Annotated in this window: 360 protein-coding genes, 13 tRNA genes, 1 other RNA gene, 68 pseudogenes and 2 riboswitches (2 of these 444 running past the window's edge); of the genes and pseudogenes, 173 read left to right on the forward strand and 269 right to left on the reverse strand. The window is 61.8% G+C overall.

Annotated elements, in window-relative coordinates; translation table 11 throughout:
- Positions 1–1,724 (reverse strand): annotated as a pseudogene (gene pepN / locus LDP01_RS03780) (aminopeptidase N) (it extends 881 nt beyond the left edge of the window).
- Positions 1,725–1,728: 4 nt separating this feature from the next.
- Positions 1,729–2,794: pseudogene (locus tag LDP01_RS03785) on the reverse strand (putative sulfate exporter family transporter).
- 110 nt (positions 2,795–2,904) lie between these two features.
- Between LDP01_RS03785 and LDP01_RS03790 the strand changes: the two are divergent.
- The 3 genes and pseudogenes from LDP01_RS03790 (at position 2,905) to LDP01_RS03800 (ending at position 6,307) form a co-directional block, all read left to right on the forward strand.
- Positions 2,905–4,461: a circularly permuted type 2 ATP-grasp protein gene (locus LDP01_RS03790; protein ID WP_223946004.1), complete on the forward strand. Its 1,557-nt coding sequence runs from the start codon at positions 2,905–2,907 to the stop codon at positions 4,459–4,461.
- A gap of 70 nt (positions 4,462–4,531) precedes the next feature.
- On the forward strand, positions 4,532–5,458 hold the full coding sequence (locus tag LDP01_RS03795; RefSeq protein ID WP_216925742.1) for an alpha-E domain-containing protein: 927 nt from the start codon (positions 4,532–4,534) through the stop codon (positions 5,456–5,458).
- A pseudogene (locus LDP01_RS03800) lies at positions 5,455–6,307 on the forward strand (transglutaminase-like domain-containing protein). Before LDP01_RS03795 ends, LDP01_RS03800 begins: the two are co-directional and overlap by 4 nt.
- A 75-nt stretch (positions 6,308–6,382) precedes the next feature.
- On the opposite strand, the gene LDP01_RS03805 reads toward LDP01_RS03800, so the two are convergent.
- Together LDP01_RS03805 and glgC are read right to left on the reverse strand one after the other, a co-directional pair.
- Positions 6,383–7,834 (reverse strand): SDR family NAD(P)-dependent oxidoreductase, encoded by a 1,452-nt coding sequence (locus LDP01_RS03805; protein WP_224090299.1) that lies wholly within the window; start codon positions 7,832–7,834, stop codon positions 6,383–6,385.
- 75 nt (positions 7,835–7,909) lie between these two features.
- Positions 7,910–9,322, reverse strand: coding sequence for a glucose-1-phosphate adenylyltransferase (gene glgC, locus LDP01_RS03810; RefSeq protein ID WP_224090301.1), 1,413 nt, complete (start codon positions 9,320–9,322; stop codon positions 7,910–7,912).
- Positions 9,323–9,415: 93 nt separating this feature from the next.
- Here glgC and glgA point away from each other — a divergent pair, with 93 nt between their 5' ends.
- Positions 9,416–10,612, forward strand: coding sequence for a glycogen synthase (gene glgA / locus LDP01_RS03815; protein ID WP_224090303.1), 1,197 nt, complete (start codon positions 9,416–9,418; stop codon positions 10,610–10,612).
- A gap of 121 nt (positions 10,613–10,733) precedes the next feature.
- Here glgA and LDP01_RS03820 read toward each other — a convergent pair whose 3' ends face one another.
- Positions 10,734–12,857, reverse strand: a complete 2,124-nt coding sequence (locus LDP01_RS03820; protein ID WP_224090305.1) for an acyl-CoA dehydrogenase family protein — start codon at positions 12,855–12,857, stop codon at positions 10,734–10,736.
- A 46-nt stretch (positions 12,858–12,903) separates the two neighbouring features.
- Positions 12,904–13,704 (reverse strand): TetR/AcrR family transcriptional regulator, encoded by an 801-nt coding sequence (locus LDP01_RS03825; RefSeq protein ID WP_224090312.1) that lies wholly within the window; start codon positions 13,702–13,704, stop codon positions 12,904–12,906.
- Here LDP01_RS03825 and LDP01_RS03830 point away from each other — a divergent pair.
- From LDP01_RS03830 to LDP01_RS03855, 6 genes are all read left to right on the forward strand, one after another.
- Positions 13,703–15,109, forward strand: a complete 1,407-nt coding sequence (locus LDP01_RS03830) for an acetyl-CoA C-acetyltransferase (protein WP_224090313.1) — start codon at positions 13,703–13,705, stop codon at positions 15,107–15,109. The two genes, LDP01_RS03825 and LDP01_RS03830, sit on opposite strands and share 2 nt — an antisense overlap.
- A gap of 9 nt (positions 15,110–15,118) precedes the next feature.
- The gene (locus LDP01_RS03835; RefSeq protein ID WP_224090314.1) at positions 15,119–16,459 is read left to right on the forward strand and encodes a 3-oxoacyl-ACP reductase; all 1,341 of its coding nucleotides are present in this window, start codon (positions 15,119–15,121) and stop codon (positions 16,457–16,459) included.
- Positions 16,456–17,382, forward strand: coding sequence for a MaoC/PaaZ C-terminal domain-containing protein (locus tag LDP01_RS03840; protein ID WP_224090316.1), 927 nt, complete (start codon positions 16,456–16,458; stop codon positions 17,380–17,382). The genes LDP01_RS03835 and LDP01_RS03840 overlap by 4 nt, the downstream gene beginning before the upstream one ends.
- A gap of 71 nt (positions 17,383–17,453) precedes the next feature.
- Positions 17,454–18,395: a glycosyltransferase family 2 protein gene (locus LDP01_RS03845; RefSeq protein ID WP_224090317.1), complete on the forward strand. Its 942-nt coding sequence runs from the start codon at positions 17,454–17,456 to the stop codon at positions 18,393–18,395.
- Positions 18,396–18,429: 34 nt separating this feature from the next.
- On the forward strand, positions 18,430–18,882 hold the full coding sequence (locus tag LDP01_RS03850; RefSeq protein ID WP_224090319.1) for an SRPBCC family protein: 453 nt from the start codon (positions 18,430–18,432) through the stop codon (positions 18,880–18,882).
- Between the two features lie 56 nt (positions 18,883–18,938).
- Positions 18,939–19,223: a hypothetical protein gene (locus LDP01_RS03855; protein WP_224090321.1), complete on the forward strand. Its 285-nt coding sequence runs from the start codon at positions 18,939–18,941 to the stop codon at positions 19,221–19,223.
- Positions 19,224–19,301: 78 nt separating this feature from the next.
- Here the strand turns inward: LDP01_RS03855 and LDP01_RS03860 are convergent.
- Positions 19,302–19,384: transfer RNA gene (locus tag LDP01_RS03860), tRNA-Leu, on the reverse strand.
- A 268-nt stretch (positions 19,385–19,652) separates the two neighbouring features.
- Between LDP01_RS03860 and LDP01_RS03865 the strand changes: the two genes are divergently transcribed.
- Together LDP01_RS03865 and LDP01_RS03870 are read left to right on the forward strand one after the other, a co-directional pair.
- Complete coding sequence (locus LDP01_RS03865; RefSeq protein WP_224090323.1) at positions 19,653–20,957, forward strand: M20/M25/M40 family metallo-hydrolase; 1,305 nt, start codon at positions 19,653–19,655, stop codon at positions 20,955–20,957.
- A 28-nt stretch (positions 20,958–20,985) separates the two neighbouring features.
- A pseudogene (locus LDP01_RS03870) lies at positions 20,986–22,147 on the forward strand (acyl-CoA dehydrogenase family protein).
- Between the two features lie 17 nt (positions 22,148–22,164).
- Here the strand turns inward: LDP01_RS03870 and LDP01_RS03875 are convergent.
- Positions 22,165–22,398 carry a DUF5703 family protein gene (locus LDP01_RS03875; RefSeq protein WP_216925728.1) on the reverse strand — a complete coding sequence of 78 codons (234 nt, stop codon included), beginning with the start codon at positions 22,396–22,398 and terminating at the stop codon, positions 22,165–22,167.
- A gap of 39 nt (positions 22,399–22,437) precedes the next feature.
- Here LDP01_RS03875 and LDP01_RS03880 point away from each other — a divergent pair, with 39 nt between their 5' ends.
- The 15 genes from LDP01_RS03880 to LDP01_RS03950 all read left to right on the forward strand — a co-directional run bounded on the left by LDP01_RS03880 (position 22,438) and on the right by LDP01_RS03950 (position 37,451).
- On the forward strand, positions 22,438–22,695 hold the full coding sequence (locus tag LDP01_RS03880; protein ID WP_223932823.1) for a hypothetical protein: 258 nt from the start codon (positions 22,438–22,440) through the stop codon (positions 22,693–22,695).
- A gap of 274 nt (positions 22,696–22,969) precedes the next feature.
- On the forward strand, positions 22,970–24,649 hold the full coding sequence (locus LDP01_RS03885; protein ID WP_224090328.1) for a sugar transferase: 1,680 nt from the start codon (positions 22,970–22,972) through the stop codon (positions 24,647–24,649).
- 103 nt (positions 24,650–24,752) lie between these two features.
- Positions 24,753–25,862: a Gfo/Idh/MocA family protein gene (locus LDP01_RS03890; protein ID WP_224090338.1), complete on the forward strand. Its 1,110-nt coding sequence runs from the start codon at positions 24,753–24,755 to the stop codon at positions 25,860–25,862.
- Positions 25,859–26,878, forward strand: coding sequence for an NAD-dependent epimerase/dehydratase family protein (locus LDP01_RS03895; protein ID WP_224090340.1), 1,020 nt, complete (start codon positions 25,859–25,861; stop codon positions 26,876–26,878). Before LDP01_RS03890 ends, LDP01_RS03895 begins: the two co-directional genes overlap by 4 nt.
- A complete protein-coding gene (locus tag LDP01_RS03900; protein WP_224090342.1) occupies positions 26,875–28,041 on the forward strand; it encodes a DegT/DnrJ/EryC1/StrS family aminotransferase in 1,167 nt (388 codons plus the stop codon). Before LDP01_RS03895 ends, LDP01_RS03900 begins: the two co-directional genes overlap by 4 nt.
- On the forward strand, positions 28,038–28,700 hold the full coding sequence (locus LDP01_RS03905; protein WP_224090344.1) for an acetyltransferase: 663 nt from the start codon (positions 28,038–28,040) through the stop codon (positions 28,698–28,700). The genes LDP01_RS03900 and LDP01_RS03905 overlap by 4 nt, the downstream gene beginning before the upstream one ends.
- Positions 28,697–30,160 carry an oligosaccharide flippase family protein gene (locus LDP01_RS03910; RefSeq protein WP_224090353.1) on the forward strand — a complete coding sequence of 488 codons (1,464 nt, stop codon included), beginning with the start codon at positions 28,697–28,699 and terminating at the stop codon, positions 30,158–30,160. The genes LDP01_RS03905 and LDP01_RS03910 overlap by 4 nt, the downstream gene beginning before the upstream one ends.
- Positions 30,157–30,735 carry a glycosyltransferase gene (locus tag LDP01_RS03915; RefSeq protein ID WP_224090355.1) on the forward strand — a complete coding sequence of 193 codons (579 nt, stop codon included), beginning with the start codon at positions 30,157–30,159 and terminating at the stop codon, positions 30,733–30,735. Before LDP01_RS03910 ends, LDP01_RS03915 begins: the two co-directional genes overlap by 4 nt.
- 7 nt (positions 30,736–30,742) lie before the next feature.
- The gene (locus LDP01_RS03920) at positions 30,743–31,042 is read left to right on the forward strand and encodes a glycosyltransferase (protein ID WP_263433752.1); all 300 of its coding nucleotides are present in this window, start codon (positions 30,743–30,745) and stop codon (positions 31,040–31,042) included.
- Positions 31,043–31,106: 64 nt separating this feature from the next.
- On the forward strand, positions 31,107–31,424 hold the full coding sequence (locus tag LDP01_RS03925; protein WP_224090359.1) for a glycosyltransferase: 318 nt from the start codon (positions 31,107–31,109) through the stop codon (positions 31,422–31,424).
- Positions 31,424–33,487 carry a glycosyltransferase gene (locus tag LDP01_RS03930; protein WP_224090360.1) on the forward strand — a complete coding sequence of 688 codons (2,064 nt, stop codon included), beginning with the start codon at positions 31,424–31,426 and terminating at the stop codon, positions 33,485–33,487. The genes LDP01_RS03925 and LDP01_RS03930 overlap by 1 nt, the downstream gene beginning before the upstream one ends.
- 137 nt (positions 33,488–33,624) lie before the next feature.
- Positions 33,625–34,215: a hypothetical protein gene (locus LDP01_RS03935; RefSeq protein WP_224090361.1), complete on the forward strand. Its 591-nt coding sequence runs from the start codon at positions 33,625–33,627 to the stop codon at positions 34,213–34,215.
- A 2-nt stretch (positions 34,216–34,217) separates the two neighbouring features.
- Positions 34,218–34,883, forward strand: coding sequence for a YveK family protein (locus LDP01_RS03940; RefSeq protein WP_224090362.1), 666 nt, complete (start codon positions 34,218–34,220; stop codon positions 34,881–34,883).
- Between the two features lie 2 nt (positions 34,884–34,885).
- Positions 34,886–36,310 (forward strand): O-antigen ligase family protein, encoded by a 1,425-nt coding sequence (locus LDP01_RS03945; RefSeq protein ID WP_224090364.1) that lies wholly within the window; start codon positions 34,886–34,888, stop codon positions 36,308–36,310.
- A complete protein-coding gene (locus LDP01_RS03950; RefSeq protein ID WP_224090366.1) occupies positions 36,291–37,451 on the forward strand; it encodes a glycosyltransferase family 4 protein in 1,161 nt (386 codons plus the stop codon). Before LDP01_RS03945 ends, LDP01_RS03950 begins: the two co-directional genes overlap by 20 nt.
- Before the next feature lie 70 nt (positions 37,452–37,521).
- On the opposite strand, the gene LDP01_RS03955 is transcribed toward LDP01_RS03950, so the two are convergent.
- Both LDP01_RS03955 and LDP01_RS03960 read right to left on the reverse strand, forming a co-directional pair.
- Positions 37,522–37,923, reverse strand: a complete 402-nt coding sequence (locus tag LDP01_RS03955) for a hypothetical protein (RefSeq protein WP_224090368.1) — start codon at positions 37,921–37,923, stop codon at positions 37,522–37,524.
- Positions 37,904–40,276 carry a WecB/TagA/CpsF family glycosyltransferase gene (locus LDP01_RS03960; RefSeq protein ID WP_224090370.1) on the reverse strand — a complete coding sequence of 791 codons (2,373 nt, stop codon included), beginning with the start codon at positions 40,274–40,276 and terminating at the stop codon, positions 37,904–37,906. The genes LDP01_RS03955 and LDP01_RS03960 overlap by 20 nt, the downstream gene beginning before the upstream one ends.
- 302 nt (positions 40,277–40,578) lie before the next feature.
- Here LDP01_RS03960 and LDP01_RS03965 point away from each other — a divergent pair, with 302 nt between their 5' ends.
- Complete coding sequence (locus LDP01_RS03965) at positions 40,579–41,439, forward strand: glycosyltransferase (protein WP_224090373.1); 861 nt, start codon at positions 40,579–40,581, stop codon at positions 41,437–41,439.
- On the opposite strand, the gene LDP01_RS03970 is transcribed toward LDP01_RS03965, so the two are convergent.
- Together LDP01_RS03970 and rfbB are read right to left on the reverse strand one after the other, a co-directional pair.
- Complete coding sequence (locus LDP01_RS03970; protein WP_224090375.1) at positions 41,431–42,840, reverse strand: sugar nucleotide-binding protein; 1,410 nt, start codon at positions 42,838–42,840, stop codon at positions 41,431–41,433. The genes LDP01_RS03965 and LDP01_RS03970 overlap by 9 nt on opposite strands.
- A gap of 2 nt (positions 42,841–42,842) precedes the next feature.
- Positions 42,843–43,842 (reverse strand): annotated as a pseudogene (gene rfbB, locus LDP01_RS03975) (dTDP-glucose 4,6-dehydratase).
- 54 nt (positions 43,843–43,896) lie between these two features.
- On the opposite strand from rfbB, the gene rfbA reads away from it, so the two are divergent.
- A complete protein-coding gene (gene rfbA / locus LDP01_RS03980) occupies positions 43,897–44,763 on the forward strand; it encodes a glucose-1-phosphate thymidylyltransferase RfbA (RefSeq protein ID WP_224090377.1) in 867 nt (288 codons plus the stop codon).
- Between the two features lie 9 nt (positions 44,764–44,772).
- Here rfbA and LDP01_RS03985 read toward each other — a convergent pair whose 3' ends face one another.
- Complete coding sequence (locus LDP01_RS03985; protein WP_224090378.1) at positions 44,773–45,705, reverse strand: aldo/keto reductase; 933 nt, start codon at positions 45,703–45,705, stop codon at positions 44,773–44,775.
- A 51-nt stretch (positions 45,706–45,756) separates the two neighbouring features.
- Here LDP01_RS03985 and LDP01_RS03990 point away from each other — a divergent pair, with 51 nt between their 5' ends.
- Both LDP01_RS03990 and mshC read left to right on the forward strand, forming a co-directional pair.
- The gene (locus tag LDP01_RS03990; RefSeq protein ID WP_224090379.1) at positions 45,757–46,590 is read left to right on the forward strand and encodes an undecaprenyl-diphosphate phosphatase; all 834 of its coding nucleotides are present in this window, start codon (positions 45,757–45,759) and stop codon (positions 46,588–46,590) included.
- A 15-nt stretch (positions 46,591–46,605) separates the two neighbouring features.
- The gene (gene mshC, locus LDP01_RS03995) at positions 46,606–47,883 is read left to right on the forward strand and encodes a cysteine--1-D-myo-inosityl 2-amino-2-deoxy-alpha-D-glucopyranoside ligase (RefSeq protein WP_224090380.1); all 1,278 of its coding nucleotides are present in this window, start codon (positions 46,606–46,608) and stop codon (positions 47,881–47,883) included.
- 30 nt (positions 47,884–47,913) lie between these two features.
- Here the strand turns inward: mshC and LDP01_RS04000 are convergent, their stop codons facing one another.
- Positions 47,914–48,819 carry a PAC2 family protein gene (locus LDP01_RS04000; protein WP_223932802.1) on the reverse strand — a complete coding sequence of 302 codons (906 nt, stop codon included), beginning with the start codon at positions 48,817–48,819 and terminating at the stop codon, positions 47,914–47,916.
- 122 nt (positions 48,820–48,941) lie between these two features.
- Here LDP01_RS04000 and LDP01_RS04005 point away from each other — a divergent pair, with 122 nt between their 5' ends.
- The 18 genes and pseudogenes from LDP01_RS04005 (at position 48,942) to LDP01_RS04090 (ending at position 69,944) form a co-directional block, all read left to right on the forward strand.
- Positions 48,942–49,661 (forward strand): HAD family hydrolase, encoded by a 720-nt coding sequence (locus LDP01_RS04005; protein ID WP_224090381.1) that lies wholly within the window; start codon positions 48,942–48,944, stop codon positions 49,659–49,661.
- A complete protein-coding gene (locus tag LDP01_RS04010; protein WP_224090382.1) occupies positions 49,662–50,825 on the forward strand; it encodes a site-2 protease family protein in 1,164 nt (387 codons plus the stop codon).
- Positions 50,826–50,944: 119 nt separating this feature from the next.
- Positions 50,945–52,033: a tRNA (adenine-N1)-methyltransferase gene (locus tag LDP01_RS04015; protein ID WP_224090383.1), complete on the forward strand. Its 1,089-nt coding sequence runs from the start codon at positions 50,945–50,947 to the stop codon at positions 52,031–52,033.
- A gap of 96 nt (positions 52,034–52,129) precedes the next feature.
- A pseudogene (arc, locus tag LDP01_RS04020) lies at positions 52,130–53,942 on the forward strand (proteasome ATPase).
- A gap of 50 nt (positions 53,943–53,992) precedes the next feature.
- Positions 53,993–55,612 carry a depupylase/deamidase Dop gene (dop, locus tag LDP01_RS04025; RefSeq protein WP_224091020.1) on the forward strand — a complete coding sequence of 540 codons (1,620 nt, stop codon included), beginning with the start codon at positions 53,993–53,995 and terminating at the stop codon, positions 55,610–55,612.
- Between the two features lie 117 nt (positions 55,613–55,729).
- Positions 55,730–55,934: pseudogene (locus tag LDP01_RS04030) on the forward strand (ubiquitin-like protein Pup).
- Positions 55,935–56,014: 80 nt separating this feature from the next.
- Positions 56,015–56,824: a proteasome subunit beta gene (prcB, locus tag LDP01_RS04035; protein ID WP_224090384.1), complete on the forward strand. Its 810-nt coding sequence runs from the start codon at positions 56,015–56,017 to the stop codon at positions 56,822–56,824.
- 1 nt (position 56,825) lies between these two features.
- Complete coding sequence (gene prcA / locus LDP01_RS04040) at positions 56,826–57,533, forward strand: proteasome subunit alpha (RefSeq protein ID WP_224090386.1); 708 nt, start codon at positions 56,826–56,828, stop codon at positions 57,531–57,533.
- Between the two features lies 1 nt (position 57,534).
- A pseudogene (gene pafA, locus LDP01_RS04045) lies at positions 57,535–58,900 on the forward strand (Pup--protein ligase).
- Positions 58,901–59,029: 129 nt separating this feature from the next.
- Positions 59,030–59,960 (forward strand): annotated as a pseudogene (locus tag LDP01_RS04050) (FKBP-type peptidyl-prolyl cis-trans isomerase).
- Positions 59,961–60,030: 70 nt separating this feature from the next.
- Positions 60,031–60,426 carry an FKBP-type peptidyl-prolyl cis-trans isomerase gene (locus LDP01_RS04055; protein ID WP_216925697.1) on the forward strand — a complete coding sequence of 132 codons (396 nt, stop codon included), beginning with the start codon at positions 60,031–60,033 and terminating at the stop codon, positions 60,424–60,426.
- Positions 60,427–60,523: 97 nt separating this feature from the next.
- Positions 60,524–62,563 carry a helix-turn-helix transcriptional regulator gene (locus tag LDP01_RS04060; RefSeq protein ID WP_224090389.1) on the forward strand — a complete coding sequence of 680 codons (2,040 nt, stop codon included), beginning with the start codon at positions 60,524–60,526 and terminating at the stop codon, positions 62,561–62,563.
- A 9-nt stretch (positions 62,564–62,572) separates the two neighbouring features.
- Positions 62,573–62,923, forward strand: coding sequence for a hypothetical protein (locus LDP01_RS04065; protein WP_224090391.1), 351 nt, complete (start codon positions 62,573–62,575; stop codon positions 62,921–62,923).
- A 36-nt stretch (positions 62,924–62,959) separates the two neighbouring features.
- Complete coding sequence (gene tatA, locus LDP01_RS04070) at positions 62,960–63,229, forward strand: Sec-independent protein translocase subunit TatA (RefSeq protein WP_224090393.1); 270 nt, start codon at positions 62,960–62,962, stop codon at positions 63,227–63,229.
- Between the two features lie 6 nt (positions 63,230–63,235).
- Positions 63,236–64,072: a twin-arginine translocase subunit TatC gene (gene tatC, locus LDP01_RS04075; RefSeq protein WP_224090396.1), complete on the forward strand. Its 837-nt coding sequence runs from the start codon at positions 63,236–63,238 to the stop codon at positions 64,070–64,072.
- A 24-nt stretch (positions 64,073–64,096) separates the two neighbouring features.
- Positions 64,097–67,066, forward strand: a complete 2,970-nt coding sequence (locus tag LDP01_RS04080) for a DEAD/DEAH box helicase (protein ID WP_224090398.1) — start codon at positions 64,097–64,099, stop codon at positions 67,064–67,066.
- 55 nt (positions 67,067–67,121) lie between these two features.
- Positions 67,122–68,783, forward strand: a complete 1,662-nt coding sequence (locus LDP01_RS04085) for an amidohydrolase (RefSeq protein ID WP_224090399.1) — start codon at positions 67,122–67,124, stop codon at positions 68,781–68,783.
- A gap of 417 nt (positions 68,784–69,200) precedes the next feature.
- Positions 69,201–69,944, forward strand: coding sequence for a polyprenol monophosphomannose synthase (locus LDP01_RS04090; protein WP_224090400.1), 744 nt, complete (start codon positions 69,201–69,203; stop codon positions 69,942–69,944).
- A 76-nt stretch (positions 69,945–70,020) separates the two neighbouring features.
- Here the strand turns inward: LDP01_RS04090 and LDP01_RS04095 are convergent, their stop codons facing one another.
- From LDP01_RS04095 to LDP01_RS04110, 5 genes are all read right to left on the reverse strand, one after another.
- The gene (locus LDP01_RS04095) at positions 70,021–70,368 is read right to left on the reverse strand and encodes an RNA polymerase-binding protein RbpA (protein ID WP_021470504.1); all 348 of its coding nucleotides are present in this window, start codon (positions 70,366–70,368) and stop codon (positions 70,021–70,023) included.
- A gap of 255 nt (positions 70,369–70,623) precedes the next feature.
- Positions 70,624–71,619 carry an SPFH domain-containing protein gene (locus tag LDP01_RS04100; RefSeq protein ID WP_224090401.1) on the reverse strand — a complete coding sequence of 332 codons (996 nt, stop codon included), beginning with the start codon at positions 71,617–71,619 and terminating at the stop codon, positions 70,624–70,626.
- A 93-nt stretch (positions 71,620–71,712) separates the two neighbouring features.
- Positions 71,713–72,174, reverse strand: a complete 462-nt coding sequence (locus LDP01_RS04105; protein ID WP_216925837.1) for an NfeD family protein — start codon at positions 72,172–72,174, stop codon at positions 71,713–71,715.
- A gap of 83 nt (positions 72,175–72,257) precedes the next feature.
- Positions 72,258–72,542 carry a hypothetical protein gene (locus LDP01_RS23630; protein WP_346658901.1) on the reverse strand — a complete coding sequence of 95 codons (285 nt, stop codon included), beginning with the start codon at positions 72,540–72,542 and terminating at the stop codon, positions 72,258–72,260.
- The gene (locus LDP01_RS04110) at positions 72,535–73,113 is read right to left on the reverse strand and encodes a methyltransferase domain-containing protein (protein WP_346658902.1); all 579 of its coding nucleotides are present in this window, start codon (positions 73,111–73,113) and stop codon (positions 72,535–72,537) included. The genes LDP01_RS23630 and LDP01_RS04110 overlap by 8 nt, the downstream gene beginning before the upstream one ends.
- A gap of 69 nt (positions 73,114–73,182) precedes the next feature.
- Between LDP01_RS04110 and LDP01_RS04115 the strand changes: the two genes are divergently transcribed.
- Positions 73,183–75,198 carry a S9 family peptidase gene (locus LDP01_RS04115; protein WP_224090402.1) on the forward strand — a complete coding sequence of 672 codons (2,016 nt, stop codon included), beginning with the start codon at positions 73,183–73,185 and terminating at the stop codon, positions 75,196–75,198.
- A 17-nt stretch (positions 75,199–75,215) separates the two neighbouring features.
- Here LDP01_RS04115 and LDP01_RS04120 read toward each other — a convergent pair whose 3' ends face one another.
- Complete coding sequence (locus LDP01_RS04120) at positions 75,216–75,893, reverse strand: peptide deformylase (protein ID WP_224090404.1); 678 nt, start codon at positions 75,891–75,893, stop codon at positions 75,216–75,218.
- 100 nt (positions 75,894–75,993) lie between these two features.
- Here LDP01_RS04120 and LDP01_RS04125 point away from each other — a divergent pair, with 100 nt between their 5' ends.
- Positions 75,994–76,413 carry a nuclear transport factor 2 family protein gene (locus LDP01_RS04125; protein ID WP_224090411.1) on the forward strand — a complete coding sequence of 140 codons (420 nt, stop codon included), beginning with the start codon at positions 75,994–75,996 and terminating at the stop codon, positions 76,411–76,413.
- Here the strand turns inward: LDP01_RS04125 and LDP01_RS04130 are convergent.
- Genes LDP01_RS04130 through LDP01_RS04140 form a run of 3 tightly spaced genes read right to left on the reverse strand, consistent with a single transcriptional unit; the run spans position 76,358 to position 79,388 of the window.
- Positions 76,358–77,587, reverse strand: coding sequence for an FAD-dependent oxidoreductase (locus LDP01_RS04130; protein ID WP_224090413.1), 1,230 nt, complete (start codon positions 77,585–77,587; stop codon positions 76,358–76,360). The genes LDP01_RS04125 and LDP01_RS04130 overlap by 56 nt on opposite strands.
- Positions 77,554–78,255, reverse strand: coding sequence for a class I SAM-dependent methyltransferase (locus tag LDP01_RS04135; protein WP_224090414.1), 702 nt, complete (start codon positions 78,253–78,255; stop codon positions 77,554–77,556). The genes LDP01_RS04130 and LDP01_RS04135 overlap by 34 nt, the downstream gene beginning before the upstream one ends.
- Positions 78,252–79,388, reverse strand: a complete 1,137-nt coding sequence (locus LDP01_RS04140; protein WP_224090415.1) for a type III polyketide synthase — start codon at positions 79,386–79,388, stop codon at positions 78,252–78,254. Before LDP01_RS04140 ends, LDP01_RS04135 begins: the two co-directional genes overlap by 4 nt.
- Before the next feature lie 224 nt (positions 79,389–79,612).
- Here LDP01_RS04140 and LDP01_RS04145 point away from each other — a divergent pair, with 224 nt between their 5' ends.
- The 3 genes from LDP01_RS04145 (at position 79,613) to LDP01_RS04155 (ending at position 84,147) form a co-directional block, all read left to right on the forward strand.
- On the forward strand, positions 79,613–82,006 hold the full coding sequence (locus tag LDP01_RS04145) for an ATP-binding cassette domain-containing protein (protein WP_224090418.1): 2,394 nt from the start codon (positions 79,613–79,615) through the stop codon (positions 82,004–82,006).
- Between the two features lie 173 nt (positions 82,007–82,179).
- On the forward strand, positions 82,180–83,517 hold the full coding sequence (locus LDP01_RS04150) for an HAD family hydrolase (RefSeq protein WP_224090420.1): 1,338 nt from the start codon (positions 82,180–82,182) through the stop codon (positions 83,515–83,517).
- Positions 83,518–83,655: 138 nt separating this feature from the next.
- A complete protein-coding gene (locus tag LDP01_RS04155) occupies positions 83,656–84,147 on the forward strand; it encodes a T6SS immunity protein Tdi1 domain-containing protein (RefSeq protein ID WP_224090422.1) in 492 nt (163 codons plus the stop codon).
- Here the strand turns inward: LDP01_RS04155 and LDP01_RS04160 are convergent.
- From LDP01_RS04160 to LDP01_RS04170, 3 genes are all read right to left on the reverse strand, one after another.
- Positions 84,144–84,461 carry a hypothetical protein gene (locus tag LDP01_RS04160; RefSeq protein ID WP_224090424.1) on the reverse strand — a complete coding sequence of 106 codons (318 nt, stop codon included), beginning with the start codon at positions 84,459–84,461 and terminating at the stop codon, positions 84,144–84,146. The genes LDP01_RS04155 and LDP01_RS04160 overlap by 4 nt on opposite strands.
- Positions 84,413–84,769 carry a site-specific integrase gene (locus tag LDP01_RS04165; RefSeq protein ID WP_224090426.1) on the reverse strand — a complete coding sequence of 119 codons (357 nt, stop codon included), beginning with the start codon at positions 84,767–84,769 and terminating at the stop codon, positions 84,413–84,415. Before LDP01_RS04165 ends, LDP01_RS04160 begins: the two co-directional genes overlap by 49 nt.
- A 168-nt stretch (positions 84,770–84,937) precedes the next feature.
- On the reverse strand, positions 84,938–85,783 hold the full coding sequence (locus LDP01_RS04170) for an RNA polymerase sigma factor (RefSeq protein ID WP_224090432.1): 846 nt from the start codon (positions 85,781–85,783) through the stop codon (positions 84,938–84,940).
- A gap of 100 nt (positions 85,784–85,883) precedes the next feature.
- Between LDP01_RS04170 and LDP01_RS23925 the strand changes: the two are divergent.
- Both LDP01_RS23925 and LDP01_RS04180 read left to right on the forward strand, forming a co-directional pair.
- Positions 85,884–86,507 (forward strand): annotated as a pseudogene (locus LDP01_RS23925) (Lrp/AsnC family transcriptional regulator); the annotation flags it as partial.
- Between the two features lie 13 nt (positions 86,508–86,520).
- Entirely contained in the window at positions 86,521–86,868 is a 348-nt protein-coding gene (locus tag LDP01_RS04180) for a hypothetical protein (RefSeq protein ID WP_224091209.1), read from the forward strand.
- 75 nt (positions 86,869–86,943) lie between these two features.
- Here LDP01_RS04180 and LDP01_RS04185 read toward each other — a convergent pair whose 3' ends face one another.
- Positions 86,944–87,372: a VOC family protein gene (locus LDP01_RS04185; protein ID WP_224090433.1), complete on the reverse strand. Its 429-nt coding sequence runs from the start codon at positions 87,370–87,372 to the stop codon at positions 86,944–86,946.
- 87 nt (positions 87,373–87,459) lie between these two features.
- The gene (locus LDP01_RS04190) at positions 87,460–87,918 is read right to left on the reverse strand and encodes a VOC family protein (protein ID WP_224090437.1); all 459 of its coding nucleotides are present in this window, start codon (positions 87,916–87,918) and stop codon (positions 87,460–87,462) included.
- Positions 87,919–88,106: 188 nt separating this feature from the next.
- Between LDP01_RS04190 and LDP01_RS04195 the strand changes: the two genes are divergently transcribed.
- Positions 88,107–89,363: an integrase catalytic domain-containing protein gene (locus LDP01_RS04195; RefSeq protein WP_224090438.1), complete on the forward strand. Its 1,257-nt coding sequence runs from the start codon at positions 88,107–88,109 to the stop codon at positions 89,361–89,363.
- An 83-nt stretch (positions 89,364–89,446) separates the two neighbouring features.
- On the opposite strand, the gene LDP01_RS04200 is transcribed toward LDP01_RS04195, so the two are convergent.
- Positions 89,447–89,824 carry a VOC family protein gene (locus LDP01_RS04200; protein ID WP_224091022.1) on the reverse strand — a complete coding sequence of 126 codons (378 nt, stop codon included), beginning with the start codon at positions 89,822–89,824 and terminating at the stop codon, positions 89,447–89,449.
- 131 nt (positions 89,825–89,955) lie between these two features.
- On the opposite strand from LDP01_RS04200, the pseudogene LDP01_RS04205 reads away from it, so the two are divergent.
- Together LDP01_RS04205 and LDP01_RS04210 are read left to right on the forward strand one after the other, a co-directional pair.
- A pseudogene (locus LDP01_RS04205) lies at positions 89,956–90,346 on the forward strand (DUF3054 family protein).
- 72 nt (positions 90,347–90,418) lie between these two features.
- Positions 90,419–90,697 carry an Lrp/AsnC family transcriptional regulator gene (locus LDP01_RS04210; RefSeq protein ID WP_223932953.1) on the forward strand — a complete coding sequence of 93 codons (279 nt, stop codon included), beginning with the start codon at positions 90,419–90,421 and terminating at the stop codon, positions 90,695–90,697.
- Positions 90,698–90,714: 17 nt separating this feature from the next.
- On the opposite strand, the gene trpD is transcribed toward LDP01_RS04210, so the two are convergent.
- Entirely contained in the window at positions 90,715–91,782 is a 1,068-nt protein-coding gene (gene trpD, locus LDP01_RS04215; RefSeq protein WP_224090443.1) for an anthranilate phosphoribosyltransferase, read from the reverse strand.
- A 148-nt stretch (positions 91,783–91,930) separates the two neighbouring features.
- Between trpD and ctaE the strand changes: the two genes are divergently transcribed.
- The 4 genes and pseudogenes from ctaE to qcrB all read left to right on the forward strand — a co-directional run bounded on the left by ctaE (position 91,931) and on the right by qcrB (position 96,268).
- The gene (gene ctaE / locus LDP01_RS04220) at positions 91,931–92,569 is read left to right on the forward strand and encodes an aa3-type cytochrome oxidase subunit III (RefSeq protein ID WP_309929666.1); all 639 of its coding nucleotides are present in this window, start codon (positions 91,931–91,933) and stop codon (positions 92,567–92,569) included.
- Positions 92,570–92,656: 87 nt separating this feature from the next.
- Entirely contained in the window at positions 92,657–93,445 is a 789-nt protein-coding gene (gene qcrC, locus LDP01_RS04225; RefSeq protein ID WP_224090444.1) for a cytochrome bc1 complex diheme cytochrome c subunit, read from the forward strand.
- A 100-nt stretch (positions 93,446–93,545) separates the two neighbouring features.
- Positions 93,546–94,616 (forward strand): cytochrome bc1 complex Rieske iron-sulfur subunit, encoded by a 1,071-nt coding sequence (qcrA, locus tag LDP01_RS04230; RefSeq protein ID WP_224090445.1) that lies wholly within the window; start codon positions 93,546–93,548, stop codon positions 94,614–94,616.
- Positions 94,594–96,268 (forward strand): annotated as a pseudogene (qcrB, locus tag LDP01_RS04235) (cytochrome bc1 complex cytochrome b subunit). Before qcrA ends, qcrB begins: the two are co-directional and overlap by 23 nt.
- 100 nt (positions 96,269–96,368) lie before the next feature.
- Here qcrB and LDP01_RS04240 read toward each other — a convergent pair.
- Positions 96,369–97,157, reverse strand: a complete 789-nt coding sequence (locus LDP01_RS04240) for a GntR family transcriptional regulator (RefSeq protein ID WP_224090447.1) — start codon at positions 97,155–97,157, stop codon at positions 96,369–96,371.
- Between the two features lie 164 nt (positions 97,158–97,321).
- On the opposite strand from LDP01_RS04240, the gene LDP01_RS04245 reads away from it, so the two are divergent.
- Entirely contained in the window at positions 97,322–97,615 is a 294-nt protein-coding gene (locus tag LDP01_RS04245; protein WP_224090448.1) for an HPr family phosphocarrier protein, read from the forward strand.
- A 65-nt stretch (positions 97,616–97,680) separates the two neighbouring features.
- Here the strand turns inward: LDP01_RS04245 and ctaF are convergent, their stop codons facing one another.
- The 5 genes and pseudogenes from ctaF to LDP01_RS04270 all read right to left on the reverse strand — a co-directional run bounded on the left by ctaF (position 97,681) and on the right by LDP01_RS04270 (position 102,928).
- Entirely contained in the window at positions 97,681–98,082 is a 402-nt protein-coding gene (ctaF, locus tag LDP01_RS04250) for a cytochrome c oxidase subunit 4 (protein ID WP_224090450.1), read from the reverse strand.
- Positions 98,079–99,801, reverse strand: a pseudogene (ctaD, locus tag LDP01_RS04255) (aa3-type cytochrome oxidase subunit I). Before ctaD ends, ctaF begins: the two are co-directional and overlap by 4 nt.
- A gap of 10 nt (positions 99,802–99,811) precedes the next feature.
- Positions 99,812–100,684: an aa3-type cytochrome oxidase subunit II gene (ctaC, locus tag LDP01_RS04260; protein ID WP_224090452.1), complete on the reverse strand. Its 873-nt coding sequence runs from the start codon at positions 100,682–100,684 to the stop codon at positions 99,812–99,814.
- A gap of 182 nt (positions 100,685–100,866) precedes the next feature.
- Positions 100,867–101,256 (reverse strand): HesB/IscA family protein, encoded by a 390-nt coding sequence (locus LDP01_RS04265; protein WP_216925609.1) that lies wholly within the window; start codon positions 101,254–101,256, stop codon positions 100,867–100,869.
- 198 nt (positions 101,257–101,454) lie between these two features.
- Positions 101,455–102,928 (reverse strand): annotated as a pseudogene (locus tag LDP01_RS04270) (M20/M25/M40 family metallo-hydrolase).
- A gap of 117 nt (positions 102,929–103,045) precedes the next feature.
- Between LDP01_RS04270 and LDP01_RS04275 the strand changes: the two are divergent.
- A complete protein-coding gene (locus LDP01_RS04275) occupies positions 103,046–103,639 on the forward strand; it encodes a DUF3043 domain-containing protein (protein WP_224090454.1) in 594 nt (197 codons plus the stop codon).
- Between the two features lie 112 nt (positions 103,640–103,751).
- Here the strand turns inward: LDP01_RS04275 and LDP01_RS04280 are convergent, their stop codons facing one another.
- Positions 103,752–104,831, reverse strand: coding sequence for a quinone-dependent dihydroorotate dehydrogenase (locus tag LDP01_RS04280; protein ID WP_224090455.1), 1,080 nt, complete (start codon positions 104,829–104,831; stop codon positions 103,752–103,754).
- 68 nt (positions 104,832–104,899) lie between these two features.
- On the opposite strand from LDP01_RS04280, the gene LDP01_RS04285 reads away from it, so the two are divergent.
- The 3 genes and pseudogenes from LDP01_RS04285 (at position 104,900) to LDP01_RS04295 (ending at position 108,667) form a co-directional block, all read left to right on the forward strand.
- The gene (locus LDP01_RS04285) at positions 104,900–106,579 is read left to right on the forward strand and encodes an FAD-binding dehydrogenase (RefSeq protein WP_224090457.1); all 1,680 of its coding nucleotides are present in this window, start codon (positions 104,900–104,902) and stop codon (positions 106,577–106,579) included.
- 9 nt (positions 106,580–106,588) lie between these two features.
- Positions 106,589–107,596, forward strand: a complete 1,008-nt coding sequence (locus tag LDP01_RS04290; RefSeq protein ID WP_224090458.1) for an alpha/beta hydrolase — start codon at positions 106,589–106,591, stop codon at positions 107,594–107,596.
- Positions 107,593–108,667 (forward strand): annotated as a pseudogene (locus LDP01_RS04295) (alpha/beta hydrolase). Before LDP01_RS04290 ends, LDP01_RS04295 begins: the two are co-directional and overlap by 4 nt.
- Before the next feature lie 34 nt (positions 108,668–108,701).
- Here the strand turns inward: LDP01_RS04295 and LDP01_RS04300 are convergent.
- From LDP01_RS04300 to leuA, 3 genes are all read right to left on the reverse strand, one after another.
- Positions 108,702–109,526: an isoprenyl transferase gene (locus LDP01_RS04300; protein ID WP_224090459.1), complete on the reverse strand. Its 825-nt coding sequence runs from the start codon at positions 109,524–109,526 to the stop codon at positions 108,702–108,704.
- Positions 109,527–109,528: 2 nt separating this feature from the next.
- On the reverse strand, positions 109,529–110,284 hold the full coding sequence (gene recO, locus LDP01_RS04305; protein WP_224090460.1) for a DNA repair protein RecO: 756 nt from the start codon (positions 110,282–110,284) through the stop codon (positions 109,529–109,531).
- 86 nt (positions 110,285–110,370) lie between these two features.
- Positions 110,371–112,110 (reverse strand): 2-isopropylmalate synthase, encoded by a 1,740-nt coding sequence (gene leuA, locus LDP01_RS04310; RefSeq protein ID WP_223932971.1) that lies wholly within the window; start codon positions 112,108–112,110, stop codon positions 110,371–110,373.
- A 251-nt stretch (positions 112,111–112,361) separates the two neighbouring features.
- Here leuA and LDP01_RS04315 point away from each other — a divergent pair, with 251 nt between their 5' ends.
- Entirely contained in the window at positions 112,362–114,314 is a 1,953-nt protein-coding gene (locus LDP01_RS04315) for a M13 family metallopeptidase (RefSeq protein ID WP_224090462.1), read from the forward strand.
- 127 nt (positions 114,315–114,441) lie between these two features.
- Here LDP01_RS04315 and LDP01_RS04320 read toward each other — a convergent pair whose 3' ends face one another.
- The 5 genes from LDP01_RS04320 to LDP01_RS04340 form a co-directional block, all read right to left on the reverse strand.
- Positions 114,442–116,013: an LCP family protein gene (locus tag LDP01_RS04320; RefSeq protein ID WP_224090467.1), complete on the reverse strand. Its 1,572-nt coding sequence runs from the start codon at positions 116,011–116,013 to the stop codon at positions 114,442–114,444.
- Positions 116,014–116,117: 104 nt separating this feature from the next.
- Positions 116,118–117,113 carry a GTPase Era gene (gene era, locus LDP01_RS04325; protein WP_497944979.1) on the reverse strand — a complete coding sequence of 332 codons (996 nt, stop codon included), beginning with the start codon at positions 117,111–117,113 and terminating at the stop codon, positions 116,118–116,120.
- Entirely contained in the window at positions 117,064–118,395 is a 1,332-nt protein-coding gene (locus tag LDP01_RS04330) for a hemolysin family protein (RefSeq protein WP_224090471.1), read from the reverse strand. The genes era and LDP01_RS04330 overlap by 50 nt, the downstream gene beginning before the upstream one ends.
- Positions 118,392–118,865, reverse strand: a complete 474-nt coding sequence (ybeY, locus tag LDP01_RS04335; RefSeq protein WP_224090475.1) for an rRNA maturation RNase YbeY — start codon at positions 118,863–118,865, stop codon at positions 118,392–118,394. Before ybeY ends, LDP01_RS04330 begins: the two co-directional genes overlap by 4 nt.
- Positions 118,862–119,947 carry a PhoH family protein gene (locus LDP01_RS04340; RefSeq protein ID WP_224090480.1) on the reverse strand — a complete coding sequence of 362 codons (1,086 nt, stop codon included), beginning with the start codon at positions 119,945–119,947 and terminating at the stop codon, positions 118,862–118,864. The genes ybeY and LDP01_RS04340 overlap by 4 nt, the downstream gene beginning before the upstream one ends.
- 358 nt (positions 119,948–120,305) lie before the next feature.
- Here LDP01_RS04340 and LDP01_RS23635 point away from each other — a divergent pair, with 358 nt between their 5' ends.
- Both LDP01_RS23635 and LDP01_RS23640 read left to right on the forward strand, forming a co-directional pair.
- Positions 120,306–120,824: a GerMN domain-containing protein gene (locus tag LDP01_RS23635; RefSeq protein ID WP_346658903.1), complete on the forward strand. Its 519-nt coding sequence runs from the start codon at positions 120,306–120,308 to the stop codon at positions 120,822–120,824.
- Between the two features lie 23 nt (positions 120,825–120,847).
- Complete coding sequence (locus LDP01_RS23640) at positions 120,848–121,246, forward strand: hypothetical protein (protein WP_346658904.1); 399 nt, start codon at positions 120,848–120,850, stop codon at positions 121,244–121,246.
- 42 nt (positions 121,247–121,288) lie between these two features.
- Here the strand turns inward: LDP01_RS23640 and LDP01_RS04350 are convergent, their stop codons facing one another.
- Genes LDP01_RS04350 through hrcA form a run of 3 tightly spaced genes read right to left on the reverse strand, consistent with a single transcriptional unit; the run spans position 121,289 to position 124,251 of the window.
- On the reverse strand, positions 121,289–122,062 hold the full coding sequence (locus LDP01_RS04350) for a 16S rRNA (uracil(1498)-N(3))-methyltransferase (protein WP_224090484.1): 774 nt from the start codon (positions 122,060–122,062) through the stop codon (positions 121,289–121,291).
- A 2-nt stretch (positions 122,063–122,064) separates the two neighbouring features.
- Entirely contained in the window at positions 122,065–123,192 is a 1,128-nt protein-coding gene (gene dnaJ / locus LDP01_RS04355) for a molecular chaperone DnaJ (protein WP_224090489.1), read from the reverse strand.
- 51 nt (positions 123,193–123,243) lie between these two features.
- Positions 123,244–124,251: a heat-inducible transcriptional repressor HrcA gene (hrcA, locus tag LDP01_RS04360; protein WP_224090492.1), complete on the reverse strand. Its 1,008-nt coding sequence runs from the start codon at positions 124,249–124,251 to the stop codon at positions 123,244–123,246.
- 178 nt (positions 124,252–124,429) lie between these two features.
- Between hrcA and LDP01_RS04365 the strand changes: the two genes are divergently transcribed.
- Positions 124,430–125,293, forward strand: a complete 864-nt coding sequence (locus tag LDP01_RS04365) for a DUF3097 domain-containing protein (RefSeq protein WP_224090493.1) — start codon at positions 124,430–124,432, stop codon at positions 125,291–125,293.
- Positions 125,294–125,429: 136 nt separating this feature from the next.
- The gene (locus LDP01_RS04370) at positions 125,430–125,843 is read left to right on the forward strand and encodes a DUF4870 domain-containing protein (RefSeq protein ID WP_224090496.1); all 414 of its coding nucleotides are present in this window, start codon (positions 125,430–125,432) and stop codon (positions 125,841–125,843) included.
- Between the two features lie 30 nt (positions 125,844–125,873).
- On the opposite strand, the pseudogene hemW reads toward LDP01_RS04370, so the two are convergent.
- Together hemW and lepA are read right to left on the reverse strand one after the other, a co-directional pair.
- A pseudogene (gene hemW, locus LDP01_RS04375) lies at positions 125,874–127,104 on the reverse strand (radical SAM family heme chaperone HemW).
- Positions 127,105–128,959: pseudogene (gene lepA, locus LDP01_RS04380) on the reverse strand (translation elongation factor 4).
- 183 nt (positions 128,960–129,142) lie between these two features.
- Here lepA and LDP01_RS04385 point away from each other — a divergent pair.
- Both LDP01_RS04385 and rpsT read left to right on the forward strand, forming a co-directional pair.
- Positions 129,143–129,673 carry a type II toxin-antitoxin system PemK/MazF family toxin gene (locus LDP01_RS04385; protein WP_346658905.1) on the forward strand — a complete coding sequence of 177 codons (531 nt, stop codon included), beginning with the start codon at positions 129,143–129,145 and terminating at the stop codon, positions 129,671–129,673.
- Positions 129,674–129,864: 191 nt separating this feature from the next.
- Positions 129,865–130,125, forward strand: a complete 261-nt coding sequence (gene rpsT / locus LDP01_RS04390) for a 30S ribosomal protein S20 (protein WP_223932984.1) — start codon at positions 129,865–129,867, stop codon at positions 130,123–130,125.
- A 93-nt stretch (positions 130,126–130,218) separates the two neighbouring features.
- On the opposite strand, the pseudogene holA reads toward rpsT, so the two are convergent.
- The 8 genes and pseudogenes from holA to LDP01_RS04430 all read right to left on the reverse strand — a co-directional run bounded on the left by holA (position 130,219) and on the right by LDP01_RS04430 (position 142,107).
- Positions 130,219–131,113: pseudogene (gene holA, locus LDP01_RS04395) on the reverse strand (DNA polymerase III subunit delta).
- Entirely contained in the window at positions 131,073–132,941 is a 1,869-nt protein-coding gene (locus LDP01_RS04400; protein WP_224090504.1) for a ComEC/Rec2 family competence protein, read from the reverse strand. Before LDP01_RS04400 ends, holA begins: the two are co-directional and overlap by 41 nt.
- Entirely contained in the window at positions 132,934–133,470 is a 537-nt protein-coding gene (locus LDP01_RS04405; RefSeq protein ID WP_224090511.1) for a helix-hairpin-helix domain-containing protein, read from the reverse strand. The genes LDP01_RS04400 and LDP01_RS04405 overlap by 8 nt, the downstream gene beginning before the upstream one ends.
- A 389-nt stretch (positions 133,471–133,859) precedes the next feature.
- On the reverse strand, positions 133,860–134,840 hold the full coding sequence (locus LDP01_RS04410) for a DegV family protein (protein ID WP_224090513.1): 981 nt from the start codon (positions 134,838–134,840) through the stop codon (positions 133,860–133,862).
- 68 nt (positions 134,841–134,908) lie between these two features.
- Positions 134,909–137,437, reverse strand: a complete 2,529-nt coding sequence (gene leuS / locus LDP01_RS04415) for a leucine--tRNA ligase (protein ID WP_224090516.1) — start codon at positions 137,435–137,437, stop codon at positions 134,909–134,911.
- Between the two features lie 363 nt (positions 137,438–137,800).
- Positions 137,801–139,316: pseudogene (gene glpK / locus LDP01_RS04420) on the reverse strand (glycerol kinase GlpK).
- 70 nt (positions 139,317–139,386) lie between these two features.
- Entirely contained in the window at positions 139,387–140,139 is a 753-nt protein-coding gene (locus tag LDP01_RS04425; protein WP_224090521.1) for an MIP/aquaporin family protein, read from the reverse strand.
- Positions 140,140–140,325: 186 nt separating this feature from the next.
- Positions 140,326–142,107, reverse strand: a complete 1,782-nt coding sequence (locus LDP01_RS04430; RefSeq protein WP_224090524.1) for a glycerol-3-phosphate dehydrogenase/oxidase — start codon at positions 142,105–142,107, stop codon at positions 140,326–140,328.
- Between the two features lie 121 nt (positions 142,108–142,228).
- Here LDP01_RS04430 and LDP01_RS04435 point away from each other — a divergent pair, with 121 nt between their 5' ends.
- Genes LDP01_RS04435 through LDP01_RS04450 form a run of 4 tightly spaced genes read left to right on the forward strand, consistent with a single transcriptional unit; the run spans position 142,229 to position 146,135 of the window.
- A complete protein-coding gene (locus LDP01_RS04435) occupies positions 142,229–143,191 on the forward strand; it encodes a sugar-binding transcriptional regulator (protein ID WP_224090525.1) in 963 nt (320 codons plus the stop codon).
- A 34-nt stretch (positions 143,192–143,225) separates the two neighbouring features.
- Positions 143,226–144,107 (forward strand): aldo/keto reductase, encoded by an 882-nt coding sequence (locus tag LDP01_RS04440; RefSeq protein WP_224090527.1) that lies wholly within the window; start codon positions 143,226–143,228, stop codon positions 144,105–144,107.
- Between the two features lie 10 nt (positions 144,108–144,117).
- On the forward strand, positions 144,118–145,062 hold the full coding sequence (locus tag LDP01_RS04445; protein ID WP_224090529.1) for an alpha/beta fold hydrolase: 945 nt from the start codon (positions 144,118–144,120) through the stop codon (positions 145,060–145,062).
- A complete protein-coding gene (locus LDP01_RS04450; protein WP_224090530.1) occupies positions 145,059–146,135 on the forward strand; it encodes a glycosyltransferase family 4 protein in 1,077 nt (358 codons plus the stop codon). Before LDP01_RS04445 ends, LDP01_RS04450 begins: the two co-directional genes overlap by 4 nt.
- A 28-nt stretch (positions 146,136–146,163) precedes the next feature.
- On the opposite strand, the pseudogene LDP01_RS04455 reads toward LDP01_RS04450, so the two are convergent.
- The 13 genes and pseudogenes from LDP01_RS04455 to pyrR form a co-directional block, all read right to left on the reverse strand.
- Positions 146,164–148,222: pseudogene (locus tag LDP01_RS04455) on the reverse strand (primosomal protein N' family DNA-binding protein).
- Between the two features lie 167 nt (positions 148,223–148,389).
- Positions 148,390–149,619, reverse strand: a complete 1,230-nt coding sequence (gene metK, locus LDP01_RS04460; protein WP_224090531.1) for a methionine adenosyltransferase — start codon at positions 149,617–149,619, stop codon at positions 148,390–148,392.
- Between the two features lie 89 nt (positions 149,620–149,708).
- Positions 149,709–150,969, reverse strand: a pseudogene (coaBC, locus tag LDP01_RS04465) (bifunctional phosphopantothenoylcysteine decarboxylase/phosphopantothenate--cysteine ligase CoaBC).
- A gap of 27 nt (positions 150,970–150,996) precedes the next feature.
- Positions 150,997–151,257, reverse strand: coding sequence for a DNA-directed RNA polymerase subunit omega (rpoZ, locus tag LDP01_RS04470; RefSeq protein ID WP_017197559.1), 261 nt, complete (start codon positions 151,255–151,257; stop codon positions 150,997–150,999).
- Between the two features lie 39 nt (positions 151,258–151,296).
- Positions 151,297–151,869: a guanylate kinase gene (gene gmk, locus LDP01_RS04475; protein WP_224090532.1), complete on the reverse strand. Its 573-nt coding sequence runs from the start codon at positions 151,867–151,869 to the stop codon at positions 151,297–151,299.
- Positions 151,870–151,890: 21 nt separating this feature from the next.
- Positions 151,891–152,217 carry an integration host factor, actinobacterial type gene (gene mihF / locus LDP01_RS04480; protein WP_224090534.1) on the reverse strand — a complete coding sequence of 109 codons (327 nt, stop codon included), beginning with the start codon at positions 152,215–152,217 and terminating at the stop codon, positions 151,891–151,893.
- Between the two features lie 99 nt (positions 152,218–152,316).
- Positions 152,317–153,202: pseudogene (pyrF, locus tag LDP01_RS04485) on the reverse strand (orotidine-5'-phosphate decarboxylase).
- Positions 153,195–156,503, reverse strand: a complete 3,309-nt coding sequence (gene carB, locus LDP01_RS04490) for a carbamoyl-phosphate synthase large subunit (RefSeq protein WP_224090537.1) — start codon at positions 156,501–156,503, stop codon at positions 153,195–153,197. The pseudogene pyrF and the gene carB overlap by 8 nt, the downstream one beginning before the upstream one ends.
- Positions 156,503–157,752: pseudogene (carA, locus tag LDP01_RS04495) on the reverse strand (glutamine-hydrolyzing carbamoyl-phosphate synthase small subunit). The gene carB and the pseudogene carA overlap by 1 nt, the downstream one beginning before the upstream one ends.
- Positions 157,733–158,254, reverse strand: coding sequence for a PH-like domain-containing protein (locus LDP01_RS04500; RefSeq protein ID WP_224090539.1), 522 nt, complete (start codon positions 158,252–158,254; stop codon positions 157,733–157,735). The pseudogene carA and the gene LDP01_RS04500 overlap by 20 nt, the downstream one beginning before the upstream one ends.
- Positions 158,254–159,609 (reverse strand): dihydroorotase, encoded by a 1,356-nt coding sequence (locus LDP01_RS04505; protein WP_224090540.1) that lies wholly within the window; start codon positions 159,607–159,609, stop codon positions 158,254–158,256. Before LDP01_RS04505 ends, LDP01_RS04500 begins: the two co-directional genes overlap by 1 nt.
- The gene (locus LDP01_RS04510; RefSeq protein ID WP_224090542.1) at positions 159,609–160,637 is read right to left on the reverse strand and encodes an aspartate carbamoyltransferase catalytic subunit; all 1,029 of its coding nucleotides are present in this window, start codon (positions 160,635–160,637) and stop codon (positions 159,609–159,611) included. The genes LDP01_RS04505 and LDP01_RS04510 overlap by 1 nt, the downstream gene beginning before the upstream one ends.
- The gene (gene pyrR, locus LDP01_RS04515; RefSeq protein WP_224090544.1) at positions 160,634–161,218 is read right to left on the reverse strand and encodes a bifunctional pyr operon transcriptional regulator/uracil phosphoribosyltransferase PyrR; all 585 of its coding nucleotides are present in this window, start codon (positions 161,216–161,218) and stop codon (positions 160,634–160,636) included. The genes LDP01_RS04510 and pyrR overlap by 4 nt, the downstream gene beginning before the upstream one ends.
- A gap of 155 nt (positions 161,219–161,373) precedes the next feature.
- Here pyrR and LDP01_RS04520 point away from each other — a divergent pair.
- Positions 161,374–162,628, forward strand: a pseudogene (locus tag LDP01_RS04520) (PrsW family intramembrane metalloprotease).
- A 110-nt stretch (positions 162,629–162,738) separates the two neighbouring features.
- Here LDP01_RS04520 and nusB read toward each other — a convergent pair.
- From nusB to LDP01_RS04590, 14 genes and pseudogenes are all read right to left on the reverse strand, one after another.
- Positions 162,739–163,149: a transcription antitermination factor NusB gene (gene nusB / locus LDP01_RS04525; RefSeq protein ID WP_216925562.1), complete on the reverse strand. Its 411-nt coding sequence runs from the start codon at positions 163,147–163,149 to the stop codon at positions 162,739–162,741.
- Positions 163,149–163,712 (reverse strand): elongation factor P, encoded by a 564-nt coding sequence (gene efp, locus LDP01_RS04530; protein WP_011774957.1) that lies wholly within the window; start codon positions 163,710–163,712, stop codon positions 163,149–163,151. Before efp ends, nusB begins: the two co-directional genes overlap by 1 nt.
- Positions 163,713–163,879: 167 nt before the next feature.
- Complete coding sequence (locus tag LDP01_RS04535; RefSeq protein ID WP_224090545.1) at positions 163,880–164,401, reverse strand: tetratricopeptide repeat protein; 522 nt, start codon at positions 164,399–164,401, stop codon at positions 163,880–163,882.
- Positions 164,398–165,489, reverse strand: a complete 1,092-nt coding sequence (gene aroB / locus LDP01_RS04540; RefSeq protein ID WP_224090546.1) for a 3-dehydroquinate synthase — start codon at positions 165,487–165,489, stop codon at positions 164,398–164,400. The genes LDP01_RS04535 and aroB overlap by 4 nt, the downstream gene beginning before the upstream one ends.
- Positions 165,486–166,052: a shikimate kinase gene (locus tag LDP01_RS04545; protein WP_224090547.1), complete on the reverse strand. Its 567-nt coding sequence runs from the start codon at positions 166,050–166,052 to the stop codon at positions 165,486–165,488. Before LDP01_RS04545 ends, aroB begins: the two co-directional genes overlap by 4 nt.
- Positions 166,052–167,251, reverse strand: a complete 1,200-nt coding sequence (aroC, locus tag LDP01_RS04550; protein WP_224090548.1) for a chorismate synthase — start codon at positions 167,249–167,251, stop codon at positions 166,052–166,054. The genes LDP01_RS04545 and aroC overlap by 1 nt, the downstream gene beginning before the upstream one ends.
- 26 nt (positions 167,252–167,277) lie before the next feature.
- Complete coding sequence (locus tag LDP01_RS04555) at positions 167,278–168,132, reverse strand: shikimate dehydrogenase family protein (RefSeq protein ID WP_224090549.1); 855 nt, start codon at positions 168,130–168,132, stop codon at positions 167,278–167,280.
- Positions 168,129–169,832, reverse strand: a complete 1,704-nt coding sequence (gene mltG / locus LDP01_RS04560) for an endolytic transglycosylase MltG (protein ID WP_224090556.1) — start codon at positions 169,830–169,832, stop codon at positions 168,129–168,131. The genes LDP01_RS04555 and mltG overlap by 4 nt, the downstream gene beginning before the upstream one ends.
- Complete coding sequence (ruvX, locus tag LDP01_RS04565) at positions 169,829–170,419, reverse strand: Holliday junction resolvase RuvX (protein WP_224090564.1); 591 nt, start codon at positions 170,417–170,419, stop codon at positions 169,829–169,831. The genes mltG and ruvX overlap by 4 nt, the downstream gene beginning before the upstream one ends.
- 2 nt (positions 170,420–170,421) lie before the next feature.
- Positions 170,422–173,100 (reverse strand): alanine--tRNA ligase, encoded by a 2,679-nt coding sequence (alaS, locus tag LDP01_RS04570; protein ID WP_224090566.1) that lies wholly within the window; start codon positions 173,098–173,100, stop codon positions 170,422–170,424.
- A gap of 115 nt (positions 173,101–173,215) precedes the next feature.
- On the reverse strand, positions 173,216–173,458 hold the full coding sequence (locus tag LDP01_RS04575) for a DUF6167 family protein (protein ID WP_224090568.1): 243 nt from the start codon (positions 173,456–173,458) through the stop codon (positions 173,216–173,218).
- 22 nt (positions 173,459–173,480) lie between these two features.
- Positions 173,481–173,855, reverse strand: a complete 375-nt coding sequence (locus tag LDP01_RS04580; protein WP_216925653.1) for a DUF948 domain-containing protein — start codon at positions 173,853–173,855, stop codon at positions 173,481–173,483.
- A 157-nt stretch (positions 173,856–174,012) separates the two neighbouring features.
- Positions 174,013–174,634: pseudogene (rpsD, locus tag LDP01_RS04585) on the reverse strand (30S ribosomal protein S4).
- Positions 174,635–174,801: 167 nt separating this feature from the next.
- Positions 174,802–176,317: pseudogene (locus tag LDP01_RS04590) on the reverse strand (replication-associated recombination protein A).
- Positions 176,318–176,358: 41 nt separating this feature from the next.
- Between LDP01_RS04590 and LDP01_RS04595 the strand changes: the two are divergent.
- Positions 176,359–177,039 carry an acVLRF1 family peptidyl-tRNA hydrolase gene (locus tag LDP01_RS04595; protein ID WP_224090570.1) on the forward strand — a complete coding sequence of 227 codons (681 nt, stop codon included), beginning with the start codon at positions 176,359–176,361 and terminating at the stop codon, positions 177,037–177,039.
- Positions 177,040–177,046: 7 nt separating this feature from the next.
- Here LDP01_RS04595 and LDP01_RS04600 read toward each other — a convergent pair whose 3' ends face one another.
- From LDP01_RS04600 to hisS, 3 genes are all read right to left on the reverse strand, one after another.
- Positions 177,047–177,847, reverse strand: a complete 801-nt coding sequence (locus LDP01_RS04600) for a GNAT family N-acetyltransferase (RefSeq protein WP_224090572.1) — start codon at positions 177,845–177,847, stop codon at positions 177,047–177,049.
- Between the two features lie 68 nt (positions 177,848–177,915).
- Positions 177,916–179,709 carry an aspartate--tRNA ligase gene (gene aspS, locus LDP01_RS04605; RefSeq protein ID WP_224090574.1) on the reverse strand — a complete coding sequence of 598 codons (1,794 nt, stop codon included), beginning with the start codon at positions 179,707–179,709 and terminating at the stop codon, positions 177,916–177,918.
- A 96-nt stretch (positions 179,710–179,805) separates the two neighbouring features.
- Positions 179,806–181,167 carry a histidine--tRNA ligase gene (hisS, locus tag LDP01_RS04610; protein WP_224090576.1) on the reverse strand — a complete coding sequence of 454 codons (1,362 nt, stop codon included), beginning with the start codon at positions 181,165–181,167 and terminating at the stop codon, positions 179,806–179,808.
- Between the two features lie 207 nt (positions 181,168–181,374).
- On the opposite strand from hisS, the gene LDP01_RS04615 reads away from it, so the two are divergent.
- The 3 genes from LDP01_RS04615 (at position 181,375) to LDP01_RS04625 (ending at position 184,589) form a co-directional block, all read left to right on the forward strand.
- A complete protein-coding gene (locus LDP01_RS04615; RefSeq protein WP_224090585.1) occupies positions 181,375–182,169 on the forward strand; it encodes a peptidylprolyl isomerase in 795 nt (264 codons plus the stop codon).
- Positions 182,170–182,235: 66 nt separating this feature from the next.
- Positions 182,236–183,873 carry a DUF349 domain-containing protein gene (locus tag LDP01_RS04620; protein ID WP_224090586.1) on the forward strand — a complete coding sequence of 546 codons (1,638 nt, stop codon included), beginning with the start codon at positions 182,236–182,238 and terminating at the stop codon, positions 183,871–183,873.
- Positions 183,874–183,986: 113 nt separating this feature from the next.
- The gene (locus LDP01_RS04625) at positions 183,987–184,589 is read left to right on the forward strand and encodes a hypothetical protein (RefSeq protein ID WP_224090587.1); all 603 of its coding nucleotides are present in this window, start codon (positions 183,987–183,989) and stop codon (positions 184,587–184,589) included.
- On the opposite strand, the pseudogene LDP01_RS04630 reads toward LDP01_RS04625, so the two are convergent.
- The 9 genes and pseudogenes from LDP01_RS04630 to pdxT all read right to left on the reverse strand — a co-directional run bounded on the left by LDP01_RS04630 (position 184,586) and on the right by pdxT (position 194,432).
- A pseudogene (locus LDP01_RS04630) lies at positions 184,586–186,981 on the reverse strand (RelA/SpoT family protein). The gene LDP01_RS04625 and the pseudogene LDP01_RS04630 overlap by 4 nt on opposite strands.
- A gap of 162 nt (positions 186,982–187,143) precedes the next feature.
- Entirely contained in the window at positions 187,144–188,133 is a 990-nt protein-coding gene (secF, locus tag LDP01_RS04635) for a protein translocase subunit SecF (RefSeq protein WP_224090588.1), read from the reverse strand.
- A pseudogene (gene secD, locus LDP01_RS04640) lies at positions 188,133–189,885 on the reverse strand (protein translocase subunit SecD). The gene secF and the pseudogene secD overlap by 1 nt, the downstream one beginning before the upstream one ends.
- 114 nt (positions 189,886–189,999) lie before the next feature.
- Positions 190,000–190,380, reverse strand: coding sequence for a preprotein translocase subunit YajC (gene yajC / locus LDP01_RS04645; protein ID WP_216925542.1), 381 nt, complete (start codon positions 190,378–190,380; stop codon positions 190,000–190,002).
- Between the two features lie 186 nt (positions 190,381–190,566).
- Positions 190,567–191,644 (reverse strand): annotated as a pseudogene (ruvB, locus tag LDP01_RS04650) (Holliday junction branch migration DNA helicase RuvB).
- A complete protein-coding gene (ruvA, locus tag LDP01_RS04655; protein WP_224090589.1) occupies positions 191,637–192,281 on the reverse strand; it encodes a Holliday junction branch migration protein RuvA in 645 nt (214 codons plus the stop codon). Before ruvA ends, ruvB begins: the two are co-directional and overlap by 8 nt.
- Positions 192,282–192,350: 69 nt before the next feature.
- Positions 192,351–192,927 (reverse strand): annotated as a pseudogene (gene ruvC / locus LDP01_RS04660) (crossover junction endodeoxyribonuclease RuvC).
- Between the two features lie 44 nt (positions 192,928–192,971).
- Positions 192,972–193,727 (reverse strand): YebC/PmpR family DNA-binding transcriptional regulator, encoded by a 756-nt coding sequence (locus LDP01_RS04665; protein ID WP_224090590.1) that lies wholly within the window; start codon positions 193,725–193,727, stop codon positions 192,972–192,974.
- Between the two features lie 3 nt (positions 193,728–193,730).
- The gene (pdxT, locus tag LDP01_RS04670) at positions 193,731–194,432 is read right to left on the reverse strand and encodes a pyridoxal 5'-phosphate synthase glutaminase subunit PdxT (protein ID WP_216925537.1); all 702 of its coding nucleotides are present in this window, start codon (positions 194,430–194,432) and stop codon (positions 193,731–193,733) included.
- Positions 194,433–194,546: 114 nt separating this feature from the next.
- Here pdxT and LDP01_RS04675 point away from each other — a divergent pair, with 114 nt between their 5' ends.
- Positions 194,547–195,878, forward strand: coding sequence for a Mur ligase family protein (locus LDP01_RS04675; protein WP_224090591.1), 1,332 nt, complete (start codon positions 194,547–194,549; stop codon positions 195,876–195,878).
- Positions 195,875–196,617: pseudogene (locus LDP01_RS04680) on the forward strand (type 1 glutamine amidotransferase). The gene LDP01_RS04675 and the pseudogene LDP01_RS04680 overlap by 4 nt, the downstream one beginning before the upstream one ends.
- Positions 196,618–196,620: 3 nt before the next feature.
- Here LDP01_RS04680 and LDP01_RS04685 read toward each other — a convergent pair.
- Positions 196,621–197,619, reverse strand: a complete 999-nt coding sequence (locus LDP01_RS04685) for a CapA family protein (protein ID WP_263433754.1) — start codon at positions 197,617–197,619, stop codon at positions 196,621–196,623.
- Between LDP01_RS04685 and LDP01_RS04690 the strand changes: the two genes are divergently transcribed.
- Both LDP01_RS04690 and LDP01_RS04695 read left to right on the forward strand, forming a co-directional pair.
- Entirely contained in the window at positions 197,618–197,845 is a 228-nt protein-coding gene (locus tag LDP01_RS04690) for a hypothetical protein (RefSeq protein WP_224091210.1), read from the forward strand. The two genes, LDP01_RS04685 and LDP01_RS04690, sit on opposite strands and share 2 nt — an antisense overlap.
- A 127-nt stretch (positions 197,846–197,972) precedes the next feature.
- A pseudogene (locus tag LDP01_RS04695) lies at positions 197,973–199,986 on the forward strand (M3 family metallopeptidase).
- Between the two features lie 64 nt (positions 199,987–200,050).
- Here LDP01_RS04695 and pdxS read toward each other — a convergent pair.
- The 8 genes and pseudogenes from pdxS to LDP01_RS04735 all read right to left on the reverse strand — a co-directional run bounded on the left by pdxS (position 200,051) and on the right by LDP01_RS04735 (position 209,642).
- A complete protein-coding gene (pdxS, locus tag LDP01_RS04700; protein WP_020608520.1) occupies positions 200,051–200,977 on the reverse strand; it encodes a pyridoxal 5'-phosphate synthase lyase subunit PdxS in 927 nt (308 codons plus the stop codon).
- 230 nt (positions 200,978–201,207) lie between these two features.
- Complete coding sequence (pgsA, locus tag LDP01_RS04705) at positions 201,208–201,819, reverse strand: phosphatidylinositol phosphate synthase (RefSeq protein WP_224090592.1); 612 nt, start codon at positions 201,817–201,819, stop codon at positions 201,208–201,210.
- Entirely contained in the window at positions 201,809–202,402 is a 594-nt protein-coding gene (locus LDP01_RS04710) for an HIT family protein (protein ID WP_224090593.1), read from the reverse strand. The genes pgsA and LDP01_RS04710 overlap by 11 nt, the downstream gene beginning before the upstream one ends.
- A 17-nt stretch (positions 202,403–202,419) precedes the next feature.
- The gene (gene thrS / locus LDP01_RS04715; RefSeq protein ID WP_224090594.1) at positions 202,420–204,429 is read right to left on the reverse strand and encodes a threonine--tRNA ligase; all 2,010 of its coding nucleotides are present in this window, start codon (positions 204,427–204,429) and stop codon (positions 202,420–202,422) included.
- Positions 204,430–204,549: 120 nt separating this feature from the next.
- The gene (locus LDP01_RS04720) at positions 204,550–208,083 is read right to left on the reverse strand and encodes a DNA polymerase III subunit alpha (protein ID WP_224090595.1); all 3,534 of its coding nucleotides are present in this window, start codon (positions 208,081–208,083) and stop codon (positions 204,550–204,552) included.
- Between the two features lie 3 nt (positions 208,084–208,086).
- Positions 208,087–208,432: pseudogene (locus tag LDP01_RS04725) on the reverse strand (DUF6504 family protein).
- Positions 208,433–208,711: 279 nt separating this feature from the next.
- Entirely contained in the window at positions 208,712–208,927 is a 216-nt protein-coding gene (locus LDP01_RS04730) for a hypothetical protein (protein WP_224090597.1), read from the reverse strand.
- Positions 208,928–209,018: 91 nt separating this feature from the next.
- Positions 209,019–209,642 carry a TetR/AcrR family transcriptional regulator gene (locus LDP01_RS04735; RefSeq protein ID WP_224090599.1) on the reverse strand — a complete coding sequence of 208 codons (624 nt, stop codon included), beginning with the start codon at positions 209,640–209,642 and terminating at the stop codon, positions 209,019–209,021.
- 191 nt (positions 209,643–209,833) lie between these two features.
- On the opposite strand from LDP01_RS04735, the pseudogene LDP01_RS23355 reads away from it, so the two are divergent.
- The 5 genes and pseudogenes from LDP01_RS23355 to LDP01_RS04755 all read left to right on the forward strand — a co-directional run.
- A pseudogene (locus tag LDP01_RS23355) lies at positions 209,834–210,157 on the forward strand (CocE/NonD family hydrolase); the annotation flags it as partial.
- Between the two features lie 40 nt (positions 210,158–210,197).
- Entirely contained in the window at positions 210,198–211,514 is a 1,317-nt protein-coding gene (locus LDP01_RS04740) for a CocE/NonD family hydrolase (RefSeq protein ID WP_263433755.1), read from the forward strand.
- A 111-nt stretch (positions 211,515–211,625) separates the two neighbouring features.
- Entirely contained in the window at positions 211,626–212,435 is an 810-nt protein-coding gene (locus LDP01_RS04745) for a cyclase family protein (protein ID WP_224090601.1), read from the forward strand.
- Positions 212,432–213,400 carry a fumarylacetoacetate hydrolase family protein gene (locus LDP01_RS04750; protein WP_224090603.1) on the forward strand — a complete coding sequence of 323 codons (969 nt, stop codon included), beginning with the start codon at positions 212,432–212,434 and terminating at the stop codon, positions 213,398–213,400. Before LDP01_RS04745 ends, LDP01_RS04750 begins: the two co-directional genes overlap by 4 nt.
- A 114-nt stretch (positions 213,401–213,514) precedes the next feature.
- Complete coding sequence (locus LDP01_RS04755) at positions 213,515–213,919, forward strand: carboxymuconolactone decarboxylase family protein (RefSeq protein ID WP_224090605.1); 405 nt, start codon at positions 213,515–213,517, stop codon at positions 213,917–213,919.
- A gap of 73 nt (positions 213,920–213,992) precedes the next feature.
- On the opposite strand, the gene LDP01_RS04760 is transcribed toward LDP01_RS04755, so the two are convergent.
- The 10 genes and pseudogenes from LDP01_RS04760 to LDP01_RS04795 all read right to left on the reverse strand — a co-directional run bounded on the left by LDP01_RS04760 (position 213,993) and on the right by LDP01_RS04795 (position 221,932).
- Positions 213,993–214,349 (reverse strand): hypothetical protein, encoded by a 357-nt coding sequence (locus LDP01_RS04760; RefSeq protein WP_224090607.1) that lies wholly within the window; start codon positions 214,347–214,349, stop codon positions 213,993–213,995.
- 286 nt (positions 214,350–214,635) lie between these two features.
- Positions 214,636–215,310, reverse strand: coding sequence for a TetR/AcrR family transcriptional regulator (locus tag LDP01_RS04765; protein WP_224090609.1), 675 nt, complete (start codon positions 215,308–215,310; stop codon positions 214,636–214,638).
- Positions 215,303–216,502 carry an acetyl-CoA C-acetyltransferase gene (locus LDP01_RS04770; protein ID WP_224090611.1) on the reverse strand — a complete coding sequence of 400 codons (1,200 nt, stop codon included), beginning with the start codon at positions 216,500–216,502 and terminating at the stop codon, positions 215,303–215,305. Before LDP01_RS04770 ends, LDP01_RS04765 begins: the two co-directional genes overlap by 8 nt.
- Positions 216,499–217,509: an AMP-binding protein gene (locus LDP01_RS23645; protein WP_346658906.1), complete on the reverse strand. Its 1,011-nt coding sequence runs from the start codon at positions 217,507–217,509 to the stop codon at positions 216,499–216,501. Before LDP01_RS23645 ends, LDP01_RS04770 begins: the two co-directional genes overlap by 4 nt.
- 64 nt (positions 217,510–217,573) lie before the next feature.
- Positions 217,574–218,119 (reverse strand): annotated as a pseudogene (locus tag LDP01_RS23650) (AMP-binding protein); the annotation flags it as partial.
- A 9-nt stretch (positions 218,120–218,128) separates the two neighbouring features.
- Positions 218,129–219,310, reverse strand: coding sequence for an acyl-CoA dehydrogenase family protein (locus LDP01_RS04780; protein ID WP_224090616.1), 1,182 nt, complete (start codon positions 219,308–219,310; stop codon positions 218,129–218,131).
- Positions 219,311–219,400: 90 nt separating this feature from the next.
- On the reverse strand, positions 219,401–220,114 hold the full coding sequence (locus tag LDP01_RS04785) for a 3-hydroxyacyl-CoA dehydrogenase family protein (protein WP_263433756.1): 714 nt from the start codon (positions 220,112–220,114) through the stop codon (positions 219,401–219,403).
- A gap of 85 nt (positions 220,115–220,199) precedes the next feature.
- Positions 220,200–220,610: pseudogene (locus LDP01_RS23930) on the reverse strand (3-hydroxyacyl-CoA dehydrogenase NAD-binding domain-containing protein); the annotation flags it as partial.
- 259 nt (positions 220,611–220,869) lie between these two features.
- The gene (locus tag LDP01_RS23655) at positions 220,870–221,142 is read right to left on the reverse strand and encodes a hypothetical protein (RefSeq protein WP_346658907.1); all 273 of its coding nucleotides are present in this window, start codon (positions 221,140–221,142) and stop codon (positions 220,870–220,872) included.
- A complete protein-coding gene (locus LDP01_RS04795; RefSeq protein ID WP_346658908.1) occupies positions 221,111–221,932 on the reverse strand; it encodes a flavin-dependent monooxygenase in 822 nt (273 codons plus the stop codon). Before LDP01_RS04795 ends, LDP01_RS23655 begins: the two co-directional genes overlap by 32 nt.
- Positions 221,933–221,990: 58 nt before the next feature.
- Here LDP01_RS04795 and LDP01_RS04800 point away from each other — a divergent pair, with 58 nt between their 5' ends.
- Both LDP01_RS04800 and LDP01_RS04805 read left to right on the forward strand, forming a co-directional pair.
- Complete coding sequence (locus tag LDP01_RS04800) at positions 221,991–222,530, forward strand: TetR/AcrR family transcriptional regulator (RefSeq protein WP_224090620.1); 540 nt, start codon at positions 221,991–221,993, stop codon at positions 222,528–222,530.
- Between the two features lie 45 nt (positions 222,531–222,575).
- Positions 222,576–222,965 (forward strand): hypothetical protein, encoded by a 390-nt coding sequence (locus tag LDP01_RS04805; RefSeq protein ID WP_216925525.1) that lies wholly within the window; start codon positions 222,576–222,578, stop codon positions 222,963–222,965.
- A 37-nt stretch (positions 222,966–223,002) separates the two neighbouring features.
- Here the strand turns inward: LDP01_RS04805 and LDP01_RS04810 are convergent.
- A pseudogene (locus LDP01_RS04810) lies at positions 223,003–223,750 on the reverse strand (SOS response-associated peptidase).
- Positions 223,751–223,916: 166 nt separating this feature from the next.
- Between LDP01_RS04810 and LDP01_RS04815 the strand changes: the two are divergent.
- Complete coding sequence (locus LDP01_RS04815; protein WP_017197512.1) at positions 223,917–224,174, forward strand: mycoredoxin; 258 nt, start codon at positions 223,917–223,919, stop codon at positions 224,172–224,174.
- 5 nt (positions 224,175–224,179) lie between these two features.
- Here LDP01_RS04815 and LDP01_RS04820 read toward each other — a convergent pair.
- The 4 genes and pseudogenes from LDP01_RS04820 to LDP01_RS04835 all read right to left on the reverse strand — a co-directional run bounded on the left by LDP01_RS04820 (position 224,180) and on the right by LDP01_RS04835 (position 228,704).
- Positions 224,180–226,508 (reverse strand): annotated as a pseudogene (locus LDP01_RS04820) (FdhF/YdeP family oxidoreductase).
- Between the two features lie 86 nt (positions 226,509–226,594).
- Positions 226,595–227,366: pseudogene (locus tag LDP01_RS04825) on the reverse strand (lipoate--protein ligase family protein).
- Complete coding sequence (locus tag LDP01_RS04830; RefSeq protein ID WP_224090622.1) at positions 227,366–228,169, reverse strand: thioesterase family protein; 804 nt, start codon at positions 228,167–228,169, stop codon at positions 227,366–227,368. Before LDP01_RS04830 ends, LDP01_RS04825 begins: the two are co-directional and overlap by 1 nt.
- A 31-nt stretch (positions 228,170–228,200) precedes the next feature.
- Positions 228,201–228,704: a DedA family protein gene (locus tag LDP01_RS04835; RefSeq protein WP_346658909.1), complete on the reverse strand. Its 504-nt coding sequence runs from the start codon at positions 228,702–228,704 to the stop codon at positions 228,201–228,203.
- Positions 228,705–228,809: 105 nt separating this feature from the next.
- Here LDP01_RS04835 and LDP01_RS04840 point away from each other — a divergent pair, with 105 nt between their 5' ends.
- On the forward strand, positions 228,810–229,772 hold the full coding sequence (locus LDP01_RS04840) for a hypothetical protein (RefSeq protein ID WP_224090626.1): 963 nt from the start codon (positions 228,810–228,812) through the stop codon (positions 229,770–229,772).
- Here LDP01_RS04840 and LDP01_RS04845 read toward each other — a convergent pair whose 3' ends face one another.
- Both LDP01_RS04845 and LDP01_RS04850 read right to left on the reverse strand, forming a co-directional pair.
- Positions 229,773–231,281 carry an FAD-dependent oxidoreductase gene (locus LDP01_RS04845; protein WP_224090628.1) on the reverse strand — a complete coding sequence of 503 codons (1,509 nt, stop codon included), beginning with the start codon at positions 231,279–231,281 and terminating at the stop codon, positions 229,773–229,775.
- 79 nt (positions 231,282–231,360) lie between these two features.
- Positions 231,361–231,849, reverse strand: coding sequence for a DNA alkylation repair protein (locus LDP01_RS04850; protein ID WP_224090630.1), 489 nt, complete (start codon positions 231,847–231,849; stop codon positions 231,361–231,363).
- Positions 231,850–231,910: 61 nt separating this feature from the next.
- On the opposite strand from LDP01_RS04850, the gene LDP01_RS04855 reads away from it, so the two are divergent.
- On the forward strand, positions 231,911–233,005 hold the full coding sequence (locus tag LDP01_RS04855; RefSeq protein WP_224090632.1) for a PDDEXK nuclease domain-containing protein: 1,095 nt from the start codon (positions 231,911–231,913) through the stop codon (positions 233,003–233,005).
- 2 nt (positions 233,006–233,007) lie between these two features.
- Here LDP01_RS04855 and LDP01_RS04860 read toward each other — a convergent pair whose 3' ends face one another.
- Positions 233,008–234,099 carry a dienelactone hydrolase family protein gene (locus tag LDP01_RS04860; RefSeq protein ID WP_224090634.1) on the reverse strand — a complete coding sequence of 364 codons (1,092 nt, stop codon included), beginning with the start codon at positions 234,097–234,099 and terminating at the stop codon, positions 233,008–233,010.
- A gap of 9 nt (positions 234,100–234,108) precedes the next feature.
- Here LDP01_RS04860 and LDP01_RS04865 point away from each other — a divergent pair, with 9 nt between their 5' ends.
- Positions 234,109–235,386, forward strand: a complete 1,278-nt coding sequence (locus LDP01_RS04865; RefSeq protein ID WP_224090636.1) for an HNH endonuclease — start codon at positions 234,109–234,111, stop codon at positions 235,384–235,386.
- 101 nt (positions 235,387–235,487) lie between these two features.
- Here the strand turns inward: LDP01_RS04865 and nrdF are convergent.
- From nrdF to nrdH, 4 genes and pseudogenes are all read right to left on the reverse strand, one after another.
- Positions 235,488–236,463: pseudogene (nrdF, locus tag LDP01_RS04870) on the reverse strand (class 1b ribonucleoside-diphosphate reductase subunit beta).
- 97 nt (positions 236,464–236,560) lie between these two features.
- Positions 236,561–238,682, reverse strand: a pseudogene (nrdE, locus tag LDP01_RS04875) (class 1b ribonucleoside-diphosphate reductase subunit alpha).
- A gap of 32 nt (positions 238,683–238,714) precedes the next feature.
- On the reverse strand, positions 238,715–239,185 hold the full coding sequence (gene nrdI / locus LDP01_RS04880) for a class Ib ribonucleoside-diphosphate reductase assembly flavoprotein NrdI (RefSeq protein ID WP_224090639.1): 471 nt from the start codon (positions 239,183–239,185) through the stop codon (positions 238,715–238,717).
- 62 nt (positions 239,186–239,247) lie between these two features.
- The gene (nrdH, locus tag LDP01_RS04885; RefSeq protein ID WP_011775022.1) at positions 239,248–239,490 is read right to left on the reverse strand and encodes a glutaredoxin-like protein NrdH; all 243 of its coding nucleotides are present in this window, start codon (positions 239,488–239,490) and stop codon (positions 239,248–239,250) included.
- 492 nt (positions 239,491–239,982) lie between these two features.
- Between nrdH and LDP01_RS04890 the strand changes: the two genes are divergently transcribed.
- Together LDP01_RS04890 and LDP01_RS04895 are read left to right on the forward strand one after the other, a co-directional pair.
- Positions 239,983–240,948, forward strand: coding sequence for a LysR family transcriptional regulator (locus tag LDP01_RS04890; RefSeq protein WP_224090640.1), 966 nt, complete (start codon positions 239,983–239,985; stop codon positions 240,946–240,948).
- Between the two features lie 50 nt (positions 240,949–240,998).
- On the forward strand, positions 240,999–241,505 hold the full coding sequence (locus LDP01_RS04895) for a DUF2004 domain-containing protein (protein ID WP_223933081.1): 507 nt from the start codon (positions 240,999–241,001) through the stop codon (positions 241,503–241,505).
- A gap of 153 nt (positions 241,506–241,658) precedes the next feature.
- Here LDP01_RS04895 and LDP01_RS04900 read toward each other — a convergent pair.
- From LDP01_RS04900 to LDP01_RS04930, 7 genes and pseudogenes are all read right to left on the reverse strand, one after another.
- A pseudogene (locus LDP01_RS04900) lies at positions 241,659–242,628 on the reverse strand (methylenetetrahydrofolate reductase).
- Positions 242,629–242,984: 356 nt separating this feature from the next.
- Complete coding sequence (locus LDP01_RS04905) at positions 242,985–243,692, reverse strand: hypothetical protein (RefSeq protein WP_224090641.1); 708 nt, start codon at positions 243,690–243,692, stop codon at positions 242,985–242,987.
- Complete coding sequence (locus LDP01_RS04910) at positions 243,689–244,705, reverse strand: vWA domain-containing protein (RefSeq protein ID WP_224090642.1); 1,017 nt, start codon at positions 244,703–244,705, stop codon at positions 243,689–243,691. Before LDP01_RS04910 ends, LDP01_RS04905 begins: the two co-directional genes overlap by 4 nt.
- 72 nt (positions 244,706–244,777) lie before the next feature.
- The gene (locus LDP01_RS04915; RefSeq protein ID WP_346658910.1) at positions 244,778–245,746 is read right to left on the reverse strand and encodes a vWA domain-containing protein; all 969 of its coding nucleotides are present in this window, start codon (positions 245,744–245,746) and stop codon (positions 244,778–244,780) included.
- Positions 245,737–246,207 carry a hypothetical protein gene (locus LDP01_RS04920; RefSeq protein WP_224090643.1) on the reverse strand — a complete coding sequence of 157 codons (471 nt, stop codon included), beginning with the start codon at positions 246,205–246,207 and terminating at the stop codon, positions 245,737–245,739. Before LDP01_RS04920 ends, LDP01_RS04915 begins: the two co-directional genes overlap by 10 nt.
- Positions 246,197–247,123 (reverse strand): DUF58 domain-containing protein, encoded by a 927-nt coding sequence (locus LDP01_RS04925; RefSeq protein ID WP_224090644.1) that lies wholly within the window; start codon positions 247,121–247,123, stop codon positions 246,197–246,199. Before LDP01_RS04925 ends, LDP01_RS04920 begins: the two co-directional genes overlap by 11 nt.
- A gap of 10 nt (positions 247,124–247,133) precedes the next feature.
- The gene (locus LDP01_RS04930; protein WP_224090645.1) at positions 247,134–248,159 is read right to left on the reverse strand and encodes an AAA family ATPase; all 1,026 of its coding nucleotides are present in this window, start codon (positions 248,157–248,159) and stop codon (positions 247,134–247,136) included.
- A 106-nt stretch (positions 248,160–248,265) separates the two neighbouring features.
- Between LDP01_RS04930 and LDP01_RS04935 the strand changes: the two genes are divergently transcribed.
- Positions 248,266–248,469: a hypothetical protein gene (locus LDP01_RS04935; RefSeq protein WP_224090646.1), complete on the forward strand. Its 204-nt coding sequence runs from the start codon at positions 248,266–248,268 to the stop codon at positions 248,467–248,469.
- On the opposite strand, the gene LDP01_RS04940 is transcribed toward LDP01_RS04935, so the two are convergent.
- The 5 genes from LDP01_RS04940 to LDP01_RS04960 all read right to left on the reverse strand — a co-directional run bounded on the left by LDP01_RS04940 (position 248,466) and on the right by LDP01_RS04960 (position 254,100).
- A complete protein-coding gene (locus tag LDP01_RS04940; protein WP_224091034.1) occupies positions 248,466–249,281 on the reverse strand; it encodes a carbohydrate ABC transporter permease in 816 nt (271 codons plus the stop codon). The genes LDP01_RS04935 and LDP01_RS04940 overlap by 4 nt on opposite strands.
- Positions 249,281–250,150 (reverse strand): carbohydrate ABC transporter permease, encoded by an 870-nt coding sequence (locus LDP01_RS04945; RefSeq protein WP_224090647.1) that lies wholly within the window; start codon positions 250,148–250,150, stop codon positions 249,281–249,283. The genes LDP01_RS04940 and LDP01_RS04945 overlap by 1 nt, the downstream gene beginning before the upstream one ends.
- A gap of 24 nt (positions 250,151–250,174) precedes the next feature.
- Positions 250,175–251,530, reverse strand: a complete 1,356-nt coding sequence (locus LDP01_RS04950) for an extracellular solute-binding protein (RefSeq protein ID WP_527249055.1) — start codon at positions 251,528–251,530, stop codon at positions 250,175–250,177.
- A 32-nt stretch (positions 251,531–251,562) separates the two neighbouring features.
- On the reverse strand, positions 251,563–252,762 hold the full coding sequence (locus LDP01_RS04955) for an ROK family transcriptional regulator (protein ID WP_224090650.1): 1,200 nt from the start codon (positions 252,760–252,762) through the stop codon (positions 251,563–251,565).
- A 207-nt stretch (positions 252,763–252,969) separates the two neighbouring features.
- A complete protein-coding gene (locus LDP01_RS04960) occupies positions 252,970–254,100 on the reverse strand; it encodes a methyltransferase (protein ID WP_527249063.1) in 1,131 nt (376 codons plus the stop codon).
- Between the two features lie 212 nt (positions 254,101–254,312).
- Between LDP01_RS04960 and LDP01_RS04965 the strand changes: the two genes are divergently transcribed.
- Entirely contained in the window at positions 254,313–254,690 is a 378-nt protein-coding gene (locus LDP01_RS04965) for a cupin domain-containing protein (protein ID WP_224090654.1), read from the forward strand.
- An 86-nt stretch (positions 254,691–254,776) separates the two neighbouring features.
- Here the strand turns inward: LDP01_RS04965 and LDP01_RS04970 are convergent.
- Positions 254,777–254,849: transfer RNA gene (locus LDP01_RS04970), tRNA-Ala, on the reverse strand.
- A gap of 380 nt (positions 254,850–255,229) precedes the next feature.
- Between LDP01_RS04970 and LDP01_RS04975 the strand changes: the two genes are divergently transcribed.
- Positions 255,230–255,820 carry a ScbR family autoregulator-binding transcription factor gene (locus LDP01_RS04975; RefSeq protein ID WP_224090656.1) on the forward strand — a complete coding sequence of 197 codons (591 nt, stop codon included), beginning with the start codon at positions 255,230–255,232 and terminating at the stop codon, positions 255,818–255,820.
- 62 nt (positions 255,821–255,882) lie between these two features.
- On the opposite strand, the gene LDP01_RS04980 is transcribed toward LDP01_RS04975, so the two are convergent.
- The 12 genes and pseudogenes from LDP01_RS04980 to LDP01_RS05035 all read right to left on the reverse strand — a co-directional run bounded on the left by LDP01_RS04980 (position 255,883) and on the right by LDP01_RS05035 (position 269,126).
- A tRNA-Ala gene (locus tag LDP01_RS04980) sits at positions 255,883–255,955 on the reverse strand.
- Positions 255,956–256,071: 116 nt separating this feature from the next.
- Positions 256,072–256,476 carry a ribosome silencing factor gene (gene rsfS / locus LDP01_RS04985; protein ID WP_216925495.1) on the reverse strand — a complete coding sequence of 135 codons (405 nt, stop codon included), beginning with the start codon at positions 256,474–256,476 and terminating at the stop codon, positions 256,072–256,074.
- A gap of 58 nt (positions 256,477–256,534) precedes the next feature.
- Complete coding sequence (locus tag LDP01_RS04990; RefSeq protein WP_224090658.1) at positions 256,535–257,698, reverse strand: hypothetical protein; 1,164 nt, start codon at positions 257,696–257,698, stop codon at positions 256,535–256,537.
- Positions 257,699–257,705: 7 nt separating this feature from the next.
- Positions 257,706–258,392 (reverse strand): nicotinate-nucleotide adenylyltransferase, encoded by a 687-nt coding sequence (gene nadD, locus LDP01_RS04995; protein ID WP_224091037.1) that lies wholly within the window; start codon positions 258,390–258,392, stop codon positions 257,706–257,708.
- A gap of 4 nt (positions 258,393–258,396) precedes the next feature.
- Positions 258,397–258,636, reverse strand: a complete 240-nt coding sequence (locus LDP01_RS05000) for a hypothetical protein (RefSeq protein WP_224090660.1) — start codon at positions 258,634–258,636, stop codon at positions 258,397–258,399.
- 82 nt (positions 258,637–258,718) lie between these two features.
- On the reverse strand, positions 258,719–260,083 hold the full coding sequence (locus LDP01_RS05005; protein WP_224090662.1) for a glutamate-5-semialdehyde dehydrogenase: 1,365 nt from the start codon (positions 260,081–260,083) through the stop codon (positions 258,719–258,721).
- A 26-nt stretch (positions 260,084–260,109) separates the two neighbouring features.
- Positions 260,110–261,219: a glutamate 5-kinase gene (gene proB, locus LDP01_RS05010; protein ID WP_224090664.1), complete on the reverse strand. Its 1,110-nt coding sequence runs from the start codon at positions 261,217–261,219 to the stop codon at positions 260,110–260,112.
- Positions 261,220–261,248: 29 nt separating this feature from the next.
- On the reverse strand, positions 261,249–262,835 hold the full coding sequence (gene obgE, locus LDP01_RS05015) for a GTPase ObgE (RefSeq protein ID WP_224090675.1): 1,587 nt from the start codon (positions 262,833–262,835) through the stop codon (positions 261,249–261,251).
- Between the two features lie 133 nt (positions 262,836–262,968).
- Positions 262,969–263,233: pseudogene (gene rpmA / locus LDP01_RS05020) on the reverse strand (50S ribosomal protein L27).
- Positions 263,234–263,292: 59 nt separating this feature from the next.
- A complete protein-coding gene (rplU, locus tag LDP01_RS05025; protein WP_207616561.1) occupies positions 263,293–263,601 on the reverse strand; it encodes a 50S ribosomal protein L21 in 309 nt (102 codons plus the stop codon).
- Positions 263,602–263,977: 376 nt separating this feature from the next.
- Positions 263,978–265,534: a bifunctional hydroxymethylpyrimidine kinase/phosphomethylpyrimidine kinase gene (locus LDP01_RS05030; RefSeq protein ID WP_224090677.1), complete on the reverse strand. Its 1,557-nt coding sequence runs from the start codon at positions 265,532–265,534 to the stop codon at positions 263,978–263,980.
- A riboswitch (TPP riboswitch) is annotated at positions 265,526–265,624 on the reverse strand. Its footprint overlaps the gene before it by 9 nt.
- A gap of 145 nt (positions 265,625–265,769) precedes the next feature.
- Positions 265,770–269,126, reverse strand: a pseudogene (locus tag LDP01_RS05035) (Rne/Rng family ribonuclease).
- Positions 269,127–269,533: 407 nt separating this feature from the next.
- On the opposite strand from LDP01_RS05035, the gene LDP01_RS05040 reads away from it, so the two are divergent.
- Positions 269,534–270,157: a vitamin K epoxide reductase family protein gene (locus LDP01_RS05040; RefSeq protein ID WP_497947057.1), complete on the forward strand. Its 624-nt coding sequence runs from the start codon at positions 269,534–269,536 to the stop codon at positions 270,155–270,157.
- A 76-nt stretch (positions 270,158–270,233) separates the two neighbouring features.
- Here the strand turns inward: LDP01_RS05040 and ndk are convergent, their stop codons facing one another.
- Genes ndk through ileS form a run of 4 tightly spaced genes read right to left on the reverse strand, consistent with a single transcriptional unit; the run spans position 270,234 to position 275,803 of the window.
- Positions 270,234–270,653 carry a nucleoside-diphosphate kinase gene (ndk, locus tag LDP01_RS05045; RefSeq protein ID WP_216925485.1) on the reverse strand — a complete coding sequence of 140 codons (420 nt, stop codon included), beginning with the start codon at positions 270,651–270,653 and terminating at the stop codon, positions 270,234–270,236.
- 51 nt (positions 270,654–270,704) lie between these two features.
- Positions 270,705–271,148, reverse strand: coding sequence for a DUF4233 domain-containing protein (locus tag LDP01_RS05050; RefSeq protein ID WP_224090684.1), 444 nt, complete (start codon positions 271,146–271,148; stop codon positions 270,705–270,707).
- A 2-nt stretch (positions 271,149–271,150) separates the two neighbouring features.
- Positions 271,151–272,512, reverse strand: coding sequence for a bifunctional folylpolyglutamate synthase/dihydrofolate synthase (locus LDP01_RS05055; protein WP_224090686.1), 1,362 nt, complete (start codon positions 272,510–272,512; stop codon positions 271,151–271,153).
- A gap of 3 nt (positions 272,513–272,515) precedes the next feature.
- Complete coding sequence (gene ileS, locus LDP01_RS05060; protein ID WP_224090697.1) at positions 272,516–275,803, reverse strand: isoleucine--tRNA ligase; 3,288 nt, start codon at positions 275,801–275,803, stop codon at positions 272,516–272,518.
- Positions 275,804–276,159: 356 nt separating this feature from the next.
- Between ileS and LDP01_RS05065 the strand changes: the two genes are divergently transcribed.
- On the forward strand, positions 276,160–277,218 hold the full coding sequence (locus LDP01_RS05065) for an endonuclease/exonuclease/phosphatase family protein (protein ID WP_224090699.1): 1,059 nt from the start codon (positions 276,160–276,162) through the stop codon (positions 277,216–277,218).
- Between the two features lie 23 nt (positions 277,219–277,241).
- Here LDP01_RS05065 and LDP01_RS05070 read toward each other — a convergent pair.
- Both LDP01_RS05070 and LDP01_RS05075 read right to left on the reverse strand, forming a co-directional pair.
- Positions 277,242–278,022 (reverse strand): annotated as a pseudogene (locus tag LDP01_RS05070) (SDR family oxidoreductase).
- Between the two features lie 22 nt (positions 278,023–278,044).
- Positions 278,045–278,416 (reverse strand): DUF488 domain-containing protein, encoded by a 372-nt coding sequence (locus tag LDP01_RS05075; protein ID WP_224090701.1) that lies wholly within the window; start codon positions 278,414–278,416, stop codon positions 278,045–278,047.
- 50 nt (positions 278,417–278,466) lie between these two features.
- On the opposite strand from LDP01_RS05075, the pseudogene valS reads away from it, so the two are divergent.
- Positions 278,467–281,089: pseudogene (valS, locus tag LDP01_RS05080) on the forward strand (valine--tRNA ligase).
- A gap of 366 nt (positions 281,090–281,455) precedes the next feature.
- Positions 281,456–282,332: pseudogene (locus LDP01_RS05085) on the forward strand (Fpg/Nei family DNA glycosylase).
- Between the two features lie 54 nt (positions 282,333–282,386).
- On the opposite strand, the gene LDP01_RS05090 reads toward LDP01_RS05085, so the two are convergent.
- The 6 genes from LDP01_RS05090 to LDP01_RS05115 form a co-directional block, all read right to left on the reverse strand.
- Positions 282,387–283,031: a mycothiol-dependent nitroreductase Rv2466c family protein gene (locus LDP01_RS05090; RefSeq protein WP_527249064.1), complete on the reverse strand. Its 645-nt coding sequence runs from the start codon at positions 283,029–283,031 to the stop codon at positions 282,387–282,389.
- Between the two features lie 113 nt (positions 283,032–283,144).
- Positions 283,145–284,434, reverse strand: a complete 1,290-nt coding sequence (gene clpX / locus LDP01_RS05095; protein WP_223933150.1) for an ATP-dependent Clp protease ATP-binding subunit ClpX — start codon at positions 284,432–284,434, stop codon at positions 283,145–283,147.
- Between the two features lie 182 nt (positions 284,435–284,616).
- Positions 284,617–285,276 (reverse strand): ATP-dependent Clp protease proteolytic subunit, encoded by a 660-nt coding sequence (locus LDP01_RS05100; RefSeq protein ID WP_216925476.1) that lies wholly within the window; start codon positions 285,274–285,276, stop codon positions 284,617–284,619.
- Between the two features lie 38 nt (positions 285,277–285,314).
- Positions 285,315–285,938 (reverse strand): ATP-dependent Clp protease proteolytic subunit, encoded by a 624-nt coding sequence (locus LDP01_RS05105; RefSeq protein WP_275964122.1) that lies wholly within the window; start codon positions 285,936–285,938, stop codon positions 285,315–285,317.
- Between the two features lie 254 nt (positions 285,939–286,192).
- Positions 286,193–287,575, reverse strand: a complete 1,383-nt coding sequence (gene tig, locus LDP01_RS05110) for a trigger factor (RefSeq protein ID WP_224090703.1) — start codon at positions 287,573–287,575, stop codon at positions 286,193–286,195.
- Between the two features lie 70 nt (positions 287,576–287,645).
- Positions 287,646–287,720, reverse strand: a tRNA-Pro gene (locus tag LDP01_RS05115).
- Between the two features lie 150 nt (positions 287,721–287,870).
- On the opposite strand from LDP01_RS05115, the gene LDP01_RS05120 reads away from it, so the two are divergent.
- Positions 287,871–287,944, forward strand: a tRNA-Gly gene (locus LDP01_RS05120).
- A 78-nt stretch (positions 287,945–288,022) separates the two neighbouring features.
- Here LDP01_RS05120 and LDP01_RS05125 read toward each other — a convergent pair.
- The 3 genes from LDP01_RS05125 to LDP01_RS05135 form a co-directional block, all read right to left on the reverse strand.
- Positions 288,023–288,928: an Fpg/Nei family DNA glycosylase gene (locus tag LDP01_RS05125; protein ID WP_224090705.1), complete on the reverse strand. Its 906-nt coding sequence runs from the start codon at positions 288,926–288,928 to the stop codon at positions 288,023–288,025.
- Positions 288,928–289,410, reverse strand: a complete 483-nt coding sequence (locus tag LDP01_RS05130) for a ribose-5-phosphate isomerase (RefSeq protein WP_223933158.1) — start codon at positions 289,408–289,410, stop codon at positions 288,928–288,930. The genes LDP01_RS05125 and LDP01_RS05130 overlap by 1 nt, the downstream gene beginning before the upstream one ends.
- A 72-nt stretch (positions 289,411–289,482) precedes the next feature.
- Complete coding sequence (locus LDP01_RS05135) at positions 289,483–290,493, reverse strand: hypothetical protein (protein WP_224090706.1); 1,011 nt, start codon at positions 290,491–290,493, stop codon at positions 289,483–289,485.
- A gap of 132 nt (positions 290,494–290,625) precedes the next feature.
- Between LDP01_RS05135 and pepN (LDP01_RS05140) the strand changes: the two genes are divergently transcribed.
- Both pepN (LDP01_RS05140) and LDP01_RS05145 read left to right on the forward strand, forming a co-directional pair.
- Positions 290,626–293,199 (forward strand): aminopeptidase N, encoded by a 2,574-nt coding sequence (gene pepN / locus LDP01_RS05140; RefSeq protein ID WP_224090709.1) that lies wholly within the window; start codon positions 290,626–290,628, stop codon positions 293,197–293,199.
- 55 nt (positions 293,200–293,254) lie between these two features.
- Positions 293,255–293,734 carry an OsmC family protein gene (locus LDP01_RS05145; RefSeq protein WP_224090711.1) on the forward strand — a complete coding sequence of 160 codons (480 nt, stop codon included), beginning with the start codon at positions 293,255–293,257 and terminating at the stop codon, positions 293,732–293,734.
- Between the two features lie 14 nt (positions 293,735–293,748).
- Here the strand turns inward: LDP01_RS05145 and LDP01_RS05150 are convergent, their stop codons facing one another.
- A complete protein-coding gene (locus tag LDP01_RS05150) occupies positions 293,749–294,780 on the reverse strand; it encodes an NAD-dependent epimerase/dehydratase family protein (RefSeq protein WP_224090713.1) in 1,032 nt (343 codons plus the stop codon).
- An 87-nt stretch (positions 294,781–294,867) separates the two neighbouring features.
- Between LDP01_RS05150 and LDP01_RS05155 the strand changes: the two genes are divergently transcribed.
- Positions 294,868–295,530, forward strand: coding sequence for a mechanosensitive ion channel family protein (locus LDP01_RS05155; protein ID WP_224090714.1), 663 nt, complete (start codon positions 294,868–294,870; stop codon positions 295,528–295,530).
- Positions 295,531–295,564: 34 nt separating this feature from the next.
- The gene (locus tag LDP01_RS05160; RefSeq protein WP_224091042.1) at positions 295,565–295,978 is read left to right on the forward strand and encodes a globin; all 414 of its coding nucleotides are present in this window, start codon (positions 295,565–295,567) and stop codon (positions 295,976–295,978) included.
- A 12-nt stretch (positions 295,979–295,990) separates the two neighbouring features.
- Here the strand turns inward: LDP01_RS05160 and LDP01_RS05165 are convergent, their stop codons facing one another.
- The gene (locus LDP01_RS05165; RefSeq protein WP_224090715.1) at positions 295,991–296,662 is read right to left on the reverse strand and encodes a DUF8185 domain-containing protein; all 672 of its coding nucleotides are present in this window, start codon (positions 296,660–296,662) and stop codon (positions 295,991–295,993) included.
- A gap of 63 nt (positions 296,663–296,725) precedes the next feature.
- Here LDP01_RS05165 and LDP01_RS05170 point away from each other — a divergent pair, with 63 nt between their 5' ends.
- The gene (locus tag LDP01_RS05170; RefSeq protein ID WP_224090716.1) at positions 296,726–297,631 is read left to right on the forward strand and encodes an acyl-CoA thioesterase; all 906 of its coding nucleotides are present in this window, start codon (positions 296,726–296,728) and stop codon (positions 297,629–297,631) included.
- A 54-nt stretch (positions 297,632–297,685) separates the two neighbouring features.
- Here the strand turns inward: LDP01_RS05170 and ettA are convergent.
- Positions 297,686–299,369, reverse strand: a pseudogene (ettA, locus tag LDP01_RS05175) (energy-dependent translational throttle protein EttA).
- A gap of 79 nt (positions 299,370–299,448) precedes the next feature.
- Complete coding sequence (locus LDP01_RS05180; RefSeq protein ID WP_224090717.1) at positions 299,449–300,045, reverse strand: DUF6993 domain-containing protein; 597 nt, start codon at positions 300,043–300,045, stop codon at positions 299,449–299,451.
- Positions 300,046–300,134: 89 nt separating this feature from the next.
- Between LDP01_RS05180 and LDP01_RS05185 the strand changes: the two genes are divergently transcribed.
- Positions 300,135–300,497, forward strand: a complete 363-nt coding sequence (locus LDP01_RS05185; protein ID WP_263433768.1) for an SRPBCC family protein — start codon at positions 300,135–300,137, stop codon at positions 300,495–300,497.
- 44 nt (positions 300,498–300,541) lie between these two features.
- Here the strand turns inward: LDP01_RS05185 and LDP01_RS05190 are convergent.
- Positions 300,542–300,614 (reverse strand) — tRNA-Arg (locus tag LDP01_RS05190).
- 220 nt (positions 300,615–300,834) lie between these two features.
- Between LDP01_RS05190 and LDP01_RS05195 the strand changes: the two genes are divergently transcribed.
- The gene (locus LDP01_RS05195) at positions 300,835–301,392 is read left to right on the forward strand and encodes a single-stranded DNA-binding protein (protein ID WP_224090718.1); all 558 of its coding nucleotides are present in this window, start codon (positions 300,835–300,837) and stop codon (positions 301,390–301,392) included.
- Positions 301,393–301,516: 124 nt separating this feature from the next.
- Positions 301,517–302,059, forward strand: coding sequence for a GNAT family N-acetyltransferase (locus LDP01_RS05200; protein WP_224090719.1), 543 nt, complete (start codon positions 301,517–301,519; stop codon positions 302,057–302,059).
- Between the two features lie 19 nt (positions 302,060–302,078).
- Here LDP01_RS05200 and map read toward each other — a convergent pair whose 3' ends face one another.
- Complete coding sequence (gene map / locus LDP01_RS05205) at positions 302,079–302,846, reverse strand: type I methionyl aminopeptidase (RefSeq protein ID WP_224090720.1); 768 nt, start codon at positions 302,844–302,846, stop codon at positions 302,079–302,081.
- A 170-nt stretch (positions 302,847–303,016) separates the two neighbouring features.
- On the opposite strand from map, the gene LDP01_RS05210 reads away from it, so the two are divergent.
- Positions 303,017–303,703: a DNA alkylation repair protein gene (locus tag LDP01_RS05210; protein ID WP_224090723.1), complete on the forward strand. Its 687-nt coding sequence runs from the start codon at positions 303,017–303,019 to the stop codon at positions 303,701–303,703.
- Positions 303,704–303,716: 13 nt separating this feature from the next.
- Here the strand turns inward: LDP01_RS05210 and mptB are convergent, their stop codons facing one another.
- Positions 303,717–305,273 (reverse strand): polyprenol phosphomannose-dependent alpha 1,6 mannosyltransferase MptB, encoded by a 1,557-nt coding sequence (gene mptB / locus LDP01_RS05215; protein WP_224090725.1) that lies wholly within the window; start codon positions 305,271–305,273, stop codon positions 303,717–303,719.
- A 149-nt stretch (positions 305,274–305,422) separates the two neighbouring features.
- On the opposite strand from mptB, the gene orn reads away from it, so the two are divergent.
- From orn to LDP01_RS05240, 5 genes are all read left to right on the forward strand, one after another.
- Complete coding sequence (gene orn, locus LDP01_RS05220) at positions 305,423–306,058, forward strand: oligoribonuclease (protein ID WP_224090726.1); 636 nt, start codon at positions 305,423–305,425, stop codon at positions 306,056–306,058.
- Between the two features lie 132 nt (positions 306,059–306,190).
- A tRNA-His gene (locus tag LDP01_RS05225) sits at positions 306,191–306,263 on the forward strand.
- A 137-nt stretch (positions 306,264–306,400) separates the two neighbouring features.
- Positions 306,401–306,973 (forward strand): peptide deformylase, encoded by a 573-nt coding sequence (gene def, locus LDP01_RS05230; RefSeq protein WP_224090727.1) that lies wholly within the window; start codon positions 306,401–306,403, stop codon positions 306,971–306,973.
- 4 nt (positions 306,974–306,977) lie between these two features.
- Positions 306,978–307,418 (forward strand): acyltransferase domain-containing protein, encoded by a 441-nt coding sequence (locus LDP01_RS05235; protein WP_224090728.1) that lies wholly within the window; start codon positions 306,978–306,980, stop codon positions 307,416–307,418.
- A 19-nt stretch (positions 307,419–307,437) separates the two neighbouring features.
- Complete coding sequence (locus LDP01_RS05240; RefSeq protein ID WP_263433758.1) at positions 307,438–307,833, forward strand: hypothetical protein; 396 nt, start codon at positions 307,438–307,440, stop codon at positions 307,831–307,833.
- On the opposite strand, the gene LDP01_RS05245 is transcribed toward LDP01_RS05240, so the two are convergent.
- The 4 genes from LDP01_RS05245 to rnpB all read right to left on the reverse strand — a co-directional run bounded on the left by LDP01_RS05245 (position 307,818) and on the right by rnpB (position 311,187).
- Positions 307,818–308,618, reverse strand: a complete 801-nt coding sequence (locus LDP01_RS05245) for an HNH endonuclease family protein (protein WP_224090730.1) — start codon at positions 308,616–308,618, stop codon at positions 307,818–307,820. The two genes, LDP01_RS05240 and LDP01_RS05245, sit on opposite strands and share 16 nt — an antisense overlap.
- Positions 308,619–308,740: 122 nt before the next feature.
- Positions 308,741–308,950: a hypothetical protein gene (locus LDP01_RS05250; RefSeq protein WP_224090731.1), complete on the reverse strand. Its 210-nt coding sequence runs from the start codon at positions 308,948–308,950 to the stop codon at positions 308,741–308,743.
- A gap of 71 nt (positions 308,951–309,021) precedes the next feature.
- A complete protein-coding gene (locus tag LDP01_RS05255) occupies positions 309,022–310,509 on the reverse strand; it encodes a glyceraldehyde-3-phosphate dehydrogenase (protein ID WP_224090732.1) in 1,488 nt (495 codons plus the stop codon).
- Positions 310,510–310,795: 286 nt separating this feature from the next.
- An RNA gene (rnpB, locus tag LDP01_RS05260) (RNase P RNA component class A) lies at positions 310,796–311,187 on the reverse strand.
- A 57-nt stretch (positions 311,188–311,244) separates the two neighbouring features.
- On the opposite strand from rnpB, the gene LDP01_RS05265 reads away from it, so the two are divergent.
- Positions 311,245–312,009: a YaaA family protein gene (locus LDP01_RS05265; RefSeq protein WP_224090735.1), complete on the forward strand. Its 765-nt coding sequence runs from the start codon at positions 311,245–311,247 to the stop codon at positions 312,007–312,009.
- Positions 312,010–312,029: 20 nt separating this feature from the next.
- Here LDP01_RS05265 and LDP01_RS05270 read toward each other — a convergent pair whose 3' ends face one another.
- Positions 312,030–312,767, reverse strand: coding sequence for a zinc ribbon domain-containing protein (locus LDP01_RS05270; protein ID WP_224090736.1), 738 nt, complete (start codon positions 312,765–312,767; stop codon positions 312,030–312,032).
- 89 nt (positions 312,768–312,856) lie between these two features.
- Positions 312,857–313,768: a Nif3-like dinuclear metal center hexameric protein gene (locus LDP01_RS05275; protein WP_224090738.1), complete on the reverse strand. Its 912-nt coding sequence runs from the start codon at positions 313,766–313,768 to the stop codon at positions 312,857–312,859.
- Between the two features lie 148 nt (positions 313,769–313,916).
- On the opposite strand from LDP01_RS05275, the gene msrA reads away from it, so the two are divergent.
- The 3 genes from msrA (at position 313,917) to epsC (ending at position 316,069) form a co-directional block, all read left to right on the forward strand.
- On the forward strand, positions 313,917–314,441 hold the full coding sequence (gene msrA, locus LDP01_RS05280) for a peptide-methionine (S)-S-oxide reductase MsrA (RefSeq protein WP_224090740.1): 525 nt from the start codon (positions 313,917–313,919) through the stop codon (positions 314,439–314,441).
- A gap of 66 nt (positions 314,442–314,507) precedes the next feature.
- The gene (gene cysK / locus LDP01_RS05285) at positions 314,508–315,443 is read left to right on the forward strand and encodes a cysteine synthase A (RefSeq protein ID WP_224090742.1); all 936 of its coding nucleotides are present in this window, start codon (positions 314,508–314,510) and stop codon (positions 315,441–315,443) included.
- Between the two features lie 41 nt (positions 315,444–315,484).
- Positions 315,485–316,069 (forward strand): serine O-acetyltransferase EpsC, encoded by a 585-nt coding sequence (gene epsC / locus LDP01_RS05290; RefSeq protein ID WP_223933212.1) that lies wholly within the window; start codon positions 315,485–315,487, stop codon positions 316,067–316,069.
- Positions 316,070–316,075: 6 nt separating this feature from the next.
- Here epsC and LDP01_RS05295 read toward each other — a convergent pair whose 3' ends face one another.
- Together LDP01_RS05295 and gnd are read right to left on the reverse strand one after the other, a co-directional pair.
- Positions 316,076–316,909 carry an oxidoreductase gene (locus LDP01_RS05295; protein WP_224090744.1) on the reverse strand — a complete coding sequence of 278 codons (834 nt, stop codon included), beginning with the start codon at positions 316,907–316,909 and terminating at the stop codon, positions 316,076–316,078.
- A 114-nt stretch (positions 316,910–317,023) separates the two neighbouring features.
- A complete protein-coding gene (gene gnd / locus LDP01_RS05300; RefSeq protein ID WP_224090745.1) occupies positions 317,024–318,460 on the reverse strand; it encodes an NADP-dependent phosphogluconate dehydrogenase in 1,437 nt (478 codons plus the stop codon).
- A gap of 229 nt (positions 318,461–318,689) precedes the next feature.
- Between gnd and LDP01_RS05305 the strand changes: the two genes are divergently transcribed.
- The gene (locus LDP01_RS05305; protein WP_224090746.1) at positions 318,690–319,418 is read left to right on the forward strand and encodes a FadR/GntR family transcriptional regulator; all 729 of its coding nucleotides are present in this window, start codon (positions 318,690–318,692) and stop codon (positions 319,416–319,418) included.
- Here the strand turns inward: LDP01_RS05305 and LDP01_RS05310 are convergent.
- The 3 genes from LDP01_RS05310 to LDP01_RS05320 are packed head-to-tail and all read right to left on the reverse strand — an operon-like array spanning position 319,415 to position 322,187.
- On the reverse strand, positions 319,415–320,464 hold the full coding sequence (locus LDP01_RS05310) for an L-idonate 5-dehydrogenase (RefSeq protein WP_224090747.1): 1,050 nt from the start codon (positions 320,462–320,464) through the stop codon (positions 319,415–319,417). The two genes, LDP01_RS05305 and LDP01_RS05310, sit on opposite strands and share 4 nt — an antisense overlap.
- Positions 320,464–321,234: an SDR family oxidoreductase gene (locus LDP01_RS05315; RefSeq protein ID WP_224090748.1), complete on the reverse strand. Its 771-nt coding sequence runs from the start codon at positions 321,232–321,234 to the stop codon at positions 320,464–320,466. The genes LDP01_RS05310 and LDP01_RS05315 overlap by 1 nt, the downstream gene beginning before the upstream one ends.
- Positions 321,235–321,287: 53 nt before the next feature.
- Positions 321,288–322,187, reverse strand: coding sequence for an NAD(P)-dependent oxidoreductase (locus LDP01_RS05320; protein ID WP_224090749.1), 900 nt, complete (start codon positions 322,185–322,187; stop codon positions 321,288–321,290).
- Positions 322,188–322,257: 70 nt separating this feature from the next.
- On the opposite strand from LDP01_RS05320, the pseudogene LDP01_RS05325 reads away from it, so the two are divergent.
- Positions 322,258–323,326, forward strand: a pseudogene (locus LDP01_RS05325) (D-2-hydroxyacid dehydrogenase).
- A gap of 84 nt (positions 323,327–323,410) precedes the next feature.
- On the opposite strand, the gene LDP01_RS05330 reads toward LDP01_RS05325, so the two are convergent.
- The 7 genes and pseudogenes from LDP01_RS05330 to LDP01_RS05360 form a co-directional block, all read right to left on the reverse strand.
- Positions 323,411–324,769 carry an MFS transporter gene (locus LDP01_RS05330; protein ID WP_224090751.1) on the reverse strand — a complete coding sequence of 453 codons (1,359 nt, stop codon included), beginning with the start codon at positions 324,767–324,769 and terminating at the stop codon, positions 323,411–323,413.
- A 159-nt stretch (positions 324,770–324,928) separates the two neighbouring features.
- Positions 324,929–325,724: pseudogene (locus tag LDP01_RS05335) on the reverse strand (IclR family transcriptional regulator).
- 249 nt (positions 325,725–325,973) lie between these two features.
- Positions 325,974–326,264 carry a hypothetical protein gene (locus LDP01_RS05340; protein WP_224090754.1) on the reverse strand — a complete coding sequence of 97 codons (291 nt, stop codon included), beginning with the start codon at positions 326,262–326,264 and terminating at the stop codon, positions 325,974–325,976.
- 104 nt (positions 326,265–326,368) lie between these two features.
- Positions 326,369–326,444 (reverse strand) — tRNA-Val (locus LDP01_RS05345).
- Between the two features lie 55 nt (positions 326,445–326,499).
- Positions 326,500–327,431, reverse strand: a pseudogene (locus LDP01_RS05350) (NAD-dependent protein deacetylase).
- 23 nt (positions 327,432–327,454) lie between these two features.
- Positions 327,455–327,958, reverse strand: coding sequence for a peroxiredoxin (locus LDP01_RS05355; protein ID WP_224090755.1), 504 nt, complete (start codon positions 327,956–327,958; stop codon positions 327,455–327,457).
- On the reverse strand, positions 327,955–328,374 hold the full coding sequence (locus LDP01_RS05360) for a DUF3052 domain-containing protein (RefSeq protein ID WP_216925434.1): 420 nt from the start codon (positions 328,372–328,374) through the stop codon (positions 327,955–327,957). The genes LDP01_RS05355 and LDP01_RS05360 overlap by 4 nt, the downstream gene beginning before the upstream one ends.
- Positions 328,375–328,755: 381 nt before the next feature.
- On the opposite strand from LDP01_RS05360, the pseudogene aceE reads away from it, so the two are divergent.
- From aceE to LDP01_RS05390, 6 genes and pseudogenes are all read left to right on the forward strand, one after another.
- Positions 328,756–331,573: pseudogene (gene aceE / locus LDP01_RS05365) on the forward strand (pyruvate dehydrogenase (acetyl-transferring), homodimeric type).
- Between the two features lie 205 nt (positions 331,574–331,778).
- On the forward strand, positions 331,779–333,023 hold the full coding sequence (locus tag LDP01_RS05370) for a PucR family transcriptional regulator (protein ID WP_224090756.1): 1,245 nt from the start codon (positions 331,779–331,781) through the stop codon (positions 333,021–333,023).
- An 88-nt stretch (positions 333,024–333,111) separates the two neighbouring features.
- A complete protein-coding gene (locus LDP01_RS05375) occupies positions 333,112–334,041 on the forward strand; it encodes an ACP S-malonyltransferase (RefSeq protein ID WP_224090757.1) in 930 nt (309 codons plus the stop codon).
- Positions 334,038–335,099, forward strand: coding sequence for a beta-ketoacyl-ACP synthase III (locus tag LDP01_RS05380; protein ID WP_224090758.1), 1,062 nt, complete (start codon positions 334,038–334,040; stop codon positions 335,097–335,099). The genes LDP01_RS05375 and LDP01_RS05380 overlap by 4 nt, the downstream gene beginning before the upstream one ends.
- 114 nt (positions 335,100–335,213) lie before the next feature.
- A complete protein-coding gene (locus LDP01_RS05385; RefSeq protein ID WP_011692310.1) occupies positions 335,214–335,459 on the forward strand; it encodes an acyl carrier protein in 246 nt (81 codons plus the stop codon).
- A 133-nt stretch (positions 335,460–335,592) separates the two neighbouring features.
- On the forward strand, positions 335,593–336,828 hold the full coding sequence (locus LDP01_RS05390) for a beta-ketoacyl-[acyl-carrier-protein] synthase family protein (RefSeq protein ID WP_224090759.1): 1,236 nt from the start codon (positions 335,593–335,595) through the stop codon (positions 336,826–336,828).
- A 106-nt stretch (positions 336,829–336,934) separates the two neighbouring features.
- Here the strand turns inward: LDP01_RS05390 and LDP01_RS05395 are convergent.
- The 17 genes and pseudogenes from LDP01_RS05395 to LDP01_RS05475 all read right to left on the reverse strand — a co-directional run bounded on the left by LDP01_RS05395 (position 336,935) and on the right by LDP01_RS05475 (position 350,198).
- A pseudogene (locus LDP01_RS05395) lies at positions 336,935–337,440 on the reverse strand (DUF3145 family protein).
- 233 nt (positions 337,441–337,673) lie between these two features.
- Complete coding sequence (locus LDP01_RS05400) at positions 337,674–338,600, reverse strand: tyrosine recombinase XerC (RefSeq protein ID WP_224090760.1); 927 nt, start codon at positions 338,598–338,600, stop codon at positions 337,674–337,676.
- A 65-nt stretch (positions 338,601–338,665) separates the two neighbouring features.
- Positions 338,666–339,807, reverse strand: a pseudogene (gene dprA / locus LDP01_RS05405) (DNA-processing protein DprA).
- Positions 339,808–339,911: 104 nt separating this feature from the next.
- Positions 339,912–341,453, reverse strand: a complete 1,542-nt coding sequence (locus LDP01_RS05410; RefSeq protein WP_224090761.1) for a YifB family Mg chelatase-like AAA ATPase — start codon at positions 341,451–341,453, stop codon at positions 339,912–339,914.
- A complete protein-coding gene (locus tag LDP01_RS05415) occupies positions 341,453–341,818 on the reverse strand; it encodes a YraN family protein (RefSeq protein WP_224090765.1) in 366 nt (121 codons plus the stop codon). Before LDP01_RS05415 ends, LDP01_RS05410 begins: the two co-directional genes overlap by 1 nt.
- Positions 341,819–341,931: 113 nt before the next feature.
- Positions 341,932–342,276: a DUF2469 domain-containing protein gene (locus LDP01_RS05420; protein ID WP_216923842.1), complete on the reverse strand. Its 345-nt coding sequence runs from the start codon at positions 342,274–342,276 to the stop codon at positions 341,932–341,934.
- Between the two features lie 68 nt (positions 342,277–342,344).
- Positions 342,345–343,055, reverse strand: coding sequence for a ribonuclease HII (rnhB, locus tag LDP01_RS05425; RefSeq protein ID WP_224090766.1), 711 nt, complete (start codon positions 343,053–343,055; stop codon positions 342,345–342,347).
- A 5-nt stretch (positions 343,056–343,060) separates the two neighbouring features.
- On the reverse strand, positions 343,061–343,894 hold the full coding sequence (gene lepB, locus LDP01_RS05430) for a signal peptidase I (protein ID WP_224090767.1): 834 nt from the start codon (positions 343,892–343,894) through the stop codon (positions 343,061–343,063).
- Positions 343,895–344,569, reverse strand: coding sequence for a signal peptidase I (lepB, locus tag LDP01_RS05435; RefSeq protein WP_224090770.1), 675 nt, complete (start codon positions 344,567–344,569; stop codon positions 343,895–343,897).
- An 80-nt stretch (positions 344,570–344,649) separates the two neighbouring features.
- Entirely contained in the window at positions 344,650–345,003 is a 354-nt protein-coding gene (gene rplS / locus LDP01_RS05440; RefSeq protein WP_014922079.1) for a 50S ribosomal protein L19, read from the reverse strand.
- Between the two features lie 265 nt (positions 345,004–345,268).
- Positions 345,269–346,066: a tRNA (guanosine(37)-N1)-methyltransferase TrmD gene (gene trmD, locus LDP01_RS05445; RefSeq protein ID WP_224090779.1), complete on the reverse strand. Its 798-nt coding sequence runs from the start codon at positions 346,064–346,066 to the stop codon at positions 345,269–345,271.
- Positions 346,067–346,618, reverse strand: coding sequence for a ribosome maturation factor RimM (rimM, locus tag LDP01_RS05450; RefSeq protein ID WP_224090781.1), 552 nt, complete (start codon positions 346,616–346,618; stop codon positions 346,067–346,069).
- Positions 346,619–346,749: 131 nt separating this feature from the next.
- Entirely contained in the window at positions 346,750–346,992 is a 243-nt protein-coding gene (locus LDP01_RS05455; RefSeq protein ID WP_144659985.1) for an RNA-binding protein, read from the reverse strand.
- Between the two features lies 1 nt (position 346,993).
- Positions 346,994–347,413 carry a 30S ribosomal protein S16 gene (gene rpsP, locus LDP01_RS05460; RefSeq protein WP_017199647.1) on the reverse strand — a complete coding sequence of 140 codons (420 nt, stop codon included), beginning with the start codon at positions 347,411–347,413 and terminating at the stop codon, positions 346,994–346,996.
- A gap of 188 nt (positions 347,414–347,601) precedes the next feature.
- Positions 347,602–348,054, reverse strand: a complete 453-nt coding sequence (locus LDP01_RS05465) for a hypothetical protein (protein ID WP_224090783.1) — start codon at positions 348,052–348,054, stop codon at positions 347,602–347,604.
- A gap of 111 nt (positions 348,055–348,165) precedes the next feature.
- Complete coding sequence (locus LDP01_RS05470) at positions 348,166–349,038, reverse strand: VOC family protein (RefSeq protein ID WP_224090784.1); 873 nt, start codon at positions 349,036–349,038, stop codon at positions 348,166–348,168.
- A gap of 77 nt (positions 349,039–349,115) precedes the next feature.
- A complete protein-coding gene (locus LDP01_RS05475) occupies positions 349,116–350,198 on the reverse strand; it encodes an amidohydrolase family protein (RefSeq protein ID WP_224090785.1) in 1,083 nt (360 codons plus the stop codon).
- A gap of 97 nt (positions 350,199–350,295) precedes the next feature.
- Positions 350,296–350,403, forward strand: a riboswitch (TPP riboswitch).
- Here LDP01_RS05475 and thiC point away from each other — a divergent pair.
- Positions 350,399–352,246 carry a phosphomethylpyrimidine synthase ThiC gene (thiC, locus tag LDP01_RS05480; RefSeq protein ID WP_276573606.1) on the forward strand — a complete coding sequence of 616 codons (1,848 nt, stop codon included), beginning with the start codon at positions 350,399–350,401 and terminating at the stop codon, positions 352,244–352,246. (Overlaps the previous riboswitch by 5 nt.)
- Here the strand turns inward: thiC and LDP01_RS05485 are convergent.
- Together LDP01_RS05485 and ffh are read right to left on the reverse strand one after the other, a co-directional pair.
- Positions 352,229–352,951, reverse strand: coding sequence for an alpha/beta fold hydrolase (locus tag LDP01_RS05485; protein WP_224090790.1), 723 nt, complete (start codon positions 352,949–352,951; stop codon positions 352,229–352,231). The two genes, thiC and LDP01_RS05485, sit on opposite strands and share 18 nt — an antisense overlap.
- 109 nt (positions 352,952–353,060) lie before the next feature.
- Positions 353,061–354,639, reverse strand: a pseudogene (gene ffh / locus LDP01_RS05490) (signal recognition particle protein).
- Between the two features lie 171 nt (positions 354,640–354,810).
- On the opposite strand from ffh, the gene LDP01_RS05495 reads away from it, so the two are divergent.
- The gene (locus LDP01_RS05495; protein WP_224090791.1) at positions 354,811–356,211 is read left to right on the forward strand and encodes a glucose-6-phosphate dehydrogenase; all 1,401 of its coding nucleotides are present in this window, start codon (positions 354,811–354,813) and stop codon (positions 356,209–356,211) included.
- Positions 356,212–356,361: 150 nt separating this feature from the next.
- Here LDP01_RS05495 and LDP01_RS05500 read toward each other — a convergent pair whose 3' ends face one another.
- Together LDP01_RS05500 and LDP01_RS05505 are read right to left on the reverse strand one after the other, a co-directional pair.
- Positions 356,362–356,700 carry a P-II family nitrogen regulator gene (locus LDP01_RS05500; protein WP_223933265.1) on the reverse strand — a complete coding sequence of 113 codons (339 nt, stop codon included), beginning with the start codon at positions 356,698–356,700 and terminating at the stop codon, positions 356,362–356,364.
- Positions 356,697–358,016 (reverse strand): ammonium transporter, encoded by a 1,320-nt coding sequence (locus tag LDP01_RS05505; RefSeq protein WP_224090792.1) that lies wholly within the window; start codon positions 358,014–358,016, stop codon positions 356,697–356,699. Before LDP01_RS05505 ends, LDP01_RS05500 begins: the two co-directional genes overlap by 4 nt.
- 227 nt (positions 358,017–358,243) lie before the next feature.
- Between LDP01_RS05505 and LDP01_RS05510 the strand changes: the two genes are divergently transcribed.
- Positions 358,244–359,464 (forward strand): MFS transporter, encoded by a 1,221-nt coding sequence (locus LDP01_RS05510; RefSeq protein WP_224090793.1) that lies wholly within the window; start codon positions 358,244–358,246, stop codon positions 359,462–359,464.
- Between the two features lie 76 nt (positions 359,465–359,540).
- Here LDP01_RS05510 and ftsY read toward each other — a convergent pair whose 3' ends face one another.
- A complete protein-coding gene (gene ftsY, locus LDP01_RS05515; protein ID WP_224090795.1) occupies positions 359,541–360,749 on the reverse strand; it encodes a signal recognition particle-docking protein FtsY in 1,209 nt (402 codons plus the stop codon).
- A 20-nt stretch (positions 360,750–360,769) separates the two neighbouring features.
- Positions 360,770–364,354, reverse strand: a complete 3,585-nt coding sequence (gene smc / locus LDP01_RS05520) for a chromosome segregation protein SMC (RefSeq protein ID WP_224090797.1) — start codon at positions 364,352–364,354, stop codon at positions 360,770–360,772.
- A 367-nt stretch (positions 364,355–364,721) separates the two neighbouring features.
- Between smc and LDP01_RS05525 the strand changes: the two genes are divergently transcribed.
- Entirely contained in the window at positions 364,722–369,608 is a 4,887-nt protein-coding gene (locus LDP01_RS05525) for a DUF4082 domain-containing protein (RefSeq protein ID WP_224090799.1), read from the forward strand.
- Positions 369,609–369,764: 156 nt separating this feature from the next.
- On the opposite strand, the gene LDP01_RS05530 is transcribed toward LDP01_RS05525, so the two are convergent.
- From LDP01_RS05530 to coaD, 10 genes are all read right to left on the reverse strand, one after another.
- The gene (locus tag LDP01_RS05530) at positions 369,765–370,463 is read right to left on the reverse strand and encodes a TolB family protein (protein ID WP_224090801.1); all 699 of its coding nucleotides are present in this window, start codon (positions 370,461–370,463) and stop codon (positions 369,765–369,767) included.
- A complete protein-coding gene (locus LDP01_RS05535; protein ID WP_224090803.1) occupies positions 370,429–370,803 on the reverse strand; it encodes a hypothetical protein in 375 nt (124 codons plus the stop codon). Before LDP01_RS05535 ends, LDP01_RS05530 begins: the two co-directional genes overlap by 35 nt.
- Entirely contained in the window at positions 370,800–372,119 is a 1,320-nt protein-coding gene (locus LDP01_RS05540) for an MFS transporter (RefSeq protein ID WP_224090805.1), read from the reverse strand. Before LDP01_RS05540 ends, LDP01_RS05535 begins: the two co-directional genes overlap by 4 nt.
- Positions 372,120–372,127: 8 nt before the next feature.
- A complete protein-coding gene (locus LDP01_RS05545) occupies positions 372,128–372,820 on the reverse strand; it encodes a hypothetical protein (protein WP_224090807.1) in 693 nt (230 codons plus the stop codon).
- A complete protein-coding gene (locus tag LDP01_RS05550; protein ID WP_224090809.1) occupies positions 372,817–373,251 on the reverse strand; it encodes a hypothetical protein in 435 nt (144 codons plus the stop codon). The genes LDP01_RS05545 and LDP01_RS05550 overlap by 4 nt, the downstream gene beginning before the upstream one ends.
- Before the next feature lie 46 nt (positions 373,252–373,297).
- Positions 373,298–374,254, reverse strand: coding sequence for a bifunctional DNA-formamidopyrimidine glycosylase/DNA-(apurinic or apyrimidinic site) lyase (gene mutM, locus LDP01_RS05555; protein ID WP_224090811.1), 957 nt, complete (start codon positions 374,252–374,254; stop codon positions 373,298–373,300).
- Between the two features lie 19 nt (positions 374,255–374,273).
- On the reverse strand, positions 374,274–374,984 hold the full coding sequence (gene rnc / locus LDP01_RS05560) for a ribonuclease III (protein ID WP_216923862.1): 711 nt from the start codon (positions 374,982–374,984) through the stop codon (positions 374,274–374,276).
- A gap of 23 nt (positions 374,985–375,007) precedes the next feature.
- Positions 375,008–375,211, reverse strand: coding sequence for a 50S ribosomal protein L32 (rpmF, locus tag LDP01_RS05565; protein ID WP_011775139.1), 204 nt, complete (start codon positions 375,209–375,211; stop codon positions 375,008–375,010).
- A 33-nt stretch (positions 375,212–375,244) separates the two neighbouring features.
- The gene (locus tag LDP01_RS05570) at positions 375,245–375,772 is read right to left on the reverse strand and encodes a YceD family protein (protein WP_224090813.1); all 528 of its coding nucleotides are present in this window, start codon (positions 375,770–375,772) and stop codon (positions 375,245–375,247) included.
- 183 nt (positions 375,773–375,955) lie between these two features.
- Positions 375,956–376,438, reverse strand: coding sequence for a pantetheine-phosphate adenylyltransferase (coaD, locus tag LDP01_RS05575; RefSeq protein WP_223933289.1), 483 nt, complete (start codon positions 376,436–376,438; stop codon positions 375,956–375,958).
- A 156-nt stretch (positions 376,439–376,594) separates the two neighbouring features.
- On the opposite strand from coaD, the gene LDP01_RS05580 reads away from it, so the two are divergent.
- On the forward strand, positions 376,595–377,725 hold the full coding sequence (locus LDP01_RS05580; protein WP_224090815.1) for an aminotransferase class I/II-fold pyridoxal phosphate-dependent enzyme: 1,131 nt from the start codon (positions 376,595–376,597) through the stop codon (positions 377,723–377,725).
- Complete coding sequence (locus LDP01_RS05585; RefSeq protein ID WP_224091050.1) at positions 377,722–378,516, forward strand: spermidine synthase; 795 nt, start codon at positions 377,722–377,724, stop codon at positions 378,514–378,516. Before LDP01_RS05580 ends, LDP01_RS05585 begins: the two co-directional genes overlap by 4 nt.
- On the opposite strand, the gene rsmD is transcribed toward LDP01_RS05585, so the two are convergent.
- From rsmD to thiL, 4 genes and pseudogenes are all read right to left on the reverse strand, one after another.
- The gene (rsmD, locus tag LDP01_RS05590) at positions 378,513–379,079 is read right to left on the reverse strand and encodes a 16S rRNA (guanine(966)-N(2))-methyltransferase RsmD (protein WP_224090817.1); all 567 of its coding nucleotides are present in this window, start codon (positions 379,077–379,079) and stop codon (positions 378,513–378,515) included. The two genes, LDP01_RS05585 and rsmD, sit on opposite strands and share 4 nt — an antisense overlap.
- 57 nt (positions 379,080–379,136) lie before the next feature.
- Positions 379,137–381,404 (reverse strand): ATP-dependent DNA helicase RecG, encoded by a 2,268-nt coding sequence (locus LDP01_RS05595; protein WP_224090819.1) that lies wholly within the window; start codon positions 381,402–381,404, stop codon positions 379,137–379,139.
- Positions 381,394–382,474 (reverse strand): annotated as a pseudogene (locus tag LDP01_RS05600) (DAK2 domain-containing protein). The gene LDP01_RS05595 and the pseudogene LDP01_RS05600 overlap by 11 nt, the downstream one beginning before the upstream one ends.
- Positions 382,475–382,496: 22 nt before the next feature.
- Complete coding sequence (thiL, locus tag LDP01_RS05605; protein WP_224090821.1) at positions 382,497–383,540, reverse strand: thiamine-phosphate kinase; 1,044 nt, start codon at positions 383,538–383,540, stop codon at positions 382,497–382,499.
- Positions 383,541–383,674: 134 nt separating this feature from the next.
- Between thiL and LDP01_RS05610 the strand changes: the two genes are divergently transcribed.
- A complete protein-coding gene (locus tag LDP01_RS05610; RefSeq protein ID WP_216923870.1) occupies positions 383,675–384,184 on the forward strand; it encodes a DUF3515 domain-containing protein in 510 nt (169 codons plus the stop codon).
- A 71-nt stretch (positions 384,185–384,255) separates the two neighbouring features.
- On the opposite strand, the gene LDP01_RS05615 is transcribed toward LDP01_RS05610, so the two are convergent.
- From LDP01_RS05615 to leuC, 6 genes and pseudogenes are all read right to left on the reverse strand, one after another.
- A complete protein-coding gene (locus tag LDP01_RS05615) occupies positions 384,256–385,395 on the reverse strand; it encodes a D-alanine--D-alanine ligase family protein (RefSeq protein ID WP_224091052.1) in 1,140 nt (379 codons plus the stop codon).
- Positions 385,395–386,447 (reverse strand): NAD(P)H-dependent glycerol-3-phosphate dehydrogenase, encoded by a 1,053-nt coding sequence (locus LDP01_RS05620; RefSeq protein WP_224090822.1) that lies wholly within the window; start codon positions 386,445–386,447, stop codon positions 385,395–385,397. The genes LDP01_RS05615 and LDP01_RS05620 overlap by 1 nt, the downstream gene beginning before the upstream one ends.
- Positions 386,444–387,277: a lysophospholipid acyltransferase family protein gene (locus tag LDP01_RS05625; RefSeq protein WP_224090823.1), complete on the reverse strand. Its 834-nt coding sequence runs from the start codon at positions 387,275–387,277 to the stop codon at positions 386,444–386,446. The genes LDP01_RS05620 and LDP01_RS05625 overlap by 4 nt, the downstream gene beginning before the upstream one ends.
- An 11-nt stretch (positions 387,278–387,288) precedes the next feature.
- Positions 387,289–388,614, reverse strand: coding sequence for a UDP-N-acetylglucosamine 1-carboxyvinyltransferase (gene murA, locus LDP01_RS05630; protein ID WP_224090824.1), 1,326 nt, complete (start codon positions 388,612–388,614; stop codon positions 387,289–387,291).
- Positions 388,615–388,819: 205 nt separating this feature from the next.
- Positions 388,820–389,421, reverse strand: a pseudogene (gene leuD / locus LDP01_RS05635) (3-isopropylmalate dehydratase small subunit).
- Between the two features lie 9 nt (positions 389,422–389,430).
- On the reverse strand, positions 389,431–390,882 hold the full coding sequence (gene leuC, locus LDP01_RS05640; protein ID WP_224090825.1) for a 3-isopropylmalate dehydratase large subunit: 1,452 nt from the start codon (positions 390,880–390,882) through the stop codon (positions 389,431–389,433).
- A gap of 151 nt (positions 390,883–391,033) precedes the next feature.
- Here leuC and LDP01_RS05645 point away from each other — a divergent pair, with 151 nt between their 5' ends.
- Entirely contained in the window at positions 391,034–391,753 is a 720-nt protein-coding gene (locus LDP01_RS05645; RefSeq protein WP_014922101.1) for an IclR family transcriptional regulator, read from the forward strand.
- Between the two features lie 27 nt (positions 391,754–391,780).
- Positions 391,781–392,317: a DUF1697 domain-containing protein gene (locus LDP01_RS05650; RefSeq protein WP_224090826.1), complete on the forward strand. Its 537-nt coding sequence runs from the start codon at positions 391,781–391,783 to the stop codon at positions 392,315–392,317.
- 8 nt (positions 392,318–392,325) lie between these two features.
- On the opposite strand, the pseudogene LDP01_RS05655 reads toward LDP01_RS05650, so the two are convergent.
- The 8 genes and pseudogenes from LDP01_RS05655 to LDP01_RS05690 form a co-directional block, all read right to left on the reverse strand.
- Positions 392,326–393,946, reverse strand: a pseudogene (locus LDP01_RS05655) (GTPase).
- Positions 393,943–395,781, reverse strand: a complete 1,839-nt coding sequence (locus LDP01_RS05660) for a dynamin family protein (RefSeq protein ID WP_527249056.1) — start codon at positions 395,779–395,781, stop codon at positions 393,943–393,945. Before LDP01_RS05660 ends, LDP01_RS05655 begins: the two are co-directional and overlap by 4 nt.
- 107 nt (positions 395,782–395,888) lie before the next feature.
- Positions 395,889–395,961, reverse strand: a tRNA-Glu gene (locus tag LDP01_RS05665).
- Positions 395,962–396,088: 127 nt separating this feature from the next.
- Positions 396,089–396,160 (reverse strand) — tRNA-Gln (locus tag LDP01_RS05670).
- A gap of 137 nt (positions 396,161–396,297) precedes the next feature.
- Positions 396,298–397,026 carry an HAD family hydrolase gene (locus LDP01_RS05675; protein WP_224090828.1) on the reverse strand — a complete coding sequence of 243 codons (729 nt, stop codon included), beginning with the start codon at positions 397,024–397,026 and terminating at the stop codon, positions 396,298–396,300.
- A gap of 12 nt (positions 397,027–397,038) precedes the next feature.
- On the reverse strand, positions 397,039–398,559 hold the full coding sequence (gltX, locus tag LDP01_RS05680; RefSeq protein WP_224090829.1) for a glutamate--tRNA ligase: 1,521 nt from the start codon (positions 398,557–398,559) through the stop codon (positions 397,039–397,041).
- A gap of 121 nt (positions 398,560–398,680) precedes the next feature.
- Positions 398,681–399,457: a fumarylacetoacetate hydrolase family protein gene (locus LDP01_RS05685; RefSeq protein WP_224090832.1), complete on the reverse strand. Its 777-nt coding sequence runs from the start codon at positions 399,455–399,457 to the stop codon at positions 398,681–398,683.
- A 39-nt stretch (positions 399,458–399,496) separates the two neighbouring features.
- Positions 399,497–400,316 (reverse strand): annotated as a pseudogene (locus LDP01_RS05690) (MBL fold metallo-hydrolase).
- A gap of 180 nt (positions 400,317–400,496) precedes the next feature.
- Between LDP01_RS05690 and LDP01_RS05700 the strand changes: the two are divergent.
- A protein-coding gene (locus LDP01_RS05700; protein WP_527249057.1) for an IS3 family transposase occupies positions 400,497–401,710 on the forward strand; the annotation gives its coding sequence in 2 pieces (ribosomal slippage) (positions 400,497–400,758 and positions 400,758–401,710; 1,215 coding nt in all).
- Positions 401,711–402,005: 295 nt separating this feature from the next.
- Here LDP01_RS05700 and LDP01_RS05705 read toward each other — a convergent pair.
- Together LDP01_RS05705 and LDP01_RS05710 are read right to left on the reverse strand one after the other, a co-directional pair.
- Entirely contained in the window at positions 402,006–403,118 is a 1,113-nt protein-coding gene (locus LDP01_RS05705) for a branched-chain amino acid aminotransferase (RefSeq protein ID WP_224090838.1), read from the reverse strand.
- Positions 403,119–403,235: 117 nt separating this feature from the next.
- Positions 403,236–404,288 carry a 3-isopropylmalate dehydrogenase gene (locus tag LDP01_RS05710; RefSeq protein ID WP_224090841.1) on the reverse strand — a complete coding sequence of 351 codons (1,053 nt, stop codon included), beginning with the start codon at positions 404,286–404,288 and terminating at the stop codon, positions 403,236–403,238.
- Positions 404,289–404,411: 123 nt separating this feature from the next.
- Here LDP01_RS05710 and LDP01_RS05715 point away from each other — a divergent pair.
- The 4 genes and pseudogenes from LDP01_RS05715 (at position 404,412) to LDP01_RS05730 (ending at position 409,691) form a co-directional block, all read left to right on the forward strand.
- Positions 404,412–405,597, forward strand: a pseudogene (locus tag LDP01_RS05715) (sensor histidine kinase).
- 3 nt (positions 405,598–405,600) lie between these two features.
- A complete protein-coding gene (locus tag LDP01_RS05720) occupies positions 405,601–406,314 on the forward strand; it encodes a response regulator (protein ID WP_224090843.1) in 714 nt (237 codons plus the stop codon).
- A gap of 111 nt (positions 406,315–406,425) precedes the next feature.
- The gene (locus tag LDP01_RS05725) at positions 406,426–407,220 is read left to right on the forward strand and encodes an ABC transporter ATP-binding protein (protein ID WP_224090844.1); all 795 of its coding nucleotides are present in this window, start codon (positions 406,426–406,428) and stop codon (positions 407,218–407,220) included.
- Positions 407,221–407,438: 218 nt separating this feature from the next.
- A complete protein-coding gene (locus LDP01_RS05730) occupies positions 407,439–409,691 on the forward strand; it encodes an ABC transporter permease (RefSeq protein WP_224090845.1) in 2,253 nt (750 codons plus the stop codon).
- A gap of 110 nt (positions 409,692–409,801) precedes the next feature.
- On the opposite strand, the pseudogene metG reads toward LDP01_RS05730, so the two are convergent.
- The 8 genes and pseudogenes from metG to ilvD all read right to left on the reverse strand — a co-directional run bounded on the left by metG (position 409,802) and on the right by ilvD (position 422,661).
- Positions 409,802–411,362 (reverse strand): annotated as a pseudogene (gene metG, locus LDP01_RS05735) (methionine--tRNA ligase).
- 103 nt (positions 411,363–411,465) lie between these two features.
- Positions 411,466–412,221 carry an ABC transporter ATP-binding protein gene (locus tag LDP01_RS05740; RefSeq protein WP_224090846.1) on the reverse strand — a complete coding sequence of 252 codons (756 nt, stop codon included), beginning with the start codon at positions 412,219–412,221 and terminating at the stop codon, positions 411,466–411,468.
- Positions 412,218–415,028, reverse strand: a complete 2,811-nt coding sequence (locus tag LDP01_RS05745; protein ID WP_224090847.1) for an FtsX-like permease family protein — start codon at positions 415,026–415,028, stop codon at positions 412,218–412,220. Before LDP01_RS05745 ends, LDP01_RS05740 begins: the two co-directional genes overlap by 4 nt.
- A gap of 210 nt (positions 415,029–415,238) precedes the next feature.
- Positions 415,239–416,834: a phosphoglycerate dehydrogenase gene (gene serA, locus LDP01_RS05750; protein ID WP_216923891.1), complete on the reverse strand. Its 1,596-nt coding sequence runs from the start codon at positions 416,832–416,834 to the stop codon at positions 415,239–415,241.
- Between the two features lie 269 nt (positions 416,835–417,103).
- A complete protein-coding gene (gene ilvC / locus LDP01_RS05755) occupies positions 417,104–418,129 on the reverse strand; it encodes a ketol-acid reductoisomerase (RefSeq protein ID WP_263422257.1) in 1,026 nt (341 codons plus the stop codon).
- A gap of 100 nt (positions 418,130–418,229) precedes the next feature.
- Positions 418,230–418,742: an acetolactate synthase small subunit gene (gene ilvN, locus LDP01_RS05760; RefSeq protein ID WP_216923893.1), complete on the reverse strand. Its 513-nt coding sequence runs from the start codon at positions 418,740–418,742 to the stop codon at positions 418,230–418,232.
- Positions 418,743–418,744: 2 nt separating this feature from the next.
- Positions 418,745–420,649 (reverse strand): acetolactate synthase large subunit, encoded by a 1,905-nt coding sequence (locus tag LDP01_RS05765; RefSeq protein WP_224090848.1) that lies wholly within the window; start codon positions 420,647–420,649, stop codon positions 418,745–418,747.
- Between the two features lie 290 nt (positions 420,650–420,939).
- The gene (gene ilvD / locus LDP01_RS05770) at positions 420,940–422,661 is read right to left on the reverse strand and encodes a dihydroxy-acid dehydratase (RefSeq protein WP_224090849.1); all 1,722 of its coding nucleotides are present in this window, start codon (positions 422,659–422,661) and stop codon (positions 420,940–420,942) included.
- A gap of 229 nt (positions 422,662–422,890) precedes the next feature.
- On the opposite strand from ilvD, the gene LDP01_RS05775 reads away from it, so the two are divergent.
- The 4 genes and pseudogenes from LDP01_RS05775 to LDP01_RS05790 all read left to right on the forward strand — a co-directional run bounded on the left by LDP01_RS05775 (position 422,891) and on the right by LDP01_RS05790 (position 425,716).
- The gene (locus LDP01_RS05775; protein ID WP_224090850.1) at positions 422,891–423,949 is read left to right on the forward strand and encodes a sunset domain-containing protein; all 1,059 of its coding nucleotides are present in this window, start codon (positions 422,891–422,893) and stop codon (positions 423,947–423,949) included.
- 101 nt (positions 423,950–424,050) lie between these two features.
- Positions 424,051–425,255: pseudogene (locus LDP01_RS05780) on the forward strand (PQQ-dependent sugar dehydrogenase).
- Positions 425,256–425,373: 118 nt separating this feature from the next.
- Positions 425,374–425,449 (forward strand) — tRNA-Lys (locus LDP01_RS05785).
- 194 nt (positions 425,450–425,643) lie between these two features.
- Positions 425,644–425,716 (forward strand) — tRNA-Lys (locus LDP01_RS05790).
- A gap of 147 nt (positions 425,717–425,863) precedes the next feature.
- Here the strand turns inward: LDP01_RS05790 and LDP01_RS05795 are convergent.
- Positions 425,864–426,323, reverse strand: a pseudogene (locus tag LDP01_RS05795) (MarR family winged helix-turn-helix transcriptional regulator).
- A gap of 85 nt (positions 426,324–426,408) precedes the next feature.
- Here LDP01_RS05795 and bcp point away from each other — a divergent pair.
- From bcp to LDP01_RS05830, 7 genes and pseudogenes are all read left to right on the forward strand, one after another.
- Entirely contained in the window at positions 426,409–426,882 is a 474-nt protein-coding gene (bcp, locus tag LDP01_RS05800) for a thioredoxin-dependent thiol peroxidase (RefSeq protein WP_224090853.1), read from the forward strand.
- 63 nt (positions 426,883–426,945) lie between these two features.
- Positions 426,946–427,027: transfer RNA gene (locus LDP01_RS05805), tRNA-Leu, on the forward strand.
- A 243-nt stretch (positions 427,028–427,270) separates the two neighbouring features.
- Positions 427,271–428,938: an ABC transporter substrate-binding protein gene (locus LDP01_RS05810; protein WP_224090855.1), complete on the forward strand. Its 1,668-nt coding sequence runs from the start codon at positions 427,271–427,273 to the stop codon at positions 428,936–428,938.
- A 79-nt stretch (positions 428,939–429,017) separates the two neighbouring features.
- Positions 429,018–430,523, forward strand: a complete 1,506-nt coding sequence (locus tag LDP01_RS05815; protein ID WP_224090858.1) for a malate:quinone oxidoreductase — start codon at positions 429,018–429,020, stop codon at positions 430,521–430,523.
- Positions 430,524–430,589: 66 nt separating this feature from the next.
- On the forward strand, positions 430,590–433,805 hold the full coding sequence (locus LDP01_RS05820) for an efflux RND transporter permease subunit (RefSeq protein ID WP_224090859.1): 3,216 nt from the start codon (positions 430,590–430,592) through the stop codon (positions 433,803–433,805).
- Between the two features lie 136 nt (positions 433,806–433,941).
- Positions 433,942–435,048: pseudogene (locus tag LDP01_RS05825) on the forward strand (LLM class flavin-dependent oxidoreductase); the annotation flags it as partial.
- A 99-nt stretch (positions 435,049–435,147) separates the two neighbouring features.
- Positions 435,148–435,543 carry a MarR family winged helix-turn-helix transcriptional regulator gene (locus LDP01_RS05830; RefSeq protein ID WP_224091060.1) on the forward strand — a complete coding sequence of 132 codons (396 nt, stop codon included), beginning with the start codon at positions 435,148–435,150 and terminating at the stop codon, positions 435,541–435,543.
- Positions 435,544–435,593: 50 nt separating this feature from the next.
- On the opposite strand, the gene LDP01_RS05835 is transcribed toward LDP01_RS05830, so the two are convergent.
- From LDP01_RS05835 to LDP01_RS23660, 3 genes are all read right to left on the reverse strand, one after another.
- Positions 435,594–436,400: a transglutaminase-like domain-containing protein gene (locus LDP01_RS05835; RefSeq protein ID WP_224090861.1), complete on the reverse strand. Its 807-nt coding sequence runs from the start codon at positions 436,398–436,400 to the stop codon at positions 435,594–435,596.
- Positions 436,401–436,470: 70 nt separating this feature from the next.
- Positions 436,471–437,046 (reverse strand): hypothetical protein, encoded by a 576-nt coding sequence (locus LDP01_RS05840; RefSeq protein WP_346658912.1) that lies wholly within the window; start codon positions 437,044–437,046, stop codon positions 436,471–436,473.
- Positions 437,047–437,068: 22 nt separating this feature from the next.
- Positions 437,069–437,338 (reverse strand): hypothetical protein, encoded by a 270-nt coding sequence (locus tag LDP01_RS23660; protein ID WP_346658913.1) that lies wholly within the window; start codon positions 437,336–437,338, stop codon positions 437,069–437,071.
- A 62-nt stretch (positions 437,339–437,400) separates the two neighbouring features.
- Between LDP01_RS23660 and LDP01_RS05845 the strand changes: the two genes are divergently transcribed.
- The 4 genes from LDP01_RS05845 to LDP01_RS05860 all read left to right on the forward strand — a co-directional run bounded on the left by LDP01_RS05845 (position 437,401) and on the right by LDP01_RS05860 (position 440,273).
- The gene (locus tag LDP01_RS05845) at positions 437,401–438,075 is read left to right on the forward strand and encodes a DUF1684 domain-containing protein (RefSeq protein ID WP_224090863.1); all 675 of its coding nucleotides are present in this window, start codon (positions 437,401–437,403) and stop codon (positions 438,073–438,075) included.
- 123 nt (positions 438,076–438,198) lie between these two features.
- On the forward strand, positions 438,199–438,831 hold the full coding sequence (locus tag LDP01_RS05850) for a DM13 domain-containing protein (protein WP_224090865.1): 633 nt from the start codon (positions 438,199–438,201) through the stop codon (positions 438,829–438,831).
- Positions 438,832–438,920: 89 nt separating this feature from the next.
- Positions 438,921–439,769, forward strand: coding sequence for a fumarylacetoacetate hydrolase family protein (locus LDP01_RS05855; protein WP_224090866.1), 849 nt, complete (start codon positions 438,921–438,923; stop codon positions 439,767–439,769).
- Between the two features lie 18 nt (positions 439,770–439,787).
- On the forward strand, positions 439,788–440,273 hold the full coding sequence (locus LDP01_RS05860) for a GtrA family protein (protein WP_224090868.1): 486 nt from the start codon (positions 439,788–439,790) through the stop codon (positions 440,271–440,273).
- Here the strand turns inward: LDP01_RS05860 and LDP01_RS05865 are convergent, their stop codons facing one another.
- The 6 genes and pseudogenes from LDP01_RS05865 to LDP01_RS05890 all read right to left on the reverse strand — a co-directional run bounded on the left by LDP01_RS05865 (position 440,274) and on the right by LDP01_RS05890 (position 446,839).
- On the reverse strand, positions 440,274–441,440 hold the full coding sequence (locus LDP01_RS05865; RefSeq protein ID WP_224090870.1) for a cysteine desulfurase family protein: 1,167 nt from the start codon (positions 441,438–441,440) through the stop codon (positions 440,274–440,276).
- A gap of 5 nt (positions 441,441–441,445) precedes the next feature.
- Positions 441,446–442,336 carry a carboxylating nicotinate-nucleotide diphosphorylase gene (gene nadC, locus LDP01_RS05870; RefSeq protein WP_224091063.1) on the reverse strand — a complete coding sequence of 297 codons (891 nt, stop codon included), beginning with the start codon at positions 442,334–442,336 and terminating at the stop codon, positions 441,446–441,448.
- Between the two features lie 10 nt (positions 442,337–442,346).
- On the reverse strand, positions 442,347–444,182 hold the full coding sequence (locus LDP01_RS05875) for an L-aspartate oxidase (RefSeq protein ID WP_224090872.1): 1,836 nt from the start codon (positions 444,180–444,182) through the stop codon (positions 442,347–442,349).
- Positions 444,183–444,228: 46 nt separating this feature from the next.
- Positions 444,229–445,537, reverse strand: a pseudogene (gene nadA / locus LDP01_RS05880) (quinolinate synthase NadA).
- Positions 445,534–446,253 (reverse strand): NUDIX hydrolase, encoded by a 720-nt coding sequence (locus LDP01_RS05885; protein WP_223933379.1) that lies wholly within the window; start codon positions 446,251–446,253, stop codon positions 445,534–445,536. Before LDP01_RS05885 ends, nadA begins: the two are co-directional and overlap by 4 nt.
- 112 nt (positions 446,254–446,365) lie before the next feature.
- Positions 446,366–446,839: an Lrp/AsnC family transcriptional regulator gene (locus LDP01_RS05890; RefSeq protein WP_216923913.1), complete on the reverse strand. Its 474-nt coding sequence runs from the start codon at positions 446,837–446,839 to the stop codon at positions 446,366–446,368.
- 176 nt (positions 446,840–447,015) lie between these two features.
- Between LDP01_RS05890 and LDP01_RS05895 the strand changes: the two are divergent.
- The 5 genes and pseudogenes from LDP01_RS05895 to LDP01_RS05915 all read left to right on the forward strand — a co-directional run bounded on the left by LDP01_RS05895 (position 447,016) and on the right by LDP01_RS05915 (position 451,801).
- Positions 447,016–448,402 (forward strand): annotated as a pseudogene (locus LDP01_RS05895) (amino acid permease).
- 138 nt (positions 448,403–448,540) lie between these two features.
- Positions 448,541–449,593, forward strand: a complete 1,053-nt coding sequence (locus LDP01_RS05900) for a thiamine pyrophosphate-dependent enzyme (RefSeq protein ID WP_224090874.1) — start codon at positions 448,541–448,543, stop codon at positions 449,591–449,593.
- Positions 449,586–450,647 carry an alpha-ketoacid dehydrogenase subunit beta gene (locus tag LDP01_RS05905; RefSeq protein WP_224090876.1) on the forward strand — a complete coding sequence of 354 codons (1,062 nt, stop codon included), beginning with the start codon at positions 449,586–449,588 and terminating at the stop codon, positions 450,645–450,647. The genes LDP01_RS05900 and LDP01_RS05905 overlap by 8 nt, the downstream gene beginning before the upstream one ends.
- Positions 450,640–450,969 carry a biotin/lipoyl-containing protein gene (locus LDP01_RS05910; protein ID WP_224090878.1) on the forward strand — a complete coding sequence of 110 codons (330 nt, stop codon included), beginning with the start codon at positions 450,640–450,642 and terminating at the stop codon, positions 450,967–450,969. The genes LDP01_RS05905 and LDP01_RS05910 overlap by 8 nt, the downstream gene beginning before the upstream one ends.
- Before the next feature lies 1 nt (position 450,970).
- On the forward strand, positions 450,971–451,801 hold the full coding sequence (locus LDP01_RS05915; RefSeq protein ID WP_224090880.1) for an alpha/beta fold hydrolase: 831 nt from the start codon (positions 450,971–450,973) through the stop codon (positions 451,799–451,801).
- A 52-nt stretch (positions 451,802–451,853) separates the two neighbouring features.
- Here LDP01_RS05915 and LDP01_RS05920 read toward each other — a convergent pair whose 3' ends face one another.
- Positions 451,854–452,267 carry a winged helix DNA-binding protein gene (locus LDP01_RS05920; RefSeq protein WP_224090886.1) on the reverse strand — a complete coding sequence of 138 codons (414 nt, stop codon included), beginning with the start codon at positions 452,265–452,267 and terminating at the stop codon, positions 451,854–451,856.
- Between the two features lie 69 nt (positions 452,268–452,336).
- Between LDP01_RS05920 and LDP01_RS05925 the strand changes: the two genes are divergently transcribed.
- Positions 452,337–453,020, forward strand: coding sequence for a phosphoribosyltransferase (locus LDP01_RS05925; protein WP_224090887.1), 684 nt, complete (start codon positions 452,337–452,339; stop codon positions 453,018–453,020).
- 104 nt (positions 453,021–453,124) lie between these two features.
- On the opposite strand, the gene LDP01_RS05930 is transcribed toward LDP01_RS05925, so the two are convergent.
- Positions 453,125–454,459: an MFS transporter gene (locus tag LDP01_RS05930; protein ID WP_224090888.1), complete on the reverse strand. Its 1,335-nt coding sequence runs from the start codon at positions 454,457–454,459 to the stop codon at positions 453,125–453,127.
- Between the two features lie 247 nt (positions 454,460–454,706).
- Between LDP01_RS05930 and LDP01_RS05935 the strand changes: the two are divergent.
- Both LDP01_RS05935 and LDP01_RS05940 read left to right on the forward strand, forming a co-directional pair.
- Positions 454,707–455,454, forward strand: a pseudogene (locus tag LDP01_RS05935) (IclR family transcriptional regulator).
- Positions 455,455–455,591: 137 nt separating this feature from the next.
- Positions 455,592–456,386, forward strand: a complete 795-nt coding sequence (locus LDP01_RS05940; protein ID WP_224090889.1) for a MoaF C-terminal domain-containing protein — start codon at positions 455,592–455,594, stop codon at positions 456,384–456,386.
- 136 nt (positions 456,387–456,522) lie between these two features.
- Here the strand turns inward: LDP01_RS05940 and LDP01_RS05945 are convergent.
- Positions 456,523–457,999: pseudogene (locus LDP01_RS05945) on the reverse strand (amino acid permease).
- A 237-nt stretch (positions 458,000–458,236) separates the two neighbouring features.
- On the opposite strand from LDP01_RS05945, the gene LDP01_RS05950 reads away from it, so the two are divergent.
- Positions 458,237–459,205: an AraC-like ligand-binding domain-containing protein gene (locus LDP01_RS05950; protein WP_224090890.1), complete on the forward strand. Its 969-nt coding sequence runs from the start codon at positions 458,237–458,239 to the stop codon at positions 459,203–459,205.
- Positions 459,206–459,227: 22 nt separating this feature from the next.
- Here LDP01_RS05950 and LDP01_RS05955 read toward each other — a convergent pair whose 3' ends face one another.
- Together LDP01_RS05955 and LDP01_RS05960 are read right to left on the reverse strand one after the other, a co-directional pair.
- Entirely contained in the window at positions 459,228–460,838 is a 1,611-nt protein-coding gene (locus LDP01_RS05955; protein WP_224090892.1) for a sulfatase-like hydrolase/transferase, read from the reverse strand.
- Positions 460,835–461,373, reverse strand: the 3' portion of a protein-coding gene (locus LDP01_RS05960; protein ID WP_224090894.1) for an ABC transporter ATP-binding protein. The gene runs 316 nt beyond the window's last position; 539 of the gene's 855 nt are visible here — the last part of the coding sequence; the start codon falls outside the window, past its right edge — the gene reads right to left on this strand; its stop codon occupies positions 460,835–460,837. Before LDP01_RS05960 ends, LDP01_RS05955 begins: the two co-directional genes overlap by 4 nt.

The raw sequence follows: 461,373 nt of genomic DNA on the forward strand, positions 1-461,373 counted from the left end.
CCATGGGGTCCTGGATGGTGCCCAGGGAACTCCGGACTGTGTGCTCCGAAAGGGCGTCCAGACGCACCTTCGCGTAGCTGAGGTCCTCATCGTTGACCAGCAACAGGGCGGGGCCGGGGCTTTCCTGCAAGTTCGGCCACCAGCGTGCTCGGGCCAGAGACGTCCAGCTCGATGCTCTCGCTCCGGACGAGGTTGCCGGAGGAATCGGGGTTGTACAGGCCCAGCCGGAGTCGGTGGGGCCGCAACTCCTGCTTGCCCGTCAGAGGGTCGGTCGCATCCTGTTGGAGCGTCACGGCGCCCATGATCCCGTTGTCATCCACAATGTCTGCCGTGATGGTGGAAATGCCTGATGTCTGCAGCCACTGGCGCGCCCAGCCGGCAAGGTCCCTTCCCGACGCGACGGTGAGCGCGTGCAGAAGGTCCTGTAGCGAGGTGTTGCCGAACCCGTGGTCCCGGAAATACTGGCGGGACCCGGCGATAAAGTCGTCAAAGCCTACGTAGGACACCAGCTGCTTCAGAACAGAGGCCCCTTTGGCATAGGTGATTCCATCAAAGTTCTGCTTGGCCGCTTCGAGGTCCGGAATGTCGGCAACGATGGGGTGCGTGGTAGGCAGCTGGTCCTGTACATAGGCCCAGGCTTTGCGTTTGCTGGCGAAGTTCACCCATGCCGTATCCCAGTCAGTGGCCCGGTCCACGCCGAGGGTCCCCATGTAGTCGGCAAAGGACTCCTTCAGCCAGAGGTCGTCCCACCAGGTCATGGTGACGAGGTCACCGAACCACATGTGGGCCATCTCGTGCATCAGTGTGTTGGCGCGCGCCTGGTACTGGGCGTCTGTTGCCCGGGAAGCGTAGACGTACTTCTCGGTGAACGTCACCAGCCCCGGGTTTTCCATGGCGCCGAGGTTGTACTCGGGCACGAACGCCTGATCGTATTTGCCCCAGGGATAGGGGTAGTCGAAAAGTTCGTTGAAGAACGCCAGCCCGTTCTTGGTCAGCCGGAAGAGTTCATCGGCATCGAACGACTCCGCCAAAGACGCCCGGCAGTAGAGGGCCAGTGGGACGTCAAGGCGGCTGCCGTCGTCGAGCGTTGCTCCCCAATGGTCAGTGGCCTTGAAGTAGGGCCCGGCAAGGATTGTGGTGATGTAGGTGGACATCCGCTTGGTGGTGGCAAAATCCCAGTTCCAGGCTGCGGCATCATCCGCCAGGGGCGTTCGGGCGGTCTCTACGCCATTGGAGGCAACTTCCCAGCCTGCCGGAGCTATCACGTGGAAAATGAATTCGGCTTTGAGGTCGGGCTGCTCAAAGTTGGCGAAGACGCGGCGGCTGTCGGCCGGTTCGTACTGGGTGTAGAGATAGCACTGGCCATCGGCGGGGTCGACGAAACGGTGCATGCCCTCTCCGGAGCGGCTGTAGAGCGCGGTTCCTGTAACGGTGACCGTGTTTTCGGCGGCCAGGTCCTCCAGGATGATCCTGTCCCGGTCCACCACCCGGTCAACGTCCAGGGCCTTGCCGTTCAGCATCACGGACTTCACTCCGCCGCTGATGAAATCCAGGAAAGTAGCTGAGCCGGGATTGGCAGAAAACCTGATGGTGCTGGTGCTCGGGTAGCCGGCGGTTGCGGGATCTGCCGCGTCGCGGACATCGAGGGTGACGTCGTAGCTATGGGTGGTGATCAGGGCTGAACGTGTTGCGGCTTCGTCGCGCGAGAGATTGTGATTCGACACACAGCTATCTAATCATGATCCATACGGCGCCCAGGCCCAGCGTTGCGATCAGCAGCCACGATCCCAGCGCCACAGCAACGGCACGCCCCCCGGTATTAACGAGGGTGCGCACACGCACCGCGGAGCCGAGCCCAAACAGGGCGGTCGCGAGCAGGATGTCCTGCACACCGGCGGCGGCTTCCAGAACTGCCGGGGGCGCCCAACCCAAGGTGCGAACACCCACCATCGCGATGAAGCCGAGGACAAACAAAGGGACAATCGGCGGAAACCGGCCATCGCCGTCGTGCTTTCCTGATTGGCCTGATTCAGTGTTCGCCCGCCGCCGTACGTGCATCACCCGCTGGTGCAGCCCTGCTGCCGCGGCGATCGGCGCCAAGAGGACCACGCGCGTCAATTTGACGACGACGGCGACAGCCAGCGCCGCTGTCCCCGCAGTCTGGGCCGTGGCAACCACTTGGCCGACATCATGCACGGACGCACCGGTCCACGCTCCGAATTGTTCCGGGTTCAAACCCAAGGGGTGCATGAGGAGGGGGAGCACCCCAATCGCCAGGGTGCCGCACAAGGTCACCAGCGCCACCGGAAGTACGGTGTCCTGGTGCTTGACCCGCCTTACCGCTGCCATGGCACCGATTGCCGACGCACCGCATATGGAGAACCCGGTGGCGATCAGGAGTGCCGCCTCGTCAGGAAGGCGGAGCATCTTGGCGAGTCCATAGGTCCCCGCGAAACTCAGCAACACCACGGCCGCAATCAGAAGCAGTGACAACCACCCCAACCCGAGGACATCGCCCATGCTGACCTTGAGTCCAAGCAGGACGATCCCTGCACGCATCAGGTGCTTCCCGGCGAAGTCCAGGCCCGGCCGGGCGCGCCCCGCCGCCCAGACAGCAGTGCCCGGTATATTTGCAGAGAGCAGGCCCCAGTGCGACAGCGAGCGTCATGACGGGAATAACCGCCAATGCCGGAAACACCGCGTGGACGGTGAAGGCAACCCCCGTTGCGGCAATACTCAGGACCAGCCCCGGCCCCAGCCGGGACAGGTGGGGCGCGAGACTGTTCAAGGGCATGCCTCAACCCTGCCGGATGGGGCACCGAAAGGCGAACCGGGAGCCTCCGGAAACCGCGACACAATCAGTGCGAAATGCGCTTGACTCAAAAAGGTGATTGTCTAATTCCCATGTCTGACCTATTTCAGGATTATTCCGAGGCCGCTGCGCGCAGCGGCGCCTACGACGAGATGTTCGCCCCCGGCCACGTCGCCAGAAAATCCTACGGTCAGGTTGCCGGTGCACTGCGCGAGCTTTCCCTGGCCGATGTCACCGCCCGCGCCGACTCCATGGCACGCACGTTCCTGGACCGCGGTGTGACGTTCGACTACGCGGGGGAGGAGCGGCCGTTCCCGCTGGACATCGTCCCGCGCGTTATCCCCGCTGACGAGTGGGATGTCCTTGAGCGCGGCGTGGCACAGCGGGTCAAGGCCCTTGAAGCGTTCCTCAACGATGTATACGGCCGGATGGCCGTGGTGGCTGACGGCGTCATTCCCCGGCAACTTGTCACCACAAGCGCCCATTTCCACCGTGCCGTTCACGGCTTCGAACCGTCCGGCGGCGTCCGAGTCCACGTCTCCGGCATCGACGTCGTTCGTGATGCGGAAGGCACCTTCCGTGTCCTCGAGGACAATGTCCGCGTGCCCTCCGGCGTGAGCTATGTACTGGAGAACCGCCGCGCCATGGCCAAGGGCCTGCCCGAGGCATTCGGCCAGCAGCACATTCGGCCGGTGGAAGAGTACCCCCGCAGGCTCCTCTCAGCGCTGCGCAAGACCGCACCGGCCGGCGTCGACGATCCCACGGTTGTGGTCCTGACACCGGGCGTCTTCAACAGCGCATATTTTGAGCACACCCTCCTTGCCGGACTCATGGGCGTGGAACTGGTGGAAGGCCGGGACCTGATCTGCCGCGGTAACCGTGTGTATATGCGGACCACAGCCGGCGAACAGCGCGTGGATGTCATCTACAAGCGCATCGACGACGACTTCCTGGATCCCCTGCAGTTCCGTTCCGATTCCATGCTCGGTTGCCCTGGCCTGGTCAACGCCGCCCGTGCTGGAGGCGTAACCATCGCCAACGCGGTGGGCAACGGCGTAGCCGATGACAAGCTCGTGTACAGTTACGTGCCTGACCTGATCCGGTACTACCTTCACGAAGAGCCGATCATTGCCAACGTCGACACTTTCCGGCTCGAGGAAAAGGAAGCCAGGGAACATGTTCTGGACCGCTTGGAGGAACTGGTGGTCAAGCCCGTCGATGGTTCAGGCGGCAAGGGCCTGGTCATCGGCCCGGATGCTTCCAAGGACGAGCTTGACGCTTTGCGGAAGCGCGTGATTGCAGATCCTCGTGGCTGGATCGCACAGCCCGTCCTTCAACTCTCCACGGTGCCCACGCTCTCCGGAGACAAATTCGGCCCGCGGCACGTGGACCTCCGCCCCTTTGCAGTCAACGACGGCGACGACGTCTGGGTCCTTCCCGGCGGCCTGACCCGGGTGGCACTCAAGGAAGGTTCCCTGATTGTGAATTCCAGCCAGGGCGGCGGTTCCAAGGACACCTGGGTGTTGGCCAATTCGCCACAAATGCCTGCCGAGATCATTCCGCGCCAGTCCGTGACGGTCCGCGAGCAGGTTTCCGTGTGGCCCGTGGAAAGCAATTGGCGGGACCGCCAGACGGAGCAGCAGCAGTGAACCGGCTCGGGACCACCGTTGAATTGACCCCTGAACTTCGACAAGCACCACGCGAAGGAGGCGCAGTTTCATGCTGAGCCGTATTGCCGAGTCACTTTTCTGGATCGGACGCTATGTAGAGCGCGCCGACGGCACTGCCAGGATCCTGGACGTACACCTGGAGCGCTTGAACCACCTGCCCCTTGAAGAGCAACGCAGTGTGGCCCGCGAACTCCTCGCCGTCATGGGTGCGAAACCTCAAAGCGAAGACTTCGGCCTGCCCGAGCTGCTGCATGCACTTGCCTATGACAAGCAGAGCGCGTCCTCCATTGCCGGCTCGCTTGGCGCCGCCCGCGAGAACGCCCGCAGGGCCCGGGAGACCGTCTCGCAGTCACTCTGGGAAAGCCTCAACACCACCTATTACGGCCTGAGCCAGCATCGCAAGGACGTCGTGGGAACCTACCGTTTCTGCAATTGGGTCCTTGAGAGGACCGCCATGGTGCGCGGACTGGCGGATACCACCGTCAGCCATGACGAGAGCTGGCTGTTCATGGTTCTCGGGCGTTCGCTTGAACGTGCGGACATGACAGCACGCATGTTGTCCACGCGGGATGTGCAGTCCGCGGGAATGTCCTGGGTGAACATGCTGCGGTGTGCTGGCGCGTACGAGTCCTTCATCCGGACCCGGAGGGCCGCATTTGGCGACCAGCACGCGGCCGAGTTCCTGCTTCTGGACCGGTTGTTCCCGCGCTCGATCGTCTACGCCCTGCGGGACGCGGACGAGTGTCTGGCAAAGCTGGATCCTTCAGCACAGCGGGTCGGCTTCATCAACGATGCCCGTCGGATTGTTGGGCAGGCCAGGACGTTCCTTGAGTTCCACAGGACGGATGACCTGATGTCCGAATTGCCGGAGCACATGGAACGTGTGCAGAAGGCTGTAACCCAGGCTTCGGACGCGATTTCCCGTAAGTACTTCAATCAGGCTGATGAGCACGCCTGGGTGGGAGAAGTTTCATGACCCGGCTTAGCATCGTCCACAAGACGGCCTACAAATACAACCGACGCGTGACGTTGTCCTACAACGAGGCGCGGATGACTCCATTGACCGACGGCCAGCAGGTGGTCCTGGAATCCTCGCTGAAGGTTTCACCCAATCAGGGCCTCGGTCAGCACCTACCGCGACTACTGGGGCACGCGCGTCACTGCCTTCGATATGCAGATGCCTCACGAGAGCCTTGAGGTCCTTGCCACGGCCACAGTGGAAGTGCACCGGACCGAACGTGTGGCATCCGAGGACGACATCGTGGGCTGGGACGTCATCGCCTCGGAAAAGATCCAGGACGAATTCAGCGATTGGCTGCCCCAGTCCCGGTTGAGCGGCCCGGGTGAGGAAGTCCTCGGCATCATTCCAGGCGTGGTGGACGGCAAGAATCCCCATGAGGCGGCGTTGGCCATCTTTTCGTGGATGGCCGGCGAGATGACGTACATGAAGGGCACCACAGGTGTAACGACGAATGCCGAACAGGCGTGGACGCAACGCCAGGGTGTGTGCCAGGACCTTGCGCATTTGGCCATTGGCGCCTTGCGTAGCCGCGGCATACCAGCGCGCTACGTTTCGGGCTACATCCATCCGCGGTCATCCGCTGACATCGGCGAAACGGTTGCCGGGCAGTCCCACGCGTGGCTGGAGTGGTGGGACGGCGAATGGCGCAGCTGGGATCCCACCAACCATAAGCCTGCCGGTGACTACCACGTGACCGTGGCGAGGGGCCGGGACTACGGGGATGTTCCACCGCTGAAAGGCATTCTTTCCGGTGGCGGAGGTTCGGGACTATCCGTTTCCGTGGAGATCACCCGCCTCGCGTAAGTAGTCAGTGTACAGATATGGCCCCCAGGAAGGACTTGGGGGCCATATCTGTAAGCACACTCGACGACTTTGGATTTACCAGGGGGAGGGCTTGTAGTCCTTGAGGAATACCCCGTACTGGTCCTCGCCGTTCTCGCCCATCACGATGGGGTCGTACACGCGGGCAGCACCGTCCACCAGGTCCAAGGGCGCGTGGAATCCTTCTTCCATGAGCCGCACCTTGGTGTAATGCGGGCGTTCATCCGTGATCCAGCCGGTGTCCACGGCGGTCATGAGGATGCCATCGGAATCCAACATCTCCTGGGCGCTGGTGCGCGTCATCATGTTCAGGGCGGCTTTGGCCATGTTGGTGTGAGGATGTCCCGGACCCTTGTAGGCACGGGAGAACTGCCCTTCCATGGCCGAAACGTTCACGATGTACTTTCGGCGTGCCGTTGAGCGTTTCATGGCATCGCGCAGGCGGCTGACCAGCAGAAACGGAGCTGTGACGTTGCATAACTGCACTTCGAGCATTTCGAGCGGATCCACTTCGTCCACTACTTGCGTCCAGCTGTTGATAGTGGCGAGGTCGGGGACCAGCCCGCCGGCATCGATAGCCGTTCCGGATTCGATCCTGGCCAAAGACGCCGAACCAGTAGAAAGCGCCAGGGAAGTGATGGCGTCTCCGGCAAGGACAGGATGTTCGGTGACGCTGCTGGCCAGGGCCAGTGGATGCTTGTCATGGGCGTGGCCGAACGTGACGAGTTCGGGGCCTCCGTTGGCAGCGTCCAATGCGGCCGGCAAGGGCTCGTCCTCGGCGTCAACCAAGGGTTTGTAGGCGTTGCCGGAGCGTCGCACGGTTTGCGCGGCATTGTTGATGATGATGTCCAGCGGGCCGGCCTTGTTCAGGGAGTCCGTCAGGGCCATCACCTGGGCGGGATCACGGAGGTCGATGCCAACGATCCTCAGGCGGTGCAGCCAATCCGCGCTGTCTTCCATCGCGGCAAACCGACGTGCCGCGTCTTTGGGGAAGCGTGTTGTGATGGTGGTGTGGGCGCCATCCCTGAGCAGCCGGAGCGCAATGTACATACCGATCTTGGCGCGGCCACCGGTCAACAGGGCATTGCGGCCGGTCAGGTCCGTGCGGGCATCGCGTTTGCTGTGGCTGAAGGCAGCGCACTCGGGGCATAGCTGGTGGTAGAACGCATCCACCTGGGTGTAGTGCTGCTTGCAGATGTAGCAGGGACGTGAGCGGATCAGATGGCCCGCGACCTCGCCGGTGGCTGAAGGAGCAAGCTTGTTGCCGCGGGTTTCATCATCGATGCGGTCCGGCGCAGCTGTTGCGGTGAGGGCAATGACTGCACGGTCGGCTTCCGCGATCAGGTCCCGCTTGGTGACGCGGCGGTGCCGCTTGACTGCTTTGAACATCTTGCCCGTTGCACGACGGACCGCGACGTAGTCCGGGTGCTCCTCGTCATAGACGTGGATTGTGGTCAGAACCTTGAGGCAGGCCTGGATCTCTTCAGGCGTCAGATCGGTGGAGCTCATTGACCTGATTTTACAGCCTTGGGAGCCTGGGGCCTGCCTCGGGTTCTACCAGCACAGCCGGTGATGGACGGAAGCCTAGCGGCCGGCGCCCTGTGATGCTGTGTCTACTACGCGGGCCTGGATGCCGGCAGCTACCTTTTCCGCAGAATCCCGGATATCGGGGTCATCCTGCGTGGCAGCCTTAACGGCTTCCGGCAGGCTCCGCCGGTACTCCGCGGACAACGCGAGCTCCTCTTCGCCGGGTTCAGGAACAAGCTGTCCCTTGGCAAGGACGGTGATCCCGGATTCGGTGACCTTGTAGCCACGCGCCTTGTCCAACGCCGGGTCCAGTCCGATCGCGGCGCCGGCAGGGACCTTGACGTTCTTGTCCAGGATGGCCCTCTTGATCACTGCACCTTCGCCGACGCGGACCTTATCCATCAGTACTGAGTCCTGGACACGGCTGCCAGCCTCCACGAAGACGTCGTTGGAGAGCACGGAACCTTCAACGATGCCGCCTGAGATGACCACACCACTGGCCACGATGGAGTCCAGGGCGGTACCCACCGTGCTGTTGCCGCCGCGGACAAACTTGGCGGGAGGCGAGATGCTCTGGCGGGTGTAGATGGGCCATTCGGAGTTGTAGAGGTTGAAGATGGGAACGGGGGAGATGAGGTCAACGTGGGCGTCGTAGAAGGAGTCGATGGTGCCAACGTCCCGCCAGTACGTACGGTCACGTTCGGTGGCACCAGGGATGTCATTCAGTGTGAAGTCATAGACCCCGGCCTCACCCTTGTCCACGAAGTAGGGAATGATGTCCCCGCCCATGTCGTGCTTTGTATCCAGTCGCTCGGCGTCAACGTGAAGCGCTTCAACCAGGGCGTCGGCGTTGAAGACGTAGTTGCCCATGGAGGCGAGGAACTGGGTGGGATCGGCCGCAAGCCCGGGCGTGCTGGCCGGCTTCTCCACGAATGCCGCGATCTTCTGGGGATCGTTCTGGTCAACTTCAATCACACCGAATTGGTTGGCCATGTTCAGCGGCTGCCGCACGGCTGCTACGGTAGCCTTCGCGCCGCTGGCAATGTGCTGTTCCACCATTTGTGAGAAGTCCATGCGGTAGACGTGGTCTGCGCCGACCACAACCACAATGTCCGGAGCGTCATCGTGAATAAGGTTCAGGGACTGGTAGATGGCGTTGGCGCTGCCAAGGAACCAGCTCTTGCCGACGCGCTGTTGCGCGGGTACGGAAGCTACGTAGCGGCCCAACTGTGTGGACATGCGCCAGGTCTCGGAGATATGTCGGTCAAGGCTGTGCGATTTGTACTGCGTCAGAACCACGATTTTCAAATATCCCGAATTGACCAGATTCGATAGTGCAAAGTCAATAAGCCTGTAGCCTCCCGCAAACGGAACCGCTGGCTTCGCCCTGTCCGCCGTCAAAGGCATGAGGCGATTGCCTTCGCCGCCGGCCAACACGATTGCCAATACTTTCTTCAACGCCATGGTCATAGCTCCCCGTACGTCTTCGTAGCCCCCAAAAGTCCGATTTTCCGGACCCTTTCACACTAGAACACATAAGCCGGAACGACTACGTTGGGTAACGTGCGAATAGACATTGTGACTAAAGAATTCCCTCCGGAAATTTATGGCGGTGCCGGTGTCCACGTTGCCGAGCTCAGCCGTGTGCTGGCGAAGCACGTGGATCTTCATGTCCGGGCGTTTGGCGCCCCACGTGAGGCCGACTACCACGGGGCCACCGTGGACTCCTACGCCACACCCCACGACCTCGGCGACGCCAATGCTGCCCTCCAGACGTTGGGCGTGGATCTTCGGATCGTTCCGGATATTGCGGGAGCGGATCTCGTCCACTCGCACACCTGGTACGCGAACATGGCAGGACACCTCGCTTCGCTCTTGCATGGCATTCCCCATGTACTGAGCGCACACAGCCTGGAACCGTTGCGTCCGTGGAAGGCCGAACAGCTCGGCGGTGGCTACGCGTTGTCCTCATGGGTGGAGAAGACAGCCTACGAAGCTGCCGCGGCGATCATCGCCGTATCCGATGGAATGCGGCAGGACATCCTGCGCAGCTACCCTGACGTTGATCCCGACAAAGTCCGGGTGGTACATAACGGGATCGACGTTTCCCTGTGGGAACGGGACGAAGAAAACGACGCCATCCGCGCGTTGGGCATGGATCCCGCCAAGCCAAGTGTGGTGTTCGTTGGCCGGAACACGCGCCAAAAGGGGGTCCCCTACCTGTTGCGCGCCGCTTCCAGCCTTCCCGCCGATGTTCAACTGGTCCTCTGCCTTGGTGCAGCTGACACTCCCGAATTGGCAGCTGAGACAGCGCGCCTCATTGAGGAGCTCCAAAGCAAGCGTGAGGGCGTGATCCTCATTGAGCGGATGCTGCCACGCCGGGAACTCATCCAGGTCCTCAGCCATGCAACAGCATTCGCCTGCCCCTCCATTTACGAACCGCTGGGCATCGTGAACCTTGAAGCCATGGCTTGCGGCGCCGCAGTGGTGGCAAGTGCTACGGGCGGCATTCCAGAGGTTGTCCAGCACGGCGAGACCGGCCTCCTGGTTCCCTTGGAGCAGGTCACTGACGGCACGGGAACACCGCTTGATCCTGAAAAATTCGTGGCCGATTTCGCTGCAGCCCTGAACGATGTAGTTGCGGATCCAGCGCGCGCCCGCAAGATGGGCATTGCTGGCCGGCGACGTGCCGAGGAACATTTCTCGTGGGAGTCCATCACTGAAACCACGCTTGAGGTGTACCGGTCCGTGCTCGGCTGAGCAGCTGACCGTCCTGGAAAGCAGGCAAAACGACGACGGCGCCGCCCCCTTGAGTGGGGACGGCGCCGTCGCGCTTTGGCGAAACTTCCAAAAAAGTTCACCGTTCGGAAATCACATCCTGCTACCGGGACTTTGACCCTTTCAGGGCCAGTAACGACTTCTCGTCGGCCGGCGCGGAGCCGCTGGCGCGCTGCTTACGGAAGTGGGTGCTGGCCTCATCCTGGCGGCGTGCTTCGGCGCCGGTCGCGATTGACGCGCGCAAGTGCTCGGGTCCGTACCCAAAGGCGTCCACGAGGTCCAGCGCATGGGGGCGGATCTTGACCAGCAGCCGGTTGATGTACGTCCCTACGGTCCGGCCGCGTTGCATCGACAGCCGGCCGTTCATGAGATACCACGACAAGTGCTTCTCGATGAGCGAAAGCCCGAACAGATCCCGCAGCCAGGTGAGGACCCGCTTGGTTCCCTCATCGGAAACCTCCGCCAACGCCTCCGTGAAGGCTTCCCACTGGAGGAGCTCGGCATGGGCTTGAGCGGCTTCGATGAGTTCATGCTGGTGCTGGTTGAACAGGGCTGCCGCCTGGTGCTGCGGCAGCTTGTTGGCACCCTTCAGCGCAGCACCTACTTCGGCCACCATGGACTGCACTCGGTCGGTCAGCAGGGTCCGCTGGCCTTCCTCGTCGCGCAAAGCCAGTGCTGCTTTCTGCACCGAGCCCGTGTCAGCTACGAACTGGGCAACTTGGCGCAGGCCCGTCCTGTGCAAGGCGACACCTGCGGCCTGGTCCACTACATAGCGCGCAAGCACGCCGAAGTCGGCACTGCGGAATTCCTTGGCGTAGTCAGCCAGAAGCCGCTTGGCCACCAACTGCAGCAGGACTGTGTTGTCGCCTTCAAAAGTCACGTAAACGTCAAGGTCCGCGCGCAGCGAGGCAAAGCGGTTCTCGATCAGGAAGCCCGCGCCACCACAGGCTTCGCGGCATTCCTGCAGGGTATCCAGAGCATGCCAGGTGCTGAGGGGCTTCAGCGCGGCCGCCAAGGTTTCCAGATCCTGGCGGTCGGCGTCGGTGTCGTGGGCACCGGAGAAGACGTCGTCGAACTTTTGCAGGAGTTGCTCGTGGGCAAAACCGGCGGCGTAGGTCGTAGCAAGCCGGGTGAAAAGGCGCCGCTGGTGACGCTGATAGTCCAGCAGGACTTCCTCGTCGGTGGGGGAGGAAGCGTTGAACTGACGGCGCTCGGTGGCGTACTGGATGGCTGTTTTGAGTGCCACCTTGCTGGCCGCCACGGCTGCCCCGTCCAAAGAGACCCGGCCCTGGACCAGGGTTCCGAGCATCGTGAAGAAGCGGCGGCCCGGGCTCTCGATGGTTGATGAATAGGTGCCATCCACAGCTACGTCGCCGTAGCGGTTCAGGAGGTTGGTGCGGGGGACACGGACATCCGTGAAGTGGAGCCTGCCGTTGTCGATGCCGTTCAGGCCGCCCTTGATGCCGTCATCCTCCCCGCCGATGCCTGGCAGAAATTCTTTGGTGGTGGGGTCGCGAAGCTCTACATAGAAGGCGTGGACGCCGTGGTTAACGTTCTTGGTTACCAGCTGCGCAAACACGACGGCGGCCAGGCCATCGTTTGCTGCGTTGCCGATGTAGTCCTTCCAGGCTGCCCGGAAGGGGGTGTTGATGACGAATTCCTGGTTCGCTTCGTCATAGGTGGCCGTCGTGGCGATGCTTGCGACGTCGGAGCCATGGCCCGTCTCTGTCATCGCGAAACAGCCCGGAATGGCCAGGCTCATGATGCCGGGGAGCCATTTGTCGTGGTGCTCCCGGGTCCCAAGGTGCATGACAGCAGAGCCAAAGAGGCCCCATTGAACACCTGCTTTGATCTGGAGGGAGGGATCGGCCGTGACGAGTTCTTCGAACCCGGCAATGTTGCCGCCGTGGTCATCGGAGCCGCCCAGGCGGGTAGGAAACGCCCGGTGCACGGCATTGTTATCCACCAGGAACTTCAACTGTTCAAACACGCGGGACCGGTGTTCGGTGTGATGGAGGCCTTCAATTTTCCGGACATCAGGATGACCCGCGATTTGGCGGGCCTGGCGCCGGATGTGGGCCCACTTGCCCAAGAGCTGTTCACCCAGTGCCGCGACATCCACCACCGGGTCCCCACCCTGCTGGCTGGAGCCGCTGGTGTGCTTGGCCGCATCCTCGCGGCCGGATGGTTGACGGGCTGATGGCGCCCGGTCCACTACTTCAGTCATGTTGATTCCTTCTTTGGTTCCTGCAACTGATGGATCATTGCCCATGTCAGTTGGCTGCTTTGAGTTCAGGAGCGATTCCCAGGCATAGCCAGTCCGTGATGTGCCCGGCCATGGTGGCCTGGTTCGGTTTACTGCCGGAGGCAGGGCTTCCCAGCCACATTTCACCGGCATTCCGAACGAGCCCAATGGCTGCAGTTGGCCAGTACTCGATCAAGGCCTCTTTCTCTGCACCGAGGTACTGCCGCATGGGCGTGGCGATCATGTCGGTGATCTGTTCGAAGAAGTTTCCCAGCGCGCCCGACGCGGCAATGGCATCCTGCGAGGAAGCTTCCCCGGGCGTCAACCGGGTGATGAACGCATAAACGTTGGGGCTGGATTCCGCCATTTGCAGGTAGGCCGAAACCATGGCGTAGAGGCCTTCGCGTGGTGTCTGCGCCGATTGGGCCGCTTCTTTCATGCGGCGTTGCATTTGCCCCAGAACCACTTCACCCATGGCCTGTTGAAGGCCTGCCTTATCGCCGAAATAGCGGTAGTACACCGACTTTGACGTGCCCGCGGCACCGGCGATGTCTTCCATGGACGCCTCGCTGCCCAAGGCATGCACAGCCCTGCGTGCTGCCTTGATGAGCTCGCGCCGACGCTCCTCGCGATGGCTCTGCCATCTGGCGGCACGCCCATCTACCGCAGGGTCCGGGTTGGCGTTGCCGGACTCCGTGGCGGCATCAACAGCACCAGCTTGGGAAGGGGCAGGTGCGTTCGGAAAATCTGTACGGCGACGGTTCACGATACCCAGCGTATCAGGTACGCTGGGTATCAGTAACTGGTATTCATCGAAGGAGTCAAGCATGGCTGCAGCAGACGCACCCGCGGGCACGAACACAGGCACTGCCGGGACTGGTACCGCGGGAACAGGTACAGACGGCTTCGCAAGCGCAGAGCGGGGCAAGGGCATACAAGGCACGCGTTCTGCCGTGATCGTTGGGGGAAACCGCATCCCGTTTGCCCGCACGGGCGGCGCTTATGTGAAGTCCTCCAACCAGGACATGCTTACTGCTGCGCTGGATGGACTGATCGCGCGCTTCGGGTTGCAGGATGAACGGATCGGTGAAGTAGCGGCCGGAGCGGTGCTGAAGCATTCCCGGGACTTCAACCTCACCCGTGAGGCTGTATTGGGTTCGGCGTTATCTCCGGAGACACCCGCGTACGACCTTCAGCAGGCATGTGCCACGGGACTGGAAACCGTGCTTGGGCTTGCCAACAAGATCAAGCTGGGCCAGATCGAATCCGCGATCGCCGGTGGCGTTGACTCCGCTTCCGATGCCCCGATCGCCGTCAGCGAGGGGCTGCGGGAAATCCTGCTGGACCTCAACCGCGCAAAGACCTCCGTCCAGAAGTTGAAGGTCCTGGCGCGCATCCGCCCAAAGGACCTGGCCCCGGATGCTCCCAACACCGGCGAACCACGCACCGGGCTGTCCATGGGCGAACATCAAGCCCTCACTACGGCACAGTGGAAGATCAGTCGGGAGGCACAGGACGAACTGGCCTTTAACAGCCACCGCAACCTCGCCGACGCGTACGAGCGCGGCTTCTTCGAGGACCTCATTACTCCGTACCGCGGCCTCAACCGGGACTCGAATCTTCGCGCAGACACCACGTTGGAGAAGCTCTCCACACTGAAGCCTGTCTTTGGCAGGAACCTGGGATCCGAGGCCACCATGACCGCCGGCAATTCGACGCCGCTGACCGATGGTGCCGCAACGGTCTTGCTTGCCACCGAGGAGTGGGCGGACAGCCGGGGTCTGCCCAAGCTCGCCACCGTCCTGGACGGTGAGGCAGCCGCCGTCGACTTTGTCCACGGCAAGGACGGACTTCTGATGGCGCCGGTCTTTGCCGTACCGCGCCTCCTCGCCCGCCATGGGCTGTCCCTTGAGGACTTCGACTTCTTCGAAATCCATGAGGCCTTCGCCGGGACCGTCCTCAGCACCCTGGCCGCCTGGGAAGATGAGGACTTCGGACGAACGCGGTTGGGGCTGGACGGCGCGCTGGGGAAGGTGGACCGCACCAAGCTGAACGTCAACGGTTCTTCACTTGCTGCCGGGCACCCATTTGCAGCAACCGGTGGCAGGATCGTGGCCTCGCTGGCAAAGATGCTCCATGAAAAGGGAGCTGTGGATGGAAGGCCGGCACGTGGCCTGATTTCCGTGTGTGCCGCCGGCGGGCAGGGCGTTGTTGCCATTCTGGAAGCAGCCTAGGGGAGCGTGATGACAGACAAATACGCCAAAATCGTCAGCAAGGGACTGGGAAAGGACGTCGCCAAAAGGCTCGGCCTGCCGCAGCCGGTTGAACTCCGCCGATACCAGCCGGGCGCACCGCTTATCACTGGACCGGTGCTGGTCAACGGCGACAGCCTGGGCGCAGATGACCTTGCCACCACGCTTCTTGGTTGGGGTCTGGACATTCGCCGTCATGCATTGCCAAAGGAAAAGCTCGGGGCCATCATCGTTGTCCTCGACGCCGTGCAGCACCCGGAGGACCTGGGCAAGCCAATGCTGACACTTGGCGCTTCCTTGCGGGACCTCTCGCCCAACGGACGCGTCATTACGCTCTCAAGAACGGCCCGGTCGGCACCAGCTCCTGCTGCGGCGGCGGCCCGGCAGGGCATCGATGGCCTGCTGCGTTCACTGGCCAAGGAATTGCGCGCCGGTGCCACCGCCAATGGCATTCTCCTCGATGAGGATCTAGCCACCACAAGCCCGTCAGCCCTGGGAGCCCTCCGGTTCTTCCTTTCAGGCCGCTCCGCCTATGTGGATGGCCAGTTCCTGACGATCAGCTCCTCCTCCGGCAGCCTGCCCTTTGACGCCGGGAAGCCCCTCGCCGGAAAAGTAGCCGTCGTCACTGGTGCCGCGCGGGGCATTGGTGCCGCGATCGCGCGGACGCTCCACCGTGACGGGGCAAAGGTGGTGCTGGTGGATGTCCCTGCCGCGGGGGATCATCTGGCAGCAATAGCCAACGAGGTCCGTGGGACCGCCCTCCAACTCGACATCACCCGGGACGACGCCGGTCACCGGATGATCGACCACGCAGTGGAACGCCATGGCAGGCTCGACATCGTAGTCCACAACGCCGGCATCACGCGCGACCGGCTCCTGGCGAACATGGATGAGGGCCGCTGGCAGTCTGTCATCGCCGTCAACATCGCCGCGCAACTGAGGATCAATGAGGCCCTCCTGGTATCGGAGCACTTCAAGGAAAAGCCGCGCATCGTTGCGGTGGCATCCACCAGCGGCATTGCCGGCAACAGGGGCCAAACCAACTATGCCGCGTCCAAGGGTGGCGTGATTGGAATGGTGCGATCAACAGCGCCGCTCATGGAGTCCTTCGGGGGGACGATCAACGCTGTAGCGCCAGGGTTTATTGAGACAGAGATGACCGCCCGGATGCCATTCGTCATACGGGAAGCAGCGCGAAGGGCCAATTCCCTCAGGCAGGGTGGCCAGCCACAGGACGTGGCGGAGGCCATCGCTTTCCTTGCGAGCGATGCCGCGGGAGGAATCTCGGGCGAAGTCCTTCGCGTATGTGGACAGCAACTGGTGGGAGCATGAGCAAACCGCAGCCGGTCATCCTTGGGGAGCTGCCGTCGCTGCCCAAGCTTTACATGAATGCAGCGGCAACTGCCGCCCGCCGCCGCGTCCTGGGGTCATCGGCGGGGCAGGCGACATTGCCGGCAGTTAGCCACGAGGTCATGGGCGTCCAGGCGGATGTCGCCAACCTGACCGCCTACCAGCACCTTTTGGGGGAAACCGCCAGTGACATCCTGCCAGCAGGATTCGTGCACGCACTGGCCTTTCCGGTGGCCATGAGTGTGATGAACCGGGATGATTTTCCGTTGCCGTTGCTCGGGATGATCCACCTCAGGAACCATGTAGAGCAGCAGGTTCCCATTCAGTTCACAGAAGCCCTGGACATCAGGTCCTGGTCAGAGAACCTTTCGGGTCATCGGGCGGGTACGCAAGTGGATGTCATCGCCGAAGTCCGCTCCAGCTCCTCAGGCGAACTGCTGTGGCGGGGAGTATCCACATACCTTGCGAAAGGAGTCTTCCTGCCTGGTATCGACAAGCCCGGAAACTCAAGCGGCTCCGGGGACAATGGCAATTTTTCCCCTCCGGACCCCACGGCCCTGTGGCAACTGGACCTGGACATCGGACGCAGTTATGCCGCCGTGTCGGGCGATTTCAATCCCATCCATCTGAGCGTCCTATCGGCCAAAGCATTGGGCCTGAGGGGATCCATTGCCCACGGCATGTACCTTGCCTCCCGGGCGTTGGCAGATGTCGGAGCGGTCAAGTCTGATGCCTTCGCCTGGGACGTGACGTTTGAAGCGCCGGTATTCCTGCCGGCCCGGGTGGCGCTGGACATCTCCACCATCCAGGCGGAATCCGGGGCTTGGCAGCATTCGGACTACGTGGCGTGGAACCCGCGCAGCGGCCGGCGTCACTTCAGGGGCAGCGTGGCTCCCTTGTCTTAGGCCCTCCTTAAATCCTTGGGGGCGGGATATTCTCTTCAGACGGACAGCCCGCAGGAGGAGAGTCTTGCCACATGAACCAGATAAGTTTGTGCGTCTCGACCTACAACCGAGTTGATGACCTGAAGAGGCTGCTCTCGAGCGCCCTCGCCCAGGAACCCGCAATTCCCATCATCGTCTATGACGATGCATCCTCGGACGGCACTTCAGAGGTGGTTCGAGAGCAGTTTCCCGCCGTCGACCTTATTACGGGTCAGGAGAATGTCGGTTTGATAGCTGCCCGGAACATCTGTATCCGGGCAGCATCAACTCCACTCGTCCTCATCCTCGATGATGACGCGTACTTCACATCTGCCTCCACGGCCCGGCAAACGGTGGCCGATTTCTCGTCGCCTGCGATTGCCGCAGTTGCAGTCCCCTTTGCCGAGAACGGCGCCCTCATGCAGGGCGACCAATCCAGCGGTACCGTTCAGCTTGCCCGTAGCTTTATCGGCGCGGCGCATGCTCTGCGCCGCGATGCTGTGCTTGCCTGCGGTGGTTTGCGTGAGTCCTATAGGTTCTATTGCGAAGAATCGGATTTATCGATTCGACTGTTGGCTTCGGGCCTCGTAGTCAGGCACGGAACTTCGGATCCGGTGCAGCACTGCCCGAATGCTGACCGCCAACCTCTGCGTAGGCGCCAACTGCGCTGGCGTAGCGAACTTCGCTTCAAGTGGTGCCACACGCCAGCTCTGTTTCTGGTGCCGGTGCTCGTAGGTCATGTGGGTCTTCTGCTGGTGAGGTCGGCGCAATTTGGTGGTCTTCGGGAATCCCTTCGACTGTGCTACTCATCCTGCAGGGACGTCTTCATGTCGCGGTTCGAACGCAACGGTGTGGATGTCCGGATCTACCTTCTGTGGAGAAGACTTGCCAAGCTTCCCCGTTTGACGCTGGACGCGGCCGACCCCGTTCTTGCAGTTCGACGTAGTCCGCAGGAGCGGCACGTTCAGGGGCGCGGCATATCGCTCAAGCGATGAGCCAGGCAATTTCCATTGGCGCGGAGTGATGATCATGAGGGAACGCCACCTGACCGTACGGCGACAAGCAGCTGCAACCAGTGACTCCATCTGGGCTGTTTTAGCGGATTTCGGCAACCTCGCTGACGTCTGGAACGGCCTAAGGGCATCACAAACCATCGGTAACAGGACCCAAGGGCTGGGTGCCCGCCGTCGGGTACATTTGTCGCCCGTCGGCTCGATGATCGAAACCGTCACCGAATGGGAGCAAGGCCGCGCCCTGGCCACGAGGAACGAGCCATCGGCGCTGGTGCCCTTCAAAGAAGCCGACTCCAGGCTCGTCCTCCAGCCAGATGGCGAAGGGACCGCGCTCACCTTTGACTACCGCTATGTGCCCAGAGGTGGGCCCGTCGGCCGCCTGACGGGTCCTTTGATTGACCGAATGCTGAGGGCGACCTTCGAAAGTATGCTGGCAGCGGTCGAGAAAGCTGCCAGCCAAAGCAATTGAGAGGGGCCCTGGGCAAACGGTCGGCCGCATTCGAACATATGTTCTATTCTTGGTTTATGAGACCCAAGCAAGACTCCAAAGCTTTCGCCCGCATGATGTTGCAGACCGAGGCGGAGGCCAACCACCCGAAGCCTGACGATGGCAAGATCATGGAGCTTGAGCCGGCCGCCCAACCGCTTGTCCGTGTTGGTGAGGTGTATGGACGGGCCATCAAGTACACACGGACCTACGGCCTTGTGGAATGGATGGATGATCGGCGGGACTATCATGTGGAATGGTTTCCGGCCGGACAGATCAAACGGGTGGCCTTGGAGTCATGGAGGGGCTGGCCGTTGGCTTAGTAAACGCCACCCATGACTGGAATGGACCCAGCATGGTTGAGGGAACAAAAAAACCCCGGTTTCCCGGGGCCTTCTTTGTGCGCGGAGGGGGACTTGAACCCCCACCCCCTTTCGAGGACTAGCACCTCAAGCTAGCGCGTCTGCCATTCCGCCACCCGCGCAGGTGGTGTTCAGAGAAGCCAATCTGCACCTTCCGGTGCTTCACTTTCCTCCGAAGCAGCGAGAAAAACTCTAACACGGTTTGAAGCAACTAAAAAATCGGTGCTGGTCAGGACGGCCTAGAGGCTTTCAACGCGTGGCGGCGCCCGGAATTGCTCAACTGAAGGCGCTTGCGGTGAGTAGGCTGGTGAAACACGGGACGGTAGAGCTGCGGGGTCCGCAGTGCGCGTCGCCGGCACCTGCAGCCCAGCCAACGCAAGGAGAATTTCCATGTCTGTCATCCGCCCCGAAGACGAAGTTGTCCGGATCTGCCAGGAGCTCATCCGGATCGACTCCTCCAACTTCGGCGACGACACAGGACCGGGCGAACGTGCTGCTGCGGAGTACACGGCTGGCCTGATCACGGAAGTAGGTCTTGAGGCCGAGATTTTCGAGTCTGCACCGGGACGTGCCAACGTCGTCACGCGCATGGCGGGGGAGGACCCTTCAGCTGACGCGTTGGTGGTCCACGGACACTTGGACGTTGTACCGGCCCTGAAGGATCAGTGGAGCGTTGACCCCTTCAGCGGTGAGCTGAAGGACGGACTGATCTGGGGTCGCGGTGCCGTGGACATGAAGGACATGGATGCCATGATCCTTTCGGTAATGCGGGACTTCGCCAGGACTGGCCGCAGGCCCAAGCGGGACATCATTTTCGCCTTCTTCGCGGACGAGGAAGCCGGCGGCACCTATGGCGCCCGGTATGCCGTGGAGCACCGCCGCGAATTGTTCGATGGCGCCACCGAGGCCATCTCCGAAGTGGGTGGATTCTCCGCGACTATCGGTGGCCAGCGCACGTACCTGCTTCAAACTGCCGAAAAGGGCTTGTCCTGGTTGCGGCTGGTTGCCCATGGACGGGCCGGCCACGGCTCGCAAATCAATACGGACAACGCGATCACCCGGCTCGCGGCGGCCGTCACCAGAATCGGCGAATACAAGTGGCCTGTGGAACTGACTCCCACCACCAGGCAGTTCCTGGACGGCGTCACCGAACTCACTGGCGTGGAGTTTGACGCCGACAACCCGGACATCCTGCTCAAGGAGCTTGGCACCGTCGCCCGTTTCGTGGGAGCAACGCTGCAAAATACCTCCAACCCCACCCTGCTCCGCTCGGGCTACAAGCACAACGTCATCCCGGAATCGGCCGAGGCCTTCGTGGATTGCCGAACGCTGCCGGGCCAGCAGGAACTGGTGTTCGAAACCATCAAGGAGCTTGCCGGGGATGGCATCGAGATCAGCTACGTCAACAAGGATGTCTCCCTGGAGGTGCCGTTTGCCGGCAACCTCGTTGACTCCATGATCGACGCCTTGCACTCCGAGGACCCGGGCGCCAAGGTGCTTCCCTACACCCTCTCGGGAGGGACAGACAACAAGTCCTTGAGCAAGATCGGCATCACCGGCTACGGCTTCGCTCCACTGATGCTGCCCGACGAGCTTGATTTCACGGGCATGTTCCACGGGGTGGACGAGCGGGTTCCGGCAGAGTCCCTGCAGTTCGGCGCGCGGGTCCTCAACAAGCTGCTGAGCAACTACTAAACGCAATCTTCAGGAAAGACGGTGGGCTATGAATCCAGAGGAAATCCTTCCGGATGCGCTGTTGGAGCGGCTCCGCGGGCGGGCGGCTGGATATGACCACGACAATCTCTTCTTCCATGAAGACCTCGAAGAGCTGGCTGCCGCCGGTTACCTGAAACTGTTCGTGCCAGTCGCCGACGGCGGTCTGGGACTTGGTCTGGAAGCGGTAGCTGCGTTGCAGCAGCGCCTCGCCACGGCAGCCCCGGCCACAGCACTGGCAGTCAACATGCATCTGGTCTGGACCGGCGTCGCGCATGTCATGGCTGCTAGGGGGGACGACTCGCTGGACTTCGTGCTGAAGGAAGCCGGCAAGGGGGAAGTGTTCGCTTTCGGAATTTCGGAAGCGGGCAACGATTCAATGCTGTTCGATTCCACGACCCTTGCGGAGCCGTTGCCTGACGGTGGTTATCGATTCACCGGACGGAAGATCTTCACGAGCCTCTCCCGTGGTTGGACCCGTCTGGGAACGTTCGGCAAGGACGCAAACGCCAGAAACGGAGAGGGCGAGTTGGTTTTCGGATTCATCCATCGTGATGAACCCGGGCACGAAACCCTCAACGATTGGGACACCCTGGGCATGCGGGCCAGTGCCTCGAACACCACCCTGTTGAAGGGAGCGGCGGTTCCATCGGAGCGGATCTTCCGTAAACTGCCTGTCGGGGCCTAACCAGGACTTACTGATATTCGCGATTTTTGCCTGCTTTGAGACCTTGTTGGCAGCGGTCTACACCGGGTTGGCGGAGCGTGCGTTTATGCTGGGCATTGAAAGCGTCAAGCGAAGGGTCTCGGCGAAACACGGAGGACGCAGTTTCGCCCAGGACCCGGACATCCGTTGGAAAGTTGCCGACGCGGCCCTGGCCATGGACGGCATTTATCCCCAGTTGTCGACCGTTGCCCGCGACATCGACAACCTGGTGGACCATGGAGCCCAGTGGTTCCCCAAGCTTGTTGGACTAAAGTCGCGTGCCACAGAAAATGCCCGTTACGTGGTGGATCTGGCGATCAGGGTCACGGGAGGATCCAGCTACTTCCGCGGCTCGGAACTGGAACGCCTCTACCGGGACGTACTCGCTGGAATTTTCCACCCGTCCAATGACGAATCGGCGCACAACACAGTGGCGAGCGCCTGGCTTGGGCCCCTGGACGGCTGAGGAAACGGGACAGCTGACTAGACCGTGCGCTGCACGGAATAGACTTTTCGGCGCAACCAGAAGCGTCTGCCGCCGCCGAGGTATAGCCGGCTGCGTTCCAGCTCCCACTTCCCGTACTCGGAGTGCTCTGCGAGCCGACGCCGGGCTTCGGGCAGTGAATCGTCAGGTCCTACCGTCAGTACGAGGTACTCGTACTGACGTGCATAGTCACGTTGGCGCTCTTCGGAGCTGCCTCGAAATTGTTCCTTCATCCCTCTCCATTTTCGTCCTTTTCGGGCTAACGTGAAGTCATGAGCATCGATCCGCGTGTCGCGCTTCAGTCATTGACTGCTGCCCTGGAAGAGCACTTGGCCGCCGCTTCAGCCCGCCGGGGGGAGGGTGACCCCAACGTCGAGGCGGCGTTCTTCGCCGTCGCAGATGCCTTCGAGGTTTACGAAGACGCCCTGTACGAGGCATATTCCGAGGTTACTCCGCTCCAGGTGTTTGATGACGAGGAAGAGGACGATGATGAGGTCCTGGACGAAGACCTCGAAAGCCTGGAGGACTAGGAGCCTTCTATAACGGCAACAACCGGCCACCTGCGGTGGCCGGTTTTTTGTGTCGTTTCGCGCCCTGTTTGTCCTGCTTGCAGCCCGGAATGTAGCGGTTTTCGCTGGTTTCGTGACGCTTGGAGCACGTAGTCCTGCATCAGCCAGGTAGGTACTCGCACGTAGGAGCCATGGGTAAAGCTGCGCAAACTTGAGTACAGACTACTGGTGCGCCTCCTGACCGCCGCCGCTTCACTGGGTTGTAGGCAATGGCAGGTCTGCGAAGAAGGCTGACATGGTAAAGGTTCCAGTCTTGCGTTCGGGCAAGGTGGGGGCACCACAGGGTGCGCATCCCTTTTCCTTGGGCGCGGCGTTCACAGCCAAACCTGCCGTCGCCGATGTCAATCCGCCGGTGTCTCCCTGGATTGACAAGTCCGTTGCTGCACAACGGACTGAAAAGGCGGGACTGGCGGCATTGAGGGCAGATGTCACCCTGGATCTCAAGCCGCCAGTCACCCACCGCCACTCCCGCAGCACCTCCGCCCTGGCCCGCCGGTATGGCTGGACACGGTTGCTCACCAACAGTCTTCGATTGGCAGACAGCGCCCTGGTAGCGGCAGCAGTCACGTCAGGTTTCCTTCTGAACACTGACGGCCTTGCCGTTGCGGCGGGCGGCGCGGGACACGAGCGCCAGCTTATGCTCGGCTTCATACTTGGCATTGCCTGGCTGGGAGCACTGGAGGTCTACCGGACACGGGATCCGAAAGTACTCGGCGTGGGGCCCGAAGAATACAAGCGGGTCCTGTCCGCAAGCCTGCGCGTTTTCGGCTTTCTGGGGCTCGTGGCAGTCGTATTCCGGCTGGAGTCCGCAAGCTCCTTCGTCCTGGTGTCCCTGCCCGTGGGCTTGGTGTCCCTGACAGGCAGCCGGTGGATGTTCCGCCGCTGGCTAACGTTCGAAAAGTCGCGCGGCCGCTGCCTCTCCCGTGCCATTGTGGTGGGGGAGCCACAGGACGTCAGATACGTCATCAAGCAAATCAACCGGAAGTCCGGTGCCGCGTACAACATCCTGGGGGCGTGCCTTCCAGGGGCCCGGCGTGGCGCCGTCCTGGTGGTGGATAACGTGCGGGTCCCCGTCTTGTCGTCGATTTACGGCATTGCCCATACTGTGCGTCAGACGGGCGCCAACGCGGTGATCGTTGCCGGTCCGGTCCCTGGCGGCAACCAGTTCATCCAGGAGTTGGGCTGGCGCCTGGAAGAAGATGCCGCCGAACTCGTCCTGGCAGCAACGCTGACCAACGTGGCTGGCCCACGTATCCACTGGCGCCCCGTTGAGGGCCTGCCCCTGATGCACGTGGATATTCCGCACTACTCCGGTGGCAAACACACGCTCAAGCGCCTCATGGACATTGTGGTTTCGGCTACTGCTTTGCTTTGCCTGGCGCCCCTGCTGGCTGTTTTGGCGCTGATAGTCAGGCTGGACAGCCCGGGTCCAGTGCTTTTCCGGCAGGAACGGATCGGTAGGCGAGGCACCACCTTCCAGATGCTGAAGTTCCGTTCCATGGTGGTCGATGCCGAAGCGCGGCTGGAAGAACTCAGCGGAAAGGACCAGGGAGCAGGCGTCCTCTTCAAGATGCGTGATGATCCCCGGGTCACCAAGTGCGGCCGTTGGATGCGCAAGTACTCCTTGGACGAGCTACCCCAGTTCTGGAATGTGCTGGCCGGGAACATGAGCTTGGTGGGCCCCCGTCCGCCGCTCCTTCGCGAAGTCAGTGGCTACGAACGGCATACCCATCGCCGGCTGCTAATCAAACCCGGAATTACCGGCTTGTGGCAGATCAATGGACGATCGGACCTTCCCTGGGATGAAGCCGTCCGGCTGGACCTGTATTACGTCGAAAACTGGTCGATAGCAGGCGACCTGATGATCATGTGGCGCACCTTCAGGGCCATGATCCAGCCCTCCGGCGCCTATTGAACGACCTGCTGGAACTTACTGACCGACACGAGACACGCCGAGCAACACAACAAGCATTACCTGAGAAAGAACCGAGCTATCCAACACAGAATCCGAGTGGAAAATGAGCATAGGAACTATTCCATCAGGCCACCTTAACGGCCACGGGATGACCCCGAAATTGCGGATCGCCGTGGTCGGAGCGGGATATTGGGGCCCGAACCTCGCCAGGAACCTTAAAGCCAGCCCGGACTGGGAACTTGTGGCAATTTGCGATCTTGACGTGGAGCGCGGACTTCGGCTGGCCGAAACAGTAGGCGGCGTCGCCGTCGTCGAGTCCTTGGACGAACTCCTGGACACCTACAACCTGGACGCCGTCGCCGTGGCGACCCCGGCGCACACGCATCACGGAGTAGTGATGACTGCATTGCGGGCCGGCATGCACGTGCTCGTCGAGAAGCCACTCGCGGATAGCCGTGCCAAGGGCCTGGAAATGGTGGAGGAAGCCAAAGCCCGCGGCCTCGTCCTCATGGCAGACCATACCTATTGCTTCACTCCCGCGGTTTTGAAGATCCAGGAACTCGTATCAAGTGGGGCATTGGGCGACATCCTGTACGTCGACTCCGTGCGCATCAACCTCGGACTTGTCCAACCGGACGTCAATGTGTTCTGGGATCTTGCACCCCACGATCTCTCGATCCTGGACTTCGTCCTGCCGGGAGGCCTGCACCCCACCGAGATCTCTGCCCACGGCGCGGATCCGCTGGGTACGGGCCGCGACTGTGTAGGCCACCTGACCTTCGGCCTGCCAAACGACGCCATGGTGCATATCCACGTGAACTGGCTCAGTCCCACCAAAATCCGCCAGATGATCATTGGCGGCTCAAAGAGGACGTTGGTCTGGGACGACCTGAACCCGCAACAGCGGCTCAGCGTCTACGATCGCGGCGTCAGCCTGGAACAACAGCCGCGGTCCGCGGCGGACAAAAAGAACTCTGCCATCTCGTATCGACTGGGCGACACGTGGTCACCGGCGTTGCAGGAACGCGAACCATTGGGCCAGGTCGTCGCCGAGCTGGCCGGCTCCATCAGGAACCACACCATACCGCGCACCAGCGGCGAATCCGGGCTCAGGGTCCTCTCTGTATTGGAAGCCGTCACCCAAAGCCTTGGAACAGACGGCCAGTCAACCATCGTTGCCGGCAACGAGGTCGCCCTCCAGGTCGCACAGTGAACAAGCTGCTCGGCGCCAACGTCCTGGTCACCGGAGGCGCCGGAACCATCGGATCCACCTTGGTAGACCAACTGCTCGACGCCGGTGCGGCGCACGTGGACGTCCTGGACAACCTCGTCAGGGGGCGCCGGGCAAACCTCAACGATGCCTTGGCCACCGGACTCGTGCAGTTGGTGGAAGGTGACCTGAGGGACCGGGACCTGGTCCACGACCTCACCAGGGGCAAAGACCTGGTTTTCCATCAGGCTGCGATCCGTATCACCCAATGCGCCGAGGAGCCACGTTTGGCGCTTGAAGTCCTGGTGGATGGAACCTTCAACGTGTTCGAAGCCGCCGTTGGGCACAAGGTGGACAAGGTCATCGCGGCCTCGAGTGCCTCCGTCTACGGAATGGCAGAGGAATTCCCCACCACCGAGAGACACCACCACCACAACAACGACACCTTTTATGGGGCCGCGAAATCCTTCAACGAAGGAATGGCGAGGAGCTTCCGAGCCATGTCCGGCCTGGATTACGTCCTCCTGAGGTACTTCAATGTGTACGGACCCCGCATGGACGTGCACGGACTCTATACAGAGGTACTTGTCCGTTGGATGGAGCGGATAGTCGACGGCCTTCCGCCCCTGATCTTCGGCAACGGCCACCAGACAATGGACTTCATCCACACCGCCGACGTCGCAAGGGCCAACATCCTCGCAGCCGCCAGCCACGTCCGGGAGGGCGTCTACAACGTAGCCAGCGGCACGGAAACCAGCTTGGCAGAACTCGCACAAACACTGCTGCGGGTCATGCAGTCCCCACTGCACCTTGACCACGGACCCGAACGGGCAGTCAACGGAGTTGCCCGCCGGCTCGCAGACGTCACCGCCGCCAAGCGGGACCTCGGTTTTGAAGCCGCCATAGAACTTGAAGACGGACTCCGCTCACTCGTCACCTGGTGGCGTCCCCTCCGCGAAGAAATCGCAGCCTCCCGGCAGCTTGCCCATCCCGAAGCACCCTCAGTGGGTGCACGATGACAACCTCCGAAACCTCCCTGGCACGAATCGACGTCATGAAACCGTGGCTAGGGGAAGAAGAAGCCCAAGCAGTCGCCGAGGTCATCGCTTCCGGCTGGGTGGCCCAAGGCCCCAAAGTCAAGCAGTTCGAGGAAGCCTTCGCCCTGGAGCAACAAGCCGCTTTCGCAGTCGCGGTCTCCAGCTGCACCTCAGCCCTGCACCTGGCACTCGCCGTCGCCGGTATCGGCCCGGGAGACGACGTCGTAGTTCCCTCCTTCTCCTTCATCGCCACCGCAAACGCCCCCAGCTATGTAGGCGCCCGGGCGGTCTTCGCCGACGTCGACGTCCTAACGGGTTGTGTCACCGCCGAAACGATCGCCGCCGCCCTGACGCCGGCCACACGGGCCGTCATAGTAGTGGACCAAGGCGGAGTACCCGTGGATCTCGATCCCATCCGGGCCCTGTGCGACCCCCTCGGGATCACCGTGGTGGAAGACGCAGCCTGCGGCATCGGTTCACGCTACCGCGGCCGGCCGGTAGGAGCCGGCGCCGAACTGGTCGCATGGTCCTTCCACCCCCGCAAAATCCTCACCACCGGCGAAGGCGGGATGCTCTCCACGCCAAGGCGGGACTTCGCAGACCGGTCCCGCCGCCTCCGCGAACACGCAATGAGCGTCTCAGCGGCGGACCGTCATGCCAGCGTCCTGGCCCCCGCCGAGGAGTACCTCGAAGTCGGCTTCAACTACCGCATGACCGACCTCCAGGCCGCCGTCGGGATCGTCCAACTCGGCCGCCTGCACCAGGCAGTACAACGCAGGCGCGAACTGACCGCCAACTACGCACAGGCCTTCGCAGGTATCGAAGGCCTCCGCCTAGTAGACGACCCAGGCTACGGAACCGGAAACTTCCAGTCCTGCTGGCTGGAAGTAGGCACGGCGTTCCCCCTGGGAAGAGACGCCCTGATGAGCCGCCTGGCAGAGGACGGAATATCGGCACGACGCGGCATCATGGCCGCACACCGGCAACCTGCCTACGCCCGGGAAGCCAAGGCCGCGGTTTCACTGGCTGCCACTGAATGGCTGACGGACCACACGCTCATCCTGCCTCTCTACCACCAGCTCGCCCTGGCTGACCAGGTCCGGGTCATCGACTCAGTACTTCGCGCGGCAGGACAGGGACAATGACCGAGCTCCTCCTCATCGCCGCCAGCGGACTCGCCCGCGAAGTCCTGGCCATGGTCCGCAACACCGGACAATACGACGTCATCGGAATCCTGGACGACGACGAAGACAAACTCGGACGCGTGGTGGACGGCGCCCACGTGCTGGGCCCCATCCGCGATGCCCTGACCTTCCCACACGCCATGCTGCTTGTCTGTATTGGATCCGGCCGGGGACGCGAAAGCGTCGTCATGCGCTTACGCACCCTGGGCCTCGCAGAGGACCGCTATGCGACAGCGATCGACTCATCAGTACATCCACCAGAAGGATGCAGAATCGGCCTGGGCAGCATCCTCCTGGCCAACGTCACCATGACAGCCTCCGTCACAGTCGGAAGCCACGTAGTAGCCATGCCCGGCGTCACGCTCACACACGACGACGTCGTCAGCGACTTCGCCACCCTGGCCGCAGGCGTATCCCTCGGCGGGAACGTCCACATCGGCCGCGCAGCTTACATCGGCATGAACGCCAGCGTCCGCGAGCGCCGCACCGTCGGCGCCGGCGCAACCATCGGCATGGGAGCGGCAGTACTAACCGATGTTCCCGACGAAGAAACATGGGCCGGCGTGCCCGCACGCGTCATCCGCCGCGGCTATTCACCCGAACTGGAGGACGCCCTGTGACCCTCCGCAGCCGTGCTGCAAACCCGCGAACGCCCACTCCAACACGGGCGTTCGTCATCAGCGTCCTGAACGCAGTCGTGACACGCCTGGGAACAATCGCAATCGGCATAGCACTCGCGCGGTTACTGGGGCCCGAACAATTCGGAACATACGCAGTGGCCTTTGTGGCGCTGATGGCTGTACTGAGCTTCAACGAACTTGGGGTCAGCCTGGCGATCGTTCGATGGCCAGGGGATCCCAAGGAAATCGCCGCGACCGTGACTACGATCTCAACGGCATGCAGCATTGTTCTCTTCGCAGGCTCCTATGTGATGGCGCCATACTTCACAGCAGCCATGGGAAACGAAGCCGCCACCGACGTCGTCAGGGCGCTCGCCTTCTGCATCGTCCTCAATGGGCTCGTGGCTACGCCTGCGGCCGTTCTGCAGCGGAACTTCCGCCAGGGCCAACGCATGATCATTGACCAGGTCAACGTTTGGCTTGGGGCAGGCGTCTCCCTGGTTCTCGTCATCATGGGCATGGGTGCCATGAGTCTTGCCGTAGGACGTGTGCTGGCCAGCCTTGTTTCCGCTGTCCTTTTCCTGATCTACTCTCCGTTGCCCTATCGCTTTGGGTTCTCCAGGAAGCTGGCGAAACAGCTGCTGGGGTTCGGTTTGCCCTTGGCGGGTGCGAGCATGGTGGTCTTTGGTGTGGGTTACGTTGACCAACTGGTTGCTGGAAAGATGCTCGGTCCGGTGGTGTTGGGGTTTTATGTGATGGCCACGAATATGGCAGGTTGGCCAGCCAGCTTGTTGTCGCAGCCTCTGCGCAGCGTGGCACCTGCGACATTTGCCAGGCTGCAGGATGCTCCCGCGGAGATGCGTGCCGCCATGCTGTCAATTGTTGCCGTGGTTGCATCAGCCATGCTGCCGGTTTCGGCCGTCCTGACTGCCTGCGCTGTTCCGGTCGTGACGCTGTTGTATGGGGAGGCGTGGGCGCCGGCTGCCGTGGCCCTGGCCTGGCTGGCACCGGTTGCCGTCTTCAGGGTTTTCCACGAACTCGTTTATGACTACCTGGTGGTGATAAAGCAGTCGGTTCCCATTCTGAGGGTCCAGCTCTTGTCCCTCCTGGCCTTGATTCCGGCTCTTGTTTTGGGCGCACAACTGGGCGGCCTCCAAGGCTTGGCGGCAGTTCCGCTATTCATTGCAGTGGCGGTAACTTCGCCGCTCTATTTAGGCGCACTCTCCCGGGCAGGCGTTCCCTTAAGGAGCCTTGCGGTCAGCGTCAGCGCGTCCACCGGTATCTCGGTAGCTGCCGGAGTGGCCTGTTTCGTGCTGTCCTCTTCGATTCCTTCGCCCTTCGTGGCAGTGGGTGCGAGCCTGCTGGTTGGTCTGCTGGCCATTACGGTCTCGGTGTTCCTCCGACTGGGAGACATTCAGCAGTTGCGTCGAATGGGTTGGGAAAAAGAGGTTGTCCGGTGAAGATTCTTATCTATCCGCATGACCTTCGAATTGGTGGCAGCCAGGTCAACGCCATTGAGCTGGGAGCCGCTGTCCGGGACCTGGGCCATAGCGTGGTTATTTTTGGGCAGCCCGGAACCCTTACCCGCAAGGTGCGGGAGCTTGATCTGGAGTTCATTCAGGCACCGGCTCCCCGGAAGCGGCCGTCCCCATCAGTGTGCGCGGCGTTGGGCAAGCTCGCCCGGGGACGCATGCTTGACGTACTCCATGGTTATGAATGGCCACCGGCCCTTGAGTGCTTGATTGCTTCAAGATTGGTACCCGGCTGCAGCAGCATGGCGACTGTCATGTCGATGGCAGTCGCTCCGTTTATCCCCAGGACGATGCCCCTTCTTGTAGGAACTGAACAGATTCTTAAGGCCGAGTCGGATTTTGGTCGCGAGCGCGTGGGGCTTCTGGAGCCCCCCGTAGATGTCGTCGCGAACAGTCTGACGGCCGTTGCAGGGCAGGACAAGTTCCGGGAACGGTTTGGACTGATCGACCAGGGCCCACGTAGTTGTTTGCGTTTCACGGCTTGCCCGGGAGTTGAAGCTTGAGGGCATCTTGTCCGCTATGGACGCCGTCGCTGAATTGGCACGGCTGAGAGACGTCCGACTGGTGATCGTTGGCGACGGTCCGGGCATGAGCGACGCGATGGCCAAGGCTTCCGTTATCAATGATGGGCTGGGACGACGCGTGGTCCTGCTAACGGGGGAACTTGAGGACCCCAGGCCAGCGTACGCGGCTGCCGATGTTGTCCTGGGAATGGGCGGCTCGGCCTTGCGGGGTCTTTCCTTTGGGAAGCCGCTGGTGGTTCAAGGGGAGCGGGGCTTCTGGGAATTGTTGACCCCCCGAAACCCTTGACCGTTTCCTCTGGCAGGGATGGTACGGCGTAGGCCGCGGTACGGAGGCGGGGCGCGAAAACTTGATGTCCGTCCTTGGATTCCTGCTGGACAACGAGCAGGAACGAGCCCGGCTGGGCTCCTTTGGACGCGAAATTGTTCAGGAGAGGTTTTCGCTCACCAACGCAGCCCGGGTACAGGTGCAGTTCTACCGGCGTTCAATGGAACAAAGCACAGGAACTTTCTCTTCCTTGAGGGCCGAGGCGGCAGCTGGTGCCCAATATGCCGCCTACGTGGGGCGTCGGCGCTTTCAGCGCTATTTCGGACACAACGCAACTGATGACTTCAATGCCAAACCGGTAGCCTCGATGCCTTCGTTGGCCGTGCGCGGACGGGACATCTGATGGAAACGATCGTCTACATGTCCGGGACCCGCTGGGACAGCCTTTCGGGTACGGACAAGATGCTGGCCACCTCGTTGGCCAGGACACACCACATCCTGTGGGTTGATCACCCGGTTCCGCTGACCAGCTACCAGGATGTCCGACGCCACCTCATCCGGAGCCTTCGTGGTGTTGGCGAAGATGTGGGCACGAATATCAGCCGCCTCCGGATTCCGGCGTTGCCCGGCGTGAGCAAACCAATGGTGCGTCGCTCTACGGATGTTCTTGTTCGCCGATGTGTGAATGCAGCCCTGGATCGGGCTGCCGGGTGTGTTGCCGGCATCGTCAATTCATCACCGATCATGTTGTTTCCGTCCCGCCGGCCGGAAGGGACACGGCTCCTGCACGTGACCGATGACTGGTTGGCGGGGACGAACCTCATGGGCTTCACTTCGTCCCATTTGATCCGCGTGCTGGAAGAGAACATACGATGTGCCGACGCTCTTAGCGCCGTCTCTGAGGAACTGGCAGCCAAGATCTCCAGATTTTCCGGCCGGCCGGTCGAAGTCTTGCCCAATGGCTGCACTCCCGCGAGCACTCCACCAGGTGCGAGCCGCAGTCCCGTCGTGGCCCTGGTTGGTCAGCTCAACAACCGGTTGGATCTGGACGCCCTGGAAGCCGTGGCTGCAACGGAAGTCGCGCTGCTCATCATTGGGCCCCGGGCGGAGGGCGATCCAGTTGTCCGCTCCAGGTTGGATGCCCTGTTGTCCAGGCCAAACGTGGATTGGAGGGGACTGGTGGGCCAGGACGACGTTGCCCGGTTGCTGCAAACCGCGTCAGTCGGTATCACTCCTTATGCAGACACAGAGTTCAACCGATCAAGCTTTCCTTTGAAGACCCTTGAATACCTTGCTGCAGGGCTTCGGGTAGTAGCCACGGACCTGCCGTCCACCCGATGGATCGACTCGCCCGCCATTGCGGCAGCCAGGACACCGACCGAATTCTCGCAACTCGTTCTCAAGGCCCTGCGTGAGCCGATGACACAGGAACTCCGCAAAGATATGGACGCAACCGCCAGATCACATAGCTGGGACTCACGGGCCGCTAAAATCCGGGGACTCCTGGCCACGGGAAAGCAGGTCCGGAATGGCCATGCGGGGCAGCCACTACAACTGTCAGGTCCTGCCACGCAAGGGCTGCAGCATGACGGGCAGCCAACGGTAGACCACGCGCTCCTGACCAGGTTCAACCTTCCGTCGAAGGGCTTCGAGAGCCTTGTCAGGGCCAAAGACGGGTGGCTTCACAACCGCGTTGAACTCTTCGAGAGATATTGTCTTCCCTCGGTTCGTGCCCAAACACGCAAAGGTTTTCATTGGATTGTCTACTTCGATCCCGAGTCTCCTGAGTGGTTGTTGGAGAGGATTCAGGACCTGAGTGCCGACGGTCTGTTCACGCCGATTTTCCGGGCGGAAGTTTCTGCCGACGAGCTCCTCTCGGACATCCAGGAAGTCACGGGGCGGCGGACCCAAAATCTGCTGACCACCAACGTGGATAACGACGACGGTCTGGCAGCTGACTTTGTGGCCCAGGTACAGGACGTCCAGTGCTCGCAGCTGCCTTCGGCTATTTATCTCTCCGCCGGCCTGGTCAAAGGCGGTGCCTCGGTCTACTTGAGGCACGATGACCGGAACGCGTTTTGCTCGGTGCGGTCCACGTGGAGTGCTCCGGTGACATGCTGGTCGGCCTGGCATAACCAGCTGGGCGAAATCATGGCCACCGAGGAGGTCGGTGGGCCGCCGGCTTGGCTGCAGGTTGTGCACGGGGCAAATGTCAGTAACAGAATCCGCGGACGACTTGTGGCGGCTGATCCATTCGCAGACAGGTTCCCCGGGTTGCTCGACGACGTGGCGGCCGTCCAAACGCTGGCGTTGGTGCGCGACGCCTTGGTTGAGGGGCCAGTGCGCCTGCTCCGCGATGGCTTTCGCAGCGCCATCAAAACGGCAACGATCAGGCTCCTCGGCAGAAGTGGAATCGACAGGGTGAAAGTTTTTCTGGGACAGAACAGGCGGGAGATCGGATCATGAAAATTCGAACGATTCTAAGGAGCCTCGGACGAAGGTGGTACTTCCTCGTCCTCGGCCTGATCATGACGCTTGTGTTGTGCTTTCAGGTCCAACAGAACACTCCCGAGAAATTCAAAGCGCAAGCAAGCCTCGTGTTGATGCCATCCGCACACAGTGTTGGCGCAGACGGTAATCCGTACCTGAACCTGGGCGGGATGGGTGAGGCGCTGGACATCCTCACGCGCCGGCTCTCGGCTGAGGACATCCGCCACAAGATCGCGGAGGACTTTTCAAACGCAACATATACGGCTGAAACGGATCGAGGCACCAGCGGAGCCATCCTCCTCGTCACAGCCACGGCACCGAACCCGGAAGAATCCTTGGGCACCATGCGGGCCGTCATGGACCAAGCCCCGCTGTTGCTGGAAAACATGCAGGGCGCTTTGAACGTTCCGGAGGAGTCGCGGATCTCAACCATGACCCTTCTGGTCGACACCCGGGCCACACCGGAATCAAAGGCAAGGACCCAGATCCTCCTCGTGGCAGCAGCCGGGGGAGTAGGGCTGACCTTGGTGCTTACCGTCCTGTTGGACAGCCTGCTGAAATCACGCAAGGCCCGTCGCCACAGGGAAAAGGATTCCCGGATCCCGGAGGAGACCAAGCATAGTGTGCCGGCTACAGCGCCAGCACTCGAACCAGCGCACGACGACGTCCCGGTCACCTTGCCAGTCTCACACAGGCCCTCGTAGCCATGACGCCCAAGACACTGCTCCAGGTCCTGCGAAGGAGGTGGTACGCCGCCGTCGCTGTTCTACTGATTGGCTTCGCAGGGCTGGGGGCGATCCGGTCCCTGGATCCTGTCTATTGGACGCAGGCAGAGGTCTCGTTCGTTGCACCCACGGGCGAACCTGCCTACTGGGTTCCAGGAGGCGATGTGGCGGCGCTCGTGCCTTTTGCCGCTTTGGTGGAGAAACGCGTCAACGACGACTCCGGTTCAGTGAATTTGGTCCTGTCCCGGGGGACCCTCTACGGAGCAGGTGTGAAGCAAGGATATTCCGTAACGTTGCCCAATACCGGAGGCCAGTGGACCAAGAGCTTTTCCAGGCCGGTGCTGGCGGTTCAGGTGGTGGACTCGAGCGCGGAGCGGGTGAACGAAGTACTGTCCGTGGTCATTAAGAGGATCCAGGAGGAATCCACGTCGCTGCAGAAGGAAACCGACGTTCACGGCGCAGTGATAACCACGGTGACCACGCCGTCAAGTCCGGAGATCATCTTCGGCGGAGGTACGCCCACGGACCGCCTCAAGGGTGCCAGCGCCTGGCTCGCCCTCGCTTGCGCGGCCGCCATGGCCGCGGCCGCCACTGTTGAACGCCAGATTGCCCGGCGCCATGGGGTACGTCGAGGGGCAGGTCAGTAGATATGCGGAACACACCAGATAGTTGGGACCCGCGTGAAGTAAGCGTGGCCCGGATGGGGACGCAGCGCGAGCGCTCGGATGTCGCCACATTCGTCACCATATATCTGGTGGTCACGTGCGCCGTTCCTTCCAACCTGACGATATCGGCCTTGGGAACCGTAGGACGGTTGACTACCTTGTGGGCCCTTTTGGCACTCGTATGGTGGGTGCTCTACCAGGTGCACAGGACCAGGCCGGAGGCTGTGGGGCGCCGCCCCGTCCGTCTCGCCCTGGCCCTCTTTTTAGCTATTGCGGTAGCCAGTTACGCGGTGGCGATGCTCCACGGCCTGCCCGAAAAGGAATCCAGTCCTGCAGATGGTGGACTCATTCGTTTGCTTGCCTGGGCCGGGATTCTCCTCCTGATCCACGATGGCCTCAAGGATCGACGTGGACTGGTTACCATCATGCGAAGTGTCGTCATGATGGGAACATTCACCGCAGTCCTTGGACTTCTCCAGTTTGCTACCGGAGCGTCCCTCATCGACTGGATCACCATCCCGGGTATGTCATCGAGTCCGGACTTCTCCAACATTGACGTCAGGGGCGGATTTGTCCGGGCCGCCGCCATGGCGTCCCACCCGCTTGAGTACGGAGTTGTACTTTCGACCTCATTTCCCATCGCTTTGACCTTGGCACTGACACAGACCACCAGGAACTGGCTGCTGCGGTGGCTACCGGTCATCGCTATCGCCGTTGCTTCCGTGTTGTCCGTCTCCCGTTCCGCATTGATCGCGGTCGCCATCGCCTTCGTTATCCTCATCCCTGCATGGTCCAAGTCCATGCGGCGTCGGGCCTATCTGGCATCAATATGCCTCGTGGGGGCCATCTATGTCGTCACTCCTGGACTGCTTGGCACGCTTCGAGGACTGTTCACGGTCGGGGGCGACGACACAAGCATTACGTCCAGGACCAATGGGTACTCCACGGCCTTGGGCATGTTGGAAAACAATCCCCTTATTGGGCGGGCGTTCGGAACGTTCCTGCCCGAGTACATCATCGTCGACAACCAGTATTTGGGACTGCTTGTGGAACTGGGAGTTCTTGGACTGGCCATGTTCCTGGCCCTCATCGTCAGTGGGCTAACGTGCGCTTGGCGCGCGCGGCACCTGGCAGTGGACAACGACATGCGTCAACTGAGCCAGGCAGTCCTTGCGTCACTGGCAGCCGTAGCTGTCACTTTTGCTTTCTTCGACGGGCTCTCTTTTCCCATGGCTGCCGCGATGTTGTTCCTCATGCTTGGACTCGCAGGAGCCTTGTGGCGCATCGTGCAGGACGAACGGGGTGGCCTGCTTGCGGGAAGGCTGCATGCGCTGCCCGCCGGAAAGACTGCTGTATTTGGATTACTGCGCCTGCATCGAGACGGAGTTGATGATGGTTCGAACAGATGAGGTCTTCCACGGAGATGCGCCGAGAATCCTCCTCGTTAAGACCAGGGGACGCTCGACCGTGGAGCGGGCTGAACGGCAGCGTCTGGAGTCCTCCGGCGCAGAGCCGCGCAGTCTCCTGTTTGAAAAAACCCTGAACTGCGACGTCCTCGATGAAAACACCATTCAACACACAGCGGGCCTCCGGGCACACATCTACAAGCGCCTACCGGCCTTTGCCGCCCAAGCCTTCGAAGCCGCACGGCTCAGCAGCTCCTACGATGTCATTATTACGTGGTCTGAACGACATTCAGTTGCCATTGCGGCACTGTTCGCCATCCTCCGGATCAGGACTCCGCATTTAGCCATGATGTTCTGGCTTTCAAAACCCGCAGTTCGATGGCCTCTCAGGCTTTTCCGGACCGGTATAGACAGAATCGTGACATGGAGCTCCATCCAGCAGACCGTGGCGGTTGAAAAGATCGGGTTTAAGCCCGATGACGTAGTCCTCGTTCGCCATCCCGTGGACTTGGAATTCTTCAAACCAGTCGATTCCGAGCGTGGGATCATCTTCTCGGCGGGCTCCACCCAACGGGACTTTCCAACCTTCGCAGACGCAGTCCGGGGATTGGACGTGCCCGTTCATATAGCCGCATCCCTGGTGGTTGCCCTTGACGGATACAAAATCATCACCCGGGACGTTCGTGATGAACCGGGCTGGCCGGAGAACTGCCAGGTCCGGCCACTCACGTCCGTTGAACTGCGGGACGCGTATGCCGCCGCCAAGGTGGTGGTTGTTCCGCTGTTACCCACCGACATTGACGCAGGCGTGAACGTCATCCTGGAGGGCATGGCCATGGGAAGACCTGTCATTGTCTCTGAAACCCAAGGCCAGGTGGACGTTATCCGTGACGGCGACACCGGAGTATTCGTGCCAGCAAAAGATTCCCAGGCCCTCAGGAGCCGCATAGAGTCTTTCCTGGCCGACCCGGACGCTGCGGAGGAAATGGGGCGTCGTGGTCGCGCCTACGTGGAGCAAAATCACCGTTTGGAAGACTTCATAGATCATGTCAGAAGCAATGTGCTCGAGTTGTCGGCACGGCCAAGCAGAAGAAGCTTTTGGTCCCGGAGGAGCGGCGTACCGCTAGGGTCCGCCCAGCACTAGCTGGCTATAGCTTTGTCAACGCCCCGGATGCAAGACAATCCCACCCGCCTGGACCCCGCCCACAGGGGTTCTACTGCCTGCTGCTCTCATCGCGTTCCCAGGAGGCGCCAGCTCTCCCCGTAAAGAATGCTCCACACCGGCCAATAACAGCGAAAGCTGCATATACGAGTGCATCGAAGGCACTGACCGGCCCGCGTACTGAAACGGCCAGCTCCTGCAAAGTCCGCGCCGTCGAGGAGGCTGCGCCGGATGACATCGACAGAGGGCCCCGTGAGGGTGTTTGTTGGTGGTTACCGCGGTAGGTACGCCGAAGAATCGCAAGCAATGCCCTCGATGAGCGGGGCGTCCTCACGACAACCGGGTCTGTCGCCAGAACCGCCTTTTCGCCGGGCTGGAACAAGCAGTCCACGTAGTAGTCGTCGCCGGTCAGAGCTGGAAATTCTCCGAGCCGTTCATGTCCTTTCGCGTTCATTGCGTAGACTCCGGCCCCCCCACAGTCCCTGCGCGTTTCCAGGAATCCGGTTCCGGGCCCTGTAATAAGCCCTGACCAATGCGGAGGCTCCGCTCGTGTCGTAGCGGAAGGCCGGCCGGGCAGCCAGAAGGGGGCCGGCCTCAAGGGCCTTGAAAACGGCGTGCAGGGCCTCGGAGTTGAGCTCCACATCGGCATCCAGGTACAGGCGCGGCCACAGTTCCGTAGCACCGTCCGCGGCGTTCAGTGCTGCTGTCTTGGACGCTTCGTTAACGTGCAGGACTTTAATGCCCCGATATTGCGAGGCAATGGATTCCGTCTCATCGGTGCAGCCATTGCACGCCACGATGACGTCTACAGTTCCGGCATTTATGACTTCCTTCAAAGAATCCAGTGTCCGGCCAATCACTTTTCCCTCATTGTGCGCCGGGATGATGACGGCGCCGGTTGGAAGGCCCTTCGAAAAATCAGGGAATCGGGTGGCATGAGGCAACGTCTGCCATAGCCGTTTCCTCAAAAGGGCCCGCGCTGCTTCCCGGTGGCCAGGTTTGTTTATTCGTGCCATCTCAGCGGCGCAAACAGCGGCCCGGAAGAGCGCAGCCCTGCTCCGCCCGAGATGTTTGGCTGCATAGCGAACACGATTCACGGACAGAAGCGCCGTCAGCTGGGGCGACGTACCCGAACCGCCGCCTTCATGAAACATCCTTGCTGTCGGCTCGAACCAGATTGATTTCCCTGCTTCACGGATTCGGTGGCAATAATCTGTCTCTTCCGAGTACAGGAAGAATTGCTCGTCCCATTCACCAACGGCCTGGGCTGCGTCATCGCTTATCAGCAGAGCCGCGCCTGTGGCCCATTCGATGCGGTGAGCGTATTGGTAGCCCTCCACGTCGAAGTCCATTTCCGAGAGCCAGGCCGGCCGACGGCGCAGATGGCTGCCCAGTGCGGCATCGCCCAGGGCCCGCATCACGCTCGGCTCCCGGCGCAACGAGGGGTAAACACTGCCATCGCTTTCCAGCAGGACCGGCACAACCGCCCCAGCGTGGGACTGCCTCATTCTTTTGCGCAATGCTGCTACTGCGCCCGGCTCCACCCGTAGATCCGGATTCAAGATGAGGTAGGCGTCGGCGGGGCCCGCCACGCGCATCGCCGCGTTGATGCCACCGGCGTAGCCGAGATTTCCGCCCGTCCGCAAAGAGATGACATCCGAATGCTTCGCCAGCTCTGTCATGGTGCGGTCATCAGGAGAATTGTCGGCCACCACTACTTTCATGGTTTGCTCGCCCGTCATGGCCCTCAGGCTCGAAACCAGGGGCCCGACGTCGTCGGCGTTGTTATAGGTAACAACTATTGCGGCCACCTCCGCCCTCGCTTCAGCCGGGAGGAAGGGCTGCGGGGCCTGGTTGCTGATCGGGGCAGGGGAGGTTATCGGATCCTCCGGCTTACGGCCCACGGGCAGTGCGGTGGGAGGGACGTCCACAGCGCTGACCTGACGCAATTTCAGGTAGGCCTCGGGTCCATCTATCAGGTACCGGCGGGCAAGCCTGCGCGGCTCCAGCATGAGTCGCCAAGCCCACTCAAACCCGTGGGAACTGATCCAGGATGGGGCGCGCCGGATTCGACCAGCCAGGAAATCGACGACAGCACCGAACGCCAGCAGAATCTTGGCTCCCGTGAGGCGGCCATACTTGCTGACCCACAATTCCTGGCGAGGCTTGCCCATGCCCACCACCAGGATGTCCGGAGCCGTGTCCGCTATCTGCGCGGCGAGTTCCAACGAAGCCTGCTCATCGCTGATCACGGACCTGTCCGGGGCCCACCAGCCTGCGATCGCCAAATCCGGACGCTCCGCTGCGAACCTGCTGCGGATAAGCCCCTGGGCCTGCTCCGTGCCACCGAGGAATCCCACGCTCAGGCCGCGGCGTTCGGCTTCGTCCAGCAAGGGCTCCACAAGATCGCTTCCTGCCAGCCGGGGCCACGGCTGATCCGTGAGACGACGGGCTTCGGCAACCAGCGGGGCTCCATCCAACAGCGTCAACCACTCCACGGAGGCGTGCTCAGCCATGGCGCCCATCCACCTGCTTCCGGCCCCAAAGTGCAGGATATGGTCCAGGTTCGCAGAACAAACGCCAAGAGGTGACGCGCCAACAGACGTTGCCCGGTCCATAATTTCCCGCAGGGCGCCATCAAACTCCAAGAGCTTGACGGGAACTCCGCCCAGGCTCACCCACAGGCCCTGCCCGGCTGGGGAAACGGTTGGTGGTCGGGTACCGTGCCCTCTGGCTTCCCCCGGCCGGAGTCGCATGGAACTGTGGCGGGTGGCGACCCGGGAGGGCGCAGTCTCTTGGTGCAGCATTCTCGGCTCCAGGCTCGATGATCCAACTCACGGCACAAAAACGTGCCGGCGATCCAAGTCGCTGCACTTCCCGGATCGCCGATGCCGGACGGCGGGTGCCGCCCGAACTTACTTCCTTGAGTTGTCTCCCGGCCCTACTGTTTCGAGGCTGCCGTAGGGCTACTTTAGGACGATTTGCCTGCGTGCGCCAGAGCGCGCATCTTGCGTTGTGCGGCATCAGGGTATTGCCTGCCGGCCTCTGTCGGGAGAGGATGCGTTGTGTCGACACCAAGGGACCAACCCTGACCACGTAGAGGACGGACATGGGCAGCGAGATCACAGACTGTTTGGGGGGCCAGGCAACGCATTTTGTTCTCACACGCTTCAATGTCCGCAGCTTTTATCACAAGGCAGAGCCCACGGACGCATGGCTTCGCGAGCGCCTTCAACTGTTTGAAATGTACTGCATCCCGTGCTTCCGAAATCAAACGGAAACCCGGTTTACCTGGCTGGTTTTCCTTGACTCCCTGTCGCCATTATGGTTGCGGCTGGAGATTGACAAATTGTCCCAAGGCGTCTTTCGGGCTGTTTACGTTGAGGGTGCCTTCTCGCAGGAATTCCTGAGCCGGACAATTGGCCAACTTAGTGCCACGCCCTACGTCATTACCACACGGGTAGACAACGACGACGCAGTAGCAAACGACTTTATTGAGACAATTCAAAGTTGTTTCAGGGAACAGGACAAAACGTTCGTAAATCTGGTGAATGGTGCGCAGTATGCCGGGCGGAAAGTTTACGTCCGCCCGTACACGATGAATCCATTTTCGAGCTTGATAGAGCGGGTTGCGAACCACGCTCCGGCCACGGTGTTCGTTGAACACCATTACCGGATCGATGCCTATGCCCCCGTCCTGAATGCGCGGACTGCACACCCGATGTGGTTGCAGGTGATCCACGGCGGCAACGTCCTCAACGAGGTTGTGGGCCTGCGGACGAGTGCCCGACGCATTGCCCCGCACTTTTCTGTTTCCCTCGATGTGGATGATCGCTTCGTCAGCCGCAGCGTGGACAGGATCCTGGGCGCTTGGAGAATTCTCCTGCGGCTGCTCCGAAAGCCATCGCGGCTTAGGGACCTGGCCAAGACCCTCGTAGCGCGGAAAGCGGGAGGCTTCGTCTCAAAGTAGCGTTCCGGACCGCAGATATGCTTCCAACCGGGAATGCGACATGGACGGACTGAAGCCCGTTCCCTTTATTTTCGAAAGGTCCAGGACGCTGCTGCCTGGACGCGGCGCCATCCCGGGTTTTGCGTATTCGGACGTGCTGATGGTGCTAATTTTCCCAGGATCCACACCACAGAGGCGATAGACCTCCTGCGCAATTTCCGCCCAGGACTGCGGCTCGCCGTCGCTGGTGAGGTTGTACGTTCCGTAAGGTGCCTGTTGCGTGATCAGGTGCCTGATGCCTGCGGCAATATCAGAAGCAAACGTCAGCCGCCCCCATTGGTCACCCACCACTGCGGGTGCTACGCCTTTTGCGGCCAGCCCAGCCATGGTGCGGACGAAGTTGCGGCCCTCGCCCACTACCCAACTGCTCCGCACAATGTAGTGCCGCGGCACCGCAGCAACGGCAGCGTCTCCGGCCGCTTTACTTTGCCCGTAGACACCCAGGGGAGTGGGCGCCTCGTCCTCCCGATGCACAGCGGCGGTACCGTCGAACACATAGTCGCTGGATACATGGACAAGCGTCAGTGAATGTTCGACGGCGGTCCTGGCCAGGCGGGACACTGCGGCTGCGTTGATGCTCCAGGCAGCAGTGCGGCCTTCCGCTGTCTCCGCGGCGTCGACTCCCGTAAAGGCGGCGGCGTTGATGATGGTGGAGTACTTACGCCAATCGGTGGCGAGATAGGAGTTCTCTGCCGAGATGTCGAACTGGGCCCGCCCCGCAAAGTCCACCGTTGGGTCGCCGTCGAACTCTTCTCTGAGCGCCTTCCCCAATTGGCCGTCCGCACCGAGTACCAACGTCCGCCTGGATTGCATGGGAGCTACGTCGCCCAATCGTGGATGGGTCCGGTCCTGGTCAGACACCACGGCCTCCTCCAGCGGGATGGGCCATGGTAAACCGACGTCTTCGTCGGCAAGGTTGAGGAACGTGTAGTCGGCCTGCGCTGCGGCACTCCAATGATCGTTGACCAGGTAGGTGTAGGCGGTATTGTCTTCGAGGGTCTGGAAGGCGTTGCCCACGCCCCGGGGAACAAAGATGGCTTCCATGGGGGACATCTCTGCGTGGAATACCGTGCCGAAAGTCGGGCCCTGACGCAGGTCCACCCACGCACCAAAGATCCGCCCTGAGGCGAGCGAGATGAACTTGTCCCACGGTTCGGCGTGGATACCCCGGGTAGTCCCGCGTTTGGCATTGAAGGAGATGTTGTTCTGCACCGGCCCAAAGTCGGGGAGGCCCAAAGCCATCATCTTGCTACGGTGCCAGTTCTCCTTGAACCATCCCCGGTGGTCCCCGTGGACCGGCAGCCCGAAAAGCACCAGCCCGGGGATCGGTGTACTACGGGATGTCAATTCAGCGGGTCCCATGGTTAATGGCCTTGGCCTGCGTATTTGGTCTCGGTCGCAGCTTTTTGCGGCCGCCACCAGGCTTCGTTGTCCTGGTACCAGCGGACGGTGTCAGCCAGGGCCGGCGTCGAAGTCTGCAAACCGGGGGACCCAGCCAAGTTCCTTTCGAAGCTTGCTGGAATCGATCGCATATCGAAGATCGTGGCCGGGCCTGTCAGTCACCAGATCGTAGGCTTCTGAAGGCTGTCCCATTTGCCGAAGCAGCTTCTCCACGACGTCCCGGTTGGACTGCTCACCATCAGCGCCGATCAGGTACGTTTCACCAATCCGCCCACGCTCCAGGATTGCGGCCACGGCTGCGGAGTGGTCCTCCACATGGATCCAGTCCCGTACATTGTGGCCGTTGCCGTAGAGGCGGGGACGGTTGCCATCCAGGATGTTGGTGATCTGTCGCGGAATGAATTTCTCCACGTGCTGAAAGGGCCCATAGTTGTTGGAGCAGTTGCTGATGGTCGCCTTGAGGCCGAAGGAACGGACCCATGCCCTGACCAGCAGGTCTGAACCGGCTTTGGTTGCCGAGTAGGGGCTCGTGGGCCGATAGACCGAGGACTCGGTGAAACGCTCCGGATCTTCCAGGGCCAAATCCCCATACACCTCATCTGTGGATATGTGGTGGAAGCGGGTACTGTGCTTCCGCGCCGCTTCGATGAGCGTGAATGTACCTACGAGGTTCGTGTCCACGAACGGCCGGGGGTCCTGCAGTGAATTGTCGTTGTGTGATTCGGCAGCAAAATGGACCACGGCGTCAACGGCTGCCGTCATGCGGTCTACCAGCGGGGCATCGCAGATATCGCCCTGGACGAATTCGAAGCGTTCAGGAGGCAGCCCCGCGAGGGACTCGATGTTCCCCGCATAGGTGAGTTTGTCCAGGGCCGTGACATGGAGGCGTGAGTGCTCCATGATGTAGTGGATAAAGTTGCATCCAATGAATCCGGCCCCGCCGGTGACAAGGATTCTCTGCATGGCCATAGCGTAGCCGCCAATTGCGGCTATGTGCAGCGGGAAGGGACAGCTAATATGCGCGGCATCGTTCTTGCAGGCGGCACGGGCTCCCGGCTACACCCAATAACGCTTGGAATCAGCAAGCAATTAGTCCCCGTATTCGACAAACCCATGATTTATTATCCGCTGTGCACGCTGATGCTTGCCGGCATTCGGGACATTCTGGTGATTACTACGCCCACGGATGCGCCACAGTTCGAGAACTTACTGGGCGACGGTTCCCAATTCGGCATAAACCTCACATATGAACAACAACCCACCCCTGATGGATTGGCCCAGGCATTCATCCTGGGGGAGCGGCACATTGGCAGCGGCAAAGTAGCGCTCATCCTGGGAGACAACATCTTCAACGGTCCCGGGATGGGTAACCAATTCCGCAAGTACGCGGACGTTGAAGGAGGCGCGATTTTCGGTTACTGGGTCAAGGATCCGAGTGCTTACGGCGTGGTGGAATTCGACGACGACGGGCTGGCCGTTTCCATCGAAGAAAAGCCAACGTCCCCAAAGAGCAACTACGCGGTCCCGGGCCTGTACTTCTACGACAACGACGTCGTCGCCATGGCAAAGGACCTCAAACCCTCGCCTCGAGGGGAACTGGAGATCACGGATATCAACCGGCAATACATGGAGCTCGGCAGGCTCCACGTGCAAAAATTTCCGCGCGGGACTGCCTGGCTGGATACGGGAACCTTCAGCGACCTCAACGACGCGTCAAACTATGTCCGCACCACCGAGAACCGGCAAGGCCTGAAGATTGGAGCGCCGGAGGAAGTGGCCTGGCGGATGGGATACCTGAACGACGACGAACTCCGCCAGCAGGCTTCCAAGCTCGCCAAGAGCGGCTACGGCAGTTACCTGCTGGATATCCTCGACCGCCAATAAGCCGCAACACTACGTCGCAGAAACGTCTTCCAAAGCGCGCGAGATCTCGGCCGGGAGAACCGTCAACTGGGCATCCAGCAATTCCTTGAGCTGGACGGCGTTCCGGGCTCCCACGATCGCCGTGGCAACGCCGGGACGCGAAAGCAACCAACTCAGGGATACGTCCAGGGGTGATCGTCCCAAACCCCGCGCGGCCATGGCGACGGCCTCCACCACCCGTGATGCCTTCGGTTCAAGGTATGTCTCAACGTACGCAGCAAGCCTGCTCTGCGCAGCCCGGGAATCAGCAGGAATCTGGCCCCGGTACTTTCCGCTCAAGACACCACGGCCCAAGGGAGCCCAGGCCATCAGGCCGAGCCCGGCATCCTCCACGGCAGGAATGAGCTCTTCCTCCGGCTTTCGCTGCACCAGGGAATATTCGGATTGGTTGGCTACCAGCGTGAAACCAGCGACTGCCGCCGCTTTGGCTGTCTGCCACCCGTTGTAGTTGGAAATTCCCACGTAGCGGGCACGTCCCGTCCTCTGCGCGAGCTCCAACGCTGACAGAGTCTCGTCCAAGGGAACATTTGGGTCCCACTCATGAACGAACCAGATATCGAGGTAATCGGTTCCAAGCCTTGCCAGGCTGGCGTCCAACGCCGACAACAGGGCACCCCGCGATGCATTGATGCTGCGCCTGGATTCCGACGACGAGACGCCGGCTTTGGTGGATATCACGACTTCGGAACGAGCCACGACATCGCCCAACATGGAGCCCAACATCGCCTCAGCCTGGCCTTGTGCATACGATGCAGCGGTGTCGATGACGGTGCCGCCTGCGTCCACGAAGGCGTGGAGCAACTCGGCAGCGTCCTGCTCATCCGTCTCCTGCGCCCAGGACATTGTTCCGAGGGACAAAGAGGAGACACGGAACCCGCTGTTCCCGACATAACGCTGCTGCATGCTGATAGCTTACGGGGAGTTCCCAGTCTTCATGACGTAGGGTCTATTCACGTGAACTGGATAGAAGCAGCCTTGCTGGGCCTGGTGCAGGGCCTCACCGAATTCCTCCCGATCTCCTCAAGCGCACACCTGCGGATCGTGGGCTCATTCCTTCCGAATGCGGCCGATCCCGGAGCCGCCTTCACGGCCATCACCCAACTGGGTACGGAGACGGCAGTCATCGTCTATTTCTGGCGCGACATCGTGCGGATCATTGGGGCCTGGTTCAGGTCCCTGAGCGGAAAAGTCCCACGGAATGATCCGGACGCCCGAATGGGATGGCTGGTGATCCTGGGCAGCCTTCCCATCATCGTGCTCGGGTTGTTGTTCCAGGACCAGATCGAGTCTGTCCTGCGGAGCATGTGGATAGTCGCCACCATGCTCATTGTCTTTGGCATGATCCTGGCGGTTGCCGACGCCGTCGGCCGCCAGGAACGGGATCTCACGGAGCTCAGCTACAAGCACGGCATCCTGTACGGTTTTGCCCAGGCAATGGCCCTTATTCCCGGCGTATCGCGGTCCGGCGGAACCATCACTGCCGGTTTGCTGATGGGGTACACGCGTGAAGCTGCGGCCCGCTACTCGTTCCTCCTCGCCATTCCAGCGGTTTTCGGCAGCGGCCTGTACCAGCTCTACAAAACAGTTTCCAAGGAGGGCCTGGCCGGTCCCTACGGCCTCCCGGAAACGGCGCTGGCCACAGTCATCGCTTTCGTAGTGGGCTACGTGATCATTGGTTGGTTCCTTAAGTTCGTCTCCACACGCAGTTACAGGCTCTTTGTCTGGTACCGCATTCTTCTGGGCCTGGCCTTGTATGTCCTGCTCGGTTTCAATGTGATCAGCGCCTAGCACTAAGGTTGAGTCGTGAAATCGTGGACTTCCCGCCCTGTTCCTGAGCTGCCCGGCAGTATGCCCCAACTACGCCTCTTCGACACCGCCCTCGGCCGCGTCGTGGAGATTGAGCCGCAGCCGGAACAATCGATGTACGTCTGCGGTATTACGCCCTACGACGCCACCCATATGGGACACGCCGCAAGCTACGTGGCCTTCGACCTCCTCAACCGGGCCTGGCGCGATGCCGGGATCCCGGTGGCCTACGTTCAGAACGTTACGGACATCGATGACCCGCTGCTTGAGCGCGCCACCGCCACCGGCGTGGACTGGCGTCAACTGGCGCAGAGCCAGATTGAACTGTTCCACACGGATATGGACGCCCTCAACGTCCTTGCTCCAAACCACTACATCGGCGCGGTCGAAGCCATTCCGGATATTGTGCCCGCCATCGAGCGGCTTATTGCCGACGGCGTCGCCTACCGCGTACAAGGCACAGACGGCGAACCCGACGGCGATGTCTACTACGACGTCGAAATGGCCGGCAAACGATCCGACGCCACGGATGCATGGACCCTGGGCGATGTTTCAGGCCTCGGCGAAGCGGAAATGCTTTCCCTCTTTGCAGAGCGTGGGGGCGATCCGGACAGGGCAGGCAAACGCCAGGCGCTCGATCCCTTGCTCTGGCGCGTAGCACGTGAAGGCGAACCCAGCTGGCCGGGGGCCACCCTGGGCGACGGCCGTCCCGGATGGCACATCGAGTGTACGGTTATCGCGCAGAAATACCTGCCCGCACCATTCACAGTGCAGGGTGGCGGCTCGGATCTCATCTTCCCCCACCACGAAATGGGAGCCGGACACGCGTACTCGCTGGCAGGCGTTCCGCTCGCCAAGCATTATGCCCACGCCGGCATGGTGGGCCTTGACGGGGAAAAGATGAGCAAGTCCAAGGGCAACCTGGTGCTTGTCTCCAAGCTCCGCGCCGCTGGAGAAGAACCAGCCGCAATCCGCCTTGCAATCCTCGCCCACCACTACCGCTCGGACTGGTCGTGGACTGAGGCGGACTTTGCGGCAGCAAAGGATCGGCTGGCCCGATGGCGCAATGCCCGTGACGTTGCCCCCGCCGGTTCGGCCGCAACACTCGTTGAGGCCATGCGCCTGGAATTGGCCAATGACCTCAACGCTCCCGGGGCCATTGCCGCCGTCGATCGCTGGGCTGACGAAGCATTGCGGCAGAACGCACCAATGTCCGGGATTGACGCCGCCCTTATGGGCGATGCCGTAGACGCCCTGCTCGGGGTGGAGCTTTAAGGCTGGTCCTGCTTTAGGGCCGGTCCTGCGTTAGGGCCGGTCCTTTCCGCGTCGCTTGAGGTAGCGCTCGAATTCGCGTGCAATAGATTCGCCCGATGCTTCCGGGAGGTCCGCGGTGTCCTTGGCTTCCTCCAGCTGCCGCACGTAGGCGGCAATCTCAGGATCTTCAGTGGCGAGCTCATCGACGCCCCGTTCCCAAGCCTCTGACTCTTCTGCCAGTGCCTGGCTGTCCAAGGGAACCTGGAGCAGGTCTTCGATCTTGTGAAGGATGGCCAGCTGGGCTTTGGGCGATGGTGGTTGTGCGACGTAGTGGGGGACGGCTGCCCACAGGGAAACGGTTGGCAGCCCGGCCAGCATGGCGAACTCGGCCAGGACGCCAACAATTCCCACGGGTCCCTCGTATTGGGAGGCTTCCAGATTCAGCCGTTCCCGCAGCGAACTGTCTTCCGTGGTGGTGCTTACCGGAATTGGCCGGCTGTGGGGAACATCGGCCAGCAGCGCACCGACAAGGATGACCGAGTCCACCTTCAGTGCTTCCGCATGGACCAGGAGTTCTGTGGTGTATGCCCGCCAACGGTACGAAGGTTCGGTGCCAAGAACAAAAACCACGTCCACATTGCTGTCCGGAACTGACGCTTTGTAGATCCGCGTTGAGGGCCACTTGACCTTCCGCGCACCCGAGGACGTGCGGCGCACGGTGGGCCGGGTGAACTGGAAGTCGTAGTACTCCTCGGCGTCTACCGTGGCAACCTTCTTGCCGTCCCAGACTTTGTTCAAGTAGTGCAGCGCATCGCTGGCGGCCTCACCGGCGTCGTTCCAGCCTTCAAACGCGGCGATCATTACGGTGACGCGTTGGCCTTCCGCGGGTTCCTTAAGGAAACGCTCGGGCTCCGCGGTGATGTCCTGTCCTTCGGGGGTCCCGTCCACACTGTTCATCCACTCACCCTACGTCCAAGACCCTTGTGGATGCATGGCATTTCACGCCGGAGCGTGTCCTGTATTCGCCCACAGCGCAAGCCCGGCCGGAAGCGCCCCGCGTTCCACGTAGACTTGAAACCATGCCTTCGTCATCCGTTCAGCCCCTCATCAAAGCCGTGCTCTGGGATATGGATGGCACCCTTGTGGACACTGAGCCTTACTGGATCGCCGCCGAGCGCGCACTCGTGGAGGCGCACGGTGGGACATGGTCGCACCAGCAGGCCATGCAGTTGGTGGGTCAGTCCCTGCTGCACTCTGCCGCGGTGCTGCAAGCCGCAGGAGTCCGCCTTGAAGCCCGGGAAATCGTGGATACCCTCAGCGCACAGGTGATCATGCACGTCCGCAATGAAGTTCCGTGGCGCCCGGGAGCACGCGAACTGCTGGACGAATTGCACCAGGCAGGCGTCCGTTGCGCCCTGGTCACCATGTCCGAGGGCCCACTGGCCGGCGTTATCGTCGAAAGCCTTGCCAAGCCCTACTTCGAATTCCTGGTAACGGGAGACACCGTCACCAACGGCAAACCCCATCCGGAGGCCTACCTCACGGCTGTGGAACGGCTCCGCCTCGATGACCCGTCGCTGACCATCGATCACTGTGTTGCGTTGGAAGATTCCATTCCGGGCGCTACGGCTGCCCTGGCATCGGGCGTACTGACAGTGGGCATTCCCCACCAGGTTCCTTTGCCCGAGTATCCGGGCATGGTCATGTGGGAGACCCTGGTGGGCCGGACCGCAGCGGACGTCAGCCAGCTGATTGCCGACCGCGTCGCACAGCGAAACCTGTTTGAAGGGGCAAACTAGGTGAGCAGCTCCTCCACGCCCCATCATGCTGCCATCAAAAAGGACGGCATTCCATTGGGGAAAATCGCGGGAATCCGTGTGTATCTCGCTTACTCGTGGTTCGTTATCGCCGGCTTCACGATCATCGTCTATGGGCCCGCCCTGCTGGTGCGCATGCCCAACCTGGGCATTTGGGCCTACTTTGTTGCCCTCGGTTATGCCTTGCTGCTCGCGCTCTCCGTCCTGGTCCACGAGCTTGCCCATGCGCTCAGTGCCAAAGCGTTCAACTGGCCAACGGAAAAGATTGTCCTGAACCTGTGGGGCGGGCACACCCAGTTCGAGAGCTTCACCGCGTCCCCTGGACGCTCTGTCATCGTCGCCCTTGCCGGACCGGTGTCGAACTTTATCCTGGCCGGCGGCATGTGGGCTGTCCTAAGTTCAGGCGTCCTCGGTGGCGTCGCGGAAATCCTGGCAAACATCCTGATGTGGGCCAACCTGCTTATTGGCATCTTCAACGTTCTTCCCGGTTTGCCATTGGATGGCGGCCGGTTGGTGGAGTCGGCGGTATGGAAGGCCACGGGCAGCCAGGACAAGGGGACCATAGCCGCAGGATGGTCAGGCCGCGTCATCGTCGCCGCACTTGTCATCTGGTTCATCGGGGTGCCGCTCCTCAGCGGAGCACCCCTGGACATCAGCCTCATGCTTATCACCGTCCTCGTCTGTGGCTTCCTGTGGATGGGCGCATCGAGCTCAATCAACCACGCAAAGCTCCGCAGCCGCCTTTACCTCGTGAGCGCGGCGGGGCTCGCGGAGCCGGCAGTGGGCCTGCCGAACGCGGCCAGTGTGGCAGACGTCCTGGCGGTATCCCCGGCCGGGAGTCCCGCCGTCGTGATTTGCGGACCCGACGGAAAACCGCAGGGAGTGGTGGATCCGGGGGCAGCTGCCGCGGTCCCTCCCGAGGCGGTAGCGACGACGCCGGTCACCGCCGTAGCGCACGCCCTCGCGGCCGGCGCCTACGTCCCGGAATGGTCCAAGGGCCAGGAGCTGATCCAGTATCTGGCGCGGCTGGAAGGCGGCGAATACGCTGTGGTGGACCACAACGGAACCGTGACCGGGTTGCTCCGCCAGCAGGCAGTAGTGACAGCGATTACAGGTAAAGAAGCCCGGGGCAGCGGGCGCGCCTAACGCCCTTGCCGGTAGAGTTACGATCCGGTCCATAAAACAAACAAAACAAACCATCCTTTTCGGCGCCCATACGGCAGCAACACATGGCGGCGCAACCGCCCAGGAGCGAGGAACACCACATGAGCAGCGAAACCGCCGCGGCTGAGACAAGCGCAGGCACTGTCACGGGCGCGGACACAGGCACCGATAAGCCAGCCACTGACTCTGCCACGCAACCAACCGGGGCAGCCCGCCGCCGTGGGCCGTTCCGCGTGGGCGAGCGGGTGCAGCTCACCGATGAGCGTGGCCGGATGAACACCATCACGCTTGAGGTGGGGGGAGCTTTTCATACCCACCGCGGTTTCCTGAACCACGATGAAATCATCGGCAAGGTTGATGGTTCGGTAGTCAGTAACAATATCGGGCAGCAGTACCAAACGCTGCGTCCCTTGCTTTCGGACTTCGTCCTGTCCATGCCTCGTGGCGCTGCGGTCGTCTATCCGAAGGACGCGGGCCAGATTGTCACGATGGCCGATATCTTCCCGGGTGCCCGGGTTGTTGAAGCCGGCGTGGGCTCCGGCGCGCTTTCGATTTCCCTGCTCCGTGCAGTCGGTGACGGCGGCTATCTCCATTCCTTTGAGCGCCGCGAAGAATTCGCCGATATCGCCCGGGGGAACGTCGAGACGATTTTCGGTGGCCCGCACCCCGCTTGGCAGATCTCCCTTGGTGACTTCCAGGAAGAAGTGGTCCGTGCCGAGGCGCCCGGCTCCGTAGATCGCGTAGTGCTGGACATGCTTGCTCCCTGGGAGTGCCTTGACGCCGTGGCAACGGTCCTGGCCCCAGGTGGCGTCTGGATCAATTACGTCGCAACGGTGACACAGCTTTCCCGCACCGCCGAGGCCATCAGGGCCGACGGACGTTTCACTGAACCTGATGCCTGGGAATCCATGGTGCGCGGCTGGCACCTTGAAGGACTCGCAGTACGCCCGGACCACCGCATGGTGGCCCATACGGGATTCCTCCTGGTCACGAGGCGGCTCGCCGACGGCGTCACTGGAATCTCCGTCAAGCGGCGCCCGTCCAAGACCGAATTCAGCGAGGAAGACCTGAACGCATGGACTCCGGGAGCGGTAGGGGAGCGTGCCGTTTCGGACAAGAAACTCCGTCGTGCCGCACGTGACGCCATCGCCGGAACCAATGTCCAGGACGACCCCCCGGTCACAAACTGAAAAGGTCACAATAGGGTCCGCATTCCGGATGTCACCAAGCACCCTGAGCTTTTCGGGACTAAGGTCTTGTTAAGCGCAGGAAGGGGCTGATGAATCGTGGATACGTCGAACAACAACGACATTGGACGGCCGACGCCGGAGGAAGCTAACGCCGCTGCTGAAGAGGCAGCAAACCGGAGGCTTGCCGCCATCCAGCCGCCCGACCCATCCAGTGAATTGACCGTGGCCGAACGCCAGATCAACATCCTTCGGGACAAGCTTCGCCACATCGACCGCCAGCTTGCCGCCGCCACCCAGAACAACAGCAAGCTCGTCAGCATGCTAGAAACGGCGAAGGGCGAGATCCTTCGTTTGAAGGGTGCTTTGGAGCAGGAAGGGCAGCCGCCTTACAGCTTCGGAACGGTGGTACAGATCAACCCCCGCAGGCAGCCGGGGCCCGGGATCTTCCGGGCAGGCGGCAACGGAGGAATCCGTGGACATTTTCAATGCCGGCCGCAAGATGCGTGTTGGCATCAGCCCGCTGGTAAATGTCAACCAACTCGCAGTTGGCCAGGAAGTCCTTTTGAATGAGGCCCTGCTGGTGGTTGCCGGGCTCGGCTACGAACGGGCGGGTGAACTCGTTACGCTCAAGGAGATGCTGGGCAAGGACCGTGCGTTGGTAGTTGGCCGCGCCGACGAGGAACGCGTAGTCCGCCTTTCAGGAGCGTTGCAAAGCGTGCACCTGAAGGTAGGAGATGCGCTGTCGCTGGATTCGCGCACCGGCTATGCGCTGGAAAAAGTCCCGCGCGCTGAGGTGGAGAACCTTGTCCTGGAAGAAGTTCCGGACATCACCTATCAGGATATCGGCGGCCTTGGTCCCCAGATCGAACAGATCCGCGATGCTGTTGAACTCCCGTTCCTGCATCCGGACCTGTACCGGGAACACGGGCTCAAGGCGCCCAAGGGAATCCTTCTCTACGGTCCGCCGGGTTGCGGCAAGACCCTCATCGCCAAGGCCGTGGCCAATTCCCTGGCTGCCCGTGCCGCTGAGCGCGCAGGCAACACGGACCTCAAGAGCTACTTCCTCAACATCAAGGGTCCTGAGCTCCTGGATAAGTACGTTGGCGAGACCGAACGGCACATCCGGCTGATCTTCTCCCGTGCCCGCGAAAAAGCGTCCGATGGCAGCCCCGTGGTGGTTTTCTTCGATGAAATGGATTCGCTGTTCCGTACGCGTGGAACCGGCGTGTCTTCCGACGTCGAAACCACCATCGTCCCGCAGCTGCTTAGCGAGATTGATGGCGTGGAGCGTTTGGACAATGTGATCGTCATTGGTGCCTCAAACCGCGAGGACATGATCGATCCCGCGATCCTCCGGCCGGGCCGCCTTGACGTAAAGGTCAAGATCCAGCGACCCGATGCCGAAGCTGCTGCAGACATCTTTGGCAAGTACATCACCACTGACCTTCCCTTCCATGCACAGGATCTGGCGGAGTATGGCGGAGACGTCCAAGCTACTGTCGACGCCATGATCCAGCGCACCGTGGAGGCAATGTATTCCACCGAGAAGTCGAACGAATACCTTGAAGTCACGTACGCCAACGGTGATACGGAAATGCTCTACTTCAAGGATTTCAACTCAGGCGCCGTGGTTCAGAACGTCGTGGACAGAGCCAAGAAGTACGCGATCAAGGATCTGCTGACCAACCATCAGAAGGGTCTGAGGATCGATCACCTGCTGCGTGCAGTGGTGGACGAATTCCGGGAACACGAGGACATGCCGAACACCACGAACCCTGACGACTGGGCAAGAATCTCAGGGAAGAAGGGCGAACGGATCACGTACATCCGTACGATCGTGCAAGGCAAGGCAGGCCAGGAACCTGGCAAGTCGATCGAGACTACAGCCAACACGGGTCAGTACCTGTGACGGCCAAAACCGAGGGTGTACCCGCGGAAAGGTTGCCTGTAGGCGGCGCCATGCGCGTCATGGGTTCCGAAACCGAGTACGGAATCCATGCGCCATCGGCGCCGGGGGCGAACGCCACCATGATGTCCGCCCGGATCATCCAGGCCTATGCGACGGTCACCCGCCAACGTGCCGCCGGGGGAGCGGAAACGCGGTGGGACTATACGGACGAAGAACCCTTGCACGATGCCCGCGGCTGGACGGTTAACCGGGCAAGTGCCGATCCCAGCCAGCTGACTGACCAGCCGCCAGTGCTCGACGCCGAGGCAGTCGCGTTGGCGTATGGCCGCCAGGAATTGGAACTGGATGGCCAGGACGAATCCGGTTCGCTCCTCATGAACATGGTCCTCGGGAACGGCGCCCGCCTTTACGTGGACCATGCACACCCGGAGTACTCAAGCCCTGAAGTCACCAACCCGCGGGATGCGGTGGCCTGGGACGCTGCCGGCGATCTCGTAGCACTTGCCACGGTGAGGAAAGTAGCGGCAGACACCAGCCTTCCGCCGATCAATCTCTACAAGAACAACACGGACAACAAATCGGTGTCCTACGGCTCGCACGAGAACTACCTCATGCCCCGTTCAGTTCCTTTTGGCGACATCATCCGGGGACTCACACCATTCTTCGTGTCCCGGCAGGTGATTTGTGGGGCCGGGCGTGTGGGGATCGGACAGGACAGTTCCACGGCCGGCTACCAGATCAGCCAACGGGCAGACTTCTTCGAGGCTGAGGTGGGCCTGGAGACCACTATCCGACGCCCCATCATCAACACCCGGGACGAGCCTCACGCGACCGCGGATAAGTACCGGCGGCTTCACGTCATTATCGGCGATGCGAACCTCAGCCAGGTTTCCAACTATCTGAAGTTCGGCACCACGGCCATGGTTCTCAGCCTCATTGAAGCCGGCCAGGCGCCCCGCATCGAAGTCCATGAACCCGTTCAGGCACTGCAGGCCATCAGTCATGACACAACTTTGGCCACTACCGTAAGACTGCTGGATGGACGGCGGGTGACCGCCCTGGATATCCAGTGGATGTACTACGAAGCTGCCGCAAAGCTGGCGCAGGAGACCGGAGTTGCCGATTCCGTCACTGGCGACGGGCACACGCACGGCGTACTTGAACGCTGGGAATCGACGCTGTCACTGCTGGGCAGCGATCCCGCTGCTGCGGCGTCATCCGTGGAATGGATAGCCAAGAAGTCCCTCCTTGAGGGGTATCGGAACCGCGACGGCCTTGGTTGGGACGATGCCCGGCTCGGGTTGGTCGATCTCCAATGGTCCGATATCCGGCCGGAGAAGGGCCTTTACTACCGGATGCTGTCCAGGGACAGGATGATCCGGATCGTCGACGACGCCGACATCGCCAGGGCGGTGGGTGAACCGCCGTCGGACACACGGGCGTATTTCCGCGGACGGTGCGTTTCAAGCTTCGGCAAGGACGTCGTTGGCGCCAGTTGGGACTCGGTCATCTTCGATGTTCCGGGACTTGGGAAACTGCAGCGTGTTCCCACCCGCGAACCACTTCGGGGGACCCGAGCGCTCACAGGAGCCCTCTTTGACCGGCATCAGGAGGCGGGCTCGTTCCTGGCCGAATTGCTGGGCCAAAAACCGCCGCCGCCCAAGGACTGAGGCATTCAGCCACGGGCAAAAATGGTGCCTTGGCAAAGCCGGGCGCAGCAGCCCACGGCGTGGCAATATGGCAGTAGGAAGTCCCCACAACCGGGGGCTGACAGTAGGGAGATGGAAATGGCAGCTCAGGAGCAGCAGCAACCGCAGTCACGGGATACTGAGACTGAAGTAGACGTCCCGGAGGCACCACCGGCAGCACCCGAAGCCCAGGCCTCGGATGCCACCCAGGGTGTGGACGACCTCCTTGACGAAATCGATGGCGTCCTGGAATCCAACGCTGAAGAGTTCGTCAGGGGCCTTCGTCCAAAAGGGCGGCCAGTAAGCGGACCCGGACAAACCATGTACTGCCCGGCTGGCGCGAGGCCACCGGGCATCGGAATGCAGAGTCGAAGGAGTGCAGCAATGCAGGACCCATCAACCGGCCCCCTGGCCACCCAGGCAACGTCTTCATTCACGGAGCACCTTCAACGCTCGCGTCCCGAACTCCTTCCGTTCAACCAAACGTTGCCGGCCGGTACCGTTCCGTCCTCGCCGCACGCGACCACCATCGTCGCCTTGACGTATGCCGGCGGCGTGCTGATGGCGGGGGACCGGCGGGCAACCATGGGAAACGTGATCGCCAGCCGGCACATTGAGAAGGTCTTTCCCGCGGACCAGTATTCGGTCCTGGGTATTGCCGGTACGGCGGGCCTGGCAATCGATATCACGCGGCTCTTCCAGGTGGAACTGGAACACTACGAGAAAATTGAGGGCACGCTTCTTAGCCTCGTGGGCAAGGCGAACCGTTTGGGTGCGATGATCCGCGGCAACTTGCCCATGGCAATGCAGGGAATGGCGGTGATTCCCTTGTTTGCCGGTTTCGACCACGTATCGGGCACCGGACGGCTTTTCTCCTACGACGTCACCGGTGGGCGCTATGAAGAACAGGAACACCACTCCGTGGGTTCCGGTTCAGTTTTTGCACGTGGAGCCCTGAAGAAACTTTGGAAGCCGAACCTTTCGGAAGAACAGGCTGTGGCCGTCGCGGTTGAGGCGCTCTACGACGCCGCGGACGACGACTCCGCAACGGGAGGCCCGGACCCCGTCCGCCAGCTGTGGCCAGTGGTTTACACGGTCAACCGTGCCGGTAATCGCCGGGTACCTGAACGGGACCTGGCGGCGATAGCCGGTGCCATCGTCGAATCCCGTGCCATCGCCGGACGGGAGGCCTGACATGACGCAGCAGTTCTATGTCTCACCCGAACAGCTGATGAAGGACCGTGCGGATTTCGCACGGAAGGGCATTGCCCGCGGACGCTCCGTAGTGGTGATCAGTTGTGCTGATGGCATCGCACTGATCGCTGAGAACCCGTCACCGTCGCTGCACAAAATCGGCGAGATCTACGACAAAATCGCTTTCGCAGCAGTGGGCAAGTACAACGAGTTCGAAAGCCTCAGGCAGGCCGGGGTGCGGTACTCGGATGTCCGTGGCTACTCGTACGACCGCGAAGACGTGACCGCCCGGGGATTGGCAAGCGTCTACGCGCAGAGCCTCGGCGCTGTGTTCACCGCCGAACAAAAGCCGTTCGAAGTGGAACTGGCCGTGGCTGAAGTCGGCCTGGCGCAGGAGCAGGACCACCTGTACCGGCTCACCTTTGATGGCTCGATTGCCGACGAGAACGGCTTCGTGGTGATGGGTGGACTTGCCGACCAGATTTCCGACGTCGTAAGCGGGGCTTGGGAGCCCGAGCTTGGTTTTGCCGGAGCCATGAGATTGGCTTTGCGCGCTTTGGCGACGGACAAGGAAGCCGACGCCCTCCCGGCGACCGCCGTCGAAGCTGCCGTTCTGGACCGCGCTTCGGAGAGTCACCGGGGTTCCCGCCGGGCTTTCCGGCGTCTGCTCCCCGAGGACATGACACAGCTGCTCACAGAGGAGGCTTGAGATGGACAAACGCATATTCGGCATCGAGACGGAGTTTGGGATTTCCTATTCCAGCCCCGACTCACGTCCTTTGGCCCCCGAAGAAGTGGCCCGCTATTTGTTCCGCAAGGTGGTGAGCTGGGGCAGGTCTTCCAACGTCTTCCTGACCAACGGTTCACGCCTGTACCTGGACGTTGGTTCGCACCCGGAATACGCCACCGCGGAATGCGACGACCTCGCGCAACTCATCGCGCACGACCGCGCCGGAGAGCTCATCCTGGACGACCTCGTTGATGAGGCCCAGGGCCCGGCTCGCCGCGGAGGGTTTCAATGGCACGGTGTACCTCTTCAAGAACAACACCGACTCCGCCGGAAACTCCTACGGAAGCCACGAAAATTACCTCATACCGCGTCGGGGAGAGTTCTCAAGATTGGCCGAGATCCTCATCCCGTTCCTGGTGACCCGTCAACTCATCGCGGGAGCAGGCAAAGTCCTGAAGACACCCCATGGTGCAACTTTCGCCTTCTCACAGCGGGCAGACCACATCTGGGAAGGTGTGTCTTCTGCCACCACCAGGTCACGCCCCATTATCAACACCCGTGACGAGCCGCATGCCGATGCCGAGTTCTATCGTCGGCTCCATGTGATCGTGGGTGATTCCAACATGTCCGAAACCTCCGCACTCCTCAAAGTGGGGACGGTGGACCTGATCCTGCGCATGATCGAGGCAGGGGTGATCATGCGGGACATGCGAATGGAGAACCCCATCCGGAGCATCCGGGAAATTTCGCATGACCTCACGGGCAGCGCTTTAGTCCGCCTGGCAAACGGCAGGCAGCTCTCGGCGCTCGATATCCAGCGCGAGTACCTTGCAAAGGTCACAGAGTTCGTGGCCGCGAACGGCGCACATAATGCCCACGTGCCGCTTATTCTCGACTTGTGGGAGCGGACCCTGGACGCCATCGAAAGTGGCGATACCAGCACTATCGACACCGAAGTGGACTGGGCCATCAAGAAGAAGCTGATGGACGGTTACATGCGCCGGCACGACCTCAGCCTGGATTCGCCGCGCATTGCTCAACTGGATCTCACCTACCACGACATTTCACGCCAGCGCGGCCTCTTCTTCCTGCTGCAATCACGGGATGCCGCGCGGCGTTTGGTTCCCGAAACCGAAGTGAAGGACGCTGTTGACACTCCTCCACAGACAACCAGGGCCAAGCTGCGGGGAGACTTCGTCCGGAGGGCGCAGGAGCTCGGACGCGACTACACGGTGGACTGGGTGCACTTGAAGCTCAACGACCGCGCACACCAGACAATCCTCTGCAAGGACCCCTTCCGCAGCGTGGACGACCGCGTTGATGCGCTCCTGGACTCCATGGGCTAACAGCCTTTCTGAGCGTACTCCCAGCTTCACCGGCTATTCTGGACCGTGGCCTCTTTCCAAGAGGCCATTGCCTTGGATCTGCCATGCGCCTTTCCGAGTGTCCTTTGCCCCGACGAAAGTGTCTTTTTTGTGCGCCGACTCCTAGCAATTCTTCTTCCTGCCCTGCTGCTCATCACTGCGTGTGGGGGCGGGGGCACGCCAGCCGCCGAGCCCACCAGCCAGTCATCGGGCGATGTCTCCAAACTCGATTCCGTCAAGGTGACCGACAACGGAGATGACAAGGCCCCTGGCCTGGACTTCACCAAGCCGCTCACCGTCGCTGAACCTACCATCAAGGTAGTCAGCGAAGGCAACGGCGACCGTATCAAGGCCGGCCAGGTTGCCGAGCTCGCATACATCGCTGTGGATGGCAATGACGGCAAGACCGTTGAAGACGTCTACAAGAACGGCCCCCAGCCCATTGAGCTGAATGACGAGCTCAAGAAGGGCAACGAGCTGATCTACAACGCCATTGTTGGCGCCAAGATCGGTTCCCACATCGCGTTCGCCGCGCCGGGTTCGGCAGCCCAGGGCGCTGCCGCCGGCTCTACGCAGTTGGTGGTTTTCAAGCTGCTTTCCGCCAAGGAAGCCGCTCCGGTCCTGTCGAAGCCGGAAGGCGAGACCGTCACTCCTCCGGCTGGACTCCCCACCGTGAAGGAAGACGACAAGGGCATCCCGCAGATCTCCGTTGAAGGCGCAGCCGCTCCGAAGGAACTCATCGCACAGGACCTCATCAAGGGCTCCGGCGCTGCTGTTAAGGCTACTGACACCCTCACGGTGAATTACGTTGGCGTCAATCTTGTGGGCGGCCAGAAGTTCGACTCGAGCTTTGACCGGGGACAGACAGCAAGCTTCGCGCTTTCCGGTGTCATCAAGGGCTGGACCCAAGGCCCTGGAAGGCAAGACCGTCGGCTCCCGCGTCCTTCTGGTCATCCCGCAGGACCTTGCTTATGGCGCTGCTGGACAGGGTGAAGCCAAGGGCGATCTCGTCTTCGTCGTTGACATCCTCGGCGTCAAGTAGGCAGCCACCTGATCCGGGACTGGCTAAGCTGGTTCCTGACACCATTCGTCCCTCACACCAAGGAGCAACCATGTCATTTGGTCAGCGTGACTTCGACCGCACCAAGCCCGAAATCGACTTCCCGGAAGGCGACGTTCCCACCGAGCTCGTCATCACGGACCTCATTGAGGGTTCCGGCGCCGAGGCCAAAGCCGGCGACACCGTTTCCACCCACTACGTTGGCGTCGCCTGGTCCACGGGCGAAGAGTTCGACGCTTCCTGGGGCCGTGGCGCTCCGCTGGACTTCCGTGTTGGTGTGGGCCAGGTCATCCAGGGCTGGGACCAGGGCCTGCTGGGTATGAAGGTTGGCGGCCGTCGCCGCCTTGAGATCCCTTCAGAACTGGCGTACGGATCCCGTGGCGCCGGCGGAGCAATCAAGCCCAACGAGGCCTTGATCTTCGTCGTTGACCTCGTAGCTGTCCGCTAGGGCGCAAGCTTCCTGCCAAGGCGCGTTACCACCCGGCTTTGCCGGGCCGGTGACGCGCCTTGCTGCTTTCGCCCAGGACTTTAGTAACGTAGCAACCGTGTCCGCATCCCGCACTGAACGACTCCTGAACCTCCTGCTTGCCTTGCTCAATACCAGGGTGGGCCTTCCGCGCTCCGTCCTGCGGGAGAAGGTCTATCACGACACCGCCGAAAACGACGTCGCGTTCGGACGGATGTTCGAGCGCGACAAAGTGGATCTGAAACAGTTCGGCTTTGAGATCGAGACCCTAACGGACCCCCGCAATTTCGGGTCCGAGGACCCCGCATCAACCCGCTACCGCATCGGCAAGGACTCCAACAGACTTCCTGATGTCAGCCTGACTCCGGCTGAATCCACTGTCCTCCTCCTTGCCGCCCAGTTGTGGGAACGTGCTGCCCTCGGCAACGCCGCAGTCAATGCCGTGCGCAAGCTGCAGGCGGCAGGTGGATTCACCGACGTCGACCTGCCTGCCGGCGTCCAGCCGCGGATCAAGCCAGCCGGACAAGCATTCGACGACGTCGTTGGAGCCATGCACGGCCGGCATGCGGTCCGCTTCGGCTACCTCGCCGGAAGTACCGGCCGTGAGGAAGCACGCGAGGTGGAGCCGTGGGGCCTGGGGAGCCGGTTCGGGCAGTGGTACCTCGTGGGTTTCGACCGGGGGAGGGCCGCCAAGAGGATTTTCAGGTTGTCACGCATGACCACCGCCGTCTCCGTCATACCGGGCAGTTCCTTCGAGCCGCCAGCCGGTTTCAACGCCCGGGCGGAGCTGGATTCCCTCAACGAACTTCCCTTGCAGCAGGCTGTCCTGGACGTAGACGAGGGACGCCTCCTCGCCCTGCGCAAACGTGCTGTTTCCACCGCGTCCGGGGAGGAACGGGCTGGGAAGGGAACAGGCGGCCGGGACAGGCTGGTCGTGGACTTCCGGGACCCCGGGCAGTTCGCCGAGGAACTGGCCTCGTATGGTCCCCACGTCAAAGTGCTTGAACCGGCCGAGCTGCGTGCCGCCGTCGTACGCCGGCTCAAAAGCGCTGCGGACTTCAATGCGTCTCCGGCCATCCCCGTGGAATTTCCCGAGGCTGCCCGCGCGCAGCGATCGAGGAAACGCACGTCCGAAGACCAGCTCACGCGCATGCTGCAGTTGGTGCCGTTCCTCGTCCACCATCAGGGCCTGCACGTGCAGGAGGTAGCGGACCGCTTTGGAATCAGCCGCAAAGCCCTCATTGACGACCTCAAGATACTGATCTGTTCCGGGCTGCCCGGGGGCTACCCGGACGACCTCCTGGACATCCAGTGGGAAAACGACCATGTGTACATCACCGAGCACCTGGACCTGAACCGTCCTGTGCGCTTCAGCGAGGACGAAGCCGCCGCGCTGCTGACTGGATTGTCGATGCTCGGCGATCTACCTGCACTGGCAGGTTTGGCCGAGGACGAACCGGGCAGCGCCCTGGAGTCTGTGACCATCAAATTGACGGGCGCTGCAGGACAGGCCGGACGCCTGGCCGGGGCAGTTGCGGGCCAGTCGGTGGCACCCGAGCAATCGGGGGCGTTCGCAACCATTACCCACGCCATCAGGGACGGCCAGCAACTGCGCCTTAGCTACCTTTCCCCGCAGCGGGACGAAGTAACCGAGCGCGACGTGGATCCCCTGCGGCTGTACTCCCTGGACAACACCTGGTACTTCGAGGCCTACTGCCATAGCAAGTCGGGACTGCGGAATTTCCGGCTGGACCGCGTGCAATCCCTGGAACCCAATGGCCGTCCCGTCTCCGGAACAGCAACTGCTGATGCAGACTTTCCGGCAAGGCTCTTCACGCCCAGTGACGACGACGTCCTGGTGGTGCTTGAGTTGACCCGGCAGGGCGCTGGCCTGGCTGATGACTACTACGCCGAACGCACGGCTGAATTGCCCGACGGCGGGCTGCTTGCCGAGGTGCGCTTTGGAAATGTGGAGTGGTTACCGATGTTTGTGTCCCAACATGGAGGGACAGTGCGGGTGCTGGACCCTGCGCAGTTGCGCCAGGAAGTCCAGGGTTGGCTCACGGCGGCGCTTGACCAATACGGTGCCGTTTCCTCGTCGGACATCGTGGCTGGCTAGACTACTCAGATGCCTTGGTGGTTTTGGATCCTGCTGTGGATCGCGCTCATAGCCCTGTCGTTGCTCCTCCATGTGACCCTGGGTTATCGGCTGTTCAGGAAATTCATGGCCACTGTTCATGAATTAGGGGACGCCGGCAAACGTTTCAGCCATCTTTCTCCTGCCGCAGAAACCTCCGATGTTGAGGCTCCGGAACGCCACCCGGAGCCGGGATCTGCAATTTTTGCCTCGCCGGAGCAGATGCGTCATGATTACCTGACGGCCAAAGCCTTCCGCCAGGAAGTTCGTCGCCAGAAGCGCGTTCAGCGCAAAGCAGAGCGGGGTCAGCCCCAATCCCTGCACGACATTGAATTCAGATAGACGTAGGATGTATCCAAAAGGAAAGGACCTCCCCACATGAGGCTCGAAGGCTGGCATCTCATCATCATCATCGTTTTGGCTCTGGTGCTTTTCGCCGCACCGAAGCTGCCGTCCATGGCGCGCAGCATTGGACAGTCGATGCGTATCTTCAAGTCTGAAGTCCGGGAAATGAAAAAGGACGGTTCCTCCGAGAAGAAGGAAACGCAGGAACCCTCTGACGCCGTTGAAGGCAGGGTTGTAGACCACCCGGACGTAAAGGCCAAGAACAACGGCGAGACCGACGTTCCGCCCTCCAACCGCGTCTAAGAAGAAGTGGTAGAGACGAAGGGGCGCAAGGCCAACCCCGAAGCCCGGATGGCGCTCCTTGACCATCTTAAGGAGCTCAAGAACCGGCTCTTCAAGGCTGCCATCGGCGTTATTCTTGGGACGGTGCTGGGCTTCATCGTCTACCAACCCCTCTTGGAAGCCCTGATCAAGCCGATCAAAGACCTCAATGAAAAAGAAGGCCGCGCTGCCAGCCTGAACTTTGATGGCGTAGCCAGCTCATTCGACCTCATGGTCCAGGTCTCCGTATTCCTTGGCGTGATCCTTTCCAGTCCTGTCTGGATCTACCAGCTGTGGGCATTCATAGTCCCGGGCCTGCACAAGAAAGAGCGCCGGTTGGCTCTGTCGTTTGTAGCAGCTGCCGTTCCGCTGTTTATCGGCGGCGTCCTGCTGGCATGGCTTGTGTTGCCCAACGCCGTGCGTGTCCTCACGGACTTCACACCCACCGGCGCTTCAAACTTCATTAGTGCCGAAATCTACCTTGCGTTTGTCCTCAGGCTTCTTCTGGCTTTTGGAATCGCCTTCCTGGTGCCGGTGGTGCTGGTTGGGCTGAACCTGGCCGGAATCATCAAGGGCAAGCAACTGGTCAAAAGCTGGCGGATCACCATCTTCCTGGTCTGCCTGTTTGCGGCCATGGCTGCCCCGGGTGCCGACGCCATGAGCATGTTCTACTTGGCGGCGCCCATGCTTCTTCTGTTCTTTGCTGCCATCGGTGTGTGTCTCTGGAATGACCGCCGGCGGGAACGTCGTGCCATCAAGCGTGCTGCTGAGACCGAAGCCACGGCAGATATTGCCACCCCGGCCTCGGATCTGGAGAATCTCTAGACCTCAGGCCATTAGGCTTGGTGCATGTCCTCCATTTCCGGGTCCCAATCACCATCAGACCGCTACCAGGCGGCCGCTCACCGGGCAGCTGAGGCCAAGACATATCTTGGTGCCTTTGCCCGTTCCCTGGACTTCGAATTGGACGACTTCCAACGTGAGGCGTGCCGCTCATTGCAGGAGGGCAGAGGCGTCCTCGTCGCGGCGCCTACCGGTGCCGGCAAGACGATCGTTGGCGAATTTGCCATCTACCTGGCTCTGGAACGTGGCCTCAAAGCGTTCTACACAACACCCATCAAGGCGCTGAGCAACCAGAAATTCTCCGAGCTCGCCGCCAAGTATGGCTCTGCCAACGTTGGCCTGCTGACGGGCGATACAACCATCAACGGTGAGGCGCCCGTTGTGGTGATGACCACCGAAGTCCTCCGCAATATGCTCTATGCCGACTCGGAGACACTCGGCGACCTCGGCTTCGTCGTGATGGACGAGGTCCATTACCTCGCAGACCGCTTCCGCGGAGCCGTCTGGGAGGAAGTAATTATTCACTTGCCCAGTGAAGTGCAGGTTGCTTCGCTGAGCGCCACTGTGTCCAATGCTGAAGAGTTTGGTGCGTGGCTGGATACCGTTCGGGGCGATACTGACGTCATCGTGTCCGAGCACCGTCCCGTGCCACTGTGGCAGCACGTCATGGTGGGCAGGGAGATCGTTGACCTCTTTGCCGGCGATACCACTTTCGACGAAATCGCCCCACAGATACCGGACACCGAGGTACCGGATCTCAGCGATGTTGAGGATGCCGTTGACGAGGCCGTCCTTCCGGCAGAAAGCCGAAAGATCGCAGCCAAGAGTCTTGTGACCTCCACGGCCAGGCAGGCAGTTACCGGCCCTGAATTCGAAGTGAACCCGGATCTGCTGGCAATGGCCCGATCCGAGAGCCGTATGAACTTCAACGGCCGCTTCGGCCATGGTGGCCGGAGCCGCCGTCGGCAGGACCGCTACCGGGATGAGCGGCAGAGCCCGGAGCAGCGCAGCCCGGTTCGGAAAGCAAGCCGTCCGCAGGTCATTGAGAGCCTTAACCGCCAGGGCCTGTTGCCTGCCATCACGTTCATCTTCTCCCGGGCAGGTTGTGATGCTGCGGTGGCCCAGTGCGCGGCGTCCGGCCTGTGGCTCACCACTGAGCGCGAACAGCAGATCATCGCCCAGCGCGTGGACGAAGCAAGCCACGAAATTCCTGCAGACGACCTTGATGTCCTGGGTTTCTGGGGCTGGCGCGACGGCCTCATCCGGGGCTTTGCGGCTCATCACGCGGGCATGCTGCCCACCTTCAAGGAGGTAGTGGAGAAGCTGTTTGCGGATGGCCTGGTCAAGGCGGTGTTCGCTACTGAAACCTTGGCACTCGGAGTCAACATGCCTGCGCGCTGCGTGGTGCTGGAAAAGCTCGAAAAATTCAACGGGGAAGCCCACGTCAACATCACGGCGGGGGAGTACACGCAGCTGACCGGTCGGGCCGGACGCCGCGGCATCGACGTCGAGGGCCACGCCGTGGTCCTGTGGCAGCCCGGAACAGACCCGGCGGCAGTGGCTGGCTTGGCGTCACGCCGCACGTATCCGCTGAACTCCAGCTTCACGCCCACCTACAACATGAGCATCAACCTGATTGCCCAATTCGGCCGGGTGCGGGCGCGCGAGATCCTTGAGTCGTCCTTCGCGCAGTTCCAAGCGGACCGTTCCGTGGTGGGCCTCGCCAGGCAAGTCCGTGGACGCGAAGAATCATTGGCCGGCTACGCCAAGTCCATGGAATGCCACCTCGGCGACTTCACGGAGTATGCCCGGCTCCGCCGCGAACTCAGCGACGCTGAGCAGTTCGCGGCGCGCGACCACCAGCGCGCCCGGAAGTCCAGAGTGGCTGATTCCTTGACCCGGCTCATACCCGGGGACGTCATTACCGTCTCCAGTGGCAGGTTGGCCGGACACGCCGTCGTGCTTGATGTCGATCCCAATGCCCGCGAACCGCGGCCGTCTGTCCTCACTTCGGACAACCAGCTGCGTCGTATCGGCGTCCATGACCTCGACGGCCCCATTTCCCCGGTGACCCGCATTCGGATTCCCAAGTCGTTCAACGCCAAGGTGCCCAAGTCGCGCCGTGATCTTGCAGCCTCCATGCGGAACGCGATCAGCGATGAAGCACCGCGCGCCAGGCGGAACAGCAGGCACGAGGACTTCGGTCTGGGCTCGCGTGCCCAGGACCAGGAACAGAAGATCACTGAACTACGCAGGGCGCTCAGGGCGCATCCCTGCCATGGCTGCAGTGAGCGCGAGGACCACGCCCGTTGGGGGGAGCGTTGGTGGAAACTTCGCAAGGAGACCGACGGCCTGGTCCGCCAGATCCAAAGCAGGACCAACACGATTGCCAAGACGTTCGATCGCGTATGCGACGTCCTCTCCGCCTATGGCTACCTCGAAACCGACGACACCGGGAAGGTCACCATCAGCACGGATGGGCAGCGGCTGCGCCGCATCTACGGTGAGAAGGACCTGCTTATTTCACAGTCCATCAGGCGTGGTGCCATCAACGATCTCGATGCTGCCGAGCTGGCCTCCTTGGCCAGCACTCTGGTGTACCAGGCAAAGCGCGAAGACCGGGGCCTTCGCCCGAGGATGCCCTCGGTTGCACTGGAAACGGCGGTCGACATCGTCGTTCGGGAATGGTCGCAACTTGAGGACATTGAGGAACAGAACAGGCTTCCGCTGACCGGCGAACCGGAGCTGGGCCTCATGTGGCCCATGTATAAGTGGGCCAAAGGCCGCCATCTTCAGGACGTGCTCAGCGGCACTGACCTTGCTGCGGGCGACTTCGTCCGTTGGGCAAAGCAAGTGGTTGACCTTCTGGACCAACTCGCCAAAATTCCACAACTGGATCCCCGCTTGGCGCGGATCTGCCGTGAATCCATCGACCTGGTCCGCCGGGGTGTCGTGGCTTACTCAACCGTCGCCTGACCCGGAACCGTTTTCGAGACCCAGACCTTCTTCAAACGCTCGAGGAGCACACCGCATGAACCAGCCAGGCCCGTCCGCCGGCGACCGTCCCGACGAAAACGTCCGTAAGGTCACCCTTTACCGGAACGGTTCGATCTATACCGCTGCCGATCCGTTCGCTACCGCCATGGTGGTGGATGGTGACACGGTCGCGTGGGTGGGATCCGAACAGGCAGCGACGTCCATCGAGGATTCCACAATGGACGTCATTGATCTTCGGGGCGCCCTCGTGGCACCGGGCTTTGTTGACTCCCATGCGCACCTGACGGAGACGGGCCTCGCTTTGGCGGGATTGTCCTTGACGGGTGTGCGGTCTGCCCGGGAACTGCTCGACGCCGTTGCTGCCGCCAGCGGTTCAGGAACTGTCATTGGCCACGGTTGGGATGAAACAACCTGGCAGGATGCCACCCTTCCAACGCTGGAAGAGCTGGAGCAGGCCTCCGGCGGCAGGCAGGTTTACCTTTCCCGCATTGACGTTCACTCCGCCCTGGTTTCATCCTCTCTGGCGGCGTCGGCAGGCCTTGCCGGCATGGACGGCTTCTCCGGGGATAGTGGTCGCGTAGTCAGGACAGCCCACACCGCCGCCCGTCTCGCGGCGCGGAGCTTCAGTGACGCCGAAAGGAGTGGGTATCAGGAGCGGGCCCTGCATTATGCGGCTTCCAACGGCTACGTTGCCTTGGCTGAAATGTCGGCACCGCACATTTGCGGCCCGGAAGATCTTCGGATGGCCATGTCCTGGAACAGGCAGACCGGAAAACCCCAGGTGCTGCCATATTGGGGCGAGCTGGCGTCATCGGAGGATCACGCCCGCACGATCCTGGACGGCCTGGGCCCCGGGGTCCTGGGCCTGGCGGGTGACCTGAACATCGACGGTTCCATCGGGTCACGGACAGCTGCCTTGAGACAGGATTATTCCGATGCGCCGGGCCAACGCGGCACTTTGTATCTTTCAGTGGATGAGGCCGCCAAGCACCTTGCTGCGTGCTCACTCCTGGGCGTCCAGGCCGGTTTCCACATCATTGGCGATGCCGGCCTTGATGTTGCGCTTGACGCATTGGACGCCGCAGCCGCCGAGGTGGGGGAGCAGCGGATTCGCGCAGCAGGCCACCGCTTTGAACATGTTGAGCTTGCCGATCAGGCTGCAGTCGAGAAGCTGGCCAAATACTCGGTGACAGTCAGCATGCAACCGGCATTCGATGCTATGTGGGGAGGGTCCGGAGGTCTCTACGAGCAACGGCTTGGCGGACGCAGCAAGGCCATGAACACCTTGGCTGCGTTCTACGCCAGCGGAGTTCCAATCACCTTTGGCAGCGATAGCCCCGTGACACCACTCAGCCCTTGGTCAAGCATCCGGGCCTGCCTGGAACACAGCAACCTGGACCAGCGCATTTCAGCCCGCGCGGCTTTCCTTGGCCACACCAGGGCCGGCTGGCGGGCAACCAAACACAGGAACCCTCTGATGGGCCAACTCGTCCCAGGTGCGCCAGCCAGCTTCGCGGTATGGGAAATCGAGGAACTCATGGTGCAGGTGGCGGATAGCCGTGTGCAGTCCTGGAGCACCGATCCGCGTGCCCGCACGCCCTTGCTCCCGGCCCTGGATACCGGCAGTGATCCTGTCTGCCTGCAGACGGTGAGGGAAGGCCAGGAGCTCTTCGCTCACGAATCCCTCCGGGTCTGAGGGCACTATTTCCTTGCCTTCGAATGCTCCGCCTGAACTGGGACGATGCACGAACGCGCAGGTCAACCGCGGGTTGACAGCTTTTGTAAAGTCCGTAACATTGAGGCTCAACGGATCGTTAAGGCTTGGGGGATCCCGGGAGTAATGGTCTGGTCGCGGCCAGGACGTAGCCTGGTGGCGGTACGCGAGTGGGCAGGCCCATAGGGCCCCAGAAAACAGTTCGTCCGGCAATTTACCTGTCCGGACAACACTGGTCCTGGGTCTATGGACCTGCCCGCAGCGCTTAAGTTTGTGTGGCCGGGGCCACAGCTGCCCTTAGCAGTGCACAGGATCGTCCTATAATGGAGAGTTGCGCCAGAACGCCAGCCTTGAGGCTGGTCCGGCACACTGACCGCTCCATCAAGGAAAGGCCTCTTCTTGCGTGTCCTGACGATCATCCCTACCTACAACGAGCTGGAATCGCTCCCCAAGACATTGGGTCGGCTGCGGACCGCAGTGCCTGAGTCGGACGTCCTGGTGGTTGATGACAACAGCCCGGACGGCACGGGACAACTTGCTGACGGCATAGCCGCCGAGGACAAGCAAGTGCACGTACTGCACCGCAAAGGCAAGGAAGGCCTTGGCGCGGCCTACATAGCCGGCTTCAAGTGGGGCCTTGCCGCCGGGTATGACGTCCTCGTGGAGATGGACGCCGATGGTTCCCACAAGCCCGAGCAACTGCCCCTCCTCCTTGATGCGGTGAAAGAAGGCGCCGACCTCGCCATGGGCTCGCGCTGGGTACCGGGAGGCAGTGTTGTGAACTGGCCGCTCTACCGCCAGGCAATCTCGCGCATCGGCAGCACTTATGCCCGCATCATGCTTGGCTTGAAAATCAAGGACGTCACCGGCGGCTACCGTGCTTTCCGCCGCAGCACACTTGAAGCCCTCAAATTGGACGAAGTGGATTCAGTGGGATACGGCTTCCAGGTTGACCTTGCGTGGCGTGTTGCCAAGCTCGGCCTCCGCATTGAGGAGCGTCCCATCACCTTCGTTGAGCGGGAACTTGGCGCATCGAAGATGAGCGGCAACATCGTGGTGGAAGCCATGATCAACGTCACCAAATGGGGCCTGGCAGCACGCTGGGCCAAGCTCACCGGCAAACAGCCGGCCCTCGCAAAGTAGAAGTAGCTATCAGAAAGAAAAGGCCGGACCGGTTCCGCAAGGAACCGATCCGGCCCTTTCCATTTGAGTCCGAAGACTAAGCTGAGCGGCGCTCTCCGCGGCGCTCACGCAGGATGTTCAAACGATCCTCAAGGATCTGCTCCAGCTCCGGAAGGCTGCGGCGTTCCAGGAGCATGTCCCAGTGGGTACGGACGGCCTTCTCGTTGGCGTCCACGGGACGCTCGCCGTCTACGAGCAAGGCTTCCTTGCCAGTCTTGGAAACCCAAACAGGGGGGATCTCGGCTTCAGCAGAGAAGGTGACGAAGACCTGCTCGCCATCCTCGCAGCGGTATTCAACCCGCTGGCGCGGTGCCGGTTCAACGCCGGACTCGGTTTCCATGCTTTGGGCGCCAAGACGCATACCCCGCAGGCTGCGATCGCTCATGATTACTCCCTCTGTCTGTTCGCGGAGCCTGAACTCCGCGCTAGCCGTAAGCCGTTTTCGCGGTCCCTACGGACTACTTCTGCACACCTTGCATCACTAATTGCAACGCCTGGCCAAGCTTTAATGTTCCATCCACACTGAACCAGCCGGACAAATATCCCATTATACGCGGATCGATGGTCAGTACCCAAAAGCAATGCACAACGCGATGAGCGGCCAGCCGTTTGGCTGACCGCTCACCTGCCTCAAACAGAGTTACTCTGTGGGCCTTGACCGTGATGCCGTAGTGGATTCCACGGGAGATACCGGCTCCGAAGCAGCAACTTTGTTGCTGCCGCCAAAGAAGCCGGCAGCAACGGAGTCACCATTGGCGCCCCCGAGCGCACTGCCAATGCCCTTCAGGGCCTCGCCAACTTCACTGGGGATGATCCAGAGCTTGTTGGAACTGCCCTCAGCAAGCTTGGGTAGCGTCTGCAGGTACTGGTAAGCCAAGAGCTTCTGGTCCGGGTTGCCCTTGTGGATGGCGTCAAAGACTTTCTGGATGGCCTGGGCTTCACCGTCTGCCCGGAGGATAGCGGCCTTGGCATCACCTTCAGCTGCAAGGATGGCAGCTTGGCGCTGGCCTTCTGCTGTAAGGATTTGTGACTGCTTGGTTCCCTCAGCCGTCAGGATGGCTGCTCGACGGTCGCGCTCTGCACGCATCTGCTTTTCCATCGAGTCCTGGATGGAGTGGGGCGGATCAATAGCCTTCAGTTCCACACGCGAGACGCGGATGCCCCAGCGGCCTGTTGCTTCATCCAACACTCCACGCAGCTGGCCATTGATCTGGTCACGGGAGGTCAGTGCCTCTTCGAGGTTGAGGCCACCTACAACGTTACGAAGCGTGGTAGTGGTCAGCTGCTCAACCGCCTGGATGTAGTTGGCGATTTCGTACGTGGCTGCCCGTGGGTCCGTCACCTGGAAGTAGACCACAGTGTCGATCGAAACCACGAGGTTGTCCTCGGTGATGACTGGTTGCGGCGGGAAGGACACCACCTGCTCACGGAGGTCGAGCAACGGCAGGAGCCGATCGACGAATGGAATCAGGATGGTAAGGCCCGGGTTGAGCGTGCGCTGGTACTTGCCGAGGCGTTCAACGACGCCGGCACGCGCCTGCGGGATGATCCTTACCGAGCGGACCAACACGATGATGACAAAAATGACGAGAACAATCAGCACAACTGCTGCCGCTGTTCCTCCTAAACCGTCCATGCGTCTCCTTGATTCCCCAATTGCGTGGCTTGCTTTGGCCTTTTGCGGGCAGGCTGCCAACCTGTCCGCAGAATTCTGGTTTTCCGGTTCGAATCAGCGCGGGCTGTTTTCGGCAGGCGAGGCAACTACCGCCGTCGCGCCGTCAATCCTGGTGACCTGAACGGTAGCGCCGGCGTCCAGGACTCCGGCGGTGCTGCGCGCGCTCCAGACGTCGCCGCCGATCTTGACCAGACCGCTGGTGCCCGTGACCGCTTCAATGACCAGGGCGGGCTGACCGATGAGCCGGTCGATATTCGTCCGCTGTTCTGCTGGTCCTTTATGCAGGTGTTTCAGGGCAACCGGCCGGACAAAGGCGATCATCAAGAGGGAGACCACGCTGAAGATGACGATCTGGAGCCAGAAATCGGCCCCGGCGAAGTCGGCAATGAGCCCTGCCAGTGCGCCGCCGCCGAGCATGATGAAGAAGAGGTCGAGGGTTAGCATCTCCACCACCGCGAACGCGAGGAAGACCGTGAGCCAGAGGGCCCACCAATTCTCGCCGAGCCATTCAAACATCATTTCCCCCTTGGTCCCGGACCCCGCCGTAGACGGGGTCACAGTCGCTGTTCCTCCATCCTAGCCCGACGCTGAGTTCCTCGTCAGGAAGCCGAAGCACCCACGGTGAAGAGGCTGATACGGAACTTCGCCGTGGTTGCTACGGGTCCATCCGCAGCGGCCAGCTGTGCGAGTTCTTCGGGCTTGATGTGGTGACCGGCCGGCCCCATGTAGGCGATGTCGGCCAACTCGGAGCCCTTGAGGGTGAGGGGCATGTCCAGGTTGTACGCTGAATTCGCGCGGAAATAGCCGCCCAAGGATTCAGCCAGGCGCTCGGCCTTGCCTTCCTCAATACTGAGCATTCCAGTTCGGGCAGCGATTTCAGCCAAATGTCCTGGCTGCGGCGTCACCACAATCAGCTGTCCACCCGGGCCGCAGCACCCGGGCGAACTCTGCCGGGTTCCTCGGGGCGAACACCACAAGGACCACATCCACGGCGTCGTCGGCGACGGGCAACCGGCGCCAAATGTCCCAGACGAGGTTGGCAGCATCCCCGTTGAGTCGTGCGGCCCGCCGTAGTGCGAATTTGGAAATGTCCAGCCCGATTGCAGAAGCCGGGGTGGTTTCCAGAACGCGGTGGAGGTAGTGCCCGGTGCCGGTTCCGGCGTCGAGAACCACGGCCCCGGGCCGCTGCAGCGATGCGGCTGCCAGACCCGCGACGCGGTCAGCCAAAGCAGCGTAATGTCCGCTGTCCAGGAATCGCTGCCGGGCGCCCACCATTTGCGCCGAATCAGCTTCGAAGACTGTGCCCTTACCCGTGAGCAGGTTGAAGTAACCCTGTTTTGCGGCATCGAAGACATGCCCGGAATCGCAAACAAGCCTCCGCTGTGGATCCCCGGCCAGCTGGAACCGCCCTTCGCAAACGGGACAGCGGAGGGCGGCAACGGCATCGGACAACATGGATTCAATCCTACGTTGGGCCGGAGTGTCTGGTGCCTGCGCCAGGGCTGCGGGGCTAGGCTCACCAAGGTGAAACCCGAGCAACTGCCTTTGTTGAACTCCGTCTCCGCCCCGGCCATCCATCCGGACGGCACCAAAGCCGTGGTATCCGTCGTCAGGCCTGATTTCGACGCCGATGCCTACGTCGGTCAATTGTGCAATGTACCGCTGGACACCAGCAAGCGCCCGCGACGTATCACCCGTGGGTTCAGGGACACTTCACCGGCTTTCTCCCCTGACGGCCTGGTTTTGGCCTTCCTGCGGAGCGACTTTGAGGGAAAAGCACAATTGTTCGTTGTGGAGTCGGCAGGGGGCGAACCACAGCAGGTCACGGATCAGCACGGCGGGGTGAACGGGTTTGCGTGGTCTCCCGATTCCCATCGCGTGGTGTTCACCAGCCGTGTTGCGGAACCGGGCCGATATGGAACGGTCGACGGCGTTGCTTCCGGAAGCGAAGACGCCCGGCTTATCGCCGTGAACCAGTACCAGATGAACGGTCTGGGGTACGTCCTGGACCAACGCCAGCAACTGTTCGTGGTTGACGTGCCGGAATTGGGTGGCGAGCCTGTTGTCATTCCCCGTGGCAGAGCCGCCCGCGAACAGCCTGGCGCCAAGGTAACCGGAGTCCCCACTGCAATGCAGATGACGTTCGGCGAATCGGACCACGAGGCGCCGTGCTTCTCGGCTGACGGCAGCTTCATATATTTCGTAGCGGCTCTCCATGACGGGCATGATGACGACCTCGTAACGTCCGTGTACCGGATTAAGGCAACAGGCGGCGAGCCAGAGCCCATCAAACCCAACAATCCAAAACTGCAGACCGTCACGGCCGTGCGGGCGTCCGCCGATGGCCGATCGCTCTTCTTCACCGCGCAGGACCTGGGCGATACAGGTCGGGATTTTGTGGCGCGCAACGGCGTTCTCTACTCAATGCCTGTCAGCGGGGGAGATGCGGTTGCCCTCACCGACGTCGAGCATTTGGACGTCTCAGGTCCGCTGGAACCGAGCGGACCTGACAGCGTCCTTGTACTGAACACGGCGCTGGGCAGCGTGGAGCTCCTCGATATCACCGCGGCAGGCAGCGTTACTCCTCTGGTCCATGGAGCCCGGGTAGTCAATGGAGCCACCGTAGCCGCCAACGGCGAAATAGCCGTGAGCTTCCAGGACGCCTCCACCGCTGGCGACGTCGCCTCCCTGGAGCGAGGTGAACTGCGCCTGCTGACGGACTTCTCGGCGGAACTGCGGAATAGTTCCCGCGTCAGTGAGCCCATGGAATTCCAGGCGGATGCGAAGGACGGGTACCCGGTGCACGGTTGGTTGCTGCTGCCTGACGGACCAGGGCCACACCCTGTCCTGCTCACTATCCACGGGGGTCCGTTCTCCCAATACACGGGAGCCTTCTTCGACGAAGCGCAAGTCTATGCGGCTGCGGGATACGCAGTAGCCATGTGCAACCCGCGGGGATCGTCGGGCTATGGACAGACCCATGGGCGCGCCATCAAGGAGCGCATGGGGACCCTGGACATGCAGGACGTGCTCGCCTTCCTGGACGCTGCGTTGTCCACGCATACAACTTTGGATACAGATCGTATGGGCATCATGGGCGGATCATATGGCGGCTATCTCACGGCCTGGACCATTGCACACGACCACCGTTTCAAAGGGGCAGTTGTCGAGCGCGGGTTCCTGGATCCGGTCAGCTTCGCGGGAACGTCCGACATCGGCTGGTTTTTTGGTGGCGAGTACGCCGGAGCGACGCCCGGGCAGCTGGTGGCACAGAGCCCTTTGGCCGTAGCAGACTCGGTGGAGACACCGACATTGGTAATCCACAGCGAAAACGATCTTCGGTGTCCTCTGGAACAGGGGCAGCGTTACTTCGCCGTGCTGAAGGAGAGAGGGATTGAGACCTCGTTGCTGGTCTTTCCGGGGGAGGACCATGAATTGTCCCGCTCCGGTACGCCGCATCACCGCAAGCAACGGTTCGAGCACATCCTTGCATGGTGGGCCGCGCACCTCCCTACGGCATCAAACCGCCTGCCGGACTGAGGCAGGCCACGCACCGGCTAGCTGTGCAGGAAACCCAGGGTCCGCCGCGCATCTCCAATGTCCGGATTGGACCACCGCAGGGAGTGTTCCGCGTTGCTGGAAAGCGAGCGCAGCTCCGCCTTGTCCAGATAGAGAATTCCCTGTAAGTGGTCCGTTTCGTGTTGCACTATGCGTGCCTGCCACCCTGAGAACCATTCTTCCACTGGGCGCCCCTCTGGAGTCAGATAGCTCAATTCCACATTGCGGTATCTGGTGACCACCGCTTGGTAGCCGCTAACGGACAGGCACCCCTCATAGAATGACGCTGTCTCGTTTCCCAGAGGCCGATATTGCGGGTTAAGGACAGCCATGAACTCCAGTGGCTCCCTGTGACGGACCGTTGCCGATTCGGGATCCACCTCGTACTTGTCTTCAAGTACCGCCAACTGCAGCGGAATGCCCAACTGCGGAGCCGCCAGCCCAACCCCCGGCGCGGCAAGCATGACCTCACGCATCCGCTCGATGAACGCCGCCAATTCAGTGCCATCAAGCTGCCCGTCATATGGCGCCGCCTGTTGCCGGAGGACAGGGTGCCCGGCTTGAACGATCGGCGGAAGCTCCTCTGTTTCAAGTAACCGCAGGACTGCGTCCCTGATCTGGAGGGGATTAAAGTCAGTAGCCGGGCTGGGCGCCTCGGAGTGAGGTTGCTGCGTCATGACTTGAGCCTAACGCCAAGGCTGCCCTTCGTGCCTGTGTCCTGCACTCGGGGTGCGCCCTTGCCGGGCCTGGGTCTCCACGTTCAGTTAGGCTCGTCGGATGAGTATCAGCACCCCTCTGGACCATGTACTCGGGTTTATCAGGACGGTTGAATCCGGCGGCGGCGCCGCCGAGATCAGCCCGTACCTTGCCCACGACTTCACCCTTACGGAATGGCCGCACGCACTATCCAGGACCGGGTCCACCCGGACCCTTAAGGAGACTCTCACAGGCGCGGACCACAGTAAGAACATCGTGGCGAACCAGCGCTTTGAGGTGGTCCGTACCACCTGCGAAGGCAACCGGGTGGTCCTGGAGATGAACTGGTCAGCCACATTGCTCCTGGACCTCCCGCACTGGGATGCGGGTGAGACCATACGTGCGCGGAGCACCGCTGTCTTTGAGCTGCGGGACGGTTTGATCGTCAGCCAAGACACCTACGACTGTTACTACACCCTTCCTGAACAGGCAACGTCATGAATGAACACGCGCCACCTAGCGCATGGTGAATCGCCGTTCGACCAGGGCGGAGACACCCGGCAGTTCCAAGGCATGGGCAAAAAAACGCGTTTCGGGATGCCATGATTGCCGGATGCAGGGGCCTGCCAAGGGCCATGTTCAACCCGGCCTGCTGCGAAGCCCGGGATGCCGCCCGGCGTCGTTCCTTCTCGAACAACTGAAGCTGCCGACCGACGTTATGTCCCCTGAGGGAGGCATCAACGAGAGGTGCCAAGGCAGCGGCGTCAAGCCATCCAAGGTTCATTCCCTGGCCTCCGATAGGGCTGATCTCGTGGGCGGCATCGCCCAACAAAACCGTCCTGCCATGGACCATTCTCTTCACGAGCCGTGATTGGACCTCGAAAGCGCTGAGCATGGTGTTGCTGCCGGGGTCCACGCCAACTCCCGTCCGGGCTTCCACCAACGCAGCCAGGCCTGCCGCCGTCGGGCTTCTTGCGGGGGCTCCAAGCCGTACCACCCACCGGCGAACATCCCCGGGCAAGGGGAACGACTCGACGATCCCCTCGGGCTCCAGGTAAAGAACTGCCTCATCTCCGTGCCCTGTGGTGTCGATGAAGTCTCCCATCAGGTAGCAGTCCGGATAGGTGCGTACGGAAAGGCCCGGGAGAAGGCGCTGGCGAATCATCGAGTGGGCTCCGTCGGCTGCCACCAGCAGGCGGCTTGTGTAGGCGAGGCCACCGGACGGCGAGTCGGCCAGGACGCTGACCGTACCGCCGTCGTCGGCGAATTCCGTGACAGCGGCGCCGCGGATGATCGCGTCCGGATCCAAAGCCATGACCGCCTGTTCAAGCACCTGTTCCGTTTTGGGTTGTGGGACGGCAAGAATGAACGGAAAGTCCGGGTCCCCGTTGAAGGGCAACCCGGCCACCCTGGCGCCTTTGCTGTACGCAACGCCCCGCTCGATGCGGACGCCGGATGCCACCAAAGTCGCCGCGAGACCGGCATGGTCCAGTTCCTTTAGAGCCGGAGGGTGAATCCCAATTGCCCGTGAACGGTGGCTCCGGTTCGATCGGCGTTCCAGTATGCGTACACGGTGCCCATGTTGGAGCAGCAGAACGCCCATGAACAACCCAACAGGCCCGGCCCCCGACGATGACGACGTCAAGCATGTTGGTAGACGAGCAGGTTGTGCCATGGGCCGTTCCGTTCCACGCTCCAACCCACCGGAGCCGCCCGTTGGAGCTCTGCGGCGGTAAAGCTTCGCTTGATGGAAACCAAGCCGTCTCCGCAAATATAGGAGCCGATACCCAACGGCCAGAAGCCGGCGGCGAAAAGGAGGTAAGCGGCGTTGCTGCGTTTGAGGTCGTTGTGGAGCACCAGACGCTTGGCCAGAGCCTCGGAGTCCCGCACGACGGCGGTGAATTGATCGGCGTCGAGGTGGTGGAGGATGTGGTTGGACAGCACAATATCGAACGCGCTGCCTTCCGCGACAAGTTCGGCACTATGGGCCTGCCGGAAACGGACACCCTCAACGGCTGGGGAGCGGCTGGCAAAGTCGTAGGCGCGCTGGTCCGGATCGATCGCCGTGACCAGCAAAGAGAACCCATCCCTCGCGGCCCATCCGGCCAGGCTTCGGGCAACGTCCCCACCACCGCATCCGATGTCCAGCACCGATGCCGTACCGGTAGAGGCCAGAATCGGCCGAAAGCGGTCACGGTAAATGCGGTGCCATCCCGAAAGGAGGCCGTTGACCACCGGGAAGCGGGCATAACTACGGTTGAGGCGCTGGAGGTCGCAGTCAGACCGGTCCATGTCCTCGATGGCATCCACGTCCCTGTCTTTCAGGGACCCCCACGGGCTCACAGAGTGGGAGAGACCAACGTAAAGAGGCCAGTCTCCACCGTGAGTCCGGGGCCAAAAGCCATGGAACAGATTGGTTCCTCGCGCTGGCTTGGCGTTTGTCCGAGCATGTATTTCAGGACAAAGAGCACCGTGGCGCTGCTCATGTTGCCGTATTCCCTCAGTGTTTCCCTTGCCGGGACCAGTTGCTCCTCGGTTAGTTCGAGCTTGGATTCGACCTTGTCCAAAATGCTTCGCCCACCAGGATGGATGGCCCAGTGCGTTATTTCGCGGTAGGGGAGTCCCGCCAGTTGTGGCTCTTTGGCGAGCAACGGCTCCAACGCGCCAGTGATGTGTTCCTCGATGATGTGGGGCACGTAGGAACCCAGCACCATTTCGAATCCTTCGTCGCCGATGTTCCAGGCCATGGCTTCTTCGCCCACGGGCGTGAGGACCGTTTCAAAGTGGTCCAGCCGGATCACGGGTTCGGGCCCTTGGGGTTCCTTGGCCGTTACGATGGCCGCCGCCGCGCCGTCGCCGAATATCGCTGAACCCATGATGGTGTCCGGGTCGTTGGAGGTCCGCACGTGCAGTGAACAAAGCTCCACACAGATAACCAGAACGACGGCGGCTGGATCAGCCAGGCAGAACTGCTTGGCTGCCTTCAGGGCTGGAAAAGCGGCATAACAGCCCATGAAGCCCAGGTGGTATCGCTGCACGGCGGGGTTGAGTCCAAGTGCCCGGACTACCTTGTAGTCGGGACCGGGGTTGAAGAATCCCGTGCAGGAAACGGTGATGACGTGGGTGATGTCATCGAGGTCAACGTCAGGGACCCGCGCCACCGCAGCCTTGCCGGCCTCGATGAAGAGTTTGGTGGCTTCCGTAGCAAAGATCTCGTTCCGGACTTTGGTGCTGGGGCTGAGCACTTGATTGCTCGAGGGGTCAAAGAACCGTGGATTTTCCGGATGTGCGTCGAGACTCAGCTCTTCCACCGCCGTATACCGGGTATCTATTGCTGCTGAGTCGAAGCACGTGGAGACCAACCGCGACCCGAGCCGCGTCAGTCCTGGTTGAGCTGCAAAGACGTCCCGTGCCTGCGACTGCACGAGGATGGTTGGCGGAACTGCGGTTTCAAGGGACCTCATGTATACCGGCATGCTTCATTCTTAGCGAGTCGGCGGCTGATGACAATGGTTGGAGCGGCTCAGGCTTCGCGTCCTCCCCGAGGCCCGTGACGCTGGCCGCTAGTGTGGACACTGACCGTTGCCGCATTCGCGACGACGAACGAGAATTTTACGTACTGACCTCAGGCTGGTCAGACCTGGCCAGGCGACGCCGACGGGGGACTGTTGGGTGGCGCCGCCTAACAGATGGAGCGATTATGAGCATTGCCACGAGCACCGACACCCAGTCTCCTGCGTCGCATGTAGCAGACACCCACGACCTCATACGGGTGCAGGGTGCGCGCGAGAACAACCTTAAGGACATCAGTGTCGAGATCCCCAAACGTCGCCTGACGGTGTTCACGGGTGTCTCCGGCTCGGGCAAGAGTTCGTTGGTCTTTGGGACTATCGCCGCTGAGTCCCAGCGCATGATCAATGAGACCTACAGTGCTTTTGTCCAGGGCTTCATGCCTTCATTGTCGCGGCCGGACGTGGACATGTTGGAAGGCCTGACGACGGCCATCATCGTGGACCAGGAGAGGATGGGATCGAACCCGCGCTCAACGGTGGGCACTGCGACAGATGCCAATGCCATGCTCCGTATTCTCTTCAGCCGGCTTGGGCAACCCCACATCGGATCGCCGAACGCTTACTCCTTCAACGTGCCTACCGTCAAGGCCAGCGGGGCCATCACAGTGGACCGCGGTGAGGGCAAAACGAAGACGGAGAAGGCCAGCTTCAATCGCCTGGGCGGTATGTGCTCACGCTGCGAGGGAATGGGCTCGGTCAACGATTTCGATCTCACTGCACTGTATGACGACAGCAAGTCCTTGAACGAAGGCGCCCTCAGCATTCCCGGATACACGATGGATGGTTGGTATGGCCGGATCTTCAGCGGATCGGGCTTCTTCAACATGGACAAGCCAATCGCGAAGTTCACCAAGAAGGAGCTCCACGACCTCCTGTACCGGGAACCGACCAAAATCAAGGTTGAAGGCATCAATCTCACCTATGAAGGCGTCATCCCCAAAATCCAGAAATCGATGCTCTCCAAGGACGTCGACGCACTTCAACCCCACATCCGCGCCTTCGTGGAGCGGGCCATCACTTTTACAACCTGTCCGGAGTGTGAGGGCACCAGGTTGAGCCCGGAGGCACGTTCTTCCAAGATCAAAGACAAGAGCATTGCCGATGTCTGCAAGATGCAGATCAGCGACCTTGCCGTTTGGATCCGGGAAATTGATGAGCCCTCAGTGGCTCCGCTTCTCAAAGGACTGCAGCACCTCCTGGACTCCTTCGCCGAGATAGGTCTCGGATACCTGTCCCTCGATCGGCCTGCCGGAACCTTGTCCGGGGGAGAGGCGCAGCGAACCAAGATGATCCGGCATCTGGGCTCATCGCTGACTGACGTCACCTACGTCTTCGACGAGCCAACCATCGGCCTGCATCCACATGACATCGAGCGCATGAACCAGTTGCTTCTGCAGTTGCGGGATAAGGGCAATACTGTGCTGGTAGTCGAGCACAAGCCTGAAACGATTGCGATCGCTGACCACGTGGTGGATCTTGGACCTGGCGCAGGCACCGGCGGCGGAACAGTCTGCTTCGAAGGCGATCTGGATGGGCTGCGGGGGAGTGACACCATCACTGGACGCCACCTGGACGATCGCGCATCCATCAAAGTGCAGGTACGGACAGCTTCCGGCACTCTTGAGGTACGTGGAGCTTCCACCAACAATCTTCAAAACGTGGACGTGGATATTCCACTGGGCGTGCTCTGTGTACTCACGGGTGTGGCCGGATCAGGCAAGAGCTCGCTCATTCACGGCTCGGTGGCCAAACGTGACGGGGTCCTCGTGATCGACCAAGGTGCCATCCGGGGTTCCCGCCGGAGCAATCCTGCAACTTACACAGGGCTACTTGAGCCGATACGCAAGGCGTTCGCCAAGGCCAACAATGTGAAACCGGCTCTCTTCAGTTCCAACTCGGAGGGCGCGTGCCCCACCTGCAATGGCGCTGGCGTGATTTACACGGATCTTGGCGTCATGGCGACGGTGGAATCAACGTGTGAGGAATGCGAAGGCAAACGCTTCCAGGCCTCCGTATTGGAGTACAGGCTTGGCGGGCGCAATATTGCAGAAGTGCTTGCAATGTCTGTCGACGAGGCTGAGACGTTCTTCAGCGCAGGTGAAGCCCGCACACCTGCCGCCCACAAGATCCTGGACCGCCTCGCCGACGTCGGACTCGGTTACCTGACGCTCGGACAGCCGCTCACCACACTTTCCGGCGGGGAACGCCAGCGGCTCAAGCTGGCTACGCAAATGTCCGAAAAGGGCGATATTTACGTCCTGGACGAGCCGACTACCGGCCTGCACCTGGCCGACGTCCAAAACCTACTGGGAATGCTGGACCGCTTGGTTCAGTCGGGAAAGTCAGTCATTGTGATCGAACATCACCAGGCCGTCATGGCACATGCCGACTGGATTATCGACCTCGGACCAGGTGCCGGACACGACGGCGGCAAGATCGTTTTCTCCGGTACGCCCGCTGATCTTGTGGCTGACCGCCCGACGCTGACCGGCAAGCACCTAGCGGCTTACGTCGGCGCTTGATACTTGACTGGCCTGAAAAAATGCCAATACGACTTGTTTTAGAGTGGCCAGCCCAAGCTTCCTAGTAGAAGTTTCCGCCCCATCTCTTGACTATCCCTTGTGACATGACACACACTTACTCAGGACTTTGGACTATTTACATACCATTAAGGATCTTGAGAATCGGGGGAAGCATGTCCACATTTTCGTCAGCGTCAGTCAAGGATGACAAGAGCTACAGGAAGGAAACCCTCAGGAAGAACTATTTCCGGTTTGCGACCACCGCGGCCGTAGTGGCTGCCCTTATGTCAGCCACGTCGTGCGCAACACCTCCTGCCACCAACGCTCGGCCGGCAGCCGAATGCCGCCAACTCGACGCCCAACTGCCATGGCCAGGCGAGGTCCGCGAACAATTGCAAAAGACCATCGACGCCCACAGCAGCTGCACCGGAACAGCCCGCGGAGATAAAGCTCCAGTCGCAATCTTCGACTGGGACAACACCGTGGTGAAGAACGACATCGGCTACGGCACGAACTTTTGGATGCTGCGGAACGACAAAGTGCTGCAACCAGCCAATAAGGATTGGAAGAGCACAAACCGCTACCTGACCGATGCGGCAGCGAAGGCACTGGCTGTGGCATGCGGTACAGACACTCCCGCAGGCCAACCCCTGAAGACCAGCAGCAACACGGAGTGTGCCGATGAAATCCTCGCCATCCTTGAGGACAAGACGCGTTCCGGCGAACCGGCCTTTGAGGGCTTCAATGCCCGCCACCTCATAGGCGCCTACGCCTGGGGTACGGCCCTCTCTGCCGGATATACGGAGGAGCAACTTGGCGGGTTCGCACTCGCGATGAAGCAGGAGAACCTGTTAGCACCAGAAGGCAGCATGCAGACCGTTGGAAGCCAGCAGGTGGACGGCTATATCCGGATATACCCTCAAATGAAGGACCTCATCGGTGTCCTTCAGGCACACGGCATCGAAACCTGGGCGGTTTCCGCATCGCCGGAGCCGGTGGTCAAGGCGTGGGCCGGCGAGGTTGGCATCGACGCCGGACACGTCGTAGGTGTCCGCAGCGTATACGAGGACGGCATCCAAACCTCCCACCTGAAAGGCTGCGGCGGCATACCCGACGGCGAAGATTCCGTCATGACCTACATCGAGGGAAAACGATGCTGGGCCAATCAGGTGATCTTCGGCGTCGAGGGTCCCTCAGCCTTTGAGCAACTGCCTGCCGAACGCCGCCAGATCCTGGCCGCCGGCGACTCCGGCACGGACGTAACCTTCGTTGCCGACGCCACCGAAGCCAGACTGGTGGTGAACCGGAACAACGCGGAAATCATGTGCCGCGCGTATGACAACGAGGACGGCAAGTGGCTAATCACGCCAATGTTCATCGACCCCAAACCACAGCGCAGCGAGCCGTATCCATGCAGCACCAAGGGGTACACCAACCCGGACAGCAGCAAGGGTCCCGTGCTGCGCGAGGACGGCAGCCTTATCCCGGATCAGACAGACCGTGTCCACTGAGTCAGACTGGGTCAGGCACCCCTTCTACTCCCGTGACTTAACTGGCATGCGCGGGTATTCATGAGCCGGGAGTGGCCCCTCGTTCTGAACCCTTCGTCTCCTCTCCGGATGGGCTAAGTCGTGCGGATGGTGGACGCGGTGAACAAGCGCCGCTTCAAGTACTGTCAGAGCATGGAACCAATCCGACGCTTTCCCGCTGATGCCTACGTTGCCGCACTCGAGCCTTGGGCATTTCTGGACCTAGCTGGGAAACAGCCGTTGTTCACATCACCCTTTGGGGATGTTTTCTTTCAAAGCGCCGATGGGTTCTGGTTTCTTGACGTAGTTGGCGGAGAGTTGAATCATGGCTGGTCCACAGAGCAGGAATTCTCGGAGTCCTTGAATACTCGGGCTGGCCAGGATCAGTACCTCATGATCGGACTGGCGAAAGCTGCTGACGAAGCGGGGTTGAAGCCAGGTGCCTCCGAGGTTTACGGGTTCGAAATCCCGCCGGTTCTCGGCGGTGCGACCGAACTGAGCAACGTTGGAGTGAGCGACTTTGTCGTTGCCCTCAACCTCACGGGTCAAATTCACAGCCAGGTTCGAGACCTTCCACCGGGAACACCGATTAGCGGCATTTCACTGACTTAACGGCGGATCTCCGCTCGGGCGGCAATGTATTGCGCGTAGGCGGCGGCTGAGTCTGTGGCGTGGCGTTCGATGGTTGTGGGGGAGTAGCCGAGGGTTTCGGCGATGATGGCCACTGGTGCGAGTTTGGTGAGTTCGTGAGTGTTTCCAGGCGTGCGGCGCGGGTGCTGAAGAGTTTTGCTGAGGCGGGTTGCGAGGTGCCCTGGGTTGATGTGGCGTCCGGGTAATGCTCCGCGGAATACCCACTTGGTGTTGGGGTGCGCGGCAGTCAGTTCGTGGCCCGGGTTTGCGACGAGCTCCCGCCATGCATGTTCCACTGGAAGCAGATCTGGCTCGGAATATCACCGAAGGTCCGTTCACAGAACTCGCCCCAGCCATAGCCAGAATGCGTCAGGAATGAACAGAACATCGCCACGGCGTTGCTGTACGAGCGCAACGTTTTCAGGCTGATCGGCTTGTCGCCCGAGCGCAGATCTCCTAGGAATTCTTTGATGTCGGCGGGGCGCCATTGCCACGGAAATTCACCCGTAAAGCGCTGAAAACGCTCCAGCAGCTGGCAGCGCTTCTTGATGGTCTCTGTCGTGAGGCCGCGTGCCAGCATCTGCGCCCGCCAGCCGTCGAGCATGGCCGTGAAAACCCGCTCATCAGCCCTGAAAGGCCCAATGTCCGGATCCAGCCAAATGCCTCCTCACCTGCGGAACATCGGATTCGTTAACGGACGGGAGTTCTCGCAGCTACTTCCACTCCCGTTGTTTTAACGCCGATAATCTACATTATGTAAAGTAAACGTCGATTACAGCACTTGTGCCCGTTTCATTCCTGCCTGAACTTCCACCAACTCGGCCAACACCCCTGCGCAACGCAGGCAATCGTCCAGGTGCCGGCGAACTTTGTCCTGGGCGGCCTGGCGCACGGCATTTCGGACGTATTTACCGAAGTAGCGTGAAAAGTCCGTGCAGGGGTCCGCAGCTGATTCCTGCACGTGTTTTTGGAGGTACGCCTGCCGGAGACCCTCCCGTGCACGGATGAGCAATGACGACACAGCGTTTGGAGTCAGGTCCATGGCTTGTGCCGCTGCAGCCGGCTTCGTGTCTTCAACGTCCACGTGCCAAAGTACGGTCTGCCAGCGGGATGGAAGGGAACGGAAAGCCAGCATAAGGATCGTATTCTCGAAGTCTTTGAGAACAGGATCATCATCAGCAACCACGACCTGACCCGCAACGCCTCTCACCGTCGTCGCTGCCCGTCCGACCTGCAGATTTCGGCGGTGCGACATTCGCCGAACGGTGGTCAACAGATAAGCCCTGAATGAGTCCACGGGTCCCCTGCCCGCCAGCAGGGATTCCAGGATCGATGCAAACGCCTCGGAGACCACGTCGTCGGCATCCATTGGATTATCCGATTCAGCCCGGGCAACATGGGTGGCAATCCCTTGGTAACGGCGGAAAAGTTCCTCGTAGGATCCAGAGTCGCCCCCACGCACGGCAGCGAGCAGGATTGTGTCACTCTCCCCCGCCGCCAACGGGTGTTGGCCCGCTCCCCTCCCCCGGTGACTTTGTGCAGGATTGGGAAGCACTTGTACTCGCTGAGCCGTCGACGAAGATTGGACGCGGCCGAACGGCCGGACGGGAGCAAGCATGGCTGCCTTCCGAAGTGCTTGAGCAATGACGCCTAGAATCTAGGCAGCAAGTGATTGGTCACACTCAAAACGCAGACAATTTGTTGGAAGTAGACGTTCCATGCAGGATTTCGACTTTGATGAACGGGACCTCAAACTCCTGCACGCCCTTCAAATCCGTCCCCGGGCACCATGGACGACCTTGGCACCCGGGGTGGGTGCCGATGCAGTCACCTTGGCCCGACGCTGGAATTTTCTTTCTGCGGAAGGGCTGGCATGGGTAGCGACCTACCGTGGCATCGGTTCCAATGTCGCTTTTGCCCTGGTGGAAATCGAGTGCGCACCTGCCGACATGTCAGGCGTGACCGAAGAGCTTGACGCCGATCCGGACGTGCTCTCGATGGATCACACCGCAGGTGGCAGGGACATGGTCATCACGGTCGTGAGCCGCGATGAAGCTTCCCTCGCACGATTCGTTTTGGACCGCTTGCCAGCCATCAAAGGAATCCGCAGTACAAGAACGCATCCGGTCATCAATCTCCTGGCGGATGCGCGGAGTTGGCGGTTGCGCTCCCTGCAGGACCACGAGGTAAAACTCATAGAGCGCGAAGCACCTCAACCACGTGCGGCCGCGAAGGGCGCATCGGCAGATCTGGAAGAGCGGCTTTTTTGGATCCTTCGCGCTGATGGTCGAGCCTCGATAACTGAAATATCCCAAAAGTTGGGAATCAGCCCCCCGCGCGCGAAGAGCGCTTTGGATGCGGCCCCTGGCCCAGGACCGGCTGGTGGTTCGTCTGGAAATCGCCCGTTCATTGTCCCCTTGGCCGGTCAACGTTTGGTATTTCCTCCGCGTACCAGCCACGCAGACGGAGGCAGTGGCGGGCCGGTTGGTGGGTCTCGGAGAAGTGCGTCTGGTAGCCACCACAGGCGGGCTGTATTCGATTGTGATGTCCGTCTGGCTGCGCCGTCTCGATGACATGACCATTCTCGAGCGGCAACTGGGTGAAAAGTTGCCCATGGTGGAAATCATGGACCGCTCGGTCGTACTGCGAACACCAAAGCATGTCGGCATCAGGCTGGATCCTTCCGGCCGCCGCATCATATAAGGCCTTAATGGGAATGCCTCGTCCAACGCGTGTCGGACGAGGCATTCGCTTGTATTTTGTTCCAGGCTTGGTCTGCTACTGCCCCTGTTGCTCTCCAGCAATATTGACCAACCAGGCGATGCCGAACTTGTCCACACACATCCCGAAGGTGTCGCCCCACGGTGCGCTTTCGAGCGGCATGGTAACGGTACCGCCGTCGGCGAGTTTGTCCCAGTAACCACGAAGTTCGGCTTCATCCTCGGACTGGCCGCTTAGCGACACCGAGATGTTGTTGCCCGGGTTGTAGTCCATGCTGTTCGGCGTGTCGGCAGCCATCAGCGTCAGGCCGTTGGGCGTTACCAGCATTGAGTGCATGACCTTCTCCGCTTCGGCGGGGTCTTCGCTTGCCTGATATTCGCCAAAAGTGCTGAGCGTCAGTTCGCCGCCGAAGACGGACTCGTAGAAGTTGATTGCGTCCCTGGCATTATCGCGGAACGAGATATATGGGTTGAGGCGGGTTGTCATTAGTCAGTTCTCCTCATGGTTGTAATAGGTGCGCACGTCACCGTGCGGTAATGCTAGCAGCGCCAAAGGCGCCTGTCCCCCGAACTTTCAGTCGCCGTCGTACGCCTTTTGCAGAACGTTGATGTCAAGCTTCCGCATCTTCAACATGGCTTCCATTGCCCGCTGGGAACCAGCCGGATCCGGACCATTCAACAGGCCCGGCATCCCAACAGGGACGATCTGCCACGACAAGCCAAACTTGTCCTTCAACCATCCGCATTGGCTTTCTTCTCCTCCTCCTTCCAAGAGCGCATTCCAGTAGCGGTCCACCTCGTCCTGCGAATCGCAGTTCACCACGAGGGAAACTGCCTCGTTGAAGGTGAAAGCTGGTCCCCCGTTCAGTGCCATGAACTGACGCCCTTCAATCTCAAAGTCGACCGTAAGAACGTCTCCGCCTGGACCCGGCATCGATGTCAGGATGGATGAATCATCAAATGTCGACGTGTAGAACTCCGCCGCCTCTGCCGCCCGGCCGTCAAACCACAAACAGGTGGAAATCTTCTGCATTCTGCAAGTCCTCCAGGATCGTGAGGAACCCTTGGTCCCCCGACTGAGGCTAGTCGCGTGGGTTCCACCACACAACGCCCCGCGTTGACTCATAAAAAACCTCCGCGAAGGGGCATACGTTGCCTCATAAATAAGCCTCCGGCTGGTGCGGGGTTGCCGGGCGGGTGCGTGCGGGTTACGCAGGGTGGATGGGTTTGACGATGGCGGAGCGCAAGGCCGTGACGAAGCAGCTGGCAAGGTCCTATCGGGCCGGTGACCGGATCCGGAAGGGCAGGATTCTGGACGAGGTCGTTGAACTGACAGGCTGGCACCGGGACTACGCCCGGGCGGTGCTGCGGCACGCCCTCGATCCGCCGAGGCCGCGACCCGTTCGCCCCGGACGGGCGCCCGTGTACGGGGCGGATCTGCAGCAGGCGCTGGTGCTCTGCTGGGCGGTGCTGCGGGCTCCGGCGGGAAGGCTGCTGGCCGCGGAATTGCCCGAGCTTGTTCCGCTGCTGCGGGCAGAGGAGGCGCTGCAGGTCACTGATGCTCAGGCGGCCCTGTTGGCACGGATGAGCGCGGCGACGATCGACAGGCGCCTGGCCGGGGAGCGGGCCAAGCTGCTGCCGCGCGGGCGCTCCCATACGAAGCCGGGATCGTTGCTGAAGTCGCAGATTCCGATCCGCACCTGGGCTCAGTGGGATGACGCTGTGCCCGGGTTCGTGGAGATTGATCTGGTCAGCCACGAGGGAGCCAACAGCTCGGGGCAGTTCTGCTTCACGCTGACTGTCACGGACATCGCCACCGGCTGGACGGTCAACCGGTCCGTGCCGAACAGGGCGCAGAAGCACGTGTTCGCGGCCCTGCAGCATGCCATATCCGTGTTCCCATTCCCGGTGATCGGCATCGACTCGGACAACGGGGGCGAATTCATCAACAACCAGCTCTTCGACTTCTGCCAGGACCAGCGGATCACCTTCACCCGTTCGCGTCCGTACAACAAGAACGACGGGGCCCACGTGGAGCAGAAGAACTGGTCCAGGGTCCGCGAGCTGGTCGGCTACCTGCGCTACGACACGCCTGCGGAGCTGGAACTGCTCAATCAGATCTGGGAACTGGACCGGATCTTCACCAACTATCTGCTGCCCCAGCAAAAACTCGTATCCAAGGTCCGAGTGGGAGCCAAGGTCAGCAAGAGACATGACGCCCCGGCCACTGCGCACCGGCGCACGGCCGCTGCTCCCAATGTCTCACCAATGGCCCTGATCCGCATGAATACCGAATACCAAAAAGTCAGACCCGCCGCCCTGTCCCGCCAAATCCTGTCCCTCACCCGCAGGCTTGAAACACTCTCCACCGCAAAGCAGCCGGCACCGCTCAAACCACCCGTCAACGAGGACTGGAACCGCCGACCCAACCGGAGGTTTTCCAATGACGCAACGTATGCCCCTTCCCGGAGGTATTGACGTGAGGCAACAGGCGCCCGACGGCGGTTGTCGCCGGATGCGTGATGCGCACCAGCCAGCGCGGCCGGCAGATCAAGCACGAGTTAGTCTCCTGCCGTCCTGATCCGGCTGACCAGGCCTACAGTATTGGCCTCGCTGTCCTCGATGAAGGCCATCCACTCCTCTGAATCGGCCGGTCCGAGGAGGTCATCCTCATGGGTGAAGATGATGTGCGGCTCCGAAATGATCTTCACACCCCTGTTCCTCATTGCCGCCACCGTGCCATGCAGGTCTCCGACCTCGAAATAGAGCAGGGATGATGGCGCTCCCTTCTCCAGCAGAAGCCGCACGCCACCCACGTCAAAGAAGAGGAGCCCGGCAGGGTCGTACAAGGCCTTGGGATCGGCGCCCAGCAGTGCAGCGTAGAAGGCCGCCGCCCGCTTCAGGTCCTCGGCGTGCTGGGCGACTTGAACGAATCGCATGATCTCCTCCAGTAAGTGGGGTGCGTCCTTGTTCCTGTCAGTCATCGTGGACGCAGCAGAAACCAAGCGCAAGAGAGAACCTGCGGCCCGTCAACTTCGCGCCAGCACTTCCACCCGGATAATGTCAGAACATGCCGTCATCGCCCAGATCCTGGTTCCCTGCTGCCGCCGCCGACCTCGTATTGATTCTTGTCTTCGCCGCAATAGGGCCGGGATGCCCATGCCCGGGGCGACATCATCACGGGCGCCTTTGTCACAGCCTGGCCCTTCCTCGCCGGTGCCGGCGTTGCCTGGCTGGTCGCAAGGGTGTGGCGTGCGCCCTATGCCCTCTGGCCTTCCGGCGTTTCTGTCTGGATCGGTGCCGCAGTGATCGGCATGCTGCTCAGGGCGGTAACCGGCCAAACGGTGGTGTTGCCCTTTGTCATCGTGGCACTTATCAGCCTGGGTGTTTTCCTGCTCGGCTACCGCGCCATTCTCGCGCTAATTCTGCGTGCGTCACGAAAGCGCCGCTCCAAGGCCTGAAAAGGTTCCCCGCTTCTCCCATGTACTAGGCTGAAGTGCGTCCGCAATGAAGCTTTTCCGGAAAGGCCCCACGTGATCACCGCTTTCGTCCTGATCAAGACCGACGCTTCGCGAATTCCGGAAACTGCCGAGCAGATTTCGGCCATCCAGGGCATCAGTGAGGTCTATTCCGTCACTGGAGAATGGGACCTCATCGCTGTAGCCAGAGTGTCCAAGCATGAAGACCTCGCGGACGTCATTGCCGACCGCCTGTCGAAGGTGGATTCAGTGGTCCACACCACTACGCACATAGCGTTCCGGGCGTACTCGCAGCACGATCTCGACGCCGCCTTTGCCTTGGGATTCGAATAGGGCCAAGGACCCCTGGACTAGCCCTTGGAGCCCTGGCTAAGGGCGATCCACTTTGCCAGAACCCCGGCAGCCTGACCCGAATCCACGGATTCCGCTGCCCGTGCGAAGGCTCTCCGCATCCGGTCCAAAAGGTCGCCTTCGGCGTTTAGATCAACGGACACCAAGCCAGCGGCGGCATTCAAGAGGACAGCATCACGCACAGGACCTGTCTTGCCGTCAAGGACCTCACGCACAACCACTGCATTTGCAGCGGCGTCCCCGCCCCGCAAATCGGCCACGGTGGACGGTTCGATACCGAGCTCGGCGGGTGAGAAGACCTGTTCAGTGACAGTTCCGTTCCTGATTTCCCAAACAGTTGATGGTCCCGTGGGCGTCAATTCATCCAGCCCATCGTCACCGCGGAACACGAGGCCACGGCTGCCGCGACGGGCAAGGACACCCGCTACCAGAGGAGCCATCCGGGCGTTGGCGACGCCGACTGCCGAAGCCTGGACATGAGCAGGATTGGTCATGGGGCCGAGAAAATTGAAGGCCGTGGGTACTGCCAGCTCCCGCCGGGGTACCGCAGTATGACGGAACGAGGGATGGAAAACCTGCGCAAAGCAGAATGTGATTCCCGCCTCCTCCGCATTCCGGGCAACCTGCCCAATGGAAAGGTCCAGGCGGACACCCAGGGCTTCCAATACATCAGCAGAGCCGGACGTAGACGACGCCGCCCGGTTTCCGTGCTTGACGACTTTCGCGCCCGCACCGGCCGCAACAAGGGCTGCCATGGTTGAGATGTTGACGGTATTGAGCCTGTCCCCGCCCGTGCCCACGATGTCCAGCTTTTCACCGGAGATCTGTATCGGGTTGGCATTCTGGAGCATCGCCTCCACAAGACCGGCCAGTTCTTCCACTGTTTCGCCCTTGGCGCGAAGGGCAACCAGGAAACCCGCGATCTGGGCAGGAGTTGCTTCGCCGGCCATGATCGTGTTCATGGCCCACTCAGTGTTGCCCACTGAAAGGTCGTCGCCGTTGATCAGTGCTGAGATGAGCCCTGGCCAGGTATTGCTGGCTGCAGGTGCCGATGCCGGAGAAGTCACCCCCTGATGCTATCGACCGGGCTACGCCGATGACCAATGTGAACCTGACCGGGAACTTTTCCGCGCGATTTCGCGTCTTTGTAGAAAAAGTCTCCCGAATCGGTGGTTTGCATTGGGAACTCTGGACTTTTACAGACATAATGTCCTTGTGACATCTGCGACCCATGCCCCCAGTACCCCGGCGCACCCGACGCTGAACCGCCCCAATCTGGTTTCTGTTGGAACCGTTGTTTGGCTGTCCAGTGAGTTGATGTTCTTCGCCGGTCTCTTTGCCATGTACTTCACCCTGCGTTCCACATCGGGACTGATGTGGGCCGAGGAGTCGGCCAAGCTCAACTTCCCGTTTGCGCTCGTCAACACGATCGTCCTCGTGGCCAGTTCCTTTACTTGCCAGATGGGCGTCTTCGCCGCTGAGCGGCTTGAACCGCGCCGCACCGGCGGACGCCTGCAGTTCACCCGCTGGGGCATGAGCGAATGGTTCGTTCTCACCTTCATCATGGGTGCCTTCTTCGTGGCCGGACAGACAACGGAGTACGCCATGCTCGTCTCCGAGCACGTTTCCCTGTCATCCAATGCCTACGGTTCCGCCTTCTACATGACCACAGGCTTCCACGGCCTGCACGTCATCGGCGGTTTGATCGCGTTCCTGTTCATTATTGGCCGCGCGTTTGCCGCCAAGAAGTTTGGGCACTTTGAAGCGACATCAGCGATCGTCACCTCGTACTACTGGCACTTCGTTGACGTCGTCTGGATTGGCCTCTTCCTGGTCATCTACGTCCTGAAGTAGCCCGGCTTTGACTCTTTTTCTACAAGAGGCAGAATTTCAAGAAGCGGCTCGCGGAGCCGACGCAGGATCGAATAAAGGAACCACCACGTGAAGGCACTCTCGCAGAAGCGACGTCACCCACTGGCAGCCATTGCGCTGCTGCTGATGGGCCTCCTCCTCACTGGTGGGCTGTACGCCGTTGCCACATCTGTCAACCAGGCCAAGGCCGACACCACCAGCTACAGCGCCAGTGACGTAGAACAAGGCGGCAAATTGTTTGCTGCCAACTGCGCCACCTGCCACGGCATGGGTGCAAGCGGAACCAAGGACGGCCCCTCGCTGGTCGGCGTGGGTGCCGCAGCAGTTGACTTCCAGGTTGGCACCGGCCGTATGCCCATGCAGATGAACGGCCCCCAGGCGCAGAAGAAGCCCGTCCAGTTCAACGAGGAGCAGACCAGCCAACTGGCCGCTTACGTTGCATCGCTCGGCGCAGGCCCTGCGATTCCGGAAGAGCACCTCCTTGACGAAAAGGGAGATGCAGCCAATGGTGGCGAGCTCTTCCGAGTCAACTGCGCCATGTGCCATAACGCTGCAGCAGCCGGTGGCGCCCTGACGCGCGGCAAGTTCGCTCCGGCGCTGGCCGATGTCACTGGAAAGCACATCTACGAAGCCATGGCCACAGGCCCGCAGAACATGCCTGTGTTCAACGACTCGAACGTCTCCCCCGAAGGTAAGCGCGACATCATCACCTTCCTCAAGACCATCGAAGCCAACGGCTCGCCGGGCGGTGCCGATCTCGGCTCCCTTGGCCCCGTATCAGAGGGTCTCTTCGTCTGGATTGCCGGCTTGGGCGTCATCATCGCCTTCACCATCTGGCTGACGTCACGCACGTCATAGTCCGGACGAGACAACAAACTTCTGCTGCATGGTCAGCAGTTTCGAACTGAAAATTAACTCGGCTCAGGGCCGAGACAACGAGAGAAGGATGAGGCGAATTATGGGCAACCATAGTGACGGCAGTCCGAACCACTCGGGCACCGTAGCTACGGCTGGTCAGAATGAGGTGGAGAAGTTCCAGGATCCTGGACTTCCTCCGCATCGTTTGCGCCTGGCTGACACGGACCCGGTAGCCGCAAAGCGAGCCGAACGTCAGGTAGCCATTTTGTTTGGCACCTCCGTCATTGGCACGCTGATCTTCCTGGTGGCGTACTTCGCCATCGATCTGGGCGACGATTCGACGATTGCAAACATCCGTACCCAGAACCTGCTCCTGGGCCTGGGTACGGCGTTCGCAATGCTCGGCATCGGCACTGGTATCGTGCACTGGGCCAAGGCCCTGATGCCCGATCACGAAGTGTCGGAGGAGCGCCACGCTATCCGTCATGAGGAAGATCGCCAGGCTGCAGTGCGTATCGTCGACGACATCGTCGAGGAAACCGGCATTAAGCGCCGCCCGCTGATCCGCAACACCCTTCTTGGTGCCGTTGCCCTTGCTCCGCTCCCTGCCCTCGCCATTTTCGGCGACTTGGGACCGCGTCCGGATGACAAGCTCGCACACACCATGTGGGCTCCTGAAGGTGGCAAGCTCAAGCGACTTACCCGCGACCCCGATGGCACTCCCATCAAGGCTTCGGATGTCACCATCGGTTCGGCCTTCCACGTCATTCCCGAGGGCCTCAACGAACTTCACGAGGGCAAGCTGAACGAAAAGGCCAAGGCCGTCGTTCTGCTGATGCGTTTGGATCCGAACTCGCTGAACCCTTCCGAGGGCCGCGAGGACTGGAGCTACAACGGCATTGTTGCTTACTCCAAGATCTGCACGCACGTTGGTTGCCCCGTTGCTCTTTACGAGCAGCAGACCCACCACCTGCTGTGCCCGTGCCACCAGTCCACATTCGACCTCACGCAGGAATGCAAGGTCATCTTTGGACCGGCCAGCCGTCCGCTCCCCCAGCTGCCCATCGCAGTTGACGCAGAAGGCTACCTCGTCGCTACCAGCGACTTCAAAGAACCTGTAGGACCGAGTTACTGGGAGCGTGACGAGCATGAGCGCCTCATCAACAGCTGAAGCCCCCTTCGTAGCGAAGACCAAAGTTGGCCGTTTCACTGATTTCGTGGACGAGCGTGTAGGTGGCTCCGGCATCCTGCGCGAGTTCGGCCGCAAGGTCTTCCCGGACCACTGGTCGTTCATGTTCGGTGAGGTGGCGCTGTACTCCTTCGTCATCCTGCTGATGTCGGGTACGTTCCTGACCTTCTTCTTCGACCCCTCGATGGCTGAAACCCATTACCAGGGTTCCTACACGCCGTTGTACAACGTCGAAATGTCGGTGGCCTACAGCTCATCGCTGAACATCTCCTTCGATGTCCGCGGTGGCCTCTTCATGCGTCAGGTGCACCACTGGGCGGCACTGCTGTTCGTGGCTTCCCTTGGTGTCCACATGCTGCGTGTGTTCTTTACTGGCGCGTTCCGCAAGCCCCGTGAAATGAACTGGGTAGTGGGCGGCGTCCTGCTGATTCTGGCCATGGCTGCCGGCTTCACTGGCTACTCCCTCCCCGATGACCTCCTTTCCGGCAACGGCCTGCGCATCATCGATGGCGTGATCAAGTCCATTCCGGTCATTGGTACCTACATCTCGTTCTTCCTCTTCGGTGGAGAATTCCCGGGCACAGCGATCATTGGTCGTCTGTATGTGCTTCACATCCTTCTGGTCCCGGCATTGATTCTGCTGATGATCGTGATTCACCTGTTCATGGTTGTCGTTCACAAGCACACTCAGTACCCCGGCCCCGGGACGCAACGACGGCAACGTCGTCGGCTACCCCCTCGGCCCGGTTTACGCAGCAAAGGCCGGCGGGTTCTTCTTCATCGTCTTCGGTGTGCTGGCCCTAATGGCAGCTGCCTTTACGATCAACCCGATCTGGAACTACGGTCCCTACGACCCCTCACCGGTTTCCGCAGGTACCCAGCCTGACTGGTACATCGGATTCGTTGATGGTGCACTTCGCCTCATGCCTGGTGTCGTCAACAACTTCCACTTTGAGTACATCGTCTTCGGACACACGCTGACCCTGAACGTCCTGCTTCCGGCACTCGTGCCTGCCGGCATCATCTTCACCGTGCTGTTCATGTACCCGTGGATCGAACGCTGGGTCACCAAGGACAACCGCGAGCACCACGTCCTTGACCGTCCCCGCAACGCACCTACCCGTACCGCGATCGGTGTTGCCGGTTTCACCTGGTACTGCGTCATGTGGGCTGCGGCAGGTTCGGACCTCATCGCAACGCATTTCCACGTATCCCTGAACGATGTCACGTACTGGCTGCGCACACTGTTCTTTATCGGCCCGGTTCTTGCTTTCATCGTGACCAAGCGAATCGCACTGGCACTGCAGCGCAAGGACCGCGAGATCGCCCTCCACGGGCGTGAGACCGGCCGCATCGTACGGCTACCCCACGGTGAGTTCATCGAAGTACACGCTCCCCTGGACGAGTACAAGCGCTACAAGCTCGTTGGATTCGAATCTCCGGTTCCGTTGCCGGCGACGCCGAACGAGCACGGTGTCGTAACCCGCAAGGAAAAGCGCCGTGCAGCGCTTTCCAAGTGGTTCTTCGAAGACCGTGTTGCTCCGGCAACTCCGGCGGAACTCGAAGCAGCCCACGCGCATGGCCACCACGAGGCCATCGAAGCTGGCGAGGACCAGAAGAGCCTCAGCCACTAGTTACGGCTTGAAAACAGGGAAGGGCACGATCCATAAGGATCGTGCCCTTCCCTGTTGTTTTTGCAGTGTGTGATGGACCCGATACGGACCGCTCCCGGCTCTATTGGGTTCGGTAACCGGAGGAGTAGTTGCGTGTGGGCCGGACCCCTGGCCGCTGCAGCGGAATCCAAAGCTTGTAGCGGTCGGCCCGGTAGTAGGAAACGGAGTAGTCCACCATTGCCCGGGCCACGAAGGCATGGCGCTGGATCTTTAACAGGGGTGAGCCCACGTCCACGTTCAACAACCTCGCCGTTGAAGGGGATGCCGCCGTGGCCTCAATCATGTCCTCGCCCCATTCCATGACGAGGCCGTAGCGTTCGCTGAGCACGTTGTAGAGCGAAGTGGGGGGCGCCTCATCCAACAGCCCCGGGACGCGGTGTGCCGGAATGAAGTTCTCGTCGACGCTCATGGGTTCGTTGTCGGCCAACAGCAACCGCCGGAAACGGACCAACGGCGTGCCTTCCTCAAGCTGAAGCTCCCGCGCCAGAAAAGCACTGGCGGCAATCTGTTCAAAGCTCAACACCTTTGCAGCCGGAACCATCCCTCGTCGTTGCATCTCCTCGCTGTATGAGGTCAGCTTCACCTGGAGATCGAGTTTGGGCTTCTTAACGAACGTACCGAGTCCCACCACCCGCTCAATGACTTCCTCACCCACCAAGGCATCAATGGCTTGCCGTACGGTCATCCTCGCAAGACCGAATCGTAGGGAAAGGTCCCGCTCAGACGGCAGCGACGAGCCTGGCGGACATGACTGGGCTATGAAACTCCTGAGTATCTCCCGGAGCTGGATGTAAATGGGGGTGCTGCTGGTCCGGTCAATTTCACCGGCGATACTCGTGGCTTCAGGCATGACGAGCTCCCAACATCAAATAGGTCATGCCTTAAGGGTAGATCAGCCAGGGCACAGGTCTAGACCAGCCGCACTGAGCGATATGGAGAGCTGGCCCGCGGGCGGCTACGCTTGTATGGATCAAATTTCACGGACGGCTATTCCGTCTTAGCAAAGGAGCTGGCTTGCCGCAGCAGAAATCCTTCGTCGCAGCAGAAATTGGCTTGCATGCTCGAGCAGCAGCGGTATTTGTCCGGGCAGTAACCGAGACAGGCCTGCCCGTAACAATACGGAAGCAGGATGGCCTTCCGGTCGACGCCCGCTCGCTCCTTGAAGTCATGACAGAAGACTTTGGCCATGGTTGCGAGGTACTCCTTGAGGTGGCCGTGGAGGCCCTCCAGGACGATCAAACTGTTTCCGAAGCCGACAATGCCCTCGTAGGCCTTTCTGCCGTTCTGGAGGGCACTCAGGCCCGTTGACGCCCCAAACACGAGAACGGGCCCCACCAAAAGGTGGGGCCCGTCGTCGTTATGTTGTTGTGCCGTTAGTGTGCGTGGTCGCCACGGCTGTATTCGAACACCCAGCCGACCAGTGCCACAACGGCAAGGCCACCAGCGATGAAGGTGATCCAGAAGCCCACGGCAAGGCCCAGGAAGCCGCTTGCGCACGCAATGCCAAGAACCAGCGGCCACCAGCTCCACGGGCTGAAGTGCCCCTGCTCGCCCGCGCCCTCGTGGATTTCAGCATCCGGGCGGTCTTCCGGACGCATGCCGATCCGCTTGCCGGTGAAGCCCAAGTAGGCGCCGATCATGCCTACGAGACCGCCAACGAGGAGAATGCCCAGAACGCCGACCCACTCATGCCATTCCGTGAGGAGGCCGTAGGCGATGGCGACGGGGACGAAGAAGAATGCTCCTGCTCCAAAGAGCCACGATTCGATTTTCACTTGCGAACGTCCTTCTGGTCAGCGTTGCCCAGCAGCACTGCTGCGGGGTCCGGGGGACTGGGCGGTGTGGACCTGGGCCAACTCAGGGTGGTGCAAGTCCAGTGCCGGGCGCTCCGAACGGATACGGGGCAGCGACGTGAAGTTGTGGCGCGGCGGCGGGCAGGAAGTCGCCCATTCAAGCGAGGCTCCAAAGCCCCAGGGGTCGTCAACTTCAACCTTCTTGTTGCTGCGCCACGTGATGTAGACATTCCAGAAGAACGGCAGCAGCGAAGCACCCAGTACGAAGGACGAAATAGTGGAGAACTGGTTCATCCAGGTGAAGTTGTCCTGCGGCATATAGTCGGCGTAACGGCGGGGCATGCCTTCAACACCCAACCAGTGCTGGATAAGGAAGGTGCCGTGGAAGCCAAGGAAGAGAAGCCAGAAGTGAATCTTACCCAGGCGCTCGTTCAGCATCTTGCCGGTCCACTTCGGCCACCAGAAGTAGAAGCCGGCGAACATGGCGAACACAACCGTACCGAAGACCACGTAGTGGAAGTGGGCCACCACGAAGTAGGAGTCCGAGACGTGGAAGTCCAGTGGCGGCGACGCAAGGATGATACCCGTGAGGCCACCGAAGAGGAAGGTCACCAGGAAGCCGATACTCCAGAGCATCGGAGTCTCGAAGGTGATGGAGCCCTGCCAGAGGGTACCGATCCAGTTGAAGAACTTCACGCCGGTAGGCACGGCGATCAGCATGGTCATGAAGGCGAAGAACGGAAGGAGCACGGAACCGGTCACGTACATGTGGTGTGCCCAGACAGTGACGGACAGTGCGGCAATTGCGATGGTTGCGTATACAAGACCCTTGTAACCAAAGATCGGCTTCCGGCTGAACACCGGGAAGATCTCGGAGACAATGCCGAAGAACGGCAGGGCGATGATGTACACCTCGGGGTGGCCGAAGAACCAGAAGAGGTGCTGCCAGAGGACGGCGCCGCCGTTTTCGGGGTCGAAGATGTGAGCACCAAATTTGCGGTCGGCACCGAGGGCGAACAGGGCAGCGGCCAGCGGCGGGAACGCCATAAGGACGAGGATGGACGTCACGAGGGCATTCCAGGTGAAGATCGGCATGCGCCACATGGTCATGCCGGGGGCGCGCATGCAGATGATCGTGGTGATGAAGTTCACTGCACCAAGGATGGTGCCGAAGCCGGACAGTGCAAGGCCAAAGACCCATAGGTCACCGCCGACGCCGGGCGTAAAGGTGGTGTTCGACAGTGGCGCATACGCGAACCAGCCGAACGATGCAGCACCCTGCGGCGTGATGAATCCGGACACTGCAATGGTGGAGCCGAAGAGGAAGAACCAGAAGGCCAACGCGTTCAATCGCGGGAAGGCGACGTCGGGAGCGCCAATCTGCAGGGGCATGATGACATTCGTGAAGCCCGCAAACAGCGGCGTCGCGAACATCAGCAGCATCACGGTGCCGTGCATCGTGAACATCTGGTTGTACTGTTCCTTGGTCTGCAGGATCTGCATGCCAGGTTCGAACAGTTCAGCACGGATCAGCAGCGCCATGACGCCACCGAGGCAGAAGAACACGAAGGACGCAATGAGGTACATGTACCCGATGGTCTTGTGGTCCGTGGAGGTGATCCAGTTGACGACTATGCGTCCCTTGGATTTAGGAACTACGGGAGCCTCGAGGGTCCCGGCGGATTGAGTGTAAGTAGCCACGTCGCTCCCCTTACTTGGTTTCGGTCAGGTCCGGGTTGCGGTCGTATTCCGCACCGAGCAGGCCCGTGTTGCCGTCCTGGCGAAGCTTGTCCATGTGGGCCTGGAATTCAGACTCGGAGACAACCTTGACCCGGAAGAGCATTTCGGAGTGGTATTCACCGCAGAGTTCGGCGCACTTGCCATCGAAGGTGCCCTCTTTGGTGGGGGTGAACCTGATGTAGTTGGTCTTGCCGGGGATCATGTCCCGCTTCTGCAGGAAGGCCGGAACCCAGAAAGAGTGGATGACATCGCGGGAGTTCAGCTCCAGGTCAACCGACTTGCCAACGGGCAAGTACAGCGTGGGGAGCAGTTCCTTGTTGACTTCGTTGCCTGTCAGGTGGGCCTGAACGCCGGCCTCGTGGAGGTCTTCGTTGATGACCTCGCCCTTTTTGTAGTTGAAGTCCCAAGCCCACTGTTTGCCGCGGACGTCAACGACGACGTCTGCCGGCTGTGAGCGGTCATCGATCGCGCGCTGGTCCTGGTCGGTGAAGTAGAAGAACACCAGCACCATGAACAGCGGAATAGTCAAATAGAAGACCTCAAGCGGCAGGTTGTAGCTGAGCTGCTTCGGGAATCCCGTGGTGCCCTTACGGCGGCGGTAAGCGATGATGCACCAGACCAGAAGGCCCCACGTGATGATACCGACTGCCAAGGCGGCGATCCATGAGTTGACCCAGAGGTCCATGATCCGGTCAGTGTGGTTGGTCGTGCCGCGCTCAGTTGGCAGCCAACCCTTCTCTACCTCTGGTGAACATCCGGTCAAAACCAACGCGCCGGCTAGTGCCAAGCCAGTGATCGAGGTGATCTTTATGCGTCGGCTGCCGGTTCGGTTCTGCGAACTCACAGACGGCCCTTCCTCTTGTTGCTGTCTCCCGGCAGGCCAAAGGCCACCGGGCACACTAAAAGTTTTACTACCCGATGTAGAGCTTACCGCTATGAAGCGGTTTTCGCGCACATGTCGGCGCCGTGGCTCCGAATGCGTTGGAACGCATACAGAGGGGCGCCGACATGCGGCGATAGCTCACGTCAGTGGAACGAGTCGCCGCAAGCGCAAGACCCGCCGGCGTTCGGGTTATCAATGGTGAAGCCCTGCTTCGAGATGGTGTCCTCGAAGTCAATGCTTGCCCCACTCAGGTAGGGCACGCTCATCTTGTCCACTACCACCTCGACGCCGTCGTAGTCGCGGACGGCATCGCCGTCGAGAAGGCGCTCGTCGAAGTAGAGCTGGTAGATCAAGCCCGAGCAGCCGCCCGGCTGGACTGCAACCCGCAGACGCAGATCGGTGCGCCCTTCCTGTTCGAGGAGGCTACGGACCTTGCCTGCTGCGACATCGGTCAGATTGACCTCGTGCGTGGGAAGCTCCTCGTCGGGGACGAGCTGTGCTCCGGTGCTGTTTTCGTTGGTTGCAGTGCTCATTGGCCTACCTTCTTATGACGCTCCTGGCGGCGGCGCCGGAACGCAGCCTGCCCTTACCCAATTACGTACGGGTTATAGCTCCATGCTACGTCGCGCAGACGCTGAGCTATAACTTCTGACGTAACCACGGACCGCATTCACTTGTTCCCGACCTGCCCCGCCGCCCATAAACGACACCCTGTAACGCCATTGCGCTGCTCAGCCATCAAGGCCTTCGGCGTTAAGCCGCGCGAGCATCAGCGACTCGGCCAGCACAGCATTACGGAAATCGCCGATGTGCAGCGATTCGTTGGCACTGTGGGCGCGGGAATCCGGATCTTCTACGCCTGTCACCAGAATCTGGACGTCGGGATACATCTCGGTCAGGTCGGCAATGAACGGGATGGAACCGCCGATTCCCATTTCCACTGGTTGGACTCCCCAGGCTTCCCCCAAGGCCCAGAGTGCCACCCTGGCAGCTGCCGACGAGGTATCGGTCGAAAAGGCATTGCCCCTCTCCCCTGGCGTGAATGTTACTTCGGCGCCAAATGGTGCGTGGGACTCAACATGGCTCTTCAAAGCCTCCATAGCGGCGTCGGGATCCTGTCCGGGAGCCAGGCGCATGCTGAATTTGGCGCGGGCTGAGGGAATGAGCGTATTGGAGGCAACGGCAACGGCAGGAACATCCATGCCGATGATGGACAACGCCGGCTTGGTCCACAAACGCGAGCCGATCGTCCCGCTCCCGGCGAGTTTGACGCCGTCGAGCACTGAGGCGTCGGCGCGGTATTCGGCCTCCGTCAGGTCAACCGCAACGTTGTCATTTCCAACGAGCCCGGCCACCGCGACATTACCTTCGTGATCGTGGAGGGTCGCGATGAGGCGGGACAGCAGGGTCGGAGCGTCCAGCACCGGGCCACCGTACATTCCCGAATGCACCGCATGCTCCAGCACACGGACTTCGAACGTGCCATCCACGAGCCCACGCAGGCTGGTGGTCAAGGCAGGAATGCCGACCTTCCAATTGCTGGAGTCTGCCACGACGATTACATCGGATCGGAGAAGCTCGCGATGTTCCTCAAGGAATGTCCTGAAGGTGGGCGAGCCCGCTTCTTCCTCGCCTTCAAAGAAGAGCGTCACGCCGAGGCCAAAGTCATCCCCCAGGACCTTTGTCGCAGCCGCGTAAGCAGCCAGATGTGCCATGATGCCGGCTTTATCGTCAGCCGCGCCGCGACCATAGAGCCGGCCCTTCCCGCTCCTCCGCGATGAAAGGCTCGGAAGCCCAAAGCGCCCGATCGCCTGGCGGCTGGACGTCATGGTGCGCGTACAAGAGAATCGTGGGCTTGCCATCGCCGGCCGGACGGCGGGCGACGACGGCGGGACCCCCGGGCGTCCCGTCCGGTTTGTCGCAGCGCAGAATTCGTACGTCATCCATTCCCGTTGCCCTTACCAAGGAGGCGACAGCTTCGGCGCTGCGATCCAGTTCGGCGGGTTCGAAGCTTGGCCACGCGATTCCCGGGATACCGACAAGATCCTTCAGGGAGCCAAGAGTCGCGCTGAATGACTCATCGACTGCTTTGGCCAAAGCGGCCACAACTTCGGAGTGGAGGGCCTCGTTCGACGACGGGCGCTCAGTGCTGTGGCCGGAGTTCCGTCGCTGATTCTGCGGGATCTCCGCATGTTCTGATGTCATGCCCAAACTTTACAGCTGACTTCGGGAGGCAAAGGAAGGCGCGGTGGGCTCCCAGGCTGGAGGGAGACCCCGGACGTTCGTAATCTTCGCCACCTTCCTGCGGGGTATTCTGTATGGGTGTTCGGACGCAAAAAGGAAGAGCCCAGCGCTCAAGCAGTAGTAGACCAGGCCCAAGCCGCCGCCCAGGAGCCGGGTGCCGGAAAGGGCGCCCCTACCCCCAAGCGGAAGGACCAAGAGGCAGCCCGCAAGCGCCCACTGGTGCCCAACGACCGCAAAGCTTCCAAGGAGGCCGAACGCGTCGCGATTCAGGACCAGCGCCAGAAGATGCGGCAGGCGCTGGATACAGGTGACGAAAAGTACCTGCCCCTGAGGGACAAGGGTCCCCAGAAGCGCTTCGTTCGGGATTATGTGGACGCCCGGTTCAGCCTCGGCGAATACCTGATGTTCGGCGCCCTGCTTTTCGTGGTGATCTCGCTTATCGTCCCGGCCAACAGTGCACAGATTACTTATGTCCTGGTTGGATTCTGGATCATGTTCCTTGCCGTCTTCGTGGATGCTTTCATCCTTTCACGCAAGCTCCGCAAGCGCCTGGGCGAGAAGTTCGGCGAAGTCGAGCGCGGTGCAATCTGGTACGGATGCATGCGTGCCCTGCAGTTCCGCAAACTCCGCCTTCCCAAGCCACAGGTCAAGCGAGGCCAGTACCCCGCGTAGCGGCACGCAAAGAGGCCCCGACCCCACTACTTATACGAAGAACCCCGGACCATTGGTCCGGGGTTCTTCGTATGGGCCTTCGTTTCGATTCGTTCCCAGGTGGACGTTTTGACTAGCGGGAGTCCCGCTTCCGGATCTTCACGAGGCCCTTGTTGATGCGTGATGCCCAGAACGGGCCCTCGTAGAGGAACGCGGTGTAGCCCTGCACCAGGGTTGCCCCAGCATTCAAACGGTCCTGGACATCCTGGGCGGACTCCACGCCGCCCACGGCAATCAGTACCAGCTGGTCACCGACGGCGTCCTTGAGTCGTCGCAGGACCTCCAGTGACCGCTGCTTCAGCGGGGCACCTGAAAGCCCGCCGGCTCCCAGCGATCCAACCTTCGCAGCGTCAGTGACGAGGCCGTCCCGGGCGATGGTGGTGTTGGTTGCAATGATGCCGTCCAGCTTGAGGTCAAGCGCAAGCCGGGCGACGTCGTCGATGTCCTCGTTGCTCAGGTCAGGCGCTATCTTGACGAGCAGGGGAACATGGCGGCCAGCAGCTTCATCTGCGGCATCCCCCACGGCCCGGAGCAGCGGCCGAAGAGTTTCCACGTTCTGGAGCAGCCGTAGTCCCGGCGTGTTTGGCGAACTGACATTGACCACGAGGTAGTCGGCCGCAGGAGCGAGGCTCCGGGCGCTGACGAGGTAGTCTTCTGTGGCCTCATCCAGCTCAACAACTTTCGTCTTGCCGATGTTGACACCAATCACGGGCCGTACATCGGCGTGAAGGCGCTGCAGTGCAGCTTTCGCCGACTTGAGTCGCGGAGCCACCGCTGCTGCACCGTCGTTATTGAAGCCCATCCGGTTGATGACGGCGCGGTCGTCAATCAATCGGAACAAACGCGGCTTTTCGTTGCCAGGCTGCGCCTGCCCGGTGATGGTTCCCACCTCAACATGGCCAAATCCCAGATCGGCCAGCGCTTCGATTCCGTGGCCTTCCTTGTCAAAGCCGGCTGCCAAACCGAAGGGAGAGGGGAACGTCAACCCAAGCGCCTCGGTTCGAAGGGATGCATCCGGAGCTGTGATCCTGGCAAGAACCCTGCCTGCGCCGGTGCGGTGGGCCGCCCGGATCGCTTGAAAGCCGATCTTGTGGGCTTTCTCGGCATCCATCCAGGAGAAGGCGAGCTTGAAGAAGGTGGGGTAAACACGCATGGTCCTAGTTTTCCGGTTTACTGACAACACACCAAACCCGTGACCTTGCCTGCGGCTAGCATGTACGCATGCCGCTACAAGATCGTGATGCAGATCATGGGAATCCAATCCTCGCCGACGTCATCGTCGTAGGTGCCGGCTTGTCCGGACTGGTAGCGGCAGCAACCGCCTACGCGGCAGGCAAGCGCGTGGCGATCCTGGACCAGGAGCCGTCGGCATCCCTGGGTGGACAGGCACATTGGTCCTTCGGGGGCCTGTTCATGGTCGACACGCCGGAGCAGCGCCGGCTCGGTGTCAGGGATAGCGCTGAATTGGCGCTCGCGGACTGGGTGGCCTCCGCAGGCTTTGACCGGCCACACGATGCGATGGCGCGGCAGTGGGCCGAAGCCTATGTCCACTTTGCCTCCGGTGAGAAGCGCGCCTGGTTGAAAAGCCTCGAAGTCGGAATCTTCCCTTTGGTGCAATGGGCAGAACGCGGAGGTTATGGCCCCCAAGGACACGGAAACACCGTTCCCCGGTTCCACGTCACGTGGGGAACGGGCCCCGCCCTCGTGGAACCGTTTTTGGCCAAGGTGCAGGAAGGTGTCCAGACGGGGAGGGTATCGCTGCACTTCCGGCACAGGGCTACTGGGCTGTCGACGACGGCCGGCAGGGTGGCAGGTGTCACGGGCCAGATTCTGGAACCCTCGACGGCGGTGCGCGGCCAAGCGTCCTCGCGAACCGCCGTCGGGGGTTTCGAGGCCAGGGCGGGCGCTGTCGTAGTGACTACAGGCGGCATCGGCGGCAATCACGAGACCGTGCGCCGGCAATGGCCGGACAACGCTGCACCGGCTGACATGCTCAGTGGTGTTCCCGCTTCAGTGGATGGTAATTTCCTTCCAGTTGTGGAATCCCTCGGTGCATCGTTGGTGAACGGAGACCGCATGTGGCATTACCCCGAGGGCATCCATAACTACGATCCCGTGTGGCCCAAGCACGGCATCCGCATCCTTCCCGGTCCGTCATCACTGTGGTTGGATGCCGATGGGCAACAGCTGCCGGCGCCTCTGTTTCCAGGCTTCGATTCCCTTGGCGCACTGCGCCACATCGTCGCCACCGGTCACAGTTATTCGTGGTTCGTCCTGAACCGCACCATTGCGCTCAAGGAACTCGCGCTTTCGGGATCCGAGCAGAACCCGGACCTGACCGGGAGGGACGTTTCACTGCTCGTTTCCCGACTGAAGCCAGGCAGCGATACCCCCATACAACGTTTCCTGGACAAAGGCATCGACTTCATTCAGGCATCCTCGCCCCATGATCTGGCCGGGAAAATGAACGCACTCACGGGCAATCAACTGATCAGCGCTGACCACCTGGATGCGCTGGTGCGCGCCCGCGACCTTCAAGTGGCAAGCGGACTGGGCAAGGACCCCCAATTGGCTGCTATCCGCGCGGCCCGCCGTTTTGCCACTGACAAACTGATGCGGGTGGCTCCCCCACACCGCCTGGCCGATCCTGCCCACGGACCGCTCATTGCCATCAGGCTGTCCATCCTCACAAGGAAAAGCCTGGGAGGGCTGAAGACTGACCTCAGGTCCCGGGTCCTGGACCAGGAAGACCGGGTGATCCCGGGCCTTTATGCAGCCGGTGAAGCGGCGGGCTTCGGCGGAGGCGGCATCCATGGGTACAGGGCCCTGGAGGGAACCTTCCTGGGTGGATGTCTTTTCACAGGCAGGGCCGCGGGACGCGACGCAGCGGCGAGTGTCTAAGCTGAAGGCATGGATTGGTCGACCGACATACTGGGAGTGGACTTCCAGTCATGCGCCTTGGACGTGGAAGGGCCTGACGGCGTGGTGCGCCGTGCAACCCTGGTCCGTCACCGGCCGGAGTCGACCACCCAGGAGGGCCAGGCCACGCACGGCGCGTTGCTGTTCCTGCATGGCTGGAGCGACTACTTCTTCAATGTGGAACTTGCCAGGTTTTGGGCAGGGCACGGGTACGAATTCTATGCATTGGACATGCATAACCATGGAAGGAGCCTGACTTCAGGTTCGCCGGGCGGGTACGTGGCCAATCTTGGGGACTACGACGCCGAAATCAGCCGTGCCCTTGAGGTCATCCACAGCGACAGCACAGGACCTCTCAGAAATGGTGTTGCCCTGATGGGCCATTCCACCGGGGGCCTCATCGCAGCACTGTGGACGAGCAAGCACCCAGGCCGGGTGCAGCACCTGATCCTGAACAGCCCTTGGCTTGAAATGCATGGCAGCTCACTTGTCAGGCGCGCCGCCCAAGCAATGGTGGGACCCATTGCCAGGGTCCGGCCCGAGATGGTCCTAAGGCTGCCGGAGCGTGGATTCTACTTCCGCAGCATCAGCAATACCGCCGAAGGCGAATGGCCGCTGGATGAAAAGTACCGGCCACCCCTGGCCTTTCCCGTCAGGGCCGGTTGGCTGAGCGCCGTCCTGGCCGGCCACTCACAGGTTGCACGCGGCCTGGACCTGGACATCCCGGTGCTGGTTCTGACATCGACAGCCAGCGCCAACGGAATGGTGTGGCAGGAGTCCATGCGGCGTTCGGATGCTGTATTGGACGTCGGCATCATCGCACTGCGTGCCATGGCCTTGGGTCGCAGTGTGACTCTGGAAAGAGTGGATGGCGGGCTGCATGATGTCTTCCTGTCCGCACCCAACGTCCGGGCAGATGCCTACGCGAGGCTTTCACGATGGATTCGCGGGTACATGGAGAGTGACTTGCCGCAGGTACGGCAGGAGGGGGACGCATGACCACCACCGAAGAATCGGTACATCTTTGGCAACCGGACATCCTGGGCACCGGATACGAACGTCTGGAACTCCCCCTGTCTCCTGACGAGGAGGGGCCCGGTCAAAGCAACACTCGTCAGGCATGCCCCGCCCGTCACAGCCGCAACCCCTCACGGCATCCTTGATTTCTTCTCCACCTTCACGCAACGCAGGCGTCGTGCGGCGTCCATGGATCCCACGGGGGCACCGCGGGTGGTCCTCTACCTGCACGGCTGGGCTGACTACTTCCTCCAGACCGAACTCGCCGAGTACCTGACGGCGTCCGGCTTTCATTTCTACGCGCTGGACCTTCGGAAATTTGGGCGCAGCCTGCTGCCTGGTCAGACTCCCGGATACACAACCGATCTGGCTGTCTACGACGAAGACATCGAAGCAGCCTTGCTGGAGATCGAACGGGACGTTGTGGCCAGGACCAACAGTCCAGCGTCACCAACCATCCATATGCTTGCGCACTCCCTGGGAGGTCTGATTGCTTCTCTGTGGGCGGACCGCCATCCAGGCAGGATCGGGACACTTGTCCTGAACTCGCCATGGCTGGAGCTCCAAGGCAGCAGCCTGATTCGCAGCATCGCCATGCATGTGGTGGAGCCCTTCGCGCGGACCGACCCCAAGCGCCCGTTCAGGTTCCCTGAAATGCCTGCGTACTGGGAGAGCGTCAGCAACCAGGCCCACGGCGAGTGGCCGCTGGATCCCGTCTGGCGTCCGCGCGGCTCATTCCCCATCCGCGCTGGCTGGACGAAGGCAGTGCTTGCCGGCCACAAAGCGGTAGAGCGCAAACTCAATATCGATGCCCCGGTGCTGGTCCTTTTATCGGGCCGGACCCGGATACAGGCCGAATGGACGTCGGACCTCATGAGGGCCGACGCCGTGATCGACGTCGAGGAGACATCCCGGCGCGCGCTGGGCCTGGGCAGGCGGACAGCTGTGTTCCGCTACCCAGGGGCGCTGCACGACATCTTCTTGTCGCGGAGGACCATCCGCCAACAGGCGTACCGTGATGTGTCGGTCTGGCTTTCGTCCTACCCGTATTAAAGTAGCGGGCCCGCTACTTTCCGGCTGGGGCCGCTCACTTTCCGGCTGGGGCTGCGTCAACTGCCCCGCCGTAGCGGCGGTCCCGCTTGGCGTAAATCTCGACGGCGTCCCAGAGCGTGCGCCTGTCTACGTCCGGCCACAACGTGTCCATAAAGACGAATTCGGCGTATGCGGACTGCCACAGCAGGAAGTTTGACAATCTCTGCTCCCCGGAACTGCGCAGGAAGAGATCTACGTCGGGGAGGTCGGGCTCGTCCAGGTACTTCTGGATGGTCTTTTCCGTCACCGATCCTGGCTTAAGGCGCCCGGCGGCAACGTCCTCAGCTATGGCTGAGACGGCGTCGGCGATTTCCGCCCGGCCACCGTAATTAACACACATGGTCAACGTGCAGGTGTCATTGGCCTTGGTAAATTCCTCGGCCTCTTCAAGCTCACGGATCACCGAGCCCCAGAGCCTGGGGCGTCGACCGGCCCAGCGGATCCGGACTCCCCATTCATCGAGCTGATTGCGTTGGCGACGTAGCACATCCTTGTTAAATCCCATGAGGAAGCGGACTTCCTCCGGGGATCGCCGCCAATTCTCCGTGGAAAACGCGTACACGCTGACGTACTTGATGCCCAGCTCAATGGCGCCGGCCATAACGTCCAGCAGTGCCGGCTCGCCGGCCTTGTGCCCCTCGATTCGCGGCAGTCCCCGCTGGTTGGCCCAACGTCCATTGCCATCCATGACAATCGCTACATGCTGCGGAATAAGTTCACTTGGAATGTTGGGCGGAACGGCACCTGAAGGATGTCCGTAAGGGGCCACTACGGGCGAAGTCCGCGCCGGGGTTGTCTTGCTTTTCTTTCCAAGTGCCACAGTCAGCTTCGCTCCACGTGTTTGAGTGATTTCAAGGCGCGTTCCAAATGCCATTGCAGGTAACTGGCCACCAGTCCGGCTGCTTCGCGTCGATGCCTCGGGTCCGAGGCGTCAGCTACGCCCCAATCCCCGGTCAGGAGGGCTCCGAGCAACACCACGGTTTCCGGCGCCGGAGCCGGTGAGCCAGGCGGGCGGCAATCGCCACACACCATACCCCCGAGTGGCGCAGCAAAGGCCGTGTGCAGTCCGGGCTTGCCGCACCGGGCGCAATCAGTAAAGCTCGGCGCCCATCCGCCCGTGGCCAATGCGCGCAAGAGATAGGAGTCCAGAATAAGTTCGGGGGCATGGTCCGAGCGGCTGAGCGCCGCCAAGGCACCTACCAAGAGGTTGTACTGGGCCGTGCCGGATTCGGCGTCCGCGTCCGTAAGCTTCTCGGCCGTCTCTGTCATGGCAGCAGCTACAGTGAAGCGGCCATAGTCCGCCGCAATGCTGCTTCCATAGGCGCCTTTGGCAACAGCCTGGGTGACGATATCCAGGGTTCGGCCAGAGATGAGCTGCAAGTCGGCCACCATGAACGGCTCCAGCCGGGCGCCGAAACGGCTGGTGGTCCGCCGCACACCTTTTGCGACCGCACGTACCTGCCCGTGATGCTTGGTCAGCAGGGTGATAATCCGATCTGCCTCGCCCAACTTATGGGTGCGGAGCACAACGGCATCGTCCCGGTAGGACCGCGCTGCAAATGAGGAGGGATTGGCCACAACTAATCTTCGCACTAAGCCAGTGGTCTGGAAGGACCACAAGACCGTGTGGTGACGGTATTTCCCGTCACCACACGGTCTTGGCGTTAGGCCTGGGCGTCCCGAACTGCCCGGTTTACAGCCGAGATCAGCGCCTTCAGCGAGGACGTCGTGGTGCTGGGATCAATTCCCACGCCCCAGAGGACGCGTTCGCCCACTGCGCATTCAACATAAGCAGCCGCACTTGCGCTGCCGCCCTCTGACAATGCGTGTTCGCTGTAGTCGAGCACACGGACATCGACGCCGTCGTGGTGCAGGATGTCCAGGAGCGCGGCGATCGGACCATTCCCGTGGCCGGTCCTGCGCACCTCTACGCCATCAATCCGCAGGTTTGCGTTCATGGTCATAGCGCCGGACTCATCCGTTTCAGTGCTTACGCTGCCCAGGGAGTAACGGCCCCACTGGGCTTGTTCCTCATCGGAGGGCAGGTATTCGTCCTGGAAGATCTGCCAGAGCTGCGCCCCGCTGACCTCGCCACCAACAGCATCTGTGCGGCGCTGGATGACGCCGGAGAATTCAATCTGGGCGCGCCGCGGGAGATCGAGATTGTGCTCGTTCTTCAGCAGGTAGGCGACGCCGCCCTTGCCGGACTGAGAGTTGACCCTGATGACAGCTTCATAGCTTCGGCCCAGGTCCTTGGGGTCGATAGGCAGGTACGGAACCTGCCAGGTGAAGTCGTCCACGGGCACCCCTGCCGCAGCCGCATCCTTCTCGAGTGCTTCGAAGCCCTTCTTGATGGCGTCCTGGTGCGAACCGGAAAAGGCTGTGAAGACGAGGTCGCCACCGTACGGCGAACGTTCGGGAACGGGCAACTGGTTGCAGTACTCGACCGTGCGGCGGATCTCGTCGATGTCGGAGAAATTGATCATGGGGTCCACGCCCTGGACAAACATGTTCAGGCCCAGGGTGACGAGGTCAACGTTTCCTGTGCGCTCCCCATTGCCGAACAGGCAGCCCTCAATGCGGTCTGCTCCAGCAAGGTAGCCGAGTTCCGCGGCAGCAACGCCGGTACCGCGATCGTTGTGCGGGTGCAGTGAAATGATGATGCCGTCACGGGGATGCAGATTGCGGTGCATCCACTCAATGGAGTCGGCATAGACGTTGGGGGTTGCCATCTCCACCGTGGCCGGCAGGTTGATAATGACCTGCTTGTCCGCTGACGCTTCAAACACATCTGCGATTGCATTGCAGACCCGGGCTGCATACTCCAGCTCGGTTCCCGTGAACGACTCCGGAGAGTACTCGTAGGTGATGTGGGTATCGGTCAGCGTCTCTTCATACTTTTTGCACAGCCGGGCACCCTGCAGGGCGATATCGAGGATGCCGTCCTCATCCTGGTTGAAGACAACCCGGCGCTGCAGCACAGAAGTGGAGTTGTACAGGTGCACGATCGCCTGCTTGGCACCCACCAAGGACTCATAGGTCCGTTCAATCAGGTGTTCACGCGCCTGGGTGAGGACCTGGATAGTGACATCGTCCGGTATATGGCCGCCTTCGATCAGCTGCCGAACGAAATCAAAGTCGGTCTGGGAAGCGGAGGGGAACCCAACCTCGATCTCCTTGAATCCCATGTTGACCAGCAGCTGGAACATCTTCAGCTTGCGCGCCGGGCTCATGGGATCGATCAGTGCCTGGTTACCATCGCGCAGGTCCACTGCACACCAGCGCGGGGCCTTGGTGATGACTTTGTCCGGCCAGGTACGATCCGGAACTTCGACAGTGATCTGGTCCTGGAACGGCAGGTAACGGTGAATCGGCATACCGGAGGGCTTTTGTGCATTACGCATGTCGTGTGGCCTTTTCTCTAAGATCTAAATGAAAGCTTAGCCGGGCACAACGAAACTCCGCGGCGAGGGTGGCCCAGCTTTTCAGATAGCTTTCAGGCCTCGCCGCGGCAGCTAAGAAGAAGCATTCCCGCACGCACAAGTTCACAGTAACACGATGCGTATGATGACATTGCAACACCTCATGCAACGTCCACTATGCAGACGCAGCGACGGTGGCAACGCCGGCTGCAGCGTCCATTCAAGGAGCCACAGTGCCACAGTCGGGGATCACTCTTTCCAACATCGATCACAGCGTCCGGCCGCAGGACGACCTCTACCAGCACGTCAACGGTGCGTGGCTGAACAGCACGACGATCCCTGACGACCGCCCGCTGGAAGGCACCTTCACGGCTTTGCGTGACGAGGCAGAACTGGCCGTCAAGGCGATCATCGAGGAAGCCGCCAACAAGGGAGCATCGGCCTCCGGCATCGAACAGAAGGTCGGCGGACTTTACGCGAGCTTCATGGATGAGGCCGCGGCAGAGGCGAAGGGACTCGAGCCCTTGCGGGAGCGACTGGAGGAAGTCCGGTCAGTGGGTTCCGCAGAGGAATTTGCGGCGTTGCTGGGCCGGCTGTTCCGGTGCGACGTTTCCGGCTTGTTTTCCATCTACCCGGCACCTGACGCCGGAAACCCGGAGCGGATTCTTCTGTACATCGGACAAGGCGGCCTCGGCCTCCCGGACGAGTCCTACTACCGCGATGAAAAGTTTGCCCCGATTGTGGCAGCCTACGGTGAATACGTCGCCAAGTTGCTCGGCCTCGCCGGCGTTGCTGACGCAGAGGGCGCTGCTGGTCGCATCGTTGCCTTGGAAAAGGCCCTCGCATCCCACCACTGGGACAACGTCACGCTTCGGGATCCCCAAAAGACATACAACCTGAAAACGGCCGAAGAAGCAGCGAAGCTGTTCCCGCTATTGAATACCTGGTTTGAGGCCGGCCGCGTCGATGCCGGCAAACGCGGCGAAATAGTAGTCAGCACGCCGGACTTCTTTGCCGGCGCGGCCGCGCTTCTCGAATCGGAACCCCTTGCCGTCTGGAAGGAATGGCTGACCCTAAGGGTGCTCAACTCAGCGGCGCCCTACCTCTCCTCGGAGTTCGTGGACACGAACTTCGACTTCTACGGGACCACCCTCAGTGGCACCCCACAGAACAAGGAGCGCTGGAAGCGCGGCGTAGCCGTCGTCGAAGCAGCACTTGGTGAGGCGGTGGGCCAAATCTACGTGGAGCGGCATTTCCCCGGCGGACACAAGGCCAGGATGCAAACCCTCGTCGCCAATCTGATCGAGGCCTACCGGGACAGCATTTCTTCCCTTGAGTGGATGGGTGAGGACACAAAGGCCGAAGCCCTGAAGAAACTGGACGCGTTCCGCCCCAAGATTGGTTTCCCCGAAAAATGGATCGATTACTCCGCCGTTGAGATCGACGCCAACGACCTCTTGGGCAACGTTGAGCGGGCCCACGACGCCGACGTCGATCGACACCTGGACGAGATCGGCAAGCCGGTGGATCTGGACAAGTGGCTCATGACCCCTCAGACCGTGAACGCCTACTATCACCCGATGCTGAACGAAATCGTGTTCCCCGCCGCCATCCTGCAGCCGCCGTTCTTCACGGCAGAAGCAGACGACGCCGTGAACTACGGCGGGATTGGCGCGGTGATCGGACATGAGATCGGCCATGGATTCGATGACCAGGGATCCCAATTCGACGGAAGCGGAGCCCTCCGCAATTGGTGGACCGAAGAGGACAGGACGGCCTTCGAAGCCCGCACGGCAAAGTTGGTTGCCCAATTCGATGCGCTATCCCCCTATGCAGCACCTGAGCACAAGGTCAACGGCAAACTGACGCTGGGTGAGAACATCGGTGACCTGGGCGGCCTCACCATTGCTTACAAGGCCTACCTGATCAGCCTCGATGGTGCCGAGCCTGAGGTCCTGGATGGTTTCACAGGTCAGCAGAGGTTCTTCATGTCCTGGGCTGCCGGCTGGCGCCAGGTGATCCGTAGCGAGGAAGCGATCCGCAGGCTTGCTACCGATCCACACTCCCCCAACGAGTTCCGCACCAATGCCATTGCCCGGAACCTCGATGCCTTCCACGAAACTTTCCAGGTCAATGACCAAGACCGGATGTGGATGGCACCTGAGGACAGAGTCAGCATCTGGTAAAGCCACTACGACGAATGGCCGGCCCCCTGGATGACCCGGGGTCCGGCCATTAGTCTTTGGCCCTGTTCTATGCTGCGGAGTTACCCTGCCGCCCAGTGCCCTGCGCCGGATTGCCCTGCTGTGACGGCTATTGCGTGATGTAGAGCGGGTTCACCTGTTGGCAGACTGCTTCTTTGGCCGTCTGGTTGACAACATCGGGCGGGACCGAGGCCGCTCCATAGGCGGTCCCCGTTGCAAAGTCGGTGCCCACGTAGAGCTGCACGCCCGAGACTCCCCGGGCTTGCTGAACCTGTGCCGCAGGGATGCCGAACAGCGTGGCAACGTCCGTAGCAACGTCAGCGAAGTCCGGACCGTAGTAGACCACAGTCTTCTCCACTGGGTTTGCCAAATATGACACCGACTGTGTAAATCCATTGCCGGTCAACGTTGCCAGGATTTCCTGTGCTCTGGTCCCAACTCCGCTGCCGTTGGCGACTGCCACGGGCTGGATGGCTTTGTTGTACGCCGGGACTGTCGGGGCAGCAGTGGTTGGAGCCGCCGAAGGAGTTCCTTCCGCAGGCGCTGTTGGAGCCGGACTGGACGTCGCCCCGGGATTCGTCAGGTCCAGATCTGCGCGAAGGGCCGCGAAAAGCTGTGATGCCTGGGGCTCCACGAGCTCCAACCGGTTGGGGTCCAACGTGGCAGGCTGCGTGGGTACCGCGACAAATGCGACCTTGGAGACATCTATGTCCTTCAGCCTCCCACCGATCGTCAACAGCGACGGCACAGATGCCAACCCGTCATCAACGGTGAGGTTTTGCGTGACGACGTCAGCGATCTGCAGGAGCCTTTGCGGGTTGCCCAGCGTGCCGTCCGCCTTGAGCTTACGTGTCAGCGATGAAAGAAATGCCTGCTGGCCCTTGATTCGGCCCAGGTCGCCACCATCTCCAAAGGCATGCCGGGTTCGCAGGAACGCCAGCGCCTGCTCGCCTTCGACCTGGGAATTGCCCTTCGCCAAACGAAGACCTGAGTCCGGATCAAAGACGGGATCACTGACACAAACATCCACTCCGCCGACGGCTTTGGAGAGTTCCTTCACCGCGTTGAAGTCGGCCATCATGAAGTGGTCAATTTCCAGGCCGGTGAGCTTATTGATGGTGTCCACCGCGCAGCCGATCCCGGCTTCTGCCATGGCTTCGTTGATCATCACACCGCTCCGCGCGGGGAACGTCTGGTTGTTGGTGTGGTCCGTGCACTGGGGCACGTCAACCAGGAGGTCACGTGGGAAACTCATGACGCTGACCCGTTTATTGTCCGCGGAAATGTCCAGCAGCATCATGACATCCGAGTGGCCGTAGCCTGTGGAATCGTCTGCGTTGCCGTACTGGGAGTTTTTCCCATCGCGGGTATCCGAGCCGAGGATAAGAATCTGCAGGCGGTCCGATTTGTCATTGACCACGGCATCACTGCTATCGCGTGATTCGGCCGCCGATAGCGGGGCCTTGGTGATGTTGGTCTGTAGTCGGATAAACCAGAAGGCTGCAAAAGCAACGCCGGCAACGAGTGCCACCGACACGAGGCCGGTCACAATCTTCAGCCACAAAGGCAGCCCCTTGGGCGCGTTCATGTGGCGCGGAGTTCCCTCGGGGTCCTCCCCATGGCGCGCCGCATCGGGAGCAGCGGTGCCGGGGCCCAGCGGGCGGGCGTCACGACGTCGCACTATTCGGTTACCTTTCCTCAAACACGTGGATCCCCGCAATCATAGTGGCCGATTCTGGGAAGTTCCTTATCGAGCCCCAGCCACGCCGTTGCCGTGACGCCGGATCAGAAGCCGAGTTTTACCAATTGTTTGGGATCCCGCTGCCAGTCTTTGGCAACCTTGACATGCAAATCGAGGTAGATCCTGGTTCCCAGGAGCGTCTCGATTCCCTTGCGCGCGTTGGTTCCGACTTCCCGCAGCCTGCTGCCACCCTTACCGATGATGATGGCTTTTTGGGAGGGCCGCTCCACGTAAAGGTTCACCCGGACGTCCAGCAAGGGGTTGTCCTCCGTGCGTCCTTCACGGGGCACGATTTCCTCAACGACAACGGCAAGGGAGTGGGGAAGTTCATCCCGGACACCTTCGAGGGCGGCTTCCCGGATAAGTTCAGCGATCATGACGGCCTCGGGCTCGTCGGTCAGTTCACCATCCGGGTAAAGAGGGGGCGATGACGGCATGTGCCCGATAAGGACGTCGGCAACAGTGGATACCTGAAAACCGTCGGCGGCAGAAACGGGAACGATATCCGCCCAGCCCTGGTCTCCGAGGACTTCACGGCCCAAGGCAGCAACTGCGAGCAGCTGCTCCGTCAGGGCCTGACGGTCCACGAGGTCAGTCTTTGTCACAATGGCAACGATCGGCTTGCGGCCCACGGCAGCCAGCTGGGCGGCGATGTACTTATCGCCAGGACCGATTTTCTCATTTGCCGGCAAGCAGAACCCGATCGCGTCCACCTCGGACAACGTGTCAGCCACGAGGTCGTTGAGCCGCTTTCCCAGAAGCGTGCGGGGCCGGTGGAGGCCCGGGGTATCAACCAGGATCAGTTGTGCATCCTCGCGGTGGACGATGCCACGAATCGTGTGGCGCGTGGTCTGCGGTTTGGCCGATGTAATGGCCACCTTCTGCCCAACCAAGGCATTTGTCAGCGTGGACTTTCCCGCGTTGGGGCGGCCAACAAGGACCGAGAATCCGGCGTGGAAGCCACCGAAATCGTCATCGGCGTCGAATTTCTTATTTTGCTTGCTCACGTGGAACTCCCTGTTGCGTTGTGTCTGCCTCATCGAGAAGGTCTTCAAAGTCAGTGTCTTCCTTTGGCATGGCTGCCGCAATGATGTGGCTGACCCGGTTTCGGCGACCCTCAAGCCTATCTGCCTTTAGCGACACACCGTTCACTTCAACGGAGCTCCCGACGATCGGAACCTGGCCGAGGGCCTTGGCAAGGAGGCCGCCAACGGTGTCCACTTCGTCGTCGTCGAGGTCGATATCGAACAGCTCCCCGAGGTCATCAATGCTCATGCGGGCACTGACACGGTAGGTGCCATCGCCGAGATCCACCGCTTCTTCCGCCGCAGAATCGTACTCGTCAACGATCTCTCCTACGATTTCCTCGATGAGATCCTCCAAAGTCACCAGCCCCGCGGTGCCGCCGTACTCATCGATAACGATGGCAACGTGCGTGGATTCCTTCTGCAGTTCCTTCAAGAGGTCGCTCACGGGCTTGGATTCCGGGACGTACCGAACATCCCGGGCGAGGGAATCGACGTCGTGCGGTTGCAGTCCGGGTTCGCCGCGATGCATCGCCGCAGCAACGTCCTTGAGGTAGAGAATGCCGCGGATCTGGTCCGTGTTCTCGCCAATGACCGGTATCCGGGAGTAGCCGGAGCGGAGGAAAAGGGCCATGGCCGCTTCAAGGTCCGAACCGGTCCCAATGCTGACGATGTCCGTGCGCGGAACCATGACCGAGCGGACCAAGGTGTCGCCGAAGTCAAAGACCGAATGAATGAGCTCCGCCTCGTTGTCTTCGATCATGTCCGATTCTGCCGCGCGGTCCACGAACTCGCGGAATTCTTCCTCGCTGACAAACGCGTCATCACCGCCGGGGGCGCCGGGCGCGACCGCGCTCCCCAACGCGACAAGCCAGCCGGGAATCGGTCCGAGGATCCAGCAGAGGAACCTGATCAACGGTGCGGTAAACCGGACGATGGGGCCGGAATGCGCGCGTCCCAACTGCCGGGGCGAGACGCCCACCAGAACGAACCCGATGACGGCCATGATGCCAGTCGCCGCCAGGCCGGCAAGCCACACGTTGTCCAGCAAACTGTGCATAACGACAGCGACGGCGACCGCTGCTGCCATCTCGAACCACACCCGCCAGAACCGCAGGGCACGCATATGGGCGACGGGGTTCTTCAGGATGCTTGCCAAGGCCTTGCCCTTGCTGCGGACTACCGATTGTTCAGCTTCGTGCCGGGGCAGGAAATTGAACGCAGCCTCAGCTGCCGTCAGCAAGGCGACGAAACTGAGGAAAACCAGCGCCATGCCGACAAGGATGAGCGAGGTCACTGCATGGTCTCCATGGGGGCATCCTTGCCCAGGAACTCAGACAGCAACTCACGCTGCAGACCGAACATTTCTTCCTTTTCCTCCGGTTCGGCATGGTCGAAACCAAGGAGGTGGAGGATGCCATGCGTGGCGAGCAACAGCATTTCGTCCTGGGTGGTGTGTCCGGCGTTCCGCGCCTGCACCTCGGCCACCTGGGGACATATGGCAATGTCTCCAAGCATTCCCTGCGGCGTGGGCTTGTCGGGCGTGCCCGGCGTCAACTCATCCATGGGCACCGAGAGCACATCGGTGGCTCCTGGTTCGTCCATAAGCTCGATGTGCAGCTTCTCCATGGCGGGTTCATCCACCAGGAGGATGGACAGCTCAGCCTGCGGATGGATGTAGAGGCGCTCGAAGATGAACCGGGACAATGTCACCAGTTGGGCTTCGTCCACCTCCACGCCGGATTCGTTGTTGATTTCAATGCTCATTTTCGTTCTCCACGTTTGTGATGTGTGCCGGCAGCCCCATCCGTACGGTGCGCGTCATCCCACCTGCTGTAGGCGGAGACGATGTCTGCAACCAAACGGTGCCGGACGACGTCCGCGGCCTCCAGGATGGAGAAATTGACGTCATCGATCCCGGTGAGGATTTCGCGTACGATCCGTAGTCCGGACGTGGAGCCAAAAGGCAGGTCGATCTGCGTTACGTCGCCTGTAACAACCATCTTGGAACCGAATCCGAGACGGGTCAGGAACATTTTCATTTGTTCAGGCGTGGTGTTCTGGGCCTCGTCCAGGATGATGAAGGCGTCGTTGAGCGTCCGTCCACGCATGTAGGCCAACGGTGCGACTTCGATGGTGCCGGCAGCCATCAGCCGGGGAATGGATTCGGGATCCATCATGTCGTGCAGGGCGTCGTAAAGCGGCCGCAGGTAGGGGTCGATCTTGTCGCTCAGCGTTCCCGGCAGGAAACCCAGCCGCTCCCCCGCCTCTACAGCGGGCCGCGTCAGGATGATCCGGCTTACTTCCTTGAGTTGCAGGGCCTGCACGGCCTTGGCCATGGCGAGGTAGGTCTTGCCAGTACCTGCCGGGCCAATACCGAAGATCACTGTGTTCGCATCGATGGCATCCACATAGTTCTTCTGGTTCAGGGTCTTGGGCCGGATGGTTTTGCCACGGCTCGAGAGAATGTTGTGGGTAAGGACATCCACGGGATTCTGGACTGACTGTGTCCTCAGGAGGGAAACGAGCTGCTGGAGGACATCAGGGGTAACGACGGTTCCCCTGGCAACCAGTCCGCGGACCTCCTCAAGGAGGCGCATGATGCGCGGAATGACCGTGGATGGACCGGACATGGACAATTCATTGCCGCGAACGTGGAAATTGACGTCCGGGAACTGCTCCTCGATGTAGCGCAAGGCTTCGTCATGGCTGCCCAATGAGTGAACCATCTGATCGGAGTTGTCGAACGTGACGATTTCCGTGCGCGTGCCCGGTAAGGTGTGCGGGAACTCGGTGGTGGCTGGGTTCCCGTTTCCGGTCCGCAACCGCCCATTCAGGGATTCACTCATAGTGGTGGCCGTGCGGCCTCTTCTCCTCCGGTCGGAATACAGTTGGTCCATCGTTTCGACAACGGGACTGGCTGAACCGCCAGGCCATATGCCGGAATGCCTTCAATCCTACGCCAGCCCGGAACGACAAGGGCGTACCCGCGGGCTTCGTCCACCTTGCACGGGCCGCGGGGGGGGACGACTTTTTGTCTCAACTCGGCATCAAGCGGGTATCAATCCTGTTTCAGTTGCCGCCAGTGCCCGCAAACCCGGCCAGCCGCCGTCGACGATATGCCAAGCTGGCAGAGCGGGTAGTCAGACTACGCCCGTTCGAGGCGTCGGCGACAACCACCGGCCGCAAAGGCAAGGAATCCCCATCGTGCAGTCAGTAAGCCATCAGCCCGGCGGGCGAAAGCGGAAAAAGTCCGCCGTCGCCGCGCCTGCGATGCTTGCTGTCCTTTTGCTGACCGGCTGTATCGCCAACGGTGGACCCACCCAAGCTACCTCCAGCGCGCCGCCCGTCAGCGTCCAGGAAGCTCCGGCCAGCAATGCTCCCCTGGAGACCACCCAGGCGTCCACCAAGATCCCGGTCTACTGGATTGGACGGAGTAAGGAAGACGTCTACCTGTACCGCGAATTCAGGGACATTTCCGGCGACGGAAACCCCGTCACCACAGCTCTGCGGATCATGATGGCCGAAAAGCCGTTGGACCACGACTTCTTCACACCCTGGCAGGACCCAGGCAGCCTGGCAACCTCCATTTCGGGCAAGAACGTGATCACGGTTGATATCTCGCGGGACGCCTTCAATTCCAACCTTGATGCAGGTATGGCGCAACGGGCTGTACAGCAGCTGGTCTACACGGCCACCGCAGCGGCGTCGTCGTCGGGGCCCTGATCAATTCAGGGCAGCAAATCCAGGTGGTCATTCTGGTCGAGGGCCACACGGATTTCATGGCGTTCGGCCAGGTGCGGCTCGGTCAACCGATGGCCAGGGACGCTTCCTTGGTTGCGCCACTGTGGATTATCGATCCGCAGGAGGACACCTCGCTGCCCGCCGGCGCCGTTAAGTTCAATGGCCGCAGCACCGACAGCTCCAAGCCGGTCAGCTGGCAGATTCTCCGGGACAACGGCAGCGGTGAGAAAACCAGCCTGTTGACCGGCCAGACAAAAGCCACCGGCGAGCCGGGACAATTCGGTGTGTTCTCCTTCAGCGCAACCCTGAAACCAGGGAAATACGAATTACGCGTGACCCAGGTTCAGGACTCCGGGCAAGCAGACACATCCACCACGGATACGCGTCTTTTCAGCGTCGGCTAGAGCCAGCGTCCCCAGGGTAGTTCCCCTGCCAGCCCACACCACCTACCAGCGGCCCAGGACGTCGGAGGCGAGTACGACGGCGGCGGGTCCCGCCGTCGATGACCTCAGGACGTGGTGGCCCAAGAGAGCCGTGACCGCCCCGGCGTCGCTGAGGCGCGTCACCTCGCGCGGCGAGATGCCACCTTCCGGCCCCACGATCAAGAGGACTTCACGCGGCGACCCCAGCCCGCCGCCTTCAGCCACGAGCGGCGCTTCAAGGACGGTCCGCAAAGGGTTCTTGGCGTCCTCGTGAAGGATCACAGCCAGGTCTGCGGCAGCAACAGCCTTTGCCAGCGCCGCGGAATCCAGGATGGGACGTACCTCGGGTATCCATGCCCTGCGGGCCTGCTTGGCCGCGGCAGTGACCACAGACTGCCACTTGGCGTGGGCCTTTGCAGCGCGATCCCCCTTCCAGCGGACAATGGATCGCTCGGCCTGCCAAGGGATCACGGCATCAATGCCCAGTTCGGTGGCCGTTTCAATAGCCAACTCGTCACGGTCACCCTTGGCCAATGCCTGGACAAGCACCAAACGCACATCCGGCTGGTCCTCGAAAATCACACTGGATGCCATGACGGACAAACTTCCAGGGCCGGTCTCTGCCACCGTGCCTGTCAGGCGGGCTCCTGCGCCATCGGCAATGTCCACGGCCTCACCGACGGTGAGGCGCTTCACCGTCACGGCATGCCGGGCTTCCGCACCGTCGATGACGAACAACGCGCCCGGCTCAACACCGTCCAGGCTCCCGGCAGGCGTGAAGAAAACGGGGTTGCTCACCGCTACAGGTTACCGAGCTTGTCCCGCAGCTTGGCGAACATGCCGCCGCTGGCCACGAGTTTGCCTTCGCTGAACTGCTCGCCCCGCAACTTGGCAAGCTGCTGCAGAAGCTCTTCCTGTGCCGGATCCAGCTTGACCGGCGTCTCAACGTGCAGGTGCACCTTGAGATCGCCGCGACCGTAGCCCCTGAGGTGGGTAACACCCAAACCGCGAAGCGTGATGACCTCGCCGGACTGGGTGCCGGCCTTGACGTCGATCTCCTGGGGCCCGTCAAAGGTTTCCAGGCTCAGTTCCGTACCCAAAGCAGCGGCCGTCATCGGAACGCTCAGTGTTGCGTGCAGATCGTCGCCTTCACGGATATAGGTGGAGTCACTGTTGACGCGGATCTCTACGTAGAGGTCGCCGGCAGGTCCGCCTGCCGGTCCTGCTTCGCCCTGGCCGGAGAGCTGGATCCGCGTACCCGTGGCAACACCGGCAGGTACCTTGATGGTGAGGGACCGGCGGCTACGGATGCGGCCCTGGCCGTTGCACTCATTGCAGGGATCCTTGATGACGGTACCGAAGCCTTCGCAGGAACCACAGGGGGCCGTGGTCATGACCTGGCCCAGGATGGATCGAACGGCCCTCTGGACCTGGCCACTGCCGCCACAAATGTCACAACGCTCCGGGTGGGTGCCCGGCCGGCAGCAGCTGCCATCACACGTGGGGCAAACCACTGCCGTATCAACTTCGAGCTTCTTGTTGACACCGAACACGGCGTCTTTGAGGTCGATGCGGACGCTGATGAGTGCATCCTGGCCCCGACGCACACGGGAGGCTGGTCCCGCTTGTCCGCCGGCACCGCCGAAGAAGGTGTCGAAGATGTCCTGGAAGGCAAAGCCTTGGCCTGAGTAGCCGCCGCCAAAGCCGTTGTCAGTGCCATTCTCGTTTCCGGTGGCATCGTAGACGCGGCGCTTCTGGGGGTCGGACAGCACTTCGTAAGCATGCGTCACGGCTTTGAACTGCTCCGCGACATCCTCCCCGGGGTTGACGTCCGGGTGAAGCTTTCGCGCCAACTTGCGGTACGCCTTTTTGATCTCTTCCCCGGTGGCTTCCGGTGAGACTCCCAAAACGTCATAGTGGCTGCTCAAAGTCGGTATCTCTTCCTTGTTGTAAAACGGTTCTTACCTCGGGGGCCGGCGTCAGCCGCCGAGAATGCGGGAAAGGTAGCGGGCCACGGCGCGCACGGCAGCCATGGTGGTGGGATAGTCCATCCGGGTTGGTCCAAGGATTCCGACCTTGGCTCCGGAGCCGTACCCCGTTGCCACGACCGAGGCCTCGGCCAGGCCATCGTAAGGATTCTCGCGACCGATGCTGACTGTCACGCCGCGGGGATCATCCCCCATATCGGACAACAACCGGAGCATGACAACTTGTTCCTCAAGAGCTTCCAGCACTGGCCCGATACTCAACGGGAAATCCACATTGGAGCGGGCAAGGTTGGCTGTTCCGGCCATGACGATGCGCTCTTCACGGCTGGTGTCGCTCAAAGCCTGGAGACCATGGGCAAGATGCTGCGCGAGTGCGCGAAGGTCCGGCGGGCACAGCGCCACGACGGATGGCAGCACCTGCGACAGCAGCGCCAGCTGGGTTCCCGCGATGCTGCCAAGGAACCGGGAGCGCAGGGCCATCAAGGCCTCGTTGCTGACATCGGAGCCAGCCTCGATGACCTTCTGGCCAACGCTTCCTGTATCTGCGATGAGTACCACCAGCACCTGCTTGGGCGCCAGGAGGACAAATTCAACGTGACGGACAAGTGCGCGGTTGGAGTGCGGGTACTGTACGACGGCGACCTGGTTGGTCAGTTGCGACAGCAGCCTGACGGTGCGCTCAAGGATGTCATCGAGGTCGTCCGGCCCTTCCAGCAGCGAGTGGATGGCTCGACGCTCCGCGGCGGACAACGGCTTGACCTGCGAGATCCTGTCCACGAACAGCCGATAGCCCTTGTCCGTTGGGATCCGGCCGGCACTGGTGTGCGGCGCCGCGATCAGGCCCTCTTCTTCAAGTACGGCCATGTCGTTTCGGATGGTGGCGCTTGAAACGCCGAGATGGTGCCGCTCCACAAGTGCCTTGGATCCAACCGGCTCACGGGAATGCACATAATCCTCAACAATTGCGCGCAGTACTTCAAGCTTGCGTGGCTCACTCATTGCAACACCTCCTGACGACTGTCCCGGCCTGTGTAGGACCGATAGCTTTTCGGACCAATACTTAGCACTCAACATGCCCAAGTGCTAACAAGTCTAGTATGAGCCAGCACGTTGCTAGCATTGAAACCGCCCGCGGGAGTTATTCCCAGCACAACCAGCACAAAGGGGTATGAAGTCCTTGGCTTTCGATACGTGGGGCCCGCAGGATCTGTCCGCTCCTGCCAAACGCCAGCTCCCCGAGGTAGCCGTCCAGCGCGGGATGGTCCTTGAAGACGTCCAGTCCGGCTGGGTGGGCGAAGTCACCCGCGTGGAGAAATCGGGGGGAATGCACATCGTCTCCCTTGAGGACCGGCGTGGTAAAACCAAGTCCTTCCAGCTCGGATTCGGTTTCCTGCTTGAAGGACAGGCCATCCGCCTCATGCCGCCGGCGACAAAGGCTCCTGGTTCGACTCCTGGTTCATCTCTGCAGCCGGGTCGAACGGCATCCGGGTCCGTCAGGGTCCTGGGCCAGCGTGCCCAGGTGGCCAAGGCGAGCCGTATTTGGGTGGAAGGCAAGCACGACGCCGAACTGGTGGAGAAAGTCTGGGGCGATGATCTCCGCATTGAGGGCATCGTCGTAGAGCCGCTGCACGGCGTGGACGATCTCAAGTCAGCGATCGCAGAGTTCTCCCCTGGGCCCGGCCGCAGGCTTGGGATCCTGGTAGACCATCTGGTAGCGGGCTCAAAGGAATCACGCATCGCCGCAGAAGCCATGACGGTGCCCGGAGCCGCCGGAAACGTGCTGATCGTGGGCCATCCGTACGTAGACGTCTGGCAAGCGATCCGGCCAAAAGTGTTGGGTATTGAGCGGTGGCCGGACGTTCCACGAGGCACTGACTGGAAGACCGGAATATTGACCGCTTTCGGTTGGCCGCACGAAACCGCCGAAGACATTGGACTCGGCTGGCAGCGCCTGCTTGGTGCGGTCCGCACCTACGCCGATCTGGAAGCCTCGCTGCTGGGAAGGGTGGAGGAAGTCATCGATTTCCTCACCACTGCCTGACGGTCTTGTCCTGAATTTACGTTTCCTGAACGCACTTTTCCCGGGGACGTAACGGGGCGTTGGTCCCGGGATGACCCGGAACCCAGTATTCTGGGACAGCAACACTGCAGCATCTTTACAGCAAAGGGAAGACACCGTGGCAGAGAACGCTCCTGAAGAACCGGGCAGCGCCGCAGGCCAGCCCCAGTACCATGGCGCGCCCGCAAACGCACTCCCACTGACGGCAAGCGAAGACCGCCAGTGGGCCACCCTTGCGCACTTCGGGGGAATTCTGGGATGCCTGCCCTCCCTGCTGATCTATCTGATCTTCCGTGATCGCGGGCCGTTTACGGCGCAGGAATCCAAGGAAGCCCTGAACTTCACGCTCCCTCCGACCCTCGCAGCAGTCCTGGCGAATATCCTTGTTCTGCTTCCAGTGGTGGGCAATATCTTTGCAGTCATCGCCACGGGCATCTGGGTAGCACTTACGTGCTTCTCAGTCTCGGCTGGTATTCGTGTCAACCACGGGCAGCCCCACCGCTACAAGCTCAACCTGCGCTGGATTAAGTAGTCCCGGGCCTCCGCAGGATTCTTCCGACGGTTAGTCCGGCAGAATCCTGCGCACCACGGCGTCCGCCAGTAGCCGGCCTTTGAGCGTAAGAACCAGGCGACCCTTGAAGGCCGCAACCGGGTCCACCAGCTCTTCAGCGATAAGTCCCGCCATCGCATGGCGGCCAACTTTGTCCAACGCATCCACCGCTAGCCCTGTACCGAGCCGCGCCTCAAGCATGATGCGCTCGACTTCCCGGGTGTCGGCGTCGAGGGTTTCCCTGCCGGCTGCCGGCGAGTCTCCTGCAGCCAGCCTGTTGGCATAAGCCGTGGGGTGCTTAACGTTCCACCAGCGGACACCGCCCACGTGGGAGTGGGCGCCGGGACCAATACCCCACCAGTCATCGCCCCGCCAATAGGCAAGGTTGTGGCGGCAGGCTTGTTCATGCGTTTTCGACCAATTGCTGACCTCATACCACGTCAGGGCCGGCTTCGGAGATCAATTTGTCAGCGAGCTCATATTTGGCGGCGTGGTCGTCGTCGTCGATTCCGGGGACTTCGCCGCGGCGGATTTGGGCCGCCAGCTTTGTGCCGTCTTCGACGATCAGGGCATACGCGCTGATGTGATCGGGTTCGTAGGAGAGGGCAGTCTCAAGGGACAGTTGCCAATCCGCCATCGACTCTCCCGGCGTGCCGTAGATGAGGTCAAGGCTAACGGCCAGGCCAGCCTCGCGCGCCCACTGGACCACCAGCGGAACACGGCTGGGCGTATGGGTGCGATCCAGCACTTTGAGCACGTGCGGCACCGCGGACTGCATGCCGAAGGAGACGCGCGTAAAGCCGGCATCAGCGAGCACCTTGAGTGATTCCGGCGTCACGGAGTCGGGGTTGGCTTCGGTGGTCACCTCTGCGCCCGGCTCAAGTCCCCAATGCCCGACGGCGGCGCGCAGGATATGTGCCAAGTCCTCGGCAGGGAGCAACGTGGGTGTTCCCCCGCCGAAGAATACGGTGCTCAGGGGCCGCTCCGGCAAGCCGGAAGCATTCAGGGCCGTTGCCGCGAAGTCCAGCTCGGTGACGGCCGTTTGGGCATAAGCATCCTGCGACGCCCCACCGCCGAGCTCCGTGGCCGTATAGGTATTGAAGTCGCAATAGCCGCACCGCACCGCGCAGAACGGGATATGCACATACAGCCCGAACTTGCGGTGCTCGACGCCGGTCAGCACCTGCGGAGGCAACAAGCCATCCGCAGGTGCCGGGTCGCCCAAAGGAAGGACGCTGGGCATCTACTTCTTGGCCTTGTCCTTGGACTCGTCGGTGGTCAGCGCGGCAATGAAAGCCTCCTGGGGCACTTCAACCCGGCCCACCATCTTCATGCGCTTCTTGCCTTCCTTCTGCTTCTCAAGCAGCTTGCGCTTACGGGTGATGTCACCGCCGTAGCACTTGGCAAGAACGTCCTTGCGGATGGCCCGAATGCTTTCCCGGGCAATGATGCGCGATCCGATGGCAGCCTGGATGGGCACCTCGAACTGCTGACGCGGGATGAGTTCGCGCAGCTTGCCGGTCATCATCACACCGTAGGCGTAGGCCTTGTCACGGTGGGTGATGGCACTGAAAGCATCCACTTGCTCGCCCTGGAGAAGGATGTCCACCTTCACAAGGTCCGCGACCTGTTCGCCGTCGGCCTTCCAGTCCAGTGATGCGTAACCGCGTGTCTTGGACTTCAGGAGGTCGAAGAAGTCGAAGACGATTTCGGCCAGCGGGATCCAGTAGCGCAGCTCCACGCGGTCTTCGGACAAGTAGTCCATGCCACGCATCTGGCCACGGCGGCTCTGGCAGAGCTCCATGATGGATCCCACGAACTCGTTGGGCGCCAGGATCGTAGCGGACACCATGGGCTCGCGGACTTCTGCGATCTTGCCTGTGGGATATTCGCTGGGGTTGGTCACGTGGACCACCTTCTTGTCCTCCAGCGTGACCTCGTACTCAACGTTGGGAGCTGTGGAGATGAGGTCCAGGTTGTACTCGCGCTCAAGGCGCTCACGGGTGATTTCGAGGTGCAGCAAACCCAGGAAGCCAACGCGGAAGCCAAAGCCCAGGGCGGCGGACGTCTCGGGCTCGTAGACCAGGGCGGCGTCGTTAAGCATCAGTTTCTCGAGGGCATCGCGGAGAACAGGGTAGTCAGTTCCATCGAGCGGGTACAGACCCGAGAACACCATCGGCTTGGCGTCGGCGTAGCCGCTGAGCGACTCCGATGCCGGCTTGGCGAGGTTGGTTACGGTATCGCCCACCTTGGACTGGCGAACATCCTTCACACCGGTGATGAGGTAACCCACTTCACCGACTCCGAGGCCCCTTGGACGGTGTAGGCTCCGGGGAACTCACACCGATCTCCAGGAGCTCGTGCGTGGCCCGTGTTGACATCATCTGGATGCGTTCCCGCGGATGCAGCATGCCATCCACAACGCGGACGTAGGTGACCACGCCACGATAGGTGTCATAGACGGAGTCGAAGATCATGGCACGTGCCGGTGCGTCGGGATTGCCGACGGGGGCAGGGAGGTCGCGGACGATCTTGTCCAGCAACGCTTCCACGCCTACACCGGTCTTACCCGAAACCTTCAGGACATCTTCCGGGTCTCCGCCAATAAGGTTGGCCAGTTCTGCCGCATACTTTTCAGGCTGGGCAGCCGGAAGGTCGATCTTGTTCAGCACGGGGATGATGGTGAGGTTGTTCTCCATCGCCAGGTAGAGGTTGGCAAGCGTCTGGGCTTCGATGCCCTGCGCTGCATCAACCAGCAGCACGGCGCCTTCACAGGCTGCCAGGGAGCGCGATACCTCATAGGTGAAGTCGACGTGGCCAGGAGTATCGATCATGTTGAGGGCATAGCTGGTGCCATCGAGTTCCCATGGCATACGTACTGCCTGGGACTTGATGGTGATGCCGCGCTCACGTTCGATGTCCATACGGTCCAGATACTGGGCCTTCATGTCGCGCTGTTGAACGACGCCGGTGTACTGCAGCATGCGGTCGGCCAGGGTGGACTTACCGTGGTCGATGTGGGCAATGATGCAGAAGTTCCGGATGATGGCCGGATCTGTTGCGGCGGGCACCGGTGCGGTGCGGGCCATGGGAGACACGCAGGATCCTTACTGTCGACACTCACGCGGCATATCCACCGGCTGGGCAAAGGCCAGCCGGGACACGCCGCGCATCTGATCCTCTAGTCTCCCACGAACCTGCGGTTCCCCGTACATTCCTGCCGGTCTCGATGAAGCGCCGCGTACGTTCGCTCGCCGGACCATCGCGGTAGCGTTGTCCGCATGGCTTTGGACTTGCGCCCACTGGGCAAACTCATCCTTCGATCCCTCAAGACACTTGGCGGCGGCAGCACCAATAGCAGGAACAACGCTCCCGCTGGTTTCCCGAGGCAGAAGAGCCGGCAATCCGCCGTCGGGCCTCAACCGGCTGCCTACCCGGGCGACTACCCCGGCGACTTCGTGGGAGCAGCAAAACTGCACTACTCCCCCAAACCGGATGGGCGGCCCGATCCCGGAGAAATTGTGTGGACCTGGGTCCCGTTCGAAGAGGATTTCTCGCAGGGTAAGGATCGCCCGGTGCTGTTGGTTGGCAGGGATGGCGAGTGGCTGCTGGGCCTCATGCTGACGTCCAAGGACCACGACAACGGCAGGCGCGCCGGGGATTACGTTGATGTTGGAGTGGGCCAGTGGGACCGTCAAGGGCGCCCGAGTGAAGTCAAACTTGACCGTGTGATCCGGGTGAACCCGGAGGCGATCCGTCGTGAAGGTGCAGTCCTCGGCAAGCCGGCGTTCCTTGAGGTTTCCCGTCCCTGAGGGAACTTCATGGCTGGAGCTGATCAATCGGTCCACACTGGGCCCCGCTTTCTGCTATCCTTTATAGCTGTGTGTCCGTGCAGGTCGACGGCCACTCATGGTTGGCTGCCATAGGCATCCCCACGCCGCTCAGTCGATGGCCAACCTGAAAACCCTCTAGACCATTTCCGCATTAAAAAGAGAGTTCATACGTGGCTAATATCAAGTCCCAGAAGAAGCGCATCCTCACCAACGAGAAGGCTCGTCTGCGTAACAACGCCGTCAAGTCCGAGCTGAAGACGGCCATCCGCGCCGTTGCCACCGCCGTTGAGTCTGCTGACAAGGATGCTGCTGCAACTGCACTTGTTGCTGCCAGCCGCAAGCTGGACAAGGCTGTCAGCAAGGGCGTTATTCACAAGAACAACGCTGCAAACCGCAAGTCGGCGATCTCCAAGAAGGTCAACGCACTCTAAGGTTTTCCAGTTCGACTGAGCTGATCAAAAGGCCGGCACCCTCGGGTGCCGGCCTTTTGGGTTTAACCGAAAGCCGGCGCGAATGCGCCAGCTTCAGCGACGGCTGGCCGACGTGGCGATCACCGTGACCGCGTGCTCCACGGCGTAGACCGGATCACGCGACTCACCCTTCACCTGGGCATCCGCCTCGGCGATGACCTGGATGGAGCGGATCAGGCCTTCCGGGGTCCAACGGCGGACATCGCGCTGGGCCTGCTCCACAAGCCACGGCTGCATTCCCAGGTTCCTGGCGATGGTGGCCGGAGACCCGTTCGCTCCAGCCACCTTGGCCAGCGTCCGCAGTTTCGCCGCAAGCGCAGCCACCAAGGGGACTGGATCAACCCCGGTGGACAGGGCATGCCGCAAGGTGGACAAAGCCACCGGTCCGTTGCCGGCCATGGCAGCATCGGCCACCTTGAACGCCGTAGCTTCCACCCGGCCGCCGTAGTAGCGCTCCACGGTTTCGGCCGTGACAGCTGTGGTGGCGTCGGCAATCAGCTGGTTGCAGGCGGCCGCAAGCTCGGACAGATTGGCTCCCACCGCATTGACGAGGGGCCTGGACGGCTTCGCCCTCAATCCGGCGACCACCGGCTTTGAACTCCGAGACAACAAACGCAGTTTTGTCCGCTTCCTTCTTAAGAGGCTGGCAATCGATCACAGGCCATCCAGCGGATTTCACGGCGTCCAGCAATTTTTTCCCGCGAACACCGCCGGCATGGCGGAGCACCAAAACCACATCCTGCTCGGGATGGGACAAGTAGGACAAAGAGTCAGCCAGGAACGCATCATTCATGGCTTCCAAGCCCTCTACTTCGATCAGCTTTCCCTCGCCGAACAGAGATGGGGTTACGGTCATCGCCAGGGAACCGGCCTCGTAGGAACCAGCATTCAGCCTGCTGAGTTCAACATCAGGTGTTGCCGTCCGGACGAGGGATCTGATGCGGTCCATGGCCCTGATACCGAGGTATTCCTCCGGGCCCGTGATCAGCACCACCGCGGCGGGCGTCGCGTCCCGCCAACTGACGGTGTTGGCAGCGACGCTCTTGGCCCGGGTGTTTTGGGCAGCAGCCACAGTTGGTTCCTTCCGGAGGATTTTTTGCAGACTTCAAGTCTGCCATGCCTTGGCGGCCGCGCGTGGCTCGTCCCACCCTGGGCGGATGCGCAGCAACCCGAACAGGCAGCCACCTTGCGTTGTTGTCCAGCCTTTCCAACACAACCATCAGGCGGTGGTGAAGGACCATGATCCTCCGGAGCACACCGCTTGGATGCAGGGCTGTCCAGACAACGAGTATGGTGACCACCGAGGAAAAGGTCATGGCAACAATGCCCGCCGGACCTTCCGCCCACGGGAGTGCCGCGCCGGGTAGTCCGGCAAAGAACCGTGCTATGCCCGCCACACCGCTGGCGCTGGCACCCGCCAGGGCGATGGGGATTGCCGCAGCCCAGGGATGGATCGCGGAGAGCGGCACGGCCAGGGTCCCCAAAATCGTCACGGGAGCCACGAGCGGACCAGCCATCACGTTTGCAAGGAGTGCATACGGCGAGAACTGGGGTTGGAGTGCAACGATGACTGGCCCACAGAGCACCTGGGCGGACAGGGGCACGGAAACCCCTACTGCCAACCACTTGGGAATGGTGTCAGGAAACCACGACGCTATCCGGCCCGCGAGCAGCACGATGCCAAGCGTAGCCAGGACGGAGAGGAGGAAGCCAAAGTTGCTGGCTAGGGTGGGATCCAGCAGGAGAAGAACAACCGTAGCCAAGCATAGGAAAGTCAGCGGCCTTCCCCGCAGCCCGCCCGTCAATGCAGCCATCCCGACCAGTCCCATGAGCGCCGCGCGCAGGACGCTGGGCTCCGGCCCTACCAGCACTACGAACGCAGCAAGCCCACACCCTGCGAAAGCGGCAGCGAACGGACGAGCCAGTCCCAGGCTTCTGGCAACCAGGATGAAGCCGCCCAAAATTAAGCTGCAATTCGCCCCACTTACAGCTGTTAGGTGGACCATCCCGGTTGTCTTCATGTCCGCTTCAAGGCTCTCCGAAAGCTCGCTGGTGTCGCCAGTCACCATTCCTGGCAGCAGACCGGCAGCATCGGGAGGCAACCAACTTGCAGAATCGCGTAAGTGCCCGCGCAGCTGGGCGGCCACGTCTTGCAGGTCGAAGGCAGAGCCCATCACAACTGGTCCGGTGGTGGCTGTCAGCATCGCCGTTTCTGATTGTCCGGGCCGGATCTCCTTCAGCGTGCCCGTTGTTCGCACGTGCTGTCCCGGGCGTACGTCCCGCCACGCATCGTCGCCAATGACCACAAGGGAGGCAGAACCTCGAATGACATTCCCTCCGGAGGTAAGGTCGACCAGGCTGGCCGGAACCGACCATCGGGTGTCGCCGGAGTGGCCGGGTTGGGGCGCCTCTGAAGGGCTGCCAGTGACCCGGACCTGGATGACCACGCCAGCGTGGGCGTCGACGGCTGCGGCGAGGGGGCCTTGGTCCCGCTTGCCGGCAGCCAAGGCACAATGACCAGCAGCCACAGCACCCAGCACACAGGCCAAGGCGAGAGTGGCCGGAACTGTCCTGGCGCGTGATGTCCCCGTTGCCCGCAGGCGCGAAGAGAGCAGCAAGGCGCTGGCAACACCGGCAAGGACTACGCCTATAGTCGCCGACCACGCAGCGGCGAGAACACCGCAGGCAAGTGCCGCGGCCCAGGTGACAAGAACGGCAGGGACCAGACGGAGATCCAGACGCCTCAGCAAGGGATTTCCGTGTGAATCCTCAGCCACCCTGCACCGTCACCAAATCCTGGAGCGACTCCATGAGCTTGGGTCCGATGCCATCAATGGCATCCAACTCTTCCACTGAGGCAAACGCTCCGTGCTCCTTGCGCCAATCTACGATGCGCTGGGCCATCACGGGACCAACCCTGGGCAGTGTCCCGAGCTCTTCCACGGAGGCAGTGTTGATGTTGACCTTGGCGCCTCCGGATCCCGGGCTGACCTGGGTCTCTGCCGGCCCACCTGCGCCGTTTCCGCTCCCTGTTTCCTGGGAAGTCTCCTGCTGGGACGCCTCCCCCACAGCCGGAACATGGATCTTTGCCCCGTCTGTGACTAGTTCCGCGAGATTAAGGCCGTTTAGGTCAGCAGTGGCGGTTGCCCCGCCTGCAGCATCGATCGCCTGAAAGACCCGGCTTCCTTCTGCAAGCGAAACGACACCGGGATTCTGTACCGCACCGGCAACATGGACCAGCAGCATCTTCGTGTTTTGAGACGGCGGCGTCGGTCCACTGGAATTCAGCCCGTCAGGTTCAGTCACGCTTCCCTCGACCGGTACCGACTGACTCAGGGGCTCTGTAGTGGGTTGTCCGGTGGCCGCCTGGAGAAGGAACCACGCCGCGCAGGCGGCACCAACGACCGACACCGCAATCGCAACCCTCCAGGACGTTCGCCACCGAAACCGCGCCGCCATTGTCTCTTGGCCTTGGAGGGGGTCCGAAGCCGAAGCCTCCGGCGCGGGCTCTTCGAGCGGAGGCATGGCAAGCAAGGGAGCCGGATCATCCGGAGGGTTCAGTCCCGCGGCGAGCCGCCGTCTGGCTGCCAGTGCTGCGGCGTCTGGGGACCCATCCCGATTCCAGCGTGGCATGATTCGAGCCTACGAGGGGCGCGAAAGGAGTGCACTGGGCCTCTTGGGCTATGTGGAAAAGCTCACGTGGGTGTGCTGCTCTCCCCCACGATAACCGCCAGTACACCCAAACCCGCGTGCGCCGCGAGGACTGCGGGGAGGGCACTGATCTGGGCGGGAGGACAGTCCGGGCATTTGTCCCGAAGGCGTGCGGCCAACGCTTCGGCCTCCAGCTGGTTACCAAAGTGATGAACCGCCAGCCGTTGCTGACCAGCAGGTCTGGAAGCGACATCGGCCGCCACGATCTCCTCAAGCCGGGCTACAGCGCGCACAGCGGAGCGGACCTTTTCCAACGGAACGATCCTGCCGCCGTCGACCGCAAGTATTGGCTTGATGGCCAGCACCGTCCCCAGCAGCGATGCCGCGGCTCCAATGCGTCCCCCACGCCTGAGCTGCTCCAGGCTCGGAACGTAGAAGTAGACCTTGGTACGTTCCATGCGCTTTTCCGCAAAAGCGCGGACTTCAGCTGCGGGCAGGCCAGCGGCCGCAGCAACCACGGCGCTCTGCACTCCCATGCCTTGCGCCATTCCGACGGTGCGTGAGTCCAGTACCTCCACCGGGATACCAACCCGTGCCGCAGCAAGACGCGCGGCATCGGCGGTTCCGGACAATTCGGCGGAAATATGGATGGACACCACGGCTTCGAACCCGCGGTTCTGCGCGGCACGATAGGCCTGTTCAAACTGGCCGGGCGAGGGCCGGGATGTCTTCACGGATGCGCCCGACGCCAAGGCAACGGCCAACGTTTCGGTGATGTCGTCTTCGCCCTCACCGTAGATTTCGCTTCCCACCATGACGGGCATGGGAACGACGGCCAGGCGCCCGTCCGCGGCAAAGGCCGCCACCCAGTCCGCTGGCAGGGCGGCTGCCGAATCAGTTACCACGGCGGTCTTTACTACGGCGGGAAGCGCCTCATCGGCAATGGGAACCGGGAGCGCGGGCTGCCGGAGGCGGGACAGCCGTTCCTTGAGCCACATCCAGGCAGGTGGTTCTCGCTCGGGCACGCAACCTCCAACAATGGTGACCGGCCGCCGGCACAAATGCCGGCGGCCGCAAAGTCCGTGATGCCTGGTTAGGCGGGGACGATGTTCACCAGTTTAGGCGCCCGCACGATTACGGTGCGGATGCCACGGCCGTCCATGGCGCGCTGGACATTTTCGGATGCGAGTGCCAGTTCGCGCAGTTCGTCCTCGCTGATGTCCGGCGATACTTCGAGCCTGTCGCGGACCTTGCCCTGGACCTGCACAACGGCGGTGACGGTGTCCTGGACGAGCAGGGCGTCGTCGTGCTTTGGCCAGCCGGCATTGGCCACGGAGGCAGGGTGTCCCAGTGTGTTCCAGAGATCTTCTGCCGTGTACGGGGCAAAAAGGCTCAGGATCACAGCGACGGCCTCAACGGCCTCGCGCACGGCGGGGTCTGCTCCACCCGCTCCGGAGTCGATGGTCTTACGCGTCGCGTTGACCAACTCCATGAGCCGTGCCACTACGACGTTGAACTTGTTGTTGTCCAACAGTTCAGCGGCATCAGCGATGGTCTTGTGGGTCACCGTGCGCAAGGCGCGGTCACCGGCACTGGCATCGGCTCCGGGTTCGCTGGTGACGTCCTGGCCCAGGCGCCAGGCACGGGCCAGGAACTTGGCCGAACCGGACGGCGAGACGTCCGCCCAGTCAACATCGTCCTCAGGTGGCGAGGCGAAGACCATGGTCAGGCGAACGGCGTCAACGCCGAACTTGTCCAACTGCTCGCCAAGGTCCACACCATTGCCAAGGGACTTGCTCATGGCCTTGCCGCCATTGAGCACCTGGCCCTGGTTGAGCAGCGCGCTGAAGGGCTCGCTGGCGTCGATCAGGCCAATGTCCTTGATGACCTTGGTAAAGAACCGGGCGTAGAGCAGATGCAGGATGGCGTGCTCCACGCCGCCCACGTACTGCCCCACGGGCATCCAGTCATTGATCTTCGACGGATCAAACGGGCCCTCGGTGTAGTGGGGCGAGACGAACCGCAGGAAGTACCAGGAAGAGTCCACGAACGTATCCATGGTGTCCGTGTCGCGCTGTGCTGCCCTGCCGCAGTTGGGGCACTCGACGTTGACCCATTCGACGGCGGCGGCCAGCGGTGAGGTGCCCTTGGGCGCCAGCGCCTCTCCGCGCAGGTCTTCGGGCAGCTTCACGGGCAATTGGTCGTCGGGAACGGGCACTTCGCCGCATTCGGCGCAGTGAATGATCGGGATGGGCGTGCCCCAGAAGCGCTGGCGGCTGAGCAGCCAGTCGCGGAGCCGGAAGTTGACGAACTTCTCGCCGGTTCCCAACTTCTCCAGAATCCCGATGGCGGCCGGGATGGCCTCCGACTTGGACAGGCCATCCAAGTCGCCGGAGTTCTTGAGCTGTCCTTCGCCCGCGGTGGCCACACCGGTCTCGGCGGGGTCTTCCTCGCCTGTATCAAGTACGGCGCGCACGGGCAGGCCAAACGCCTTGGCGAAATCGAGGTCGCGTTGGTCGTGCGCCGGAACAGCCATGATGGCTCCAGTGCCGTAGTCGGCCAGAACGTAGTCGGCGGCCCAAACAGGAAGCTTCTCACCGTTGAGCGGATTGATCGCGTAGCGTCCGGTAAACACGCCGGTCTTCTCGCGCTCCGTGGACTGGCGCTCGATCTCGGAGAGGGCCTTGACCTTTTCCCGGTAGGCCATGAGTTCGTCATGCTGTTCAGGTGTAACGAGGTCCAGGGCCAAATGCGCATCCGCAGCAACCACGAAGAATGTTGCGCCGTAAAGGGTGTCCGGGCGGGTGGTGAAGACGGTGACTTCGCGCTCTGCACGGTCCTGGGTGCCCTCGATGACAAAGCGGACGTGGGCGCCCTCGGAGCGGCCGATCCAGTTCCGCTGCATGGCCAGCACGCGCTCGGGCCAATGGCCCTGGAGCTGGTCCATGTCCTCGAGCAGGCGGTCGGCGTACTCGGTGATCTTGAAGTACCACTGGTTCAGGGACTTCTTGGTGACGGCCGTGCCACAGCGCTCACAGGCACCGTTGACTACTTGCTCGTTCGCGAGGACGGTGAGGTCCTTGGGGCACCAGTTGACGGGCGAGTCCTTGCGGTACGCCAAGCCACGCTCATAGAAGCGCTTGAACAGCCACTGGGTCCACCGGTAGTACTCGGGGTCGGACGTATGCAGGCGCCGGGACCAGTCGGCCGAAATGGCGTAGCGTTTGAACGAGGCAGCCTGGGTGTCGATGTTGGCGTAGGTCCACTCGCTGGGGTGGGCGTTGCGCTTAATTGCCGCGTTCTCAGCGGGGAGGCCGAACGAGTCCCAACCGATGGGGTGCAGGACGTCGTAGCCCTTCTGGCGCAGGTAGCGCGCTACGACGTCGCCCATGGCAAAGGCCTCGGCGTGCCCCATGTGGAGGTCGCCTGAGGGGTAGGGGAACATGTCCAGCACGTAGCGGCGTTCCCGCGAACCATCGTCAAGTGGAGTGAACACTTTGAGGTCTTCCCAGACCTGCGGCCACTTGGCTTCCATCGCGGCGAAGCTGTAGACGCCTTCTTCAGGCGCTCCAGCTGCGGCTGTCTGTGCTGTTCCGGTCTCTGTCTCCGGCTGAACGCTCACTGCTGCCCTCTTCTGTTCTTCGATGGCGGTTTTGCCTCCTGCTGCGCTCCAGGTAAAGCCCCGGACACACAAAAGCCCCTCGACAATGGAGGGGCGGCCGCTCGGCTGTTGATTGCCGGGCGGCTAGCTAAGCAGAAGGATCGCACGCATAGATCTACAATAGCGCACGATCATACTTCCACTCGCCGACAAAGCATGGTTGGCGGCGCAGCGGCCCGCATCAAAAAAGGGGCCGATGACTCCCCGCCATGGTGTGGTGGGCACCCGCGGTGGGCCCCCAGCTGCGAGGGTCCCACCGCGAGCTTGCGAGCGGCGGGAGCAGCTGGGGACGGGCGGGCGGGAGTCATCGGCCCCTTTTTTGAACTACTTAACGTCCTCGTCGACCCAATCCATGGATTTGGTCACGGCCTTCTTCCAGAGCCGCAGCTGACGCTCCTGCTCTTCGGCAGGCAGCTGCGGTTCCCAGCGCTTGTCCTCGCCCCAGTTGGCGCTGAGTTCGCCCAGGTCCTTCCAGAATCCGACGGCCAGGGCCTGCAGCGTACGCGGCGCCCAGGGCGGTGGTTTCAACCACCTTCGGGCGGACTACCGGTACGCCGAGGATGTCGGCCTGGAACTGCATGAGTGCCTCGTTGGCGACCATGCCGCCGTCGACCTTCAGTTCGGTGAGGGGCACACCCGAGTCCGCGTTGACGGCGTCGAGTACCTCGCGGGTCTGGAACGCAGTCGCTTCAAGCGCAGCACGCGCAATGTGGCCCTTGTTGGCGAAGCGGGTGAGGCCTACGATCGCGCCTCGCGCGTCAGCCCTCCAATACGGAGCGAACAATCCGGAGAACGCGGGGACGATGTACACGCCACCGTTGTCTTCGACTGCGGCGGCGAGTTCTTCCACCTGGGGTGCGGAGCTGATCATGCCGAGGTTGTCACGCAGCCACTGAATCAGGGAACCGGTGACGGCGATGGAACCTTCCAGGGCGTAGTGGGGCTTGTCGTCGCCGAGCTTGTATCCCAGGGTGGTGAGCAGACCGTTCTTGGAGTGGACGATTTCCTCGCCGGTGTTGAAGATCAGGAAGCAACCCGTGCCGTAGGTGTTTTTCGCTTCACCGGCTTGGAACGCGGCTTGACCAAATGTCGCGGCTTGCTGGTCGCCCAGGATGCCGGCCACGGGAACTTCGCGCAGCAACTGGGAGGTGTGGACGTGTCCGTAGACCTCGGAGGAGGATTTGATGGCGGGCATCATGGAGGCCGGGACGCCGAAGACGTCAAGAATTTCCTGGTCCCATTGCAGCGTTTCAAGGTCCATGAACATAGTGCGGGACGCGTTGGTTACGTCAGTGACGTGCACGCCGCCGTCGACTCCACCTGTCAGGTTCCAGAGAACCCAGGCGTCGGTGTTCCCAAACAAGAGGTCGCCGGCTTCTGCGCGTTCGCGGGCGCCGTCGACGTTGTCCAGGATCCACTTGATCTTGGTTCCGGAGAAGTAGGTAGCCAGGGGCAGTCCAACCTTCTGTTTGAACCGTTCAGGTCCACCGTCCCTGGCAAGCTCGTCCACAATGGGCTGGGTCCGTGTGTCCTGCCAGACGATGGCGTTGTAAACCGCCTCGCCCGTGTTCTTGTCCCAGACCACGGCGGTTTCACGCTGGTTGGTGATTCCGACGGCGGCAATATCGTGCCGCGTCAAGTTCGCCTTCGACAACGCTGAACCTATGACCTCCCGGGTGTTGTTCCAGATCTCGGCGGGGTTGTGCTCGACCCAACCTGCCTGCGGGAAGATCTGCTCATGTTCCATCTGTCCCGTTGACACAATGTTGCCGGAGTGGTCAAAGACGATGGCGCGGGAGCTGGTGGTGCCTTGGTCGATGGCGATGACGTATTGATTCATGGTGACGTCCTTGTCTCAGTGGTTATTGGCGATTATTGATCGGGTAGGGCGTATTGCCGCGTAAGGGTGTCTAGCCGGCGACGGACGGCATGATCCCTGGAACGATGTTGGCCATGAGGCCTGCCAGCGTACCGCCGACAAGGGGCCCAACGACAGGGATCCAGGAGTAGGCCCAGTCGCTGGAACCCTTGCCCTTGATGGGGAGGATGGCGTGCGCGATGCGGGGTCCAAGGTCACGTGCCGGGTTGATGGCGTAACCGGTGGGGCCACCGATGGACACACCGATACCGACCACGAGCAGCGCTACCGCCAACGGGCCCAGGCCCGAGGGGGTGCCGCCGAAAGTCAGGATGACGAAAACCAGGACGAACGTGCCAATGATTTCGGTGATGAGGTTCCACGGGGTTGAACGGATGGCAGGCCCGGTGGAGAACGTTCCCAGCTTGTTTGCTGCCAGCGGCTCCTCATCGAAGTGCTGCTTGTAAGCGAGCCAGCAAACAACGGCGCCCAGGAATGCCCCCAGCAGTTCGCCGCCGAAGTACGTCAAGGTGGAAGCGAAGTCCACGCTGACATCGGGCGCGTATTCCTTGCTTCCCTTGACGAGCAGGCCCAAGGTGACAGCCGGGTTCAGGTGCGCACCGGACTTGGCGGCCACGAAAACGCCCGCGAAGACCGCAATACCCCAGCCCCAGGTCACCATCAAGAATCCACCGTTGTTGCCCTTGGTGCCTTTGAGCGCAACGTTGGCCACGACGCCACAACCCAGCAGGGTCAGCATCATGGTTCCGAATACTTCGGAAAGGAAAACTATTCCAAGAGACATCTTTGACTCCTCATTTTTCTGTTGTCAGCCTCCTCGCGGGTTGAAGAGGCTGTTGGGACAGTTCCGTTTTCCGCAACCATCCCGGTGTGGTGAGCCCCCAAGGGGCTCACCTACCCCGTTTGCCGTCCCTGTCGTCTGGCTTCCTGGCCACACAGTGGGACGATCAAGCATTTTGTGTGGGCAGCCTCAAGCCACGAGACTGTGCACGTCAACCTTGTGGAACCGCCGCAGCACTTCCTGGGCGTGCCGCACTTCTGCCTCACGGTCAGCGGCATCCCACCCAAGCGGTTCAGCCAATGCTGCAGCAATTTCGTTCAGCAACTCGCCGGTCACCAGGCCGCGGAACGCGAGGGACGTACGTCGGATGAGGACATCCACCAGATGCCCGACCTGCTCGTTTTCGGCCATGAATGCCAACTCGCGAACACTGAGTTCCCGGGTTGAACGAAGCGGCGCGTCGTGTCCTGCGTTCAGGTAATCGATGACGGTCTCTGCCCGTGTTCCATACCGCGTCAGGAGTCCAGCCACGCGGTCCGCGTCCAGTCCGGGCCCCATGTGCTTCTTGATCCACTCCTGCTCACCTTGTTCCGTGGCAGGGAAGCCAGCGCCGCCGCCGATGGCGAGTTTCGCCGTCGAAATTTTCCGTTCCCGACCAAGTTCGCGAAGAACGTCGTTGGTCATGTGTTCGGCCAGTGCCCGGAAAGTAGTCCACTTGCCACCTACCAGGCTCAGTACGACGGCGGCCTTGCCGCCTGGCGTAGCCATGGCACCTTCGCCGGTGCGGACGCTGCGTTCGATCCTGTAGTCCCTTGAGACAAATCCCGGTTGGGTTGCGTCGTGGCGCGGCAGTGGACGGACTCCGGCGAAGCTGTAGACGATCTGGTCGCGGTCCACCTTGATTGTGGGGAACACGTGGCCGATCAGGTCGAAGAAGTAGTCGATTTCGGATTCGGTACAGACGGCGTCTTCTGACATGTCGGCGTCGACGTCCGTGGTGCCCACCAGCACCCGGTCCCCCATCGGGTAAATAAGGACGATGCGGCCGTCCGTGTGTTCGAAGAAGATCTCCCGGCCATTGCAGGCGGCCAGCAGCCCAGGGTGGTCCAGCACAATGTGCGAGCCCTTGGTGCCGCCCATGAACTGGCTGGCGGCTCCCATGGCCTGGTTGGTGAGGTCCACCCACGCACCGGTGGTGTTGACGATGACGTCTGCCTGGAAATCGAACTCCTTGCCGCTCAATTCGTCGCGTAGCCGGACTCCGTCAGTACCCATGGAAACCAGCGAGACGTAGTTGCTGGCCCGGGCCGTCCCGCCAGGCAGGCCACCACCGCGCCCGGCCTTCTCGCCATCCTGAAGCACGTCCAGGGTGAGCCGCTCAGGGTTGTGGACGGACGCGTCAAAGTAGGTTGCCGTGGACTTGATTCCCGGGTGCAGCTTGGGCAGCTCCGCCAAAGCCTTGTCCTTGCCGCGGAACTGGTGCCGGGGGACGCTGCCACCGTCACGGGAGAAGAAGTCGTACATGCTCAGGCCGAGCTTGATGAGGAAGGCGCCGCGTTCGTTCGGTTTGCCCTGTTTGTGGGTGAGGAAGCGAATGGGCGCGGACAGGATGCCGGAGAAGGTGCTGAAGATGGGAATGGTGGTCTGCAGCGGCTTGACGTAATGCGGGGCGATCCGAAGAAGGCGGTTGCGCTCCACCACTGATTCCTTGACAAGGCGGAACTCACCGTTCTCCAAGTAGCGGATGCCGCCATGGATCATGTGCGACGATGCACCGCTTGCGCCCTGGCAGTAGTCACCACGCTCCACAAGCGCAACATCAATGCCCTGCAAGGCCAGGTCACGGAAGGTCCCTACGCCGTTGATACCCCCGCCGATAATCAGCACCTTCGCCGACGGCCGCTCCCGCAAGGCGGTTACAGACTCACGCCGATGCGCATCAGAGGAGGTAGAAATCCTGTTGTGTCCCAAAACTGCTCCCTTGGGCTTGGTTTGTGCGCGGCGTTACGTTCGCTGCACCTTTCACCACTAATCTGGCGAAGGTGGAAAATGGAGTCAAGCTATATGCACAAACGTGCAGTAAGGAAATGAGATGGGACGCTCACGTCACTCGGATGCCCTCCGGGCCGCACAGATGTACTACCTGCAGGACCTGACCATGGACGCCATTGCGCGTGAGTTGCGGACCTCGCGCTCCACTGTTTCAAGGCTCTTGTCTTCCGCCCGGGAAACAGGCTTGGTCCAGGTCCAGATCCGCAGCCCGTTTGATACCGCCCCCGAGCTTGAGAGCCAGATTCGCGAGAAATTCAAGGTGGACGTCCACGTAGTGCCCGTGCTTGACACCTTGAACGAGGCTGAGACGCTGGACCGCGTGGCCATGCAGGCAGCTCGGACCATAGGACCCCTGGTGGATTCCAATGCCATCATCGGCATTGCCTGGGGTGCAACGCTCAGCGCTGTAAGCCGGCACCTGACCCGGAAAGTCACGCACGACACCATCGTTGTCCAACTCAACGGCGCCGGGAACATGCAAACAACCGGCATCACCTACGCGAGCGACATCATGCGGCGCTTCGGCAGCGCCTACGGAGCGCGGGTCGAACAATTTCCCGTGCCGGCGTTTTTCGATCACGCGGCCACCAAGACGGCCATGTGGAATGAACGCAGCGTTCAACGCATCCTGGATCTGCAGGCGCGCATGAGCATCGCCATTTTCGGTGTTGGATCCGTTGATTCGGACTATCCAAGCCATGTGTATGCCGGCGGCTACCTCGACGAACAAGACCTCAGCATGTTGGCCGCCGACGACGTGGTGGGCGACGTAGCCACGGTCTTCTTCCGCAGTGATGGATCATCTGACGGCATTACCCTGAACGAGCGGTCGACTGGTCCAAGCCATGAACAGCTACGGCAGGTACGACGCCGGATTTGCGTCGTGTCCGGTGCCTCCAAAATCAACGGCCTGCAGGGCGCCCTGGCAGCCGGACTTGCCACTGACCTCATCCTCGACGAAGCCTCGGCGCGACGCCTGGTGAGTTTCAATGGCCAGTCCTGAGGCTTTCGGCCGGGGAATGGGTAGAGTCGTTGATATGAGATTCCCGGCCCGGCTGACATTGAACAACGGCGTGATGATGGACCGCCTGGGATTCGGACTCTATAAGGTGCCGCCCAAAGGAGCTGAAGCTTTGGTGAGCACTGCCCTCGGCGAAGGCTATCGGCGGTTCGATACCGCCGCCATGTATCGCAACGAAGTAGGCGTAGGCCGCGCGATCGGTGGTGCAATCGGCGATGCCAATGAGGCAAATCTCGGCACGGGTGGTTCCGGCGAATCCGTGCATGCCCTGACCCGGGAAGACGTCTTTGTCACCACCAAGGTCTGGAATGACGACCACGGTTACGACTCCACGCTCCGGGCTTTCGATTCATCCATGGCCAACCTCGGACTGGACTACGTGGATCTTTACCTCATCCACTGGCCGTGTGCCGGACGAGGCCTGTTCGTGGAGACCTACAAAGCCATGGAAACCCTGTACAGGGAAGGCAAAGTCCGGGCCATTGGGGTTTCGAACTTCCAGCCCGGGCACTTGGAAGAACTCATGCAGAAAGCCGAAGTGGTCCCGGCCGTTAATCAAATAGAGCTGCACCCCTGGCTTCAGCAGCCCAGGCTGCGGACACTGCATGAACAACTCGGGATCCGAACCGAAGCATGGAGTCCCCTCGGCCGTGGGCAGGTCCTTGCCGATCCTGCGATTACGGATTTGGCTCACAAGTACGGCAGGACACCGGCCCAAATAATCCTCCGGTGGCATCTCCAGCTTGGGAACCTCGTCATTCCGAAAGCAAGTTCCGCGGGGCGGATCAAGGAGAACTTTGCCGTTTTCGACTTCGAACTCGAGGCAGCAGACATGGACGGCATGGCGGCGCTTGAACGCCACCACCGCACGGGCTCGCACCCGGACAACGTGAATTAGGAACGGCCGAATGGAAAAAGTGGACACCGCGCAAACCCCGGAAGGCGCAGATGCCCCGTTTGAATTCATCAGCAAATCCCTGCAGGGACGCACTATCGCCTCTGATGTGGACGTCGATGGCAGCAATGTGGCGTATTGGACGTACGAACCCGTCAAACCCACACAGGATGCCCGCACGATTTTGGTCATTCACGGTTTTCGGGGTGACCACCACGGATTGCTCCGTGTAGCGGACCTGCTTCCGGACATGCGGATCATCATGCCTGACCTCCCTGCGTTTGGCAGTTCGGATCCTTTCCTTTACGACGAACACACGGTTGAGCGTTACGGCCATTTCATCTCCGGTTTCATGGCCGCGCTGGGCCTGGGCCCCAAGACCGTGCTGCTGGGCCATTCCTTCGGCTCCATCGTCGCGAGCCATTTTGCGGCCCGGAATCCCGGCGCCATTTATCCATTGATCCTTATCAACCCCATCGCTGCACCCGCTTTGGAGGGTCCCAAGGGGATCATGACCAAGCTCGCGGTGTTTTACTATCAGGTGTCTGCCAGGCTTCCAAGGCGCCTTGGCCTTGCCCTCCTGCGCAACCGCGCCATTGTCCGCGTCATGAGTATCACCATGGCCAAGACCAAAGACAAAAACCTGCGTCGCTTCATACATGGCCAGCACGATGCCTACTTCAGCGCATTCGCGGACCGGAGGAGCCTGCTCGAATCCTTCAAGGCATCCGTGTCGGGAACAGTGGCCGACGTCGCCGGGGAGTTGCGCCTCCCCGTGCTGCTGATCGCGGGCGAAAAGGACGAGATCGCCACTCTGCCCAACCAGCACAAACTGATGGAACGCCTTCCGGAGGCCACGCTGGAAGTGATTCCCGACGTCGGGCATTTGATCCACTACGAGACTCCGGCCCCGGCTGCTGCAGCCATCCGCACATTCCTGGAGGAACACCCCGCGTGAAAATTGTCATCGACGCCCGCTTCACCAGGACGGACCACCACGATGGCATCAGCCGGTACGGTTCAAGCCTCATTGCAGCAACATCCAAAATTGCGGATGTCACCATGCTCATCAATGACGAACGCCAGCTGGCTTTGCTTCCCGACGTGCCCTACGTGATTGTCAACAGCCCGCTGTCCCCACTCGAGCTGTTCGTGGCCCGTAAAGTCAACCCTCTGAAGGCCGACGTCGTGGTGTGCCCGATGCAAACCATGGGAACCTTGGGGCGGAAGTATGGCCTGATCCTTACGCTTCACGATCTCATCTATTACGAACACCCCGCTCCCCCGGGGTTCCTTCCGGCTCCGGTGCGCCTGCTCTGGAGGCTGTACCACAAGGCGTTCTGGCCGCAGCGCCTTCTGCTGAACCGGGCTGACGTGGTGGCAACCATCAGCAGGACCACAGAGGCTTTAATGGCCAAGTACACCTTGACCCGCCGCCCCGTACGGATCGTTGGCAACGCCCCGCAGCCCGGCCAGACTCCCCGCGATCCTTCGGCCGGAGCGGATAAGACCCTGCTGTACATGGGTTCGTTCATGCCTTACAAGAACGTGGAAACCATGATTCGGGGAATGGCAGGCCTGCAGGATTACACACTGCACTTGCTCAGCCGGATTACGCCCCAGCGTCGGGCCGAACTCGAGGCCATGGTGCCCCACGGGGCAAAGGTCCTGTTCCACAACGGTGTAACAGACGCCGAGTATGAAGAGCTTTTGACCAGGGCGACTGCACTCATCAGCTTGTCGCGGGCCGAGGGATATGGCTTGCCCCTGGTGGAGGCGATGTCCCTGGGTACGCCCGTTATCGCCAGCGACATTCCAATTTTCCGGGAAGTGGGCGCCGATGCGGTCAGCTATGTTGACCCCGGTTCACCCTCGGAGTTCGCTGCGGCTGTCACGGCGCTGGGTGATGACGCATTGTGGCAGGAACGTTCCCGCAGGTCCGTGGAACGTGCTGGAGACTTCAACTGGGACGAATCCGCCCGGCAGTTGCTGGCTGCGGCAGAAGAGGTCGTGGCGCTTCGTAAGCGCTAGCGTGCCCGCCGAAACCAGCAGCTGAAGGCTACAAAACGTCCACGCCGTCGAGCCGCAGTTGGACTGGCCCGGCTGTGCGTTTCGCCGCGTTCGCTGCCTTGACGGCACGCATGGCACGGGTAACGTCTGCGGCGTCTGCGTAGGGAATGAAGTACAGGGTGCGAACATCTGCCTGAAGTGGCGCCGGACCGGCGCTGCGGACCTTCGAACCCGACTTCAGCTTGACGCTTGCCTCGAAGGTATCGGAAAAATTCGCGACGTCGGCCCTTGGCCCGGTCACTGAAGCTACCCGCACTGCAGGGGGAAGCTGGAGTTCTTTGCGGAGTGCCAGTTCACGCGACGCGTAGCCCGGTGCGTCCCAGCGCAGCAGGGCTCCGGTAGCGGTTGTGTCATCTGCCGTGATGACTACCAGCCCGCCCTGGTTGGAGGGTCTCACCAGCGACGCCGCGTTGAACCACCGCCGAACAGTGTCCTCGCCGGCCCGCAGGTTTTCCCGGCGGAGCAATGAATTACCATCCAGAAGCAGCGCGGCCGCGTACCCCTGGGGAGCCACGGGTTCCGCGCCGACCGTGGCAATGACCAATGCCGGAGCATCAGGAACCGTGGCCTTGATGTTTTCCCCGGATGAGGTGATAACCGTCTGGCCAGGAAAAGCCCGGCCCAGTTCCTCCGCCGTTCGCACGGCTCCCGCCGCAACCCGGCGCAGCTGTGTGCCGTTGCAATGGTTGCAGTGCCACTGCGGTGCCGGCGTGGAACACCAGCGGCAAAGCGGCATGGCGGAACTGCTGGAGATAGCCAGCGGTCCTTGGCAGTTGTTGCAGCGGGCGAGCTCCCGGCACGTTTCGCAAGCCAAAGAGGGCGCATAGCCGGCACGGGCAACCTGCACCAGCACAGGGCCGTGCTCGAGGCCCCTCCTTGGCTGCACGCCATGCCGCTCCGGGCAAACGTGCAATCCGGGCCAGAGGATCCCGTTCCTGTTCAAAGCTGTCCGCTGTGTTCAGGACACGGGGAACAGTGGAACGAATGACCGTTCGCGGCGCCTCGATCGGCACAGCCCATTTCATTTCAACCAGGCGCTGGAGTTCGGTGCTGCGGCTATGGGATGCCATCAGGCAGGCTGCGTTCTCCTGCTCGGCCCGCAGGAGCAGTACTTCCCGCGAGTGCGCGTAGGGAGCCCGCTGGTCGATATGGAGGTCATCGCCGTCGTCCCAACAGACCACAAGTCCCAACTCCCGAACCGGCGCATAGGCGGCGGATCTCGTACCAATGGCTACACGCGCTTCACCACTAAGGATTCGCAGGAAGCTCCGGTAGCGGGGAGTTTGGCCATCGTCGGCCGTCAACCGCGCGACGTCACCCGGTGGCAGGACTTTGGCCAGGGCTACCTCCAGCCGTTCAAGATCCCTGTAATCGGGAACGACCACCACTGCACCACGGCCCGATGCCCGGACTGCCCCAACAGCCGCGGCAACCAGCGAAGGCCAACCCCCCGGGCCGAATCCCTGCAGCGCCGTGAGGACAGCCTTGGGCGCTCCGCCACCGGCCAGGTGGTGGAGGTACGGGGCTCCGTTGGAGTAGGAAGCCCAGGCGGTGGCATCCGGCGCATTTGACGGAAGGTCCGGTTCCGGTGCTGCGTCCCCCGCGAGTAGCTCCTTCTCAACTTTGGCAACGCGAGGGGGAACAGCAGTGCGCAGGACATCGCTCAAGGTTCCGGCGTAGCGCGCGGCTACCGTTCCAGCCAACTCCGCGATGTGGGGCGTCAGGACGGACAGCGTGGAGACTACTTTGTGAAGTGGGGTCAGCGGGTGGCCGGCATCCGAAGCATCGATGCGTTCCAGCACGAAGCCGTTAAGCTCCTGGCCGTTGAACTTCACTTTCACCCGCACGCCGGGAACAGCAGAATCAGCGAGCTCAGCGGGCACGCTGTAATCGAACGGCCGGTCCAGGTGTGGCAGGGAAGATTCCAGCACCACACGGGCAACGGGATTCACCGCCGCCAACGGAGGTCCGCTGACGGGAGACTTGTCAGGGAACCCTTGAAGCAAAGAAGGTTGAAGCAGGGTGGGCTGGGCATCATTTCCCGCCATGCTCTCTACCTCCAACTCTTTGTCACGATGGGTTTCTAGCGCAGACTAAACGACGGATGCCCGCAGTAGGGGAAACCCACTGCGGGCATCTCTCTGGCTCCAGCCAATCATGGACCACCGACAAAGCAGTAAACCCAGGGGCCGGCACCGGCCGAACATCGAGGAGATCAGGCGTTGAAGAATTCCTTCAGGTCCGCCACGCGGTCCAGGCGCTCCCAAGTGAAGTCGGGCTCGTCGCGCCCGAAGTGTCCGTGAGCCGCCGTCTTGGTGTAAATGGGACGCTTGAGGTCCAAGGCGTCGATGATGGCGCGGGGACGGAGATCGAAAAGTTCGTTGATGGCCTCGCTGATGCGGGCGGGGTCAACAGTTTCCGTGCCGAAGGTTTCTACGTACGTGCCGACCGGACGGGCTTGGCCAATGGCGTAGGCAATCTGGATCTCCGCGCGCTTGGCCAGACCTGCGGCTACCACGTTCTTGGCAACCCAGCGCATGGCGTAGGCGGCCGAACGGTCTACCTTGGACGGGTCCTTGCCGGAGAAGGCACCTCCACCGTGCCGGGAGAATCCGCCATAGGTATCGACAATGATCTTCCGACCGGTCAGTCCGGCATCGCCAACCGGGCCACCGATGACGAAGGCACCTGCAGGGTTCAGGATGTTGGCTACATGGGAGATGTCAAGGTTGGATGCCGCCAGAACGGGATCGATGACATGGCTCGCGAGGTCGGCGCGCAGTTGCTCCAGGCTCGCGTCTTCGGCGTGTTGACTGGAAATAACCACCGTTTCAACCGAAACTGGGCGATCGCCGTCATACCCAACCGTGACCTGCGTCTTGCCATCCGGACGGAGGTATGCGAGTTCGCCGCTCTTGCGGACCTCGGTAAGGCGCTCGGACAAACGGTGGGCAAGCCAGATGGGCGTCGGCATGTAGGACGCAGTTTCATCGCTCGCATAGCCGAACATGATGCCCTGATCGCCCGCACCTTGGAGATCGTAGTCGTCCTCCTGGCGGCCTTCACGCGCCTCGAGCGAGTTGAAGACGCCACCGGCGATGTCGTTGGACTGCTGTCCGATCGACACTGAAACGCCACAGCGGGCCCCGTCGAAACCGTTGGCCGAAGAGTCGTAGCCGATGCCGAGAATGGTCTCACGGACAATCTGCGGAATCTCGACGTAAGCGTCAGTGGTTACTTCACCGGCCACATGGACCAGGCCGGTGGTGGCCATGGTCTCGACAGCCACCCGGGATTCAGGATCAGCAGCCAGCAGCCCATCCAGGATCGCGTCACTGATTTGGTCGCAGATCTTGTCCGGATGCCCTTCAGTGACCGACTCGGACGTGAAGAGCCGGAGCTTGGACGGGGTGCCATGATGTTCATGGTGCAGCGGTAAAGTCACTCGACCACCTTACTGTGTTGCGGGGCGGCGGCATCTGCCGTGTGTCCCTATGCTAAGAATTTCGGGGCGGAAGCTACCGCCCGTGGACATTACCGGGCCGGAAAAACCCTGGCCAATTCGGCGCCCACCCGATCCACAACGGCCGCGGCGACATCAAACTTGGATCCGGACGCGGACTGCGGTTCGGCGCCGTGCCCGGAGAGGATCACCACCGAGTTATCGTCCTGGCCGAAGACACGGCCTACCCCGACGTGGTTGACCACCAGGAGGTCGCAGCCCTTGCGCTTGAGTTTGGCGGTGGCGTGCTCCAGGACATCACCTTGGGCATCGCCCGTTTCGGCCGCAAAGCCCACGATCAGCTGGCGGCCACCCTCAGCGTTGCGCCGTTCGACCAGCTCATGCAGGATGTCCGGGTTCCGAACCAGGCGCACCAACGGCGCGTCCTCGCCGTCGACTTTCTTGATCTTGGTGTCCGAAACCTCGGCCGGCCGGAAATCCGCTACAGCGGCAGCCATGATGACGACGTCGGAATCCACGGCCGCTTTCAGCGCTGCATCACGCAGTTCCAGGGCTGATTCAACGCGGACGAGCTCGACGCCGGCGGGCGGCTCGACGTCCATATGCGCGGCAAGGAAACGAACGGTGGCACCGGCAGCCAATGCAGCCGCGGCCAGGGCAGCACCCTGCTTTCCCGAGGACCGGTTACCCAGGAAACGCACCGGGTCCAGCGCTTCCCTGGTACCACCGGCCGAAATCGTCACTGTTCGGCCAGCCAGGGAAGCGTGTGCCGCGGGTACGGCCTTGGGCGCATCCACCTCCGTGCCGGCCTCGGCCAACGCCATGGCGGCCGTGAAAATTGCTTCGGGTTCGGGCAGGCGGCCGGGGCCCGAATCTGCGCCGGTCAGGCGGCCGCTGGCAGGTTCCAGGACTGTTACCCCTCGACTCCGCAAGGTTTCCACATTGGCCTGGGTTGCAGCATGCTGCCACATTTCCGTGTGCATTGCAGGAGCGAACAGCACCGGCCCCGTGAGCCATGAGGAGCGTATTGGTCAGGAGGTCACCGGCCTGGCCTGTGGCTGCCTTGGCCAGGAGGTCCGCAGTGGCCGGTGCAACGACGATCAAGTCAGCCTCGTGGCCCAGACGGACATGGTTGACCTTCTCGACGTCGTCAAAGACGCTGTTGCTCACCGGGTTTCCGGAGAGTGCCTCCCACGTGGCAACACCGACGAAACGGGTGGCTGCTTCGGTTGGGATCACCGTCACCTGGTGTCCGGCTTCAGTAAAAAGCCGGAGGAGCGATGCAACCTTGTAGGCTGCGATCCCTCCCCCGACTCCGAGGACTATGCGCACGTGACCTCCGTCAACAGGCAGTCTGTTTTATTCTGCGGGCTCGATCGGCGTGGAAACCAGGAGGCCTTCGTTGATCTCGCGGAGGGCGATCGACAATGACTTCTCGTTCAGCTTGGTGTCTACCAAGGGACCGACGTACTCGAAGAGGCCCTCGTGCAGTTGGGCGTAGTAGGCGTTGATCTGACGGGCACGCTTGGCGCCGAAGATCACAAGGCCGTACTTGGAATCGGCAGCCTCAAGCAGCGAATCGATCGGCGGGTTGATGATGCCTTCAAGGTTCGTGGACACGAAATCTCCAAATTCTAGCGGGCCTACAAGTGCAAGCGCTTAGCGCTCGTGCGGGGTTAGCCCCATGAGTGAAACAAGCTCGTCCGCTGCCCGGCGAACGTCGTCATTAATGACGGTGTGGTCAAACTCCGGTTCAGCAGCAAGTTCCAGTTTAGCGGTTTCCAGCCTGCGCTGCTGTTCCTCGGCAGATTCAGTGCCGCGGCCCACAAGCCGCCGCACCATTTCTTCCCAACTGGGCGGTGCCAGGAAGACGAACTTGGCATCCGGTACAGCAGCCTTTACCTGCCGTGCACCTTGGAGGTCAATCTCGAGCAGCACCGATTTCCCCTCCGCAATGGCAGCATTCACGGTGCTCCGGAGCGTGCCGTACCGGTTCTGGCCGTGCACCACGGCCCACTCCAGGAGTTCGCCATCAGCCACGAGGGAGTCAAACTCTTCGGCGGACTTGAAGAAGTAGTGAACCCCGTCCTTCTCCCCTGGACGCGCGGCGCGGGTGGTGGCGGAGACGGAAAGCCAAACCTCTGGATAGTTGTCCCTGATGTAGGTGGATACGGTTCCCTTGCCAACAGCAGTTGGGCCTGCGAGGACAGTCAGTCCAGGTTTCTTGCTCACGGATTCCTTCGGGGAGATGCGTCAAACGCTTTGCTGGGTATCCATAAAATCTACCAGCGCCCGGGCCTGGTGAATGCCCAACCCCCTGATGCGCCGGGATGCGGCGATGCCTATGTCCGCCATGATCCCGGCCGCACGTACAGGTCCTATGCCTGGGAGGGCCTCCAGGAGTTCCACCACCCGCATCCGCGCAATGGCTTCAACCGTAGTGCCTGAAGAGATCAGCTCAGCAATGCTCACTTCACCACGTTTGAGCCGCTCTTTGGCTGCGGCCCGCACAGCGCGCGCCTTTGCAGCCTTATCCAAAGCATCGGAACGCTCCTGCGGTGTCAGCTCTTTCAGACCCACGGCCAAACCCCTGTCAGATCGGATTTGTGATTCACGTCACGCGAAACTGATCCTGAACCTACCGGCAGGCGGCGGGTTGCGCAATGAGGCGCCAGCGAATCATTCCGCCCGCAGGCCGTCCAGCGTTTCCTGGGTAGCCGCCCGCAACGCAGCGCTCGTTGGACCGGCGGCAAGTATGCCCCGGCTCGACGTAGCCAGCACTGTGGGATAGGCGGCGCCGAAGGTCGAGCGGAGATCCGCGGGTGTAGCACCCTGCGCCCCCAACCCGGGCGCGAGGATAGCTCCGCGGACCGGGCCCGAGGTCGATGTCCAGATCCTCGAGTGCCGTACCTATGGTGGCGCCTACAACAAGTCCCACTGAGCCCAGGACACCCGCGTACCGCTGGTTCTCGGCTGCGGCCGCAGTGACGATACCGCGGGCGACGGAATTGCTTCCGCCCACGTGCTGGACAGACTTTCCCTCCGGATTGGATGTCAAGGCGAGCACAAAGACTCCCCTGCCGTTTTGCGCAGCAAGGTCCAACGCCGGGCGCAAGGATTCGAAGCCCAGGTAGGGACTCAGGGTCACTGAGTCCGCAGCCAGGGCCGAGCCGTCACGCAGCCAGGCATCTGCGTAGGCAGCCATGGTGGACCCGATATCACCGCGCTTGGCATCGGCGATGCTCAGCACATCCGCATCAGCAGCTGCGGCCAACGTCCGCTCCAGGACAGCCATGCCCGCAGAACCGTGGCGCTCATAAAGCGCCACTTGCGGCTTCACCGCGGCAGCGAGGGAAGCCACAGCCTCCACAACGCTGAGCGAAAAGCGCTCCAGCCCGGCGACGTCGTCGTTCAGTCCCCAGTCAGCCAACAGCTGGGGATGGGGATCGATTCCAACGCACAGCGGGCCACGGGTGGCCATTGCGGCAGCCAGCCGGGAGCCGAATGACTCCCGGACCGGCTGCTGTGCACTCCGGGCCTCGTGCGCACCAACAACGTCAGGCATTGACGGCGGCCTGGGATTCGCTGAGGTTGACTGCGTGCTCCTGAAGGCTGGTGACCGACCATTCATAGGTGCGCAGTGCCTCGATTGCCTGTACGGCCGCGTTAAACTCAGCCACGGTAGTGATGCACGGAATGCCGATGGATGTAGCCGCTGCCCTGAGCTCGTAGCCGTCACTGCGGGCTTCCCCGCCGGACGGGGTGTTGAAGACCATGTCGATCTCGCCGGCAATGACGAGGTCTGCGATGGTACCTTCACCCTCGGCGCTGCTGCCCTCGGCCACCTTGCGGACCGGAGTCGCCTGGATGCCGTTGCGGCGCAGGACGTCAGCCGTACCACCCGTGGAGACGATCTCGAAGCCGAGGTCCGAGAGGCGCTTGACGCCCATGATCACCGAGCGCTTGTCGCGGTTGGCCACGGAAACGAAGATCTTGCCTTCGGTGGGCAGCGCGTTGTTTGCGGCGGCCTGGCTCTTGGCGAAGGCGGTATCGAAGTGCTTGTCGATGCCCATCACTTCACCCGTGGACCGCATTTCCGGGCCGAGCAGGGAGTCGACAACCTTGCCCTCGGGCGTACGGAAGCGGCTGAACGGCAGGACAGCTTCCTTGACAGCGACCGGTGCGTCCAGGGGCAACGTGGAACCGTCACCGGTTTCCGGCAGCATCTTGTAGGCACTGCGCAGCTGGTTGATGGTGACGCCAGTACCGATGAGGGCAGCAGCCTTGGCCATCTGCACCCCGGTTGCCTTGGAAACGAAGGGCACAGTCCGAGAAGCACGCGGGTTGGCTTCAAGGACGTACAGGACGTCCGAGGCCAGGGCGAACTGGATGTTGATGAGGCCACGGACGCCCACACCCTCGGCAATGGCCCGCGTTGCGGTGCGAACGCGCTCGATCACGTTGTTGCCGAGCGTGATCGGAGGAAGGACACAAGCGGAGTCTCCGGAGTGGATACCCGCCTCTTCGATGTGCTCCATGATGCCGCCCAGGTACATGTCGGTGCCATCGAAGAGGGCGTCGACATCGATTTCGACCGCGTCTTCCAGGAAGCGGTCAATCAGTACGGGGTGATCCGGCGTGATTTCCGTGGCATTGGCGATGTACCGGGAAAGGTTGGCTTCGTCGTAGACGATTTCCATGCCGCGACCGCCCAGGACATAGGACGGACGGACGAGCACGGGATAGCCGATCTCGTCGGCGATCTTCTTGGCATCCTCGAAGGAAACGGCGGTTCCGTTCTTCGGGGAGGTCAGGCCGGCCTCGTCCAGGACGCGGGCGAACGCACCACGGTGCTCTGCGAGGTCAATTGCCTCAGGCGAGGTGCCCAGGATGGGCACGCCGGCGTCGGCAAGCTGCTGTGCGAGCTTCAGGGGTGTCTGGCCACCGAGCTGGACGAAGACACCCATGACGCCACCGGTGCGCTCCTCAGCGGCGATGACCTCGAGGACGTCCTCAAGGGTCAGCGGCTCGAAGTAAAGGCGCGTGGAGACGTCGTAGTCCGTGGAGACAGTCTCGGGGTTGCAGTTGACCATTACGGTCTCGTAGCCGGCCTTGCGCAGCGCCATGGAGGCGTGGACGCAGGAGTAGTCGAACTCAATGCCCTGGCCAATGCGGTTGGGCCCAGAGCCAAGGATGATGACGGAGGGCTTGGCGTGCAGGCCCACTTCATCTTCTTCGTCGTAGGACGAGTAGTGGTACGGGGTGTAAGCGGCAAACTCAGCGGCACAGGTGTCCACCGTCTTGTAGACCGGACGAATACCCAAGGCCTGGCGGACGCCGCGGACCACTGCCTCATTGTTGTGCGTCAACGCACCGATCTGCTCATCGGAGAAGCCGTGGCGCTTGGCGTTGCGCAGCATTTCCTCTGTGAGGACGCCGGCCTTGCGGATCTCCTGCGCGGTCTCGTTCAGGAGCTGCAGCTGGTCCAGGAACCAAGGATCGATCTTGGTGGCTTCGAAGAGGTCCTCCACCGTGGCGCCACCCAGCAGGGCGCGCTGCACCTGGTGCAGGCGGTCCGTCGTAGGACGCTTGGCCTTCTCGATGAGCTCGGCAACCTCGTACTCCGGCACGGAGCTGAAGTCCAGCTGCGATCCCTTCTGTTCCAGTGAGCGAAGGGCCTTCTGCAGGGCTTCGGTGAAGTTGCGGCCCATGGCCATGGCTTCGCCAACAGACTTCATGGTGGTGGTCAGCGTGTTGTCGGCTGCCGGGAACTTCTCGAAAGCGAAACGCGGAACCTTGACCACTACATAGTCGAGGGTCGGTTCGAACGACGCCGGCGTCTTCTGCGTGATGTCGTTCGGGATCTCATCCAGGGTGTAACCAAGGGAGAGCTTGGTGGCGATCTTGGCAATGGCGAAGCCGGTTGCCTTGGAAGCCAGCGCGGAGGAACGGGATACGCGCGGATTCATCTCGATAACCACTACGCGGCCAGTGGCGGGGTCGATGGCGAACTGGATGTTGCAGCCACCGGTGTCAACGCCCACTTCGCGGATGACGGCGATGGAGACGTCCCGAAGCTTTTGGTACTCGCGGTCCGTGAGGGTCAGTGCCGGCGCAACCGTGATGGAGTCACCGGTGTGGACGCCCACGGGATCGAAGTTTTCGATGGAGCAAACAACAACGACGTTGTCGTTCTTGTCGCGCATCATCTCAAGCTCGTATTCCTTCCAACCGAGAATGCTCTCTTCGAGCAGGACCTCGGTGGTAGGGCTGTACTGGAGGCCCTGGCCGACGATGCGGCGGAGGTCGTCCTCGTTGTAAGCCAGGCCTGAGCCCAAGCCACCCATGGTGAAGGACGGCCGGACCACCACGGGATAGCCGAGGTCCTCAGCAGCAGCGAAGGCCTCTTCCATGGTGTGGATGATGTGGCTGCGTGCGGACTCCGCGCCACAACGCTCAACAACGCCCTTGAACTTCTCGCGGTCTTCCCCGAGCTCAATGGCTGCAATGTTTGCGCCAATGAGTTCCACGTTGTACTTCTCCAGCACACCGTTCTTGTCCAACGCGATGGCAGTGTTCAGGGCCGTCTGGCCACCCAGGGTGGGCAGGATGGCGTCCGGACGCTCCTTGGCGATGATCTTCTCAACAACCTCGGGCGTGATGGGCTCGACGTAAGTGGCGTCGGCGAACTCGGGGTCCGTCATGATCGTGGCGGGGTTGGAGTTTACGAGGATGACCCGGAGGCCTTCCTCCTTGAGGACGCGGAGAGCCTGGGTCCCGGAGTAGTCGAACTCGGCTGCCTGGCCGATGACGATGGGGCCGGAACCGATGACAAGGACGCTCTTGAGATCTGTACGCTTTGGCATTACTTCTTGTCCTCAGTCTTGGATTCGGTGGAGTTGGCGTCTGTGGCCTTGGACTTGGTATCGGCCATGAGGTCGATAAAGCGGTCGAACAGGTAGGCAGCATCGTGCGGGCCAGCCGCGGCTTCAGGGTGGTACTGGACCGAGAACGCCGGGATGTCCAGGCAGGCAAGGCCTTCAACGACGTCGTCATTCAAGGAGACGTGGCTGACTTCGACGCGGCCGAAGCGCTCTTCCGGTGCCACAGTGGCACCGTTCAGCGGCGCGTCGACGGCGAAGCCGTGGTTCTGCGAGGTGATTTCAACCTTTCCGGTACGGCGGTCCATCACCGGCTGGTTGATGCCCCGGTGGCCGTACCGGAGCTTGTAGGTGCCGAAGCCCAGGGCGCGTCCCAGGATCTGGTTCCCGAAGCAGATGCCGAAGTACGGGAGTTTCTCGTCCAGCACCGAGCGCAGCAAGGAAACCTGGTGGTCCGCCGTAGCGGGGTCGCCAGGTCCGTTGGACATGAAGAAGCCGTCCGGGTTGACCGCGTTGACGTCTTCCAGGGTGGACGTCGCCGGAAGGACATGCACACGCACGCCGCGTTCGGCGAAGCGGACCGGGGTCATGGCCTTGATGCCGAGGTCGACGGCGGCAATGGAGAACCGGGGCTCGCCTTCCCAGCCGTGGTCCTTGGGTTCCACGACGTAAGCCTCGTCAATGGAGACCTCTTCAGCCAGCGCTGCGCCTTCCATGGGGGCGCTTGCCAGCACGGCGTTCAGGAGCTCCTTGTCCGATGCCTGTGCGGCCTCACCCGAGAAGATGCCTGCGCGCATGGTCTTGTGCTCGCGGAGGTGGCGGGTGATGGCACGCGTATCGACGCCCTGGATGCCCACGATGCCTTGCTCGAGGAGTTCATCATCGAGGCTGCGTTCCGAGCGCCAGTTGGAGGGGCGGCGGGCGGCATCGCGCACAATGTAGCCGGCCACCCAGATGCGGCGGGACTCAGCGTCTTCGCTGTTGACGCCCGTGTTGCCGATGTGGGGTGCAGTCTGCACCACGAGCTGGCGGGCGTAGGAGGGATCGGTGATGGTCTCCTGGTAGCCGGTCATTCCGGTGGCGAAGACGGGCCCTCACCGAGGGCCGTTCCCTGGGCGCCGTAGCTACGGCCGCGGAACATGCGGCCGTCTTCGAGCACCAGTACTGCTGCTGAGGGGGTGGGTGTGGTGGCTGCTTTACTGTCCGTCACTTTATTACTTTCCACTATCGGCATCTGCCTGAGGGGCTGCGGAGATCAATTCTTGGATGGCTTCGAGGAGGAGCTCTTTGTCGGCTGCATGCCTGGTCCGGAACCCGGTATCCAGTTCCTTGCCGCCCAGCTTCCAACTGATAACCAGGAGTCCGTCTTTTTCGACGAACTTCCCGGCCATGCCGGCGGCTTGGCGGCTGTCAGCCACTGCGGAGCGTGGGATGAATACCGGGGCGGCGCCTGGGCGGTCGAACAGGATGCCTTCAGCATGGACGCTCAGTTCCGCGTTGGTGCGGATGCCAAGGCCCTGCACTGCGATCCGGTCCAGCCAGTCACCTGCGGTGGTAGTGGCAACGTACTGGCCCTCCGCTACCGCCGTGGCCGGTGTCAGCTGCTGCGGCACCTCGGGGAGGCGTTCGACGTCGGCTTGCCGCCTGAGCCGGTTCCGCCACCCCAGCCAGATCAACACCAGGACGAGGATGATCAGCGGCACCGTGATGAGCACGGTGAGTGTCTGGTTGTTCATCAGCTACCGCTGACTGCCCCGGCGGCATCCGGGGTTGGGTAGTTTCCGGCGTACCTGTACGGAGTGTTGAGCTTGCCGTTGAGAACCGTGGGGTGGCCCTTGAAGAAGGTTGCGACCACGGATCCGGGCAGCTCTTTGCCCTTGAACGGTGAATTGCGGCCCATGGTGGCCATTTTATGGGGGTCAACCGTCCAGCGCGCAGCCGGGTCCACCAGGATGACGTTGGCGGGCTCGCCTTCCTCCAACGGCCGGCCCTGGTCCGCTACGCGGCCAATAACTGCCGGGGTGAAGGAGGTGACCCGGGCGAAGTCTGCCCACGTCATGAGTCCGGTTTCGATCATGGTTTCCTGAACCACGGACAGTGCCGTTTCCAGGCCGGTCATGCCCATGGCCGCCTGCGCCCACTCGCATTCCTTGTGCTCGCTGGGGTGCGGTGCGTGGTCCGTGCCCACAACGTCGATCGTGCCGTCGGCGAGGCCTTCGCGGAGCGCCTGGACGTCGGCATCCGTACGCAGCGGCGGGTTGACCTTATACACGGGATCGTAGCTGCGGACCAGTTCGTCAGTGAGGAGCAGGTGGTGGGGCGTGACCTCGGCTGTGACGTTGATCCCCCGGGCTTTGGCCCAGCGGACGATTTCAACGGATCCGGCGGTGGAGACATGGCAGACGTGGAGGCGGGAACCCACATGCTGCGCGAGCAGGACGTCGCGGGCGATGATGCTTTCCTCTGCCACCGCAGGCCAACCGGCAAGACCCAGCACCGCCGAGACGGCGCCTTCGTTCATCTGTGCCCCGGCGGTCAGGCGGGGTTCCTGCGCGTGCTGGGCCACCACGCCGTCGAACGCTTTGACGTACTCCAGGGCGCGGCGCATCAGCACGGGATCGTGCACGCAGATGCCGTCGTCGGAGAACATCCGCACCTGGGCGCGGGAATCCGCCATGGCACCCAGTTCCGCAAGTTGTTCACCGGCCAGGCCCACCGTAACAGCGCCAACGGGTCGTACGTCCACCCAGCCCGACGCGCGGCCGAGGCTGTGGACCTGTTCGACGACGCCTGCCGTGTCAGCAACGGGGTTGCTGTTGGCCATGGCGTGGACGGCCGTGAAGCCACCCAGGGCTGCGGCACGAGTGCCGGTCTCGACCGTTTCAGCATCTTCGCGGCCGGGTTCGCGCAGGTGCGTGTGGACGTCCACCATGCCAGGCAGGGCAATGAGGCCCTTGCCGTCGATCACTGTGGCGTCGTCGTCGTGGAGATCCTTGCCCCTGGCTGCGATGACGCCATCGCAGATCAGCAGGTCTTCAGCTTCGCCGCCGAGAATGGCGGCCCCGCGGATCAGGTACGTGTTCTCGGCCATCAGTTGCTCTCCTTGGTGGACTGGCTTACAGCGTGGGTGGTCGCTGCCGTTGCGGCAGTTGCTTCACGGGAATCCCCGGAGAGCAGCAGGTAAAGGGCGGCCATGCGCACTGAAACACCGTTCCGCACCTGTGCAAGCACTGTTGAGCGGGGCGAATCGGCGGCGGCCGAGGAAATTTCCAGGCCACGGTTCATGGGGCCGGGGTGCATGATGATTGTGTCTTTCATGCCAAGGTCATCCAGTGCCCGAAGCCGGGCATCGTCGAAGCCCCAGCGCCGTGAGTACTCACGGGTAGAGGGGAAGAACGAGGCATGCATGCGCTCACCCTGGACGCGCAGCATCATCATCGCGTCGACGCCCGCTTCGAGCGTTTCGTCCAGGTTGTAGCTGACCTTGCAGGGCCAGTGCTCGACGCCGATCGGCAGCAGTGTGGGTGGCGCAACCAACGTGACCTCGGCACCCAGGGTGCGCAACAACCAGACGTTCGACCGGGCCACGCGGGAATGCAGGACATCTCCGACGATCGCGACACGCATGCCTCGAAGGTCCGCCCCGGTGGATTTCGTCCCGTTGAGCCGGGACCAGTGCCGGCGCATGGTGAACGCGTCCAACAGCGCCTGCGTGGGGTGTTCGTGGGTGCCATCGCCTGCGTTGATCACTGCGGCGTCGATCCAGTCCGTTGCAGCAAGCCGGTGCGGAGCGCCGGAAGCCCAATGACGGATGACCACCGCATCCGCGCCCATGGCGGCCAGGGTCTGGGCTGTGTCTTTGAGGGACTCGCCCTTGGACACGGAGGAACCCTTGGCCGCGAAGTTGATGACATCGGCTGAAAGCCGCTTTGCTGCGGCTTCGAAGGAGATCCGGGTACGGGTGGAGTCCTCGAAGAAGAGGTTCACTACCGTGCGGCCACGGAGGGCAGGGAGCTTCTTGACCTCGCGGTCGCCCACGGCCGACATTTCTTCGGCGGTGTCCAGAACGCGGATGGCGTCCACGGCGCTGAGGTTCTCAGTGGAGAGGAGGTGCTTCACTTGCCCGCCTCGATTACTACTTCATTGACTGGAACGCCGTCCACCGAGTCGATTTCCTCGAGGTGGACGCGGACCTTTTCCGCGGAAGAAGTGGGCAGGTTCTTGCCTACATGGTCCGCGCGGATGGGAAGCTCACGATGGCCCCTGTCTACCAGGACTGCCAGGCGGACAATCCTGGGACGGCCAAGGTCCACCAGGGCATCAAGTGCTGCCCTGATGGTGCGGCCGGAATACAGGACGTCGTCAATGAGGACAACAACTTTGTTGTCGATACCGGACAGTGGCAGGCGTGTGTGGTGGGGCGGCCTGGTGGGCTGGTGTGAAAGATCGTCACGGAACATGGTGACGTCCAGTTGCCCGACGATCGTTTCCGCGTTGACGGCGGGGTCAGCCGCAGCGATTTTGTTGGCGAGCCGCACGGCCAAGGGATAACCGCGGCTGGGAATGCCCAACAGAACCAGATCCTGGGAACCCTTGTTGGCTTCGAGGATCTCATGGGCGATACGAGTCAGCGCGCGATCAATGTCCGCTTGGTTGAGAACAACCCGCGACGGTACCTGCGCTGAAGTGACTTCAGTCATTCGCTCGTCTCCCCTTTCCCCGCCTCACGGGACGGAATTAAAAAAGGAATATTTGCCTTTCAAAACTACCACAGCGAAAACCAGCCGCCTCACCGGGCCGCAGACGAGGCGTGAGTTAAAGCTCACATCCGGCCCGTTGCAATAGGCTCTAAGCCATGAGCAGCGACCATCCTGGGCACCCCGGCGGGCATCAACCCTACCCGCGGCCCTATCTGGAACCGGGAGCCAATCCCACATGGATCGGACACGTACAGCCCGGAAACTACCAACCAGCGCCCGGGAACCCCGGCAGCCTTCCCCAACCGGCCTGGCCGGCTCCACCGGCACCCCAGGGACGCAGGTCGCCGGGTACACTCCCCCTGCTCCTGGCGGGCGCCATATTGGTCTTCGGCAGCCTTCTCCTGGTAGTTCCCTTCCTTCTGGGCAATACAGGAATCGCAGGCTTCGTGATCGGGTTCATCGCCTCGCTGATCCCGTTGTCGGTGGTACTGCTGACCGTGCGGCTCATTGACCGTTGGGAGCCCGAACCAAACAGGCTGCTCTGGTTCGCTTTCACATGGGGAGCCGCAGTCTCAATCGCCGGAACATTGTTGATCCAGCCCCTCTTCGCCTTGGCAGCTCCCACCACCAGCGAAGAAGCATTCACTTATTTCATGGCCACGGTCCAGGCTCCCATCGTGGAGGAATTCACCAAATCGCTTGGCCTGTTGCTTCTGATCCTTGGAGCCCGGAAGTATTTCGATGGTCCCGTGGATGGTGTGGTCTTTGCTTTTACCATCGCGGGCCGGCTTTGCCTTCACCGAGAACATCCTCTACTTCGGCCGTGAGATCGCCTCCTCATCGGAGCCCGGCACCGACCTAGTCCGGATCTTCATCCTTCGCGGGGTCATGTCACCCTTCGCCCACGCCATTTTCACGGGGACAACCGGCCTGATTATGGGATTCGCCGCCCGTCGATGGCATTCCGGCTATGCAGTGCTCGCCTTCGCCATCGGACTCCTGCCGGCCATGTTCCTGCATAACCGGTGGAACAGCATGGGCCAGGACTTCCTGCTGGACTACTTCGTGGTGCAGGTGCCGATCTTCCTGATCGCGGCTGTGGGCATCATTTTCCTGCGTATTGCCGAAGGCAAACTCACGCGCCAGCGGCTTCTCGAATATGCCAGGGCCGGATGGTTCACCCCGGCCGAAGTTGAAATGCTGGCGACCTCCCAAGGAAGGCGGCAGGCGGTTCGCTGGGCAGCCTCGCGTGGTCGTGCCGCGCAGATGCGGGCGTTCATCAAGGGCGCCACGGCCTTGGCGTTCACGCGCCAACGCATCCTCAGCGGCCGTGACGTGCCCGTTCATCAGCGGGACGAACTTGACCATCTTCGCGGGATTCCGGCGCTCCGGGCGGCAGTGCTGACCTGACCCGCTCTAAGAATTGACCCGCCCTAAGAATTGACCCGCTCAAAGAAGAGGACCCGCCCCACAGTTTCCTGTGGACACGGGTCCTCTTTCTGAATAAGCTGCAGCGACGCCTAGGCCAGCAGTGACGGCTTGAGCTTCTGGAGCCGGCCAAGCAAGCCGTTGATGAAGGCCGGTGATTCGTCCGTGGACATTGTCTTGGCGAGGGCCACAGCTTCGCTGACTGCCACACCGTCCGGGACTTCGTCGTTGTAGAGGAGTTCCCAGGCACCAATGCGGAGGATGATGCGGTCTACCGAAGGCATCCGCTCAAGCGTCCAGCCCTGGGCATAGGTCTGCAGGAACTCGTCGATAGTCGGCTGCATGGAGACGACACCCTCAACGATTTCCATCGTGTAGGGGTTAATGACGAGATCCGTTTTCTCCCGACGCGCCTTGAGCGCGTCAAAAGCCGAAACGGAACGCTGCTCCGCCTCGAAAAGTACTTCAAGTGCCCTGCTACGGGCTTTACCGCGTGCGCTCACTAGTCGTTGACCCGGCCCAGGTAGCTGCCATCGCGGGTGTCAACCTTGACTTTGGTGCCCTGCTCCACGAACAGCGGAACCTGGATTTCGTAGCCGGTTTCCACGGTTGCCGGCTTGGTGCCCGCCGAGGAGCGGTCGCCCTGGAGGCCGGGCTCGGTGTAGGTGATTTCGAGAACGACGCTCGGCGGCAGCTCGATGTACAGCGGCGTGCCTTCGTGGATGGCAATGTTCACCATCTGGTTCTCGAGCATGAAGTTTGTGGCGTCGCCGACCGTAGCACCGGAAACGGTGATTTGGTCGTAGTCCTGGGTGTCCATGAAGACGAAGTCTTCGCCATCCTGGTACAGGTACTGGTAGTCACGGCGGTCAACCGTAGCGGTCTCGATCTTCAGGCCGGCGTTGAAGGTCTTGTCAACCACCTTGCCGGACATGACGTTGCGCATCTTGGTGCGAACGAAAGCGCCACCCTTGCCCGGCTTGACGTGCTGGAACTCAATGATGTTCCAGAGCTGGCCCTCGAGCTTCAGTACGGTTCCGTTCTTGATGTCGTTTGTGGTTGCCACTCGTATCCTCTGGTTTCTCTCACTGGTTCTAGCTACGGTTTCTAGCTTCCAGCCGGGTATGCCAGCCAGCATGCCAAAAGGCGTGCCAGCGCGTATTTATCAAAAATCCAAGAACCATTCTACCGGCAAATGGGAAGTGGCTTGGCTTCGGGTGGTTCCAGCCTGGATCAGGACGCGAGTTCCAGCACATCCCTGGCCCGTTGGAGTGCCACCGCGGACGAGTAAATCAACGCGGCATCGGCGGCTTTGGCAACCCTCAGGTCCAGTGCCTTGGCGAACTCTTCGGACGCGGCCAGCGCATTTCCGCTTACAAAATATGCCCTGCCCAAATACTGGTGGACGATCGCTTCCTTGGATGTGCCCTGGACTTCCTGCAGCAGTTGGCGGAACAGTTGGATGGCACGGTCCAGGCGGTTGGTGGCCCGGTGGACTTCAGCTTCAAAAATCCGCAACCGGAAGGATTCCGGGTCCTTGTAGCGGGCTTCGGCGAGCAATTCCGCCGCTTCCTTTGGCTGGTTTTCCAGCAGCAGCGCCATGATGCGGTCGGCAGGATCTTCCGAAGCGGCCAGCGCAGATTCCAGTGCGTCTTCGTTGACGATTACGGGGAGCAAGGTATCGGGGTTTGTGCGGACGCCCGGGAATCCTGCGGTTGGCCAATCGCTGACCCCTTCCCTGAGGGTGGTCATCATGAAGCAATCTCCTGGTAGGCAGCAAACAACAGGGACGTATCGGGGACGTCCAGAATGCCGGGCTTGGCTACGCCATCCAGTACAACAAAGCGCAGGAGGTCGCCACGGGACTTCTTATCCCGGCGCATGCCATCCAGCAGGCCTTGCCAACGGTCCTTGCGGTAGGTGATGGGCAAACCAAGGCTCTCAAGGATGGTGCGGTGCCGGTCGGCGTCGGCGTCGGAGAGTCGTCCAACGCTTCGGGCCAGTTCAGCAGCGAACATCATGCCTACCGAAACGGCCGCACCATGGCGCCAGGAGTACCGTTCCACGAGTTCAATGGCATGGCCCAGGGTGTGTCCGTAGTTCAGGATTTCGCGCAGCCCGGATTCCTTCAGGTCCTGGGAGACGACGTTGGCTTTGACCGAAATGGCGCGTTCGATGAGTTCACGGACAACGTCCGACTCCGGATCCATCACGGCGTCCGTGTTCTTTTCCACGAGGTCAAGGATCGCGGGATCGGCGATAAAGCCGCACTTGATGACCTCTGCCATTCCGGAAATCAACTCATTCCTGGGCAAAGTCTTGAGCGTATCCAGATCCGCCAGTACAGCCGCCGGAGGATGGAACGATCCCACCAGGTTCTTGCCTTCGGCAGTGTTGATACCTGTTTTGCCGCCAACTGAGGCATCCACCATGCCCAACAAGCTGGTGGGCATGTGGATGACTTTGACTCCGCGAAGCCAGGTAGCAGCAACGAATCCGGCGAGGTCGGTCACGGCCCCGCCACCGACGGCAACAATAGCGTCCGAGCGCGTGAAGTCGTTCTGCCCCAGCACCTGCCAGCAGAAAGCGGCAACCTGTATGTGCTTGCCTTCTTCGGCATCCGGGATCTCGGCCGTCAGCGCGGTGAAGCCGGCAGCTTCGAGCTCATCGCGGACGGTGTCCCCGGTCAGGCGAAGGGCACGTGGGTGAATGACAAGCACGCGTCGAACCCGCTCGCCAAGTTTGGCGGGAAGGGATTGCAGGAGTCCACGGCCCACGATGACGTCGTAGTTCTCCGTGGTTGATTGGCCGGTCACCTTGATGACAGTTGCTTCGTTGCTCACTTTTCAACTTCCTCTTTCAAGGCTGCATGCTGGCGCAGCCGTTCCTCCAACCGGAGGCCGATTTCAGCCACGGATCCCGAACGGACGTCCAGGACAATGTCTGCGAGACGCTCATACACTGGACGCCGGGTGGCAAACAGAGCTTCCCAACGGGACATTGCGTCGCCCTGCAGCAAAGGCCTTCCGGTGTTTCGCGCGATCCGGTCAGCAACAGTCGAGGCGTCGCATTCCAGATAAACCACGGTGCATTCCCCCAGCAATTGCTGGGTTCCCGAGTCCAGGACCGCTCCACCACCCAGCGAAATCACTGCTGGTTGTTCCTTGGCGGCCTCGATGGCCTTCGCCACTGCCCGGGCTTCGATTTCCCGGAACGCGTGTTCTCCCCGCCCAGCGAAAATGTCAGCGATGCTGCCGTGCGCCGCGACCACCACGGCGTCGGTGTCCACGAAGGGAACGCCGAGTTGCTGCGCCAGTTGCTGGCCAATGGCAGACTTGCCAACTGCCATGGGACCCACCAGGACAACGGGACGGCCAGCGCAGCCGTCCTGGGTAGTGCGGCCCACTACCGGCCGACCGAGTCCAGGGTTGCCGGAATGTTGTCCAGGTAGCTCTGCAGGTTACGCGTGGTCTCGGCAACAGAGTCACCTCCGAATTTCTCGGCGATGGCTTCTGCGAGGACGAGGGCAACCATGGCCTCGGCCACAACGCCCGCTGCCGGAACTGCACAAACGTCCGAACGCTGGTGGTGCGCCTTGGCGGGTTCCCCGGTGCTGACATCAATGGTGCGCAACGCGCGGGGAACAGTGGCAATAGGCTTCATGGCGGCGCGCACGCGCAGAACTTCGCCGATGCTCATTCCACCCTCAATGCCGCCGGCACGGTTGGTCTGACGAATAATTCTGCCGTTCTCATCCTTGAGGATTTCGTCGTGCGCTGCAGAACCACGGCGGGCAGCGGTGAGGAACCCGTCACCGACCTCAACGCCCTTGATGGCCTGGATACCCATCAGCGCAGCGGCCAGGCGGGAATCAAGGCGGCGGTCCCAATGGACGTAACTGCCCAATCCGGGGGGAAGCCCGTAGGCGAGGACCTCAACCACGCCTCCAAGGGTTTCGCCTTCCTTGTGGGCGGCATCCACCTCGGCGACCATTGCATCGGATGTTTCGCGGTCGAAGCAGCGCAGCGGATCTGCATCAAGGGCGATGACGTCCTTGGGCAGGGGCAACGCCTTGCCCTCGGGTACTGTGACGCTGGCGATGGAAACGGTGTGGCTTACCAATTCCACGCCCAGTTGCTTAAGGAACTGGGCTGCAACGGTACCAAGAGCAACACGGGTGGCGGTTTCACGCGCACTTGCGCGCTCAAGGACCGGACGGGCTTCATCAAAGCCGTACTTCTGCATCCCGGTGAAATCGGCGTGCCCCGGACGCGGGCGCGTCAGAGGTGCGTTGCGGGCTTGGTCGGCAAGGACTTCAGGGTCCACCGGATCAGCAGACATAATCTGCTCCCACTTTGGCCATTCGGTGTTGCCCACCTGAATGGCGACCGGACCACCCTGGGTGATGCCGTGGCGCACGCCACCGAGGATCGTGACTTCATCCTGCTCAAACTTCATGCGGGCGCCACGTCCATAGCCCAGGCGACGACGCGCCAAAGCATCACGGATTTGCCCGCTGGTGAGTTCAACACCGGCGGGCACGCCTTCAACAATTCCGATCAGAGCCGGACCATGGGATTCACCGGCAGTCAACCAACGCAACATATAACCAATCCTGCCATGTAAGGCCTCTAGAACACTCGCCGGGGAAGCCCAACTGAGTCGCACATCACATCTATGACGGAGGCGTCAACGTCACAGCCACTGAACTGCCGGATCTGCTCCGCCGCTTGGTACATCAGCATTTCAAGCCCGGGAACCACCGCTCCCCCATGGCCGTGCCAAACCTCGGCGAGGCGGCTGGGCCACGGGTCATAAGCGACGTCCAGCAAAACCCCTGCCCCTGTTCCTGGCAGGGCGGCGAGCTCCTCCGCAAGCGCATCGGCCGCGCGCGGTGGAAAGGTGGAGATGACCAGCCCGGACCCAGCCACGGCAGTGGCCGCCTCACTGAGGGGGCGGAGCCGCAGGGAAATTCCGACGGCGGCCGCAGCGGCCTGGGCGTCGACGGCGCGCGTGGCATCCCGGACGAAAACGTCCACGTGCCCGGCCCCGAGCTCGTGTACGGCAGCAATGGCAGCCGCGGAGGTTCCTCCGCCGCCGAGGACAGCAGCATGCGGTGCCGAAGAGATTCCCGCGTAACGCACTGCTTCCACGATGCCCACGACATCGGTGTTGTAACCGATGCGGCGAGCCGAACCGCCGTCGTACTCAAAGGCCACAGTGTTGATGACGCCCAACTGGGCGCCAGCGCCACGGACCTCGTCAACTTCCCTGACCATGGCCGACTTCAAGGGCATGGTTACCGAAAGCCCGCACCATGATTGGTCCCCGCGGAGGGAATCCATGAAGGCCGGAAGCCCATCGACCGTCAGGTCGATTGCCGAGTATTCGATGTCCACGCCGAGCTTGGCATAGGCGGCAGTGTGCATCGCCGGGGACTTCGAATGTGAGATCGGGTGCCCGAGGACAGCGGCGCGACGACTCACACGCACCGTCCGGCGTTGGCCTGGCACCATGCGTTGTATTGCTCAACGTACCTGCTGTGTTCGGCCAGCGTCTTGGAGAACTTGGTCTCCTTGGTGTCCAGGTTGATGGTGACCCAGTACAGGTAATCGTTCTGCGTCGGCTTTGCTGCGGCGTCGATCGCCGTCTTGCCCGGAGAACCGATCGGACCGGCGGGCAGCCCTGGGTTGGCGTACGTGTTGTAGGTGTTGGACTTATCGGCCTTCTCTTCGTCCGTGAGGTGGAAGGACTTCTTGCCCAGGCCATAAGTCACCGTGGCATCGGACTGGATAAGGCCGTTGGTCTCGGTGTTGTTCGGTTTGAGCCTGTTGTAGATCGCACCAGCGACGTTCCCATAGTCGGCCTGGCCGCCCTCCGCCTGGACGATGCTGGCGATGGTTACGGTGTCGTACTGCTTGGCCGGATCCGTAATTCCTTGGGCCTTGAGCTCATCAAGGGTGCTGGAGACCAACTTCTGGATGATGTCCTTACCCGATGTTCCCAGCGGGAAGCGATACTCTCCGGGAGCGAGGAAGCCCTCCAGGTTCTTGGCCTTCGCAGGCACCCCGAACTGTCCGGGCGCCTGGTTGAAGCTGTTGAGCTGTGCCATGGGGATGCCGGAGCCCTTGGAGATAGCCTCCAGCGACTCGTTGATCCTCAGACCTGCACTCAGGGCGAAGTAGATCACTTTGGAAGCGTCTTTGTTGACGAGGACGGCAACGGCGTCGGAGTTTTTCATCTCGGTACGGAAGGTGAATTCCCCCGGCGAGAGCTCGCCGCCCTCGGTCACGAACTCCTTGACGAAGGAATCGGCGTCCGCCACGACGTGGTTTTCCACCAGCGCGGTTGCCACAGCCTTGGGGCCGGCCCCTTCCGGGACCGTAATGCTGACGGAGCCCGTCCCGGGACCGGGGTAATCGGTGACTTTGTCCATGCCAAGGAGGGGCTTGAGGAATTGTGCCCCGATCGCGATGGCGGCAACAAAGACTCCCAGCGTGATCAGCAAGGCAAGGACCCGACGGCGACGCCGCGCCTTCTTGGCCGCGGCCTTGGACGCCGCCGTGACTTCTACCGGAGCGATGAGGTGGTGGTGCTCGTCATGAAGCTCGTCGTGAAGCTCCATGTGCCCTTCGTGGGCTTCGTAATCGTACTGGGGCGCATGGTCTTCAAACGCATGATCATCCACGTGGACCGAGCCTTCGTGGACGCCGTAGGTGTGGGCCTCATTGGCATGACCGGCATAGACATGTGCAACAGCCGGGACCGGAAGGGCATCGTCATGGTGCTCCTCTTCCGAAAGCACGGGCTCCACATGTTCGGCAGGAGCAACCGTCGGCAACTCCTCCGGAATTGGCGGGACCTCCGGAGAAGCAGCCGCCCGCACAGGTTCCGGGGCCGGGGTTTCAGACGCAGCCGGTTGGGGCGCGGCAGGTTCAGGCGCAACCGGTTCAGGCGCAGGGGCGTCAGGCGCAGCAGTTGGCTTGGGAACCGCGGGGATCGGGCGGGGCAGTTCAGGCTCGACATCAGCCGTAGGCGCTGCTTCCCCCGGCGTCGCTTCGGGAACGGGTACGACGTTCTGGTTCTGGGTGGCGAGGAATCGTTCCCGCGCCCGCAGTTCCTTGCGGGTCAGCGGCATGCCGCCGCCGGCGGTTCCGCTGGAGGGGTCGTTGTTGACCGGGCTCACAGTTGCAGTCCCCTCGTAGAAGAATCTGGTTCAGGGCCGGAGGAAGCCTGCAGCGTTGGGGCACTGCTGGATGTATCGGACGGCCCCGGTGCATTTACGCGGCGGCCAACGTCCGTTCCTCTGGCTTTTTGCATGTCGATCGCGTGCTGAAGTATTCCAGCAGCGGCAACCTGATCAACCACTTTACGGTGGTTCTTGCTGCTCATGCCAGCTTCGTGCAGGTTGCGGTGCGCCGTAACAGTGGAAAGACGCTCATCCACGAGGTTCACGGGAACGTCCAAACCGGTTCGGGCGAGCTCGCCCGCAAGCAGTTCGGCGTACTCCGTTGCCATCTGCGCGGAGCTTCGTTCCTCGCCCTTCATGGTCTTTGGAAGGCCCACGAAAATCTGCACGGCCCGCATTTCCATAGCCTGTTTAACCACCACGCGAACGTCGGAGTTCTTTTTGGCGTCGCGGCCCACTGTCTTGAAAGGCGTGGCCAGGATTTCGTCGGGGTCGCAAATGGCCAGCCCAACCCTGACGGTGCCGACGTCTACCCCCAGCTTGATGCCTTGGGGGTAGACGCCGCTGTTCGTACTGGAATTCACCGTTAGCGCTTGGCTATCGCATCCACCACCGCTGTGAGGGCCTCAGAGACCTTCCCAGCGTCGGTGCCGCCGCCTTGGGCGACATCGTCCTTGCCGCCGCCGCCACCACCGAGGATTCCCGCGGCAAGGCGCACCAAAGCTCCGGCCTTCACGCCGGCTTCACGGGCAGCTTCATTCGTGGCGATCAAAATGACGGGCCGGTCGTTGCTGACACCGGCTACGGCCACAGTGGCGGCTTCGGAGCCCAAACGGCTGCGGAGGTCCAGGGCAAGGTTCCGGAGATCGTCTGCGCCACCCACCTGGCCGGCGTCGTGGGCTACAACCCGCACACCCGCGGCGTCCTTGGCGGTACCCACCAGGTTGGCGGCCGCTGCAGCCAGCTGCTCCTTGCGAAGGCGGTCGAGTTCCTTCTCTGTTGCCTTCAACTTGTTCAAGGTGCTGGAGATGCGGTCCGCGAGCTGGCCGGAGGGAACCTTCAACAGTTCCGTGAGTTCCGTAACGAGTGCCCGCTCGGCCGCCAGGTGGCGGAAAGCGTCCAAGCCCACGAAGGCCTCCACACGACGGTTTCCGGAACCAACCGACTGCTCACCCAACAGGGAAAGGCTGCCAATAAGGGAAGTATTGGACACGTGCGTGCCACCACAAAGCTCGCGGGACCACGCGCCGTCGATCTCCACGACGCGTACTTCGCTGCCGTAGTTCTCGCCGAAGAGGGCCATGGCGCCCAGGGCCTTGGCCTCGGCCAAGCCCATGACCTTGGTGTCTACCCGGTAGTTGTTCCGGATGGCGATGTTGGAAACCTCTTCAATTTCCGAACGCGTGGCGGGGCTCAGGCCCTCACCCCAGGCGAAGTCGAAGCGGAGGTAGCCGGCTTTGTTGTAGGAACCGCGCTGGGTAGCTTCCGGGCCCAGGATCTGGTGCAACGCGGCATGCACAATGTGCGTACCAGTGTGCGCTTGCTCGGCCGCGTGGCGCCGTTCACGATCGACGGCGGCGCGCACCAGGGCATCGGTGGCGATCTCACCTTCCCGGACGATTGCCTTATGGACGCTCAGACCCTTTACCGGGCGCTGGACGTCCAGGACCTCGACGACGAATCCGTCGCCGGTGATCAGGCCGGTATCGGCCGACTGTCCACCGGCTTCTGCATAGAACGGCGTCTCATTGAGGACCACTTCGATTTCGTCGCCCGTGGAAGCGTGGGCCACGCGCCGACCGCCGCTGACGATGCCGCGGACCTTGGACTCGCCCTCAAGCTCGTCGTAACCGGTAAACGTAGTCTCGCCCTGGCCAAGCATCTCCTGGTAGGCGGTGAGATCGGCGTGGCCGCCCTTCTTGCCCTTGGCATCTGCCTGTGCGCGCTGACGCTGTTCAAGCATGAGCGAGCGGAAGCCGGCTTCGTCAACCTTAAGGCCGGCTTCTTCAGCCATTTCCAAGGTGAGGTCAATGGGGAAACCGTAGGTGTCATGCAGCGCAAAAGCATCGGCGCCGGACAAGGGAACCCCTGCAGCCTTCGATTCGGCCACCGCATCCTCCAGGCGGGCTGTACCCGAGGCAATGGTGCGCAGGAACGCCTTTTCCTCGGCGTAAGCGATACGGCTGATGCGCGCGAAATCCGTCTCCACTACCGGGTAGACACCCTTCATGGCGTCACGGGAAGCAGGAAGAAGGTCCGGCAGGCAGGCCTTCTCGACACCGAGCAGGCGCATCGCACGGACGGCCCGGCGGATCAGCCGGCGCAGGACATAGCCACGGCCTTCGTTCGAAGGTGCTACTCCGTCAGCAATGAGCATCAGGGCCGAGCGGATGTGGTCGGCAACAACGCGCATCCGGACGTCGTCAGTGTGGTGGGGGTCATCTGCTGACTCGGCAGAGGTGTATTCACGGCCGGACAGCTCTGCAGCCTTGTCAATGACAGGACGGACCTGGTCTGTCTCATACATGTTCTCGACGCCCTGGAGGATCATCGCGAGGCGTTCCATGCCCAGGCCGGTGTCAATGTTCTTGTTCGGCAGTTCGCCCACGATGTCGAAGTCCACCTTGGAACGCACGTTCTCGATCTGGTACTGCATGAACACGAGGTTCCAGATTTCGATGTAGCGCGTTTCGTCGGCGATGGGGCCGCCTTCAATACCGTACTCGGGACCGCGGTCGTAGTAGATCTCCGAGCAGGGGCCTGCGGGACCGGGCTGGCCCGTGTGCCAGTAATTATCCGACTTGCCCATGCGCTGGATGCGTTCTGCCGGAATGCCCGTGTTCTTGAGCCACAGTTCCTTGGCTTCGTCGTCTTCCTCGTAGACCGTCACCCAGAGGCGTTCGGCAGGAAGCCCATAGCCGCCGTCGTCAACGCTCTTGGTGAGCAGCTCGAAAGCGAACTTGATGGCATCTTCCTTGAAGTAGTCCCCGAAGGAGAAGTTGCCGCACATCTGGAAGAACGTGCCGTGCCGTGCCGTCTTGCCGACTTCCTCGATGTCGCCGGTGCGGATACACTTCTGGACGCTCGTGGCGCGTGTGTAGGGAGGCTCTTCGCGGGCCGTCAAGTAAGGAATGAACGGCACCATGCCTGCCACAGTAAAGAGAAGTGACGGGTCGCTGGAAACGAGCGACGCGGAGGGAACGGCGGTGTGGCCCTTGCTGACAAAAAAGTCCACCCAGCGTTTGGTGATCTCCTGCGACTTCATTAGCTGATTACTTACCCTTCTCAATTCACTGCACACGTTGTGCGCGGCACCGGCTGTTGCCGTTCCGCAGCTTTCCATTCTGCCTTGTTGTGGGCTCTGGAGCGAACCGTGTTCGCTAGCGCCGGGCGGGGCTGGTGTTGATATCCGCACTCTGAATGCCCAGCGCGGACCTCAAGTCCTCTTCGCGTTCATGCATGCCTGAGCGCACCGCATCCGCGAAATCGAACAAGCCGTCGGCAAGGCGCCCAACTGCACGGTTCAAGCCATCCGGGCCGATAGTGGCCTTGGCCTCGGTGACCTTGCGGAAGGCAATAATGCCAATCGCCACCCCAATGCCCATCCAAACGATTCTTTTCATGTGTTCCTGGTCTCCAATTGGTTCAGCGGCTGCGACGGCCGGAGGAAGGAGCGCGACGGCCCGCGAAGGCCGAACGGACACCATAGCTGAAGGCTGCAACCTTGATCAGCGGCGAACCAACTGTCGCAGCCACCAGCGAGGACAGGGCGGAAATGTTCGCCGATGCGTCGGACACGTTCGATGCGATGCCGTCGACTTTTTTCAGTTGCTGGTTGGTAGTGGAAACCGTTGCGGTTACTTCGTCCATGAGGGGCGTCGCCCCGTCGCTGATGGATCGGATGGTGGTGCGCACTTCGTCAAAGACGCCACCGAGCTTCAGGATAGGCACGGCCAACAGCAGGACCAGCAGTGCGAACACTCCTGCCGCAATCAGGCCGGCGATGTCGCCACCAGACATAGAATTCATCTCCTAGATTGTTGCGCTGCCCGGCACGGCCGGTATCCGGCTTCGACCAAGGCCTCCCCAGTACCCTATCGAAAAAACGTCAGTACCCTACCTACAAAGAAAGCCCGCGGCGTGTGCCACGGGCTTTCTTTGTAATCGCTGCTTGAATTTAGCGGGCGTAGAATTCGACGACGAGCTGCTCTTCGCAGATCACGGGGACCTCGGAGCGCTTCGGGCGGCGAACCAGGCGGGCCCTGCAGGGCGTCCAGCTTGACGTCCAGGTATGCCGGCACGTTGTTCAGGGCGTGGGCACCAGCAGCTGCGACCTGGAACGGAGCCATGACCTCGGAGCGGCTGTGAACGTGGATGAGCTGGCCTTCGCCAACGCGGAAGGACGGGCGGTCCACGCGGATGCCGTCAACCATGATGTGGCGGTGCACAACGAGCTGGCGGGCCTGTGCGATGGTGCGGGCGAAGCCTGCACGCAGTACGAGGGCGTCCAAACGCATTTCGAGCAGCTCAACCAGGTTTTCACCGGTGAGGCCCTTGGTGCGGCGTGCTTCTTCGAAGGCACGGGTCATCTGGGCTTCACGGATGCCGTACTGGGCGCGGAGACGCTGCTTTTCGCGCAGACGTACGGCGTAGTCGGAGTCCTGCTTCTTGCGGGCACGGCCGTGCTCACCGGGGCCGTACGGGCGGCGCTCCATGTACTTGGCGGCCTTGGGGGTCAGAGCAATGCCGAGTGCACGCGAAAGGCGTGCGGTACGGCGAGCACGAGTGTTGTTAGCCACTTGTGTCCTTCCAAATTACTGCGGTGTGTCAGTGTTACTGGCCTCCATCAGGGAGAGCATCGGCCAACCGCTGCCTTTTGCTACTGGCCCGCGGCACAACTCCATTGAAGGAATCTTCAAAGGGATTGTGCGTCGGGTCATGCCAGACAAGGAACTATCCTACCACGCTACTGTCCCCGGATGATCTTCCGGAGCCGTTCCAGCCTGGCAGCTATATCGCGTTCGGCGCCGTTGTTGGTTGGCTCGTAGTAGTCCTTTCCCACGAGGTCATCCGGCGGGTACTGCTGGGTCGCCACCCCGTGCGGTTCATCATGCGCGTACTTGTAGCTCTTGCCATGTCCCAATTGCTTGGCACCTGGATAGTGCGCGTCGCGCAGATGCATGGGGATGCCGCCGCCGAAACCGGCACGGACGTCGGCAACTGCCTTGTTCAAGCCCATGTACGCCGCATTGGACTTGGGAGCGGTGGCAAGGTGGACAACAGCTTCGGCCAGGACAATCCGGCCTTCCGGCATCCCTATCAACTGGACCGCCTGTGCCGCTGCCACAGCTGTTTGCAAAGCGGTGGGATCGGCCATGCCGATGTCTTCCGCCGCGGAGATGATGATGCGCCGCGCCACGAACCTCGGGTCCTCTCCCGCCTCCAGCATCCGCGCCAGATAGTGAAGGGAGGCATCAACGTCCGAGCCCCTGATGGACTTGATGAACGCACTGGCGACGTCGTAGTGCTGGTCGCCGGCCCTGTCATAACGAACAGCAGCGGCGTCCAGGGCACGCTCGGTGTGCTTGAGTTCCACCAGCACCGGCGCGTCGGGGGCGCCGTCGCCGGCAAGCCCCGGTTCGCCGTCGTCGGTGACGTTGGTCCCGTCCGTGACGCTGGTCCCGTCGGTTTCGCCTTCCCCTTCGACGACGGTTGAAACGGCATTGCTGTCTCCGAACGCGACGCCGGCCGCAGCTTCCAGGGCAGTCAGGGCCCTTCGGGCGTCACCTCCGGAGAGCCGCACCAAGTGATCCAAAGCCTCGGGACTGAGTTCCACACGCCCGGCAAGGGCCGCGGGCATCGGCAACAGCCCGCTGCAACAGCCCGGCAATGTCGTCATCCGTCAGTGGCTTCAGCGTCAGCAGAAGCGAGCGGGACAGCAGCGGTGATACCACCGAGAACGACGGGTTCTCCGTGGTGGCCGCCACCAGGACCACCCACCGGTTTTCAACGCCAGGCAACAGTGCGTCCTGCTGCGCCTTGTTGAACCGGTGGATTTCATCGAGGAACAGGACAGTGGTCTTCTTGTAAAGGTCCCGGGCGGTCAAAGCCTCATCCATTACCCGGCGAACATCCTTCACACCGGCAGTAATGGCAGACAATTCCACGAACTTCCGCCCCGGTCCGCGGGCGATGACATGTGCCAACGTCGTTTTCCCGGTTCCGGGAGGCCCCCAGAGAATGACTGAACTGGGCCCTGCCGGGCCGGCAGCTTCTGCGCCCGCGGCGAGCTGGCGAAGCGGGGAACCGTGTCCCAACAGGTGCTGTTGACCCACCACGTCATCCAAGGTCCGGGGGCGCATCCGAACTGCCAGCGGGCTCCGCTGGGACGCCATCCACGCGGCGTCGGAGGCTCCCCCTGCGGCAGGCAGATCCTCCGACTCGTCGTCGTTGTTTACACCGGCACCAAAGAGATCTTCCACATGGATAGGCTACTCATAGTTCCAACAAAGGAGACATCGACGTGGACCGCCGCGCATCCGCCCCGCAACAACGGCCGCCGAGGGCCTCCGGCCGCACGGCCCTCGTGCCGGCATCACGGCTGGTGGGTTGGGTGGATCGCTTTGCCGGAAGCCATGGCCCACTCACTGAAGAGACTGACGACGGCGGCCTCCTCCTCCGCGCCGCTGACGGGGCTTCTGCCCTCCTGAAGGCACCCTGGCCGGTCGATGGACGTCCAGGCCGTGGCGCCACTGACATCGAACGGCTTGCCGCTCTTGCAGGCCAGGAACGTGGTCTGGGTATCCTGCTGGTGCGTCGGGGCGGTTTCGCTGTGGCCGTGGCGAGCGGCAGCAAGGTCGTGGAATCCAAAAGCGGTAACCGCTATGTTCAGTCCAGAACGGCTGCAGGTGGCCAATCCCAACAACGTTATGCCCGGCGCCGCTCCAACCAGGCGGACGCATTGGTGGACTCCGCAGCGGAACAGGCCGCGCGCATTTTCGGCGGCCACCGTGTTGAGTACATTGTTCCCGGCGGGGACAGAGCCTTGGTGGACCTGGTCCTGGCGCAACCCTCCCTGCGGGCCCTGGCCAGCCGAAGCCAACTTGCCTTCCTGGATGTACAGGAACCCAAAACTGCTGCGCTTGCAAAAGCTGCTTCGGATGCTTGTTCCATCCGGATCCTGGTGACTGATCCAGCACCGTAACTGCGGCTCAGCAGCCTCCCGGCGCCCGCCTCAAAGGAGCCTGCCGATACAGATAGCTTCCTTGTTCCACGAACCCGGCCCGCGAATACAACGCCTGGGCACCGCGGTTGGATGCAGTGACCAACAGCCAAAAACCTTGGAGATTGCGGGCCGCCCCCTGCTCCAGCAGCGCTGACAGGACCATCGTCGCGTATCCCCGCCTGCGGTGGGTGACCGAGGTCGCCATGGTGTAGAGGCCTCCCCAGCCGTCCACCAGGGCGAGGCGTCCGACGGCGGCCGGCACGCCGTCGTCGTCCCTCACCAGCGCGTACAGAGACTTGCATCCGGTAAGAATGGTGCGGGCAACCTCGAGTTCCACCTCGCCACCGCGACCATCCACGGACCACCACAAGCGAAGCCATTCATCGGTGGGCGTGTCCGAGACCTCTACGCCCCTGGGCCCGGCACTTAAGGTCTCCAAGGCGTCCATGCCCCGGACCATAATCAGGGTTTCGGACTGTCTGGTGAAGCGTTGCCCGTCCAGGACGGCGTTAAGGCCTGCACTACGGGAGTCATCGAATATCTGGAAAATGAGCGGGAGACGCCGCTGCCTGTACCAGGCTGATGCGGAACTGACTGACCGCGCTATGTCTTCAGTTCCGCCCAGGCCTGCAGTTCCGGCCGCACCAGGCAGGTTCCTCGGCCACACGGAGTTCGCCCTCTGCGTGACCCCGGAGGACGCGCGGAGCACCCACTCCCCCGTGTCATTGCGCTCCACGGCCGGCCACGCCCTATCCATGAGGGTTTCCAAGAATGCTTGTTCCAACATCCCGGCGCCTTTCATCTGCAGGAACACCAAGGGCCCCCCACATGAGTGGGGAGCCCTTGGCTACCGTCTTATTCGGACTTGGTCTCCGGCTTCGCCGCAGGCTTGGTTTCCGGCTTGAAGTCGACGCCGGCTTCCTTCCGCTGCTGTGCCGTAATCGGGGCAGGAGCGGCAGTCAGCGGGTCAAAACCGTTGCCGGTCTTCGGGAAGGCGATGACGTCGCGGATGGACTCGACACCGGCGAGCAGAGCCACTACGCGGTCCCAACCCAGTGCGATGCCGCCGTGCGGTGGCGCGCCGTACTTGAAGCCCTCCAACAGGAAGCCGAACTTGGTCTGGGCGTCCTCCTTGTCCAGGCCCATGAGCTGGAAGACGCGTTCCTGGACTTCGCGCTCATGGATACGGATGGAGCCACCACCGATTTCGTTGCCGTTGCACACGATGTCGTAGGCGTAGGACAGAGCCGACTCAGGATCCTTGTCAAAGGTGTCAAGGAACTCCGGCTTGGGAGAGGTGAAGGCATGGTGCACGGCTGTCCACTGCCCGGCACCCACAGCGACGTCACCGGAGGCAACTGCAGCGGCAGCGGGCTCGAACATCGGCGCGTCCACGATCCAGACGAAGGCCCAGTCGTTGGGATCGATCAGGCCAGTGCGGTGGCCAATTTCAACACGTGCAGCGCCAAGGAGGGCCCGTGATGCGGACTTCTCGCCGGCGGCGAAGAAGATGCAGTCACCCGGCTTGGCACCAACGGCGTCGGCCAGGCCGGCCCGCTCTTCGTCGGTGAGGTTCTTGGCCACGGGGCCGGCGAGTTCGCCGTCTTCCTTGTAAAGAACGTAGGCCAGTCCCTTCGCGCCACGCTGCTTTGCCCATTCCTGCCAGGCATCCAGGGCACGGCGCGCCTGCGAAGCGCCCCCTGGCATGACGACGGCGCCAACATAAGGTGCCTTGAAGACGCCGAAGTTGGTGTCCTTGAAGAACTCCGTCAACTCGGTCAGCTCCAGGCCGAAGCGCAGGTCCGGCTTGTCGGAACCGTACTTTGCCATGGCGTCCAGGTACGTCATGCGCCGGATGGGCGTGGGGACCTCGACGTCGATCAGCTGCCACAGGGCCTTCACAATTGCTTCACCGAGCTCGATGACATCGTCCTGGTCAACGAAGCTGGCCTCGATGTCCAACTGGGTGAATTCGGGCTGGCGGTCCGCGCGGAAGTCCTCATCACGGTAGCAGCGGGCGATCTGGTAGTACTTTTCGAATCCACCCACTTGGAGCAGCTGCTTGAAAAGCTGCGGCGACTGCGGCAGCGCGTACCAGGAACCCGGGGCAAGCCGGGCGGGGACGACGAAGTCGCGGGCACCTTCCGGCGTCGAGCGCGTCAACGTGGGTGTTTCAATCTCGACGTAGCCGCGCTGGTGCAGCAACTCGCGGGCAATGCGGTTTGCCTCTGAGCGGAGGCGGAGGTTCCGTGCGGGGCCAGGGCGGCGAAGGTCAAGGTAGCGGTGCTTAAGGCGTGCTTCTTCGCCCACTTCGACGTGCTCGTCGATCTGGAACGGCAGGGGGTCCGAGGTATTCAGGATGATGACCTTGTCCGCAATGACCTCGATCTCGCCGGTAGCCAGCGCAGGGTTTTCATTGCCTTCAGGACGCTTGTTGACGGTACCCGTCACCTGCAGGACGTATTCGTTCCGCAGGCCGTGGAAGACCTCTTCTTCACGGACAACCACCTGGGCGACACCGGAAGCGTCACGAAGGTCAACGAATGCAACGCCACCGTGATCACGGCGGCGGCCCACCCAGCCGGCCAGGGTAACGGTTTGTCCAATGTGCTCGGAGCGAAGTGATCCGAGGTCATGTGTGCGCAGCACAGCATTCCTTTCAGCATGAATTTTCAAGGGATCATTGCAAAGACGATCCCGTCCGAGTTTACCCGCCCCGGCCGCGGCTGAATCACCTGGCCTGGGTCAGGCGGTGATGACACGGACGTGCAGATCTTCCTCCGACGGCGACCAGCTGGCCGGGTCCGCGTCCACCTGCACGCCGGACCGGATGTCCTTGACCTGGTGCTTGCCGTCATCGTCAGTGAACCAAACAAACGGAATTCCGCGACGATCCGCGAACTTGATCTGCTTGCCGAACTTTTCAGCTTTCGCGGCAACTTCAGTAGCAATACCGCGGCCGCGAAGCTGTGCCGCGACGTCCTGTGCCGCGGACCAACTGTCGTCGTTGTTCAAAGCGACCAGGACAGCAGTGGGCACCGCACGGGTAGCCGTTGCAAGCTCCTGGCTCAGGATCCGCGAGACCAGGCGGGTGACGCCGATGGACAGGCCGACGCCCGGGAACTTCCGGTTTCCCTTGCTGGCCAGGGCGTCGTACCGGCCGCCCGAGCAAATGGAGCCAAGTTGTTCGTGTCCTACCAGGACGGTTTCGACGACGGTTCCCGTGTAATAGTCAAGTCCCCGGGCGATACTGAGGTCTGCGACCACCTTGCCGGGTGCGCGCTGGACGGCGGCCTCAATGACCTGCTGGAGTTCGCTCAAGCCTTCCTCGAGAAGGTCATCAGTCACCCCAAGGGCACGTACCTGCTCCACGAACGAGGTGTCCTCGGTGCGGATGGTGGCAAGCTTGAGCGCCAGTGCCGCCTGCTCATCCGAGGCGCCAAGCTCGCTCTTGAGCAGCTCAGCGACTTTGCCTTCGCCAATCTTTTCGAGTTTGTCGATGCTCCGCAGGACTCCGGCCGTATCAGTCAGGCCAATACCGCGGTAGAAGCCCTCAGCCAGCTTGCGGTTGTTGATCCGGAGGCGGAAGTCCGGAATCGGGAGGGCGCTCAGGGCCCCGGCGATGACCAGCGCAATTTCGACGTCGTAGCGGAACGGCAACTCGCCATCGCCCACCACATCAATATCTGCCTGGGTGAATTCGCGGGCACGGCCTTCCTGCGGACGCTCACCACGCCAGACCTTCTGGATCTGGTAGCGGCGGAAGGGGAAGGCCAGATAACCCGCGTTCTCCACGACGTAGCGTGCGAAGGGAACAGTGAGGTCAAAGTGCAGGGCAAGCGCATTCGGATCAGCTTTGTCTGCCTTGTCCGTAGTGGTTGACCGGGAATCTTCTTCGTCGTCCTGCAGGCGACTCAGGCCATAGACCTCTTTGTCGATCTCGCCTTTCCGCAGCAACTGGCCGACCGTTTCAACGGCACGCGTTTCAATGGAGGAGAAACCGTGCAGTTCGAACGTTTTCCGGAGTGTGTCCAGCACGTGGAGCTCCACCAACCGCTCCTGGGGAAGCCACTCGGGGAATCCGGACAGGGAGGCGGTACGTGCCATGGTGGATAAATCTCCTCGATGAAAGCTGACTCAGGAATGAGCACCGCAGCTTTAAAGGCCTTTTCGGCGATTATGGGGCGGGCGTCCAGCCGGTCATGCATAAACTATGTGCGGCAGCCAGTTTATGCTTTCCGCGCGTGCACATCTAATGCAGCATGCCCGGTCCCTGCAGGCGGCCGGCGAACGTGGACACAATCAGGAGGACTCTTGGCAACAAGGTCGCGGGATGACCGCGAAGCGAGACGCCGTATCCGGCAGATGGAAGCCAAGCGTGCCCTGCGGCAGGAACAGGGCAAGCGGCGCAAACGCGACAACACTGTTGCCATCGGCGCGGGCGCTGCGGCTGTGATCCTCGCGGTGGTGCTGCAACTGACTGTTTTCAGTTCCAACCCCACTGAGGCAGAGTTCGCCGCCGCAGAGGCCGGACTGAACTCTCCGTCGGCCTCTCCTTCGGCCTCCAACAGCGCAGACATACCCAGCCCGGACACCGCAGCCGGTAAGACCTTCACCGGTGAGCTCGCACTGAACAGCGGCGTTGTGGGAGTGGAACTGAACGGAACTGCTGCACCCCAGGCGGCGGCCGTCATCAAGTCCCTCACCGATGCCGGCTACTACAACGGAGCCTTCTGCCACCGCCTGACAACGTCCGACACGTTCGGCCTCCTGCAATGCGGAGCCAAGTCCGAAGACGGCTCAGATGATCCCAATTACCGCTGGGGTCCCCTGGAGAACACACCAACGGACAACACATACCCGGCTGGAACAATCGCCGTCGCCCGTTCGGGAAACAACGCCCACGGCAACGGTCATCAGTTCTTCATTGTGTATAAGGACACGACAATTCCTGCGGACACGGCCGGTGGTTACACAGTGGTCGGCAAAGTCACCAGTGGTTTGGACGTGGTCACGAAAATCGCTGCGGCCGGCCTGAAACCGGGCGAAAACGCGACCGACGGCGCCCCTGTGGCACCTGTCACGATAGACTCGTTTTCTCTGAAGTAACCAGCCTTTGGCCCCGGTCCGGGGTGCAGTACCTTAGCAGTCCCTCCAAGCGAAAGACTTTTAGCGGTGACAGACAGTCAGAAATCCGACGAAACAGCAGTAGTGGCCAACCAAGACGCAGTCGAGGCAAACAGCCTGAACGGCACTGAAGCAGCACCTGCGACTGAACAAACTCCCGCAGTTGTGGCCGACGAAACACCGGCAGCAACCGAGGCCCCTGCCGCTGAAGAAACGCCTGCGACAGAAGAAACGCCTGCACCCGCAGCGGAGGAAGCACCAGCGGCTGAGGCGGCACCCGCAGCGGAGGAAGCACCAGCGGCTGAGGCGGCACCCGCAGCGGAGGAAGCCAAGCCTGCCGATTCGCGTCCCGCTCCTTCCCCGGCTGCCTTCGCGGCCCGCCCGAAGGCGCCTGCCGCCGTCGTTCCTGCTGCGCCTGCAGTGTCTGCCGCCTCGCTTGCAGAGGCAGCCAAGTGGGGACGCGCCGAAGGTGACGGCCACGTATTCCTCACTTTGGATGGCGAAGAGATTGCCGTTGGCCAGTATCCCGGTGTCAGCCCTGACGAAGCCCTGGGCTACTTCGCCCGGAAGTACGACGACGTCATTGCCCAGATAGTCCTGCTGGAACACCGCGTGGAATCCAAAGCCCCGGCAACGGACATGCAGAAGACGGTGACCCACCTCCGCGAGCAGCTCGCAGAGCGCAACATGGTGGGCGATATCCGTTCGGCCGAAGCACGCCTGGACACGCTGTCCGAACAGATCGCCGAGCTGGAAAAGTCCGAGAAAGCGGCCCATGAAGCCGTCCGCGCCAACGAGCTTGCTGCGCGCGAAGCCATCGTGGCAGAGGCGGAGTCCATCGCTGGCCAGGATCCTGCGCAAATCCAATGGAAGACGTCCAGTGCGCGGATGAACGAACTCTTCGAGACGTGGAAGGCTGCGCAGAAGAGCGGTGTCCGTCTTGGCCGCAGCAATGAAGACGCACTATGGAAGCGCTTCCGCTCGGCACGCACTGTATTCGATCGCCATCGCCGCGCGTACTTCTCGCAGCTGGACAGCAACAATTCTGCGGCCAAGGTAGCCAAGGAAGCGTTGATCGCAGAGGCCGAGGCGCTTTCCTCTTCCACTGACTGGGGTTACGCCGCCGGTGAATACCGCAGGCTCATGGATCAGTGGAAGGCCACCCCGCGCGCCAGCCGCAAGGATGACGACGCCCTCTGGGGCCGTTTCCGCGCCGCGCAGGATGTGTTCTTCAGCAATCGGCAGGCTGCGAACGACCAGATCGACCAGGAGTACACCGCCAACCTTGCAGTGAAGGAGCAGCTGGTAGCTGAGGCCCAGGCGCTGCTGCCGATCAACGATCTCAACGCAACCAAGAAGGCCCTGCAGTCCATTCGTGACCGCTGGGAAGATGCCGGCAAGGTCCCGAGGGCGGACATGGGCCGCATCGAGGCCGGCCTTCGCAAGGTGGAGGACGCAGTCCGCGAGGCTGAGGAGGAGAAGTGGCGCCGGAGCAATCCGGAGACCAAGGCCCGCACCAACAGCGCTTTGTCGCAGCTTGAGTCCGCGATTGCCGGGCTCAAGGAGGATCTGGAGAAAGCTGAAAAAGCCGGAGACCAGCGCCGCATCAAGGCTGCGCGGGAAGCTCTTGAAGCACGTCAGGCGTGGCTGGACCAGATCCAGCGCTCAGCGAGCGACCTCGCCTGACGCAGCCTTGGGTTCATGTTGAGCCCCTGTTTATCTGCAGGCCCTGTACCGGTTATCCACATGACCGGTGCAGGGCCTGTACTGTTGCGGCCAAGACACGGAATGATCAATGAATGGTCCCACCCGTCACAGCCCCGCAACTGCAGGAACCCGTGCTTGCCGAGCTCTACGCACCCAGCCGCATCTTCACCTGGCCTGAATTGCAGGGCATGGCGCTGGATGGCGTCCTGCTTCCCTTGTACGGCAGGAGCTACGCGTCGCCCGGCGTTGCAGTCACGCCCCGCCTCCGCGCCCGTGCAGCTGCCCTGACCGTCCCGGACCGGATGCGCACCAAGGTGGTGGCGGGCAGGCTTACCGCGGCCTGGATCTACGGGTGTGCGAGCCCTCCGGAGCGCCTATCACTCCTGGTGGATGCCAAGCATCGTATCTCCAGCGTGCGCAGCGCCCGGGGGTGCAACCTCCATGAGGTGCGGCTTGGCCAACTGGACGTTGTAAGCGTTGGTGGCATGCTGGTGAGCAGCCCCTTGAGAACAGCAGCGGACATTGCCCTGCACGTTGAGCCGGACCAGGCCGTGCCGGCACTGCGGCGACTCCTGGACGACCCCGATCTGGGCATCAGGCTCCGTTTGCTCACCCTTGCCGTGGAGGCAGCGCCACGGGTTCCCCACAAGAAGCGTGCGCTCGCTACGCTCGCGCGGCTCGTGTCCCCGAACTAGCTCCTGCGCCTGTTACCCGTGGTGCGGTACACATCGAAGACCCCGTCAATACGCCGCACCGCGCTGAGAACATGGTGCAAATACTTTGGGTCACCCATTTCGAAAGCAAATTTGGAGATCGCCACCCGGTCGCTTGAGGTGTGCACCGAAGCCGCAAGGATGTTCACATGGTTTTCAGACAGGACACGCGTGACATCGGACAGGAGTGACTTCCTGTCCAAGGCTTCCACCTGAATCTCCACCAGGAAGACGCTGGACTGTGTTGGTGCCCACTCGACCTCGACGATCCTGTCCGGCTGGTCACGCAACCCGGAGACGTTGGTGCAATCAGTCCTATGGACCGACACGCCGGAACCGCGGGTGACAAATCCAAGAATGGGGTCAGGGGGCACAGGAGTGCAGCATCGGGCCAGTTTGACCCACACGTCTCCCACGCCGCGAACAATGACACCGGAATCGGAAAACTTGGACTTGGCTACCTGCGTAGGAATGCTGACCTCGTCAAGGTCCTCATCCGGGGTCTCGTGTCCACCAAGATGCTCTACGAGCTTCTCCATGACGGACTGGGCAGACGTGTGCCCGTCACCCACTCCTGCGTACAGACCGGAGATGTCTACGTAGTGGAAGTCCTCGGCGACGGCAGACAGCGCATCATGCGTCATGAGTCGCTGCAGTGGGAGGTTCTGCTTTCGCATTGCCCGCGTCAGCATATCCTTGCCGCGGTCAATCGCTTCCTCACGGCGTTCCTTGGTGAACCACTGGCGGATCTTGTTCCGGGGCCCGTGCCGACTTGACGAAGTGTTGCCAGTCCTGGCTCGGACCCGCCCCCTCGGCCTTGGAGGTGAAGATCTCCACCCAGTCGCCATGGTTCAGTTCACTGTTGAGCGGCACAAGCTTGCCGTTAACGCGGGCTCCGATGGTCCGGTGCCCCACTTCCGTGTGAACCGCGTACGCAAAGTCAACAGGGGTCGATCCAGCAGGCAAGGCCATGACTTCGCCCTTGGGCGTGAAGACGAAGACTTCCCGTGCGTTGATCTCGTACCTGAGTGAATCAAGAAATTCGCCCGGGTCCGAAGTTTCCTGCTGCCAGTCCACCAAGGACCGCAGCCAGCCCATATCGCCGTCGCGTGGGCTGCCCGGGCCCACCGCAGTACGGTTGGGTTGGTCCTTGTACTTCCAGTGGGCTGCGACGCCGTACTCCGCCCGGCGGTGCATCTCATGGGTGCGGATCTGGATTTCCACGGGCTTTCCACCCGGGCCGATGACCGTGGTGTGAAGGGACTGGTACATGTTGAACTTCGGCATGGCGATGTAGTCCTTGAACCGCCCTGGGAGAGGGTTCCATCGCGAGTGCAGGGTACCAAGTGCCGCGTAACAATCCCGCACCGAATCAACCAGGACGCGAACGCCCATGAGGTCGTTGATGTCGTCAAAGTCCTTATCGCGGACGATCATCTTCTGGTAGATCGAGTAGTAGTGCTTGGGCCGGCCGGTAATGGTCGCCTTGATCCGCGCAGTCCGAAGATCATCGGCAATCTGGTTGCGAATGACGCTCAGGCTCTTCTCACGTTCGGGTGTGCGGTCCCCCACCATGCGGACGATTTCTTCGTACACCTTGGGGTAGAGCGCCGCGAAGGACAGATCCTCCAGCTCCCACTTGATGGTGTTCATACCCAGGCGGTGTGCAAGGGGAGCGAAGATCTCCAGCGTTTCGCGGGCTTTACGGGACGAGGATTCTGCCGAAACGAACCGCCACGTACGGGCATTATGGAGGCGATCGGCAAGTTTGATCATCAGGACACGGATGTCCTTGGCCATGGCCACGACCATCTTGCGGACCGTCTCCGACTGGGCCGCTTCGCCGAAGCTGACCTTGTCCAGTTTGGTCACGCCGTCCACAAGCATGGCAACTTCCGGGCCGAAGTCGCGGGTGAGGTCATTCAGTGTGTAGGGGGTGTCCTCCACGGTGTCGTGGAGCAACGCAGCGGCCAGGGTGGTCCCTGTCATCCCGAGCTCAGCAAGGATGGTGGCTACTGCCACCGGGTGGGTGATGTACGGATCACCACTCTTGCGCTTCTGCCCCTGGTGGCTGCGCTCTGCTACCGCGAATGCGCGCTGAATGAGGTCGAAGTCTTCTTTGGGGTTGTTGGCCCGCACCGTTCGCAGGAGCGGTTCCAGAATCGGCGAGTACGGCGCCATCCCCCGGCCCGGTCAACCGCGCAAGCCTGGATCGCGTGCGCTCCCGCCGACCCGGAAAGGTTGGACGCACGCCGGGAGTATCGACTGGAACCGTACCAGCAGTCCGTCCAGCCACGCTTGTTGCCGGAACCGTCACACCGTGGTGACTGTCCTCCCCGCCCGTCGGTGGTGCCGACGTCGCACGTTCTTCCACAGAAGTACCCCTCACGACCTATTTAATTCTTCCAGTCTATTCCCGCAGGCGAATGCTTCCGCAACCGGACAGCACATGACGCGCGCCCCGGCAAGTCAACGAGAAAGGACCCCGCTGGAAAGCGGGGTCCTTTTCCAGCGCGTAATGCCTGATGGAAAGAGCCTAAACAGTGGCCTCGGCCCTGCGGTGGGCCACCTTCTTGGCCTGCTTCACGAGGTCCGGCTCGCCTTGGCGCAGCCAGGCGTAGAGCGGTGCCGCGATGAAGATGGTCGCTGCCGTTCCTATGAGGATTCCGACGAACAGCGCCAGGGAAAGGTCCCGCAGCGTTCCTGCGCCCAACAATCCGGCCCCGATGAAGAGGATCGCCGCAACCGGAAGGACGGCAACCATCATGGTGTTGATGGAGCGGACCAGAGTTTGGTTGACCGCGAGGTTAACCTCTTCACCGAAGGTCCGGCGCGTGGAAGTGGAAATGTCTGCTGTGTTCTCGCGGATCTTGTCGAAGACCACCACGGTGTCATACAGCGAATAGCTCAGGACTGTCAGGAATCCGATGATGGCCGATGGCGTCACCTCAAAATCACTCAGGGCGTAGACGCCCGCTGTGGTGAACATCGTGACCAGCATGCCCACCAAGGCAGAGAGTGACATCTTCCAGGTCCGGAAATACAGAGCCATGAGGACAGCTGCGAGGCCAACGAACACGACCAGCCCGATGAGTGCCTGACGTGTGACATCCTGGCCCCACGTGGGGCCAACGAAGTTTGATGTGACTTCGTTGTCCGTTACACCGTAAGCGGTGGTCAGGCCCTCTTTGATGCGGTTGGTCTCGTCATCGGTCAGCTGATCCGTCTGGATCCGCATGGTGTTGCCCGCCACGTTCGCGACACGGGGAACGGCACCGGATACGACGTCATGGACAGCCTTTTCGCCCAGGCCTGCATCGGTGGTCTTCACGTTGGAGACCGTGAACTCCGAGCCGCCGCGGAACTCGATGCCGAGGTTAAAGCCACCCTTCAAAACCGGGATCAGGATGGAGAGGGCCACAGCGACCGCAGCAATGATGAACCAGATCTTCTTGGAATCAACAAAGTTGTAGGAGCGCTTGCCCGTGTAAAGCTCGTTGCCGAAGGTTGCGAAGCTCGTGGTCATTACTTCTCCTCCTTGGTGCCGTTGGAAGGACCGGTCAGTTGGCCCTTCTCGGCGAGGCGCCGTTCGGCGATGGTCATGCGGCGTTCTGCTTCGGCCGCGGCACCTGTATTGCGTGCACGGACAACGGCCGGCTTCTCGGCAGGTGTGCGGAGGCGTCCGGCTCCCCGATACAACGGGACAGCCCCCAGACGGTCAGGTGAGAGTCCGGAGAACCTGTGGCCTTCGCCAAAGAACTTCGTGCGGGCAAGGACCTGCAGCATCGGATGCGTGAACAGGAACACCACGATGAGGTCAGCGACAGCCGTGAGGCCAAGAGTGAAGGCGAAGCCACGGACATTGCCGACAGCCACGAAATAAAGGACCAACGCTGCCAGCAGGTTCACTGCCTTGGAAGCCAGCACAGTCCGCTTGGCGCGCTTCCAGCCATTCTCGACGGCGGACACGAGCCCGCGGCCTTCACGAAGTTCATCGCGGATTCGTTCGAAGTACACGATGAACGAGTCCGCCGTCTGTCCGATGGCAACGATCAGACCGGCAACACCTGCCAGGGAAAGGCGGTAGTTTTCAGTCCAACCCAAAATGGCGATGGCGAGGTAGGTCAAGCCACCGGCGACAACCAGGGAAGCGATCGTGACAAAGCCAAGGGCGCGGTACTGGAACAGCGAGTACACAACCACCAGCAACAGGCCGATGAGGCCGGCCAGCAGGCCGAGCCGGAGCTGATCCCCACCGAGCGTGGCAGAGATCTGTTCCTGGGACTGGATCTCGAAGGAGATCGGCAAAGCGCCGTAGCGGAGTTGGTCGGACAGCGCCTTTGCAGAGGGCCTGGGTGAAGTTACCCGTGATCTGCGGTTTTCCGTCAGTGATGACAGCAAGGGACCTCGGTGCTGAGATGACCTTGTCATCAAGGACAATGGCGAATTGTGCCTTGGGGTCGTTGCCGCCCTGGGCAAGGGACGCGGTGTAGAACTGGTTTAGCCGCTCCGTAACTTCCTTGAACTTGGCAGTTGCCTCGGCGTTGAACGTGATGTTCACGCCCCAGGAGTTTGTCACCGAGCCTTGTGCGCCCTGAACCTGTGAGAAGGACGAGGAGCTGATGTCCTGGCCTTTGACCTCCACCGGACCAAGGATGTACTTGATGGCGGGAGTCTTGTCCGTGGCCGGTTCACAAGTCACCAGCGGCTTCGCCGGATCGGAACGGTCCCGCTTCTCGGTGGAAGGGTTGACGCAGTCAAGCGCCTCGAATTCCTTGTAGACCTCCGGAGTCACCCAGTTGGTGTCGCTCGCGTTGGTGGGTTCTGCGGTGGGCTTGGGCAGCTTGTCATCCGGCGTACGGGATTCGACAGGGATGGCCGCAGGATCAGCCGCAGCGATCACCGGGCGGAAGTTCATGTCCGCCGACGCCTGGATAAGGTCACGGGTTTCCTTGGATGGAGTTCCCGGGAGGCTCACCACCACGTTCCGCCCCGACTGGGTGCTGATCTCGGCTTCGGCAACACCGGAGCCGTCTACACGCTGCCGGATGATGGCAACTGCCTGGTTGAGTTGTTCCTCGGTGATCTCGCTGGAACCCTCTACCCGCGGTGCCAGGATCATCTGGGTGCCGCCCTCAAGGTCCAAGGCAAGCTTGGGAGCCCAGCTTGCATGGCCGGAAATGACTCCGCCAGCCAGGACAGCGGTGAGTACAACGAATATTGCTCCAAGCCAAGTCAGCACCCTGCGGGCTGAGTTTTTGGGGCCGGTCCGTGCCATTATCGATCTTCCTTTTATCGCCGGACAGCCGCCGGCGGGCGCTGGTAAGCGTCTGCCGGCGGCTTTCGGCTGCCGTAGAAGTGTCCTTGCGCGGTGTTGCCGCGACTGACGGTGCTAGTTGTCCTTCTTGTCCTCTTTGTTGAGGCGCGCGATGGTTTCGTCCGGCGTCTCAGTCGCAGCCGGGGTCTCATCAGCAACGGTCAGCGAAGAAGCGTCGTCCGGAACGACAGGGGCTTCCTCTTCAGCCTTTTCGATCACCTTGGTGACGGCCTGGCGGTGAACCGTAGCTTCGTTTCCGGGAGACAGCTCGATAACAACCTTGTTCTCAGCTTCGTCGATGGACACGATGCGTCCGAAAAGACCGAAGCTGGTCATCACATCGACGCCCGGAGCGAACTTGGACTGCATCGCAGCCTGCTGCTGCTGGGTCTTCTTGTTGCGGCGGAACATCATGAAGACAAAGAGTCCAAGCATGACGAACAGCAATATGGTCATTGGATCCACAGGGAAGTTCCATTCTTTACTTACGTTTTGGTCCACGGCAACGTCCCCGGCAGATCCTGCGGCCCGGGAGTAAACCCCGCACAGCAACGCGCTTCACCGCGAAGCGGGCGCATGGATCAAGGACTCGAACGTGCCGAGCGTCATACCAGTCTAGTGGGAAAAGCTGAATACAGCGTGTTAACCGATGGTATCTACGCTTTCGGCGTGGTTTTCATCCTCGTCAAACAAGGCAAGTGTCTCCTGGCCGAATACGCCCGCCGGTACGGCATAACCAAGGTGTGTCCATGCGGATGCCATGGCGATACGGCCACGGGGTGTGCGCCCGAGCAGTCCTTCGCGCACCAAGTACGGTTCGGCAACGGTTTCGACAGTCTCCGGCTCCTCACCCACGGCGATCGCCAGCGTTGAAAGACCCACCGGTCCGCCATTGAATTTGGTAATCAACGCCTCAAGGACGGCACGGTCAAGGCGATCCAATCCCCGTTCATCCACCTCGTACATATCCAGGGGCCGCCGACGCCGAACGCGCTTCGATCTGTTCTATTCCGTGCACAAGGGCCCAGTCGCGGACGCGGCGAAGCAAGCGGTTTGCAATACGTGGCGTGCCGCGGGAGCGTCCGGCAATCTCCGTGAATCCGGCGGAGTTGACCTTCAGGTCAAGCAATCCCGCCGAGCGGCGCAGCACGAGTTCGAGTTCTGCCACAGAGTAGAACTCCAGGTGGCCGGTAAATCCGAACCGGTCCCGCAAAGGGCCCGGCAGAAGCCCGGCGCGCGTGGTTGCACCAACGAGCGTGAAGGGTGGAAGTTCAAGCGGAATGGCGGTGGCGCCGGCCCCCTTGCCGACCACGATGTCCACACGGAAGTCTTCCATGGCCATGTAGAGCATCTCTTCAGCCGGGCGGGACATGCGGTGGATTTCGTCAAGGAACAGCACCTCCCCTTCGGACAGCGAGGAAAGAATTGCTGCAAGATCTCCGGCATGCTGGATGGCTGGTCCGCTGCTGATACGCAGTGGGGCGTTCATCTCCGCGGCAATGATCATGGCAAGGGTGGTCTTGCCCAGGCCCGGAGGACCGGAGAGCAGTACGTGGTCAGCGCTGCGGCCCCGCATCCGCGAAGCTTCAAGCACCAGCGAAAGCTGCTTGCGAACACGGTGCTGGCCGACAAAATCATGCAGGTTTTTGGGCCGGAGGGCGGCTTCAATGACGCGCTCCTCGGGCTCCTCTCCCCCGGCAACGAGCGATTGCTCAGCCACGGGTACCTACACGGTTTCCGGCGCGCGCGCCGTCCTGCCCCAGCCAGCGCAATGTGGCCCGCAGGATTTGCGCCACGTTACCGTCATCGGCAAGCTCGGGGGAATCGGCCATTGCTTTGTCGATGCTTCCCGCGGCGTCCTTCTCGGACCACCCCAGACTGGTCATGGCAGCCACTACCTGGGGCTTCCATTCCACGGTATTGATCACTGCGGGTGCTGTGCCCCTGCCTGTGCCGTGCGGGACCAGCTTTCCGGCCAGTTCAAGGACTATCCGGCCTGCGACTTTGGGCCCAATGCCCGGGACTTTGGTGAACGCTTTGCCATCGCCGGTGTGCGCAGCTACGCGGATCCTTTCCGGCTCGTGCACCGCAAGTACGGCCAGAGCCAGCCGTGGCCCGACGCCGCTCACGCTCAGCAGGACATCAAAGACCTCGCGCTCATCATCATCGGCGAAGCCGAACAACGTGAGGGAGTCCTCACGGACGATCATGGAAGTGAAGAGCTTCGCCTCGGCGCCTACTTTTAGGTGGCTCAACGTCTGGGGCGTTGCGAAGACGCTCATTCCCGCACCGTTGAGGTCGATCACGGCGGTCGACAAGCCAACGTGGGCAACTGTTCCACGGAGAAAACTGATCAAGACCCGGCTCCTGAGGTTAGCGGACTATCCGAACATATCTACGAATACCCTAGCAAGGGCTACCGACAATCAGCGTGCGCGGCGCGCTTTCGCTTCTGCTTCAGCCCACGCACGTTGCGCGGGGGTGAGCGAATCCTTGCCGGAACCATGGGGCGCACCCATTCCGCTGCCTGCCCGCCAGGCATGCGTCAGGGCAAGGGCAAGCGCGTCCGCGGCGTCAGCGGGCTTGGGCGGGGCATCGAGCCGGAGGATTTTAGTGACCAATTTAGTGACCGCGTCCTTATTCGCAGTTCCACTTCCGGTCACGGCCGCTTTGACTTCGGAGGGCGTGTGCAAGGCGACGGGAATCCCGCGGCGCGCGGCCGCGGCGATGACAACGCCCGAGGGCCTGGGCCACGCCCATCACAGTGCTGACGTTCATCTGCGAAAAAACGCGCTCGACGGCGACTACGTCCGGCTGATGCAGGTCCAGCCACTCGTCGATGGCCTGCGCGATAACCAAAAGCCGCTTGTCCAGCGTCAACTCAGCCGACGTCCCCACCACACCAACAGCCACCATGGTGGCCCGGCGGTTCCGCTCGATATCCACTACGCCGATGCCGCAACGGGTGAGGCCCGGATCGACTCCCAATACGCGAAGAGTCAAGTCCGGGCCTTCCTGGTTGTTGTCAAAAGAGGAGTACTGCCTGCCTAATCGGCGTCGAGGGCAGCCTGCACTTCCTCACTGAAGTCCGCGTTGCTGTAGACGTTCTGGACGTCATCCAGGTCTTCGAGGGCATCCACGAGTTTCATGAATTTCCGGGCGCCATCAATATCGAGGTCCACCTGCATCGAGGGCACGAATTCGGCTTCATCGGATTCGTACTCGATGCCGGCTTCCTTCAAGGCGTCACGGATGGCCTGCAGATCAGAGGGCTCGGAATGCACTTCCCAGTTCTCGCCGCTGTCCTTGACTTCCTCTGCGCCGGCGTCCAGGACGGCCATCAGGATGTCGTCCTCGCTCAGGCCATTCTTTGGCAGCACGACGACGCCCTTGCGGGTGAACAAGTAGCTGACCGAGCCCGGATCTGCAATGGTGCCACCGTTGCGGGAAATCGCGAGTCGAACCTCCGAAGCCGCACGGTTCTTGTTGTCGGTCAAGCACTCGATCAACAGAGCCGAGCCCTGGGGGCCGCGGGCTTCGTACATAATTTCCGTGTAGTCGACCACTTCGCCTGTGAGGCCGGCACCACGTTTGATGGCGCGGTCGATGTTGTCGTTCGGAACCGAGGTCTTCTTCGCCTTGGTAACCGCAAGTTCCAGGCCTGGGTTGCCGGCGAGGTCCGGGCCGCCCATGCGCGCAGCAACTTCGATGTTCTTGATCAGCTTTGCGAACGACTTTGCACGCCTGCTATCAATGATGGCTTTCTTGTGCTTGGTAGTCGCCCATTTGGAGTGGCCTGACATGCTTTACGCTTCTCCTCTGATCATTCGAATAAAGAGTTCATGCACGCGCTTCTCACCTGTGACTTCCGGGTGGAAAGAGGTGGCCAACAGCTGGCCGGAGCGCACTGCAACAATTCTAGCCAATCCGTGCAAAGTGGCGGTGTGGCTGGCATGCTCCGGATCAACCTGTGCCAGGACTTCAACTCCCGGGCCAACCCGTTCCACCCAGGGTCCACGGATGAAGACCGCGTGCACCGGATCCACGCCGGACTCGCCTGCGCTGAACTCGAGTCCTTTGAAATCGAGGTCGGTTTCAAAGGACTCGCGCTGCCGCCCAAAGGCATTGCGGCGCACTGTGATGTCCAGTCCACCGAAGGTCTGCTGGGGGTTTCCGTCCAGATCAGTAGCGGGATCGGCAATCTCGTCGGCAAGCAGAATCATGCCTGCACAAGAGCCGTAGACGGGAAGGCCTTCGGCGATGCGCTTCCGAAGCGGGTCCGCGAGTTCAAAGATCCTGGAAAGTTTGTCGATCGTGGTGGATTCCCCACCCGGGATGATGAGGCCGTCAACGTCATCCAGCTCTGCGGGGCGGCGGATGCCCACACCCGTGGCGCCCGCGGCTTCCACTGCGTGGATGTGCTCACGGAAGTCGCCTTGGAGGGCCAGTACGCCGATCCGGAGTCCTGCACCCACGCGTGATGAAGCGTCGGAAAGGGGGTTGGTCATTGGACCATCATAGTGGCCCGGCCCGGCAATCTCCTCCCGGAGGACAGGCGGGAGTGCCAGCAGGAGGGGCCTCAACGCCAAGTTCCATGCCTTAACTGGGATATATTACAGAGCATGTTTTCCTTCAGCGTTCCCCTTGGCAAGCTGGTCCGCACACTGTCCCGGCTCCGGGGCGGCGGCTCTGCTTTCCCCGGCCTGGTGGTCGAAAAAATCGATCCCGGTTTCATGCAGAGAACGCTGTCCAGCCTTCCCCATGGCGTGGCTGTTGTCAGCGGCACGAACGGAAAAACGACGACCACCAAAATGGTGGTCGAACTGCTGGAAAGCCAGGGCCTGAAGGTCTTCACCAACCGCACAGGCAGTAACTTCACCCGGGGCGTGGCCGCCTCCCTTCTCGGCGAAGTTGACTGGCGTGGCCGCCTTGACGCCGACGTCGCCATCCTCGAACTCGACGAAGCACATGCCGTGCACTTCGTGAACAAAGTGCCGCCGCGTTTCAGCCTCTTGCTGAACGTCCTTCGGGACCAACTTGACCGGTTCGGCGAGATCGACAAGACGGCCCGCTTGCTCGAACACATTGCACTGAAGACCACAGACACCGTGGTGCTGAACCGTGAAGACCCCCGGGTGGCCCGCATTGCCAACGTCCTTAACGTTCCGGGGGCTGTCCACAGTCCCAGCGTCCGCTACTTCGGGCTGGATGAATCACTTCGCAGCACGTTCCCCAACGACGACGACATGCGCACCGCCACCACCGGACCGTCCTCCCCGAATACGCCGGCGCCCGGCACCGCGGGTGAGGTGGCTGACGGCCCCGCTGCCGACGTCGTACTCCGCCGTGTGGGTGCCCAGGACGCTGACTTTGAATTCGACGGCGAAACAGTCACCACGAGCATGAAGCTGCGGGGTGTCTACAACATCTTCAACGCGGCGGCCGCGCTCTCCCTGGCCAGGGCGATCCTGGGTACGGGGGCCGTCGACACTCCCAAACTGGTCAAAGCACTTGGTGACGTGGCTCCTGCTTTCGGGCGCGGCGAAAGCCTCACCGTGGACGGCCAGCCGTTGGAGCTTGTGCTGGTCAAGAATCCCAGTGGCTTCCGGCTCGGCCTGAAGTCCTTCCCGGCCGGTGGATACGCCACCATGATCGCCATCAACGACAACTATGCAGATGGCAGGGATATGTCCTGGCTCTGGGACGTTGACTTCGAATCACTCAGGGAAGATGGCGTCGAGGTCCTTACCGGCGTCCGCGCCTACGACATGGCCCTGCGATTGCAATACGACGAGGTCCGCTTCGGTACAGTCGACACCGACATAACCTCGGCGCTCCATGCATTTATCGACGGCTCGCGAGGCAAGCCCAAGCGGATCTTCTGCACGTACACCGCCATGCTCGCGATCCGTCGCGAACTGGCCAAAATCACCATAGTTGAGGTGGTCTCATGACCTCGGAAGCACAGCCGACCAAAGGAACAATCCGCGTCCTCCAGCTGTACCCGCGGGATATGAATATTTACGGTGACTGGGGCAATGCCCTGGTCCTCCAGCAACGCATCAAGTGGCATGGCTACACGCCGGAGCTGCTTGAATACAACGTAGGCGACGACTTTCCCGAGGACGTTGACATCATCGTGGGCGGCGGCGGGCAGGACAGCGGCCAGCTGGTTATTCAGGATGATCTACAGGCACGTGCCGATCATTTGCGGGATCTCGCGGATGGCGGCGCACCGATGCTGGTCATTTGCGGGCTCTACCAGCTCTTCGGAAAGTTCTTTAAAACCAGCGCAGGACCTGTCATTCCCGGGATCGGCATCCTCGACGTCGAAACGCACGGCACGGATGAGCGGTTGATCGGCAATGTCACGCTCAAGTCCTCCGAATTCGGGGACGTCCTGGGCTACGAGAACCACAGTGGACAAACCACCCTGGGGCCCCCGGCGTCCAACCGTTGGGGACAGTCACCAAAGGTGCTGGAAACAACAGCAAGGACGGTCACGAGGGCGCCCGCTACCGCAACGTGGTGGCCAGCTACCTGCACGGTTCGCTGCTGCCCAAGAACCCGGCGATCGCCGACTTCCTGATCCGCACGGCCGCCGAACGGAAATATGGCACCTTCGTGCCCGGAACGCCCGACGACGACTACGCCCGCCTCGCGCGGGAGCATGCTGCCCGGCGACCACGCTAGAAGCTATTTTTCCTTGGTAATGAGCAACTCGTGGGCACCGGCTGTGGCTGCGCCCATCGACTCGACCACGGCTTGGGTGCGCTGATGGGTCTCTGCATCGGCAGCCGGGGAAGCGCAGACTCCCTGCGGTGCGTCGCTGGCCACTGAGCACCAGCGGTAGGGGTCCCGGACAATCACCGACGGCGCCCACGCGAGATCCGAGGCAGCCCAAACACCCGCCGCGTTTTGGCTGAACTGCGCACGGACCAGCAGTCCTTCGTTGTTGACTACATACCAGGGCGATAATTCCGTGACGCCATTACCCAGTCCATAGACAATCCACGTGCCCTTGTAGTTTTCAATCGGCAGCACCGAGTGCGTGTGGTGTCCATAAACCATGGTGAATTGCCCACTGTCCACCAATGCGTGGGCGACTTCCTGTTGCTGGGCGTTGGCCTCGCTGGCGTACTCGTCACCTGCGTGCATGACTCCGAGCACGATGTCGGCTCCAAGCGCACGGGCTTTGGTGGCTTTCGCAATCATGGTGGTGGGATCAAGTTCGTCCACAAGCCACGGGTATTCCGGAATCTGACCGTTGTGGCCGTAGGTGCCAGCGATGACTGCTACCGTTGCGGCGTCTGTCTTGAGCATCAGGATTTCCTGTGATGCAGCTTCAGTCCTGTAGGAACCAGTGTGCTTGAGCCCGGCAGCATCCATGGCATCCAATGTCCGGAGCAACCCTTCAGTCCCCCGGTCAATGGTGTGGTTGCTGGCCGTCGTGCAGGCCTGGTACCCCACGTCCTTGGAGGCGGCAACGATCTGCGGCGGCACATTGAAGGACGGGTACGCGGAGAACGGACCTTCGGCAGTGGCGACAGGAGTTTCCTGATGGCAAATGGCGAGATCGCTGTTGCGGATGTAGCGCCGCTGGCCTTCAAGGAGCGGGACGAAGTTGTACCCTGGCTGCCCTGCGGCGGCGGCGTCGGCCCGGGCCTGCTGCCACAGTTGTGTATGGATCAGCATGTCGCCCGTGACCGTGATGGAGGTACAGCGCAGCTCTGGACAGACGGGTCCCTTGCCAGGGGTGGGCGTAGGTGTTGGCGTTGGGGTCGATGTCGGGGCCACGGGAGCAGTTGCGGCGCTGCTCTTCTCCCGGGAATCGTTCTCGGCAATTACTCCACAGGCGCTCAAGCACAACGCAACTGCTGAGGCCACCAGGAGGGTGCCCGTTCGTCGTGAGGGCCTGTAACGCTGCCGATCCGCGCGACGTCCGCCAGGTGTGATGATCCCCATACGGGCAATCCTACGGCGCAAAACGCGCGGGATTCCGGCGAGCCACCCTTGAGGACACGATTCTTAAATGAAAGAGTCCCTTCATGACCAATCCGCTTTTGAGTCCCAGCCCCCTGCCGTTCGACCTGCCACCTTTTGAAGCAATCACCACAGAGGACTATGCCGAAGCCATCGACGCGGGGCTGGAGGAACACCTCCGCGAAATCCAGCAGATTGCGGCCAACCCAAAACCAGCGACTTTCGAGAACACGGCTTTGGCCATGGAAAGGTCCGGGCGGTTGCTGGACCGGGCTGCGGCGGCGTTCTTTACGCTTGTCTCGGCAGATGCATCGGACGCCATCAGGGAGTTGGAGACGGCCTTCGCGCCCAGGTTTGCCGCGCATCAAGACGCCGTCTACATGAACCGTGGCTTGTATGAACGCTTCGCTGCCATTGACACCGCGGGCCTTGATGATGAGTCTGCGCGGTTGGTCCAGGAATACCTCAAAGAGTTTCGGAAGACCGGAATTGAACTCGACGACGACGACCAGGCCCGCCTTCGGGAAATCAACGCCGAACTCTCACGTCAGGGCACCGAATTCGGCCAGCGCGTCAAGGAGGCTATAAAGGCTAGCGCTGTTCTCCTCGACGACGAAGCGGACCTGGCCGGCATGTCCCCCGAAGACGTCGCTGGCGCTGCCGGGGCCGCCAAGGCTGCGGGGCACGAAGGCAAGTACCTCCTGACCCTGATCCAGCCAAGCAACCAACCAGCCCTTGCCTCGCTCGAAAACCAAGCCATCCGGCGTCGGCTGTTTGAAGCCTCACTCGGGCGGGGCACGGACGGCGGAAGCCTGGACGTCCGCGATCTGGTGACGGCAACAGTCCGTTTACGTGCGGAGAAAGCCAGCCTGCTGGGCTTTCGAAACTTCGCGGAGCTCGTGGTGGACCAGCAAACGGCACCGGACTTCGAGGCAGTGCAGGCAATGCTGGGCCGCCTGGCACCCGCGGCGGTACGCAACGCCCAAGCCGAAGCCCTCGCTTTGGCCGAATCCGCTGGCCATTCGCTGGAGCCCTGGGACTGGGCCTACTATTCCGCGCAGGTCCGTCGGGAAAAATACGAAGTGGATGAACAGGCCATCAGGCCCTACTTCAGGCTCGAAACGGTCCTGGCCGACGGCGTCTTCTTCGCAGCGACCCAACTCTATGGCATCACGTTCCATGAGAGGCCGGACCTCGCCGGGTACCACGAGGACGTCCGGGTATGGGAGGTGCAAAACGGGGACGGCAGCGCCCTGGGTCTTTTCCTCGGCGACTATTACACGCGGGAATCCAAGCGCGGAGGAGCCTGGATGAACTCGCTCGTGGAACAGTCCCGTCTCCTTGGCACGCAGGGCCGTGGTGATCAACAACCTCAACATCACCAAGCCGGCGCCGGGCGAACCTGCTCTCCTGTCCCTGGACGAGGTCCGGACGGTATTCCATGAATTCGGCCACGCGCTCCACGGACTGTTCTCCGACGTGACCTATCCCCGGTTCTCCGGAACGTCCGTGCCGCGGGACTTCGTGGAATACCCGTCGCAGGTCAACGAGATGTGGATCATGTGGCCGGAAGTCCTGAAGAACTACGCCCGCCACTACGCCACAGGCGAAGCGCTCCCGCAGGAGATCGTGGACAGAATCAACGAATCCCTGCTGTGGGGTGAGGGATTCGCGACCACGGAATACCTGGGAGCAGCGTTGCTGGATGTGGCATGGCACGTGCTCTCCATGGAGGAAGTCCCTGCGGATGTCCTTGCCTTTGAAGCCAAGGCCCTCGCCGACGCCGGCATCTCCCACCCGCTGATTCCGCCGCGCTACCGTACCGGCTACTTCCAGCACATCTTTGCCGGCGCCGGGTATGCTGCCGGCTACTATTCCTACATCTGGAGCGAAGTCCTGGACGCGGACACCGTTGAGTGGTTCAAGGAAAACGGCGGCCTGACCCGCGCAAACGGAGAGCGGTTCAGATCCGAGCTGTTATCGACGGGTAACAGCCGGGATCCGCTGGAATCCTTCCGCACGTTCCGTGGGCGCGATGCCGAGCTCGAACCCCTCCTGAAGCGCCGGGGACTGGAGTGAATAACGACGCCGGGCCGGTCACCTCACTAAGGTGACCGACCCGGCGTCGTACTTCTTCTGCTGCTTACCAGCCGCGCTCTGCGAGGCGGTGGGGCTGCGGGATTTCGTCGACGTTGATGCCAACCATGGCTTCGCCCAGGCCGCGGGAGACCTTGGCGATCACATCGGGATCGTCATAGAACGTGGTGGCCTTCACGACGGCGGCAGCGCGCTCGGCAGGGTTGCCGGACTTGAAAATGCCGGAGCCAACGAACACGCCGTCGGCGCCGAGCTGCATCATCATCGCAGCGTCGGCCGGGGTCGCGATGCCACCAGCGGTGAACAGCACCACCGGGAGCTTGCCCGTGGCAGCGATTTCCTTGACCAGTTCGTACGGGGCCTGCAGTTCCTTGGCCGCGACATACAGCTCGTCCTCGGGAAGGGCCGCGAGCTTGGCGATCTCGGAACGGATCTTGCGCATGTGCCCGGTGGCGTTGGAAACATCCCCGGTGCCGGCTTCGCCCTTGGAACGGATCATCGCCGCGCCCTCGTTGATGCGGCGCAGGGCCTCACCGAGGTTGGTGGCGCCACAGACGAAGGGAACGGTGAAGTTCCACTTGTCGATGTGGTTGATGTAGTCGGCCGGGGTCAGGACCTCGGACTCGTCGATGTAGTCCACGCCAAGGGACTGCAGGACCTGGGCTTCGACGAAGTGGCCGATGCGGGCCTTGGCCATGACCGGGATGGACACGGCGGCGATGATCTGATCGATCATGTCGGGATCGGACATGCGGGACACGCCACCCTGGGCGCGGATGTCGGCGGGGACGCGCTCGAGCGCCATGACGGCGACGGCACCGGCGTCCTCGGCGATACGGGCCTGCTCGACGTTAACGACGTCCATGATGACGCCGCCCTTGAGCATCTCTGCCATGCCCCGCTTGACGCGGCTGCTGCCCGTGACGCTGTTCGCGGACGAACCGGCTTCGTTGCTTACATCTGGTGTAGACACAAAAACCCCTATGGGTAGATAAACGACCTTTTCGCCGGTGGCTCACGCAGCCACACGACCGCAATCAGCGCACACCGGATTTTCAGGTCAAGGTGACCAAGTACTAGTAATAGTAGTCGCACGTTGCCGGGTGGCAGTACATTCATTACCGCATACGCGGCCAAGAAGAGGGCCTGCTATAGGACACCTGCACAACTGCCACTGACGGACTCTGGTCAGATGCCAGTTTCCTATGCCTCGGCCATCGCTTGCTTGCGGACAGTCGCCATTCTTTGGACGATAGTGACCACACTGGCAAGCGCGAGAAGGATCAGGGTCGCGAAGAGCACCACTGCTGGAAGTCCAAGACCCGTAAGCCCGGTGATGAGAAGCACCGAAGCTAAACGCTCGGCACGCTCGGCAATGCCAACGCTTGCTTGATAGCCCAGTGATTCGGCCTTTGCCCGCGCATAGGACACCACCATGCCCAGTACCAGGCAAACGACGGCGGCAGTCCCAATTGCCGGGTCCCCACCTTTGGTGAAGAACCAGATGGTCAGCCCCGCAAAGATGGCGCCGTCCGCCAACCGGTCCAAGGTGGAATCGAGGAAGTTTCCCCAACCGCCGCTTCTGCCTTGCAAGCGGGCCATAATGCCATCCACGACGTCCGAAAACGCGAAGAATGCCACCACCACCGAACCCCACCACAGGTATCCCAACGGATACAGAACCAGTCCGCCGAGAATGACCCCTGCTGTGCCAGCCACGGTCACTGCGTCGGGAGATACGCCAATCTTGAGTAGCCAACGTGCCAGGGGTGTGAAGAGGGAAGTAAAGAAACCACGCGCATGCCTATTGAGCATTCGACTCCCCCGGCCAGGCTTCGGCCACCAGTTTGCGGACTTCGTCGAGTGTCTGCGTAATGGCCTTGGTCTGGGCGATGATGGGGAAGAAGTTTCCGTCCCCACCCCAGCGCGGCACAACGTGCTGGTGCAGGTGCGCTGCGATTCCTGCTCCACCGGTGACACCCTGGTTCATGCCGAGGTTGAAGCCGCTGGGGTTGGAAACCTTCCGCAGCACCCGCATGGCCGTCTGGGTGAGCTCGGAGAATTCCGCCGTTTCTTCTACCGTGATGTCCGTGTAGTCCGGTACATGGCGGTAGGGGCAGATCAGCAGGTGGCCCGGGTTGTAGGGGAAAAGGTTGAGCACGACGTAGCAGGTCCTCCCCCGATAGACGATGAGGGACTCCTCATCGCTACGGGTGGGTCCCACACAGAACGGGCAATCGTCCTTGTTCTTGAACTGGTCCTGTCCGCCTTTGATGTAGGCCATGCGGTGGGGAGTCCACAGGCGCTGAAAAGCGTCCGGAACACCTGCCAAGCCGAAGTCATCGGTTACTTCGGCGTCGCCCGGAAGGTCAGCTGCCGCGCCTGTGTTCTCCTGCACCGTCTATTGTCCGTCCGTCAGCTTTCGCGGTTCTTGACAGCGTCCACGATTCTGCGGACCGCCTCTGCCACGGGCACGCCGTTGTCCTGGCTGCCATCACGGAAGCGGAACGAGACAGCACCTGCCTCGGCGTCCTCACCGCCGGCGATCAGGACGAACGGGACCTTGTCTTTGCTGGCCGTGCGGATCTTCTTCGGGAAACGGTCTGAAGAGATGTCCACCTCGGCACGGATTCCTGCGGCTTTCAACTGGTCAACGACGTCGAACATGTAATCGTTGAATGCCTCGGCCACAGGGATGCCAACCACTTGGACGGGAGACAGCCATGCGGGGAAGGCGCCGGCGTAGTGCTCGGTAAGAACGCCCATGAACCGCTCCACCGAACCGAAGAGGGCGCGGTGAATCATGACGGGACGCTGACGTGTTCCATCGGCTGCCTGGTACTCCAGCTCGAAGCGTTCAGGCAGGTTGAAGTCCAACTGGATCGTGGACATCTGCCAGGTCCTGCCCAGGGCGTCCTTTGCCTGAACGGAAATCTTCGGCCCATAGAACGCTGCTCCACCAGGGTCCGGTACCAGGTTCAGCCCTGACGCTTCCGCAACCTCGGCGAGTGTGCGGGTGGCTTCCTCCCAGGCGGCGTCGTCACCTACGAACTTTTCCTCGTTTTTGGTGGAGAGTTCGAGGTAGAAATCATCCAGGCCGTAGTCCTTGAGGAGGCCAAGGACGAAGTTCAGTGTGGTGGTGAGTTCGTCCTTCATCTGCTCGCGGGTGCAGTAGATGTGGGCGTCGTCCTGTGTCATTCCACGGACGCGGGTCAGTCCGTGGACAACACCGGATTTCTCGTACCGGTACACCGAACCGAATTCGAAGAGGCGCAACGGCAGCTCGCGGTAGGACCGGCCACGTGAGCGGAAGATGAGGTTGTGCATGGGGCAGTTCATCGGCTTCAGGTAGTAATCCTGGGCGGGCTTGCGCACAGTGCCGTCCGCGTTGAGCTCGGCATCCACCTGCATCGCGGGGAACATGCCGTCCTTGTACCAGTCAAGGTGGCCGGAGACCTCGTAAAGGTGTCCCTTGGTGATGTGCGGGGTGTAAACAAACTCATAGCCGGCGTCCACGTGGCGCTGACGGGAGTAGTCTTCCATGGCCTTGCGGATGATGCCGCCCTTGGGGTGGAACACAGGGAGGCCCGATCCGAGTTCGTCCGGGAACGAGAACAGATCCAGCTCCACACCCAGCTTCCGGTGGTCGCGGCGCTCTGCCTCTGCGATGCGCTCCTGGTAAGCCTTGAGGGCTTCCTTGGTGGGCCATGCGGTGCCGTAGATTCGCTGAAGCTGCTGGTTGTTCTGGTTGCCCAGCCAGTATGCGGAGGATGAGCGCGTCAGCGCGAACGCGTTGGAGATGATCTTGGTGTTGGGCAGGTGCGGTCCGCGGCAGAGGTCGCACCAGACGCTTTCGCCGCTCTTGCGGTCCACATTGTCGTAGATAGTGATGTCGCCCGCACCGACTTCAACGTTCACGCCTTCTCCGGCGTCGGCGGCGTCGTTCTTCTTGCCCAACAGCTCCAGCTTGTAGGGTTCGCCGGCCATGGCTTCGCGGGCTTCTTCTTCGGTGACCACGCGGCGGACGAACTTCTGGTTCTGGTTGATGATCTTCTGCATCATCTTTTCCAGCTGGCGAAGGTCTTCCGGGGTGAACGGCTCGGCGACGTCGAAGTCGAAGTAGAAGCCGTCAGTAATGTACGGACCGATGCCAAGCTTGGCATCAGGCCGCAACTGCTGGACGGCCTGGGCCATGACGTGCGCCGTAGAGTGACGGAGAACGTTGAGTCCGTCAGGGGATTCAATGGTGACACCTTCGACGTCTGCACCCTCGGTGAGAACCTGGTCAAGATCCTTCAGTACCCCATTGACGCGGGCAACAACGACGTCGCGGCGCTCGAAGAAGAGTTCCGCGCCTGTAGTCCCTTCCGTCACCTTGGTCTCTTCGCCATCGACGATGAGGGTGATCTGTTGGGCATCTGACACGGGTGTCTCCTATTCATAGTGAAGGCTTCGTAGCTTGTGGCGTACGGGGACCACAGCCAGCCATCGTCAATCGTATCTGTTTGGACGAAGGCGGCCAAAGCAGCGCGCCGACGCCACGGGTCAGCTCCCGAGGCCCGTGATGGCCAGGTTCCTGGAGATACCCTCAAGGGGCCCTGAATGAGTGAATTCAGGCGCAAGCCCGACGCCGGGTGGCAGGACTTCGGCGAACGGCAAAGTTTCGGGGCGGCCAAGGTCCCAGGCTTTGCTGGCACTGAGGCTGATTCCCTTGGGTCCAGTTCTTCGCGTAGTTCCGCGGATCAGCAGAAGCCGGGTACCGAACAGGAGTGGACCCGATTCTTCCTGCGCTTCATGGAAGAAGACAGTATCCACGCAGCCTGTACCGTCGTCGATGCTGATGAACACCACGCGGCGCCCACCCCGCATGGGAGGTGTCTGCGTTGCGATCCGGACGCCGGCAACCAGCACCTCGGTGCCGTTGCGAAGACCCAGGAGTCTATCCGCCGTAGTGACGCCAAGCTTGTCCAGCAAAGGCCTATGGCTTTCCATCAGATGCTCACTCACATCCACTGCCATGAGATCAAGCTCTGCCCGCACGTTCTCCACCATGCTGGGCTCAGGTAGTCCAGCAGCAAGGTTCCGCAACTCCACATCACCAAGGGGTAGGGATAATTGCCCTTCAATGACCCCGCCGGCCTTCTTGGAGGGACTGCCCTGGAGTGCTTGCAAGTGCTGCACCAGATCGGCGCGGTTTGCAGTTCCGCCGGCATCCCGGTGCAGGGCATCGAAGGCTCCGAGTTGGGCGAGCCGCTTGATATTCGGTTTGCTCACCCTGGCCCTGGCCCGGAGGTCCGCGAGGGAGTCGTAGGGTTGGCCCGCTACGATCCGCTTCAGCTCCGCTCCCGACAGTCCATATATTCCGTTCAGGCTCAAGCGAATGCCGAGCTTGCCCGAATTTTGGCCCTCCAGGATTCTTTCCACCCTGTATTCAGCCTGGCTTCGATTAATATCCAAGGGCAGGATGGGAATACCCAAGCGGCGGGCCTCAGCAACCAGCAGCCGTTTGGGGTACATCCCGGGGTCGTGTTCCCACAGCCCTGCAAGGAACGCTTCAGGGTGGTGTGCCTTCAGCCATGCCGATTGATAGGTAGGCACAGCAAAGGCAGCTCCATGGGCTTTGCAGAAACCAAAGCTGCCGAAGGCTTTGAGGGTTCCCCACACTTTGTCCACGACCTCCGGGGAGTATCTCTTGATCGCTTCCCGACGGAAATACCTCTCTACTTCAGGTTCGTGGAGCTCGTCACCCAAGGCCCTTCGAAACTCGTCTGCCCGGTCCAAACCACACCCTGTCATGACATGGAAGGTCTTCAGGATCTGCTCATGGAAAACCGTAACGCCATGGGTTTCCTGCAAAACGGGCTTCAGGTCCGGATGCGGGTAGACCTCTGGTGCGAAACCGTGCCGGTGTTCAAGGAACGGGCGGACCATGTCCGACTTCATGGGACCAGGGCGGAACAAGGAAATATCGATAATGAGGTCGTTGAATTCCCGCGGTGCCATCTTCCCAATCAGCTCACGCTGGCCGGGGGATTCAATCTGGAAGCAGCCCAAAGTGTGGGTACTGCGGATCAACTCATAGGTGGGTTCGTCGTCGAAAGGCACCGCGTTGAGATCAATCCTGCCGTCCTGGGCAATATAGTCCGGACCATTGCCTCCCGCTTCCACCGGATGGTGGCCAGCCGCCACCACCTCCGCTTTGGATGGGTGCAGGCGGATAACTTCCCGCACCGCAAACGCCATGGCGCTTTGCATCCTCACACCCAGGACATCAAGTTTGAGCATGCCCATGGGATCCATGTCGTGTTTGTCGAACTGGCTCATGGGCAGACCCAAACCGCTGGGCTGTACCGGGGTTCTGTCCAGGAGCGTGGCATCGCCCAGGATCACCCCGCACGGGTGCATGGAAATGTGCCGGGGAAGGCGGTCCAGTCTTTCAGTGAGATCCACCAACAGGTCCAACTGCTGGTTTTCCTCCATGCCCCCAGGCCCTTCACGGCCGGCCTCCACCCGTCCGGCAAATTCCCGGAGTTCAGGCTTTTCAACCAATGCCTCCCTGAATTTGCGCGCGGAGAACCGCCACAACTGCTTGGCAATTTCGCCGATTTCACCATCATCCATGCCAAGGGCCATGCCGGCATCGCGGACAGCACCACGGGCCCTGTACCCGTTCTGCATACTCATCAGGGTCACCCGTTCGGCTCCGAAGCGCTCGAAGATCTTCCGGTAGACGTTGTGCCGTTCGGCGCTTTCGACGTCGATGTCAATATCGGGAAGGGTGGATCGGCGACCCGAGAGGAACCGTTCGAAAATGAGGTCATGCCGGATGGGATCCACTTGGCTGATGTCGATCAGATAGTTGACCAGGCTGGAGGCTCCGGAACCTCTGGCAGCTACCCGGACGCCCATCTCGATGATCATCCTGGATACTTCCGCAACAGTGAGGAAGTAGGAGGCAAAGCCGAGTTTGTCGATGATCCCCAGCTCATGCTGCAACCGCGAGCGCATCTGTATTTCCGCATTGCCGTTGATGCCGGGGAAGCGCCGGGTGATTCCTGCCTCGCATCGTTGGGTGAGTTCCAGCATGGGGTCCTGGTCGATGCCGATGATGGAAGCTTCGGGAACAACGGGCTTTTTCCATCCCATGTCCGGGACGGGATCGATACGGCATTTGTCGGCGAGCGCTTCTGTGTTGGAGAGCAGCTTGTTCAGCCCTGCTGCTCCTTGGCCTGCGGCGCCCATGATTTCCTTGCCGAGTTGGAGCATTTGTTGGGCGTTTTTCAACCAACCCTGCCCGGTTGGTTGGAGCTGGCCTGTTGGTTGGAGCAGTGGGGCTGCGGAGAGTTCGGGGAGGGATTTTAGTGTGCGTGCAGAATCCAGGACGTCTGCGGTGGGGGCGCCGTCCTGGGCGCAGTAACGGACGGCGTTGCTGAGGATGGCGGGGATGTTGTATTCAAGGGCGAGTTTGAGCATGCGCACTGCGTGGGATGTGCTGAGGGGCTCTCCAGGGGCGCTGAGGTGGGATACGGCTTCGGCAACGATTGTCCCGGGCGGCATGGCGTCGATCCATTGTTTGAAGAGTGTCCGGGGCCGAAGATATTTCCGCCCTCCCATGGCCCGGCCAACATCGGAGTCCGGTCCTATGAGGACGGTTAGCACGGGTTTGAGGGTTTTTGAGTCCAGTGTGCGTGATGCGAGTTCTGCCCTCGTTACGGCGACGGGCACTACTCCCCCGGCTTTACCGGAGGTGCGGGCATGGGCATCTGAGACGAGTCGGCAGAGTGCCCGGTAGCCGGCGCCGTTGTTGTTGCCGTGGGCGAGTACGACGACGCGGCCCGCTACTTGGGTGCGGTGGTCGCCGTCGTCGTCGAATATGGCGAGGTCCACGCCGATGATGGGGTCGATACCGGCGTCCATGCATGCTTTGAGGTGTTTGATGGTGCCGTATAGGCCGTCCCGGTCAGTACAGGCGAGCGCTGTTGCGCCGTCTGCTGCGGCTGACTGGGCAAGTTCGTCCGGCCAGGAGACGCCATAGTGGGCGCTGAAGGCTGTGGAGACGTGCAGGTGTGTAAAGCTCAAGGTTCAGGCGGCTTCGTCTGGTTCGACTGCCCGGGGCCGGCGCGGCGTCGTGGATGCGAAGGAGCCGCCAGCGGCCGCTGCCGAGATGGCGGACAAGGTCAAGGGTGATGGCCTGGCCGGGTTGCCCTTCATCCTGCGGGCGCTGGAGTTGGACCCGCCAGATCTCGTGGTCTACCAAGCCTGCGCCGCTCCCTATAGGGGCCCTGCTTTCTTCCATCCACCATTGGCGCCGCTCGTACCACCGGATGGGTTCGTTGATGACGACGTAGTGGATTCCCTTCCACTGGATTGTTTGTGGCCTTCCCGCTTCCGTGCAGATGACGTCCACGGACTCACTGAAAAGCCCCATATCCACACTCCTTGCCTGTGAGCATCGCCCTGAATCACTAAAATTACATTCGAATGTATGTTCGAATATATCCAGTTTACGTCGCTCCCCCGACAAAACCTACCGCCCAGCTCTGGGGATCATCTTGGCTTGCAGGAATACATGTGGCCATCGGACACAGTGGTGAACGGGATCACAGGGAGTTCTGGGTAGGGCCCAACCTTCGTCAAGCGGAGTTCCGTTTGGGGGAACCTTCACGGGATGCTTTTCGCTCGCGGCTCAGGAGATAGTCAAGGCGGGCTAAACCGCCAGACCGATTTTCTTACCTCTCGTCTTCAGGAAATGTCCGGGGCCGATTTCCGGCAGGAATGCTTCGAGCGGTTTCTCCTTAGCTTTTTTGGCCTTCCGGCCATCCATGTTGAGCTCTGAGCTTCTGCCTCTCCGGTCCATCAGTGGGATGCAGCCGCAGCTGCGGTCGCCGATGACGGCGACGTCGGCCAAGAGGATCGTCTTCATTTGACCAATGCGCGCCTTGATCAAGCATGTTGGAGCAAGCGTCAAAGTGTCGTGAGAGGACGTTTTCGGGTCCTGGTGTCGCTGCCTGATCTCATAGCGGTCCGGCGTCTTGGTGGTCGTTTCTGGGCAGGGGCGCGATCAGTCCGTGGAGGATCGTGTCGACGAGTCGTGCCGGGAGGCCGGGATCGAGGGGTTCGCGGGTGAGCACGACTTTGAAATGCAGGGGTGCGACGAGCATATCGACTGCATGGCGGGGGTTGGTGGTATCGGGTAGTTCGCCCCGGTCGATGGCGCGGGTGATGATTTGGCCGGAGCGCGCATAGCGCGTGTTCCAGTACTGTTTCCGGGCTTGGCTGGCTGCCGGATCGTCGCCGGCGGCGGCCAGTGCCCGATCGAAGTCGTTGCCATGGGGTGTGCTGAGGTATGCCACCAGCGAGGTGAGGTAGGCGATCAGGTCATCGCGCACAGACCCCGTGTCGGGGACCGGGAGCAGTTCTTCGGCTTCCTCGAGCAGGGCGTCGATCATCAGGTTCTCGCGAGTGCCCCAGCGGCGGTAGATCGTGGTTTCGTGCACCCCTGCCCGGGCCGAGACGTCGGCAACGGTCAGCCCGTTCATGCCGAATGCGTGGAATAGGTCCAGTGTGGCGTCGAGGACGGCGCGTCGGACGCGGGCTGATCTGCCGCCTGGGCGTGGCCGGATCCCTGAATCTGTCATGATCACAGCATAATGCAAGACTCTTGCGTTTAAATGTGACCCGGCGCATACTTCTAAACGCAAGTAACTTGCATGTAGAGGAGGTAGTGATGAGTTCACGTGGCATGAGCGCGGTCGGCAGCGGTGACCGGATTGTCGCACGCAGCGAGGTGGTGCACGGGATGAGGATTGACTGGGATGTACCGGTTCCCATGGCGGACGGCACGGTGCTGCGGGCCGATGTCTTCCGCCCGGACGACGAGGGCGTGTACCCGGTGCTCATGACCCTCGGCCCTTACGGCAAGGGCCTGGCATTCCAGGAGGGCTTCACGGTGATGTGGCAGCGCCTGGCATCGGCTTATCCAGATGCGGTGGCCGGCTCGACCAACGCCTACCAGGTGTGGGAAACGGTTGACCCGGAGAAATGGGTCCCGGACGGATACATCTGCATTCGCGTCGATTCCCGCGGCACCGGCCGCTCGGCCGGTCGGCTGGACATGCTCAGTGAGCAGGAAGCGCGCGACTACTACCAGGCCATCGAGTGGGGCCGCCGCCCAGGACTGGTCGAACGGCAGGGTGGGCCTGCTCGGGATCTCCTACTACGCCGCCAACCAGTGGCTGGTCGCGGCGTTGCAGCCGCCGCACCTCACGGCAATCTGTCCATGGGAGGGGTTCACCGACTTCTACCGGGACTTCAACCGGCACGGCGGTATTCTGTCGCGGTTCGGGCAGGCGTGGCAGGACCAGCAGATCTTCACGGTCCAATATGGGGTGGGCGAGCGTGGCCGGCGCAACCCGAATAATGGCGAACTCGTCGCCGGACCGCCGACCCTTTCCGAGGACGAACTCGCCGAGAACCGGGTCGAGACGATCATGGAAGCCCAGCGCAGGAAGTTGCTCGACGAGTTCAGCCGGGCCCGGACACCAGACCTGGCCCGCATCGAGGTACCGGTACTGTCGGCCGCGAATTGGGCCCACCACCTTCACACCCGCGGCAATTTCGAGGGCTACGCCGCAGTGTCATCACCACAGAAATGGCTCGAAGTGCATGGCCACGAGCACTATGCGGAGTTCTACACCGACTACGGTGTCGGTCTTCAGAAGCGGTTCTTCGGTCACTTCCTCAAAGACAACGACACAGGCTGGGAGCAGCAGCCCCCGGTGCGGTTGAACGTGCGCCACCTCGACGGGTCCTTCGAGGGCCGTGACGAGACGGAGTGGCCCCTGGCCCGCACCCAGTGGACCCGCTTTAACCTCGACGCCGGATCAGGGGCTTTGGACACGTCCGTGCCGACCGAAGAGCACACAGCCGACTTCCCGGCACTCGGACCGGGAGTCAATTTCTGGACCGAGCCATTGGCCGAACCCTTGGAGATCACCGGGCCGGCCTCGGCGCGGGTACGCCTCGCGTCCTCGACTGCGGATGCCGATCTCTTCGTCACCCTGCGCGTGCAGGACCCGGAGGGACAGGAGGTCTCGCTCGTGTCCGCGATCGACGAACACGGTGTGCTGGCCGTGGGGTGGCTGCGTGCCTCCCACCGCGAACTGGACCTGGAGCGCAGCCTGCCCCACCGGCCGTGGCACCGGCACACCCGTACGCTAGCGCTCATCCCCGGGCAGGCGGTCCACCTCGACGTGGAGATTTGGCCCACGTCCCTTGTCATCCCGCCCGGTTACCGGCTTGGTGTCACGCTGTCGGGCCGCGATTTCCAAATGCCCGGCGACGGTCCGTGGCCCGTTGCCTACGGCATTGAACAACGTGGCAACGGTGTCTTCGTGCACGACGACCCCGACGATCGCCCGGCCGGGATCTTCGACGGCGTCACCACCCTGTACACAGGTCCGGACTCGGGAACCTCACTGCTCCTGCCCGTGATACCCGCCCGGAAATGAGCGCACCTCGTCCCGTCCCCCGCTTCGGCCATCGCACACTCAATGTGGTGCGCTTGGGGACCAAAAAGCCACGGCCACTATCACTTGATCCCCGGAAGGAACCTTCCAACCATGCCTAAATTCGTTGACCTCTCCGTCAGCCTTCGGGGCAACATAGCCTCGGATCCGCCCGGACTCACTCCGGAAATCGACTACTTCACCCATAAGGAAACAGCCAAGGACCTGGTTTCCTATTTTCCGGGAATGACAGAAGACGACCTTCCGGACCAGGAAGGGTGGGCAATCGAGAGAATCACCGCCACGACGCACTCGGGAACCCATGTCGATGCGCCCTACCACTACGCCTCCACCATGGACGGAGGAGCCCGTGCCATCACCATCGACGAAGTCCCACTTGAGTGGTGCTTCGGCCGCGGAGTGAAGCTGGATTTTCGGAGATTCGATGATGGCCACGTCGTGACGGCATCCGACATGGAGGCAGAACTCAGCCGTATTGGTCACCAGTTGGCCGCGGGCGACATCGTCGTCGTCAACACCGCTGCCGGCACCCGCTACGGGTTGGACGACTACCTCTCCAGTGGCTGTGGGATGGGACGCGAAGCCACACTCTTCCTCACCAGCCGCGGCGTCCGCGTCACCGGAACGGATGCGTGGAGTTGGGACGCCCCGTTCGTGCACACAGCAAAGAAGTACGCCGAAACACGGGATAGCTCGCTGATCTGGGAAGGCCACAAGGCCGGAAGGGAGATCGGCTATTGCCACATTGAGAAACTGCACAACCTCGAGGAACTCCCGGCCACCGGATTCCAGATTTCATGCTTCCCTGTGAAGATTCATGGAGCATCAGCTGGTTGGACCCGCGCAGTGGCGATCCTCGATGAGAAGCTCGCCGGGACAAGCACTGACGGGGGCAAACAGTGAAATTCTTCCGTGTTCTGATGGACGGCGTACCTCGCCTCGGGAAAGCAAACGACGACTTGGTTTCGGGCCGGCTGTATCCGGATGGCCTGGATGCATTTGACGTCCTCGCGCGGCCCTCTGCCGTGGCAGATGGCGAGCATGTGGACTTTCTTGCCGCTGAGCTTCTGCCGCCCCTTGACGTCACCACAATCCGCGACTTCATCACTTTCGAGCAGCACACGGTCGGTGCGCTGCGATCCGTTGCCCCGGACAAAGGTTTGCCGGCTGCGTGGTATGACGCACCTGCTTTCTACTTCACCAACCCGCACGCCGCAACAGGACACAACTCGACCGTCGCCCTGGCTCCGGGATCACAGCAGTTCGATTTCGAACTGGAAGTAGCAGCCATCATTGGCACGGACGGCTACAACCTCTCACCCGAGGAAGCAGAGGATCATATTGCCGGATACATCATCATGAATGATTGGTCCGCCCGGGATCTTCAGCGCCATGAAATGACAGTTGGACTAGGCCCGACGAAAGGCAAGGACACCGCCACGTCCTTGGGGCCGGTATTTGTCACCAAAGACGAATTCGACGACGTTACTGAGGGCGGGTTCATGAACCTGCAGATGAGTGTCTCCATCAACGGACAGGTGCTCGCCACAGATTCCCTGGCGAATATGGCATGGAACTTTCCCGAGCTCATCTCCTACGCCAGCCGGGGAACCTGGGTCCGTCGCGGAGACGTACTCGGATCGGGTACTTGCGGCGGTGGTTGCCTGGCCGAGATGTGGGGTTGGGCAGGCTCAATGACACCCGAGCCCCTGCAACGGGACGACGTTGTCAGCCTGACCGTGGAACGACTGGGAACACTAACCAACTTCATTGGAGAAGCTGCCCCCGTCCACGAGATTCCGAGGGCGAGGCGGCGGCCGTTCACTCCACCCGTGCCCTATGCGCCGGCTCAGGAAACCGCGCGGTGAGCTACCTGAAAGCCGGCACGGCCCTCCATGGCCGCCCTGTGTGAGCCAAAGACGCTAGCGGTAGACCTAAGAAAAGACTCTGGCAAAGAGCAGATGCAAAGGATGGAAGGACCAATGACACGATCAGAGGAAAACTACCTCTCAGGGCTGAATCCACGACAAAAGGTGATGGGGGCCTGGCACGTCGAGCAAGCGCTGGAGCAGGCAAGTGATTTCTCGCGGCCGATCCAGGAACTCGTCACAGAGTACGCATGGGGCGCGATATGGGGGAGGCCCGGGTTGGATCTGAAAACCCGTAGCATGCTCAATCTAGCTATGCTGACGGCGCTCAACCGTTCTCATGAACTCGCCGGGCATGTTCGGGGAGCCTTGAACAACGGAGTCACCGAACAGGAAATTCAAGAAATCCTGCTCCAGACCATGATTTACTGCGGCGCCCCCGCCGCGCTCGAATCCTTCCGCACAGCCGAGGGAGCAATCACGGAATTCAGAAGAGCACAAGGGCGCGGCTCGCGATAAGTCGTGGGGCTGAGCAGCTTGGCTTAGAGCTCGCCCAGGGTTTCGCGGCTGCCGCGGCCGACCGAGAGCAGGCTCAGGCCGAAGCCGCGGAGCTGCAGGCCGACATCGAGTCCGCAGGGGTGCAGTTACGGCAGGTCCAGCAGGAACGTGATGCAGTGGTCAGTGGGCTGAGGGGCAAGCCCGGGCCGAGACGGAACGGCGTGCTGGCGCGGACGAGAGCCGCGCCCAGGCAGAGCCGGAGCGTGCCGGTCGCGACGAGGCCACGATCGAGCAGATGCAGGGCCAGCTTGCGGCTACCCGGGCGGACCTGGACGGCGCCCGCGAGGCGGCGGCCCGGCCTGCGCGGGAACCCGGCAACGTTGACCGCCGAGCGCGAAGCCGCCAGAGCAAAAGTGGAACTCGAGCGCGCCCATGGAAAGCAGCGTGTCAAGGACCTCCACGACACGTACGGCCGACAGATCGACCAGCTACGGGACGAACTATGGGGCTGCACGCTTAGGTTCTTCAGGCCATGGGTGACAGTGCCGAAGAACTCGCTGATGGTGAGTTCGGCGCGGTTCACGGGGTCCGCGAAAAAACACCCGGTGCCCGGCCTGGTCGCTGCCTCCCTGATCGTCCGCTTTAACAGGTCACGGTCGCTCGGACGGTAAACGTCGTTGTCACGCCCTGTCATAGGCGGCCCCTTCCCGGTTGGATGGAGCAGTTGGACGGAGGGGCTAGGCGGAGCCGCCGTCGAGTTTCTCCTGGATGCGTCGCGCAACCTCAGCAGCGGGTGTAGAGCGGGGAAAAACGGCAACCACGAGGTCATCCTCGGCCGGATCGGCGCCCGGATCCCCCGGGGACAGCACGCCGAAGATGCGGCGAACCGCCAGCAGCTCGTGTTCCAGGTTCTGGAGGGAACCACGGGAGGAACCCAGCATCATTTCGCGCAACACATAGTTGTGCGTGGACGTGACCGCGGCAGCGAACCGGATTGCCTCAAGTGTCGGCAGGCCTGGGAGGGCCTGCCGGAGGTAGTCCGAGAAAAGCCGCTCATAGCGGGACACCATAATCGTTTCCCGGTCCCGGAGCGCGGGCACCGCCTGTACCACATGGTAGCGTTTTTGAGCCAGTTTCCGGTGTTCAGAGAACTTCCTGAAGACCAGCACCGCCGCCTGGCACACCGCCTCCCATGGATGGGGATGCCTCGCGGTCAGATAGACGGTCAGTTCAGTGAGCAAGGCTTCGTGGTCCGCAAAGATCACATCTTCCTTGGCCCGGAACTGACGGAAGAAGGTACTGCGGGAGATCCCGGCAGCCAGGGCAATGTCGTCTACGCTGGTCGGGTCGTAGCCCTTGTCGGTGAACAGATCCAGGGCGGCTTCGGCCACCTCTGCACGGAAATTAACCATGGATGCCATCCCGGTACAGTAGCAGCGCGTCGCCCTGTCCGCCGCCGCCGCAGAGCGAGACGGCGGATTTGCCGCTGCCGCGCCGCATCAGCTCATGAGCAGCCGAGACGACGAGCCGCGCTCCGGATGCGCCGATCGGATGACCAAGGGCGATGGCGCCGCCGTTGATGTTGACCTTGTCCAGGCTGAGGCCCAGTTCCGCTGCGGAGTGCGCCACAACCGAGGCGAATGCCTCGTTGATCTCCACGAAGTCAAGCTCCCCGGCCGTCCAGCCTGCGCGGGCCAGGGCTGCGATGATTGCCTGCGCGGGTTTGTCCGGCAGCGTCGTGTCCGGGCCGGCGATCTGTCCGAAGGTGCCGACGGCGGCAAGCACCTCGAGCCCGTGGGCATCGGCGTAGGCGCGGGTCACCATAACGACGGCGGCGGCGCCGTCGCTCAACGGCGAGGCATTGCCTGCCGTGACGGTCCCGGCCGCCGTGAAGGCCGGCTTCAGCCCTGCCAGCACCTCCTGGGTGGACTGCGGGCGGACGCCTTCATCGTGGCTTACCAGCGCAGGCGCGCCGCGCTTCTGAGGCACTGAAACAGGGGCGATTTCGGCGCTAAATCTTCCATCGCCCCGGGCCGTGGCCGCCCGCTGGTGAGACAGCGCCGCAACATGGTCCTGCGCTTGACGGGAGAGCCCGAGTTCCGCATTGGCTCGGTCCGTGGCAATGCCCATGGATTCATGCTCAAAGGCATCCGTCAGGCCATCGTGACCAGCCGAGTCCACGGCCATGATGCCACCGTAGGCGTAGCCGGCGCGCGATCCGGTGAGCAGGTGCGGCGCTTGGCTCATGGATTCCTGGCCGCCGGCGACGACGACATCCGCCTCGCCAAGTTTGAGCAGCCTGATTCCTTGGATGATGGCACTAAGTCCGGACAGGCATACTTTATTCACTGTGACGGCGGGGGCGCTGAGCGGTATTCCTGCCGCGACGGCGCTTTGGCGTGCGGGGTTCTGGCCTGCGCCGGCTGTCAGGACCTGGCCCACAATGACCGTATCAACCGCCGCCGGCTTAATTCCGGAGTTTTCCAGGGCCGCGGCGATGGCGGCGGCGCCCAGCTGCACAGCGCTCAACGAAGACAGCTGACCCATCAGTTTTCCCTGTGGCGTACGGGCCGCGCCCACAATGACTATGTCCTCACGGCTCATTTGGTGCTCTCCTTGCTGCTGCCGAGGTCCAGGGCGCGCAATTGCGACTTCAGCACCTTGCCGGTCGAGTTTTGGGGAAGTTCCTCGGGGAAAATGATCCTGTCCGGAACCTTGAAACCGGCCACCAGACCCTTGACGTGCGAGCGGATCTCCTCGGCCGAGACTGAGCTGGAGCTCTTGCGGATGACGAAGGCAACCGGCCGTTCGCCCCATTTCTCGTGCGGGACGCCGATCACGGCCACATTCAGCACCGCAGGGTGACTGATAATGGCCTGCTCGACCTCAATGGTGGAGATGTTTTCGCCGCCGGAGATGATGATGTCCTTGGCCCGGTCCTTGAGCTGGATGTAACCGTCGGGATGCATCACGCCGAGGTCTCCGGTATGGAACCACCCGCCGCGGAAGGCTTCCACGGTGGCCTCTGGATCCTTGAAGTAACCGAGCATCACGTTGTTGCCACGCAGCACGATCTCGCCCAGGGTGACACCGTCGGCCGGGACGTCGCGCATATCTGGGTCCACTATGCGGGCGGTCTCGGCCTGCAGCATTGCCACACCCTGCCGGGAGATCTTCACGGCCCTGTCCTGGACGGACAGGTCATCCCACTCGGCTTGACGCTCACAGATCGTGTATGGGCCGTACACCTCGGTCAACCCATAAACGTGGACCACGCTGATCCCGAGTGCCTCCAGGGAGGTAATGATCGTGGGCGACGGCGGCGCGCCTGCCGTCGTGATCCGCAACGATCCCTTCAGTTTGTGGGCTTGGGGAGCGTCGGCAATAATGCTGCACACCGTGGGCGCGCCGCAGAGGTTCGTGACGCCGAGAGTGTCGATCGCGTCCCAGACGGCATCGGGGCGCACTGCACGAAGGCAAATGTGAACGCCTGCCGCCGCCGTCACGGCCCAAGTGGTGCACCAGCCGTTGCAGTGGAACATCGGCAGTGTCCATAGATAGCGCGTGTCGGCGGTGAAGTGATTGTGGAAGGTTTCCCCGAGCGAGTTCAAATACGCGCCGCGAATACAGCACCCCCTTGGGCTTGCCCGTGGTGCCGGAGGTGTAGTTCAGCGTGATCGGGGCGCGCTCGTCCTCTACACTCCACGGAAGTTCAGCGTCCTGGTGCCCGGACGAGGCGAGGAAGTCCGCGTACTGCGTCGTTCCGATGCCTGTCGGGACCTCCGGATACGTGATGGTGCTGTCAGGCACTTCGATGATCTCAGCCAGCTGTGTCAGACCCAGATCCAGACCCGCCACGGTGGCCAGCAGTTCCGAATCCGCAAACAGGACCCTCGCCTCGGAGTGTTCCAGGATGTACTGGAGTTCCCGGGCGGTCATCCGCGAGTTCAGGGCCATCAGGACGCCCCCCGCCAGGGGGACTGCGTAATGGGCGATCAGGAGTTCCGGGACATTGGGACACAGGAACGCCACCCGGTCGCCGGGCCGGATCCTGCTTTTGATCGCCTTGGCCAGCCGCTGGGCTTCGGCGGCGAAGTCCCGGTAGGTGTAGGAGCGGTCACCGTGGATGATCGCTGTCTTCTGCCCGAATACCTCGGCGGAGCGCTCCAGGAACCGCAGGGGGCTCAGTGGAGTTTCATTCGGAAGCTCAAGTATGGTCATGGCGAATCCTTAGGCGAAGGCGCTTTGTCCGGTGACATCGCGGCCGATCAATAGGGTCTGAATGCTTTGCGTGCCTTCGTAGGTATGGATGGATTCAATGTCCAGCAGGTGCCGGATCACATGGTTTTCCAGCAGGATGCCATTGCCGCCCAACATGTCACGGGCAATGCTTGCCAGCTCCCGGGCCTTACGGGTGTTGTGGTACTTCGCCATAGAGGCCTGGGTGGGACGCATCCGGCCGGTCGCATCAAGGCCAGCGAGGTGGAAACAATGCAGCTGCATGCTGGTCAACTCCGAAAGCATGTAGGTCAGCCGTTCCTGGACCAGCTGGAACTTCGCCAAGGGTTTGCCGAACTGTGTCCGCTGCGTGGCATAGTTCAGCGCGGCCTCGTAGACGGCGGTGGCATGGCCCAGGGCGGCCCAGGCCACACCCAGGCGCGTGGCAACCAGGACCTCGGACGCATCCTTGAAAGTGCGCGCACCGGGGAGCAGATTTGCCTTTGGAATGCGGACGCTGTTGAGCGTAATCCGGGCCTGGTGTATGGCGCGCAGCGAGCCCTTTCCAGTGATCGTCTCGGCCTCGTAGCCCTCCCGGTCCTGTTCCACCAGGAAAGCGCGGACGTCGCCGGCATCATCGCGTGCCCAGACCACCGTGACGTCTCCGACCGAGCCATTGCCGATCCAAATCTTCTCGCCATTGAGGACGTAGTCCTCCCCATCGAGCGTGGCGGTGGTTTCCAATGCCACCGAATCCGAGCCGTGGTCCGGTTCCGTCAGGGCGAAGGCGCCGAGCTTTTCACCGCGGGCCAGCGGACCCAGCCAGGTCCTGCGCTGGATGTCGGAGCCGAAAAGAGCAATCGTCCGCAGTACCAGGCCGCCCTGGACTGCGATCACCGTACCCAGCGAACCGTCCCCGCGGGAGATCTCCATGTTGACCAACCCGGCGGCAAGCGGAGACATCGGCTCCAGTCCCTGTACGTCGATGCCATCGGCCAGCAGATTCAGGTCGCCCATGCGCTTGGCCAAATGGGCGGGGAATTCGGCGCGTTCCCAGTAGTCGTTCATCTGCGGCAGGGCCTCTTCGGTGAAAGCCCGGGCACGCCTCCACACCTGGCGTTCGGGTGCGGGAATGTTCGCGAACACGGCGTAGTAGTCCGTGTCCAGTGGTTCAGAGACGTCGTAGTCAGGCATGGGCGTGCGTCCTTAGCGGGAAGTTATTGAGGGAGGGCGTGAACAAGAGCGTAGAGGAGCGGTGCTTGCTTCCAGGGGCCGCGCCCCGAGCTATCCGGCAGATCCCAGGGCGGGATGAAAATCCCTTCCCCAGACGCGCCGGGTGGCCCGGCTGGCGTCAAGCAGCGCTGTGAGGCCCCCCTGCCGACTCGGGAAGTTGGCACCAAGAAGCATGCACAAATCCACTTCCGTCGGGCCGGCCACCACCTTTTCAGCCAGCATCAGGCCCACCTCCTCGGCCAGGGCATCAAGGATCCGAGTCATGATGGCCTCTGCATCAGGTGCCGGCGCCGGAGCGCCACCGCCGGAACGCCGCAACAGGGCGGCGGCCTCGGGAAGCACGAGGCCGGACTCATCCAGATAGCCGGGGAGCCCGGCCCTGGCAATGGCTGCCAGGCTTGGGCTGACATGGAAACGGTCAGGGTAGGCACCGTGCATAGTCTCGCAGATGTGCAACTGGACCGCGGGTCCGATGAAACCCAGCAGTGTCAGTGGAGTCATGGGCAGCCCGAGCGGGTCCAGGGCGTGGTCTGCCAGTCCAACGTCAGTCCCGTCATCAAGGACCTGCAGCAGTTCGCAGAACAGCCGGGTCAGGATCCGGTTCACCACAAAGCCCGGGGTGTCGGTCACCAGGACCGCGGTCTTGCCCAGCAGCCCTACCAGTGAACAGACGGTGGCGAGGCTGACCTCGTCGGTGTCTTCGGTGCTGATGATTTCCACCAGCGGCAGCACAGCCACCGGATTGAAGAAGTGCAGTCCCACCATTCGTTCCGGATGGACCAGGCCCTCGGCCAATTTCCGTCACGGAAAGGGACGACGTGTTCGTCAGCAACAGCGCATCAGCGCGCAGCAAGGGCTCGATCGCCGCGAAGACGGCGCGTTTCACGCTCAGCTCCTCGAAGACCGCTTCAATGACCACGTCGCAGTCCCGGTACTCGCGCGTGTCAACGGTTCCACGGACGAGGACGCCAAGCGCCCGCGCCGCCGTTTCGTTGAGGTGCCCGCGGCTCACCATTTTGTCCAGGTGTGCCTCGATCCAGGCAAGTGCGCTATCCACCTTCTCCTGGGACAGGTCCGTGATCAGCACCGGGACACCAAGCTGCCGCGCAAAGACCAGAGCGAGCTGGCTGGCCATGAGCCCGGCACCGATAACGCCAACGCTGCGAACGGGGCGTGGATCCGCGTCGGGAACGCCCGCCAGCCGCTGCTGTTCAGCTTCCAAGAGGGTTGCGCTGGCTTCGACGACCGTGTCAGAGTTCATGGCATATTTGTATCGTGAAACTGAGTGTCAGGTCAAGTGATACTAAGTCTCAAGGAGGCGGGCCTACCGAGGAGGCGGCACTGAACTGTTTCAAAGCTTGAGAATGAACGCGATAACTTCGCTGGTAAATGCTTCCAGTTCCTCAAAAGCGGCGAGGTGGCCTGCCGCGTGGGATGCATATTTACCCACGGTGGAGTGCAGGTGGCCGGTAATACCGTCGATTCCGGGCGAGCTATTCGTTCAAAAGCTACTTCGCGAGTTACCGATACTGGGAAGTTTTACTCCTTCCGGGCGCTTTGGACTTCCGCCTGGCAGCAAGGTCTAGCAACCTGTCGCGCAGGGGTTGCGCACTTTCTGCGAGCGCCACTCGCATCATCACAGATGAACCGAAGCGGTATTGCTGGGTCCGAAGAACGCGTTGACGGTTGTAGGCGGCGAGGGCCTGGTCCAGGGGCAGGGTGTTGACGAGCTTGCCCAAGGCGACGGCGTCTATCAGCGACTCACAAGCGCCCCGCCCGAGGTTGGGTGCCATGGCGTGGGGCCGCGTCGCCGATGAGGACTACGTTGTCCCGGGAATAGCGCCTTAGCGGCGGGGTGGTCCATATGCGTTGTGCCAATGATGTGTCGGGCGTCGCTGCTTGCAGGACATGCTGGATACCTTGCGAGTGCCCGGCGTAGCGGCGGCGCGCCACTGCCAGGGCTTCGCCGACGTCAATTCGCTCGGGTCCCATCCCGGAGCGGAAGGACGCATACCAGTTGGTTCCCCCGCTTGAAGGGCCTATGCCGAAGAGGTCCCCGCGCCCCCAGTACTCACCGATGGTTTCGCTGCCGGGCTCTTCGGCGATGACACCTCGAACGGCGAGGTAGGGGGTCAGCTTTGCTGCACACCCCTGGCCCCAGATGGAACGCCTTACCATGCTGTGCACTCCGTCTGCCGCCACTACGAGGTACGCGTCGCCTGGAACCTCATCCACTTTTCCGTTGCGTTTCTGGACCGTCGGGGGCACGGCGGAGTCCAGGAGCCGCAGGAGCGTGTGGCGGGCGACTCCCACAAGGTTCTGCCCCTCCACACTCAGCCACGGCATCCCTGCGGCACTTCGGAGCGCGCCACCCGTGATGGTGGGGCTGTTTTCCCGGACCGCATCAAGGATCCCCAATGAGGCCAGGGCTTCCTGGGCTTCGGGCCACATGGCCAGGGTTGTTCCTACTGCCGGGAGGCCGGTCCGCTGTTCGTGCACAGTGACGTGAAACTGACTGGGATCAAGAGTTCCTGCAAGGGCGAGGCCTGCTATTCCACCACCGACGATTTCCACCTTTTTCATGGTGCCAATGTACTACTACATTTGTAGTAATTGTGAGGTTAAAGACTAGACTTTCGCCATGCCGGACAGACGAACCGATCTTGCCGATGCGGCCCTCGCCGTGGTGGCCGCCAAAGGTCTCAAGGGACTGACCCACCGCGCCGTTGACGCCGAAGCCGGCGTGGCCGTCGGAACCACCTCCAATTACTTCCGCAACCGTGCCGCGTTGGTAGCTGCCGCCGTCGACCGCGTTGAAGAACGGGATTCGCTCCTGCTGCAGCAGCAGGGTGGATCAGGGGTCCCGACGTCGGTAGCCGTCTTGGCGGAACAGCTCGCGGGAGCACTGCTCCGGCTCGCAAACAATCACTCCGACCTGACCCGCGCACGGTTCGCCTTTGCCCTGGACCAACCCGAGGTGGTGGCCGCCGGGCACGAGCGGATGCTTTCAGCTCTTGAACAGATGCTCGATTCCATGGGAATTACCGACCCAAGGGCCCGTGCAGAAGCCGTATCGGACTACGGCGACGGATTGGCCATGCACCTCCTGACAGCACGCCGCGGCCAGGCGATGGACCAAACCACAGTGGCAGCCAACGTCCGCCGACTCTTGGAGGGATGAAGCAAAGGGGTGGACGCGGGCGGGTCCACAGAGCAGGATTGTGGCATGAGCACCAATGACGCACTCCTGAAGCAGGTCAGTATCTCCGCCGCAGATGACAACCTCGTTGCGAGATTCGAAATCGAAGGCAACATACCGGGCTCCGGCGCTTATGTCGTGGGCCTTGTTGCTGCCAGCGAGGACTATTCCTCCCAACGAAGGCTGGGCATTGAGTTCATGAATGGCGAAGCGATCTCGTTCTACTCCTTCAACCACTCACTCAGTGCCGAGGAAAACTACGACATCAAGGGCGTGGAACACTCCGGGAACGTGATCACCGGAAACTTCCCGATGTCCGCCATCCATGGACTCAGTAAAGGCCACGTTATGACGGCCTTCAGCGAAGCGGACGGCCGCGAATTCCAGGCCGGCGTTCCGGTCACGGAAGCGCTCTAGCTGCAAGAACAGCTCTAGCCAGGGGGAACAGCTCCAGCTAGAAAAGGCCCTCCACCGGCTCAATGAGTTCCGGTCCGTTGTTGCGGACATTGCCGACGGCGGCACCCACCGCGTCGAGCGTCCAGCTGGCAGCGGCGTCGTGCGCCTTTGACCGCACCAGATCCACGAGGCCCGGCCGCATCATCTTCGCGCGGATTCAACCAGGCTTCCATCGTGTCCTTGCTTATGGGCAGTGGAACGCGGTCATGCAGGGCAGTCAGCTCGTCGAACACCGAGGCACTCCGCCGGGTCATGGCCGACTCGGCCGTCGGGGTGTCCGCCGTGAGAATCGACATGGACAGCAGCCAACGGGCCGGATCATCATCAGAGGCTGACTGGTCCCGCCACCATTCATACAACCCGGCAAACACCACGCCCCCACCATCCGCCGGATGCACGTAGTACGGCTGCTTTGACTTCCCCTCGCCCTTCTTCCACTCGTAATAGCCATCGGCAGGAACAGCGCACCGCCTTGCCGCAGCAGCCTTTCGGAAGGACGGCTTCTCCAGCAGGGTCTCACTGCGGGCATTGATCAGGCGGGCGCCGCCTTTGGGATCTTTCGCCCACGAGGGCACCAATCCCCAGCGCGCAACATGCAACTGCCGCTTTAATCCATCGTCCACGAGCCTTTCCAGCACAATCGGAACAGCATCCGTTGGAGCCACATTCCACGATTTTTCCAGGGCGATCTCGTTTTCAAGTTCGGCATCAAAGTCAGCCAGCAGATCCCCCACGGCACGGGCCATTACATAACGTCCACACATGGGAACAGTCTGCCGTGTCGCCCAAGCACACACCAGCCCGGAATGTGACGTAACGCCGAATCCCGGCCTCACGGGAATTATTGGGCTGCGGGTTACGGTTGATACCAACGAATCACCCGTGGAAACGACCAATACCGAGGAGAGCTCTGTGGACTTCACTCCCGACTCCGGCACCATCACCATGTTCTCGACCACTTGGTGCGGCTACTGCAACCGCCTGAAGAAGCAGCTCGACGCCAAGGGCATCGGCTACACCGAGATCAACATCGAAGAAGTAGATGGCACGGCCGAACTCGTCGAGCAGCTCAACGGAGGCAACCGCACCGTCCCCACCGTCCTCTTCCCGGACGGAACCGCAGCAACCAACCCTTCTGCCTCTGAAGTAGAAAACCGCCTCGCAGCCTAAGGCATTCACTTCCGCTGTCCGGCTGCCGCCTCGAAAATCGGGGCGGCAGCCGGTTCAAGACGAATAATCACAGACTTCGACGCCGGCGTATTGCTGCCTTCCGCTGTTGAATCCAGCGGCACCAACACATTCGCCTCCGGATAGTAGGCAGTCGCGCAGCCCCTGGCACTGGGGTACGCCACTAAGCGCAACTGGCGCAGCACACGATCAACGCCGTCGTCGGCTTCGCTGTGCACATCCACATAGTCGCCGTCCTGGAAACCCAACCCCGCCAGATCCCCAGGGTTCACCAACAAGACCATGCGGCCCTTCTTGATGCCACGGTAACGATCATTCATGGAGTAAGTGGTCGTATTGAACTGGTCATGGGACCGCACAGTCTGAAGGAGCAGTCTCCCCGGCGGTACTTCAATGGTTTCCAGGTCATTGACGGAAAACATGGCTTTCCCCGTTGCCGTGGGGAACGTCCGCGAATCCCTGGGACCATGCGGAAGGACAAAACCGTCGCGCTCGCGGATGTGGGTATTGAAGTCATCAAATCCAGGCACCACATGGGAAATGTGGTCCCGGATGGTGTCGTAATTACGCCTGAGGTCCGCCCAATCCACAGGCACCTTGTGGTCAAGAACCGCCTCGGCCATGCGGGTGACAATCGCCACTTCGGACAGAACGCCCGGAGCAATGGGTTCCAGCGTCCCTGCGGAGCGGTGCACGGCACACACAGTGTCCTCTACGGTGACAAACTGCTCAATCCCGTCCTGCTTGTCGATTTCGGTGCGGCCAAGGGTCGGAAGGATCAGGGGCCTGCTCGCCGACCACCACATGTGAGCGATTCAACTTGGTGGAAATCTGGACCGAAAGCCTGGTCCGACGCACAGCCTCCTCAGCGACCACGGTGTCCGAGATCGCATGCACCAGGTTCCCTCCCAGCGCGATGAGGACCTTGATCCTGCCATCACGCATTCCACGGATACTGTCCACCGAATCAACACCGGCCTTCCGCGGCGGGTCAAAGCCAAACTCATCCTGCACGGCGTCAAGGAACCGGGGCGGCATCTTCTCCCAAATGCCCATGGTCCGGTCACCCTGCACATTGCTGTGTCCACGGATTGGCGAAGGTCCGGCCCCCGGTTTGCCAATGTTGCCACGCAGTAGAAGAAGATTAATGATCTCCTTGATGGTGGGCACCGCCTTCTTATGCTGGGTCAGTCCCATTGCCCACGTAATGATCACCCTCTCCGCGTGGATGTACCGTTCAGCGAGTTCATCGATTTCTGCGCTGGTCAGGCCGGTGGCGGCAAGAACGTCCTGCTCCTGCAAAGTTGCGAGGTGGGCAGCGAACCCCACAAACCCCTGGCAATGCTCATCGATGAACGTGCGGTCCAGCACCGAACCCGGCGCGGCCCGTTCGGCATCCAGGACGCGCTTGGAAACAGCCTGGAGCAGCGCCATATCCCCGGCGAGCCTGATCTGCAGGAACTGGTCAGCCAGGTCAGTTCCCTTCCCCACGAGGCCTCGAACACGCTGTGGGTTCCGGAAGTTGATCAGGCCAGCCTCAGGCAGCGGATTAACAGCCACAATGGACGCACCCGCGAGTTTGGCCTCCTCCAGTGCCGTCAGCATCCGCGGATGGCAGGTCCCCGGGTTCTGCCCCATGATGATGATCAGGTCCGACTTCGCGAAGTCCGTATACGTGATGGCCGATTTGCCCACCCCAATGGTCTCGCCCAGGGCAAGGCCCGTTGACTCGTGGCACATGTTTGAACAATCCGGAAGGTTATTGGTCCCGAAAGCCCTGACGAAAAGCTGGTACAGGAACGCTGCCTCATTACTGGTGCGTCCACTGGTGTAAAAAGTGGCCTCATCCGGATCGTCGAGGGCGTTCAACCCGTTTGCAATGATGTCCAAGGCCCGTTCCCAGCTGACGGGCGCGTAGTGGTCCGAGCCTGCTGCCTTATACACCGGTTCCACCAGCCGGCCCTGTTGGCCCAGCCAATACTCGGAACGGGACTCCAGGGAACTCAGCGGGTTTCCGGCCCAAAACTCCGTGGGGATCCTCAGCGGCTCCGCCTCCCACCCGATAGCCTTGGCGCCGTTTTCACAGAATTCGGCAGCCTTGCGTTCCGGCGGATCAGGCCAAGCACAGCTCATGCAGTCGAAACCGTCTTTTTGGTTGACAGCTGTAAGTGTCTTCCATGCGCGGGAAGGGCCCATATAGGCCATCGCGTGGGGAAGGGTTTCGCTGAGGCTGGGCAAGCCGGCGGCCGACCTCTTTGGTTCGCTGACGCTCAAGTCGACGTCGGTATCCTGAATTGGGTGCTTCCTGCGGCCCATCATTCCACCAGGTTTCGTGTGGTTGGGTTCCTGATTCCCTCAGCGTAAACCCGGCCCCCAGCCTGCTCAATGGCGGTGAAAGCCACCTACGCCAAGAGACTCCTGAAGTCGCCGTCCACCACGTGTGCGTAGCTGCGGTAAGCGTCAACCACGGCGTCCTCCACCGTTTTGACGTCCAAGTGGGGCAGCAGGTCATTTGCAGCACCGGCGGTGGCCGGATCCCAATCGAGGCCAAGTGCAGCGTAGCTCGCCGTCAGTACGTCCCGGATCGGACCGGAGTTCTCCACCACAATCACGGAGCTGAACAACCAACCCCCGGAAACCACCCGCTGCGCAGTCCCTATCAGCTTGATCCGATGGGCGGGAAACTCCGCATCCTCCCCGTGAACGCTGAACTCCCCGGGGCAGTACTCCCCCGGGATCTCCCCGACGGCGGCCCTGGACGCCGACGCTGCGAAGGGCACCTGCCAGCAACTCACCGAACTCCGCGAAGCGGGCTTTCGCACGGACGATCGCGTCAGGGTGCGGCTCTATGTGATCAATCACCAAAGTGCCTTGGTGATAAGCCGCCGCACGTCCACCGGCTTTCCGCACGAGGGGCTCGAAGCCGAGCTTCCGGCACGCATCCTCGGCGGCGGTGAAGCCGGGCAGGTTCGCATCGCGCTGGCCAAAGGCAACGGTGGGCTGCGGGCGGTACAAGCGAAGGGAGGGACCCAGTTGCCCGCTGCGGGCCCGCTTCAGCAGCTCCAACGCAAAATCAAGATCCCCGGCAGCACCGAGGGATTCCTCTTGGCGGTAGACGGTGAGCTCGGAGCGCTCCGTGAGGCCGCCGTCGGCTTTGTTCCGTGCTTCGCTCATCAGCTTTTCCTCAGCGTCAGGATTTGCTCGGCCCTGCCGAAAGGTCCGTTGATGTCATGGAGCACGCTGGACGTCAGGCCGATGCCATCTGCCCCGAAGGAGACTTTGTTGTCCAGCCCGAGCCACTCTCCCGAGGGCGCACGATACATGTGGATCTGGAGGTCCACGTTGGGGAAGATGTAGCTGTTCTCCCCTGGGGGGACCCGTGCGGCGATGCCATTGGCGGTGTCGACCAAGCCCATGAGCCGGGCAAGATCGCTGCTGTCTTCCTCGTCAGTCAAAGGGTGCATGGTCCGGATCCACACCTTGCCCGAACCTGGCCGATGGCCTTCGGCGATACGCATTTCCAGGGACCGGATGTAGCCGCCGGGCCATACACTTGCACCATCCCACAACTTGCATTCGTCCGGGGCGGGCATGGCCTCGTCTTCGAACGCCGCCACGGCGCTGGTATCGCTGGTGATCATGCGCCACGCTGCGGCACGGATGGCGACACGCCCGCCGGCGGAAAGCTCAGCCTGGATGAGTTCAATGGTTCGTCCCGGCCGCAAGGTTGAGGTGGTTACCTGGAACTCGCCGCCGGGGATCAGCCCGAGGATCTCGTAGCTGATCCGCGCCATACGGACGTCGTCCCGGGGCTCATGCCTCAGGAGGGCGTCAGCCATGATGCCGGAGGCCGGGGCCATGTGTTGTTCGTGCGGATTCCAGGCACCCTGGGCATGAATCGTGGAGCGGTAGCGGCCCCCACCCAACGATTCGTAGTAGAAGTTGCCCTCCGCCAGTTCCGGTAATGAGGTTGTCAACGCGAGCCTTTCGCCAATCCAGCAGTAGAACTCAGACCACTGTATCCGCTGATTTGGCAGCCGACCGACGCCGCCGGGCAACCACCACCCACACGATCACGGCGAGCACAGCCAGCACCGACAGCCCGGCACCAGCCGGCGACGTCGCAGCTACCGCAAGCCACGCCTCAAGGGCGGCCAGTCCGATGGTTGCGTACAGCAACGCCCAGATGATGGAACCCCCGATAGCAGCGGGGAGATAGCGGCGCAACGGCATCCGCGCTGCGCCCGCTGCCAGATTAACGGCGGTCTGCAGGCCGATGGTCAGGAAGGACAGCACGACGGCGTACGGACCCCAGCGCTGTATGAAGGCTTGGGCCCGGGCTGCCTTGGACTGTTGGAGCGACGGCTGTTGGAGCGACGCCCCGAAGCGGGTGTGTGCGAAGCCGGCAACTGCTCCTCGACCAAGCCAGTACGTGACATTGACGCGGATCATGACAATCGCGAAGAGCGCCGCAAGCGCGACGCCAAAGGGCAAGCTCATGATCTGGTCCACGTGACTTAGGCTACCCTAAGCGCGGTAGGCTCCAGGACCAGGTCCCGCGGGCAAGTGCCCGGCGCCACGGGCCAGGGTCGGCACAAGCGCACCTAGGATGAAGTCATGGATCTTCGCGATGCCGCCCAACAGTTGTACGCCGTGCTTCCGCGTGAATTCACTGCGGAGCGGACAGCCTTGGCACGGCAGGCAAAGGAAGCAGGTGGAAAGGACCTCGCCAAGGAGATCGGGAGCTTGCCAAAGCCCACCGCCGGCGCCTGGGGCATCAACATGCTTGCCGTCCACCAACCCGAGGTGATTGACGGCGTCGTGCGTTTTGGCGCTTCCCTTCGTGCAGCGCAAGAGGAGGGAGATGCTGAAGCCTTCCGTGAACTTGGCCAGCAGCGACAGGGTCAACTGAGCTTGGCCGTGCAGGCGGCAAAGGAGCTGGCGAGCCGGCTGGGAGCACCGCTCAGCGCTGCCGGCGCTGCCGACGTGGAGCAAACGCTTCGGGCCGCAATGGCCGACGCCGGCGCCGCAGCCGCGGTGGCGACCGGCCGGCTGGTGCGCGGGCTAAGCGGCAGCGGTTTCGAGTCCGTGGACCTGACAGATGCCGTCGCTGCAGCAAATCCCGACGAAATCCCGGGTGTGGGCGAAACGCCAAAGGTGAAGCTGCCCGCGGGAACCAGGCCGGCACGACAGGGCAAGAAGCATCAAGAGCCGCAGCCGAAAGAGAAAGCACCCGAGGAAGCCGCAACATCCCTGGCCGAACGCCGGGCCCAAAAGCGCCAGGCCGCGTTGGAAGAAGCCCGCACCGAGTTTGAGGCAGCCGAACAGGAAGCCCTGGAAGCCGAAAACGCTGCTTCGAAGGCTTGGGACGCTGTCAATGAATTCGCGAATCGGCGCTCGGACGTCGAGGCGCAGATCGCCGACGCCAAAAAGCGTTTGGCTTCCCTCGAAGCCGAACTGATCGGCATCACCCGGGACGCCGAAGCCGCTGAGTCGCACAAAAAGCTGGCCGTCCGGGCCGCGGCACAGCAACGACGCGCCGCGGACCAGGCCCGGCGGCGCGTCGAACGGCTGGCTTGACTACTCCTTCTTCTTTAGTGGCGACTTCTGCAGGTTATGCGTCGCAGGGCCTTCCAAATACTTGCCGTCGGGAGCGAACCTTGAGCCGTGCAACGGGCAATCCCAGGATTTCTCGGCGTCGTTCCAGCTCAGCAGGCCTCCCAAGTGGGCGCAGCTCGCCGACACCATACAGACGTTGCCATCAACGGTGGACACAGCTGCCGGTTCACCCTTGTAAAGCCCGACGACGCCACTCCCCTCCGGGGGTCGGGTCTGGTCCGTGATTTCCGGATTGCTCCTGACCTTGGCTTTGTCCTCGACCAACCGTTTGGCGACGCCGGCATTGAGGCGAACGGCTTCCAACGCGCCCTGGGGCGACGTAACGCGGTGGTGTATGACCGTGGCCCAATCAGACTGGCCACCAAGAATGTCCGAAGTAATGGACAACGCGGCAGCTACTCCGTTGCTCATGCCCCACTTGTTGTAGCCGGTTCCGAAGAAGATCCGGCCGTGGCCCCGGGGCATCTTGCCGAAGAAGGGAACGAGGTTGGTTGGCCGGTAGTCCTGGGCAGACCACGTATGGGTGACCTCCGCGCCCGGATAATGCTGGTTGGCCCAGGCGAGAAGGTCATCCAGATGCGCCTTGGGCGAGACCGCCCGGCCGCCGGTATGCCCGTAGCCACCTACCAACAGCAACTCGCCTTCCGGCGTCGGGTGAGTGCGTTGGGAACGGGTGGGTGGATCGATACTCAGGTACATTCCGCTCGGTGGCGGGGTTTCACCTGGAAGCCGAAGAGCGGCAGCGTATGACCGGTTGGGTTCAAGCTTGGCGAAATAGAGTCCGCGGTCCAGGATCGGCGTGCCAGTAGCAATGACGACGGTGTCCGCGGTGAAGGCCCCTTTTCGCGTGGATACTTCCACGGGAAGGTCAGAACCCACATTCTGCACCTGGACGCCCTCAACAATTATTCCGCCGTGCTCCCGGATATCCCTTGCCAGGACCTCCAGGACTTCCATGGGGTGGATCTGCGCCTGGTCATCGAGTTCCAGTGCCTCAACCACCGGGAAGGGCAGCCCGGGGTCGCGGCTGAAGTGCACGTCCAAACCAGCGTCGCGGGAAACGGCGGCCTCCTTGCGCAGGCGCTGGCCGCCGTCGTCGGTGGTTGCGAAGGTGACTGCCGTCCGGCGCTGAAACGCGATGCCCTGCTCTTCCATATACCGCATCAGCCATGCCTGACCAGTGCGGTTCGCTTCCACGTAGGCTTGCACTACTTTCAGTGAGTACTGGCCACGCAGCGCCGAGAGTGCCCCTCCCTGCAGGAGGCTTAGTTTGCCGGTGGTGTTGCCTGTGGTCACGGCGCCGAGGGTGCGCGCTTCCAAAACTGCCACACGCTGGCCCGATCTGGACAACAGCAGAGCCGTCACCATTCCTGTGAGCCCTGCGCCCGCCACTATTGTGTCGAAGTGCTTTTCATCGGGGATTGCATCGGACGTGAAGCTGGATTCCCTGTCCAACCACAGCGATTTCATCGAACAACCTGCCTCTCAATTCACGGAATTGGCGCCTGGCATGTGTTGATGAAAACGGTAGGCCGGTGGCCGGGCCTTATCAAGGGGTCGGGTTGTCCTTGGCGAGTTGCGCGGCACGGCGGAGCCACGGGTCCGTGTCACGCGACCAGCGTTCCAAAACTCGTTCAGCGCGTTCTTTTGCCTGTCCTTCGAGCCTGGCGAGCAGGGGTTTGACCACATCCACCGCCAAAGGATCAGCCAGTTCCTCCGTGCCGGCCTGCCGAATGAAGCCCTCTATGCGGGTCAGGTCCGTATTGACCAGGATCCCCACTTTGGTTTGCAACAGGACAACCGCAGCGAGCCTGCGTTCAAAGACCGGCTCATCCCACAGTTCCGAACTGAGGGCCGTGATGTCGTCATGGCTCAGATTCTTGTGCCGCTTCAGGACGTCCCGGACCGTTCCTCGCACTGCACCAACCGATGCCCCGTAGACCTTCATTCCGCCCAGGCGCTCCCGGGCTTCCATGGCCTTCTCCCACGACGATTCACGCTGCAGCGTGAAGTCCACAAATTCACCAGCTTCACTCACGCGTCCATTCTGTCAGTGCCTCCTTCTAGGGTGGGGGCAACAGCAATCGACAGGAGAGATTATGCCTTCGCAAGAGCTCGCTACCGAAGCCACAGCGTCGTTCCCGGGAGTCCCCGCCGCGACGTCGATGCCCGACTGGTATCCCGCGCTGCTCAACACTGTCGCGCAAGAAGTCCGGACAGGCCGCACGCGCGCACTGGCGGCTGCGAACAGCGAACTGCTCAATTCGTACTGGAGCATCGGCAGGCAACTTGCCGAGCGCGAATCGCAGGAGGGCTGGGGCGCTAAAGTGGTCACCCGATTGTCCGCTGACATCCGAACGCGCTTCCCCGAAGCGAAGGGCTTCTCCCCCAGGAACCTGCGGTACATGAAGAGCTTTGCCCAGGCTTGGCCCGAGTTTCCAATGTTGCAAGCGCCGCTTGCAACATTGCCGTGGTACCACCAGATCGCGCTTTTGGAAAAGCTCGACGACGCCGCCACCCGCCTCTGGTACGCAGCGGCAGCTGCCCAGCATGGTTGGTCGCGCAACGTCCTGACGCATCAGATCGAGACCCGCTTGCACGAGCGCTCAGGGCAAGCCATCACCAATTTCAAGACCACCATGATTGCCGCCGATTCAGACCTCGCCCAGCAGGCCACCAAAGATCCTTACGTCTTTGATTTCCTGGCCATGACTGACCGGCACACGGAACGGGACCTGGAGGTGGAATTGGTGAAGCATGTGGAGAAATTCCTGCTCGAGCTGGGTCAAGGCTTCGCATTCGTTGGTGAACAGGTCCGATTGGAGATCGCCGGCGACGAATTCTTTGCGGACCTGCTCTTCTACCATTTGAAATTGCGCTGCTACATGGTCATCGAGCTAAAGGCCGTGAAATTCGAACCCGGGTTCCTGGGCCAGCTGGGCATGTACATGGCAGCCGTTGACGACCTCATGGCCCACCCTGACGACAAACCAACCATCGGCCTGCTGCTGTGCAAGGAGAAGAACAGCGTGGTGGCCGAGTACGCCCTGCGTGGATTCAGCGCTCCGGTGGGGATCGCGGAGTGGCGGACGTCCCTTGCCGAGTCATTGCCCGACGAATTTGTCGCCAGCCTGCCCAGTATCGAAACGTTGGAAGCCGAGCTGGCAAGCCAAGCCCGTATTCTGCCGGATTAGGCTCAGACGTTTTCCCTGAACCAGGCCAACGTGTCGTTCCACGCCGCCGTAGCCTGGGCCTCGTTGTAGCGGTCGCTTGTGTCGTTATGGAATGCATGGTCCACGCCCGGGTACACCTTGAGTTGGTGCTTGACCTGTGTCGCATCCAAGGCCGCCTTCAACTGCGGCATGGAACCGGTGATCCGCGCGTCTTTTTCAGCGTAGACACCAAAAACGGCGGGCTTGATGATGGGGACTTTCGCCAGGTCCGGGGCGGGACCGTAGAACGCGGAGGTGGCCTTCAGCCCCGGGATCTCGGTGGCCGCTTGCCAGGTGATGCCGCCGCCAAAACAGAAGCCGACCATGGCAACGCGGCCCTTTTCCACGAAGTCCTGGCCGTTCAGATATTCAAATGCTGCCTGGAAGTCCCCCACGTGCCGCTGGGCTCCTGCCTTGGTGAGGGCACCCGGGACAGCATCCGGATCCATCGATGCAGTGCCACCCTCCCTGCTGAGGAGGTCCAGCGCCAAAGCTGCGTAGCCTTCTTTGGCGAAGCGCCGGGCGACATCCTGGATGTGGGGCGTGAGGCCGCGGTTTTCGTGACAGACCAGGACGGCTGGACCCGGCTTGCTGCCCTCGGGCCGGGCCAGGTACCCGCTGATGTCGGTGCCGCCGGAAGTAAACGTCACCGTGGCCGTCGTCAGGCCCGCGGCCCCTTCCGGCACCGTCAGCGGACTCTTGGCGTTGGGAACCGCTGTAGTGTTTCCCGAACCTGCTGAAGCCGTGGCTGTGGGCATCGGGTCCCCGGTCTTTGGCACCTCGTCCGGTGTACAGCCCACCAAGGTCATAGCCGCCGCAGCCGCGGTCATACTTCCCATGATGAACGCCACGCGCCTGGTGAAAGTCCCGTGGGACATGTCGCCCGACCGGTAATCGTCGTAGAACTCTTCGATCAAGTACTTTTCAAACTTCTCAAGCTGAACCATGACGTCCTCCCGAAGTTGGGCAGTATCTTCCTCTGCTGGAAAGACGCGGGCAAGGGTGGAAGGGTTCAGGTACGGTTTCGATCTGCTGCCAAAGTTCGCGACGCTAAAAATGTCAGTGGCTACTGACATAGTAAAAATATGAGCCGGAGCCAGCAGATACAAGCCACCCAAGCGGTGGCCTCGCTGCCTGCACGTGCTCAAGCAGGCAGCGTCAGCGGTGACCTGATTAATCAGCTCCGTGCTCTTGAGGACATGAAGTCTGCGATTTCAAGTTTGCAAGCGAAGATAGCCGTGGCCTTTGACCTTGCCCAGCGTCAAGAACAGGCAGCAGCGGGGGTTCCCGCTTCTGAACGAGGCCAAGGTGTATCAGCCCAGGTTGCCCTTGCCCGGCGGGAGTCTCCGAATAAGGGGTCCCGGCTTCTGGGCCTGGCCAAGGCGCTGGTGTCAGAGATGCCACGGACCATGGCCGCCTTGGAGTCGGGAAGACTAAATGAGTGGCGGGCCACACTCCTTGTGAAGGAAACGGCCTGCCTCAGTGCTGAAGATCGCTGCGCGGTGGACGAGGAACTCGCCCCCGACTCGGGCACGTTCGATGGTGCTGGCGACAAGACCATCATCGCCGCCGCAAAAGCAGCGGCCTATCGGCGTGATCCTCGCTCGGTGACGCAAAGGGCCGCCCACGCGGCGTCTGAACGGCATGTGAGCCTCCGCCCGGCACCGGACACGATGACGATCCTCACGGCTCTACTTCCAGTCGCCCAAGGCGTGGCTGCATACGCGGCCCTCACCCGGCACGCAGACTCCGCCCGTTCCGACGGGGATGGCCGGTCCCGGGGACAGGTCATGGCGGACACGCTCGTCGAACGCATCACCGGTTCGCCTGCAGGGTTCTCTGGGATCGACCTTCAACTCGTTATGACCGACCGCACGTTGCTGCAAGGCGACAGCGAACCCGCAAGACTTACTGGGTACGGCATCGTTCCAGCTGAGTGGGCCAGGGAGCTCCTGACCAGCGGTGAGAGCAAGACAGATCAAGACTTCAGCATTTGGCTGCGACGACTCTTCACGGCACCAAACACGGGCGAACTCCTTGCCACTGACTCGAGGGCACGTTTCTTCCCCATGGGCATGAGACGGTTCATCGAAACCCGCGACCACAGCTGTCGCACCCCCTATTGCGACGCGCCAATCCGGCATATCGACCACATCGTCCCCTGGCACGAGGACGGACCAACCAACGTGGACAACGGGGCCGGGCTCTGCGAACAATGCAACCACACCAAAGAAAACCCCGGGTGGAGCGTCAGACCAGAACCTGCACGGAGACACACGCTAAAAGTGACCACGCCCACTGGGCACAGCTACCGCTCCGCCGCGCCTCCATTGCCAGGCTATGAACGAACCCGAGTCGATTGAGGGAATTCGGGTCAATTGGCTGGGTCGTACTGGAACTACGACAAAGCCCCTCACGCCAGCACAGCGTAAGGGGCTTTGAAGATGCCAAGAACTGAATCCGTTTAGAACTCCCAGTCCTCGTCCTCAGTGTTGACAGCCTTGCCAATCACGTAGGAGGAGCCCGAGCCGGAGAAGAAGTCGTGGTTCTCGTCCGCATTCGGGGACAGCGCCGAAAGGATGGCAGGGTTCACGTCCGTAACGGAAGCCGGGAACATTGCCTCGTAGCCGAGGTTCATGAGGGCCTTGTTGGCGTTGTAGTGCAGGAACTTCTTGACGTCCTCGGCCAGGGCCGACGCCGTCATAGAGGTCGTGCGTGTACTGGACTTCGTTTTCGTACAGCTCGAAGAGAAGCTCGAACGTGTAGTCCTTGATTTCCTGCTTGCGGGCCTCGGAAGCCTTCTCCAAGCCCTTCTGGAACTTGTAGCCGATGTAGTAGCCGTGCACGGCTTCGTCACGGATGATGAGGCGAATGAGGTCGGCCGTGTTCGTCAGCTTGGCACGCGAGGACCAGTACATGGGCAGGTAGAAGCCCGAGTAGAACAGGAAGCTCTCCAGCAGTGTGGAGGCCACCTTGCGCTTCAGGGGATCGTCGCCCTGGTAGTAGTCCATGACGATCTGCGCCTTCTTCTGAAGGTTCTCGTTTTCGACCGACCAGCGGAAGGCGTCGTCAATCTCCTTGGTGGAGCACAGCGTGGAGAAGATGGACGAGTAGGACTTCGCGTGCACCGATTCCATGAAAGCGATGTTGGTGTACACGGCCTCTTCGTGCGGCGTCAGCGCGTCCGGGATCAACGAAACTGCGCCCACGGTTCCCTGGATGGTGTCAAGCAGGGTGAGACCGGTGAAAACGCGCATGGTGAGCTGCTGCTCTTCCGGCGTCAGCGTGTGCCACGACTGGACGTCGTTGGACAGCGGCACCTTCTCCGGCAGCCAGAAGTTGTTGACCAGTCGGTTCCAGACTTCCACGTCCTTGTCGTCCTGGATCTTGTTCCAGTTGATTGCTTCGACGTGACTAAGCAGCTTGACCTTTTCGGTCATTTCATCCCCTTTAGCGTTGGGTTCTTTAAGGTAAGCGTACGACGGCGGGTGCAAACCCGCCGTCGTAATCTTTAGTTTTGAGTGCGGCGACTGCCGATTAGAGCGCGCAACTTACGCAGCCCTCCACCTCAGTCCCTTCGAGGGCCATCTGGCGGAGACGGATGTAGTAGAGGGTCTTGATGCCCTTGCGCCATGCGTAGATCTGCGCCTTGTTGATATCACGCGTGGTGGCGGTGTCCTTGAAGAACAGCGTCAGGGACAGGCCCTGGTCCACGTGCTGCGTGGCAGCTGCGTAGGTGTCGATGATCTTTTCGTAGCCGATTTCGTAGGCATCCTGGTAGTACTCCAGGTTGTCGTTGGTCAGGTACGGAGCCGGGTAGTAGACGCGCCCGATCTTGCCTTCCTTGCGGATTTCGATCTTTGCGGCCACCGGGTGGATCGAGGAGGTGGAGTTGTTGATGTAGCTGATGGAACCGGTGGGCGGCACGGCCCTGGAGGTTCTGGTTGTAGATGCCGTGCTCCATGACGGAAGCCTTCAGCTCACGCCAGTCGTCCTGGGTGGGAATGTGGTGGCCTGCGAAGAGCTCGCGGACGCGCTCCGTTGCCGGAACCCATTCCTGCTCCGTGTACTTGTCGAAGAACTCGCCGGAAGCGTAGGTCGACTTCTCGAAGCCACCGAACTTCTGGCCGGTCTCGATGGCCAGCTTGTTGGACGCGCGGAGGGCGTGGAACAGCACCGTGTAGAAGTAGATGTTGGTGAAGTCCAGGCCCTCTTCGGAACCGTAGTGGACGTGCTCGCGGGCGAGGTAGCCGTGGAGGTTCATCTGGCCGAGGCCAATCGCGTGGCTCTGGGCATTACCCTGGGCAATCGACGGCACCGAGTTGATGTAGGACATGTCGGACACTGCGCTGAGGGCGCGGATGGACGTCTCGATCGAGAGACCGAAGTCCGGCGAATCCATGGTCTTGGCGATGTTCATGGAACCGAGGTTGCAGGAAATGTCCTTGCCCACGGTCTGGTAGCTCAGGTCTTCGGCGTAGATGGACGGCGAGGAAACCTGCAGGATCTCCGAGCACAGGTTGCTCATGGTGATCTTGCCGTCGATCGGGTTGGCCCGGTTCACGGTGTCCTCGAACATGATGTACGGGTAGCCGGACTCGAACTGGATCTCCGCGAGGGTCTGGAAGAACTCACGGGCGCTGATCTTGGTCTTCTTGATCCGGGAATCGTCAACCATCTCGTAGTACTTCTCCGTGACGGAAATGTCGGAGAAGGGGACTCCGTAGACGCGCTCGACGTCGTACGGGGAGAAGAGGTACATGTCCTCGTTCTTCTTGGCGAGCTCGAACGTGATGTCCGGGATCACGACGCCAAGGGAGAGCGTCTTGATGCGGATCTTCTCGTCGGCGTTCTCGCGCTTGGTGTCCAGGAAGCGGTAGATGTCCGGGTGGTGTGCGTGCAGGTACACGGCACCTGCACCCTGGCGGGCACCAAGCTGGTTGGCGTAGGAGAAGCTGTCTTCGAGGAGCTTCATCACGGGGATGACGCCGGAGGACTGGTTTTCGATCTGCTTGATCGGGGCGCCGTGCTCACGGATGTTGGTGAGCGAAAGTGCCACACCGCCACCGCGCTTGGAGAGCTGCAGCGCGGAGTTGATGGCGCGGGCAATCGACTCCATGTTGTCTTCGATACGGAGCAGGAAGCAGGAGACAAGCTCGCCGCGCTGGGCCTTGCCTGCATTCAGGAAGGTGGGGGTTGCCGGCTGGAAACGGCCATCGATGATTTCGTCAACAAGGCGGCTGGCAAGTTCTTCGTTGCCGCGGGCAAGGTGCAGGGCAACCATGCAGACGCGGTCTTCGTAGCGCTCAAGGAAGCGCTTGCCGTCAAACGTCTTCAGTGTGTAGGACGTGTAGAACTTGAAGGCGCCAAGGAAGGTCTCGAAGCGGAACTTCTTTTTGTAGGCACGGTTGAAGAGTTCACGGATGAAGTTCATCGTGTACTGGTCCAGTGTTTCGCGCTCGTAGTACTGGTTCTTCACCAGGTAGTCGAGCTTCTCTTCCAGGTCGTGGAAGAACACGGTGTTGTTGTTCACGTGCTGCAGGAAGTACTGGTGCGCGGCTTCACGATCGGCTTCAAACTGGATCTCGCCGTTGGGGCCATACAGGTTCAGCATTGCGTTGAGCTCGTGATAGCCCAGGCCCTTATAGGCCTCCGGCAGTGGCTTCTTGGCCGTTTCCACAGCGCCCCCGGTTACTTCTGTTTCTGCGACAGTAGTGTCCAAAACTTTTCCAATCCTTGATTGACCCGATCGACGTCTTCCGGCGTCCCCATGAGTTCAAACCTGTAGAGATGCGGCACGTTGCACTTGGCGGCGATGATGTCTCCCGCTGCGCAATAGTTGTCCGCGAAGTTGGTGTTTCCTGCACCGATAACACCACGGATCAGCTCCCTGTTCCGTGGGTTGTTGAGAAACCTGATGACCTGCTTGGGCACTGAACCTTCGCCGTTTGTCCCGCCGTAAGTCGGCAGGACAAGGACAAAGGGTTCAAGTGCTTGAAGCGGGGCATCGTGCGCATAAAGCGGGATGCGCGCTGCATCCCTGCCCAATTTCTGGACAAAGCGCTTGGTGTTCTCAGATGTCGAGGAAAAGTAGATGAGGTGACTCCTCGTGGTCACAGTGTCCGTGTTACTGCGCACGGATGCCGTTGCAAGCGGTGCCATGGGAGTCACCTCGACTACATAGGAATTCTTGCTTGCTGCGGTGGCGAAGTCCGAAAGGAAACTTAGGCCACGGAGGAAACGGCCTGGGCCAGTTCCTCGATCTTGTCCGGGCGGAATCCAGACCAATGGTCCTGCTCGGTCACGACGACGGGAGCCTGCATGTAACCCAGCGCCTTGAGGCGTTCGAGCGCCTCGGCATCCTGGGAGATGTCGACACTCTGGTAGGCAATGCCCTTCTTGTCGAGTGCCCGGTAGGTTGCGTTGCACTGAACACAGGCCGGCTTCGTGTAAACCGTAACGGTCATGATCCCTGTCCCCTTAGTTGAAGTCTGTCGCTCTTCGTATCTGGCGGGCTCAACCGGAACTGAATACTGAATCCGATACCGGCCCGCAGGCTGCTGTGGCAGCCAACACGCTTATATAGTCTTGTGCTGGTTTCCCGCTCAATCCGTAAACCGATACTACATGTAGTGCAAGCGCCTCGCCGGGACCCCAAGATGATGTATTACAAGTATGTCATTCAATCCACCGCTCGTCCACAGGGCAGGTGCCTCAAAATGTCCGTGATTCCGCCAAAGTGAGAGATGAAATCCACACCCTGTGGACTACTTAGCCACATTTAATCTCCAGCGTGTCGCCGGGTTCCGGCGTGTCGTGACACTTTGAAAATGTGGCGTGGCGAACACTGCTCGAACAGCCAGATTTGCTGATGGTCAAACGCAGAGTACGGTGTCCCTGATGCTTCAAGGGAGCCCACTCCCCTGTGTTGGCAGGAAAAACGAGCAAAAGGACAGCTGATGGTCAACCTTCTCCATCTCCGGACCCTGTTGGAGGTCACCCGGCTGGGTTCCTTCGCGGCGGCAGCGGCGCAGCTTGGCTATACAGCCTCCGCCGTTTCCCAACAGATGGCCGCGCTGGAACGGGATACCGGCGTCGAACTGTTCCAGCGTTCCGCGAGGAGCGTGATTCCCACTGAGGCCGCCGTAACCATGACCCGGCACGCATCCAAGGTGCTCACGGACGTCGAAGCGCTCATGGCCGCCGCATCAAGGACCAGCGATGCGCCGGCACAGGAATTGCGGCTGGGCATCTTCCCCAGCCTTGCCACGTATGTGCTGCCGGACATCCTGCGGAATGAGCGGTGGAACGGGCTGGGCATCGAGCTGCGCGTATCAGTCGCTGAGCCGGCACAGACCATCCAGGGACTGCGCAGCGGCGGAGAATTGGACGCCGCCCTCGTGTACCAGGTGGGACAGTCAGGATTGGCCTGGCCACATTCCCTGGAGCGCCAATGGATCGGCGACGACGACTTCCGGGTGGTGCTGCCCGCTTCATGGAAAATCCGCGAGGATGCCGAGATTGAGGCCGCACACCTCTCGGACATGCCATGGATCGTCCATCACCCGGGCACCAGCGACGCCCTGGTGATCGAACGTTTGTTTGCCAGCTGCAACCTGCATCCCCGCGTCGTGGCTTACAGTGACGATTTCCATGCCAGCCTGGAGATGACCGCGGCCGGCCTGGGTGCTTCGCTGGTACCGGAACTGGCGCTGCGCAACCGGCCACCCGGCGTCGTGGTCCTTGACGTTCCGGACATCCGGCTGGCGCGAAACGTGTTCGCGCTGCTCATCAATGAAAAGCGAACAGCTCAAGTGCAACTGTTTACGCAGCTCCTGGCCGACACCCTCCGTGGCACCTCCGAAAAGAGCGGTTTGCATCCCCTGAAATCAGCGCCTGTCAAGGGTTCGCAGCGTCGGAGGTGAATTCTCCCCAATTGCTGGAACCGGCCCGATGTTGGGGTTAGATTGATCACATGGGCAAGGTAGCGAGCACACATTTTGGGGAGATCGAGCTCAATCACGGGCGTGAACATTGCTTCGTGACCAAACACGAGCTCGGCGGCAATCAGCTTGAGCTGGACCTGAACGTCACGGCGCATGACCATTTCGACGAGGCCGCCATGCACAAGGTGGACTACCGCTTGCGCTTCCTGCCGGAGCTGGTTGACCAGGTCCGGGAGATGATCGCCGATGAGCTGGACCAGGACGGCACCAATCCGCAACAGTTCCTGCATTTCCATAGCTCCCAGCTCAAGGAAGAGCAGCTCGAATCGGTTTTCGGGGTCAGGGACAAGTCCCAGCTCACCAACGACGTCTTCCTCAAAGCCCTCAAACTGGGTCATGTGGCCATCTACCCTGGCCAGCCCGAGCGCTATTTTGTTCTGGACTTCACCCTCGGCTCGCACTTCACGGATGAGCTGCTGGTAGTAGCCGCCGATGAAGATGGCGTGGTGGATGACGAAATCCTTTGGGAGTCGTGAAGGCTGAAGCTTAAACGCCCGACGGCGGCCGGTTACCTTTCGGTGACCGGCCGCCGTCGCTTGTGGGGACTTACTTACGCCGTCCGGTTTGACCCAGAGCTGGCGGGACGGAACGTGCTTGACGGCGGTGGCCAAGGGGAGCGGCCAGGTGTTTTAGCTTGCGTATTCCTGGCGGAGTGCCATGGTGCTTACGCGGCCAGCCGGCCGGGATGGCCGCGGCAGCGCCAGCTTGTCCAGCACGTCAAGGGCGTCCGCGTGCTCATTGAAGGTGTACAAGTGAATGCCCGGTGCACCGGCATCCAGTGCTGCATTGGCAAGATCCACGGTGGCAGCGACGCCGATTCGCCGACGCTCTGCTTCAGTGTCCATGGCAGCGAGGCGCTCAATGAGTTCCACGGAAGGGTCAACGCCGGCCAGTTCGCCGAGGCGCTTCAGGCGCCGGATGCTGGTGAGCGGCATGACACCAGGGATGATCGGGATGGTGACCCCGGCCCCGGCGTGCTCGCGCAACCAGGTCCGAGTATTCGTTCGCGTGGAAGAAGACCTGCGTGATCGCAAAGTCTGCGCCGGAACGCTGCTTGGCCAGGAGAACTTCGACGTCGTGCCCCACACTTGGCGATTCAGGATGCCTGGTGGGGTACGCGGCCACTCCGACAGCGATCTTGCCGGCACAAAGAAGTGCTGAACGACGCTGCTCCACGCGGCGGATCAGTTCGATCAGATCCTGGGCATACGGGAGTGAGCCGCTGGCAGCCTGGCTTCCGTCCTTGGGCAGATCCCCGCGCAGGGCGAGGATGCCACGGACGCCGCGGTCCAGTAGTTCACCAATGATCTCCGCCAATTCAACCGGCGTGTTGCCCACACACGTCAGATGGGCCAAGGGACGGAGCGTGGTCTCTAGCAGGAGGCGGTTGATGAGGTCAACGGCAGTATCCCGGTTGGATCCACTGGCACCGTACGTCACCGAGACGTAGTCCGGCTCGGTGGCTTCGAGTTCACGGATAGTGGTCCACAGGCTTTCCGCGGCCGCCGGGGAGCGAGGGGGAAACAGCTCGTAGGAAAGTGCCACGGGCGCCGTTCCGGCGAGGTTGGGATGTACGTCAATAAGGCTTGGCGGCGACATTTGCGTCCTTGGCTGTTCGTCATCGAACGTCACCCAATGGATCCAAGGGAACCATTGATTGCATGGTCGATGAATTTAGTTTGGGATACACGAAGAAACTCCAGCAGGACGCAGCCGCGACCGGTACGCCTGGAATGAAGCTTTCCGTGTGCAAATGTCAGGCCCACATGGGGGCACTCACACCCTCCTCACCGCCCTTGCGGGGCGGATCCAACGGAGGATCGCTGACACGTTACCACGGTAACTTGTTTACGACTCTAGGTCGTGGGCAGCGAGCGGTTCAACTTTGCCACCGAATTAAGACGCAGTTTTACGATCCATGAAGAGGGATTTGTGAACTTTGTTCGCTGAATGGCTCACCAGGGCTTGTCTACGCCGGACTCATTCCCGGGGCCCCGCAGGTACTCCTCGCGTTGCTGCCCTTCTGCCCGCTCCCGTTGGGCCTGTTGCGCGCCCTGTCCCAGCCTCTGCAGTTGCTCCTGCTGTTGGTCAGGCGGCGTGTCCTTGGCTGGCTTCCCCCTGGCCCTTCCGTCCGAGTCCGCACCTATCTTGGCTTTGAGACGATCGACCGCTGTGTCCAGCGCCTTCCCCTCTCCGGACGAGTTTCCGGGACCTTCCTGCGCACACTGGGCAGGTGAGGACCCGATGACGTCCAATGCTTCACGAAACAACGTGGCTGCCGCCTGCTGATTGCCTGCCGACAGCGCAGCATCGCCCAGTTTCTCGACGCTCAACACCAGATTGACCCGCACTTGGCATTCGTCCTGGCCGGCGCCGGCATCCAACGCCGCCTCGAAGTCCTTCCGTGCCGCCGTGAAGTCGCCGGCCAAAACGTGGGCGTCGCCGGATGCGAAGAAGGCTTTGTGCGGCTCCACCAGGTTCGCCACGTGCAGCCAGGACGCAGCTCTGGCCGCACCGTCCTGATCGGCCGTTTCGAAGGCATGTGCGGCGTCCCCGCCCAAGGCACCCACGCTGAGGAGCTTCGCCGCCACGGCGAGCGCCAGCAGGACCGGCGGAGCGGACCACAGCGCGAGGCGGCGTCTCCGGCGTCGAGCATTCTTCATGCCACTGGCTCCTTGGCCCTCGAGGGCAAGCTCCGCACTTCCCGCAGCGCGATGAGATGACGAACGGGTTCGTGAAGGGCCAGCAGGAATGCGGCGAGCGCCAGGAGCCAGTAAAGTTCCACGCGGCCGGGTCCATCGTCGTTGGTGGGCGTGAGGGCGCCGGGCTGGGCTTTGGCAAGCATGTCGGACGTGGGTTGGTTCCCGGTACGGTGGACATATGGGACATTGAGTTGGCTTGCGATGTTTTTCAGTTGCCCTTCGTCGATCCTGGACACCGCGTCCTGGCCTGAGCCCTTGTCCTGCAGGTACCCGGTTTCAGTGTCCGAGGGGTCCTTCATCCGGCCACCCTGCCCCGTGCCGTAACCCAGCACGGCTCCCCCACTGACGCTGCTCGCATCCACCGGCAGCGGCACTGGTGCCTCGGCCGCCGTGTTCTCGCCGTCCCCGGCGTAGAAGACCAATGCCGGACGTCCTGGGTGCTGCTCCCGGGCGGCCGCGAGCCTTTCCTTGAGCAACGCTCCCGCGCCCGTAATGCTGCTGCCGTTGGCGTACCGCGGGTTTTGCGGCTGCAGTATTGTCATGGCGGTTTGCAGCGCTGTGGCGTCCTGGCTCAACGGCATGCGGACGGTCGCCTTGTTGTCGAAAGTGATGAGGGAAAACCTGGCTCCCGCTAGTTCCCTGGCTATCGCCATCACGTCACCGGTCGCCCCTGACAAGCGGGTTCCTGCGCCGTTGTAGTCCTCTGCTGCCATGCTGGTACTGGTATCGACAACGAAGAAGACGTCCACGTCCGCGACGGCGGTCCTCCCTTCAGTGCCGGGCCATCCCGGTCGTAGTGCGGCAAGGACCAGAAGCACGACGGCGGCGCCCCGGACGGCGGCCGGCCGCACCGACCCTTTTGGTCCCGTGCCGCCGCGCCCCGGCCCGCGAATGATGGCCCACAGGGTGAGGGCGACGACGGCGACCCCCATGGCAACGAGGAGCGCCCACGGAACAATTGGCAGAAGAGTCACTGATCCAGCCTCCATCCAAGGATCACCATTCCGGTACCTGCCAGCAGCGCGACCCCAAGCGGCAGCGCCGGGCTATCGCTCACGGCAACCAGGGGCGCGGCCCCGGTAGCTGCTGGCTTCGGTCTCCTGCACTTTCTGCACAATCCCGGGCACCGCGTCGGGACTGTCCAGAGCGAAGTAGCTGCCCCCGGTTCCTTCGGCAACCGCCTTGAGTTGGCCGCCTGGCTGATCTGCTTGATCTCCGTAGTCAAAGTCGCCGGGGTAGTCAAAGTCCGAGGGGTTCAGGGCATAAACCTTGACGTTCTTGCTCCGGGCCAGCTCCCCGGCCTGCTGCAGGGTGAAGATGGGGTCCCCGGAGAGGAAGTTGTCGGTGGCCAGCACAACAGACCGCGAGCGCTTGGCGTTGCCGGACGTGGATGCCGACCCTGACCCTGCCCCCGGATCTGACCCCGGCTCTGGTTCAACGTCCGGGAAGCTTTGCACGCAGGATGCCAGGCCATCGCCGATCAGGGAGGATCCTCCACCGTTCCATGTCCCATCGAAGAAGGATCCTGCCCCGCTGTCCAGTGCCTTCCGGGCTGCGGTGAGCTGTTCGGCAGCGTAGTCGTAGTCGTCTGTCAGCGGGAACAGTTGGACGCTGCTGCTATCGAAGATGACCATGCCGATGCGCTCGCCATCGAATTCCCGGGCGAGTTCCTGGAACACTTTGGCGATGGCAGCGTCCGTACTGGTCATGGATCCTGAAACATCCAGGCAGAGGATGATGTCCCGGTTCCGGATGTCGGGCTGCTCCGTGGTGCGCTGGGCAGGTCTTGCCGCGGCTGTGGCTGTGGCCGCCAGAAACAACGCACCCAAGGCCATGGCGAGGACCAACGTGGCCTTGTACCGCCGCAGCGCTCTTTGATACTCGGGAAGGTCTGTGAGGCGCTCGCCGTGTGCCACTGGCCTGCCCATTTGCCGCCGACGCCGGATCAACAGCCGGGCGGCTATCAGCAGTGCCAGGGCAGCGAGGGGAAGAATCCACCAGAAGGTCAGTTCCACGCCTGTACCACCTGGCGTGCGGTCCTGGCGGAGTCCCGAACGGATTGCAAGGCCACTGGCGCGAATTCGTTGGGGTAGATCAGGGCGATACCCACGGCGACCTGATCCAGTCCGTTGCGGCGTAATTCTTCCAGTGTCATGGAGGTGGCCGGAAGGCCTGTGGCCGCACCCGCGAATTCGCGCACGAGGAGGCTGAGCCGCTGGTGGGCGTCCCGCCCGGGGAGGCGGCCGGCGTCGGCTTCTCTTTCGAGGGTATCTATTGCTGAGAGGCAGGTGGCCCGCAGCGTTTCCAGATCGTGAGGCGTCCTGTGCCCGCCTACAGGTGTTTTTGGTGTTGCCTTGTGGTCGGGCCACAGGATCCATCCGTACCAGCATGCTACGAGCAGCAGGAGTACCAAGCCCAGCCATAGCCACAGCTGCTGATATTGAAGGGGTGCATAGAAGCCGGCGTTATCCTGCACGGTTGCTGCCCTTGGCGGACTTCGCACCCGAGCGGTGCTTCTCCAGGAGCGCGAACACCGCCGGGAGGACATCGACGGTGGCGCCAACCGGCTGCTCAGCAATGCCGAGCCTGCGGAAGAATACGCTGCGCTCCTCTCTTCGTTTCCGCATTGCGCTGGCATAGGCGGCGCGAACAACACTGTTCCCCGCCACCGCCGCAGGGATCAGCAGGCCGTTCCCGACGTCGATGCTGGCCTCTTGCATAGACGCCGGTTGCCCCGGTTCCGCGGCCATGCGGGCGTCGAGGATAGTGAGCCAGAGGACTTCGTGCCGGGCCCTCAGGCGCCGGAGCAGTATTTCGGTGCGGGCGTCGGGCATAAACTCATCAGCGAGAACGGCAATGAGCAGGCGGCCCTTCAAGAACCTCAGCGCGTAGTCGAGTTGCTCTGTGATAGCGCTCGCCTGCCCATCCAGGGAGATGCCGGCATCCACTTCCCGGAGCAACCGCTCCAGGTGCTCTTCACCGTTTTGAGGCGGGAGGTAGCGGGAGGTGGCGGCCGAGCCGTGCAGGAGTCCGACGTCGTCCCCATGCCTGCAGGCGAGATAGCCCAGTACTCCGGCAGCGTCAACGGCAATGTCTTTTTTGGATTCACCCGAGGCGGCGTGGGCTGCCATGTTCCGTCCTGTGTCCACGAGCAACAGCACCGAATGACGGCGGACGGCCACATAGCGTTTCACCAGGGGTGATCCGTGGCGGGCAGTGGCTTTCCAATCGATGTCCCTGACTTCGTCGCCGGGTACGTATGAGCGCAATTCGTCGAAGTCCAGGCTGCGGCCCTTGAAGACAGAACCGTATTCGCCATCCAACATGGTGAGGGTCCTGCGATGGGCGAAGATGAACATCTTCGACTTCACGCGTCGGAGGAGGCTGGGCATTCGGTGTCCGTTACGGCGTCTGCACTGACATGAGCACTGCGTCAATGATGGTTTCCACCGGGGTCCCTTCAACCACGGCGTCGAACCCGAGCACTATTCTGTGGCGCAGGATCCTGTGGGCCAGTTTCTTGACGTCCTCGGGAATGACGTGGTCGCGCCCGCTAAGGAGTGCCAATGCCCTCGCCGCCTGACTGAAGGCAATGCTTGCCCGCGGACTTGCACCGAACTCGATGAGGTTTGCCAATCGGGGCTCCAGGTACTGGGAGGCATGACGGGTCACATAGGCCAGGCCAACGATGTACTGGATGATGGCAGGATCAACGTAAACCTTCCTGACGAGTTCCTGCACCTGGACAATGGCGTCAAGGGAAGCGGCTGCGGGTGGCTTCTGCGCTGTGCTGAACACCCCGGCATCCATGCGCCTGATGACTTCGGCTTCCTCCGCCGGGCTCGGATAGTCCAGGACGTCCTTGAGCATGAAGCGATCCATCTGTGCTTCCGGAAGGCGGTAGGTTCCCTCCTGCTCAATCGGGTTTTGAGTTGCCAGCACGAGGAAAGGCTCGGGCAGAGCATAGGACTCGCCACCGATGGACGTTTGCCGTTCCTGCATCGCCTCCAGCATGGCGCTCTGCGTTTTGGCGCTGGAACGGTTGATTTCGTCAAGCAGCACAATGTTCGCGTGGACGGGTCCCAGTTGGGTGACGAACGTGCCTTTGGCCGCATCAAATATCTGGGTGCCGGCGATGTCACTGGGCAACAGGTCCGGAGTGCATTGGATCCGGCGAAAATCCGCACTCACGGAGTCCGCAAGAGCTTGCGCCGCTGTGGTCTTGGCCAGGCCCGGAACGCTCTCCAAAAGGACATGTCCGCCGGTCAGGAGGCCGATCAGCAGCGTTTCCTGCAGCCTCGACTGGCCCACCACCTTGGTCTCAAAGCTGCGGATAATGCTACCGACGAGCTGCTGTGCGCGGGCCAGGTCAGGTGCATCGATTCCGGCCGGTGCATCGGTTCCGGTCGCGGCTGTGTTCTGAAGCACCTGTGGTCCCCTCGCTGGCGTGAATCCACTCTATCCAAGCCTTCCTTGAACAACCCTGCAATGGGGAGCCCTCCCCATGTGGACTTCAGGGGTCTATTCTTTTGCCATGCATCAGCTACCAGCCCGCTATGAGCAGTATCTCAACGGCCAAAGCCAGCGTGTCATCGACGCCGTTCGTCCAGTTCTGCTGCAGTCCGCGGCAGACCAGAGGCACGGGGTCCGGATCACCTACAACACAGGGCCCACCGGACACCAGGCTCATCTGGACGAGTCGATACCCTACGGTGAAATAGTCGAAGACATCGACTAGCCCTTCACGGAGCCGGACAACGCGAAAGAGCTGCCCACGCTCCGGGATACCAGCACGTACAGCAACAGCACCGGCACTGAGTACAGGATGGAAAACGCCGCGAGCTGTCCATAAGCTATGGCACCGTGCTGGCCAAAGAAGCTGAAGATGGACACCGCGGCTGGTTGCTTTGCCGTGGAAAGCAACAGGATGAACGGGACGAAGAAGTTTCCCCATGCCTGTATGAAGACGAAGATGAACACCACGCCCAAGCCATGCCTCATGAGAGGCAGCACCACCGCCCGCAAGGCCGTCATGCTTGAGGCACCGTCCATCCACGCCGCCTCCTCCAGTTCCAAGGGAACGGAGTCCATGAAGTTCTTCATCATCCAGATGGCCATCGGCAGGGTGGTTGTAGCCATGAAGAATATGGTTGCCACCATGGAATCGAGCAACTGGAGCTGGACGAACAAGCCATAGACGGGCACCATGATGGCAGTCACGGGCAACGACGTCCCGAACAGCACCGAGTACATGAACGGCTTGTTGAACCTGGACTGGTAGCGGGACAACGGATATGCGGCAAGGACGGCTGCCACCAGGTTGACCGCTGCTGTTCCCGCTGAAAGAAGGAAACTGTTGGCCAGGGGCCGGTACAACAGTTCCGGTGTGAGCACCGCGCCGAAATTCTCCATCGACGGCGCTGACGGCAGCGCGGTCTGATAGCCGGCCTGAGGATCGACGGCGGCCAGCAGCAACCACAACAATGGCGCCACAAAGCAGAAACCGATCACGGCCAAAGCGATATCTGCCGCAAACCGCGGCCTGGACATCACGGCTTCTGCTCCCTGAGCAGCCGGACGTAGACGGCGCCGAAGACTACTCCCAAAACAATCAAAACCGAAGCGACGGCCGTGCCATAGCCAATATCCCCGAATTTGAAGGCCTCTTGGTAGGCCAACACCGGCAGGGTAGTACTGGCATTGGCCGGGCCGCCGGCCGTCATCACCCAAATAAGAGTGAACACGGCCAACGTCTGCAGGGTAATCAGCATCAGGTTTGTGGCGATGCTGCTCCTGATCAGTGGCAACGTAATGAATGCCAGGCGCTGCCAGCCTTGCGCACCATCCATCAAGGCAGCTTCCGAGACGTCCTGTGGCACGTCCGCGAGGGCGGCCCTGTACACCAGCATGGAGAAGGCCGTTCCCCGCCACGTGTTCGCAAGGATAATCGCGACCAGCGGGAACGTGTACAGCCAGTCCGGCCCCTGCCCGCCAAAGAAGGCAAGCATCTGATTCAGTGTGCCGTCACGGTTGAAGTAGGCATAGGCCGCGAAGGCAGCCACGATCTCGGGGAGTACCCAGGCCGCTACCACCACTGTTCCCACCCACGAGGAAACTGCCCTGCGTGAGCGCGTCATGAGCAGCGCGATGAGCAGGCCGAGCACATTCTGGCCGAGCACGGCCGAGGCTGCGACGAAAACAACAGTCAGCCATGCCGCCAGTGGAAACGAGTCATCGCTGAACATCCGCACGTAGTTCTCAAGCCCCACCCACTGTGGATCCCGCGCCGCCCGGCCTGAAAGAGCGGCATTGGTGAACGACGCGTAGAAGGACCAAACCACCGGGGCAAGCAGGAACAGCAGGAGCAGGAGAACGGACGGAACAACCGGCAGCAGCCGCAGGTAGCGGCGAATCGTCATTTCCCTGCTGTCATTTCTTTGATGTCATCTCTCCAGGACCTTGGCATCACCAACAAGCTTGCGCACGGTGGCGTCATACTCTGCTGCGGCATCTTCGGGGCTTTGCTTTCCAGTGATGACAGACTCGGTGGCGACCTGGACCGCCGTCGAGATCCTCGGGTAATCTGCGGTTGCCGGGCGGTAATGCGTCACCTTCACCAACTCCGAGACATCCTTCACGAACGGATTCGCCGAAAGGTAGCTCGATTCCGATGCAACATCCGTGCGCACCGCTATCTGGGAGTTGTCAACGTCAAAGGCCAAGGCATTCTTCTTGTTCAGCGCGGTGGCGAGGAACTTGAACGCAAGCTCAGCGTTCTTGCTCTTGGCACCAACTGCAAGGGTCCATCCACCGGACATGCTGACGCCGCCCGGTTCCTGTCCGTTCCTCGTGGGGAACATGGCCACACCCATGTCCTGCTCATAGCCTGCCCACTCATAGGCCCCGCCCTTTTGCCAGAACGACGGCGTATACGAACCTTCCACGGTTGCAGCGAGTTTGCCCTGCGGGAACCACTCGCCAAAGACCTTCTTCCAGACATTGGCGTCGAGGGCTTCGGCCGGGCTCACTGCAAGTTTTTCGTCGTAGAGGGTCTTCAGGAAGGCCAGCGAGTCAGTAAAACCCTGGGAGCCCACCACCCATTTCTTTTCCTTTTCGTCGTACAGCGTGCTGTCTGTCCCGTAGAGGAGTTCGTAGAAGCTCTGCATGACAGTGCCCTCGCCGGTACCCTTGCCGGCGTACATGTTGAAGGGAATCACGGTTGGATCGGAGGCTTTGATGGCACGTGCCGTGGACAGGATGTCTTCCCACGTTTTGGGCTGCCAGGGAACTTGAATTCCGGCCTTCTGCAGCACTGCCTTGTTGTACCAGATGGCACGAGTGTCAGTGCCCAGGGGCACAGCGTAGATACTTCCGTCATCGGCCCGACCCGCTGCTTTGGCCGCTTCGTTGAACTTGGACCAGTCGTCCCACTTTTCAAGATAGCTGTCCAGCTTGAGGAGGTAACCGGCGTCGACGTCGGAACGCACCTTGAACGTGTCCTCATAGAAGACATCCGGCGCGGTGTCCGGGGAGCGCTGGGCGAGGGCGAGCTTGGTGCCGTAGTCGTCGTCGTTGGCTTGGATCGGTTCGAGATTGACCGTCACCGAAGAGTTCGCTGCCTCGAATTCCTTTTTGGCGTCCTGCATCACAGCATCCATTGCCGTAAAGGAGTCAGATTTCTGGTAGACGATCTTCAAGGTCTTGTTCTCGGCAGTCGGCGGCGTCGAGGAACAAGCTGTTGCAGCGAGAAGAGCGGCTACGACGGGAAGGACGGTGGCAAACCTCATGGGGCGGCGCATTTTGCTCCAATCGAGTCAACGTGGCTGAGTAGTTAGCCCTCCAGCAGTAGCCGTTGGGCGCGTGGTGCCAGTGTGTGCTCCAGGACGAGGCACGCCGCACCAATAGCGCCGACATCCTCGCCTACCCCGGAACCCACAACTTCTATGCCGTGGATCATGCGGGCCGCACTGTTTTCAGCGATGAGGGCCGGTACACGCTCCAGGAAGTACTTTGACATCCGCCCCCAGAAAGGACCGCCGAACACAACGCGTTCCACGTCAAGGGTGTTGGTCACCACCGAGACAGCACGGGCCACGAGGGTGGCTGACTTATCAAGGATGGCAATGGCTTTTTCATCGCCGGCGTCGGCTTTGTCGCACAACAAGGCGTAACGTTCCTGCACCTGCGGTCCATCTGCATCCTCGCCATGGCTGTCAAGCACACCGGCCGCCTCCGCCTCGGCCACCAGGACCTGCGGGATACACGAGGATTTCACACAACCACGGAGCCCGCAGTCACACTGGGGCCCCATCGGATCAACGATGATATGGCCGATCTCGCCCGCGTTACCGGACGTTCCACGGACCACTTCATCGTTCAAGACAATGCCGCAACCAATACCGGTGCCCATATACATGAAGACGAAACTGCCGGCACCGCTGGCACCGCCGGCCCAGGTTTCGGCCACTGCGGCGCTCGTGACGTCCTTGTCCACCAGCGTCTCCAGGCCGGTGGCCTCCGTGAGGGCCTCCCGGATGCGCACGCGGTTCCATCGAGTCAACAGCGGCGGCTCCACAACGGAACCTTCATCGAGGTCGATCGGGCCCGGGACGGCAACGCCGAGCCCGGCAATCTTGGATGCATCCACGCCCGATTCCTCAATGAGGACTTGGATCTGCTGGGCGATGCTCGCGATCACCGCCGCCGGGTCACCACCGGGAGTAGCCATCCGCGAATGCCTGACGACATCGCCCAGGAGGTCCAGGACAACGAACGTGATGACTGCAGGGTCAAGGTGGACGCCCACCGCATACATTCCCGATGGGTTCAGCCGCAGGATGGTCCGCGGCTTGCCTGGGCCTGTCCCCTCCTTGCCTGCTTCCACAATCAGGTGCTGGTCAAGCAGGCGACGGGAAATATTGGAAATGGTCTGGGGGGACAGGCCAACAATCTGTGCCAGTTCAACACGGCTGAGGCCGCCCGGGGACCTCCGGATCGCCTCGAGAATGACCGTCAGATTGAAGTCACCCATGCGGGGTAGATTCGTTCCGCGCCTCGGTGTGGGCTGCCGGATCTCAGTCACTGATTCCCCTAAGTCATTTTTGAAAAAACATCATGGTACTTCGTCTTTGTCTGAATCGTACGATACCCACGCTCACAGGGGTATGCGCACACGCAGGCACCGGAGTCAGGGCTTGGTAACGATGACACTAAATTCTATGTGAGAGCGACGGTCCGCTCATCCACGACGACTCCGCGTCACCGTGAACTTCGGGTTCCGGCCTTCCTCCACAGTGGGACCTATGAGGCGCTCAAGGGAAGGCCGGTATTGCAGATGGCTGTTGTACACAGTCCACAGCTCACCGCCGGGCGCGAGAACGCGCGCGGCCGCTTGGAACATCTTCAGGGCAGCGCCGGCATGCACGCTGGCTCCCAGGTGGAACGGTGGATTCAGCAGGACAAGATCCGCACTGCCTGGATCAAACGTGGACATGGCGTCGTCGTGGATCACGGAAACCCGGTCACCCAGCCCATTGGCTGCTGCCGTGGCCATTGCTGATGCCACAGCCGCCGCCGATTGATCAGTGGCCACGACGCCCGCAGTGGGCTGGTGCCGTGCAAACATCGTGGCAAGAATGCCTGTCCCACACCCCAGATCCACCATGCGTCGAACTTCCGGCATACGGTCCAGGAAGGTCAGGAGGTAGCGGGTTCCGATGTCAAGGCGCGCACCTGAAAAAGCAGCACCATGAGCGCAGACCGTGATCCCCAGTTCCGGTAGCTGTTCCACCACCGGGTAGGGAGGGTCGGTGGAAACCGGTTTGGGATTGCTTGCCACCAGCACCCTGGATTTCCGGCGCGCAAGCTGCGGTTGTACGGAGGAGAAATAGCGCTCAAGCACCCCGTTCATACCCAGGGACATGTGCTTGACGCGGCCTCCTGCGAGCAATACGGCATCCGGCGCCGCATAGCGGGCAACGGCGTCGGCGTTTTCCTCCAGCTCCGCCAGAGATTTCGGCAACTGCATCAACACCAGGTTCGCGCCCGCCAAGAGCTCCTTGCCCAATTCATGGGCGCTGAACAGACCCTGCAGGCCGGCTGCTTCCGCGTTGTGCTGGAGCGCCAGCCTTCCGGTGTAGAGGTCCTGGTTGACGCGGACATGCCCGACGCCGTTTCCCACCAAAGCGCCCAGTGTCAGGGCACCGTACCGGTCGCCAATGACAGCCATCCTTGTTTCCGGCCGGAGATAGTCCACGGCGGTTTCAAGGAGGAGGCGATCCGTGGCGTCGTATGCCTGGAGGTTGTCCGCCTCGACATCGGGGAACCTGCGCAGCCCGCCGAACAACGGCTCCAGTTCCAGTTCGGCCACCATCGCGTTCCCACTTTCCTAAAATTCGTTCGCTTTAGTGTCTCGACTTCATGGTGCGTTCGGAGGAATGTGGATGATGCAGCATGCCAAAGCACCTGTTGTCGCGACGGATTGCGAACCCAAACCCGTCCGACGGCAGGCACCGGTCCCGCCCAACCGACGAGCCAGGCCCCGGGACCACACTTAACCGGCTCCCTTCCTGAGAGCGAACCATGAGTGTCAATGTTGTCACGCAACTCCAAGTGAAATCACACAACTCCCCCGACGAAACGCGCACCCCGGACAAGACGAAGGTGGAAGTCGTCACCGTCGGAGAATACACAATCGGCCGGACCACCTTTGAACCCGGCTGGACTTGGGACGACTGCATCAAACCCGTAGTCGGAACCGAATCCTGCCAATTGAGCCATGTAGGTTTCTGCGTCTCCGGCTCCCTCGAGGTGGAAACCAACGATGGCGCCCAGGTTAGTATTTCCGGCGGTGACTCCTATTCGATCCCACCGGGACACCATGCCCGGGTGGTGGGCGATCAGCCCTTCCAAGGCATCGAATTCCTCAGTGCAGCCGAGTTCGGCGTCCGCCAGGAATAGGAATCCGTCCCGCCAACCCACGAATCCCGCCACGGGACCAGAAAGCAAAAGACCCCGCTCACCCGAGCGGGGTCTTTTATCCGAAGTGGAGCTGAGGGGACTCGAACCCCTGACCCCCTGCATGCCATGCAGGTGCGCTACCAGCTGCGCCACAGCCCCGGATCTTGTTGATTTCTTCAGGAAGATTTCCCTTCCCGCCGAAGCAACTCGTCAATACTAACCACAATCCCCCGAGAAGCGAAATCACGGGAGCGTGATACGCCTCACGGCGATGAGCGGGCATTTCTGCCCTGTATTCTCCCGCAGCCGGGGTGCGCTGGATCGCTCCACCGCACCTCCCCCCAAACGGCCACGCGGAGTCCCTTGGGCCAAGGCCGGCGCGACTCCTCTTGAAGTCTAGAATCACCGAAGGAATAAACCAAACCGTTCAGTCGGTTTTTCGGGCCCTAACTTATGGACGGTGGTAGCGTTGTGAGGTCCGGCGGCGCGTTCTACTGGCCGTCCCACAGTGAAACAAGTGAGAGGCTCCCCCACCGCCCATGCAGCAACGCGCGAAAGACACCCGCCTTTCCGTTATTGAAGGCGCCGCCCATGTCTTCACGGAAGTCGGGTACGGCAATGCAAGCCTGAGCGACATCACCAAGCGTGCCGGAGTCACCAAAGGGGCGCTCTACTTCCACTTCACGTCCAAGCGGGAGCTGGCTTTGGCCGTCATCCAGGAGCAGCATGCATTGGTCCTCGCGGCGGGTGCCGGCATCGTGGGCTCAAACATGACTGCCCTGGACAAGATCATCGGACTGTGCCGGATGTTCGGCCGGCAGCTGCTTGACGAAGCGATTGTCCAAGGCGGGATCCGCCTGACGTTCGAAGCCTCCGCCTTTGATGCCGATATTTCGGGCCCCTACCAGGACTGGATAGAAACAGTGGAGCAACTGCTCCGCCAAGCCCAAACCGAGGGGGCTGTCCGGCCCACGCTGGAGCCCGCCGCCTTTGCCCGCTATCTGGTTGCCTCCTTCACCGGAGTCCAGATGGTGTCCAACGTCCTGACTGCCCGCACGGACGTACTTCGCCGCATTGACGAGATGTGGGAATTCATGCTGCCGGCAATCGAAGCCGGCGCTGGCAGCTAGGCCGAACCACACAAAAAAGGCCCTGCCCTTCTTCATCCCGAAGAAGGGCAGAGCCTTAAGAGTGGAGCTGAGGGGACTCGAACCCCTGACCCCCTGCATGCCATGCAGGTGCGCTACCAGCTGCGCCACAGCCCCATATTCTTGCTGCTCCACGATCGACTTTCCAGCCATCCGCGCCGAAGCAACTCAAATATCTTAGAACAGCGTTTCCGAAAATTCCAAATCGGGCATATTCGGAGGCCGGCCCATGTTTAGAGCTCTGATTCCCCTGCTGGCGCAGCCTTTGCCGAGGCGTCATCCCCCAGTTCAAGGTCAACTACGGGGCAGTCCTTCCAAAGGCGCTCCAAGGCGTAGAAAACGCGGTCCTCTGCGTGCTGGACGTGGATGACGATGTCGGCGTAGTCCAAGAGCACCCAACGGCCTTCGGAACGGCCTTCACGCCGCACCGGGCGAAGGTCCTGCTTCATCAGCTCTTCCTCGATGCCGTCAACGATGGCATTGACCTGGCGCTCAGTGGGCGCAGAGGCAATCAGGAAGACATCAGTCAGGGCGAGCCGCTCGCTGACGTCAAGCGCAACGATGTCCTCAGCAAGCTTGTCAGCCGCCGCACGCGCGGCGTGACGGGCGAGGGTAATGGATTGTTCATGTGCAGACACGGGGACTCCTTGTTGTGGCCGTTGGCCTGTAAATGGCGTTAGCCGGGTTCTAGCGGAATTAGCCGCTGGTAATCATGATGATGCCGACGATGAGCGCGACAATACCCAACGCCAGGATGCCGAACTGCAGCAACCTGTTGCGCTGGGCCCGCGCCAGGCCGGCCGTATTGGCGTCCAGGGGGTCCAGTCCATAGGCCGCGCTGGCAGAAATCGGCGGACGCTGTGTTTCTTCAAGCTGTTCGTCGACGGCCGCTGGCCGCTTCCGGGCGTTCCTTGCCACAGCTTCGGCACGGGCGAGAACACCCGAACGGCCACGCGTGCCCTTTCCGTTCGCCGGCGCTTTGCCGGCATCAAGAGTGGGATCCGACGAGGTCACGAGAGGCACGAAAGTGGTACTGGGGCGCTTCATGACCGGACGTTCAATGCCGGGCACCTTGACGAACTCCAGCGGCGTGACCATGGCGAGATTGTTTGCAGTGGAGGGGCCCACTGAGACTCCCGAAGACTTCTTCCCCTCGGACACGCCCGCTGCCGGGGCCTTGGCTTCAGCCTGGTTCTGTTCGGCAAGCTTCTGTTTGGCCGCTGCCCGCTTGTTCAGCACTGCAGCTCGTTCGGCGAGGGCAATCTGCTGGGCGAGGACCTCAGGATCGACAGCCAGGGGATCCTGCTCGGCAATGTGCTCAAGCTTGGCGGTTTGATTCTGGACCTGGGCAGCGATCAGTTCACGGACCGCAAGTGCCTGCTCTACAGACATTTCAGATTCGGCAGTACCAGCGCTGGGTGCCGGAACCCCAGCGGAACCCTCAGCGGCGGCCTTGGTATCCACGGGATGGCCGGCTGGTTTGTCCGTTGGCTTCCCGCCCGGCATGGGAACGATGGGGTTGGCAGACGTGGCCACTTCTTGCTGGAGTTGCTGCAGGCGAAGCTGGCGACGTGTTGGCGGTCCACCGCCGGAGAGCTGCTCTTCCTTGTCCGCAAGCTCTTTGATGGTGCGCAAAGCTGCGCGGTCGCGGGCGCGGATTTGGGAGGACCGCTGCTGCGCGGTGGTACCCACTGCATCTACGGGAGCATCCGCCGCCCGACGATTCCGGCCAGTTACAGCATTCTCCGCGGCGTCTACTACCTTGTGTGGTGTAGCTTCCGCCTGCGGCTCTTGGTTCTCTTCGCGGGCGCGGCGAAGCTCACGCCTGCTGCGGATGGGTCGCTGTTCCTGGCTGCTCATTCAAAACTCATTCAGTACGTGCTTGGTCGTCTGATCCGGATAATGCGGGGGCCAGCTCCCCTGTCCCTGGCCGCGCGGTCCCGGAGTGCGGGGCGTACAGACCATACTTGGCGATGTACTGCACCACGCCATCGGGCACGAGGTACCAAACGGGGTTCCCGGCACCTACGCGTGTCCGGCAATCCGTTGAGGAAATCGCCATGGCTGGAACTTCCAGGAGGCTGACGTCTTCCCTGCCCATGCCGTCCAGTTCGTGGCCAGGGCGCGTTACACCAACGAAGTGCGCCAAAGACCAGAGTTCGTCAACGTCCTTCCAGGACAGAATCTGGGCCAAGGCGTCAGCGCCAGTGATGAAGAACAAATCAGCGTCGGGTCGCTGGGCCCTTAGATCGCGCAGGGTGTCGATGGTGTAAGTGGGTCCGGGACGGTCAACATCGACCCGGCTCACCGTGAACCTCGGGTTTGAGGCCGTGGCGATCACGGTCATCAAATAACGGTGCTCGGGTTTGCTGACCTGCTTGCTGGACTTCTGCCAAGGTTGGCCAGTAGGCACGAAAACGACTTCGTCGAGATCGAACTTGGCGGCAACCTCACTTGCAGCCACAAGGTGGCCGTGATGGATGGGATCAAAAGTTCCACCCATCACGCCCAGCCGGAGCCTGCGCTCCGACTCCCCGCGCGGAGTTGCGGCGATAATGTTAGTGGCCCTGCTTGTGGGTGTGCTTGTTCGGGTGCTGGCGGTGCGGATCCGAGTGCTCTTCCACAGCCTCGTGACGGTTGCCAAGGTTGGTGTAGGAGAGGGCAACGAACATCAAAACCAGCAGGAGGGCAAACATGCTGACTCCGAAGACCCACGGCTCGGCCCAGAGCGGGGCAGGCGCTTCGTGGCCGCCTTCTGTTTGGGCTGCTATGGACGTGGCGATCTGCTGAAACAGCATCTTCTCCCCTAGTTGGTTCTCAAGGATTTTCGACGGCGGGACTCCCCGCCGTTCCGGACTTCTGTTCTATGTTACCGCGTAGCTAACTGCGGATCTGGCCTTCGCCCTGCACGATCCACTTGGTGGTGGTGAGTTCGGTCAGGCCCATGGGCCCACGGGCGTGCAGCTTTTGGGTGGAAATACCCACTTCTGCTCCGAGGCCGAGCTCACCGCCGTCGGTGAAACGCGTGGAGGCGTTGACGATGACGGCAGCCGAGTCGATTTCAGCAATGAATCTCTCGGCGTTGGCCAGGTTGTTCGTCAGGATCGCTTCGGTGTGCCCGGTGGTCCACTTGCGGATGTGATTGACGGCATCATCGAGGTTGTCCACCATGGCAACGGCAAGGTCCAGGTCCATGTACTCGGTGGCCCAATCGTCGTCGTCGGCCGGAACGGTTTCAACGTCCTTGCCCAAAGCGGCAGCAATCCGCTCATCGACGTGGAGGGTGACTCCGGCAGAGCGAAGTGCAGCGGCAACGGCAGGCAGCACGGTGGAGCCCGAGTGTACAAGAAGGGTCTCTACGGTGTTGCAGACGCTGGGACGCTGCGTCTTGGCATTCAAAAGAATGTCAACCGCCATCTCTTCATTGGCCGATTCGTCGATGAAGATATGCACATTGCCTTCACCCGTTTCAATAACAGGCACGGCAGAGTTGGTCACGACAGTCTGGATAAGTTCCCGTCCACCCCGGGGAATCAGGACGTCAACGCGACCCCGGGCACGCATGAGCACGTTGGCGCCCTCGCGGCCGTACTGGTCCACGGTCTGCACAGCATCGGCAGGCAGGCCAACAGAGTCCAGGGCTTCCCGAAGGATCTGCACCAGGGCCTCATTGGTGTTCGCTGCAGCGGAACCACCCCGCAGGATGACGGCATTGCCGCTCTTAAGCGCGAGTCCGGCAATATCCACCGTGACATTGGGGCGGGCTTCATAAATAGCAGCAACAACGCCCATGGGGACGTTGACCTGGCGCAGGCGCAAGCCGTTGGGCAGCGTCTGGCCACGGACCACGTTGCCTACGGGGTCCGGCAGGCCAGCCAGGTTCTCCAAAGCAGCAACCAGCCCATCGATCCGGGCAGGTGTCAGCGTCAGCCGGTCAAGAAGAGCGGCAGATGTGCCATTGGCACGTCCTGCGGCAACATCCTTGGCGTTTGCTTCCAGCACGTGCTTCCGGCGCTCCTGAAGGGCAGCACCAATAGCGCGCAGGGCGCGGTCCTTCCACGCACGGTTGGCTTGACCCATACGGCGGGCGGCCTTGCGGGAGCGGTCGGCAATGGCATGGACGGCAGCCTGGACATCTTCCGGCGACAACGGAGCGCCACCTGCTACAGGGTTCTCCGGCGTTTGGCCGGCGGCACCGGAAACGTCGGAAATCACAGGGGCGTCAGGGGTCAGCGCTTCAGTCATGCTCCAAGTTTAGATGAGGGCGCAGCCTAAAGGAGTACGAGGTCGTCAACATGAACAACTTCGCGGTCGTATCCGCGGCCCATTGCCTGGCCGAGTTCCTGGGTGGAGCGTCCCAGCATGCGGGGAAGCTCCTCCGAGGAATAGTTCACCAGGCCGCGGGCAATCACTGTTCCGTCCAAAGCCACCATTTCAACGGGGTCCCCGGCTTCGAAGTCTCCGAATACGTCCGATATCCCCGCGGGCAGGAGTGACCTATGCCGGTCGCGCACTGCCTTCACCGCGCCGTCGTCGAGTATCAAGCGCCCGTGAACCGTTGCCAGGTGAGCCAGCCACAGGAGCCGGACGGGCTTGCGGCTGCCGTTGACGGCGAACCACGTTCCTACGTCCTCCCCTGCCAGGGCAGCTGCAGCATTGGGCGTCGAAGTCACCAGCGCGTGGATCCCTGACCCGGCAGCTATGGACGCCGCTTCCACTTTGGTCATCATGCCGCCGGTACCTACACCGGCCTTGCCTGCCTTGCCAATGGTCACGTCCTCGAGGTCCTGCGGACCACGAACCAAGGGGATGCGCTTGGCGCCGTGGGAGGGTGGACCGTCGTACAGGGCATCGACGTCGGAGAGCAGCACGAGTGCGTCGGCGCGCACCAGGTGTGCCACCAGGGCTGCGAGGCGATCGTTGTCCCCAAAACGGATCTCATGGGTTGCCACGGTGTCGTTCTCGTTGACGACGGGAACGACACCAAGGTTCAGCAGGCGGTCCAGGGCACGGAAAGCATTGGTGTGTTGCGTCCGGCGCATGAGGTCGTCAGCTGTCAGCAGGACCTGGCTGACCGTGACGCCGTGCGCGCTGAAAGCTTGCGTATAGCGCGCCATCAACAGGCCCTGCCCCACGCTTGCCGCAGCCTGCTGGGTAGCGAGGTCCTTCGGGCGCTTGGCGAGCCCCAGCGGGGCAAGACCTGCCGCGATGGCGCCCGAGGAAACCAGGATGATTTCAGTACCGGCGTTTCGTTTGTCAGCCAGCGCATTAACCAGCGAAGTCAGCGATTTCTCGGAAATGCCGCCCTTGATACTGGTCAGCGAGGACGAGCCCACTTTGACAACAATCCTCTTGGCGGTGGCCAGGGCCCTGACGCTCAAGAACCTCTGCGTCCGGAATTTCGACAGTCCTAGTCGTCATCACCGGTATCCAGGTGGCCTTCCGTTACGGGCTGGGCACGACGACGGCTGACGGACTCAGTCCAGATGCCAGCCTTGCGCTCGGCTTCGAGTTCAGCACGGGCGGCAGCCTTCGCTTCCCGGCGCTCAAGCTGTTCATCGCGCTTTTGCGAACGTGTGGGACGGTCGCCGATGTCCGCGACGCGGATATCGGTACCACGGGGAGTCGCCAGGAGCTCGGCGCCTGCCATCATGGTGGGCTCCCAGTCGAAGACCACGCCATCGTCCTCGCCGATGACCACCGTATCGCCGGGCTTCGCTCCAACCTTGAAGAGCTCCGTCTCGACGCCCAGCTTGGCCAGGCGATCGGCCAGGTAGCCAATGGCTTCCTCGTTGGTGAAGTCGGTCTGCTTGACCCAGCGGACAGGCTTCTCGCCCAACACGCGGAACAGCGGCTCGAGGTTCTTTTCCTCGCGGCGGATCCGGAATCCGCTCTCGTTGACGGCGCGCGGACGAAGGATGGGCGGGGCAACCTTGGGAGGGGCAGTCTCTACGGCATCCCGCGCAGCCTTGACGATCTCCGCCATTGCGAAGCCAAGCTGGCGCAGGCCCTCATGGCTGGTTGCCGAGACTTCGAAGACACGGTAGCCGCGTGCTTCGAGGTCCGGACGAACGAACTCCGCCATGTCCTTGCCATCCGGAAGATCCACTTTGTTCAGGACAACAAGCTTGGGACGCTCGTTCAACGGCACTACTTCGCCGTCTACGCCGGCGTAGCTCATGTCCACGGCGTACTTCTCCAGTTCCGCCTCAATGATGGCCAGATCGGAGAGTGGATCACGGTCCGATTCCAGGGTTCCGCAGTCCAGGACGTGAACCAGGGCCGCGCAGCGTTCAACGTGGCGCAGGAAGTTGTGGCCAAGGCCCTTGCCCTCGCTGGCGCCTTCGATCAGGCCGGGCACATCGGCGATGGTGAACCGGATGTCGCCGGCCTGGACGACGCCAAGGTTGGGAATGAGGGTGGTGAAGGGGTAGTCGGCAATCTTTGGCCGGGCAGCGGACATGGCCGCAATGAGGCTGGATTTTCCAGCGGAGGGGAATCCGACCAGCGCGATATCGGCGATGGACTTCAGTTCCAGCACGATGTCGCTGGATTCGCCTTCAATGCCCAGTAGCGCGAAGCCGGGCGCGCGCCGCTTTTGCGAGGACAGTGAGGCGTTTCCGAGACCGCCCTGGCCTCCTGCCGCGGCAACATACTCCGTGCCTTCGCCCACGAGGTCAGCGAGGACCTCGCCGTCCTTCGTCTTCACCACGGTGCCGTCCGGCACGGGGAGGATCAAGGTTTCGCCGTTCTTGCCGCCACGCCAATCACCCATGCCAGGGCCACCGTTGGTGGCGTGGCGGTGGGGGGCGTGGTGGTAGTCAAGCAAGGTGGTGGTCTGCGCCGACACCCTAAGGATGACGTCTCCGCCGTTGCCGCCATTGCCGCCGTCGGGTCCACCGAGAGGCTTGAACTTTTCCCGCTTGACAGAGACACAGCCGTGGCCGCCGGTTCCGCCGGATACGTGCAGGACTACCCGGTCTACAAAGCTCGCCACGTGAATCTCCTCTTGCTGTTGCCAGCGCTGTTGCATAAACCAGAGCGCCATGGGCGCCCTAATCGATTGTAATGCGGTTAAAAGAACGGTGGAGCGGGCCGTTTGGCCCGCTCCACCGGTTCAGAACTTGTTGTTACTCTGCAGCTGCAGCAGCAACGATGTTCACTACGCGACGTCCGCGGCGAGTACCAAACTCAACCGCACCGGGCCTCGAGTGCGAACAGGGTGTCGTCGCCACCGCGGCCGACGCCTGCACCGGGGTGGAAGTGGGTTCCGCGCTGGCGAACGATGATCTCGCCTGCGGAAACTACCTGGCCACCGAAACGCTTGACGCCGAGGCGCTGTGCGTTGGAGTCACGACCGTTGCGAGTGGAGCTCGCGCCTTTTTTGTGTGCCATGTGAAATGCCTGCCTCTAAATTTCTGGGGAAACTGAAAATCTGAACAGAGTAACGAAAGTTACTTGATGCTCGTGATCTTGATCTTGGTCAGTTCCTGACGGTGACCCTGGCGCTTCTTGTAGCCGGTCTTGTTCTTGAACTTCTGGATGACGATCTTGGGACCGCGAAGGTCCTCAAGGATCTCAGCCGTGACCTTGACCTTGGCCAGGTCCGCAGCAGCGGACGTGACCTTGTCGCCGTCAACCAGGAGCAAGGCGGGCAGCTCAAGCGTGCTGCCGGCTCCACCGGGGACGCGGTTAAGCGTTACGTAGTCTCCAACGGAAACTTTTTCTTGGCGGCCGCCTGCGCGGACAATCGCGTACACCACTTGGGTACTCACTTCTCTCGACGTTTCTTACTAAATTTGCGTGCGGAACCTTGAACCGGAATCAGGCTTGGTTCGCGCTGTGCCTCAACGCCGTGGACTTCAGATCGAAGCCCGCGAGTCATCCCATGAACAATTCCAAGGGGCATAACCCAAGTGTTGGCGTAAGCACCGAAGATCAAGATTACGCTAGTTTGACCTTCAGCTGCAAATGAGGCCGGGTCCGGAGGCTATCGGGTGACTTGCATCACCAGTTGTAACGGACTCTCCCGGCACCGTGCCCATACAGCCTACAGGGTTTGGGCGGGAATGCTGCGATTTGGCTGGCGACGCGCGGGAGTTTCGTCGATCGGCTATGCAGAAACCACGGAAATCGAACTCAGGCGAAGAGCCTTGGCGCATCAAAGAAGGCCGTCTCGTAGCGGCAAGAGTGTGTAAAGGCCTCAACCATGGCCTCGCGTTCCTGCGCAGAGGCCTTGAGGGCGGCTGCGTCCGTAAGGTCGATCGCTTTGCGGGTTGCGGCAGCAAACTCCTCGTCGGCGTAGGTCTTCAACCAGTCGGCGTACGGGTGGTCGCCGGGTGCGCCTGCATCCACGTAGGCCGCGTGGAGTTGCCGGCCTACCTCCGCGTACAGCCAGTAACAGGGCAGGATTGCTGCGAGCAACACAGCGTAACTGCCGGACGCGGAAGTGGCCAGGAGGTGGTCCACGTACGACTTGGTCACGGGTCCGGTCTGCGTCGGAGCCGGGCGCGTGCTCAGCCAGTTCCGATGAAGCTCGGACTCGACCTCAAGGCAGGTCTGTGACGCCTTGGCCCAGAAGAGCTGCTCTTCCTCAGTGGGGGCAAGGGCACCGGCGCGGGCCAGAACCCGGGAATAGCCGTTGAGGTAGATGGCATCCTGGGCAAGGTAGTAGTTGAACTCGGGCTCAGGGAGCCTCCCCGACTGCAGGCCCTGGATGAAGGCCAGGCCGTAGATTGCGTCCAACTCCGGCGTGGCTTCCGCCCAAAGTCGCGCGGCAAAATCGCCGGACCGGCCAGCAGGATTCCGTGTCGGCTCCAGATGGTGAAAGTGCTGGATCGGCCCGCTGCCCCTGCCCACGTCGAGCCCGTCGGCCGCAGAAAGGGCCTGCAGCAGCCACGGCTTAACCTCCCGCAGTGACGCTTCCCAGTCACCTCTGCGGGCCTGCACCGTGGCCAATGCCGAGGAGAGCGAACAGCCCGTTCCGTGGCTGTTCCGGGTATCCACGCGGGGACCGGCCACCTCGATAACGTCCTGCCGCAGCAAGCCGCTCGTATTGACCAAGGCATCAGGACATTCCGCTCCTGCCAAATGGCCACCCTTCACCAGGATGGTCGTTCCACATTCGGCAGCCAGACGCTTGCCTTGGTCAAGGGCAGTGGCCCAGTCCGGGGCGTCAGGCTCCCCCAGCAACATAGCCAGTTCGGGAAGGTTGGGGGTAACGAGATCCGCCAAAGGCAGGAGGCTGCGCAGGGCGGCTTCGGCGTTCCCACGCAGAAGCCGGTCGCCGCTGGTGGCCACCATCACCGGGTCAAGGACCACGACGGCGGGACGCACGTCTTCGAGCCAGCTGCGGACTTCGTGGATGACGGACGCGTCACCCAACATCCCGATCTTGACGGCATCAATCTCAATATCGCTGCTGACGGCATCCAGTTGCTGGCGCAGGAACTCCACGGGCGGAACATGGACTGCACTGACTCCAAGGGTGTTCTGTGCCGTGAGCGCCGTGATGGCAGCCATTCCGTAACCACCGTGCGCAGCAATGCTCTTCAGGTCTGCCTGGATCCCTGCGCCTCCGGACGGATCCGAACCGGCAATGCTAAGCACCCGCGGATGTTGCCGGGCAGCCACGGGTCCGCCAACGCTACCGGCGGGGTCAAGGGGGTAGACAGGGGAACTCGACAATGAAGCCATGATGGACATCCCTTCGCCGGTGCTAACCGGACAGGTTCAACGGGTCTGGATCTCAGCCAGGCCCAGCGCCCGGCACCCCGTGTCAGTTTCCTAGCGTAGCCGGGAAGTCCAGCGGTCCGGGAACCGGGCCTGCTTGGGTGCATGGATGTGACTGCCGGCGACAAAAGAGTCCCGCAGTATCCGACGACATCGGATACTGCGGGACTCTTTCAATACGTCATCAGTGCTGACGTGCTTACAACTCCGAAGCTGGAACTCCTACGCCGAGGATGATGGGCTCGTCAGCTGCCTTCTTTTTGGCAGGCTCTTCCGCTGCCGGCGCTTTGGCCTCGTGGGCCGTTCCACCCGCGGCTGCGGCAGTTACCTCGTGGTGCTCCACGCTGGTTTCGTTTGCGGCACCCTGTGCCCTGCTCGCGCTACGGTTCCTTCGGCCTCGACTTCCACGCGAACGCGAAGAACGATCGTTCTGACCGTCGGTGGCCGCAGCACTGGCAGCGGAGGTAGTGGCAGCGGAAGTTTCGGAAGCCGCGGCAGGTCCGGAAACCGTATCCACAGTCTTTTCCTCGGCAGCCGGTGCAGCACCGAGGTGCGAGAACGCCTCCGCCAGCAGGTCCAGGCTCATGGCCGGCTTGCCCGCAGACGGTTCCTCATGGTGCTCCACGAATGGAAGCGCCACTTCTTCGCCACCGAAGCGCAAAACGGGCGTGGACCGTGCCTCCCGAACCGCTGCTTCATGGCTGGCGGCATCAGCTGCGGCCGCTCCCCCGGCATCGCCGGTTGCCGTATCAGACACGGATTCAGCCGTGTCGTGATGCTGACCGGCCGCGCGTGCCAGTTCCTCCGCGCGGTGAACTTCGTCGTCGTGCAAGTGCGCGGCATGCGCTGCAGCGGCGATGGTGGCAAGAGCCGCCCTGGTCGCCTCGGCCCTTCGCCTGGCGAACGGGGTCAACCGACTCCTTGCCACTTGGCGCAGCTACCGGGGCGGCAGCGGTGCTGTGGGTGGAGACTGGTTCCTCGGCTATCGCTCCCCCACCTTTCCCACGGCGACGCTTGCGTTCATTCCGGGCAGCAGGCTGTTGCGGTTCTGTGTGTGGACGGTGGTGCTCGGCGGCAACTACGTTGGCGCGTCGGTGTTCCACGGGCTCATCATGGGTGACGACGCCGCGTCCGGCGCAGTGCTCGCACTGCTCACCGAACACTTCAAGCAAGCCTGTGCCCATGCGCTTGCGTGTCATCTGCACAAGGCCAAGCGACGTCACTTCAGCCACTTGATGCTTGGTGCGGTCACGGCCCAGGCATTCCACCAATCGGCGGAGCACCAGGTCACGGTTGGATTCAAGGACCATGTCGATGAAGTCGATGACAATGATGCCGCCGATATCGCGCAGGCGCAGCTGGCGAACTACTTCCTCGGCCGCTTCAAGGTTGTTCTTGGTGACGGTTTCTTCAAGGTTTCCACCGCTGCCGGTGAATTTACCCGTGTTGACGTCCACCACGGTCATGGCCTCGGTGCGGTCGATGACAAGGGAACCGCCGGACGGCAGGAAGACCTTGCGCTCCAGAGCTTTGTGGATCTGTTCGTCGATCCGCCAGGCCGCAAAAATGTCCTGGTCCTTGGTCCACTTTTCAAGGCGGCCCACCAAATCGGGAGCAACATAGGTGACGTAAGCCTCAATGGTGTCCCACGCGTCGTCGCCGGAAACAATCAGCTTGGAAAAGTCCTCGTTGAAGACATCCCGGACCACCTTGATGGTGAGGTCAGGTTCGCCGTAGAGCAGTTCGGGTGCCAGCACCTTGGTGGAGGACGCCTGGCCTTCAATGCCTTCCCATTGCGCGCGCAAACGGTTGATGTCGTGCGTCAGTTCTTCCTCGGAGGCACCTTCAGCGGCCGTGCGCACGATGACGCCGGCGTTCTCAGGCAAACGGTCCTTGAGAATGCGCTTGAGGCGGTTGCGTTCGACGTCGGGCAGTTTGCGCGAGATGCCGGTCATGGAACCGCCAGGCACGTACACAAGGTAGCGGCCCGGGAGGGAAATCTGGCTTGTGAGGCGCGCGCCCTTGTGGCCAACAGGATCCTTGGTCACCTGCACCAGGACAGAATCACCGGACTTGAGGGCATTCTCGATCCGGCGCGGCTGTCCCTCGAGATTGACGGCGTCCCAGTTGACTTCGCCGGCGTAAAGAACGGCGTTGCGCCCGCGTCCGATGTCCACGAAGGCAGCTTCCATGGACGGCAGAACATTCTGGACCTTGCCCAGGTACACGTTGCCGATCAGCGAATCCTGCTGGGTCTTGGACACAAAGTGCTCGGCCAACACGCCGTCTTCAAGGACCGCAATCTGGATTCTATCGTCGCGCTGGCGGACGATCATCTGGCGATCCACGGACTCACGGCGGGCAAGGAACTCAGCCTCTGTGATCACCTGACGGCGGCGTCCGGTCTCGCGGGACTCGCGGCGGCGCTGCTTCTTGGCCTCTAGCCTGGTGGAACCCTTAACACTGGTAACCCGGTTTGACGGGGGCCGTCTCAGTGATCGGGCGGGGCGCGCGGACACGGGTCACCGTGTTGGGCGGGTCATCGTCCGAGCCGCCAGTCAGTTCAAGGTCCTGATCACCCCGGCGGCGACGCCGACGACGACGCGACGTGACGCCCTCTTCGAGCGCTTCCGCTACCGGAGCATCTTCTTCATCCTCAGCCTCAGCGCCGTCCTCGGAATCGGTCTCATCGCGTTCAGTCCCGCGGCGGCCACGCCGGCCACGGCTACGGCGACGACGACGGCTGCTGGAATCCTCCAGCTCGTCAGTTGACCCGGCTTCCGGAGTTTCTGCTTCAGACTCTTCGGCCTTTTCCTCTACGGCGGGGCGGGCAACGGTGCTCAGATCAGGGGCCTGGAAGATCATCGAGGTAATGGAGACAGGTTCCAGGAACAACGACGTTGAACCGGGGGCGGACTCCTCGGCAGCTTCGGCCTCTTCCTCGGCGGGAACGTCGCCCTCCACGGGAAGGTCGCCCTGGGTAGCCGGCGCAGGCTGGGACCCCGCATCCGGCGTCGTGATTTCTTCATTGGCTTCCACGGCGGAAGACGCTTCGGGGGCTGGCGCCTCCGCGCCGACCGTTGCCTCAACGTCCTTGGGCTTGGTGGTCCGACGACGGCGGACCGGCTTTTCGGGGGCAGGTTCGGCATCGGTTTCCGGCTGGGACGCTACTCCGGCCTGATCGTCAAAACCCGGGAGGGGCTCGGCAGGCACCGTTGTCTTGCGCGCACGGGTACGGCGCGCCGGCGCCTTCACAGCTGCTTCGGTCGGTTCAGTGCCCGTGGCTTGTTCAGTGCCGGCGGCTTCCTCAGCACTGGCTGTTTCCACTGCTTTGGGCGCAGCCTTGCGCCGTGTCCGGGTGGTCTTTTTGGGCGCTTCCGCAGTTTCCGCGGGAGCTGCCTCTTCATTAACGGCTACAACCTGGTCATTATCCATATGTGGCAACACTCCTGCCCCAGCGACGCCGCCACATCCGGCGCCCAGTGGGGCAAATATTTGTCAAAACCCTCAGGCGTTGACAGAAGTCGGTAGTATTCCTTCCGGTTCGCACCATCATTGGGGTGCGGCAGCCCTGGAAGGCCGGTAGCTTTGCTCTGAAACCCGTTGTTCTGCTGCCACAACCAGGTGCCGTCCATTGTCATGGCGGGCTTACCGAGGATCACGTGATCCGGGCAGGCCCTGCTCATACTGGCGGTCTTGGGAACAAGTCACCGGACCGGATTCCGAATGTGGATCGGCTTCCAGCCATGTTCATTCTCTCACACCCCCGCACATTCGAAGGGTAGGGGGCTGTGTCGCACAGTGTGGAAAGTGCTGGTGCTGGCTGGAGGCTGCATCCAGTCTCCGGCGTTACAATCCTGACAAGAACCGTTCCCGGCCCGGCCGGGTCACTTGTTGTAAAGGATTGCGTCCGCGATGCCAAGCACCGCCAGGGAAAACCTGGCCAACCAAGCCTCCACCCCCATGGAGGATACGTCCACCAAGGCAGGTTTGCTGCCTAAAGCAGTCCGCGACAAGCCGTTCGCCTGGCTCCTGCTGATCACCGGCGTCATCGGCTGGCTGGCTTCCGGGGCGTTGGTCCTTGAGAAGCTGGAAGTACTCAAAGACCCCAACCACATCACGCTCTGCGATGTGAATCCCTGGGTTTCCTGTGGCGCGGTGATGCAAACACCGCAAAGTTCGGTCTTCGGGTTCCCCAACATGTTCATCGGCATCGTCGCCTTTGCGGTGATCATCACCACTGCCATGGGCCTCCTGGCCGGGGCGAAGTATTCACGCGGGTACTGGCTGGGCTTGCAGACCGGCGTAACCCTGGGGTTCGCCTTTGTGGTGTGGCTGTGGTCGCAGGCCCTGTACGTCATCAACGTGCTGTGCCCGTTCTGCATGGTGGTGTGGGCCGTGATGATCCCGATGTTCGTATGGGTGACCATCCGCAATATCGCCCATGGCGTCATCAAGGCCCCACCGGCACTGGCCAAGGTCTTGGGTGACTCCGGCTGGATCATCGTGGCGTTGCTTTATGTGGCCGTCATTGCCACGATCTTCTTCGCCTTCATCCACGTCTTCGCAGGCACGTCGGGTTACTAAACTCTTCGCGAGATGACACTTAAGGCCAATGTTCGTGATGAACATTGGCCTTAAGTGTCACTTCGGCGAGGGGTACCTAGCCGGCGAACCAGATCTTGATCTCACGCTCGGCGGAGTCAACGGAGTCAGAGCCGTGAACCAGGTTCTGCTGGACTGCCAGGCCCCAGTCACGGCCGAAGTCGCCCCGGATGGTGCCCGGTGCAGCGGTGGTGGGGTCCGTGGTTCCTGCCAGGGAGCGGAAGCCTTCGATCACGCGGTGGCCTTCAAAGACAGCTGCGATGACCGGGCCGCTGAGCATGAACTCAACCAGGGGCTCGTAGAACGGCTTGCCCACGTGTTCCTCATAGTGCTGCTCCAGCAGCTCGCGGGTCGCGTTGACCTTCTTCAGCTCGGCCAAGGCGTAACCCTTGGCTTCGATCCGGGCGAGGATGCTTCCGCTGAGGTTGCGGGCCACGCCGTCGGGCTTGATCAGGACAAGGGTCCGTTCAATGCTCACAGTTGCTCCAATGTGGTTGGTGGGTGGGTTTCCCAGCCAGTTTACGGGGTTTTACGAACCAGCCTCGTCACGGTGCGTGGCGTCCCATTCGGCCTGCTCCCGGTCGCGTTGTGCCACTTCACGGTCGATCCTCATCCCCGTTCTGATTCCGTACCACCAGCAGATGGCGAAGAGGACGCCAACGATGAACATCATGGGCTCTGCAATCCCCGTCAGGATCAGGAGGAGCTGCAGCCCCCAGCCAAGGCCGATTCCCCAGGGCTTGGACAACACCGCACATGTGAGGACAAGCACTACGCTCAGCGCGATTCCCACACCCAGGATGATTCCAGGAGCAACTTCCCCGCGCCTCAGCCCGAAGACCACCAAGGTGCCGAAGAAGGCCACAAAGGCTTCAAGCAGCAGCACCGTGGAAGCGAACATTACCTTGGTGGATCGACGCTTCCTGGGCATGCCCGGCCGCCATTCACGCTGGGCCTTGGTCAGCCTTGCCACTGTCAGGCACCTTCCTTTCCAAGCAGGATGCGGGCCTCAGCCACCAGGGTGATGGAGCCGGTGACCAGCACGCCGCCGGCAAGGTCATCGTTGGACTCGGCCCGTTCAACGGCCCACTCCAGTGCGTCATCGAGCTTCTCAGCGATGTGGACGTTGTCCTCGCCAAAGCCAAGATCGACGGCGAGTTCGGCCAGTTCCGCTGCAGGGACAGCCCTCAGTGAGTTGGACTGGGTGAAGCAGAATTCATCGGCAAGATCGCCAAGTTGTTCCTTGAGTGTCTTCAGGATCTCCTCAGCGTCCTTCTCCCGCAGGACTCCAACGACGACCACCAGCTTGCTGAAGCTGAAGGCCTCGTGGATTGCCTCGGCCGAAACACGGATCCCTTCCGGGTTGTGGGCAGCATCCACCACGATCGTGGGGGCGGTCCGCACCACTTCCAGTCGGCCAGGTGACGTCACATTGCCGAAGGCTTCCTTCAGGACGTCGATGTCCAGCTCTTTTTCTCCTCCACCGAAGAAAGCTTCCAATGCAGCAACCGCCACGGCGGCGTTCTCTGCCTGATGTGCACCATGCAAGGGAAGAAGGAGGTCTTCGTAGCGGCCTGCGAGGCCTTGGACCGTAAGGACCTGGCCACCCACGGCGACGCTGCGCGACTCGACGCCGAACTCGACGCCTTCAAAGCGGAACGGTACGTCTACTTCCCGGGCCTTTTCCAAGAGCACCTGCGCCGCATCCACGGGCTGGGCGGCGCTTACCAGGAAGCCGCCCGGCTTGATGATGCCGGCTTTCTCGTAGGCGATGTCCTCGGTCGTATCGCCCAGCAGGTCCGTGTGGTCCAGGGAAATCGGTGTGATGACGGAAACCTGGCCGTCTCCGACGTTGGTGGCGTCGGTGATGCCGCCCAGTCCCACCTCAAAGACCGCCACATCCACGGGCTGGTCAGCGAAGATGGCGAACCCGAGGATCGTGACGCATTCGAAGTACGTCAGCCGCGGCTGGTTGTCGGCAAGGAGCTCGTTGTCAACGATTTCCAGGTACGGACGGATTTCATCCCAGATTCGAACAAATGTCGCATCCGATACCGGCTCACCATCTATGCTGATGCGCTCCGTGACCTTGGAAAGGTGCGGGCTGGTGTAACGGCCTGTGCTGAGGCCGTGGGCACGGAGCCCGGCCTCGATCATGCGCGCAGTGGACGTCTTACCGTTGGTACCGGTGATGTGGATGATCGGGAAAGCCTTGTTGGGCTCACCCAGCACGTCCATGGCACGGAACAGCGGAGCCAACCGCGGTTCCATTTTGTTCTCCGGCGCGCGGCCCAGGAGTTCGGCGTAGACGCTCTCTACCGAGAATTCGTCAGTCATTGGTCAGACCCCTGCCTTTGCTACGGTGACCTGCGGTTCCTCGGCGCTGGAAAGCAAAACTTCCAGTTCCAGGGTCAGGGTTTCGGTCTTGACGAGCTCAGCATTGGCTTCGAGGGCGTCAACGACGTCCTGCTGCGCTTCGACGGAAGTTCGGATGCGGTCGCTCACGTTCAGCCCAGCATCCTTGCGTGCCTGCTGGATGGCGCGGACCATGTCGCGTGCCAGGCCCTCGGCCGCAAGTTCGGGCGTGACTTCGGTGTTCAGGACCACGAAGCCGCCACCGGGCAGTACGGCAGCTGCGGAAGACCCGCCGTCGGCCGCTTCTGCCACGACGGTCTCCAGGGTGTATTCCTGCGGCTCAAGCTCGAGTCCCCCAGCCACCACGACGCCGGAATCGGTCACGGACCAGTCGCCGGACTTGGATCCCTTGATGGCCTGCTGCACGTTTTTGCCAAGGCGCGGACCAGCAGCCCGGGCGTTCACCACCAGTTTCTGCTCGATGCCGAATTCCTCCGGTGAAGCCGAAGCAGCGTCCAGCAAGCGGACGGAGCGTAGGTTCAGTTCATCGGCGACGACGGCGGCGAAGCCTGCCAGCGCATCTGCCCCGGGTGCCACGACAGTCAGTTCCTGCAGCGGCAGGCGGACGCGCAGGTTCGCGGCCTTGCGCAGGCTCGATCCGGTGGAGCAGATCTGCTGTACGCGGTCCATGGCCTCCACGAGCCCTGGATTGGCCGGGAACAGTGAAGCGTCGGGCCAATCGGCGAGGTGCACGGAACGGCCCCCCGTCAGCCCGCGCCAGATCTCTTCCGTCACGAGCGGCAGCAAGGACGCTGACACACGACATACGGCTTCCAAGGCGGTGTAGAGGGCGTCGAAGGCGTCCACGTTCTCGTCAAAGAAGCGCTGGCGGCTGCGGCGGACATACCAGTTGGTGAGCATGTCCAGGTAGCTGCGGAGTTCATCGCAGGCCCCGGAGATGTCGTAAGAATCCAGGCTTTCGGTCAGGCTGCGGACGAGGTCCCCGGTGTTGGCCATCAAATACTGGTCCAACGTGTCGGAGTAGCCGTCGTAGCGCAGCTTCGCTTCATAGCCGGAACCGGAGTTCGCGGCGTTGGTGTAGAGCGTGAAGAAGCTGTACACGTTCCAGAGCGGCAGGATGACCTGGCGGACGCCGTCGCGGATACCCTGCTCGGTGACCACCAGGTTGCCACCGCGAAGGATCGGGCTGGACATCAGGAACCAGCGCATGGCATCCGAGCCGTCACGGTCCAGGACCTCGGAAACGTCCGGGTAGTTGCGCAGGCTCTTGGACATTTTTTGGCCGTCGGAGCCCAACACGATGCCATGGCTGATGACGTTCCGGAAAGCGGGACGGTCAAACAGCGCCGTAGACAGGATGTGGAGCATGTAGAACCAGCCGCGGGTCTGGCCGATGTACTCCACGATGAAGTCAGCAGGGTTGTGGGTGTCGAACCATTCCTCGTTCTGGAACGGGTAGTGCACCTGGCCGTAGGGCATGGAACCGGAGTCGAACCAGACGTCCAGGACATCTTCGACGCGGCGCATGGTGGACTTGCCTGTGGGGTCGTCAGGGTTGGGACGGGTCAATTCATCGATGAACGGGCGGTGCAGGTCCACTTGCCCTTCGTTGTTGACCGGAAGACGGCCGAAGTCCGCCTCGATGTCAGCCAGCGAGCCGTAAACGTCCGTACGCGGGTACTCGGGATCATCGGACTGCCACACGGGAATCGGCGAACCCCAGTAGCGGTTACGGCTGATGGACCAGTCGCGGGCGTTGTCCAGCCATTTGCCGAACTGGCCATCCTTGACATTGCCCGGGATCCAGTTGATCTCCTGGTTCAGCTCGGACATGCGGTCCTTGAACTTGGTGACCTCGACGTACCAGGAGGACACAGCACGGTAGATCAGCGGGTTCCGGCAGCGCCAGCAGTGCGGGTAGCTGTGCTCGTAGCTGGCCTGGCGGACCAGGCGGCCATCGGCGCGCAGCACCTGGGTGATGGGCTTGTTCGCGTCAAAGACCTGCAGTCCTACGATCGAGGCGAGCTCGCCATGGGCAAACAACGGCAGGAATTTCGCGCCCTCGTCCACGGACAGGACAACGGGGATGCCGGCATCCTCACAGACCTTCTGGTCATCCTCACCATAGGCCGGAGCCTGGTGCACGATTCCCGTACCGTCTGTGGTGGTGACGTAGTCCGCCACAAGGAAGCGCCACGCGTTCCGGGTGCCGTACTTCTCGGCATCGGCAAAGTCGTTCCACAGTGGCTCGTACTCAAGGCCCGCCAACTCGGCGCCTGTATGGGTTGAGACGACGGCGGCAGCTGCGGCAGCTGCGGCGTCGTACCCCAAATCCTTGGCGTAGGTCCCCACGAGGTCGGCGGCCAGAAGGAAGCTGCCCGTGACCGGGGCTTCCGCCGAAGCAGCCTTGACGCCGTTCGGACCGGCGGGCAGGACCGCATAGGGGATTTCAGGCCCGACGGCGAGCGCCAGGTTGGTGGGCAGCGTCCAGGGCGTTGTGGTCCAGGCGAGCGCCTGGACGCCTTCGAGGGCCTTGGAGAGTTCGGACTCCCCCGCCTTGATGGGGAACGTTACCGTGACGGTCTGGTCCTGACGGTTCTTGTAGACGTCGTCGTCCATGCGGAGCTCGTGGTTGGACAGTGGCGTCTCGTCCTTCCAGCAGTACGGAAGGACGCGGTACCCGTTGTACGTCAGTCCTTTTTCGTGCAGTTGCTTGAAGGCCCACAGCACCGACTCCATGTACTCGACGTTGAGTGTCTTGTAGTCGTTGTCGAAGTCCACCCAACGGGCCTGGCGCGTGACGTAGGCCTTCCATTCGTTGGCGTACTTCATGACGGAGGCGCGGCAGGCGTCGTTGAATTTGTCGATGCCCATGGCTTCGATCTGGGTCTTGTCAGTCATGCCCAGTTGCTTCATGGCTTCGAGCTCGGCTGGAAGGCCGTGGGTGTCCCAGCCGAAGCGGCGCTCCACGCGCTTGCCGCGCTGGGTCTGGTAGCGGCCCACGAGGTCCTTGGCGTAGCCAGTGAGGAGGTGCCCGTAGTGGGGGAGGCCGTTGGCGAAGGGAGGGCCGTCGTAGAAGACGAACTCATTGCTGCCGTCTTTGCCTGCTTCGCGCTGGTCGATGCTTGCCTGGAAGGTGCCGTCTTCATCCCAGTACTTGAGGATGCGCTCTTCGATTTCCGGGAACTTCACGGAAGCGGACACGCCCTGCGTGCCTGAAGGAGTCGCTGAGGCCTTGGGGTAGTGGGTCATCTCATATCCTGTGATAGCTGGTTGACTGTCAGGATGCGAGGACGGCTTCAGTGTTTGCTGTTGCCGCGGTACCACCTCACTTACCGGAACCATGGCGCCCCGGGTGGGGGGCAACGGCCGGTTCCGGCCTCTCATTACTGCTGTGACGGGCTTACCCGTCCGGTTCTACTGGGCCCTGGCCGCCGCTTGGATTGCTCCACTTGGGCGTTCAGGGATGTTCTTCCGGAAGCTCACCGGTGATGGCCGGGTCAACGCTTGTCTCCCAAGTCTAGCGGCAGGAGAGCCCCGTGCTCCACTCGCAGGATCATCCTTCGGGTGGACCAGCTGGATGCCGTCGGGTGCATAGACTCGACCCCATGACCAACCCCGCCCTTGTCCTTCCGACCGCGGGCCCGGTAAAACGCTGGCTGGGCCACCAGGCATCCCCCGCGTGGTCGGTCCTCGCTCTGCTCTTGGTGTTGCCTGTGGCGGGAATGTCCCTGTTCAGGGCGGTCCCCACGGAGTGGCCGCTGGTGGTGGTTCAACTGTTGTCGTTCACCCCGTGGATGGTGCTGCCATCGGCGCTGGCGATGGTCCTTGCAGTGGTTGGGCGCCGCCTGTGGGTCCTCATCACGACGGCAGCCCTGTTGGCTCTCCAATTGTTCTGGCTGTTTCCGCTGGACACCGGAAGGGCAGAAGCAGTTCCTGCGGGGACTGCCACTGTTTCCGTGAAGGTGATGAGTCTCAACACTGAATACGGTGAGGCTGACGCACGTGCCATCGTGAAGTTGGTGCGGGACAACGGTGTTCAACTCTTGACCCTCCAGGAGCATACGCAAGGGCTGGAAGACCGCTTACGCTCCGAAGGCCTGGAGTCAATACTGCCGAACCTCCTGAGTGAACCCAACGACGACGCTTCCGGTGGCGCCGTGTATTCCGTTTTCCCTCTGCAAGCGGAGGGGCTCCTGCCCGATACGCCATTCCGGATGGACGTCACGCGGGTCCTCGTCACGGATCCGGGCAACGTTTCCAAGGCGACGTTGAACCTCACCAACGTTCATGCCCTGCCCCCGGTTGACGAACGGATCCAGCAGTGGCGCAGCGACCTTGTCCAGGTTGCCCGTCAGGCCTCCCGTCCGGGACATCACCTGCTGATGGGTGACTACAACTCCACCTACGACCATGCCGAGTTCCGTGCCGTGCTTGACCCCGCCATGGGCGGCGGACAGGACGGGAAGAAGCTCGTCGACGTCGGAACAGCCTCAGGCGGACGGTTCTCCCCCACCTGGCCGATGGAGGGACCACCCCTACCTGGGATCGTGATCGATCACATGGTTACGTCGCCCCGAATCGGCAGCAATGGCTACGCGGTCCACCAGGTTTCCGGTTCTGACCATGCGGCCATGGTGGCAGCCCTAGTTATCCCGGCCGGTTAGCCGGTTGGAAGGCGTGTCTCGCTTCAGCCTTCCTTGCGGATGAGCTTGTGGTTGGCCGCCTGCGCCACCGGGCGCACCACGATCTGGTCCAGGTTGATGTGGTGCGGCAGCGAGACTGCGTACTTCACGACGTCGGCCACGTCCTCTGCCGTGAGGGGCTTTTCGACTCCGGCGTAAACCTTGGCGGCAGCGTCCTTGTCACCCAGCCGGTTAAGGGCAAATTCCTCGGTGTGGACCAGGCCCCGGCGCTACCTCGATGACTCGGATGTTGTGACCCACTTCTTCCAGCCTTAGGGCGTTGGTCATGGCGTGCTGGGCAAACTTTGCGGCGTTGTATCCTGCGCCGCCTTCGTAAGCGGCCAGTCCGGCGGTGGATGTGAGGTTGAGTACAGTTCCTTCCCCGTCCTCCCTCAGCATCGGAAGGAATGCCCTGGTGATCTTCATGGTGCCCAGGACGTTGACCTGGTACATCCACTCCCAATCCTCAGTATCGGCATTCGCGATCGTGTCCGCGCCACGGGCACCGCCGGCGATGTTGATGAGGGTATCGGCTCCCCCGGCTTTGGAAACGGCCTGCAAAAGGGCTGCGACGTCGTCGTCGCTGGTGATATCGGCCGCAAATGGAATGGCGCCGGTTTCGGCGCCCAGCGCGCCCAAGCGGTCGGCCCTGCGGGCCACCGCAAAGACCTTCCAGCCTGTGGAGGCCAACGCCCGCACCGTTGCCTCGCCGATGCCCGTGCTCGCGCCGGTTACTACTGCTGTCTTGTTCTGAACTGGATGAACCGTGTGTGCTGCCAAAGTCATGGCACCACACTATCCGCAGGCCTCAAGCATCTGCCCGGCCGAGCAGGAATTCACGTAATACCACGGCATGGTTCACCTCTGGATCCCTGGCGGCATAGAGCAAGGTGACCCGAGGATGGGACCTCGCCAACTCCAGCAAAGTCTGAACTGCAGCATTGCTTTCCAGTTCAGCCTCGTACCGCCGCCGGAAATCGGTGAACCGCTCCTGCATGTGTGCGAATTCGGTCCGCAAGGGTGGCGATGGCGCGACTTCCTTCAGCCACAAATCCAAGTGGGCCTTCTCCTTGGACACCCCGCGCGGCCATAGCCGGTCAACCAAAACCCGGGCACCGTCGTCGTCAGCGGGGTCCTCGTAGATGCGTTTGAGGACGAAAGCGTCCCGATGGCCGGCCATGACGGCATGCTACGGCAAGGCGCTGCGGCGGACCATGGAACAATTGACACATGGCTGAATCAACGCAGGGTACAGACACGCCCGCCACCGCCCCCATCAACGTTCCCGACAAGCCGGCCCTTGAAGGCCTTGAGGCTGCCCTGACGCAGCGCTGGCTGGACGAAGGAACCTACAAGTTCAACCCGGACACCACCCGGGAGCAGGTCTACTCGATCGACACTCCCCCGCCGACCGCCTCGGGTTCCCTCCACGTGGGCCACATGTTCTCCTTCACGCAGACGGACGTCCAGGCCCGCTACATGCGCATGACCGGAAAGAATGTCTTCTACCCCATGGGTTGGGACGACAACGGCCTGCCCACTGAGCGTCGCGTCCAGAACTACTACGGTGTGCGCTGCGATCCCGCCATCGCCTACAACGCCGACTACCGTCCTCCAGCACAGCCGGCCAAGAACCAGCGCGATTTCGACGTCGTTTCCCGGCAGAACTTCATCGAGCTGTGCGAGGAACTCGCTGTCGAGGACGAAAAAGTCTTCGAGAACCTCTTCCAGACTCTCGGCCTGTCCGTGGACTGGGACCTGACCTACCGCACCATCGACGACACCTCGCGTGCGGTATCCCAGCGTGCCTTCCTTGCCAACCTTGCAGCGGGCGACGCCTACATGGCCGAGGCCCCCACGTTGTGGGACGTTACTTTCCGCACTGCCGTTGCACAGGCTGAACTGGAGGACCGCGAAGTTGCGGGCGCCTACTACCGCTACCCCTTCTTCACCGAAGACGGCGAAAAGATCTTCATCGAGACCACCCGTCCGGAACTGCTCGCCGCTTGTGCTGCGCTGGTTGCCAACCCCGACGACGAACGGTACCAGCCGCTGTTCGGCAAGACCGTAAAGTCCCCGCTCTTCGACGTTGAGCTTGAGGTAAAGGCCCACCCGCTTGCCAAAGCGGACAAGGGCTCCGGCATCGCGATGGTCTGCACCTTTGGTGACCTGACCGACGTCACGTGGTGGCGCGAGCTGCAGCTGCCCACACGCGCCATCATGGGCCGCGATGGCCGCATCATTGCCGAAACCCCGGAATGGATCACTACCGACGCCGGCAAGGAAGCCTATGCCGCGATCGCCGGCAAGACGGCCTTCTCCGCCAAAGAAGCAGTTGTAGAGCTCCTCACGGCGGCAGGCCTGCTGGACGGTGAACCGAAGAAGATCACCCACCCTGTGAACTTCTTCGAAAAGGGCGACAAGCCCCTTGAGGTGGTGACCTCACGCCAGTGGTACATCCGCAACGGTGGACGAGATGAAGAACGCCGCGAACGGTTGATCGGCCGCGGCCAGGAAATCAACTTCCACCCCTCTTTCATGCGCTCGCGCTATGAGAACTGGATCGCGGGCCCTGAACGGCGACTGGCTCGTATCACGCCAGCGCTTCTTCGGCGTGCCCATTCCTGTCTGGTACCCCCTGGATGCCCAGGGCAACCCGGACTACGACCACCCCATCCTGCCATCGGATGACATGCTCCCCGTGGATCCCGCCGCAGATGCAGCCCCTGGCTTCGAGGAAGCGCAGCGTGACCAGGCCAACGGCTTCACAGGTGACGCCGACGTCCTGGACACCTGGGCCACGTCTTCCCTGACCCCGCAGATCGTGGGTGGCTGGAGCCGTGACGAGGAACTGTTCTCCAAGGTCTACCCGTTCGACCTCCGCCCCCAGGGTCACGACATCATTCGCACATGGCTGTTCTCCTCCGCTGTCCGCGCCGACGCCCTGCAGAAGAGCGCGCCGTGGAAGCACGCAGCTATTTCAGGGTGGATCCTTGACCCGGACCGCAAAAAGATGTCCAAGTCCAAGGGCAACGTGGTTGTCCCCACGGACGTCCTGAACGAGTTCGGCTCGGACGCCGTCCGCTACTGGGCAGCCTCGGCCAAGCTCGGTGCGGACACGGCCTACGAAATCGCGCAGATGAAGATCGGCCGTCGGTTGGCCATCAAGCTACTCAACGCCTCCAAGTTCGTGTTGAACCTTGGCGCGACCGAAAACTCCGTGGTGTCCAGCGATCTTTCCGTGCTGACCAATCCACTGGACCGGGCACTGCTCGCCCAGTTGTCGGACGTTGTTGCGCAGTCCACCAAGGCTTTCGAAAACTACGACTACGCCCGGGCACTGCAAATCACTGAGTCATTCTTCTGGCAGTTCACCGACGACTACGTCGAGCTGATCAAGGACCGCGCCTACGGTGCGGCCGGGGAGTCGGAGCAAGCATCCGTACTGGCTGCGCTGGCCACCACCCTGGACTCCTTGCTGCGCCTTTTCGCGCCGTTCCTGCCGTTCGCCACCGAAGAGGTGTGGAGCTGGTGGCGCACCGGCTCGGTTCACCGCGCCCAATGGCCTGCCGCACTGGAAATCGCCGATGGCGACACCACCATGCTTGGCACTGTTGGCGTAGCACTCAGTGGCATCCGCAAGGCCAAGTCCGAGGCAAAAGTGAAGCAGCGCACCGCGGTACTCTCGGCGTCCATCACGGCCAATGAAATGCTTGTTGCGCAGCTCAAGGCCGGACTCGGGGACCTGAAGGCAGCCGCGAACGCCCAGGAGATCGCACTTCAGTCCGGTGAGGGTGAGCTGACGGTCAGCGACGTCGTCCTCGCACCGGCAGAGGAAACGCCAGCGTCCTAAGAGCCTTCCGGCAAATTCCGGAAATTTGGGCAAAGGGGAAGCCCCATCAGCGTTTTGCCGTTGGTGGGGCTTCGACTTTTCGGCTGTCTGGTGACGGCTTGACAGTCTGGCGGAATCCTCGGAATTTCAGGTCTTACTACCTCGTCACTGGTAGCTTGCTTCCAACTTTGCCAAAGGCTGCGTTGGTTGCATATCACTGAATCTTTGGTTTCCGTGTCCCTCTTCTTTCGAAGTGGGTAAGAACCATTGTGGTCCCGCCAGTGACCATGCACAAGAGCCCTGGGAGAACTACAATATTGTAGTTCTGCCAGGGCTTTTCCGTGCAGCTATCCTGCAGCCCGGGCAAAGCTATGGCAGAGTATGGACATGCCGGAACTTCCCGAAGTGCACGGCCTGTGCACGTATCTGGACACCCAGCTCCATGGAGCTGTGCTGACCAGCGTCCGCATCAACTCCATCGCCGCCTTGAAGACCGCTGATCCGCCCTACAGCACCCTCGAAGGCCGCACCATCCAGGGCACACAGCGCTTCGGCAAGTTCATCAGCCTCGATGCCGACGGCCTGTTTTTCGTCTTCCACCTCGCAAAGGGCCGGGTGGGTCCGCTATACGGAGCATCCATCAGCAGCCGGGCTGCGCATGGGCAAGAGCAACATAGCGGCCAGGCTACTGCTGCACCGGCAGGCCGACGACGCCCACATAGGACTGGACCTCACTGAAGCCGGCACCAAAAAGAGCCTGGCCATCTACGTGGTAAGGGATCCCTTGGATGTTCCCGGGATCGCAACCCTGGGTCCGGAACCGCTCAGCCCCGACTTCGACGAAAATGCCCTGGCGGCAATCCTTAAGACAAGTTCCCAACAGATCAAGGGACTTCTCCGCAGCCAAAGCATCATCGCCGGGATTGGCAACGCCTACAGCGATGAGATTCTGCACGCCGCCAAAATCTCCCCCTTCGCCATCGCGAAGACGCTCGACGGCGAAACAGTGCAGCGGCTCTACGATGCCATGCAGGAGGTTTTGGTGGGTGCCGTGAACGCGGCAGCTGGAAAGCCTTCCAGCGAGCTGAAGGACACAAAGCGAAGCAATTTCAGGGTCCATGCCAGGACCGGGCTGCCCTGCCCTGTTTGTGGCGACACTGTACGTGAAGTGTCGTTCGCAGACACGTCACTTCAGTACTGTGCTACCTGCCAAACCCACGGAAAGATCCTCGCGGACCGGCGTACGTCGCGCTTCCTGAAGTAGTGCCGCGGATTCGCCGGGCCGGACCCTGGGCTTCCTGGTTGAACTCGGGCTTTCCTAGTTGAATTCAGGGCTTTCCGTGCGGCTGCGCTTGATTTCGAAGAAGTGCGGGTAGCCGGCAAGGGTTACCGTGGCATCCCAAAGTTGCCCCGCTTCTTCGCCCCTCGGAATCCGGGTGAGGACCGGGCCGAAGAAGGCCGTGCCATTTACAGCCACCACGGGCGTTCCCACATCCTGGCCCACCAGGGAGATGCCGGCCTCGTGGCTGGCCCGCAATTCGGTGTCGTACTCCCCTGAGTCCGCGAAGCGGGCCAGCTCAGCAGGAAGGCCTACTTCTGCCAGCGCTTTCTGGATCACGGAACTACGGTCCTTGTTGCCTTCGTGGTGGAACTGTTCCCCCATGGCGTCGTACAAGGGTTTGATGTACCTGCTGCCATGGAGCTCCTGGGCAGCAATGATCACGCGGACAGGACCCCAGCTGTCGTCCATCATCGCCCTGTAATCCCCGGGAAGGTCACGGCCCTCATTGAGGACGGACAAGCTCATGACGTGCCATTCGGTCTCAATTCCCCGCACTTGCTCCACCTCGCCGATCCAGCGCGATGTGATCCATGCGAAGGGGCAAACAGGATCGAACCAGAAATCGGCTTTATTGACGGGCTGCTCTGGCAGGTTCTGTTCGGGCAGGCTCGGTTCAGGCACAGTCAGTTCAGGCACGTTCATTTCAGGCACAGGGAAACTCCTTGGAAGAGTAAAAAGCGGGCATCAAGCGACGCGGAATGAATGAAACCGCCGCTTACTAGGCCAACGGGTGGCTAGGCCGACTTATTCCGGCGCTTCGCTACGACGTCGTGGCCAATCATGGTGGGCTGGGCCTTGTTGTCCACCACATCAGCGGTGATGACGACAGTTGCGATGTCATCCCTGCTTGGCAGATCAAACATGACGGGCAGCAAGACTTCTTCCATGATGGCTCTCAGGCCACGGGCGCCGGTTCCACGCTCAAGAGCCTGGTCAGCGATGGCATCCAAAGCGTCGTCGTCGAATTGCAGGTCTACACCATCCAGCTGGAACATCTTCTGGTATTGCTTCACCAGGGCATTCTTGGGCGTGGAAAGGATCTGGATCAACGCAGGACGGTCCAGATTCGAGACGGTGGTGATCACTGGCAGGCGGCCAATGAACTCCGGAATGAGTCCGAACTTCAGCAGGTCTTCCGGCATGACTTCACCGTAAGTGTCCACGTTGTCCCGGACTTCGTTCAGTGGCGCTCCAAAGCCGATGCCCTTGCGCCCTGACCGCGAACCAATGATGTCCTCAAGGCCGGCAAATGCACCTGCCACGATGAAGAGCACGTTGGTGGTGTCGATCTGGATGAATTCCTGGTGCGGATGCTTACGTCCACCCTGCGGCGGGACGGAGGCTACTGTGCCTTCGAGGATCTTCAGCAGGGCCTGCTGGACTCCCTCGCCCGACACGTCCCGGGTGATCGAGGGGTTCTCGCTCTTGCGGGAGATTTTGTCGATCTCGTCAATGTAAATGATGCCTTGTTCGGCTTTCTTGACGTCGTAATCAGCGGCCTGGATGAGCTTGAGCAGTATGTTTTCGACATCCTCGCCCACATAGCCAGCCTCCGTGAGTGCGGTTGCATCGGCCACGGCGAACGGGACATTGAGCCTGCGGGCGAGCGTTTGCGCCAGATACGTCTTGCCACAGCCAGTTGGACCGATCAGCAGGATGTTGGATTTGGCGATCTCCACATCCTCGTGATGCGGACCCTCACCAAGGCTCCCGGCCTTGGGAGCATGACCGGCCTGGATCCGCTTGTAGTGGTTGTAGACGGCAACTGCCAACGACCGTTTGGCAGGCTCCTGGCCGATGACGTATTCCTGCAGGAAATCGAAGATCTCCCGGGGCTTGGGGAGTTCAAAACTGCCAAGGTCCGAAACTTCCGCAAGTTCTTCTTCGATGATCTCGTTGCAAAGCTCGATGCACTCATCGCAGATGTACACACCGGGCCCGGCAATCAGCTTCCGTACCTGCTTCTGGCTCTTTCCGCAGAAAGAACACTTCAGCAGGTCCGTGCTCTCGCCAATCCGAGCCATGTGGGAATCCCTTCGTTACATGCGGGTGATGCGGCTCCGTGCCGTACTCAAGTGTGCAGCCTGGCCGGGGTTGGCACCACCGTGACAACATCCACTCTAGGTCACAATGGGCTGCTTGGGTGGAAACAGAACGCCGGTGCGGTCCATATTTCGCGAACCGCACCGGCGTCGTTTTCCGTATGCTACCTGGCGATTGCCTGGGGCTTGATCTTGCGGGAGTCCAGGACCTGGTCGATCAGACCGTAGCTCATGGCCTCGGCCGCGGTCAGGATCTTGTCGCGCTCGATGTCATTGTTGACCTGCTCGGAGGTACGGCCCGAGTGGTGTGCCAGCGTGTCTTCAAGCCATGTACGCATGCGCATGACTTCAGCAGCCTGGATCTCGAGGTCGGATGCCTGGCCGCCCTGGCCGCCGGACAACGCCGGCTGGTGGATCAGCACGCGTGCGTTCGGCAGTGCCAGCCGCTTGCCGGGTGTTCCCGCTGCAAGCAGGACAGCAGCCGCGCTGGCTGCCTGGCCCAGGCATACCGTCTGGATCTCCGGACGAATGTACTGCATGGTGTCATAGATCGCCGTCATGGCCGTGAACGATCCACCTGGCGAGTTGATGTACAACGTGATGTCGCGGTCCGGATCCGTGGACTCAAGAACAAGCAGCTGGGCCATGATGTCATCGGCAGAAGCGTCGTCAACCTGGACGCCGAGGAAGATGATGCGGTCCTCGAACAGCTTGGTGTACGGATCCTGGCGCTTGAAGCCGTACGGTGTGCGCTCTTCGAACTGGGGCAGGACGTAGCGGCTGGTTGGGAGATTACCGGCAGACCATCCGAAGTTGTAGTTCATGTCATTACTCCTGGGTTTCAGTGGTTCTTTGGTGCCGGTTAGTTTTCGGAGCCTGGCTCGGAGTTCGACTGGTTGGCCGTTCCACCGCCACCAGCTACCGAGCCTGCGTGAGCCGAGATCTTGTCGAAGAAGCCGTACTCCAGAGCCTCCGTGGCCGTGAACCACTTGTCGCGGTCGTTGTCCTTGAGGATGGTCTCCACAGTCTGGCCGGTCTGTTCTGCGGTGAGTTCCGCCATGACCTTCTTCATGTGCAGGATGAGCTCGGCCTGGATTTTGATATCCGAAGCAGTGCCACCGATACCACCGGACGGCTGGTGCATGAGAATACGGGCGTTAGGGGTGGCGTAACGCTTGCCCTTGGTTCCGGAGGAGAGCAGGAACTGCCCCATGGAGGCAGCCAGGCCGGTGGCAACAGTGACAACATCGTTGGGGATGAACTGCATGGTGTCGTAGATGGCCATGCCGGCGGTCACGGAGCCACCGGGTGAGTTGATGTAAAGGTAAATGTCCTTCTCGGGGTCTTCAGCCGAGAGGAGGAGCAGCTGGGAGCAGATGGCGTTGGCGTTCTCGTCACGGACCTCAGAGCCAAGCCAGATGATGCGCTCTTTCAGCAGGCGGTTGTAGATGTAGTTGTCCTGGGCTGCGGGATCGACAGTTGCCATCCGGGGAGCCTCTGATTGCTGTGACATAAGTACTTACCTCTCGCTGGTGCCAGTGACCTCACTGAACTTCACTACTTGGACACTAACCGTTTTCAGGGACGATTTGTTCGCCGGAATCGCGCTGTTCGCTGACGGCGCACGATTGGAGCGGGCCCGCAGATCCAGCACGCTGATTGTATGCGGGCTTGTCCGTTCAGGGCTTAAAACAAACCGACCCCGGATCACTGATCCGGGGTCGGTTGATGCGCTATTGACTAGAACTTCACGGCTGCGGGGTCATCGCTGGCGACAACATCCGCTTCCTCGCCGGCTTCGGCGGTTGCTGCCTCATCAGCAGCAACTTCGCCCGCAGGGCGGACAAAATCGCTCAGGTCAACCTTGTTGCCTTCGGAGTCAACGACCTCGGCCTGGCCCAGCACAACGGCCAGTGCCTTGCGGCGGCGTACTTCGGAAACCATCATGGGGACCTGGCCGCTCTGATCGATGATCTGGGCGAACTGGTTGGGGTCCATACCGTACTGGCTTGCGGTGCTGACGATGTAGTCGATCAGCTCGTTCTGGCTGACGTCAACTTCTTCCTTGTCCGCAATGGCGTCAAGGATGACCTCGTTCTGGAAGGCGCGCTCAGTGTTTGCCTTGACCTCGGCGCGGTGCTCCTCGGTGTCGTGGTCACCTTCGCCGTGGGCGTTCTCCGGGTTGAAGTGAGCCTCAATCTGCTCTTCGACAACCGAAGCCGGAACGGGGACCTCGACGAGCTCTACGAGCTTGTCCAGGACCTTGTCGCGGGCCTCAACGCCCTGTCCGACAACCTTGGAATCGGCAGCCTGCTTGGCGAGGTCCTCGCGGAGCTCAGCAAGGGTGTCGAATTCCGAAGCCAGCTGTGCGAAGTCGTCGTTGGCTTCAGGGAGCTCGCGCTCCTTGACGGCCTTGACAACAACCTTCACCTGGGCTGCTTCGCCGGCGTGGTCGCCGCCAACGAGCGTGGTGTCGAAGATTGCTTCTTCGTCTGCGGACAGACCGGTCACGGCCTCGTCCAGGCCCTCAAGCATGGTGCCGGCGCCCACCTGGTAGGACAAGCCGGAGGCCGAGTCGATTTCTTCACCATCGATAGTGGCGGTGATGTCGATCGTGAGGAAGTCCTCGTTCCGGGCGGGACGCTCCACGGACTTCAGCGTGCCGAAGCGGCCACGCAGTTCATCCAGGGCCTTGTCGACGTCTTCAGCGGAGGATTCAGCCGCAGCAACCTCAACCTTGATGCCTGCATAGTCCGGCAGCTCGATCTCGGGCCGAACATCAATTTCCACCTGGAACTTAAGCTCGCCATCGGTTGCGGACGGGTCCGGAACCTCGGTGATCTCAACTTCAGGACGGCTCAGGGGACGAACACCCGTTTCCTGGACAGCAGCCTGGTACCAGCCGTTGAGGCCATCGTTGATGGCGGTTTCCAGGACATAGCCACGGCCAACGCGCTGGTCGATCAGCTTGGAAGGAACCTTGCCCTTGCGGAATCCGGGGACCTGGATCTGCGAAGCAACAGTCTTGTAAGCGGCATCGATGCTCGGCTTCAGTTCCTCAAAGGGAACCTCAACGTTGAGCTTGACCCGCGTGGGGGTGAGGTTCTCGACAGCGCTCTTCACAGTCTAAGTACTCCTGAATTTGTGGGTATGGGGTTCTGCCGCATCCCTGAGGCGGACACGAAACACAGAGTCGGGGTGACAGGATTTGAACCTGCGACTTCCTGCTCCCAAAGCAGGCGCTCTAGCCAAGCTGAGCTACACCCCGAATGCACAGGACAGTCTACGGGCAAGCGGGCCCGGAATGCACATTTGACACCGCCGCCGGAATTAGGTTTAGTTGTACCCGGCTTCAACAGCCACCGGGAAGATGTCCTGAGCAAGAGATCCATACAAGGATCCAGCAGGAGACCCGCCCGGGGACGTAGCTTAATGGTAAAGCCTCAGTCTTCCAAACTGATTACGCGGGTTCGATTCCCGTCGTCCCCTCCAGTAAAAAAGCCCCAATCTTCGGATTGGGGCTTTTTTGTTGTTACAACAGGCAAGCGCTGTTACAACAGGCAGGCGCTGTTACAACTGGCAGCCAGGGCACCAATACAGTTTGCGGGCGCCGATTTCGGCCATGCCTACCAGCGTCCCGCAAGCGCGGCAGGGCTGCCCTTCGCGCTTATAGACAAAGTGGGCATCGGCGTCGGGCGCTGAGGTGCCGTTGCCACTCCATAGCGCCGGCGGCGTGGTGACAATCCGGCCGTCGCGTACGCCGTCGGACATGGCAAGGACGGCGTCATCCCACAACCTGCCGGCCGTCGCAGCGTCAATCTTGTTCCCAGGAGTCCATGGATCCACCGCCTGACGAAAGAGGACCTCGGCGCGGTAAATATTTCCAACCCCCGCCAGCACCGATTGATCCATCAACAGCATGGCCACGGCCGTCTTGCGGCGTCGCAACCGGCGGATGAACTCGTCCCGGTCCCCCGGCCGGTTACGCAGCGGATCAGGGCCCAGGCGGCCCAGTACAGCTTCTGCTTCATGGGACGTAACAGCGGCGCAAGTGGTGGCTCCACGAAGATCGGCCCAGCCGTTGTCCGACACCAGGCGCGCGCGGACGGCACCCACCGGGGCGGGAGGCCCTGCGTAGTCCACCCCGGCACCGGACTCCCCCTCTGCACCGGATGAGGCAGTCTCGCGCTCACCGATCCGGCGAGGCGCGCCAATGCTGGAGGCTCCCGAGAAGGAGCTATCGCCGCCAAAGCTCCAGGCACCATAAAGACCAAGGTGAACGTGGAGGAATAGATCGTGGTCGAACCTCAGGAACAGCTGCTTTCCGTGCGCAACAGATTCAACCATCACATTTCCGCTCAGAAGCTCCGCACCGGCCGTGAATCGGCCCTGCGGACTCGAAACCTCCAAGCGCCGGCCGCCAAACACGTCCTGGAATTGGCGGGCCAGCCTATGGACGGAGTGCCCCTCAGGCACTACTCGACGATCTCGCCGGTGGTCTCGTAAGCCGCAATCTTGCCGATACGGCGGATGTGGCGCTCGTCATTGCTGAAAGGTTCCTGGAGGAAGGCCTCAATGAGTTCGGTTGCTTCTTCCACCGTATGCTGGCGGCCACCAACGGCCACTACGTTGGCGTCGTTGTGCTCGCGGGCGAGCTTGGCCGTAGAGAGGTTCCAGGCCAGCGCGGCACGCACACCCTTGACCTTGTTGGCGGCAATTTGTTCACCATTGCCCGAACCACCCAGGACGATGCCCAGCGCATGCACGCCTGCTTGCTGGTCAGCCACCACTGCAACTCCTGCGTTGATGCAGAAGGACGGGTAGTCATCCAGAGCGTCATATTCCTTGGGTCCGTGGTCCACAACCTCATAACCCTTTGCGGTGAGGTGGCTGACCAGGTGGGCGCTGAGTTCCATGCCGGCGTGGTCGGTGGCGATGTGGACGCGGGGTGTAGTCACAGGAAGTCCATTCTTTCTGGCGCGCCGGTACGGCACTTGCCGGGCGCGGCGGTGTGGGATGCGCTACCTAGGTTACCGCGCCCCGGGTTGCTGGGGCTGCCCGCCGTGGTGGGCCCGCTCGGCAGCCCGGTTCAGGATGCCGGCGAGTTCGTCCGCTGTTGCCGGAGTCCCTGCACTGAGCGCAACCCTGCCTCCATTAAGTTTCCTTACGACGACGGCCGGTCCGCTGCTGACCAGCATCGCCGTTGCATCGTCATGATGCCGCCAACCCCATCCGCCAAAGTCTGCCGCTTTCACTTCAGCCGGAGCTGCTGCCGCGATGTCGACGGCGGGAACGGTCAGGACCGGCACGATGCCACCTGCGAAGACCTGCAGCCCTCCCCTGTCCGCCCGGACGCGGGCGAAGAGGAAGCCGGCACCAACCAACGCCGCCGCGGCCAACAAGGCTCCCAGCCATGGGACGGCTATCGCGATCAGCGCGGCTGGAAACAGCGTGGACACGATGATCATGATGAAAACTGAACTGCGGGCATGGACCCACATGCGCAGCGTATCCCGCGCGAGGTCCGGGTCTGTGACGTACAGGCGTGCGGCTTCAAGGGCTTCGTCGTCCTCCCGCGTCCACCGGGGATCGGGTTTGAATGCGAACATGAGGACGACTCCCAACGACACCGCCGCTCCACTGCCCATGGCGAGGACGATCGGATCAACGTGGGAAGCGCGGGCGTCCCCCAGCCCCGATTGCCCTACCAATCCGGCAGCCAGCACTGTTGTCACGAAGAGGCTCACCATGAGGCCAAGGCCCATCATGACCCTGCGCATGATCACCGGCCGGGACAGCGGCACGGCCTGGAGGAACGCGACCCAACCGAAAAAGGTGATCAGGGCTGCGCCGCCGGTTACATAGGCGCCGAAAGGAGCGAAGGCACTGCCGCCGTCGGCGTTCCACATCACTGCTACCGGATCGGGAAGATCGTTTCGCACCATCTGTGCGCACACAACGAAACCTATGGCCAGCAGCAACGGAAAGGCGAGTGCAAACCTGAGTGCGCGGATATCAAGAGACTCCCTGAACGTTCCCATGCTCCAACGCTACTCCGTGCCGGCGACACTGTGGGGGCACCTCCTTGCCATCGGCGCTTGGAGTGAAAGAATGGCTTCACACCATCGACCGGACCTGCCCCGGCCGGACACCCCAACCTCTGGAGGCACCACTTGCCAGGCCTTAACCTGACGCGCGACGAAGCCGCGCAGCGCGCTGAAATACTCAATGTCGAGTCCTACAACGTCACCCTGGATCTGACCAAGGGCGCCACGGTGTTCGGATCCACCACCGTGGTGAAGTTCTCGGCAAAGGCTGGAGCCTCGACGTTTATCGACGCCGTGACCGAGAGCGTTTACAGCGTTACCCTGAACGGCACCGAACTGGATCCCGCCGAGGTATCCGATGGCGTCCGCATCCAACTTCCAAACCTTGCCGACGAGAATGAACTCATAGTCGTCGCCGATGCGCGCTACATGAACACAGGTGAGGGCCTCCATCGTTTCGTGGATCCGGTGGATGGGGAGGTCTACCTCTACACCCAGTTCGAGGTTCCGGATTCCCGGCGGATGTTCGCTGTCTTCGAGCAGCCGGACCTGAAGGCCAGCTTCACGTTCCGCGTCACTGCTCCCTCACACTGGGACGTCGTCTCCAACTCCCCCACCCCGGTACCGGTTGAAACTGATGCAGGCGAGGACGGTGGAGCCAGGTCCGTGTGGGAATTCGCTCCCACTCCGCGTCTGTCCTCGTATGTCACCGCCCTGATAGCCGGACCGTACCAGTCCGTCCGTTCCGAGGTGACAAGTTCGGACGGCAGGGTCATTCCGTTGGGCGTCTTCGCGCGCAAATCCTTGATGCAGTACCTGGATGCGGACAACATCTTCGAACTGACCCGCCAGGGCTTTGAATTCTTCGAGGCACAGTTTGGCTGCCCCTACCCGTTTGAAAAGTACGATCAGCTGTTCGTCCCCGAATTCAATGCCGGGGCAATGGAAAACGCCGGCGCGGTGACAATCCTGGAAGGCTACATCTTCCGCGGCAAGGTCGCCGGCGCACAGATCGAGCGCCGGGCCATCACGGTCCTGCACGAACTCGCGCACATGTGGTTCGGGGACCTGGTGACCATGCGCTGGTGGAACGACCTCTGGCTCAACGAGTCCTTCGCCGAGTACATGTCCCACCTGGCCGCTGTGGAAAACACGGCCTTCGACAGGGCTTGGACGACCTTCGCCTCCGTTGAGAAATCGTGGGCATACCGTCAGGATCAACTGCCCACCACGCACCCGATCTTCGCGGAAATCAACAACCTGGAAGACGTAGAGGTCAATTTCGACGGCATCACCTACGCCAAGGGCGCCTCCGTGCTGCGGCAGTTGGTTGCCTGGGTTGGACCGGAACAGTTCATGTCAGGGGTGCGCACGTACTTCGCCAAGCACGCTTGGAAGAACACCGAACTGGCTGACCTCATGGTGGAACTCGAAGCCGCAAGCGGCCGTGACCTGGACGTGTGGGGCAAGCTCTGGCTCGAAACCGCCGGCGTGAACACCCTGGCTCCCGAGGTGGACGTGGAGCAGGACGGCACCATCACCGCGTTCAACATCCTGCAGTCCGCGATCGACGAACAACCAACGCTTCGTCCCCATCGCCTCGCGGTGGGCTTCTACAACCTCACCGAAGAGGGCAAGCTGGAGCGGACGCACCGCGAGGAGCTCGACGTCGAGGGTCCCCGGACCGAAGTCCCCGCCTTGGCAGGCCTCACACGCCCGGACCTCATCCTGCTCAATGATGATGATCTCGCCTATGCCAAAGTACGACTGGACGCCCACTCGCTGGCCACAGCGAAAGCGCATCTCAAGGATTTTGCCGCCAGCTTGCCCCGCACACTGGTCTGGGGCTCCGCATGGGATGCGGCACGGGACGGAGAAACTCCTGCGCGCGGCTACGTCGAACTGATACTGGCGAACATCGCGGAGGAAACAGACTCCTCTGTGATCCTCGTTCAGCTGCGGCAGCTTGCCACGACGCTGACCTACTATGTGGCGGCCGGGCACAAACTGGAGGCAACGATCGCTGCCGCCGATAAGCTGTGGGAGCTCGCGTCTGCGGTGGAAGCCGGCTCGGATGCGCAGTTGCAGTTCGTGAAGTCCTATGCGCAACTTGCACGCAGCGCAGATCAGCTGGACCGTATCCAGGCACTGCTGGACGGGACCGACACTCTTGAGGGCCTAACCGTTGACCAGGACATGCGCTGGGAACTGCTAACCGCTTTGGTGGCCGGCGGCAGGCAGGGCCAGGAGCGCATCGACCAGGAACTCGCCCGCGACAACACCTCCACCGGCCAAAATGCAGCGGCACAGGCCAAGGCCGCCATTCCCACAGCGGAGGCCAAAGCTGCAGCGTGGGATTCCATCGTGGTCAAGGGCGAACTCTCCAACGCCCTGCAAGCCTCCGCAGTGGCCGGCTTCATGCGGGTGCCGGACACCACCCTGCTGGAGCCTTACGCTGAGAAGTACTTTGAAGCGGTCCCCGGGATTGTCAAAGAACGCACGCACGCGTTGGCCCAGCAGATTGTCGTGGGCCTGTACCCGGCGCAGCTAACAACCCAGGCCACGGTGGACCGGACGGACGAATTCCTTGCAGCTCTTCCAGAGGAGAGTGCCGCCCTGCGCCGCATGATGCTGGAAAACCGGGACGCCGTGGCGCGGGCGCTCCGTGCCCGGGCAGCGGACGTGGACGTGGACGCCTAAGCAGTCCGTTGGGGGCCTGTGCCGGCGCTGTTTGGCAGATGGCTAAACTGTCCGCATGGGCCTCAACGAACACCACTATGCATTGACCGTCCGCTGGACTGGAAATCTGGGCGCGGGTACGGAAAGCTACAGAGGGTACTCGCGGGATCATGACATAGAAATTCCCGGGCTGCCCATCCTCAAAGGTTCCGCAGATCCAACGTTCCACGGCGACCGCACGCGCTACAACCCCGAGCAACTCCTGCTTGCTGCCCTGTCGCAATGCCACATGCTCTCCTTCCTGCACGTGGCGGTAAAACATGGGGTTGTTGTTACCGGCTACGAGGACAACGCCGAGGGCACCATGAAGCTAAATCGTGACGGCAGCGGTCAATTCGAGAGCGTGACTCTGAAGCCGCACGTCACTATCGCGGATCCGGCTCATTCGGCCTTGATGGCGCAACTTCACCACGAAGCCAATCAGGTCTGTTTCATAGCCCGCAGCGTCAATTTCCCGGTGTTGCACGAGCCAATCACGACGGCGGCAGCGGCCTGACGCTGTAAGCCCCCTTAGCTCTGTTGCTTCCGCAGGAGTCCTACCAGCCTGCGTTCGGTTTCACGGCTTAAGCCTGCCTTGCGCTCCCTTTCCAAGCCCAGGCTTCGCTCATAGTCCAGAGCGCCCCGGAGGGTCTCCTGCCACGGGCGCAACGTCATCCCGAGCGCCTTCGCTGCTTGATTGCTTCGCGATTGGAAACCGTCGTGGTCCGCTGGCAACCAGAGAGGAAGTGAGTCCGGCCCGGACCAGTACTCGACGCCTTGCCCGACCAGCCAGTCTTCGTCGGCCTGGACAATTTCGCTCCATGGAAGCCGCCGCTCCGTGCCGGGCTGACTCTCCTGGCCCAGCGCCGCGCGGCTGGATTCCGAAATGTACTCACTGAACGGAACTACATCTCCCAACGCGTTGTACGTGCCCGTCAGGCCCATCCCTGCCCCTTGGATGATCCATCCGGCGAGGTCACGGACGTCGATGATCTGGGTGGCGTCGTCGGGAATGTTCGGCACGAGAACCGGCTCCGTATTGGCTGCAAAGCGCGCAGGCCAATAACCGTAACGGTCGGAGCCGTCCCCTGGTCCTCCGATCAGCCCGGCCCGCACAATGTGGGCTTTGTGCCCAACCAAAGCCAGCGTCATCTGCTCAATCGCAGACTTCGATTCACCATAGGTTTCCGGAGTGCCTGATTGTCCTTCAGGCAACGGTTCAAGAAGCGTCGCGTTCTCGTCAGCGCCACGAACCGAATGATCCGCATACACCGAGCAACTGGACACGAAGGTCCAATGGCCCGCATGGGGTCCCAACGCTTCAAGGGCATCCCGCGCTTGAACAGGGTCCCTGGAAACCTCGACAACCGCATCCCAGCTGCTGTTCACGTCCCCATAGGCTGCACTACCCAAGGCGCGGTCGCCACGGACCCAGGCCACGCCGTCGGGCGGGTTCGCCTGGGTGCCACGGGCCAGACACGTGACGTCGTGCCCCAAGGCAAGCGCCTGCTTTGCGATTTCAGCTGACAGGAAGGCGGTACCGCCAAGGACCAGGATGCGCATACCGTCACGCTACGGCGATAGGGTTGGAAGTGGACAGAGTGTTCCGCGCCCGGCGAACACGGGCCGACGACAAGGAGTTATTCCACCTTGACCTCCATCCCCTTGGCGGAAACCATCACCATTGAACCGGAGAAAATAGACTTCGTTTCGATCCTCATCACTTTAGGCGTGGGCCTGCTGGTGTGGATCGTGGCGCGGTTCATCATCCTGCGCATCACACGGCGGGTATCCGCCGGCAGCTCCTTCTTCAAGAAACCCCACTTCAAATGGGTGCAACCGGCAATCCGCGCACTGGATCACGAACGCCGGTCACAGCGCGCCGAAACCATCGGCACTTTGCTGACAAGCCTCGTGAGCGTCGTGGTCGTGGTGATCGTGATCATCTACGTCCTCAAGTTCATGAACGTGGACGTCGCGCCCCTGCTGACAAGCGTGGGAATACTGGGTGTCGCCATCGGTTTCGGTGCACAGCAGCTGATCCGTGACTTCCTCGCCGGGATCTTCATCACCATCGAAGACCAGTACGGAATAGGCGATGTGATCGTTACCAGCGAAGTGATTGGTACCGTTGAATCAGTGGGCCTGCGCATTACGCGGGTCCGCGCTGAGGACGGAGCCATCTGGTATCTGCGAAACGGCGAAATCCTGCGCGTGGGCAACCGCTCGCAGGGAGACTACGTTCCGCTGGAGTCGCCGGAAACCGACGACAATGATGCTGCCCAGAAGGCTGAGGAGAAGGCCAGTGAGTGAAACGAACCCCCAGGCTGGTCAGCGACGCCAGCTGATGCAGAACGATCCCTTCAGCCAGCCTGCCTACACGGACAGCTTTTACGCGGCCGTGGGCGGGCACGATACTTTCGTGAAGCTGATCGACGTCTTCTACGACGGCGTTGCGCAGGATCCGCTCCTGCGGCCCATGTACCCCGAAGAGGACTTGGAACCGGCCAAACGGCGCTTCCTCATGTTCCTGGAGCAGTATTGGGGCGGTCCCACTACTTACAGCGAGGAGCGCGGCCATCCGCGCCTGCGGATGCGCCACATGCCGTTCCGCGTCACGCCCGAAGCGAAGGACCGCTGGCTCTTCCATATGCGGACAGCAGTGGGCTCGCTGGGGTTGTCGCCTCTTCACGAGGGAACCCTTTGGGACTACATGGAACGCGCTGCCCTGACCATGGTGAACAGCCCCTCGGCCGTCTGAGGTCGGCTGGGCCTAGAACCCGGGACCCAAGCCTGCGCCCGTGCGAACCAGGACATGGCCACGAGGACCACTTAAGCGGAACCAGCGTCCGTTGCGGAACAACTGCTGCTCGCCCCCGCCCAGGAATCCCAAGGCGAAGGCAGCAAAGGCTGCACCCGCCGGCAGGTCACTGAGTCCGGGGAGTTCCCTTCCCCACACGGCGGCCCGGGCCGTATTCACAACGGCAGCGCCAGCGGCAGTGGGCACAACGCCAGCCACCTCGGCAATGCCGGCTTCCGCGGCTGACTTCAGATCGGCGTCGAGCACCGTCCCCAGGACTGCCCAACCGCTCCTGGGCGCGCCGACGCCGGCCCATGACTCCGAAACCGTCGACGGCGGAATGGGCAACTCGACGTCGTCGGCACCCGAGCGGGCAAGACGGTCCATGACGGAGGCGAGCGTCACAGTGACATCGGCTTGGGCAGGTTCTGCAAGCGCCATGGTCCGTAACCCAAGGATTGTGGGAGTTGATTCACCCAGGATGCGTGGCCTGAGTACACACACGTACGCGGCCAATACCTGGCCTGCGGCCTGCAGGCGGATGGCGCCGTCATCGATGCTCTTGGCACGCGTGACGTAGGTCCGCAGGTCAACGAGGTCGCGCGGATCGGCAAAGCGGAAGGACTGGGTCAAGAGGTCTGTCACAGCATCGACTCTACCGGCATGTCCGCGGTTGAGAGGGGTCCGGGCGCCGTCTAGAGTCGAACCATGACAGACACGAACGCCGGCCTCAAGGTTGAGGCACCCGCAGAAGATCCGACGGAAGTCCTCATTGGCCTGTTGGACCTTGGTGACTTCGACGGAGCCCGGACCAATGAGGACATTTTCCTTGGACCTTCCCAAAAACAGCCCCGGCATCGTGTCTTCGGCGGCCAGGTCCTGGCCCAATCCATGATGGCTGGCATGCGAACCGTGGAACCTGACCGGGTGGCGCACTCCATGCACGGCTATTTCCTGCGGCCCGGCGACGCCAATAAGCCCATCACGTTCGGTGTGGAACGGCTGCGTGACGGTCGGTCCTTCTCGGCACGGCGCGTTCATGCTTATCAGGACGGTGTGCCGATCCTTTCCATGATTGCCTCGTTCCAGGTTGAAGATGAAGGCCTGGATCATCAAGCGACAATGCCCGAAGGCATGCCGGAACCCGAGTCGTTGCCCAGTACGGCTGAGTTGCTGGCTCAATTCGACCACCCGTTGGCACGGCATATGTCCTCGGAGCGGCCGTTCGACGTCCGTCACATCGACCCCGCACTTTACGTGTCACCGCCAAGCGAGCACGTGGCCACCAATGCCGTCTGGATGAAGACGATGGGCCCCTTGCCCGACGACCCCAAACTGCACTTGGCCGCCTTGGCGTACGCCAGCGACTACACCCTGTTGGAACCCGTCCTCCGCAAACACGGCCTCGCCTGGATGACGCCGGGCATGAGCGTCGCCAGCCTCGATCACGCCATGTGGTGGCACCGGCCGGTCCGGGTGGACGAGTGGATGCTGTACGTTCAGGAGTCCCCCAGCGCGCAAGGGGCCCGCGGCTTGGCTACCGGGCGGATATTCAACCGCGAAGGCCTGCACGTTGCGACCGTGGCACAGGAGGGCATGGTCAGGATTCCATAGCAATGAGGCCGGTCCCTGTTGGGACCGGCCTCATTTTGTGCCTGTGACGACCCGTTAGTCGCGGGTCAGACGGCGGTGCGTCACACGGTGCGGCTTGGCCGCATCAGCGCCAAGGCGCTCCACCTTGTTCTCCTCGTAGGAGTCGAAGTTACCTTCGAACCAGTACCACTTGGACGGGTTCTCGTCGTCACCTTCATAGGCGAGGATGTGGGTTGCTACCCTGTCCAGGAACCAACGGTCGTGGGAGACCACCACGGCACAGCCCGGGAACTCGAGCAGGGCATTTTCCAGGCTGCTCAGGGTTTCGACGTCGAGGTCGTTGGTGGGCTCGTCGAGGAGCAAAAGGTTGCCACCCTGCTTAAGCGTCAACGCAAGGTTAAGACGGTTACGCTCACCACCGGAGAGGACGCCAGCCTTCTTTTGCTGGTCCGGGCCCTTGAAGCCGAAGGCCGAAACGTAGGCACGCGAAGGCATTTCCACTTGGCCGACCTGGATGTAGTCATGGCCTTCGGAAACAACTTCCCAGAGAGACTTATTGGGATCGATGCCGCCACGGGACTGGTCCACGTAGGAGATCTTTACGGACTCGCCGATCTTGAGCTCACCGTCGTCCAGGGGCTCCATGCCGACGATGGTCTTGAACAAGGTGGACTTACCCACACCGTTGGGTCCAATAACGCCAACGATGCCGTTGCGGGGCAACGAGAAGGAGAGGTCTTCGATCAGGACGCGGTCGTCGAACCCCTTCTTCAGGTTCTTGGCCTCGATCACCACCGAGCCCAGGCGCGGACCCGGCGGAATCTGGATCTCTTCGAAGTCCAACTTGCGGGTGCGCTCGGCCTCCGCAGCCATTTCTTCATAGCGGGCCAAACGGGGCCTTGGACTTGGTCTGGCGGCCCTTGGCATTGGAGCGCACCCATTCAAGTTCCTCGGTGAGGCGCTTGGACAGCTTTGCGTCCTTCTTGCCCTGGACCTCAAGGCGGGCCTTCTTCTTCTCCAGGTAGGTGGAGTAGTTACCCTCGTACGGGTAGAGGTGGCCGCGGTCGACTTCTGCGATCCACTCAGCCACGTGGTCCAGGAAGTAGCGGTCGTGGGTCACGGCAAGGACCGCACCGGGGTACTGGGAGAGGTGCTGCTCGAGCCAAAGGACGCTCTCGGCGTCCAAGTGGTTGGTGGGCTCGTCAAGGAGCAGGAGGTCCGGCTTCTGGAGGAGAAGCTTGCACAGCGCTACGCGGCGGCGTTCACCACCAGAGAGGACCGTGACATCGGAATCAGCGGGCGGGCAGCGCAATGCGTCCATGGCCTGTTCGAGCTGGGAATCAATATCCCAGGCATCGGCAGCGTCAATGGCTTCCTGCAGCTTTCCCATCTCATCCAGGAGAGTGTCGTAGTCCGCATCCGGGTTCGCCATCTCTTCGGAGATCTCGTTGAAACGCTGGATCTTGCCGTAGATCTCGCCAACGCCTTCCTGGACGTTGCCAAGGACGGTCTTTTCCTCATTCAGCGGCGGTTCCTGCAAGAGGATGCCCACGGTGTAACCGGGGCTCAGGCGGGCCTCGCCGTTTGAAGGGGTGTCCAGCCCGGCCATGATCTTCAGGATGGTGGACTTGCCAGCACCATTCGGGCCCACGACGCCAATCTTTGCGCCAGGGTAGAACGACATGCTGACATCGTCCAAAATAAGTTTGTCGCCAACGGCCTTGCGAGCCTTGGTCATCGTGTAAATGAATTCCGCCATGCCCTTAAATCTAGTGGGTAGGCGGACAGATCTCACATTCGGTGTTGTCGAACACTGCCCTCAGCTCCAGGCAGTGCTGCTAGCGAACGCTGCCCACGAAGCATTTCCCCGTGGCAAGTACTGGCAGCACGCTCATCACGACGCCTCCGTCCCGGATCTGGCCCATGACACAACTATCGCCTGCCAGCGCCGCAGCTTCCAGCGCATCGACATCAAGACCTGTGGGCGTCCGGCTGACGGACACTTCCACGTTGGCTTTGGGAATGCCTGCCGAAACCAGGGCTGCCCGAACGGATTCCGTATCCGGCTTGGGGCTGGCGGACACGATCTTTTTCAGCGTTGCCTCCACAGTCGTGCTCGTGGCCACTACAGCAGGGTCCATAGTCGTTCCGCTGCCGGGCTGTTGCGCGGCCGGACTTGAAGAGGTGATGCCGGCCATGGGCCTTTCGGGCGACGGCGCGGTACATGCTGACAGTGCCAGCGCAGCAATAATGACCAGAAAGGTCCCGACGGCCTTACCGTTCAGCTGAAAGTTGCTTTCATGGCCCGGCTGCTCCACCCTGGTTCCCCTGCTCATCACATAGCCATTCTGCCATTCCCATGGACGTCCCGCGGGCGTAGCGTGGGCCAGGTGGTGGCGCGCCGGAATCGGCGGCCGCGGGAAGGAGAAGCCCATGGAAGCAAATATCCCCAACGCCGAGGCGTCGATCACCGTAGCGGCCCCCGCGCGAGCAGGTATGGGAGGCCCTGACGGATCCTGGCCTCATCAAGGAATACTTCCTCGGAACCAATGTCGAAACGACCTGGCGGGTAGAGGATCCCATCACCTACTCCGGCGAGTACAACGGCAAGGCATACGAGGACAAGGGCACCATCCTGGCTTTCGAACCCTTGCAGCTCCTGAAAACCACGCACTACAGTCCTTCATCGGGACTTCCCGATTCCCCCGAAAACTACCACACGGTGGAATATCGCCTGGCCGATGCGGACGAAGGAACATCCGTAACCATTACGCAAGGCAACAACAAGAGCGAAGAAGAAGTGGAGCATTCCGCAGCGACGTGGCGCATGGTTCTTCAGAATCTCAAGGAATTTCTCGAGTCACAGCCCAACGAGCCACGCAGTTAAAGAATCAATCCCCCGGAACCCTGCAGGTTCCGGGGGATTTCTTGTGCCCCAGGAGGGAATCGAACCCCCGACCGGCGGATTAGAAGGCCGCTGCTCTATCCCCTGAGCTACTGGGGCGCACAAGCGCCAATACAAGCCTAAGCCGCTGGCGCCACAAAGAGTTTACAGTGCATTCGGACCGCGGCCTGCCAGCCCACGCCCACCGACACTTTTCCTCCACAACAACCTTACGAGCCGGACTTATTCACATAGGCCAAGACCGTACTCCCCTATCTGGTTTGCATGGATGAGGCTAAGAGGGCCGGACGGGCACTTTCCTATATCGAGAAGGACCACCATGAACGACACCATTACTCTTCGCGGCTTTGTAGCCTCGGAAGTCAAGAGTTCCACCACTACACGCGGAACGTCCACTGCTTCATTTCGCCTTGGGACAACTGAACGGCGCTACGACCGCACCAGCAATACATGGGTGGACGGCAACACCAACTGGTACACGGTGCAATCCTTTCGCTACTTGGCCGGGCACGTCGGCTGCAGCGTGAAGAAGGGTCAACGCGTCATCGTCATCGGAAAGTTACGCCTGAGGCAGTGGGAACACGAGGGCAGGATCTACCACGTGGCAGAAATCGACGCAGAATCGGTCGGGCACGATCTCATGTGGGGTTCTGCGAACTTCACCCGGATGAACGGGACGTCGGCTTCCGCTGACTCAAACCCGTCCGGCGAGACAGCCGGGAAGCCTGGAGATCCGGGGATTGAGTGGGAGGCCGGCGACAACGAACAAGCGCCCCCGGAGGACGAGACGGAAACCGTCGACGTCGATGGTCCTGACGGTGCCGGTCCGATGGTGGTAAACACCACTACAGGTGAGTTGGTGGGTGCCGGGGCTTGAACTCCGCATCGGGGACCGCGATGAAACTGGTGGGACCAGCCCCGCACTGGAGAATATTCTGGGTCCATGGCATTCGACGCAGCAGCTCCCCGATTGGAGACAGCTCCGGCATCCTGGGAGGGCCGTGGAGGAATTGTTCGGGGTCAAGGGCGAGCCGTCCCGGTGCTGGTGCCGCTGGTTCGCCCTCCCCGGCAAGGAGTTCAGGTCTGCGGCACCCAGCGAACTCAAGGAACTCCTGCGGGCACGTTTCAACGAGGACCCTGGGCCGGGGGTGCTGGCATTCCGGGGTGGTCAGGCGGTGGGCTGGTGCGCTGTGGAACCGCGGGCAAACTATCCCCGCATAGAACGGTCGCAGCTTCTTCGGGCGGCAGACCTCCCGCCCGTTGACGTTGGGACCCTTTGGTCGGTGAGCTGCTTTGTGGTTTCACCGAGTCATCGGCGCTCAGGTGTTGCAGCGACGTTACTCCGGGCAGCCGTTGACCACGCATTCAATAACGGGGCTACGACCCTTGAGGCATACCCCGTCGATACCAGCCTTCGTCCAAAGGCCGGGCCGTCCGACTTGTATCACGGCACAGTTTCGCTGTTCATTGAAGGCGGGTTCTCGGTGGTTTCAACTCCCCTTCCCGGGCGCGCCGTGGTTCGCCTCCACGGGCAGCCCGCTTAGCCAGCTGTCATCGCGGCAGCTACGGCAGCGTGAGGATCATTGGTCCATCAGCTGTGACAGCGACGGTGTGCTCACTATGGGCGGCCTTGTTTCCGCTGGCTGAACGCAGAGTCCACTCGTCTTCATCGTGATAGTAGTCATCCTTGCCGCCCAGGATGAGCATTGGTTCGATGGCAATGACCAACCCCTCTTGAAGTTTGATACCCCTGCCCGGTCTGCCGATGTTGGGGACGGGCGGCTCGGCGTGCATTGTCCGGCCGATACCGTGGCCGCCATGATCGGCCAATAATCCGTATCCAGCACGCTTGGCCTCGCCGCCTATCGCATAGGCGAGGTCGCCCATCTTGTTGCCCACACGGGCAGCTTCGATACCCCGGGCGAGTGCAGCGTCCGTTGCATCGATCAGCGCCTGGTCCACCGGATCTGCCGTCCCCACGATGAAGCTGATGGCAGCATCTCCACACCAGCCTTCAAGGAAGGCACCGCAATCCACACTGAGGAGGTCCCCGTCCTGGAGGACGTAGCCATTTGGGATTCCATGCACCACCGCGTCATTGACACTGGCACAGATCACCCCGGGAAACGGGACAGCTGCCCACCGGGGGTGGTAATCAAGGAAGGCCGGCTTAGCCCCGGCGTCGGAAATCAGGCTGCTGGCAACCTCATCCAAGTCCTTGAGGGAAACACCGACGTCAGCATGCTCCCTGACCGCCGCCAAGGCGTTGGCCACCACCCTCCCGGCCTCGCGCATCATCGAGACCTGATCCGGTGTCTTCACCATGGACATGGGTTTCCTCCACTAATGCCGGGCGGGATGGTTCGCTGCTGGGGGGGCATTGTGGGGCCCGCTGGCTCTTGGTCCCACTCTACGTGGGGCAGCTCGTCTGCATAGGGTGAAGAGCAAACTGGACTTCCGGGTTGGATACTTCCCAGAACGCGCGGTCATACAGTTGAGGAATGGAGAACAAGGACCTGCTTGAGGCCATCCGCTCAAAGCTTCGAACCGCCGGGGATGCTGAGCGTGCTCGCGGAGCCCAGGCGTATATGAAGTCGGACATGCCCTCGTGGGGTATCCGGGTGCCTGAGGTGCGCAGGACCGCCAAGGCTGCCGCCAAGCAGTTTCCCATCTCTTCACCCGTCAGCCTGCGCGAGGCCGTCCGTGATTTGTGGCGGAATGCCCAAGCCCGCGAAGAACGGTATGCAGCCATTGAATTGACAGGCTTGCCGATGGTCAAGGAAGACCTTGCCATGCTTCCCGTCTATGAGGAAATAATCCGCACCGGCGCCTGGTGGGACCTTGTCGACGGAGTGGCCCATCGTCTCTGTGCCCTCCTCCTTGCCCATAGGTCCACCATGACGCCGCTTTTGCTGCAGTGGTCCACGGACGAGGATATGTGGATCCGGAGGGCGTCCATCACTGCTCAATTGGCGGCCAAGACGCGGACGGACCCTGGACTGCTGGCGGCTGTTATTAAGCCCAACCTTGCCGACAAGGAGTTTTTCATCCGCAAGGCCATCGGCTGGGCCTTGCGGGAGTACAGCAAGGCGAACCCCGAGTGGGTCAGGGCATTCGCCGCAGAGAATGCCCCGGCCCTCAGCCCGCTCTCCACACGCGAGGCAGTACGGCTTCTACCCTCTCCTTGAGCGCCGCGCAATCTTAGATGATCGGACGCAGGCCTGGTTCGTCGCGTTTGCGGAAAAGGCTCTTTGTCTTCGGATCCACGAAGATCAGGTAAACGGCAAACAGAAGAGCGATGATGGCCGCCGCGTTCCGCGCCAGGGTCAAGGCGAGGCCGAGATCCTCGCTTTGAAGATAGGGGAACACATCCAGTTGGTCCGAGATGGCATAGACCATGAAGAACGACACCACGAAGTAGACAGCCTTCACCTGCCAGTCGTTGCGGATGCCGGTTACAGCAAACAGCGGAATCAGCCACACCACGTACCATGACTGGATCATGGGTGCCAGCAGGACAATCGCCGCAAAGGCCAACGTGAGCCGGCGCATCAGGCGGTCGTGCTCTCCCCGGAACACCTGCCAGGCGATGGCCCCCACCATCAGCACCTTGCCGGCGTCGTAGACCCACTTAGCCATGCCCCAGCCATCGAGGCCAAAAACGTTGAAGATCGAGGCGACAACCAGGCCGATCAAACCGATGGGTGCATACCAGATCCAGACGCTCCCGGGGGCGGAGAGGCCCTTCACCCATCCAAACCCAAACCCGTTGACCAGGCTCATGGCGTACAGGAGGCCGAAGGTCAGGGCGGCTGTCAGGAACCAGAAAAGGATCTTGCGCGGCCATGACGCACCCTTGCCCGCCCAGAGCAAGCCGATAAAGGGCAGGAAGACCACCGTGATTGGCTTGACCGAAATGGAGAGTGTCACCAGCACCAAGCCCAGCACCACCCGGCGTGTGGCGCAGTAGTACAGACCAGCCAGGGCCAGCCCAATCATGAGAGCGTCGTTGTGGACACTGGCAATGAAGTTGGTGAGAAAGAGAGGGTTGGCGGCTGTCAACCATAGAGCACGGTGTGGATTGACGCCGTGGAGCTCTGCCAGCTTGGGCACGTAAATGATGCAAAGTATGACGCCCGCAACTGCCACCAACCTGAACAGCATGATGCAGGCCTCAGGTTGGACATTGGTCACCCAAACAACAAATTGTTCGATCCAAAGGAAGAACTGACCGTACGGAACGGGAGCTTCCGTCCACATCTTGTCCGCACCCAATTGGAAGTAGTTCGGGAGGGCGGAAATCCCATTCTCGTAGGGATTCATTCCCTCAACCATGAGTCTGCCTTGGCCGATGTAGGCGTAGACGTCCCTGCTGAACAGCGGGACAGTGAACATCATGGGCAGTCCCCAGGCCACCACGGCCTGCAAAGTGGCCTTGCGGGCTTGGAGTCCCCAGACCCGGACACGCTGCCCCAGGCGCAGCCAAGCCCGGACAAGCAGCATGCCACCGACAGCCAGCAGGACGATGGAAAGCGCGACGCCAACACCTTCGGTACGCATCCAGATGAAAAGCGGAAGCCGTCGAAGTTCAGACACTGGTGCGAGCCAGCCAACGCCCAGCGAGCCGAAGACAAGGAACATCGAACCAATGAAACCGGCGATCAGCGGGGACCTGGCGTTATCCACTTCGATGGCAGCAGCAACCGCAGGCGGCGCTTCTTTCCCTGCCTTCTGGGCGGCGGGTACAGGCACCGTCATGTGGTCTTCATCCAATCGTTTGCCCGTTGCGTTCCGGGACAGAAATCTGAATCTCTGGGGGCTGTCCACGACAGGAAGAAAGGACACTGCCGTGCTCAAAAATCCTACCATCGGAGCACTTCGAACCGCCTGAAGGATAGGCTAGGCGCGTGCCTATTACTAATGAACGCATCGTCTGGATTGACTGCGAAATGACCGGCCTGGACCTCAAGAACGACGCCCTGATCGAGGTTGCGGCGCTCGTGACGGACTCCGAGCTCAACATCCTGGGCGATGGCGTGGACGTCGTCATCAAGCCCGACGACGCAGCGCTGGAGCAAATGAACGACTTCGTTCGAGACATGCACACCCGCTCAAAGCTCCTTGACGAACTCCCCCACGGCAAGACGATGGCCGAGGCCGAGGCGCAGGTGCTTGAGTACATCGAGAAGTGGGTTCCAGACCCCCGCAAGGCCCCGCTGGGAGGCAACTCCGTAGGCACGGACAGGATGTTCCTGGCCAGGGACATGCCGAACATTGTGGAGCACCTCCACTACCGCGTCATCGATGTCAGCACCATCAAGGAACTCTCGCGCCGCTGGTTCCCGCGGGCATACTTCCAGTCGCCGGCCAAGCATGGCGGACATCGCGCACTGGGGGACATCAAGGATTCCATCGACGAGCTCCGTTACTACAGGCAGGCCGTTTTTGTGCCCGCCCCTGGGCCTGACACGGCTACCGCGCAGCGCATCTCCAAGGACATCACGGCTACTGCTGAGACTCTGGGCTCAACGGAAACTATGTGATCTGCGCCATTTTTGAAGGTTTTTTCGTCGAAACCGGCAAAAGTGGACTTTTCACCCCAAAACAGCAGGTAAGCTATTTGTCGTTGCCTTCACGGAATGCCGGTCATACGGACTTACCGAAAAAGGCACATGGTGGGCGTAGCTCAGTTGGCAGAGCGCCTGGTTGTGGTCCAGGAGGTCGCGGGTTCAACCCCCGTCGCTCACCCCGCCGAGATTGGCTCAAAAAGCCGGTTTCCACAAAGGCCGCACCGGTTATCCGGTGCGGCCTTTGTTTTGTTTTGGCCCGGCTGCAGTCGCATGGGTTGCTTCCGGAACACAGCGATCAACCAAGGAAGAGCTGAGATGACCGTCCTCCCTGTGACCATTTGGGGCGAACCCGTTTTGCATCGTCGGGCAAGTGAAGTCGAAGTATTCGATGACGATCTCCGGAAACTCATCGCGGACATGTTTGAAACCAATGAAGCCGCGAACGGAGTAGGCCTCGCCGCACCCCAGGTAGGAGTCGGGAAGCGCATCTTTGTGTTTAAGTACGCGAACGACGACGACGCCCCTGATCAAGGCGTTCTGGTCAATCCCGTGTTGACCCTCTCAAAGGTCTCAGGCGCCCTCCCCGACCCGGAAGAGCACATTGAGGGCTGCCTGTCCTTCCCCGGAGAGCACTACCCTCTGCAGCGTGCCGAATGGGCCCGCGTCCAAGGCTTTGATGGTGACGGAAATCCTGTGGACTTCGAAGCCACGGGCTGGTTCGCTCGAGTCATGCAGCACGAGTACGACCATTTGGACGGCAAGCTTTACGTCAACCGCCTTGTGGACCGATATGCCAGGAAGGCAATGAAGCAGGCCAAGAAGAACGGTTGGGGCGTTCCCGGATTGACATGGATGCCTGGCGTCGACCCTGACCCGTTCGGACACTGATTCGATGAGCCAGGCACCCCATGCAGCATTGTTCGAGCTCTTGGACATTGCCGGCGAGGACGCCATGGAATGCGCCGCGCTCCTGGACAGAGCCCCCAGTGGCCACGTCCTGGAAGCATTGGAGCTTCTGCAGGAGCGGCTTGGCACTTTTCCGGCCGACAGTATTTCTCCCGACCGGATTTGGCCCGGCCAGCCCGTCGAGAGCGTCTGGATCGAGGCACTGCTCCGCTTCGCACCCAGAGTCCACGCATACCATCTGAAACTGGGTATCAGCACTGACGTCTCAGCAGCCACGCTGGCCGACGTAGGGCTCCAGCTGCGCATCAACCGCCGCGTCCACGGACATTTTGGCCTGGACACCTGGAGCTGGCTGACGTTGCATATGGCAGGGAATCTGTTCCGCCTCGGGCCGGTTGCAATTCCATTTGATCCGGAGCCGGTGTGACGACGGCCCAGGGGGCAACGTGGCGTACGCATCCGATTGGATCCTGGGTGTCCATATTCCCGAAGACGGCGGCCTCTCCCCTGCGCTGGTCGACGCCAGCTTTGACGAGGCTCGCTGGTTCTTTCCCCACTATTTCCCGGACAAACCGGCCACTGTGGCCACGTGCGAGTCCTGGATGCTGGATCCTTATCTGGTTGCGCGGCTTCCTGACAGCAACATCGCATCCTTCGCCCGCCGCTTCACCCTGGATCGGTGCACCGATGCCCCCACTGATGCCGTGTACTTCACGTTTAGGCAGCGGGGGCTCGGGAACCTGGACAAACTACCCCGGGAGACTTCGCTCCAGCGCATAGTCCTGGAGAGAATCGACGACGGCGGTACCTGGCAACTGGGGCACGGTCACCTGGCGCTGTAGATGGTCTGCTGATCCGGGCAAGAAGACAGGACGCGCATCATGGCATCCTTCTCCGACTGTGTGACCCACAGCTTGTACGCTGCCTTGACGGAGATCTGGCGCGCTACGTAGTGACACCGGAAGTTCTTGTTCGGAGGGAGCCACGTGGCCGCGTCGCCGGCGCCCTTCTTCACGTTCTCCGGCCCATCAGCCGCAATCAGGTTCAACGGATCATTTGCCAGCCTTTGGCGTTGCTGCACCGTTAACTGCTTGGCACCCTTCTGCCATGCGTCGGCCAGGGCGACAATGTGATCAATCTGAACTTCAGCGCTGGTGTCCTGGCCCCGACGGAAGGTTACGTGGGCGCCCGTGTAGGGTTCCTGAAACTCTCCCGTGGCAACCCTGCATGAGGAACCACTGGTGAACTCCACGGACGACAGGTCCCTGCGCAGGATGTCGTTCCTGGTATCGCATCCGTTTCGATCGGCATCCAGCCACGCCTGGCCGAATGCGGTTCGCTCATAGTCTTCCTGGGATGCGCGTCCCTTGACTTCCAGCTGTGCGAGTGCCGCGCTAGCCTTCTCCGCGGGAACGGCCTCGATGCCGGTAATGGGTTTCATCCAAGCGGGATTAAATACCGGCGCTTCACTGGGACCGGACACCCATGGCCCGGCTGCATCGAACTGGCCGGTGGACAAGAACCAGGACAGTCCTGCCGCGAGGGTTACGGCTGCCAATCCTAGAATGGCCCACGCCTGACGTGATCGTCTGCGCGCGCGTTTGTAGGCAGACCAGGTGATACTCAAGGGGCTCCGTCCAGTCGGGGTGGGTCGTGTCCTATGAGCGTAGGACACGGCACCGACAGTCAGAGCCGATATCCACAGTGTGTAGGAGAAGTCACACTGCAGTGATGGGGAACTTCCCCGGGTTACTGCTCACGCATAACGCGTTGGAGGTCTTCGGCAGCCACCTCCAGCAGCGTACGCAATTGCTGGACGCGTTCGTCGCTGACGTCCCCCGCCGCGTTTGCTGCGATGGCCTGGTCCAGCAGTTTCTGTGCCTGCTTGTGGTTGGCCCGTGCTACATCCAGCGCATGTTCCAGCGTTGTCTCGTGTTCCAAAGTCGATTCATTTTCCATGAACCCATTTTGGTCAGGTTTCCCGACTGATACCAGTAACACAGCCGGGAAACCCGTGAATACTTCCCGGCTTAGGCGTTCGCTGCCTCAAGCACTGCAATAGGCGCCACGATGTCGCGGGCAGGGAAGGACGGCGGGTTGACGCCGGCCATTTCCTCCATGACACGGACAACCTGGCAGGAGTAGCCGAATTCGTTGTCGTACCAAACGTAGAGCACGAGGTTCTTGTCGTTGGAAATAGTGGCCAGACCATCAACGATGCCTGCGCGGCGGGACCCAACGAAGTCGGTGGAGACAACGTCCGGCGAGTCGATGTAGTCGATCTGCTTGCGCAACGGTGAGTGCAGCGACATTTCGCGGAGGTAGTCGTTGACCTCATCGCGTGTGGTGCCCTTGGCGAGGTTGAGGTTCAGGATCGCCATGGAAACATCCGGGGTAGGTACGCGGATGGCGTTACCGGTGAGCTTGCCCTGAAGTTCCGGAAGCGCCTTGGCAACAGCCTTGGCTGCCCCTGTCTCCGTGATGACCATGTTCAGTGCTGCCGAGCGGCCGCGGCGATCTCCCTTGTGGAAGTTGTCGATCAGGTTTTGGTCGTTCGTGAACGAGTGCACCGTCTCAACGTGGCCGTGGATGATACCGAATTTGTCGTTGATGGCCTTCAGTACCGGAGTAATGGCGTTGGTCGTGCACGACGCGGCCGTGACGATCTTGTCGTCATCGGAAATGTCGGACTGGTTGATTCCGTGGACGATGTTCTTCAGGTCGCCCTTGCCCGGAGCCGTCAGCAGGACGCGCGAAACACCCTTGCTTTGCAGGTGCTGGGACAGGCCTTCCGCATCGCGCCAACGCCCGGTGTTGTCCACTACGAGGGCATCCTTGATGCCGTAGGCGGTGTAGTCCACGGTTGCGGGGTTGTCGGAGTAGATGACCTGGACCTGAACGCCGTTGGCGGTGATGGTGTTTGCTTCTTCATCCACGCGGATAGTTCCCTCAAAGGAACCATGTACGGAGTCGCGGCGCAGGAGGCTGGCACGCTTGACGAGGTCGTTCTCGGCGCCCTTGCGGACAACGATGGCACGCAGCCGCAGGCCATGCCCGCCACCGGCCTTTTCAATCAGGATGCGGGCCAGGAGGCGGCCGATGCGCCCAAAGCCGTACAGCACGACGTCGGTGCTGGTGCGGTCATCAGCGCCACGCTTTCCGACGATTTCAGCGAGCTCGGCCCGCAGGAAGTCATCCAACGAGGTGCCGTGGCCCTCGACACGGAACTTCTCCGTGAGACGGGCAATGTCGATTGCAGCCGCACCGAGTTCCAGCTCAGCAAGAGCGTTCAACAGGGGTGCGGTTTCTTCGAGCAGGAGCTCGGTGTTGCTCATCCGGCGCGCAAAGCGGTGGGCCTTCAGGATGTTCATGGTCGACTTGTTGATCAGGCTCCGGCCGTGGATGCTCGTGACCACGTTGTTTTCCCGGTACAACCGGCCGATCACCGGAATCATGGCCTCGGCGAGAGCCTCCCGGCCCATCCACTTATCAAGACAAGAATCTGACGTCTGGCTCACAGAACTACCTTCCTTGGGTCAACCACATACGTCCTCGTATGCAGATGGCGGCCGCCCGGAGTAATCCTGCGGCACGAGCACTGGACGGGCTTCGGTCCACCCACAGCGCCTTGAACGATTGCAAAGAAAAGACCGCCGGCTGCGAACGCAGTCCCGGCGGCAGAACATCTACGTTCATAACAAGTCTAAGGCGGAAGGGCGCCCTCTTGGGCGCCCGGGGGCGTGAAATCACTCACATGGCAGTCACAATGGACATCACATGCCTGGGACCTCAGTGGCAAATATGTGGATGGGTTGACCGATACGCCGGGTTCTGTCATCCCTTGCCGTTGCCGGCAAAGGAGTGGCGGCCATCCATCTACGAACGCCGTTGCCGGCGCCCTCCAGCAGCCTACCCGGACACTCGGGCGAGCAGCCCTCAAACGTGCCCTGTCTGGCCTTGCTCCGGGTGGGGTTTACCTAGCCTCCCCGGTCACCCAGGGAGCTGGTGGTCTCTTACACCACCGTTTCACCCTTACCTGCCGCACGCTGCTGCAAGCATCAGCACGCGCAGGCGGTCTGTTTTCTGTGGCACTGGCCTGCGGGTTACCCCGAGTGGGCGTTACCCACCACCCTGCTCTGCGGAGCCCGGACGTTCCTCGAGCCACTTGCGTGACGCGCGACCGCCTGGTCAACCCATCCGCCGTACAGTCTACCGGCGTCGAGGGTTGCCCCGGTCCCCGGTAATATCGTCTGGTGCTGATTCTGCTGCCGCCTTCCGAAGGCAAGACCCCCGCCGTCAAAGGTCCCGCCGTCGAATGGGAGTCGCTCAGCTTTCCGGAGCTGAACCCGTACCGCGCCAAGGTCCTGGAATCGTTGGGCACCGTCAGCGCCCACGAGGACGCGCTGGCACTGCTGGGCGTAGGTGCCTCGCTGAAGGACGACGTCGAACGTAATACCCGGCTGCACGCGGAACCGGCGGCCCCGGCCCATCAGGTCTACTCAGGAGTCCTGTATGACGCGCTCGGCTTCAAGTCCATGACGCCGGCCCAACGACGCAAGGCAACCGAAACGATTTTGGTGGTTTCGGCACTGTGGGGCGTTATCGGCTTTGGTGACCAGGTGCCGGCTTACCGGCTGTCCATGGGAACCGCACTGCCCGACGTCGGACGCCTCGCCTCCTTCTGGAAGCCGAACCTGAATGCGGCCCTCGCCAAACGGGCTGAAGGAGAGCTGCTGGTTGATTGCCGTTCCAGCACGTATGCAGCTGCGTGGGCTCCCCCGGCAGCGCAGACCGTCACGGTGAATGTATTCAACGAGGCAAACGGCAAGCGCACGGTGGTCAGCCACTTCGCCAAACACACCCGTGGCGAGTTTGCCAGGCATCTGCTGACCAGGCGCGGCAAGGCCCCTGCCACGCCCGATCAACTGCTGAAGGCCGCCAAGGAAGTCTGGGCAGCGGAACTTGTGCCCGGGGCGGCCCGCAAGCCGCATGCCCTCAATATCATTCTGGGCAGTTAGGTCAGTTCCGCTCGGCTAGGTCAGTTCCACTCGGCCGAACGGACCAGGATGCATCCGGAATCAGGGCAAAAGACGATGTCGTCGTCAGCCGCAGCCTTGACTTCAGCGAGGTCGCCGGGGCTGAGCATCATCCCTGAACCTTCCGATTTACCGTGGAAGAGCCTGGCGGCACCGACGCCGCGCTTGGCTATGGTCTTCTCATAGACTGCGAGCATTCCGGCGTCGAGGGCCTCCGCGAAAGCCGCACGCTGCCCGCGGACCACGGTTTCCTCGGCCGCGATCTCAGCAATCGCCTCATCCAGTTCGGCGCGGATGCCGGCAAATGAACCCTGGATGTCATCCACGATGGTCTGTTGCGCGGCCTGGCGCTCCCGCAGGGTGTCCAAACGTTCCAGGATTTCAAGCTCAACATCTTCAAGGTCGGAGCGGCGCTTATTAAGGGACGCAATATCACTTTGGAGCGCTACGAGGTCCTTGGAGAGGCCGGTTCCGCTATTGAGCCTGGCTTCGTCCCGTTCGATGCGGGATGCGACCTGTTCCACGTCAGCTTCCGAACGACGCAGTTCGGCTTCGGCGTCGTGTACGGCCATCTTGGCCGCGCCCAACTCACCATTGGCAACGTTGAGTGCATCCTGCAGGTCAGCTATCCGGGGATCTGTTTCCAGCACCTTCCGGCGGCCTGCCAACGACTTGAGCCTGGCGTCCAGTCCCTGCAGTTCAAGCAATTTCAATTGTTCTGCCGGTGCTGCTTTCGCCACGCTTACCTCCGCTTGTTACTTCCGGGCCTGGGGATCAGTTCCGGATGGACGGGCCCCTTTTTATTGGGACTGTCCGTATCTTCTAGACTCTAGTCCCCGCCGGGAGTGAGTATGAAGTCCCAGGGATCGCTGTTGGTGCTGCTCACACGGATCTCGACGTCGTAGCCCTGATCAGCCAGTACGTTGCCGAGCGCTTCCGCGGCTACGGGCAGCCACAGCCATTCACTGGCAAAGTGCGATACGTCAATGAGGTACGGACGGCCGTTGACGGCACCTTCCCGCGCCTCCGACGCCGGATGGTGCCGCATGTCTGCTGTCACATACACATCTGCGTTGCTGGCCCTGACGGCATCGAACAAGCTGTCCCCGGCGCCACCGCAGACGGCGACGCGCCGCAGCAGACCGTCCTTGTCGCCAGCCACGCGGACCCCTCCGGCCACTGCGGGGAGCATCCCAAAGACGCGGGCAGCGAAATCACCCAAGGTCATGAGCTCAGGAAGATCTCCAACCCGGCCAATGCCTTCCTCGGGCAAGCCATTGGCGGCAGGGGTCAGTGGGGCAACATTTTCCAGGCCAAAGGCGTCCGCCAACACGTCCGATACGCCCCCGACGGCGGAGTCACCGTTCGTGTGGACGGTCAGGAGTCCGGTGCCCGCCTCGATAAGACGGTGCACGGCCAATCCCTTCGCGGACGTGGCCGCGACGGAGTTCACGCCTTTGAGCAACAACGGATGATGCGTAATGAGGAGTCCTGCACCCCACTCAATGGCCTCGTCGATGACGGCCAGGGTGGGATCCACGGCAAACAGGATTTTGGTGATCGGCGCGGTGGGGCGCCCCACCACGAGGCCTACCTCATCCCAATCCTCAGCCAAGGATTCCGGCCAGAGTTCCTCAACAGCAAGCAACACCTGGCCAAGGGTCGGGTCCCCGCTTGCTTCCACTGTCCCGGCGTCATCGCCGGAATCCGCATCGGAAATGGCGGTGTCTACTGCTTCCATACTCTTATTCTTACCTACTGGGCCCGATAGGGCAGTCTTGGTTGCTGCCGCGCCTGCCCAGTGACGTACCCAGTGGCGTTCCCGGTGGCGTTATTGTCCCGTAAGGTATTGCGGGAATCATCAGCCCCTCCAATCCATTGAAGAGATCATGAAAACTTTTGTACTTGGTGGTGGATGCTTCTGGTGCCTTGATGCCGTGTACCAGAAAACCCGCGGCGTCAGTTCCGTGGTCTCGGGCTATACGGGTGGCCATGTCCGAAACCCTGACTACTACGACGTCTGCTCGGGAATGACCGGTCATGCAGAGGTAGTTGCGGTGACATTCGACGAGACCGTGGTGCCGGAGGAGGTCATTCTTGACATGTTCTTCGCGCTGCATGACCCCACCACGTTGAACCGGCAGGGCTACGACACAGGTACCCAATACCGTTCGTCGATGTTCTACACCACGACGGAGGAAAAGATCCTCTTCGAAGAAGCCATCGAGCGCGCGCAAGCACTTTGGGCCGATCCGATTGTGACGGAAGTGAGCCGGCTACCCGAGTTCTATGAGGCAGAGGAAGTCCATCAGAACTACTACGCCAAATTCCCGTACCAGGGTTACTGCCAGGTCATCATCAATCCAAAACTGGCCAAAGCGCGGAAATATTACTCTGCATGGCTAACTGCTTAGCAGGGTTTCGATCCTGCTGGTTAGGCTGACCTCAGCATTCCCTCTTCAGAGATAGGCATAATCTTCATGGCAAGGATCTACGACGACGTCACCCAGCTGGTCGGCCGCACTCCGCTGGTCCGTTTGAACCGGCTGACCGAAGGCCTTGAGGCCACCGTTGCGGTCAAGCTTGAGTTCTACAACCCGGCCAACAGCGTGAAGGACCGCATCGGTGTGGCCATCATTGACGCCGCCGAAAAGTCCGGTGCCCTGAAGCCGGGCGGAACAATTGTCGAGGGCACCTCCGGCAACACCGGAATCGCTCTGGCCCTTGTTGGTGCCGCACGCGGCTACAAGGTCATCCTGACCATGCCTGAGACCATGTCCACCGAACGTCGTGTCATGCTTCGCGCCTACGGTGCAGAGATCGTACTGACTCCCGGTTCCGAAGGCATGCGCGGCGCTGTTGAAAAGGCCCAGGAGATTGTTGCCAACACGGAGAACTCCATCTGGGCGCAGCAGTTCGCCAACCCGGCCAACCCGGAGATCCACCGCAACACCACTGCCGAGGAAATCTGGGCGGACACAGACGGCGAAGTAGACATCTTTGTTGGCGGCGTCGGTACCGGCGGTACCGTGACCGGCGTCGGACAGGTCCTCAAGGAGCGCAAGCCCGAAGTCCAGATCATTGCAGTCGAGCCCAAGGACTCCCCCATCCTTAATGGCGGCAGCCCGGGTCCCCACAAGATCCAGGGTCTGGGCGCCAACTTCGTCCCGGAGGTCCTGGACACCAACGTCTACGACGAAGTTCTCGATGCGACCCTTGAAGACTCCGTTGCCACCGCCCGCGCCCTTGGTTCCAAGGAAGGCGTCCTGGCCGGTATTTCCGGCGGTGCCGCGGTATGGGGTGCACTGGAAGTAGCCAAGCGTCCGGAGAACAAGGGCAAGCTGATCGTCGTGATCGTGCCGGACTTCGGGGAGCGTTACATCTCCACTGTCCTCTTTGACGACATCCGCGGCTAACACTTCGCCCGCAAGCATTCATTTCCTGTAGAAAGGTCTTTGTGAGCTTCTTCGCAAGGCTTAAGGAAGACCTCGACGCCGCCCGGTCGCATGACCCGGCGGCTCGAGGTTCTTTTGAGAACTTTTTCGCCTACTCCGGCCTGCATGCCATCTGGGCACACCGCGTGACCCACAAGCTCTGGCAAAACCCGGCCCTTCGCTTTCCTGCCAGACTGATTTCACAGTTGGCGCGGTTCCTGACGGGCATCGAAATCCATCCCGGCGCAACCATCGGCCGGCGCTTCTTCATCGACCACGGTATGGGTGTCGTCATCGGCGAAACGGCCGAAATCGGCGAAGACGTGATGATCTATCACGGTGTGACGCTGGGTGGCCGATCCCTTGCCAAGGTCAAGCGCCACCCCACCATCGGGGATCGGGTGACCATCGGCGCCGGCGCCAAGGTCCTGGGACCCATCACCATCGGCGCAGACAGCGCAATTGGTGCGAACGCCGTCGTGGTGAAGAACGCTCCCCCGGAGTCGATCATCACCGGCATTCCAGCGACGTGGCGGCACCGCGACGCGAAATCCGAAACCAAACCGGCGGTTGACCCGGCTGAGTACTACATCGAATACAGGATCTAGTTTGAGCTAGCCGGTAAACCTCTTGTAGGAGTTCCACAGCACGGCGTCAAACACGCGGTCAGGAAGAACCCTGCGCAAGGCCAGGACGCTCCAGGCTCCCCTACCCACCGGGTAGCGGGTCTTGGGGCGTTTTGCCGTTGACGCGCGAACTATTGCCTTAGCCACTACCCTCGGAGGCGTGGATATCAGCTGTCCGGATGTTGAGGCCAAGGCTGCTGCCATGACGTGGGCCTGCCCCTTGTATGGACCCTTGCCGGATGCGGATAAGAGGCCTTCCCCGGCAATGGTGCCCCATTCGGTGTCCGTTCCGGCGGGCTCGATGAGTACGACGTCGATGCCGTGCGGTTTCAACTCGAGCCGCAAAGAATCACTCATCCCCTCCACTGCGAACTTGGTCCCGTGGTACCAAGCGCCAAGGGGCTCATAAATCTTTCCGCCGATGGACGAGACGTTGATGATCCGGCCAGAACCCGCATGCCGCATCCTGGGAATAACGAGTTGCGTCATCCTCGCCAAACCCATCACGTTCACCTCGAACTGGCGTCTGCCTTCTGCCAGGGGAACCTCCTCGAGGGAGCCGTAGGAGCCGTACCCTGCGTTGTTCACCAGGACATCTATGTGCCCGTGTGCAGCTTCAACAAGCGCCACAGCTGAGGCCATGGACTCTTCTACGGTGACGTCCAGGTGCATGACCGTGATTCCCTGCGCCTGAAGGGGATGCATCTTCTCCACCCTGCGCGCACCGGCGTAGACAATGAAGCCTTCGGACCTCAGGGCGCGCGCCGTCTCAAAACCAATGCCGGTAGATGCCCCTGTGACAAAAGCGATGCGCTCGGTCATGTCTCTGGCTCCTTGGCTCGTGGCACTCGCCACGATGGCCCAGTACCCCTTCCGGCACGGCAAAGGCCGGCTCCTCCCAGCGTATCGGGGAAGAACCGGCCTTGCTGCGGAACCTTAGTGGGTGTCGACGGCCGAGATTTCGGACTTGTCTTCGCCCCACAGGGTGTGGAACGTACCTTCGGCATCAACGCGGCCATAGGTGTGCGCACCGAAGAGGTCGCGCTGGCCCTGGATCAGGGCAGCAGCAACGCGCTTGCGGCGCAGGCCGTCGTAGTAGGCCAGCGAGGAGGAGAAGACCGGAACCGGGATGCCCAGCTGGACAGCGGTGGCTACAACGCGGCGCCAGGCCGGGAGGGCCTCAGCGATGGCCTTGGTGAAAGCCGGCGCGAACAGGAGGTTGGCAGGCTTCTCCTCGGCAGCGTAGGCCTTGGTGATGTCCTTGAGGAGTTCTGCGCGGATGATGCAACCTGCACGCCACAGCGAGGCGATTTCGTCCAGCTTGAGGTCCCAGCCGTACTCCTTCGCGGCGGAGGTCAGCATGTCCAGGCCCTGGGCGTAGGAAACCAGCTTGGAGGCGTACAGCGCCTGGCGGACGTCCTCAACGAACGTCTCGGGGATCTCCACGGAAGCCTCTTCGCCGGCCAGCAGTTCCTGGCCAAGCTTGCGCTGCTCGGCCTGTGAGGACAATGCACGGGCGAAAACGGACTCGGCAATGCCGGAGACCGGGGAGCCGAGTTCCAGTGCGGAGATGACCGTCCAGCGTCCGGTTCCCTTCTGGCCTGCAGCATCCACGACGACATCAACGAACGGCTTGCCGGTCTTGGCGTCGACGTGGCCCAGAACCTCGGCCGAGATTTCGATCAGGAAGGAGGACAGATCGCCCTTGTTCCAGTCAGCGAAGATCCTGGCCTGCTCGGCGGGCTCAATGCCGGCGCCGGAGCGGAGGAGATCGAATGCTTCACCGATAACCTGCATGTCGGCGTATTCGATGCCGTTGTGGACCATCTTGACGAAGTGGCCGGCACCGTCGGTGCCGATCCAAGCGCAGCACGGTTCGCCGTCGACCTTTGCGGCAATCTTCTCCAGCAGCGGGCCGAGGGCGTCATAGGACTCCCTGGAGCCACCGGGCATGATGGAGGGACCGTTCAATGCGCCCTCTTCGCCACCGGAAACACCGACGCCAACGAAGTGCAGGTCCTTCTTGGCCAGCGCGGCTTCGCGGCGGCGGGTGTCCTCGTAGTGCGAGTTACCGGCATCGATGATGATGTCGCCGGCCTCGAGAAGCGGTTCCAGCTGCTCGATGACGTTGTCCACGGGAGCGCCCGCCTTGACCATGATCAGGACACGGCGGGGCTTTTCGAGGGAGTCGACGAGTTCCTGCAGCGTTTCAGTGCGGATGAAGTCGCCGTCCGTGCCGTGCTTTTCCAGCAGGGCGTCGGTCTTTTCCACGGAGCGGTTGTGGAGAGCCACAGTGAAGCCGTTGCGGGCCAGGTTGCGGGCCAGGTTGGCGCCCATCACCGCGAGGCCGGTGACACCGATGTGTGCTGACATCAAAACTCCAATTCGATCGTGTACAAACAGTCCTGCGGACAGCAGGAAGCGATTTCATAACCAGGGGCTGTAATAAACCATACGTATTTAAGCCATGAGCAGGAAAGCGACGCCCACGTTTTGGAACGGCGCCGCGTCATAAACAGTCTATGATGTGCGGGACTTCCGAACGGCGCCAAGCGGCGTCGGACGGCACGCGGAATGCGTTCGCCGCACTATGCTTACGTCTATGTCAACCAGCCTCCACCACCGCGCCGTAGAGCATCTGGGAACCCGGATTGTGGGCGGCGCCCTTCCCACTGGCCACGTCATGCTGGCCGAACATTTGGAAGACGAGCTCAACGTTTCGCGCTCGGTGGTCCGGGAGGCCGTCCGCGTCCTGCAGTCGCTGGGCCTGGTGGAAACCATCAAGCGTGTCGGAATCCGCGTCCTCCCGGCCCATCGCTGGAATCCCTTTGATCCGTTGGTCATTCGCTGGCGCTTGGCCGGGGAGGGCCGTGGCGCCCAACTGAGGTCGCTCGCTGAGCTACGTTCCGCCGTCGAGCCTGTTGCTGCGGAACTCGCAGCCGGAAACGCTCCGGAAACCCTTCGCCGGGAACTCGTGGATATTTCGCTGGCCATGAAGGAAGCCGGCGACGCCGGAGACATGGCACGGTTCCTTGACCTCGATATCCGGTTCCATGCACTGGTCCTCTCCGGCTCGGGAAACGAGATGTTTGCCAACCTGATTGGCCAGGTGACAGAGACCCTGACGGGACGCACAGTGCACGGCCTCATGCCGGAACACCCCCAGAAGCAGGCGCTGCAGTGGCATATTGACGTCGCACACGCCATCGACGCCGGCGACGGACAGCAGGCCAGGGATGCGGCCGGAAAAATAATGCGCCAAACGATCGCGGAGCTGGCCCCCAGCTGGAACGACCAGCCCCGCGTCTTCGTACCCGTGGCGAAAAACTAATCCTGGAAGTTCAGCAGGACCTTGCCTGACCGGGCTGAGTTCCTGGCTACTTCGAATGCCTCAAGTCCGTGTGCGAGGTCGAACTCGTGCGTAATCACGGGGTCCACAAACAGCGAGCCGTCCGCCAACGCCGCAATGACGTCATCGATTTCGTTGTTGAAGCGGAAGGATCCCAGCAGTTCCAGTTCGCGGGTGATGGCCAGGGAGATGAAGACCGGTTGCGGGCCCGAGGGCAGCAGCCCCACCATGACCACTTTCCCGCCGCGGGTTGCTCCCTTGATGGCCGAGGCCAGGCCGTGGTGGCTGCCTGAGGACTCAATGACGACGTCGGCGTCCACCGCCGCGATGGCGTCCGCTTCGTCACCCCTCAGGACCGCATCGGCACCGACGGCTTTGGCGATCTCCAGCGGCTTGTCATGCATGTCGACGGCGACAATCCTGGCCGCGCCGGCCCGCTTCAGGACGGCGACCGTCAAGGCGCCGATGGGACCACTGCCGATCACGAGGGCCGTCTTCCCCGCGACGTCACCGGCCCGGGCGACGGCATGCCAGGCCACGCTGGCAGGCTCCACCAACGCCGCGGTCCTCAGATCCAGGGTGTCCGGCAGGGCACGCAGCATCCGCGAGGGAAGGGTGGCGTAGCGGCTGAAGGCCCCGTCGGTGTGCGGGTAGCGTGCCGCGCTGCCCAGGTACGTGCAACCCGGGGAAAGGTTGGGCCGGTCCTGCGGATAGCGGACCTCGCCCGGGGCCGGGGTTGCCGGATGCACCGCCACGGGCGTTCCTGGGCCAGGGCCGCTGCCATCGGCTGCCTGCTCGATGACGACGCCAACGATTTCATGGCCCAGGACCATCGGGGCCTTCAGAATCGATTCCCCCGCCGCGCCGTGGAGCCAGTAGTGCAGGTCCGAACCGCAGATGCCGCCGTACGCAATTTCGACGAGCGATTCGTTGGCCGCGGGCCTGGCCAGCGGGATATCTTCGATCCGTAGGTCACCCTTGCCGTGGGCTACGACGGCAGGGCCGGAGGCCGGGAGTGTGCTGCCCATCAGACCACCACCGTCATTCCACCATCGACGAAGATCGTCTGGCCGTTAACAAAGTTGGACGCTTGCGACGCAAGCCACACAACAGGTCCGGCGAGGTCGGCCACGGTTCCCCACCGGTTGGCCGGTGTCCGGCCCAGGATCCAGGAATTAAACGCCTCATCATCCACCAGGTTCTGTGTCATCTCAGTGTGGATGTAGCCGGGGGCGATGCCGTTGATCTGCAGCCCCGAAGCGGCCCACTCAGCAGTCATCGCACGCGTCAGGTTACGCAGCCCGCCCTTGGCGGCGACGTAGGGGGCGATCGTGGGACGGGCAAGGTCTGTTTGAACTGAGCAGATATTGATGATCTTTCCTTGGCCCCGCGGGATCATGTGCCGCGCAGCCTCCCGGCCCACCAGGAAGGCGCTGGTCAGGTCCGTGGTGATGACCCGGTCCCAGTCCTTGACATCGAGGTCAAGCATGGGAACGCGGTGCTGGATGCCGGCGTTGTTCACCAGGATCTCCAACGGGCCAACATTGGCCTCGATCCATTGCACGCCTTCAGCGGCCGAGGCGGCATCTGTGACATCGAACGCCCGGCTGAAGACCCGTCCGTCGGGATAGTCTGCAGCCATGGCATCGTGCGCCTTGGCCAGCCGTTCCGGATTGATGCCGTTCAGCACCACCGTCGCACCAGCATCAGCCAGGCCGCGGGCAAGGGCATTGCCGATCCCCCGGCTGGATCCGGTGACCAAGGCGATTCGCCCGCTCAGGTCAAATAGTCCACTCATGTTTCTGTTGCATTCCTTCTTGTCTGGACAGGTTTCTTGTTTGGGGCCGGCATTTAGTTGGCAGCCGAAGACATGGCAAGATTCGCTATTGCTTGGCGAACAACGGCGAGGTCCTGATCGCCAAGTCCTTGGCGCTTGAGTTCCCCGTAGAGCTGGATTGCCGCAGAGGCCATGGGTACCGGGGAGCCCACACTCCCGGCGCTTTGGACCACGAAGGCCAAATCCTTGTGCATGAACTTGGCGGGTCCCGTGGGCGTGTAGTCCTTCGCCGCCAAACGTGGCCCGACGATCTCCAACACCCGGCTTGCCGCCAAGCCTCCCGCGAGGACCTCATACAGGGCAGCCACATCCATTCCGGAGCGCTCGGCAAGTTCAGCAGCCTCGGCAAGTGCCGCCGTCGTAGTCCCGACGATCAGCTGGTTGCAGGCCTTGGCGAGCGAGCCTGATCCCAGTGGACCCATCCGGCGGACTGTTGTCCCCATGGTTTCAAAGAGTGGCTGAAGCCGTTCAAAGTCTGTTTCGGACGCCCCTGCCATAATGGCCAGGGTTCCGTTCCCGGCGCCGGTAGTGCCGCCGCTGACAGGCGCGTCAACCACCACCGCGTTTCCGCCGGTGGCCTCGCGCACGGTTTCGCCGAACTCCTGGACCGCCGTCGGCGACACACTGCTCATCACGACGACGGCGGTGCCCGGCTGGGGCGCTTCGGTGCGCCATGCATCAAGCAAGCCTTCTGCCGCGGCCTCGATCAAAGGCAAATCGGGAAGCATGAAAATGATTGTTGGTTCGTCACGGAGTTCGGCAAGGGTGTCTACGCGGCTGATGCCCGCGAGGCCTTGGAAGACAGTGTCGGAACGGTTCCATGCCCTGACGAGCCATCCTGCTTTAGCGATGTTGGCAGCCATGGGAGCCCCCATGAGCCCCAAGCCTACGAAACCCACACGTTTGCTGGTCATGTCGTGAAGAACCTCACTTCTTTGTGTGCATCAAAACGCAATCTGTTCAATATCCTAGCCTCCATTCAGTATGATGAACACTATGACGACTGATGAACTTACCATCGCGATCGCTGTACCGCTCGAAGCTGAGCATGTGGAGCGTATCCGCGCCGTAGATCCTTCCGTAACCGTTCTGTACGAACCCGACCTCCTTCCACCCGAGCGCTACCCTGCCGACCACAGCGGAGACCCGGACTTCAAGCGGACGCCGGAGCAGGAAGAACGCTACTGGGCCATGCTCAACCAGGCTCAGGTCCTGTACGGCTTCCCCAACGAAAGCCCGGCCGGCCTTGCCCGGATTGCCCAGAGCAATCCCCACCTTCAATGGATTCACGCCATGGCCGCCGGGGGCCGGCGGAGCCGTCAAGGCTTCCGGACTGGATACCGAGACGCTTCGAAAATTCCGCGTCACTACTTCAGCCGGAGTCCACGCGTTGCCACTCGCGGAATTCTCCGCCTTTGGCATCCTCAACGGCTTCAAGCGCAGCGCCGAAATGGCCCAGGACCAAGCGGCCAAGGTTTGGCCCCAGTTGCGGACACCCACCAAGTTGGCCAACGGATCCAAGGTAGTCATTGCAGGGCTTGGCGAGATCGGCATGGAAACGGCACGTATCGCCCGCGCTCTGGGAATGAAGGTCAGCGGCACCAAACGCAACGTGGAGGCCATTGAGGGCATCGACGAAGTCACCAACAATGACGGCCTCGCGGGCCTCGTTGCCGACGCCGACGCCGTAGTGAACACACTTCCCGGCACTCCCTACACAGAGAAGCTGTTCAGCACTGACATCTTCTCCGCAATGAAGCCGGGCAGCGTGTTCGTCAACGTCGGCCGCGGCACAGTAGTGGACGAGGACGCCCTTCTTGAGGCCCTCAACAGTGGTCAAGTTGCCTATGCCTGCCTGGACGTCTTTGCCATCGAGCCGCTACCGCAGGACAGCCCCCTGTGGAACCACCCCAAGGTGCTGGTATCACCGCACACGTCTGCACTGAGCTCTGCCGAAAACCGCCTTATCGCAGAGCGTTTTTGCAGCAACCTCCGTACATTCATGGACGGTGGCGACCTTCCCCACCTGGTGGATCCGGTCCACTTCTACTAAACCCGGCAAGCTCTGACGCGAAAGGCTCCGACCCCAAGGGGGTCGGAGCCTTTTTTGCGCCAATGCTTGGCAAATGGCGGTCCGCTACTTCGCGTCCTCAAGGGCAAGAAGGTCCCGTCCTGCTGTTTCAGGCGTAAAGAATGTCGTGATGAACGAAATCAGGGCCAAAACGAGCGAGTAGACCGCGAGAACAACCCAGGAGTTATGCGTAGCCGCCAGGAGAATGGCGCCGAGCAGGGGCACAAGGCCGCCTGCCAGCACTGCAGAGATTTCCCGGCTGAGCGCAACTCCGGTGAAGCGGTACTGGGAACCAAACAGTTCAGGTAGCAGCGGGCACTGCGGGCCCAGCATGGACTGGACACCAAGCGCTATACCAACCACCATGACTGCCCACACGAGGGTCACGTTTCCGAGAGTCACCAGATAGAAGGCCGGGATGGCAAATATCGCCTGGAACAACGCACCATAACGGTAAACCCGGACGCGGCCAAAGCGGTCAGACAGTGCTCCGAACGTCACCACCATGACGGCTGCGAATCCAGCGGCAATCAGAAGCCCCACAGGACCAATGAATTTGTCCCCAGGGAAGACACCTTCCTTGACCGACATGAAGGAGATCAGCAGAGCCGAATAGATGGAAGAATTGCCATTCTCCCCCATACGGAGGCCTATACCCACCAGCACGTTCCTTCTGGAATGCTTCCAAAGTTGGCCCACAGGGTTCTTGACCACATTCTTATGCTTCTCCAGTTCCTGAAATACCGGGGTTTCCTTCAACCTCAGGCGAATGAAGACAGCAACAATGATCAGGACAAAGCTGGCAAGGAATGGCACCCTCCAGAGCCACGACTCGAAAGCAGCCTTGTCCGCCAACTGCAACAGCGCGAAAGTTCCGGCGCCCAGGAGCGTGCCGAGCTGAATGCCAACGAATGGCAGCGACGCGAAGTACCCCCGGCGCTTCGGCGGCGCCACTTCCGATATCAGGGTTGTGGCTCCGGCCTGTTCCGCTCCGGCCCCCAAACCCTGGATGATTCGCAATGTCACCAGGAGTACAGCGCCGAGCATTCCGGCCTGCTCGAAGGTGGGGAGCAGGCCGATGGCAAAGCTTGCGAGTCCCATCATGCCGATTGTCAGCAAGAGGACCATTTTGCGGCCAAATCTGTCTCCGATGAATCCGAAGAAAATACCGCCGAACGGTCTGGCCGCAAATCCCACGCCATAGGTGGCAAAGGATGCGATCAAAGCCCCGCTCTCACCCAAAGGCTTAAAGAACAAAGGCCCAAAGATCAAGGCCGAGGCCAGGCCATAAATGTAGAAATCGTAGTACTCCAGGGCAGAACCCACGGAGCTGGCCAGCGTCGCCCTGCGAAGCTGTTCCGGCTCAACCACTGCATCGTCAGCCTCAGCTGCGAGCTTTGCATCAGTACGAGTTGTCACAAGCACTCCCTCAAAATCACCCCAGGGCCCCCGTTGGCCCGACGAGATAGTGATGGCATCACCGCCAAGATCACTATGGTGAACAGCGTACAGCTTGTTGAACTAGGTGCCAAGATTAAAATAAGATTTATTCAAAATCCGATGATTGTGACGTGCGGCACTGCATCAACCCATCGGATTCCCCAGGGAGCGGGGCCAGCTCCTTGAGTTCCTTGACCATGAGCGCACCCTGCTCCTCTGAATAAGTAGCCTTCAGCGCAGTAACAGAAAGCCCCAGGCTGGGACCATGCGCCCCATGGGTGGGCACGGGAACGGCAAGGCACACCACGCCTACCGTGGATTCTTCGTCCTCGAAGGCAAAACCCTGCTTGCGGATCGTGGTGATTTGAGCCTTCAGTTCCTCGGCCGTGCGCAGCGAGTTCGGCGTCATGACCGGAAGTTCCATGCCATCCGGGAACATGGCATCGATGTCGTGATCATGCAATTGCGCCAGGAGCGCCTTTCCTACACTGCAAAGGGAGACCGGCATCTTGTCGCCGATGTTCGAGGTCAGCCGAACTGCAGGATGACCCTCATAGCGCGCCAGGTATATGACGTGGTCCCCGTCCAACATGGCGATGCGGACAGTTTCTCCAGACAGGGTGGGTGCTTGTTCACAGTACTTGTAGAACTCCTGCACTTCATCCAAACGGCTCAAGTACGCTGCGCCCAGCTCCACGAGCTTTCGCCCCAAGCCAAAGTCCGCGCCCTGCCTGGTAATAAGCCGTGCTTCTTCCAGTGCCAGCAGCAGATTAGACGTGGAAGATTTAGGGATTCCCAACTCCCTGGACAGATCACTCAGGGTGAGGCGGCCCGATGGCGATTCTGCCAATGCTTCCAGAACGGCCGCTGCGCGGGTCACCGCAGGAGCTGGCGATGATGCGCCCAGTCCTTCGGAGCGGGTAATGCGGGAATCGGCCATGATTCTCCTTCGTCATCTCAAACCGGACATCTCGTCCAACCGGGTGTTCAATCAGCTGAACACTACCCATCATAGTGTGATTGCTTGCGGTCCTGTCGGGAGCAATGGGGGCTTTATCGACACACAAGGCCTTAACGAGGGCTTTACTTTTCAAACGGAAAAGTTCGCTGTATATTCATTTTCGAGCTCTCCACCGCGGCATCCCCCAATAGTCGTGGTGGAGAGCTCATCCATTTCCCGGTGGGAATCCTAGGCAGCCACGCGTTCTTCGCCACGCAGGTACCAGCCGCCACCACTTCCGTCCCGCACCAGTTCCCAGGTTGCCAGGCTGGACATCGCGTTGCTTCCCAGCCGCACTTGGACTTGCAAGACCTCAACATCCACGCGGCCCTGCCCCCGGGGCATTCGCTTGGAACTCTCCCACCACGGCACCCTCTCGAACCATCGGAATGGTTCTTCCGCAATCTGCCACTCCCGGCCGCCCCGGACTACCGTAGTTGCCTCGCCGCCCCCTGCACTGCGGATGTATACCTGTTCCATAAGCCAGACAGTAGGCGTGGGCACTGACTTTTTTCGTGAGCCGCTTTTGGGGAAAGAAAAACCCCGCCATCCCGACCGTTGCGGTCCAGGATGGCGGGGCTGTTTGGTGGGTCCTACCGGGATCGAACCGATGACATCCACGGTGTAAACGTGGCGCTCTACCAGCTGAGCTAAAGACCCAAAGTTCAGTTTCAGTGCCTTAGCGCTTCAACCAACGAACAATGACTCTACATGATCATTCGGGCGAAACACCAATCGAGTCCCTCGCTGCAGAAATGTCGGGCAAATTCCGCGCAAGATAATCCAATGCTCCGCTCACTCCTACCTCAAGTTTCAGGGCGGCAAATTCGTCACCTCGCGTGGATCCCCTGTTGATGATGACCACAGGTTTGCCTGCCTTCGCAGCATGGCGAACGAACCTCAACCCACTCATCACGGTGAGCGAGGAGCCGGCGACCAGGAGAGCTTCGCCGGCGTCCACCATGGAATACGCCCGTTCGACCCGGGTTTTGGGAACATTTTCGCCAAAGTAGACGAAGTCAGGCTTCAGCGTTCCGCCGCAGACAGGACAAACTGCCACCACGAATGACTTAATGAGCTCGGGATCTTCCACGGTGGCATCAGCGTCCGGGGCCATCTCCACCACGCCTGCCTCGAGCGCGGCTTCTACGAACCCCGGATTCAGCTCCTCAAGAATTGCGGCGAGCAGCTTTCTGGAAAAAACGTGTCCGTTCTCAAGGCAGATCACCTGATCGAACCGCCCATGCAGATCCACAACGTTGGTGCTTCCGGCGTCCTCGTGGAGCCGGTCGACATTTTGGGTGATGAGGCCGGTCAGCAGGGCCCCCGCCGTTCCATGAGGGCGACGGCGGCGTGGCCGGCATTTGGATCAGCATGCCGCAAGTGGGACCAGCCGATATGGTTCCGGGCCCAATACCGCCGTCGATTGGCAGCACTGCCGATGAATTCCTGATACGTCATGGGGCTCCGTGGCGCTGATCCAGGTCCCCGGTAGTCCGGAATACCCGAATCGGTGCTGAGTCCGGCGCCGGTGAGCATGGCCAGCCGCCTGCCCCCAAGAATGTCCAGGACCTCCTTCAACGCCGCCTCTTCCCCGGCCCCCAAGGTGGCAGCGGTAGCCGGTTCCATGCTGGCGAAGCCGGTCATACCAACACCGGGCCGCACGTGGTTCACCCCTGCTGCACTCTCAATTCAGAGAGCGCCTGGCGGTAGCCTGCGAGGTCCCTGGCCTGTCCCCGCGGATTGACCACCACGTACCGGATCAATCCTTCGGCATCAATGATGAACGTTCCCCTAAGGGCCATCCCGCTGCGGGTATCAAAGACACCGTAAGCCTGCGCAACAGCTCCATGTGGCCAGAAATCAGCCAAAAGATCGAACTCATAGCGTTCCTGCTCCGCATATGCGCGCAAAGCAAATTTGCTGTCTACGGAGATCGCAAGGACGGTGGCGTTCGAGTCTTCGAAAGCAGCGATATTGTCGCGAATCTCACACAGTTCTCCCGTGCAGATGCCAGAGAAAGCGAACGGATAGAACACCACCACAACGTTGCGACCCCTGAAATCCGACAAACGGACCGGCTCGCCATATTGATTCAGCAGTTCAAAGTCCGGCGCCACCTCTCCGATCCCGGGAACAAGTGCGGGGGCCGGCGCTTGCTGGACTTCCGTCACTTGTTCTTCTTCGGCACCAAACGGGTGGCGCTCCAGTCCTTGGATACCCCGGCAGAAGTGGTCAGGTGCAGCCCCGAAGTGGGCGCTGCGTCCTGGATGTCCGCGGGAGAGACGTAGTTGTCGCGGCCGGATTTGGGGGTCAGAACCCACACCACGCCGCCCTCTTTCAAGGTGGTGAGCGAATCCATCAGAGCATCGACCAGGTCACCATCGCCGTCCCGCCACCAGCAAATAACAGCGTCTACGACGTCATGATCATCTTCATCCAACAGCTCAGAGCCCGTGACATCTTCAATGTCGTCACGCAAGTCGAAATCGACGTCGTCGTCGTAGCCGCGTTCCTGAATCAGATCCCCGTCTTTGAAACCCAATCTTTCCGCCACATTTACCGATGTGGCGGCGTCGGCCTCGCTCACGTTTCCTCCTTTTGAAGTGACTTCCATTACTAACAGCCAACACCCTTTGGGCGTGTGCTTCAAGCCATTGTCCCTGCGATGACGCATATTCCGCACTACCTGGGGTGTTTCGAAGCTGTGACAATCACGTGGCATCCGTCACGGAGAGCACCAGGATGTGACATACAACGCCCCTGAGGCCCCACGGCTACGCATCCCAGCGCTGTCAAAGCTAGAGTGGCCATGAGCGCTTTGGCTGCAGGGCGATCGCCCCGAGGAATTCTACTGGGCAGCCATGCGCTCACAAGACCTGCCCGGCGCATCCGACCGGGCTGTTGAAACCGAGATGTCGCACACGACGCGTTCATGACGGGCAGTTACCCTGCCAGACCTGAGGCGCCGATGCATGCGCCTAAAGGAAGGTTGGACGTGGCTGCAGGAGAAGAGACCTCACACATCCTCAGCGGGTTGACTGCCCAGCTGCCTGATCGTGATCCGGAAGAGACCGCGGAGTGGATTGAGTCCCTTGATGCGTTGATCGCGGAGCAGGGCACGGAGCGTGCCCAGTACATTATGCGTTCGTTGTTGCAGCGTGCCGGTGCCCGGTCGGTGGGTGTGCCGATGGTAACGACCACTGATTATGTGAACACGATCCCGGTGGACCAGGAAGCAGAATTCCCGGGGAACGAGGAGTTCGAGCGCCGGTACCGTGCGTACATGCGGTGGAACGCCGCGGTCATGGTCCATCGTGCGCAGCGGGCCGATATCGGGGTGGGCGGGCATATTTCCACCTATGCCGGCGCGGCGACCCTGTACGAGGTCGGGTTCAACCATTTCTTCCGCGGCAAGGACCATCCCTCGGGCGGGGACCAGGTGTTCTTCCAGGGACACGCGTCCCCGGGCATGTACGCCAGGGCGTTCATGGAAGGCCGCCTCTCGGAGGAGGACCTGGACGGGTTCCGCCAGGAGAAGTCCCGTGAGGGCCATGCCCTGTCCTCGTACCCGCACCCGCGCCTGATGCCGGACTTCTGGGAATTCCCGACCGTGTCGATGGGTATCGGGCCGATGAACGCGATCTACCAGGCCCAGTCCAACCGGTACCTGCACAACCGCGGCATCAAGGACACTTCCGACCAGCAGGTCTGGGCGTTCCTGGGCGACGGGGAAATGGACGAGCCCGAATCCCGCGGCCTGCTCCAGCTCGCGGCGAACGAGAACCTGGACAACCTGAACTTCGTGATCAACTGCAACCTCCAGCGCCTGGACGGGCCCGTCCGCGGCAACGGGAAGATCATGCAGGAGTTGGAGGCGTTCTTCCGCGGTGCGGGCTGGAACGTGATCAAGGTCGTCTGGGGCCGGGAATGGGACTCCCTGCTGGAAGCGGACCAGGACGGGGCGTTGGTGAAAATCATGAACGAAACCCCCGATGGTGACTACCAGACCTACAAGGCCGAGTCCGGCGGGTTCGTCCGGGACCACTTCTTCGGCAAGTCCCCGCAGACCAAGGACCTGGTCGCTGACCTGACCGATGACCAGATCTGGGGCCTCAAACGCGGCGGGCACGATTACCGCAAGGTCTACGCCGCGTACAAGGCAGCGGTCGAGTTCAAGGGCAAACCCACCGTGATCCTGGCCAAAACCGTCAAGGGATACGGCCTGGGCCCGCACTTCGAAGGCCGCAACGCCACCCACCAGATGAAGAAGCTGACCATGGAAGACCTGAAGGCCTTCCGTGACCACCTGCGCATCCCCATCAGCGATGACCAGCTCGACGCGGACCTCTACCGGCCCCCGTACTACCACCCCGGCATGGACGCCCCGGAAATCAAATACCTCATGGAACGCCGGGCCGAACTGGGCGGTTTCGTCCCCGAACGCCGCCGCACCCACACCCCCGTGACCCTGCCCGAAGCCAAATCCTACGAGGTCGCCAAACGCGGCTCCGGCAAACAACAAGCCGCGACCACCATGGCCTTCGTCCGGCTCCTGAAAGACCTCATGCGGGACAAAAACTTCGGTGCCCGGTTCGTGCCCGTCGTCCCGGACGAATCACGCACCTTCGGCATGGACGCGTTCTTCCCGACCGCGAAAATCTACAACCCCAAGGGCCAGAACTACCTCTCCGTGGACCGGGACCTCGTCCTGGCCTACAAGGAATCCCCCGCCGGGCAACTGATCCACCCCGGCATCAACGAAGCCGGCGCCGTCGCAGCATTCACCGCCGCCGGCACCGCGTACGCCACCCACGGCGAACCCCTGGTCCCGATCTACGTCTTCTACTCCATGTTCGGCTTCCAACGCACCGGAGATTCCTTCTGGGGCCGCCGCGGACCAAATGACCCGCGGCTTCATCATCGGCGCCACCGCAGGACGAACCACCCTCACCGGCGAAGGACTCCAACACGCCGACGGGCACTCCCCCCTCCTGGCCTCCACCAACCCCGCCGTGAAAACCTACGACCCCGCCTACGGCTACGAAATCGGCCACATCATCCGCCACGGCCTCGAAGAAATGTACGGCCCCAACAACGACGGCACCGGCACAGCATCCGACAAAAACGTGATGTACTACCTCACCGTCTACAACGAACCCATCACCCAACCCGCCGAACCGGAAAACCTGGACATCAACGGCCTGCTCAAGGGCATCTACCGCCTCGCCCCCGCCCCGGAAAACACCAATGGCGCCGCCAACACAGGTACCAACCGGCCCACCGCGAACATCCTCGCCTCCGGCGTGTCCGTACCCTGGGCCCTGGAAGCCGCCCGGATCCTCGCCCAGGACTGGGGCGTCGCCGCCGAAGTCTGGTCCGTGACGTCCTGGAACGAACTCCGACGCGACGGACTCGCCGCCGAAGAACACGCCTTCCTCAACCCCGGCCAACCCGCCCGCACCCCGTTCATCACCGAACAACTCGCCGGCACCACCGGACCCGTCATCGCCGTGTCCGACTACATGAAAGCCGTCCCCGACCAAATCCGCCAATTCATCCCCAACGACTTCGCCTCCCTCGGAGCAGACGGCTTCGGCTTCTCCGACACCCGCCAAGCCGCCCGCCGCTACTTCAAAAACGACACCCACTCCATCGTCGCCAAAACCCTCCAACTCCTCGCCGCCAAGGGTGAAGTCGAAGAAGGTGCCCTGGAAAAGGCGATCGATAAGTACCGGCTCCTGGATGTGAACGCCGGCACCACCGGCGGAGCAGGCGGCGACGCCTAAGAAGGAACCCGGAAAACCAGGGCACCAGTCCAGGTTGTACGAACTCAGGCAGTACCCGCGACGGCGGCTTCCATCGGAAGGTGGGGGCCGCCGTCGGGCGTTTAACAAAGGCTTTTCTGCGCTCAACATGACGTGACCAGCGACAACATAAGTTGTAGCCTTCGCACAAATGGAGCTTGCCCGTGATGCACCGTATGCTCGTTCCATGGCAGAGCCCAGCAAAATCACTACAAAGCGCAAAGCAGCAACCCAGGCATTGTCGCCGGAAAAGGCGGAGACCCTGCGGCAGCTCCGTGCAAATGTGGGGCAATTGTCCACCAGCACCATGCGGCAGCTTGAGAAATCGCTGCCTTGGTACAGTCGACTGAGCTCTGATGAACGCTCCGCTTTGGGGCTCGTGGCCCAAAATGGCATTGCCGCTTTCGTGACCTGGTACGAGCGCCCCAGTTCGCCGTCGTGGATCCTGACCGACGTCTTCGGCAATGCACCCACGGAACTGACCCGCTCCATCAGCCTGCAGAAGGCCCTGCAGTTGATCCGGATCGTAGTGGAGGTCGTCGAGGACCAGGTTCCTGTGATCGCTCCTGAATCGGACCAGCCTTCGCTCCGCGAGGCGGTGCTCCGCTACTCCCGTGAAGTGGCGTTCGCGGCCGCGGATGTCTACGCCCGCGCGGCGGAATCACGGGGATCCTGGGATACCCGGCTTGAGGCGCTGATTGTGGACGCAATCCTGCGGGGCGAGAACACAGATGCATTGCGGTCAAGGATCGCCGCCCTGGGTTGGAAGGCGCAGGAGCGCTTCACCGTCATGGTGGGCAACTCGCCATCGGAGCCCAGCGCCAGCTACGTCAGCGATTTACGCCGGACTGCCGGCCGTTTCGCAGAAGACGCGCTCGTAGGAATCCAGGGTGACCGCCTCATCCTCATCCTCGGCGGGGTCCAGGACCGCGATACGGCGTACTTGAAGCTCAGTGAACTGTTTGCGCCGGGCGCCGTCGTGTACGGGCCCGAGGCCGGCTCGTTACTGGAGGCCAGTACGTCGGCCCAGGCCGCCTTCGCCGGCCTTACCGCAGCCCGCGCCTGGCCCTCGGCGCCTCGACCTGTCGCAGCGGACGATCTCCTCCCGGAACGCGTTGTTTCCGGGGATGATGCGGCCCGGCGGTCCCTCATCAAGAATATTTACCGCCCGCTGCTGGCAGCCTCGAACGGCTTGGTGGAAACCTTGGGAACCTACCTCGAGCTGGGACATTCATTGGAGGCCACAGCGCGTGAATTGTTCGTCCATGCCAACACTGTGCGCTACCGTTTGAAGCGTGTCTGCGATGTGACTGGCTGGGATCCGCTCCTCCCAAGGGAAGCATTCGTACTTCAAACTGCCCTGGTGGTGGGCCGGCTTTCGGCCCAGCCCAAAGCCGCCCCCGAGCGTCACGCATCGCGTTCACAGAACTGAACCGTTGTAGACTTCCTACAAACTGACCCAGTGAGCTTGGTGTACGAAAACACCAGTGGATCACGTGGCAATTTGGAAAGCTGGATACGTGCTTGCAATCGTCTGCCCTGGACAGGGCTCCCAGACCCCTGGATTTTTGGCCCCTTGGCTGGAACTCCCCTCCGTCGAAGGCCAATTGGCCACCCTGAGCGAGATCGCAGGCATCGACCTCAAGGCCCACGGAACCACGTCCGATGAAGAAACCATCAAAGACACCGCAGTGGCCCAACCCCTGATCGTGGCCGCGGGCTTGGTGGCAGCCAGGTCTTTGTTCGACGTCGAACTCAACACACTTCCCGTTGTGCTTGCAGGGCACTCCGTCGGTGAAATCACGGCTTCAGCCCTTGCCGGCGTCCTCACTGAGAAGGAAGCCATGACTTTCGTCCGCGAGCGGGCCAACAGTATGGCTGCCGCAGCAGCGGTAACCCCCACGGGCATGAGTGCAGTGGTCGGTGGTGACCCCGCGGAGGTCCTCGCCGCCATCGAGGCGTCGGGCGCCACTCCCGCCAATGTGAACGGAGCCGGCCAGACAGTGGCCGCAGGAACGTTCGAGCAGCTCAAGGCTTTGGCTGACAACCCGCCGGCCAAGGCACGCGTCATTCCCCTGAAGGTTGCCGGCGCCTTCCACACCTCGCACATGGCTCCCGCCGTCAGCGCGCTGGAAGCCCTCAAGCCTTCCTTGTCCCCGCAGGATCCGACGGTCCCCCTTCTGTCCAACTACGACGGCAAGGAAGTAACGGCGGGTACTGCCGCCGTCGACAGCATGATTGCACAAGTGTCCCGGCCCGTCCGATGGGACCAGTGCATGGAGAACCTCTCCGCCCGCGGAGTCACCGGTGTGATCGAACTCGCTCCCGCCGGGACCCTTGCTGGTTTGGCCAAGCGTGGAATGCCCGGAGTCAAGACAGTTGCTGTCAAAACCCCGGACGATTTGTCTGCGGCGCTGGCACTTTTCGCTGAACTGGAGGGACAGGCGTGAGCACTCCCGTCCTCAAGAAAGCTACGGTCAACGAGAACGCCCGTATCCTGGGCATCGGCGCATACCGTCCCGATGTCATCGTCACCAACGACGACGTCTGCCAGTGGATCGATTCCTCTGATGAATGGATCCGTCAGCGCACTGGCATCATCACCCGCCACCGCGCAGCTGCCGATGTCAGCGTCATCGACATGGCCGAAGGTGCCGCCCGCGAGGCCATCAAGCAGGCCGGGATCGAACCATCCCAGCTGGGTGCAGTCATCGTCTCCACCGTGACGCACCCTTACGCAACACCGTCAGCCGCCGCTGCCCTTACGGAGCGTTTGGGCGCGACGCCGGCACCCGCCTTTGACATCTCCGCCGCGTGTGCAGGGTACTGCTACGGCGTTGCCCAGGCGGACGCGCTGGTGCGCTCCGGTTCTGCCGAATATGTTCTGGTGGTTGGCGCCGAGAAACTCTCGGACGTCATCGACAACCACGAACGCACCATCTCATTCCTGCTCGGCGACGGTGCCGGCGCAGTAGTGGTGGGCCCCTCCGACACTCCCGGCATCGGACCTTCAGTATGGGGCTCGGATGGCAGCAAGTGGGACGCGATCGGAATGACCCACTCTTTGGAAGACGTCAAGAAGCTGGGTGAATCCGCCCGCCACTCGGACGAAACAGATGACCTCGCAATCATCTCTGCAACGCAGGATGTTTGGCCTACGCTGCGTCAGGACGGCCAGACTGTTTTCCGTTGGGCCGTGTGGGAAATGGCCAAGGTGGCCCAGCAAGCGTTGGACGCTGCCGGGATCGAAGCCAGCGACCTCGCCGCGTTTGTTCCCCACCAGGCGAACATGCGCATCATCGATGAGATGGTGAAGAAGCTGAAGCTTCCCGAGACAGTCCTCATTGGCCGCGACATCGCCCAAGCCGGCAATACGTCAGCCGCTTCCATCCCGCTGGCCACGCACCGCCTGCTTCAGGAGAACCCTGGACTCAGCGGTGGATTGGCATTGCAGATCGGCTTCGGCGCTGGATTGGTATTCGGTGCCCAGGTAGTCGTCCTGCCATAGACCTGGACAGGCCCCGCGGCCTCCAGCCAACTGAATATGACTTACAAACCCAAACCGTAACCGCGGTTTGCCCCCTTTCCGGCATAGCCGGCACAACAAGAAAAGGAGCCAACAATGGCTAGCAACGAAGAAATCCTGGCCGGCCTGGCTGAAATCGTCAACGAAGAAACGGGCCTGGCTACCGAAGCCGTCGAGCTGGACAAGTCCTTCACCGAGGACCTGGACATCGACTCCATCTCCATGATGACCATCGTCGTGAACGCCGAAGAGAAGTTCGGCGTACGCATCCCGGACGAAGAGGTCAAGAACCTCAAGACCGTCGGCGACGCCGTCAGCTTCATCGCAAACGCCCAGGCCTAAGCCTGGTACCTGCTGTGCCGGGCCGGGGTGGTTGACCCTGTGCCCGGCACAGCCGCAGTAACGCCCAAAGTTTTTCCTGCCGTCCCCTGCAAAAACCGCAGACGGGATGGCTGATCCGACAGAGAGTGATCGCATGGCACGCAAAGTAGTCATAACCGGTCTGGGGGCCACCACTCCCATCGGCGGCGACGTCCCCACAATGTGGCAGAACGCGCTGAAAGGGGTCTCAGGTGCCCGCACGCTCGAAGACGAGTGGGTGGCCAAGTACGACCTCCCCGTCCACTTTGCTGCCCGGTGCTCGACGCCGGCCCTGGAAGTCCTGAGCCGGGTGGAAGCCAAGCGCATGGACCCATCCACGCAGTTTGGTGTCATCGCTGCCCGGGAGGCATGGGCTGACGCTGGCATCGAAGACATCGACCACGACCGCCTGGCGGTGGCCTTTGCCACGGGTATCGGCGGCGTATGGACGCTCCTTGATGCATGGGACACCCTCAGGGACAAGGGCCCCCGTAGGGTCCTGCCAATGACCGTTCCCATGCTTATGCCCAACGGCGTAGCCGCTGCCGTCAGCCTTGACCTCGGCGCCCGCGCCGGAGCCCACACTCCAGTTTCTGCTTGCGCATCCGGTACCGAGGCCCTGCACCTTGGCTTGGACCTGATCCGCTCGGGCAAGGCCGATGTGGTCATGTGCGGTGGGGCGGAAGCCGCCATTCACCCCATGCCCTTGGCGGCTTTCTCGTCCATGCAGGCACTCTCACGCCGCAATGACGATCCTGAGCGCGCCTCCCGTCCGTACGACGTCGACCGTGACGGCTTTGTCATGGGTGAGGGTGCCGGTGCCCTGGTACTTGAAGCTGAAGAGCACGCGATCGCCCGCGGCGCCCGCATCTATGCTGAGCTTGCCGGAACCTCGGTCACAGCTGACGCCTACCACATCACAGCTCCTGACCCCGAAGGTCTCGGCGCCACCCGCGCACTCAAGGCCGCAATGTTTGACGGCAGGATCCAGGCTGAAGACGTAGTCCACGTCAATGCCCACGCCACCTCCACACCGGTTGGCGACAAGCCCGAGTACACGGCCCTCCGTGCCGCCTTGGGGACCCACGTGGACAACGTGGCGGTCTCTGCCACCAAATCCCAGATGGGGCACCTCCTGGGCGCCTCCGGGGCTGTGGAGGCTGTCCTCACTGTGCTGGCCGTCTATGAGCGCAAGGCACCTGTCACCATCAACCTTGAGAACCAGGATCCCGAGATCCCCCTCGACGTCGTAACCTCCGGCCGTGACCTGCCTTCGGGCGACATCGTCGCGCTGAGCAACTCGTTCGGATTTGGCGGACACAACGCTGTCATCGCCGTCCGCAACGTCTAGGAGCTGCGTCCGCCGGATGCCGTGAGGTGAATTAACGAGAAGGGCCCACCATCAGGTGGGCCCTTCTCTGTTGCTATGGGAATGTTGTGGCGGTCAGGCGTCGCTGCTACCCGACCTGGTGCAGCCACCGGACCGGGGCGCCCTCAGCGGCGTGGCGGAAGGGCTCCAGTTCCTCGTCCCAGGCTTCGCCGAGGGCCAACGACAACTCATGGTAAACGGCCGACGGGTCTCCCGCTCCTGACTCATAGGCATAGCGGATGCGATCCTCACTGACCATGATGTTGCCGTGCACATCCGTGACAGCATGGAAGATACCCAATTCCGGAGTGTGCGACCAGCGGGGCCCCCGTCCACGCCTTGGCTCGGTTCTTCAGTCACCTCGTACCGCAGATGTGCCCAGCCCCGAAGAGCAGACGCCAACTGGGCGCCCGTGCCGGGCGCACCTGTCCAGGACAGTTCGGCACGGAACATCCCGGGCGCAGCTGGCTGAGGGGTCCACTCAAGATCGGTCCGCTTGTCCACGACCGATCCGATGGCCCACTCAACGTGCGGGCACAACGCCGTAGGGGCCGAGTGCACGAAAAGGACACCGCGGGTTGTTGCAACAGACATTCCATCCTCCATAGCTGTAGGTACGTCTTCCCCAACGACCTCTGCAGCGGATGTCTTTCTGTTGCTGCCCGGCCCTGTCATTCTTATGGACCCTGCAGGCTATTCAATTAGCTAAGACTCTTAGATTGTGACACGAAACGAACCCTCAACCCTAAATTGAAGGTTCGGCGGTGGTGCTTTCATTTTGCCGTACCCTTCCCTTTTCCGCCAGTGCGACTCTTTGGGCGTTATGTTCAGGCCCGGGGATGTGCCTGCTGGTAGCTCTTCCGAAGCCTGTCCACGGAAACGTGGGTGTATATCTGGGTAGTGGCGAGGCTACTGTGACCAAGAATTTCCTGCACGGCGCGAAGATCCGCCCCACCATCCAGCAGATGGGTCGCGGCACTATGCCTCAAGGCGTGGGGCCCCGTTGCAGCCGTGTCGCCAAGTGCCTCCAGCAGGACGGCTACAACCGCACGGACCTGGCGTGGGTCAACGCGGTTTCCTCTCACGCCCAGGAACAGAGCCGGCCCGCTCGTGGCAGTTACCAGCGCCGGGCGTCCACGGCGAAGCCAGTCGTCGATGGCAAGGGCAGCTGGAACTCCGAAAGGAACGGTACGCTCCTTGTTTCCCTTGCCAATGACGCGGAGGGTCCGTCTATCCGGATCCGTGTCATCGATGTCCAGCCCGGCAAGCTCCCCAACCCGCACGCCGGTTGCGTACAGCAACTCCACCATCGCTCGATCCCGGATGGCCAGAGGACCTCCATCCGCCGCGGCAGCGTCAAGGCTATCCACGACCCTGAGAATTTGCTGCTGCTGCAGGACTCCAGGCAACGATTTCACGCGTTTAGGAGCCTGCAGCCGAATGGCTGGATCCGTGGCGATGAGTTCCTCCCTCAAAGCCCACTTCGTGAACGACCTCGCCGTGGCAGCGCGGCGGGCGAGGGTGGACCGGGCCATGCCGGCTTCGCTTTGTGCGCCCAACCACCGGCGCAGAGAACCCAATTCCAATTCATCGAGATCGCGTATTCCCTCCTGGACCGCGAATCCGAGAAGGCTGTGCACATCTGCCAGATAGGCCCGGACAGTATGTGCCGACCTCGCGCGTTCACCGCGTAGGTAGCGTTCGAATCCCTCCGCTGCGCTCTTGAGCGATGCTGGCAATAATTCTGCGTCCACCCTTCCAACTTTGCCAGCAACTTGGACCGTCGCTGCGTATCAACATGCTTCGCTACTTGTCCGCCCTACGCATTCTTGGTGCGCTTCCAGGCCCCCCGTTCCGAGGACGCGAGTCCCAGCAGTCCCAATCGCCCCAAGCCCGCGCGAACAGTGTCCGGGCTGAGGCCGGCAACTACTGTGAGTTTCTCCACGGAACTTGCCGATCGAAGCGGTAAGGCGTCCAGGAGAATCAGGTCTTCCAAGGACAGGCCATCATGAGGCGCGGCCGGCGAGTCCTTCTCGGAGCCGATCACCTCGCCATTTCGACCGGCCAACTCAGCAATTTCTCCGACGTCCGTCACACAGATCGCCCCGCCATCGCGGAGCAGCCTGTGGCACCCAGCCGAATTCGCGCTGTGAATGGATCCCGGGACAGTTGCCACTACCCGCCCTATGCTCTCGGCGTGATGGGCCGTGTTCAGTGCGCCTGAGCGCCATCGTGCTTCCACTACCACCGTGACAGCCGCCAGCGCAGCGATGAGGCGGTTTCGCTGCAGGAACCGGTACCTTGTAGGGGCAGATCCGGGTGGCACCTCGGAAATCACCGCTCCTTGGTTGGCCACAGCACGAAGCAGATCCTCGTTCCCGGAGGGATAGAAGCGGTCCACTCCCCCAGCCATGACTGCAATGGTCGGTACGTTTGCGACCCCGCCACGGAGGGCCCCACGGTGGGCGTGGGCGTCAATGCCATAGGCTCCACCGGAAACTACGCAGTATCCACGTTGGGCCAAGCCGTAGGCAAGGTCCCCCGTCACAGATGCTCCGTAGCTCGTGCTGTCCCTGGACCCCACCAGCGCGATGGTCTGACGCGTTGAGGGAAGGGGCTGCTCGTGTCCACGCCACCACAGGCACAAAGGCTCCTGGAGGCCGAGGTCAGACAATTGCCCTGGCCATAGCTCGTCGCCGGGAACGATCAGGCGGCCACCGAGCCTCTTCATCGTCTCCAGGTCGCGGTCCGGTGCGAGGTCCGGAACACGTGGAGCCCACCGTCGCTTGCTGGCCGTGAGCCCCGGCCAGGAAGCCGGGGCCCTCCGCTTTCGGTCAGTAGGGTGGAAATTTCCTGTTCCAGGCGTGGGCCGACAGCAAGTTCTCCGGTCGCGATACCCAGTGCGTCAACAGCTCCAACAGCATGAACCAAGGCGAGCCCCACGGAATCCTGTGGTTCCATCAGACGCGCCAGTGCTGCCCGTGCAAGCCTTTCCTTTTCCTGTTTCCCCAACACGGCTGCGCTTGTGCCTTCCGTTGTCACTTCGTCCTTCGTCACGTTGTCCTTCATGTCGTCGCCGTTGCTTGCCGGAGGCCGAGCGCTTGTCCGATGTGGTCTGCAGTGGGAACCCTGCTATGGTCCAGGTCTGCCAGCGTCCAAGCCAAGCGAAGGACGCGGTCGTATCCCCGGGCAGTGAGAATGCCTCGCTCCAAGGCCGTGTCCAGGATGCGGGTGGTGCCCTGTGCCAGCCTCAGTTCCCCACGAAGGGTGTTTCCCGGCACTTGGGAATTGGTCTCAATGCCGAACGCCCCCAGGCGCTCGGCCTGCCTCAGCCTCGCAGCCAGTACCCGTCCTGCAACGGCGTCCGTTCGCTCTTCGGTACCTGCTTGTCCAAAATCGGCAAGGGACACGCGTTCCACTTGGAGTTGTATGTCGACGCGGTCCAGAAGAGGACCAGATATTCGGCCGAAGTACCGCCGCCGCATTATTGCGGTGCAGGTACAGTCCATCCCCTTGCCCGAGGCTTTGCCGCATGGGCAAGGATTGGCTGCCAGTACCAGTTGAAACCGAGCGGGGTAAGCTGCCGTTCCCGCCGAACGGTGAATGACCAGCTCGCCGCTCTCCAAGGGTTGCCGCAGGGCATCCAGGACGCGTCGTTCATACTCGGGAGCCTCGTCCAGGAAGAGGACCCCACGGTGTGCCCTCGAGGCAGCGCCCGGACGGGGAAGCCCCGAGCCTCCGCCGATGATGGCAGCTGAAGTAGCACTGTGGTGGGGATTCTCAAACGGCGGCCTCCGGAGCAATGTTCCGGTTGATGAGCGGACCGCCGCCAGGGAGTGGATGGCAGTAACCTCCATTGCCGCCTTGTCCGCCAGGTCCGGCAAGAGTCCTGGCAAACGCTCTGCGAGCATCGTCTTACCGGCACCCGGTGGACCGGTCAGGAGCATATGGTGGCTACCTGCCGCTGCGACTTCCAGGGCGCGCCGGGCCTCCGATTGCCCCGAAACGTCGGAAAGATCGGGCACGATGCCCTCCGCGTCATCATTTTCATCCCCGGGATCAGCACCGGGCGGGTCGTAGTCCAGGGCGAGTTCTTTGGGGTCCGCACCGAAGTCGTACGCCAGCCGGGCAAGAGTCCGGTATCCCCTGACGCGAGCCCCCGGCACCAAAGTTGCCTCCGCGACGTTTGCTTCTGCTACGACAATCTCCGGATACCCCGCCTGGACGGCAGCCATCACGGCCGGGAGGATGCCCCTCACCGGCCGAAGCCGGCCGTCCAAACCGAGCTCGGCAATGAAGACTGTTCCATCGATCGAACGAATGTCCTCCGCAGCACGGAGAACAGCCATGGTGATGGCGAGGTCAAAGCCCGAACCACGTTTGGGCAAGGATGCTGGAATGAGATTGGCGGTGATCTTCCTCCGGCTCAGAGGAATTCCCGAGTTCTGTGCCGCGGAGCGTATTCGTTCTTTGGCTTCGTTTAATGCGGCATCCGGGAGGCCCAGGATCACGAAAGCGGGAAGCGTCTGGCCGATGTCGGCTTCTACCTCGACGATGTAGCCGTTGAGGCCAACGAGGGCAATGCAGTAGCTGCGTCCGACCCCCATCAGCCAACACCCCTCAGGTGTTCCAGCTGGGGGTCTCCAATGCCGTCATGGATGACCGACACCACGTCCACACGTCTTTGCGGAGCATTCAGTTCATGCTCCCGGCACCACGATGACGCGAGCCGGTGCAGGCGTGCCAGCTTGGCTGGACCCACGGCTTCAAACGGATGTCCGTAATCCAGGCTGCTGCGGGTCTTTACCTCCGCGACCACCAGGGTGTCGCCCTCCAACGCCACGATGTCGATTTCACCGTCGGCGCACCGCCAATTTCGATCGACAATCCGCATGCCCTGGCCTTCCAGGAATCCTGCGGCCAAAGCCTCGCCGTTACGGCCAAGAATGTCTTTTGCCCTCATGAGCACCACCTCCGCTACCCAGCTTTCACGCTGGCAGCGGTCGGTGACAGACAGTCCCGGCGCTATGTGGGTAAACCCGTCACATCACCGTCTTGTGGAGGAAGAGTTATGCGGAAGCGGGGCTAATTCCCCAGATCGCCCAGATCTCCCAGGCCGCCATCCTTGGGCAACGCAAGGTCTTCATTGCGTGGAAGTTCCTCGACGTTGACGTCCTTGAACGTTATTACCCGGACATTTTTCACGAAGCGGGCTGAACGATAAACATCCCAAACCCACGCATCCTGCAGGGTTAGATCGAAATAGACTTCGCCGTCTGCGCTGCGGGCTTGCAAATCAACATGGTTGGCAAGGTAGAAACGCCGCTCAGTTTCGACAACGTAGCTGAACAAACCGACAACGTCCCGGTATTCACGGTAGAGCTGCAGCTCCATGTCGGTTTCATAGTTCTCAAGGTCCTCGGCGCTCATAGTTCCATCTTGCACCATCTGCCGCGCACCGGACGCCATCAGCAGGACACACGCTGCCAAGCAAGCAGTCAGACAACGTCCGGCCCGGTGAGGTTCCAGCTTGTCCGGTGATAGGCACTGGGACCCTGCAGCCTGATCACTTCGCGATGGGCTGCGGTGGCGTAACCCTTGTTTTCGTTCCAGCCGTACGCCGGTACTTCAGAGTGGAGATCAACCATGATCCGATCGCGAGCTACTTTTGCCAAAACACTGGCAGCAGCCACGCTGAGACAGCTCATGTCTGCCTTTACCTTCGTGTGGACCGGAGCTTCACACCAGGGTCCTGTGGGTGCGGTGTCGAACAGTGAAGCTTGAACTTCCGGAGAAAGCCAGTTGTGGCTGCCGTCCAACAACACGACGTCGGGCGTGATGCCACCGGCCAGAATCTCACACCACGCCCGCGTTCCCGCCAGGCGCAGGGCAGCTATGATACCCACCTCATCGATTTCGCGGGCGGACGCATGTCCAACTGCGGACGCTACAGCCCAGTCACGGACCAAAGGCTCCAACCTGTCGCGATCCTCGGGCTTGAGCAATTTGCTGTCCCTGACATCGGCCAGAAGGGCGTGGTCCTGAAGATTGACCACTGCGATTCCCACACTCACGGGGCCAGCCAGGGCTCCCCTGCCAACCTCGTCCACACCTGCCAGCAGTCGAACCCGGGGAGACAGGAAGGAACGCTCGACGTCCAGGGTTGGAACGTCGGTCGGTGTCTTGGTTTTCAGCCGGGTGCTTCCCATGGCCGTTACTTTCCTGACGTGGCCGCGGGAACGTTCTTGAAGACATCCGGGTAATTGTCCAGCACCGTCCACCGGTTGACGGGCCAGGCGATGACCGTGGCCTTGCCTTCAACGTCCTCGATATTAATGAAACCACCATTGACTTCCTGGTGCGCCCGGGAATCGGCCGAGTGGTTGCGGTTGTCTCCCATCACCCAGACTTTGCCCTCTGGAACGACGATGTCAAACGGGTTGGGCTGGGGCACTTCCGCGGGATTGATGTATGTTTCGTCCACTGGCTTGCCATTGATGCTGACCCGACCCTGCGCGTCACAGCAGGAAACATGATCGCCCGGAAGCCCAATCACGCGCTTGACCAGGTGCTGCTCATTGTCGTCGGCTGCCAACCCGACGAATTCCAAAGTGTCGCCTACCCAATCAAGGGGTCCCGCCGGTTTCTTGAGAACTGCGGGCAGCCAACCTTGCGAATCCTTGAAAACCACGACGTCGCCCCGTTCCAAGGCGAAGGGCTCCGGCACCAGCAGATTGATGAAGATGCGGTCATTCACGTCCAAGGTGCTTTCCATGGATTCAGAAGGAATGTAGAACGCCCGGAAAAGGAAAGTCTTGATAAGGAAGGAGAGCACTACGGCAATGGCCACGACCGTGACGATTTCCTTCAGCCATCCAAGGACAGGGTTCCTGTGGGGCTTTTCGCCCTCTTCGGATTTGTTGCCGGTATCGTCAGCAGCGTCAGCGACCGGGCTGGGCTCAGCCACTCCGGCCACGCCAGCCGTTCCGTCCGAGAGCCGCGCGTCGTCGTCGTGCCGCTCGGGATTCTCGGGAACTTTGTCCGGCATTTATTGTCCGTTCTTTGATGGTTCGGCCTGCGCGGAGCGAGGCACCTCTGCAAATCTATCAAGGGGCCAGATAATCTGGACCGGTCTGCCGATCACCCGGTCAAGCGGGACCATTCCCCCACCGGGCGCTCCCAGCAGTCCGCGGGAATCAGCAGAGCGGGATCGGTGGTCGCCCATCAGCCAGAGCCGGCCCTCGGGGACTACGACGTCGAACTTCTGTTTGCTGGGTTCGTCTCCGGGATAAACATAGGGTTCCTCAAGTACCTGACCGTTCACTGTGAGGCGGCCGTCGGGGGAGCAGCACTGAACGTGGTCACCCGGAACCCCAATAACCCGCTTCACATATGTGGTGTCGCTTCCCGTGAGCCCGAACCACTGGCTTGCTGCAGCAGCCGCATCAACAAGGGGACCCTTACCGCTGCTGAGCGGGGCGAACGACCCACGCCCATCAAAGACAACCACGTCTCCACGCTGGATGGGCCCGGCGGTGAACGCCGTCCGCGAAACCAGGATCCTGTCCCCCGTGCCCAGCAACGGCTCCATGGACTCGGAAGGAATGTAGTAGACGTCGATCCACAAAGAGCGGACCAGGCCACTGATTGCGACGGCAAGGACCAATGCCAGCAAAACAAAACGCCAGCCCTGTTTCCGGGGCTGGCGTTCTGATGTGTCCATGACTCGTATCCCTGTTGCGTTGCGGATTGCTCCGGAACAAACCGGGCACGGATCCTGGACCCGTTGCGTAAGTCGTGGACTTACTTCGCGAAGTCGCGCTTTTCCTTGATCTTCGCAGCCTTACCGCGCAGTGCGCGCATGTAGTAAAGCTTGGCACGACGGACGTCACCCTTGGTGACGACCTCGATCTTGTCGATGATCGGGGAGTGTACCGGGAAGGTACGCTCTACGCCGACGCCGAAGGAAACCTTGCGCACGGTGAAGGTTTCACGAACGCCGTCACCCTGGCGGCCCAGGACGAAGCCCTGGAATACCTGGACACGGGAGTTCTTGCCTTCGATGATGTTGACGTGAACCTTGAGGGTGTCACCCGCGCGGAACTCGGGAACATCGTTACGCAGCGAGGCTGCATCTACGCTATCGAGGATATGCATTAATCCACTCCTGGTGAACGCCACAGGTCATCCACTTTGGGTTACGGCGGACAAGCCCGCGGCACAAAGCCAACCGGAAATCTCCGCCGAAGTTTCTTAGTGTCCGATTCCGCCACTGATTGGCGGCACCGGGTTGTCCGGCTGTTGGCTTCGCTCCCCCTGTGGCAGGTGCTGGCCCAGCAGACACAAGGGTTAATTCTGCCACATGCCTCGGCATCGGGCCAACTATGCTGACTCGCGATGCCCGGGGCGGGCAGCGGGTCCGCTATGTCGCACTGCTTTCCGTGCGGCGGCGCAGGCGACCATCCACGACGTCGTAACCCAGGTCCGCGAGTGCGTTGCGGTCCGCACGACTCAACTGCCCGGCGTCGAAGTGGTCAAGGAGGTCCGGACGGCGCTCGGCAGTGCGACGGAACTGTTCGTGACGCCGCCACTGCGCGATTTTTCCGTGATTGCCGCTGAGCAGGACCGGAGGCACTTCGTGGTCCCGCCATGAGGACGGCTTGGTATACACCGGATACTCCAGGAGGCCGTCCGAGTGGGATTCCTCAACGAGCGATTCGGGATTGCCCACCACGCCTGGAAGCAAACGACCGATGGCTTCCACCATGGCCAGGACAGCAACTTCGCCGCCATTGAGTACGTAGTCGCCAAGGCTGACAGGCCGCACTGTGAAGTGCTCGTGGGCCCAGTCGATGACGCGCTCGTCAATTCCCTCGTACCGCCCGCAGGCAAAGACCAGCTGTTCCTCTTCGGCGAGCTCATAGGCAAGGGCCTGGGTGAACCTTTCCCCTGCCGGCGAAGGCACGATCAGCACAGGCTTGGTGCCCTCACGAACCGCGGCGACCGACTCGAGCGCCTGCGCCCACGGCTCGGGCTTCATCACCATGCCGGCGCCGCCCCCGTAAGGAGTGTCGTCCACGGTCCGGTGCTTGTCAGTGGTGAACGTCCGGAGGTCGTGGACGTTAAGTTCCAGGAGCCCATCCTGGCGTGCCTTGCCTATCAGCGAAAGTTCAAGCGGGGCAAGGTACTCAGGGAAGATGCTGACGACATCGATCCTCATTCAGGCATCATCCCCGGCGCCGTCCCTGGACTCCCCGGCCGTGTCATCGTTGATTTCGAAGAGACCAGCAGGCGGTGTGATGAGAATGAAGCCGTCCTCGATGTTGACCTCAGGCACGATCTCATCGACGAAGGGAACCAGGATTTCCTTCCCTTCCTCCGTCTTGATGGTCAACAGGTCCTGGACCGGCAGTGTGGTCAGAGCGGCAACTTTGCCCACAACCTGTGAGCCAACCCGCGCCTCCAACCCTACGAGTTCGTGCTCATACCAGCCTTCGTCGTCTTCGTCATCGAGTTCTTCGGTTTCGATGAAAAGCTTCGCACCACGGATGGCCTCGGCGGCGTTGCGATCTGCAATCTCTTCGAAGCCCAGCAGGAGGATGTCTTTGTTCCATCTGGCGCTTCGGATGGTCAGCGGGCCCGCAGAGGCCGGCTCGACGACGAATTCGGTTCCAGCGACGAAGCGCTCGGAGGGGGCGTCGGTGAGCACTTGCACCGTCACCTCGCCGCGTATGCCATGGGGTTTGCCGATCCGGGCCACCTGGAGCTGCATGGGTTCCTCTGAATTCTCGTTGTGCCCGCGCTGCCGGGCAGCAGCGGAAGTGAAATGATCGATAAAGCAATCCGGCCCCTCCACCATATTCGGTGAAGGGGCCGGATCTAAGACAAGTATTGCTGAGCGCGTTACCGGCGACGATCGGTGTCGACGACGTCGACCCTGACCTGCTCGCCACCTGCCAGGGCTGCAACCACAGTGCGCAATGCGCGTGCGGTACGTCCCTGACGGCCGATCACCCGTCCGAGGTCCTCCTGGTGAACACGCACCTCAAGGGATTCCCCGCGGCGGTTGTTCCTGGCACTGACCTTGACATCCTCAGGGCTGTCAACGATCCCACGGACCAAGTGCTCGAGCGCTTCTGCCAGCAATTTACTCAGCCTCGGTGGTCTCTGCTTCAGCCTCGGCCGGAGCTTCGGCTTCGTCCTTCTTGGCCTTCTTGGTGATGGCTTCCGGAATGATGACGGAACCCTTCTCCGGGGCTACGAAAGCTTCCTTCGGAGCTTTGGTCTTCAGGGTGCCTTCCTGGCCCGGCAGGCCCTTGAACTTCTGCCAGTCACCGGTGATCTTAAGGATCGCGGCAACCTGCTCGGTCGGCTGGGCGCCAACGGAAAGCCAGTACTGGGCGCGCTCGGAAGCGACTTCGATGTACGACGGCTCTTCGGTGGGGTGGTACTTGCCGATTTCTTCAATGGCACGGCCATCGCGCTTGGCGCGGGCATCCATGACGACAATGCGGTAGTACGGTGCGCGCATCTTACCGAAGCGCTTAAGGCGAATCTTTACGGCCACTTTTGTGGTCACTCCTGTTTCTGAAACGGGGTTGAACCCGACGTTCTGCACCCGTGGGGCGGGCCATACTTGGGGGTTCGAAAGGACAAGATTTGGGCACGGAGAGAGGGGCCGTGCCAATCAAGTACCTGACCATTGTGCCAGATGCGGGAAGTAATTACGACTTTCGCCACTCCCGGCCCCAACGGTCAGACAGACCAGACGTAGAGCCCTGACCGCTCCGCTTTTTCCACGTCAGTAGCCAAGGAGGCCAACTGCTGCACGTACCGACGCGATTCGTCCGCGCCAAAAGGCATGTCTTCCTGCGCTGCCCAGGCCGCAGCGACGTCGTCAAGAACGTTCCCGTCGCCTTCGCTTTCGTACGTCAGCAGCTCGGCAAGCGCCCTCACCATCGCCTCTGGAACACCAAGGAGTGCGTCGCTGGTGACGTCCACCAACGCCAGTTCGTAGTCTGCGCCGGCAGCATGAACGGCTTTGCCGGCAAGGTCACCCAGTTGCTCGACCTCAAAGTCGGTGATGCCATCGATCCTGACGGCGGGGCCGGTAACGTCGGCGCCCCGGTCCAGGGCAGCCGCCCTCTTGAGGGCTTCATCGTGGGTGGCTACAAAAATTTCGGCAAAGCCCATGGAGAGTGCTCTCATTCGTTCGTGCTGACGGGGCGCCGGCAAGGGCCCGGGGGGGGGGCGAATACCGTCAAGACCCAGCCTAGTGCAGTCCCGGCCCATGCCCTCGAAAAGGCAGTGGGAGGTTGCTTAGCGAACTGCCACGCGCAGCTTGTTGCGCCAGGGGTCTTCGAACTGCAACTCCAGGCCCGTATGGTGGTTCGCCACGGACGCAACTTTCAGCCGGTCAGCCAGTGCGGCGACATCCTCGGCAGATGGAACCTCGATCAGGACTTCGCCCAGGCCCAGCGTATCCCTGCGGGGCCCGGCCCTACGGCTGTTCCATACGTTCATCGCCATATGGTGGTGGTAGCCGCCCGCAGAAACAAACAACGCCTGCCCATGCCAGCCCGCAGTCCTCTCAAAACCCAGCGTGTCCACATAAAAATCCTGGGCGGTCTGCACGTCGCCTACCTGAAGGTGCACGTGCCCGACGCCGGCAGCGGCTTCCCGCTGGCCAGTCACGGCAGCCTCGCTCAAGTGCTGCTGGAGGAAACGCTGCGGCGGCAAGGCAACATTGTCCATCACCACATTCTTGCCATCCCACTGCCAGACATCGCGCGGCTTGTCGTAGTAGAGCTCGATGCCGTTGCCTTCCGGATCGGTGAAGTAGAACGCTTCACTCACCAAATGGTCGGCGCTGCCCACAAAGGCGCGCGGTTCGTACTGTGCCGCCGTGGCGATGGTGGCTGCCAGGGAAGGCTGGTCCTGGAACAGGATGGCGGTATGGAAAAGCCCCGCTTCCCCACGGCCTGGAATCTGCAGGCCGGCCGCGGGAGCGAGGTGGACTACAGGCTTGCCCAGTCGCCCCAGGTACAGCCCGCCATCCTGCTCGGCCACGATCTCCAAGCCCAAGGCCCGCTGATAGTAGTCACTCATGACCTTCATATCGCCGACCTTGAGCATGACCGTGCCCATGGTGAGTTCGGCAGGAAGGAGATCCTGGTTGGATGTCGTCGTCATGTGAAGCTCCCGGTTCATAGGTGGCCGCCCTTCGGCACGTTCTACCTATCTAAATTACTTGAAGCTTCAATTTATTCCTAATAGACCACTTTCCCGCGAAGGACTACATGGTTCAGGCTTGCCACAGTTGCGAGGTTCTCCCTGGGATCATCCCGGCACAGCACGACGTCGGCACTTGCCCCTTCGCTGATGGCCTCGGCTCCCAGCCACTCCCGTGCGCCCCACGTGGCGGCGTCCAGTACGGCAGTGGCTGGCAGGCCGGCGTCGTAAAGCTCCTGCATTTCATCAGCGATCCTGCCGTGCTTGATCACGCTCCCTGCATCCGTTCCCGCGTAGATGCGAACACCGGCTTCAAAGGCCTCGAGCACCCGTTCACGGCGTCGCTCCCAGAGCCGGGTCATGTGCTCGGCGTAGACTGGAAACTTAGGTGCGGCCTGGACGGCGATATCCGGAAAAGTCGCGATGTTTACCAACGTAGGAACAATCGGGACAGACTGCTCCACCAGACGGGGAATGTGCCGGGGCAAAAGGCCGGTGGCGTGCTCAATGCAGTCAATCCCGGCGTCGAGCATGTCATCAATAGTGTCTTCAGCGAAGCAGTGGGCCGTCACGCTGGCCCCTTCGTCGTGGGCGGCAGAAATCGCATCCCGCACCACGTTCCGAGGGAAGGAAACCGCGAGGTCGCCGGCACCGCGATCGATCCAGTCGCCCACGAGTTTCACCCAACCGTCCCCATCCCGGGCTTCCTTGCGGACTGTCTCCACGAGTTCGCCGGGCTCCACTTCGTGACCCAATCCACGCAGGTAACGCCGGCTCCGGGCGATGTGGCGCCCGGCACGAAGCAGCCGTGGGAGATCCTCCCGCCGCTGAACCCAGCGTGTATCGCTTGGCGAGCCGGCGTCACGGATCAACAACGTGCCGGCTTTCAGGTCGGCTTGGGCCTGGGCAAGGGTTGTCTGCTCATCAACTGCCCCGCCGACGCCAAGTCCAATGTGGCAATGGGCGTCCACAAACCCAGGGAGGACCCATCCCTCCAGTATGGAATCGGGTGCGGCAACGGGACGTTCGAACGTCAGGTTGCCATCAACGGACCACAGCCCGTGCCGTTGGTCGTCTCCTGCAACAAGCACAGGACCGGTGAATTCGATGATGTTGGCCATGGCAAAAGCCTAATCTGCCCTGCATGACACAGGTTTACCGACGGGTCTGCGTTTGGATCATGACTGGGCCACGGATCGGGAGCTGTGGTAGCTTCGTCTACGACCACACGGGGGCCCCTGCAGGGGCTGAGATCGGACTGAAGCAGTCTGCGACCGTTGAACCTGTCCGGGTAATGCCGGCGAAGGAAGTGAGTAATCCTTTGAGCACCACCGAAACACAGCACAGCCCTGCCGAAAACCAGGCCAACAGCAGCGAAAAGGCGGCTGAAACCGTCACGCAGTCGCTGAAGTCCCATTCGCTGGCCTGGCTGGAAGACCCCGCCAACGGCATTCGCGTCCCCGTCACGGAAATCGCGCTGGAACCGTCCCCCAACGGGGAGGCAAACGCTCCGCTGCAGGTGTACCGGACCGCGGGGCCCGGCAGTGATCCCGTAGTGGGCCTGGAGCCCTTCCGGGCCGCATGGATTGAGGGCCGGGGCGACACGGAAGCCTACTCCGGCCGCGAACGGAACCTGCTCGACGACGGCAAGTCGGCCGTCCGCCGAGGCGCAGCGTCAGCTGAGTGGAAGGGCGCGCAGCCGGTGCCCCGCCGCGCCGTCGAAGGCAAGACCGTCACCCAGATGCACTACGCCAGGAAGGGCATCATCACGCCTGAAATGCAGTTCGTGGCGCTGCGTGAGAACTGCGATGTTGAACTCGTCAGGAGTGAAGTCGCCGCAGGCCGGGCCATCATTCCCAACAACATCAACCACCCGGAATCCGAGCCGATGATCATCGGCAAGGCATTCCTGGTCAAGATCAATGCCAACATCGGCAACTCCGCCGTCACGAGCTCCATTGCCGAAGAGGTAGACAAGCTGCAGTGGGCCACCCAATGGGGTGCCGACACCGTTATGGACCTGTCCACCGGCGATGACATCCACACCACGCGTGAGTGGATCATCCGCAACTCCCCCGTGCCCATCGGAACTGTCCCGATCTACCAGGCCCTGGAAAAGGTCAACGGCGAGGCCAATAAACTCACGTGGGAGATCTTCCGCGACACCGTGATCGAGCAGTGCGAGCAGGGTGTGGACTACATGACCATCCACGCCGGCGTGCTGCTTCGGTACGTGCCGCTGACAGCCAACCGCGTCACCGGCATCGTGTCCCGCGGCGGTTCGATCATGGCGGGTTGGTGCCTGGCGCACCACCAGGAAAACTTCCTCTACACGCACTTCGATGAGCTGTGCGAAATCTTCGCCAAGTACGATGTCGCCTTCTCCCTCGGTGACGGGCTGCGCCCGGGCGCCACGGCAGATGCCAATGACGCCGCCCAGTTCGCCGAGTTGGACACGCTCGCCGAACTGACCCAGCGGGCATGGGAATTTGATGTCCAGGTAATGGTTGAAGGACCCGGGCATATTCCCTTCCACTTGGTCCGCGAGAATGTGGAGCGCCAACAGGAACTCTGCAAAGGTGCCCCCTTCTATACGTTGGGACCGCTTGTCACGGACGTTGCTCCCGGCTATGACCACATCACCTCGGCAATCGGTGCCACAGAAATCGCCCGCTACGGCACCGCCATGCTCTGCTACGTGACTCCCAAGGAGCACCTGGGGCTGCCAAACAAGGACGATGTGAAGACCGGTGTGATCACGTACAAGATCGCAGCGCACGCCGCGGACCTCGCCAAGGGACACCCCGGCGCAAACGAACGCGACGATGCTCTCTCCAAGGCCAGGTTCGAGTTCCGTTGGCGGGACCAGTTCGCACTGTCCCTGGACCCTGTCACCGCCGAGGCATTCCACGACGAAACACTGCCAGCGGAACCGGCGAAGACCGCACACTTCTGCTCGATGTGCGGACCCAAATTCTGCTCGATGCGTATCAGCCAGGACATCAGGGACGAGTTCGGTTCGGCCGACGCGCAGGCAGCTATTGCGGGGATATACGACGGCATGCGGGAAAAGAGCGAAGAATTCCTGGCTTCAGGTGGCAAGGTGTACCTGCCTGAGCTGCAGCTCCCCTCTACCCACGCGGCCGGAGCGTCAGGAAACCTTAACTGACCTCGTCCGGACAACATCGGCCACAAATGAGCGAATAATCCGGTCGCCATCCACCGAGTCCTGGGGCCGGTGCCCTCCAGCTGCTACGCGGCGGAGGGCACCGGTGTCCTCCAGGTACCCGGCGATTTCTTCGTACAGGGGCTCCCACCCGCCCGTAAGGACGAGGGTAGGCACGCCGGGAACGATGTGCAGGGGCGCCTCCCAAGGAGGCGCCTGAAGCCGGAGGCGACGTGCGGAACGGCGGGCTTCGGGTGTGTCCAGCCCACTGGCTTCGGCCGAAAATGCACGCCTGAAGTACTCGCGTTCGTAGTCGGCATCCTGAACCTGGTTCCGCACGTCAAACAACGGCTCCATGAGCGAACGATGGAATGTGGTGGCCGGCAGCTCGGCGGTCAAGGATAAACAAGCCGGTTCAACCAGTGTCAGTGAGTGCACCAGGTCCGGGCGTTCAACTGCTGCGAGCATGGCAGAGATTGCACCTTGCTCATGCGCCACGACGTGCCCGCCCCCGGCGTCCTCCAGCGAAGCAACGACGATGCCGATATCCGCAGCGACGTCCGATTCCAGGGGTTCAGCGACAGGATCGAAGCCGTGCCGGCGGAGGAAAAGTGCGTCATATGACAGGGCCATGCCGTGCTGCCTGGGCCATGCCGAGGCGCCAAAGCTCCCCAGACCGTGGACGAAGACTACGCGCTGCTTGTGCATGGATTCACCCTAGTCCAGAGCCCTGACATCGCTGCCCAAAAACAGTTGGCGCCGTTATGTGCATTCATAACGGCGCCAACTGTCACAGTGTTGAGTCGGAGGTTCCGGGTTACTTGCCCAGGAACTTCTCGAAGCCCTTGGGGAGGTTCAGCGTGGACGGATCGAAGTCCGCAGCGCCCTGACCGAACGCCGCTCCTGTAGGAGCTGCCGAGGGCCGCGTTGGCACGTTTGGCTTCGGCCTCCCGGAGTTCCTGGGCTGCCTTTGCAGGGTTGCCGGAGCGCGCCTTCTTCTTAGGAGCGTTCTTGGCACCCTTGCGGCCGCCACCGGGGCCACCCATTCCAGGCATGCCCGGCATACCGGGCATGCCGCCCTGGGCCATCTTCTTCATCATTTTCTGGGCCTGGGCGAAGCGCTCCAGGAGGCCGTTGACCTCGGAGACGTGCACACCTGAACCCTTTGCTATGCGGGCCCGGCGGGAGCCGTTGATGATTTTGGGAGCCACGCGCTCGTGCGGCGTCATGGACCTGACGATCGCCTCGACGCGATCGATTTCGCGTTCGTCGAAGTTCTCCAGTTGCTGGCGGATGTTTTGGGCACCCGGCATCATCATGAGCATCTTCTTCATGGAACCCATGTTGCGGATCTGCTGCATCTGGGCCAGGAAATCGTCCAGGGTGAAGTCTTCCTGGTCGGCGAACTTCTTCGCCATCCGGGCAGCTTCGTCCTTGTCCCAGGCCTTTTCAGCCTGTTCGATCAAGGTCAGGACGTCACCCATGTCCAGGATGCGCGAAGCCATACGATCCGGGTGGAAGAGCTCGAAGTCGTCCAGACCTTCACCGGTGGACGCGAACATGACCGGCTTACCCGTGACGGACGCAACCGAAAGTGCGGCACCACCGCGGGCATCGCCGTCGAGCTTGGACAGCACGATGCCGGTGAAGTTAACGCCGTTGTCGAACGCCATGGCCGTGTTGACGGCATCCTGGCCGATCATGGAGTCGATCACGAAGAGCACTTCGTTCGGGATGATCGCCTGGCGGATCCGGCGTGCCTGATCCATCATCTCGGCGTCCACACCGAGGCGTCCGGCGGTGTCAACGATCACGACGTCGTGCAGCTTCTGGCGTGCTTCCGCCACACCGGCGCTGGCAACCGCCACCGGGTCACCGGCCGGGTGCTCCAACTCCGAGGTGGCTCCGGGGTGAGGCGCAAAGACAGGAACGCCTGCCCGCTGGCCGACAACCTGGAGCTGCGTCACGGCGTTGGGCCGTTGGAGGTCGCAAGCTACAAGGATGGGGCTGTGGCCTTGGGCCTTCAGCCACTTGGCGAGCTTGCCGGCAAGGGTGGTCTTACCGGCACCCTGGAGGCCGGCAAGCATGATGATCGTGGGGCCGGTCTTGGCCATCCGGATACGCCGGGTTTCACCGCCGAGGATCTCCACGAGTTCCTCGTTGACAATCTTGACGATCTGCTGGCTCGGGTTCAGCGCACCCGACACCTCAGCACCCAGAGCCCGCTCGCGGATCCGCGAGGTAAATTCGCGGACCACCGAAACGGCAACATCCGCGTCCAACAGGGCGCGGCGGATCTCCCGGACGGTGGCGTCGACATCAGCCTCGGAGAGGCGGCCCTTGCCACGGAGGTTCTTGAAGGTTGCTGTCAACCGGTCAGAGAGTGAATTGAACACGCGCCGTGCACTTCTTTCGATGGTCTGCGATTGGCGGCCAATGCGGCACGCCAGAGTCTTGACTTAATCCTGCCCCAACAAATTTGCCTCAACCCCAACAAATCTGCGCCAATCAGGGGACTCGACTATCTAGGGTACCAAGTCGCACCTGCAAGATGGCATGCTGGCACAGTGACCAGCAAAACAACTGTGAAAACGTTGCTCATCCTCGGTGCATCCGGGGACCTTACGGGAAGGCTGCTCCTCCCCGGACTTGCAGGGCTTATCGCCACGGGCAGGGCGCCCGGTTTGCGGCTGGTGGGCGCTGGGTCGGACCCCTGGTCGCCGGAACAATGGCAGGAGAGGGTCAATGGCGCATTTGCGGCTGCGTCAAAGGCAGCCGATGCGGGCGGGCGTAATGCCTTGGCAAACGTGGCCGAATCCACCGAGTACCACCAGTTGGACGTCACGGTCGACGGCCCGCTGGCAGACCTCCTGGCACGCTTGGAGGGACCCATCGCCATCTACTTCGCCCTGCCGCCCCACGTTAGCCAGAAGGCATGCGAGGTCCTGCGGCGCGGGCAATTGCCAGCCGGCACGCGCCTGGTGTTGGAAAAGCCCTTCGGCTCGGGCAGTGAATCTGCACGCGAACTCAACCAAACGCTGGCCACGCTGGTCCCGGAGGACCACATCCATCGCGTTGACCACTTCCTGGGCAAGGCCACAGTCCTGAACATCCTTGGCTTGCGCTTTGCCAACCGGTTCCTTGAGCCTGTGTGGAACCGCGACCACATCGAAAAGGTGGAAATCGTCTTCGACGAGGACCTGGCACTTGAAGGACGGGCCCGCTACTACGACGGCGCTGGTGCCTTGCGTGACATGATCCAAAGCCATTTGCTGCACATCATGGCGTTTATCGCGATCGATGCACCAGCCAGCATCGATGAACGTGACCTCCGTGATGCCGTGGCCACGGTCTTGAGGGCCAGTAGCGTCAAGGCCCCTTACCGCGAGTCAACCCGGCGGGCACGCTATGCGGCAGGAACCCTCGGCGAACGGACAGTGCCGGACTACACCGCCGAGGAAGGCGTTGATCCTGCCCGCAATACCGAGACGCTTGCCGAGGTGCGGGTGGACATCGATAACTGGCGCTGGAAGGGCGTTCCCTTCCTTTTGCGTTCCGGCAAAGCCATGGGGCGCCGGCGGAAGGAAGCGGTGATCACTTTCCGTCCCGTACCGCACCTGCCCACGGGGTTCTCCGGCGTGGACTCCCCCAACCAGCTGCGGATTGGATTCGGTCCGGATGTCCTCCAACTCGACGTCGATGTGAACGGCCCCGGGGACATCTTCACCTTGGACCGCGCCAGCCTCGTGACCGAGCTCAACGAGCCGGGCATGCTGCCATACGGCGAAGTCCTTGAGGGCATCGTCACCGGCGATCCCCTGCTTTCAGTCAGGGGCGACACTGCCGAGGATTGCTGGCGAATCATAGAGCCGGTGCTCCGGGCATGGGAGCGGGGCACCGTCCCGTTGGATGAGTACGACGCCGGTAGCACCGGACCCGCGGACTGGCCTACCGCCGTCGCGCCTTAACGCAACGCGGGGTCACTTAGGGCCCATAAATGGCCTCACCACGGGCCGTAAGTGACCCCGCGTTGCTTCAGCAGGCCGGGGACGCAGAAGGCGGGCCGGGTACCTTTACTGGTACCCGGCCCGCCTTGTGTATGAACCTGGTTTCAGGACCTAGATGGCGGCTGAGCCGCGCTCACCGGTCCGAACCCGAACTGCTTCGTAAACATCCACGGTCCAGACCTTGCCGTCTCCGGCACGTCCTGTGTTGGAGCTGGCGATGAGGACATCCAGGATGTCATCTGCCTGCTCGTCCGTGGCAAGAACCTCGATGCGGATCTTGGGCAGCAGGTCCACGTTGTACTCGGCGCCGCGGTACACCTCGGTGTAGCCGCGCTGCCGGCCGTAGCCGCTTGCCGCGCTGACCGTCAAACCCTGGACCCCGTACGCTTCCAGGCCTTCCCGGACTGCTTCGAGCTTTTCCGGGCGGACGATCGCTGTAATGAGCTTCATGCCTGGACACTCTCCTTGCCTTCGGCGGCAGCTTTCTCTTCAGACTTGCCCGTAACAAGGTCGTGCAGCGGCTGGAAGCTTCCGCCGTGGCCACCGACGCCGAACTCGTAGGCAGTCTCGGCGTGGAGGCTGAGGTCGACACCCACGCTCTCCTGCTCGGTGGAGACCCGGAAGCCCATGGTCTTGTGGATTGCGAAGGCAATGATGGCCGTCATGATTGCCGAGAAGGCAATTGCGACGCCGGCAGCTGCGAGCTGTGCCCACATCTGCGTCATGCCGCCACCGTAGAAGAGGCCACCGCCAACGCCGTCGACAGGAAGGGCGATGAAACCAAGAGCCACGGTGCCGATGATGCCCGACACGAGGTGGACGCCGACAACATCCAGGGAGTCATCGAAGCCCCAGCGGAACTTCAGGCCGACTGCCAGGGCTGAAGCGACACCGGCTACAACACCGAGTCCAAGGGCACCCACCGGGCTGACATTGGCGCAAGCGGGAGTGATGGCAACCAGGCCGGCGACCACACCGGAAGCTGCACCCAATGAGGTCGGGTGGCCATCGCGGATGCGTTCGGTGACGAGCCAGGCGATCATGGCTGCGGCGGGGGCCGCCAGAGTGTTGATCCAGATCAGGCCGGCCTGCTCAGCAGTGGCTGCCGCACCGCCGTTGAAGCCGAACCAACCGAACCAGAGGATGGCTGCACCGAGCATGACGAACGGGATGTTGTGCGGGCGGTGGTTCGGGTCCTTGCCGAAGCCGCGGCGGTTACCGATGATCAGAACGAGGACGAGTGCTGCAACACCGGCGTTGATGTGCACCACGGTGCCGCCTGCGAAGTCGATGGCCGGGCCAAGGGCGTTGCCGATCGCGCCTTCGGGGCCGAACAGGCCGCCGCCCCAGACCATGTAGGCAAGCGGGCAGTAGACCAGGGTGACCCAAACGGGAACGAACAGGCTCCAGGCGCCGAACTTGGCGCGGTCTGCGATGGCGCCGCTGATAAGGGCTACCGTGATGATGGCGAAGGTGGCCGCGTAGCCGACCTTGATCAAACCATCGGGTGTGGTGATACCTTCAAGGCCGAAGGTGGCAAACGGATTGCCCACGATCTCCATGAAGCCTTCGCCTGAGCTCATCGACGCGCCCCACAGCACCCAGACCACACCCACGATGCCGATGGAGATGAAGCTCATCATCATCATGTTCAGGGCTGCCTTGGCGCGGGTCATGCCGCCGTAGAAGAATGCCAAACCGGGAGTCATGAACAGCACGAGTGCCGCCGCCACCATGACCCATACGTGACCTGCGGTAAGTTCCATGGTGCACGTTCCTCTCTTGCTAGATCTGCGGTTCAACCGCCGTCCTGACGCCGTTTTGCGTCCTGCTTAAGATTTTTGTGCCGCCGTGTTTCGCCTGCGCAGGTTTTACATTGCGGGCTCGTTACAACAACCTCCCCAACGTAAATGGTGCATATCACCGTTGTTACGGATATGTTTCATGCGTCACACTTCCCCGCAAATACCCAGAATTGAAGGACCCGCACCGCATGACTGAGTCGCCCAGATCCGTAGAAGATCCAAGGATCCGGCGGGAGAAGGAACCGCTGCCCCGCGACATCAAGGTGATGTTGGCGGCAGCGTTCTTAATTGCGCTGGGCTTCGGGCTTGTAGCGCCGGTGCTCCCCCAATTCGCCACCACCTTCGACGTTGGCGCCACCGCCGCCGCCGTCATTGTCAGCATCTTCGCTTTCATGCGATTGGTTTTCGCCCCGGCGGGGGGCTCACTCATCGGACGCTTCGGTGAGCGGAACGTGTACGTATCCGGCCTCTTGATCGTTGCCGTTTCCACTGCCGCCTGTGCGTTCGCCCAGAATTACTGGCAGCTGCTGATTTTCCGGGGCCTTGGGGGTGCGGGTTCCGTAATGTTCACAGTCGCCGCCATGGGGCTGCTCATCCGCCTGGCACCGCCGGAACGCAGGGGACACGTATCAGGTGCGTACGCATCGGCCTTTCTGATAGGCAGCGTCCTGGGGCCGGTTGTCGGTGGCCTCCTGGCAGGCTTCGGCCTTCGGGTACCGTTCCTTGCCTATGCGGGAGCTTTGCTCCTTGCGGCGCTGGTTGTCCGCACCATGCTTAGCGGCGAGGGTACCCCCGGTCAGGCTGCCACCCCCTCTCCGCCCATGACATTGAAGGAGGCGCTGGCCGACTCAGCGTACCGGGCGGCTGTCTTTTCCAGCTTCGGAAATGGCTGGGTCACCTTTGGCGTCCGGATGGCAACCATCCCGCTCTTTGCCGTCGCGGCGCTTCAGTCGCGGCCTGAGACGGCGGCGTGGGCATTGGCCGTCTTTGCCGTGGGCAATGCCATTGCTTTGACGTTCTCCGGGCGCCTCGCCGATGCCTGGGGCAGGAAGCCCCTGCTCGTTCCCGGTCTTGTCATCACTGGCCTCGCCACCGGTGTCATCGGATTAACCACAGACCTTCCCGCATTTTTCGCGGCTTCCGCTGTGGCGGGCTTCGGTTCCGGCTTGCTGGGCCCGGCGCAGCAGGCTGCTGTCGCTGATGTCATTGGCCGGGGACGCTCCGGCGGCAAAGTACTGGCGGTCTTCCAGATGGCCGCAGACACCGGTGCCATCATCGGCCCTGTCGTAGCCGGGATCCTCGCCGACCGCTTCGGCTACGGGCTCGCCTTCGCTGTCACGGGCGGAGTTCTGCTGCTCACCGCCGCTGCGTGGCTGGTGGCGCGGGAACCCCTTAAAAGCAAAAACTGACCGGCAGGCAGCGATTGCCCTCACTGAGGACCACCGCTGCCGGCCAGCCAGCGTGGAGACTTTGGTTGAGCGGGAACTAGTTAAGCAGGGCGTCCACAAAGCCCTCCGCTTCGAACGGCGCGAGGTCGTCCGGACCTTCGCCGAGACCGATGAGCTTGACAGGCACACCCAGCGACTTCTGGATGGCGACCACAATGCCGCCCTTGGCCGTGCCATCCAATTTGGTCAGCACAATACCTGTGATGTTGACCACCTCGGCAAAAACCCGTGCCTGGTTCAGGCCGTTCTGACCAGTGGTGGCGTCAAGGACCAGCAGGACCTCGTCCACTTCAGCCAGTTTCTCGATCACGCGCTTGACCTTGCCGAGTTCGTCCATGAGGCCGGTCTTGTTCTGCAGGCGGCCAGCGGTATCCACCATGACGACGTCGACCTCCTGGTCGATGCCCGCTTTGACGGCTTCGTAGGCAACCGAGGCGGGGTCGGCGCCGTCGATGTCGGACTTGACGGTGGGTACGCCTACACGCTGGCCCCACGTGGCCAACTGCTCAGCAGCTGCGGCGCGGAAAGTGTCCGCTGCACCAAGCAGCACGTCCTTGTCCTCGGCCACGAGCACGCGCGCCAGTTTGCCGACGGTAGTGGTCTTGCCCACGCCGTTGACACCAACAACAAGCACGACGGCGGGTCGGTCACCCTTGCGCTCGACGTTGAGGGAACGGTCCATCGTGGGATCCACGAGCTTGATGAGTTCTTCGCGGAGCATGGCTTTGACATCCTCCGGACTGCGGGTGCCCAGCACTTTAACGCGTTCCCGGAGGGCATCGACCAACTGCATGGTGGGCTCGGTGCCGAGGTCGGCCAGGAGCAGGGTCTCCTCAACCTCGTCCCACACGTTCTCGTCGATTTTGTCCCCGGACAGCAGAGCCAGCAGACCCTTGCCCAGAATATTGTTCGATTTCACCAAACGGGCGCGAAGGCGGGTCAGGCGGCCTTCCACAGGCGCCGGCGTCTCTACAGCGATGGTCTCCAACCCGGCTGCATCATCCGGTACATCAGCACCTTCGACTCTTTCGTCGAAGGTAGGGGCAGGAGGTGCTGTTACGGCATCCGGCCGGTCCTCCACAAGGGTTCCGCTGCCTGCAGCCGATGACTTAACAGGGTCATTGGCGTCCCGCGTTCCAGGGTAGTTGGCACCGGACTTCCGGGCCTTCATCAGTACCGGCACCAGCCCGCCGACCACGACGAGCGCAGCGACAATGGACAGAATTATGGGTAGGAAATCGTTCACTCCCCTACCTTCTCATAAAGCTATGCCCCGGCACCGAGCCGTTGGCTGATGACGGTGGACACCCCGTCGCCACGCATCGTGACGCCGTAGAGGGCGTCGGCCACTTCCATGGTGCGCTTCTGGTGCGTGATGACGATCAACTGGCTGGACTCCCGAAGCTCTTCGAAGATCGTGATGAGCCGGCCAAGGTTGGTGTCGTCCAAGGCCGCTTCGACTTCGTCCATGACGTAAAACGGCGACGGCCTGGCTTTAAAGATCGCCACCAGCAGTGCCACAGCGGTTAGTGACCGTTCGCCGCCGGAGAGCAGGGACAACCTCTTGATCTTCTTGCCTGCCGGCCTGGCTTCCACCTCGATGCCAGTGGTCAACATGTCGTTTGGATCCGTCAGGACCAGCCTGCCCTCGCCGCCTGGGAAGAGCCGTGCGAAGACGCGGTCAAACTGTGCAGAGGTATCGGCAAAGGCTTCGGTGAAGACCTGCTGGACGCGGTTATCCACTTCTTTGATGATGTCCAGCAAGTCCTTACGGCTGGACTTGAGGTCTTCCAGTTGCGAACTGAGGAACTGGTGGCGCTCCTCAAGGGCGGCAAACTCTTCCAGGGCCAGGGGGTTGACCTTCCCCAGTGCCGCCAGTTCCCGTTCAGCCTTTTTGAGCCTCTTCTCCTGCTCAGCCCGGTCGAAGGGAATTCCCTCCACGAGCGGTGCACCCGTTTCGTCCACCGGCGCACGGAGTTCCGCCCATTTGTCCGTGGTTGCGGCAGCCGACTGTGGGACAGGTTGATCGGGTCCGTAATCTGCAACGAGCTGTTCAGCCGATAGTCCGAGTTCCTCGATGGAACGGGCCTCCAACGCCTCGATTCGAAGACGCTGTTGGGTCCTTGCCATCTCGTCCTTGTGCACAGAGTCGGTAAGTTCGGCGAGTTCCTTTGCCAGCGAATCGTTTCCGGAACGCACGCCCGAGAGTTCCTTCTCCAGTTGCTCGCGCGCTTGCTCGGCAAGGTCGCGTTCATGGCCGGCGAGATCCACTGATATATCGATGAAGCGAAGCGCCTGCTCAACGGCCGACACCACTGCACCAGCACGTTGGGCCTGGGCGCGCCGCCTTTGCGCCCGCCGGGCCGCCTCTTCACGGGCCCGCCGCTCCGTAGCCGCTGCGCGTTCCAGTGAGGCCGCCCGGCCAGCGACAGCGCCTACTTGTTCTTCTGCCGTGCGGAGGGCAAGTCGGGCTTCCATTTCGTTGGAACGGGCCAAGCGCGCCTGCGCCGCGAGTTCGTCCCGCCGATCCGTGGAGGGTTCCTCGTCCGGAGCCTCCTGGGCGGCGGCGAGCCGCTCAGCCGCGACTTCAAGGTCCAACCGGGCTTCTGCAATGTTCGCTTCGGCACGCGCCAGTGATGCCTCCAGGCGTTCGCTTTCACCCACCGCGCTGCGAAGAAGGGAGTTCAAGTGGCCCAGGCGCTCTGCTACGGCAGCAAGGCGTGCATCGGATTCATGCAGCCTTTCCAAGGCCGCATCTGCCCGGTCCTGGGCTTCGGCGCGACGGGCTTCGGCCCCGGCCAGGGCGAACCGTCCACGCTCCAACCGTGCCGTAACCTCCTGGAGGCCGGCCACGGCGTCGTCCACTGCTGCCTGGATCTCCAGCAGGGAGGGCGCCGTGGCTGAACCGCCCTGGGCGGTCAGCGAGGTGAAGACGTCGCCCGTACGGGTGACCACCTTGAGTTCCGGGTGTTCACCAATCAGCGCTGCCGCCCCTGCCGGATCGTCGACGACGGCGGTCCCGGCCAGCAGGGCCAAGGCACCCTGGGCAGCTGGTTCGGTGACCTTGAGGACGTCCACTGCCCATCTGCTGCCAACCGGCAGCTCCACGGGGGATGCTGCTTCGCCAGCCCCACGGTCGGCGTTGGCCAAGAGCAAGGCGGCCCTGCCGGCGTCGTCCTCTTTCAACAGTTGGATCGCGGCGACGGCGACAGTGGAGTCCCCTACCACGAGCGCGTCCGATGCCGAGCCCAACGCGGCTGCTATCGCGGCCTCATAACCGGGCTCAATGGCCAGCATCCCGGCCAGCGGCCCGAGGATCCCCTTGACATCGCCAGTGAGCAGACGCTCCGAGCCGTCCTTGCGGTTCAGTCCCAAAAGAAGTGCATCGCGGCGCGCGGTCAGGGCATCCCGCTGACGAAGTGCTTCCCGTTCCGCGGACTTCAGCTCTTCGATCTCCGCCAGCACGGAGTCCAGAGCCTCAGTGGCATTCTCGTACTCGGCGTCCAGGCTCTCTTCGCCATCTTCAACCCCTGCAACCTGCGATTCGAGTGCAGCGAATTCGCTCTGAGCGTGGCGGCGTCGCTCGTTGCCCGCAGCCAGTGATTCGCGGAGCCGGCCGCGCTCGGCCTCCGCTGCTTCTGCCCTGGAGCGTGCGGCCGCGACCTGGCCTGCGAGCCTGGCCAGACCTTCACGACGGTCGGCAGCTGCCCTTAGCATGGCAGTCAGCCGTTTGTCCTCGGCGGCTGCGAGCGCCTCAGCAGAGTCCTTCGCCACTGTTGCTTCCAGGAGGGCGGCCTGCTTGGCGAGGATGTCGTGTTCCAAGGCCGCTTGTTCCCCGCGGACCTTCGCCGCCTGGCGCTCCAGCTGTTCGGGGTCCCGGCCGGAGTCCGGTACAGGTTCCGAGGAGCCCAGCAGCCGGCGACGTTCGGCTGCCAGGGAACCCAGCGAGCGGAGCCGCTCACGGCCCGCCGACAGCTGGTACCAGTTGTCCCGCGCTGCGTTGAGCCGGGGGGTTGCTTCCGCTGCCTGCTGTTCCAATGCGGCTTGGCGTTGCCGGCCGTGGCCCAGTTCTGCCTCGACCACCTGGCGGCGTTCCTTGAGGGCGGCTTCGTCTGCGACGTCCTGCTCCAGGCTCGATGTCAGCGCTACGAGGTCGTCGGCGAGGAGCCGGGCGCGGGCGTCCCTGACATCGAACTGGACTGTTTGTGCACGCCGGGCGATTTCTGCCTGCTTGCCCAAGGGTGTCAGCTGGCGTCGGATCTCTGCGGTGAGGTCGCCAAGACGGGCCAGGTTGGCCTGCATGGCTTCGAGCTTACGGACGGTTTTTTCCTTGCGGCGCCGGTGCTTGAGGATACCTGAGGCTTCCTCGATGAAACCGCGGCGGTCTTCAGGTGTCGCGTGTAGTACGCGGTCCAACTGGCCTTGGCCGACTATCACGTGCATCTCGCGTCCCAGTCCGGAATCGGACAAAAGCTCCTGGATGTCCAGGAGCCGGCAGGGCGCACCGTTGATGGCGTATTCGGAGCCTCCGGTCCGGAAAAGTGTGCGGGAAATCGTGACTTCGCTGTACTCAATGGGAAGCGCGTTGTCCGCGTTGTCGATGGTCAGGGAAACGTGGGCGCGTCCCAAAGGAGGCCTGCCGGACGTGCCGGCAAAGATGACATCTTCCATCTTGCCGCCGCGCAGTGTCTTGGCGCCTTGCTCCCCCATGACCCAGGCCAAGGCATCCACGACGTTGGACTTGCCCGAACCGTTGGGACCGACGACTGCGGTGACGCCGGGCTCGAAGTCGAACGTCGTGGCCGACGCAAACGACTTGAATCCGCGGACAGTCAGACTTTTCAAATGCAAGGCGGTTCGGTTCTCCTGGATGGCCTGTTGTCAGCCCTCGGGGGCGGCTGTATCTCCCTAAATCTACTGCCGTTTGGCCGAAATCCATGGATCTGTAACGGGAAAGCCTTGCGGCAGGGATGCCGCGCCCCTACACTCCTGCCAAGGGTTACTTGGCGGATTCGCTCCGGTGATCCGGCTTTGACCTGAAGGTCCCTCGGGTTAAGGCTGGATACGGTCCAGATATTCGGAAACGATCAGCCAAGTGCAGAACCCGTATTCCATAACTGAAGATCTTGGTTTGACCCTGGCTGGGGAGCGGCAAGCAGGGACCGTGCGCTAGACGCGGACCCATATTCGCAATTGGCGTACCACTCCAGGAGTTCTGATGACCGGTCCTTCAGCTACCCGACCACAGCAAGTCCTCAAAGGCTTCCTCTTGCCTTTGGTGATTGCCATGGTTGCAGCTTTGCTGCCTCTAACTGCACCGGCGGCCGTCGCAGCGGGCCCTTGCGACCCCGGGATGAATCCTGTGGTGTGTGAAAACTCCAAACCCGGAAGTCCCCCATCGGAGTGGGACATTGCCGGGGCGGGCGACGCCGGGATACAGGGATTTTCCACGGAAATCAGTGTCAACGCCGGGCAGCCAATCAAGTTCAAGATCGATACGAACGCCGCCAACTACACCATTGCCATCTATCGCACAGGTTGGTACGGGGGTGATGGAGCCCGGAAGATCGCCAACGTGACGCCGTCGGTACTGCGGCAGAACCAGCCCCAGTGCATCAGTGACCTGACTACCGAACTCTATGACTGTGGCAACTGGGCTGTTTCAGCGACCTGGCAGGTTCCCTCGACGGCTGTCTCGGGCATTTACATAGCTCTCCTGACGCGGCCTGACAACGGAGACCAGAGCCACATCACGTTCATTGTCCGAAACGATGGCAACCATTCCGACGTCGTCTTCCAGACCTCCGACACAACATGGCAGGCGTACAACGGTTACGGCGGCTCCAACTTCTACCAGGGCGCGGCCAACGGCAGGGCCTACAAACTCAGTTACAACCGTCCCATGGACACCCGTGGCGGGATTGGCGGACGGGACTTCTACTTCGCCAACGAGTATCCGATGGTTCGCTTCCTGGAACAGAATGGCTACGACGTCAGCTACATAAGTGGCTTGGATACGGACCGCAGCGGCGCCCAGTTGCTTAATCACAAGGTCTTCCTGTCGGTGGGCCATGATGAATACTGGTCCGGCCCGCAACGCGCTGCCGTCACCGCAGCCAGGGACGCGGGCGTAAACCTGCAGTTCCTCTCCGGCAATGAGATGTACTGGCACACGCGTTTCGAGGCGTCCACGGTTGATGGGGGCGCCGGCCGCACTTTGACCTGCTACAAGGAGACGTGGGCCAACACCAAGAGCGACCCCAGTACCCAGTGGACCGGCACGTGGCGTGACCCGCGGTTTGCTTCGCAAAGCGCTGGCGCGGGCTTACCGGAGAACGGGCTTACCGGAACTCTATACATGTCCAACTACACTGACCTGCCCGTGACCGTCTCGGCCGAGGAAGGGAAGACGAGGCTGTGGCGTAATACATCCCTGACGTCGCTGCCGGCAGGTTCCTCGGCGGCTTTGGCCCCCCACACCATCGGATATGAGTCCAACGAGGACCTGGACAATGGCTTCCGGCCAGCGGGCCTGATCCAGCTGTCCACCACGGTCGGGAACGTTGACCAGTACCTGCAGGACTTCGGCAATACCGTTAAGCCGGGCCGCACCACACATCATCTGACTCTCTACCGTGCCCCCAGCGGTGCCTTGGTGTTCTCTGCCGGCAGCGTCCAGTGGACCTGGGGCCTGGACCAGGAACACGACGGCGATGGCGCAGCGGCCGATCCCCGGATGCGGCAGGCCCAAGCGAACCTGCTGGCAGACATGGGTGCCCAACCCGCCACACGGGCAGCGGGCATCGTCGCCGCAACGGCCAGCACGGATCGAACCGGGCCAACCGTCTCCATTGCCGCACCCGCCAACGCTGCCTCCATTGCCCACGGAACAAGCGTTACCGTTTCCGGTACTGCCTCAGACAGCGGCGGCGTCGTGGCCGGCGTCGAGGTGTCAACGGACGGTGGCACTACGTGGCACCCGGCCCAAGGCAAGCAGAACTGGACCTACACCTACATCCAGAAAGGCCTCTCAGCGGCCACTGTCCAGGTCCGGGCCATCGATGACAGCGCCAACATTGGTGCCGCTTCCACCCGGAACCTCACCATTACCGGCCCCTACAGCGTCTTCGGCCAGACTGTCCCTGCCATCCAGGACTCAGGCGACGCCGGGGCCTATGAACTGGGACTGCGGTTCTCGCCAACTGTGGATGGTTTCGTCACGGGCGTGAGGTTCTACAAGAGCCAGGCCAATACAGGCACGCACATCGGCTCGCTCTGGAGCGGCTCAGGCGAGCGCCTGGCCACGGCCACTTTCAGCAACGAAACAACGTCCGGTTGGCAGCAGGTCCTCTTCAGCCAGGCCGTCCCTGTGGCAGCCGGGCAAACTTACACGGTTTCTTACTGGGCCCCGAACGGCCACTATGCCAGCAAGGAATACCAATGGGCCTACAGTGGCTGGACGGATGCGCCGTTGACAGTTGCCGGCGGCTTCGGTGCCCAGCCTGCGGGCGTCTACAGCGGTTCGGGATTCCCGATCGCCAGCCACAACGGCGGCCACTACTTCGTTGACGCCCTTTTCAGCACGGTTGACACCACGCCGATGACGGTTTCCGGACAAACGCCTTACCCGTCCTCCTCCAGCGTTTCCGTCAATACCAAAGTCAGTGCCGTGTTCTCCAAACCGGTTACTGCATCCAGCGTCCAGCTGACGTTGAAGTCCTCCTCCGGCACCGTGGCGGGCACCACGGCGTACGACTCCGCCACGCGTAGGGCGACGTTCACGCCGTCATCTGCCTTGGCCTTCAGCACGACGTACACGGCAACCCTGACAGGGACCGATTCGATCGGCGGATCAGTAACTGCCGGTGGAACCTGGTCCTTCACGACGGCGGCAACCTTGCCGGTCGCCGGGGACTGCCCGTGCAGTCTCTTCGATGACAGCGTTACACCCGGCATTGCCGAGATCCGGGACGGAGTTCCACTAACTCTTGGCGTGCGTTTCTCCAGCATCAGGGCCGGCGAAGTCACGGGCGTCAGGTTCTACAAGTCGGCCGGCAACACCGGCACCCACAACGGGGCGCTGTACACCGCGTCCGGACAACAGCTGGCGACAGTCACTTTCGCCAATGAGAGTGCTTCCGGATGGCAAACAGCGATCTTCGGCCAGCCTGTCCAGATCGCTGCCAACACGGACTACATTGTGTCCTACACGTCCCTGACGGGCACGTACTCCGCAACCACCAACGGCTTCGGTTCAGGCATGAGTGTTGGACCTTTGCGCACAGACTCGGATGCTGGTGCCTACACGTACAGCGGAGGCTTCCCGGCTTCCCGTTCAACCGCCAGCTACCTGGTTGACGTCGTGGCCATGATTCCACCGCCTGCCTTCACGGCAAGCGCACAGTCGCCTTTGCCTGGCGCGTCCAGTGTCCCGCTGGACAGCAAGGTCAGCGCCGTACTGTCCGAAGCAGCCACACCGTCAAGCGTCACGCTCGGAGTGAAAACCGCCAGTGGCGCCGCCGTAGCCGGAACAACAAGCTATGACCAAACAACGCGCCAGGTGACGTTCACCCCCGCCTCACCTCTCGCCGCTGGTACGTCATACACGGCCACTCTGGCTGCGACGGCGTCTGCCTCCGGGCAGCAATTGACCGGAGGTACCTGGACCTTCACCACAGTTCCAACTCCGCGCATACCGGGCTCGTGCCCCTGCACCCTGTACCAGGACAGCGTCACGCCGACGACTGCCGAGGTTGACGATGGTGCACCGCTGACGCTGGGCGTCCGCTTCTCCAGCGACACAACAGGACAGGTGACGGGCATCCGCTTCTACAAGTCCGCTGGAAATACCGGGACGCATACGGGTTCGCTCTACTCCGGTGCCGGACAGCTCCTTGCATCGGTCACGTTTACCAACGAGTCGAGCATGGGTTGGCAGACGGCAACCTTCAGCCAACCAGTCAATATTGCCGCTGACACTGAATACGTGGTGGCCTACAAGTCGCCGACCGGCAAGTACTCCTACACGGCCAACGGCTTCGGTGAAGGTCTCACCAGTGGACCCCTGCGAACCGCTTCAGACGCAGGAGCGTTCTCTTACAGCAGCGATTTCCCGAACGTGCCTTCCACAGCAAGTTATCTGGTGGACCTGGTGCTCACAGTGCCCGAACCCCCACTGACGGTCACGGCCCAGGTGCCGGCACCTGGCGCTACGGGCATCCCCACCGACGTCAAACCCTCGATAACGCTGTCCTCGGCTATCCGGTCCGGAGCGTCGATGGCATTGACTGCCAATGGCGCATCCGTAGCGGGCACCACCGCCTTGTCCGCAGACAGCCGGACGGTGACGTTTACGCCGACCACGGCCCTGCCCAGCAGCGCGTCGGTATCCGTCAGCGTGACGAACGTGGTTTCGCAACAGGGTCAAACCCTGCCGCCGACCAGCTGGCAGTTCACTACAGCCAGCCCCACTGTGCAACAGTCCACCATCTTTGGGTCGCTGCTACCGCAAGTGGCCTCGGCTTCGGAAACGAAAGCGGTGGAACTGGGGACCGCATTCACCGTTTCCCAGGCAGGCAACGTGACAGGCATTCGTTTCTATAAAGGCACCGGGAATACCGGGACCCATGTTGGGTCGCTGTGGAACGCGTCCGGCACCCGCCTGGCACAAGTGACCTTCGTCAACGAGACGGCTACTGGATGGCAAACAGCCACACTGTCCACACCAGTTGCACTGGTGACGGGTCAGAGATACGTGGTGTCCTACCGGGCACCCAATGGCAGATACTCCTACACCACCGGCTTCTTCAACCAAACGTGGACCAGTGGCGTCTTCACGGCTTCCGGACCGGACAACGGCCTGTACCGCTATGGCGCCTCTGGAGCAATGCCAAGCAGTTCCTGGAATGCCACGAACTACTTTGTGGACGTGGTCTACTCCACCACTACCGCTCAAGCGCAAACCCAGGCGAGCGCTACAGCGACACCGACGCCGACCCCAACGGCCACCACGACAACAACGGCGACCCCAACAGCCACTCCCAGTCCGACCCCAACCTCCACGCAATCAGGTGGTTTGGTCTGCGGCCTCCTTGGAATCTGCTGAGGATCTGCTGATGCGCTAAACCCGCCCCGATCTGCCGGCGTCCGGCCCCCTTGAACTCCAGGGCCGGACGTCGGCATTTAAGCATCAACCCAGCGCAGCCCTTCAGCGGGATACGTCTTTATCGAACTACGCTGGGTTTATCGAACTACGCTGGGTTTATCGAACTACGCTGGGCGACCACGCATGGGGGATAAACAGGCTGGGCTGTGACGCCGGATCCGTCCCCAGCTTCCAGATATTGCTGTCACCTGGGATATTTTCGTCGGCCAATCCGTAAAGCAGGTTTTGGTTGTCCAACCATTCGATTTGGTCATCCACGCTTCGCTTCTCCGAAAGAACAGTTTCCCGTCCCGTAGCCAAGTCAAGCACTGCGACTTTCCAGTGCGCAGTCAACGGCCCGGCGTCGTTCTTCTTGTAGGCAATCCGTGTGCCATCCGGTGAGATGGACGGGCACTCGACGTTATCGTGGACCGCAGTCAGGGTCTTGGCCGACAGACTGCCACGAACAAGCCAGATACGCCCGGAGGAAGCCGCAGTGGCGTAGAAGACGTCGCTTTGCCCAGGTGCAAAGGTAACCCCCCAAATGTTTCTGTCCGTGGCCTGCAAGCGCTCGCCGTTGACTATCAGTGCGAAGTCCTCCAGATTCCCCGAACCACCTGAACCACCCGCAGTTAAGTTGATTTCAGTAGCGGTGGAGAACCCTGCAGTCGCATATGAATGGCCTGTGACGAAGACAGTGGTTGCAATCATGGAGCCGTCCGCACTGATCCGCGTGCGGCTCGGTATCCCCGGCACAGGCCATGCCCGTTGCTGTTGCCAGTCACGATCCAGGACGGCGGCTTCGAACGCGGTCACGAGGCCACGGTTCGTTTTGAGGCAAATTACCGTGGACACGGTTCCGTAGACCCTGTCGCAGGCCCTGTTCGCTCACCGCGCGCGTTCCGTCAGGCGAGGACAACGCTACGGTAGCGGCATTACCGTAACCCTGTCCGCCTGCCGTGTTCCGAAAAAGGACGAACGGAACATCCGGCAACGGCTGGCCTGCAGTGACCCCTACGGACGGCGCGGCAGTGCTGCTCTGCTCAAACCGCTGGTAGGCGCCAACCGCATAAACACCCGCCGCAGCGAGCACCACCGCCGTTACCGCAAGGAGGATGGCCCACCGCAGCCTCCCGCCAGTGAAGGTAGTGCTCATTCGCTGCCCAGCTTTGGCCTTGCCCCAGGAAGGATGAAGACGACCGCCACCACGGCGCATGCCAACAACGCTCCGGCCGCAACCATGGCTGTGGAGGCTCCTACTGCGTACCAGAGAACGCCAAAACCGGCCGAGGCTGTCATCCTGCTCAGCGCAACCACCGTCTGTGCAGAGGCGATGCCTGTAGCCAGCTTCCCCGATGGAGTCAACTGGCTGGCCAGTGCCGCCAGCACACCGTCAGTGGCTGCGTAGAACCCGCCAAGAAGGATCAGGCAGCCCACGGTGCTCCATAGGCCACCGAAAGGCGCCGCCGCCAGGAAGTAGCAGGCAAGCAGCGCGATGTGGCCTCCCACGAAGACCGGTACCCTGCCCACCCGGTCGGCCAGCCGCCCCAGCGGAATCGCAAACGCCAGGAACACAATGTTGGTGCCGACGAAAAGCAACGGAAACCACTGCACTGCAAAGGAATCCCGATCCTGCAAAACAAGGTAGATGAAACCATCACCAATGGTCAGCAACCCAAGGAGACCCGCAGAGATCAATAGCTTGCCCAGGCCCGGCTCCCGCAGGTGGCTCCACGAGAACGCGAAGAGCCGGGGGCCTTTCTTCCGGGAGCCGGCTGTTTGTTCGGCACCGCTGTTCGCTTCAATCCCTTTTAGCCCATCCGCCCGAAGGTCCGGCACCACCAGCCCGAGAACTGCTACGCCGATGACTGCAAAGGCCAACGACACCACAAAAACGGTGCTGAACCCGTTGGGGATCAACAGCAACACGAGGAAGGCAATCATTGGCCCTGCGGCCGCTCCAATGTTGTCCAACATCCTGTGCACGCCAAAGGAACGGGCCAAGTGTTCCGGTTGCGCTGAAACAGTGATCAGCGCATCACGTGGAGCCGTGCGAATGCCTTTGCCGATCCTGTCCCCGGTCACAATGGCTGCAATGGCCCAGAACCCTCCTGCGAACAGGAAACCTATCCTGGCGAGCATGGACAACCCATAGCCGGCAAATGCGATCCGTTTCGGGTGTCCGCTGCGGTCCGATGCCCAGCCCGCCGCGATCCTGACAATTGCACTCGCGCCTTGGTTAATGCCGTCAATGAATCCGAAAGCGATGGTTGACAGGCCCAGAAATCCTGTCACATACAGCGGGAGGATTGCCGTCACGGACTCGGACGACACGTCCGTCACCATGCTGACAAGGCCTAGCCACAGGATGACCGGAGACAAACGAAACGGCACCTCGCTGGATAGTGCCGTCGTGGCTCCGCGGGGCTTTTCCCGTTTGCCACCGCTGCGATCCGAAAGTGAGATGTACATGCGTGCCCCTAGTCCGCCGTCGTGTGCAGGCTGCCCAAAAGCTGGAAGCGTGAAACGCCGGTTCCGGTCACCGAAACCGACACCGTCACTGTGTCCGTGCCACGCACGAACCTCGCGGCGACGGCTCCATCCGGCGCGGGCGCATCCTCGGACCAGAAGCCTTGAGGGACCAAGGATTGGCGGAAGGCGGCCAGAACGTCTTCTTGCGGGGTGCCCACGATTCCGTCGGCAGTCAACTGCAGGACGCTGCCGGAGGTTGAGATGCTGGTGGAGCCCACTGTGGTCCCGGCCGGCATGGCCACAACGCTGCTCGGCCAGCCCTCCACCAGTGAGCCCTTCGCTGTGCCGGGTTTCGGGAGCGGGCCAGTGATAAGTGGGGCCGGTGCAGACGGCTCCGGCAGCCCGGTGGGTGTGGATGTGACCGGGGGCAGGACCTCGAGTGGCTTGGCTGTTGTTCCGCCGTCGCCTCCACCGTCCGCCGGGCCACTTGCGGAACTGCCCGACGTCGGATTGCCGGAAGGAGGTGCACTGGCGCTGCCGGAAGCCGAGCCGTTCGAGGGGTTCGCACCAGGGCTCGAGGATGCCGGGCTTTGGGCCGTAACAGGTCCGGGTTTCGAAGCCATCTGGTCCAGCACGAGAGCTACGGCGGCAATCAGCACTGCGAGGCAGATGCCCGCAATCACCAGTCGCCGCGCCATCATGGCTTGCCCGGACTTGCCGCGCCGCCAAGGAGCTCATGGGCCTTGGCCTCAAGCCCGTCGTCGACGAAATCGTAAATAAACGATGCCAACCAGATCACCACTGTCGCCGCGATCCAGCCGAAGATGCCGTTGATGGTGAACCCATTGGAAAAGATGCTTGTCACCACAAGGATGGCGAAAGTGGCCAGCAGCCCGGCCAGCACCGTCAGGACCTTGGTGACCAACCACGTACGCCGCTCGGCCCGCTGGACGTGACGGTGATGGAAAAAGGCCAGGATCAACGGCTTGACCAAAAGCGTGGCCGCCGTGAACACCACGACGGCCCAAAGAAACCCGGCTCCCAATCGGACCCCGGGAAGAACTGACGCCACCCACAACGTGATGGCGTTGAAAACCAGTGCGATGGCGATCCGAACCGCCAAGCTTTTCATGGGGACAGTCTGCCATTGCGATCCGGATTCCGGAACAGTTTTGGCCCTACCAACGCCCGTTTCGTGGCCGTGGCTGGCAAACCGGACACGTGTAGGAAGAGCGGTTCATGAATTGCTCACGTTTGATAATGCTGTGCAGGCCTGCTGCTTCGCAACGGCTGCACAACTCACCCGCGCGTCCGTAGGCATTGAGCGATCGGGCGAAGTATCCCGAATCGCCATTGACATTCACGTACAAGGAATCAAAACTCGTGCCTCCGGCCGCCAGTGCCGCGTTCATGACGTCTTCCACGGCCTGCACAAGCCGGGCAGCATCGCTGCGGCGCAACGTGTCGGTAGGCCGGGCGTAATGGAGGCGCGCGCGCCAGAGGGCCTCATCCGCGTAGATGTTGCCAATCCCGGAAATGACCGACTGGTCCAGCAAGGCCCGCTTCAGGCCTGTCTTTCGGCTTTTGACTTTGCGGTAGAACGCCTCGAAGGAAAAGTAGGGGTCCAGCGGGTCCCGGGCAATGTGGGAGGCTTCATCAGCGATCTCAGGCAACGGCGTCTCGCCCAAGCCTCCAGGGCCGCCGTCGGGAGTTGGCACCAGGGACGTTACGAACAGGCCACCGAAAATGCGCTGGTCCACAAATCGCAGTTGCTCCGGCATGCCCTCCACCGGGCTAAGGGAGATTCTGACTTTGAGATGCTTCTCGTCAGGGACATGGGGGTCCTGCATGAGCAATTGTCCACTCATCCCCAGATGAGCCATGAGCGCTACCTTGGGCAGGGTGCTGCCAACGGAACCCAGGCTGTCCATGGCGAGCGGCATCCAGAGAAACTTACCGCGGCGGACGACGTCCATCACCGTGGCATGCTCAAGATTGCCGATGAAATCCTCTGTGCCAAGGGCATGCCGGCGGATGGAGCGGGAGTCAAGGACGTCAACCCCGGTGATCGTCCGGCTCCGGACCCAGCGGGCCAGGCCACGGCGAACCACTTCTACTTCGGGAAGTTCAGGCATTGGGTCTGTGGACTCGGCTTCAGGCGGAAGCGGGTCCGGCAGGAGCTTGGTCCAGGGCAGTCAGGGCACGCCAGGCATCGGCGGCAGCCTCCTGCTCGGCTTCCTTCTTTGAATGGCCGGCGCCGCGGCCATAAGGAGTCCCACCAATGTTCAGGACGGCCTCGAACGTACGCGCATGATCCGGGCCCGAGCCTTCCACCGCATAGTGGATTGCTCCGAGTTGGCGGCTGGCGGTCAGTTCCTGGATGCTCGTCTTCCAGTCGGTACCCGCTCCAAGGGCGCCGGCGTCCTTCAGGAGCGGGCCCACAAGGCGCATCACCAGCTGGCGTGCCGTTTCGATGTCGTTGGAGAGGTACGTCGCACCTATGAGCGCTTCCATCGTATCCGCGAGGATCGAGGCCTTGTTCTTGCCGTCGGTGAGCTTCTCGCCCTGCCCGAGGTAAATGAACTCGCCCACGCCAAGCTCGCGACCGATTCCAGCGAGGGCACGCGTGCTCACGACAGCGGATCGTCGCTTTGCGAGCTCGCCTTCAGGCAGCGCGGGGTTCTCGCGGTAGAGCGAATCGGTCACGGAGAACCCCAGAATGGAGTCGCCGAGGAACTCGAGACGCTCATTGGTGGGAATCCCACCGTTCTCATACGCGTATGAGCGATGTGTCAGAGCAAGACGAAGCGTCTCGGTGTCAATGGAGACACCGAGACGCTTCAGAAGCTCTTCAGTTGAAGACATCCTTTGTCAGCCTATGGGGCAGATTAGGCGTCTGCTACCTTGCGGCCCTTGTATTCAAGGAACAGCGCGGTGCCGGCAGAGTCAGTGACGACCTTTGCCTGGTGCGGCAGGCTGTAAGTAACCTGACCGTTTTCGATGGTCTTGACCAAGTTGGGGGCAGTTGCCTTCCACTGGGCACGGCGGGCGCGTGTGTTTGCGCGAGACATTTTCCGCTTGGGAACAGCCACGGCTATCTCATTTCTCTCTTAGTCCAACACTTACTAATCAGTTTGCCGGTCAGTCTTAGCCAGATCAGCTAGGGCAGCCCAGCGAGGGTCAATGACCTCGTGGTGGTGCCCCGGCTCGTCTTCCAGGCGTGCTCCACATTCGGAGCAAAGGCCCTGGCAGTCTTCCCGGCACACCGGCTGGAACGGCAGCATAGTGACAACTGCGTCCCGCAACACCGGCTCAAGATCGATCAGATCGTGCTCGACTCGACGTTGCTCTTCATCGTCTTCTTCGTCAGAAAGCTCGACGCCTTCATAGAAGAAAAGTTCTTGCACATTGACTTCAAGGTCATACGCAAGGGGATCCAGGCATCGACCGCATTCGCCGGTTACTTCGACGATTACGGATCCTGATACCAGAATTCCTTCGTGTACGGCCTCAAGGCGAAGATCCAACTCGACATCCGAGCCTTCCTTCACGCCAATGAGCGCCACACCAAGGTCACTTGGCGCAGGTACATGTTCGTTGAGTGTCCGCATGGTTCCTGGACTGCGTCCAAGGTCCTTGACTACCAGCGCCAAGGGCGAACTTGCATCTCGCTTAATGAGAACTCCTGTAGAACATATGACCGACGTACCATCTTAGCCTGATCAAGCCTGAGGACTCAAACCGGTGCCGGGCGCGCAAAGAACGCCACGGTTTCAGCTGGGATCCACCGCAAGAAGCTGCGAGGTACCTATCAAGACTACCCCCTTGCGGGAGGGTTACGTTCCAGACTCGCCAGCGAGGAGCCGCTTCAACACAGATTTGGGTACGAAATCCGAAATGTCACCGCCCAATACATTGACCTCTTTGATCAAGGTGGACGAAAGGTGGACATAGTGCGCTTCTGCCGGCAGGAAGACGGTTTCGACGCCGGTCAGCTGACGGTTCATGGTGGCCATCGGCAATTCGTAGTCAAAGTCCGAGGACGAGCGCAGGCCTTTCACGATTGCCGAAACACCCCGATGGCGGCAGTACTCGGCCAACAGCCCCTCCCCCATCGGCTCAACGATAATGCCTCGCAAGGATGCCAGCGTCTCGCGGGCCATCTCCATCCGGTCTTCGAGGCTGAAGCGGTACTTCTTGGCGTAATTGGTGGACACGGCCACGATGACTTCGTCAAACAGGCCCGCTGCCCGCGCGATGACTTCGAGATGTCCGTTGTGGATAGGGTCAAAGGATCCAGGGCATACCGCACGTCTCATGACACGAACCTACCCCATAGCTTCGCCGGGATACCATGGCTGACATGTCATCAGCAGGCAGGACTTTACCGCTCCATACAACCGGCCAGGGCCTCCGCGCCGTGGCAGCGGGCCGCCACCGGCGCCAACCTGCTTTCGCCTGACGGAAACCTCGGAGTGACCATCTTCGAGGAGATGACCACCTTGGCAATATCCTCCGGCGCCATCAACCTCGGACAGGGCTTCCCCGACGAGGACGGGCCCACGGAGATCAAAGCCGCGGCGCAGGCAGCCATCGCCGCAGGAGCCAACCAATACGCACCCGGCAAGGGCACCACGGAGTTGCGCGAAGCTGTCGCGGAACACCAACTCCGGTTCTATGGACTCACTCCAGACCCGCAAACGGAAATCATCATCACTACCGGCGCCACCGAAGCCATAGCGGCGTCACTTTTGGCTTTCGTCCAGCCCGGTGACGAAGTCCTCACCTTCGAACCGTTCTATGACTCCTATGGAGCCATCATCGGATTGGCAGGGGCACAACATGTCACCGCTCCCCTGGCGGCCCCGGATTTCCTTCCGGACCCCGCCCGGCTGGAAGAGGCCTTCAGCAGCCGGACCAAGGTGGTGCTCCTGAACAACCCGCACAATCCCACCGGCGCCGTTTTCCCCCAAGAGGTCCTGGAAAAGGTGGTTGAGCTGGCCATCAAGTACGACGCCATCATTGTCAGCGACGAAGTCTACGAGCACCTCACCTTCGGCGTAACACATATTCCAGTCGCTTCCTTGCCTGGGGCTGCGGAACGGACCCTCACAATCTCCTCTGCAGGAAAGACCTTCTCCTTCACCGGGTGGAAAATCGGGTGGCTTAGCGGCCCCCAGGATCTGGTTGCCGCCGTCCGCACCGTCAAACAGTTCCTGACATACAGCTCGGGCACGCCGTTCCAAAGCGCCATCGCGGTGGGACTTGCCCTTCCCGACACGTTCTACACCGGGATAGCTGAAACGCTTCGCCACAAACGCGACATCCTCTCCGAGGGCCTTCGCGCTGCAGGATTCAACGTCTTCACGCCACGCGGTACGTACTTCGTCAACGTCGACACAGAACCACTGGGCATTAAGGACTCCGTGGACCTGGCACGCCGGTTGCCAGGCCTGGTAGGTGTCGCCGCCATCCCGGTTCCTGTTTTTTGCCACCCTGAAGGAGCGAAGCGAACCCGCAGCCTGTTGCGTTTCGCCTTCTGCAAGAAAACCAGCGTCCTGGAAGAAGCGGCCGAACGATTGTCCGCACTTAAGGACCTGCTCTGAACCGCAACGACTCCGGCCGCCATCACGCCACGCGTTTCCTGCGGACCACAGGGCAGCACGCCATTGTTGAGGCCGATACGCTCATTGAAGGCAGTTACATCCTCAGCATCGGTGGTGCTGAACAATCCCACGTGAACGTGGCCAACCCCGCGGAGATCTTCTACGAATATCTTCGCCGGATCGCTCATGTGGTGGATCTGGCCGCAGAGCCTGGAGAGCCACTCTCTGTGCTCCACCTCGGCGCCGGCGCCCTGACTTTGGCCCGATACGTCCAGGCAACGCGTCCAGGTTCAGACCAGTATGCAGTGGAACTCGAACGCGAATTGCTGGACTTCGTCCTGCAAAAGCTGCCCATGCCGGAGGGCACGCGGCTGCACACCCATATAGGCGACGCACGCGAGGCGCTGGCCGAAATTCCCTCGAAGGTGGAGTTCGACGTCGTCATCCTTGATATCTTCTCCGGGCCGGAAGCACCAGCCCACATCGCGTGCAGGGAGTTCTACGAAGAGGCCGCTGCCCGCTTGCGGCCAAACGGCGTACTGATCGTGAACGTCGGCGACGAACCGGCGCTAACCCTGGTGCGAAGCCAGGTAAAAGCCCTCCGGCAAGCCATGGCGGACGTTATCGCATTTGCCGAGACGGGAATGTTCGCGGGGCGCTACCCCGGCAACATCATCCTGGTGGGCACCCGAACGCCATGGCCGGCAGCGTGGACCAGCGCGCTACTCTCGCGCGGCCCACACCCGGCAACAGTCCTCCATGGCGTGGACCTGGACAGAATTTCAGGCTAGGAGGGTTCAGCGAACCACAGCTTGGTCTCGCCGTACTTCTTGTCAGCGAAACATTCCAGCGCTTCAGGCCAGTCCGGTTCGGCACTCCTGGACGACCTCTCCACCACCACGACCGCCCCTTCATCCAAGTGAGGCGACAACTTGGCCAGCACGGCACTCAATGCTGGTTCGTCCAGCGGATATGGCGGATCCAGGAACACCAGGTCCCACACATCGCGTGCTGTGGCGCGCTCCAGGAAAGACTCCACCTTGGACCGATGGACTGAAACTTTCTTGCCGCCCAGGATTTGGTTGACCAAATCCGCGTTGCGTTGGCAGGCATCACTGGCCTTGGCATCGAATTCCACCAGATCCACGCTGCGGGCGCCCCGGCTGGCGCTTTCCACACCCAGGGCTCCGGAACCGGCATAGAGATCCAACACCCGGGAATCGTCGATGACAGCCAAAGACTCGAGCCGGGAAAACAGTGCTTCCTTAACACGGTCCGTAGTGGGCCGCGTTGCGGTCCCGGGCACGCTCGTAAGCGGATTCGCACCAGCAACTCCGGCAATGATCCGGCTCACAGCGCCTCTCCATTGCCGGTGCCCGACCGTTTAGCACTGCGCGTACCCGGGGATTCTCTAACCGCGTTCAAGGAACGCCTCCTTTTCAGGGTTCAAGTATTCATCAATGGTCGCGGCCAGGACCGGCTGGTGACGCAGGGCCGGGTCCTGGGCAACAAGGGCCTGTGCGTCCGCGCGTGCACGGGCAATCAGGTCTTCGTGCTCCAGGACACGCAGCAGCTTAAGCGTGGACCGCCCACCTGATTGCGAGGCGCCCAGGATATCGCCCTCACGGCGGAGTTTCAGGTCCTCCTGGGAGAGCTCGAACCCGTCGGTGGTGGACGCCACGGCATCCAGTCTTCGACGGCTCGGGTGCCCCGGCTCCAAAGTAGTGACCAGCAGGCACGTCCCCGGCAGACCGCCACGGCCAACCCGGCCACGAAGCTGGTGGAGTTGGGAAATACCAAAACGATCGGCGTCCAGGATGACCATCAAGGTGGCATTGTGAACATCGACACCCACCTCGATAACCGTGGTGGAGACCAGCACCTTGGTCTGGTTTGCTGCGAACGAAGCCATGGTTTCGGTTTTTAGCAGCGGGTCCTGACGACCATGCAGGGGCGCCACGGGCACCCCTGCCAAAGACGGCTCCTGAACCAGGCTTTCGACGACGGCCGTCACCGAAGCGAGCTCGCGGGCCGGACCTTCGTCCGAGAGTTCGGCGTCGCTTGGTTCAGCTTCTCCCGGGCTGAAGTCCCCGTCGTCGTCCGAGCCGATCTTGGGACATACAACGTAGACCTGATGACCGGCGTCGACTTCTTCCCGTGACCGTTTCCAGATTCGATCCGCCCAGCCCGGGTTCTCGGCAAGCCCCACAACATGGGTGGAAATAGGCGCCCGCCCAGCGGGAAGTTCATCGAGGATGGAAGTTTCAAGATCGCCGAACACGGTCATCGCCACTGTGCGGGGAATAGGCGTGGCAGTCATAACCAGCAGATGCGGCGGACGTTGGGCCTTGGCACGCAATGCGTCACGTTGCTCCACGCCGAAGCGGTGCTGCTCGTCCACCACGATCAAGCCGAGGTCCTGAAAACTGGTTTTGTCGCTCAACAGAGCGTGGGTTCCGATCACGATGCCTGCGTTTCCTGAAGCGGCATCGAGCATGGCCTGTTTTCGCGCCGCCGTTGGCATGGACCCGGTCAGCAGGGTCACCTGGACACCAGCCCGCCCGGCCTCATCACCGATGCCGGCTCCGAGCATCCCGGTACCGCCAAAAAGGTGATCGCGGGCCAGCGGCCCCAGGGTCCTGCGGATGGACTCGAAATGCTGCGCAGCCAAAACTTCCGTGGGCGCCAGGAGCGCCGCCTGCCCTCCCGCGTCAACCACCTGCAGCATCGCCCGCAGCGCCACAATAGTCTTGCCCGAGCCGACCTCACCCTGCAGGAGCCGATTCATGGGGGTGTCCTGGCCAAGTTCTTCTGAAAGCGTCTTTCCCACCGCTGTCTGGCCGGCAGTGAGCGTGAAGGGCAGGTGCCGGTCGAACTCTTCCAGCAGGCCGCCGCTGACTGGACGCCGGGCAGTGGCTTCCTCTGCAGCAAGCTGGGCACGTCGTCGCGCCAAAGCCGCCTGCAGCACCAGCGCCTCCTGGTAGCGGAACCGTTCCTGCGCCCGCTGCCAGTCTTTGGCAGTCTCAGGCGAGTGGATCAGGCGATAAGCATCAGCCACGCTCAGCAGTCCGTCCCTGCTGACAATGGACTCCGGGAGGGGATCCGCCAAGGCATCGAGGTCAAGGGTTTGCAGCAACGCCGTAATCACCTTGTGAATGGACCAGCTTGTCAGCTTTGCCGTTGCGGGATAGACAGGGATAGGCATCGCTGCCAACTTTTCAGGGTCAACGGAGCCGTCAGCATCCGGATCCTCATCCAGCAACAGGAAGTCCGGGTTGGTCAGCCCCAAGGCGCCCCCATACCGGGTCACCTTGCCGGAAAACATTGCACGGCGGCCCGGAAGGAGTTCCGCCTTGGCCCGGAACCCATTGAAAAAACTGACTTTCAAGGTACCAGGAACGTGGCTTCCACCGACTTCATCAGTCACCACGACGTCCGTAATGGAACCTCTTCGGGCACGCATCTGACGTGTGCTGTTGGACAGCACCCGCGCAATCAGCGTGACTTCCTCGTCCAAGGGAAGGTTACTGATGGGAGTAAGTTCGCCCCTGCTCAAATACCTGCGCGGAAAGTAGTTAAGCAGCGCGCCGGTCGTCTTGAGGCCAAGGTGCTTGTCAATGACGGACGCCGAGCGCTTGCCGATCCTGCGTTCCAGGGGCAGTTCCAGCTCAGTATTCATGCCGTGACTGGCCCGGGATGCTGTTGGGTTCTGCAGTTTGTGTTGCTTCAAAATCCCGCGACCCGTCTTCATATTCCCGGGACCCGTCTTCAAAATCCCGGGGCAGGGCAAGCTGGCTGACGGCAATTTCCGTTGGCTCCCCCAGAGACCTGATGAGCGCTACGGCCGGCGCGGGATCAGGTACGTGGACATGCACACGCCAACGATAACTGGCCTCAGCGGTGGATTCGTCGTCGTCTGGATGGTGACCTGTAGTGCCAACCTGGCTCATGATGACGGAATCACCCATCTCATCCAGGCGTTGGCGCAGCACGGCCGCGTCCAAGGGCGAAAGGCTGATGGTGCACATGACTTCCACGCCGTCGTCGGCCGGCATCTGCTGGTGGATGTGCGGATCCTGCAGCTGGTAGCCGTGGAGGCCATCGAGGAGCTCATCCTGCAGTTCTTCGCCGAGCACTGCGGAGCGGAGACAGTCCAGCACCAACAACATACCTACGCCCCCGGCGTCCACCACGTGCGCCGCCTGCAGGGGTGGGAGTTCGTCCTCTGTGCGTACAACGGCCTGGAAGGCGGCTTCCACCACTGCATCCAAGGCAACGCCCAGCGCGTGGTTGCTGTCATCGCCGTTCTGGGAAGAATCCGTTGCCTGGGCTGCATGGGCCGCTGCTTCAAGGACGGACAGCATGGTTCCGGACACTGGTTCGCTCAAGGCCGACCAAGCCCGGATCTGGGCCCTGTTAAGGGCTGTGGCCAGCAGCGGCGCACTCAGGCGCGCTTTTCCGGACAGCGGCTCCGCCGCAGCGCACAGGAAAACAGCAAAAAGGGTGCCGGAGTTACCCCTTGCCTGTTCCATGGCGGGCCTGACCAGCGCGTGACAGCACAGCACCGACGTCGTTGCCGGTCTCCACAGCGTCCGAAGCGGTGCCGGCCACCGCGGCCACAGCTGCGCGCGCCGTCAGATAAAGGTTGGTCCCAGTATCACCGTCTGCGACGGGAAAGATGTTGATCGCGTTCAGGCGGTCGCTATGGTTGCCCAGGACCACCTCTGTCTTGCCGAGCCAACGTTTCATGGCGTGCGCATTCGCGGCGATCTTAGTCTGCAAAATGATCCCATCCCACGGTGTCAGCAGCTTGTCCGGCAATCCGGACGCCGGTGCCTTGAGACTGGGCAACGGCCTGAACTGAGCCTATCGCAGTAAAGCCCTCCGGCAGCTGAATTCCGGCTGGGAAGGTAGCCAGCAGCCCGTGGTCCTCTCCCCCGCCCAGCACCCATGGCATGGCATCCACGCCCAGCAAGGCGGCAGCTGGTTCCAGTGGAACTGCATGGGCCTTCAACGCAACAGCGTCAAAGTCCAGGATGACGTTGCTTGCCGCGGCGAGCCGACCGCCGTCGCGCAGCAGACCATCTGAAATGTCCATCATTGCTGTTACGCCCGAACGTGCGGCAAGCGGCCCGGCAGCCAACGGCGGCAAGGGCCGGCATTGGCTATCCAACAGGGCACGCTGCCCAGCCGAGAGGTCTGTTAGGGTGACATCGCTTTCCAACAGCGCCAGACCTGCGGCAGCACGCCCCAGGGTACCTGCCACTGCCACGACATCTCCCGGCTTTGCCCCGGAACGCAATACGGGATCCTCTCCAGCCAAAGTACCGACGACGGCGACAGTCACCGCAATCTCCCGGCCACGGCCGAGGTCTCCTCCTGCGACGGAGCAATCAGGAACTCCCAGCCCGATGATTCCAGCGGTGAGGCCGTCCGCGAAGTCCTTCACCCATTGAACTGGTGTGGCCGGCGGCATGGTCAGGCTCACCACCAGCGAGGTGGCCGTTCCGCCCATGGCGTTGATATCGCTAAGGTTCTGTGCCGCGGACTTCCATCCGACGTCGTATCCTGTGGTTCGATAGCCGTTGTTCCACTCCAGCCTGAAGTCCTGGTCCTGGGTCTGGGTATCGATGGAAATCAGTGTGCGGCCGTCTGTGGCGGCAACCAGGGCGGCGTCGTCGCCGGGACCCAGCAGGACGCTGGGGCTGCTGTTGAGTCGGGGGAAGATCAGGGCAAGGAGCTCGGACTCCGACAGATCTGCGACTGTTGGACATTCTTCGGATGGCTGAACTTCGGATGGCTGTTTTGGGGGCACGGCTCTACGCTATCGCGGGACACCGACAAAATATCGCCGGAGCCTGCGCCGGGCGCACCATCGGCAATGTGACCCTCGTAACGGGTGCACCAACCTCACGCCAGGCGGCTGCGTGGGCGGGATAGGCTTGAATGATGCACCGAAAGACCCTTCCGCGGACTGCCGTGGCCTTCAGCTTGGCCGCAGCGTCCGTGCTCGCAGTTTCAGCCTGCGCCCCCACTGTGGACGTCACGGCGGCAACCGACGCCGCCAATCCGGCCTGCGCCCCGATGATGGTGGCGCTCCCGGACAAGATCGGCGATGCCGCACTCCGCAAGACCAACAGCCAGGCCACTGCTGCGTGGGGCGATCCCTCCCAGATCATCCTGCGCTGCGGTGTCAACGTCCCTGGACCAACCACTGACCGTTGCGTCAGCGTAAATGACATCGACTGGGTGATCAAAGAAGGCGATGGCGTCTATACCCTGACCACCTTTGGACGCGAACCGGCAACGGAAATCCTCGTCGATCCGGTCAAATTGGAAGCCGCCAACATCAGCTCGGCCACAGTCCTCACCGAACTCGCAGCCGCTGCCGGGAAGATCAAAGCAACGCGCCATTGCGTGGGCCAGGAAGACCTGCAGAACCTCCCGACCGCCAAATAGCGGGGGCTCAACCGGCTAAAGGGCAGCTGGCGCCGGTCCTGCCTACCGACACCAGCCGCTGCCGGCTTGGGTTAACGCAGGCCCGTTTTGCGGGTCAGGGCCAGATGGATGAGTTCATCGATCAGCTCCGGATAAGGCAAACCTGAAGCCGCCCACATCTGCGGGTACATGCTCTTCGGAGTGAAGCCGGGCATGGTGTTGATTTCGTTAATAATGAGCTCACCCGCGGGCGTGTAGAAGAAGTCCACCCGGCTCAGTCCTTCCGCGCCCACGGCATCGAAGGCGGCAGCGGCCAATTCCCGGACGCGCGCAATGGCCTCGTCCGGCATATCGGCCGGGCAACTCAACGCGGCAGCACCATCTTCGACATATTTGGCAGCGAAGTCATAGAACTGGTGTTCGCCGGGAGCCACCGCAATTTCGCCGGGCATGGAGGTACGGGGCGCATCGGTGCCCCTGCCCTGCAGCACAGCGCACTCGATTTCACGCCCCGCAATGCCGGCTTCAATGACCAATTTCAGGTCGTGGCGGCGGGCTTCCTCGATGGCAGCGTCCAAGCCCTCCAAAGAATCCACCTTGGAAATTCCCATGGAGGAGCCGGCACGGGCAGGCTTGACGAAGACCGGGAAACCGAGCTTGTCCACGCGCTTGCGGACAGCCTCGGCGTCCGTGAGCCACTCGCGGTCCGTGACGGCGATATAAGGCCCCACCGTCAGTCCAGCGGCTTCGAAAACTACTTTCATGAAGTGCTTGTCCATGCCTACTGCCGAGGCAAGCACGCCGGCACCAACGTAACGTGTGTCGGATAGCTCCAGGAGGCCCTGGACGGTTCCATCCTCGCCCCAAGGGCCATGGAGCAAAGGAAAGACGACGTCCACGGAGCCGAGTTCCTCGGGTATGGCATTTGGCGCGGTCACGATGAGCTGGTGCTCGCCGCCCACCTCTGCCAAGGTGACGGTCCGGTCCGACGGCGATACCTCAGGAAGAGCGGACGAGCTCAGGGACCACTGGCTGGTGTCCCCCGATGCAAGGACCCACTGTCCGGACTTGGCAATACCAATGGGCACGACGTCGTACTTGCTCTTATCAATGGCACCCATGACGCCTGCCGCCGTCACGCAACTAACAGCGTGTTCGCTGGAACGTCCGCCGAAAAGGACCGCCACACGGGGTCGACGGCCGGTCACGGGGGTGGATTCTTCAGTCACAATCAGTAGTCGCCTTCGGACTTCAGGGCCCGGGCCAGCAATCGCGGCCCCAGGTCATCAACGGACATTTTGCCTTCAAGCACCGCCACAACGGCGGCCGTAATGGGCATTTCGACATTCAGTTTGCCAGCCAATTCATGCACTGCAGGGCCGGACTTAATACCTTCAGCGGTTTGCGTCATCTGTTCAGCCACCTGCTCGAGGCTCAGCCCCTCGCCCAGTAGCCTTCCAGCTGTGTGATTCCTGGAGAGGGCAGAGGAGCACGTTGCAACGAGGTCGCCGAGCCCCGCGAGACCCGCCATGGTGTGGGCCTCTCCACCCAGCGCCAAGGCAAGCCGGGACGTCTCAGCGAGGCCTCGCGTGATGACTGACGCTTTGGTGTTGTCACCCATTTGGCGTCCCTCGCAAATACCTACAGCAAGGGCAATCACATTCTTGACGATCCCGCCGATCTCCACGCCCACAACATCGGTGCTGGTATAAGGACGGAAGTACGGTGCGGTGCAGCAGAGCGCGATTGCGGCGGCGGTATCGGCGTCACTGCAGGCAACTACAGACGCAGTGGGTTGTTCCCTGGCAATCTCCATGGCGAGGTTGGGTCCGGAGACCACCACCACACGTGATTCCGGGATGCCTAGCTCCTGGGCGATGACCTCGCTCATGCGTGCGTCAGTCCCCAGCTCGAGGCCCTTCATCAGCGATACGACAATTGCGTCCGGGGCGAGCAGGCGCTTCCATTCCCCCAACTGGGGCCGCAGCGATTGGGCCGGCACGGCAAGGACCACGAGACCGGCATCCTGCAGGACCTCTGCAACATCCGTGGATGCGGTGACTGCGTGGGGAAGTTCGATGTCCTTCAAGTACTGCTCATTGCGGTGATCAGCATTGATCTGATCAACCACCCCTGCGCGCCGCCCCCAAATCCGGATCCTCCGCTCCACCCCGGTAGTGGCAGCAGCATCCGCGAGGATCTTGGCGAACGTAGTTCCCCACGAACCTGCGCCAAGTACAGCTACGGTATCCGGAGCAGGGACACGGCTTTCAATAACCGTCATTTGCTGCCCTCCTGTTCCGGATTCTCAAGAGATGCATCGTTGCCAGCGGGTTCTGCAGCCTTTTCAGGCGCTGCGCCGCGTGCAGTATTTGAACCACGCTCCACGAACCGGCCATGTTTGGCCTGCTTATGAACGGCCGGATCCCAGCGTTCGGCGGGCGGCTCCTCACCCCGCAGGGTTGCCAGGAGCTCGGTTACCGCCTCCATGATGACGTCTGTAGCTTCGGACAGCGTGGCCCGGTCCATGGGCCGGTCCGCGAAAGCGCTCAGGTCCACGGGCTCACCTACGAGAACCCTGACGGTCTTTCGAGGGAAGACGTGGAAACGCTTGGCATATCGGGGGAAAACCTCATGGGCGCCCCAGTGGGCCATCGGAACAACCGGTGCACCTGTCTGCAATGCCAGGCGGGCAGCGCCAGTGTGGCCCTTCATCGGCCACAGGTCAGGGTCCCGGGTCAGGGTTCCCTCGGGGTAGATAATGATGGCACCTCCGGCGTCCACCACCTCTTTGGCGATTTGCAGCGAGCGGTTGGCACCCGCCGTCGAGCGTTCAACCGGAATCTGGTTCGTCGCCCGCAGCAAGGCTCCCAGCACAGGTGCTTTGAAGAGGCCTGCCTTCGCGAGGAAATGCGGAGGACGCTTCTGGTTGTAGAGCATGTGCCCGATCACGACAGGATCAATTTCGGTGCAGTGGTTCGGTGCTGCGATGAAGCCGCCCGCGGGGAGCTTCCCGGTGCCCTCCCACTTCTTGCCCATCAGGAGGTTCATCAACGGACGCGCAATGCCCGCCAGGAGCATGAACGTAGCCCGGCTCTTGGCCGATTCCTTCAAAGGGTCCCCCGCTACTTGGTGGTGATGATGTCGAAATCGGCGCCCAGGCCAGCGAGCTTCTCCGTAAAGCGCTCGTATCCACGGTTGATGATATCGATGCCTGTGACCCTGGAGGTGCCGGTCGCGGCCAAAGCTGCAATGAGGTGGCTGAAGCCGCCACGAAGATCGGGGATGTCAATCTCGGTCCCCCGCAGCGGCGTAGGACCGGAGATCACTGCGGAATGCAGGAAGTTCCTCTGGCCGAAGCGGCAGGGAACACTGCCAAGGCACTCACGGTGGACCTGGATGTTTGCACCCATCCGGGCCAGGGCATCGGTGAAGCCGAAACGGTTCTCATAGACCGTCTCATGCACAATCGACACGCCCTCCGCCTGGGTCAAAGCCACCACCAGGGGCTGCTGCCAGTCAGTCATGAAGCCTGGGTGCACATCCGTCTCCAGGACCAGCGGGGAAAGCTTGCCTCCGGGGTGGTAAAAACGGATGCCGTCATCACCAATGTCCATGCCGCCCCCCACCTTGCGGTAGGTGTTTAGGAAGGTCATCATGTCCCGCTGTGAAGCACCTTCAACAAAAATGTCGCCACGCGTAACCAACGCGGCCGAGGCCCAGGACGCAGTCTCGTTCCGGTCCGGAAGCGCCCGGTGGTTGTAGCCACCAAGGTCCTTGACACCCTCGATGCGGATGGTCCGGTCAGTCTGGACACTGATGATGGCGCCCATTTTCTGCAGCACGGCGATGAGATCTATGATCTCCGGTTCGGTCGCAGCCCCGCTGAGTTCCGTGATTCCTTCCGCGCGCGTAGCGCTCAGCAACACCTGCTCGGTTGCGCCCACTGATGGATAGGGAAGGGAGATCTTGGCGCCGTGCAGTCCGTTGGGTGCGGAGATGTGGATGCCGCCCGGGCGCTTTTCCACAACGGCGCCAAACTGGCGCAGGACGTTCAGATGGTAGTCGATAGGACGGTCGCCAATCTTGCAGCCGCCAAGGTCCGGAATGAAAGCCTCTCCGATCGCATGGATCAGGGGGCCGCACAGCAGGATCGGGATGCGTGAATCGCCGGCATGCGCGTCAATGGCGGTGCTGGATGCCGTTTTGGCATCCTTCGGATTCAGTGTCAGATCACCCGTATCGGGGTCCTTGACCACAGTCACCCCGTGGAGCTTCAGCAGGCTGGTAACAACCTCCACGTCCTTGATTTCCGGCACGTTCCGAAGCACTGATGGTTCGCTGCCCAGCAACGCCGCCACCATGGCCTTGGGCACAAGGTTCTTGGCACCGCGAACGGTCACCCGCCCTGTCAACGGGACGCCACCGCGGATTGTCAGAACACTACTCATCTATACCGGTTTCCTCACGACTACTCGCCCCCCATACTTACAAAGGCTCCAGCTAAGCATAGAAGCTCGGGTTACCTAACCGAAATGGAGCTGCCCCGTGCCGGGCAGATCCTGTATCCACCAATCCTCCGAAAAAAAGACCGGTGAGCCCACCCTGGGGGCCCACCGGTCCTCGTTCCGCAGCATTCAGCCGCCGGGGAATTCGTCAGCTTTTCGCCGGAAGTGTCTTCGGCTTGAACGAGGGCCTTGTGGCCTCGTAGGCGGTGATGTCTTCTTCGTGCTGGAGGGTGAGGCCGATGTCGTCGAGCCCTTCCAGGAGCCGCCACCGCGTGTAGTCGTCGATCTCGAACGGAGCCACGACGTTGCCGCATTCCACCGTCTTGGAGACCAGGTCCACCTTGACCTCAGTGCCGGGAGCGTTCTCCAGGATCTTCCAGATGAGTTCGATGTCATCCTGTGCCACCTGGGCTGCCAGCAGTCCCTGCTTGCCTGAGTTGCCGCGGAAAATATCGGCGAACCGTGAGGACAGCACAGTTTTGAAGCCGTAGTCCTTCAATGCCCAGACAGCGTGCTCACGTGAGGAACCCGTCCCAAAGTCCGGGCCGGCCACCAGCACGGACCCGGCCTTGAACGGGGGCCCTGGTTGAGGATGAACGACTCGTCCTTGCGCCATGCGGCGAAAAGGGCGTCTTCGAAGCCGGTGCGCGTGATGCGCTTGAGGTAGACCGCCGGAATGATTTGGTCGGTATCCACATTGCTCTGGCGCAGCGGAACGCCGATGCCGGTGTGGGTAGTGAATGCTTCCATGGGATCCTCCTAGACTGCGGTTCCGGTCAATGTGCCTGCAGAAGCCGGCTCAAGGTCCGACGGCGAGCTCAGCGTTCCGCGGACGGCTGTCGCGGCAGCCACCACGGGAGAGACAAGGTGCGTACGGCCGCCCTTGCCCTGGCGGCCCTCAAAGTTGCGGTTGGACGTTGAAGCGCAGCGCTCCCCCGGCTCCAGTTGGTCCGGGTTCATGCCCAGGCACATCGAGCAACCGGCGAAGCGCCACTCGGCTCCGAAATCCTTGAAGACTTTATCCAGGCCCTCGGCTTCGGCTTCGAGCCGGACACGGGCGGAACCCGGCACCACGAGCATGCGGATATCCGGGTCCTTCTCGCGGCCGCGGATGATGTCGGCGGCAGCACGAAGGTCCTCGATGCGGGAATTGGTGCAGGAACCCAGGAAGACGGTATCCACGCGGATGTCTTTCATGGGGGTGCCCGCCTCAAGGCCCATGTACTGCAGCGCGCGCTCGGCGGCAGCCTTGGCGTTCTCGTCGCCGAAGTCCTCCGGGGACGGAACCTTGGCTGACAGCGAAACGCCCTGGCCGGGGTTGGTGCCCCAGGTGACGAACGGCTCGAGGGTGTTCGCATCGAGGTCCACTTCGACGTCGAACGTCGCGTCGTCGTCAGTGTGCAGCGTGTTCCAATACTCGATGGCGGCGTCCCAGTCGGCGCCTTCGGGCGCATGCGGACGGCCCTGCATGTAGTCGTAGGTGATCTGGTCCGGAGCCACCATTCCGGCACGCGCGCCGGCTTCGATGGACATGTTGCAGATGGTCATCCGGGCATCCATCGACAGGGCCCGAATGGCAGAGCCGCGGTATTCCAGGACGTAGCCCTGGCCTCCGCCGGTACCGATCTTGGCAATGACGGCCAGGATGATGTCCTTGGCGGTAACTCCCGGGCGCAGCGTCCCCTCGACGTTGATAGCCATGGTCTTGAACGGCTTCAAGGACAGCGTCTGGGTTGCCATGACGTGTTCCACTTCAGAGGTTCCGATGCCCATGGCAAGTGCACCGAAGGCGCCGTGCGTGGAGGTGTGCGAGTCGCCACACACCACGGTCATGCCCGGCTGGGTCAGGCCCAGCTGCGGACCCACGACGTGCACGATGCCCTGCTCCTTATCGCCGAGCGAGTGCAGGCGGACGCCGAATTCCTTGCAGTTGGCGCGCAGCGTTTCAATCTGCGTGCGGCTGGTGAGGTCCGCGATGGGCTTGTCGATGTCCAGGGTGGGAGTGTTGTGGTCCTCCGTGGCAATGGTGAGGTCGGTGCGTCGCAGCTTGCGGCCGGCAAGGCGCAGCCCCTCGAAAGCCTGCGGTGACGTCACCTCGTGGACCAGGTGCAAGTCAATGAAAAGAAGGTCGGGCTGGGCATTGGCTCCTTCGCCTTCACCCTTGCGCACAACGTGCGCGTCCCAGACTTTCTCGGCCAGTGTCTTTCCCACGGCCTTGCTCCCTTCACTGAAGTTGGATGTTCTTCATCCGCTGAACTGTTCTTCGAACCACTGAACTCTTCCAACCACTGAAGCAGCACGGTTGCAAAATAGGCCAGTGAAACAACTTGCATCTCAGATATTGAGACGGCAATATCATTACATGGACAATTCTAGTGGAGTCGGGGTCATTGATAAAGCGGCCCAAGTACTCGATGCCCTCGAGGCCGGGCCAACGACACTTGCGCAACTTGTAGCGGCCACGGGCCTCGCCCGGCCCACCGTTCACCGGCTCGCGCTGGCCTTGGTCCACCACCGGCTGGTCAGTCGCGACATCCAGGGACGCTTCGTTCTGGGCAGTCGCCTGGTGGAGCTCGCATCCGCGGCTGGCGAAGACCGGCTCATCGCCTCTGCCGGGCCGGTACTCATCCAGCTGCGGGACGCTACCGGCGAGAGCGCCCAGATTTTCCGCAGGCAGGGCGATTGGCGCGTATGCGTTGCCTCAGCGGAGCGTCCGATCGGGCTGCGCGATACCATTCCGGTGGGAACCCAGCTGTCCATGAAAGCCGGCTCGGCCGCACAGGTCCTCCTCGCCTGGGAAGACCACGACCGCCTGCTGGAAGGATTGCAGAACGCCCGCTTTACGCCCACCGTCCTGGCAGGAGTACGACGCCGGGGCTGGGGTCAAAGCCTGGGCGAACGCGAGCCAGGGGTCGCCTCGGTTTCCGCTCCGGTCCGTGGACCCTCCGGAAGGGTCATAGCCGCGGTTTCCATTTCAGGTCCGATTGAGCGCCTCACGCGCCAGCCAGGACGATTGCACGCCGAGGTCGTCTGCAATGCCGCCCGGGTACTGACAGAGGCTTTGCGCAAGAACAACGACTAGACCTGCCGTCATTGAAGGGGGACGTCCATGACCACCTACGCAGTATTCCTTAGGGGCATCAACGTCAGCGGGATCAACATCAAGATGGCCGAACTGAAATCAGCACTTAAGGGCTACCCATTCTCTGACGTCAAGACGCTGCTGGCGAGTGGAAACGTTGTCCTGAAGAGTGATTTGAGCATCAAGGATGTCAAGGTCCAGTTCGAAAAGTGCCTGCGTGAATCCTTCGGCTACGACGCCTGGGTTGTTGTCCTCACTGCTTCGCGGGTAGCCGAGCTCGTGGATGCCTGCCCCTACCCTGCCGACGACAAGGCCACGCACAGCTACATCACCCTCACCTCCGATAAAGCCATGCTTGACGAACTCTTTGAGGCCGGAGAGGCCCTTGGTGGCGTGGAACAGGTGCGGCTTGGACCGGAAGCTTCCGCATGGTTGGCACCCGCCGGAGGAACCTTGGCCAGTCCCTTCAGCAAACTCTCCGCCAAGCCGCGGTACAAGGCCAGCACCACAACGCGGAACCTTCGGACGTTGATCAAAGTCAAGGACGCTGCGGCCGCTCTCTAGAGGTATCCCTATCCTTTACGCGCGGCTTTCAAGGCTGCATTGAAGGCACCCAAACGGGCAATCTCCACCTCCACCGGCTCCACGATGCGCCGCTCAGCTACGCCTGCTATTGCCACTGTGAGCCTCTTGGCCACGCCCTTGGCGCGCACCCGCGCGGCCCAGCCGCCGATGATTCTGCCGAAGATGGCCAGAACGATCCCCAGAACCACACCACAGGCCACCATCAACGTGGGCCAAGGCCATCCCTCGGTCCTCGGCACCTCCGGAACGGGCATTTGGAAATAGCCGAGCGCAGCCAGGACCCCAAGCCAACCGAGGCCACCAACTGCCAGGAGAAGCGCGATCCACTGGAGTGAGTTGAACAACAACCACCAGAACGGACGTTTTGACGTTTTGAGATCCGTCCCGGCGATGGCTTGGTCCAGGGCATCCGGCAGTTGCTCGCGGCCTTCCCTGGCCACGCCACGGATGGACGCCCGCCACGGGCCAGGTGCGCCTTCAGAAGCCTCATCCACAAAATCACGCACGGCGGCATCTGTCCTCGCACGTTCGGGTGCGCCGGCTACCGGCAAGGAAGTCCGGTTGAGCTCGGGCCTGGTGTCCTGCCTGCCCAGGTTCAGCCTCCTCAGGGGATCCGGCCGGAAGCGCAGCAACCAGCGCGTCACGGGCCATCCCGTCCTCCGCGCCGATTCCCTCTTGAAGGATCGCGCTACCGCATCAACCACCACAGATACGTTGGCCGCCGTCGACAATTCAGTGGCGAGCTTGGCCTTGGTGCTTGCCTTGATGCCGCGGGCCTCGCCTGCACCCGAAGCCAGGGACAGTTCGGCTGCAGCCTTGGAGACATCGGCAGCCAGGCGTTTTGTGGTTGCCTCCCGCTGGGTCACGACGTCCCGGATGGCACCACGGACGGCGTCGATGCCTTCGCCGGACAGTGCCGAGGCGCCCAGGACGCGAACGTCCGCCAGACCGTCGCGCTCCAGGATTCCTTTCAGGGAATGAAGCACATCAGCGGTGTCCGCGTCATTGAGCTTGTCTATTTGGTTGAGGACAACAAGTGTGACTGCTCCATGGGAGGCCATCGGGCGCAAGAAGTCGTTGTGCACGGCGGCATCTGCATACTTCTGCGGGTCCAGTACCCAGACCAGGACATCCACCATCCCGACCATGCGCTGGACTACCTCCCGGTTCTCCACTTTCGTTGAGTCAAAGTCGGGAAGGTCCAGCAGGATCAGGCCGCTCTCCGCAGTGGCCAGGCCCTGGGAGCCCGGGCAGGCTGTGGCGCTCCTGCACTCCGAGCCAGTCCAGCAGCGGCCCACTTCCTTCCTCGCCCCAAATTCCCGCCAACGGCGCGGACGTCGTGGGTCGACGGGCTGCCGCGGTTGCCAGATTGCTGCTGGATACGGCATTGAACAAGGAAGACTTGCCACTTCCTGTGGCCCCGAAGAAACCCACCACCGTGTGTCCTGCCGACAACGAGCGCCTGGAAGTTGCCCGCTCAAGGACCTCATACACGGATTGCAGATCCTGCTCGGGCAGCACTCCCTCGGCCAGTTCCCGTGCTGTGTTGAGCGCTTCGAGCCGCCGCTGGAGTTGGGACGATTCCCGGATTTGGCTGTGCCGGCTCATGCCGCCCCTGCCAGGCGACGGAGTGCCTTGGCATGGCGGGCGAGGTCCATATCGCCATGAACGGTGCCAGGCTCCAAACCAGTGGCCTCCAGCCTGCTGAGGAACCTGTTCCGCTCTTCCTCGAGGAGGCGTTGGCAGGACGTGTGAAGATCGGCCCTGGCCTGCTGGGCAAGCCGACGGACGGCATCCTCACCGAAGACAGCTTCAAGGAGCTTCTGCCCCACCACAGCCGTTCCCCCGGCAATGCCTATCTCCAAGCCGGTCAAACCGGCAGTCATGGAGAAAACCACCACCATCAGTGCTGCGCCAAGACCGTTCACGCCGAAGGAGAGCCAACGGGCCTGCGTGCGCTTTTCCTGACCTTGGGTGCGGATCAGTTCCATGAGTCCTTCCTGCCAGGAGCGGATGGCGGCCGCGGCCTTCGCGTCAAAGCCAGGACTGGTTCCTGAAAGATCTGCGGCACCCAGGAGTTGACGGCCTGCCGCATCCGAGCGCCAGCGCCTGTCGACGTTTTCTGCGGCATTGGCGGCCTCATCGAGAATCACCGCTTGCAGGCCCGTTTCGATCGCCGTTTCGACTTTTACGGCCGGCGCAGGTTCACCCCTGAAGAATGCTCCGATCCGGTCCCGCATGCGCCCGATGTTCTGCTCCAAGGCCCGGAAGAATTCACCCGTTCCCACAAAATCCTGCCATCGTGCCAGCACTTCGCCGCGGAGCAGCGCACCGTCCTTGGTCGCGTCCAGAATCCGCAGTAGGGCGTCGTCGTATTCGTGAACGCAGACGGAGCTCAGCTCATGGGCCGCAGCATCCTGGGCCGCAGCCGCAGCTGCAATAGCTTCAAACCGGGCGCTCACCGCTTTGATGGCTCCGTTGAGCGTACGCCTTGCAACGTCCGCTCGTCCGGCAGCGTCAGCGGCAAGGCCGGCAAGCCAAAGTCTCAGCCCACTGACAGTTTCGGGCGGCAGCATTCCCAAATCATCCAAACCACTTTCGTGCACCACAAAGAGTTCTGCAGCAGCCAGGCCCTGACGATCCAACATCGCCTTCAGGTCCGTCCGGACCTCTTCCTCCGCTGCCGGTGGCACGCGGTCCAGCACCACGGCGACCGTGATGTCCCGCGAAGCCGCATCCAGGAGCAGGCGCCACGGGACGGCGTCGGCGTATCTGTTTGCCGTGGTGACGAACACCCAAAGGTCCGCTGCGGCGAGGAGCTGACCTGCCAGCCTCCGATTGTTATCGGAAATGGAGTCAACGTCCGGCGCATCCAGAATCGCCACGCCCGGGGGCACATGATCGGAACCCACGAGCACCAGGGACGTGATTGCCTGGGCATCCGGTTCGACCCCGGCTTGATTTGACGGCAATGGTTGCGCAGGGACGCTACCCCTGATTCGCTCCAGGTTGGGAAGTATGCGCTGGCCCTCAAACCACTCGCCATCCTGCGGATGGTGGAGGAGGATCGGCTGGCGCGTTGTCGGTCTAATAGCTCCGGCACGGGTGACCGGGTAGCCTACCAGCGCATTAACCAGCGTCGATTTACCGGCGCCAGTGGAACCTCCTACGACGGCCAACAGCGGCGCGTCCAGGCTGCGGTACCGGGGAATCACGTAGTCGTCGAGCTGCGCGAGGGTCTCCCTGATCAAGCGCCGACCGGCTTCGGCGTCGGGCAGGGCGAGTGGCAAGGTGATGCCGGCCAGTTCGTTGCGGGCCGCTTCAAGGGTGTTGACAGCATCAGCCTGTGCTTTATTGGCGACAGGGCTGGTCCCTGCTCTTGGCGGCTCTTCATGTGCGGTCACAGCATCATCATGCCAGCCCAAAGACTGTCCGCGGGTCATAAGGAGCGCGGGAATGTCGGGGCGCCAACCCGGAATGCCGGCTCATGACCACAAATGCGCTTGAACCAAAAATTCCCCCGGAACCAAAGTTCCGGGGGAATTGTTTGTGACCCCAGCGGGATTCGAACCCGCGTTACCGCCGTGAGAGGGCGGCGTACTAGGCCGCTATACGATGGGGCCTTGCACTTTTTTGTCACCGTTTCCGGCGAACAAGCTGAATGAGTATTTCATACTTTCAGCTCTCTTCCAAATCGGCGAAGCGATCTGGAATTCTGATTTTCCGCTGCAATAGCGCGGAATTTCAGAGCTGGGATACCAGGACTCGAACCTAGAATGACGGTACCAGAAACCGTAGTGTTGCCAATTACACCATATCCCAAAGTGACTTTCGGACCGGAGTTCGTCGCCGTGGTTTCCCTTGGCTTTTCCCTCCGTGCCCCTCAGCACGAGTAATGACTCTACCGGAGTCTTGCCACCTGCACAAATCGCGAAGCCGTTACCTGCATCACACGGATGTCAGGCCGCAGAAGGTGCCCTCATCAGCAGTCTCGACAACGAATCCACCTGACGCCCGGCGAACTCTTCGACTTCTTCCCCGGTCCTGTTGAGCCACACGCCAATCAGGCCGGCCGCAGTTGCGCCGTCAGCATCAAGAAGCCGGTTGTCCCCAACGTAGAGAGTCTCGCCTGGTTCTGTCCCCAGAAGCCGCACGCCCTCCAGATAGATGGCAGGATGCGGCTTCGGCACGCCCACCGTATCCGTTCCTACGAGGATCTTGATCCTGGACAGGCCCGCGCCATCCAACTTGGCCCGTTGGTAGTCATGAACGTTGTTGCTGACGGCACCGTAGGGAATGTCCGCAGCGTCGAGCGCATCCAGCACACCAGCTACGTCGTCGAAAGCGCGCACGTATGCCGTTTGCCGCTGATGGTAGTCAGCAACCCACGACTGCGATTCCTCACCGTCTCCGAGCTCCACCCCAAAGTGGCCCAGGGCCGCCCGGCCCCTCAAAAGGCGCTGCTCATTGAAGGTCAGTTCGCCAGCAAGGTAGCGGTCATAGAAATGCGTTGTTTCGTGCGTGAAGATGCGGCCGAACTTCACCCACCCGGCCTGGTCAAGGCCGGGCAGGAGATGCTCGCTAACATCACGCAAAGCCGTTGTCATGGCGTACTCAAGGTCCACCAAGGTGTCATCGATGTCGAACAGAACACCGCGGATAGTTCCGAAGGAGCTTTCAATAGCCATGACCGTTGCCGCTTAGCCCCGGAACGCGCGAACGCGGGCCAATGAAGAATCCTTACCCAGGATCACCATTGACTCGAAAAGCGGCGGAGAAATACGTCGGCCTGAAATAGCGGTGCGCACCGGCCCAAAGGCAGCTCGGGGCTTGATGCCCAGATCCTCGACCAAAGCCTGTTTAAGTGCCGTCTGAATGTTCTCAGCGGTCCAATCCTCTATGGGCTCCAACGCAGCAAGTGCCGCGTCAAGCACTTCCTGCAGGTTCTCCGGGAGCCCCTTGCGGGCGTCGTCGGCAACATCGATCGCGTCGTCCGCCTTGAAGAGGAAGGCCAACATTTCAGGGGCTTCGCCCAACAGGGTAATACGTTCCTGAACCAGCGGAGCCGCCTCAGCGAGGATCTCCTCCTGCCGGGCGGTAAGGATCTCCCCCACGAAACCTGCAGCCCGGAGGTACGGGACGAGCCGTTGCTTGAAATCCTCCGGCTCGAGCAGGCGCACATGGGTCCCGTTGATGGCCTCGGCTTTCTTCAGATCGAAGCGCGCAGGGTTACCCAGGACATCGTGGATGTCGAAGTTGGCAACAAGCTGCTCCACCGTGAAGATGTCCTCGTCCGCGCTCAGCGACCAGCCCAGCAGGGAAAGGTAGTTGAGCAGGCCCTCAGGGATGAAGCCACGCTCGCGGTGCAGGAAGAGGCTGGATTCCGGATCCCGTTTGGAAAGCTTCTTGTTTCCCTGGCCCATGACGTAGGGCAGGTGACCGAATTCCGGCATGTACTCCGCCACGCCGATGGCGTAGAGAGCCCGGTACAGTGCGATCTGCCGGGGCGTGGAGCTCAGGAGGTCCTCCCCGCGAAGGACGTGCGTGATGCCCATGAGGGCATCGTCCACCGGGTTCACCAGCGTGTACAGCGGAGCACCATTGGCACGCACAACCGCGAAGTCAGGCACGGAACCGGCCTTGAACGTGATTTCCCCGCGGACGAGGTCCTTGAAGGTCAGATCCTCATCCGGCATGCGAAGGCGCAGCACGGCTTCCCGGCCTTCGGCCTTGAACTGGGCAAGCTGTTCCTCGGTCAGGTGGCGGTCGAAGCCGTCATAGCCCAGTTTGGGGTCGCGGCCGGCCGCCCTGTGGCGGGCTTCGATCTCTTCCGGCGTGGAGTATGACTCGTAGACATGTCCCCCGGCCTTGAGCTTGGCGATGACGTCCTGGTAGATACCTCCACGCTGTGACTGGCGGTATGGCTCATGTGGGCCGCCAACCTCGACGCCCTCATCCCAGTCGATGCCGAGCCACTTCAGCGCATCCAGCAGCTGATGGTAGCTCTCCTCGCTGTCGCGGGCAGAGTCAGTGTCCTCAATGCGGAATATCAACTTGCCACCGGTATGGCGCGCATAAGCCCAGTTGAACAGGGCGGTGCGGATGAGGCCAACGTGCGGCGTTCCCGTAGGCGACGGGCAGAAGCGCACGCGGACTGGAGTCTCGGCGTTGACGGCAGGGATGGCGCTGGAGGCAGCGCTGGACGCAGAAGCAGTAGTCATAGTGCTTCAACTTTACCGCTTGATATCGGCCCGGTTCCCCGCCGGAAAGGCTCGACGACGGCACGCGCCTTTCGTACGAAAGCCGCGTGCCGTCGTCGGGCCCTATGCTCTGGTGCGGCCGCTAGCGGCGAACCACGGGGTTGGACAAGCGCCCGATGCCTTCAATCTCCACTTCGAAGCGGTCGCCCTCATTGACCAGGCCCACGCCGGCAGGCGTCCCGGTCATGATGACATCGCCCGGAAGGAGCGTAAAGGCCTGGGAGACGATCGAGACGAGCTCGCGCACGCCGCGAATCATCTGGTTGGTGCTGCCGTCCTGACGAAGTTCACCATTGAGCCGGCCCTGGATGGAGAGGTCGTCCGGATCAAGTTCAGTTTCGATCCACGGGCCGAGCGGAGCGGAGGTGTCAAAGCCCTTGGCGCGGGCCCACTGGAGGTCGGTCTTCTGCACGTCACGGGCCGTGAGGTCGTTTCCGCAGGTGTAACCAAAAATGACGTCGTCGGCGCGTTCCTCGGGGACGTCCTTGCAAATACGGCCGATGATGACGCAAAGCTCCGCTTCGAAGGAGACTTCATCAGAGAACTCCGGGAGGATGATCGGATCGTTTGGCCCGATGACGGAGGTGTTCGGCTTAAGGAAGAGCAATGGATGCTGCGGAACCTCGTTGCCCAGCTCAGCAGCATGCTCGGCAAAGTTACGCCCAACGCCGATCACCTTACTGCGCGGAATGATCGGGGCAAGGAGCCGGACATCCTCAAGCTTGTGCTTCACGTGGGTACGTTCGACGCCATTGAAGAAGGGGTCGCCGTTGATGACAGTGATTTCCTCACTACCGGGCTCGCCTTCAACAACGCCATAAAGGGGATCAGAATCAACTACAAACCGGGCGATACGCATGGGCTCAAGCCTACCTTCCGGCGCATGGACGTTTGCCCGCTAACCGCGAAGGTAGTCCAATTGCGCTGCGACCGACGTCTCAGCTGCCCACCTGACTGAAGGGTCGACGTCGGGATACACCGCATCAGTGACTGCGGCAATCGGCGCATCCTGGCCGAGCTGTGCCAACGCAGCCCTGATCTGGTCGAGCCGCTGCTGGCGGTGTTCGCGGTACTCGCGGCATTTCACGTCCAGGGCTGCAAGCACCGGTCCGTGGGCGGGAAGGAGCGTAGCCGGGCCCAGGGATTCGAGCCTGTCCAGACTGGCAAGGTAATCGCCCAAGCGGCCATCGGGGTAGTCCAGCACAGTGGTGCCACGGCCCAGGATGGTGTCACCCGTCAGAACGGAGCCTGTGGGACCGTCCTCGGGGAGGTGGAAGCACAAGGAATCCGACGTGTGGCCCGGGGTTGCCAGGACACGGATCTCCACGCCGCCGGCATGGAGCACTTCGCCGTCCACGAGAGGCTCGCCACCGTGGCAGTACTCCGCGGCAGCAGCCCTGACGGGAGCGCCTGTCAGTTCATGGAATCTGGCGGACGCTGCAGTGTGGTCAGCGTGCCGGTGCGTAATAAGCACGACGTCCACCACCCCGGGCCGCTGCCAGCTCAGCCAGGTGCCCCTCGTCTTCCGGACCGGGATCCACGACGGCAACATGGCCCGAATCCCCCGCGCTGATGACGTAGGAGTTGGTGCCATCCAGGCTCATCGGGCCCGGGTTTGGTGCCAGCCGGAAGCGGGTGAGGGTGCTGCTCTGCTGCAGCGCAGAGGTGTAATCGCCGGAAGGTGAGTCGCTGAAAGGTGAGTCGCTGGAAGTCCCCATGGATTCTGAAGTCACCGTCCCATCTTGCACCACTTCCGATGCTCGCTCACATCCTGTCCCGTTTCCACCGATCCTCGCTCACATCCTGTCCCGTTTCCACCGATCCTCGCTCATTTGGACTTCGACGGCGGGTGCGGCCGTATGGTTTTCTGAGACAGCTTGATGGGAGATTCGTTTCAGATGACCACGCCCAGAAGAAAATATGATGCCGCTTTCCGTGAGGAAGCAGTGCGGCTGGTGCTGTCCACGAACCGTTCGGTGAAGCAGGTCGCCGAGGAGATCGGGGTGAAGGAAAGCACGCTGGGGAACTGGCTTCACCGACATCGGGAACGTCAACCAAATGCCCCTGTCCCGTCCGAGGACAGGGGCCCGGTTGCCTGGGAAGAACACCAAGAGGCCTTGGCCGAGAACGCCAGGTTGAAGGCCGAGGTCGAGTTCCTGGGAAAAGTCAGCGCCTTCTTTGCCGCGAAGCAAAAGTAGAGGATTTCTACGAGTTCATCGAAGCGGAGAAGGCCAACCATTCAGTGGTGTGGCTGTGCCGGGCATTGAAGGTCTCCCGGGCCTCGTTCTATCGGTGGCGCAACCCCGCCGGGCCCTCACCACGTGCCGTGCGGCATGAGGATCTGGTCACCGCGGTCACCGACCTCTATACGAAGGAGGAAGGCCGTGCCGGACGGGACCAGTTGGCCTTGTTGCTGAACGCGGCCGGGACCAAGGTCTCCGCCCCAACCGTCGGAGCCATCATGCGCGAGACCGGTCTGCGTGCCATCCGAACTCGGGCCTGGAAACAGACCACGGTCCAGGACCCGCAGGCCAAGACCGCCCACATCGAGAACCACATGCTCGACACCGACGGCAAACGCGACTTCACCTCCACCGTGCCCGGGACCCGTCTGGTCGGCGATATCACCTACCTGCGCACCGGCGAAGGCTGGCTCTACCTGGCCACCGTCATCGATCTGTTCTCCGGCATGGTCATTGGCTGGTCCATGGCCGGACACATGCGTGCGAGCCTGTGCACCGCGGCCCTGCAGATGGCCCGGAACCACGGGCGCTTCGCCGAGGATTCTGTGGTCTTCCACTCCGACCGCGGCGCCCAGTACACCTCTGAGGAATTCCAGCAATGGTGCGGCACCAACGCGGTCACTCAGTCCATGGGCAAGGTAGGGGTGTGCTGGGACAACGCGGTCGCCGAGAACTTCTTCTCCCACCTCAAAACCGAGTTCTACCACCACCACCGCTTCGGTTCCAGGCTCGCCGCCCGGACCGCCGTGATGGACTACATCGAGGGCTGGTACAACCGCCGCCGACCCAACCGCCGGGCCGGCGGCGCACCACCCGTAACAGCCCACACCGCTTACCAAACCACCGTTCAGGGACCCCTGGCCGCCTAACCAACAACAACGAGAACTGTCTCAAAAACTTGACGAGCGCAGGGCTCACCGTTGACGTCAACCAACCCCTCCGCGTGTGAGAAAACATTCCCGCCAAACGGTCAGGATCTGAGAGAACATTCCCGCCAAACGGTCAGGATCTGAGAGAACATTCCCGCCAAACGGTCAGGATGTGAGAAAACATTCCCGCCAAACGGTCAGGATGTGAGAGAACATCGGGGGCATGGCAACGGCGGCCCTTCCGTTTGTCACCAAACAGAAGGGCCGCCGTCGTTCGTTTCAGTTGTGTACTGGACTAAACCAGGCGGGTCAGCCAGCCGTGGGTGTCCTCGACGGTACCGGTCTGGATTCCCAGGAGTTGCCGGCGGATGGCCATAGTGGTTTCGCCTGCCTTGGCGTCCTCGGATCCGATGAATTCCGTGGCGTCCTTGAGGACACCGATCGGGGTGATCGCGGCCGCCGTACCGCAAGCGAAGACTTCAGCGATTTCGCCTGAAGCAACTCCCTCGCGCCATTCGTCGAGGGTGATCTTTCGCTCGGAAACCTCGCGGCCCATGTCCTTGGCAACCTGGATTACGGACGAACGGGTGACACCTTCCAGGATGGTCCCGGTCAGTGCGGGGGTAACGAGCGAGCCGTCCTTCATGACGAAGAAGACGTTCATGCCGCCGAGTTCCTCCACGGCGTCGTCATTGAATTGGTCCAGAAAAAGTACCTGCTTGCAACCGTTCGCTTCGGCTTCCTGCTGCGCGATGAGGGAGGCGGCGTAGTTGCCACCGCACTTGGCTGCACCTGTTCCCCCGCGGCCCGCGCGTGCATATTCACGGGAAATCCAGATGGAAACGGGCTTCAGTTCGCCACCGAAGTAGTTGCCGGCTGGAGAGGCGATAACGCGGAAGGATACCTCCCGGGCGGCCCGCACACCGAGGAAGGCCTCGGTGGCGATCATGAAGGGGCGCAAGTACAGAGCTTCACCGTCGCCGGAAGGCACCCATTCCTTATCCGCCTGCACGAGCTCACGGATAGCACCCAGGAAGTATTCCTCGGGCAGCTCCGGGAGGGCCAGGCGGCGGGCCGATTTGTTCAGCCGCGCGGCGTTCGCTTCGGGGCGGAAGGTCCACACCGAACCGTCAGCGTGGCGGTATGCCTTCAGGCCTTCAAAGATCTCCTGGCCGTAGTGCAGGACTGCGGCCGAAGGATCCAGCGAGATTGGTCCGTAGGGCTCGATCCGGGCGTTCTGCCAACCGCCATTTCCATCGGCGTCGACTTTGTAGTCAACGACGGCGGTGTGGTCGGTGAAGTAATCGCCAAAGCCTGGGTTCGCCAGGACGGCTGCACGCTCCTCAGCAGATTTCGGGTTTTCCGAAAGCTGCTGGCTGAATTCGACGCCGTGGGCAGTCTGAGTCATGTTTCCTCCACAGTCAGCTACCTGGTAGCGCGAAACGGGTCCCGGAGGAAGCGGTTCAGCGGTGGACCAGGGAAGCAGGTAAATAATTCAAGACAAGCTTACGCCTGAGAAATGGGCCTAAAGTGCCGCCGCAATGGCATCGCCGATCGCCGCAGTAGAGCGCGGCTCGCCGGTGCGGCTTTCGACGTCGGCGACCACTGCCGCCTCGATCTTGCGGGCCGCCGTGGTGTAGCCAAGGTGGTCCAGGAGGAGCACTGCGGAGAGGATGGCCGCGGTGGGATCGGCTTTCTGCTGTCCGGCGATATCCGGTGCTGAGCCGTGGACGGGTTCGAACATGGACGGTGCTGTGCGGTCCATGTTGATATTGCCCGATGCCGCCAAGCCGATGCCGCCCGTAACGGCAGCTGCGAGGTCGGTCAGGATGTCGCCGAAAAGGTTGTCGGTGACGATGACATCGAAGCGGGAGGGGTCGGTGACCATGAAGATGGTTGCAGCATCGATGTGAAGGTAGTCGTGCGTGACCTCGGGGAATTCGCTGGCCACTGCTTCAACGGTGCGCTTCCACAAGTGTCCGGCGAAGACCAGGACGTTGTGCTTGTGGACGAGGGTGACGTGCTTGCGCGGACGTTCGCTGGCGCGGCGGAATGCATCCCGCACCACGCGCTCCACGCCATGGGCAGTGTTAAGGGAGACTTCGGTGGCAACTTCGTGCGGGGTTCCGCCGCGCAGCGTTCCACCGTTGCCCACATAGGGACCTTCCGTGCCTTCGCGCACCACAATGAAGTCGATGGTGCCGGGGTTGGCCAGCGGGCTGCCAACCGTTCCGTAGAGGCGTGACGGACGCAGGTTCACGTAGTGGTCCAGGCTGAAGCGGAGCTTGAGCAGCATCTCGCGTTCGATGATGCCCGAAGGAATACGGGTGTCGCCGGGTGCGGCGCCAACAGCACCGAAGAGGATGGCATCGCGGGTACGGAGGTCTGCAAGGACCTCGTCCGGAAGGGTCTCGCCCGTCTCAAGCCAGTGCTGCGCACCGAGCTTGTAGTGGGTCTGCTCAAGGGCAACGCCATCGGCGGCGACAGCCTTTTCCAGGACCTTGATGGCTTCGGCGATGACCTCGGGGCCAATGCCGTCACCGGGGATGACAGCGAGATTGATGGACGATGCACTCATAGGTCTATCTAGCCAAGCAATCCACATGTTGGTCAAAATCGTCTCACACTTCGAACAGGCCACCAGCACGAATCAGACCAGGGCATGACGCCCGGGCCCAAACCCAGCACATAGAGTCGTATCGTGGATAGAAGGCACGCGATATACGAATGGTTCCGGATCAACCGCTTCAAGGTAGATATGGCGGCAACGTGCCTGCTGGTCCTCTTGTTCGGACCTGTCTATCTCATGGCCGACCGCCCCTTGCTGTTTTTCTTCTCCTGCGGCCTGCTGTTGCCCCTGGCATGGCGAAGGACACGTCCCGTGGTGGCTGCCGCCGTCGTGGTTTTGGTGTGCCTGATCCAGTGGGCCGTAGGCGCGGAACCGGTGGCTGGCCAAATTGCGGTTCCGCTGGTCATCTACGCCACGGCCGCCTACGGGCCGGCATGGGCAAGCCGGACGGTCCTCTTGCTTGGCTTGCTGGGCGGCGTCATGCTCACTACGCGCGAATACTCGAGCCCCGCTGAGTCCGGCATCATGGGCCTTACCATTGGGGCCCTCTACACAGTCCTTATCTGGATGCTGGTGCTGGTCAGTTGGACGCTCGGCGATCTTACCCGCGTTCGACGGCTCCAGCTCCAGGCCCTTGAGGACCGGACCCGACGCCTTGAAATCGAACAGCAACAGGAGCGCCAGCTGGCCGCAGCTGATGAACGCTCCCACATCGCCCGGGAAATGCACGACATCGTGGCGCATTCTCTGTCCGTCATCATCACCCAGGCCGATGGTGCCCGGTACGCTGCCGCCGCCAAGCCGGAACTGGCCACCGAAGCGCTGGCCACCATCGCCGCCACGGGCCCGGGACTCCCTCGGTGAGATGCGAAGGCTGCTCGGCGTGCTGCGCTCGGATGAGGCAGCACCGACAAGGCCCCAGCCGGGGCTTTCCGATCTCGACGAACTTCTGCTGGGTTTCCGCGCAGCAAGGCTGCAGATCTCCTTCGAAGAGCTTGGCATGCCTCGCCGGGCGCTTCCGGCCGGGGCCGAACTCACTGCCTACCGGATCATCCAGGAAGCACTCACCAACATCATGAAGCACGCAGGACCCCACGCCGGAGCGAGCGTGACGCTCACGTGGCAGGGTCGCGGTCTAGCGCTGAACATCGTCGACGACGGTCGGGGCGCCGCAGCTGATCCGCCCGCCGCAGGTGGGGGAAACGGGCTGCGGGGCATGATCGAGCGTATCTCCCTCTACGATGGTTCCTTGACCGCAGGCCCCTTGCCAGGCGGCGGTTTCCGTGTGTCCGCTTTCATTCCCTATTCGGAGGCCTAAGCCATGCCTGCACTCGCCGCACCCATCCGGGTGGCGCTCGTCGATGACCAACAGTTGGTCCGCTCGGGGTTCGGCATGCTGATTAATTCCCAACCCGATCTTCAGGTGGTGGCAGAGGCAGGCAACGGAATCGAGGCAATCCAGGCTCTTAACGCAGTCACAGCAGATGTCGTCCTCATGGATGTCCGCATGCCAGGTATGGACGGCATCGAAGCCACGAGACGCATTTTGGAACAGGCGGCCACCCAGCCCTCGGGCTCCCAGCGGGCGGAGGTCAAAATCGTGGTCCTCACCACCTTCGACCTCGACGAGTATGCTTTGGCTGCAATCCAGGCCGGCGCCAGCGGATTCCTGCTCAAGGACGCTCCGCCAGAGGAACTGCTGGAGGCCATCCGCACGGTCTACCGTGGCGACGCCGTCATCGCCCCATCCACCACTCGGAGATTGCTGGAGCACGTGGCTCCCCTGCTCAGAAAGCAGACACCGGAACAAAGCGGACACGCCGCCGCGGTCGAACGCCTCACTGCCCGTGAACGCGAGGTTTTCCAGCTGATCGCCCAGGGGCAGTCGAATCCGGAGATCGCCGCGGGACTGTTCCTTTCCGAGGCAACCGTGAAGACCCATGTGGGCCATATCCTGGCCAAGCTCGGAGCGCGGGACCGTGTGCAGGTGGTGGTCATCGCCTACGAGACAGGCGTGGTCGCCCCAGGAAGCTAGCTACGCCCCATCACGTGATCGCCGGCCTCAGACCACGGTATGAGCTGGACTTGCCCGGAATGGGTCCGTGGCCGGATCCGGCGGCGCATCCCCGGCACATAGCGTGAAAATATGACAACTTTCACGCCTCTCCCCCACCCAACAGGTAACGGTCGCCCCGCTGAAGCCGATGCAGCCAGGCCACGCACTGCCGTTGAAGCTTTCGCGCTGACAAAGGCCTATGGACGCGGCGATACCCGTGTCATGGCCCTGAACGAGGTATCGGTGGGCTTCGACGCAGGCAAATTCACCGCAATCATGGGACCTTCAGGATCGGGCAAATCCACGCTCATGCATTGCCTCGCCGGCCTTGATACGGCGGACTCCGGACGGATCGTCCTGGGCGGCACGGAGCTCACCGGGCTCAACGACCGCCAACTCACCGCCCTTCGACGCGAGCGCATTGGCTTCGTGTTCCAGGCCTTCAATCTGGTGCCCACACTGACAGCGGAGCAGAACATCACGCTGCCGCTCGCTTTGGCGGGAACAACCGCCGACGCCGGGTGGCTGGATACCGTAGTCAACACCCTCGGGTTGAAGGACCGGTTGAAGCACAGACCCCACGAGTTGTCAGGCGGACAGCAGCAGCGTGTCGCCGTAGCCCGAGCGCTACTGACGCGTCCCGACGTCGTGTTTGGTGACGAGCCCACCGGGAACCTGGACTCCAAAGCCGGCGGCGAAGTGCTTGCGCTCCTGCGTCGCAGCAGCCAGGAGATGGGGCAGACCATCATCATGGTGACCCATGACCCCGTCGCCGCAAGCTTTGCCGACCGCGTGGTGCTGATGAGCGACGGCGGTCTGGTAGGCGAGATCCAGAAGCCCACAGCCGAATCAGTTTTGACGGCTCTCGGCAAGCTGGGGGCTTAAGGCATGCTGCGCGTAGCTCTCTCCCAATTGACGACGCACTTCCGACGATTCGTCGCAATCGGGCTCGCCGTAATGCTGTCCGTTGCGTTCCTCTCCGCCACGCTGATGGTGGGCGCGAGCACCAATGCTTCGCTTGGCGCGAGTATCGGCGAGGGCCCTACCGTAACGCGGATCTTATTGCTACATCCAAGAACGGTGACGCCTTCAGCCAGGCAGCGGTGGATGCCGCGAGGTCCGCGCCCGCAGTCAAGGACCACTACGCCGAACGCTCCACTTACGTGACGTTCGTGGTCGGCGGCGGAGAACAGCAGGGCCGGCTTCGAAATACGGCGCCCTCACCCTTGGAGGGCGCGACCTTGTCCTCAGGTTCCATGCCGTCGCAACCCTTCGAAGCCGTGATCGACGTCAAGACAGCAGAGCATCTCGGACTCACGGTTGGAAGTACGCTCGAGCTGCACGGTGGAGGATCCGTCAAGACTGCCAAGGTGACAGTTACCGGCCTGATTCAAGCTACGAACGATCCGTTCTCGTCCTCGGCGGCCCAGCTTGTCGCTTCGGAGTCTGTCCTGGACGCGGTGCAGGATGCCGGAGCAGGATATTCGGGACTGCAGTTCGTCCTGCAACCCGACGAAGACGTCCCCGCAGCGAAGGAGTACATCGCGCACCGCATGGAAGCCGCAGGTGCCGACGCGCCTGTCCTGGAAACGGCCCAGGAGAAGGTCACCTCCACGGTCGCCATGCTCAGCGCTGGTCAGGACCAATTGACTATCGTCCTGCTCGCCTTCGCAGGTGTCGCTATCCTCGTCTCCACTCTGGTGGTGGCCAATACCTTCTCCGTGCTGGTGGCACAGCGGACCCGCGAATTGGCGTTGCTACGTTGCCTGGGTGCAGGCCGCTCGCAGATCCGCGGCTCCGTCATGCTGGAGGCCCTCGTGGTTGGCTTCGTCTCATCGATTCTGGGTGTCCTGGCTGCGATGGGCCTGATGACCGGGCTGGTCGCCTGGGCCAAGACACAACCAGAGCAAGCGTTCGCCACTCTGGCCATACCGCCGTCGGCAATCATCGCCGGGCTGGTCGCGGGAACCCTGCTGACCGTCGTCGCGGCCCTCGTCCCCGCCAGGGCGGCTACATCGGTCGCTCCACTGGCTGCGCTGAGGCCCGCCGACGACGCGACAGTTGGCAACCGTCGAGGAAATGTGCGGCTGGCGCTGGGCCTGATTGCCCTGATCGGCGGCGTATCACTGTTGATTTTCGGCAGCACCACGGTCTCATTGCTGGTTGCTTTGCTTGGCGGCGCGGTTTCCTTCGTCGGGATTCTGCTCTGCTCCTCATTGTTCATTCCCACAGTGGTGGCCCTCGCCGGCCGGTTGGCCGCCCCCGCAGGGGTGCCCGGCAAGCTCGCCGCCGTCAACGCGACGCGCAACCCGGCACGTACCTCGGCGACTGCCGCTGCCTTGCTGATCGGCGTAACGCTGGTTTCGCTGATGATGACCGGGGCCGCAACGTCACGGCAAGCGTTCAATGCAACGCTGGCCGAGAACTACCCTGTGGATCTCGCTGCCATCACCGCGGTAGACAGTTCAGCCGATCCAGCAGAAGCGATCTCGCGTATCAAGACACTCGACGGGGTCAGCAATGCGGTCCTCCTACCGGCCGTTGGGACCCTCGCCGAGTCCACGCCCGACGGAGGGAGGACCGTCTATTCGCTCTCGTCGGGCGATGCTGCCTCTATCCTCCGCGACAACAACCTGAAGCCGGGCCCAGGCACGGTCTACCTGCCCGAGGACTCCGCTGGAGGTCGCGCGACCATCACGACGGCGGCCGGCACAGCGTCTCTCGACGCGAAAGTCCTGCGGACCCGCCACGTCCCGGCCTTCGTGGAAAGCTTGAGCATCACAGCGGGTGCCCTCCCGGAAACGCCGGGCATGGTGTGGGTGAAGCTCGCTGATTCTGTGTCCAGCGAACAGGTTCAGGCCATTCAGAAGGAGATTGCCTCCGCCCTCGGCGTGCACGAGCGCACTGTTAGCGGCGCCGCCATCGAGCGCGTGACCTTCAACAGCATCATCGATGTCCTGTTGCTGGTGGTCACCGGCTTGCTGGGAGTGGCAGTGGTGATTGCCCTTATCGGCGTGGCGAACACGTTGTCGCTGTCCGTCCTTGAACGAACGCGGGAGAACTCCTTGCTGAGGGCACTGGGCCTGACGAAGGGCCAGCTCCGGGGAATGCTCGCGATCGAGGCCGTCCTCGTAGCTGGCGTGGCCGCAGTCCTCGGTGCGGGCATCGGCATTGTCTACGGCTGGCTGGGAGCGCAAGCTACCCTTGGCGGCGTCGCAGATGTGGTTCCCGCCGTACCGTGGCTGCAACTGCTGGCCGTGTTCGGCGTCGCTGTAGTGGCTGGTTTGCTGGCCTCCGTGATTCCCGCCCATCGGGCAGCACGACTGTCGCCTGTGGAGGGTCTGGCCACGGCCTAATTCTTCTCTCACATCATCACGCGATACGAGAATTGCTCTCTCACTTCCCTCAACCGAGTGGGAGGAAGTGAGAGAGCAATTCTCGTTAATGGCTGTTATGTGAGAGAACGTTATGCCTCGGCTGGTTCCTCGTAGCGGGGGAAGATCGGCGTCGGAGCGGGAAGTTCAGTTCCCGCGACGATCGGCGTTGCGATGGCAGCAAACTGCCTGGCTTCGCCTTCGGGCTGTCCGAGCACCTCAAGAAGCTTCGCGGACGAGGAAGGCATCACCGGCTGGGCGAGGATCGCCACGATGCGGACAACTTCCAGGGTGACGTAAAGTACGGTATTCATCCGCTCGACGTCGGTCTTCCGCAGCACCCACGGGGCCCTGCTCGGCGAAGTAGGCGTTGGTGTCGCCAAGCACTGTCCAGATAGCCTCAAGGGCCCGGCTGAACTCCTGCTTGTCAAAGGCGCCCCGGGCGGTAGCCAGCAATTCTCCGGCCTTGGCAAGCAAGGCATTGTCCTCAGCCGTGAACTTTCCGGGGACAGGAACCTTGCCCTCACAGTTCTTCGCGACCATGGACAACGAACGCTGGGCAAGATTGCCGAAGTTGTTGGCCAGGTCCGAATTCATGCGGCCCACGATAGCCTCGTGGTTGTAGCTGCCATCGGCACCAAACGGGACTTCCCGGAGGAAGAAGAAGCGGCACTGGTCCAGCCCGTACTGCGCCACGAAGTCCTGGGGGGCGACGACATTGCCCAGGGACTTGGACATCTTCACGCCGTTGTTGGTCAGGAATCCGTGGATCATGACGCGCTTGGGCAATGCCAGGCCTGCGCTCATGAGGAAGGCCGGCCAGTAGATCGCATGGAAACGGGAAATGTCCTTGCCGATGACGTGGACATCGGCCGGCCAGAACTTCCTGAAGGACTCGGACTCCACGTCCGGGTACCCGGCACCGGTCAGGTAATTGGTCAAGGCATCCACCCAGACGTACATGACGTGCTTCTCATCGCCCGGAACAGGGACACCCCAGTCAAAGGTAGTGCGGCTGATGGAGAGATCCTCAAGCCCACGCTTCACAAAACTGATGACCTCGTTGAACCGGGACTGCGGCGCACCAAACTCAGGCTGGGCCTCATAGAGGGCCAGGAGTTTCTCCTGGTAAGCGGACAAGCGGAAGAAGTAGCTCTCCTCGGCAGTCCAGGTGACGAGGGTGTCCGTCTCCTTCGAGTAGCGGAGGCCGTCTTCCTTCACAACGGTGTCGTCCTCGACGTAGTACGCTTCGTCGCGGACCGAGTACCAGCCCTCGTACTTGGACAAGTAGATGTCACCGTTCGCTTCCATCTTCTTCCAGATGGCTTGCGACGCCGTGTAGTGGTCCGGGTCCGTGGTGCGGATGAAACGGTCATGGGAGATTCCCAGGTCCTGGCTCATCTGCTTGAACGCCGCCGAGTTGCGATCCGCGAGCTGCTTGGCAGTAATGCCTTCCTTCTCGGCCGACTGCTGCATCTTGAGCCCGTGCTCGTCCGTGCCGGTCATGAAGAACACCTCATGGCCGTCGAGGCGCTTGAACCGCGCCATGGCATCAGTCGCGATGACCTCGTAGGCGTGTCCGATATGAGGCACGCCATTGGGGTAGCTGATGGCCGTGGTGATGTAGAACGGGAATTTCTCTGCAGACGTCACTCTAAGAAGTTACCTTTTTTTCGGATGGAATGACTGAACCGGCCGCAAATGACGGCCGGTCCGGTCTGTGCCGGATATCCCGGCGAAGGAGCAGTCTTGCGGACTAGTTCAGTTCGGTCAGCGTATCGCTGAGCCGGACCAGTTCGTGGTCGTGTGAAGCCACGAGTACAGCGATGCCATCGTTGGTTGTGTCCTTCAGGATGCCGATGATGCGGTTGGCTGCAGCACGGTCCAAGCTGGCGGTGGGCTCATCCACCACCAGTACGCGGGTTCCCAGGATCAGGGCCCTCGCAATTGCCACACGCTGGCGCTCACCGCCGGACAGCTGGGCGGGACGGTGCCGCATGCGGCGTCCGAGGCCCACCAGGTCCAGGAGGTCCTTGGCCATCTCCGTGCGCTGTTCAACTTCTCCATCCGGCACGGCGGGCAGCAGCACGTTCTCGAGGGCACTCATGCCGTCGATCAAGGCGCCGCCCTGATCGACGTAGCCAATCAAGGCACGGCGCCTGTCGGCGATCTCGTCGTCGCCCATTGACGCCAGGGACTGGCCTTCCCAAAACACGGTGCCCGACGTCGGCAGGGTCAGCCCGGCGCTGACGGTCAGGATACTGGTCTTGCCCGAGCCGCTTCGGCCGGCGATGCAGTGCATCTCGCCTGCGTGCAGGGTCAGGTTGAAGTCATCCACGACGTCGACTTCCTCGGCGCCGCCCTTGTCTCCGCCGTAGTGGATAGTGACGCGGCTAAGCTCCAAGGGTGTCGCGTGGTCGGACGCCCGGACAATGGTGTTGGCACGGGTCTGCAGCGACTCGTCCGTGGATTCCGGGGTCGCCGTCAGCTCGGGGTTGAGGTTGTCAGTCATTTGACTACTTTCGTTGCAATCGGAATCCAGCAAATTACGGCCAGCAGTCCGGCCAGCCCGGCCCAGAGTGCTGCGTACGGAGCAAGGAGCAGCCCCAGTCCAAGGGCACCAAGGACACCTAAGGGAAGCGCCACAGTGCCGACAAGTGCATTTTCAAAGAAGCGGACCTGGCCCAGCATGTCCGGGTTCCAGCCCATGGCACGCAAAGTGCCCAGATACTCGCGCTTGGCGTGGAGCTCGAACCGCCCGGTCACGAGTGTGAGCAGCAGACCCACAACCACACCAAACACGGCGAGGATCACGCTTGGCAAAGCAATGCTCGCGGCCGCCAGCCCACTCAAAGCACTGGCCCCTGCTGCCCGGGGGATGTCGATCAACAGTGCGATCAAGGCCCCCACTGCGGCACCGAAAACGCCCACAGCCACGGCCAGCGAGACAGAATTGAACCGGTTGGTGGTGAGCTGCCTGTTGGCGAACGTCAGGGGCGAATCAACAGTGACGAGGCGTTCATCATGCTGGGGTTCCTGGTCTACCACCACGCGGTGGCGCAACTGCTGGGCAGCCAGCAGGGCAGCGCCACTGTAGATGATGAGCATGGTCACCGAGACGATCACCGTGGCAAGGTTCCAACTGAGCAGGCTCAAAATGATCCCCGCGGCGGCCAAGGCAGCCGCGCCCACGGCAAACTCTTCCAGCACCCAGGACCTGACGCGCTTCTGCGTCCAGCCCATTGCCCTCAGGATGCCTGCTTCGCTCCGGCGCTGCCGGATGTAGCTGACGGTCGAGGCACCAGTCAGTAGCGTGGCGCCAAGAAGCGTCAGGAAGAGAAGGGTGATGTTTGTGCCTGTCAGCGAACCCGAAACGGCGTCAGCGGCATCCTGCCGAACCCACGACTGCTGGACTGTGCCCAGCGGAGATTCCTTGCCGGCGTCGTCCTTGCTGTATCCGGGGACGAAGATATTGGCGTCTTCGCGGGCAGAACCTGCCACCACGGTCGCTTCAAGGCCCAGTTCACGGATCTGGGCGGCCAGCTTTTCGACCTCCGGCTGCGCCTGCTTCCACGTTCCAGTGGCGTTGGCGCGGACACGGATGGCGTCGATGACGTCGGCGTTGGTGTCATAGCCACGGGCTGCGGCCAGGCCGTAATAGTCAGTGATGGCGCCGGCCGACTGGCTGACCAGACCTGTGGCGCTCAGTGATGGCTTCAGGACAGTGTCATCGGCGTCTTTGCCCTCGGCATCCTTGCTCAGTGTCATCGGAGCTGGGTCATAGCCGCCCAATGGGAGCTTATTAACGTCACCGGCTGCGGCCTGAACGTCTGCCGGATTAAACGTGCCGTATACCATCGGCATGGGAGTGGCGGGCTTTTTTCCGGTTTCCAGGTCTTCCCGGTAGGAGCGCTCATCCACCGGCTTGCGCTGGGTCTGGTCTACGGCTGCGCCAAAGGACGACTTTTCCGGAAGGCGGTTGACTGTCACCCAGTCCCCCGGCGTTGCTGTCTTGTCCGAAGCACCATTGGAGGCTTCGTCGCCCTCCTTGTACTTCGGGGCTGCAGCGAAAGCAGTACTCCAGGTGGCCGGATTGTAAAGCCCTTGGCTGAAAGAGGCAGTACTGCCCAGGAGCTGGCTGTGGTCTGTTGAACCCGGCCACTCAAGGGCAAACGGGGCTTTGGAAACGAACGGCAGGTAGTCCTTGTCCAGGGACCGCGTTACAGTGCCGACTTCGTTAACCACCTTGCCGTTGTTATCGATTTCCTCGATCTTGACCGAGTACTTCAGGTCCAGGGACGTCCCCGAGCGAACGATCAGCGGAATGGCCTGGGAATCATCGGTCAGCAGTCCGTCGCGCTTTGCCTGCTGGTACTGCGTCATCAGGGGAGCCCAGTACTTGAGCTTCACACCAAGGAAATCAGGTCCTTCTTCAAGCTGGTCCATGCTAAGGCCGCTGGTGAAGAGACTTTCGAAATGGCGGCCAATAGCGCCTGCATTGCGGGCGTCCGCTGGCGGAGCCTTTTCCAAGGGTGCAAGGAAATCACCTGCGGAGCCCAACAACGCCCTCTCGGACGCAGGGTCGACGGCGACGACGGACTCAGTCACCTCCGGCGCCAATGGAAGTGCCACCGAAAGATTGAAGAGGTTGTGCTCCGAGCCGAGTGCCGGAGCGGGGAACTTAATTCCGGTCTCGCCGTCCGGACCTGCGATCCGGACATTCGAACCACCGGCAGCCTGTTCCTGGATCAGACGGCCCTTGCCCAGGGTCCCTTCGGCGCTCGTCTTGAAAAGGGTTTGCTGGTTGACGCCATCGGAGCTGGTGGCGGAGGCCGTAAGCCGGTACTTCTTGGGCGTGTCGGACAAAACGGATTCAGCTGCGGGCCACTTGCTGGAATCCATGGCCGAGGGGTCCCCTGCAGTTATGCCACCGGCAAGGCCGGCGTTGTACCCAAGGTAGTCCATGGCATTGAGGCGTGGAGCCTCGAGGTTCTGCGAAACCCGCGAAACGAGGCTGATGGGAGCAGCGACCGCCGTCTGGCCCATGGTGCGGATTTTCTCGAGCTGCTCAAAGCTGATGCCGCCCTGCCCATTGGCGATTTCCGGCTGGATCAGTGCACCGCCGTCCCCGTCCTGTGAGGGGTCCGGCTTTGCCTGGACCAGGATGTCGTAGAGTCCCCGCGAGTTCTCGTCCACGGTCCTGTTCAGAGCGGCCTGTGACTGGCTCTGGACTAGGACGGACAAGCACATCGCGACGATCAAAATGGCCGCGGTCAGCAGCAGCACACGGCTTCTGATGAACCTTTGGACGGCGTTCATTGGGCTCCCTGAGACCTTGATTGCGGGCGCGCACACATGCTCCGTGAATCTTTGAAAAACACAAAGGAATCCCGGGCTCTATGTGCAAAAAGTAGTGGCCGGCCTGCTGCCGGGTCCGAATCCCGGACCAAGCCATTGTAAGCAGACCGGCCACCGTTGCGTGTCAGTGGTGTGTCCCCGGCACGCGAAGTTGGCTGATGAGGAGCAGTCCTAGTCCTCCAGGTCCACCTCGCGGACCATATCGGCGCCAATGCCCGCCTTGATGGCTTCCAGGACCTGTTGCGGAACAGAACTGTCGATGGTCAGGAGCGCAAGCACCTGGCCTCCCTCGGTCTGGCGTGCAACCTGCATGCCGCCGATGTTGATGTTGTTCATGCCCAGGATGTGGCCGATGGTGCCAATGACACCGGGACGGTCCGCGTAGGCCACCACCACCAAGTGCTCACTGATGGGGATTTCGACGTCGTAGCCGTTGACGCCAACGAGCTTCTCAACTTGCTTGGGTCCCGTGAGCGTACCGGCAACGGAGATCTGGGAACCGTCGCTGAGCGCACCGCGGATCGTGAGGACGTTGCGGTAGTCCTCGGCGTCCGGGGTGGTGATCAGACGGGTATTGATTCCGCGCTGCTCTGCGATGACGGGGGCGTTGACGTAGGAGACCTGCTCCGTGACGACATCGGCGAAGACGCCCTTCAGGGCAGCCAGCTCAAGCACCTTGACGTCCAGCGCGGCAATCTCGCCGGCAACCTCGACGTCGATCTGGGTCAGCGACGCATGGGTCAGCGCCGTGAAGATCCGGCCGAGCTTTTCGATCAGCGGGATACCCGGACGGATGTCCGGAGCGATCACACCGCCTGCGACGTTCACGGCATCGGGCACGAGCTCGCCGGCGAGGGCAAGGCGTACGGACTTGGCCACCGAGACGCCGGCCTTTTCCTGGGCTTCGTCAGTGGATGCGCCGAGGTGCGGGGTAACGACCACGTTGTCCAGTTCGAAGAAAGGCAGATCCGTGCTGGGTTCCTTGACGAAGACATCCACGCCGGCACCGGCAATCTGGCCTTCCTTCAGCGCGATGTAGAGTGCTTCCTCATCCACCAGGCCGCCACGGGCCACGTTGATGACGTAGGCCGTTTCCTTCATCTTGCGGAAGGCGTCGGCGCCGAGCATGCCCACCGTCTCGGGCGTCTTGGGCATGTGGATGGTGATGAAGTCGGAGTTTTCCAGGAGTTCATCAAGGGTGACCAGCTTGACCCCGAGCTGCGCGGCGCGAGCGGCGGTGATGTAGGGGTCGTACGCCAGGATCTCGGTTTCGAATCCCTGAAGGCGGGCTGCGACAAGGGCGCCGATACGGCCCAGGCCGATGATGCCGATCTTCTTCTCGAAGAGTTCGATGCCCGTGTACTTGGAACGCTTCCACTCACCGTTCTTCAGCGCGGAACTCGCCTGGGGAATGTGGCGGGCAAGGCTCAGGATGTGGCCGACCGTCAACTCGGCTGCTGAAACGATGTTGGACGTCGGTGCGTTGACGACCATGACACCGGCCTGCGTTGCGGACTTGATGTCCACGTTGTCCAGTCCCACGCCGGCCCGGGCGATGACCTTAAGGTTCTTCGCTGCGGCGATGGCTTCGGCATCAACCTGGGTAGCCGAGCGAACCAGGATTGCGTCGACGTCGGCGATGGCGGACAGCAGCTGGGAACGGTCGGCGCCGTCGGTTTGGCGGATTTCAAAGTCCGGACCCAATGCCTCGACGGTGGCGGGTGAAAGTTCCTCGGCGAGGAGGACGACGGGTTTGGTGGCTGACACGGGGTGGCACCTTACTTTGGACAACTTTGGGACAGTACTGGACAAGGAGCGGATGCGCCGGGCCCGGACACGACGCCGGGACCAGCCCAGAATATCGAACCTGGACAGGGATTCCGGTGCCGGTGAACGATGTTACGGCCCGGTTGAGGTTGTTGTGAAGAAATTCACAGGACGCTGTGTTGGGAGGAGCGGCTGCGAAACAGCGACGCCCGCCCGGCTTTGTTCGCCGGACGGGCGTCGCTTCCAGTGCCCAGGGCACTGGCAAAGGATCAGCGGGCTGCGGAGCCTTCGACGTAGTCCTGGTCCTGCTGCTGCCAGGAGAACAGGGAACGCAGTTCGCGGCCAACCTCTTCGATCGGGTGCTGCTCTGCCTTGGCACGCAGTTCCTTGAACTCGACGGCACCGTTGTCCTGGTCCTCGATGAACCGCTTGGCGAAGGCACCGCTCTGGATGTCCGCGAGGACAGCCTTCATGTTTTCCTTCACCTCGGGAGTGATGACGCGGGGGCCGGAAACGTAGTCGCCGTACTCTGCGGTATCGGAGACGCTCCAGCGCTGCTTGGCGATGCCACCTTCCCACATGAGGTCAACGATGAGCTTGAGCTCGTGAAGGACCTCGAAGTAGGCGATCTGCGGCTGGTAGCCGGCTTCGGTGAGGGTTTCGAAGCCGTACTGGACCAGCTGGGAAACGCCGCCACAAAGGACCGACTGCTCGCCGAAGAGGTCGGTTTCGGTCTCTTCGGTGAAGGTGGTCTTGATGACACCGGCGCGGGTGCCACCGATGGCCTTGGCGTAGGACTTGGCCAGCTCCCAAGCGGAACCGGATGCGTCCTGCTCAACGGCGATGATGTCCGGGATGCCACGGCCGGCTTCGAACTCGCGGCGCACGGTGTGACCCGGAGCCTTCGGAGCGACCAGGATGACGTCAACGCCTGCAGGGGGCTCGATGTAGCCGAAGCGGATGTTGAAGCCGTGGGCGAAGGCGAGTGCCTTGCCTTCGGTCAGCTTGTCCTTGATGGAGTCGTTGTAGATCGAGCGCTGGTGCTGGTCCGGCGCAAGGATCATGATGACGTCTGCCCATTCAGCGGCGTCGGCAACGTTCTTGACAGTGAAGCCGGCGTCTTCTGCCTTGGCGGTCGACTTCGACCCTTCCTTCAGCGCGATAACAACCTCGACGCCGGAATCGCGCAGGTTCAGTGCGTGCGCGTGGCCCTGGGAACCGTAGCCGACGATGGCAACCTTGCGGCCCTGGATGATCGACAGGTCTGCGTCGTCGTCGTAGAACATTTCAGTCACTTGCGTAACTCCTCTTGAGTGGTTTCTGGATATTAATGTGGTGCTGCGGTACTGGACGCAACGCTCGGCATGGCATGCTAACGCGGCCTATGCCTGTTTCCTACGCGGAGCGGAGCGCCCTGTCACTCATGGAGCGGGATCCCCGTCCAACGGCCAGGGTGCCGGACTGCACGATTTCACGGATGCCGAACGGCTCGAGCACTGAGAGCAGTGCAGCGAGCTTCTCGGGGGTACCGGTTGCCTCGATCACCAACGAGTCTGTAGACACGTCGACGACGGCGGCACGGAACAGGTCTGCAGCTTGGGTTACCTGCAGGCGTGTCGCGGCATCCGCACGTACCTTGACCAGGATGTGGTCGCGTTGTACGGAAGATTCGGAAGTCAGCTCAACGATCTTAATCACGTTGATCAACTTGTTGAGCTGCTTGGTGACCTGCTCGATGAGGTCGCCGTCGGCATCGACGACGACCGTCATGCGGGACATGCCGGGAACCTCGGTGGGTCCCACAGCCAGTGAATTGATGTTGAACGCGCGCCGGGCGAAGAGGCTGGCTACGCGGGTCAGCACGCCGGGCTTGTCTTCGACCAGAACGGACAGTGTGTGGCGGCTCATGCCTAGTCCTCCTCTTCCCATTCCGGGGTCATATTGCGGGCAACCTGGATCTGGTCATTGCTGACACCTGCCGGCACCATCGGCCAGACCATCGAGTTGGGGCTGACGACAAAGTCGATCACGACCGGGCGGTCGTTGATTTCAAGTGCCTTCTGGATGGTGGCATCGATGTCTTCGTCCCGCTCACAACGCAGTGCGGCACAACCATAGGCGTCCGCCAGCTTGACGAAGTCCGGAATGCGGACGGTGTCGTGGCCGGTGTTCAGATCCGTGTTCGAGTAACGGCCTTCGTAGAACAGTGTCTGCCATTGGCGGACCATGCCCAGCGAGGAGTTGTTGATAATGGCGACCTTGATCGGGATGTTGTTGATGGCGCAGGTGGCCAGTTCCTGATTGGTCATCTGGAAGCAGCCGTCGCCGTCAATGGCCCAGACCACGCGGTCCGGCTCACCAACCTTGGCACCCATGGCTGCCGGAACCGAGTATCCCATGGTTCCGGCTCCACCGGAGTTCAGCCAGGCGTGGGGGCGCTCGTACTTGATGAACTGCGCAGCCCACATCTGGTGCTGGCCGACGCCGGCCACGTAGATACCCTCCGGACCTGTGAGCTCGCCGATGCGCTTGATCACGCGCTGCGGTGCCGTCAGTCCGTCCTCGGGTTCAGTCCAGCCCAGGGGGTAGGTGTCGCGCAGGTTGCCCAGGAACGCCCACCATGCATCCAGGTCCGGTGCACCGCTTTGCTCGAACTGCGTCTTCACGGCCTCGGTCAGTTCCGGAATGATCTCCTTCACCGAACCGACAATCGGGACATCGGCCGTCCGGTTCTTGGAGATTTCCGCGGGATCGATATCCGCGTGGATCACCTTGGCGAAGGGAGCGAACGTCTTCAGCACACCTGTAACGCGGTCATCGAACCGGGCACCGAGTGTAATGAGGAGGTCTGCCTGCTGGAGGGCGGTGACGGCAGATACGGAGCCATGCATGCCCGGCATTCCAACATGGAGTGGATGCGAGTCAGGGAAGGCGCCGCGGGCCATCAGCGTGGTGACTACCGGCGCTCCGGTTGCCAGCGCCAGCTCCATGAGTTCTGCAGAGGCGTGTCCCTTGACCACACCGCCACCCACGTAGAGAACAGGCTTACTGGAGGCAGCGATCAGCTTGGCAGCTTCGCGTACTTGCTTGCTGTGGCCGCGGACCACAGGGCGATAGCCCGGCAAGTCAACTTTCGGCGGCCAGGAGAAAGTCATCTGGCCTACCTGGGCGTCCTTGGCAATGTCAACCAGGACCGGTCCCGGGCGGCCCGTGGACGCGAGGTGGAAAGCTTCTGCCATGACATGCGGAATGTCGTTGGGGTCAGTCACCAGAAACGAGTGCTTGGTGATGGGCATGGTGATACCCACGATGTCCGCTTCCTGGAAGGCATCGGTGCCGATGACTCCGCTGGAAACCTGGCCGGTGATGGCCACCATCGGCACGGAATCCATGTGGGCGTCCATGATGGCGGTAACGAGGTTTGTGGCACCGGGTCCCGAGGTGGCGATGCAAACGCCAACCCGTCCGGTAACCATGGCGTAGCCTTGCGCGGCGTGGCCTGCTCCCTGTTCGTGACGGACCAGGATGTGATTCATGCTGGAGGCCATCAAGGGGTCGTAGGTGGGCAGGATCGCGCCACCGGGCAAACCGAAAATATCGTCCACGCCGAGTTCTTCGAGCGAACGGACAATTGCTTGCGAGCCGGTCATCACCGTTGGGGGTACAACGTTGTTCGGCCCAAGTACAGGAGAGAGAGGTGCAGCAGTGTCGACGACGACGGCCTCAGCCGTACGGTCGACCTTATCCGGAGCCTTTGGGGCTCCAGCGGACTTTGCAGCCATCAGCGAGGGGCTGATCGGCGATCCTTTGCTCATCGGACTCTTCCTTAGTGGATCTTCGATTGATGGGTCTTGCTTCGGGGAATAAAAAAACCCCTCAGCCTTCCGGCTTTTCGAGGGGTTGCGCGTGACAGTTCGTTACCAGTCGGGCTAAGCCACGCGCTTGGTAAGTACGACGACGCCGACGGTAACGAATGAGATCATGCGTTCAGTGTTCCCTCTAAGTGAGATACGTGTCAATTGACCACCATCGTATCTCACCATATGGACAGTGGTGTCCGCCTACCGGACTCCCCCGCCAAAGGCCCGGGAGTCCGGTACAGGCATCAGCCGCAGTACGCTCCCGTGGACGCGCTGTGGACCAGCTTTGCATACTTGGCCAAAACACCCTTGGTGAACTTCGCCGGCAGGGGCTCCCAGCCAACCTTGCGGGCTTCAAGCTCCGCCTCGTCCACCAGGAGGTCGAATGAACGTGCCGCAATGTCAACACGAATGCGGTCGCCGTCCTGGACGAAGGCGATGGGACCGCCGTCGACCGCTTCAGGCGCAACGTGGCCAATGCACAAACCGGTGGTACCGCCGGAGAAGCGGCCATCGGTCAACAGCAGCACATCCTTGCCCAGTCCGGCGCCCTTAATGGCACCGGTGATCGCAAGCATCTCGCGCATGCCCGGACCACCCTTGGGGCCTTCATAGCGGATGACCACGACGTCGCCCTTGTGGATCTCACCGTTGTCCAGTGCGTTAAGGGCCCCTTGCTCGCGCTCGAAAACGCGTGCCGTGCCCTCAAAGACGTCGGCGTCGAAGCCGGCGCTCTTCACCACAGCCCCTTCCGGAGCCATGGTGCCGTGCAGGATGGTGATACCACCGGTCTTGTGGATGGGGTTGTCCAGTGCCCGAAGGATCTTGCCGTCAAGGTCCGGCGGGTTGATCGAGGCGAGGTTCTCGGCGAGCGTCTTGCCCGTAACCGTAAGGCAGTCACCGTGCAGCAGCCCGGCGTCGAGAAGCGCTTTCATGATGACCGGCACGCCGCCGATCTTGTCCACATCAGTCATGACATAGCGGCCGAAAGGCTTTAGGTCCCCGAGGTGCGGGATCTTATCGCCAATGCGGTTGAAGTCATCCAGGGTCAGTTCAACCTCGGCTTCGCGGGCAATGGCGAGCAAGTGCAGGACTGCGTTGGTGGATCCGCCGAACGCCATGGTGACCGCGATGGCATTTTCGAACGCCTTCTTGGTCATGATGTCGCGTGCAGTGATTCCCAGGCGAAGCAGGTTCACCACGGCTTCGCCGGACTTGCGTGCAAAGTCATCGCGACGGCGGTCTGCCGATGGCGGGGCGGCCGAACCCGGCAGGGACATGCCCAGCGCCTCGCCAATGCATGCCATCGTATTGGCCGTGTACATACCGCCACAGGCGCCTTCGCCGGGACAAATGGCCTTTTCGATGCGGGTGAGGTCCTCCATGCTCATCTTGCCTGCTGCACAGGCGCCGACAGCCTCGAAGGCATCAATAAGCGTGACTTCCTTCTCCGAGCCGTCCTCGAGCTTGACCCATCCGGGCATGATCGAGCCGGCATAGAGGAAGACGGAGGCGAGGTCCAGCCGGGCAGCAGCCATGAGCATGCCGGGAAGGGACTTGTCGCAACCAGCCAGGAGAACCGAGCCATCAATGCGTTCGGCCTGCATGACGGTTTCGACGGAGTCGGCAATGACCTCACGGGAAACGAGCGAGAAGTGCATGCCCTCGTGACCCATGGAAATACCGTCCGAGACGGAGATGGTGCCGAACTGCATAGGGAATCCACCACCGGCGTGGACGCCTTCCTTGGCGCCCTGCGCAAGACGGTTGAGGGAAAGGTTGCAGGGGGTTATTTCATTCCATGAGCTGGCGACACCAATTTGCGGTTTGGCGAAGTCGTCATCCCCCATCCCCACAGCACGGAACATGCCACGCGCGGGTGCGGCGTGAATTCCGTCGGTTACGACCCTGCTGCGGGGCTTGATGTCCGGTTTGGTATCTGTCGCAATTCGGGTGGCGTCGCTCATGGTCCAAAGTCTATGTGTCAGCGGAAGCGGCCCACGACGTATTCGACCCGGATTAAGCACGAAGAGAAGAATATTTCCTCGCCGCCGGCGGAAAACCGGCCATTTCCGTGATGTCGCCAACTGCATCACAACCGGGGCTGGAAGGCCCCTAAACGCTGGACACCCCATTTGCAGCCACGTAACGTCGGAAATACCACTAACTGCACCCTGTGAGCAGAAGGGCCTCACCATGGACTGGTTGATTTGGGTCATTGTTATTGTGCTGATCGTCGCGATTGTTTGGTGGCTCCTGAGCCGCAACAACGCCAGGAATTCCTCAACTGCACCATTGGGCACTGCCTCTGGAACCACTGCCCCTGGAACCACTGCCCCTGGAACGCCTGCCCCTGGAACCGGGGCTCCCGGACGGCCGGGCACTGCCCCACCCGCCGCAATGGAACCCAGCGACACGATGTCGATGCCCGATACAGCAGCGGCGGTGGCTGGCGTCGCGGGCCTGGCTGGGGTCACGAATATGGGGAAGGCAGCGGCTGAGGGCAGCGGCCCCGTCGAGTCCAGTATGGAGTCGCGCGTCGAAACCGAAGCCCACGCCGGACAGACGGTGGACGAACCTGTCGTTGAAACGCCTGAGCTCGACGAGCCAGTAGTCGATGAACCAATGGTGGACACGGATGCACAGGTCACTGCCGGGGATGTCGATGACTGGGAGGCTGCCGGAACGCCGGCATCCGTACCCAGGGCGGACGAGCCCGCAGTTTCTGTGCCTGTAGCACCTGCGCCGGCAGTTTCCGAACCATCGGTTTCTGAATCCCCCGTTTCCGCATCCCCTGAGGGAGTGACCGCGGATGATGTGACGCGCGCCGACGACGCGCCCAAGGTGGACGGGTCAGCGGCCAACGCCGCAGACGCCAACGCAGCCGATAAGGCTGAGTGGGAATCCTCGTGGACGGATGCAAGCGGCGCAGTGGGCCACCATCACGAATACACGGATCAACACTCGGCCACGCTGGCGGGAGCGGAAACCGCGGCTGCTGAAACGGACGACGAGGATTCAACGGCAGCAACGGGCCATCTCGCCGCCGAGCATCCCTACGGGGTTGGCTCTGCAGGAGCCGCGGCAGACGGCACTGGCCCCGAGGGCTACCCGGTGAAGGCCAACGCTACAACGATGACCTATCACGATGAAGATACCGCCGGCTACGCCGAAGCAACCGCGGATGTGTGGTTCGAATCCGCCGCACATGCGGAAGCGGCCGGGTTCCGCCCTCCTCCGCGGAACAGGCACTGAGCGGAACAGTCGCTTAAGGGCACAGGCACTGAGCGGAACAGGCACTGAGTGCTCCGCAGGTAACCGGACTCACTTCCGGGAATCGTTCGTGGGAGAGCGATATGGGCAGATATGCAGTAAATGCTGGCGACCAACCCGCCAACGGTTTCTGCCGGTTGGTGCCCACCCGGGCCGCAGTGCTGTTTCCGGCCGCTTTTTTACTGGCGGCCCTGCTGGCGGCTTGCACGGGTAGTCCGTCGTCGCCAGGTTCCGCGGCCACCCCTGACGGCTCCATCAGCTCCAGTGTCCCCGTGTCGCCCGGGACGGGCTCCACCTCCGGGTTGGTGCCACCTGCTTTTCCACCAAAATTGGAGGTACAGCAAAAGCTCGACGCCGGCCTGCAGCTGCCGTGGTCCGTCGTCTTCCTGCCGGACGGCACAGCCATCGTGTCAGAACGCGATTCGGCCCAGGTCAAAAGCATTCGTGACGGCAGGACAACGACCATCGGTGAGGTTGCCGGCGTCGATCCTGGTGGCGAAGGTGGGCTTCTAGGCCTTGCCTTGTCTCCGGACTTCGCCAGTGACCGCTGGCTTTACGCCTATTTCACGTCAGCCACGGACAACCGGATCGCCAGAATGCGCTTGTCGGAAGAGCCGGGAGGCACTTTGAGGCTCGGCGACCCTGACGTGGTCTTTTCCGGCATATCAAAGGCCTCAACCCACAACGGCGGCCGGATCCGTTTTGGCCCTGACGGATTCCTCTATGTGGGCACCGGCGATTCGCAGCGCCGGGAACAACCCCAGGATACAAACGCCTTGGGCGGGAAGATCCTCCGGCTGACTGCCGACGGACGCCCTGCTCCGGGCAACCCGTTCGGAGACAACCCCGTCTATAGCTACGGACACCGGAACGTGCAGGGTTTGGCATGGGACAGTGAGGGGAGGTTATGGGCCAGTGAGTTTGGTCCGGACGTGGACGACGAACTGAACCTGATTACCCCTGGCGGCAACTATGGCTGGCCCACAGTGACGGGAGCCCCGGGCCGCAGCGGGTTCATTGATGCCAAAGTTGTTTGGCCTTCAACTGCTGACGCGTCGCCCAGCGGATTGGAAATTGCCGACGGCGTGGCCTACACGGGGGGCCCCTTCGCGGCCAACGGCTTTGGGCCATCCCGCTCAACGGCGACAATGCGGGTTCACCTGTGGCTTACTTCACAGGCGAGTATGGTCGGCTAAGGGACGTCGCCAAGGCTCCCGACGGGACCTTGTGGGTCCTCAGCAACAACAGAAACCCTGATTTTGCGCTGATTTTGAGGGCGTCTTCGTGAACCTACAACGCCCGGCGCCGCCGATTTCCCTCATCCGCCGAAGTCGTGTAGAGTTACATGTCGTTGCGGAGATCGCCGAGGGAACAAAAGCCCCCGGGTATGGTCGAAATCAACAGCTGCACCTCTAGCTCAACTGGCAGAGCAATTGACTCTTAATCAATGGGTTCCGGGTTCGAGTCCCGGGGGGTGCACCAAGGGAAGGCCTTGGAGTGATATTCACTCCAAGGCCTTTTTTCGTTGCTTTGTTGCGCTGGAACACCACTCTTCGTGGAATGCATCACGCCGGGGTAATTCTGGTTAGCAGCGCTCAAAAAGTGGTGTAGAGTTATCTGTCGTTGCGGACGTCAACGGAGAATATGACTCCTTCGTTTTGACCGAAACAATAGCTGCACCTCTAGCTCAACTGGCAGAGCAATTGACTCTTAATCAATGGGTTCCGGGTTCGAGTCCCGGGGGGTGCACAGAATAGGAAAGGCTCCGGATCGTTGCTACGATCCGGAGCCTTTCGTGCTTTGGCTTTTCCTGCTTTCCCATGCCGGGAAGTTCCTTACCTGCGTGGCTCAGGGGAATGAGTCAGCTTCACCTGGCCACGTTCGGGCGGGTCGGGTTCAAACCGGCGGGTTGGCGTCCCCCACAGAACGGTCAAGCGCGGGTATTCCGGCGAGGGCCACGGACGACGATCTTGAGTTCGTCGCGCAGCCTGGCGGTGTCGACCTCAACCAGGGCCAGCACGTCCTGCTCAAGCCGCACAGCTTCGGCCAAAGCTGCAGAACCGGCGTCCGTGAGCGTCACAACGTGGCTGCGGCGATCCGAGTCGCTGCGCTGGCGGCTGACATGCCCGTGCAGCTCAAGCCGTGCAAGAGTAGTGCCCATGGTCTGCGCCTTGACCCTGGCAACTTCAGCCAAAGCAGCCTGCGTTATGGGCCCTTTCGCAGCAAGGACTTCCATGGCGATCACGCCGGCATGCGTCAGTCCGATGTTCTTCAATTTTTCATTCCATGAGATTTCCACGAGTCGCGCCGCTGTTGAAAGCAATCGCGTGGTGGGCCATCTCTCCATATCTGGCATGCCGCCAGTATATGCGCGCGGAAGCTGTCGCCGTTGCTTCCGGCCACTAAGCTGGGGAGTCGCGAACGTTAGCAAGGAGCAAATTATGGCGGAACGTCTTATTCCCGGTGATGTAGCCCCGGACTTCACTCTTCAAGACCAAGATGGCAACAACGTCAGTCTTTCCGACTTCCGTGGACGGAAAGTCATTGTCTACTTTTATCCGGCAGCATCCACCCCCGGCTGCACCAAGGAGGCCTGTGATTTCCGGGACAACCTCGCGTCCCTCCAGACTTCGGGTTATGAAGTAGTGGGAGTCTCTCCAGATCCGGTGAAAGCACTGGCCAAGTTTGCGGGGGAAGAACAGCTGACGTTCCGCATACTCTCGGACGCAGAGCATTCGGTGGCCGATGCCTACGGCGCCTGGGGCGAGAAAAAGAATTATGGCCGCACCTACATGGGCCTCATCCGTTCCACGATCGTGGTGGATCCGGACGGAAAGGTCCAGCTGGCCCAGTACAACGTCAGAGCCACAGGGCACGTCGCCAAGCTTCGCCGCGACCTCAAACTCGACAAGTAGCGGGTACACTGGAGGCCGGAAGAAGGCTCCGGTCAGCCCACAGGGCAGTCCAGTGGCCAGCCAGCGCGAGTGGTGAAATTGGCAGACACGCAGGATTTAGGTTCCTGTGCCTTCGGGCGTGGGGGTTCAAGTCCCCCCTTGCGCACAGCAGAGGTAACAACACAGCAGTTGGAGCAACACGACAGCAACACAGTGGTGAAGAACCACGGATTCTGAAACGCCCCCGGTTCGCTGAACATTTCATTCGGACCGGGGGTGTTCTTTCCTCAAGCAGACGGGGACCATGCCCGCAACACGCCTGAACCGGCACCGGGGGCGTTCAACTAGACTGGAATGCGGTCTGGCCGAAGCCGGCCACAGCACTTCCGACCGGCTTGAGGGGACAAGAGTGGCAAGCAGCAAGATACGGCGGCTGGGAATACTGTTCACGGCAGTCCTCGTGATTTTGGGACTGGCATCATGTACCGGAACGCCTGGGCCTGCAGCGTCGTCATCGGCAAGCAGCACGGCAGCTGCGGAGCCGACGGCTACGTTTAATTTCGGTACGGCATCCATGCCGTTGGGCCTCGACCCGGCAATGACAGCAGATTCGGAGTCATACCGCGTGACCCGCCAGGTCCTTGAGGGACTTGTAGGCGTCGACGGCACCACGGGGCAGACTACTCCCCTCCTCGCCACGGAATGGAAAGACAGCAACAACGGGCTGAGCTACGACTTCAAGCTGCGTGAAAAAGTAACCTTCCATGATGGAACGCCGTTTGATGCCGCTGCCGTTTGCGCCAACTTCAACCGCTGGTTTACGTTTCCCGCCGACCTGAGGAAACAAGCGCCCGGTATCTCATTCCAAGGCGTCTTCAAGGCCTATTCGGACGAGCCCGTGTTTTCGATCTTCAAGGACTGCAAGGTTGTTTCCGCCAGCAACGTCCAGATCAACCTCACCCGGCCCTTCACAGGTTTCCTGCAGGCCCTGACGCTTCCCGCCTTTGCCATATCCTCCCCCGCCGCATTGGAAGGACAGAAGGCCAACGTCCTGGACAAGGCGCAAAATGGCCAGGCGGTGTCCGCCTATGCCAGCCATCCGGTGGGAACAGGCCCTTACGCATTCACTGCCTGGGACGAACACAAGATCACGTTGACCAGCTATAAGGGCTACTGGGGCAACAGGGGCCAAATCGCCGTCATCAACTTCATTCCTTACGACCACGCCGAAACGCGCCAGCAAGCGCTCCTGGACGGCAAGATCGACGCCTACGATCTGGTGACATCCGGAACCTTTGATCAACTGGTCAAAAAGGGTGTCCAGATCATCCAGCGTGACCCGTTCTCGGTGATGTACCTCGGCATGAACCAGGCGGTTGCACCCTTGGACAAGCTGGAAGTCCGCCAAGCCATCGAGATGGCTATTGACAAGGAATCGCTCATCCGCAGGTTCTTCATAGACAACACGGCACAAGCTTCTCAGTTTGTTCCCCCGAAGCTCAGCGGTTTCAACAACAATGCCCCGTCGCTGGGATACAACCCGGAGAAGGCGAAGGAGCTGCTGGAAAAGGCCGGGTACAAAGGCGAGGAACTGAAGTTCTACTATCCGCTCAACGCCACACGGGCCTACATGCCCACCCCGGAGAAGATCTACGCCGAGATCAGCCGCCAGCTCGTCGCCGTAGGCATCAATATCACGCCGGTTCCCGTGGACTGGGAGGATGGCTATCTCCAAAAAGTGCAGTCCCCTGGCGATCACGCCCTGCACCTCCTGGGCTGGAATGGCTCCTATGCGGACGCTGACAACTTCCTGGGCCCGCTTTTCGGAGAGGCCAGGGGTGAGTTCGGATATACGGATTCGGAAGTTTTCCACAAGATCGAGCGGGCCCGCGCCCTGCCCGACGGCGATGAGCGCAATACCCAGTACCAGTCCATCAATGCCGAGATAGCGGCCTCCGTACCGGCCGTGCCCATAGCCTTCCCAATCTCTGCGCTTGCCCTGTCCGACAAGGTGGAAAGCTATCCCGCTTCACCTGTCCTCAACGAAGTTTTCACAAACGTCCGCTTAAAGCCTTGACGATTCCCTGTAATTTCAGTATTGCGTCTGCCCGGGGATATTCTGTGACAGCCAGTGCCGCCGCTAACGGAGATTGATCGTGACCTTCATTTCCAAGACTCAACATGCCGACGTCGTCCTTATTGGCGGCGGAATCATGAGTGCCACCCTTGGTGCGTTCATCAAGCAACTCGAACCCACCTGGACCATCTCCCTCTTTGAACGACTCGAAGAAGCGGGACTCGAAAGCTCCGGACCATGGAACAACGCCGGCACCGGACATGCTGCGCTGTGTGAGCTTAACTACTCCCCCGCGGCCAAAGACGGCTCCGTGGATCCTTCCAAGGCCATCCACATCAATGAGCAGTTCCAACTTTCGCGCCAGTTCTGGTCCCATCTGGTGGACAGCAATGTCATTGGCTCCCCCAAGGGCTTCATCAACACTGTTCCGCACATGAGCTTCGTCATCGGCGACGATCACGCGAACTTCCTGAAGACCCGGTACGAGGCCCTCAAGCCCAACACGCTGTTCCGCAGCATGGAATACACCGAGGACCAGGACAAGATCGCCAAGTGGGCACCCCTGATCGTCAAGGGCCGGGACCGCAAGCAGCGCGTTGCAGCCACCCGCGCGGCGGAAGGCACCGACGTCGATTTCGGCGCCCTGACCCGTGAACTGACCGGCTACCTGCGGGCCACCGGGGCCGAGGTTAACTTTGGCCACGACGTCACCAACATCCATCGTGCATCAGGCGGCGGTTGGGATCTTTCCCTCAAACACCCCAAATCTGGTGAGCACGGCCGCATCCACGCCAAGTTCGTCTTCGTGGGCGCCGGTGGTGGCGCACTGCACCTGCTTCAAGCCTCGGGCATCCCGGAAAGCAAAGGCTATGGCGGATTCCCCGTCTCCGGCCAGTTCTTCCGCTGCACGGACGAGTCCATCACCTCCCAGCACAGCGCCAAGGTATATGGCCAGGCGTCCGTTGGCGCCCCACCCATGTCCGTCCCCCACCTGGATACCCGGTTTGTTGAGGGCAAGCGTTCACTCCTCTTTGGGCCGTACGCTGGTTTCTCCACGAACTTCCTGAAGACCTCCAGCTACCTGGACCTCCCGCTGTCCATCCGCCCGGGGAATATTATTCCGATGCTGGCGGTGGCCAAGGACAATATGGACCTCACTGCTTACCTCATCAAAGAGGTAGCCAAGCGCCACGAGGCGAAGGTGGAGTCCTTGCGTGAATACTATCCCGAGGCCGTTGGCGCTGATTGGGAGCTGATCACTGCAGGCCAGCGCGTCCAGATCATCAAGAAGCACCCGCAAAAGGGCGGCATACTGCAGTTCGGTACTGAGGTCATCGCGTCCCGCGATGGTTCAATCGGCGCCCTTCTGGGTGCGTCTCCGGGAGCTTCCACGGCTGTTCCGATCATGATTGAGCTGTTGCAGAAGACGTTCCCCAAGAACTTCAAGGGTTGGCAGTCCAAGCTCAAGGACATGATGCCGGGCTATGGCGTGAAGCTTAACGAGAACCCGGAGCTTGCCGCCGAGCTTGAGGCAAGCACTGCACGGTCGCTGCAATTGGAAGTAGCCAACGCCCTTCAGAGCTAGGCCGGCCGGGGCTGCGGCCGGGTTCCCGTCAGCCGAATTATTCCGTAGATCTCAGGAGACTATGCAATGTTCCGCCTGGCCACGTTGTCCCTGGGAAACCGTGCCCTGATCGCGCTGATCACCGTCTTTGCGGCGGTGTTCGGCGTGATCACCATGGGCTCGCTCAAGCAGGAACTTATTCCGTCGATCGAGTTCCCGCAGATCACCGTCATTACCTCCATGCCGGGCGCTTCTCCCGAAGTGGTGGACAAGCAGCTGAGCAGGCCCCTTGAGACGGCTCTGAACAGCGTCGAGGGACTTGAGTCCACTACCTCCACATCCCGCAATGGTGTTTCGCAGATCACCATGGTGTTCACGTACGGCTCCAACCTTGACCGCGCACGGAACCAGATCGACCGCGCGATATCCAACGCCAAACGCGTGCTTCCGGCCGACGTCGAACCTCAATCCATTGCCGGCAACATCAGTGACTTTCCGATCGTGTTCCTGGCTGTCTCCTCTGACAAACCACTCAGCGAACTCAATGCCGACCTCCAGCGCTTGAGCGTTCCCCGACTGCAAAAAATCGACGGCGTACGCGGCGCCGATCTGACTGGCGGCTCCAAGCAGCACATCCTGATCCAGCCCCGCCCTGCCGATCTTGCGGCGAAGGGGGCGTCCATCCAGTCGATCAGCAGCGCACTGAAGAACAACGGTGCCCTGGTTCCTGTGGGCACCATAGAGGACCAGGGCAAAACCCTGTCCCTGCAGCTGGGCAGCCCGGTTGATTCCCTTGACGTCATTAAGGGCTTGCCGATATCCGGCGCCAAGGATTCCGCCACCATCGGAACTGTGGCTGATGTCAGCATCGAGGACGATGCCGCCACGTCCATCACGCGCACGAATGGCAAGCCAACGCTGGCGCTGTCAGTCACCAAGAAGCCCGAAGGCGACACTGTGGCGATTTCGCACGCGGTGCGGGACGCACTTGCGCCGATGGAAGCAGAGTTGGGGAACAACGCTGCCTTCACGCCAGTCTTCGACCAGGCTCCCTTCATAGAGAAGTCCATCAAGGACCTCACCACCGAAGGGCTCCTTGGCCTGGGATTTGCCGTCGCTGTCATCCTTGTCTTCCTCATGTCCGTGCGGTCCACGCTGGTTACCGCAGTGTCGATCCCGCTTTCCCTCTTAATTACGTTCATCGGCATTTCCGCCACGGGCTACTCGTTGAACATCCTTACTCTCGGTGCGCTTACCATCGCCATTGGCCGTGTGGTTGATGATTCGATCGTGGTGATCGAGAACATCAAGCGGCACTTAAGTTATGGCGAACACAAGCTGGCCGCCATCCTGACCTCCATCCGGGAAGTTGCCGGCGCTATCACTGCGTCCACCCTGACCACAGTGGCTGTCTTCCTGCCCATCGCCTTCGTCGGCGACCTCGCGGGCGAGTTGTTCCGGCCCTTTGCCCTGACGGTAACCATCGCCCTGTTGTCATCCCTGCTGGTTTCCCTCACGATCGTTCCAGTCCTGGCTTACTGGTTCCTTCCTTCGCCCCGCCAGGATGCCGAAGCATCAATCACGCGCAACGAGGCTGCTGCGAAGGCCCGGGAGGCCGAGCAGCGCAGCCGGCTCCAGCGGGGTTACTTGCCTATCCTCGCGAAGACCCAGAAGCACCCCGTCCTTACTTTGTCTGCGGCGGCCTTGGTGCTGGTGGCGACGGTCGCGGTATCGCCGCTGATTGCCACGGACCTGCTGGGGAGATCCGGCGAGAACAGCATGACAGTGCGCCAGGTCCTTCCCGCAGGAACGAGCCTGGAGGCCACCAGCGCTGAAGCCACCAAGGTGGAGGATACGCTCCGGGGCATGGAGGGCATCAAGGACGTCCAGGTGACGTCCGGTAACGCCCAGTCGGGCTTCGCCGCGCTAACGTCAACTGGTTCCTCCAACTCGACCTTCACGATCGTTACGGACGAGAAAGCGAACCAGAAGAAGCTTCAGGATGATGTCCGCTCCAAGCTCCAAGGTGCAGCGGGCAAGATCAGTGTGGGTTCCCAGCAGGGCGGATTTGGCACATCATCGACGGTGGACATCACCATCAAGGCCGCCAATTCCGCTGATCTCCGATCTGCAAGTGACACCATGGTCAAGGCGATGCAGGACGTACCTGGCAGCACCGAGGTGTCTACCAACCTCGCCGCGAACCAGTCCGTGGTCCAAGTGCGCGTGGATCGTGCGAAGGCAGTGGCCGCCGGTCTGACGGAGGAGCAGGTGGGGGCTTTCCTGGCGTCGACCGTCAGCCCGGTTCCGGCAGGTACGGTACGCATCGAGACCAACGACTACCCCGTCCAGATTGGAAAGGGAACGCGCTTTACCAGCATCGTGGCGGTACGCGCACTGCCACTTCCGACGCCGCGTGGTCCTGTGGCGCTGGAGAGTATCGCGACCGTGGAACAAGTCGATACGCCTGTGTCCATCACCAGCAGCAACGGCCAGCGGACCGCGAAGGTGACGGTGACGCCGTCGGGGTCCAACCTGGGCAGCGTCAGCACGGAGGTTCAGAAGCGGTTGGCGTCGGTTGACCTGCCTGCCGGCGTCACTGCCGCGATCGGTGGTGCCACGACGCAGCAGACAGAATCCTTCCGGCAACTTGGCCTGGCTCTCCTGGCCGCGATCGCGATCGTCTACGTGATCATGGTGGCTGCCTTCAAATCGTTGGTGCAGCCGCTGATCCTCCTGGTTTCTGTCCCCTTCGCTGCCACAGGCGCTGTGGGCTTGCTGTTGGCTACGGGCGTTCCGCTGGGGTTGCCATCGCTGATTGGCATGCTGATGCTTGTTGGCATCGTGGTCACCAACGCCATCGTGCTGATCGACCTCATCAACCAGTACCGCAAACCCCACAACGGCACGCCGGGCATGAACGTGGCTGATGCCATTACCCACGGTGCCCGTCAGCGCCTGCGCCCCATCCTGATGACGGCGTTGGCCACGGTGTTCGCGCTGACTCCGATGGCCCTGGGCCTCACTGGTGGCGGTGGTTTCATTTCGCAGCCGCTGGCAATCGTCGTGATCGGTGGCCTGGTGTCCTCGACGGCGCTAACACTCATCCTGGTCCCCGTCCTTTACAAGCTGGTGGAGGGACGCCGGGAGAAAAAACAACTCCTGAAGCAATTGCAACACCGTCCCGAAGTCACACCCGGTCCGGGAAACGGCGGGAACGGCAAGGACGACTTCGCCGATTGGACCACTGGAATGGTACCCCGCGTTACGGGACGCCGGGCGGCAAACAACCCCGCGGAGTAGCGCCGCATCACAGCCAACAGGGCCGGGAACAATTCCCGGCCCTGTCCTGTTACAGGCAGTGATACATGCAAATGCATCTAGTTTGGGATACACTGTTTATAGAGCCCGGGACCACGGGCAGGGAGAAAGGCACATCATGCAGATCGGCGTATTCAGCGTCAGTGACATCACCACTGACCCCACCACGGGCCGCACGCCCACGGAGAACGAACGCATCAAGGCCTCGGTTGCCATCGCCAAAAAGGTTGAAGAAATCGGCATGGATGTCTATGCCATTGGCGAGCACCACAACCGGCCCTTCTTCTCTTCCTCCCCCACCACCACCCTGGCCTACATCGCAGCCCAGACCGAGCGCATTACCTTGTCCACGGCCACAACCCTGATCACCACGAATGACCCGGTCAAGATCGCCGAGGACTTCGCGATGCTGCAGCATCTCTCCGATGGCCGGGTAGATCTGGTGCTTGGGCGCGGGAACACAGCTCCTGTATACCCCTGGTTCGGAAAGAACATCCAGGACGGGATCGAGCTCGCGATCGAAAACTACAGCCTGCTCCGCAAGTTGTGGGATGAGGATACGGTCAATTGGTCAGGCAAGTTCCGCACACCACTGCAGAACTTCACGTCCACTCCGCGCCCCTTGGACGGCGTTGCCCCCTTCGTGTGGCACGGATCAATCCGCACGCCGCAGATCGCCGAAGTAGCTGCCTACTATGGCGACGGCTTCTTCGCCAACAACATCTTCTGGCCCAAGGAGCACTACCAGCAGTTGATCGGCCTCTACCGCGAGCGCTACGAGCACTATGGGCACGGCACGGCCGACCAGGCAATCGTGGGATTGGGTGGCCAGTTCTTCATGAGGAAGAATTCCCAGGACGCCGTCAAGGAGTTCCGTCCGTACTTCGACAACGCACCGGTGTACGGCCACGGCCCTTCCTTGGAGGACTTCACCTCACAGACTCCCCTGACCGTGGGCAGTCCGCAGGAAGTCATCGAGAAGACGCTCACCTTCCGTGAGTTCTTTGGCGACTACCAGCGGCAGTTGTTCCTGATCGATCACGCAGGTTTGCCCCTGAAGACCGTACTGGAGCAGCTTGACCTCTTCGGCGAGGAAGTCCTTCCTGTGCTCCGCAAGGAATATGCTGCCTTGAAGCCGGCCAACGTGCCGGACGCGCCAACGCATGCTTCCCGCGTTGCCGCCGCCATGGAGGCCAGCGTCAACGAGTCTGCTCCAGCTGGAGCCCCGGGTCAGGAGGCCCTGATGTCCAGCCCTTCGGCGTCATCCGCCGTTCGCCTCGCCGCCGAGACCTGGGAGTCGCTGTTCCGCTCCCAGGTGGCGGTGATGCGGAAACTTCAATCAGGTCCTGCGTTCAAATCACTGCCCGTGAAGGAGTACGACGTCCTGTTCACGCTCTCGCGATGCCCTTCGGGCCAGCTGCGGTTGAACGAGATCAATGACAAAGTGCTGCTGAGCCAGTCCAGCCTGAGCCGTTTGGTGGACCGTCTGGAGAAGCGCGGTTTGGTGGAACGGACAACAGCGCCCGACGACGGACGTGGAGTGCTGCTGTCCCTGACCGAATCAGGCAGCGAGCTGCAAAAAACAATTGGCCGGGAACACGTGCGTGATATTGCGCAACTCGTGGGGCCGGCGCTGACGGTGGAGGAGCAGCGCGAGCTGTTGCGGCTGACGGAGAAGCTGCGGGCCTCGGTGGCAGGACACCAGGGGACGCACGGGTAAGCCTGCTGCCCTCCGCCATCCTGCCCAGGTTAATTTCAGCGCAGGTTATCTCAGCGCAGGCGGAGGAGCTGCCGTGGATCCTCCATTGGGAGCTCGCCGTTGACTGATGCGCTGACTTTGAGGGTCTTCAGCGACAGGCTGCCACCTACAGTGGACAAGAAGGCTGTGTCTGAAGAATCCCGTCCTGCCGTAATGCGAAGCATGGACCCGCGGGGCGCCAGCCCCGTGGGATCAATGATGTGCCATTCATTCTCGATGTAGGCCTCTGCCACAGCGTGGAAGTCCATGGGGCTCAGACCAGGCGCGTACACAGCCGCGAGGCGGGCGGGAACATCCTTGGACCGCAACAGGGCGATGGCCAGATGGGCGAAGTCACGGCATACACCCCGGCGGTGGAGAAGCGTCTCCACCGCCCCGTCGGTTCCTCGTGAGGACCCACTAACGTAACGAAGCTCTCCGTTGACCCAATCGCGGACAGCATGGAGCAGTTCGGCCCCGCCAAGGCTGCCGAACTCGGCGTAAGAGGTGGGCAGCAACCGATCAGATTCGGCGTAGCGGCTCGGCCGGACGTACCGGATGAGTTCCATCGGCGAGGGTGTGTCGCATTCTGCGAAGCCATGGACCGTTGCCTGGTAGTCAACCGTCACTTCGCTGGGCTCCGCGAATTCCATATATTGAAAGCGGCCCCCGTGATGGTCGCTGAGTTCAGCGAAAGGAATCTCGTTCCCATCCAGAGTGATGGAGAGTGTTTCCGTCACTGACTCGTACCCCGGATTGTTGGCCACGGCAATGGCCATGGCCACTTTCGTGTTGGCTACAGTCTTGAAAACGAGCTTGGCAGCAACGTTGCGTTCCATTGATCTCCGGGGTGGGTTGCGGCGGGACAGCCCCCGATGTCGCCGTTGTGTGGATCAGCCAACCGCAGGACTACAGATTGACCTTCAGAGACAGTAGCATCCGTTGGACGTTCGCGAATTCAGAATCGTGGGCGACGTACTTCGCGGCCATGTCCAAGGTGTCAAAAGTCTTTGCGGGGGCTACTTTTTCATCGGCGGCGAAGGCATGGACCGCCGTGACATCCCCGAAAGAGTAGTCGCCCTTGCCGGCAGGCCCCTGAACGCGGTTCCTCAGTTCGCAGGCATGCCCGTCGGCGCCAGCCACCATGTTGGTGATGCCATAGGATCCGAAGAATTTGTAACCCTGGATCACGCGGAAAACGACGCGGGGATCAATGGTGTCCGGACCATCGGAGTGCGGAACATCCAGTGGCACACTGCTGATAACAACGTAGGGATGGCTTTGGCCCGCGGGGCAAGAGATTGGACCGGCAGGAGGCAGACCTGTCTGCAGGGTCGCGATGTATCGGCCTCCGCCATCTTTGACTTCGACCTTCAGGGCACCGGGCAATGAGCCGGCTTGAGCCGTGACCGACTGGGCAATCCAATCGCCGGGGAGTTCGAAGCTGATTTTTTTGGCCGGATCCGTGTAGGTCTTCCAGGTCAACGCCGTGGCTGCCGGGCTCGGGTCAGAGCTGGTTGCAGCACTTGAGCCGGGTGTCGCGGACGGCGGGTTGGAGACGGCGTCTCCTGGCGGCGTCGTGCTTTTCGACCCGGAGCCTTGGGACGGGAGGCCTGACTCCTGAACCATTGGGATGGGAGCCGGAGGTCTGGGAAACCTGTGGCCCCTTGTTTTCAGTGGAACAGGCCGCGGTAGTTGTCAGCAGGACAGCACCCAGTACCATGACGCCGAACCGAAGCTTCGCCGTCATGCCGTTGGGGTAGGGAGTGCCGTTCATGCGCACAGCTTATCGGCGGGGAAGGCCCGACACGGGATTTGACGGCGTACTAGGCTGAAGACATGGCTCCCGATCAGCACGACGCATTCGAGGACAACATGCCCGCCATGTCCGCCGTTGACGTTGCGGACTGGCGGCTTCGGACCTTCGCCCTCTATGACCAAGTGCGGCAGCTGGCGGCTACGGATCCGTTCGATGCACACAACTATTGGCGCCAGGAGCGGGACCGGATGTTTGCTACCCATCCCGCATCCGCCCTGACAGCAGAGATGAAAGCATCCTTCTCCGGGCTGCGTACGGCCGACTACGATCCCGCCTTCCGGATGTACGTTCCGCTGTCGCCGGAGGGAACGGGACAGGAAATGAATGTTCAGACAGGGACCGACGGCGTAGTTCCGTTTGTGAGGATTGGAACCTTTGAGCTGCCGGGGCTCGGGTCCCTGGCCGTTTGGCGGCTGCGAAGCTATGGGGGCGGCATCTTCGTGCCTTTGCGCGACGCTACCGCCGGCAAAGAGGGTGGAAGCTACGGCGCCGGAAGATACCTTTTGGACACCGTGAAGGGCGCTTACCACGGTGTCCGCCGCATCGATGAACGGCAGGAGTTCATCGTGGACTTAAACTTCGCCTACAACCCGTCCTGCGCCTATAACGAAGCCTGGGCGTGCCCCCTTGCCGGACCGGCCAACCGGCTCGCAGCGGAGGTACCAGTAGGTGAACTGTATTTGGGAGAAGGCTAACGCCTCCCGAAGCCAGCCGCCGTGCGGGCCGACACTGCGGCGCCTGGGAAGGACGAAGTCAGCGTCACGGAACCGTAAGTTTTGGTAACTGTGGGCCGGACCGTAAAAGCCTAGCCTTGGAGCATGAACAGAATTGGGCGGATGATCCGTGGCCACAGGGTCCTTGCCACCGTGGTGGGCGTGGCGGTCGTTTTCCTGGTCATCGTTGGGGCCGCGCTGTTCCAGCCCTGGCGGCTGTTTACGAGCAGCAGCGTGAACGAGGCCCTGCCTTGGGATCCTCCTGCATCAACGTCGGCGTCTCCCTCTAATGCACCGACTTCCGATGCACCGACGTCCGACGCACTGACTTCCGACGCACAGGGCAGTGGCTCCCCTGCCCCCAACACCTCTGCCTCCACTCCGGCAGTCAAGACGGAACCTGTGGTGCTGGGCTTCGGCAATTTCCAATCCCAGGAGCATCAGACTTCCGGTACTGCACAGCTCCTGGAACTGCCCGATGGCTCCCGCGTGCTGAGGTTGGAAAACCTGGCCAGCAGCGACGGGCCGGATGTCAAGGTCTGGCTTAGCAGCCTTGAAGCAGGAGGCGATTGGTACAAGTACCGCTCGGCTCGGTATGTGGACCTCGGCCCCATCAAGGCCACGCACGGCAACCAGAACTACGTCATCCCATCCGGGGTGGACGTCTCAGGCCTGTCATCGGTGGTGCTCTGGTGTGACCGTTTCAGCGTCGCTTTCGGATCGGCGCAGCTTGCCTGACCCGTTGTGGGGCCACGTCTGCGCCTGTACAAGGGGTCTTAGGGCGTAAAGCGGGCCCCACAACAGATTGCAGGACGTAGGATGTCATCATGACTTTCCGCCTTCCCCGTCGCATCGCCCGCGTCCGCCCCTTGGATTCACAGGATCCCAACGAGCAATTCTTCGTTGCCAACGACGCCCATGACTTCGAATCCGAAGCGGGGACGCACTGGCTTGTTATCGATTCGCCCTTCGAGGCATCAAGGGCAAACGCGAGTAGCCCCACGCGGCTCGGTTGGGAACCGGGGACGGGGGTGGGCGAGGGTTCTTTCACTTTCCTCGCACCCTCAGTGCCGGCCAACGTCTTTGGCATGGCCCACAACACCGGGCAAGCTGGCAGGGACCTTCGACCACAGGCATTTCACAAGGCCGCCTCCAGCGTGATCGGCCCCGGCGAAGCGATCCAGCTGAGTTCGAACGTTGGGCATGTTGACCCGGAAGCCGAACTGACGGTCGTCGTCGGACGTACAGCGCGAGGCCTGACGCTGGAAACGGCGGGGTCGGCAATCCTCGGCTACACCATCGGGAACGATGTCTCCGCACGCGACCTCCAAAAGACCGACGAACTCTGGATCAGCGCGAAGAGCCAGGACACCTTTACGCCTGCAGGTCCGTGGATCGTCACCGACCTCGACGCCGCAGATCTTTCCATCGGGATCGTCCACAACGGCACCGCGCTCAAAACCGCAAGTTCGGCGGACCTCGGCTGGAAAGTGGACGAAATCATGGTCTATCTGACCTCGTTCATGACCATCCACCCCGGCGACCTGGTCCTGACTGGCTTCCCCGCCGAATGCGCGCGCATTCAGCCAGGTGACACCGTGGTGTGCCGGGTGGAAGGAATTGGGGAGCTCGCCAACCCCGTCACCACCGCTTCCTGGGAGGGCGTGCCCGCATAGTGTGTCAGGCTTAACCTCATGGAGACAGCCGCAGACGCCACCGAACTGCGCCCGCCTCCCTTACAAAAGCCCCCCAGGAAGAGGCATCGCGGCCTGCTCAAGTACCCCGTGGTGCGGCAACTGCTTCGATTCACCGGCGTCGGAATTCTCTGCACAGCAAGTTCGCTTGCCCTCTACGCGCTGCTGCGTCCCTGGATTGACCCCCAGCTCGCCAACGCCGTGGCGTTGATCGTGACCTCGATCATGAACACAGCCCTCAACCGCAGGCTGACCTTCAAGATCAGCGGCAGCAGGAAACGCGGCCAGGACCACATGCATGGGTTGATCGTCATAGGGATTGCCCTGGTCATCACTGGAGGGAGCCTGGGCATCCTGCATCTGATCCATCCCGAGGCTACTGTCAGCGAAGAACTCTGGACCACGACGCTTTCCGGCTTCGTTGCCACAGGCGTCCGGTTCGCGCTCTTGAGGCATTGGATTTTCCGCCGCGCCCGCCACGTGTAACTAGCCCGGTTGCGGTGTTGCCAGGTTCCGGACACGCCCGACGGCGGTTTCCACGGCTCCGGCAGCTTGCTCGAGTTCGGCTTCGGTAACAGTTGAGGGGAAGCTGAAGCGCACGGCTGTTTGCGCTATCTCCGGGACCATGCCCAACGCCAAGAGTACTGGCGACGGGGCGTCCGATCCCGCCGCGCAGGCGGAACCACTGGAGCAAACCACGCCAAGGCGTTCCAGCTCAAGCAGGACTGATTCGCCGCTGGTTCCAGGGAAGCAGAACGATGCAATTGATGGCAGCCTCCGGCTTCGATGCCCTGTCAGTATGGCGCCCGGGACGGTTTGGAGGACCTGCGCGACGAACCGCTCCCTCAGCTCCGAAACCCGGGCCGCCAACTCCGGCTGCTCGCGCAGGCTCAACGTCAGTGCCGTGGACAATGCCACGGCCCCGGCTACATTCTCCGTTCCGGATCTCTTTCCCCGCTCCTGGCCTCCCCCATGAACCAACGGCTCCACGCGCATCCGACCCTTCGTGAACAGGACACCGGATCCCTTGGGCGCGCCCAGCTTGTGGCCGGAAAGGCTCAGCGCATCCACGCCCAGGGCCTTGACGTCCACGCTCAGCCAGCCGGCCGCTTGGACGGCATCAGTGTGGAAGGGGATGCCCATCCCGTGGGCTGCGGCAGCGAGGTCCGCGACGGGCTGGACCGTACCGATCTCGTTGTTCGCATACATGATGCTCACCAAGGCTGTCTCCGGCCGGAGTACGGCCCGGAGCGCGTCCACTGAGACGAGTCCGTCCGTGTCCACCGGCACCACGTCCACCGTGAAGCCATGCACGCGTTCGAGGTAGCGGGCGGACTCCTCCACTGCAGGATGCTCGATTGCGCTTATCACTACCCGTTTCAGCGAGGGATCGGCCGCATGCCGGGCAAGTGCGATCCCTTTGACGGCCAGGTTGTCAGCCTCCGTGCCGCCCGAGGTGAAGGTCACCTCGCCCGCGCGGCAATTGAGCACCTTCGCGACGGCGGACCTCGCCTCTGCGAGCGCAGTGGCGGCCGCTTCACCCAGGCTGTGGTGGCTGGATGGGTTGCCAAACCCGCCACTGAGGTACGGCCACATGGCTTCGAGTACTTCGCGCCGGACCGGCGTGGTGGCTGCAGCGTCCAAGAAGATCATGGAAGTCAGACTGCTTTCGGCTCTGCATCAGTCCGCAGCTCAATATCCAGCCCGAGGTCCAGTGCCGAAACACTGTGCGTCAGCCCGCCGATTGAGATGACATCCACGCCTGTCGCGGCGATCTCTGCCACTGTGTTGAGGTTGACGTTTCCGCTGGCTTCCACGTTTGCCCGTCCGTCTACCTGTTTGACGCCTGCCCGGAGTTCATCGATGGAAAAGTTGTCCAGCATGATGGTGTCCACTCCCGCGGCCAGGACGGGTTCGATCTGGTCTGCCCGGTCAACTTCAACTTCAAAGTGAGTTGTGTGTCCCAGCTGGGCTTTGGCGGCTGCGAGCAGTTCAGTGAGTTTCGCGGAGTCTCCGCCGGTCATGACAGCCAAGTGGTTGTCCTTTGCCAGGACTGCATCCGAGAGGCTGTAGCGGTGGTTCGCTCCCCCGCCGCAGCGCACGGCATAGCGTTCCAGGACACGCAAACCGGGCGTGGTTTTACGGGTGTCCGTGATCCGGGCGCGCGTTCCTTCAACCAACCTGACGAATTCTGCGGTCTTGGTGGCAATGGCGCTCATCCGCTGCACCAGGTTGAGTCCGACGCGTTCTGCCAACAGTACCGATCGTGCACTGCCGGTGACCCGCGCGAGGTGGGTTCCGGCGTCGAACGCTTCACCGTCGGCGAGCAGCAATTCCACCTCGGTGTCCGGGTCAACGAGCTTCATGGCGTCGCGGAAGACCGTTCCACCGCTGAAGACGCCCGGGACGCGGGCATTCAGGACCGCCGTGGCACGCGCGCCGGCGGGGATCAGCAGTTGTGAGGTGATGTCACCGCTGGGTGCGTCCTCCGCGAAGGCCCGCTCCAGGATGTCCCGTACAGGTGCTGCGGGGAGGGTCAGGTTGGTCATGGAGGTCAGGTCAGTCATTGACGAGGCTCGCTTTCCGGCTCATGGTGTAACGCTTGTCAAAATCCTCGACGGCGGCTGGTTCCTTGACGCCGTCACTGCGGTAGTGCGCCCCCAGCGACTCCCGCCGCTCCCGGGCCGCATGAACGAGCAACTGTGCCGCCAGGAGCAGGTTGGAGTCCTCATGCTCCCGGGGATCAAGGGAATCAGGCACCTCCAGGGGAACAACTTCGCCCTCCCAGGAACCCAAAACTTCAGCGGCCTCTGCCAACAACCCACCGGTACGCAGCACCCCGGCCTTGGCAGTCATCAGCCGGCGAAGTGCCTGCCGCGAAAACACCCCCGCGTGCCCAAAGGATGTCTCACGAGCACCCGGACCCGGCAAAGACTCAAACTCCCAAGAAATAGGAACCGGGATAGCATCCATTTCGAAAACCGAAGTGACAGGCGAGGCCGGAGGCCCCGACAGCGCCGTTGTCGCGTGGGAGCCGGCGTCTTCTTGGTCGGCTGGCGGGGACCCGGCAGCGTGCGTAAAAGCGAGGCCGCCCGCGGCCGAGTTAGCACGCAGAGGGACTCCGTTAGTCGACCCCAAGAACGCTTCAACAGCACGCCGCCCGAACACGAGCCCTTCGAGCAAAGAGTTACTGGCCAGCCTGTTGGCGCCTTGGACTCCGGTGCAGGCAACCTCGCCCGCGGCGAGCAAGCCCGGCACAGATGTGCGGCCGTAGAGGTCGGTCACCACACCACCCATCCAGTAGTGGGCCGCGGGTGCTACGGGGACAAGTTGCCGGGTCCAGTCGACACCGGCTTGGCGCGTCCGCTTGCTGAGGGTGGGGAAGCGCCTGGCCAGGAAGCCCTGGCCACGCTGTTCTTCGATCACGGTGGCGTCGAGGAACACGTGGCCGTTGGGGTCGCCGAGTTGGGCCAGGTGAAGTGCGATGCTGCGGGAGACGACGTCCCTGGGCGCGAGTTCCGCATCAGGGTGATAGCCGGGCATGAACCGGTGTCCGCCGGCATCGACCAGGATGGCCCCTTCCCCCCGCACTGCTTCGGAGATCAGCAGGGGTTCGTTGTTCCCGTCTGCCTCCCTGGCCTCGGCCGGGATCACCATGCATGTTGGGTGGAACTGGAAGAACTCAAGGTCTGCAACGGCGGCTCCGGCACGCCATGCGAGCGCAAGGCCATCGGCGGTGGCCACGGAGGGATTTGTGGTCTGCGCAAACAGTTGGCCTGCTCCTCCGGTGGCCAGGAGTACGGCGTCTGCCTGGAGGCCGAGCTCTTGCCCGTCGTGGATGAAGCTGCACCCCATAACGCGGGCGCCATCCAGCGAAAGCGAGGTGACCTGCGCGTGTCCGATCACCGTGATCCGTCCAGCCGCCTGTGCATCCAGCACGGCGCGGATCAGCGCTGCGGCCACCCCGGCACCGGTTGCGTCGCCGCCGGCGTGCAGGATGCGCGGAGCTGAGTGGGCGGCCTCAAGGCCCAAGGCGGGGTCGCCGTCGTCGTCGAGGTCGAACTGCACGCCGAACCTTCCCAGTCCCGCGATGTCCAACCGCGCCTCAGTGCACAACACCCGCACCGCCTCTTCGTTGCAGTGGCCTGCCCCTGCCTTGAGGGTGTCGGCGATGTGCGCAGCCACCGTGTCACCGGGAGCTGGCTCGTCCAACACGGCGGAGATCCCGCCCTGGGCGTAGTAGGTGTTGCTGTCCGCGAGCGCACCCTTGGTCAGCAGCACCACTTCGGCTCCGGCTTCGGCGGCCAGCAAGGCTGAATACAGCCCCGCGATGCCGCTTCCGACGACGATCAGCCGCTTGGGCGTGCGCCCTTCAGCAATGCTTCCTGAGGTCATGTGAGGCTCGATTCGGATCATCCGGTAGACCGGCGTGGGTAGCGGGTTAGGCAGGCTTGGCGGCCAGCATGCGCTCCAGCGCAATTTTGGCGTTTTCCTGCACGGCGTCATCCACGGTGATGCGGTTGACGATGCGTCCTTCGACGAGTTCCTCCAGCACCCATGCGAGGTAGCCGGGGTGGATGCGGTACATGGTGGAGCAGGGGCAGATCACGGGGTCCAGGCAGAAGATCGTGTGCTGTGGGTTTTCCGCAGCGAGCCGGTTCACCATGTTGATTTCCGTACCGATGGCGAACGTGGTGGGTTCGGTGGCGGCAGCGATGGCCTTCTTGATGAAGTCGGTGGAACCGGCGGAGTCCGCGGCATCCACGACCTCCATGGGGCACTCGGGGTGCACGATTACGTTCACGCCGGGGAAATCGACGCGGGGCCTTCTCGATCTGGCCTACGTTGAAGCGCTTGTGGACCGAGCAGAAGCCGTGCCAGAGGATCACGCGGGCGTCCAGCAGCGTCTGTTCGTCGTTGCCACCCAGTTCCTTGCGCGGGTTCCACATGGGCATCTGCTCGAGCGGGACGCCGAGGGCCTTTGCCGTGTTGCGGCCCAGGTGCTGGTCGGGGAAGAACAGGACGCGCTGCCCACGTTCGAAGGCCCATTCCAGGACAACCTTGGCGTTGGAGGACGTGCAGACAATTCCCCCGTTGCGGCCACAGAAGGCCTTCAGCGCAGCGGAGGAGTTCATGTAGGTGACGGGGATGACCGGAACGCGGCCCTGGGCATCAGTGTCCGTGCCGAAGATTTCTTCGAGCTGTTCCCAGCATTCCTCTACCGAGTCCTCATCAGCCATGTCCGCCATGGAGCAGCCAGCCGCGAGGTTCGGCAGGATGACGGCCTGTTCCGGCGTGGACAGGATGTCCGCAGTCTCTGCCATGAAGTGGACGCCGCAGAAGATGATGGCTTCGGCGTCGGGCTTTGTCAGCGCAGCGTTGGCCAGCTGGAAAGAGTCACCCACGAAGTCGGCGTACTGGATCACTTCGTCACGCTGGTAGAAGTGGCCCAGGATCACGGCGCGGTCCCCGAGCGTCTTTTTGGCAGCGCGGATCCGGGCATCCAGTTCGGCATCCGTTGCCCGCTTGTACTCGTCCGGGAGCTGTCCCTGGCGCGGCGTTTCCTTGGGAGCGACGTCGCTGCTGGAGGCTCCTGGTCCGTAGGCGGGGGCACCGGCAAGTGCCTCGGCAAGGTCATACTCCCAGGGGCCTTTGGCCAGGGCCGGGCTGCAGGTGGATCCGGCGGCGGAAAGCCCCTTCTCGGCTTCCTCCCGTGTGATCAGCTGGACGGCAGTGTTGACGCTGCTCATGGTGTACTCCTGTTATCTGGCCCGAGGCCGGGCGTGCCGGTGAAGCGGTAGAGGCGTGGCGGACGGTGTTTTCCGCCTTGCAGGTATTCACCGGTTTCTTCAATTTCCGGTGTGGCTTTGATGTGCCGGCGAAAGTTCGCCGGGTCCAGTTGACGGTCCAGGACGGCCTCGTAGACTTCGCGGACCTGCGCGAGCGTGAAGAACTCTCCCAGCAGGTGGTAGGCGATGGAACCGTAGGCCATTTTGTTGCGGAGCCGCCAGAGTGCGTAGTCCACGATCGCGTTGTGGTCGAAGGCGAGTTCGCCGAGCCTGTCTGCCCGGAACCACCGCACATTTTCCGATTCGTCCGCGAGGGCGGCTTCGGTCGGCTGGACCAGGGCCCAGTAGACGATCGAGACGACCCGCTGGCTGGGTGATCGGTGCAGGCCGCCGAAAGCGTAGAGCTGCTCAAGGTATTGCGGCGCCAGACCCGTTGTCTCCCGGAGGTTGCGCGATGCTGCGTCCTGAAGGGACTCGTCGTGCGCCAAAGGACCGCCCGGCAGCGCCCACATGTCCTTGTAGGGCTCGCGGATCCTACGGACCAGCGGAAGCCACAGCGTGGGACGGCCGGACTTTTCGCTGGGACGGAGGGCGAAAATCACCGTCGAAATGGCCAACGACGGCGGCGCCAGGCGGCGTTCAGCAACGTTGGCTGATATCGGATTCACGGCGTTCACCTCGCTTTGTCGCCGCCTGGAGATCGTCCTCCACGCACTGGAACCTGAGTTAAAGTCACTATGACTAGAACTAATGGTACGACTCCGCAGCCTGTAGGCAAAATGCTTTGCGTCACACTGACTTGGCGGCGGCTTCCATCAGCGGCAGGGTCCGGCCCTGGATGTGGCTGTTGAGCACAATGACGGACGAACAACGGACCACGGATTTGGTGGCAATCATGGCGTCCAACACGCGTTGCATGTCCGGATTGGAACGGGCTGCGATACGCACCATGAGGTCCGAATTCCCCGTCACGGTGTGCACTTCGATGATCTCCGGGATGGCGCTCAGGCTCTGGATGATGGCGTCGTGACCGATCTCCTGGGTGATGGTGACCGAACAGAATGCCACCACGGGGAAGCCGAAGTTGGCAGGATCCGGCTGCGGAACCCAGGAGCCGATCACTCCGTTCTCGATCATTCGGTCAATCCGGGATTGCACCGTAGCCCTGGCAACCCTCAGCACACGGGAGGCCTCCAAGACGGAAGACCTCGGCGAATCAGTGAAGAAACGTACAATTTTTGCATCAAGCGCATCGACCAGCATCAAAGTTCCTGTCCCCGGGGATTCTTACCCATCACATCGCCACAGCAAAAAGTGATGTATCTTACAAACTGCGAGAATTATTCCACGGCTCTTGCTGCGTCGTCGACGCCCAGCTTGCTCAGCCCAAGAGGCCGGCTCGCTACACCAAGTATGAAATCCATAGAAGGTAGACACGTATGACAACGAAGTCCATCGCGGCTCCTGCGCCAACATCCGGCCTTGGCCATTCACTTAAGCCACGCCAACTCACCATGATGGGGCTCGGAAGCGCCATCGGAGCAGGCCTCTTCCTCGGCTCCGGCGCAGGCATCCAGGCCGCCGGACCGGCGGTCCTGATCTCCTACCTCGTAGCGGGTACCCTGATCATCCTGGTCATGTGGGCCCTGGGCGAGATGGCTGCCGCAAACCCCAACAGCGGAGCATTCTCCGTCTACGCCGAAAAAGCCATGGGCAAGACCGCCGGCGGCACCATTGGCTGGCTCTGGTGGCTGCAACTGGTGGTGGTCATCGCAGCCGAAGCCCTTGGCGCGGCAGGGCCTGCTCTTTACCGTCTGGCCAGTGATTCCGGTGTGGGTGCTCGCACTGGTGTTCATGGTGGCGTTCACCGGCATCAACCTCGTGGGCGTACGCAATTTTGGCGAGTTCGAATTCTGGTTCGCGATTCTGAAAGTCGCGGCAATCGTCATCTTCCTCCTCATCGGGGCAGCCCTGCTGTTCGGCTGGTTGCCCAACGTTGCCTCGCCGGGCCTCTCGGCCTTCGGAGACTTCGCCCCCAACGGAATCGGCGGAATCGCAGCTGCTTTGTTCGTAGTGATCTTCGCCTTCGGCGGAACGGAAATCGTCAGCGTCGCCGCTGCTGAAACAGAGAACCCCGCGCACAGCGTCGGCAAGGCCATCCGGACGGTGGTTTGGCGCATCCTGGTCTTCTACATCGGCTCGGTTTTCGTCATCGCAGCGGCTCTTCCCGTTGGCTCCGACGGCCTGAAGTCCCCGTTCGCCGGCGTACTGGACCTCGCCGGTATCCCGGGAGCGGGCGCTGCGATCACGCTCGTCGCTGTCGTCGCACTGTTGTCAGCCCTGAACGCCAACCTCTACGGCGCTTCAAGGATGATCTTCTCCCTGTCCGAGCGCGGCGAGGCTCCTGGTTTCCTGTCCAAGCTGAGCGGCTCCAAGGTGCCGGTGGCCGCCGTCGGGATTTCCGTTGCATTCGGCTTCATCGCGACCGTCCTGGAACTGCTCTTCCCCGAGCACGTACTGCCTGCGCTTCTGAACCTCGTGGGGTCCACGTGCCTGGTGGTGTGGGGCACTGCCCTGGTCTCCCAGTTCATCCTGCGCCGCAGGGCCGACCGCGAAGGAACCGAGCTGCCGCTGCGCATGAAGGGCTTCCCGGTGCTTACGGTCGTGGGGATCGTCCTGCTGGGCATCATCCTCGTGGTGGGCTTTGCCAACCCTGAGAGCGCCGGCCAGCTGATCGGTACGTTCATCCTGATCCTGGTTATCGCCGCCGGATGCTTCCTCAACGCCAAGGCGAAGGCCGGTAAGCAGCCCGTGCACATCAAGTAGCTACCTGCCTATTGAAACCAAGAGGTCCTGCGCAATTTGTTTTGCACAGGACCTCTTTGCGTATCCAAATTGTACAAAGTGTTTCCTTGAAACTGAGCTGATTGCGCACACCCACTGGCGGTGACTAGGGTCACAGCCATGACTACCAAACACCTGCTCGCCGCCGTCGATGAGGATGCGGCGCCGCTCACGCACGAACAGCTCCGTGAGCTCTACGCCCTGATGGCTTCTGTCCGCCACCTGGACACAGCAGCCGTCGCCTGGCAGCGCCAGGGCATCATCCCCGGCTATGCGCCCCAGCTGGGCCAGGAAGCCGCGCAGGTAGGCAGCGGATACGCCGTTGACCGGACCATGGACTTCGTGTTCCCCACATATCGCGAGATGGGCGTGGCGCGGGCAATGGGCCTGGACATGGTGGGCTACATGTCCACGCACAAAGCCACGTGGCATGGCGGAATGTACAACCCGCTGGAATCCCGCTTCGCTCCCATCCAGGCTGTAGTGGCGGGATCCGTATTGCATGCTGTCGGCTGGGCCCACGGCCAAACCCTTTCCGGAAAGCCCGACGGCGAACGCGGCGTTGCCATGACGTACTTCGGCGATGGAGCATCCTCCCAGGGCGATGTCCACGAGGCCATGAACTTTGCCGCTGTGATGAAGGCGCCAGTGGTCTTCTTCATCCAGAACAACGGCTGGGCGATCTCCGTCCCCACGGAGCGCCAGGTTGCCGGCGGCTCAGTCGCTGCGCGCGCGGCTGGATACGGAATTCCTTCGCTGCAGGTGGACGGCAACGACGTCGTCGCAGTCTTCGAGGCCACCCGTTCGGCTTTCGCCCATTGCCGCGCGGGTCACGGGCCGGTTGTCATTGAAGCGATGACCTACCGCCGCGGGCCCCACTCCACGGCGGACGACCCCGGACGTTACCGCACCTTGGATGAGGAACGGCTCGGCGCGGGCGAGGATCCCCTTGAGCGGCTCCGGCAGCGCCTGCTCGCCGACGGAGTAGCGGATGCAGCGTTTTTCGCCGAAGCACAACGGAGAGCCGAGGAGGAAGAGGAAGCCATTCGTTCGGGTATCGAGGCCCTTGGCCCACGACCGGGGGCCGAAATGTTCAGCCTGGTCTTCCAGGAACCAACGTCCACCCTTCAATCCCAGGCCACAGCGTGGCGCAAGGAGTCCGAACATGTCTGAGACGATCACTGAAGCGCCGGGGACCGCGACTGACACGGCTGCGCCCGTTCTGCAGATGTCCATGCAGCAGGCCCTCAACCGCGCACTGGACGAAATCCTGGCCGACTATCCCAAGACTGTCATCTTCGGCGAAGACTGCGGCCGCCTCGGCGGCGTCTTCCGTATCACCGATGGCCTGCAGGCCAAGCACGGCGAGGAGCGCGTCTTTGACACTCCACTGGCCGAGTCCGGCATCCTGGGCATGTCGGTGGGCCTGGCCATGGCGGGCTTCCACCCCATCCCGGAAGTCCAGTTCGACGGCTTCGCCTACCCGGCCATCAACCAGATCATCTGCCAGATCGCGCGCATGAACTACCGCAGCCGCGGCACGCTCCCGATGCCCATCACGCTCAGGGTTCCCAGCTTCGGCGGAATCCGCGCCCCCGAACACCACGGCGAAAGCCTCGAAGCACTCTTTGCGCACGTTCCCGGGCTGAAAGTGGTTTCGCCCTCCAACCCGCACGACGCCTATCACCTCCTCAAGTACGCTGCCACGCGGCCGGATCCTGTCATCTTCATGGAGCCCAAGTCCCGCTACTGGCAGAAAGGTCCAGTGGACGTCACCTCCGCGACTCCCGGCACAGAGGCGTCCGACGGCGGCAGGCCCACCGGAGCCCGCGTGGTTCGGGAAGGCCGACACCTGACCCTCGTCGCATGGGGTGCCATGGTGGCCCGCTGCCTCCAGGTTGCCGAACTTGCTGCCGAGGACGGCATCGACGTCGAGGTCCTGGACCTGCGCTGGCTGAAGCCGATCGACGCCGAAGCCCTGGCGACGTCCGTCGGTAAGACGCGACGCGCCGTCGTCGTCCATGAAGCGCCCCTGACCTCAGGCCTTGGTGCCGAGGTCGCCCAACTCATCACGCAGCATTGCTTCGACACGCTGAAGGCTCCGGTGGAGCGCGTGACCGGCTTCGACGTCCCCTATCCCTCCGGCGACCTCGAAGACGAATACATTCCGAACATCGACCGCATCCTCTTTGGGATCCAACGCGTACTGGAGTACCGCCGTGGCTGAAATTTCCTTCCCGCTCCCCGATTTGGGCGAAGGCCTCATCGAGGCGACCGTGCTGGACTGGCTGGTCTCACCGGGCCAACAGGTGGAACGCAACCAACCCCTCGTCGAGCTCGAAACAAGCAAGTCGGCCCTCGAATTGCCCAGCCCCCAGGCAGGTAAAGTGGTGCGTATTCACGGGGCGCCCGGTGACACCATCAACGTCGGCGAACCGCTGATCGTGTTCGAGGTACCGGATGACACCGCCGGGATCGTGGGCACTGTTCCAAAGGACGAAGCACCCAAGCGCCGGGTCCGCCTGAGCGCCGTACTCGATGAGGACTGACATGATGACCGGCAGGCACACCGTGGAACAGCACAGGCACACAGTTGAGGGCACCGACCCCGAATTGTTCGTTGAAGTGCATGAACCAGCCACCGATGCCGGACTGCGACCCGTCCTGTTGATCCACGGTTTCTCCTCATCCAGCAAGCTCAACTGGGCGGACAGTGGCTGGATCACCACGCTGCAGGAAGCCGGCCGTCGGGTCATCACCGTGGATCTTCCCGGTCACGGCCAAAGCCATTCCCCCGAGGACCTGGATTCCTACACCCCCAGCCGGATCCGCGCCGACCTCCTGCAGATCGTGACCGACGCCGGCGCGCGGCCTCTGCGCGACGGCGATCCTTCCACGGGACTGGACATCGTGGGCTACTCGTTGGGATCCCGGCTGGCTTGGGAGTTCGCCGCGACACAGCCGGACCTGGTTCACCGGATCGTCCTGGGCGGACCGAGTTCAGCGGATCCCCTGGCAGCCTTCGACCTCGCCGCCGCCCAGCGGCACCTGGCCGATGGCACACCTATTGAGGACCAGTCCACTGCGGGGTTGCTTAAGATGGCACAGTTGCTGCCGAGCAATGACCTGTTCGCCATGCTTTCGCTGATCGAGGCCATCAAGGGTGAGCCCTTCGATCCTGCCGAAGCTGCCCCGCACGTGCCCATTCTCTTGGTTGCCGGCGAGAAAGACGATCGCGCGGCCACCATGCCTGAGCTTGCGTCCATTGCCGGCAAGCGCGGTGCCATGGTGGAGACCCTGGTGGTCCCGGGACGCACGCACACCAACGTGATCACCAGCCGGGCTTTCAAGGACGCGGCCATCGAGTTCCTGAGCGTGTAGTGATCCTGGGCGGGTAGTGATCTTGGGCGCGTAGCGATTGCGCCGGCCGGCGCTAACGGCTCAACCGCTCCGCGTTAAGGCTCATTCGCTCCAGGACGCTCAAGGCCATGGCATATTCATCGATTCCTATGCCCATGGAAAGGTCCTGGCGGGCGGCTTCCACATAGCGGAGGGCCTCGTGGTATTTTTCGCGGCCGAGCTCGCTGAGCGCCAGGCGGTCATCAATCATCGTGATCATGCCCCTGCCCACCAACGAGGCAAGCTCCCGCTCCCGCAGGCGCGCGTCATCGCCCCAGAACGGGCGCAGGATATCATCCAGCTCATCAGGACGGACCGTTCCCTCTGCCAAAGTGCCCAGGGCCTGCCACTGCCGCCGGCTCAGCTTGACCCGGGCCAGAGTGGCATCAAGCTGGAGTTCCAGCGCGGCGTCGAGCCTTTTGATCCAATATCCAATGGGCTTGTTCACAAGCCCATGCTTCCAGCGGATGCCTCACCCGGCAAGCTTTGAACGGTAGGCTGGAAGCAGCCAAATTACGTGGAAGTGGGGCAAATGGGCATGCGTTTCAAGGACCGGGCGGAAGCCGGCCGGCGCCTGGCCGAAGGACTCCCCCAGTTCAGGGAACGGCCAGACACGATCGTCCTTGGCCTGGCCCGCGGAGGTGTCCCCCTGGCTGTGGCGGCTGCCTCCGCGTTGTACCTGCCCTTCGGTACCATCCTGGTCCGCAAACTGGGGATACCTGGACGCGAGGAGACTGCCTACGGCGCACTTGCGTGGTGCCAGGGCGACGTCGTCCGCATCGTCAACAAGCCGCTGAAGGAACATGTCCTGGCCCATGGCATCAGCCAGGCCGCGTTGGATGCAGTAGAGGCACATGAACGCGCCGAACTACTTCGGCGCGCACGGCAATACCCTGGAATCGAAAACGACCTTCGAGATAAGACCGTCATTCTGGTGGACGATGGCCTGGCTACCGGCGCCACCATGCGTGCTGCCGTGGAAGCCGCGCGGGCATCAGGTGCCCGCACGGTGGTCGCCGCCGTTCCCGTGGCCTCTCTGGAAGCCGCAACATCCTTGGCACGGGTGTGCGACTTCGTGATGGCACTGCACACGCCGGGCAAATTCCATGCTGTTGGGGCCTTCTATGAGCGTTTTGAACAGTTGACGGATCACGACGTCGTGGAGCAGCTGGAAGGTGCAGAGGCCCCAAGGGCGAAATAGCTGCTTAACGCCCGGGGCGGGCCCGGTTTTACAACCGTGCCCGCCCGGAGAATCACTGCGTTGCTGGGATTGGATCTGTTGCTTGGACTGGATCTGTTGTGAGCCTAGTGATGAACACTGAAGCCGAGGGGGCGGCCCTTGGTCTCCTTGGCCAGAATTACTCCCACGGCTGAGACGATGCACAGGCCCATGATGTACAGGCCCACTGATCCGGACCACTTGGTGGCGTCCAACAAAGCCTGGGCAATCAAAGGGGCGAAGGCCCCGCCGAGAATGGCGCCCAAGGCGTAGCCGATGGAGATTCCCGAGTAGCGGACGTGGGCAGGGAACATCTCGGCATACATCGCTGACATTGGCCCATAGGACAAGCCAAGCCCGATGGTGAGGACGAACAAAGCTATTCCGTAGAGCAGGATGTCCTTGGAATCGATCAAAGCGAACATGGGGATCATCCATGCGAACACCAGGCCGTAACCGAGCAGGAACGTCTTTACGCGGCCAATCTTGTCCGAAAGCCAGCCTCCCACCATGGTGAAGATGAGCCACCCGAAGGAGGCAACCGTGGTGGCCAGGAGGACCTGGGGCGCCGGCATCTTCAGCGCCTTGGTGGCGTAGGAGATAAAGAAGGCGATCAACAGGTAGCCTGCGGCATTGTTGGCGATGAAGATCAGTGCCGCGAGGATGACCTCCTTCTTGTTATTCCGGAACAGCTCGCTCAGGGGCGCCTTGCTTTCGGCCTTGCGCTGCGCGATTTCCTTGAAGACCGGACTTTCCCCGACTGCGCGGCGAATGAGGTAGCCCACCACGATCAGAACCACGGAGAGCAGGAACGGCACGCGCCAACCCCAGGCTGCAAAGTCTTCCTTTGACATGCCCGACTGCAGGAAGAACAGGAGGCCGGTTGCCAGGATCATGCCGATGGGCACGCCGATCTGCGGGTAAGCACCGAAGAGTCCGCGCTTGCTGATCGGAGCATGCTCTACAGCCATCAGGGCGGCGCCGCCCCACTCACCACCGGCCGAGAAGCCCTGGACCACCCGAAGGGTGATCAGCAGAATCGGGGCCCAAAGCCCGATTGTTCCGTAGGTGGGCAGCACGCCGATCAGGGCCGTCGCCGCCCCCATCATGACAAGCGTCATGACCAGGACTGCCTTGCGTCCCAGCCTGTCGCCGAGGTGTCCGGCAACGAATGCCCCCAATGGCCGGAAGAGAAAGCTGATGCCGATGGTGGCGAAGGACAGAATTTGCGCCACTCCGGGGTTCGATTTTTCCAGGGGTGTCAGGAACAGCGGCGACAACAGCGTTGCCGTGAGCTGGGCAAAGATGAAGAAGTCGTACCACTCAATGGTGGTGCCGACCAAAGTCCCTGCCAGGACCCGGCGCTCTTCGCGCTTACTGCTTGGGCCCGACGCAGAGTCGACAGTGGAAGTTGCGGTCATTGGAACTCCAGGGGTGAGAGTGACTGGTCGGTGCATGGCTGGCATTAACCGACAGAACGGTCAGTTAGGAAAGACTACTACATACCGTGACCCAGCGCACAGCATTTAACCCGCCACGACGGGAAAAATGCTGCTCAAGAACACAATTGTTCTATAGTTGAATAGTCAATTCGTATATGGAACGATATCTTGATGAGGTGTGCAACACAAGAGTTGACCGCCGCATGCCGTCACCCGCCAACATAGGATGGTTTGCATGAGTCCCCGCAGCGACGTCAAAAGTCCGCAGGAAGCAGCAACCCAGGCGCCGCCGTCGCAAACCCTCTCACGGGGAATCCGTGCACTGGAGATCCTTGCCGAAGCCGAACGCCCGCTTAGCATTGCTGAACTCGCCGAAGCCCTGGGAGTGCACCGTTCTGTTGCCTACCGCATCCTCCGGACGTTGGAAGACCACTCGCTGTTGATCAGGGACGATTCAGGCCGCGTCCAGCCCGGCCCCCGGACTGGCCGTCCTGGCACGTGGGGTCTCCAGCAACCTGCAAACAGCTGCCCTTCCAGAGCTCACCCAGCTGGCGAATACCCTGCACATGACCGCTTTCCTGGCCGTTTGGGACCACCAGGAATGCGTCACGCTGGTCACCGTGGAACCCCGGCATTCAGGCGCCGCACTCGCCCAGCATCCCGGAAGCCGCCACCCTATAGGTATTGGCGCACCCGGCATCGCCATCCAATCGACCATGACCGAGGACCGTTGGCGTCAGGTAGGAGCAGGTATCCCCTACCGCCCCGAGGCGCACGAAGCCCGACGCATCGGCTACGCCACCAGCCACGATGAAGTGATCGCCGGGTTGTCATCAATCGCCGCTCCCATCCACGTCCCGGGCGGACGGCCGGCCGCAATCGCCGTCGTCTATATCCGCCTCGACCAGGACGCCGACGCCGTGGGTAAGGAGTTGGCTGCCAGCGCCATGCGCATCGAGAGCCAGTTGGCCTGAACCCCTCTTCCGCAGGCCAGGCATTCCTTCTGGGTCAAGTGCCCTGCCCCACAGCACAAGACCCACAGCCGCGGGAACCCAATACTCGAAGAAGGACAGGAATTTCCTGTCCTTCTTCGAGCACTGAGAAGGAACCCATGAGCCTGAATCTTCTTGATACCTCCAACTGGCTGCCCCTGGACGGTTTGGCGCCCGGCTTCGATGCCAACAAAGCCCCCACCGTCCAGGATCTGGCGGGACGGGAATTTGCCGTCCGCAGCGATGGCGTGCCCATGACGTTCAGCTTTGATGACGAAGAAGTCCAATGGGCTGCGGCTGGAAACAGCGGGACGGCATCCTATGAGGCCTTCCTCGTAGCCGATGAGCTCTACTACGCCCAATGGCACAGTCCTGTGGAGGAAGGCCTCGCCGTTTCCTTGATCCTGGACCTCGCCAACGGACGCGCGCTCTACGTCGGCGCTCTTCTGGGACACGCATCCCCCGGCTCAACGGCAGTCCAGCACGATTTCCGCGCTGGAACCCTCGAGGGTTTCAGCGCCAATGGAACAGCCATCGCGGAGAGCACAGGCCTGATCGGGCGGCGCGTCGAATGGGTGTACAGCGATGCCCACGCCTACGAACACATCTACCTCAGCCCTACCTGGTACACCTGGCAGTGCCTCGCCGGACCGGAGCGGGGCCTCGCAGACACCGATTCCAATACCGTCTTCGAAATCCGGCCCGGAATTTTCGTCTTTACCTGGCGCGAAAAGGTCATCCCGTGCGGCTCCGTGACCATAGCCGATCATCGGAGCCCCAAAGCAATCCGCTCACATGGCAGCCTTTTCGGCTGGGATGAGGCTGGCACCAAGCCTGTGCATTTCACGTTCGGCGCCCACGGCCGGTTGATCAGCATCACCCACCACAGCCCGGAGCTTGACCCTTCGGTGTAGCTGGCCCGGCTCGAATCAATCGAAGCAACAAGACACGAAAGAAAGCCCCGGCACCAGATTTGAACTGGTCACCCGCCGGGGCTTTCTTTCGTGCGGTGCTTCCGCGTACGGAACAGTCTCAGTCTTCGAAACAGTCTCAGTCTTCGGAGCCGTGGCCGATCCGGGCATAGAGCCCGGGCTGCGAGCGCCGCAGGCGCAGCCCCCACGCAATTCCCACCAGGCCCGGCAGCAGCACTACCAGCGGCAGGACGAATGTTGCCGCCGTCGATTCCGTCTGGCCGAGAAGGACGTTGAAGTTGGCAAGGATGAGCACAAACACTACCGCCAGGAAAACAAAGCCAAGGCCGGGCGCAACAACCCGCACCCACAGGCTGGCACCATGCCGGTTCCGGCGGAAGAAGCCAATCACTGCGGCGGACACTACGGTCATGAGCAGGACCAGCCCCATGGCACCGCTGTTTGTCAGCCAGGTGAACATGGTCAGCACGGGATACAGTTCACCAAGTTCAGAACCTGATCCCGCGATGGCGAAGGCAACAGTCACGACGACGGCAATCACCGTTTGCGCCAGCGACCCCGCAAAGGGTGCGCCACTCTCTGTGCGGACTGCTGCGAAGAACGGTGGGATGACGCGCTCCCGGCCCCAGCGAGAAGAAGTATCGCGCCACTGCGTTGTGGAAGCTGACCAAGGCGGCGAAAAGGCTGGTCACGAACAGGATCTGCGCGATATCACTCAACAGCACGCCTCCGTTGGTGCCCAGGAAGGCGAAGATCATGTCCGGGCCACTGTTGGTGGCTGTTTCAATGACTGCGGATGGGCCTGCACCGACGGTCATTGCCCAAGCGGAGGCGGCATAGAAGAGGGCGATGATGGCAACCGCTGCGAAGGTAGCACGGGCAACGGTGCGCTGGGGATCTTTTGACTCTTCGCCATAGATGGCCGCCGATTCAAAGCCCATGAAGGCGGCGATTCCGAAGGAAAGGACTGCGCCGATGCCGGGGACGAACAGGCTTTCGGGGCTGAACGAGCCTGCAGAGACTCCTTCAGGTGCCACAGCCAGGCTGATGACGTCATAGGCGATGACCACCAGGAATTCCAGGGCCACCAGGACGCCCAGCACCTTTGCCGAGAGATCCACCCGGTTGACTCCCAGCCAGCCCACAATTGCGATGCAGACCAGCACTGGGATCCACCAGGGAACGCTGATGCCGAGCCTTGCCGAGAGCAGTGAGGAGACTGTGAAGCCGAAGAGCCCATAGATGCCTACCTGCATAAGGTTGTAGGCCATCAAGGCGACCAGCGAGGCTCCCACACCGGCCGGCCTTGAAATGCCTTGGGCAATGTAGGCGTAGAAGGCGCCGGCGTTGGTGACATAACGGCTCATAGCCGCGTACCCTACTGCGAACAGTGCCAGGATCCCGCCGAGGATCAGGAACGAAAGCGGGACTCCTGTCACCCCGGTGACAGCGAAGGTGGTGGTCACCCCGCCCGCAAGGACGGTCAGCGGCGCGGAGGCCGCAATAATCATGAAGGTCACGGCCGGGACGCCCAGACGCCTCTTGGTGTCTGCGGGCCCTGCGATCTTGCGCTTAACGGGGTTATCCACGCTCATTGGTTGTGCTCCTGCCTCGGTGCCGGACGGAGATTGCGCGGCACGGTGTCGGTCATTCGCAATCTTCCTCCGCCAAGGCACCGCGTGACTTGTCTCACAAGGCAAGGTGTTTGTCAGTGCACGCAAGCACAGCCCGCGTAAAGTCCCCCGGTGTAGAATCGTGGGCAAGCTCACGTCCGCGCTGGTGGCATTCAGTACCGGCGCCATCAGGTACGGCGGGCATTGAAAGGGAATTTGATGACCGTCGCGGCTGAGACCGGCCCCGCAACCGTGCACACAGTGGTGGCGGATTCATTCCAGGAATGGAGCCGGGCCATCTCAGCATCCTTCGTGCCATTACTGGCCAAAGGCCCTGAACATCCCAAAGACAACCACTTCCACGGGACCATGCGGGCCAGGGTCCTGGGGCAAATTTCCGTGGTCGAAGTTACGGCTGGTCCCCATACGGTCCTGCGAACGCCTGAGCTGATCGCCAAGTCCACCGGACGGTTCTTCAAGCTCAGCATCCAGCTCTCCGGCTCTGGCCGCCTGGTTCAGGACGAACGCGAAGCCGTGCTCGGTCCCGGGGACCTCGCCATCTATGACACCTCCCGCCCTTACCAACTAACGTTCGACGACGACTTCCGCACTTTGGTGCTGATGTTCCCGCACGTCCTCCTTGACTTGCCGGCCGAAGCCATGGGCCACGTAACCGCCCTCCGGATACCCGGGAATGAAGGCCTCGGCGAGCTCATCAGCCCCTTCCTCGTCAGGCTTGCCGATAACCTCGAAGCCCTTTCAGGGGCCAATGGCCTCCGCCTGGTCCACAATGCACTGGATCTCGTCACTACCCTGTTCAACGGCGAACTGGACCAGCTCATCGAGACCGGCCGCGATCCCCACCTCCTCCTTCTGGGACGGATCCACGACTACATCGAGGCCAATCTGGGTGACCCCGAACTTTCCCCGGGAACCATAGCCGCCGCCCACTACATCTCCACCCGGCACTTGCACGATCTTTTCCAGGAGATCGGCACCACCGTGGCCTCATCCATCCGGCAGCGCAGGCTCGAACGCTGCAGGCGCGACCTCCTGGACCCTGTCCTGGCAGACCGACCGGTCACGGCCATTGCGGCGCGGTGGGGATTCACTGACGCAGCCCACTTCAGCCGGATCTTCCGGGCTGCGTTCGGCAACTCCCCCACCGGCTACCGCAACAGCCACTAACGGTGAAATGCCCGGCAAATGACTAGGCTGCCGCCGTCGGAGCTGTGCCTTCATCTGCCACGGCAGCCATCTCGTTCAGCATTGCCCGCAGCAGGCGCCCCTCCAACCCGGCGAAGGCAGGATCACCGGCCCGGTTGAGCAGTTCGCCTGGGTCTGTGCGGTGATCGTACAGTTCGGCGACGTCGGTACCGAAGTAAAGCGTCAGCCTGCCCTCTGCTGTGATGACCGTCCGCATCCTCACCGGCCCGGGGAGTCCATCGAGTCCGAATGGCTGCTCTTCCTCCACCAGCAAAGCATCCCGGTGCCTCTGCGCAGATCCTTGCAGCAGAGGAACCAGGGAACGGCCCTGGATACCCCGGTAGGGCGTCGAACCGGTGAGCTCGAGCAAGGTTGGTGCCAGGTCGGCACTGGAAACGAGGGCCTGGGTGCGGGCCGCCGGGATGCCCGGAACGTGCACGATCAAGGGAACATTCGTCACCGCACGGTAGTGGACAAAGTGTTTGAGCATGAGGCCGTGGTCCCCGAACAAGTCTCCGTGGTCACTGGTGAAAACGATGATGGTGTCCTCGGCCAGGCCTTGGCGATCAAGCTCATCCAGGATTCGGCCGATGTGCTCGTCCATCATGGTGATCAGGCCGTATTGTGCCGCCGCCGCATGCCTGTATTGTTCCTCCGTTGCTGCCCAGGTCATGGTGGGGTCCGGGTTCGGATGGCCCCGGTGTTCCATCATTGCCTGGATATGCGCCGGAGACGCCGAGTGATCCTGGTCGAATCCCAGCGGCAGGGGCAACGCACCAGGATCGTAGAGGTCCGAGTAGCCTGCCGGGGGTGAAAAGGGGTGGTGGGGATCAGGGAAGGAGACAAACATGAAGAAGGGCTGGTCCTGGCCCGCCGCGTCCTTCAGATGCTCGATTGCCTTCTCGCCCACATAGCTGGTGGGATGCACTTCAGGGGGAATGGCTGTCTGGTACACCTGGTCCCATCCGCCATACCGGCTGGCGGAGTTGCCTGCACCTCCCAGCGTTTCGGGGTCGACGCCACGTTCCCTGGCCCAATGGACATAGTGGCCTCCGGGCCGGTCCCCATGACCAATGACGAGGTCCACGTGTTGGTAGCCGTAGTAGTCGGCAGGGAGCCCGATGAAGCGTTTATCGTGCGCCTCCCGGTTCTCCCACTGATCCCAACCGGGAGCGTAGCCGGGCCGGCGGGCGTCACCAACTGTTGGATCCAGGAGCATCGGATCGGTACTCCGGATCTCCTTGGCCTGGTGCGGCTCAAACTCCCACCCCATGTTTTGGTGGTGCAGTTTTCCTACTCCCACAGTGCGGTAACCGCCGGCTGCCAAGGATCCGGGAACAGTCTGCGTCAACGGATCCAACGTGATTCCATTGCAGCGCGTCCCGTGCGCCGAAGGCCACCGGCCAGTCATCAAGCTGGCCCTGTTGGGCATGCAGGTAGGGTTCGCCACCGTCGCATTGTCGAATACCACGCTCCGGGCTGCGAGCGCATCAAGGTTGGGCGTCCGGACGACATGATTGCCACCGAAGCCCAAGTGGTCGGCCCGCAATTGGTCCGCGATGAAGAACAGGACGTTGGGCCTGCCCTTGGCGGCACTGCCGCGCTCCCGCGTCATACCGGCCTCTTGATGAGGGACAGCACTTCCGTGCGCTGGCGTGCGAACTCCGGAAGCGAGCGCGTGGTGATCTGGTCGCGCGGAGCCGGCAGGTCGACGTCGACGATCTTCAGGACGCGGGCCGGCTTGGAGCCCAGGACCACAACGCGGTCTGCCAGATAGACGGCCTCGTCGATGTCATGGGTCACCACCAGAATGGTCATGTTGAAGTCCTTCCTGATCTTCAGGCACAGGTCTTCGAGGTCGAAGCGTGTCTGTGCGTCCACCGAAGCGAAGGGCTCGTCCATGATAAGGATCTCCGGCCGGTATGCGAGGGCACGGGCAATCGCCACACGCTGCTGCATGCCGCCGGATAACTGCCACGGGTATTGGTTGTCGGCGTGGGAAAGCCCGACGGCGGCCAGTGCGCTGTCGCAGCGTTCTTTCAGTTCCGCTGCGGGCAACTTGAGGTGCCGCAAAGGAAGAACGAGGTTCTTCCTGACCGTCAGCCACGGCATGAGCGAACGGTTGTAGTCCTGGAAAACCAGCGCCATTT

The organism is Arthrobacter sp. StoSoilB13 (assembly GCF_019977255.1).
GTDB lineage: Bacteria > Actinomycetota > Actinomycetes > Actinomycetales > Micrococcaceae > Arthrobacter.

Coding starts and splice junctions, on each gene's coding strand:
- hrcA (WP_224090492.1), bottom strand. CDS start 124,251: ATGAGTGAGCCACGCAAGCTTGAAGTACTGCGCGCAATTGTTGAGGAT.
- carB (WP_224090537.1), bottom strand. CDS start 156,503: ATGCCAAAGCGTACAGATCTCAAGAGCGTCCTTGTCATCGGTTCCGGC.
- LDP01_RS03830 (WP_224090313.1), top strand. CDS start 13,703: ATGGCTGCAGCAGACGCACCCGCGGGCACGAACACAGGCACTGCCGGG.
- LDP01_RS05740 (WP_224090846.1), bottom strand. CDS start 412,221: ATGACTGACAACCTCAACCCCGAGCTGACGGCGACCCCGGAATCCACG.
- LDP01_RS04765 (WP_224090609.1), bottom strand. CDS start 215,310: ATGGTTAATTTCCGTGCAGAGGTGGCCGAAGCCGCCCTGGATCTGTTC.
- LDP01_RS05195 (WP_224090718.1), top strand. CDS start 300,835: ATGAACGACACCATTACTCTTCGCGGCTTTGTAGCCTCGGAAGTCAAG.
- LDP01_RS05720 (WP_224090843.1), top strand. CDS start 405,601: ATGCCTGCACTCGCCGCACCCATCCGGGTGGCGCTCGTCGATGACCAA.
- LDP01_RS04100 (WP_224090401.1), bottom strand. CDS start 71,619: ATGGACGGTTTAGGAGGAACAGCGGCAGCAGTTGTGCTGATTGTTCTC.
- LDP01_RS04435 (WP_224090525.1), top strand. CDS start 142,229: ATGGGACGCTCACGTCACTCGGATGCCCTCCGGGCCGCACAGATGTAC.
- LDP01_RS04130 (WP_224090413.1), bottom strand. CDS start 77,587: ATGGCACAACCTGCTCGTCTACCAACATGCTTGACGTCGTCATCGTCG.
- nrdH (WP_011775022.1), bottom strand. CDS start 239,490: ATGACCGTTACGGTTTACACGAAGCCGGCCTGTGTTCAGTGCAACGCA.
- LDP01_RS05940 (WP_224090889.1), top strand. CDS start 455,592: ATGAGCCTGAATCTTCTTGATACCTCCAACTGGCTGCCCCTGGACGGT.
- rimM (WP_224090781.1), bottom strand. CDS start 346,618: ATGCAGCTCCAGGTGGCCCGGATCGGCAAACCCCATGGCATACGCGGC.
- LDP01_RS04840 (WP_224090626.1), top strand. CDS start 228,810: ATGGATCTTCGCGATGCCGCCCAACAGTTGTACGCCGTGCTTCCGCGT.
- lepB (WP_224090767.1), bottom strand. CDS start 343,894: ATGCCGGACAAAGTTCCCGAGAATCCCGAGCGGCACGACGACGACGCG.
- LDP01_RS04140 (WP_224090415.1), bottom strand. CDS start 79,388: ATGCCGGTATACATGAGGTCCCTTGAAACCGCAGTTCCGCCAACCATC.
- LDP01_RS04280 (WP_224090455.1), bottom strand. CDS start 104,831: ATGCGTGTTTACCCCACCTTCTTCAAGCTCGCCTTCTCCTGGATGGAT.
- LDP01_RS05705 (WP_224090838.1), bottom strand. CDS start 403,118: ATGACTCAGACTGCCCACGGCGTCGAATTCAGCCAGCAGCTTTCGGAA.
- LDP01_RS04755 (WP_224090605.1), top strand. CDS start 213,515: ATGACACGATCAGAGGAAAACTACCTCTCAGGGCTGAATCCACGACAA.
- LDP01_RS03965 (WP_224090373.1), top strand. CDS start 40,579: ATGGGCAGCGAGATCACAGACTGTTTGGGGGGCCAGGCAACGCATTTT.
- LDP01_RS04730 (WP_224090597.1), bottom strand. CDS start 208,927: ATGAAGACGATCCTCTTGGCCGACGTCGCCGTCATCGGCGACCGCAGC.
- LDP01_RS05100 (WP_216925476.1), bottom strand. CDS start 285,276: ATGAACTACAACTTCGGATGGTCTGCCGGTAATCTCCCAACCAGCCGC.
- LDP01_RS05955 (WP_224090892.1), bottom strand. CDS start 460,838: ATGACGCGGGAGCGCGGCAGTGCCGCCAAGGGCAGGCCCAACGTCCTG.
- LDP01_RS04505 (WP_224090540.1), bottom strand. CDS start 159,609: ATGGCCGAGAACACGTACCTGATCCGCGGGGCCGCCATTCTCGGCGGC.
- LDP01_RS04535 (WP_224090545.1), bottom strand. CDS start 164,401: ATGATGACCACCCTCAGGGAAGGGGTCAGCGATTGGCCAACCGCAGGA.
- LDP01_RS05075 (WP_224090701.1), bottom strand. CDS start 278,416: ATGGCCGGCCATCGGGACGCTTTCGTCCTCAAACGCATCTACGAGGAC.
- LDP01_RS03865 (WP_224090323.1), top strand. CDS start 19,653: ATGTCTGTCATCCGCCCCGAAGACGAAGTTGTCCGGATCTGCCAGGAG.
- LDP01_RS05830 (WP_224091060.1), top strand. CDS start 435,148: ATGCGGAAACTTCAATCAGGTCCTGCGTTCAAATCACTGCCCGTGAAG.
- dop (WP_224091020.1), top strand. CDS start 53,993: ATGCGCGTCATGGGTTCCGAAACCGAGTACGGAATCCATGCGCCATCG.
- LDP01_RS05930 (WP_224090888.1), bottom strand. CDS start 454,459: ATGACCGCAACTTCCACTGTCGACTCTGCGTCGGGCCCAAGCAGTAAG.
- rnc (WP_216923862.1), bottom strand. CDS start 374,984: ATGTCTTCAACTGAAGAGCTTCTGAAGCGTCTCGGTGTCTCCATTGAC.
- LDP01_RS05950 (WP_224090890.1), top strand. CDS start 458,237: ATGACCGTCGCGGCTGAGACCGGCCCCGCAACCGTGCACACAGTGGTG.
- LDP01_RS05030 (WP_224090677.1), bottom strand. CDS start 265,534: ATGGCTTCATTGTCGAGTTCCCCTGTCTACCCCCTTGACCCCGCCGGT.
- LDP01_RS04110 (WP_346658902.1), bottom strand. CDS start 73,113: ATGTTGTCCGATGCCGTTGCCGCCCTCCGCTGTCCCGTTTGCGAAGGG.
- LDP01_RS05745 (WP_224090847.1), bottom strand. CDS start 415,028: ATGAACGCCGTCCAAAGGTTCATCAGAAGCCGTGTGCTGCTGCTGACC.
- LDP01_RS05915 (WP_224090880.1), top strand. CDS start 450,971: ATGATGACCGGCAGGCACACCGTGGAACAGCACAGGCACACAGTTGAG.
- alaS (WP_224090566.1), bottom strand. CDS start 173,100: ATGAAGTCGCAGGAGATCACCAAACGCTGGGTGGACTTTTTTGTCAGC.
- LDP01_RS04055 (WP_216925697.1), top strand. CDS start 60,031: ATGTCATTTGGTCAGCGTGACTTCGACCGCACCAAGCCCGAAATCGAC.
- LDP01_RS05310 (WP_224090747.1), bottom strand. CDS start 320,464: ATGGGCAGCACACTCCCGGCCTCCGGCCCTGCCGTCGTAGCCCACGGC.
- LDP01_RS03960 (WP_224090370.1), bottom strand. CDS start 40,276: ATGCTGCACCAAGAGACTGCGCCCTCCCGGGTCGCCACCCGCCACAGT.
- LDP01_RS05775 (WP_224090850.1), top strand. CDS start 422,891: ATGGACTGGTTGATTTGGGTCATTGTTATTGTGCTGATCGTCGCGATT.
- LDP01_RS05610 (WP_216923870.1), top strand. CDS start 383,675: ATGCACCGAAAGACCCTTCCGCGGACTGCCGTGGCCTTCAGCTTGGCC.
- LDP01_RS05510 (WP_224090793.1), top strand. CDS start 358,244: ATGACTGAGTCGCCCAGATCCGTAGAAGATCCAAGGATCCGGCGGGAG.
- gnd (WP_224090745.1), bottom strand. CDS start 318,460: ATGTCAGCACACATCGGTGTCACCGGCCTCGCGGTGATGGGCGCCAAC.
- LDP01_RS04950 (WP_527249055.1), bottom strand. CDS start 251,530: ATGCGCCGCCCCATGAGGTTTGCCACCGTCCTTCCCGTCGTAGCCGCT.
- LDP01_RS05650 (WP_224090826.1), top strand. CDS start 391,781: ATGACCACCTACGCAGTATTCCTTAGGGGCATCAACGTCAGCGGGATC.
- LDP01_RS04795 (WP_346658908.1), bottom strand. CDS start 221,932: ATGAAAAAGGTGGAAATCGTCGGTGGTGGAATAGCAGGCCTCGCCCTT.
- LDP01_RS04105 (WP_216925837.1), bottom strand. CDS start 72,174: ATGTTTGAATGGCTCGGCGAGAATTGGTGGGCCCTCTGGCTCACGGTC.
- LDP01_RS04895 (WP_223933081.1), top strand. CDS start 240,999: ATGGGCAAGGTAGCGAGCACACATTTTGGGGAGATCGAGCTCAATCAC.
- LDP01_RS05890 (WP_216923913.1), bottom strand. CDS start 446,839: ATGCTGGTCGATGCGCTTGATGCAAAAATTGTACGTTTCTTCACTGAT.
- LDP01_RS05860 (WP_224090868.1), top strand. CDS start 439,788: ATGGAGACAGCCGCAGACGCCACCGAACTGCGCCCGCCTCCCTTACAA.
- LDP01_RS04865 (WP_224090636.1), top strand. CDS start 234,109: ATGAGCCGGAGCCAGCAGATACAAGCCACCCAAGCGGTGGCCTCGCTG.
- pdxT (WP_216925537.1), bottom strand. CDS start 194,432: ATGACCAACCCCCTTTCCGACGCTTCATCACGCGTGGGTGCAGGACTC.
- LDP01_RS05710 (WP_224090841.1), bottom strand. CDS start 404,288: ATGAGTGCATCGTCCATCAATCTCGCTGTCATCCCCGGTGACGGCATT.
- LDP01_RS03890 (WP_224090338.1), top strand. CDS start 24,753: ATGAGCATAGGAACTATTCCATCAGGCCACCTTAACGGCCACGGGATG.
- LDP01_RS03840 (WP_224090316.1), top strand. CDS start 16,456: ATGAGCAAACCGCAGCCGGTCATCCTTGGGGAGCTGCCGTCGCTGCCC.
- LDP01_RS05385 (WP_011692310.1), top strand. CDS start 335,214: ATGGCTAGCAACGAAGAAATCCTGGCCGGCCTGGCTGAAATCGTCAAC.
- LDP01_RS03880 (WP_223932823.1), top strand. CDS start 22,438: ATGAGCATCGATCCGCGTGTCGCGCTTCAGTCATTGACTGCTGCCCTG.
- LDP01_RS04085 (WP_224090399.1), top strand. CDS start 67,122: ATGAACCAGCCAGGCCCGTCCGCCGGCGACCGTCCCGACGAAAACGTC.
- LDP01_RS03970 (WP_224090375.1), bottom strand. CDS start 42,840: ATGGGACCCGCTGAATTGACATCCCGTAGTACACCGATCCCCGGGCTG.
- LDP01_RS05210 (WP_224090723.1), top strand. CDS start 303,017: ATGGAGAACAAGGACCTGCTTGAGGCCATCCGCTCAAAGCTTCGAACC.
- LDP01_RS04065 (WP_224090391.1), top strand. CDS start 62,573: ATGCCTTGGTGGTTTTGGATCCTGCTGTGGATCGCGCTCATAGCCCTG.
- coaD (WP_223933289.1), bottom strand. CDS start 376,438: ATGAGACGTGCGGTATGCCCTGGATCCTTTGACCCTATCCACAACGGA.
- LDP01_RS03855 (WP_224090321.1), top strand. CDS start 18,939: ATGAGACCCAAGCAAGACTCCAAAGCTTTCGCCCGCATGATGTTGCAG.
- LDP01_RS04015 (WP_224090383.1), top strand. CDS start 50,945: ATGAGCAGCGAAACCGCCGCGGCTGAGACAAGCGCAGGCACTGTCACG.
- LDP01_RS04745 (WP_224090601.1), top strand. CDS start 211,626: ATGCCTAAATTCGTTGACCTCTCCGTCAGCCTTCGGGGCAACATAGCC.
- LDP01_RS05040 (WP_497947057.1), top strand. CDS start 269,534: ATGGAGGATACGTCCACCAAGGCAGGTTTGCTGCCTAAAGCAGTCCGC.
- LDP01_RS04440 (WP_224090527.1), top strand. CDS start 143,226: ATGAGATTCCCGGCCCGGCTGACATTGAACAACGGCGTGATGATGGAC.
- LDP01_RS05675 (WP_224090828.1), bottom strand. CDS start 397,026: ATGGCTATTGAAAGCTCCTTCGGAACTATCCGCGGTGTTCTGTTCGAC.
- LDP01_RS04770 (WP_224090611.1), bottom strand. CDS start 216,502: ATGAGCCGTGAGGACATAGTCATTGTGGGCGCGGCCCGTACGCCACAG.
- LDP01_RS05505 (WP_224090792.1), bottom strand. CDS start 358,016: ATGGAACTTACCGCAGGTCACGTATGGGTCATGGTGGCGGCGGCACTC.
- LDP01_RS05170 (WP_224090716.1), top strand. CDS start 296,726: ATGACAGACACGAACGCCGGCCTCAAGGTTGAGGCACCCGCAGAAGAT.
- LDP01_RS05660 (WP_527249056.1), bottom strand. CDS start 395,781: ATGACCCGCGGACAGTCTTTGGGCTGGCATGATGATGCTGTGACCGCA.
- LDP01_RS04170 (WP_224090432.1), bottom strand. CDS start 85,783: ATGCTTGCTCCCGTCCGGCCGTTCGGCCGCGTCCAATCTTCGTCGACG.
- LDP01_RS05865 (WP_224090870.1), bottom strand. CDS start 441,440: ATGATCTTCTTGGACGCTGCAGCCACCACGCCGGTCCGGCGCGAAGTA.
- LDP01_RS04385 (WP_346658905.1), top strand. CDS start 129,143: ATGGCTTTGGACTTGCGCCCACTGGGCAAACTCATCCTTCGATCCCTC.
- nadC (WP_224091063.1), bottom strand. CDS start 442,336: ATGACCAACCTGACCCTCCCCGCAGCACCTGTACGGGACATCCTGGAG.
- LDP01_RS04580 (WP_216925653.1), bottom strand. CDS start 173,855: ATGTCTGGTGGCGACATCGCCGGCCTGATTGCGGCAGGAGTGTTCGCA.
- LDP01_RS03925 (WP_224090359.1), top strand. CDS start 31,107: ATGTCCGTCCTTGGATTCCTGCTGGACAACGAGCAGGAACGAGCCCGG.
- LDP01_RS05295 (WP_224090744.1), bottom strand. CDS start 316,909: ATGACCGAGCGCATCGCTTTTGTCACAGGGGCATCTACCGGCATTGGT.
- LDP01_RS04905 (WP_224090641.1), bottom strand. CDS start 243,692: ATGAAGAATGCTCGACGCCGGAGACGCCGCCTCGCGCTGTGGTCCGCT.
- LDP01_RS04690 (WP_224091210.1), top strand. CDS start 197,618: ATGTCGCCCGTGACCGTGATGGAGGTACAGCGCAGCTCTGGACAGACG.
- LDP01_RS04860 (WP_224090634.1), bottom strand. CDS start 234,099: ATGTCAGTAGCCACTGACATTTTTAGCGTCGCGAACTTTGGCAGCAGA.
- LDP01_RS05470 (WP_224090784.1), bottom strand. CDS start 349,038: ATGACGACGACATCCAACCAGGATCTCCTTCCTGCCGAACTCACCATG.
- aroC (WP_224090548.1), bottom strand. CDS start 167,251: ATGTTGCGTTGGTTGACTGCCGGTGAATCCCATGGTCCGGCTCTGATC.
- LDP01_RS05535 (WP_224090803.1), bottom strand. CDS start 370,803: ATGAGCACTACCTTCACTGGCGGGAGGCTGCGGTGGGCCATCCTCCTT.
- LDP01_RS04955 (WP_224090650.1), bottom strand. CDS start 252,762: ATGGGTGACTTCAATCTGACGGTCATTCTCGAGGCGATCCGGAGGTCC.
- LDP01_RS04240 (WP_224090447.1), bottom strand. CDS start 97,157: ATGCCTGAAGCCACGAGTATCGCCGGTGAAATTGACCGGACCAGCAGC.
- LDP01_RS03795 (WP_216925742.1), top strand. CDS start 4,532: ATGCTGAGCCGTATTGCCGAGTCACTTTTCTGGATCGGACGCTATGTA.
- LDP01_RS04675 (WP_224090591.1), top strand. CDS start 194,547: ATGTTTTCCTTCAGCGTTCCCCTTGGCAAGCTGGTCCGCACACTGTCC.
- LDP01_RS05900 (WP_224090874.1), top strand. CDS start 448,541: ATGACTACCAAACACCTGCTCGCCGCCGTCGATGAGGATGCGGCGCCG.
- trmD (WP_224090779.1), bottom strand. CDS start 346,066: ATGAGGATCGATGTCGTCAGCATCTTCCCTGAGTACCTTGCCCCGCTT.
- secF (WP_224090588.1), bottom strand. CDS start 188,133: ATGACCACGAGCTTCGCAACCTTCGGCAACGAGCTTTACACGGGCAAG.
- LDP01_RS04190 (WP_224090437.1), bottom strand. CDS start 87,918: ATGCAGAAGATTTCCACCTGTTTGTGGTTTGACGGCCGGGCGGCAGAG.
- LDP01_RS05275 (WP_224090738.1), bottom strand. CDS start 313,768: ATGGAAGCAGTAGACACCGCCATTTCCGATGCGGATTCCGGCGATGAC.
- LDP01_RS03885 (WP_224090328.1), top strand. CDS start 22,970: ATGGTAAAGGTTCCAGTCTTGCGTTCGGGCAAGGTGGGGGCACCACAG.
- LDP01_RS05485 (WP_224090790.1), bottom strand. CDS start 352,951: ATGCACAAGCAGCGCGTAGTCTTCGTCCACGGTCTGGGGAGCTTTGGC.
- LDP01_RS05135 (WP_224090706.1), bottom strand. CDS start 290,493: ATGGGAACGTTCAGGGAGTCTCTTGATATCCGCGCACTCAGGTTTGCA.
- LDP01_RS05390 (WP_224090759.1), top strand. CDS start 335,593: ATGGCACGCAAAGTAGTCATAACCGGTCTGGGGGCCACCACTCCCATC.
- qcrA (WP_224090445.1), top strand. CDS start 93,546: ATGGGCAACCATAGTGACGGCAGTCCGAACCACTCGGGCACCGTAGCT.
- LDP01_RS04965 (WP_224090654.1), top strand. CDS start 254,313: ATGAGTGTCAATGTTGTCACGCAACTCCAAGTGAAATCACACAACTCC.
- ilvD (WP_224090849.1), bottom strand. CDS start 422,661: ATGAGCGACGCCACCCGAATTGCGACAGATACCAAACCGGACATCAAG.
- LDP01_RS05420 (WP_216923842.1), bottom strand. CDS start 342,276: ATGAGCGCCGAGGACCTTGAGAACTATGAAACCGACATGGAGCTGCAG.
- LDP01_RS05370 (WP_224090756.1), top strand. CDS start 331,779: ATGGCAGAGCCCAGCAAAATCACTACAAAGCGCAAAGCAGCAACCCAG.
- LDP01_RS04000 (WP_223932802.1), bottom strand. CDS start 48,819: ATGAACAGTGTGGACGGGACCCCCGAAGGACAGGACATCACCGCGGAG.
- LDP01_RS05855 (WP_224090866.1), top strand. CDS start 438,921: ATGACTTTCCGCCTTCCCCGTCGCATCGCCCGCGTCCGCCCCTTGGAT.
- yajC (WP_216925542.1), bottom strand. CDS start 190,380: ATGACCATATTGCTGTTCGTCATGCTTGGACTCTTTGTCTTCATGATG.
- clpX (WP_223933150.1), bottom strand. CDS start 284,434: ATGGCTCGGATTGGCGAGAGCACGGACCTGCTGAAGTGTTCTTTCTGC.
- LDP01_RS05465 (WP_224090783.1), bottom strand. CDS start 348,054: ATGAGAGCACTCTCCATGGGCTTTGCCGAAATTTTTGTAGCCACCCAC.
- LDP01_RS03985 (WP_224090378.1), bottom strand. CDS start 45,705: ATGCAGCAGCGTTATGTCGGGAACAGCGGGTTCCGTGTCTCCTCTTTG.
- rplS (WP_014922079.1), bottom strand. CDS start 345,003: ATGCATATCCTCGATAGCGTAGATGCAGCCTCGCTGCGTAACGATGTT.
- LDP01_RS03900 (WP_224090342.1), top strand. CDS start 26,875: ATGACAACCTCCGAAACCTCCCTGGCACGAATCGACGTCATGAAACCG.
- prcA (WP_224090386.1), top strand. CDS start 56,826: ATGACGCAGCAGTTCTATGTCTCACCCGAACAGCTGATGAAGGACCGT.
- LDP01_RS05055 (WP_224090686.1), bottom strand. CDS start 272,512: ATGACTGACGAATTCTCGGTAGAGAGCGTCTACGCCGAACTCCTGGGC.
- LDP01_RS04120 (WP_224090404.1), bottom strand. CDS start 75,893: ATGACGCAGCAACCTCACTCCGAGGCGCCCAGCCCGGCTACTGACTTT.
- LDP01_RS04780 (WP_224090616.1), bottom strand. CDS start 219,310: ATGCCTGACTACGACGTCTCTGAACCACTGGACACGGACTACTACGCC.
- LDP01_RS05160 (WP_224091042.1), top strand. CDS start 295,565: ATGCAGAACGATCCCTTCAGCCAGCCTGCCTACACGGACAGCTTTTAC.
- tatA (WP_224090393.1), top strand. CDS start 62,960: ATGAGGCTCGAAGGCTGGCATCTCATCATCATCATCGTTTTGGCTCTG.
- LDP01_RS04805 (WP_216925525.1), top strand. CDS start 222,576: ATGAGCACCAATGACGCACTCCTGAAGCAGGTCAGTATCTCCGCCGCA.
- LDP01_RS05545 (WP_224090807.1), bottom strand. CDS start 372,820: ATGATGGCGCGGCGACTGGTGATTGCGGGCATCTGCCTCGCAGTGCTG.
- LDP01_RS04735 (WP_224090599.1), bottom strand. CDS start 209,642: ATGACAGATTCAGGGATCCGGCCACGCCCAGGCGGCAGATCAGCCCGC.
- LDP01_RS03820 (WP_224090305.1), bottom strand. CDS start 12,857: ATGACTGAAGTAGTGGACCGGGCGCCATCAGCCCGTCAACCATCCGGC.
- LDP01_RS05320 (WP_224090749.1), bottom strand. CDS start 322,187: ATGACCAGCAAACGTGTGGGTTTCGTAGGCTTGGGGCTCATGGGGGCT.
- LDP01_RS05765 (WP_224090848.1), bottom strand. CDS start 420,649: ATGAGCAAAGGATCGCCGATCAGCCCCTCGCTGATGGCTGCAAAGTCC.
- LDP01_RS04940 (WP_224091034.1), bottom strand. CDS start 249,281: ATGTCCAGGCCGCGGTTTGCGGCAGATATCGCTTTGGCCGTGATCGGT.
- LDP01_RS04855 (WP_224090632.1), top strand. CDS start 231,911: ATGCCTTCGCAAGAGCTCGCTACCGAAGCCACAGCGTCGTTCCCGGGA.
- LDP01_RS05835 (WP_224090861.1), bottom strand. CDS start 436,400: ATGGAACGCAACGTTGCTGCCAAGCTCGTTTTCAAGACTGTAGCCAAC.
- LDP01_RS04095 (WP_021470504.1), bottom strand. CDS start 70,368: ATGAGCGATCGCAGCCTGCGGGGTATGCGTCTTGGCGCCCAAAGCATG.
- LDP01_RS05540 (WP_224090805.1), bottom strand. CDS start 372,119: ATGTACATCTCACTTTCGGATCGCAGCGGTGGCAAACGGGAAAAGCCC.
- LDP01_RS23655 (WP_346658907.1), bottom strand. CDS start 221,142: ATGGCACCCAACCTCGGGCGGGGCGCTTGTGAGTCGCTGATAGACGCC.
- LDP01_RS04890 (WP_224090640.1), top strand. CDS start 239,983: ATGGTCAACCTTCTCCATCTCCGGACCCTGTTGGAGGTCACCCGGCTG.
- hisS (WP_224090576.1), bottom strand. CDS start 181,167: ATGGCACGTACCGCCTCCCTGTCCGGATTCCCCGAGTGGCTTCCCCAG.
- lepB (WP_224090770.1), bottom strand. CDS start 344,569: ATGGACACATCAGAACGCCAGCCCCGGAAACAGGGCTGGCGTTTTGTT.
- murA (WP_224090824.1), bottom strand. CDS start 388,614: ATGAGTAGTGTTCTGACAATCCGCGGTGGCGTCCCGTTGACAGGGCGG.
- LDP01_RS04185 (WP_224090433.1), bottom strand. CDS start 87,372: ATGACAACCCGCCTCAACCCATATATCTCGTTCCGCGATAATGCCAGG.
- LDP01_RS05340 (WP_224090754.1), bottom strand. CDS start 326,264: ATGGAACAGGTATACATCCGCAGTGCAGGGGGCGGCGAGGCAACTACG.
- LDP01_RS03955 (WP_224090368.1), bottom strand. CDS start 37,923: ATGAACGCGAAAGGACATGAACGGCTCGGAGAATTTCCAGCTCTGACC.
- LDP01_RS03875 (WP_216925728.1), bottom strand. CDS start 22,398: ATGAAGGAACAATTTCGAGGCAGCTCCGAAGAGCGCCAACGTGACTAT.
- LDP01_RS04575 (WP_224090568.1), bottom strand. CDS start 173,458: ATGAAAAGAATCGTTTGGATGGGCATTGGGGTGGCGATTGGCATTATT.
- LDP01_RS03950 (WP_224090366.1), top strand. CDS start 36,291: ATGATGGTTCGAACAGATGAGGTCTTCCACGGAGATGCGCCGAGAATC.
- LDP01_RS03930 (WP_224090360.1), top strand. CDS start 31,424: ATGGAAACGATCGTCTACATGTCCGGGACCCGCTGGGACAGCCTTTCG.
- LDP01_RS04340 (WP_224090480.1), bottom strand. CDS start 119,947: ATGAGTGAATCCCTGAATGGGCGGTTGCGGACCGGAAACGGGAACCCA.
- LDP01_RS23660 (WP_346658913.1), bottom strand. CDS start 437,338: ATGAACGGCACTCCCTACCCCAACGGCATGACGGCGAAGCTTCGGTTC.
- LDP01_RS04145 (WP_224090418.1), top strand. CDS start 79,613: ATGAGCATTGCCACGAGCACCGACACCCAGTCTCCTGCGTCGCATGTA.
- LDP01_RS04265 (WP_216925609.1), bottom strand. CDS start 101,256: ATGAGCACTGCAACCAACGAAAACAGCACCGGAGCACAGCTCGTCCCC.
- mutM (WP_224090811.1), bottom strand. CDS start 374,254: ATGCCTGAACTTCCCGAAGTAGAAGTGGTTCGCCGTGGCCTGGCCCGC.
- LDP01_RS04990 (WP_224090658.1), bottom strand. CDS start 257,698: ATGAGCAGCCAGGAACAGCGACCCATCCGCAGCAGGCGTGAGCTTCGC.
- glgC (WP_224090301.1), bottom strand. CDS start 9,322: ATGACCATGGCGTTGAAGAAAGTATTGGCAATCGTGTTGGCCGGCGGC.
- LDP01_RS05150 (WP_224090713.1), bottom strand. CDS start 294,780: ATGCGCATCCTGGTCCTTGGCGGTACCGCCTTCCTGTCAGCTGAAATC.
- rnhB (WP_224090766.1), bottom strand. CDS start 343,055: ATGGGAAGCACCCGGCTGAAAACCAAGACACCGACCGACGTTCCAACC.
- ileS (WP_224090697.1), bottom strand. CDS start 275,803: ATGACCCACTACCCCAAGGCCTCAGCGACTCCTTCAGGCACGCAGGGC.
- LDP01_RS03835 (WP_224090314.1), top strand. CDS start 15,119: ATGACAGACAAATACGCCAAAATCGTCAGCAAGGGACTGGGAAAGGAC.
- LDP01_RS05595 (WP_224090819.1), bottom strand. CDS start 381,404: ATGAATACTGAGCTGGAACTGCCCCTGGAACGCAGGATCGGCAAGCGC.
- LDP01_RS05105 (WP_275964122.1), bottom strand. CDS start 285,938: ATGGCAACTGTCGATCCCGCAGCCCAGGACAACTACATCTACAACCGC.
- LDP01_RS05875 (WP_224090872.1), bottom strand. CDS start 444,182: ATGACCTCAGGAAGCATTGCTGAAGGGCGCACGCCCAAGCGGCTGATC.
- LDP01_RS04800 (WP_224090620.1), top strand. CDS start 221,991: ATGCCGGACAGACGAACCGATCTTGCCGATGCGGCCCTCGCCGTGGTG.
- mptB (WP_224090725.1), bottom strand. CDS start 305,273: ATGACGGTGCCTGTACCCGCCGCCCAGAAGGCAGGGAAAGAAGCGCCG.
- LDP01_RS05305 (WP_224090746.1), top strand. CDS start 318,690: ATGTCAACCAGCCTCCACCACCGCGCCGTAGAGCATCTGGGAACCCGG.
- LDP01_RS04925 (WP_224090644.1), bottom strand. CDS start 247,123: ATGCCCAGCCTCCTCCGACGCGTGAAGTCGAAGATGTTCATCTTCGCC.
- LDP01_RS05725 (WP_224090844.1), top strand. CDS start 406,426: ATGACAACTTTCACGCCTCTCCCCCACCCAACAGGTAACGGTCGCCCC.
- LDP01_RS05410 (WP_224090761.1), bottom strand. CDS start 341,453: ATGGGGGTCGGACGCAGCTACTGCATTGCCCTCGTTGGCCTCAACGGC.
- LDP01_RS05685 (WP_224090832.1), bottom strand. CDS start 399,457: ATGCGTATCGCCCGGTTTGTAGTTGATTCTGATCCCCTTTATGGCGTT.
- LDP01_RS04445 (WP_224090529.1), top strand. CDS start 144,118: ATGGAAAAAGTGGACACCGCGCAAACCCCGGAAGGCGCAGATGCCCCG.
- LDP01_RS03790 (WP_223946004.1), top strand. CDS start 2,905: ATGTCTGACCTATTTCAGGATTATTCCGAGGCCGCTGCGCGCAGCGGC.
- ybeY (WP_224090475.1), bottom strand. CDS start 118,865: ATGAGCATTGAAATCAACAACGAATCCGGCGTGGAGGTGGACGAAGCC.
- era (WP_497944979.1), bottom strand. CDS start 117,113: ATGAGGCAGACACAACGCAACAGGGAGTTCCACGTGAGCAAGCAAAAT.
- LDP01_RS04600 (WP_224090572.1), bottom strand. CDS start 177,847: ATGTTGGAACAAGCATTCTTGGAAACCCTCATGGATAGGGCGTGGCCG.
- LDP01_RS05845 (WP_224090863.1), top strand. CDS start 437,401: ATGGCTCCCGATCAGCACGACGCATTCGAGGACAACATGCCCGCCATG.
- LDP01_RS04290 (WP_224090458.1), top strand. CDS start 106,589: ATGGATTGGTCGACCGACATACTGGGAGTGGACTTCCAGTCATGCGCC.
- gltX (WP_224090829.1), bottom strand. CDS start 398,559: ATGACTACTGCTTCTGCGTCCAGCGCTGCCTCCAGCGCCATCCCTGCC.
- cysK (WP_224090742.1), top strand. CDS start 314,508: ATGGCAAGGATCTACGACGACGTCACCCAGCTGGTCGGCCGCACTCCG.
- LDP01_RS03935 (WP_224090361.1), top strand. CDS start 33,625: ATGCCATCCGCACACAGTGTTGGCGCAGACGGTAATCCGTACCTGAAC.
- LDP01_RS03945 (WP_224090364.1), top strand. CDS start 34,886: ATGCGGAACACACCAGATAGTTGGGACCCGCGTGAAGTAAGCGTGGCC.
- LDP01_RS04785 (WP_263433756.1), bottom strand. CDS start 220,114: ATGGTGGGACTGCACTTCTTCAATCCGGTGGCTGTGCTGCCGCTGGTG.
- LDP01_RS05500 (WP_223933265.1), bottom strand. CDS start 356,700: ATGAAGCTCATTACAGCGATCGTCCGCCCGGAAAAGCTCGAAGCAGTC.
- LDP01_RS05820 (WP_224090859.1), top strand. CDS start 430,590: ATGTTCCGCCTGGCCACGTTGTCCCTGGGAAACCGTGCCCTGATCGCG.
- LDP01_RS04845 (WP_224090628.1), bottom strand. CDS start 231,281: ATGAAATCGCTGTGGTTGGACAGGGAATCCAGCTTCACGTCCGATGCA.
- LDP01_RS04080 (WP_224090398.1), top strand. CDS start 64,097: ATGTCCTCCATTTCCGGGTCCCAATCACCATCAGACCGCTACCAGGCG.
- LDP01_RS04945 (WP_224090647.1), bottom strand. CDS start 250,150: ATGACGATTCGCCGCTACCTGCGGCTGCTGCCGGTTGTTCCGTCCGTT.
- LDP01_RS05525 (WP_224090799.1), top strand. CDS start 364,722: ATGACCGGTCCTTCAGCTACCCGACCACAGCAAGTCCTCAAAGGCTTC.
- bcp (WP_224090853.1), top strand. CDS start 426,409: ATGGCGGAACGTCTTATTCCCGGTGATGTAGCCCCGGACTTCACTCTT.
- LDP01_RS05850 (WP_224090865.1), top strand. CDS start 438,199: ATGAACAGAATTGGGCGGATGATCCGTGGCCACAGGGTCCTTGCCACC.
- LDP01_RS03805 (WP_224090299.1), bottom strand. CDS start 7,834: ATGAGCTCCACCGATCTGACGCCTGAAGAGATCCAGGCCTGCCTCAAG.
- LDP01_RS05180 (WP_224090717.1), bottom strand. CDS start 300,045: ATGGGCTTCTCCTTCCCGCGGCCGCCGATTCCGGCGCGCCACCACCTG.
- LDP01_RS04975 (WP_224090656.1), top strand. CDS start 255,230: ATGCAGCAACGCGCGAAAGACACCCGCCTTTCCGTTATTGAAGGCGCC.
- LDP01_RS04165 (WP_224090426.1), bottom strand. CDS start 84,769: ATGCTCGACGGCTGGCGGGCGCAGATGCTGGCACGCGGCCTCACGACA.
- LDP01_RS05250 (WP_224090731.1), bottom strand. CDS start 308,950: ATGGAAAATGAATCGACTTTGGAACACGAGACAACGCTGGAACATGCG.
- LDP01_RS05645 (WP_014922101.1), top strand. CDS start 391,034: ATGGACAATTCTAGTGGAGTCGGGGTCATTGATAAAGCGGCCCAAGTA.
- LDP01_RS05620 (WP_224090822.1), bottom strand. CDS start 386,447: ATGACGGTTATTGAAAGCCGTGTCCCTGCTCCGGATACCGTAGCTGTA.
- LDP01_RS05235 (WP_224090728.1), top strand. CDS start 306,978: ATGAGCCAGGCACCCCATGCAGCATTGTTCGAGCTCTTGGACATTGCC.
- LDP01_RS05005 (WP_224090662.1), bottom strand. CDS start 260,083: ATGACTGAAGCGCTGACCCCTGACGCCCCTGTGATTTCCGACGTTTCC.
- msrA (WP_224090740.1), top strand. CDS start 313,917: ATGAAAACTTTTGTACTTGGTGGTGGATGCTTCTGGTGCCTTGATGCC.
- pyrR (WP_224090544.1), bottom strand. CDS start 161,218: ATGACTGAAGTCACTTCAGCGCAGGTACCGTCGCGGGTTGTTCTCAAC.
- LDP01_RS04685 (WP_263433754.1), bottom strand. CDS start 197,619: ATGCTGATCCATACACAACTGTGGCAGCAGGCCCGGGCCGACGCCGCC.
- LDP01_RS04285 (WP_224090457.1), top strand. CDS start 104,900: ATGCCGCTACAAGATCGTGATGCAGATCATGGGAATCCAATCCTCGCC.
- nrdI (WP_224090639.1), bottom strand. CDS start 239,185: ATGGCACCGCTTGCAACGGCATCCGTGCGCAGTAACACGGACACTGTG.
- prcB (WP_224090384.1), top strand. CDS start 56,015: ATGCAGGACCCATCAACCGGCCCCCTGGCCACCCAGGCAACGTCTTCA.
- LDP01_RS05145 (WP_224090711.1), top strand. CDS start 293,255: ATGGGCCTCAACGAACACCACTATGCATTGACCGTCCGCTGGACTGGA.
- LDP01_RS04425 (WP_224090521.1), bottom strand. CDS start 140,139: ATGTCTCTTGGAATAGTTTTCCTTTCCGAAGTATTCGGAACCATGATG.
- LDP01_RS05905 (WP_224090876.1), top strand. CDS start 449,586: ATGTCTGAGACGATCACTGAAGCGCCGGGGACCGCGACTGACACGGCT.
- LDP01_RS04005 (WP_224090381.1), top strand. CDS start 48,942: ATGCCTTCGTCATCCGTTCAGCCCCTCATCAAAGCCGTGCTCTGGGAT.
- pgsA (WP_224090592.1), bottom strand. CDS start 201,819: ATGCTCAATAGGCATGCGCGTGGTTTCTTTACTTCCCTCTTCACACCC.
- LDP01_RS04625 (WP_224090587.1), top strand. CDS start 183,987: ATGGTCCCACCCGTCACAGCCCCGCAACTGCAGGAACCCGTGCTTGCC.
- leuA (WP_223932971.1), bottom strand. CDS start 112,110: ATGCGTAATGCACAAAAGCCCTCCGGTATGCCGATTCACCGTTACCTG.
- LDP01_RS05315 (WP_224090748.1), bottom strand. CDS start 321,234: ATGAGTGGACTATTTGACCTGAGCGGGCGAATCGCCTTGGTCACCGGA.
- rfbA (WP_224090377.1), top strand. CDS start 43,897: ATGCGCGGCATCGTTCTTGCAGGCGGCACGGGCTCCCGGCTACACCCA.
- LDP01_RS04150 (WP_224090420.1), top strand. CDS start 82,180: ATGTCCACATTTTCGTCAGCGTCAGTCAAGGATGACAAGAGCTACAGG.
- LDP01_RS04195 (WP_224090438.1), top strand. CDS start 88,107: ATGGGTTTGACGATGGCGGAGCGCAAGGCCGTGACGAAGCAGCTGGCA.
- LDP01_RS04180 (WP_224091209.1), top strand. CDS start 86,521: ATGCGGCCCCTGGCCCAGGACCGGCTGGTGGTTCGTCTGGAAATCGCC.
- LDP01_RS03940 (WP_224090362.1), top strand. CDS start 34,218: ATGACGCCCAAGACACTGCTCCAGGTCCTGCGAAGGAGGTGGTACGCC.
- LDP01_RS05000 (WP_224090660.1), bottom strand. CDS start 258,636: ATGCTGTTTCAGCAGATCGCCACGTCCATAGCAGCCCAAACAGAAGGC.
- map (WP_224090720.1), bottom strand. CDS start 302,846: ATGTCCATGGTGAAGACACCGGATCAGGTCTCGATGATGCGCGAGGCC.
- def (WP_224090727.1), top strand. CDS start 306,401: ATGACCGTCCTCCCTGTGACCATTTGGGGCGAACCCGTTTTGCATCGT.
- LDP01_RS05550 (WP_224090809.1), bottom strand. CDS start 373,251: ATGAAAAGCTTGGCGGTTCGGATCGCCATCGCACTGGTTTTCAACGCC.
- LDP01_RS04125 (WP_224090411.1), top strand. CDS start 75,994: ATGAGTATCAGCACCCCTCTGGACCATGTACTCGGGTTTATCAGGACG.
- LDP01_RS04500 (WP_224090539.1), bottom strand. CDS start 158,254: ATGAACAACCAGACACTCACCGTGCTCATCACGGTGCCGCTGATCATC.
- LDP01_RS03825 (WP_224090312.1), bottom strand. CDS start 13,704: ATGCTTGACTCCTTCGATGAATACCAGTTACTGATACCCAGCGTACCT.
- LDP01_RS03845 (WP_224090317.1), top strand. CDS start 17,454: ATGAACCAGATAAGTTTGTGCGTCTCGACCTACAACCGAGTTGATGAC.
- LDP01_RS04665 (WP_224090590.1), bottom strand. CDS start 193,727: ATGTCAGGCCACTCCAAATGGGCGACTACCAAGCACAAGAAAGCCATC.
- LDP01_RS03850 (WP_224090319.1), top strand. CDS start 18,430: ATGAGGGAACGCCACCTGACCGTACGGCGACAAGCAGCTGCAACCAGT.
- LDP01_RS05475 (WP_224090785.1), bottom strand. CDS start 350,198: ATGGCCAACATCATCGAATTCACCGGTCCTGTGCTTGTTGCAGGAGAC.
- LDP01_RS04200 (WP_224091022.1), bottom strand. CDS start 89,824: ATGCGATTCGTTCAAGTCGCCCAGCACGCCGAGGACCTGAAGCGGGCG.
- LDP01_RS05065 (WP_224090699.1), top strand. CDS start 276,160: ATGACCAACCCCGCCCTTGTCCTTCCGACCGCGGGCCCGGTAAAACGC.
- ilvN (WP_216923893.1), bottom strand. CDS start 418,742: ATGAGCCGCCACACACTGTCCGTTCTGGTCGAAGACAAGCCCGGCGTG.
- LDP01_RS04935 (WP_224090646.1), top strand. CDS start 248,266: ATGCATCAGCTACCAGCCCGCTATGAGCAGTATCTCAACGGCCAAAGC.
- LDP01_RS03905 (WP_224090344.1), top strand. CDS start 28,038: ATGACCGAGCTCCTCCTCATCGCCGCCAGCGGACTCGCCCGCGAAGTC.